Here is a 461373-nt window from a genome sequence, read left to right as displayed (position 1 = left end):
TGTCTTGGCGCGGGCTCTCGTTCAACCGTGGCAACGACATCGAAAGCGCGTCCAACACCCCAGCGACAAATTTTGGCGACCAACTCAAACGCGGTATATCGGATGGAATCATCGGGGATCCGCTTGAGCGCGAGGCTTTCCAGCCGACGCCTGTCACTGAGCAGAAAGTCGAGAGGCAAGAACCGGTCGTTGAACGCCGGCCCACAGATGGGCAGGAGCAGCGGACCAGGCTCGAATCCGAAGAGGAGTGGAAAGCGCGCCTGAAGCGAGAGCAGGATGAGCAGTATATCCGCGAGACCCAGCGCCAGCGGATGGCCCGCCTCCAGGCCCGCGCCACGGCGCTCGATTCGCCGCTGAAAGTCGACGTGTCCGATGCCGAAAAGGCCTCAGATCCCACGAGCACGGGCCGTCAGACGACAAAGGCCCCGATAAACAATGCGTCGGACCTTTATGCTGCCGCGATGAAATCCGGCTTGATGGGTGAGAATGTCGATCCGAACGCCCAGACATCGAAGGAGGATTTCTTCAATCAGGACGTCAAGGACCTTGGCTACCTGCCGAACCAGGTCGTACCGCAGATGTCGCCCTACGAATTGAAGCGCGGTTCGGTCATCCCTGCCACATTGATCACCGGCCTCATTTCTGACTTGCCGGGGCGCATTACCGCGCAGATCAGCCAGAACGTCTACGACAGCGCCACCGGGTATCGTCTGCTCATCCCGCAGGGCGCAAAGCTGCTCGGCCGTTACGATTCCAAGGTGTCCTTTGGCCAGGAACGGGTTCTCGTCGTCTGGACAGACCTCATTTTCCCGAACGGTTCGACGTTGCAGATCGGCGGGATGGCCGGCACGGATGCCGAAGGCTATGGCGGCTTCAAGGACAAGGTCGACCGACATCTTTGGCGGACCTTCGGTTCAGCGGCCCTGGTGGCGATTATCGGAACGGGGATCGATATGTCGTTGCCCGAAAGTTCGACGCTTGCGACGCAGGATACGGCCTCGGATGCCGCGAGGCGGAATTTTGCGGAAAGCTTCGGTCGCGTCGCGGAACAAACGATTTCGAAGAATCTGAACGTGCAGCCGACGATCCGTATCAGGCCAGGCTACAAGTTCAACGTCCTAGTCGATCAGGATATTATTTTCCCGGGTTCCTATAGCGGCCGATAGCTCGGTTACGAGTCTCAGATTGGCGCTATTTCGTCGCGTTTGGTTAGTCCCTGCTATGCGGCCACGATGAGGTGGCGGCGCAGATCTTTCTCCGGCTATCTTTTTATTCAGAGAAATTGAATGCCATGTAGACGTGCGTCGATCTATCGTGCAACACTCTGGGTAAGCCTCGGGAAGAGCGGTATCATGGGTCATGACTCGAAGCCTCACTGGCTCCATCTTGCCGGACGTCACATCACATAAATAAGCGGCGCGCGAAAGTGCCGCGGATTGGGAGGGCTCGCAACTGCGAAAGAAGATAGGAGAAAGTCAGTGGACGGATACCTTCGCTCTCTCATCGACATGGCAGAAGCCGCGCACGATGAACGTATGATCAAAAGCGCCCTGAAAAGCTTTGCGAACTCTTCTGGTTTTGAGCGTTTCGCGTATTTGCAAACCGAAGGCGCAGCGATCTGTACCTTCAACTCCTATCCCGATGATTGGCAGGACATTTACCTCGGCAGCCAATATTCCCGCATCGACCCAGTGGTCACGGAAGCCAAGCGTCGCATGGAGGTGTTTTCCTGGACGGCTGATGATTGGAAAGCCCGTGGAACCTCCGAGCTCAAGCGCTTTCGAGACCAAGCGATCGAACACGGCATTCGCAGCGGGGTGACAATTCCCGTCGAAGGAAGTTTCGGCTCCACGATGATGCTGACCTTTGCCTCGTCGGAGAAGAAGGTTGAAATTTCAAAATTGCAGGATCCGCAGAAAGCGATGCGCGCAGTCCTGACGATCCATTATCGGCTGAAGATCATAGCTGCGGCGACAATTGTCGCCCCTAAGCGGTTACTTTCACCAAGGGAAGCGATGTGCCTCATGTGGGCAGCAAAGGGCAAAAATGCCCCGGAGACTGCCGTGCTCACGGGAATCAACCCGAGAACAGTGCAGCACTATCTCGACAGCGCGCGTCGAAAGCTAGAAGCAGCGACCGTTCCGCAACTCGTAGCGATCGCTAAGGACCACGGGCTGGTCTGAGCGTCATTCTTCGCCATCCAGGGCAACATCAGGGACATAGCCAAGCGCGTCGATGATTTCCGAAAGCTCCTCCTGCTGAGCTTCGGATTTCTTCTGACGCGCGAGATACTCGTCTTGCAGGCTCTTGAGCACGTCGCTGGAAGTCGTCGGGACGGCGGTCGCGCGGGTCCACTCTTCATAGACAGCTTCGTCCGCGACGAGCAGCCGGCGGTGTTCGAGGATTGCAGCGACTGCCAACGCCTCTAATTCTGACTTTTGCATCGAACTGCAGGGAGGTTCTCTCACATCTCTTTTGTCGTTCGCGTCGGATGAGTCCACGCCCTTCATCCGTTTCTCCTCTCACTTTATTCTCTCATTGCTCGAAAACAACGCCCTCGTCCGCATATACGGTTTAAGCGATGAGTGCACTGCCTGACTTCCAGACGATCATGCCCCTATATCCGAAGGGCGTGGATGATCAGCTGGACGAGCAATATCACGTGCCGTGCGGAATCGGAACTATCGTTCCTGGAACGATCATTCCTATTCAGGCTCCGCTCGCGTCATGGATCTCAAGGAGGTCATGGCGATTAATCTGCGTCGGATACGTCATGGCAAGCAACTGACGCAGGAAGAACTGGCGGACCGGTCGAGCCTGAGCGCGCGCTATATCGGGGCGATTGAGCGCGCCGATGTTTCCGCCAGCGTCACGGTCCTCGGCCAGATCGCCGAGGCGCTGGGTGTCGACCCAGCCGAGCTTGTGACAAAATCTGGATGACGGCCTCATCGCAGTGCGAGGTGTAGTAGCGGCGCGCAGCCTTTCATTGGTTTTGACAACCTGCGTGGAGTGTGGCCTGCTGTCCTCAGTCCTAGGACAGCGGACACTTGAAATGAAAAGCCAAGACACATGCGGGTGATTGTCTTTTCGGCGAAGTAGCTGACAAGTCCGAAATCCAGTGGCGAACAGAACCCCATACACTTGCGAATGCCTTGGCAAAAGTGCCGTTCCCGAACTCGCCAAATTTCCTGCACGCCACCGTCTCGTCCGGAGCTTCCGTTCCAGGGGATTCGTTGCGCCGGAAGTCACGAACATCGATCTGGTGGCGGGGAGGCTGCTGGTCGCGACGGACGGGTTCTGGGCAGAACTATCGCCAGCCGACCGGATGTCCTTTTTGGACGGTCGTTGCTACGAGGGAAGGGTTGAATATGACGATTGCAGCGTTCTTTGCATGAATGTCGCTGAAATCACCTATGCCGAGACGACTTTCAGCCCAGAGGCGGCTACGAATTTTTACATTCGCAGCGCGGAGCTTTTGGACCGGGCAATCACGCTCAATCCGGGCGGAGGCGGGTACTATCACGGAATCCGCGCCCTTGCGGCCTACATGCTTGGAGACTACCCGGCAGCGGCTGCCGGAATCAAACAGGCCGACCTCCAGAGGTTCCCGCTCTTCCACGTCGTGGCCGCCGTCATCTATGCGGAGGCCGGTATGCCGGATGGGGCCCGTCGAGCGGGCGAGACGTTCATGCGGATGCGTCCGGATTTTATCCGCAACATTCTGGCTGAGCTCACGATAAGAAACTACCGGCCCGAGGACCAGTTGCGCCTGGCTTCAGGACTTCGAAAGGTGGGACTACCAGTACCGGACGGCGTGGAGGCAGCGATCGCGAGCGCGGCCGCTGCGCCGCCTGACTAGAGGCGCATGCCCGACCATAGCTAGCAGCTTTCCCTACCGGTAACTTCCGTGATGCTACGGGCGTGCCGCTCGTTCTTCGCCTAGTCTCCGCGCATAGGCCGTCGGCGACTGATGCTGAAGCGGCCGCCGAAGGAGCCTCAGATGCCAACCACCGAGCTTGACGATTAAGAGAAGTTGTCTTGCGGACTGCCGGGTTCATGCCCAGCCGGCAATGACGAGAATTCATTTGTGCGATCCACATTGCAAATGCCCACGCATCATATATATTCTTTCGAAGGAGAATAATTATGGCTGCAGCACTTCGCGAATACACACCCACTGAGGCGGCTGCCGTGAGTGAGATTGGCATCAAGTCGGTACACAACGCGATCGACAAACGGATCATTGGAAGACCCTCTACCAGCCACCGAAGCCGTGCGATCACTGACGACGATCTGCTGCGCCTGAAGCTCTGGTTCGGCGTCGGTTCGATCCTTTCCGCCGAGCGCCGGAAACGCCTCTTTGCCGCCATCGACGAAAATCCTGAAGCCGACACGGTCAGAGCGGACGACTATCTGATCGTCGACGTCGCAAGAGCGAGGGAGCACTTGGCCGCGCGCGGCGAAGCACTCAGGGAAGCGGACAAGATCATCCACAGCGTGAAAGGCTTGGTTGGCGGCGAGCCGGTCTTCAAAGGCACGCGCGTTCCAGTCCGAACAATCGCTGCGATGAAATTGCAAGGCGCTGCCACGGACGAGATCGTCGAGGGCTATCCGGCTCTCACTGCGCGCATGGTGGACCTCGCCGAAATCTGGGTAGCGGCTCATCCTGCCCGTGGGCGGCCACGAAAGTTGTCGGAGCAGGGACTGAAAGTGAAGTCGGCGAAGCGCTTGCCTCTTGGAAAGGCCGGTACCGAAAAGCACTCGGGCACGGCTTCGTGAAGTTTCTCGTCGATGAATGCCTGCACACATCGCTCGTGGCCGTGGCTCAACATCACGGCCACGATTGCTTTCACGTCAATTGGCTAGGCCTTAGCGGCGAGACCGATTGGGATCTGATGCCTCGGATCGTCGCGGAAGATTTTACCTTCGTGACGAACAATGCCCGTGACTTCAGGAAACTCTATGCGCGAGAGGATCTGCATGCCGGCCTGGTAATCATCGTGCCGCAAGTTCTGCCGGGACAGCAGCGGGAATTGTTCACGCTCGTTCTGCAGGAACTCGCCGCTTCTCCGGATCTGCTGAACGAGGTGATCGAGATCGCCATCGAAGAGGGCGAGGCTCTGCTGACGCGCTATGCACTGCCAGAGTGAAGATCAATTCCCGCCAATCTTGACAGATCGATCCGAATCCCGACGCCCCGACGTTATGTATCTGGCTCACACTAATTTCATGCGTCGGAAACACACTAATTTCATGCTTTTGGACTCGCGTGGAGTTCTCGCTCGACCGAACATGCCTCACGCGAAAAGGCGAACTCAACGCTATTGCTGACCACCAATGCGAGATAGATCGACCCGTATCCCCGCAGAGCCAATTTTCTTTTCGTCCGAAGGTTCTTCCTCAGTCTGGAGCGGAGCCCCGGCATCGACTGTATCCGCCTCCGATTTATCGGCCCGTGGCTCCTCTTGGTTGGCTAGTGCCCCGCTTGGGTCCTCCGCCTGAAACACACTCACGCCCTCGAACTCACCAGTTTTCCATGCGTAAACCGCATCCTCGAAAATCTGCGGGAAGACGTCTTTGCTCGTGGGGTTGCCATACCATTTCGCAACGATCCTGAGGACCTTGGCGAACATCGCCGTGCCTTTGCGGAGGTTCTGGCAGGCATCGACAAGGTCCTCCTTCAGATCCGCCGGTTCCTTGACTCCCACGCCAGCAGGGAACTGGGTCAGCCCAACGCGAACGACCGCCTGACCAGTATATTGCCGTACGATCGCCATCGCCTCGTCCGCCGACGTCGCTTTCTGCACGAGGATCAACCGGCCGCCCGATTTGACGGTGACGGCGAGGGGATCAGCCGAGCCCGCTGCCATCACGAACTGCTCGACGATCGGGGGCTTGAGAGAAGGGTCTGCGCATTCTTTTATCAGGGCTGCGTCGATCATGGTGTCTCCTGAGCACTCAGGTGTTGAAGGCAATAACAAGCGGCTTTGCGAAGAGCTTTGACCACGCCGTGGTAGCGGCTCGCTGGATAGCAACGATTGATGTCCCTTCGGTCCACCAGCCGTTTCCGATGGCAATGATGAAGTCAGGATCGTGCAGCATGGATTGCAGGACGGGCCAGACGATCAGTTGCTCATAGCAAATCAGTGGTGCCGCCCTGTTGGCATCGACAGCGACGACCGAGTTCGCGAAGAAATCCGCCCGGGCGCCGCCGCTCTCCCCCCGGAATCGCCATGGTTGCCACATCGAACCGGGAACCGGCATGCGTTCGCGATAGAGGATGCGGCCGCCCTTCCTGTCGATCGCGACGAGAACATTGTCATAGCCCCTTGGATCGACCACTACTGCGCCGACGATGACCGTCGCATCGGCATCGCCGGACGCGGCTGTCCAAAGCCGCTCCACGGTCGGTGTCCAGAAGCCGAGCGCAGTTTCCGGCAGCACCACAAAGCGTGCGCCATCGCTGGCCGCATTCCGCACCGTTGCGATCAGGTCACGCTGGCGGTGAAGATCGGCGTCCCGACCGAGCGAAGCGCCCAATTCGAGGTCGACACCGCGCCAGCCATTGGGTAGACGCGGCTCGGTCCACGATGCGGCGGACCACAGCCAAAGGCCTGCGAAGGCGATGGCGACAGCTGGCCAAATGCGGGTTACGAGGCCCGCGAGGCCAGCTGTCATGAAGCCCAATCCCCACCATCCCCAGCCCGGAAACAGAACACCGGCGGCGGTGACAGGATGCGCCCAGCCCGTGATGCCGAATGGCGGGATGGTCATGATGACGGCAGCGAGGAAATAGCGAAATGGGCGAAGGGCAGCGCTCGTCGCCCAGAGGGCGGCATGCACCGTGACAAAGCTCAATGACGCACACAGCCAGAGCAACAGGCCCGGCCAGATATCCGACGAATAGAAGGTGGCCACGCCTTGCGGCAAACCACGTGATGCGGCCAGAAAATATCCGGCGGAGACAAGTGCCGCCACCAATCTCGTTCGCGCGATCGACCACAGAACGGGAAACCCCAGTGCGACGGGTAGAAGCAACACATGGCCGCTCCAGCCCACCACGCCGACCGCGATCGAAGCGAATATCAGCAGCGCCGGCCGAAGGTAATCACGGCACATAGGTGAACACCTCCTGCGCCAGCCCGAGAATGCCGGAGATCGGCACCGGGCCAAAATATCGGGAGTCATAGGAGCCGGGGAATGCGGAATGCAGGAAGACATATCCTGGCGGTACGATGCTGCTCGGAAAGGGCGTCAACGGCCGGCCTTTTCCATCTCGTAGTGCGAGACTGGAAGAGGACACCCCCCGCCCATCCACGCTCAAGCTAACGCCGATTTCGACATGCTGTCCTGCGACGGCGATTACGGTCTTGATCAGCGGCGCGACACTGCCTGGGCAGGAACCGGAACGAAGATAGCCACGGGCTCTCGCTGCCCGCATCGCCGCCGTTTCCGGTGGGCAGATGAACACCAGGTCGTCGATAGCCGCCGGACGATAAAGCGGAGCGATGCGCCAGAGACCAAGTGGTTCGCTTGGCGTTAGATTGATGCGGTAGCCGCCGGCGACGGCAGTCACGACCAGCAGGATGGCGGCCACCGCCGCCATCGACAGAACCACAATGGCTCGTCGTTGCTGCTTGGTTATCGACCGGCGGGTTGCAGCCCCGGTCATTTCAGCGAGAGCCCTTGGCTCTTGGTTTGCCGCAGCGTCTCGGCATGCTTGAGCGCTTCCGTCGTTCGTTCATAAGCGGCAAGTTGCTGGACCGTCCGCATGGAATTCCACGCGGACTGGACCTCCGCCTTCTGGCCGGCCGTCATTCCTGCTGTGACGGTCTCGAAAGTCTTGCCATCAGTGTCTTTCGCAGACAAAGGCAGGAAGGTCCGTTCCCCGAAACGTTCGGAAACCGCCTTGGCGAACCCTTCGAGTTCTGCTTTCACCATTTTGTCGGCGAGCGCGTATTCGACGCCAGCCGGGAGATCGTTGCGATCGATCGCATCGTGCACGCGTTCGAGCGTTTGCTTGGCGGCTGGAGAGAGCGCCGGGATGTCGACCGAAACCTTGAGCCGGACCGCGCGCTCCTCCGTCTCATGTTTGAATTCGGCCTCGGCCCGCTCACGTAGGTAGCGTTCAAGATTACGGGCGAGCGCGGCCACATTTGCGACCGCTTTCTCCCGGTCCTGCTTGTCGGCACGGCTCGCCAGAAGACCGGTCTTGCCGTTGAGCGCGCCAAAGCTTTCTGGCTCGCCGGCAATCCTTGCCAAGGTGGACTGCGCGACCGACTGGTCCTTGACCATTGCGTCGACATTGATCGCCTTGAAGGCAGCTTCCGGCTTCGCGTAGACGAGCTGGAAGCGGGTCGAGACGTCCTCCCATTGCTTCTTGAGCCCGGGATCGGCGGCGAGCTTGTCTTCGACAGCCTGGTCGAGCGATTTCGGGAAGGTGGTGATGCCTGATACCATGGGCTTGGCCTCCTTGATTGTGTCCGGGATGGAGTGTTTGTTGCTGCCGCGGACCAGTCCGAGTGCCGCACCGATGGCGGCTAGACGGGCGCCGAGGTCGGCGAGTTTCTGTTTTTGTCGGACGGCCCATTGGAGGCGATCGTGTGCGATCGTGCGGGCGACGTTGACAAGATGAAGGCCTCGCGCTTCCGCGAAGCGCAGCGCTTGGCCGTAGAACGACGCCTTCTCGTAATCGAGGGTCGTCTCCTTGGCGTTTCGGCGCGACAGGATCGGGATGAGGCCGCCGGATTTCGCGAAGGAGCGACTGCCGTAGTAGACGGCGAGATCCTCACGATGGCGCGTCATGGCCACATAGGTAAGATGCCGGTCCAATGAAAGGGAAGCAAGCACCTTCACCCGGTCGACGGTCGCGCCCTGGCTCTTGTGGATCGACGTCGCATAGCCGTGGTCGAGGTTGTTATAGAAGCGCTGCTCGATCGTGACCTGGCGACGATGCTCCCCTTCGCCGATCTCAGCGACGATCCGGCCGGGCGCAGCCTCAAGCACCTTTGCGAGCATGCCGTTCTTGACGCCAAGGCTGCCCTCGTTCTTGAGGAACACGATCTGGTCGCCGGTCGCGAACATGCGGGTTCCGTCCTCTGTCTTGAACGCAAATCCGTCTGCGATGACGCCGCGTTCGACCAGCTTGGCGCGCGCCATCTCGTTCAACATCCGAACATCGCGGCGAAGGTGTGCGAGGATCAGGCTGGTCTTCGAAGGATCGTATTCGCGATCCCAATCGGCAATGAGGCTTTCCACCGCCTGCGCCTTGAGGTCCAACCCCCTGACGTGCCCATGTGCACGATAGGCATCGACCGCTTTGCCGACATTGCCGCGAGCGAGATCGAGCGACGCGTCGCGCATCCATTGCTGGCGCTGACGATAGATCGTGTCGAGTTCGGCATAGCCGATGCGATCGGCAATCGCTCGGAAGGCGGCACCCGCTTCGATCGGTTGAAGCTGTTCCGGATCGCCGACCAGGACGAGTTTGGCACCGGCCTTGGTGACGGCTTCGACGAACAGCGCCATCTGCCGCGACGACGCCATGCCCGCCTCGTCCAGCACGAAGACGGTCTTATCGTCGAGCTGGTTACGGCCCTGGTTCCAGCGCAGCTCCCACGACGACAATGTGCGGGACTGAATGCCGGCTTCCTTCTCCAGGCCTTCGGCCGCTTTGCCAGCTAAGGCGCCGCCAACGACCCGATAGCCGGCCGCTTCCCACGCCTCGCGCGCCGCCCTCATCATCGTCGTCTTGCCGGCGCCGGCGCGACCGACGACGGCGGCGATCCGTTCGCCGCCAGCGACATGTTCGATGGCCGTTCGCTGCTCATCCGACAGACGGGCATGGCGCGCCAAGGTCGCCTGCAGCACCGCCTCACGGAGGTCATGGGAGGCGCGACCGGAGAGCCAGATCGCGCGATTGGCCATCTCGGCTTCAAGCCGGATCATCTCACGGGTCGTATACTTGGCTGGTGTTCGAATACCAGTCGCAAAGTTGATCCGCTCGCGTTCGAGGCGAAGCGCTTCCGGGCTCTGCAGGATCCTGACCATCAGGCTCTGGAACAGAGCGGCATCGTCGATATAGCGATACAACACCTTCGCAACATCGCGTTCGTCGAAGACGCTCTTCTCCCGCGTGATCAGGTCGAGCACGATCTCCGGACGGCGCTGGATGCGCCGCGCATTCTCGCTGCGGCGCCGCTCCTGAAGCTCGATGCGTTCGAGTTTGGGAGTCGAGGTCTCCGACTTGTGGTCGGATTGCTCGGCCTTGCGCTCGATGGCTTTGGCGCCGACGCCGAGGTGAATGGTTGGCTCGAGGTCGATACCCTGCTTTTCGAAGGAACGGCCATCGATGCGGATATCGAGGCCGGCAAGCGCCAGATGTTTGTTCTGGCAGGCGAACCAGCCGTCGCGAAACGCATTGAAATCCTCAGTGCAACCGGCCCACAGCTGATAGACGATTTTGCCGGCGTCATTTCGGATTGGCTTGCCGTCCGGGCCGAGCACCGCGACCTTCTTCGAACCGAAACCGTTTTCGGTCAGCGGGCGCAATGTGGTCATGAGGTGGACGTGAGGATTGCCGGGGGCGTCGTGATAGACCCAGTCCGCGACCATGCCTTGCGCGGTGATGTGCTGCTCCACAAAGTCGCGCATGAGCGCGATGTTCTGCTCGGCCGTCAGCTCGAGCGGCAGGGCTATGGTGACGTCCTTGGCGAGCTGCGCGTCGGATCGCTTCTCGAAGCCCTCCGCTTTGTTCCAGAAGGCCTCGGATGCCCCGGCGACCGAGTGATCGGCAATCATGTTGCGCACCCATTCCGGCGCGTCGGCAGGGATCACGAACTCCTCATGCAGGAGCCCCTGCTTTCGCGTGTAGTCGATCGTCCGGGCTTCCCGTTCGAACTCCATCTTGGCGCAGTGCCGGTAGGCCGCCGACAGGACGGCGCTGCGGCCGGAGCCACGGGCGACGACGCTGACGGAGAAGTGAGGGACGGCCACGGCGGAGTTCTCTCCCGGTTGCGAACGAAATCAAAGGGTTCGTCGGGAGCGGCGGCCCCACCAGGCTCTCTCAGCAACACGTCGCGCCAGCGACGTATAATTGCGCCCTTGGAAGCCGCTCCTTCGGAACGGCCGGGATGATCCACCAAAGCATCGCCGTTGGCGATTGTAGGATTCACAGTAGTGCGTTCCGCACTCCGCTCCGAAAAACTGGCTTCGAAAGACACGCTTTCTCAGCCAGGGAGACAATCGGAATGAAGAAGCCATCCGCGAAAATCCGCGACGAAATTGCCAAACTGCAGGAGCAGCTCAAGCTCGCCGAGACCAGGGAAGCCGAGCGGATCGGCCGGATCGCGCTCAAGGCGGGCGTCGGCGAGATCGAGATCGACGAGGCGGAGCTTCAGGCAGCCTTTGAGGAAGTAGCGAAGCGGTTTCACGGAGGCCAAGGGGGAGGGAAGAGCGCGACGACCGGAGGGAAGAAGGGCGCCGGCGACAGCAGCGGACAAGCGTCGGCCGCGGCGGACGCGCCTGGCGCGGGCGCGGGCAGCGCTGGCGAGGCTTGAACGCATGAGCAGGACTTTGACATCCGACGCCCGCAAGAAGGACACGCGCGAAAAAATCGAGCTCGGCGGCCTGATCGTCAAGGCAGGACTGCGCTACGAGAAGCGGGCGCTGTTGCTGGGCGCGCTGATCGATCTCGCCCGCCGTATCAAGGGCGACGATGGCGAGCGATCCAGGCTCACCGGACTCGGCGTGGAGGACTTCGGCAATGACGATCAATAGGATTGCGCTCGTCGTCGTGCCAGCGGCGATGATGATCCTGGTCGTCATCGGAATGACCGGGATCGAGCAGTGGCTTTCCGGTTTCGGGAAAACCGAGGCCGCACGACTGGCATGGGGGCGGGCGGGGATCGCCTTGCCCTATGTAGCCAGTGCGGCGATCGGGATTGTTTTCCTGTTCGCGAGCGCCGGCTCGATCAACATCAAGCAGGCAGGTTGGGGCGTCGTCGCGGGATGCGGTGGGACGATCTTGATCGCCGCACTTCGCGAAACAATGCGCGTTTCCGCTTTTATGGAGACGGTACCCGCCGATAAGACGGTCTTGGCCTTTCTCGATCCGGCAACGTCGATCGGAGCGAGTGTGTCGCTGTTATGTGCCTGCTTCGCGCTCCGCGTGGCGCTCATCGGCAATGCGGCATTTGCACGGGCCGAGCCAAAACGCATTCAGGGCAAGCGGGCGCTGCATGGTGAAGCGGATTGGATGAAGCTCACAGAGGTGGCAAAGTTGTTTCCCGATACTGGTGGTATCGTCATCGGCGAGTGCTATCGGGTCGACAAGGATAGCGTCGCGGCACAAGCGTTTCGTGCCAGCAGCGCCGAAACCTGGGGCGCCGGCGGCAAGTCGGCCTTGCTGTGCTTCGATGGCTCGTTCGGCTCGTCGCATGGGATCGTCTTTGCCGGTTCGGGCGGTTTCAAGACGACGTCGGTGACCATCCCGACGGCACTCAAATGGGGCGGCACGCTGATTGTGCTCGATCCATCGAACGAGGTCGCACCGATGGTCTCCGGGCATCGGGCCGGAGCGGGAAGGGACGTGTTCATTCTCGATCCCAGAAAGCCGGCCACTGGCTTTAACGTCCTTGATTGGGTCGGACGTTTCGGCGGAACCAAGGAAGAGGATATCGCCTCGGTCGCCTCATGGATCATGAGCGACAGCGGCGGCGCGCGCGGTGTCCGTGACGACTTTTTTCGCGCATCGGCGCTCCAGCTGCTGACGGCACTCATCGCCGATGTCTGCCTGTCCGGTCACACGGATGAAAAAGACCAGACGCTTCGGCAGGTGCGCATGAACCTCTCCGAGCCTGAGCCGACATTGCGCAAGCGGCTGCAAGATATCTACGACAATTCCGGCTCGGATTTCGTGAAGGAGAACGTCGCAGCCTTCGTCAACATGACGCCGGAAACCTTCTCTGGCGTCTATGCCAATGCGGTCAAGGAGACACACTGGCTTTCCTATCCGAACTATGCCGCCCTTGTGTCGGGAAAGAAATTCTCGACTAGCGACATCGCGGCGGGAGACACCGACGTCTTCATCAACATCGACCTCAAGACCTTGGAGACCCATTCCGGTCTTGCGCGGGTCATCATCGGCTCGTTTCTGAATGCGATCTACAATTGCGACGGACAAATAAAGGGGCGCGCGCTGTTTCCTCGATGAGGTCGCCCGCCTCGGCTACATGCGGATCATCGAGACCGCGCGCGACGCCGGACGCAAATACGGCATCACGCTGACGATGATCTACCAGTCGATCGGTCAGATGCGCGAAACCTATGGCGGTCGCGACGCGGCGAGCAAGTGGTTCGAGAGTGCCAGCTGGATCTCGTTCGCGGCGATCAACGATCCCGAGACCGCCGATTACATATCGAAACGCTGCGGCATGACCACCGTCGAGATCGACCAGGTCAGCCGCAACTTCCAGGCAAAGGGATCATCTCGGACGCGCTCGAAGCAGCTCGCTGCCAGACCACTCATCCAGCCCCATGAAGTTCTGCGGATGCGGGCGGACGAGCAGATCGTGTTCACCGCGGGCAACGCGCCGCTCAGATGCGGCCGCGCCATCTGGTTCCGGCGCGACGAGATGAAGGCATCCGTCGGCACGAACAGGTTTCACCGCAAGTAAACGCCCATTCCGGAGAGAAGCGCGGCCCTTGAAAAGCCGTTGATCGTTGGACGAGCGCAAGGGCAAGCCTTCATTTGAAGCAGTGTTCTCTGCTGGAAGGGGTCAAAGGGAAAGACATTGCGGCTGCCGCAAAACTACCTATTCTGTGACGTCGCAAAGGTCAGGAAAACAAGTCTCCCCTTGATCGGGAGTTTCGCGACAAGGAGACAATCGATTTTGATCAGCGCATTGATGGTCGATGTGGATGGAGTCTTGGTTTGCGGTCGCCCTTCAGACGGCAGACCTTGGGCATCCACCATCGAGGATGATCTAGGTTTTTCAGCCGCGGACCTTCAACGAGAGTTCTTCATTCCTCACTGGAACGAGATCGTTGTCGGGCGCTGCGGTTTGGCTGATCGCCTGAAGCCCACCTTGGCAAAGATAGCTCCGCATCTGTCCTACGATGATTTTGTTGCCTATTGGTTCGAAAACGATGCCCGGCTGAACACTGAGCTGCTTGAAGAACTTCGCCAGGAGCGCGACGCCGGAAAGAGAGTTTATCTGGCGACCAATCAGGAGCACGTCAGGGCAGCGCATCTGATCGAGGTGCTGGGCTTAGGTGGCCATTGTGATGGCATCTACTATTCAGCAGCGTTGGGAATCCGCAAACCCGATCGTGCCTTCTTTGAACAGGCAGCTAGCCTTTCAGGGCTTCCGGCAGAGCAACTGCTTTTAATAGATGATACGCCTGCAATATCACGGCCGCACGAGCGTCTGGCTGGATCGCTGTCCAGTGGCTGGAAGGAAGCTCCCTGTCCGCTACGCTGGCAAAACTCCGATCCGATCTGTCGCAAAAATTCTAAAGCCTGTTACGTCACAGGTTCTAGTCGCTTAATGTGTCGCACGTTTCGAATTATCGCGACAGAAATTCAAGACGAATTGCTATGAAGAATCTATTTGTTGTCACACACACTCAGTCTATCCATCACGTCGAAAACAAGGTCGGAGGCTGGTACGATACTGGCCTGACCGCACAAGGTGAAGCTGACGCAGGAGTTACAGCTGACAGGTTGGCCGCAACAATAGGTGACGCTCCCGTGGAAATTTTCAGCTCCGATCTTTTACGGGCTTCGCAAACTGCCGCAATTATCGCTGACCGCTTTCTCTGCCCGATCGAAACCACCAGCGATCTCCGGGAACTCAGCTATGGTTCTGCTGGCGGCATGCCGCAAGCATGGCTCGATGCGCGCCAGATCCCAGCTCCCGACAACGATAGGATGGACCACCGAGGCGGAATCGAGGACGGTGAGACCAGACGTGAAATCGCAGAGCGGGTCTATCGATCCATAGATCGCATTGCATCACGCCCCTGTGACAACCAGATCATCGTCACTCATGGTTTTGCGCTCACCTTCGTCATCGCCGCCTGGATCATGATGCCGATCGAAGCTGCTGGCTTTGTCAGTTTTCCGGCAAAATCGGGCAGCATCACCCACCTTCGGCAGGATGATTATTGGCGGAGCCGTGCTGTCCTGCGGTTGGCAGACACCTCTCACCTGAAGGAGTAGCGCCGTTATGGCTGAAATTCCGATCCGATGCTTTGCGGTGTCTGTCGTTCTTCTACGCAGGGTGCCTGCCGAATGCGAAGTGTTGCTTCTACGCCGGAATCACACGCTGGTGGGCGAATGGTGCCAGATCGCCGGCGCGATCGAGGAGGGTGAAAAGGCATGGGAAGCGGCGCTACGCGAAGCGAGCGAGGAGACAAACCTCACCTGCGACCGTCTGTATTCCGCAGATATTTGTGAGCAGTTCTACGAGGCCGATCGTGATGCCATCAGCATGTTACCGGTCTTCGTCGGTTTCGTGGATGCTGATGCGACCGTCGTCCTCAATCACGAACACAGCGAATTTCGATGGGTGTCCTTCGAGGCGGCCTTGGAAATGGTGCCATTCGCAGGGCAACGTCATGTACTGAGGCATGTAGAGGCCGAATTTGTAAGACGTGAGCCGGTTCGGCATCTCTTGATCGAAGCGGCTTGTCGGTGGCCCTGGTCAGCAAGGAATTCGTGATGCCTCGATATGTCTCTTTGAACGAAGCAGCGGCGAAGCTAGCCAGCGCTAATCGAATTCTTGTGATCGGCTGCTCTGGAGGGGGAAGACGACCTTTTCCGAGAGGATTGCGAACAGGTTCGGGCTGGAATTCCAGTCGCTCGACCGGGATGTCAGGTGGTTGCCTGGGTGGAAAGAGCGCGCCCGTCAGGAACAAAGGACGCTCATCGCCGAAATGGCGCAGCGGAGTCGATGGGTCATGGACGGCAGTGGGACATCGTCTTTTGATCTCAGACTACCACAAACAGATCTTGTTCTGTGGGTCCGTGTTCCCCGGCGTGTCGCCTTATTGGGACTGGCAAAACGAGTTGCCCGTTTCTACGGTTCGGTGCGACCGGCCATGGCGCCGGGTTGCCCTGAACGGCTGCCAGACCGGGAGTTCCTTTCCTATATCTGGAATTTCGAGAAGAAGTACGCGCCGATCTTCATTCAAAGTATCGACCGGCATGGGCCCAATGTCCCGGTCGCGGTGCTCCGTTCCCACCGGGAGATGGCCCGGCTGTTAAAGATGTCATCAAATTTCTGACTTTTCAGTCGATTAAGGCTGATCCCGCATGGAGGGAACGTTTTGATTGAGAAAGCCATGGTCTACGGCACCACCTCTCGCGGTCTTTTGGTATTTGATGAACCCGATTTTCCTGAAATTCCCATACAAGTGCCGGGAGGAACAGTCGAAGCGGGGGAGCAGGTGATTGATGCCGCCCGCCGTGAATTCGGCGAGGAAACCGAGCAAAGCCCCGCCCTTCGAAACTGAGCTTGAACTGAAGCGGGAGCAGTTGGCGTGTGCAATGGCCGCTTTTGGCGCGACCGAGCCGGCCGCAGGACTCGGTTCTGCCGTACAGCCGCGGAGCTCTCTACGTCGCGGTTGGGTGGAAGAAGGTCATTCGTCTCACTCAACGGAATGAGCAGGGTGCGCCAACAGCAGTCATTGCGGCAACCCACCCCTTGCCCGTCCACCTGTCACGTCTGCCCTACTCGAATTTCAGTGGCAGAGAATTTGTCTTCTTGATGGTCTTCAACATGATACTCGACTTTACCGAGAGCAACCCTCCTGCCTTATGGATCATCCGCTCAAGGAACTCGCTGAGGTGATCAAGGTCCTTCACCGTGATCTTCATTAGAAAGTCGGCGTCACCAGTCTGGGAATAGCATTCAAGGATTTCGGGCGCGTCTTCGATGAAACGATGCAGCCTTCGATTTCCCTCTTCCGTATGAGAACTCAGACTGATCGTGGTGTAAGCGGTCACGGCCAGACCGAGCTTTTTGGCGCTCAGTACGCATACCGACTTCTCGATGTACCCCTCCTGCCGCAGCCGCTCGAGACGCCGAGCGCATTGCGATCCCGAAAGCGCGACGCGCTCGGACAATTCGGCGTTGGTGAGATCGGCGTTGTCTTGGATCGCTGAAAGGAGGCGGATATCGAACTGATCGAGCATCCCAAGGATACCTCCTGCGCATAATTCGCATAATTGCCTTGAAGGTGCAAAAAATTCGCACGGAAATCAAGTTAGGCACTGAGGAATGCGGTCCATCCGCAGTTCGATCGCGCTATCTTCAATACACTTAACGACCAAAGCCGCCCAATGTGCCGATTACCTCAGGAGATAAGAATGCTTTCACTCGACGTCGCGCTCTCGTTCGCGGCCGCCGCTACGGTCTTGTGCTGGGTGCCCGGCCCGGACAATGTGTTCGTGTTGACCCTGTCCGCGATCCACGGCCGCGCTGTCGGCATTTTCGTCACGTTGGGGCTGTGCGCAGGGCTCGTATTTCACACACTCGCGGTCGCGTTGGGCGTTGCCGCGATCTTTCAGACCTCCGAACTAGCCTTCAACGGATTAAAGTTCGTCGGCGCGTGTTATCTGGTCTACCTCGCGTGGAAGGCATTCAGGGCGGCCCCTGAAAGGCTCATCAAGGGCGAAAGCTCCGTTGCCGCACGCGGCATGATCCTCCGGGGCCTGGTGATGAACGTCACAAACCCGAAGGTCGCCATATTCTTCCTTGCGTTTCTGCCACAGTTCACGTCTCCGGCCAGCGGCAGCGTGGTGCTCCAGGTGTTGGCGTTGGGCGCGATCTTCATCACCTGTGCTTTCTTCTCCTTCGTGACCATCGCCCTTCTCTCCGGTTCGATCAGTACATGGCTCAAAGGCTCCGACAAACGGCAGCTCGTCCTCAACCGTAGTGCAGGTGTTGTTTTCGTCTGCTTGGCCGCGAAGCTGGCGACGGCCCATGCCTGAGATTAGAAGATATCTGCAAGCGGTTCGACGGGTATATGCGTGGGAGACCACGGTCAGTGTCCGCTTAGGGCACCGGAACTCTCAGCGTTATGGGCGAATGGCAGCAACGGGTCGCTTCAAGCCGTTGCGCGAAGGGCAGCTTTTGAGAAGGGAAATGAATGTCGCGAAAAGGCGCTTCTTTCTCGTTCCGACCGAGGGTAGCTACGGAAGAAAACCACCTCTGGCGACCTTCCCTTGTCGCGAAAACTCCCGATCAAAGCGATGGTTTTGCAACTGACTTTTGCACAGTCGCAGAACTCAACTTTTGCGACAACATTTCCTCCTTCCCGCTTTCCTTCTGATGTCGAGCCCAGACGCGCTTCACCTGCGCTTCGCTGCAGCCGGTCAGCTTCGCCGTCCTGCTGATACTGATGCCTTCTCGCGGTAAACGCCGGCGATGTAGTACCCGGCGTCCCTCGCCTCAGCGATGATCGGTTCCTGGCGATCAAGATCCTGCCCTTGCGTACTGACCCGCAGATAAACGCGAGCAACGTGCATATCCCCCTCCCGCTCGGCTCATTTAGATATACCTCAATGCGCTCTGGCTCAGAATTCGGGCAAGCGGATAGCCCCATAGGCTGGGTCAGAAATACGCCGCAGCAACCGTCATGGTTGCGGGTGTCGCGAAACTGCCTATTGTGGGACGGTGCAAAAATCAGACGCAAAACTGTCGCTTTAATCCGGGCAGACTGTCCAAAAACTCATCTGCGTGTTTCAGAGGGCCGTGAATATAGCAGCACCCGCCGCCCATCTGGGTCAGCTAAGATTATGCGGTTGCCTAGTGGCGTCTCCATCGGCGGCTCAAGGATCTCGAAGTTATTATTCTTTGCTATTCGCTCGGCTTCGTCGGTGTCAGCGATTTCGAATCCGAGCATCACCGCGTCTTTCGGCTGGGCGTATGCCGTCGCCGGATAAAACTCGACGATCGTTTCTTTGCTCTCAGAGGAATAATGTACGGGCCCTGCACCATGCTTTTCGCTCTGGAAGCTTATGCCGAAGTGCCCGTAGAAATTAGCCGTCACCTGTGGGTCGACGGAATAGAAAGTGAGAAAATCCAGCTTAGGAACATCAGACATTACGACCTCATTCAACGACCGACGATTCCGCTTTGGCGACCGTCGTGGTAGTTTATGGCATGGTACATCTTTCTGGAACAGATCGCTCGCAACTGCTGCTTCTGCCGGAAGCGGTTGATGATTATGTGGGGCCGGATAACCCGGTCCGCTTCATCGAAGCCTTCATCGATGGCCTCGATCTCAACGCCACCGGCTTCGTGCGGGTGGCGGCAAAGAACACCGGTCGGCCGGGCTTTGATCCTGCCGATTTGCTCAAGCTGTACACCTACGGATATCTCAACCGCGTGCGATCGAGCCGGCGGTTAGAGGCTGAGGCCCATCGCAACATTGAGGTGATCTGGCTGCTGCGGCATCTGAAGCCCGACTTCCGCACCATCGCCGATTTCCGGCGGGTAAACCGGTCGGCATTCAAGCAGGTCTTCCGTGAATTCGTCATTCTCTGCCGGCAACTCGACCTGTTCGGGCGAGAGCTTCTGGCGGTCGATGGCACGCGCATCAAAGCGGTCAACAACAAGGATCGCAACTTCACGCGGGGTGCGCTCACCAAGTTTATCAGGGAGGCTGACGAGAAGCTTTCCGACTATATGAAGCGGCTCGATGAGGGCGGAAGAAGAAGTCAGCGCCGGCAGTTCTGGCCGAGGTGATGGCAAACTGGCCGAAAAAATCGCAGCGATCAAGGGCAAGCGCGACCGGCACAAAGCGCTGCTGGACGAGCTGGATCGCACCGGCGAGGACCAGATCTCGCTGACCGATCCGGATGCCCGAGCCATGGCGCGTATGACGAAAGTCGGCGTGGGTTACAACATCCAGCTGGCCGTGGACGTGAAGCACAAGCTAATCGCCGAACAGGAGGTCTGCAACCAGGTCCTCGATATGGGGCTTCTGGCGCCGACGGTCGAGGCGGCGATGGACACGCTCGGCGTCGAAGAGATCGAGGCGGTTGCCGATCGGGGCTACTTCAAGATCGAGGATATCGAGGCCTGCGAGAAAGCCGGCATCACTGCATACGTGCCCAAGCCGATCCGCGGTCCAGCCGTGGCCCAAGGGTTCTTCTCCAAGCAGGAATTCCGCTACGATGCTGAGGCGGATGTCTATACCTGCCCGGCTGACCAGGTGTTGCGACCGCGCTACTACGGCAAATCCCGCGAGAACGTGAAGGTGATCTATTGCGACCGCAAAGTTTGCAAGACCTGTAGGCTGCGTCCGTCTTGCACCGCCAAGTCCTATCGAGGGATTACCCGGCTTGAAAACGAAGCCGTGCTGGATCGCATGGCGGATAGGCTTGCTGCCAGGCCCGGCATTCTCGACATCCGCAGGGAAAGCGTCGAGCATCCCTTCGGCACGGTGAAGCAATGGATGTATCAGGGCGCGTTCCTGATGCGACGCCTGGAAAACGTCCAAGGGGAGTTTAGCCTGACGGCCCTCGCCTACAATATCAAAAGGGCGATCACAATCGTCGGCGTACCGGGACTAATGGCCGCCGTCAGAGCGTAAGAGACCCAATGAAACGCCAAAGCCGACCAAAATCGGCATATCCGCCTATACCGCCTGCCAAATACCCCCTAAGAGTTGCGTAGTTGGGTTTTATGTCAAAGATCGCAAAAACTCTGAAAACGATCACATATTTGATGATCCTAAGAGTTCTCGGACGCTCTGCCCCGAGTTTTGAATCGCTTCTGCACCCTGATTTCTGCAGCGTCGCAGCACGGGGACTTTAGCGACGAATCGCGCTTGTCTCCACCGAAAACAGAGTTGCCCATGAGCGGCATCGGCGCTCTTTTTGCTCGGCGGGGCCAGGGGTTATCTGGACCGGCTGATCTCGGCAAACGACTTGCGACGCGCGATGAACTCGCGGAGGAGGGGAAGGAAGAACGCCTTGCTGAACCGTCCGATAGGTGGTTCTGGCTCAAGGTAAAAGGAGCGGCCGACGATATCGCTGTTGAATTCATCGAGGATGATCCAGAGGCGCAAATCTGCATCGAGGCCGGCCCGCCGTTTCTCTATGGCGGGGATTTCCGCAGCGAAGCGAGCCTTTTCCGGCTGCTTCGTGGTGATCGGGAAAAACAGAACCAGATCACCGTCAGGGCGGGGGAGCCTTACGCCGACGGCGACCGGCCGGTCCTTTCGGCCCTCAGTCTCACCCTTGCCGGCCTCCCTGGCCCATAGATAAGGATAGCGGATGACTGTCGCAGTCTGGATATCGTCATAGCTGCTCATCGGCTGGTCTCGTCGGTCTCCGCATAAGCGTCAACCGCGGCCTCGAATTCGTCGAGCAGGCCGTGCGGCATGGTTTCCAGCGTGCCGACTGAACGGCCGTCGGACTGCCGCATCAACCGTTCGTAGTCATCAATGTTAAGGAGGACGAGGCGCGGTTTGTTGCGTTGGGTGATTGTGACCGGGTGGCGCAACGCCTCGGCGATGATATCGCCGGATTTCCGCGAAAGATCGCTTGTAGAATAGGAACCACCTGTACGGGGCATGTTGATCTCCATGGGTCTGCACCTACGCGACTATAGCACTTATGCAAGCGCATGTACAGCATTTACAGCATTGTTGTGAATGCTGTCTATTCCGGCGGCTGGCCCCGCCTCGGTGGCGGGGCCTTGTTGGGATCTCAATCCCGATTGGGGCGGGACCAGATCAGCTGGCAGCCGTCCTCGCCTTCGACCTCGGAGAGCGTTGCGTAGATCGGGGCGGGGAAGCTCGGGTCGTCCAGCTTGACCGAGAGGTAGTCACGGTCGCTCTCGCTGGAGCGTTTCTGCCAGGCCGCACCCAGCTCAACGTTGCCGGCGTAGATGCGGAAGTGCGGACCCTTGTCGGAGGGGTTGTCGATGCGGGCGATGCGGGCCTTGACGTTGAGTGCGAGGGTGCGGATCGAGCCAGTGAAGCCGTTTTCGGTGGAGGTGAAGGTGCCGATGGTAGCCATGTCCAAGTTCCTTTCGCTTGTTTCGGGCCGCGCCCTTCGCGGCCTCGATGGCTGTCGCAAGGATCGGGGACGATCGGACCGCACCCCGAAGGGGACGAAACGAAGTGCAGGGCGGCCGGGGAGCGGCTTTCTTGTTTCGCGAGGAATGCGAACACAGTTCGCAGGGGAAGAAAGTTGCGGACAGCCGTTGCGGGAGAACGATCGAGGGGTAGCCGGTCTCCGATCAGACATGCCTCATCGAGCCCGCGTGGAGTGTGCCAGTGACACGTCCGGGAGGAACTTGGACATGGCAGCCCTCGTCAGCGCGTTACCATGTCGGAACATCGCAGCCGCGAACCCGCTGCTCTGTCTCGGTGTCACAGCACTGACATCGATGCGACAAACTCGGCCGCCCGGGCAGTTGCCTCCTGTTATCAACGCGATAATGTCGGACCGTGATTCGTCGCCTGGAGGATCTATGCGTCAGCAGACAAAGCCGTTTATCGTCGAAATCAAGCAATCCCGAAAGCTGAAAGCCACCGACCGGAAACCATCGATCTGGGGGAAGCTGGACCTCACGTCCGATCAGAACACCCTGGGGGAGAGAGAGCCGAAAGGGCTGTCTGCCGTTGCGGGTGACAACGACCAACCTTAGCATTCCTACGCGGCCGCTCTCTCGTCGGCCTGAATGGGTTGGAGACCGCGCAGGAAGCCGACAGCCCGCTGGGCATGCGCCGCCGCCTGAAAGATAGCCCTTTGTCGTTGGAAAGAGCCTGCAGCCACGAGCTGAGGTAAGACGCATGGTCCGGCCGTGTCCAGCTCCGGCGCGATCCCGAGATCGGCGCAAAGGAAGCAGCTGCCGAGCTCGGCAACATATCCTGACAGTCAAGAGAACGAAGTCGCCTGTCGGCCCATTGCGGTCACGCATCTCTGGCTACAAGCACGAAGCAGGCATCATCGTGGGGATAACTCCTGACGTACGTGCTTGCCTTCAAAGCACCAGATGAAACCACATCGGTGTCGATGCTCGGGGTCGAAGGTTCGAAGTACCAATTGTCATAAGATGTGTGACTGTCCATACCGGAGACATCGGTAACAGATCGTACCTCTTATGTTCGTTTGCAAGCTTCTTAGCCATAATTTTTCCTTTCCGGCTTTGAGGACGAAAGCACATGCGTGAAGCTGTTGAACAAAGCAGGAGACAGGGCGTTTCGACGACGGCTGGCATACTCTTATGCGCGGGCTGGATACCGCATTTCCGTGTGTTCGTCTGGGGCTGCCTCGGTCTAAGATCGGGCGTGGAATTATCCGCCACATAGGTACGACGAGGGTTCCCCACCGGAGCCCTGTCTCCATCTTTGTTCAACAGCAGATGTTTGCGTCTTGACTGGTTTGTCGCGCATTGCGCCGACGATTGGCTTTAGATTTTTGCTGTGGGAGCGACCTCCTGTCCAATCGCCCATAGGAACGCTGCCATTTCTCGGGCAATGGCGGTGACAGCGACAACCTTCGGCTTGCCTGCCGCCATTAGCTTGCGATAGCGAGCGCAAAGCCTCACCTGACCTTTCCAGGCGATCTCGCGAACGGTCCTTGGCAGGTCCTCCAGCCGCGCCTGGATCCTCGAGCTTACACGAGCCGGGAAGCGATATGTCCACGCCCCTTCTATGAGGACCCGACGCGCCCTTGTGTTGCCTGCCTTGGTGATCCTACCACGCTTGACCCGTTCGCCCGTCGAGCTTTCCGACGGCACAAGACCAAGATACGCCATCAACTGACGGGGATTATCAAAGCGCCTGACATCGCCGATTTCGACCACGAAGGTGACCGCTGTCATGAATGCAACACCGCGCATTGCTTGGTAAGCGGCCACAACCGGGGCCATCGACCATGATGCCGCGGTTTCGACGACCAGCTTGGTCAGCCTGTCCAGACGCACGCCAGCATCCTCGATCGCCTGGCAATATTCCGCCAACAGGATGTGGTGGGCGGGATGATCGAAGGCCTGGCACGTCAGCCATCTTGTATGGGCGCGCGTCCATGGTTTGCGGCCGGTATAGATCCTGCCATGACGCAACAAGAAAGACTGAAGTTGCTGACGCGCCTGTTTCAGCGCGTCGCCGGCCGCCTCGCGAGCCCGCACCAGGTCGCGGATCGCCTCATGGCCTTCATCCGGGACCCATACCGCGGTCAGCTCGCCCGCGCGGTGCAGGCGCGCCAGGCTCATGGCATCCCGGCGGTTTGTCTTCACCCGGTCACCTGCACGCCTGGGCACCAGCGATGGCGCCACTACCACGCAGTTATGCCCCAGTTCAACAATCTGGCGACAAAGGCCGTAGCCCGTGGGACCGGCCTCATAGCAAAAGTGAAGCTTGGCTCCGCGTTTGGAAAGCTTGTTGACCATCGATGCCACCGATGCCGGCTCCGAAGAGATGTCGCCGAAATACCGTACCTCGCCGTTGCGCCTTCCATCGGCAATGGCCACCGCTATCTTCAGCTTGGATGTATCCAGGCCGATGAAAATTACGCTATCATCTTTCATGGTTCGCCCTCGCTAAGCGTGGGGCAAGGCTCCGGCCTATCCAGAGCAACCCCCGACACAGCTTACCGCGGGGGCGGGCCACCTTCACCCCACGAACATACGGTCTAAGACATGGGTGACAACCTCGTGCCGAACGGGTTGTCGATGGTTTGCAAAGTCCTCTGCTCCAGGTCGATATATCCCAGATCATAATGCATGAAGCTGACGAGCCAAATACCGTCGTCGACTTCCTTGAGTCCCAGTTTCTGGCCGGCCAGCACGGTCGAGATATTGATCTTCTTGCGGTAGATGCAGATACGGCCGCAATTGGTCACCAGCGCATCTCTGTCGTGGAAGGGGTAGTCGATCTGCGGCAGGCCCTGATAGGGGCGTGACGAAGCGACGTAGAGATCGGCCGGCACCTTCATGTTGAGCGCCTCGTGCGGCCGCTCCTGATTGAATTCGCTGACGAAAGCGTCGAAGCGGGCCTGCTGCTGGAGGATGTTTTTGCCGGGTGGTCGGGTCGCCTCTTTCTTCAGCGTCAGGTGCATGCGCTCATGCCGGCCGTTTTGTTGGGGACGGCCCGGCCTGATGCGCTCCAGCGTGATCCCGAGCCTCAGCCACCACACCGACAGCTTCGACAGATTGTAGAGCCCGTTTGGGCTGGCGAACGGCAAGCCGTTGTCGCTGCGGATCGCCGTCGGCAGGCCGCATTCGGTAAACAGCCGCCGGAACGCGTCGAAGACAGCCCGTTCTCGCGTCGACTCAAAGGCTTCGCAGGCGAGAAGGTTACGTGACGCCTGGTCGGTGACCGTCAGCGGGTAACAGTATCGGCCATCTCCGAGCTTGAACTCGCCTTTGAAGTCGGCACACCACAGATCGTTCGGCAGTAATGCCTGTGACAAGGCTGTCCCTTCGGCTCGATGTCGTTGCCGCTTGCAGGCATGGGCGACCAGCCCGTGTCGATCGAGTACGGCATGCACCGTGCTTTTGGCGGGCACGCGCACATCGCCGGCCAGGCGCTTCACCAAAAGCTCCCTGATCTTCCTGGCACCCCAATGCGGCTTGCTCTTCTTGCACGAGACGATCATCGCCTCGACCGGCTCAGGCAGCTGGTTGGCATACCGCACCGGCCGTCGAGACCGATCCGTCAGCGCCTCCAGGCCGTCGTCCTTATAGCGATTGAAGATCTTGTAGCCGGTCTTGCGCGAGATGCCGAATGCACGGCACACATCGCCCATGCCTTCGCCCTCTAATAGCCGGGCAACAAATCGTAGACGTTCCTCCATCACCGAAGTCTCTTTCCACGGCATCAACACCTCCCGCCAAAAAGCGAAAAGTGTTACCCATGTCTCCGGTACAAAACGTCACCTATCTCTCATATGTGGACGGCCCCCTCCCTGCAAGAACTCCTATGATGATTTGATCGAGATCGCTTGCGTTCATATGTCCGGCCTGTTGTTGCGCTCGCACATGAACGCTGGCCAAGATGGGTTCCGCGACGTGAGTTCCAAACAGGTCGGCGACCTTCAACGGCCACTGAGAGATACGGAGTGTCCCACGTCTCGGATCGATCGATCACACCATCTGCTCGTTCCCTGCAAGTTCACGCATCAGATCGGCACGGTAGCATCTGTATCCAGCTCACCGTGACCTGACTGATCTCTTTACGCTGCGCAGGCCAGAGCCGGTCGCGCAGCATTACCCTTGTAGTCCTCGCCGCTCACCATCATCTTCCAGGCGATCCGGGCGATCTTGTTGGCTAGCGCGACAGCCACGAGCTTGGGTGGCTTGCGCTTGAGCAACTCGATGAGCCAAGGCGAAGTGCTCTTTCCACGTCCCGCTCTTACCTGTTGAAGCCGCGAGGTCGCACCCACGACCAATGTCTTGCGCAAGGTCTCATCGCCGGCCCTCGTAATGACACCGAGCCTGACTTTGCCCGCAGTCGAATGGTCTCTGGGCGTCAGGCCCACCCAGGCGGCAAACTGCCTTCCGGATGTGAACTGTTCCGGTGCCGGCGCTTTCATCATCAGCAAGACCGCGCCGATCGGTCCGACACCGGGGATCTTTGCAAGACGGCGACAACATTCATTGTTACGATACCAGGCCATTAGCTTTGCCTCCACCTCCTTCAGGCGCTCACCCAACTGCGCAAACTCCTCAGCGAGAGACGAGAACAGCTCACGCGCCACACCCGGAATGCTTTCATCAATCATGATGCGTTCCAGAAGGAGCGGAATATGAGACATGCCTTTGGCCGCGATCATCCCGAATTCAGTTGCATAGCCACGAATCGTATTGGCAAGCTGCGTCTGTGTGGCGACAGTGCGCTCGCGCATACCTACCAGCATCAGCCCGGCTTGCTGATCAGCGCTCTTCATCGGAACGAACCGCATTGTCGGGCGGCTCATCGCCTCGCATAGCGCCTCCGCATCGGCCGCATCGTTCTTGCCACGCTTGACGTAGGGTTTCACGAGCTGCGGCGCGATCAATTTGACCTCATGTCCGAGCCCCGTTAGCAGCCGGGCCCAGTGATGCGAAGCACCGCAGGCTTCGATCGCAATCACGGTCGGGGGGCATTTCGCAAAGAAATCCACCATCTCCTTGCGGCGCATCTTCTTGCGCAGGATCACTTGTTCGGCAGCGTTAACGCCATGCAGTTGAAAGACGTGCTTTGACGTATCCATGCCAATACGGATAATCTGGTCCACGGACGGCTCCTTCGTTTGAGATCGCTAACGACTCACTCTGGCACGTTTCGATGCCGTTCGGGGGCCGTCCACCCCAACAGGTCGGGCAGACGATAACTCTCGTCCGGTCCGCTCAGGACATCTCCGCCAAGTATGACAACATTGGCGTCACGTAGCTGGTCAATCGCATTGAGAGCCCGCCCTCTGGTGAGAGCCCAGTTACGATGTTCTGGTCCTAACCAGACCCCCACCGAAAGTATTCGGTCTATTTTCTCGGACCATATAACCTGCAGCATCATTCCTCCTCGGAAGCTACCAATCTACGATGACCTCCGCAAACCTATCAATGACCGGTATTTGCGCTATCCAGAAGCGGCCGACCTTCTGCTGTCGGCCCCGAAGCAGCCATAAGTCAGTGAAGCGTTGCGTCTGGCGCAAATATTCGAGTTAAGAATTCCCGGAGGATGGGTGTGACCTGTTCTCGGGGAAGGCGATGACCGCCTTCGAGCGCATAGAAGCGTACCGGCACACCTACCTGTGCGAGAGCCTCCGAAAATCGTTCAGCTTGATCGACCGATGCACGATCATCGTACTTGCCGTGTAGAAGTAAGGTTTCCGCTCGAATCCTGTGCGAATGATGGAGTGCGGACCGATCCAAGAAGCTTTCGTTCGAAACGCCTGCCTCTTTCTGGATAGCTTGCTGCAAGCCTCTCGAACTGCTTCCGTAGGCTTCTCGTAAATCGTAAACGCCTCCTGTTAGGATGAGCGCCCTGAGGCCCTGGACTTTCGTGGCCACCATGGCGGACGCCACAGCCGCTCGACTGTTTCCGTAGAGAACTATGCGTGCGGGATCGACTGATGGCTGCTGCTTCAGAAACTCCAATGCGGCTACAATCGCTTGCTGAGTAGTCGGGCCGCAGAAATCGGCAGGCCCGTCCGATGCGCCAAAACCAGGCTGAGAGATTGCGGCCGCCGTTACACCAAGACGGGACGAGAACCGAACCAGCGATCCGTCATCGACAGCCTCTTTTCCACCTAAGAGAAGTCCACCCTGATTTCCATGTACGAACAGTATCGCTCCGTTCTTGGGCGCAGACGGTCGAGCCTGGAATAGTTCCACGCGAGCGCCGTCGCCTCGATCAATGATGTGTTGCGTAACCGCAGACATGACTCACCCCATCGGACCTTCGGGCGAGGATACGATGACATCCACCTCTGTCAATGTCCGGTGTTGGCGCGTTCCGCCCAAGGCTAAGCTTCCGCAGTCGGCCCCATTGCCGCCCTTGCCAAAAGCTGCGAATGTCTCCGCATGGATAGTACGGTGTCGGCCAGCCGACGGCGATGGAGGGATTGTGACAACTATCGTCCTCGCGGCATTCATCCACGACGGCCGCGTACTTTTGGTGAGACGCGCCGCCCATAAGCGGCAATATCCGGAGTATTGGGATTTAGTCGGCGGCCATGTCGAAGTAGGGGAGACTACCGATGCCGCTCTTGTCAGGGAGGCGCAGGAGGAAGTCGGCATAACCCCAATCACCTTTCGGCACCTGAAAACCTTCCCTGACGCGGCGACTCCCGACTGCGAAAGTATAAGATACCAGGTATATGCAGTCACCGAATGGTCGGGTGGCGCTCCGCGATTGCTGGGAGAGGAACACACCGATCTAGCTTGGGTTGCGATGGGAAATCTCTGCTTCATGACACCATTAGCGCATCCGGCAGTCATTCCTATCCTTTCATGGTTTGACCTGTTTCTGAGACGGCCTCGCTCATGACCGCATTTGGCTCGCTCCGAACATGGTCCAGGTCGCCTGTCGGCCACCAGCGACCGTCAAATCATGCGTCAGTTACGTTTGAGCCGGGAAATATCGCTAAACATTCACCTTAATGACCAACGCGTCGTTAAGGGGGTTTTGGTATAGCGTGGAGTCCAAGCTCTTGAGGAAATAGATGCGGTTTTCGGTCCTTTTCTTAATGATTGTTTTTGGCTTTTGTACTTTCCCTCCGAAGCAGACCAAAGCTGCGATGTGGCTTGCTATGGGACCGGGCAACGGAACAATGGCGGCCGACACGGCATGTGCTCGAAGAGGCCCAGAGACGACGGCGAACGGCACTCGCCAAGAGCAGACCCCCCTATGGGTCGACTGCACCTTCGGAAGCAGACGCGTCACTCTCATGATGAGGGTCCTCCGAGAGTGCGATCCAAGTACAATGATTTCTCAGTGGACAAAGCGGATAACATCTATGACGAGATAACTGCCGAGACAGCTTGGTATTCCTTTAGGGATCGCCTGTCATTCTTCGGCGGATCGTCATCCTTCAGCGTAACCGCTGTTCCAGCCCCACGTTGTCCCCGCGGCCGTAATCTGTGATCGCCTTTCCATGGACGAGCAACGGGAGTTTCTCCATGGAGACTACATTGGAGGTTCTCACGACCAGAAAGTCTGGGCGTGAGGTTCACCGGCACTGGCCGGACGAGGTCAAGGCACAGATCGTTTCTGAGAGCTTGCGGCCTGGCGCTATGGTGAATGACGTCGCAGAGCGACATGGCTTGAAGCCGAACCACCTGTCCACCTGGCGAACGATGGCGCGGCAGGGCAAGCTGGTTCTGCCCGCACCCGAGGACCCGGTGGAGTTCGCAGCGGTGATCATCGATCCGCCCGTTTCGGAGCCGCCGGTCACAAAAGTCAGTCGCCCTGAGGTGATCGTCGGTTCCGTCATTATCCGTCTGGAAGAAGGCGCGTCCGTCGCTCGGATCGCCGCTGTCGCGCGTGCCTGCTCGGTCCCGGCATGATTTTCCCATCGAACCGCGTGCGGATCATGGTTGCCACCAAGCCGGTCGATTTCCGCAAAGGTCACGATGGTTTGGCGGCGCTGGTCAAGAACGAGCTGCACAAGGACCCGTTCACCGGAACGGTCTTCGTATTCCGGTCTCGCAAAGCAGACCGATTGAAGCTGATCTACTGGGATGGAAGCGGGCTGGTGATGGCCTACAAGCGGTTGGAGGAACACACGTTCACTTGGCCGGGCGTCAGGGACGGTTTGATGACCTTGGGCCATGCTCAGTTCGAGGCGCTGTTTGCAGGCCTCGATTGGCGTCGGGTCCGTGGCGTGGAGGCAAGAGTGCCGGACGCCATCGAATAGATGCGACACGATGACTCGGGCGGCAGATTCCGAGCATGAATCAAGCGGGATTTGATAGACTTCCACCATGTTGGACGCCGCCGATCTTCCCGACGATATTGCTGCCCTGAAGGCGATGCTGATCTCGGCGCAAGCGCGTGAAGTCCGCAAGGATGAGCGGATTGAGCGCCTGGAGAAGCTTGTTGCCGCTTTCAAGCAAGCCGCCTTCGGCCGCAAATCCGAGAAGGCTGATCCCGAGCAGTTCGATCTCGCACTGGAGGACCTTGAGACGGCAATCGCTGCCGTCCATGCCGAAGACGAAACGGATAGCCTTTCGGGCAAGCAGCGCTCCAAACCCCGTGCAGCCAATCGCGGCTCTCTTCCGGCTCACCTTCCTCGCATAGAAGAGATCATCGAGCCGGAAAGCCTGGTCTGCGCTTGCGGCGAATGCCTGCATTGCATCGGCGAGGACGTGTCCGAGCGGCTGGACGTCGTTCCGGCGCAATTCCGCGTCATCGTCACCCGCCGTCCCAAATATGCCTGCCGTGCCTGTACCGACGGTGTTGCTCAGGCTCCGGCCCCACCGCGACTGATCCACGGCGGGTTGCCGACGGAGGCCACCATCGCACATGTGCTGGTGTCCAAATACGCCGATCATCTTCCGCTCTATCGGCAGGCCCAGATCATGAGCCGCCAAGGAATTGATCTCGACCGCTCCACACTGGCCGATTGGGTCGGTCGGGCAGCTTTTGATCTGCGTCCGGTCTTCGATGCCTTGATCACCGACCTGAAGCGCTCGACTAAGCTATTCATGGACGAGACCCGTGCGCCGGTGCTTGATCCCGGTTCTCGCAAAACCAAGACAGGGTCGATCCGCTTGCGTATCTGACCAGCACGCTCAGCGCCATCGTCAACGGCCACAAGCAGAGCCAGATTGATGAACTCTTACCCTGGAATTATCCGATCTTTTGTAGCAAGCGCCACCAGTGACCGCTTTCGTCGGTGGGTTATGTGCGTGCTGGACAGAGGATATTTTTCGCCCAAGGAGCCCTAATACTCGGCATCTTCCTTTGTATTCGCGTACTTGCGTAACCTCCGGCACGACACACCCCTTGGAAGTGCATAGATGACCGATTGCAACTAGGCTTTATCTTCTATAGCCTAACCACGATGTAATGCCGGACCCACGCAGATAGGCGAGGATTGAATTTGCTCGATATTTTCGCCTGGGTAGTTTTAATTGTGCTTATCGTAAGCACGGCTGGAGTCGTCGTATTTCTGGCCATGCTTCCTGGCGTAATCGCCACGCGAAGAGCCCATCCTTGGGCACAAGCCGTCACAGTGGCGGGTTGGATCACGCTTTTTCTTGGCTTCGCGTTATGGCCGCTCGTCTTAATCTGGGCCTACGTCGATGTGCCGCGAGTTGGAAAAGCGGAGGACGTGCGATGATCGTCGTCCTTCTCAATGTCTACCTGGCCGTTCTTTTTTGCCTCGTAAAGTTCCGGATCGTGCCCTTCAACCTTTTCTGGAAGGTATCGCCGGTCCTCGTTCTGCTCCTGCTTCTCGTCGGCCTGTTTATTCCGATGGGTTGGGGCGCGCCACAGGGGACGGCGCTGACAGTCCGTAACTCCGTTGCTATCGTTCCTGACGTGTCGGGCGAAGTTATAGAAGTTCCCGTCATTGCGAACACAACGCTCAAGGAAGGCGATGTGCTTTTCCGGATCGATCCGGTTCCCTTCAAGGCCAAGGTGGATGCCCTGCAGGCACAACTCGATCTTGCACAGCTTCGCCTCTCGGAAACGACACGTCTGAAAGAGACCGGCGCAGGAAGAGCTTTCGATGCCGAGCAAAGCCAAGCGGAGGTCAATCAGCTTCAGGCGCAGCTCGTGGGTGCAAAGTGGGACCTGGACAAAACGATCGTTCGGGCTCCGGCCGATGGCTATGTCACCAACCTTGCGCTTCGCAAAGGTGCGCGCGTCAGCAGCCTACCCGTGGCCCCGGTTATGGCGTTCATTGATACGACGGATACGATCATCGGAGTTGAGGTTCCCCAGATCAATGCCCGCTATATCGAGGTAGGGCAGCCAGTGGAAGCCACTTTCAAATACATGCCCGGCAAGGTCTATCCAGGCAAAGTCGAAGGCGTCCTTCAAGCGGTATCCGCCGGGCAGGCGAGGGTTTCGGGGACGGCGGTGACGCCGGATAGCATCCAGAGTGCGCCGATGGTTGTCAGGATCAAGCTTGATGACGCGGAGTTTGCGCGGAAACTGCCAGCGGGTAGCGTGGGAACAGCAGCCATATTCACGGACCACGTTGGAGCCGCGCATGTCATCAGAAAGGTCTTGCTGCGACAGGTTGCGATTACGAACTACCTAAACCCGTTCTGATTTTCACATAAGCCTGTGACAAAGCCGAGAGTAAGATCATCGCCAAACGCCGAATAAATGTTCAGGAGATAGGTTATGCGTAAATTCAATCGGGTTGGCATTTTGGCAATTGCGTCAATGTTTTCCGCGAGTGCCGCTTACACGCAAGAACAGAATGCCCCGGAGTTCAAAGCCGATGTCCCTACGTCCATCCAGACGCCAGATACAGTAGAAACCCGCATCGGGGTCCTGAAGTTCACTGACGGACTTCCCGATCAGGAGACGGTGCAGAAGGTCTACGACAACATCGATTTTTCAAGGGGGGTGGAAGCGTTCCTTTTAGGGATGCCAGCCGCGTCCGTGTACGCATTGTGCCAGGGTCTGGACGATGTCGGGGCAGCGAAAAATAAAGGCATCGGCATTACAGAGAACCTGCTGGATGCACGCTCCCTGTTTCTGACCGCGAACACGACGACCGTTTATGTGTTCTTCTGCGTCGATCTGACGGATGGCCCGGTCGTCGCGCAGGTGCCTCCGGGTGTCCTCGGACCCGTCGATGATGCCTATTTCCGCTACGTCACCGATGTCGGGCTTATCGGCCCAGACAGAGGCAAAGGCGGAAAATATCTCTTCGTGCCCCCAGGCTATTCTGGGGAGCTGCCTTCCGAAGGCTACTTCGTCACCAAGTCGCCGACCAACACGAACCTGATTCTTTATCGCGCCTTCGTCAAAGGCGGGGATATTGCTGCTGCGGTCAAGAACGTGAAGGATCATGCGCGTGTCTATCCGCTTTCAACGCGCGAAGAACCGCCGGAAGCCACCTTCGCCAATATCTCCGGCAAGCAGGTCAACACGATCCATGCCAACGATTTCCATTTCTATGAAGAGCTGAACGATGTCATTCAGGCCGAGCCGGGCGATGCATTCGATCCGGAAGTCGTCGGTCTGTTCGCTTCCATCGGCATCAAGAAGGGCAAGCCGTTCGCGCCCGATGCTCGCATGAAGGCAATCCTCACCGAGGCCGTGGCTGTCGGGAATGCGACGGCTCGGTCGATGGTATTTGCGCCCCGCGACGAACGCGCGAAGTTTTACCCAGACCGTCAATGGAACAACGGCTTCATCGGCAACAGCTATCAGTTTCTGAGCGACGGCGAACGCATGCTCGATGCGCGCACGATGTTCCACTATGCAGCGACGGGAATCACCCCCGCGATGGCAGATGCAAAGCCTGGGACCGGCTCGGCCTACGCGTTCGCGGTCAGGGATTCGACCGGAGCCTATCTCGACGGCAGCAAGACATATAAAATCACCCTGCCAGCCCCCGTTCCGGCCGGACAGTTCTGGTCGTTCACAGTCTATGACAATCAGACCAGATCGATGCTGGAGACTGACCAGAAGCTCGCAGGCATCGACAGCAACCAGCCGGGCATCAAGAAGAACGAGGACGGCTCGGTGACAGTCTGGTTCTCTCCTGAGGCTCCGTCTGGACAAGAGGGGAACTGGGTTCAAACCATGCCTGGCAAGGGCTGGAATTCGCTGTTGCGGCTGTATGCTCCATTGGAGCCATGGTTCGACAAGAGCTGGAAGCCGGGCGACTTCGAACGGGTTGACTGAACACGGCCGCTGGCGGCGGGTGTTTTGCCATGCAGCTTGACACCCGATCCCACAGGGAAGCCATCGCAGAAAGGAACCAAAGGGACCGATATGAACGCTAGATATCCTGCTCTTGCCGCCGCGATCGGGGTTTCGGCCCTCGTCGCTTTTTCCAGCGCAGCTTTTGCGGCTGAACCCGTCACCATCGACAATTTCGTCCGTGCTGAGAGCGACCTCTATTTCAGCAACATCGTCAAAGATGGAGGCTTCGCAAAATTTGTGCATCGTCGTGAACCGGCGGCCATCGACAATCAGACGGTCATCCGCCTCAACCGCGACACGCTCTATTCGGCTGCAATCCTCGATCTGGATGCTGGTCCCGCGACAATCATATTGCCCGAAGCAGGCAAGCGTTTCATGTCACTGCTGGCCATCAACGAGGACCATTACGTTCCCGCAGTGTCGTACGGTGGCGCAACCACTTTTACCAAAGAGCAGGTCGGCACACGCTATCTGGCGATTGCCATACGCACCTTCGTCGATCCCTCCGATCCGAAGGACGTCGAGCAGGTCCACGCTCTGCAAGACGCCATCAAGATCGACCAGACGGGAGGTCCGGGCACGTTCGATTTGCGCGATTGGGATCAGGCCAGCCAGAAGAAGGTGCGCGATGCCCTGCTGATCCTGGCGACGACGATGCCTGACTTCAACAAGGCGTTCGGTTCCAAGGCCGAGGTTGATCCGGTCCGTCATCTGGTCGCGAGCGCGGCTGCCTGGGGCGGCAATCCTGACAAAGATGCCACCTACCTCAACATTACACCCGAGAAAAACGACGGGAAGACGATCTACAAGCTCGACGTCAAGGATGTCCCTGTCGATGGCTTCTGGTCGATCAGCCTCTACAATCCGAAAGGCTACTATGAGAAGAACCCCTACGACGCCTATTCGCTCAACAACGTGACGGCCCAGAGAAGCGAGGATGGCTCGATCGGGATTCAATTCGGGGGATGCGATGACAAAATCCCGAACTGCTTGCCGATCATGAGTGGCTGGAACTATACAGTAAGGCTCTATCGTCCACGTGCGTCCATTCTGGATGGGACATGGAAGTTCCCTGATCCGAAGCCCGTGAATTGAGCGGAATGGATCAACGTATGCCGAGTGTACAGCGAGATCAATGACCGCCGGTGGCGGCGCATAGTTGCCTTAGCGCTCCACGGCTGATGGCATTTGATACCCAATCCCGGATTTATCCACCCTTGGTGGGAATAGTACATCGCTTACCCTTCAGTTTCACGCCTGTTGCGCAAATGAAAACCAACGGATGGGTTTGTCCCACCACCAACAGATGTTCGAAGCCTGAAAAAGTGGTTGATCTGAAGATTGTCGGTAGCGGCCTCTCAACCATTGGACTTCTGACGATAGGGGACTTCGAGACCACTGAAGTTTTATCCGCCGACGGTAAGGTCATAGGGACCCGCTGGGACTTTCCTGATCCCGTGAGGACGATGATCGCTACGTTCAATTTCGGAACGTACAAGCAATAGCAGGTCCGGTCCGCCCAACGTCCGCATGTGGTGCTTTCCCGCCGGGCCTTTCATCTCCTGTCGGCCCGAAGCTGCCTTTGTCCACCTCCGGCAAAGGTTCTTGTGAAGCGGCTCTGTTACGATTTGCTCACCTTGAAGCAGCTTCCATATTGATGCTTTACGCTTAAGTTGTATTCTCGTGCCATGATTAGCAACCTGCTGCTCTTCGCGGCAGCCGCTGTATCCGCTGATACTCCTGTTTGCCGCGTTTGCCACTGCTGGAAGCTTGGCCGGGCAATGGGGATTGGCCTTGAGGCGGTCACGTCTGGCGGCCCAAAGCGGCCCAACCCCTTTTAATTCGGGATGCCACCTTGGACCAACATATGGAAATAGCGACGATTTGAGGAAGATTATGTCCGACCTGTTGGCAGTCCAGTGACGATTACAGACTGAAGCTGATGAAATCGTACGAGCGCTCCACCTTGATGACCTTCTTTCTCAGGTAGGGCATCCTACCCGTGTTGGCAGCTCCGCCATGGGTCTTATGGTGCGGCGCGATATCGATGTTACAGTCGTCTGTCCTAAGTTGGATGCCAACGCCCTCGAAGCATTTGCTGGTGTTGGCGCTCGCCTCATGCAGATGACCGAAAGCGTTGTCGCTTTGCGCTTTCGGAATGACACCGGGAAATCGAACGTAGAACCTGAAAAATATCCGGATGGGCTTTATCTATGGCTATCGGTTCGAGCGCCGGACCAAGCCATGTGGACAATCGACATTTGGTTGGTCGATGAGCCGGAAAGGCAGCCCGATCTCGCACATCTGAAGACGCTGATGCCTCGCCTCACCGAGATAAACCGGGAAACGATCCTTCAGATCAAAAGCGTCTTGGCTGAATTACCAGAGGGCTCGAACAAGATTTCGAGTGCCTTGGTCTATGAGGCAGTTATGGACCATCACGTTCGCACCGTTGTTGAGTTCCAGGACTGGCATTCCCGATATTCCTCTTGAGATTGACGAAGCCGCCTTCGAACTTGCCCTTTCAGGTCGCCGCTGCCAATCTCCCCGTCGCCCCGAGACACTAATTCGGATCGAACATACTTGTCAAACAAGCCAAGCCTCGATCGCTTTTCCGCGTGTAGAACTGGCCGCTCGCAGGCGAGTGTGGAAATCGGTGGTACGCGAACACTCGCGAACCCGAACTCCATGCTGTTCTATCAATGAGGGGATCATGCAGATTACCGATCATAACGTTCAGTCGACTGAAGAGTGGCGTCCCGGCGTATTGACCAGGATGCAGGTTTCAGCGGTCACCGAGGCGGCCTCTCTCTGCATTTTTGAACAGTGGGTCGCGCCGGGCAGTGGCGCACATACTCATAGCCATCCCGTCGAGGAAGTACTGACCGTTCTGGACGGCCATGCCGAGCTGTGGTTGGATGGCGAACGGGAAACGGTATCGTCGGGACAATCCGTCATCATTCCGCGGCAGCTGGCACGGTTTTCGCAATACCGGAAGCGAGACATTACACATGCAGGCGATACTGGCCGCTCCATTCTTCGAGGCTTCTTATCAAGGGCAGTCGGAAGTGATGACAGGGTGGTCCGCCGCAAAAATGTAACATCCGCCATCTGGTGATCCGAATGGGTTGGAACACGATGTTCCCAGTATTCCGAGCAAAGGTCCGGATGTGGCGCTTTCCTGCCGAAGCGCTGGTCCGCAGTCGGCCCAAAGCAGTTGCTCTCCGGAAGCTGGAAGTCTTGACGCCAGACACGTAGGGTATTAAATCGAACGATGTCGAAAAAGGCTGGGTCAGATTAGGTAAGCCTGACCCCTTCCCGTAGAGGAAGCTCTGTCCGTGCCCTTGGCATGAGAACCCGCGACGAGAACAGTGTGCATCCCGCACGCTGCCTCGGCGGATTCCGGAGCTCATGTAATGCTCATATTCGTCGGGAAACCAGGATATTAGCATGCGAATGAATCATCTCGACGTTCATGTCCCCGATGTTCAACGAACTGTCGCAGTTCTCGTAACCCATTTTGGGTTTCGGCAAGAATTTGCCCGCGACGGCCTGATCGTCCTACGTGACGAGGCCGATTTCGAACTGGTCGTCAGTCAGCCCGTTGCCGGGTTCGGCACTTCCGACCAGGTGAGCCTCGGTACATCGACGTATCACATCGGCTTCATGCTGGAGTCCGCAGATGCCGTCGACAAAATGTACGCTAACCTGCAATCGTCCGACGTGGAGCTTAATCGACCGCCAAAGGCTATTCGCGGCGGCTGGCTCTTCTACTGCATGCTCCCTGGTCGCATACAGATCGAAATAGGTTTTCGAGGCACGCCACTTTGACCTCCAGGCGTAGCTCGGGAACCGGGTTGCGCCTGCAAACGCCATGGTCGTGCCGGGGATGCGCGCAACACACTATGGCCGCTTCTGGCGCGAAGCCGCCGAAGGGTTCGTCTGCAGTCGCACACGAGCGCACGCTTCAGGTAAAGCTCGATTTCGCGGACGCTTTTGCCCTCAAGCAATGTGATCTCGGCGATAGTCCTGCCTCTCGACACCCACCGACGGCAGGACTTTTCAAGTGGCGAAAGGATCGATGTCTCTATACTACTGCGTTATGTTATAACATATCACATAAGAGATATTATGGAACTCAACCAGGCGAGCTCGTGGTTCTTAGGACTAAGGTCAAAGACCCATATCGGTAGAGGCCAGCAGCCCTATACTGTCGCAATTCTGCCGGTAGATCCGCTCGAAGCTTGCCGCGAACACCGGCCAAATACTCTGACAACGGCGCATGTTCGCGCGATGCCCCCCTTGCCATAGCGTACCCCGCCACCAGCACAGTGACAGCGCTATCCTCAAAGACACCTTGAACCAGCGGCGTGTCGTTGCCGATCCGGGTTCCGGTATGGGATTCGCGAGCGAGTGCCTTTCCGTAATGAAGCAGTGCTGGCAGCGGGGTGATCTCGTTTGTCGATATTTTGTCGCGCAGCGGCCCCGCCTCAGCCAAGGTGAGGTCCTGCCCGGCCAATTGATGCTCGACCGCGCGCGGCGCAGTTCCCAGGATCAGGATGCGCCCATCCAGAGGGAAACCATCTGCCCGGTCGTTCATTTGGTATCTATCTCTTTCAGTTTAGTGATGAAGCGTTTCCAGTGGCGGATGTAGGTCTGGGCGGAAATCTCCAGCCCTTCAATCGCGGCCTCGTCCAGGGCGCGCACGACCTTGGCCGGTGCCCCCATGACCAACAAGCCATCCGGAATCTCCTTCCCTTCCGTCACCAGTGCCCCGGCCCCGATCAGGCAGTTCCGGCCGATCCGGGCGCCGTTCAGCACCGTTGCCCCCATCCCGATCAGAGTGTTGTCCCCGATCGTGCACCCGTGCACAATCGCGCGGTGCCCGACAGTGACATGGCGGCCGATGGACACGGGATAGCCTGGATCGCTATGGACCATCACGTGCTCCTGAATGTTCGTTCCTTCGCCGATCTCCAGCACCTCGTTGTCGCCACGCAGGACCGCGCCGAACCAGACGCTTGAGTCGCGGGCAAGAATCACCCGACCGATGACGTGCGCGCCAGGCGCAATCCAGAACGATCCGGTCTCGGGCAGGGTGGGGCTTTGATCGTCCAGGGCATAGGCGGCCACGATTTCGGTCTCCAATCAATCAGGTGTCACAAAAGGCGTTCGGGAAGCCAAAGTGCGATGTCGGGAAAGGCGATAAGCAGGCCCAGAAACAAGAGTATCAGGATCACATATGGCGCCGCGCCGCTGACGATCCTGCCCATGGGTGCCGCCGTTATTGCCTTGATGGTAAATAGGTTCATTCCCACCGGCGGCGTGATCATGGCAAGTTCAAGATTGACGACAAGCAGGATGCCATACCAGATCGGGTTGATGTCCAGATGGATCATGGCTGGCAGGATCACAGGGGCCGTAATCAGGATGATGGCAACCGATTCCAGGAACATGCCCAGGATCAGGACCATGATCATCATGATCAACACGAAGCCGAAGGCCCCGAAGTCTGCCGCGACTAATGTCTCGACCACTTGCTGCGGTACCCGCATCTTTGTCAGCACGTGGCTGAAGACGGTCGCACCTGCCAGGATCATGAACAGCATGCCGGACATCCGCGCGGCCTCACCGGCCGAACTCCAGATCTCGCGCCATCCGACTGTGCGATAGATGCAAATGGTGATCCCCAACGCAAGCCATGCCCCGGCTGCTGCGCCCTCGGTTGCAGTAAAAATACCGGCATACATGCCGCCAAGGACAAAGACGGGCATGAGGATGGCCCAAAACGACTTCCTCACCGCCCTTGCCAGTTCGCCGAGGCTCGCCATCTTTTCACGCTTGATGGTGCCTGCCGTCGCGTTGCGGAAGATTGCCCAAAGAATGAAAATCCCGGCCAACATGAAGCCGGGCACGATGCCCGCCATGAACAGACCGCCGATCGACGTATCGGTGGCCACACCGTAAAGGATCATCGGTGCCGATGGAGGTATGAGAATGCCAAGAGTGCCCCCCGCCGCAACGACACCATAGGCAAAGCGTTCGTCGTAGCCAAAGCGCAGCATCTGCGGGATTGCGACCGCGCCGACTGTCAGGGCCGTCGCAACGCTGGAGCCCGAGATCGCCGCAAAAACCGTGCACGCCAGAATAGTCGCCACGGCCAGTCCGCCCGGCAGGTGCCGGGTGAAGGTGTAGGCCGCGTCATACAGATCGTCGACCACCTTACCCTTGATCATGATGTTGGCCATGAAGCCGAAAAGTGGAATGGCCACGAGCAGATAGCGGTTGATCTCGTGGAAGACGATATCAGTGACCGGTCCCAGATTCCCCTGCGTCAGCAACAGCAGCGCGCCGCCATACAGAGTCAGACCGGCAAAGATGGGCAGGCCGGTGAACAACAAAACCAGCAGAGTGGCCAGAATAACGATAATGATCATCTTGTTCGTTCCATTCCTAATCCAGCACTGCGGGTTCATGAACCGCCTCGGTCTCTGGGTGGTTGCAAGCGAAGACTGCCTGCCAGAACTGAAGAATGACAACGGGGAGCAGGAGGAAGCCGCCGAGCGGCATCAACAGTTGGAGCATCCAGAGCGGCAATTCCAAGTGCCCCTCGGTGAGCAGACCGATCATGCGCGAGAACATCGCCAGGGACCAACCGTTAAAGATCAAAAGCATGGCCGTCAGAAAAACGGCCAAGGAAGACCACAACCGGATAAGAAAAGACAGGCGTCCCTTGGCCAGTTCCGTCACGATGTCCACTTCGATGTGACCCTTGTCCAGCAGCACCTGTGGCGCAGCTAGAACAGTGATTGCCGTCAGGGATAGCGCGACGAGCTCGTCTGCCCAGGTGATCGGAGTGTTGGCCAAATACCTTGCAACGACCGAAATTCCCAGCAAACAAAAGTCAACCAGAACCAACATGGTCGCTACGGAAAAAGCGGCGTTGCATATCAGCGTGACGCCACGCTGATATGTCCGCAGGGCCGGTGACGCCGAGACAGGCCAGTCTTGGCCACCTGCTTTGTGATCAAGTCCCGCCATGATGACTTATCGCGGGCTGATCATGGAGAGAAGCTTTTCGCCATCTTGGCCCGTTTCGGCCAAGAAGGCTTTCTTCACGGCCGGTTGCATGATGTCACGCAGTACCGAGATTTCCTCGCCGCTCAGGACGTGAACTTCCATTCCTGCACCGGTCAGCGCCGTGACGTCATCGGGGTTCACCCCCTCACGCGTGATGATGGAGCTTTCCACCGCCGAATCCGCAGAGGTCTGAATGGCCGTGCGGATGTCTTGCGGCAGATCGCCCCACCATTTGGGGTTCACGACCAGGTTGTCAAAAGCGATGAAAATGGGCGAGGCCGTGCCATAGTCCTGCACTTCGTAGAACTTGCGGCTGAAGGCAGCGGACACACCCGTGATACCTGCGTCGATCACGCCGGTTTGCAATGATTGATATACCTCGGATCCCGGAAGCTGGACCGGCGTAGCGCCCAAAGCTTCCAGACCCTTGTCGAACAGCGGTGTCAAGCCGCGGATCTTAACGCCCTGGAAGTCTTCCGGCTTGATCATCAGCCCTTTTGAGGATGTGAAAATCAGATCGTTGGTATCGACGATCCAGCCGATGTTCTGGACGCCACGCTGGGCCATCTTGCGATCAAGGATTTCCGACGCTTCGGAGCCGATGAAGCTCTTCTGCGCCTCGGGCGAGGAGATCAGATATGGGATCACCGTAACCGCCATCTCGGGGATGGTGCCGCCCCATTGGAGGCTCACGATGGCAGCGGCCTCGATCTCGCCCGAGGCCACCGCAGCATGGTTCTGCTGCGGCTTGTAAAGCTGCCCGGCACCGAAGATCTGGACGTCAACCGCGCGGTCGGTGGCGGCCTCCACGTCCTTGGCGAACTTATCCAGACGGATCGCCGTGTGGTGTGTCGGCGGAAACTGGTGGCTGATGCGCATGACATAATCTTGCGCCATGACGGGGCTCGCCAACATAGCGGCAAGACCAAACACTGGAATTACGAAGTTCTTCATCTTACTCCTCCTTTGATGTTCATTCAGTCTGGTCTCAGGCGTCCTCCAACACCTTTGGCAGACCTGCACGCGCCAGGGCCCCGTGCAGCGGTTCGTCCGGCATCGAGGCAGCGACGACCTTGCGCGCAGCCAGAAGGCCGTCGATATCGATATTGGTTTGCAAACCCATCGTCTTGCAGAGGAAAACCATATCCTCGAAGACCGTGTTTCCGGTCGCTCCGGGGGCGAAGGGGCATCCACCCAGTCCGCCGAGGCAACCGTCAAGAACGCGGATGCCGTTGTCCAATGCCGCCGCGCAATTTGCGAGGGCAAGCCCGCGCGTGTCGTGAAAATGCATGGCGATCGGCTGATCATCCCCGAGAGCGCGCCGTAATTCGCGGACCATCCACGCCACTTGCGCCGGGCCGCCAAATCCTACGGTATCGGCAATTGCCAGAACATCGGCACCCGCCTTGATCGCGCGTTCCGAGATATCGATCACGTCGCGCGGGTTCACCTCGCCTTCCAGCGAGCAGCCGAAGGACATGGCTATCCCGGCCGTCAAGACAGGAAGATCAGAGCGCCCTGCACGGCGCTGTGCATCTATCCGCGCGAGCATCTCGATCGCTTCCGCGCGGCTCCGCCGGGTGTTCGCCATGCTGTGGCTTTCGGTGGCGGAAACGACGAAGATCATCTCGTCGACCTGCGTTTCCAGCGCATCTGCGACGCCACGCTCGTTCAAGGTCAATGCAGTCGAGTAAGCGCCATCCAGCCGGCTCGTGGCGTCGATCAACACACGGAGGTCTGCAAACTGCGGAAAGCGGGTGCTGGGCAGGAAAGAGCCGACTTCGAAGTGCCGTACGCCCGCGCGATATTCGCGGCTTAGCCAATCCAGCTTCTGTTGTGTCGTCGGATAGTGCCTGGTCAGCTGCAAACCGTCGCGGAGACCGACTTCTCTCAGGACGACCTGATCCACCGGGAAAAGGCGTCGCGCGTCCATTATGCGGTTTCCTTTCTGGCGCCGGTCGCCGCCTCGACTTCCGCTATGGTCAGCCCCAGTGCCCCCAGCACTTCGGCATTGTCCATGCCGACGGTGGGCACGTCGCCGCCACCCGTCAACATCGTGCCGTCGACCTCAAAAGGCAGCGCGGGCGCCCGGAACGTGGTGTTTTCATAGGATGACACCGCGATACCGCCTGGGCGCATGACATGTGGATCGTCATACATGTCGCAAGGCTTCGAAATCGGAGAGAACGGCAGTCCAACTGCCTCGAATTGCGTTTCCAAGTCCTGCACGCTGTGTTGCGCGATCTTCTCGGCAACGAGCGGAATCGTCCAACTGCGGGCGTTGATCTGGTCCATGCGCGTTTGCAGGCGCGGATCCGTCAGCAGATGGTCGAGGTCCAGCAGGCGGCAGATGGTCGCCCACTGGCCTTCCGTAACCGCCCCGACAAACATCTGCTTGCCGTCCTTGTCGGCGAAGATGTCGTAGACCGGCCAGGAAAATTCACGCTCCGGCATCGGAGGCGGGTTTTTCCCTTCCAGTTCGAACTGTACCATGTGCTGCGCAACAAGCAGGAGGCAGTTCTCGAAAAGACCGATGCGCATCTCGTGTCCGTTGCCGCTGCTCTGGCGATCCAGAATGGCCGCAAGCACGGAGAACGCGGCAAAAAGTCCGCCCATGATGTCGTTGGCCGACGATCCAACACGCAGCGGCATGCCCGTTGGGCCGGTCATATAGGCAAGACCAGTCATCATCTGGACGACCTCATCCAGCGCCGTCCGGTTCTGGTACGGACCGGATAAAAACCCTTTGCACGCGGCAAAGATCAGACGCGGAAACTTCTTGCGCAGTGTTTCTGCATCTACCCCAGCCTTGACCAGCGAGGCGTCGCGGAAGTTTTCGACAAACACGTCTGCCGTCGAGAGCAGCCGCTCCAAGGCCTGCCGCCCCGCTTCGGTCCTGACATCGATGGTCACAGACTTCTTACCGCGGTTGAAGAGCGGAAACATCGGGCGCCCCATGCCGGTCAGCGTCCGTGTCTTGTCGCCTTGGGGCGGTTCGACCTTGATGACCTCCGCACCGAGATAGCCGAGGAACATGCCGCAGGACGGGCCCATAATCATGTGGCTCATCTCGACGACGCGAATGCCCTCCAAGGGACGAAACGTAGCTGACATGTAACTCTCCTCTTAATAAGAAGGTAGCTGACATCGCGACACTGAGGAATTACATAGTCTAGCGAGTTGATCTCAGGTTTTTAGAGAGCGTTGCCATGGACATCCGTCAGATTCGTGTTTTCAAGGCGGTCTACGAAGCTGGAAGCATCGTAGGTGCAGGAGAGATCGAGCGTAGTGCCCCCTCAGTTATTGCCCATCACCTCGCCAACTTGGAACACAGCCTGAAGCAGCCACTGTTCGAACGCTCCTCCAGAGGCGTGATTCCAACCCCGGCAGGTCAACATTTCTATTTGCATGCATCTGCAATCCTGCGAGCCTTCGAGAATGCCGAAAGCGACATGCGCGACCAGACCGAAAAGCTTTCGGGGCATGTCATAATCGGGATGGCATTTTCGGCTGTTCTGGGCGCGGCAATGCCGATGGTGGTCCGGTTAGAAGAAGAACAGCCGCAACTGCGTATAGACATCGCCGAAAGCGTATCTGGCATGACTATAGAGAGGCTCATCGCGGCGGATGTCGATCTGGCGCTGGCATACAATCCGCCACGTGACCCACGGCTTTCTGTGAAGCCCTTGCTTGAAGAACAAATGATCTGCGTCGGACTGCCCGAACTTGTCGGGGACCCCGCCACCCCCCTGTCTTTCGAAGAATTCCTGACGATGCACTATGTGCTCACCAAAAAGGGGCGTCGCGGCAGGCCGACCCCTGAGGATACCGACATCCAGAAACGGCTGGAACACAACGCCGCGTTCTATTCCGAAAATGTGGCGGCTGCGCTTCTCTTCGTAAATCAGGGCTTTGGCGTCATGCTGGCAACGCGTGCAAACTTGGAACATGGAGTCTTTGCAACGGGCGTCATCGGGCGCGAAATCGTCAACCCTTCACTTACAAGATCGCTTTATCTGTGCGAGCGTCGGGACACACCACCGTCTCGCTCGGCGATCTATATTCGCGACCTTATTCTGGACGTCATGTCCAAGGAGATCGAAGCGGGTAGGTGGAAGTGTCGATCACTCATGGTTAAGACCGAAAAAGCGCGGTCCAAAAAAACGGCGCACTGAAAAGATCTGGTCAGAGCATCTCAGCCTGAGAGCAGGCATTGCGGTTCGTTGCTTCCGCACATGACGAGACGATCGGTACGCGTCGCTTGCCAAATTCGGCGCACAGCTTGCCACGTTTGAAAGCAGCAGGCGGTCGACCGTCGGCGACGTTGGTGCTTTTGTCTTGGATGCGGCCGGCACTGTGCTGCGCCAAGCCCGCTACGAATGTATAATGTACAATTCGTCAACAATTCTCGATCATGTGAACCTGAATAGGCGTCATCAGCGAGATCGGAGGTTCATCTTTTCTCCGAAAATGTGCGGCAAGCGCTTCGACTGCAGTTCGCACCTCAACTACTGGATTTTGGTCGATGATTGCGTCGATCATGCCTTCGCGCATCAATTGGCGGCGCTCGTCAGTCAATTCGTGCGTGATGAAGACGATGTCACTCCTCCTCCCGAGAGCATTCATCGCGCTGGCCACCGATCGCGCTCCCGCGGAAGCATTGTAAATGCCTCGAATGCGAGGATTGCCTTTCAAGGCATTAAAGACGAGGTCCCCTGCCCTTTCCCCCCGCTCCATACTCTCGACGACCTCTGCTACCTTGCACTGGGGATAGCGCTCGCGCAACACCGCGCGAAAACCCATCTCGCGCTCCTCGTGGCCAATCATGCTGAGCATGCCGGAGATGACGACAATCTCACCCCCTTCCTCGCCAAGCAGGCGTCCCATCAAATCGCCTGCGACACGACCTGCTTTCCTGTTGTCTGGTCCAACATAAGCGTATCTTCCCGCATCACGAATATCGGTCGCCAGAGTGATGACAGGCTTTCCATTCTGGCCGAATGCCCTTAGGGCGGCTGCGATGTCCTCGTTCTGGGGGCTGACAATGACCAGTCCATCGCAGCGCAAGGAGAGTGCATTTGTGAGGGCGACCGTCGCCGCAGGCCGCGTTGGATCAATGTGGTAAACTTGAAACTGAAGATTATACTGGAGGAAATCCCTATTCGCGGCCTCAAAACTGTCCTGCACCGCAGCGTGAAACGGATTGGCGCGTGACTGAAGCAACACGGCGATGCGAAGGGTGCGCGCGGCTCGCTGATTTAGCGCCCGGTCGATCTTAAGCTTGCGCGCATATTCGAGCACGCGACGTTCCTTATCCTCGCTTACTGCGCCGCGGTTGTTGAGAACTCGGTCGACCGTGGACAGCGATACCCCTGCCGCAGCAGCCAGATCCCGCGCCGTCGGTTTTCCCATCGCCCAATCCCCGTTTGAGGAAATCTCTTCAAAATTGACGTTCTCCTTCAGTAGCACTCGGCTACTCTGCATGCAACGGGATGGCGACGGAAACGACGCCGCCCGAGAATGGGAGGCACTCAATGACAGATCTCGCTGTCTTCGGCGCGGGTCGTATAGGGCATGTGCATGCGCTGAATGCTGCCAGCTTGCCTTCGGTGCGAGTAAAGTACCTCGTCGATCCGGTCGCAAGCGAGCAGCGGGCCGGCCTTGCGGCAAGGATCGGGGCGGACATCGCCCCGGCCGATACCGTGTTTTCCGACGCGTCAGTCGACGGGATCGTCATTGCCAGCTCGACCGATACGCATGCCGGGCTGCTCCTTCAAGCCGCCCGCGCCGGCAAAGCGATCTTCTGCGAGAAGCCGGTCAGCCTCGATTTCGTAACGGTGGAGGCCGTCACCACCGCTGTCGAGACCTCCGGCGTTGTCTGCCTTCTGGCATTCCAGCGCCGCTATGATCCCGATTTCCGCTTCGTGCGCGAGCGGATCGTCAGCGGCGAAGCGGGGGCCCTTGAGCACATCGTCATGCACACCCGCGATCCCGCGCCGCCATCGCGCGATTATGTCGAGCGCTCCGGCGGCATGTTCCGCGACCAGGCCATCCATGATTTCGACATGGCTCGCTATCTGCTCGGCGAGGACATTGCCACCGTCTACGCCGTCGGCAACTGTCTCATCGATGCGGAGATCGGCGCAGCCGGCGACATCGATACGGCGATGGTGACGCTGACCTCCGTCTCCGGCCGATTCGTGCAGATGGTCAACTGCCGTCGCGCGCCGTTCGGTTATGATCAACGGCTCGAAGTGCTGTGCTCGAAGGAGGTTCTCTATGTGGAGAACCGGCCGCAGCGTGGAGTGACCATCGCCGATGCCGACGGCTTTCGCGCCTCCGCCCCGATGAATTACTTCATCGAGCGCTTTGCCGATGCCTATCGCAATGAGATGGCGGCCTTTATCTCCCTGATCGAAACAGGAGGGCGGCCGCTTGCGGGCATCCGGGACGGACTGGAGGCGCAGCGTATCGCCGAGGCGGCACTTGTCTCCATGCAGCGTGGCATGCCCGTCCGCATCGGGCCGCACTGGCGACCTTAGCGCCTTCAACTTTCATCCAGGAGGACATCATGACGAGAGAGAAATTGGCGGCGCTGCCGGACGGGGTACGCCTTGCTGTAAGTCCGCTTTCCTGGGCAAATGACGTGCTCGAGGATCTCGGCGCTGATATAACGGTCGAGACCTGCCTGGACGATGCCGCCCATGCCGGCTACCAAGGCGTCGAGCTAGGGCGTAAGCTGCCGCGCAGCCGCGAGGCGCTGGCGCCGCTCCTGGAAAGCCGTGGCCTTGCGCTCGCCTCTGGCTGGCATTCCGGAGAGCTTGCCGAACGCGGTGTCGAGGCGGAGATGGCCGCGGTTGCCGCCCACGCCGAACTCCTGCGCGCCATGGGGTCAACGGTGTTGGTCTATGGCGAGGTGGCGATGATGGCGCCCGGTGCGCCGCTTGATGCGCCGATGTCGGCACGGTGCGTGATGCCGAAGAAGGACATCGCCGCCTATGCCGCCCGGCTCACCGAGTTCAGCGCAAGGCTGGCCGGAGAATACGGGCTGACGCTGGCCTACCACCATCACCTCATGATGGTGGCGGAAACATTTGACGAGGTCTCAGCCCTGTTCGACAAGGCGGGATCGGCCGCCGGACTGCTGCTCGACACCGGCCATGCCGCCGCAGGCGGCTTCGACTACACCCGGCTGATCGAGCGCTTCGGCGACCGCATCGTCCATATTCACCTGAAGGACGTGCGCGGGCCGATCATCGCCGAGGTCCGTGCCGGCGACCTCAGCTTCAATGCCGGCGTGCGCAGGGGTATGTTCACCGTGCCCGGCGACGGAATCGTCGACTTCGCCCCGCTTGCAGCCTTTGTTCGGCAAAGCGGCTATCAGGGCTGGCTGGTGGTCGAGGCGGAGCAGGATCCGGCGCTTGCACCGCCGCTACCGGCCGTCACCGCGGCCTTCCACCACATCCTCGATACTTTTGCCGCCTGAGCAGCTTCATCGGGAGAAAATTATGGGCAAGACAATCCTTAACATCGGCCTGATCGGCTCCGGATTCATGGGTCAGGCCCATGCCGATGCCTATCGCCGCGCGGCCATGCTCTACCGCGACCTGCCCGCCATTCCGCACCTCTGCCTTCTGGCTGATGCCACCGAGGAGCTGGCGGCCGGGGCCGCTGCCCGCTACGGCTTCGAGAGAAGCACGGGCGACTGGCGCAAGCTGGTCGAGGACCCCGAGGTGGACGTTGTCGACATTACCTCGCCCAACGCCCTGCATCATGAGATGGCGCTCGCCGCAATTGCGGCCGGCAAGCATGTCTATTGCGAAAAGCCCCTCTCCGTTACGCTGGCGCAAGCCGAGGAGATGGCCGCCGCCGCAAGGCGCAAGGGCGTCAAGACCATGGTCGCCTTCAACAATATCAAGACGCCCGCCGCCATGCTCGCCAAGCACTTGATCGACAACGGCGACATCGGAGTGCCGATGCGGTTTCGGGGCTGGTTCGACCAGGGCTTCTTCAACGATCCGGACCTGCCGTTTTCCTGGCGCTGCACGCGCAAGGACGCCGGCTCCGGCGCGCTCGGCGACCTCGGCAGCCATGTGATTTCCGTCGCGCAATATCTGATGGGCGACGTCGACAGTGTCATCGCCCAGACGCAGACCTTCTTTCCGACGCGGCCGGTTCCGCAAGGTGGCTCCGGCTACGGTGCAAAGTCCGGCAGCGGCGCACCGCGCGCAGTGGTGGAAAACGAGGATCAGATCCAGACGCTCGTTCGGTTCAAAAGCGGCGCTGGCGGCACGATCGAAGCGTCGCGCGTGGCAGCGGGAAAGGTCTTCGGCATCTACTGGGAAGTGTCGGGCACGGAAGGCACGATCATCATGGACGGCGAGCGGTTCAACGAGCTGAAGATCGCGCGCTTCAATGATCCCAAACCCGACCGCGGCTTCAAGACGATCTATGCCGGCAGTCAGGTTCCGCAGTTTTCCGCCTTCTTCGGCTTCGACTTCGCCGGCGGCGGCCTCGGCTACTTCGACGTCAAGGTCATCGAGGTGCGCGACTTGATCGAGGGCATCGTCGACGAGCCGGACTGCTTTCCGAACTTCGAGTTCGGCCTTGCCAACGAGCGCATCATCGACGCGATGGAACGGTCACTGGAAAAGAAGACCTGGCAGCGGATCGCCGGCTGAGCGACGGGCGTTCACCGATCATGGGAGATAAAAAGACATGTCGTTTCCGCAAACCCTGCCCGCCGCGCGGACCGTGTCCGCCATGGAAGCCCCGCCGCTTCGCTGGGGCATCCTCGGCTCCGGCTGGATCGCCGCCAAGTTCACGGAATCGGTCAAGGCTCATACGCGCCAGGATATTGCCGCCGTCGGCTCGCGATCGCGCGCCGCAGCGGATGCATTTGCCGCGCAGTGGGGGATCGCACGGGCCTATGACAGCTACGAGGCGCTCGTCACCGCCGACGATCTTGACGTCATCTATGTAGCGACGCCGCACAATCTGCATCACGCACATGTGCTGCTGGCGATCGAGGCGGGGAAACATGTGCTCGTCGAGAAGCCTATGGCCCTCAACTGCGCACAGGCCGAAGGCATGGTCGCAGCCGCCCGCCGCAAGGGGGTGTTCTTGGCGGAAGCACTGTGGACCTATTTCCTGCCGAAATTCGATGTGCTCCAACAGGTGCTGGATGCCGGAGCAATCGGAGACATCCTGTCTGTTTACACCGAATACGGCGAATATCTGCCGCGCAATCACCGTATTTTCGACGCGCGCCTTGCCGGCGGACCGCTTCTCGACCTCGGCACCTATCCGGTCTCACTGCTGGCAAAACTCCTTGGCGTCCCAAAGAAGGTCGTTGGCATCGGACAGGCCGATTGCGCTGGCGTCAACGGGCAGCTGTCGGTCGTTCTCGCCAGCGCCAGAGGAGCGCTCGGCACGATGTCGACCACGCTCTACGGCTTCACCCCGACGAACGCTGCCATCGTCGGGACCAATGGGTCGATCCGGTTCAACACGGAATTCCACCTGCCTGGCTCCTTCGAAGTCTGGTCATTGGATGGATCCGCCCGGCTCCAATACGACGAGCCCAGGGGCGCGCATTTCGAGGGCCTCTACTATGAAGCTGCGGCCGTCGCATGGGCGATTTCGGAAGGACAACTGGAAAGCATCTACCGGCCGCTGGATGCGTCGCTTGCCACGATGGAAACACTCGACGCGATCCGGAATGCTATCAGTATAAGCTTCACCGAAGCGGGGTTGACCGAATAAACCTCGAAGAAGCGGGTTATATAGCGTTAGCTGCGTTCTGTCGGGTCTGTCGCGTGCAGATTGCCAAGGCTTCGCTGAGCGCGATCCCAGCCGTTGCGAGCAAAAGCCCATCACGGCCCGACTCGATCACCCTGAACCTGACCGAAGCGAGTTCCGACAATGGCGAAAAGTTAGAATCCATGAGCGCAACGACCGGAACTCCTCGATCCGATAGGTTCGAGGCATGCACCGTCGTTTCTTCAGCATAAGGCGCGCAGCTGATGATGACCGCCGCATCGTGTGGCTTTGCAAATGCGAGAATATCGTCACCGCCGATAATGTCCGTTAGCAAGGTCGAACGGATTCTCAGTCGGGTCAGGCAATGTTGAAGCAGAGCAGCCATCGGAAAAGTGCCGTTCGCCGCGAGGATGAACACGCACTTCGCTGAGGCAAGAATTTCCGCTGCGGCTTTGATGTCAGCCACGCGGATTGTCTTGGATAATGTCTCGAGTGAATGATGGCAGGCTTCTATCGTTTCATAAAATACTTGCGCTTCGCGCGCGACGCCTTCACGCCCTGGCTTTCGATTTCCGCCGCTTTGGCTTAGCGCGATCTTTGCGCGGACGGCGTTTCGAAAAACCGCTTGTAAGGTGCTGAAGCCGTCATAGCCGAGGAACTGGGCGAAACGTATCAGGGTTGAAGGTGTTACCTGTGCCGCAGCCGCAATGGAGGCGACGGAGCCCAATGCGACCTCATCGGGATTGTCGAGAACGTGGCGCGCAACTTGGGCAAGCCGCTTGGGAAACAGCGCGTGCTTGGTATTAATTGCTGACCGCAATGTTTGCAAATCGCCTGGCGGCTGTACCTGTTCGCCGTTCATTCGCCCGTCCTCATAGACATCCGGTTCGCATCGAGATGCTCGCCCGTGCGTATGACGATCCTCCAAAAAATCTCACAACTCACCCGTGACGAATTTTGTTCAGCTCGAAGAGGAGAACCAGAAGCTTCGCAAGCGTCTGGCGGAAAAGTTGCGCGCGGAAAATACAGAGCTGCGCAAGAGGCTCGGGCTGGATTGATTCACGAGCGGGGCCGTGCAGGCGGTCATTTTCTCGACTGGCCGCCTGATTGCGCAACGCCGGAGACTGGGCTCGCCTCCAAATCCCGCCGATAGGGCGAGCGATTGCTGGGCGAATATTTCCTGCGGATAGCTCCTCAAAGCCCGTTGACTACGAGGTTGCCGACGCGAAGTATTCGTCGTTGTCTCGCGCGCTGGCCAGTTGCAGCGCCCGGTGAGGCGATATATAGGCCCCGCCGGGCAGGAACGCAGTGGCGCCAGTCGGCGCTGGCTGTGCTACGAGTTGCTTAAGGTTGAAATCATATGAAAACGCCACAACGGAAATTCGTTGTTGAATTCAAGTCGGGTCGGCGAGCGATGAAGGCGCGGACCAACTCAATTTGGGGTGACACTGATCTCAAGGCTTTCGTTCGCGAAGCGGAAGATATGGCGCCGCATCCGTTCAATTCAGATGGAGCACCCGGTACGCCTGACCAAGGTCGAGAAATGCCGTGTGATCCGATGAACCCGGGTAACGCTAGCGAACACGCAAGTGAGGCCAACGTTGCAGGCACGGCGACACCATCGGGCAACGGCGCAGTCGGTGAAGTGCCAAATCAACATGAGGCCAGCGTACTTGCCGCCGAAGTTGTTGCGCAAGTGCCGGAGAGTAAACCAGGGCCGCAGCCTCGGACAACGTCAACGGGTACTCCTCGAAAACATGTTAAGCGCGGTCCCATTGCGATGGTCAGGAACAAGCCCCGAAGTGCGGAATCCGTGACTGCTCGGGATGTGATTTCCCTTGAGGAAGTAGCTACCCTTGATGCAGAGAATAAGCGGCTCAAGAAACTACTGACTGAACAGCTCCATCGACAGAACTTGCAGCTCAAGAAGATGCTTGAGCGGTATGATGTCACGTAAGCTGCTCCGAGAAATGTCCCGCGCCGGGGCGAGGCCGTGGTTCTCAATACTGCCGGTTTCGGCGATGAGACGCCTGCAAACTAGTGGTGGAACCGAGTCAGGCTAAGGCAGATGCGCGATGACAGCCGAGGGATCCTCATGTATGGTTGCCGCCCGGCGGGGTGCCGGCATCAAGTAGGACTTCGGTCCGATGCACGGTTCAATGGTAGCGTGGGCAAAGTGGGAGTTCGCGGATGCTTGAGTTGTCGGCCTTGGAGCCTGAATGCTTCTACTGGGCAAGACGCAGGGAAACCGGAGGCACCTGGGAGATCGTGCAAATTTCAACGGTGTTTGGCGCCGCTCGCGACTATTGGACCGTCGCCAGGACCGGATCGGATGTCCACCAGATGGTGGACGACTACGAGTTTCTGGTGAGAGTTGCACTGCCGGAGGCCGATATTACTCCTCTATCGCAGGCCGCCGAGTAAGCACCGACGGTGGAAAGGCCGCTGCGGCCTGCAACCATGACGAATTCTTTTTTCTCGGATGTGCGGTTGGGGTCTTCGGTCAATCAGGCGGGGCAGACGACTTGGTGCGCGTCGTTGTCAGAGATTTCGGTACGACGCCGAGCCGCAGCCGGCCGGTTCCAACCCTAGCGTACCGCTACCGACGCTCCTTCGCCTTCAAACTGCTCATCTGCAATTGCATCGTCGAGGACCTGGATGTCCTCGCGAACAATGCTGCTGAGACTGCCTAGAAGGTCAGCCAGTTCGAAGTCACGATCCTCTGCGGCCTTTGCGGCTCGTGCCTCGGCCTTGGCGACGTAAAATTGGAAAATGTGCCGCTTTCCGTTCAGCTCTTCAAAACTCGACATGACAATGGTCCTCTTCGTCGGTGTTGCGCATAGGCATACTCGCTGTAATGGGAAGAGCAAAGCCCTCCCGCGCCATATTGGATAATGCGCGATTTATGGCGGCTGAATTCCTACGTCTTTTCCATTGGTCGTGAACTCCAGCCATCTGAGGAGCGAATCCATCCAATCCTCTTCGTGGTGGGAGGCGGGACGACCTTGCGCGGTTGGAGCAAGTTCAGGCATGGTGACGTCAGGTTTGTCTTCGACCTGTGCAACCAGGAAGTCCCGATAGGGCGACAGCTTTCCTCCACCGGCCGTCCTTGTCCGGCAGGCGTTATCGTGCCGGTTCGGTCTCGGCGCTGCAGCGGTTTGATCGCACTGCTGTCGCTGATAGCGAAATGCCGGGCAGCGGCGCGGCGTGATTGGCCGCTGGCGAGCGTCGAAACAACGCGCCGACGAAGTTCAACAGAATGAGATTTTCCCATGTGATTCACCTCCAAAGGCGGTGAAACACAGCTATATCCGCAAGAAAAGCCATTCGATTCTCAATTCAAGTGCGGTGCTCTAGGCATCCATGTGGCAGCAAGGTTGGAATGTCCGTGTGTGCAAAGTAGAAGTGGCATTTTGGGCGTCTTCAGCCATTCAGAAATGCGACACCCGAGCGCCGACGACCAGCACAAGCTTTCGATTGCTCATATCGTCCTCCCGCGGTGGCGCAAGGCGTCGAGTAGGTTGGATTCCATTTGCGGTGCTCGTTGTTCAAACAGTTTTATGGCGTCAAGTTGGTCGTCCACAGAGAGGAACTCGCCAAAGCAGTCTCGAGGTTACTTGCCGAAGACATGCCTTGCCATCCCGCCGAAGCGATCAGCCATCGAGATGTGATAACACACTTGACCGCCCATTTATTTTCGGCTAACTGATTTTTACTTTCTGTAAAAATAAAACGTCTCTAGGGAGGAGATGCGTTGAAGCCGAACCGTAGCCGACGCGAGACCCGTGCGGCGACCCTCAACTACATTTGGTGCAATGGTGGCGCCTACAGACCCGATTTGGCTGAGAATCTTGCACTGACTGATGCAAGTATCTCCCGGATTGTAGCCGAGCTGAAGTCAGAGGGCGTGATCGCCGAGACGCGCCATACGGCGCCCTATCAAGGCGGACCGAGCGCGTTTTTTACTTTAAGTAAAAATAGGCATGTCGGTGCGATTGAGGTCTCCAACAATTCAATCCACGTGGGTGTGGCAGCGGTGACCGGCGAGCCGATATTCATCGAACGTCTCCCCCTTGTCGACGGGGCGGATCCGCTGGTCGTGGAGGATGCCATGTCAAAGGCAGTAGGTGCATTGGCCAGCGGCTGCGCCAGATACGGCACGCAACTCGAACAGATTGCCGTCGCCCTCCCCGGATATGGCGTCGGGCGCATCACGAACCCGATCATACCGCTTAACACAGGAAATTTACTCAAAAGCCTAGAGCATGCATTTCCAGACGTGGCCACGGAGATTGCCAACTCAATTGCTGCGCGTGCGATCGCCCATCGTACCCGAATGCGGGTCGGGCACCTCGGAAGTCCCAGCTTTTATGTGTTCGTCGGCCATGGTGTGGCGGCAGCCGTCGTCGATGAGTTTGCTGAAAGCGGAGACGTGACGCCCTGTGAAATCGGCCATATGGTCTTTGATCCGAAGGGTCCTAAATGTCGCTGCGGCAATTTCGGTTGCGTCGAAACCTATCTCTCCACTGCCGCGATCGCGCCGTGCCTGAAGGTTGAAGAGGTCGCTATTTTGGACCTCGGCGACAAGTGGCCCGAGCGCATTCCCATCGCGTCGAAAGCGGAAGCAGAACTTGGCGAGCGGCTGACTCGCTTGGGTCTTACCATCGGCAATGCGCTGAACATCGTCCAGACCCGTCGTGTCCTGGTCGGTGGATGGCCTGTCGGCCTTGGGAACAAGAGCATTGCCGCTATCCGCAAGGGCGTAAACTCCTCGCTGTTCGGTGGGGCCGACGATGTCGAATTGCGGCTGGTGGAATCTGAGTTGGGTCGGGAGCCTTCTTCGGCCCTGGCCCTTGCGACTTTTGCATATCTGCGCCGCGGAGGAACATCGTCACAGGTTGCAATGGTGAAAAATGCTGCCGCGGGAAACATTGCCGGCGTGCAGGACTAGACTAACTTCAAACGGGAGGATCCGATATGAAACTACATCTTTTGGTCGCCAGCTTTCTGGCGGCGAGCGTGGCGTTTGCGGGTGCTGCATCCGCTGAGTCCATACTGCGCATCAAGCCGTCGGGCGACGTCAAGGCTCTCGACCCCATGCTCGGCTCGGATTCGATGGCGCGCAACTACGGCTACATGGTCTACGACACCCTGTTCGCCTTGGACGCCGATCTGAAAATCCAGCCGCAAATGGTCGAGAAATGGGCGACGTCCTCAGACGGGAAAATATACACCTTTACGCTGCGCGATGGTCTGAAATTCAGCGACGGCGCTCCTATCACAGCCAAGGACGTGATTTCTTCACTGAAGCGCTGGAGTGTAAACGATAGCCTTGGTCAGCAGATGATGACCAACGGAGCAACCTTCGTCGAGGTCGATAATCGCACATTCACCCTCTCCTTGTCGAAACCCTGGGGTTTGGTGCTTGACGCTCTTGGGAAGGCGGGCGCGCCGGTTCCTTTCATTATGCCGGCTCGCGTCGCCGACGCGACACCGCCGACGACTCCGGTGACCGACTATACCGGTTCGGGACCATTCATGTTTCTTGCAAAAGAGTGGGTTCCCGGTGCCAAGCTAGCTTTTGTACGAAACCCGAACTACACGCCACGCGCCGAACCGGCGAGTGGTCTTGCAGGCGGCAAGACCGCAAAAATGGATCGAGTGGAATGGGTGATCATACCGGACCAGCAGACCGCACTCGACGCCCTTGGCAAAGGTGAGATCGACATCAACGAGGATCTCTCTGCTGACTTGATACCGTTGGCCAAGGAGACGAAGGGCGTGACGGTAGCCAAACAGGACGACATCGGCGTCGCGCAACAAATCCGTCTCAACACCATCAAGCCACCCTTCAACAATGTGAAGATACGCGAGGCATTGCTGTATGCGGTGAACGGGGATGATTTTCTCGCGGCGGTTATCAGCGATCCATCTTTGGGCAAGGCGTGTAAGTCCTTTTACACCTGCTCCTCACCGTACCACACGGAGGCTGGTTTCCCTTCTCCGGATCTCGAGACGGCCAAAAAAATGGTCGCCGAAAGCGGCTATGACGGCACCCCTGCGGTCCTGCTTGATGCGACGGAAAATGCCAACATTCATGCGTTTGTGACAGTGGCTGACCAGTTACTCCAGGAAATCGGCATCAAAACCAAGGTCGAGGCGATGGACTGGGCAACCGTCACAAGCCGTCGTGCAAGCAAGGAGCCGGTTGATGCCGGCGGATGGTCTATCTTCATTTCCGGTCCTGGGGGGCTCGATTTCCTTGAACCGGTCGGCCATCTGGGACTGCGATCGAACTGTGAAAAGGCTTGGTTCGGTTGGCCTTGTGACGCTGATATCGAGGCGATGCGAGCAAGCTTTGCCGACCTGACAAATCTCGATGAGCGCAAAGCGCTTGCCGAGAAGATCCAGCTTCGCGCGCTTCAGACGGTGCCTTACATTCCGATCGCGACGCAGTATCAGATCCGCACCTATCGCAACGATCTGTCGGGTCTCCTCACGCCCCCTGCTCCCGTCTACTGGAATGTCGAGCGGAAGTAGCATTCTTCCTCCTGGGGGGTCGGAGCCGCCCCCCGGGCTTGCACTCTAGCCACCATCGAGGAGTCTCGAATGCTTACCTTCGTATGTCGACGGCTGCTGTCCACAATACCCGTGATGCTGTTCATCGCCTTATTCGTATTCAGCCTTCTCTATCTCGCACCGGGCGACCCCGCCGCGCTGATTGCGGGCGACCAGGCGTCGCAGACGGAGATCGATGCCATTCGTGTCACCTTGGGATTGGATCAGCCATTTTATATTCGCTTCGTCGGCTGGCTCGGCCATGCGTTGCGCGGCGATTTGGGTATCTCAATCTTTTCTCAATTGCCGGTCACAACTCTCATCGGTCAACGGTTGGAGCCAACGCTCTCATTGATGCTGCTCACCGTGATCATATCCGTCTGCATTGCAGTTCCGATGGGTGTTCTGGCGGCAGCCAATCAAGGACGCTGGATCGACAGGGCTGTTATGGCGATCGCCGTGTTCGGTTTCTCCGTGCCCGTTTTCGTGGTCGGCTATCTTCTCAGCTGGGTGTTCGCCATTCGGCTCAACCTCCTGCCAGTTCAAGGTTATACCCCGCTGGCCGAAGGTTTTGCTCCATTTCTTGCCAATCTTATCCTTCCGGCGATAGCGCTTTCCTGCGTCTATATAGCGTTGATCGCACGCATCACACGAACCTCGATGATCGACGTGTTGTCGCAGGATTACATTCGCACCGCGCGCGCAAAGGGACTTGGTCAAGGTCCCGTTCTCTTCATCCATGCCCTGAAGAATGCATCGGTTCCGATCGTCACGGTCATCGGTATCGGCATCGCCCTGCTGATAGGTGGCGCCGTGGTCACCGAGACTGTCTTTGCCATACCGGGAGTCGGGCGCCTTGTCGTCGATGCCATTCTACGGCGCGATTATCCAGTCATCCAGGGTGTCGTCCTTCTGTTCAGCGTCGCCTATGTGCTGATCAATCTGGCAATCGACCTTCTCTACACCGTTCTTGATCCAAGGGTGCGCTACTGATGACGATCAAATCCGATATGATCGCGACTGGCGATCTTTTCCCTTCGGAACCGAAGCGCGGCAGGGTCGCGACTTTCGTTCGCCGCCATCCCACTATTGTCGCGGGAGGAGGTATACTGTTGCTGATGGTGCTGATTGCCGTTCTTGCGCAGTGGATCGCAACGATCAATCCCGACAAAATCGCTCCCATCAAACGCAACCGCGAACCTACGGCCGAGTTCTGGTTCGGAACCGACATGCTGGGGCGCGACCTCTTTTCGCGTGTCGTGTACGGCGCGCGCGTCTCGCTGCTGGTGGGCTTCGCGGTGGCCGTGTGCGCCACGGTTCTGGGGCTTTTAACCGGACTGGCGGCAGGCGCCTACAGAAAGCTCGACATGGTGATCATGCGCCTGATGGACGGCTTGATGTCCGTTCCTCCCATCCTTTTGGCTATTGCGCTGATGGCGGCGGTCGGCGGTTCGGTTTTCAACGTGATCCTGGCGATTTCGATCGCGGAATTTCCGCGGATGAGCCGGCTGGTGCGGGGGCTTGTGCTTTCGATCCGCGAGCAGGCCTATATCGACGGTGCGATCGCATCGGGTTCCTCCATGCCGAAGATCATTGTGAAGCATATCCTGCCGAACACGCTCGGTCCGGTGATGGTCCAGGCGACCTATATCTGTTCGGCTGCGATGATCACCGAAGCCGCGTTGTCCTTCATTGGCGCTGGAACGCCCCCGTCCATCCCCAGCTGGGGTGGCATCATGAATGAGGGCCGAATGCTCTGGCAAATCAAGCCGTACATCATTCTGTTCCCGGCGGTCTTCCTGTCGTTGACCGTGCTGGCTGTCAATCTGCTCGGGGATGGTCTGCGCGATGCACTTGATCCGCGTGCGGCAAGCCGAATCTGAAGGAGGAGCAAAAAATGCCCATTCTCAATGTGAGCGAATTGCGCACCCACTTCCGCGGCGAGCGCGGTCCGGTTCGCGCGGTGGAGAACGTCTCGTTTACGCTGGAGAGCGGTGAGACCCTAGCAATTGTCGGCGAATCCGGCTCAGGAAAATCGGTGACGTCACTGTCCATAATGCGACTTTTGGCAGGCGGCAGGGCGCGTAGCAGCGGGCGGATCGAGTTTTTAGGGCGGGATATTCTTTCGCTTGGCGAGGGCGAGATGCGACAGATCAGGGGCAATGAGATCGGCATGATCTTTCAGGAGCCCATGACGTCCCTCAATCCGGTCCTCACCATCGGTCGGCAGATTGCCGAAACGCTGATCCTGCACCAGCACCTCTCCCGGGCGCAGGCGCGCGCACGCGCGATCGAGATGTTGCGGCTGGTGGATATACCTGCTGCTGAACAACGGATCGACGAGTATCCGCATCAACTGTCCGGCGGCATGCGCCAACGGGTCATGATCGCGATGGCGCTGGCTTGCGAGCCGAAGCTGCTCATCGCCGACGAACCGACGACTGCACTCGACGTGACGATACAGGCCCAGGTCCTCGAACTGATGGCGGATCTGCAGAAGCGCACCGGCACGGCAATTATTCTGATCACGCACGATCTCGGGGTGGTTGCGGATGTCGCCGATCGAGTCATCGTGATGTATGCCGGGCGGACGGTCGAAGAGGCCACCACGAAGGATCTCTTTCGGCGGCCCCTTCATCCCTATACGCGTGGTTTGCTCGCGACAATCGCCAAACTCGGCTCGTCGCTTGACGACAATGCCCCGTCCAGACTGACCGAGATCCCCGGCCAGGTGCCGAGCCTTCACGAATTCATACCGGGTTGCGCCTTCGCGTCACGCTGCCCGCATGCCACGGTTCTCTGTCGTCATACCGCCCCTGGCTTTGAAGCGGTGGAACCGGGCCACAAGGTTGCTTGCCATCACGTTGAACGGAGACTGCAGGCATGACGAATGAAACCCCTGTACTTGAGCTTAGAAACCTGCAGAAGCATTATTTCCTGCGCCCGGACTTTTGGGGCAGGCCGACGGCAACCGTGCATGCCATGGATGACGTGAGCTTGGCGCTCAAGCGCGGAGAGACGCTTTCAATTGTTGGAGAAAGCGGCTGTGGGAAATCCACTCTCGGAAAGACAATTGTTCGTCTCCAAGACCCCACAAGCGGCGAATTCCTGCTGAATGGCGAAAGGGCGGATAGGCTTCAAGGCGCTGCTCTGAAGGCATTCCGCGCCCGGGTGCAGATAATCTTCCAGGATCCTTTTTCGAGCCTCAATCCGCGGATGAGCGTCCGTGAAACTCTCGCGGAGCCACTGGTGAACTTCGGGCTAGCGGCGAGCAGAGCCGACATCGACGCAAAAATAGCATCTCTTCTCGACATGGTCGGTTTGCCGCGCGATGCCGCAAACCGCTACCCTCACCAGTTCTCTGGTGGCCAGAGGCAGCGTATAGCCATTGCCAGAGCGTTGGCACCGAGTCCGGACGTTATCGTGTGCGACGAGGCTGTTTCCGCGCTGGACGTCTCCGTTAAAGCGCAAATCGTCAACCTGCTTGGCGACATACAGAAGGAAACCGGTCTGGCACTCATCTTTATCAGTCACGATCTGGCGATCGTTGAGCATCTTACGCACCGTGTCGCGGTCATGTATCTCGGTCACGTTGTCGAAGAGGGAGCACGACGGGAAATATTCGGGACGGCGGCTCATCCCTATACGCGTGCGTTGATTTCCGCCGCGCCCAACCCGACCGTGGAAGAAAAGAAGCCTCGCATCTTGTTGAAAGGCGACGTTCCAAGCCCGCTTGCTCCACCGTCTGGTTGTCGCTTTCATACCCGTTGTGCCTTTGCCACTGACCGCTGCCGCGCTGAAGTGCCACGGCTACGTCCGGTAGGAGGCGATCACTCCGTCGCCTGCCATTACGACTTCAACCGCGATGGAGTTCTGGTACAGCATGCACACTGATCTTCCACAAGATCCTGATTCGGCTTGCTCCGTCATGACGGAGGCAGGCAGGATAGAAGGACGGCAGACCGGCGAAGCTGTACAGTTCCTGGCCATTCCCTACGCCAAGGCCCCGACGGGCGAAGCCAGATTCCGTTCGCCGGAAAGCCTGGAGCATTGGGCGGGCGTCCGACCGGCCGGCAGCTTCGCATCCGTCGCGCCGCAGCTGCCAGATCCTGGCGTTTACCCCGGCGATCCAGACGCGATGCCGCCTCGTCCGATGAGCGAAGATTGCCTCTATCTCAATGTCTGGACGCCAGGATCGCCCGGACCTCACCCGGTGCTCGTGTGGCTGCACGGTGGCTCGCAGTTGGTCGGCGGAACATCCCGTCCTGTCTACGACGGGAGCGTGTTTGCCCGTGCCGGCATCATATGTGTGACAGTTGGTTATCGGCTTGGCGCGTTCGGCTTCCTGGAACTCGGAGAGCAGCTTGGCACGGAGTATGTTGACAGCGGCAACTGCGCGCTTCGTGACCAACTTGCCGCTCTGGAGTGGATAAGGGATAATATTGCCGGTTTCGGCGGTGATCCCGCTCAGATCACCCTTGGCGGGGAATCCGCTGGCGGCAAGAATGTGGCGGCCCTGATGGCAGCCCCCGCCGCGCAGGGGTTGTTCCATGCCGCCATCGTCATTTCGGGAGGCGCGGATACCGTCTCGTCTCGGGCAGAAGCGGAAGCTGTTACTCAGCGATTTATCGACATTGCGGGCTTTCCCGCTTCGCATCTGCTGGATGCTTCGATGGAGAAAATCCTGACCTGGCAAGCGATGCTCTTGCGTTCGGGGATCCGAAAACTTCCTTTCCGTCCGGTGTATGGCGGCGATTTTCTACCACGGAGCCCGCTCGCTGCAATCGAACATGGTCAGGGAGTCTCGGTTCCCTTGCTGATCGGAACGTCTCGCGACGAGTCCCTTCCAGCCGTCCAAGCGATGATTGCAGAAGAATCTTGGCGGCAGGATCAACTCAGCCATCTGAATCCAGAGAGGCTGGCAGCAGTCGAGACGCGGTTCCGAGCCGCCTATCCTGAACTGACATGGAGGGAGAGCCGCCTGCGCCTTTTGTCGGCCGAGGAGTACGGCCTCCCTTCCGTGCGTCTCGCGGATGCCCATGCGTCGGCGGGTAATCCGACATGGATGTATCGGCACGATCGCGGCTTGGCGGCCGGTCCGCTTGCTGGCTTTGCCCCCCATATATCTGACCTCAACTGGGTGTGGGGGCGGTCATCCGACGCCCAACACCGGCGCGGGATGGATGATCTCCATATAACGATCTGCAATTTTGTGAAGGAGAATCGTGCATCGTGGGACCAGTATAGTGTCCCGCACCGTCGCACGGCGCTCTTTGGGAATTCACGTTGCGTGGTAGATGATCCCTCTCGTAACATTCGTAATTTGTTCGAAGATACAGCTGATGCGTATCCCGAATAATAATCCTACTGAAGGGCTGCCGGAAAAGCGCCTACGGGAGAGCCTCGATGTAGAACTCCGCTTTATGGTACAGCAAGTCTCACCTTGATCTGACCCTTGCGAATACACTCCAATCTCTGCATTCCGCCGAGAACGGTTCGCATGCGTGCCGAACATGGGCTCGGTGACAGCGATGCCTATTATTACGACAATGAGGAATTCCATAAGGCCATCTATGCAGCGGGCGGGTGTCACAGCAAACATCCCGATCACTCCGCCGCTTTCGACTGCGCAAGGGCACGCTCGCGCCGACGGCTTCGCCAGCACGCCGCATGTTCACGGTGATCGCCGACGCCTAGGCAGGTCCTAATGAAGGACGAGATGATCCGGCCTGGCCCGTGTGAGCACGCGGCCAAGAGCGTAGGCACTCAATTCCCGCTGCTCTTCGAAAACAAGCCTGCACGGTGGACTTTGGGTGAAAACGATGCACAGGAACGCCTCGTCAAGCACACGGCAATGGCCGAGTCCGCGACGGTCTCGCTTCCTCCGCCGAGATCGACGAACGATACGTCCAGAAACAGCTCGGTCATCTCTGCTTCAGACTCACGCGATGCCGCGCGACTCTCACTGGCATGGATTCCACGTCTTTGATGTGTCGCGTGCCGCCGGTATGGACCTCGTGACTTCATCAGCCTTTTAAGGCCCACAGAGCGTGTCAGTTTTGCCAGGTCCGGTGGTCCAGCCCGAGAGAACAAGTTCACGTCAATAGAGGGTTTTGAGGTAGGATATGACGTCCTTCCGATCTTGTAGATCCGGGATGCGAGTAACCATCGTAGTGCCGGGAACGAGCTTCTTCGGCTCGCTCAAATACTCTTCAAGGGTCTCCTCTGTCCAAATGATTTCCGATTCAATCAACGCTTTAGAGAAGCGCGCGTTTCCGATAGTTGCGGCCGTGCGCCCAACAACGCCGGCCAGCGTTGGACCGATCTTACGGGTTCCATCAGTTGAGTGACAGGCACTGCAGCGGGCAAAGAGCTTCTCCCCTCGAGCCACATCCCCTTCGGCTTGAGCAACCGCGGGACGCAGCACTAACGTAAAGAGCAGCACTATTGACGGGCGTAGTATATTCATCGACATGATCATTCCTCCCTCGTTTTGCTTAAGCTTCCAGGCGCCGTGCGACTCCGTATGGTTACGCTTCGTGCCAGACATTGTTTCCACAGAGATACTGGCTGTGGAAATTAGGCGGTAGCGCCGCCATCGCGCCGCGATTTGAAGGGCGCCGTACTCCGTTTCCCAAGAAGAGCTTCTGGCCAGTCTTGCGCCTGCCAAACATATCCTGGAGCTTCCGGTGAAAACCTGATCACCTGTAACGCTCCAAGCCGCCATAGCCGCTGAAGCTGATGCGTGTAAACCGGGCTTACCCCAGTTCGGCCTGGTAAATCTCCTTCAAAATCGAAACGAACGTGCGCGTGAGGCGCGTGTGCTGACCTATGCGGATGGTTCCGATCGGCCGGTGCTCCTGCTTGATCGGAAAGGCGATCCTGACAAGTTTCCCGTTCGCCAGCTTCGGATCGACATGATGCGTTTGAAATGCCGAGAGAAACTGGGAATTCTGCGTGATCGCGCGCCGCAAGGGGATCATGTCGACCTCGATGGCAACGTCGGGGCCTGGCGTCCCGGATTCTTCGAATACTGAGGTGATTAGACGAGTGATCGACACATCCGGCGGCCCCAGAACCCATCTGGAGCCGGCGATATCCTTGATCGACGGCGACGGATTATTCACCAGAGGATGGGAGGAGCTTGCGAAAACGGCCACCTCCTCTTCGGCAAGGACATCCTGCACCAACCCGTCCGCCTCCGACCCCTTGAGAATGTAGTAGAGCACGATGTCGAGGTTATCCTGCTGCAATCCCGCCAGCATCTCCGCTGCGGAGCCAAACCGAAGCTCGATGCGGAATTCGGGATGCTTTTCCACCAGGCGCACCACGCTTTTGCAGAAGGGAAGCAGCGGGTGAACCATGACCACACCCACCCTGAGAAGTTGGGCGGACGTATCCTGATGCAATTTGATGGCGGTTTCGGTCTTGCCGACCTGTTTCTTTATGTCGGTGGCATGCGTGAAGACCAATTCTCCGAATGCGGTCAGTTCGACGCCCTTCGGAGTTCTGGTGACAAGCGCGCCTCCAAGCCGCGCTTCCAACTGCTGGAGCGTTCGGGTCAGGGACGACTGCGATACGTTGAGCCCATGGGCGGCGCGGTTGATGCTCCCAAGTTCCACGATGGAATGGAACGTCATCAGGCCGTTCAGAGTTACCCAATGCATGTCGCCGTTTCCCCAGGCCAAACGATCTGGCTCATCCTGCTCTTCCCAGCAGCCATTCCCGTATCGCCTCCTCATCCGCCCGAACCGGCCGGTGCCCCGCCTCCACCATCTCCAGGCTGACATCGGCACCGGCAAGCGCCAGGTGGGCCGCGAGTTTGAGGCTTTCGTCCGGCCGCACCGTTTCGTCCAGGGAGCCCGCAACGATAAGGACAGCCGCGCCATCGGTCCTTGCCGAAGGGACATCCTCGAAGGGAATAGCTGGCCGAAGCGGGATCGCCGCATCGAAGGGCGCATTTCCACGGTAGAGACAAGCCATCAGGATATTCGCTCCGTTCGACAGGCCAAGAACGAGCGGCGGCTGCACGGCGTCCTTAGAAATAAATCTACGCATGAAATCGTTGAGACGGCTGCCCTGTCACGCAAATCCTCTTCGTCGAACAATCCGGGGCCGACCCGCTTGAAGAAGCGGCGCTTGCCATCTTCCCCGACCTGCCCTCTGATGCCCGCAACGGTCATATCCGGAGCGACCGTCGGGGCAAGCGGAACGAGTTCGCTCTCGCCTCCCCCGGTCTTGTGAAGGAGGAGCAGCGGCCGGCCTCCCAAGGCCTGAGCGCAGAAGGTCCGGTATTCGAATCCTTCCAGTTCCAGAAGGGTGGACATGGTTATTCCGGCATCTTGAGTGGGCGGCTTGCTAGAAAATCCTCAAGGTTGCGAAGTTTAGCGGCCGCCCCCTTGCCCTGAATTTCCACGCCCTCGAACTTCGAGGCCTCGTAAAGCCAGCTTTTCGGCGCCGGGAATTCCCATGAATGCCTGTTGCCGCGATGCCAGCGCATCGGCACATCCTCCGCATCGCCCATCTGGATCGGCGGCGTCAGGATTTCCACACGATGATCGTCGGGATCGCGGAAATAGACATAAAGCGCATGTCCCTCTCCATGCCGCGCCGGTCCACGCTCGAGATTGCCCGAAAAGCCGAGCGCGCCGGCCGTATCCAGGGCGCGAAACAGGAAGGTCGAATCCGCGACGACGTAGGCGAAGTGGTGAAGAACCGGTCCCGGCCGCGTCAGAAAGACGATATCGTGCGGATTGTTCTTCCGATACATGAAGATGCCGAGAGGCTCCTCATCTTCTTCCAGGTCGACGAAATAGTCGGAAATGCGAAAGCCAAGCGCGGTGTAGAACGCGCTTGCCTTTGCCACGTCGGGCGCCAGAAGCTGCACATGATCGTAGCGTAGCGCAGCGGCCCCTTTCTGCAGTTGGAACTGGTCGTGCAGACGTTGCTGGACAGGCATGGTGGCGCAGAATTCAAGCGGCGATCCGACGCTGTCGCTGACATGGAGCGTACGGCCCTGATGCGGCAGGTCGACAAATTCGGGCCGATGTCCGAGATGCGAAAAATTGCCGAAGGCGCGGTCGAGATCAGCATCGCTTTCGACCCGGAAACCCAGGCGGCGACAGCTTGGCTCGCCCTTCGTCTGGACCAACGTCAGGCTGTGATGCGCGCTTTCCTCCACGCCTCTGAGATGAGCGACGCCATCACCCGTCGCCGAAACCACGAGCCCGATGACCTCGGTGTAAAAAGCTAGGCTCACCTCCAGGTCTGCGACTGTCAGCGAGATATGGCTTGCTCTTCGGATGGAAAAAGCAGGGGTCGGATTTGTGATCGGCACACTCATTGACAGGCGCTCCTTTTGCGCGCTTTGCCTATATCGATTTTTGTTCCATTGCAACAGTTTTACCCATAAACGTATCTTTATCGATATTTTGTTGACAGCGCATGACTTGGATGAATATAGCTTCTTCATAATCTGAAAACGGAGTATCGGCCGTGGCAGGCATTGCAAAATCTCCCGAAGAGAAGAGTGCGCCACTTTCGCAAACGACCGTTGTGTTTGAGCAAATTCGCAGCGACATTCTGCATGGCGCACTGGAACCCGGTTCGAAGTTGAAGATCGAACTGCTTCTCGAGCGATACGGCACGGGCGCGACGCCGGTGCGCGAAGCCTTGTCGATTCTTTCGACCACCGGCCTCGTCGAGCGCGTGGAAAATCGCGGCTTCCGGGTCGCGGTCGTCAGCCCCGAGCATTATGCGGAAATATTGTGGACCCGTTGTTTCGTCGAGGAGCGCGCGGTCCGCGAGGCGGTGCTCCACGGCGACGTGGCGTGGGAGGAAAAGATCGTCCTCGCCCAGTTTCACCTGCAACGGGAGGCGGCGCGGTTGGATAAAAAGGATGACGGTTCACTACGTCAGTGGGAAGCCGCCCATTTCGAATTTCATGCGGCGCTGATTTCGGCCTGCCCGTCGAAGCCGCTGCTGCGCTTTTGCGAGCAGCTTTACAACGAGAGCAACCGGTATCGCTATATCGCGCGGTTGGCGCGCGGGCCGAGAACTGGGGCAGTGGAGGAGCACAAGCGGGTCGCCGACGCCGCGCTGGATCGCAATGGTGATCTGGCGGGAAGCCTTCTCGTGGAACACTACCGCCGCACTGGCGAGCTTCTGAAAGCAAAACTGGCAGGCTTCGATCCGAAGGCGGGCATGAGGCCGGCGCTTAAAGTCACCGAACAGGGATAGGATGGAAGAAAAATGAGAATCTGCCGTTTTGACGACAACCGTATCGGGGTTGTGGACGGAGACGAAATCGCCGATGTTTCGGCGGTTCTGGAGCAGTTGCCGACGGTTAGGTGGCCCTATCCACGCGGCGATGCGTTGATTGCGAACTTGCCGATCCTCATACCGGAAATGAAGAAGCTGCTGCCGTCCGCCGAGCGCGTGAAAGTGGCCGACGTCAAGCTGCGCAGTCCAGTCGCGCAGCCCGGGAAAATCATCGCGGCGCCGGTCAACTACAAGCTTCATCTTGAAGAGTCCCGAGCCGATCAAGGCATCCATTTCGGCACCCAAGTCAAGACCATCCAGGAATGCGGCGTCTTCCTGAAGGCGACAAGCTCGATGATCGGGCCGGCGGATGCCGTGGTCTCCGACCGCACGGATCGCCGTACGGACCATGAGATCGAACTTTGTTTCGTCATCGGCAAGACGGCGCGCCACGTCAGCGAGGCGGATGCGCTGGATTATATCGCCGGCTTCATGATCGGTCTCGACATGACCATTCGCGGGCCGGAAGAGCGGAGCTACCGCAAGTCGCGCGACACATTCTCCGTCTTCGGCCCCTGGCTCGTTACATCGGACGAATTCGGCGACCCCTCTGCTGTGGACTTCGAATTGAAGGTGAGTGGCCAAACGCGCCAGAAGGCGAACACGCGCGATCTCATTTTCGATTGCCGTAAGCTCATCGCTTACGCTTCGGAGGCCTACACCTTGGAGCCGGGCGACATCTTCATGACCGGTACGCCGGAAGGTGTCGCGCCGATCGAGCCCGGCGACATCATGAATTGCCGCATTGACGGCATCGGCGAAATGAACGTCGCGGTGCGCGCCGCCTGATTTTGGAGCAAGTCCAACCGGAGTGAAACGAGAACCGACAAGACTATGGCTTGCAAACAAGTCGTTAGGGCGCCGACCCGATTGAACCAGGTCGGCGCCCTAATCCTAATGTTCAACGCCTGCCTGTCGCTGATTGTTCAACCGCGGCAGGAAAGCGCCCAGTGACGGGCCTGTAGCCACTACCGCCGGCCTCTTCCGCCGCCACCGTCACGCCTGTTGGCGTTCTTCGAATGCGCTCACGCCAGTTCCTGTCCCGCATAACGGTATCGCAAAGGAGCATAAAGCAATCGGCGGGCCGGCTGCTATGGTCGGTTCAGTCGGAGGATTTTCATGAAGAAGACGGCGTCAATAACTTCTATTTCGCAACCCAGGGCGCGCGATTTGAAAATCGCGATGCAGTCGATCGCGAAGTCCGCAGGCGAGAGGGCCGCGCAGACAGACCGGGACCGGGTCGTTTCGGCCGAGGTCGTTTCCGCTATGCGGGATGCCGGCCTTTTCAGGGCGCTTCAGCCTGCCCGTTGGGGCGGCGCCGAAATAGACAATGCGGAATGGCTCGACCTGATCGTCGAACTGGCCCGGGAATGTGGATCATCTGCGTGGGTATACAGCGTCCTGTCCGCTCACGCGACGGCGATCGCCTGTTTCCCCGTCGAAGCGCAGACGGAAATCTGGACTGAATATCCGCTGGCGGTCGCTTCCTCGGCAGTGGCGCCGACGGCGATCGCCCGCCGGGTCGACGGCGGCTTCGCCGTCAGCGGTAAGTGGAGTTTTTCCAGCGGCTGCGACTATGCTCAATGGGCTCTCGCCGGCGCGCGCGTCGAGAATGGCGAAGGCGAGGCGCCGGGGATGATTTTCACATTGATCCCGTTCAAGGACATCCGGATCGAGGACGATTGGCATGTTGTGGGACTGCGCGGCACGGGCAGCAAATCCATTCATGTCGCCGACGTCTTCGTGCCCGAATACCGGACCCTACCTTTCCGTCAGCTGATGGACGGCAACGCGATTGGGGCGCTGGATTATGAAACCCCATACTACCGTTCACCGCGGCATGCCTGGGCGCCGTCGGGGCTGGCCGCGGTTGGCGTCGGAATCGCGCTCGGCTTCGTCGGCAAGTTCACTGCCTATGTGCGGGACCGCAAGATTCTCAATGGTGCGACCATGGGCGATCTGGACACGATCCAGCTGAAGATTTCGGAATCGGCGGCAGAGGCCGAAGCCGCCCTTCGCGTCCTGAAGGCAAACACCGCGGAGGCCATGGCCGAGGTTGCCGCGACTGGCACGCTGACCATCGAGACCCGCGCCCGTTGCCGCCGTGACCAGGCTTTTGCGACGCGGCTCAGCATGGTCGCGGTCGATCGGCTCTATACCGCAGCCGGCGCCTACGCCATCTACGAAGGCAACAGCATGCAGCAGGCGTTCCGCGACATGCACGCGGTGGCCGGGCAGATCGTGTTGAACTTCGACGCGGCGGGCAAATCATTCAGCAGGGTTATGATGGGCCGGGTGCCTGACGACATGCTGCTCTAGGGAGGAAGCGATGGACCATAGTGCCGGACAACAGGACTTTGCAGAATGCAGCCGGGACGATTTCCGGATGGCCATGCGTAAGCTCATCGGGGGCGTCGCGCTTATCTGCACCCACAGCGACAACCGTCCGTATGGCATGACGGCGACGGCCGTATGTTCCGTTTCCGCGGACCCGCCTACGCTGCTGGTCTGTCTCAATAGAAAGGGGAGCACCTGTTCCGCGGTGAGCGAGAGCGGCGCATTTTCGGTAAATCTGCTAGGTCCGGAAAATGTCGAACTTGCCAGCACATTCGCGAGCGCACCGGCTGATCTTCAGGATCGCTTTTCGGTGGGCGAATGGACCATGCTGAAAACCGGTGCTCCGATCCTACAGAACAGCTCCGCCAGCTTCGATTGCGAGGTCGTCGAGGAATTGGACAGCGGCTCTCACCGCATCTTTATCGGTCAGGTGCGTGCCGTTTCTCGATCGCAGGACGACAAGGCGCTGGGATATTTTGCCGGTGGCTTCGTCATCCCCGCGCAGCTCTTGCAGGCCCCCGCCTGACTTTTCGGCCCCCCCTAGGACGGGCTTCGCACCGTCTGCAGGCCGCTGAAAGGCGGCAAACAGGGTGGATTTGAACAATGGCCGGCTTTTGGCGCCGGCGAGGCGGCAGTGGGAAGTTTCATGAAATGAGGAGGAGCGCCGACCGACTTTGCCGGTTCAGCGCAATGGGAGGTAATTCGTGCAGATAACGGCCGCGATTTCGCGAGAAAATGAATCTGCCCCGCAGCTTGAAACGGTGGAGCTCGGCGAACATTTGGTCGACGAGGTGAAGGTGAAGGTGGTCGCGACGGGCATCTGTCATTCAGATCTGATGTTTCACGGTCCCTTCGGCGCTCGTTTCGCCACCAAGCCAATGGTGCTCGGCCACGAGGGCGCCGGCATTGTCGAAGCCGTCGGCCCCGGCGTGCATGGGCTGAAGGTCGGAGATCACGTCATTCTCAGTGGGAATTCCTGCGGCCACTGCGCAAGCTGTCACACGGGCCGCACGGTCTATTGCGATCATATGGTCGAGCTCTGCTGGTGCGGCTGCCGCGCCGACGGCTCGTCTCCGATTAGCCAAGGCGGGACACCCGTGTCGGGGGTGTTTTTCGGGCAATCTTCGTTTGCGACACATGTCGTCGCCTCCGAACGGACGGCTGTCAAGGTGCCGAAGGACGTACCACTGCATCTGTGCGGCCCGCTGGGCTGCGGCATGGCCACCGGCGCAGGCTCGGTGTTGGAGGCGCTTGCCGTTCGGCCCGGCCAATCCATCGCGATTTTCGGCACCGGCGCCGTGGGTCTTTCGGCGGTGATGGCCGCGAAGATCGCCGGAGCGTCGAGGATCGCCGCGGTCGATGTCAACAAGGAACGGCTCGAACTGGCGCGGGAAGTCGGCGCGACCGACATCGTGCTCTCGGACGGCCGCGCCGGTGATGCCCTAAAACGGCTTGAGCCGCACGGCTTCCATTTCAGTTTCATTACAGCCTCGCCACCGGCGGTATTCGATGCGGCGACGGCATGCCTTGCCGTTGAGGGTACGGCCGGCTTCGTAATTTTTCCAAGTGCGCCCTGGGTGCCGAACATGCAGGAATTGATGACGGGCGGGCGCAAGCTCCAGGGCATCATCGGTGGCTTCAGCAATCCTAAGGTCGGAATCCCGCTGCTCATAGACTACTGGCGCAAGGGACTGTTTCCGTTTGAAAAGCTGCTCACCGAATTCCGCTTCGATCAGATCGCCGACGCTTTCGAGCAATATCGCACTGGTAAGGTCATCAAGCCGATCCTGAACATGTGAGGACAGCGATCGTTCAATGCTTACAGCGGGGACATGGCGCCTGGAATGGTTCGATCCAGCGTCCCACGTTTCAAGACCATACGCATGAACTTTTATAGCCGGCTAGACGTCTTCCCGAATCCATGAACCGGGAGCCGTTTTCGTCCATGCGGCGGGGAGGCATGCGGACGACACGCAAGGGCGAGGAAGTCTTCGGGGCAGAGCAAACTATCCGATCAATTTCTGCTGGAGCATCGCAAGAGCGATCCAGCGCGGCTTGAGCCGTAACTTCTCCGTCGCGGAAACTTCGGAGAAGGAAAGGCCACCACACAGACGAAATAGAGAATGAACGCCACTTGGGGGGAATACATGATGAAGTTGAGAGTTCTTGCTAGCATTCTGGCCATTTCTTGTTCTTTCGCGGCGAATACCGTCGCAACGTCTGCCTATGCAGCGGAGAGTGGCGCGCTGCCGTATCAACCGGGTTCGAGCGGCGATTTCATCGGCGTGCTTCCGTATATACCCGGGCTCTTCATGCAAGAGAACCTATCGTATTCGAACAGCTATGCCCTGGTTGGCGACGACGGAAAAACAATTCCAGGCAGCGATCTGGACCTGAATGTCACCACCAGTACGTCGCGCTTTCTGTTTTCCTGGGGATCTATCGGCGATCTCCATCTTTACAGTCAGATTATTGTCCCCGTTGTGCATGGCGACACGACCGTGAAATTTGGGGGCTTTACTGCGGCAGACGGGAGTAAAACGGGATTCGGCAATATCTTCTTCGGGCCAATCATTGGGAAATACGACTTTGATGAATATAACTCGATAACATTCGGATATGATTACGCCAGTAAGCTGGGAAATTATAGCGCCACGGACGCTTTCAGCCCCGCGGTGGGTTACGCGTCCCACCAACCGACTTTCGGTTTCACCCACGCCGGGAAAGATGGATTCTATTTCGCGGCCCTCGCTCGTGGGATCTTCAACGAAACAAATGACACCACGCACTACAGGACCGGAAATGCGATTAACGTGGACTTTCGTTCGGGATGGCAGTCCGGCAACTGGAGGGCTGGTGTCGTCGGCGGCTTCTACGACCAGTTCCAGTCGGATAGCGGCGACGGTGCAGTGAATGGCAAGACGCGTTTGTTGTCCATCGGTCCGTCCATCTCCTACGATTTCGGCGGGCCTATCTTGAACTTCAACTTCAGAACAACCCCCATTGCCCGGAATACCACCAAATCGAATTCCTTTTGGGTCAGCCTGGCGGTCCCGCTATGGATGCCGAAACCGCCGAGCGAAGCGGATAGGTAACGTCGCCTTGTACGCACCAAGCGGCGGAAAAGTGTCGGAGTAACCATCAGGTGGCGTGCCAAAAAGCGATTTAAGGCCGGACAGCGGAAGCTGCAACGCACGGTTCGCAATGTTCAGCGGCAGTTCCATGATTGCGGCGACGAAGGATGGTGTTGGAAATCCGACCGTGATGTGAGGAAATGGCAGTGTCGCGCCGGTGGTTTGACCCATCACGCCCTCGCCCGCTGTCGGGCGGGGGGATCAGAATTCCAGCTGAATCTTGGTGACTTTGTGCCGGGCGATGCTCAGGGCACACCGATAAAGCCTCGACATGACGCAGGCCAATGGAGGTCGCATAGGATGTTGTAGTCATCCCCGGCCGTGTCACTGAAAAACTCGAGGCGACTCTACCGGCCAACCAGGCCTCGCATGGAAAATGCGACGAGTTCCTCGATCATTCCTGTCGGATCATCGGTCTTGCAGAGTCCGCCCGACAGACGCCACAGGCGGTTTGCGCCCAGCGCATCGGAGGTCAGTTGCAGAAGTCCGCCCAAGACCATGTAGTAGCGCCAGCACACCTGCTCATATGGCATATCCGGCATGGCGCGCGCGATGGCGTCGATGAAGCGCCTTGCGACTGCGTCGCTTTGTTCGGAAAGCTTGTTGTCCAGAAACGGTCGTTCGACCGAATAGGCCTGAAACATCAGACGGGGAAGATAGGTTACGATGCCCTTCTTACCGATGGAGTTGGTGATCGCCGGCTCGATCATCGCCCGCAGAACCAGCTCCACATCCAAGGGGCCGTCTCCGGTCTGCTCTTCCACCCGATCGAGAAGCTCCATGCGCTTTTCCTGAAGCGGACCCAACAGCATCTCGAAAATCTCGTGGATGAGCTGTTCCTTGGAGCCGAAATGATAGGTGACAGCGCCGAGATTGACGCCTGCCGCACCGGTGATGTCGCGTATGGAAACCGCATCGAGGCCGCGTTCCGCAAAAAGACGAATGGAGACGTCCAATATTTCTTGCTTGGCATTGGGTTTCTGGATCTTTCGGCGATTCATAATGCGCTCGGTCCTTTTTGACAAAAAAGGTCTACCTTCGCTGAATCCGGTTGACAAGAAACTATACCAGCATATACACAAATCATACAAACGTATGAATGTTGTTTGTGCACGGCGGAAAACTGCCGGCTCCTTCGGGCGGGAAGGCAGCCGATACAAGTCCAAGCTGAACGTTGGCGCAGCGGGAGTGCGCCTTGGAGGAGAAAATCATAATGCCGAATTTTCATCATGCCGGACCCGCGGCCGTGCCAGCATCAATGGCGTCGCTCGACTGTCGTAGCGGGCATGCCTTCATGATCGTCACCGTGGATCTCGAGCCGTTCACGGCTTCCGCTAAGCCGTCGACGAGCTGAATGTTTGTGCCGGGACGCGCCCGCGTCAACGGTCGGCGATGACGGGCGATTTCCGCTAGAATCTCGAAAAGGCCTCCGCGAAACAGACGGAGTTTCGCGTTGGCCGCTGCCGGCTGTCTGCGCAGCCGACGCGGCTCGAATTGCAGCCGAGCGCCACATCCGGCGCTCACAAAACAAATCATCCCTGGAGGAGTGAAATTATGGACACAAAGGTCTCAACACCGAGAAGCTACGATTCACAATACGATCTTGATGTCGGCGATCTGGTCGAGAAGGAGCGCATTCACCGGCGCGTTTTCGCCGATCAGGATGTGTTCGAGCAGGAAATGGACCAGATCTTCGGCAAGTCCTGGATCTATGTCGGACATGAAAGCCAAGTTCCCAACCCCGGCGACTATTTCTCGACCCAGGTCGGACGTCAGCCGGTGGTCATGACGCGCCACAAGAATGGCGAGATCTATGTCCTCGAAAACCGCTGCCCGCACAAGGGCGCGCTCGTCTGTCCCGACCGAAACGGCACCGCGAAGCACTTCATGTGCATGTATCACGGCTGGCGCTTCGACGGCGACGGCTCGCTCATTTCCGTTCCGGTGCAATCCGGCTACGACGGAACCGAATTCAATGTGAAGGATCCGAAGAACGGGATGCGCCAGTTGCCGCGCGTGCATAATCACCACGGGTTCGTCTTCGCATCGCTTTCCCCGGAAGGTCTGGATTTCAAGACATGGGCCGGCGAAGGGCTGCGTGGTCTCGACAACCTCATCGACCGCTCGCCGAGCGGCGAATTGGAGGTCATCGGCAATTGCTACCGCACCGTCCAGAACAGCAACTGGAAGATCTTCCTCGACAACATGAGCGACGGCATGCACACCTCGTTCGTGCATCACCAGATGGCGCGGGCCGCCCAGCGCACGCTAGAGAAGTTCAAGGGCCGCGCCCGTCCGGGCGGCCTCGACGTGGCGGCGATGCTTGCCGGCGAGCCGGACCAGATGGCGAAGATCGATCTCGTCGCCCATCCGCACGGACATTTCGATATGGCGGCATTCGCGCCCGAACTGACGGGCGAAGACGGGGAACACTACAAGGCCGCCCTGATCGCCCGGCACGGCGCCGACAAGGCGGCCGCGGTGCTGAAGCAGAATTTCCATAATGTGATGATGTTCCCGACGTTGGTGATGCAGCAGTCGCTTCAGCAGATGCGCGTCCTGCGTCCGATTTCCGTCGATAAGACCGCACTGGAGATTTGGGTGTTCCGCTTCAAGGGCGCTCCGGACAGCTTCACGCGTCGCGCGATCACCGGCGGCAACCTCGCCAACTCCCCGTCGAATGTCGTCGCGGCGGACGATTTCGAAGCCTATTTCCGCGTTCATCAGGGTCTCAAGGGGCCACAGTCGGAATGGATCAGTCTGCATCGCGAGGCCAATCGCGACGTCCAGGTCGGAGAGGGCAGCTTCAAGGGCGCCACCGGCAATTCCGAGGTCTGCATGCGCAACATGTACAAGGCATGGCGCGAATATATGACCGCCGAAACGACCCGTCGCGAAATTTGAGGAAGAATTTATGTTGAATAGACCCAAAGACGTAACCGTCACCCGGGCCGAGGCGGAAGATTTCATCTTCCAGCAGGCCGAGTTCATCGATGCTCGTGACTATGAATCTTGGCTGAGCCTCTTCACAGACGACGGGACTTACTGGATCCCCGCGACGCCGCACGACTCCGACCCCGAGATGCAGCTGTCATTCATGTATGACGACCTGCCGACGATGGTTGCCCGCTGCGAGCGTCTGCTGGCATTCGGAACCGCAGGGCAGCAGCCGATCACGCGCAGCAGCCATGTCGTCGGAAATGTCCGCTTGGGCGAGCCCGATAGCAATGGCGACATTGTCGTACACTCCCGCTTTCATGTCACCCAATTCCGTCGCGATGTGCTGAAGACATATGTAGGTGGCTTCACACATCACCTTGTCAGTACGGACGAGGGCTTCAAAATCCGCAGACAGCGCGTGGACCTCATCGATTGCGACGGACTCCACGACACGATCCTTCAAATCTATCTCTAAAAGAAAGCCGCCCGGAGCATGCCGGGCGGCCATACATGCAAGCCGACATGCAGCAGGCCGCGCCTTGAGGGGGATGGCCTCAAGGAACCAACGATGCAGACTCGCGTGAGTTGGGTAACGCCCCTTTGGTAATGCAGGCATGGCATTCATAAACGTCGAGGTCGCTACTACGGGTCCGATATTAAAGAGACGGAAGAGCCGTGGCGGCGTCAGATGCGCAGCTGGAAAAAAGGGAGAGGACTGTGGCAGGAGCAAGCGATGTGGACGGCCCGTTGGACATGGCCAAACCGGGTGGACTGATGATCCTTGTATGGATCCTCTGCGGCCTAGTGTTTTTTTTGGACGGTTACGATCTGACCGTCATTACATTTATTGCCCCCGAACTGGTAAAGGAATTCGGGTTCGATAAATCCGCGCTTGGGCCCGTTTTTGTCTCGAGCCTGGTCGGCTTTGCGCTTGCCGGACCCTTACTCGGTTTGGTCGGCGATCGTTACGGTCGCAAGCTGACGATCGTCGGAAGCTGCCTCGCTTTTGGTCTCGGGACGCTCGCGATGTTGTGGGCGACGACGATATCGCAAATGATCCTCTGTCGCTTCGTGATCGGTGTCGGTCTGGGCGGCGCGATGCCAACGGCGGCTGCAATGGTCGCGGAATTCGCCCCGAAGAAGTCGCGCAACAGGATATTGGCGCTTGCTGCCAGCTGCGTTCCGCTTGGCGCGATGGCTCCCGGCGTGATGACAGCTGTCTTGGTGCCGACCTACGGCTGGCACATTCTGGCCATCATTGGAGGCGTAGGTCCTATCATCCTGGCAGCTGTGCTATTGCTGACGATGCCGGAATCGGTCAAATACTTGGCAAACAACCCGAAAAAACACGGCGAACTGAAGTCGCTGCTCAAGCGGCTCGATGCAAGCCCCGACTGGGTTCCGCGCCTTGAAAACCAGCTAACGGAAAAAAGTGATGGCCGCTCTGTCGGACGTCTGTTCGACGGCGGAAAGGGTCCTATGACCCTGATGCTTTGGCTGGCCTTCTTTTCCACCGGGATGGCGCTTTTCCTGATCATCAGCTGGCTTCCGCTCGTGCTGCAAAGCCTCAACTACAGCATTCAGGAAGCCGGTAAGTTTTCGGCGATATTTGCTGGCGCCGGTATTCTTGGCGGCATCGTAATCGCCCTGCTGGTTTCGCGTGTCGGGGTCTTGCTGCTGCCGATACTGTTTGTCATCGCAATCCCCTTCCTGCTTGCGTTCTCTTGGTATGATCTTCCACAAGCGGGAATTGTCCTGTGCGTCCTGATACCAGGGATGTCCGTGGGTGCGCTGCAGGTCGGTTGTTCGACCATCGCCGGGCTTTTTTATCCGACTAGGGTTCGGGCGGCCGGCATTGGGTGGGGTCTCGGTGCGGGGCGCCTCGGCTCAATCGTCGGCCCGATGATCGGCAGTGCCATACTAACACTTGAACTGCCTGCGAAGGACATGATCGCTTTCGCGGCCATTCCCATGGCCATCGGAACAATCGGTTCCATTTTTCTTGTCGTGTTGTGCAAGCAGCGCTTTGGTAGCCTGCACGTCAATGAATCGTCCGATCCCCAGGCGACGATTGTGCCGACGGCGGAGTTGACTGCCGTCAAATGACCGACAGCACTCGCCATGTTTGCGGGTGCTGCCAGCCCATTGTATCTAATCGGAAACAGCGCACGGCAAGGAGATTGGGTGTGGATACCGCAACGATAACAACGGAAGACGCAGGAGTGGTCGTCCGCAAAGGAATCCCCTATGCGCGACATGGTAATGTAGAGTTGCGGGGCGACCTGTACCTGCCCGCCGGCGACGGACCGTTTCCGGTCGTGGTTGCGGCCCCTGGCGGCGGGTGGCGTCTTTGCGATCCAAGAGCAGCCAAGGTCTGGGGACCGTTTCTTGCCATGAACGGTATCGCATTGTTCGGCTTTAACTATCGTGTCGCAGACAAGACGAAGATGTTTCCGGAGGCAGTCTGTGATGTGGTCAGTGCTATACAGTTTGTCCGCGGCGCTGCTGACGAACTTGGAATCGACCCTGCCCGAATAGCAATGCTCGGTTCGTCCGCAGGTGCCCATGTGGGAGCGTTGGCGACGCTTGGCGGGGATTCTCCGCATTTCCGGAATGCGCAGCCGGCCAATGACTTCTCGAGCGCTGATGCAAGCGTCAAGACCTTTGCCGGCATTTACGGCGTCTATGATCTGTTTGCGCTGTGGCAGCAGGAAATTGCCGATATCACCGACCCGAAGGAACGGCGCTCCGAGTGCCTGATCGGTGCGCCACCTTTCGCGAACCGGCAGAGCTACTTCGATGCATCCCCGATAAGTTATGTCCGATATGCGGTGAACACGATCCCGATGTTCATCGCATATGGAACTGCGGATGAAACCGTGAACCCGCAGTTTCAGACAATACCTTTCATCGGGGCGCTCAAGCAGGCCGGCTTCATGGTCCGGGATTTCCCTGTGATCGGCGCCGGCCATTTCTGGTTCGGCGAAGAACCGATCGACGACCCGCGCGGCTACACGGGTTACATCGCTCCGCGGCTTTTGCGTTTCTTCAAGCAGTTCCTTTGAGTGACGAATTGCAGCACCGGAATGCCGGCCGGGCGGTTGAAACGGCCGCTTGGCGCTCCGGTGGAAGATGGAGCGACGCTGCGAGACGAGGACCATCGATAATCGCGAAGGACAGCATCTGCGTCGTGGTGAGAGGAGAATGTTATGCAAATCACAGTCAATGGAACCAAGCATGATGTGGACGCGGAACCGGATATGCCCCTGCTTTGGGCGCTGCGTGATCTCCTGAACATCAAGGGCCCGAAATTCGGCTGCGGGGTCGGTGCCTGCGGTGCGTGTACCGTCCTGATCGATGGTGAGCCGGTAAGATCGTGCTCTCATCCCGTATCTGCCGTCGAAGGGAGCGTAACCACCATCGAAGGACTGGCGCCGGGCGGGCTGCACGCCGTGCAGCATGCATGGATCGATCACAACGTGCCCCAATGCGGCTATTGCCAGTCAGGCCAGATCATGGCCGCCGTCGCCTTGCTGAACACGAACAGCAACCCCAGCGAGGCGGACATTGACGATGCCATGACGAACCTGTGTCGCTGTGGAACCTATCCCAAAATCAAGGCTGCGATCCTCGCCGCGGCCAAGCATGTGAAGGCTTGAACATGGGCCGCGTTGCAAAGATCGCTCGTCGAACCTTCCTCGGGCTTGGCGTCGCCGCCGCGGGCGGGCTGGCCGTCGGCTACTACATGTACAAGCGCCCCTACAGCAATCCGCTTGAAGAAGACCTTCCAGCGGAAGAGGCTGCGTTCACGCCCTATATCAGGATCGGCAAGGAAAGCGGCATCACCATCATCGCGCCGCGCGCCGAGATGGGCCAGGGCATCCATACGACACTGGCGGCGCTAGTGGCCGAGGAACTCGATGTCGGCATGGATCAGATCAAGGTCGAACATGGATTGCCTGGGAAAGCCTATTATAATCAGGCGATGTTCAATCAGGTCGCTGCCTTTCCGTGGTTTGACGACGGGCTGAAGGCGACGGCGACGCGCGAGATGATGCGCGTCATGTCGAAATTCATCGCCATGCAGGCAACCGGCGGCTCAAGCTCAACCATCGACGGCTACGAGAAGATGCGCCGGGCCGGCGCGGCAGCCCGCGAAGTGCTGAAGGCTGCGGCGGCCAAGCGTTGGAATGTCGACGTCTCGAAGCTGGAAACCGAGGCTGGAAAAGTCATTCATCCGGATGGCAGGACACTCGAATATACCGAACTGGCAACCGATGCCGCAAAGCTGGAAATTCCTTCAAGCGTTGAACTGCGATCTTCATTGGATTGGAAAATCCTGGGTAAGCCGCAACGCCGGGTCGATATACGCAAAATGGTGACCGGCGCGCCGATCTTCGGTATCGACGTTCAACTGCCCGATATGATCTACGGCACTGTACGTATGTCGCCGCGCATGGGCGCGAAGGCCGTCAAATTCGACGATGCACCTGCCCTGGCCATTAAGGGCGTGAGGAAGGTCGTTCAGATCGACACCGCCGTCGGCTCGGGTTTCGGCATCATCGCCGACAACACCTGGGCCGCGTTTCAGGGTGCAAAGGCTCTGGAGGTCGAGTGGGGTGAGGCTCCCTATCCTGCCGATGACGCCGGGATCGAAACCCTCTACAGGGATGCGCTGGCGCGCGCACCAGACTGGATCCGAGACGAGGCCGGCGACGTGGATAAGGCATTCGCGGATGCCGAGCCCGCAACCGTTGTCGAAGCGGAATACGAAGTGCCCTTCCTGGCGCATGCCACCATGGAGCCGATGAGCGCAACCGCACAATTCCGGGATGGAAAACTCACCATATGGACGGGCACGCAGATGCCCGGCGTCGACGCACAGGTCGCCGCCAAGTTTCTCGGCATCGAGACGGAGGATGTCACTGTTCATGTTACCCGTCTGGGCGGCAGCTTCGGTCGACGTGCCGGAGACCCCGCGCTTTATGCGGCAGCTCTTGCGCCCGCAGCGGAAGGCCGGCCGGTGAAAGTCACCTGGAGCAGGGAAGAGGACATGCAACACGGCTTTTACCGCCCGCGCGCGCTCGCGAAACTCAGGGCGATCGTGCAGCCGGGCAAATCGCCGGAAACCATCGATGTCAGCATTGCCGCACCATCGGTCATGGCAGGGCTTTTCGGGCGTTTCGCACCCGAAACACCTCTTCCCGCCGAGGACGAACAGACGCTGGAGGGAATGGCCGGGCAGCCCAATGTGTGGGCGAACAGTCGTTTTGCCGCACACAATATGAAGACGGCCATCCAGGTCGGGCTCTTGCGCTCGGTCGGCGGATCGTACAACGGCTTCTTCCACGAAGGCTTTATGGACGAACTTGCCGAAAAGGCGGGGCTCGACCCGATCGATATGCGCATTTCCATGATGAGCGCCGCGGAACACAGACCCGCAAGACTGGTCATGGAAAAGCTGCGCGACGTATCCAATTGGGGGCGCGCACTGCCGCCAGGTCATGGAAAGGGTGTCGGTTTCACGCTTTCATATGGGAGCTGGGTCGGCGAGGTCGTTGAAGTTGCTGTGACAGATGGCGATATCCGCATCGTCAAGGTCTGGTGTGTTGCAGACCCGGGCCATGTCTTGGATCCCGCCATCTATTCCGATCAGATGATGTCAGGCATCATTTTCGGACTTTCGACCGCCATGGGTCAGGCAATCACGTTCGAGGACGGGCGCGTCCAGCAGGAAAATTTCTACGACTTCGACGCCATTCGCATGGCCCAATGCCCGGAAATTGAAGTCCATCTCCTGGAAAACTCCCCTCGGATCGGCGGAGCGGGAGAATGTGGCGTCCCGCCGTCGATTCCGGCACTGGCAAACGCAATTCATGCGGTGACGGGAAAGCGGCTGCGCAAGACGCCGTTCAACCTTGCCGTGAGCTTCGCGTGATGAACGCCTGCTGACAGGCCGCTAGAGGTCTTCAAGCGGCCATCGGTTCTCCAGGACTGTCGGCGGTGCCCGACGGTCGCCGGTCGGCGGTAAGCTGGCGATGCCATTTTTTAAAAGGTGGTCCGGCTGTTGATTATGGGATGGCCCGCCCTTTCGAGGCATCGAATATGATGTCTCGTCATTGAAGGAGGAGGAACTGATCCGTGATGTTTTCGATTTTGGGCATCGACATAGGAAAGACTTCTACGGAGTTCGAAAAATGTTGATACCGGGTCTTGAAGCCGACCTAGCCCATGTCCCTGGCACACGCTCGGAGCGCAAGCAGACCGCTATCGTCGGCGCCGCGGCCGAAGTCTTTCTCAGCACTGGCTATGCCGGAGCCAGCATGGACGCAATCGTCAGCCGATCTGGCGTATCCAAGCAGACGGTCTACAAGCACTTCTCAAGCAAGGAGGCGCTGTTTGTCGCGGTGATGAGTCAGATGACGGGCGAGGCAGATACTGCCGTTCGCATAGGCCTCCCCAAAGTGGAAGACCGCGCTCAGCTCAAAGCCTATCTCCTCGCCTATGCCGTTCGGCAGCTCACCATCGTCCTCATGCCCGGGCTGATGCAGTTGCGCCGGCTTGTGATTGCGGAGGCGCAGAGGTTCCCGGAGCTAGCCAAGGTGCTTTACGCGCGGGGCTCTGCAAGGGAGCTTGAGGTCTTGGCTAGCGCCTTCGAACAATTGGCCGACGAGAACCTGCTGCAGTTCTCCGACGCAACGGTCGCCGCGTCGCAGTTCAACTGGCTAGTGATGGCGGACCCGGTTAACCGGGTGATGATGCTGGGAGGCGAGGCGATTCCGACCCAGCAGGAGATTCGGCGGCACGCCGAGGCGGCCATCGCCACATTCCTTGCCGCATTCCTGCATCCAGACCAGCGATGAAGTGGAGCATGCCCAAGCGCCAGTGTCAGCTTTGGCGTCGTTTTCCGGCTGGCTGCTTTCACATCGTGCGGTTCCTGCTCTGTCGGACGAGGGTGCGACCGACCTTCCCAAAAGCACATTTTACTACCGGAAGTAGGCCAGAGCCATTCGCCGCCATAGCGGCTTAGTTCAATCCCGAATCCGGTTACGTGCGACACGCTTTAGGCCGGTTGCGCGGCATGTTCGGCACCACCCGCCTCCCCTAGCCCGTCAGCCCTTTCAGCACCATTCTCAGGTGCTCATCACGAAAGGAACGTCGATCCATGGTATGGCGATCATCGAAAATGAGCCGGATGATTATCATTGCCAGCGCGGGCGCCATAATGACATCAGCAAACTCGGCGGGTTTTTGAGGGAACTCCTTCGCCGCTGCCCCCTCGTCCAAGATTTCCTGAATCTTCTTCAGGATGGGCGCGATGAACTCCCGATGATGCCGATCGATCAGATCCGGAAATCTTGCCCCTTCAGCTATAACGAATCTCAGCAGCTCCCTGGTCTTCCGGTTATCGACAAGCTGACCATAGAGAAGTTCCAGGAATTGCTGCAGCCTTTCGGCTGACCGTCCCTTCAGGGTCACGGATGTCTCCAACACCTCTTTGAATGGTGTCGAAATATGCTGGATCATTGCTTCAAAGAGCTTCTCCTTGGTCTCGAAGTAAACATAAACCGTGCCTTTGGTGACGCCAACCCTGTCGGCGACATCCTCTACCCTGGCTGCCGAATAGCCGTTCTTGACGAATTCCTCGAACGCCGCCTCAAGGATTTGCAGCGGTCGCAGTGTCTTCTGTTCAGCGCGTGTCAGTTTCTTTTCTTCGGGCATTTTTACTTCCTCCACGAGTTGGCGTGGTCAATTTCGTCAATCTATTGACTAATGCGTCAGTCAATTATATAGACGCCGCCATGGACAGCAAGAGGTCTTCCAATGAAACGCATTCTTGCCGCGACGGCGCTTTCTAGCGTCGCTGTACTATCATCATGCAGCGAACAACAAGGTCCGCAGGAAACAGCCCCGAGACGAGTAGCGGTTGTTACGGCAACGGAACAGCCGCTGATCCAAGGCGGGACGATCACAGGCGATATCCGCGCGCGGGTGCAAAGCGACCTGTCATTCCGGGTGAGCGGCAAGATCATCGAGCGCCTTGTGGATGTCGGAGCGGCGGTCAAGGCCGGCCAGATCCTCGCCCGCATCGACGCGGAGGAGCAGCGAGCCGATCTCGAAGTCGCTGTGGCGAATTTGGAAGCAGCCGAGGCGCAACAGACCCAGGCGCAACTCGCCTTCGATCGCCAGCAGAATCTGTTTCGGACGCAGGTTACAACTCGCGCCGCGCTTGACCAGGCCCAGGAGGCTCTGCTTACGGCACAGGGGAGTGCAAAGTCGGCGCAGGCACAGCTGGAAACCGCCCGGGACGCGCTCTCCTTCACCGAGCTCCGCGCTGACGCCGATGGCGTGATTACCGCCCGCAATGCCGAGGTCGGTCAAGTAGCTCAAGCCGCGCAGGTCGTCTTCACACTTGCCCATGACGGCCCCCGCGACGCCGTCTTCGAGGTCGTCGAGACGCTCTTTTTAGGGCGGGAGGTAGAGCCATCGGTGACCGTCAAACTGTTATCGGACCTATCGCGTCAAATCGATGCCAAAGTGCGGGAGGTTTCTCCGACAATTGACCCCTCCACCGGGACGATCAAGGTCAAGCTTAGCTTGAACGGCAACACGTCGATGCCACTCGGAGCTCCTGTTGCCGGATCTTTTCGGTACAAGCCACTCAGCATGATCCAGCTTCCATGGTCTGCGATGGCCTCCAAAGGCGGCATGCCTGCGGTCTGGGTGGTGGACCCCCGATCCGCCAAGACTGCGCTGCGAGCAATCGAGATCGAAGGGTATCAGACCAACAACTTCACTATCAAAGCGGGCGTGTCGGCCGGCGACATCGTCGTCTCGGACGGCACAAAGTTCCTCAGGCCGAACGAGATCGTTTCGTATGACGGGGGAGCTGTAAAATGAGCACTCGCATTAAGTTGGTCGCCCTGCTGCTCGCTACAACGGTCCTCGCGTCGTGCCAAAAACAGGAGGAAGTGGCGCAGGACGTTCCTCGTCCGGTGCTTTCCATCGCTGCCAAGCAGACGCCCGTCGCCTCGCTTCGGCTGACGGGAACAGTCGAGCCAAGAATAGAGACCGAGCTTGGCTTTCGGGTGCTCGGAAGAGTTATCGCCCGGAATGTCGGCGTCGGAGATCTCGTGAAGAAAGGCGATATCGTCGCAGCGATTGATCCATTGGCACTTGAGCTTGCGGTTCGCAGCGCGCAATCGGACCTTTCGAATGCGCAGGCTCAACTCCGCAACGCCACCACCACCGAGCAACGCCAAAGGGCCCTCGCTCAAGCTCGCTCCGGTACCGAAGCTGCGCTGGAAGAGGCGGAACAGGGGCGACGCAGTGCAGCGGCAAGCGTTGCGAAAGCACAGGCCAATCTCAATAAGGCTGAAGAGCAGTTTGGCTACGCACAGTTGCATGCCGAATTCGATGGCGTGGTCACCGCCACATCAGCGGAAGTCGGTCAGGTCGTATCTGCTGGGCAGGTCGTCGTTACGATCGCCCGACCGGACGAGCGCGACGCCGTCGTCGATGTTCCTCAAGGCGCGGCGGAGCGTTTGAAGGCGGGAGAGCCGTTCGAGATTACCCTGCAACTCGACCCGACCATTCGTACAAGCGGCGTCATACGGGAGATCGCCCCAGAGGCCGAAACGGCGACACGCACACGCAGGACAAAGATCAGCCTCGTTGATCCCCCGGCGGCATTCCGATTGGGCTCGATCATCACAGCCGCTGCAACCATCTCAAACGAACCGCAGGTCCTTTTGCCGGCTTCCGCGGTGCTGCAGAAGGAAGGATCGATGAGCGTCTGGCTTGTCGATGCGGCCGATAAGAAGGTCACGCTTCGGGAGGTAAAGATCGACGGCCAGATCATCGCCGGTGAGATGGTTCGGGTAGTGCAAGGCGTTGCACCAGGCGATCGCATCGTCGTCGCCGGTGTCCACAAATTGAAAGATGGCCAGACCATCAGAATTGACCAGGAGATCAGCGAGTGAAGAAGTTCAACCTTTCCGACTGGGCGCTCGAGCATCGTTCGCTCGTCTGGTACTTCATGCTGGTCTTCGTTCTTGCCGGAACATTCTCCTACCTCAATCTTGGACGTGAGGAAGACCCGAACTTCACCATCAAGACGATGGTGATCAACGCACGGTGGCCAGGTGCGTCAGCGGAAGAAGTAGCTCGCCAGGTCACAGACAGGATCGAGAAGAAGCTCGAGGAGCTCGACAGCCTCGATTATGTCCGGAGCCAAACCGTCGCCGGCCAGACGACCATATTCGTCGAACTGCTCCCCACAACCAAGGCGCGGGACGTCGAACCCATATGGGTCCGAGTCCGCAACATGATTGGCGATATAAAAGGTGAATTCCCAAGCGGAGTGGTCGGGCCGTTCTTTAATGACCGCTTCGGCGACGTCTTCGGAAACATCTACGCCTTCACCAGCGATGGTTTGACACAAAGGCAGCTCCGCGACCTAGTCGAAGATGCTCGCGCTAAGGTGCTAACCGTCGAGAATGTCGGCAAGGTTGACGTGATCGGGGCACAGGACGAGGCCGTCTATCTCGAGTTTTCGACGCGTCAGATCGCGGCGCTTGGGATCGACCGTCAATCCATCATTGAGACGCTTCAGGCACAGAACGCGGTAACGCAATCTGGCTTCGTCAATGCCGGGCCGGAACGTGTCGCTCTGCGGGTGGGAGGGCAGTTCACGTCCGAGGAGAGCCTGAGGTCGATAAATCTGCGTGTCAACGACCGTTTCTTCCCGCTGACCGATGTTGCCACGATCAGGCGCGGATACGTGGATCCTCCGTCATCGCTGTTCCGGTTCAACGGCCAGCCGGCGATCGGCCTGGCCATCGGGATGAAGGCCGGGGCCAATCTTCTTGAGTTCGGCGAAGCGCTTGATGCCCAGATGCAGCGGATTGTTGCCGACCTGCCTATCGGGGCGGACGTGCACCGCGTGTCAGACCAGCCGGCGGTCGTTGAAGAGGCTGTTTCAGGGTTCACGACCGCGCTGTTCGAGGCAATCGCCATCGTCCTCGTCATCAGCTTCATCAGTCTCGGACTTCGGGCTGGCATGGTGGTCGCGATCTCCATCCCGCTCGTGCTCGCCATCACTTTCGTCTACATGGAATATTCCGGTATCTCGCTGCAGCGTATTTCGCTCGGTGCGCTGATCATCGCCCTTGGCCTTCTCGTCGACGATGCCATGATTGCGGTGGAGATGATGGTTGCGCGGCTCGAGGCCGGTGACGACCTGAGAAAAGCGGCGACCCATGTTTACACCTCGACTGCCTTTCCAATGCTGACAGGTACCCTGGTGACCGTCGCCGGTTTTATTCCCGTGGGTCTGAATAACAGCGCAGCAGGCGAGTTCACCTTCACGCTGTTCGTCGTCATCGCCGTCTCGCTTATTGTATCCTGGATAGTCGCAGTCCTTTTTACGCCTCTTCTGGGCGTGGCGATCCTACCCAAAACCATGAAATCACACCACGAGAAGAAGGGGCGTTTCGCCTCAGCCTTCTCCTGGCTACTTGGTCTGGCTATGCGGTGGCGATGGGCCACGATCGTACTCACCATTACCGTGTTTGCGGTCTCCATCGGCGGCCTCGGATTGGTGCAACAGCAGTTCTTCCCAGCATCCGACCGTGTGGAGTTGATCGTCGACTGGAACCTTCCGCAGAACAGCTCGATCGCCGAGACCAACAGACAGATTACAAAGTTCGAACAGGAGATGCTGGCGAAAAACCAGGACATCGAGCACTGGACGAGCTATATCGGTGAAGGAGCACCCCGCTTCATCCTGTCCTTCGACGTTCAGACGCCTGACATCACCTTCGGTCAGACGGTCATCGTCACGAAAGGCCTGGACGTCCGTGACAAAGTGCAGGCAGAACTACAGGACTACCTGACGAAAACTTTCCCTGGGACAGATGCCTTCGTGAAGCTGCTGGACATTGGCCCGCCGGTCGGAAAGCCTGTGCAGTATCGCATCAGCGGTCCGGATATCCAGAAGCTCCGCGAGTTATCGCAGCAGTTCGCATCGATCGTCGGCGGCCATCCGCTGCTTTCCAACCTGATCTTCGACTGGAACGAGCCGTCGAGAGTGGTCAAGGTCGATGTCCTCCAGGACAAGGCGCGCCAACTTGGTGTTTCATCCGAGGATATCGCAACAGTGCTGAATAGCATCGTCGAAGGATCCTCTACCACGCAAGTGCGCGACAACATCTATCTGATCGACGTGATCGGGCGGGCGGCAGCATCCGAACGAGGTTCGATCGAAACGCTGCAGAACCTGCAGTTGCCGGGATCGAATGGAAAATCCGTGCCGCTGTCGGCTGTCGCCAACTTCCGCTATGAACTCGAACAGCCGACCATCTGGCGCCGCGACCGGATCCCGACCATCACCGTCAAAGCGGCGGTCGTCGGTCCGACCCAACCCGCTACGGTCGTTGAGCAGCTGCGGCCGCAGGTGGAGGCGTTCCAGAAGGGCCTCCCCGTCGGCTATAGTGTGGAGATCGGTGGATCCGTGGAATCGAGCGCAGACGCCCAGGGGCCGATCGTCGCGGTTGCTCCGCTGATGCTATTCGTCATGGCGACGATCCTCATGATCCAGCTGCAGAGTTTTAGCAGGCTATTCCTGGTGTTTGCAGTCGCCCCGACGGCGCTCATCGGCGTGGTCGCTGCCCTGCTCCTCAGCAATGCGCCGATGGGCTTCGTTGCGATCCTCGGCATTCTTGCCCTGATCGGCATCCTGATCCGAAACTCGGTCATCCTGGTTGTCCAGATCGAGAACCTCCGAAAAGAAGGTGTACCGGCATGGCGGGCCGTCATCGAAGCGACCGAGCATCGCATGCGGCCGATCATGCTGACCGCCGCCGCCGCTACTCTGGCTCTGATCCCGATTTCCAGGGAGATCTTTTGGGGACCGATGGCCTACGCCATGATGGGGGGCATCGTCGTCGGAACCGCACTCACTCTCCTGTTCCTGCCCGCGCTCTACGTCGTTTGGTTCCGCATCGCCCAGGATGAAGGCGCTCAGGCCGACAGCACCGTAGAGGCATGAGGTCGACCTTCGGGGCCCATCTCATTCGATGGCCACGATGGCGGTCGCAACGCGCGTTCATATCAAAGGTGCTATTGGCGCGTGCAACGCCATGCGAGGCAGGAGCAGAAGCGACATGGTGATTGATGGAATAGGTAGGCCAAAACGCCCGAGAGCCAACGCCGAGATGATCATCGAAGCCTCGGAGCATCACTTTCGGCAGCGCGGCTTTGACAAGACGACCGTCGCGGATATCGCCAAGGGCCTCGGAATGTCACCGGCGAATATCTACCGTTTCTTCCATTCAAAGGAAGAGCTGCGGCGGGCGGTTTTCGGCCGCACCCTCGATACCGCCTACTCCAGAGCGCTCTCAATCTCTAAGTTGCCGATCGGCGCGGCCTCTCGGATCAAGAGATACCTTAAGCTGCAGCACGCGATGAGCATCAATGTCATCGCCTATCATAGGACCGTGCACGAGCTCATCCTTCTGAGCTTCAACCGCGACCGTGATCTCGTCGACGGTCACATCGCACGCGTCAGTGACGTGCTGGCAGCCGTCATCGCAGACGGTATCGATAGGGGCGAGTTTGCACCCCAAGATCTCAGCCGATTGCCCACGATCTTCATCATGGCGACAATAAAAATTTGGCATCCGTTGCTGCTTTCGACCTGCCGGAACGATCGTCCTGATGAGCTTTTGGACATCCTGTGCAATGCCCTGAAACAGCCAATTCCTTTGGCCCCTCTGAAGTGAGCTTTCATGACAGAACCTTCTTCAAAAGAGACTTCGAGCGTGACGTCTCAAGTTATGATTGCTGTCGGCATGCTGTTTCTGGCGGGTTGCACCACGAGGCCTTCTCCAGATGTCCTGCATCCGGTTCAGCTGAACCAAGCCATTTCCCAGCCCGTGAAAATTCTGGTTGCAACGAACAGAACCCGGGACGCCACGCGGGGCGGATTCGGCGGAACGTGGTCCGGGGAACTGGCATACGAGCAGTATGAGTTTTCGGTGCCTCCCGACAGGAAAAACGCCACGATTATTTACCCAACGTCGATCCCAAACGGCGAGCGACAATTTATAGTCATCGGGCGCAAGCAACTGCCGAAGAAAGCGTTTGTGCAAGAGACGATACGCTCGTCGAAATTTGACGGCACCGTCGGGATATTTGTGCATGGTTACAACTACAGCTATCAGGAGGCGCTGTTCAGGACGGCGCAGCTAGCCGCAGACGCAAAAGTGCCGGGCACTCTTGTCCTATTCTCCTGGCCCTCGGCAGCAGCTGTCGCCGGATATATCGCCGATCGGGACGCGTCCTTGTACTCGCGCAGCGATCTCGACTTTTTGGTAAAGTCACTTTCGGAGTCGGAAAGGGTGAAACGTATCATCCTCTTCGGACACAGCATGGGCGGGTTCCTGATCATGGAGGCAGTACGCCAGCTTAAACTGCAGCACCGCGAAGATGTGATCGACAGGCTTGTGGTGATCTTAGGCGCGCCGGACATCGATGTGGATGTATTCCGATCGCAGCTAAAGGATATCGGCAAAATGGCCACGCCAATAACGCTTCTTGTCTCCAAGGATGACCGGGCACTCACAGCCTCGAGCCTTATAGCAGGGGAGCGGCCACGTGTTGGCCGCTTGAATATCGACGATCCCATCATCAAAGAGGCCGCTGCCAAAGAGAGGCTGCGGGTGATCGACATCACCTCCACCCATGGATCTGACGGATTGGGGCACGATCGGTACGCGTCGCTTGCCAAATTCGGCGCACAGCTTGCCACGTTTGAAAGCAGCAGGCGGTCGACCGTCGGCGACGTTGGTGCTTTTGTCTTGGATGCGGCCGGCACTGTGGTGGCAAGCCCATTCCACTTGGCTGGACATATAGTGGGCACACGGTGAAGCCGCCCGTGCGCCAAGCCCGCTGCACCGGTTAGCTGAGGGCCGAGGCCTCCGGTGTTCAAATCCTGGGCGCATTCGTCAAGCACCACGAACAGTCGCTGGCGCGACCCCAGAGGTGCGGACTGCCGAAACCACGACGTAGCTTCAACCAGTTCCGCGAACGCGCCCAAGGTGGAACGGCTAGACGAACAGATTTTAAGGGCGTTTACCAGCTTTGTGTCAGGAACAAATCGAAGGCCCTGAATAAGCCCCTAGATTTGTAGACGCCTTCTTCCCTAAATTTGAGGTAAGGAGGCCTTCATGGGCAAAGGCAATTTCAGCGACGATTTCAAGCGTGATGCGGTGCGTCAGATCACGGAACGGGTTATTCGGTTGCGGAGGTTTCGCAACGGCTCGGCGTGTGCCAGCATTCGCTCTACGAGTGGAAGAAGAAGTTCGCCACGACAAACACCAAGGCCAGTTACGAGTCCGAAGAGATCAAGCCGCCGGCTTGAGCAGTCGCTGGTCGTCGTGCCGGCCTTTGCGGACTGAGTATCTTCGCTGATCAGGATCGCCACCATCATATCGGCTCTTTGCCGCGTAGCTGCGGGCGCCATTACGAGCAGCCGCGTGACGCGCCGGCCGAGATCGGCGTGCAGATCCGGCGCCGCTGCCGCGTCTCGGCCATAGGCGTCATTGACCCTGGCATTTATGCCGACCAGATGATGTCAGGCATCATCTTCGGATTTTCAACTGCAATGGGTCAGGCCACCACCCTCAAAGACGGGCGCGTCGTGCAGGCCAACTTCGACGAATTCGATGCCGCGCGAATGGCGCAATGCCCCGAAATCGAGCATCCTGGAACATTCGACTCGGATCGGCGGTGCAGGAGAGTGCTGAGTCCCGCCATCGATTCCCGCATTGGCGAACGCGATCCATGCCGCCACGGGAAAGCGGTTGCGCAAGGCGCCATTCAGTCTCGAATTTTAGCTTTGCATGACGGTGCAGGCGCTGGCACGAATCGCCATCTAGAGAGACCTCAAGACATCAGTGCTGACAGGCTGGCAAAGGCGATTGCCGCATCGACCGGTGCGCTGACCTCGACCTAGATCGCCTGCCCATTCGGCTAACGGATGATCTGCTCGAGCAGGACCTTATCCACTCCCTGTGCTCGTATCGTCCGGAAGAACAAGTTACGGGACAATCATCACTCCTTGCCATGACCCGGCATCTGATGGAAATCTCCCGAACCTGATCCGGTCGAAAACCTCTCGCTCTTAATGCGTGAAAACTGCCTCTTCAAACGAAGACATTGTCGATCATTGCTGCGGGGCTTGAAGTGTTTTGCTTGCTGCCACTCGGGCCCGCGGAATCCACCTAGCCGGAGCGGCCGAATCCTACTTCACGCTGGTACACATCCTTAAGTATGGAAACGAACGTGCGCGTCAGCCGCGTGTGAGGGCCGATCCGGATGGTGCCGATCGACCGCCGCTCCTGCTTCAATGGAAACCGGATTCTGACGAGCTTCCCGTTCGCGAGTTCGGGGCTAACGTGATGCGTCTGAAACGCGGACAGAAAGCGGGAGTTCTGTGTAATAGCCCGCCGTAATGGGATCATGTCGACCTCTATTGCTATATCCGGCCCAGGGATACCGGATTCTTCAAATACTGCTGCAATCAAGCGAGTGATGGAAACATCAGTCGGGCCAAGAGTCCATCTTGCGGAGGCTAGATCCTCGACGGACGGTGCTGGATTCTCGGCAAGGGGATGCAATGGGCTCGCAAAGATCGCGACTTCCTCATCCGCGAGCACATCCTGAACCAGCCCTTCCGCCTCTGTGCCCATCAACGTGTAGTAGAGCACGATATCAAGAGCGTCCTGCTGTAAAGCCTGCAGCATCTCGGTCGCCGATCCGAACCGTAGTTCTACGCGGAATTCCGGATGCTTCTCGACCAAGCTCACGATGCTGTCGCAGAAAGCCATAAGGGGATGGACCATGACAACACCCACTCTCAGGAGTTGGGCGGACGCATCTTGATGGGTCTTGATGAATGTCTCTGCTCGTCCAACCTGTCGCTTGATGTCATTCGCGTGCGCGAACACCAGTTCGCCGAAGGCCGTGAGTTCAATCCCCTTGGGACTTCTCGTCACCAGTGTACCGCCGAGCCTCGCTTCGAGATGCTGCAGTGTCCTGGTCAGGGAGGATTGCGAGACATTGAGAGCATGGGCAGCACGGTTGATGCTGCCCAGCTCTACAATCGAATGGAAGGTCATGAGGCCGTTAAGAGTCACCCAATGCATGTGCCTTGCCTAGCTCCCAACAGCACTTTCTTATTTCACTATTAATGATGCAGCATCCACATCGCCATCGATGAACTTATTCCTTTTCATGATGTCGTTCCAGGCCTTGACCTGGGCCTCGGTGACGTCGATCGAATAGTTGGAGAACGGGACGTTCTTCATCCCTTCCGGCGGCAGTTTTAGGTACTTTGCAGCAATTTCGCGGGATTTTTCCGAATTGCTTTTGATGAAGTTGTTCGCTTCGTTAAGCGCTTCTTTGAAGTCCGCTACGGCCTTCGGGTTCTTAGCGATCCAGTCCTCTGTCGTCGTGTAGACGTTGGAAAGGAGACCGTCTGGGAAGTCGCCGACGTACCAGCGATAAGCCTTGCCAACACCCGCTTCTTCAATACGTGAGATGAAGGGCTGACCGATAGTCGACGCATCGATCTGGCCGTTTGCGCATCACGTCTCCGACCTGCGGGAAACCGACTTCAACGTAGGTCACCTTCTCCGGGTCGACCTTATTGTCTGCCAGCCACTGGCGGAAGAGCACGTTAAAGTAACTTCCGAGTGCGCCAGATGCGACACGCTTCCCAACGAAATCGGCAGGGGAATTAATGTTCACGCCGTTGCGCACGACGATGGCGCCGTTCGGATTGGCGTTGGTGACAAACGTGCCCCCAGAGATGATCTTTATCGGGAAGCCGCCCGTCCTGGACTGAATGAGGATGGGAGCGGCAACGGCGCCTACCTGAAGGCTGTCCGCGAGGAGCGCAGGCGGCATGGACTGGCTGTTCGGCATCTGAGTGATCGTCACGTCCAGGCCGCGCTTCTCGAAAAAGCCTAGGTCCTTTGCGACGAAGGCGCCTAGGCAATCGATGACCGGTGTAAAGCCGACGTTGATCTTCACCGGGGATTGCGAGAATGCCGGTGTCGCCAAGCCTAGGGCAAATGCAACTGCGAGAACTGTCTTCCTCATCTTTCTTTCCTCCTCAAAGATGTTTGCAATGCCAGGCTGATCAGGTTTTCCGCCACTTCAGGAGATGTTTCTCCAACTGGGCGACGAGCATGGCGGACAGGTAGCCGAGCAGACCGAGTAGCATTACACCTGCGAACAGGTCCGGCGCCTTGAACAGTCGTGCCGACGATAGGATGAACTGGCCGAGACCTTCGCGGCCAGAGAGCATTTCGCCAACGACCGACAGGATCAGTGCGTAGGTGAGGCTGATGCGTGCGCCCGCAATGATGTCAGGAAGGGCATTCGGCAGCGCGATCTTCCAGATGAAGCCCGCACGGCTGAGCTTCAGGATTCGCGCAACCTCGGTCAGACGGGGCTCGATGGAAGAGAACCCATGAATCGTTGCGAGCAGCGTCGGCCACAGCGCAGCGAAGCCAATCACCGTGAGAACCATGGTCTCTGTAAGACCCAGGATCGGAATCATGACCGGAATGACAGCGGATGCGGGCATCGGCCGGAGGTATTCCAGCATGGGCTCGAGGTAGGACCGCGCAGCCCTCGAGATGCCTATGATCGAGCCGAGCACGACCCCGAGGAGTGATGCTAGCCCCCAGCCGTAGATCATCCGCTCGACCGTGCTCATCATTCGGTCCAGCAGCAGGCCGTTTGAGAAGCCGTTGATGAGCGAATTCATGGCCCGCTGGGGGCTGGGCAGATAGATCGGGGAGATCAGGCCGAGGTTGGCCTGGATCTGCCATATCGCCACTACGAGCGCCGCGAAGACGAAGCCGCCGATGCGCCAGATGAGTCGGTTATCGGTCATTTCGCTGCTCCGATCGAGGCGGCAGGACCGAAGAAGCGGTGCTGTGCGTACACGAGGATCGCATTCAGCGACCAGCCAATTAAGCCGATCCAAACAAGATATGCGAGCGTCAGCTGGGGACGGAGTGACTGGCTCGCCGACATCATCTCGAAGCCCATACCCAACGGATTGGCGGTGACTTCGCAGGTGACGGCGACAACGAGCGCCAAGCCTGCTGCCAGGCGGAAGGCGACGAATATGCGCGGCAGCGCCGCCGGGAGAATGATCTTGAACGTCCGGTCAATCAGACCGAGCTGGAGGACTTTCGCGACCTCCATGAGACGCGGCTCGACGCCCATGACCGCTGTGCGCGTCAGGATGAAGATCGTCCAGGTGCAACTGAACGCCACGCAGGCGCTCTCCAGCCTGTAGCCGAAGCCGAAGATGAGGATCATCACCGGGATCAGCGCGGACGACGGGATTGGCCGAAGCGCTTCCGTGGTGACATCCAGCACGTAGTCCAGTCGCCAGAAGAGGCCCCGGAACACTCCCATGACGAGACCTATGACCCCAGCGATGGCAAGACCCAGCATGGCTGCCGAGAGTGTCTGGCCGGTCGCCTGCAGGATCTCTCCGCTCGCAAGGCCGCGCACTAGAGCAACGGCGACTCCGCCCGGAGCAGCAAGACTGTCACTCTGGAAGCCGCCCACCCGGAACGCTAGCTCCCACGCCGCCACGAGGATCACTGGAATAACCAGTCCACGAGGGAAGGTGAAGCGAGGCGCGGCGGCCTCATCTTCTATTGTCACGGTGAGCTGGCTCATGCCTCGGCCTCCTGGATGAAGTCGAACAGCTTTCGGCGCAGACGCAGGAATTCGGCGTCCTCGCGCGAGGTGAGCTGGTTGCGCGGCCGTGCAAGGGAGACACCAGTTTCGATCCCGACGCGGCCGGGGTTCGGCCGCAGGCCGATGACGCGGTCGCCGAGATAGACGGCCTCTTCGAGATCGTGCGTGACGAAGAAGACCGTCGTACCGGTGCTTGCAACGAGTTCAAGGATTTCGTCCTGCAGTGCCTGCCTCGTCATCGCGTCGAGCGCGCCGAAAGGCTCATCCATAAGCATGACGGCCGGAGACTGCGCAAGGCAACGTGCGATCTGAAGCCTCTGCTGCATGCCACCTGACAGTTCGGACGGGTACTTCGCCCCCTGCTCCCCGAGGCCCACCTTCGCGAGCAAGTCCTCTATGATGGTCTTCCGTCGCTCCCTGGGGGTGCCGTTCGCTTCAAGTGCGAGCTCGACATTTCCGTACGCGGTGCGCCAAGGAAGCAGCGCCTTACCATAGTCCTGGAAAACGACGGCGACATCCTGGCGCGGTTCCAGGACCGCCTTGCCGTCGATCTTGACCGATCCGCTGGTGGGCTGGATAAGGCCTGCCACAGCGCGGAGCAAGGTCGTCTTGCCGCATCCAGAACCACCGACGATGCAGAGGAACTCGCCCTTTGCGATTTCGAGATTGATTCCTGTGAGGATCGGGCGGCGTCCGAGGCTGATGTGCACGTCTGACAGGGATATCAGCGTCTTCGCACCATCGGGCTTGTTCCGGCTACCGGGTAAATCGAGCATTTGCGCTTGCATTGCACCTCCCACTAGCCGACAAAGTCGACTAAATCATCTTTAGCCATCCCTGGATGGCGGCTTCGTCTCCCGTCACGAGCCTGTGGCCAGCGGCGGCGATCATCGTAAGATCGACACGAGCCCCGGCCGCCCTGAGAGCGTCAGTGAGCCTGAGGATTTCGTCGGGCTTCACCGTTTCGTCTGACATTCCCCCGACCACCAGCTTCGTGCCGCCGATCGAAGCGGGCGTCGCGTTCCTGAATGGAATCGCAGGACGCAGCAGCACGGCCGCGCTCAGAGGCGGATCGCCTCGATACAGTGCCGCCGTGATGATGTTCGCGCCATTCGACAGTCCAAGAGCGACTGGAGGCCGCACACGATGGGTCGAAATGAACTGGCGCAGAAACTCGTTCAGGTCATCCGCTCTCGTCGCGAGGTCGGCTTCGTCGAACCGGCCGGCTCCAAGCCGCTTGAAAAAACGAAGCTTGCTATCCTCAACGACTTGACCTCTGAGACCGACGACCGCTGTCCCAGGTGCCACGGTGTTCGCAAGCGGCACGAGTTCACCCTCGTCGCCGCCGGTCTTGTGGAAGACCACGATCGGACGACTGTCCCTCTCCAGCGTCCCGAAGGTATGATATTCGAATCCCTGCAACGTCAGGCGCTCGGTCATGATCACTCCGCGACCTTGAGCGGGCGGTTCGCGAGAAAGTCCTCGAGGCTACGGAGCTTCGCCGCCGTGCCCTTGCCCTCGATTTCGACGCCCTCGAACTTGGACGCCTCGTACAACCAGCTCTTCGGTGCAGGATATTCCCAGGAATGCCGGTTGCCGCGATGCCACCGCATGGGGACATCTTCCGCGTCCCCCATCTGGATCGGCGGAGACATGATCTCCACCCGGTGACCATCGGGATCCCGGAAATAGACATAGAGCGCATGGCCCTCGCCATGCCTTGCCGGTCCACGCTCAAGGTTCGACGCATAGCCCAGCGAGCCACCGGTATCCAGTGCGCGGAAGAGGAACGTCGAGTCCGCAACGATGTAGGCGAAGTGGTGGAGAACCGGACCCGGCCGGGTCAGAAATACGATGTCGTGGGGATTGTTCTTCCGGTACATGAAGATGCCGAGCGGTTTTTCGTCATGCTCGCCGTCGACGAAGTAGTCGGAAATCCGGAAGCCGAGGTCCGTATAGAACTCGCTCGCCTTGGCGACGTCGGGCGCAAGCAGTTGAACGTGATCGTAGCGGAGTGCCGCCCCTCCCTTCTGGACATGGAACTGGTCATGCAGCCGATGCTGTGCGGGCATGGTCGCGCAGAACTCAAGCGGCACGCCCATGCTGTCCGGCACGTGCAGGGTCCGGCCCTGATGGGGAACATCGACGAAAGCGGGATTGCGGCCTGATCCTGAGAAGTGGTCGAACGCCCGATCGAGTTCGGCCTCGCTATCGACTCGAAATCCGAGCCTGAGACATGACGGCTGGTCCTTCTTCTGGACCAGGGTCAGGCTATGGTGAGCACTTTCCTCGACACCACGAAGGTAGGCGACATCATCGCCTTGGGCCGAAACGACGAGCCCGATCACCTCAGTATAGAAGGCAATGCTAGCCTTCAGGTCCGAAACAGCCAGCGATATGTGGCTCGCTCGTCGAATTGAGAATGCAGGCGACCTGTTGGTAGTCGGTACGGTCATTGACAAGGACCCTCTCATTAGCAGCTTATCTATATCGATATTCTTGCCTTCTGCAAGAGATATCGATAAAAGTGATTTTGTCGATGTTTTCTTGACAGCGCCGAAAATCTGGTTGAAATGACGCGAGCAATTATCGGGAAGGAATATCCGTGGCAGGGACTTCGAAAACACCGAAGGAGAAAAACTCCTCGGTCTCTCAGACTACGACCGTCCTTGAGCAGATCCGCAGCGACATCCTTCACGGCGCGCTGGAACCCGGTTTGAAGCTGAAAATAGAACTGCTGACTGAGAAATATGCGACGGGCGCCAGTCCGTTGCGCGAAGCGCTCTCGATCCTCTCGACCACAGGTCTCGTTGAGCGCATGGAGAACCGCGGTTTTCGTGTCGGCGTTGTCAGCGCCGAGCACTACGCCGAGATCCTTTGGACCCGCTGCTTCGTCGAGGAACGCGCGATCCGCGAAGCTGTCCTGCATGGAGGCGTGGAATGGGAAGAGAAAGTTGTATTGGCGCAGTACCATCTCCAGCGCGAGTCCGACCGGCTCGACGCGGACGATGACGACGCATTGAAGCAGTGGGAGCGCGCTCACGAGGAGTTTCATTCAGTCCTCATCTCTGCATGCCCTTCGAAGTCACTGCTCCGCTTCTGCGAGCAGCTCTACAACGAGAGCAACCGGTACCGCTACATCGCCCGCCTTGGACGCGGCTCGCGCTCGGGCGCGGTGGAGGAGCACAAGCGGATCGCGGACGCCGCGCTCAAGCGTGACGGCGATCTCGCCGGAAGCCTTCTCGTAGAACACTATCGGCACACGGGCGACCTTTTGAAGGCGAACCTCGAAGGATTCGATCCTCATGCAGGAATGAGACCAGCACTCAAGATCACCGAATAGAGATAGGGATGGAAAATGCGCATTTGCCGTTTTGACGACAATCGGGTTGGCGTTGTGGAGGGTGATGAGATCGTCGACGTCTCCGCGATCGTAGACCGGCTCCCGCCTGTGAAATGGCCCTACCCTCGTGGCGACGCATTCATCGCTAACCTCCCGGATCTGGTTCCGGAGATGCGCAATCTCGCCGCCGACGGCCGCCGCGTTAAGCTGGCGGACGTGAAGCTCCTCAGCCCAGTCGCGCAGCCCGGCAAGATCGTAGCCGCGCCCGTCAACTATAAGCTTCACCTTGAGGAGTCGCGTGCCGACCAGGGCATCCACTTCGGTTCGCACGTCAAGACGATCGAGGAATGCGGCGTCTTCCTCAAGGCAACCAGCTCCATGATCGGCGCCGCGGAAGCCGTCGTATCCGACCGTTCCGACCGCCGCACCGATCACGAGATCGAACTGTGCTTCGTCATCGGAACGAGGGGCCGGCATGTTCGCGAGGAGGACGCCCTCGACTACGTGGCAGGATTCATGATCGGCCTGGACATGACGATCCGCGGTCCCGAGGAGCGTAGCTATCGCAAGTCGCGTGACACGTTCACGGTCTTCGGTCCTTGGCTCGTGACCGCTGACGAATTCGGCGATCCCTCCGATGTCGACTTCGAACTCAAGATTGGGGGTGAGCGCGCCAGAAGGCCAACACCCGCGATCTGATCTTCGACTGCAGGAAGCTGATCGCTTACGCATCCGAAGCGTATACGCTCGAGCCTGGCGACGTGTTCATGACGGGCACGCCAGAGGGCGTTGCACCCGTAGAACCGGGTGACATCCTCAATTGCCGGATCGACGGCATCGGTGAAATGAACGTCGCCGTGCGGGCGGCCTGATATGCTCGCTTTGAAGGATGCTCGGGAAATCGCGTCCGCAGCTGCGACGCACGGTCTACGACAGGCGCGATTTACGCCTGACATAAACCGCCCCTTGCGCTTGAAAGAGCGATAGACAGGCCCGCGCGCCGATGCCTCGCAAAAGATCCAGAACATCGTACGGCTGATAAAGCCTGCAGTGCCGCCGCCTCGGCTCTATTCACATTATTTTAATGCTATGTAGGTCGTTGGATCAAGAAGAACCATCCGAACGGCGACATGCGTTCCTGCAGCTTCGCCGACCAATCGCTGAATCTCCTCTGCGAGGTCTTCGAGTCTTTTGCGAGTGCGCTCTGGTTTAGGCAGAATAGCAAGCTCAACATTCACGCTCGGGAGACCGGCCATAGCATACACCGGCATGATTGCGAATTGGCAAGCGGTCATTTCCACCTGCAACCTCGCGCAGAGCACGTTACCCAACGCCGCCAGAGTTGCTTGGATATCGAGACGGACTTGCTCAGGCAGGCTATGATCCAGGTAAATCTTCACATTCGGCATCGGAATGTCTCCTATATGGGGTTGAGGACGAAATTGAACGGTGAACGCCATTCGGTTTCTCCGTCCACGACACGTTCATATGGCGCTATCAAGGTCTCTTTGACGCCAAACACCGCATCAGATGAAAGGTAGACGTCGTCTCCAACGAAGGTATGGGTTACGACCTTCTGGAAGCCTGTCGCAATGACGATATAATGCATATGCGCCGGCCTGTAGGGATGCCGGCCGAGATGGTTCAACATCTGGCCGACCGGGCCGTCGTCTGGAATAGGATACGATACGGGCTTGATCCCGATGAAACTGTAACGGCCATCGGCGCCGGTCACAAAAATACCGCGGTTGTTCCACTGGGGCTGAAGCGCAGGTTGCTGCACATCGTAATAACCATCAGCGTTATCCGACCAGACATCGATACTTGCACCTTGGACCGGATGACCATCCAGATCGGCAACTATTCCCTCGAAAAGACAGCTTTCGCCCTTGCCGTCTAGCGTAATGCAATCCCCCATCTTGCGATGAGGCGCTCCAGCCACATGGAACGGCCCAAGCACGGTATTTTCCGTGGCGCCTGACTGCCTGCGGTTGTTGATGGCATCCACCAGCATAGAGACCCCAAGAGTGTCAGATAGGAGAATGAACTCCTGCCGTTCTTCTGAACAAATCCTACCGGTTTCGGTGAGAAACCGGATCGCAGCTTCCCATTCCTGCTGCGAAATACGGGCCTCTTTAATGAAAGCGTGAAGATGTTTCACAAGCGAGCTCATAATCTCTCTCAGACGAGGGTCGATGTCAGCGGCCATCCGCTCGTTCACTCCCTCGACCGAGGCGCCTTCCGTGAAATAACCTATCAATGCTGTTCCTCCCGTCATTGAAAGACTTCGTCTGATTCCGGCCTCGAGTTGCGTTGTCTGCACAGCGGCTGAGCCCAACTCTACGCATGATGCCATCGCCCAAGGGGCTCCTTCGCTACGAACTGGGCCTTTCTCCTTTCCATGCCTTCTGAAGCAAGTCCCGGATTGCAGCGGGCTCCAGCGGGCGCGGATTCCAGTAGGGATTGCTCATGGCCATTTCCGCTGCTGTATCAAGATCTTGAGCGGTCACTCCTAAATCGCGGAGCCTCATCGGCGCGCCAATACCAAGCGCGAAATCATAAAGACCCGTACCAGCACGTCGCGCTCCGAGTATTTCCGCCACGGGTGCGAGCAGGTCCGGAACCGCTGCTTCTGTGTAGGCTATCGTGTGCGGGAGAAGAATGGCGTGAGTTTCCGCATGCGGCAGATCAAAGCTTCCCCCCAGCGTGTGACAGAGCTTATGATGCAGAGCCATTCCGACCGTGCCCAGAATGGCACCACAAAGCCAAGAACCGTAGAGCGCGTGTGCGCGGGCAGCGGTATCCTGCGGATTCGCGACTATTGCCGGAAGGGCTTTGTGGAGAGCCCCTATCCCCTCCAATGCCATAATCGAGGCTATTGGATTACGATCCTGAGCATAGAGACCCTCCACTGCATGCGCCATGGCATTGAGGCCGCTCGTGACACTCATTGCAATGGGCAGGTTGTAGGTTAGTTCGGGATCGTAGATGACTGTTTCAGGAAGTATTGAAGGGGCTCGAACCGTCGTTTTAATGCCATTTTCGGTCTGCCCGAGGATCGGTGTAACCTCCGAGCCTGCATAGGTCGTCGCGACGACAAGCTGTGGCGCATCGTTCCTATAGGCGATGGCCTTGCCCAGGCCGATCGTCGATCCTCCACCGAAAGAGACGATGCAATCCGCCTCAAGCTTGTCGTAAACTGAAATGGCCTCCATCGTCACTTCGACGGGAGTATGCATCGTTGCCCGCGTGAACACTCCGGCTGCAAGGGCTCCAAGCTTTTGAGCGAGCGCCTCAGCATCATTGCGCTGAAAAGGGGTCGACAGGATGAGCGCGCGGCTCGCGCCAAGCCGACGTATCTCATCAGCCAACTTGGAAATCGTTCTGCAACCGAAGATAACGCGCGCCGTATTACCGATGTATAGAAATTCACGCATGGCTCTCTCTCATGAGGACGGTCTGGGTGAGCTCATTTTGGTCTTCAAGCTCTTCCTGCGTCGTCTCTTCACCTAGGTTATGCTGGATCGAATTGAACCCGCACTGGTTGGCCATCTTGCTCGTGTGGTCCACATAGGCGTGGCTCGCCGGAGCGTCGCCGACGATGGCAACCACGAGCCCCGGCTGGACGCCCGTTTCCCTCTCAAGAGATCCGTTCGTCTCGGTTACTGCTGCAATCACGGATGCTGCCGCCTCTTTGTCATCGATCACTTCGGGCGGGATGAGCGGGGCGGTGAGACCTGTTCGGGCGCGATAATGCGGCGCCACCGTGTCATTGAAGAAATGGTCGACCAGATCATTGTTCTTTTCATCGACCATATTCTGCAGCGATTTGCCGCCGTTCGCCTTTACCATTGTATGCTTATCCTCCTCAGAATGTTAACATTCGTCCCGCACCATCCCTGGCGCAGGAGTTAAATCCCGACCGCCGTGCGCAAGACAGGCAGCGGCTCAGGTGCGCTCATGAAACTCAGAAAGCAGGCGGCAACTGACGGACGAACCACAGGCCGCGCCGGCCCCTATCGGCGACAGCCCTTTCCAAGCGCATTCTCCTCCTGCGGCAACGAACTTGCCGATCTACTTTAGTTCGGATACCTGACCATACAACTGAGCCGTCAACACTGTCAATCACATTGACTCAGGGGCTGGAATTGCGCTGGAGACGTTTTATCTTCGCGGCGCATCATCGAGGATACCGAGCATGATTTTACGAAACGCATGGCGGCGGAACAACATCGGGCGTCGGATGAATGAGGCTGTCAGACTGTTCGAGGGCCGTATCATCGACAACTTGAGATCAAACGGTCACAGCGAACTTACCGCGGCTCATATAAATCTGACCCGTAATCTCGATGAGGACGGAACCCGCCTGACCGAATTGGCCCGGCGCGCCTCGCTAACGAAGCAGTCGATGAGCGAGCTGGTGGACCAGGTAGAGCAAACCGGGCTGATCGAAAAGCGTCGCGATCCGTCGGACGGCCGAGCTAAGCTTGTGTGCTTCACCGAAAAGGGACTGGAATGGCTCGAGGCTTTCCAGGAGAGCCTGGAAGTCGCTGAGAAAGAAATGCGCGACGAGCTTGGCTCGGCGATGGTGGATCTGATGATCGAGGTTCTCGGCAAATATGTTGAGAATCAGACAGTGGACATGAAGAGCCGCCAATAGATTGACATTAGTCCGGTTACCTTACTATATTTCTGCGATTGCGGAAAATGGGAGGTACGCCGTGACCGAGGAAGCTTATGATGTCGCTATTGCAGGCGGCGGCCCATTCGGCCTGATGCTCGCAAATGAGCTCGGGCGCCGAGGGATTTCGGCTGTCATATTCGATGAGAAGCCTTCGACTGCGGTCAATCCACAGGCAAACGCGACTCAGGCCAGAACGATGGAGCATTATCGGCGGCTAGGCTTTGCAGAGGAAATACGTGCTCTGGGTCTGCCAGGCGACTTTCCCACCGATATCGCTTATTTCACCCGATATTGCCGGCATGAACTTGCCCGTTTCCGGTTGCCCTCGGCAAAGGAAGCTCGCGAAAAGGTGACTACTTTGTCGGGGTCCTGGAGTGCGGCCGAGCTGCCACACCGCGTCTCGCAAAAGTTCGTCGAGCAGGTTCTCCGCCGCCATGCCGAAGCGTTGGACGCCATATCGGTGAACTATGGCTGGCGTATTTCCGGATTCGACGACAATGGAGAGGGCGTTGTTGTCAAGGCGACGCGGACCGGAGATGGGGCCACACGTTCCGTCCGCTGCAACTACCTGATCGGGGGAGATGGGGCAAAAAGTTTCGTACGCAAAACCCTCGGCATCCGTTACGAAGGGGATGGCGGCGCCGTAAGAGACTTCTTTGGCGGCCGCATGTTTGCGCTCTATCTGCGATGCCCGCAGTTTTATGACGTTGTGCCGTTTCCTCCGGCTTGGATGAATGTCACCTTCAACTGCGATAGACGCGCCTTCATGGCGGCTGTGGACGGCAAGGGCGAGTTTGCGTTCCACACGCAACTACGGGACGGAGAAAAGGACGAGGACATTTCCGACGAGCAGGCACTCGCCATGTTCCAGTCGGCCGTCGGCTACCCCGTTCAGGCCGAAATCCTCTCTCGCGGAACGTGGATGGCTGGTTATGCGCTTGTGGCTGAGCGCTATCAGGTCGGGCGCGTCCTACTCGGAGGCGACGCTGTTCACCTTTTCACACCTGCAGGTGGTCTGGGCTACAACACGGCCATCGATGATGCCGTCAATCTTGGTTGGAAACTCGCCGCGGTGATCAAGGGAAAGGCGCCGCCCTCGCTGCTTGCGACCTACGAGATCGAGAGACGTCCCGTGGCTGTTCGCAATACCGGCTTCGCCAAGCAATTCGCCGAGTCAATCGGGAGCTATACCCCGACGACCGCACTGGAAGACGACTCTGAGACGGGAACGGCGCTGCGCAAGGAAGCGGGCGGATACCTTGAAGCGCACGGGCGCGCGGAATTCAACATACCTGGCATTACTTTCGGCGCGCGCTACGATCACTCGCCAGTAATCTGCTCCGAGCCGCTCGCTCCGAATGCGGACCTTCCGAATGTCTACAATCCCACTGCCGCCCCAGGTGGACGCGCTCCACATCTTTGGTTGGATAACCGAGTCTCGCTGTACGATCGTTTTGGCTTTGAGTGGACGCTACTGCGACTTCAACCGTTTTCAAATCGTGGCGGGAAATTCATCGAAGCAGCTGCAAATGCGGGTATGGATCTGACGGTCCTCGATATCGATTCGAACGATATTCTCGGTCTTTACCATCAACCCCTCATTCTCATCCGCCCTGATCAAGTCGTTGCTTGGCGCGGAAATGATGACATTGATGCGGCACACATAATTGATATTGTGACAGGGCGTCTGGATGCCAGAGAAGATGGTAAAGCCAACCAACAAGCCGAGATAACCTTGTGAAGGGGCTGCTCCTTTGCCGATCAGGGGGCACAGGAGAGCATGAGTTCCAGTATAGTCAGACGCACCCGTTTGCCACGTCGCCGTCTCTTCGCGCTTCCGCCTGCAAGGCGGCGATCCCCAGCGGTTTTGCAGCAAAGTCGGCAGCGTTGATACTCAACCTGCGTGCCTAGCCCGGCTTATTCATGAGGGTGCGGGTAACGGTCGGGTTCTGGAGCCGAGCGGCCCTGGCGGCGTGAACAGGACGGGCGCTGCCGCGGCGCCTGCTGCATCGCGGACGATCGTGAGGTTTGCGAGGTTGGTGGACTGAGCTCCGGGGTTCGGCGGCACGGCCGCGCCTACTATGTCGGAGCGGGCCTAAGCGCGCTTGCGATGGTCCTGAAGAGGGCGGCGTCGGGATAGGCGGATGCGAAGGCGATGCGGATCCGCCACATCACCATTTACTCATGCCAGCAAAAGTTCAGGTTCATTGTGAAAGGAAGGTTGAATGACCGATGCAAGAAAAAGAGACTGCTGGACAGCAGCCAACATCCCCTCTCAGCGCGGGCGCGTGATCGTTATCACCGGCACCGCTGGGCTAGGCTATGAATGTGCCTTAGCACTGGCGCGTGCTGGTGCGGAGATCATCTTTGCCGGGCGCGATAGAGTCAGGGGCGAGACTTCCATCGGGCTTATCCGCGAAAAAATCCCAGGGGCGATCCTTCACTTTGAACAGCTTGACCTTGCGGAACTCAGTTCTGTTGAGGCTTGCGGGGAACAGCTGCGGGCGCGATGTGAACGGATAGATGTCCTCATCAACAACGCTGCAGTGATAATGTCGCCGCGCCGCCAAGTGACGAAGGATGGTTTCGAGCTGCAATTCGGAACGAATTATCTCGGGCATTTTGCGCTGACAGCAAATCTGATGCCGCTTTTGCGCAAAGGGGATGATTCGCGCGTTGTTAACGTCTGTGCGCTCGCGGCTAACCGCGGGAAGATCAACTTTGACGACTTGCAGTCCGAACGGGAATACAAGCCAATGGCTGCATATGGGCAGTCGAAACTGGCGAACCTCATCTTTTCGATCGAGCTTCATCGCCGCAGCATGGCAGAACAATGGGGTATCCAGAGCATTGCCGCCCATCCGGGCTTGGCGCGCTCGGACCTGTCGGCGCGGGGAATCAACAGATCAGAAGAAAACAAGGTGCCCCTCCTGTTTCGCTTGCTGGGGTCACTTGTCCTCCATTCAGGCGAACAAGGCGCTTTGCCGCTGCTTTTTGCGGCGACGGCACCGGAGGCGAAGAGCGGAATGTACTACGGTCCAGGTGGTCTTGGAGAAACAAAGGGTTTTCCTGCATCTGCTAAGGTTCCGCGTAGCGCACGAACAGAGAGCATTGCGACGCGGCTCTGGGACGTGTCGGAGCAGCTAACCCATACCCGCTGTGATGCGTTATAGCTCCGAAGCGGAAGCGGGTGGACTTTCTACCATGGAATTATCGCTTTTTAGATGTAGCGGTCAGCCGGAACTGCAATAAAGAGGCGCTTTTTTCTGCTTCGTTGCAGGACTGGGTTCGCCCCCCCTTTTCTACTTCAAAGCAAACGCTTACACCACTCCCGCCGACCCTTCAGTCCTGCTCCGGTGAATAAGCCGGGCTAGCCATTCATTGTATTTGCCATGAGTCGATGAGGTGGCCCGTCCGAAGCACCAGCGTGGCGTCTCCTCTGAAAACGGAGTCTACTTCCTCGGCCTTCCCTGGCTTTCCGGCCGAGGCTCTAGCTTCATCCGGGAACTGGCATGATGCCAAGGTTGTGGCCGGCCATATCCTCATCAAGGAGAATATCCGGCCTACGCTCCACGGGGGCTGCTCGCCGCCGATTACCCCTGCCCCTGAACCGTCATCCTGCATTGCTTGCCTTATCCGATGGAGAAGAGAAACGAGAAGATGGAGCAGAAGCTAGGCAACGATCTTAGTCAGGCCGTCGTTGCGCGCGGCAGGATGATTTTCCTTCGCGGAAGTGCCCTCAGGATTTCGGCGCCGCAAAAGAACATCGGCAGCCACATACCGTCGAGGAACCCGGCGGCAAAGTGGAGCACGTCACCAAACTCGTTGTCTACCTGACCGACGTGCGCACCCGGGAGGCGGTCGACCGTGCAATGATCGCCGCCTTCGAGACTGTCGCCAGGCCCGCTGGGGGACCGAATGATCGCAGCGATGACGGCACCGGTACGCAACGGTGGTGAAGTCGGCCCGATTCATTCGGCAGGCCTCCTCATTATGGACAGCCGGAGCTGGCCCTATCCCTAACTGCGATTGGCTAGACGACGATTAACCCCGTAGCCGCTGTCGCGCACGCGCCTGGGAAATCTCAACCGCAGGCAAGCGACTATGCCACCCGTGCGTTCAATCCGTCTACGGCACCTTCCTACGGCCTTCTCATCGACGTCTGAACGATGATATTCCTGCTCCGGTCAGACGCCCTTTCTATGGCCCGCCTTGATGAGATACGAACCAATGGCACCGCCATTCGTCGCAAGGAACGCAACATTCAATCATGGAAGAATCGTGGGCCGAGGGTCGCCTTGGCTAGTTTATTTTCTCAGTGCAAGGAGCTTGGGGAGCGCGAGACTACCCGACGCTCCCGTACATATTAGCCCGCGGGCTTCTCCGGCATAGCAGAGGAGTGATGTGACGAGATCAGCCACTTGCCGTCCTTGAACTCGTAGGTAAAGGTGTAGCGCGCCGGAACCTTGCTACCATCCTTCAAAGTGAAGGTATAGTTGCCGGTGTCGAGCGCTTCGTTGCAGCCAAGCTTGATCGTGCGGCTGTCGATTTCGCCGTACGGATGCTTCTTCAGGAAGCTCACGAAATAGTCCCGGCGCTCGTCTTGCGTCAGGCGCGGTTTGTTCGACAGTGTCGGGAGGAGGACTGCATCAGGCGTATAGTTCTCGACGACTTTTTCTGGATCCAGGGTTGCCAGCGAGGAGGTCCAGCGATCAAACAACTGCTCGACCTGAGGCTTGGTGATCGGCGCACATTCCTCTGCAAGAGCAGGCGTCGCCAGCAGGGCACTAACAAAAGCGGCAAGCAGATGTCTTTTCATTTCAATCTCCATCGTATGACATTATCTCTCCGGCGATTTTCTTGCCGGCCTGTCAGAGATGGTTTGCCGCGATCCGCCGCGCGTCTGCCGGATGGCTGCAATCGCATATGCCGAACGGCCTATGCATTGTGACGGATGGCTTCCTATCTAGGGCATGTCAAACTTCTTAAGGACAGGGAATTCGTGCAAGACAAAGACTACGAGGGCATAGCGTCTCCCATTCGCGAACTGCGGCGTCTCTATCGCGATGCGGAAGCCAAGGCCGCTCGTCTGCGGCTGATCGTGGACGTACGCAAGGTACTGGACCGTGGCCCTTTGGATACGGCGATGTACGAGGCGTTATCCGCTATTGCCGGCTTTGCCGGAGCGAGCACGGCCACGATTCGCTCGCAAACCGGCACAGCTTGGCAATTTCCCACCCGGAGCGCCGCCGGCGAGGAAACGGCTGAGGGGGCCGACCCGGTAGCCGTCTGCAAGGCATGGATAGGCTGCGAGATGCTGGAACTCCGGCTGTCACGTCTCGCCTTCCCCATGAATGAACAGGATCGTGAGGCGATCCAGATCGTGACGGATCAGCTCGCCGCCTTTCTGGCAGCAGAGAGCCAGCGCATTCTTCGCGAGCAACTGACATCCGACCTCCAGGCACGCGAGCGCGACCTGGCGCGATTGATCGAGGCAATGATCGGCGCGCAGGAGCAGGAGCGGCGCAGGATTGCCTATGACCTCCACGACGGCGTCGCGCAGTCTTTGGCGAGCCTGCTGTTTCGGTTGGAAGCCGCGGTGGTTGCCATGGAAGATACACAATCGGCAAAAGATGCAATCGAAGGCGGCATCGAAATTGTTCGAACGTCGATCGGCGAGGTCAGAGGCGCAATCGGTGCCCTTCGTCCCGCGGAACTGGACGATCTCGGCCTCGAAGCAGCACTTCGCGCCCGCCTGGATGATATCCAGTCGGTCCAGCTTTGCTTTCATTCGGACCTGAACGGCTACCGCTTGCCCGGCGCGCTCGAGGTGAGCCTTTACAGAGTGGCGCAGGAGGCCTTGGCAAATGCCGTAAAACACTCCGGCTGCAGCCGGATTGACCTGCGGCTTACGTTGGACGAGCCGCAGTTTGTTACCCTCTCCGTCGCGGATAACGGCTGCGGCATCGCTGACGCTCTCGTCGTCAAGCAAGATGGAAGGGGCGTCGGTATGTCGGCCATGCGCGAACGAATGGCACTGATCGGCGGCTCCATATCAATCCGATCGGGTCCCGGCCAAGGAACGGTTGCCGTCGCTCGAGCGCCTATTTCCGGTCCCGCAAAGGAACTCGCTTGAAACGCTACCGAATATTGATTGCAGACGATCATGAGCTAGCTCGGTCGGGTCTTGTCGCCGTGCTTGCAAGCGCTCCCGACCTGGAGATCGTTGGCGAGGCGCCAGACGGCATGAGCGCGGTAACTCTCAGCGAGAGTCTCCGACCGGATATTGCCCTGCTCGACATACGGATGGGCAGCATGGATGGCCTCGAGGCCGCAGCGGAGATTGGAGTCCGATCGCCCGAAACCCGCATCATCATGCTGACCATGCATGACAGCGTGGACTATCTTGAAGCCGCCATCAAGGCTGGGGCCAGCGGCTATGCATTGAAGGACATACGGCGCGACGAGTTGCTGCAGGTGATTGCCAATGTCGCGGCGGGGCAGTCTTTCTTCAACGTCGACCTGATGCGTCGCCTGCTTCGGCGTGTTTCTCCCGAAACACCCGGTGAAACCACCATTGAGCGGCTGACCGTTCGCGAGCGTGAAATCCTAGTCCGGCTCACCACCGGCGAAACGAACAAGGAGATCGCCAAGTCGCTCGACATTTCACCCGGCACCGTTAAGGTGCACGTCGAACGCATCCTCTACAAATTACGGGTGGCCGATCGAACGCAGGCGGCGGTCATGGCGGTAAGGGCCGGCCTTGTGGATCGGGACCGCCTATGATCGCTTCACGCTTTTTCGCCTCCATCTCCAAGCGGTTTCTGGACCAGCCGCTTGCCTACAAAGGTCTTATCGTCATTGCCGTGCCGCTGATCTGCTTCCTGATCGCGCTGGCTTCGGTTTTCCTTGCCGACCGGGAAAGTCGCCGGGCGGAAAACTATGTGCGCGTTACTTTCGCCATCCAGTCAGATATCCTGGAGCTGCACGCACTGCTTGCTGAGGCGGCCTCGGGGGTGCGCGGTTTCCTTCTGACCGGCAACGAGGCGTTCTTGGCGCCCTTCAACAAGGCAAGCGTAGAACTGCCAACGGTGCTTTCCAGCATGCGTCCTTTGATCAGGGACAGCGAACAGCGTGCACGGCTCGACGAGATGGAACCGCTGGTGCGCCAGAAACTGGCAGGCCTCAGCGCCTTGCGTGACGGCAGCGGACGACCGGAAAAACCGGCCCTGGACGACATTCGCAAAACCCTCCTCGACAACAAGGTCTTGCTGGACACGCTTCGGACAAAGATCAACGAGATGCGCGAACGGGAAGATTTTCTTTTGGCCGCGCGCACCGGTGAAGCAGACGCCATCCGTGACCGCTCCAAATGGATCACTTTGGTTGGCGCCTTGTTCGGTCTGCTCGGGGGCGTCAGCGCAATTATGCTGATGTCGAACGGCATTGTTCGGCGCGTGGGCGCACTGCAGAAGGAGGCGCACAAGCTGGCCAGCGGACAGGATCTCCAATCGATTCCGGCAGGACGCGATGAGCTTGGCTCGCTTGCAACGGCCCTTCAGGAGGCAAGCCGCTTGCTCAAGGCGCGCGAAGAAGCTTTGCGCGAAAGCGAGGAACGGTTCCGCCTACTGGTCGACGGCGTGCATGACTACGGCATTTTCGGCTTGGACGAAACGGGCCGTGTAGTCAGCTGGAACGTCGGCGCTGAGCGGATTACGGGTTATAGGGCAGACGAGGTCATAGGCGGGCATTTTTCCAGATTTTATCCGGAGGATACACGCCAAACACATCCGGCGCAGGAACTGGCACAGGCGCTCGCCTTCGGCCGGGTCGAGAACGAGGGGTGGCGCATTCGCAAGGATGGAGAGCGCTTCTGGGCCAATGTCGTCGTCACAGAGTTGAAGGACGAGCATGGCAATTCACGAGGCTTCTCCAAAATCACCCGGGACATGACCGATCGAAAGAAATCCGAGGAAACCCTGCAGGCGGCACGCCGGGAAGCTGAGCGGGCAAGCCAGGCCAAGAGCGAGTTTCTTTCGCGGATGAGCCACGAATTGCGTACGCCGCTCAACTCGATCCTCGGCTTCGGCCAGATCCTCGAAATGGACATGGAAGATCCGGACGCTCAGTTTTCTGTCAGGCAGATTCTGACAGCCGGCCGGCACCTGTTGAGCCTGATCGACGAGATCCTCGACATGGCGAGGATCGAAGCCGGACGGATGGACCTGGTGCTCGACACTATCGATGCGGGGGAGGTCTTGCAGGAGGCCTTGGCGCTCGCCCGTCCTTTGGCAGAGGAACGAGCGATCGACTTGCGTCTCGACGATACGCCACTCGGGCAGACATTTGCGACCGCCGACCGCCGGCGGCTGTTACAAGTTCTTCTGAACCTCCTGTCGAATGCCATCAAGTTCAATCGCGCCAGCGGCGAGGTCAGGATCGTCGCGCGCGCAGTTGGCTCTGATGTGTTAGTGGTGGATATCTGTGATACCGGATCCGGCATTTCGGCTGAGGGCGTGGAACGGCTGTTCCGGCCATTCGAGCGGCTTGGAAAAGAACGCAGCACGACAGACGGCACGGGGCTGGGTCTTGCCCTGTCCAAACATCTCATGGAAGCGATGGGCGGACGATTGGATCTTACGGGAACGTCGGCGCAGGGAACGATTTTTTCTCTCCATTTGCCAATCGCAACTGAGGAAAGGATGGCGGAAGAAATGGGCCTGACGCATGCGGTTGTGTCGGTACCGGGCGACATCATGATTGCCAATGTACTATGCATTGAGGACAATCCTCAGAGCCTTAATCTGATCGAGAATGTGCTGACGCGCCGTTTTGGCTGCCGTGTGATGCCGGCAATGCTTGGTGAGCTGGGCCTGGCCCTGGCTCTGCAGCACAAGCCGGGCCTCATCCTTCTCGACCTCGATCTTCCGGATATGCGCGGCCTTGATGTTCTTCAGCGGTTGCGAAGCGATCGAAGGACCCGCGCGATCCCGGTCGTGGTAATCAGTGCCGATGCCACGGTGGCGACCCGGCAGAAGGCGATGATGGCCGGGGCCACGAACTATCTCACCAAGCCGCTTGACCTTCGCCTTTTTATAAAGTCCGTGGAAGCCATCGGATGCAATTGAACACGACTATCGAAATTCCCGCCGACGCAAAGGTCCTCATCATCGACGACGAGGCGGCCAATGTCGCCCTCTTGACGCGCCTTCTGCAACGCGAGGGCTTTCAACGGCTGAGTTCTACATTCGACCCGCGCAGTGGGCTGGACATGTTCCGCGACATAAAGCCCGATATCGTGCTGCTAGATCTCATGATGCCGCACATTGACGGGTTTCAATTGCTGGAGGCGTTTTCCCGTCTTGTCGGTCCGCATAACTTTGTTCCCATCGTCGTGCTGACGGCGGACACGTCAATAACGACGCGACGCCGGGCATTGTCATTGGGAGCCAAGGATTTTCTCGTCAAGCCGCTGGACGCGGTCGAAACCGTGCTCCGTATCGTCAACTTGCTTGAGACCCGCTTTCTCTTTCTCGAGCTGCAACGACTGACAGGAGATATCGTTGACGGTGGTGTCCGATAGTCGTGCCGGCTGAGGGCATATTGGCCGGTCGGGCGCAGCGGTTAATGACACGTTCAGCGTTCGAACCGCTCCAGCATCCTCCTCAGTTGTGCATTTTGCAGCTGAAGCTTGCGCGCCAGCTGGTCCCGCAGCAGCCTGATCTCTTCATCAAGGCGGATTGCATCGTCAGAAACGGCCGGAACGGCTGGAGAGGGTGGCGGAACGGCTTCACCCCCTGCCGCTTTCTGGCCCCGGGTGCTGCGCTTTCGCGTTGCACCTTCGCCAGTCTGAGAGGGTTTTAATGCGTCGTGTTCGGCCGTACCGGCCTCATCGGACAAGGCCGGATCAGCCACCTCCACGGGCCTGGCGCCTTCGGTATCTGCCGCGCCATGGATACCGCTTGCCGTTTCTTCGGAATGATCCGGGCCCGCTGACACCGCCTCCGATTGATCGTGAAGGGCGGGTTTTTCGTCGACCCGAGGATCGGCGGTGTTGAGCCCGTTGTCGGCAGCCGTTTCAGTCGGTTTGGCGATGGCCAATACGTCCGGCTTCACGTCATCGGTCGGGCCGTGTTCTCGGCGCTGCTGACGTCGCGGTGACACAAGCCGGGCAAGAAGTTTCCATGGAGACGCCATTTTATTCGACCTCGTATTCTACCCCGCATGCAGGCTGCGAGCAAAAGCGTTGGCGGCGGGACTAGCCGCCGCCAAGATGTTCGTCTCGATAAGCATGAGAATGCGGCCGGCGCTTGACCGGCTGCTGCCAATCAACCGAGGTTGAGCCGCTTTCGCAGATCGGCATTTTCAGCACGGAGCTTCTCGGCCAGCAGCTTGCGCAGTCTTTGGTTTTCCTCTTCCAGCTGCAGAAGATCCGCAAACTCATCGACTGCCGCCACCGACGGTGCGGTCGCTGCCTGCACGGCCTTCGGAGCACGTTTGACGCTTGTCACACCCTCGTCAGACTTTGCCTTGCGTCCTCTCTTCGGCTTTCCAGCTGCGGCATTCGAAGCCGCTGCCGGCTGCGCCGAAACTGCGGCTGAGGCCGTCTCAGGCGCCGCCTTCCTGGCGCGAGGTTTGCGCTCCTTCTTCGGTGCGGGCGCCGCTACGGCCGGCGTCTCGGCGTCAGTCATCGTATTGTTGTCGTCGGCCATTATGGTCTCCTGTAAGGCCGATGCATTTGTCTCCTGCTCAATCGGCGGTGTCAACAACGCCGCCGCCTGTTGTTCTCCGGCGAAAGACATTCCGGTGCTGCCAACCTGGGAAGTTTCCGGCAGGAATGGCATTGCCTCGTCCTGCAGATCCTGCGCAACGGACTTGAGATCCACGTCTCCCCAGATCGAGTTCGGATTGGAATTGAGTTTTCGCCGACCAGATCTATACTCGACGGCAAAGCTGCGCTGGACTTTTTTCACTTTGAGAGGCCTTGGGTGTCTGCGGTGATGTTTCGGCGACGTTTTCAGCATCGCAACAAGCCCTGCAGATAACCACTATCGCCCCGGCGGTCCAGACCCCTGGCGTCACCCGGCCCTCTGCGACTGCCAGAAACAATCCTTGTCGATGGCGGCGTCGAGCAAGGGGATGAAGTCCCCGCCTTCTATGACCCGATGATTGCCAAGATCGTTGCGTATGGGCCGAACCGCGACGCCGCACTTTCGAAGCTCGCAGCCGCGTGTGCCGGCATCGAGGTCTGGCCGGTCACATCCAATGCCGGCCTGCTTGCCCGCATCGCCGTCGATCCGGATTTTTGCGCTGCTGAGTCCGATACCGGCTACCTCGACCGCCATGGCGATAGGCTTGTGGGGACGGCGCCGAGCAAAGCCGCGATCGACACCGCGGCTACTGTGGTTTCGAGAAATACGGATGGCTTCCCTGGTCCGCGCTTGCCGAGTTCCGCATCGCCGGCCTGGATGATAATAGAGTGCGCGTCAGTATCGGCGATCACCTCCTTCGGGGGCAATCAGGTCCGAAGCTTGAGGCAAATGCCGTCACGATCGGTGAAACGACGATGCTTTTCGACGCCGGCAATGCCTGGCCGATCAGCCTGCCCATCGCAAACGAAGTCGAGGCAAGTCAGAGTGCCAGCGATGGCGCGATCCTTTCGCCCATGCCCGGCCTCGTCATTTCGGTGGATGTCGCCGAAGGCAATCGTGTCGCCAAGGGGGACCGCCTGCTGACAGTCGAAGCGATGAAAATGGATCATTCGCTGCGTGCGCCCTTCGACGGCATCGTCGAAAAATTGCAGGTTTCCTCGGGGTCAGGGTCCCGGAAAACCAGCTGATCGTCAGCATTGTGAAGGAGCAGAATTGATGGCCGGCCGTTATTTCGACGAGAGGACGGTCGGCGACCGCATAGCCCACGACATCCGCCGCACGGTCACCAAGGCCGACAAGCTGCTCTTCACGACGCTCTCTCACAATCCGCAACCGCTGCATCTCGATGCCGACTATGCGGCCGGCGCCGAATTCGGCCGGATCATCGTAAACGGCACCTTCACCTTTGCGCTCACCGTCGGCCTTTCGGTCGGCGACATCACGCTCGGCGCGCTCGTCGCCGATCTCGGCTATGACACGGTGACGATGCCGAAGCCCGTCTTCATAGGTGATACCCTGCATGGAAACTGAGGCGATGGAGCTGCGTCGCTCGAACTCCCCTCCCGATGCCGCGGCGCGACGGCTTTTCCAGCGTGATGGCCATCCACCCAGCCAGGTCGAAGTGATCAATCACGCCTTCACGCCGGATTCATCCGAAATCGCCGGGGCGGAAAGTGGCCGCCGCCTTTGCCGCCAGACCCGACGCAGGCGTCATTCAGCTCGACGGACGCATGCTGGACCTGCCACATCTCAAGCTCGCGAGCCGCATCCCGGAGATATCAGGCCGATAGGGCAAACCGCACCAACGAAGCGAGAGCCGTGCCAACTCAATTGTAGGGGGAGTAGCATTGTCTGCGCGAGCCCCCGTAGGGCTGAAAACTATTATCATAGGCTGAATACGACCGATAACGGCGCGCGCACCAGTCATAATGTCTTCCGTCATATCGGATCGAATAGTCCTCAGCTGGCGGCGGAGGAGGCGGAGGAGGCGGAGGAGGCATGACAAACGGTGGCGGCCCTAGAGGACCTGGAATTGATGGAATGGGCGGCCCAACTTGCGCCATGGCAGCCGATTGCACTGCCAGCAGCAACGAGATCGCGGTGAACATCCGGAGATATTTCATCAGTCTTCCTCATACCCACGCCGTTCAAAAGCGTGATCTGTTTCCTGAACTTCGTTACGCGCCACAGAGGCAGGCTTGCCATCAACGGCTAAACTTCAGGTCCGGTTTTTCACCGTCCCATCCCTGAAGTCCGCCGGGAACCGACCGGAATCGAAGGCATCGTGTGCCCATCTTGCCGGATATGCACATCGCGTCGTCCTTGACCGTCCAGGTGATGGAGAGCGTGAATGGCAACGGGCCGCGAATGCTTCCGGTGCCGTCTTTCTTCAGAGTGAATTTGAGAGTCTTGCCATCCGGCGCAAGTGCCGACCAGGGCGCTCCATCGGCAAGGATTTCGGCGGCCTTCTCAGACGGCAGGAACTGTTCCTGCGCTGAGGACGACGGACTCGCCGCAAGAACTGCGATGACCGCCCCCGCAAATCGTAGATATCTCTTCATGTCGATGTCCTTTCATGATTGTTTGCTGAAGTACCGCAGTCGCCGGCGCTGCGGGTGATTGAGGACTGTCGGCAGCTATTGAGAGGCCGTCGCACCCTTGTCGCTCCAGCTTGGCGGCAAACCGAACTGACTGGCGACCGCCCCTTTGATACCGGGCGCAGCTCCAAATGCCTTGCAGGCATCGTATTTCGGCTCGCTGCCGAATGCCGCCTTGATCTTTTGCATCAACCGGGTGGACGACGTTCCCTTGAACGGGTCCTGACCCTTCACCAGCATGCGGCTGAAATCGGCGCCGAATGCTGATGAAAGGGAATAGGCATCCCCGACCGCGGATATCCGTGCCTTTGTCGTCACCATGTTCGCGCCGCGTGACCAGATCATCGCGGCCTGCTGAGAACCGTCCTGGCCGACCGCTTCGGCTTCTGCCGACAAACCGCCGAGACCGATCGGAATCCTCGGGATTGGAACGTGAGCCACAGAAGCGCCGAGCGTGGCGACAGTGGAGGTCGCGGCGATCGCCTGGTTCGTCGCGACGATGTCGGTGACCATCGCGTGGACAACGAGGTCCGCCGGCTGGTTTAGACCCATGACCTTGAACCGATTGCTGAGGCCCATACACAGCGCCCGGTCGACGGCGTTGGTCAGGAGTGCCAGGTCTTTGGCGTCGAAGGAGCCGCGAGCACTTTCCACCGTGGTGGGAACGATGCGCACTGTCTGCGCGGCGAGTACGACCGGCGAATTCACGCGCAATTTCGCCTTGGTCAGAGAGCCGCCCGATGCCACCATTCCCGTGTAGGATCCAAGGGACGTCCCTTCCTGTAAGGGGACGTTTGCGCAGGAGGAGAGCGAAGCGAAGAGGACGGCGCAGATTGCCGCCTGCACGGGAATTTCCACTGCTTGAACGTTGAAGGTCATTGGCGAATCTTTTGAACCGGGACTGTGGGTTCTGTTTTAGAGACGCCAACGTTAATGGCTGTAAAGCCTGTGTAAAGTTGAGTAAAATCGTGAAATCCAAGGTCCGCAGGCGCCGTTTGCCTTGCACCGCGGGTGGCCAGGTGGTCCATCAGCCCGACTTCGCCGCTCGCTCGGAAGCGACAGGCGCTTGTCGGGACAGATAGCCGGCACCCACGGCGACATAAAGATCCACATAATCCTTAGCAACTTGCTGCACGGTGGCTGCGAGGCTTGCCTGAGCATCGGAGACGGATCGTTGCGCGTCCAGGACATCAAGCAGCGACGAGGCGCCGTCTGTATAGCTCGTCGTTGAAAGCGCGAGCGCTTCCTGGGCGGTTTCCACCTGTCTGCGTAGCGGCTCCAACGTCTGCGCGTCATGGCGAACGGCCGACAGGGCGTTTTCCACCTCTTCGACCCCATTCAGCACCGCCGCTTTCCAGGCGAGATATTGGGTTTTGGCATCGGATTTTTCGATGTCGACATTCGCACGCAATTTGCCGCCATCGAAGATCGGCAGGTTGAGCGTCGGTCCGAAGGACCAACTGGTCAGGGTTCCACCGCTGGCACCGGATGATTTGACCCAGCTCGGCGAGATCGACCCGGATAGGGAGATCGACGGGTAGAGCTGGGCTTCGGCAGCGCCGATATCGGCAACGGCCGCCGCTAGATCGCGTTCGGCCTTGCGGATATCGGGACGGTTGCGGATGAGATCGGCCGGAATGCCGGCTCGAATGTCGCCGCGGAAGACCGGCTGGCCCGCACTCCTCTGCAGCTCATTCATCAGCGAGGCCGCCGGCATCCCGAGGAGCAAGGCGATGTGGTGGGCCGAAACGGTAAAGCTCTGTTCGAGGCCGGGGATATCTGCCTTCGTTGACCGAACAAGGCCTTCGGCCTGAACGACGTCAAGACGAGAGGCCGCACCTGCCTTGAGCTGCAGCTGCGTGAGTTCGTAGGTCTCCTGACGGGATTTCAAATTCGCCTTCGAAAGCGCGACGCGCTGCTGATAATAGCGGGCGTCGACATAGCTCGAGACGAGGTCCTTCAGAAAGGAGAGCTTCGCATCATCGGCCGTTGCGTAGGCGGCCCCAAGCGAGGCGATTGCGCTCTCTCTAGAGCGACGGTACTGGCCGAAGAGATCGAGCAGCCATGAAAGGCTGGCCTCGCCGCCTGTCGTATTCGTGGTGCCGATCGTCGTACGCTCAGAACCCTTCTCACCCGACACAGTGTGCGATGCGTCGACATAGAGGCTCGGCAGACCGCCGGCCCCGGCAACCGTGACATTGGCGGAGGCCGCGTTGATGCTCTCGATCGCCTGCAGCACATCGAGGTTCTCGCTGAGGCCCTGAGCCACCAGGCTGTCGAGCTGTTCGTCACGATAGGCCGTCCACCACTGCGCCGTCACGACATCGCCGTGGCTCTTGCCACCACCCTCTTTGAATTTAGCAGGAAGCGGCGTCTGTGGGGGGACGTGATCCGGGCCGCTGACGCAGCCTGCCAACAGAAGCGTGAGTGCCGATGTGGCGTAGCGGAGGGATGGTATTCTTGTGCAGAGCGACGGAGTCACTGGCGAGCTTTCTGAACCGGGATCGTAGGTTCAGGCTTAGCGGCGCCAACGTTAATGGCGGTAAAGACACTGTAAAGTTAGGTAAAGTCTGGTTGCACGTCTCGATTCCACCGAGCTGCGCGGCCTCGTCCACCACCGCCTCAAGCTTCGTCGAGTGGTCGCCAGGCGTGGTCGTCAGCCAAGCCATAGGGCATCGGTTTCCTGGGAAGCTCCAGGGTGATTGCCAGGCCACCGGTATCAGGCAATGACGCATGCACACGCCCGCCGTGGCGCTCGATGGCCTGCCTGGTGATTGCCAGACCCAGGCCGTATCCGCCTCTTGGCACAGCCTCTGTCCCACGTGAGAACGGCTGGAAGATCCGTTCCAGTTCGTCTCGCCTGACACCTGGTCCCTGATCCGTGACGCAGATTTTGAGGCGGTCGGCCGTCGCCTCGCAAGCCACTGATATGCGCGAATGCTCGGCCGTATACTTGAGGGCGTTGCGGACGACGTTTTCGAGCGCCCTGTAGATCAGCTCACCTTCGACCTCGGCGCGGAAGGTGCCCTCGACACTGGTTGTGATCGAGACCTCCCGTGCCTGGGCTTCGAATGCCGCGTCGCCGAGGATTTCGTTCAGCAGCTCGATGACATCAAGAGTGTGCGTCTTCAGCGGCCGGCTGGATCCCGCCGTCAATCTGGCAAGCGTCAGAACTTCGCCGACCAGCGCGTCCAGCCGTTCGACCTCCCGGTCCATGCGGTCCAGCATGGCGCCGAGTTTCGCCGGGCTCTGCCGGAGGACGCCGACAGCGGCCTGCAGACGGGACAAGGGCGAACGCAGCTCATGGGACACGTCATGGAACAGCCTCTGCTGCGCATCCTGCAGCTCCTGAAGCCGGGCGGCACTGGAATCGAAGTCATGCGCAAGCGCGGTGACTTCATCCTTCCGGCCGGCCATCTTGTCACCGATGCGGAAATCGAAGCGGCCATTGGCGAGCGCACTCAAGCCATCACGCAGATGCACGACGGGACGAATGAGGTATCGGGCGAGTGCGCCTGCCGATATCGTGCTCGAAATCAGGATCGTGAGCCAGGGCAAGAACGGGCCGAAGTTCTCGAAGGTGAACGTCGCTTGGGCCGGCAGGGAAATCTGATAGCAAACCCCGTCCTTCAGGACGGATCTTGTGTCGACGGCTTTTGGAACCGCACAAGCATCGGCTTTCGCGGCTTTGGAGATCGTCAGGCCAGGCGGAAGCGTCTCTTGGCTTGTGCGCACGAAATGCGCGGCGGCATCTTCGCCATCTCTCGCGAGCACGTTTGCTGTCAGGTTCAGGGCGATCGCTCGCCGCTCTTCCTCCAGTTCGCGCGCAAAAGGAACCCCTTGGAGAAAAATGACGAGCAGGAAGATCACGCCCACAGTCGCCGCCATCGTCAACCAGATCGTCGTGAAGAACTTCCAGAAAAGTCGGGGCATGGTCAGTCCACGAGAAGTTGATAGCCCTGGCCGCGAACGGACTGGATCCAGGATTGTCCATCCTCCCTCAGTCCGAGCTTCTGGCGAACGCTACTGATATGGACGTCGATACGGCGATCGAACGGGGTCAGCGGCTTGCCGAAGGCCCGCTTCGAAATGTCCTGCTTCGACACGAGCTGGCCGGCGCTGCGGGCGAGGACCTCGAGCAGGCTGAATTCCGTGCCGGTCAGTTCCAAGGTTTCGCCGCGCCATTCGGCGATCCTGCTGGCCGGATGGATCACGAGTTTTCCCGCCCTTATCGTGTCGGTCGTCGCGCCGGCTGACGGCTGACCAACCCGACGGAGGATGGCGCGCAGTCTCGCCGCAAGTTCGCCCGGCGAGCATGGCTTCGGCACATAGTCGTCGGCGCCGAGATTGAGACCCGATATCCTGTCGACGTCATCGCCCCTTGCGGTCAGCATCAGCACAGGAACCTGGCTGAGCTTCCTGATCCTTTGCAGAACTTCGATCCCGTTCATCCGAGGCATCATGATGTCGAGCACGATAATATCGACCGCATTGCCGGCAGCCGCCGCAATGGCGGCGCGACCGTCCGTATCCGTGACGACGTCATATCCTTCTTCGAGCAGATATTCCTGCAGAAGCGTCGTCAGCTCGGCATCGTCGTCGATGAGGAGAACCTTGTTCATTCACTTCGTCCGTCATTGATCCTGGTGAGCCATACAGCACAAACACAGCCGCGCGACCGAGTTTTACCTAACTTAACACTAACTTGACCGCACTTAACGTTCGCCCCGTTACTTATCCTGCCATGACATCACCGCGAGCCAGGATCGGGTGCCTCCACATGAGCTGCAACCCTTCATCGAGTCGGCGCAGATCGGGAAAAGGCACCAACGCCTTTGACCACAAGGAGTGGATCGTTGAGAAAACCGCCTGGAGTATTCGCTACCGCTCTTGTTGCGGCAACGCTCCTGCTTCCCCTCCGCAGCGCCATGACGGATCAGTCCGCGGCACCTGCCCTTACCGTCTCCCTCGTGGCACCGGCTCAGCGAGACTGGCCGGAGACCGTTCCCGCAAGCGGCTGGCTGAAGCCCTGGCAGGAAGCCATTATTGCTTCCGAGACGAGCGGCCTGCGCGTAACCGAAATCCTGGCTGAGGTCGGCTCCGTTGTTAAGAAGGGGCAGATACTCGTCCGGCTGTCGCAGGACAGCGTGCTGGCCGACCTTCGCAAGCAGGAGGCGGCCGTCGTGACCGCTCAGGCAAACCTGACAAAGGCGAAGGCCAATGCGGATCGGGCTCGGCAGCTTCGCTCTTCCGGCGCCCTCTCGGATGAGAAGATTATCGAATATTTCGCCGACGAACAGACGGCAACGGCAAGTCTTGCGTCCGAAGAGGCGGCACTCGACAGCCAGAAGATCAAGCTCGACCAGACAACCGTCACGGCCGTCGATGACGGCCTGATAACCTCGCGATCAGCCGAACTCGGCGCCGTCGTCTCATCCGGCACCGAGCTGTTTCGTCTGGTCCGCCAGCAGCGGGTCGAATGGCAGGCCGAGGTTTCGGCTCGTTACCTTTCACGCATCTCGGAAGGATTGAGCGTCGACATCGACGGGCCGGACGGACGTCTCCTTCAGGGCAAGGTAAGGCTCGTCGGACCTTCGATCAACACCAATACAAGCCGGGCGATTGTCTATGTGGCGCTTCCCCAGGATGTTCAGCCGCGCACCGGTCTTTACGTCACCGGCACCATCGAACTGACAACCACGCCGGCGCTGACGGTTCCGGAGACGGCGATCGTTTTCCGTGACGGGATAAACTATGTCTTCACGGCCGGCGAGGACAAGCGGGTAAGACGGGTGCGGGTCGAGACCGGCCGCCGCATCGACGGCGAAGTCGAGATCGTGTCCGGCATAGACTTCTCGGCGAGAGTGGTGACGTCGGGCGGAGCTTTTCTGTCGGACAACGATCTCGTGAAGATTGCGGGAGAAGGTTGATGAATTTTTCCGAATTTTCGATCCGCAATCCCGTACCGGCAATACTGCTTTTTGCGATGCTTGCCGGCGGCGGCTTGCTGGCCTTCCAGCATCTGCCGGTTCAGAACTTCCCGGATATGGACCTCCCGACCATCAAAGTTGCCGCGACGCTCGACGGTGCTGCGCCGGCGCAGCTCGAAACCGAGGTCGCCCGCACGATCGAGGACAATCTTGCCTCGTTGAGTTATCTCGACCACGTCACCACCACGATCACCGACGGCACGGTGTCGATCAGCGTGTCCTTCAAACTGGAGAAAGACAGCGAAACCGCCCTGAACGAGGTCCGCAACGCCGTGGACAGCGCAAAGGCCGATCTGCCGGCGCAGATGCAAACGCCAAGCGTCACCAAAGTCACCGTGCAGAATTCGGCGCTGGTCACCTATGCCATCCAATCTGCCGTCCTCAATGAAACCGAGCTTTCCTGGTTCATCGACAACGATCTGACCAAGGCGCTCCTGTCGGTACCGGGCGTCGGACAGGTCAATCGCATCGGCGGTGTCGACCGCGAAGTTCACGTCGACCTCGATCCGACGACGATGGCCGCATTCGGCGTGACGGCGACCACTGTGTCGGCGCAATTGAAGTCGGTTCAGGCTGATACTTCAGGTGGCCTTGGGGAGATTGGCGGCACCCGTCAGACGTTGCGCACGCTCGGCGCCGTAGCATCGGTCGATGCTCTGAAGGCGCTTAGAATTCCCCTGGCCAACGGGGAGCAGGTTCGCCTCGACGACGTCGCATCCGTCACGGACAGCTTCGCGGAGCGTTCTTCGATGGCCTATCTCGACGGCAAACCGGTGGTCGCGGTCGAGATCAAACGCTCGAACGGGTTTTCGGACAGCGGTGTCGCGGCCGATGTCGACACGGCAATGAAACGGTTCGCAGCCACGCACTCCAATGTGCAGATCGAGGAAGCGTACAGCACGGTCGGGCCGATCGTCGATAACTATAATGGTTCGATGCACATGCTGTACGAAGGGGCCGTCCTGGCGATCGTCGTCGTCTGGCTCTTCCTTCGGGACTGGCGTGCGACGATCCTGTCCGCCGTGGCGCTGCCGCTGTCGGTCATACCGACCTTCCTTGTCATGTATCTGGCCGGCTTCGGCCTGAATATCGTCACGTTGCTGGCGCTTTCGCTGGTGGTCGGCATCCTTGTCGACGACGCCATCGTCGAGGTCGAGAACATCGCCCGTCACTTGCAGATGGGCAAGCGACCGGTCGACGCCGCTCTCGAAGCCGCCAACGAGATCGGGCTCGCCGTTATCGCAACCACTTTCACGCTCGTCGCCGTCTTCCTGCCGACGGCCTTCATGAGTGGCATTCCGGGACTTCTGTTCCGCCAGTTCGGGGTTACTGCCGCCGTTGCGGTCCTTGCCTCGCTCGTCGTCGCACGCCTGCTGACGCCGATGATGGCCGCCTATTTCATGAAGGCCCATCCCACCGAGGAAAAAGACGGCCTGCTCATGCGCACATATCTCGCAATCGTGAAGGCGGCCATGAGCCACAGGAAGATGACGGTGGCCGTGACTGCCATCGTCGTCGGACTTTCGCTTGCCACCATCCCATTCCTGAAATCCGGCTTCCTGCCCGCTTCCGACGACGCGCGAGCTCAGATCACGCTCACCATGCAGCCAGGCGCCACGATCGAGCAGACGGACGCCACCACCACGAAGGCCGCCAATATCGTCGGCAAGCTCCAGGACGTCACGCATGTCTTTTCCGCGGTCGGTTCAGCATCCTCGGGCGGCGGCCCCGACTCCAGCACCACGAGCAGCGTCGGATCCGCCACTATTGTTGCCGTGCTGTCACCCATCGGCGAGCGCGATCGCAAGCAGTCGGAGATCGAAAACGACATCCGGCAGGCTCTCGCGGTCCTTCCCGGCGTGCGGGTCGCGGTCGGCAGCGGCAACGGTACGAAGCTGGAGATCACCCTTGCCAGTGATGATGCCAATGCGCTTGACAGCGCAAGCACTGCGCTCGAAGAGCAGCTCCGCACACTGCAGGGGATCGGCGCGGTGACATCGACCGCAGCCAGGCAGGCGCCGGAGATCCAGATCACGCCCGACTTCGCGCGCGCCGCAGCGCTCGGAGTGACCTCGAGCGCCATCGCCGAAGCGGTGCGCGTGGCGACGAATGGGGAATATTCCGCCGATCTGCCAAAGCTCAACCTGCCGCAGCGTCAGGTTCCGATCGTCGTTCGCTTCAGCCCCGAGACACGCACGAAGCTCGACGACATCAAGAACATGCGAGTGTCTGGAACGAACGGCAATGTCGATCTCGGATCGATCGCCGATATCCGGATCGGCGGCAGTCCGTCGGAGATCGACCGCATCGACCGAATGCGCAATGTCACCCTTTCCGTCGAACTCAACGGCCGCATCCTGGGCGACGTCAACGGTGAGGCGCAGGCCCTGCCGGCGCTCCAGCGCCTGCCGCCAGGGGTCATCCTTGTCGAACAAGGCGAACTTCAGCGCAGTTCGGAGTTGTTCCAGAGCTTTGGCCTTGCAATGGCGATCGGCGTCTTCTGCATCTATGCGGTTCTCGTCTTGCTCTTCCACGACTTCCTGCAGCCGCTCACCCTTCTGATGGCCCTGCCGCTCTCGCTCGGCGGCGCGCTCGTCCCGCTGGTGGTGACCGGAACCAGCTTCTCGATGGCGGCCGTCATCGGGCTGCTCATGCTCATGGGAGTGGTCACCAAGAATTCCATCCTTCTCATCGAATATGCGATCATGTCGCGCCGCCAGGGCATGTCGCGGTTCGATGCCCTCGTGGACGCCTGCCACAAGCGCGCCCGGCCGATCGTCATGACCACGATCGCCATGGCAGCCGGCATGCTTCCCGTCGCTCTCAGCCTGACGGGTGGCGATTCGAGTTTCCGCCGGCCGATGGCGATCGTGGTGATCGGGGGGGTGATGATGTCGACGCTGCTCAGCCTCATCGTCATCCCTGTCATCTTCACCTTCGTCGACGACCTGCAGGAGGCGCTCAAGCGCCTCGTGCGCGGGCGCGGGCCGGATCAGGAAACCGCTAACGACGAACCGCATGCATGCAACGATCACGCAGCGATCGCATTGAAGCCCGAGCTTTCGAAGCGAGGGCGTGTTCAGTGACGAACCCTTTTCTCCGCAAGCGACTGGCAAGATGACCCAGGTGAAGGCGATGCTTGTTGATTTCCGTGGCAACCTCTTCGGTCGCGTTCCCTCCCCCGGGAACGGGGCCGCGGGACGTAGACCCCCGCAGGCGGCCCTGGGCCGCCTGCGCGTCCTGCCACCTGTTGGGAGGCGGCCCGGTGATGGAACGGCGTGCCCTTGAAGAGGGGCCTCATGCGAGCACTTATCGCGCTTATTCCGATCGCCTTCATCTTGTCCGCATGCACGCAGACGCTGGATAGAGCCGTTAGCGCAAAGGAGGCGGAAAATGCTTCGGTCGCTGGGTATGGCGAGATTCGCTCCTATCTCGACGTCCGCCCCGACGAAGCTCCACGAAATACTCTCGACTGGGCGCCGGCGACCAAGCGGAATAGACTCGACGCTCTGATGATCTCGGGCGGCGGCGCGGGTGGCGCCTTCAGCGTCGGCGTTCTCTCAGCGTGGAGCGCCAAGAAGTCTCGCCCGCAATTCGATGTCGTCACCGGCGTCAGTACCGGTGCCCTGATTGCACCTTTTGCATTTCTAGGATCAGCTTATGACGACACCCTGATACATCTTTACACAAGCGGCATCGCCGAAGACCTTGTCCGAAGCAAACGAGCCGGCGGATTGTTTGGGCAAAGCTTGCTGAGAGCCGATCCATTGAGACGGATGATCGAACGCTCGATTACTCCCGCGATATTGCAACAGGTTGCAGCCGAACATCGCAAAGGCCGCCGTCTCCTTATCCTAACTACCAATCTGGACACCCAGCGTGCCGTCGTGTGGAACATGGGCGTCATCGCAAACAGCGGCCGGCCTGACGCGTTGAGACTGTTTCAGGACGTCATGGTGGCCTCTTCAAGCATACCAGGAGTCTATCCGGCGGTCATGATTGAGGTCGAGTCGCAAGGGCGCCATTTCAAGGAAATGCACTCAGATGGAGGGTCCGCGTCTCCGGTCCTCACGATTCCACAATTTCTGCTGACAAGTAGCACCCGTCTGGCAGCCAAAAGGCAAAGCGTCGATTTTTATGTGATTACCAACAACGCACTCATGCCGGAATATGTTATCACGCCGGACAAAACGCTGTCTGTGATCACAAGGGCATACTCGATCTTCGTCAAATCGCAGACACAGAGCGCGCTGACGGCCCTCTACAACTACTCCAAACTAACAAACGCACGTTTCCATCTCGCCTCGATCGACGTTCAAGTGCCCTATTCCATGCGCGATCCATTCAACACCAACTACATGCGCGCCGTTTTTAATCTCGGATATGCCGAGCTCTCCGCCGGAACTCTGTGGAGGAATAGACCGGTATTTCGGTGATAGCCGACTACGATCGGCCCTATCCTGCACTCGAGGCGAGAACTTCGCACGACTCGCTGATCACCCGATCGCATGATGCCTCGCACAGGAAAATCGTAATCTTGATCTGACGGTTCTTTGGGTGCAACGAGGGTCATGGTAGCGCTATTCAGCTCACTGGTCTTGCCATACGCCCTCATGCTGATGACGCCGGGACCAAACTTATGATGTCCTTTGCATTGCTATGAGACCGTCATGGCATCGTGTGATCAGTGTAGCAAACACGGCCACGCAAGCGCTTCGCACCCCATCTTGAGCGCTTCGAGGCCGTTATCGAGCCGGAGGATCTGCCGGAGCATGCGGGCAGGCAGAAGATCCTGATTGAAGAAAATGTCTCTGAACGTCTGGATGTCATGCGGCGAAGTTCCGTGGCATCGTCATGCGCTGACTGAAGTATGCCTTCAAAAACGGAGACGGCGTCATCCAGGGCGGCTCCGGCACACATCATCTAAGGATCTAAGGCGGCATTCCAACCGAAGCGGTTTTGACCAAGATCGCAATTGACACTCGCGGCAGCATCGCCTGGGGCAGTTGCTGCGAGACAGTGTGATGGGACGACCATGGCGACGCTGGGGAACTCCGCGGAAGATCCTGCTGTTACTCGATGCCACGAGTCGAACTCAGACCGCTCGCGCTCCTTGCGCAGCGAGCGCGCCCGGGTGGGAGGTAGCTAACGCGATCTCCATCGCGAGAGCGCTCCCCGAGCGCCCTTGAGCGTCGCTGATCGGCGCGGCCAGCGATGGCTTCGACGACGTCTGGAAACGGCTCCTATAGTCGTTCGGACTTACGCCGATGGTCTTGGTGAAGACCCTGCGCATGGCATTCACGTCTGCGAAGCCGCAAGTGGTCGCGATCCTCAGAAGCGGCTGCGTGGTGTCCTGCAGCAGTCGTCTCGCGGCGTCCGTGCGGGCGGCTGCAACGAATTCCGCCGGTGTATAGCCAAGTTCCTTACGGAAGACCCGAGCGAAGTTCCGTGTGCTCATCCCGACCTCGTGGGCAAGACTCTCCACGTCGAGGTGGCCGTTCAAATTCGACAAGACGTATTCCTGCGCCTTCTGGATCAGCGTCGTTTCCGACATCTGGCCGACGAGATACGCACTGAACTGCGACTGCCCACCAGGTCTTTTCATGAACATGACCATATAGCGAGCGACGATCATCGCGGTGTCCTTGCCGTGGTCTTCCTCGACAAGCGACAATGCGAGATCGATACCTGCCGTGACACCGGCAGCCGTTATCAGAGATCCGTCGCGCACGTAGATGGCGTCGGCATCCAGATCGATATCGGGATATTCAGCGCTGAATTTCGCGGCGCATTCCCAATGCGTGGTGATCCTTTTTCCATCGAGAAGACCTGCGGCTGCGAGCAGGAACACTCCGGTGCAGATCGATCCGAACCGTCGGGCCGTCGGTACGCGACGCTGGAGCCAGGCGATGACAGCGGGGTCGATTTCGAAGAAGGCCGGGTCACCTGCTACGAGCAGCGTGTCGATATCCTCGTCCTCGTCAAAGATTGTCCGATCGGCCATGAACCGCAACTGGCCCGTTCCCGCCACGGAAGGGGCGCCAGTCGACATTATTTGGATATCGTAAGCGTCCATGTCTCCCAATCGTCTTGCCGCCTCCCAGAAGACCTCGGCAGGACCAACGATGTCGAGTGACTGCACGCCGGGTGGCGCGAGGATGACGATCCGCATGGCTTTAATCTCCTGGTTTGTCATTCGCCAAATTGGTCATGCAAGATCGCTGCCAGTCCCAGCACTGTCAGGCTGTTTCGGATCTGCCTGCTGTTGAGGTGGAAGTTGGATGCCTCATGCACATCTCCATTATCGATCTTCGCCTTGGCTGCCGCCTCAAACGCTGCGGCGTTTTGTTCGTAGAACTCGATACAGTCGTGTTGCATTGGGGGGTTCCGTAACATTGCGCGGAATGCTCTGCGATGAACGATGCAGTTGCCACCGTTTTCGGCGGCGAATTGCAGCGCATCGAGGTCCTCCCGCCAGATCATGCCGTTGCTCACGCCGCGCATTCGAAGCGGTTGAAGAGTGTCCCGCTCAACGACCCCAGGATCGCCCAGAACACGAGGCTGGTCATGACCGCCGCGGCACCGAATTGATGCCGGAGAGCTTCTGGCGTCAGCGCATGCAGTCCTTCCGGGGGCGCGGGCGCGCCGATCAGATGAGGCGCGGCGATCACCGCGATCGCAACCACGGCTGCCCATGGCTTTCGCTGGAACGCGATCAGTCCGATGCCTGCGGCAGTCGCCAGGGCGGTTCCGATCCACCAGAACTGCCGGTCCCCAAGCGGAGCGGAGGGCGTCCCTGGCAGCTCGGGCGGCAGGCCCAACATGGGAGCGATCATGACACATGCGAATCCTGCCAATCCCCAAAGCAGGCCTTCGCGCCACGTCACGGGTTTTCCGCGCATCGCGATAAGGCCGCACAGCACCAGCGCATATCCAATCGCGGTCAACACGTCGGCCGCCACCGTGAATGCTATTCGTTCAAACCCATCTGCGGGTTCCCAGCCGCCTTCTTCGTGATCGTGACCAGCTTCGTGGACGTGGGCATCCGCCATGGGAGTGACAGTGATCGCCCCGGACTCGGCTTCGCCCGCCTTTTCGTAGACCTCCGCCTTGGCGATCAACTGGCTTGTACCGGCAAACTGAACCGCGCTTACGGACACGCCGACGATGACGCCGGTAAGGGCGGCGGTGAAAACGATAGAGCGAAACAAAGACATTGCGCTGACCCCTCAGTGGCAAGGAAACGCATTGGCATGGCGGGTGTCATGCGCTGCGTTGTGAACGATCTCGATATGGGAAAACCCTACGAAGCCGACGATGATCATGCCAAAGCACACGGCCATCGCCGCCTGAAGAATTCTGGTTGCGGAGTTCGCCACGATGGGCGTCGAGATGGTTGATGATGCGGATACTGACATCTTTTGTACCTTTCGAGACGGGCGGCGTGCCCTTTGCGAAGTTTCTGTTGCTGATTTGATCAGGCCGCGAGCGCGGCCCGGATCTCTTCCAGATCGATGATGCCAGCCTTGACGACCGCCTTCTCGAGCGCCGCTAGGAACTGGTCGTAGTAGTTCCAGGTCGAACGATCGACAGGATGCGCATCCTCCCAGTCCTTGATCGTCCAGATGAGTTCGTCGCGGAAATCATCCCATTCAAAAAAGCCGTTCTTGGCGAGCGCCAGGGCCATTCCGAACGAGGACCGCTCCCACTCCGAACCGAAGCAGAGAGAGCCGTTGGCGCGAGGAGGATTGTCGGTCTTCCCCATCATCTCGGTGATTGCGAAGTGTTCGAACTGGGTCAGCATCATCGACGACCTCAAGCGGCCTTGGCGATGGCGACGCCCATCATTGCTTCGGGAGTGACGAGCGCCTCGAGTTCGGCCTCGGTCATTCCTTCCGTGCCAACAGGACGTTCAGGAACGACGAACCAGCGGATCTGCGCACTGGAATCCCAGACCTTGATTTCGATGGCCTCGGGGACTGGAAGTCCGAACTCGTTCAGAACGGCGCGCGGTTCGCGGGCGGCGCGGCTGCGGAAGGTCGGATCCTTGTACCAGTAGGGAGGCAGCCCCAGGACTGGCCAGGGATAGCAGGAGCAAAGCGTGCATATGATAAGGTTGTGCACATTCGGCGAGTTCGCGACTGCGCGCATATGCTCGCCCTCGGCGCCTGCCATGCCCTCGGGCAGGTTGAGTTCGGCGATCGCCGCCGGCGTGTCTGCCACGAGTCGGTCTTTGAAGGACGGGTCAACCCAGGCTCGGGCGACGATCTTTGCACCGTTAAAGGGTCCCATCTTTGTTTCGAAGAAGTCGAGGACCGTGTCGACGGTCTTGTCCGTGATAATGCCCTTTTTGATCAGCAGGGCTTCGAGAGCCTTGACCCGCGCGGCACTGTAGGCTTCGCGATCCTCGCGATATTGAAAGCGGTCGATCATGTGAGTGTGCTCCTATCGGATGGCGGGTCAGGCCGCCTGTTTGGCAGATGCTGCCGCGGGCGCTTCGAGGTAATGCGCGTAAAGATCGGCGTAGAGACTGAAGTTCTTCTCGGCGTTGCCGGGCCAGAGGTCTTCCGGTTCGAAGCGAATGCAGTAGACAGGCATAGCAGCGCCGATTCCATCAGTCCCGGTATCGCAGAGGTACACGTAGGCTCCGTCGTAGACTGTCTCGACGGTGCCGTTCTTGTTGCGGAGAAAGCCCGGAAGTCTGGTGTGCTCGATGGAGGGGACGTTCTTGATCGAAACGAAGTCGCCGACTGCGAAATCAAAGGACACATTGGTGTCGCGCTTCGGGCTGTCGCCTTCGACGAGATACTGCACGACTCGATCGTCGATGGCCGCGTCGCCGGCGGCCGGAACCGATTTCGACGGATCGTTATAGTATTCTTCCGTCAACGCATCGAGTTCTTTCGCGGTGATATATCCGTTGTATATGAAGTAGCCGGAAATGCCGCCAAGCCATTTTTCGTAATAGCGGAATTTGAAGTAGTCGAACGGGTTCAGGGATTCCGCACCCTTTCGAAGGTCCGCCCACGTCCAAACGGTCGTGAATGTGGACGACGTCCGTGGAAGTGGCAGTTGCGAAGAAAGCGCCATCATCGCCGTATGGATGCCGAAGATGCGGGTTTCCCAGGTCTCGACGAAGACGCGGGTTTCGGTACTCACGGGGCCAAGACCCTCAAGACCGCCTAGATAGTGTTGCAGTTTCATGACGTCGTCCTTTCTGCGTTGCGGAGTTAGGCGGTGACCGGCTTCTTGGCCGCCAGAAGATTGGTGCCCATTTCGGAGAGCAACCCGAACACGACGCCAAGCAGCATGGCTGCCATGGCAACAAGTGTTGGATGATTGATGCCGGAGGTCACAACGGTGGTGTTGGTGGCGGCCGTCGTGCCAACGAAGGAGGCGAAGCCAAAGACGATCGCTGGCGTAAAGTTCAGGATCGGAATTGAGGAAGCAAACACCATTGCCGACGTGCCGAGACCGACCAAGATGGCAGCGAAGATTGGATGGGCGAGACCGAACTGGATGATCAGGAGCGTCATTGTGGCAATGATGATGCCCGTCCAGTTCGAAATGATGCTCTTGATCAGTCCGCGTTGGCCGCCGCCGCAGGCGAAAAAGGAAGCCCAGGCGATGAACGTCACCCAGACGGGAACGGGGAATACCGTCGCGGTAATATATGTGTCGATCGCGCCCAGGATGCCAAGGCTGATCATTGCAGCAACGAGAGGGGGCATGTTCTGTCTCCTTAATGGACAAACGGTATTTGCGGAAATAAAGGCGTCAGGAAGCGAGCGCATGCCGCTTGGCGAGGCAGCTTCTGAAGCCCTCGCGCAAGCCGCCTTCGTCGAGATTGCGGCCGATAAAGACCATTTCGCTGAGGCGAGCTTCTGAGGGCTGCCAGATCTTGCCGGGACGTCCTTCCAGGGTCATGTGGACGCCATGGAGGACGTATCGCCGCGCCTCGCCGGCGAAGTTCAACACGCCCTTCATGCGGAAAAGATCGGTACCGATCTCCTGGACAAGTCGGGTTAGCCAACCGTTAAGCGCGGCCGGGTCGAGAGCTTCGTAGTCGCGGATTGCAACGCAGCCGATCGTCTGGTCGTGCTCGTGGTCATGTTCGTCCAGAATGTTTGGATCGATCGCCAGAATGTTCTTGAGATCGAAGGCGCCGATTCCCAGGATGTCGGCCAGCTCCACGTCGCAGGAACTTGTGCGGATGATCCGGGCCAGCGGGTTGCGCTTCGTAAGGTCGCGTTCGATTTCGATCAAACGATATTCGTCTTCAAGATCGATCTTGTTGAGCAAGAGGACGTCGGCGAAACTGATCTGCTCGACCGCCTCCTCCTGCGAAAGCTGGCGCGATATGTGACGGGCGTCGACGACCGTCACGATCGCATCGAGCTCCAGCCTTGCCGATAGAACCTCGTCGAGAATAAACGACTGAATGACCGGAGCGGGGTCGGCGAGCCCCGACGTCTCGATGATGAACCGATCGATCGGTCGTCCAGATGCGAGCAGGCTGCGGATGGCGGCGATCAGATCGTCACGGACCGTGCAGCAAATGCAACCATTGTTTAGCTCGACGATTTCGTCCTTTGTCTGAACGACGAGCTGTCCATCTATACCGACCTCACCATACTCGTTGACGATAACGGCGATATGCTCGCTGCTTCCCGAACTCAGGATCCGGTTCAGCAGGGTTGTCTTTCCCGCACCCAGAAACCCCGTCAGGATCGTCGTTTTCAACTTCGACATTGTCGCTTACTCCGTGCTGGCATAACTTCGCCGTCCCGCGCAAGGCGGGCCAGATCCGAGCCAGTTCTCGATTTACAGATGCTATTGTAGGCGAGCCGCTACGCTTGCTTGAGCGGCATTAAGGGGTAAAACCAGCCGGTTGCGCAATAGTGCCGAGGTGGGCATTTCCGGCCAAAATGATAGCAGAATCCGCCAAAATTTCGCACTCTGTAGCGGCTGCTGCTTAAATAAGCAGCATGCTTAAAAAACAGATAGTCTATGATTTTTTCTTAGCCGTCTTCTAAAACGCCCGGCGTGCACGCTCGCAACGCGTGGCGTCATTGGGGGTTGGTTCGGCGGATGAGCTTGGTGTTCGGAAGCATGACTTTCAATGCGTCGTTCAAATTTTTCGCCGATACCAATATCGCCCTCTGCCGGCAATCCATCCTAAGATCTACCTCTTCGAGCAGAGAGGTGAACGACGATCATTGCTGGATCTGCGAACTCACAAGTCGTGGCTGCGCCACAACAACGAGGTGTCCATGGTTTCCATGGTTCGCCTGACCCGCGCTGTGACCGAAGAGACCGGGCAAGCGCCCGGACTCTTCGATGCGGTTTTTAAGGGAGTTGGACGAGGAGCTGTATCCGCAGCCGTCCCCTGTGTGCGGCGCGTCTCCGGTTCTGAGCTTTATGTGTTCAGATCGCGCCCGCGCGTCTCTGGCAGAAGAAGCGCACCGATCACCGCCGTCAAACCGGCAAAGGCGACCGTGTACCAGAGGCCGCCGAAGATGTTTCCTGTCGTAAGCACTACTGCCGTTGCCACGAAAGGCGCAAATCCGCCGATCCATCCATTGCCGAGTTGCAGGGCAACCGAAACACCGCTGTAGCGTATGCGAACGGGAAAGAGTTCGACCAGAAGAGCCCCGAGTGGTCCATAGACCATTGTCGCCAGGAAAACCAAGGCAAAGAGGACCAGGACAACCATCGGACCATTCGGCTGGACCGGGGCCTTTGCCGCCGGCATCCCCACTTGCGTCAGGGCGTCAACGAGCTCGCCCTCATTCAGGGATTTCCCCTTACCGCCATTGATCTGGATTCGGAGAGGCTCGCCGTCAATCTTCACAATGTAGGGAACGGCACGCCCAGTCAGCGACGCCTTCATTTTTTGGCATTCCGTCGTTGCCTGCGGTCGGAAAAGTTGTCCGATAAAGGACTGATCGTGGTCGCAGTCATTGCCCGCCAGCACCACGGATGTTTTGGCGCGGAACTCCGTCAGCGCAGGATTGCCATAGGTCGCGAGCGCTTGGAAAAGTGGCATGATCAGCAGGGCCGATAAGGCACATCCCGTCACGACGATCCACTTGCGTCCGATCCTGTCGGAAAGCCAGCCGAAGAATAGGAAGAACGGCGTGCCGAGTGTGAGCGCCACGAGAAGGTAGAAGTTCGCCTGATCATGAGTCATCTTGAGGATGGTGGTCATGAAATACAGGCTGTAGAAATGGCCCGTGTACCAAATGACCGCCTGCCCCGCGACGACGCCGAAGATCGCCACCAGCACGAGGCGCAGGTTTCTGCCGTCACCGAACGTCTCGGCGATCGGGTTCTTCGAACCTTTTCCTTGCGCCTTCATTTCCTGAAAGACCGGCGACTCATGCAGCTTGAGGCGGATGTAGAGCGACAAAACCAAAAGCAGGATCGAACCGATGAAGGGTATGCGCCATCCCCAACTGGCAAAATCCTCAGCCGATAGCAGGGACCGGCAAAGAACGATCACAATGAGCGACAGGAACAGGCCAAGCGTTGCGGTGATCTGGATCCAGCTTGTCGTGAGACCCCGCCGATTGAGGTCAGAATGCTCCGCAACATAGGTCACCGCGCCCCCAAACTCGCCGCCGACAGCCAAGCCCTGCAGCAGGCGCAGCCCCACCAGCAAAGCAGGCGCCGCCCAGCCGATGGACTCGTAAGTCGGCAACAGACCGATGGCGGCCGTGGCAAGCCCCATGACCAGCATGGTCACGAGGAAGGTTTTCTTCCGGCCGACAAGGTCACCGAGCCTGCCAAAGACGATTGCGCCAAAGGGTCGAAGGACGAAGCCCGCGCCGAAGGTCGCCAAGGCCGCGAGCAACGCCGCCGTTTCGTTGCCCTTCGGGAAGAACAGCGTACTGAAGAAGGCGGCAAGGGAGCCGTAGATAAAGAAGTCGTACCATTCGAAAACGGTCCCGAGCGCGGCCGCAAATACGGTCCGTTTCGTGTTGCGGTCCAGATCGCGCGCTTGTGATGTGACCCGTGAAGTCACCTCTTGAACAGACATGTGAGCCTCCCAGTCAAACGGCTTGACGCGAGAGGCCTGCGCCACTCGACCGAAAAGAACGAGGATCGCAGTCCCCGAGAAAGCTCTCGAGGACATGGTTGAAGGCCTGAGGCTGCTCGAGCATCGGGAAATGACCCGCGTCCGCAATAACCTCAAGGCGGCCTTCCGGAATCCCCTCTGCGAGGATAACGGATTCGCCAGGTGGCGTGATGATGTCCTCATTCCCGACCACGACCAGCGTGGGGACGCCGATATCGCGAAGATTGGCCCGGCTGTCCGAGGCATTGAGCGAGGCAATCGCCTCCCGCGCCACGAAGGCCGGCGTCTGCGCGACCTCTTGTCTGGCAAATTCGACGAGTTCGCGGCTTGCCGAACTGCCGAACGACCGGTCGATGACATTCTGGCTTGCCTGGACAACGCCGAGGTCATCAATTGCCATGAGCACATTGTCGACGTTGACATCCTCTCCAAGTCCGTGGGGTGTGGCCCCGACCAGGACGAGCGCGCGGACACGCTCGGGGTGGGAAAGGGTGAAGCTCTGCACCACGGTTCCGCCCATCGAGAGACCGACGAGAATGGCCTCGTCGATTTCGAGTGCGCGATAGACCGCCAGGATGTCATTCGCGAAGGCCGGGATCGTGTAGCTGCGTCCGTCTGGTCGTGGCGATACACCGTGTCCTGGAAGATTGATGCGGATGACCCTGTAACGGGACGAGAACGCCTCAACTTGCTCCCGCCAAAATTCGGCGGTGGTCGTGAACCCGTGCACGAACACGAGCGGCGAACCTGCGCCCGACAGCTGGACAACCGTATCGCCAATCATCATGGTTTCGATATGCATCATTTCTGCTCCCCTTTCCGGTTTTACACCGGGAGCATCGCAAGGGTCGGGCCAGTTCGCGGCGTTCGAGGAGAACATTGATTAATGCGCTGGAAACATGCGTAAATTTCGAGGGGGCTTGGCCCCTCAGAAGGCGTTTATACGTCAGCCTCCAGCGCCACACTGTCACCTAAGGGAGACATAATTTGTCTCGCTTTAGAGACGATCAGCCGCTAGTGTACCGGTGACGCAATTCATCGGGGTTCCAACCAAGGCAGGCTTAGATGACGCTTCCGGAGTGGTTCTCGGGTTCATCGGAAGAAGCTGGGTTTCTTCGGCTTGTGCTCGATCATGTCTCGGACTGCCTCGTCGCGGTCGATACTGCCGGAACAATCGTCCTGATCAATGAGCCCTACTGCCGGCTGCTCGGAGGGGAGGCCGATGACTTCCTTGGGCGCCACATAACCGATGTGGTTGGGCCGCAGACTAAGCTTCATTTCGTTGCACGCGGGATCGGCACCCATGTCGGCTATCCGCTCGAGGTGCGGGGCCACAAATTGGTGACGAAGCAAGTGCCGGTGCACCGGGACGGCAAGATCATCGGCGCCGTCGGCCTTGCCCTCTTTTCCGACTACGATGCCTTGAAGAAGACCTACAGCCGCATATCGAAGGCGGAACTCGCCATTCCGCATAATCCCAGATCCTGGCAATCGAAGTTCAGCCTGAATGACATCATCGGCACGGGCGAGTTGATGGATTCCTATCGTGACGCCATCAAGGTGGCCGCTGCCTACGAGCTGCCCGTGATGATTTGTGGCGAGACCGGCGCGGGCAAGGAACTGGCCGCGCATGCGCTTCATGCACTGTCGGACAGGTGTGCCGGGCCGTTTGTGTGGGTCAACTGCGCGTCCATTCCCAGCGAGCTCATTGAAGCCGAACTCTTCGGTTACGAAGGTGGTGCTTTCACCGGCGCGCGCAGCCAGGGCAAACCAGGCAAGTTCGAGCTTGCCACAGGCGGCATGCTCTTCCTTGACGAGATCGGCGACATGCCGCTTGCGCTTCAGGGCAGTCTGCTGCGCGTTCTCCAGATGAACGAAATCGTGCGCGTCGGCGGCACCAATCCGGTCAGCATCGACTTGTGCATAGTCTGCGCGACCAATAAACCTCTTCTTGACCTGGTGAGAGCGGGCCGCTTTCGTGAGGACCTTTATCACCGGCTGAATGTGCTGTCGATAAACGTCCCTCCCCTGCGAGAAAGAGAAGACATTCCATATCTTGCCGAGCGCTTGCTTGCGCGCATCGCAGGCCGGCTTGGAAAGCCCACGCCAAACTTGACGGCCCAAGATCGCAAACTACTGCTCGGATACGCCTGGCCGGGGAACGTGCGCGAGCTGGAAAACGGGCTGACGCGGATGCTCATCACCGGCAAGCTTTCCATTTCTGTTACGGAACCTTCCTCAAACCCGGCTCAGCCAGCCCCAACGACGTCTCTCAAACAGAGAATACAATCCCAAACGGACGCGGAGATTCGTACCGCTCTCAAACAAACGCAAGGCAACAAAAGCCGCGCGGCCGAATTGCTCGGCATCAGCCGTGCACACCTCTATCGCCTTCTCAAGGAGCAAGGCGCCGAATAGCGTTGCTTCTGATCGTGCGTTACACAAACAGTGACGATTTTCAGCCTCTGGTGCAGGGCCTTAATCTCGGCCCGCATCTGCACCCCGGCGTCGAGATTGGATGACGGCTCGTCGAACAGAAAGACTCGGGGGCGCCCACGATCACGACCGCTGTCTTGAAAGAATGCTGAGGGACCACCGTCAGAGCGCCATAGCGCTTGGTGATATTGCGGATGCCCTTCTCCGAGCGATGGCACCAACCATGCCTGTCACGTCACGGAGCCCATGGTCAGGCCTTGCATCAAGTAGCCCCGCAGTTTGAAGGCGAAGACGATGACCAGCCCCAGAAGGTTAATACGGGTATTTGCTGATCGTGACACATACGAGCCCGCACAGTAACACACGGAAGCGGTGGCTGTGGATCAGGCGAGATCCTCTTCCACGATCATGGCTGCTCCCTTCGCGGCGATCATGGCCGTCGGAGTGTTCGTATTCCCGGACGTGATTGTAGGCATGATCGATGCGTCGATCACACGAAGCCGATCGACCCCATGGAATCGAAGGCGATCGTCCACCACGGCCATCGGATCGCTCGCCAATCCCATTTTTGCCGTTCCGACCGGATGGAAGATCGTCGTGCCGATGTCGCCGGCGGCCTTTGCGAGAGATGCCTCATCGTCGCCCACCGCGCGACCGGGAAGATATTCCTCGGGACGGTAGGGCCGTAGGGTCGGCTGAGCCATGAGCTTGCGGGTGACGCGGATCGCGTCGGCCGCCACCTGCCGGTCTTCGTCTGTGGAGAGGTAGTTGGGTCTGATCTCCGGTGCTTCGAAAACCGCACTCGATTTCAGTCGAACAGTTCCGCGAGACGTCGGTCGCAAATTGCATGCCGCCACAGTGATGGCCGGGAACCGGTGCAGGGGTTCGCCGAATTTTTCCAAGGACAGCGGCTGAACGTGGAACTGGATATTGGCACGCTCCTGCCTGGCGTCCGAGCGGGTGAATATCCCCAGCTGCGATGGTGCCATCGTGAGAGGTCCGCGGCGGCGCAGCGCATAATCGGCTCCCATCCACGCGCGATAAGCCAGCGAGTAATAACTTTCGTTGAGCGTCCGGATACCGTGAACTCTATAGATCGCCCGTTGCTGGAGGTGGTCTTGGAGGTTTCGCCCGACCCCTTGTCTGTCGAGGCGAACGTCGATGCCAAGCGGCGCGAGCCACTCGCCGGGGCCCACTCCGGAACGGTGCAGGATTTGCGTCGACCCGATCGATCCGGACGAAAGGATGACCTCGCCACTGGCCCGCACTTGCAAGACTTCGCCTCCGCGCGAGAATTCGACGCCGACCGCCCGACCGTTCTCGATGACCAGACGTTCGACGGTGACATGGGTTTCGAGGCGCAGGTTCGGGCGTGACAGCGCAGGTTTGAGGAACCCGCGAGCCGACGACCAGCGACGTCCACATTTCTGGTTGACGTGAAAGTAGCCGGTCCCCTCGTTGTCGCCTGTGTTGAAGTCGGGGACGCTTCGAATGCCCATATCGGCGGCCGCGCTGGCGACCGCGTCCAAAACCTTCCAGGAAATGCGGGGAGCCTCGATCCGCCATCCGCCGCCGGCCCCATGATGTTCAGTTTCTCCGAGGAAATGGTCTTCGAAGCGCCTGAAAACCGGCAGGACGTCGTCCCATCCCCAACCGTTCAGTCCCAACTGCCGCCAATGATCGTAGTCTGCGGCCTGACCACGTATCGATATCATGGCGTTGATCGCGGACGAACCACCTATCACCTTTCCGCGCGGATAGGCTAAAGCTCGGCCGTTGAGGCCCGGCTCCGCTTCGGTTTTGAACAGCCAGTCGGCGCGGGGGTTGCCGATCGCGAACAAGTATCCGACAGGAATATGAAACCAGATCCAGTTGTCCCGGCCGCCGGCCTCCAATAGTAGCACGCGCTTTCGGCGATCCTCCGAAAGCCGGTTGGCGACGATACAGCCGGCTGTCCCAGCACCCACGACGATATAGTCGTATTCGCCCTCGAGCACTTTCATCATAATTGTCCTCGCTCGCCGTCACTTCATTGCTGAAGGGGAGCCAATCGATGGCTCGCACCGTTCAGGCGAGTGTGCCTGGCGTCTGTCCTGCTTGTTTGTTCGATGGCCGCCCGAAGAGGCGGGGTGGATGATAGGATCAGGCGTCTGATGAGGTTCGCCCGTCAGCGAAGGCCAGAAGGAAGGCCGGCGAGCGCAGCCTCGACTTTCGCTCTTGCCGACGGCGCGAGAGGCAGGATCGGCCGAGGTGGCTTTGCGTGTATAGCGTGATTGAGCTCGGCTATCGTATAGACCACCCGCAGGCTTGAGAACTCTTTGAACAGCGACCAGACCGGCTCAAGCGTCGCGTTAAGTCGTCGGGCCTCATCAGCGTCATTTCGTTGCGCCGCACGAACCATCGAGAGGCAGGTGTGCGGAAATAGGCCCCCCAGGACGCTGTACCAGGTCGATGCGCCGGCGATCAGGCCCTCTACGGAATTCCAATCGCCGCTATAGCCGAGCGAGAAGCCGTCGCGAACTGCCGCCCTTAGCTCAGCGTGATGCGATTTGATCCCGGCGGGCTCGGGCGCCGGGCTTTTGACGGCCACAATGCGCTCGATCCTGCTCAGACGACCGATAAGCCCGGACGTGAACTTAAAATGGGTGGTGCCTGGGTTGTCGTATATGCAGAGGGGCAGTCCACTCTCACGTGCGACAGTGGAGAAATGCTCGAACACCTCGTCGTCGGTCAGTGGTGTGTAGGAGACGGGTGCGAGAAGGCCGGCCGATGCGCCTGCTGACCGTGCGTCCTGAGCCAACCGCACCGCGTCGTCCGTTCTGAGCGCGCCGATGCCGGCGATGATCGGTACAGGTCCCGACATATCTGCTGCAGTTTCGATGGCACGACAGCGCTCTTCACGCGACAGATACATATAGGTGCCGGTGCTGCCCAGAAGCCCGATGGAGTCAACTCGGGCATCCAGGAGCGGGCTGAGCACTTGACGAAGAGCACCCAGATCTACGCTGCCGTCGACGTTGGCCGGAGTAATTGGAAAAGCAGAGAGACCGTCTGGATATTTCATTTCGTAACCCTTTCGAGTTCATACCGGAGATGCGCTGGCGAATTCGAATGCCTGACCGGGAGCGGCTTCGAACAACGCTTTGGTGTACGGGTCCTTTGGTGTCGCAAAGAGCTCTGCAGTCGGGCCGTGTTCAATCACGCGGCCGCTTTTCATGACAAGGATACGATCGCAAATCTGAGCTGCGACACGCAGGTCATGTGTGATAAACAACATGGCAAGGTTGAACCTTCGCCGCACGTCTTCAAGGAGCTCGAGCACCTGCGCCTGAACGGAAACGTCGAGTGCGGAAACGGCCTCGTCGGCGATGAGGATCTCTGGATCCATCGCCAAGGCGCGCGCTATGCAGATGCGTTGCCGTTGGCCACCCGAGAATTGATGCGGATAGCGATCTAGCGAGTCGGGTGAAAGACCGACGAGAGACATCAATTCGCGCGCTCGGGCGCGCGCGTGGTCCGACGTGGCACCGAAATTGATTGGCCCCTCGACGATGGACGCTCCCACGGTGCGGCGTGGATTGAGGGATCGGTATGGGTCCTGGAAGACGATCTGACAGCGTTGGCGATGTGCCCGCAAATGCCTTTCAGGAAGATTCGCAATGTCCGCCTCGCCGGTAATGATCGCCCCGGACGTAGGATTGACGAGCCGCGCAATACAGCGCGCAACGGTTGACTTTCCGGAGCCTGACTCGCCGACAATGCCCAACGTTTCACCGGCTCGCAACCTGAAGTCGACGGAATTCACCGCATGGACCCCGGCGCCCTCCTTGATCAAACGGGGTGCGCCGTAGAATTTCGAGAGCTTGACCGTCTCCAGTCGGATTGGCCCGGTATTTTCGATTCGGTTCGGGGGATTGAGTTTCGGGACAGCGTCAATCAGCATCCGGGTGTACGGTTGCGCTGGCGATCTCAACACTTGGGAAGCGCCACCCTGCTCCACCAGTTTCCCTCTTTGCATAACAACAACGCGGTCAGCGATGTCGGCGACTACACCGAAGTCATGCGTAATGAAAAGCACACCCGTTCCGCGGCGCTGCTGCACCTCCGCGATAAGCTTGAGGATCTGTGCCTGCGTCGTCACGTCAAGCGCGGTCGTTGGCTCATCGGCGATCAACAACGCGGGATCAAGAATTAGCGCCTGGGCGATCATGATGCGCTGGCGCTGACCACCGGAGAGCTGGTGGGGATAGGACGCGTACATTCGTTGCGGATCAGGAAGGTGGACCGCTTCCATGATCGCGAGCACTTTCTCTTTTCGCTCAGCGGGATTGAGATCGGTATGGATTCGCAGGACCTCGTCAATTTGCTCGCCGCAAGGGACGACCGGGTTGAGAGCAGTCATTGGCTCCTGAAAGATCATGGCCATGCGAGTTCCGCGAAGCGCGCGAAGACGCGCGGGGGAGGCCTTGAGCACGTCTTCGCCCTGAAGCAAGATTTCACCTGCTCCCACCGTCAATCCTTTCGGAAGCAGGCCCATGACAGCGTGCGACGTGACGGACTTGCCCGAACCGGACTCTCCCACGACGCAAACGATTTCTCCTGCCCCAACCGTGAACGAGATGGCCTCGATCGCATGCGGGCGATCGGCGGACTGCGGCAGTTCAACTGCGAGATTCCTGATTTCAAGTAGCGGCACACTCATGCGCGTTTCTCCATCTTGGGGTCGAGCACGTCGCGAAGACCGTCGCCGAGAATATTGATTGCAAGAACCGTCAGGCCGAGAAAAATCCCGGGAAACAGAATATTGTGCGGGAAGAGCCGGAACAATTGCCGTCCCTCCGCCATGATATTTCCCCAGGTGGGTATTTCTGGCGGGATGCCGATGCCGAGAAACGACAGGATAGCCTCGACCAAGATTGCCGAAGCGCAGATAAAGGTGCCTTGGACAATCAAAGGCGCGACCGTATTCGGCAGGATGTGCCGGATTAGAAGAGGGAGAGTACGGGTCCCGACCGTAACGGCGGCCTCGACATAGGGTTCATGCCGCGCAGAGAGCACAACAGAACGGACCAACCGGACGACACGCGGGATTTCAGGAACTATGATGGCGACGATGACCGTCAGTATGCCCGCACTCGACAAAGAGACAAGCGCGATCGCAAGCAAAATTGCTGGAATCGCCATCAGACCGTCCATGATCCGCATGACGATCCTGTCGAGCCACGGGAAATAGCCGGCGATCAGACCGATCGCTAATCCGAGAGTGATCGACACGACCGCCACGGTGATACCGACGAGCAGAGAGACCCGGGCGCCGTAAAGAACGCGGCTGTAGACATCCCGCCCGAGCGAGTCAGTGCCCATCAGGTGCGCGACGGTTGAACGCGTCCCGTCGTCAAGCCGGTGACTGCTTTCCGCCATGGGGAAGCGGTTTCTGGCCGTTGGGTCGATCGCGATAGGATCGACGCTCGCTAGAAGCGGTGCGGCAAGGCCGACGACGAGCATCACGAGCACGATAATCAAACCCATCACAACAGAAGGGTTGCGGAGGAGTTTGTAAACGAGCGCGGAACGCACGCTGAGGGGCTTGATTTCCGGTTCAGGCAAGGAGCGGACTGAGGTGTGTGCGGTCAATGAGTTATCCTCGGGTCAAAGATCGTATATGAGAGATCTACGATCAGGTTGATCAGGACGTAGACAAAAGCGAAAAGAAGAATGATTACCTGGATCACCGGAAAGTCTCTGGCGAGCACTGCATCCACGGTAAGGCGTCCGAGGCCGGGTATGGAGAAGACACTTTCAGTCACGACGACACCGCCGATGAGCAGCGCGACACCAAGCCCTACCACCGTAACGATGGGCACGGCGGCGTTCTTAAGCGCGTGTCCGAAGAGCACTTTCGCTTCTGTCTGCCCCTTCGCCCGGGCAGTGCGGATGTAATCCTCGGAGAGGACCTCCAGCATGCTCGTCCGCGTCATGCGAGCGATTAGCGCGATGTAAATAACGGACAATGTTATGGCCGGCAGAACAAGGCTCTTGAACCAGGGACCGATCCCCCCCGTAATTCTCTGATAACCCTGGACGGGGAGCCATTTCAGTTCGATCGCGAACACGTAGACCAGCAGATACCCGATAACGAACACCGGGATCGAAAATCCGAGCACAGAGACACTCATGACAACCCGATCCACGATCGTACCTTGTCGATATGCCGCTATCGCGCCAAGCGGGATCGCGACCGTGACCGCGAGAAGAATGGTCACGACAGAGAGGGATAGTGTCGGTTCGATCCGATCCGAAATGAGGTCCCAGACCGTTTTCTTAAAAAAGAAGCTGTCGCCAAAGTTGCCAGTGACGATCTGACCGAGCCAAACGAAATATTGGGTGACGACCGGTTCTTCCAGACCGAGCTTCTGGCGAATCTCCAGGAGCTGCTGCGGTGTGGCATTGTCGCCGGCAATGATGGCGGCAGGGTCTCCAGGTGTCAGTCGCAGCATCAGGAACACCAGCGCTGCCACAACCAGCATTACCGGCACAGTCGCAGCAAGTCGACGAAGAGTATATTGAATCATGGGACATACGCCTTTCCAGGGAGGGAAGACGGTCGGCCTGATCGCCGGCCGACCGACTTTTCTCACTCGTCGATTTTTTCGATGTTCCAGAACACAGGCGCTGCTGCCGGAATCCATCCCGCCACATTCGATCGGGCGGCTCCCGGCAAGTTGAATTGCCCGAGAACGATATGTGTCGGACTTTCCGCCTCACGAAGCTGCACAGCTTCGGCAGTGCTTTTGCGTTCTTCCGGCGTGCCCGCGAGAGCAAATTGTCGACGCAGCTCCTCCATCTTCGGGTCGTTTGGCCAGCCGAAGGCCGCTTTGTCGCCCGAGGCATTGAAAAAGGCGCCCATTACGGGGTTCAGAACGTCGGCGGACGACCAATAGGTCACCATTGCGTTCCAACCCCCCTGGGACGGCGGATCCTTTCGAACGCGGCGCGAAAGAACGGTCTGCCAGTCCATCGACTGCATATCGACCACAAAGCCGCCACGCTCAAGAAGTGACTTTGCCACCGGTGCGATATTGGTCAGTACCGGGAGATCGGTTGAATGAAGAAGAACGACAGGTTCTCCTTTATAGCCAGCTTCTGCCAAAAGCTGCTTCGACTTCTCGAAGTTCGAATCAAGCTTGTCTTCCATGCCTGCGGTCGTTTCGAGCGCCGTTCCGCAAACGAACATGGCTTTGCATGTTGTATAGAATTCCGGATTGCCGATCGCCGCTTGGAGGAAATCCTCCTGATTCAGCGCATAGAGTGCCGCCTGACGGATCTTTGGATTGTCAAAGGACTTAACCGCCTGATTGAAACGCAAATTGTACTGATAGCCGTAGGGGTTCCAATCGACTATCTTTACCGATGGATCGTCCTTGAGCAGCGGAAAGAGGTCAGGCCCGGGCTGTTGGATGATGTCGATCTCGCCGTTGAGGAGTGCATTGACGGCCTGCTGCTGATCGGCAATCACCCTCCACTCCACGCGCTTGACTTTGGCGACCTTCCCGCCTGCAAGTCCCGATGGAGCCTCGGAACGAGGATTGTAGCCTTCAAATTTGGTGTAGACGGCCTTGTCACCGGGCCGCCATTCGTCGGCTTTAAAAACGAAAGGACCGGATCCGATGAACTCGGAAATCTGAGTGTTCGGATCTGTCTCAGCGATGCGCTTAGGCATCATGAACGGTACGTTCGACGACGGCTTACCAAGCGCGAAGACCAGAAGGCTCGTCGGCTCCTTGAGCTTGATCTCGAAGGTCAGATCATCCTTAGCATCGATGTTCGCGACGAAGGTCATCACGGTTTGCCCGAGGGCATCGCGTGCCGCCCAGCGCTTGATCGAAGGGATGATGTCAGCCGTTGTGACAGGCTGGTTGTCGTGCCAGAGCAAACCGGTGCGAAGCGTGAATGTGTAGGTGAGCTTGTCCTCACTCACGGTGTAGCGATCCACCATCTGTGGCTGAATCTCGCCGTTCGCGTCCATCGCAAACAGCGTGTCGTAAATCATGTAGCCGTGATCGCGGACGATGTAGGCCGTCGTCCAGATCGGATCGACAATCCGAACATCCCCCTGCATGACGACGCGGAGCGTGTCCTTGTCTTCCTCGCCCTCAGCGAGGACGAATGCCGGCACGGACATCATGCCGCCGGTAGCCGCGAGCGCGGCGATAAAGGATCTGCGAAGCATTTTCATTGATGGCATAGTTGGTTCCCCTTTTTTGTCTATGCGGCGTGAACGATTATGTCTGGATGCGCGCGACTTGGGCTTCGCGTTGGGCGGTCCCTCATGTGTGGGTTTCAGTGCCGGATGTCAGGCGTCGGACGGTCGTAGACGGACACGGTCTCCGGCGGCGGCGCCTCACCGGCTCTCGCCTTGCTCGTAGGATGTGGACGGGCCGGACATCGAACACTCTGGTTCATGAGCATCTCCGAATTTCAGTTCGCGAGATCATCACGTTCAATTGCTTTTCCGAGTAGGTCCAGAATCCCGCGTATTTGGCTCAGACGATGTGAAACTGGTCCATCGGCTCAAGTCCTGTTGCCGAACGCAGAAGGACCACTGGCTAGCAGAGCCGACAGGACCCGGTCCGGCGCTCGCTACGAATGATTCTGGACCGGTCGATTTAAAGCTATCTGGCGCTTCAAATCCTTCGGCGTCGTCAGTCAGATCGAAAGGCGGCTTCGTTTGTTCGGAGAATTCGCGGACGGCCGCGCGCCTATCTGCATGTCACCAAAGGATATCTCATGACCGATCTAGCATCTTTGTCCGCTCAGGCACTGACGCAGGGCTATCGTTCCGGGGAGCTTTCCCCGGTAGAGGTTTTGAGCGCCTGTCTCGAACGCATCGATCGGTTCGAACCGATGGTCAACGCTTTCGTTTTCGTCGATCGCGAGGGCGCCTTGAAAGCCGCCCGAGCCTCGGAGCGTCGGTGGCGGCGCGGCGATCAAAAAGGTCCTGCCGACGGCGTTCCGGCCACGATCAAGGACAATATTGCCTGGAGCGGATTTCCCAATCGGCAAGGCTCCTTGCTGACGGCAAAAACACCGGCGGCTTTCGATGCGCCGGCGGTCGCACGTCTGAAGGAGGCCGGCTGCGTCCTTCTCGGCAAAACAACGATGCCGGAATTCGGATGGAAAGGTGTGGGCGACAGTCCTCTGACGGGTATCACCCGCAATCCCTGGGACCTGTCGCGAACAAGCGGCGGTTCTTCCGCGGGGGCTGCCGTCGCGGCCCTGCTCGGCATGGGCGTCCTTCATCTGGGAACCGACGGCGCCGGCTCAATTCGGATTCCGGCGAGTTTCTGTGGTGTCGTGGGTTTCAAACCCTCCTACGGAAGGGTGCCGTCTTACCCCCTGTCCGCCATGGGTGGCCTCGCGCATGTCGGTCCGATCGCAAGGAGCGTCTCGGATGTCGCGACGATGCTGTCCGTCATCAGCCAGCCGGACCACCGCGATCCGACGGCATGGAACCTTGCGCCGCCGGACTATGAAGAAGTCTCCAATCAGGAGCTGAGCGGTCTGCGCATCGGTTGCTCTATTGACCTCGGCTTTGCAGACCATCTCGATCCTGAGATCGTATCTGCGGTCAAACATGCCGCTGCGGAACTTGCCAGGCTTGGCGCTTCAGTCGATGAGATAGACTTGGCGCTTGAGGATCCCAGGGACATTCTCGCGACCCTTTGGGAAGCCGGCGCGGCACTTCTCTTGCGGAACTATGCGCGTGGAGATTGGTCGCGTTGCGACCCTGGAATGGCACGCGCAGCAGAACGGGGTAGAGAGATCAGCGGCGCATGCGTGATCGAGGCACTGACGCGCAAGCGCGTGGAGCTGTCCGCCTCGCTCAGTCATATCTTTGAGAGCTATGACCTGCTTATCACGCCGCAGATGCCGACGGTCGCACTGCCGGCGGGCATGGATACGCCGCCGCGGGGCTTTGCGGGTGTCGACGAATGGGGGGAGGACTGGACCCGCTGGAGCCCGTTCACCTACCCGTTCAATATCACCCAGCTACCGGCAGTTTCCGTTCCCTGCGGTCACAGCAGCGAGGGTTTGCCAATAGGACTTCAGATCGTCGGTCCTATGCGGGCAGATGAGTTGGTGTTGCGTGCCGCGCGGGCGTTTGAGGCCGCCATGCCGCCGGCTGTCCTCGACATCGCTGGAGCTGGTCTGGGCGCGTAGGCTCAGATGCATTGTCCAAAAGGAAGATGGGAGGAATCCGGTGCCAAGAGGACTGATCATTGTCGGTGCGTCACATGCGGGCGTTCAGCTCGCGGCAAAATGTCGTGAGATGGGCTACCAGGAACAGATCACGTTGATCAACGGAGAACGGGATCTACCATATCAAAGACCGCCCCTCTCCAAAGCCTTTTTGACGCAAAACCTATCGCCGGACGACATCCTGCTGCGCCCGGATCGATTTTTCGCGGACGCAAATGTCCGGCTGCTTTCGGGAAAAAGATGCGTGAAGATCGACCGGCGGGAACGAGCCGTTGAACTCGAAGACAGTCGGCGGCTTCGTTACGACTCGCTCGTCCTTGCCATAGGCGCGCGTGCGAGGAGCCTGCCGAAAAGCTTCGGGGCAATCCCGCATGGCGTCGTCAACCTGCGCACTCTGGACGAGGCCCGGTTTGTGCGCGACGCGCTCCGGTCCCCTAAGCAAGTGGTGATCGTGGGAGGGGGGCTTATCGGCCTTGAAATGGCATCGACACTTTCGAGCATCGGCTGCCATGTTTCGCTGGTCGAGTTTCACGGGCGGCTCATGGCCCGTTCGTGCTCGCCGGGAATCGCGGAGGCAATCGAGCAGCTTCACCGCACTGCCGGCGTCAACGTCTACCTCGAAGCCGGGACTGCAGAAATCCACGCAATGGCCGGCCGTCTCCACGGTGTCACGCTCACCAACGGGCTTCGGGTTGAAACAGATATCTGCCTGTTTGCGACCGGAGCTTCCCCCAACATCGACCTCGCGCATGATGCCGGTCTTGCCTGCGGAAACGGCATCATCGTCGATCCGTTCATGAGAACCTTGGACCCCGATATCCTTGCTGTCGGTGACTGCACCACATTTCCAAGTGTGCAACTCGGCGTTCCTGTACGCCTCGAATGTATCCAGAACGCGCATGGACAGGCGGCGACAGCCGCGGCGACGCTGGTCGGGGCTCCCGCGCCCTATATTGTCCCCCCGGTGTTTTGGTCGAATCAGAGGCTTTGCAAGTTTCAGAGGGTCGGATTTCTGGATGGCGTCGATCTGACGGTAAGGCGTGAAGGGGAAGCCGGCGCTTTCTCCTTATGGCATTTCTCAGAGCGCCGGCTGCGCGCCGTCGAGAGCCTCAACAGTGTTCACGACCAAGCTTTGGCACGCCAGCTCCTTGTCAAACAAGCACCTGTCACGCCGGAGCAAGTCGCCGATCCTCAGTATGAGCTTCGCGCGGCGTTGCTGAACTAGGCACACATTCTCCGGCCAGTTGGCTGAAGGATCTTCATCTTCCGACGTCGTTGGTCTATCATCGTTGCTCACATTTCAAATAGGAAGTGGTCCAGAAAGTCATGGCGCGGCGGCAAGACCTAATCACGATCGCTTCGCTGCGGTCCTTTGATCGGACGAGCGGCCGCATCGGCCAGCAATTCGCGCAAGCGCTTCGTGATGCGATTGCGAAGGGGGAGTTGAAGCCCGGGGAGCGCCTACCATCGACCAGAGCATTGTCCGCTACTCTGGGAATTGCACGCGGTACCATTGTTGAAGCTTTCGACCAGCTCTATGCGGAAGGTTACCTGCAGACCCGCGCGCGAAGCGGCACGGTTGTCGCAAATGTCCATGAGGACGCGTCTGATCGCGTTTCACCGGAAATGATGCTCGACGCGCCCGCCGCAGAGCTTCCCCTGCCGACAAATGTTGCCCGGCTCGCTGCCGTCGCAACGGCATTGCGACCGCAGCGAGCGCAGCCTTTTGCAATCGCACATCCGGCCGGCGACGTCGCGCCCGACGACAAGTGGCGGCGGCTGGGGAACCGGGTTCGGGCAACGCGACCCGCGGCCCCTTCTGGATACATCGATCCAAAAGGGCTGCCGGAACTGCGCGCGGCGATAGCCGAGTATGTCCGCAAGGCGCGGGCAGTGAAGTGCACCGCCGATCAGGTCATCATCACCGCGGGAACGCAGCAGGGGCTGTTCCTGGCGGCAACGGTGCTGCTGACGAGGGGAGACGCTGTCTGGGCCGAGGATCCGGCCTATCCGGGGATTGAGGCCGTGCTCGGCAATTTCAACATCGCAATCTGTCGGATCCCGGTCGACGGCCAGGGCATCGACGTCAAGGAGGGCATCCTTCGATGTCCTGGCGCGCGCGTCGCCTTCGTCACGCCCTCCCACCAATATCCGCTCGGCATGCCGCTCAGCATGCCGCGACGTACGTCATTGCTTTCATGGGCTCGCAACAACAATGCCTGGGTCGTGGAAGACGACTACGACAGCGAACTGCGATACGCGGGATATCCGTTCCCTTCCCTCCAAGGGCTCGACCCATCCCGGGTCGTCTATCTCGGCACCATGAGTAAGATGCTGTTTTCATCGCTGCGCCTCGGTTATGCGATCGTGCCGGAGCCTTTGATCGATGCCTTCGCCGGGGCGCGCGCGATGATCGACCGCCATTCCCCCACACCCGATCAGCATGTCCTGGCAAGCTATATGCGCGAGGGCCTCTTCGAGGCGCATGTGCGCCGGATTCGCGGCGCGTATTCGGAAAGGCGAGACGCGCTGATCAAGGCTATTGAACAGGAACTCCCCTCGTGGGCGACCCTGCAGCCATCGGACCAAGGCATGCATCTCGTGCTTTGGCTGCCTCTCGGTATCGATGATGTGAAGATCGCCGACGAGGCGGGCAAGGTCGGTCTTGTCGTCAGGCCGCTTTCGCCAATGTTCGCCAATCCTCCTGCCCGTTTCGGCCTGATGCTGGGTTTTGGCGGATTCACCCCTGGCGAACTCCAAACCGCTGTGCAGCGGCTGAAAGACGTTCTCGATGCCTCCGTCGGAGCGATACGCGGACCGCTGTCCAAGCCCGAACACCTCGTAGCCGAAGCCTGAAGCCATCCCGAGCCCACACGGGATGCCATAACGGTTCGTGTGGTACAGCGAAAATAACGAATACTGGTCCTGTGAAATGGGCCAATTCGGATCAAGGATGCTCCAGACATCGAGCGAGCCGTTAGCGGCTCCGAGAAACTGGAGCATCCCATGAGCGACGACACTGTTCAGACGCTTGATAAGCTCATCGACGAGAACCCGCCCTTAAAGACGTGGCTTTGCGTCCTATGCGGTCTCGTCTACAGCGAGAAAGATGGCTGGCCCGACGACGGCATTCTGCCCGGGACGCGCTGGGCCGACGTACCGGAGGACTGGGCTTGCCCCGACTGCGGTGCTTCCAAAGCCGACTTCCAAATGATCGAAATTTAACAACAGTTCTAGCCCGGCATCGCGACAAGCGAGGCCAACTACTTGCGCCCAGGAGTTCACATGTACGTACCACCGCACTTTGCCGAAAACCGTCCAGAGGTTCTTTTCGATCTGATCGAGAAGAATCCGCTCGGCATCCTCGTCACAAACGGCCAAGCCGGCCTCGACGCCAACCACCTTCCGTTCGAGCTGAACAGGTCCGAGGGAGAAAACGGCACCCTCCACTCCCATGTCGCTCGCGCCAACCCTGTCTGGCAGGATGTGTCGACCGGCGACGAAGTGCTCGTCGTCTTCCGCGCCGCCGATGCCTATATTGCTCCCAACTGGTATCCGAGCAAGCGCGAGTTCAAGAAGCAGGTCCCGACCTGGAACTACCTCGTGGTCCATGCGCACGGCCGCGTCACGATCCGCGATGACGAGCGATATGTGCGTGGCCTGGTCGCCCGCCTCACCCGCACGCACGAGGCGGCACAGGCGGACCCCTGGAAGATGACCGACAGTCCCAAGGACTATATCGACATGATGCTGAAGGCGATCGTCGGTATCGAAATCGAGATCACCCGCCTGATCGGCAAGTTCAAGCTGAGCCAGAATCGCGAGGCGCGGGATATCCTCGAGGCGGGCGAGATGTTGCAGAAGCAGGGCGATGAGTTGATCGGCGGCAGCATGATTGCCTTTGGCACTGAAAAGGCACGTCAGTCCTGAGGCTAGGCCTGGTTTTTGGGGTATTCCATTGTGAACGCGCAATCCGTAGTTATCGTCGGTGCTGGCCATAGCGGTGCGAAGGCGGCAGCCGCCCTTCGCAAACATGGTTGGACCGGAGAAATCAGTTTGGTCGGTGATGAGCCTCACGTCCCATATGACCGCCCACCGTTGTCCAAGGCGGTGCTTCTGGGTAAAAAGACCAGCGATCAGTGCGCTTTCTTTCCCGCAAGCTGGTTCGAGGCAAATCAGATCGAGCTTCTGCTTGGTGAGACTGTTCAAAGCATCGATCGCTCAACCAAGAGGGTCTTGCTCAGTGATAGCCGGCGCCTACCATACGAGAAGCTTCTTCTGGCCACGGGCTCGGCAATCAACCAATTGGCGGTGCCGGGGGCGGAACTCGATGGCGTCTGGCCATTGCGCACACCGCAACACGCTGACGCGATCGCGCGTTCCTTCCATGCCGGACAGAAGCTGGTTGTGATTGGTGCCGGCGTCATCGGGCTTGAGGTCGCCGCAGCGGCGGTCGAGCTAGGGTGTGACGTTCACGTGTTGGAAGTTGCGCCTCACGCTATGGCGCGCAGCCTTCCACTAGACGTTTCGAGCGCACTTGTTTCCGAGCACCGTGGTCGAGGAGTGGACATTCGTTTCGGTGTGCGCGTTGCCGCGCTGGAAGGCGATGGCAGGGTCGCGGCGGTTCGGCTGGACACCGGCGAGGTAATCGAATGCGAAGTTGTAGTCTATGGTGTGGGCGTCAGGCCGCGAACGGAGCTCGCGGAAACAGGCGGACTTGCCGTAGACAATGGGATCATGACAAATGAGCTTCTGCAAACGGAGGATCCTGACATCTTCGCCTGCGGCGATGTCTGCAAATACAAGAGCGGGATTTTTGATAGGTTTTTACGGCTGGAAAACTGGCGAAATGCAGAAGATCAGGCCGATACGGCTGCGCGAAACATGCTTGGCCAAGGGAAAGCCTTCGACGAAGTGCCCTGGTTCTGGAGCAACCAATACGACCTCGCGCTTCAGGTGGCCGGTGTGCCGGCATACGGTTCTTTGACCGTCTCAGGCACTGTCGGTGCCGCAAGGCTCTTTTTGTCGCTGACTGAGCATGGTCTGCTGCGAGGCGCTTGCGCCTTGGGACCGGTACGGGATGTGGCGATGTCCATCCGAAAACTCAAGACGATGATCGCCGCAGGATTTATTCTGGATGTAGGGGCAAACGGGGAATCCGCGGTGCCGCTGAACGATCTTATCAGGGAATGACAATTTGCGGCGTCCAAAGCGGCCTGATCAACATTCAGTCAGCCGGCGACGTAGTTCATCTGGTCAGACGATAAAGGATAGTCGGCAGCTGAATTGGCAGTTGTCCGACACTCGCAATTGCTGCGGTTCCCCGCGTCCAAAGATCCGATCGGCACAAGACCTCCCGTCAGAATCAAGTGCGACGCAGAACGTATCGATTCCTTTGCGGTTCAGCGAATGGACGGCCGCTCTCGCGTCTTCCACGAGATACCTGTTGTCGTCGACGTCGACGTCGGATGGCTCCCCGTCCGTCACAACCAGCAGCAGCCGTCGATGACTCTGACGTTTCGCAAGATCCGCTCCTGCGCGGCGAATGGCGGCTCCCGATCTGGTCGAGAGGCAACTGCGAATGCCTGCAAGGCGTGACCTCGCGAAGGTGTTGTATGTTTCGTCGAAGTCCTTAATCCGGAAATACCGAACGTCCTCCCGGGTGTCGGAGCAGAACGCGGCAATTGCAAAAGGGTCGCCTGCAGCGGAAATCGTCTTGGCGAGAAGAGCGGTCGAAAATCGTTCCAGGTCGAGTACGGTATCATCTTTGCCGTGGATGCGGTCTGCTGTCGACTGCGATACATCCAGCAGGACAAGTACCGAAAAATCGCGGCTGCGACGCTCGGACCGGCCATAGACCCGGAAATCCGGCATCTCGCCGATGCGGTGTGAAATCGAGGCCTCAATGCAGGCATCCATATCGAGGTATTCACCTTCGTGTTGACGGCGAACGCGCTCAGCGCGACTGATCTTGGCAGAGCGTATTAGCGAGGACAAGCGATCGGCGATAGCCTGTGTCTCTGTCCGCGGCGATCGGCTGTCGCTCACGAGCGCAGCGAAGGGCAGCCTATCTCCGGCGCTCAAGGTTTATCGGCCAACTCCCATTGAGCGACACATTCCTTCACCAGCCACCGTCCGGCTGGACCGAGCGCCTTTCCCTTCCTGTAAGCAATGACCAGTGGGAAGGATGTGACCTTGCCCCATGATGTTTGGTTTCTCCGAGGAAATGGTCTTCGAGCCGCGCCAAATCGCAAGCGGCACTTCGCAAAACCGCATCACTACGCTGCGAATCTGCGCATGTATCGCTTGCAAATTTCGATTTTTCTCGGCCAATCCAGTTAGAGCATTGCAATTGCCACTGCCTGTGGCTGGATTGCTGCGTTTTCGCAGTCAGTCCTTCGAGCGGCTGGAGCGACCAAGGGGCCTCGGTATGAACGAACGAATGAACACGGCCTTCAACATGGACAGCCTCCTAATTGATTGGATCGATCTCGAAGGCCGTGTCTGCCGCGTCAACGATCGGGAGGCCAAGACGTTGGCGATCAACCCTCGATCGATAATCGGCACGCCGCTCGAAAGTGTCTATAGCGGCGAGTCCGCCTCCCTCATCCGCGCCATCGCCCGCGGCGAACAAACCGCCGAACAAAGCTTTCCGGTGTGGATGAATTCCAAGGCCCATGGCGACATGCCCATGGTGGCGAGTACCTTTGTCGACGGGCTGAACGGTCTTGCAGTCGTCAAGCAGCCGCTGACGCCGGCAGCGCTCGGTGTTGGCGCAGAGTTGGTGGAGCGGGTGGAAATCCTGTCGCAGATGATCGGCGCCGCCACCGATGCCTGCTGGTGCATCGAGTTTCTCGAGCCGGTCGACACATCGCTCGCGCAAGAGGAAATCGTCGAACAGATATTCAAGAACCGGAGCAGTTGGCGGGCTTGCAACGATGCCATGGGCCGCCTCTACCGACTGCCGGATGGGCTGGATTTCAACACGCAGCCGGTTTCCCGCTATTTCCCTGCAACCGAGATCAACCGGCAGATGGTACGCGACCTCGTCCGGTCGAACTATCGCCTCGACCATGCGCAGGCGGTGGACCGACGCCATGACGGAAGCGAGATGCTGGTGGAGAACGACTTCCGCGCGGCCATTAGGGACGGTTTGCTGATCCGCCTCTGGGGCACGACGCGCGATGTCGGGATGCACAAGAAGCGCGAACAGCAGCTTTACGATCGCGCCGAGACGATGCTCGACATTCTCAGCGCCGCGCCAGACCCGATCCTGGTGATGTCGGAGGACGGACTGTTGCTGGCCGCCAATCCCGCTGCCGAAACTGCATGGGGCCGACCCGCCGATCAGATGCTCGGACGGCCGCTCCAGCAATTCGCAGAGACGCGCAACGCGGTCGAAAGGCTGCGGCAAGCCGCACTTGCGGCGGAAGAGTCCGCTGGGAGCGAATGCGACCTCATCATCATCTCGGCCGATAATTGTCGGAACAACTGGCGCTTCCGGGCTGCGCGTATCGAGGGAGAGATGGGCCGATACGTCCTGACGGCCCGGAGAAAGTCGAAAAGAAGGTCACCTTCGCTTGCCCAGGAGGCGCTGTCGTGAAGTTCTATGCGAACGATATAAATGCATTCGCGCCGCGGGGGCTTCGTCCGGGCTTCGTCGACGATCCGCAGTTTCGTGGCTTTCTCGAAGCTTTGCCCGATGGCGCGGCCTTTCTGGAAATCGATGGCACGATCAAGCTCGCCAACGGCAAACTAGAGCTGCTCCTCAACCTTGCACGCGCGGACCTTGTCGGGTCCGAACTGGCGAAGCATGCCAAGACCGCCGGCCCACTTATCCAGAAGCTTGCCGCCGCGCTCCATCAACTGAAGCGGATCGAGGTCTCGGGCGCGCTCAACTCGCAAAGAAACGTGTTTGCGTCGCTCAGCATCCTGCGAAACCAGGAGGGTGGGGCCTACGGTGCGCTACTCACGATGCGAGAGGCGAACCGACAACATAGGCCGAACGAAGGGTCAGAGCGGTTTCGGTTCGAGACGGAGACCGGAGAGGTCGCAAGGACCGCGTACCACATAACGCCGCGGCTTCACGGCCTTGCCCGCAAGGGCGAGATGGCTCTGGAACGCGGGAGTGCAATCCTGCTGACGGGCGAGACCGGAACGGGCAAGACCGAGTTCGCAAAACGAATTGGACACTCCGACAAAGCCGGAGCCGTGCCGTTCGTCCATGTCAACTGTGGGATGCTCTCCGACGAGCAGTTCGATGTCGAGATGTTCGGGATTGAGCCTGGGTCGCCGCTGGACCAATCCACGCGCGGAAAGCTCGGTTTCATCGAAGCCGCCGACGGGGGGATATTGTTTCTGGACCAAGTCACCGATCTATCCGTCACGTCTCAAATGAAGCTCGTGTCCTTCCTGGAGACCCAAACCTTCAGCAGGGTGGGATCCATGCAGCGAAGGCGAGCGCGCTTCCGGCTTATCACATCTACGAACCTCGACCTGGGAAACAAGATCGCCGAGGGAGTATTCCGACCGGATCTCTTCTACCGCATCGCGGTTGTCACCATTGCCCTCCCGCCTTTGCGCGAGCAGCCCGATCTTGTAGAGGCTGTTGCCGATCAGATGCTTCGTCGCATCAATCTCATTCGGAAACCTCAGCTTCGGCTGTCTCCGGAATTCACCGATCTGCTTCAGGCGCACTCCTATCCCGGAAACTTGCGGGAACTGTCAAACATCCTGGAGCAGGCCGTGGCCTGCGCCGAGGGTGTCGCGCTTCCGGAGCATTTCATGGCACCCATACTCGCCCCCGCGCGCACCGAGCCCAAGCATATGGAGGTGCCTGCGCCTTCTGTGCCCGCGCACGCCAGCTTGAAAGACCTCGTCCAGGGATTTGAGACCTGGATCCTGGAAAAATCCATCGCAGAAAATGGAAGCAAACGAAGCGCCGCCAAGGCACTCGGAATCGACATCGCCACGCTCGTTCGAAAAACGAAGCGCAAATAATTAAACGCGATATACAGGGGAACAATATCATGAGCCTAATCAAAAAACTGGCAATCGGCGCATTGGCAACGATTTCCGCGCTGCCGCACATGGCCTCGGCCAGCGCAGGCGAGCTCAACCTGCTCACATGGGAAGGTTATGCCGCAGATAGCTTTATCACCAAGTTTGAAGCCGCATCCGGCTGCAAGGTCACGGCGTCCTATGTCGGCTCGAATGACGATTTTGCCGCCAAATTGGCTGCGGGTGGTGGAGTCTATGACATTATCACGCCCTCGCTTGACACCGTTCCAATGTTGCACGAAGCCGGCTTCGTAGACCCGATCGACACCACGAAGGTCGAAGGCTTCGACGGCATCTACCCTGAATTCTCCAAGGTGAGCGCGGTGGTAGTCGACGGCGAAACCTGGGCGGTGCCGCTGATTTGGGGCTCTGTCTCCCTTATCTATCGGCCGGATAAGCTGTCTTCGACGCCCGATTCGATCGGCGTCCTATTCGATCCCGCGAACAAGGGAAAGGTCTCCCTATGGGACGACAAGTCGGCGATCTACTGGACAGCACGATACCTTGGCTACGACAATGTTTTTGATCTCACGGACGAGCAGTTGGATGCTGTGAAGGCAAAACTGCTCGAACAAAAGCCGTTGGTTCGGAAATACTGGGCATCTGCTGGAGAGCTGACCGAACTCATGGCCAACGAGGAAGTGTATGTGTCCAACGCCTGGACCGGCCTGACGAGCAAAGACGTCAACGCCTTGAATAAGGGCTTCAACGTCATCGAATTCACACCAAAGGAGAAAGCCGAGGGCTGGATGGATTCGATGATGATCGCCAAGGGCTCTCCGAATACCGAATGCACATACAAGTTCATGTCATTCATGCAGTCAGCAGACGGGCAGTGCGGCATTGCTGGGGAGACCGGTTATTTTCCGGTGAACCCGAAGGCCGTCCAGGGTTGCATGAATGAGGACCTGAAGAAGGAACGTCAGGTCAATAACGTCGAGTTCGTCAAAAGCCTCGTGATGTGGGAGCAGCCGAAGCGCCTCGACAAGTACCTCGAGGTCTGGAACGCGGTTAAGGCGGGCCTCTAAGCGACCGTTGGGTCGGAGGGTGCTACGCGCATCCTCCCTTTCCTCTTACATCTGATATTTTGGAGAACGCATGAGCTCGCGTGCTATCGTGACGCTGAACGGCGTGACAAAGACCTATGGCCATTTCACGGCCCTACACGAAACGAAACTCGAGGTGGGTGAAGGCGAATTCGTTACCCTCCTCGGACCGTCCGGATGCGGAAAAACCACCACGCTGAGGCTCATTGGCGGTTTCGAGTATGCGAATTCGGGAACCGTGTCCATTGCTGGGCAGGATGTCACGAACGCTCCTCCCTACCGGCGTCCGGTCAACACCGTCTTTCAGGATTACGCCCTTTTCCCCCATATGACGGTTGCGGAAAACATTGCCTACGGCCTGTCCGTCAAGGGCAGCGCCGTCGCACCCGGGGAGCGGAAGCGACGCGTGGAGGAGACCCTCGCGATGGTCGGCCTGGAGACGATGGGCAACCGGGTGCCGGCGGCACTTTCCGGGGGACAGCGCCAACGCGTCGCCATGGCCCGGGCGATCGTGCGTCGACCGCGCGTGCTGCTGCTTGACGAGCCCCTGTCGGCGCTCGACGTGAAGCTCCGCGAAGGCATGCAGGTCGAACTCAAGCGGCTCCACCGGGAACTCGGCATCACCTTCCTGATGGTGACCCACGATCAGGCCGAGGCACTTGCGCTCTCCGATCGCATCGTCGTCATGAAAGAGGGAAAGATCGTCCAGGTCGGAGCGCCCACCGAACTCTACGACGATCCGGCCACTCCTTACGTGGCCGACTTCATCGGCGCTTCCAACCTGGTGTCGGCAAGATACGAGGGTCGAGATGGAGTATTCGATCTCCTTCGGCTGGATGACGGAACCCTTCTGAGGCGTATCGGCAGGGTTCCGTCCGCCGGCGAGCCTCTTCGCGCCGTCACCGCCGGTATCCGACCCGAGAGGATAAGACTGGACGCCTTCGATGGAGCCAACACCATGGAGGCTCGAATTATCGAGACGCTGTTCCATGGAGACCGCGTGCGTCTGGAACTCGCTTTGGCGGGCAACGCCGGGCGAATCTTTGCGGATGTCCCACGGACTGCCGGAACAGGGCGTCATCTCGAGCCTGGGGGGGCCATCGGCCTGTATGTAGACCCGGCCGATGTGATGTTATTTGCACCGGAGCTACGCACATGACCGTCGGCCGCCGCAATCTCGCAGCCTTCGCAGCCCTTTTTTCAATTCCGCTGGGCTGGGCGCTGATTTTCATGATCTTTCCCTACGCGGTCATGATCGCCGTCGGTTTCTGGACCCGCCAATTCCCTCTCTTTGTCCCTGATTTTCAGCGGGGCAACTTCGTCCAACTGTTCAGCGACCCCCAATACATCACCGTCATCCTGCGCACCCTCAAGATCGCCCTGCTCGTCACCCTTGGAGCGATCCTGCTCGGTTACCCGCTCGCCTATTTTCTGGTCTTCACGGTCAAGTCCCAAAAGTGGCGAAACCTTCTCTACATGTCCGTCATCGTCCCACTCTGGGTCTCATATCTCCTGCGGGCTTACACCTGGAAGATCATCCTGGGAACGAACGGAGCGCTCAATTCCCTGCTCCTCTCCTTCGGACTCATCGACGAGCCACTGACGCTGTTCCTCTACAATCAGGCGTCCATGGTGATTACTCTGGTCTACATCTTCGTCCCATTCATGGTGATGCCCCTCTTCACCGTGCTCGACAACATTCCAAAGGCACTGATCGAGGCTTCGGAAGACCTGGGCGTCGGCCCCTTCATCACGTTTTGGAGGGTGATCTTTCCGTTGTCCCTGGGCGGTCTCATAGCTGGTGCGACACTGACCTTCTGCCTCGCCTTTGGAGATTTCGTAGCTCCTGTGCTCGTTGGCGGCCCTGACGGCACCATGGTTGCCAACCTCCTTCAGAGCCAGTTCGGCGCAGCGCTCAACTGGCCGCTCGGTTCGGCGCTCGCAACGCTCGTGCTGATCCTCGTACTCGCCGTTCTCACCGTCTCAAGCCGGTTCGACCGGCGAGATCACATAGATATGAACTAGGAGGACGAGATGATGGCTTCTCTTCAATGGTGGCAGCGCGGCCTGGTCGGATTCAGTTTACTGGTGCTGATTTTTCTTTACGTGCCGATTGTCATCCTCGTGCTGTTTTCATTCAATGACAGCCCGGTGACGTCCTTTCCGCTCTCGGGCTTTACGCTACGCTGGTACCAACAGTTCCTGGCGAACAACCAGATGCTGACGGCGCTTGGCAACAGCTTGATCGTGGCGAGCTTCGCAACACTCCTCAGCGTGGTGATCGGCGTCACGGCGGCTCTGGCGCTCGATCGTTACAGCTTCCCGGGTAAGGACATTTTCCGCAACGCTATCCTGCTGCCGCTCAGCCTACCGGGCATCGTGACCGGGATTGCGATGCTGAACTTCTACAAGCAGATCGGCATCCCCCAAAGCCTCACCGCCGTGGTCATCGGTCACGCGACAGCGCTGCTTGGCGTCGTTGTCTCGCAGGTGATGGCCCGCCTCGCCAAGCTCAATCTGCGTCTCCTCGAAGCTTCGGCGGATCTCGGAGCGACGCCCTTCGAAACGTTCTACCGGGTGATTCTTCCCAACATTCGCACTTCGATCATCGGATCGGCGCTGCTGTGTTTCACGCTGTCCTTCGATGAAATCCCGGTCACCTATTTCCTCACCGGCCGCGACGTGACCCTTCCGATCTACATCTACTCGACCCTCAGGCGAGGCATCACGCCCGAAATCAATGCCGTCGGCAGCATCATCGTTGCCGCCTCCTTCGTGCTCGTCGTGCTCTCCGTCACGATGCTCAGAGACCAAACCAAGTCAAAGTAACAACAGGAGTACAGTCATGGACGCCTCAACCTACACGCGGGATTTCTGGCATGGCAAAGCCAAGTCCCTGAAATTCAGGACGCTACATTTCATCGACGGCGCATATGTTCCTTCCGCCGATGGACGGACATTCAACACGATCAATCCAGCAACGGGCGAAGTCCTTGCGGAAGTCAGCCGCGGTGGTCAGGCGGAGATCGATCGCGCCGTAAGCGTCGCTCGCAAGGCTTTCAAGTCCGGCTCCTGGTCGCGCATGGATCCGCGTGACCGCATGGCAGTCCTAGAGCGCTTCTCGACACTTGTTGAGGCGAATGGGGAAGAATTTGCCCTGCTCGACAGCCTCGACATGGGCAAGCCCGTCATGGACATGATGAACATCGACATCCCGGGTTCGGTTACGTCCCTGAAGTTCTTCTCCGAAACGATCGACAAGATTGAGGGAGCGGTGACCAACACGTCGGCCAGCGCCCTCCATTACATCCTTCGCCAGCCACTGGGCGTCGTCGGCCTCATCGTACCGTGGAATTATCCCTTGATGATGGCGGCCTGGAAGCTCGGTCCTGCCCTTGCGACAGGCAACTCCGTCGTCCTCAAGCCGGCGGAGCAATCTCCGCTTTCGGCAAACCTGCTGGCCGAACTGTTTATCGAAGCCGGCGGCCCGGCCGGCGTCTTCAACGTCATCCACGGGCTGGGAGAAGAGGCCGGAAAGGCTCTCGGCCTGCACAATGACGTCGACAAGATCGGCTTTACCGGGTCGACCGAGGTGGGCAAGCTCCTGATGGTCTATGCCGGCCAGTCGAACATGAAGCGGGTCTCCACCGAATGCGGAGGAAAGACGCCGCAGATCGTGCTCGGCGACTATGATGATCTGGACACCGCGGTCACCTATGCCGTCAACGGTATCTATGGAAACCAGGGCGAGGTCTGCAACGCCGGTTCGCGAATTCTGGTGGACAAGAGCATCCACGACGACTTCGTGGAGCGCTTCTCCGCCCGCACCAGGGAGAATTTCGTGCTCGGCGACCCGCTTGATCCTTCGACGACGATCGGGCCGCTCGTTACCGCGTCGCATCAACAAAGGGTGCTGCAATACATCGACGTCGGCCGTAATGAGGGCGCTGCCCTGAAATTCGGCGGCGGCACGCTTGCGTCCTCGCCGATGGGGGCCTTTGTCGAACCGACTCTTTTCACGGGCGTCAACAACTCCATGCAGATCGCACGTGAAGAGATCTTTGGGCCGGTCGCCACGATTATTCCCGTGGACGGCATCGAGGACGCCGTGGAAATCGCCAATGACACCGTCTACGGCCTCGCGGCCTCGATCTGGACCCGCGACGTCGGGAAGGCGCATCGCTTTGCGCGCGACGTAGAAGCCGGCGTGGTGTGGGTAAACTGCTTCGATCACGGCGACATGACGTCGATCTGGGGTGGCTACAAGCAGACGGGCAATGGCCGCGACAAGTGCCTCGAGGCGCTTACCCAATACACCCAAACCAAATCGGTATGGGTGCACCTCGGCTGATCGCCACAGCGACATTGCCTGGGCAGTGGCTTCTGCCCAGGAAAAATGAACACGCGGCTGAGCCCGCGCACACTCCGATCAACGAATCCCGGAAAATCCAAAATGACTGCCTCAGCAGACTTGCACTCCCGTCAGAAGGCCGCCGTCGCCGGCGGCGTTGGAACACGTAGCATCTTCGCGCAAAGGGCCCAGAATGCCGAACTTTGGGACGTGGACGGTAAGCGGTTTATCGATTTCGCCGCCGGTATAGCCGTCAACAATACGGGCCATCGCCATCCGAAAGTCATGCGGGCGGTCGCCGCTCAAGCGGAACAATTTACACATACCTGCTTTCACGTGGCCCCTTATGAGGGATATGTTAAACTCGCGGAGCGGCTGAATGGGATTGCGCCAACCGGCACGGAAAACCGCACTATGTTGGTGACCACCGGGGCCGAAGCGGTCGAAAACGCCATCAAGATCGCCCGCGCCTATACGAAGCGCCCCGGCATTGTCGCGTTCTCAGGCGCTTTCCACGGTCGCACCATGCTTGGCATGGCGCTGACCGGCAAGGTCATGCCCTACAAGAAGAACTTCGGCCCCTTCCCGGCCGATGTCTACCATGCGCCGTTCCCGAACCAATTCCTCGGTATTTCCACGGAAGAGGCGATTGCCGGACTCGAACGGCTGTTCGCTGCCGATATCGACCCCGAGCGCATCGCAGCCTTCATCCTGGAGCCGGTTCAGGGCGAAGGCGGTTTCAATGTCGCGCCTAAGGAATTCCTGGTCCGGCTGCGCGAGCTAGCTGACAACTATGGCATCGTGCTGATTGCCGACGAGGTTCAGGCTGGCATGGCGAGAACGGGGAAAATGTTCGGTTTCGAACATGCCGGCGTGAAGCCGGATCTCGTAACCATGGCGAAGGGCCTCGCAGGCGGCTTTCCGCTGTCGGCCGTCACCGGCAGGGTTGAGATCATGAACGCCGCCCACCCGGGTGGGCTCGGCGGTACCTATGCGGGAAATCCGCTGAGTGTCGCGGCGGCCAATGCGGTACTTGATGTCATAGAGGACGAGAGACTCTGCCAACGCGCGGCCGAAATCGGCCGTTGCATCACCGACCGCTTGACGTCTCTCGCATCGCGGCAGGGCATGGAGCGAATTGGGGACGTACGTGGGCTTGGGGCGATGATCGCCTTCGAACTTGTCGAGGATCGCCAGACTAAGACGGCGGCGCCTGCAATCACGAACGGCATCGTCGCGGAAGCTGAAGCGCGCGGCCTCATACTTCTCTCATGCGGAACGCGCCTCAACGTAGTCCGTTTGTTGCCGCCCCTTACGATTGAATGGGACGTCCTCTCGGAAGGCTTGGACATCCTCGAGGCTTCAATTGAAGCAGCACTGTCGGCGCCGTCAGGCTCCGTTGCCGTGTAGACATGTAAGGCTGGATAGAGCGGTCGCCGTGACAGTATCGGAAGCCGCCTCGGCATCATCGCACTTCATTCGAGGAAAAATCCGTGACCGCAGATTTCACCAGAGCCACGCCTTCATACCAAACGAGCGCATTCGCTTGGGACGATCCCTTCCTGCTCGAGGATCAGCTCGCCGAGGAGGAGCGGATGATCCGCGATGCGGCCAAGGCCTTTGCCGAGGCCGAACTCATGCCGCTCGTTCAGGATGCCTATCTTGAGGAAAAGACCGATCCGGGCATCTTCCGGCTGATGGGCCAGGCGGGTCTTCTCGGCGTGACGCTGCCGGAAAATTATGGCGCGGCTGGCGCCAATTACGTATCCTATGGTCTCGTGGCGCGCGAGGTGGAGCGCGTCGATTCGGGCTACCGCTCTATGATGAGCGTGCAGTCGTCGCTGGTGATCTACCCCATCTACGCCTATGGCTCCGAAGAACAGCGCGACAAATACCTGCCCGGTCTCGTCTCCGGCGAACTGATCGGCTGCTTCGGGCTCACCGAGCCGGATGCCGGATCCGATCCGGGTTCTATGAAGACGCGCGCCGAGAAGATCGAGGGCGGCTATCGCCTGCGGGGCTCAAAGATGTGGATCTCCAACGCGCCGATAGCCGACGTCTTCGTCGTCTGGGCGAAGTCGGAGGCGCATGGCGGTGAGATCCGCGGCTTCATCCTCGAAAAAGGCATGAAGGGCCTCTCGGCGCCGAAGATCGGCGGCAAACTGTCGCTCAGAGCCTCGATCACCGGCGAGATCGTGCTCGACGGCATCGAGGTAGGCGAGGACGCGCTGTTGCCGAATGTCTCGGGGCTCAAGGGGCCGTTCGGCTGCCTCAATCGAGCCCGCTACGGCATCTCCTGGGGCGTGCTTGGCGCTGCGGAGGATTGCTGGTTCCGTTCCCGGCAATACGGCCTCGATCGCATCCAGTTCGGCAAGCCGCTCGCCGGCACGCAGCTCTTCCAGAAGAAACTCGCCGACATGCAGACGGAGATCACGCTCGGCCTGCAGGCCTCACTCCGTGTCGGGCGGCTGGTGGATGAGGGCAGGTTCGCACCGGAGATGATTTCCCTCGTCAAGCGCAACAATTGCGGCAAGGCGCTCGACATTGCGAGGCAGGCCCGCGATATGCATGGCGGCAATGGCATCCAGATCGAGTACCACGTCATGCGCCACGCGCAGAACCTGGAAACGGTCAACACTTACGAGGGCACGCATGACGTCCATGCGCTGATCCTCGGCCGTGCACAGACCGGCATTCAGGCATTCTTCTGATGGCTGCTCCAAACAGTGCCCCCCTCGCCGGCCTGAAGGTCGTCGAGCTTGCCCGCATCCTGGCCGGGCCCTGGATCGGACAGACGCTCTCCGACCTCGGCGCCGAAGTCATCAAGATCGAGAGCCCACAGGGCGACGACACCCGCACCTGGGGACCTCCCTTCATTGAGCAGCCGGACGGCAAGGGCGGCGCCGAAAAGGTGGCAGCCTATTTCCACGCGGCAAACCGCGGCAAGACTTCGGTCACCTGCGATTTCGGCAAACCCGAGGATCTCGCCCGCGTCAAATCCTTGATCGCGGAGGCGGATGTCGTGATCGAGAACTTCAAGGTCGCAGGGTTGAAGAAATTCGGCCTCGACTACGCCAGCGTCGCCGCAATCAACCCCCGCATCGTCTATGCCTCCGTGACCGGTTTCGGCCAGGCGGGTCCGCGGGCGCGACAACCGGGCTACGATTTCCTGATCCAGGGCATGTGCGGCATCATGGACCTGACCGGCGAACCGGACGGCGAACCGCAGAAAGTGGGCGTTGCTTGGATCGACGTCTTTACCGGCCTCTACGGGGTGATCGGCATTCAGGCGGCACTTGCCGAGCGGGAGCGATCCGGCCTAGGCCAGCACGTCGACCTGGCACTGCTCGATGTGGGCGTTGCGGTGCTTGCCAACCAGGCAATGAACTATCTTGCGGGCGGCAAGGTGCCCCGCCGCATGGGCAATGCGCATCCCAATATCGTGCCCTACCAGGTGTTTCCCGCCACTAACGGTCATCTGATCATCGCCTGCGGCAACGACCGGCAATTTGCGGCCCTGTGCGGCATGCTCGGTCTTAATGGCATTGCGGAAGATCCGGCCTATGCGACCAATCCGGCCCGGGTGGAGAACCGGAAAGCGCTCAGCGCCCTAATTGCGGACAAGACCAGGCTGAGGCCGAAGGCGGAGCTAATTGCCGCGCTCGAGAAGGCCGGCGTTCCGGCAGGCCCGATCAATACAGTTGCGGAAGCGATCAACGAGCCACAAATCCAGGCGCGGGAGCTGCGCATCGATCCCGCAGGCTTGCCTGGCTTGCGGACGCCCATCCTTCTGTCACGCAGCCCCCTGGCGCTCGATAAAGCCGCGCCGGTTCTGGGGGCTGGAAGCTGGGGATTTTCAAAAGAAGCCGGGGAAGAATAGAGATGACGATTGAGACGGTCGGGGCGGTCTGCGACGGGCAGACGTCGATGCGGAAAGACTTGAGGTCGCGATCGCCAAAATCGGCGCGAACCTGGACCGGCAGGTGGCGCACGATTTCGTCCGCCTCGAGCCCTGCTTCGCCCATCATGAACGTGCTGCATAGCAGGCTTGCCGACACCAAGTACCGGCCGTGCCCGCTGCTGAAATATGTCGAGGCCGGCTGGTTCGGGCGGAAGGTTGTAGACGCTTTTACGGCTACCGCGGTGAAACCCCTGTTCCAAGCCGGTGAACAGGTGCCGATGAAAGGTACCGGCCCCTGCTTGCGTCCGAGATTAGAGGTCATCTGCTTGCCATGCTTCCAACTAGATCCCCGAATATCTCGCCCGTATCCCCGCGTGCGCCCTGAGCAGGCGCTGGCCCCCCTCCCACGCGAAGATGGCATTGGCAATCGCGCAATTTTCCCGAAAAGAACGTGGACAAGCGCTTGCCAGGGGCGCGCTCGGGGTCTCCACGACATCATCGCCCAGACTTCGTTCAAAGCCTCGCTGATCCGTCCAAGCATGAAATCCGCCTGCTTCTCGGCATTCGCTTTGTGAAGTACGCCGGACGGCGCGCCAGCGGAGGTACTGATTACGCCGACCTGGACCAAACGCCAGCGTGGTCATCGCCTATCAGGGCGCCGTCGCTCCGGAAGCAATTGCGGCAACCTTCTTCTGGCTGAAGACCGGCGTGATGTCGGTCTGCTCGCGATCTCTTCGGCAGACCGCCTGAATGCCGGCTGGCAGGCAGCCGAGCGCGCCCGACGGCGGGGAAAAGGGATATTCGCTATATATGAGAGCGCTGCCTTAGAGCAGGACAACCATTCACCGGATCGCCGCATTTCCAGACTTGGCGATCCGGCCAGTACACATCCTCGCCCAACCGCAAACAGCCTGTCTCCGCTGCTCAAGGTTTGCTGGCCAACTCCCATTGAGCGATACATTGCTTCACCAGCCACTGTCCGGCTGGACCGAGCGCCTTTTCCTTCCTGTAGGCAATGACCAATGGGAACGATGGCATCCAATCCGACCCTTCCCAACTTTCCGGTTTCAGTTCGACGAGGCGCCCGGTCGAAAGATCGTTCTCCACGCGCGAGCGGGGCATTGAACCCCAGCCGACACCAGCAAGAATGAGGTCGTATTTGGTCTGGAGGTCATTGACGCGCCATCTGTTCGTGGCAAGCACACCATAGTCCCGACCGCTGTCCAAGTGGGGAGCGGGGCTGATGACCAATTGGGTGTGGTCCCGCAGTCGTGCCGCGCTGATTGGTCCCTCGATCCGGCCGAGCGCATGCGTCGGGGCGGTGACGGGAACCAGATCGATCCGGCCGCACACGCGGCGCTCGAATTCCTCCGGCTGACGTTCAGCAAGCAGAGCGAGATCGACCGTGCCATCACGCAGAGCCTTCGCCGCGGCATCGAAGGTTTCGGTCAGAAGACGGATTTCGACAAAGGGAAACTCCGCGTTGAAGGCGCTCAGGACGCGGCTTAAGAGGTCCGGCGGCGCATAGCTGACGACAGCGAGAGTAAGTTCTGCCTCCAGCCCCTCTGAGATGCCCTGGGCCTGGCGCCGCCAGTCCGTCACGTCGTCAAGGATGCGTCTCGCGCGCGGCAGCAGCGCCTTTCCTGCCTCGGTCAGCGTTGGACGATAGGCGGAGCGGTCGAAGAGGGGAAGCCTGCTCTGCTCCTCGAGTTTCTGGATGGTGTAGGTGATCGCCGATTGCGCTCTGTTCATTCGCCGCGCAGCCGCAGCAAAACTCCCCTCCTCAACCGTAGTGACGAATATCAGGAACTGATCAAGCGTCAGCGCATCCATGGGAATTCCAGAAGATCGAACGGTTTCACGGCGCGTGGCACAAACAGCGCCGACAACGACGAGAATAACACTATCAGTTTTCTTGAACAAGACAGCCAAAATTATATCGATTTCTTTTGACGTTTCCCCTCGTAAGATCAACAGCAAGCCCGCCTGACCGAGGGCACGCGGCTTCTTTCAGCGATCCGACGATGGCGGCGCACGGATCTTATGTGCTCGTTCACCACCTCTTCTGGAGACATCAGATGCCACACAGCTCGACTCTTCATTCAGCACCGACTGCTGCAAAATCCTTGCAAATAGGGCTCTGGATCGCCCAAGTGCTCATTTTTGTCGCGTTTACCGTATTCGGCTGCATGAAGTTCTTCATGCCGATCGATCACTTGGCGGCCATGTGGGTCTGGCCCGGAGACGTGCCGCCACGGTTCCTGCGCCTAATGGGCCTCATCGATATCGTAGGCGGTGCCGGCATTCTCCTGCCCGCCCTCACCCGCATCCTGCCCCGGCTGACGGTTCTGGCCGCCTTGGGGTGCGTACTGCTGCAGATTGTGGCCTTCATTTTCCATTCGTCACGCGGTGAGCTGTCGGCCCTTCCGCTGAACGCCATCCTTCTCCCCGTCTGCCTGTTCATTCTGTGGGGGCGCGGGAAAAAGGCTCCGATCATCGCGCCGCGCGGATAAACGACCCCAGCCGGGAGGCCGTATGCTCCTGCCGGTCAGGCTCCTCTCGATCCTCGACTTCTCTCGGAGTTCTGCATGAAGTTCTATTACAGCCCGGGCGTCTGCGAGGCCCGGTCTGCCATTCACCGCCCATACCGTTGCTACGGACGCATACGTCCCACACCGGCGCTGATGATTACTACGCCCTCAATCTCCGCGGCTACGTGCCGCTGGTGGAGCGGGCCAATGGCCAGATTCTGACCGATGGCCTATGATCATGCAGTATGTGGCCGATCAGGTTCCGGAAAGGAACTTGTACCGGCCTGGGGTTCGATGGGACGGTATCGCCTGATCGAAAGGCTAGCCTTTGTCAGCAGCGAGTGCACAAGAATTTCGGGCCCTCTGTTCGATGCCCGAAGACCGCAGGAAGTGAAAGCTATCTTCTCGAGCGTTTTCTTGGTCGCCTCGGCTGGCTGGAACGGCAGCTCGATGGCCAGATGGACGGCAAGTTCTCTGTTGCCGAGGCCTACCTACTCGCTATCTGCAACTGGGGCAGGATCGTTGGGTTAGACCTAACATCCTTCGAGAGCCTGCAAGCACTCCTCGGTCGCATCGCTACCCGCACATCTATGTAGGAAGCGTTGGCAGTCGAAGGGCCTCGTAGCATCAGTTCACCGGCACGCATGCGCATGCCGGAATAAGCCAAACATAGCTTTTTAACGCAAGTTGGTTGCGGTGGCTCACAACCAACGATTCCTGTGATTGGTCGAGCGCCGCATACCGAGGCTGGCGACGTGAGAATAAGCCGGTCGAAGATGAAAGCAACAGGACAACTCCAGAACTTTTTTCCTCGTCCGCTAACACCACCGTCGCTTCATCTGCGTGTTGGGAGAGATTTGCCAAGAAGCGTTCTGCTGCTAGCAGTAGCGATGGACCAAAATCACGGTACAGGAAACCTACTTTCACGGTTTTGCCTCCGGGCCAGTGCGTTCGATCATCCATGCGGCTGGCGTGTGACCATCTTTGCCACCAACGAAAGCCGAACCGACGAGGCCAGTGCGGCCGCCAATGCGCTTGAAGGTCAAGAGAGGGAACAATCCAGGTCGTTCATCAATCCGCGACTTCCGCTCCACCTGCATCCTTCTTGAACGTGATCGAGACGGGCGCCTCACCATTGGCCGCGATCTGCAACTGGAGTGTCTTCGGTGAAGGCGTCGTGTACAGCATGGAGTTTTCATTGGCGCGATAATGCGTCTGCGCGGCCGCCCAGTCAGCGACACCTTTGAGATCGAAATGCAGCGCTGTGGTTTTTCCCGCAGCCACCGTGAAACCGGACAGGTCGCGATAGATGCTTTCGGTCTTGGCGTTCGTATCGTCGGTCAGCGTCAGATACATTTTCAATCCCTTGAGATCGGCCTTGCCGTCGTTCGACATGGCGAGTTCCAGATGATCAGAAACGTTCTTCTTCGTGACCGGATCGAAATTGTCCTCTACCTTGGCGGAGAGAACGCGGATCGTCGCCGGCGTCCCGGTCTGGACAATCGGGTTATCGAGCTCCGTCGGTCTGGCGTCGGCCTTGTCGTTCTGACCGTCGCCGTCCGTATCCGCGATCAGGGGATCGGTCCCCAGCAGTTTCTCGGCAATATCGGGGATGCCGTCATTGTCGCTATCGAGGGGAGCCGAGACCGCAGGTGCAGCAAAGGCTGTGAGACCAAGGAGAAGGAAGCTCGAGACGAGAAAATTCGTCTGTTTGACGTGGGTCATGGTCAGTCCTTTTTGAGGTTTGCGATGTTGAACGGAAGCATAAACAGGGCGGCGAGAAGGGCTGCGGACAGGCCGATCAGCCAAGCGGCGTCGCTCCAGCGATCCCGCATGACGGTAACGAGTGGTTGACCGTAGTAGATTTCCTTGATGCCAAGGGCTGCGAAGCACCAGCGCTCAAGATGTTTGGCGGGCGACAGCTGTTCAATGCCGTCACGGACCGTTTCATAGGTCGCAAAGGACGTCATGATCTGTTTTTCCTGCGGCTTGGCGATGCCGAGTGTACGAAAGACGCCGGCACCAACCTGATTGTCGGGATCGAGCGTATCGCCGATCTGCGGCGCGATCAGAACCAAGGTAAGCCAGATGGCGAAGGCGGCCATGATGGCGTGCGCCGGCCGGCGCATGTGGAGCGCCAGAATCAAGCCGAGCAGGAAGAACGATCCGACGGGTGATGTCACGTTGTCAGCGGCTTAACGGTTGTCGGTAATGGGTTGGGATGAACAGTCCGGCCGTAAGCTACAAGAACCACCGCTTTCCACCGCAGATCATCGCCCGTGCGGTCTGGCTGTATTTTCGGTTCCCTTTGAGCCTGAGGATGGTCGAGGAGATGCTGCTGGAGCGCGGTATCGTCGTCTCCCATGAGACGATCCGAAGATGGGGTCGCAAATTCGGAACGGCTTATGCCAGGCAGTTGTGCAGAAAGAGGCCTTCGCGAAAGGATATCTGGCATCTGGACGAGGTGGTGATTTCCATCGGCGGCCGCAAACATTGGCTCTGGCGTGCCGTTGACCAAGACGGTTACGTTCTCGACGAGATCGTTCAAGGCCGCCGCGATACCCAAGCCGCCAGGCGATTGCTGGTCAGGCTGCTGAAGAAGCAAGGCCTGACGCCGAAGCGGATCGTCACCGACAAATTGCGCTCATATGGTGCTGCAAGACGGGAGGTGATGCCCGCCGTCGAACATCGATCGCACAAGGGCCTGAACAATCGGGCCGAGAATTCTCACGTGCCGCTTCGAAAACGGGAGCGGATGATGCAGGGATTTCGATCCGTCGGCGGCTTGCAACGGTTCATATCGATCTTTTCGGCACTCCGAAATCTCTTCGTCCCCCCGCACCAGAAAAACTCAGCCCTCGCCATCCACATCCATCGGATCCGCGCAATGGCGCAGTGGAAAGCCGTGACCGGCGCAACCGCCTGACGTCTCACACAAGCGCCTTGTTCCGACTTGATCAAACAACGTGACATCGCCGCATTACATTCTCCCGGTTCCTCCTCGCTCATTCGGCAATCGTGCCACTCGCGATGTGAGTTTGGCAGTTTTTTGGACAGACGCGGGCGCAGGCCCCACATCCGATACAGCGGCCGGGAAAATCGACGACCATGATCACTCGATTGAGCTCGCCATCGAAGTCGTCTTCCTCGCCATTGCAGACACCGAGAATCTCACCTGCATCGTCGATACCGTGAGGATGCATGACCTCCCGTGAGCAGACCTTGAAGCAGCGGCCGCAGCCGATGCACATCAGTCGATCGATGGAAGCTAAATACTCCGGCATCCATTTGGTCCCGTCGCGGGTCACGCATGAGCTTGTCATTTTGAATCCTGCGATGCAGCGAGTTCTCTTTTTGCAGCGTCCAACTCAGCAAAGGCATGAAATGTTTTCTCCGCAACTGCCGTAATTTCGGTCCAGTTGACCGGAAACTCTTCGGCGAGGTCGTGCAATTCCATCTTCGCATACCAAGCGCGCACCTCCAGCTTCCACACCCTTTTCTTCAATTCTTGAAGTTCTGACATGGTCTCGTTCTCCAACACCGTTTCCATCACGACCGCGCGAGATCCGGATAAGCTTCGATGACTTGGACCGCATCGCTGACTAACTGCGTACCGGTCTTGGCGCATTTGCGAAGGTTATTGAAACCGAACCGATGAACGTCACGCAGGGTCTTTGACAGCAGGACCAACCGTTTGGTCGTAAGTAACACCCGCCCGAAGCCCTCTTGGCTGATCTCCATCGTCCGCGACACCAGTAAGTCTGAGCGCTCCTTACCAAGGCCGACGGCGGTGTAAAAGGTTTTAAGCCTCCACAGGACATACGGATCGGGATCGCCGATGATTGGGATTGCGCGGCGCTGGTCCTCCGGAACAGTGAAGTTGTCCAGCAGTTCGACGTCGCACTTGCCTCTCCACCGTCCGTATGTATCTTCAGCGCGGATCAGCCGCACGAGGCATTTGATAAAGGGCTTTTCAAGGCTCTTGTCGTCACTGGCAGCTGGAATAACCGCGGGATTGGATCGCGTTGTCATCATTCACTCCTCGTCTTCGAAGCTGGCTTTCTTTCCGGCGGCGCCCGCTTGGGCTAACACCTTGCGAAGCCACGGTGGGGGCGCCGTCCTTAGCATCGTCCGAATGCGGGCTAGCACATTGTCGATGGGTTCAGGCTGCGGCACCTTGATCGGATGGATCTTTGCCGCAATAACCTTGGCTGCCGCAGGCCCGCCGATAGCCAGGCAAAATAGGAGCTGGCAACCCCTTAGCGTTTCCACTTTTGGAGCGATGTTGTTATCACCATCGGCTCGATGCGTTCCGCTCTCATCGGAAACGTCATCGAACACTACGGCTTCCACGAGACTCCACGCGTCGGGCGTCACGTCGTAGATGGCAAATCGTTTAGCCGACCCGAAATGCGCGTTCAGTCCTCTCATGTCTTGAGTGGCGATTGCTACCCGCAGTACGCCGATTTGCCGTTTTGGCCGCTGTTCGTGGAACCCATCATTGACGAGCGAGAGACGACGAGTTGAGGTCATTTTGCAATTCCCCGCTACGGATTGGATTAGGTGCGCCCGAAGTCGGCGTGTGTTGGTTAGCCTGAAAAATGTTGGCAACCTCGTAGATCATGTCGCGCGTCCCCTGATACAGGATTGTAAGTTTGTGCTGACTGCCTAGGCGGTCGAAGATCGGAAAGCCAATACGCATTAGCGGAATGTCGAGACGCTTTGCAGCTTGCCTGCCGTGCGAGTGCGTGACGAGAAGATCGGCACCCGGGGCGAGGTGTTCCAGGTCACTGAGATCGCCGACCTGAACTGTCTCCGCTGGAACTATTTGCAGTATTTTTGAAGACCCTGTCGTGGTGATGGCGGCTGTAATTTCCGCACCCATGCCAGTGAAAAAATCTGCAAACTGGTAGAGCTGATCCGGCTCGGAGGCGATTGCGATCTTCTTGCCAGCCAGATGGAAATGTCCGTCGAGCATGGCATCCTGCAACTGCATGCGGCTGCGACGGACATTGGCAGGCGCTTGTTCGCGCGACATTGCTGTAAGCAGCCGGATAAGCTGGTCCGCGTTCTTCAGGCCTGTGAGCGACTCGAACAGCACGTATGGTACGCCGGTTAGCCGCTGCAACGCTTCAGCCGGTCGCCGCATCTGCTCGCCGATGGCGATGCATTGCATCGCGGCACCGAGGTCGCGGATGTCCTCTATTTTCGTGCCGCCATACGTTGTGGGGATCCAGTGGTCGGGGATGGTGCCATCAAGCGCGCCGGACACATCGGGCAGTATCACCGGTTTGAGCCCGAAGCCCTCGGCCGTCTCGCGCAGATGCTCTATGTCGGCAACTGTTATGTTCCAGCCGGGCAGTATCGCGATCTTCCTCGGATCGCGATACTGCGTCCGGGGCCGAGTGATTCCCTCGATCATAGCGGTAACAGCTTTGGACCACCCCTCTTCTATCGCACCGTCGAAGTCCGGCGTCCTGGCGAGCACCACTTCCGTACCCGTGAGTTCTGTCGCCCGCGTGCGTTTGATGGTGGCTAGGTCCCCAGCGACATCCTCGTCGCGGGTCTCTACCAGTGCGGTCGTGCAAATCCCGATCAGCCGGGGCTTTGCGCGGGCCTTGAGATTAAGGATGGCCTCTTCGAGGTGATCCGCGCAGCCGACGACAATTGCAATTTCATCCATCGCCGTCGTCTGCAGCGGGATCAATTCCTTAAAATGTCTTCCGAGCAGCACCAGCGCAAAGCTGGTACACCCCTGGCTGCCGTGGAACACAGGCATTGCACCATTGATGCCAAGAAAGGCGAAGGCAGCGCCCAGCGGCTGAGACGATTTCAGAGGATTAATCGCCGCCGATTTAGTTTGGGGAAGGATGCGGGCCATAAGATTACCTCAACAGTCATCACCGGCGGTTTCGCCGGCAAAATTTGATGCACTTGCTGTTCTGTCTTCCAACTTCTCCTCGGTGGTCATGGCCTGCTCCCACGGTGCCGGTTCGCGCACCTGCGCCCAGATCGGATTGTGGATTGCGAGATCGATCTGGCGTGCGAGCTGCACCATGCCGTCATAACCGGCGTAAGCGTGATGTCGCTCCTGATTGATGTCGAGCCAAGGCATTTTCGCCTTCAGCGCGATAAACTGCGTGCGACCGCCCGACAACATGATGTCAGCCTTTTGCTCGGACAACATCGAGTAAAGCTCGCGCGGTGCAACCGACTCGTACAGGTGGTTCTCGTCCTTTAGAATTTGCTTGATTCGCTCCTTATCATCGGCCGTCGATTTCTTGACCGATGTGCCGACGATCTCCATGCCGATTTCCATTAACGATTGGACGACTGACCAGGATTTCACGCCTCCAGTGTTGAGAAGCACGCGCTTGCCTTCGAGCCGGGGCCGATAGACTTCCAGCCTCTTCCACGCTCTTTCCTCTTCTTCCACGACAAGCGCTTCCGTGCGATTAAGGAGCTCGGTGTCGGCGCCTTTCATTACGAGCAATTCAGCGATCCGCCGGAGCGCTTCGGAGGTGGCGGAGATGCCGTAGAAGGAGCCCTCGAAGAAGGGAATGTCCCAGCGCTCCTCCATCTTGCGAGCGAGGTTGATCAGGGCGGTTGAGCACACCATCATAGCTGCACGTGCGCGATGCGCGGAAGCAACTTGCAGATAGCGCGCGTCGCCCGGAATGCAGGCACGGACACGGATGTCAAGCCTGTCCAAGAGCGGCTTCACCAGCCAGAATTCGCCTGAGAGGTTGAATTCGCCAAGGATATTGATGTCGTGATGGCCTGGGTCATCCGGCTCTACCGTACCTATGACGTGGTCGAGTAACACCTCGCCGGCAAGTTTGTTACCGAGGTTCTTAGAACCCGCAAACCCCGGCGCATTGACCGGCACCACCGGTATGGCGAACTTTTCCGCCGCGCGCTTGCAAACCGCCTCGATGTCATCGCCGATCATCGCCGTAACGCAGGTTGCATAGACAAAGATTGCAGCCGGCGCATACGCCTCTTTGATCTCGCGGATCGCTTTGAAGAGCTTCCGCTCGCTGTGCCCCATCACTATGTCGAGTTCGGTAAGATCAGTGGTGAAGCTTGTGCGCCAAAGCGTGGGACCAGAAGACGCAGCGCCGCGATTATCCCAGGAATTGCCTTCGCAGGCGAGCGGCGCATGGATCAGATGCGCGACGTCAGTGATCGGCTGCAGCACGATCTTGGCCCCGTCGAAGGAGCAACCACCGGCTGTCGCTCCGGGGATCAACGGCTTGGAGCAGCCCTTTTTGCGCGCCTTGGGGTCCTTGTTGCGATTTCTCTCGCAGGCAGGCTCGTCGAACGCATCTTGGATTTTGAGGGTGTGCGGGGACATTGCGTTGGCCTTCAGGTTCGATTGGGAGATGGCCGGCCTAAGCCGGCCGCCGCTCTTAGCGAGTGAGGTCGTACGAATAATCTGTCACACCCGGCTGCATCGTCTCGCAATCGAGCTTGTCAAAGATCTTGTCGAGGATGGCCGTTAGGACACGTAGCCCACCTTGATAGCCCATGAGGGGGAAGCGGTGGTGGTGGTGCCTGTCAAAGATCGGAAACATCAGCCGAACCAGGGGCGTGCCGGTGTCGCGCTCAAGATACTTGCCATAGGAATTGCCAATCAAGAGATCCACCGGCTCGGTCAAAAGTAGTGAGCGCATTGCCCAAAGATCTTTGCCCGCCCACACCTGCGCATCCTTGCCGAAGGGCGAGGATGCGAAGAGCTCCTTCATCTCGGTCTCCCAGGCTGAGGTGCCGTTTGTGGCGAGGCAGTGTGTTGGCTCGCCACCGGTCTCCATGATGAACCGGGCCATGGCGTAAACGAAGTCCGGATCGCCGTAGATCGCGTACTTTTTGCCATGTAACCAGGACTGGCTGTCGGCCATTGCATCGATCAATCTTCCGCGTTCCAGTCGGATTGCCTCAGGAATTTCTCTTTTGGAAATCTCCGATATCTTCATCAGCAATTCGTCGGTCGCCGTAACGCCGAGCGGGTAATGAAAGGAGGCTGTCGCCTGTCCGACCTCGTTGCAATATTCCAGCGTCTTGCGCGTATTGTAGTGCTGCAACGACAATGTCGCCTCCGAGTTCAGAGCCGCCTTCACGTCCTCGATCTTGGTTCCTCCGTCGTACATACGGAACTCACCGTCGGAAGGCGTATCGAATTGGTCGGCGGCGTCCTGGATGAACACGTAGGTCACCCGCATCATATCGAGCAGACGCTTTAATTCGCGATTGTTGCCAACGCAGAAGCCGTCGAAGCCCGGAATGATGTTGATGCAAGCAGCGACTTGCGTGCGCGCCGTGCCCTTCCAGAAATTCTCGAGCACGCCTTTTACCATGCTGTCATAGCCATCGACATGGCTGCCGACGAAGGCTGGCGTATGGGCGAAAGGCACGTCGAAATCGCGCGGGACGGAGCCCTCATTTTTTGCATTTTCAATAAACCCGTGCAGGTCATCGCCGATGACCTCTGCCATACAGGTGGTCGAGACCGCGATCATCTTCGGGTCGTAGAGCTTATAAGTATTGGCGAGACCGTCGACCATATTCTTTAGGCCGCCAAACACAGCCGCATCTTCTGTCATCGAAGATGAGACCGCAGATGACGGCTCCTTGAAATGGCGCGACAGGTGTGATCGATAGTAGGCAACGCAGCCCTGACTGCCATGGACAAATGACATCGTCCGCTCAAATCCGGCGGCCGCGAAAACTGCGCCGAGCGGCTGGCAGGCCTTGGCCGGGTTCACGACAAGCGCTTCGCGGGCTAGGTTTTTTTCGCGATATTCCCAGGTCTTGGTGAACTCGCGTTGCTCCGAAACAACCTGGTCCGGGTGTGGGCATTCGAAATTCAGCTTTTTCTCGGCAAGCATTTGCCTGTATTCCGGCTCGCGGAATAGAGGAGCGTGATCGAGAACTTTTTCGGCCGATTGCGGCATAGTAGTCACCTCTTTAAATCTGGCCGCGACTTGCGGCGAGAGAGAAACCTTCGAGATTTTTCAAGTCTCCCGCGACGGTTTGCCGCGAGAGACCGGGCTCTCATTCGGCTGCAACTGCCGTTGCAGGCGCCGCCGTTTTTTTCCAAGGCGCGTCGTAGAGACCCCAGACCGGATTGTTGATGGCGAGATCCATGTCACGGGCGAAGATGGCGAAGCCGTCATAGCCGTGATAAGGGCCGGAATAATCCCAGGAGTGCATCTGACGGAACGGAATGCCCATCTTCTGTACCGGGTATTTCTCCTTGATGCCTGAACCGACGAGGTCGGGGCGAATCCCCTCGATGAACTTCTCCAGTTCGTAACCGGTCACATCGTCGTAGATCAGCGTGCCCTTTTTGACATAGTGACCGGTGCGCTGATAGTCGTCGCCGTGGCCGAATTCGTAGCCGGTGCCGACGATCTCCATGCCGAGGTCCTCATAGGCAGTGATGACGTGACGGGGGCGCAATCCGCCGACGTAAAGCATCACCCTTTTGCCATCCAAGCGCGGCTGGTACTTCTCCGTCACAGCCTGGACGAAGGGCTGGTACTTGGCGATGACCTTCTCAGTCCGATCCTCGATCTCCGGCCCAAAATGCTTGGCGATGCTGCGCAAAGAGGCTTCGATCTGGGACGGACCGAAAAAATTATACTCCATCCAGGGGATGCCGTATTTTTCCTCCATGTGCCGAGAGATGTAATTCATCGACCGGTAGCAGTGAATGAGGTTGAGCTTGGCCTTCGGTGCGCGCTCGACTTCGGCCAGCGTGGCATCCCCGGACCAATTGCCGACCACACGCAGCCCGACCTCCTCGAGCAGAATGCGGGAGGCCCATGCATCGCCGCCGATGTTGTAATCACCTATCACATTAACGTCGAAGGGACTGGACTCGAATTCCACGTGCTTCTTGTCGAAGACCCAATCGCGGATCGCATCGTTGGCGATGTGATGGCCGAGCGATTGCGACACACCGCGGAAGCCCTCACAGCGCACGGGCACAATGGTTTTGTTGTGCTCCTTTGCTTTCTTTCGCGAGACAGCCTCGATGTCGTCGCCAATCAGGCCGATTGGGCATTCCGACTGCAAGGTGACGCCGTTATTAAGCGGAAACAGTTCCTCGATCTCATCGATGACCTTCTCCAGCTTTTTGTCGCCACCGAAAACGATGTCCTTCTCTTGGAAGTCTGAGGTGAACTGCATTGTCACGAAAGTGTCGACGCCCGTCAGGCCGACGTAGTAGTTGCGGCGCTGTGACCAGGAATATTGGCCGCAACCGACCGGCCCATGCGAGATGTGAACCATATCCTTAATCGGTCCCCAAACGACGCCTTTTGAGCCGGCATAGGCGCAGCCGCGGATCGTCATCACGCCTGGAACGGACTTAATGTTCGACTTCACGTCGCATTCGGAAACCGCGTTCGCGCCCTCGCTGGATCCCTCTCCGCCCGTTGCGACACCGAGGTGCTTACTGCGGCGCTTCGCCGCCTTGTCGGGATACTGCGATAGTACGTCCTCGATTAGCTTCGCGTGGAAATCACTGTTATTCTCGTAGTCGAGGCTCATTGGGCCTGTCCCCTTTTTTAAAGGTTCGGATGAAGCCTCATCAACGAGGCATTGGTGCGTGGAATGGCGCGCTGCATAAAGCTGCGCGCCATTCTTGTCGGCATGCCTGTTAGTGGACGGCTGCCGCCTTCGCTTCCTTGGCATGAAGCTCGGCAAGCATCTGCTCGTCGGTCTTCATGATGCCGAAGTCGAGCAGCATGTCCTCCAGTTCCTCCATGGTGATGGGCGTCGGGACGGTGCCCTGGCCCGAATTTGCGTGGATCTTTTCAGCCAGCGCGCGATATTCCGCTGCCTGCTGAGATTCCGGCGCATATTGGATCACTGTCATCTTCCTGAGCTCAGCGTGCTGGACGATGTTATCGCGCGGCACAAAGTGAATGAGCTTGGAATTAAGCTTAGCAGCCAGAGCTTCGGCGAGGTCGAGCTCGCGGTCGGTTTGACGCTCGTTACAAATCAGCCCGCCCAAACGCACGCTGCCGGCGCTGGCATATTTCAGAATACCCCTGGCGATGTTGTTGGCGGCGTAGAGTGCCATCATCTCACCGGACATGACGATGTAAATTTCCTGGGCCTTGTTTTCGCGAATCGGCATCGCGAAGCCGCCGCACACCACGTCGCCGAGAACGTCGTAGGAGACGTAGTCGACATTGTCGTAGGCGCCGTTCTCTTCTAGAAAGTTGATCGAGGTGATGACGCCGCGTCCGGCGCAGCCGACGCCTGGCTCGGGACCGCCAGACTCCACGCATTTGATACCTCTGTAGCCAACCTTGAGCACGTCTTCGACCTCGAGGTCTTCCACCGAACCTTCCTTTGCCGCAAGATCCAGCACCGTGTCCTGCGCCTTCGAGTTCAGGATAAGTCGGGTGGAGTCGGCCTTGGGGTCGCAGCCAACGATAAGAATCCTCTGCCCGAGGTCAACAAGAGCGGCGAGCGTATTTTGGGATGTGGTGGACTTGCCAATGCCACCCTTCCCATAGAATGCGATCTGACGCAGAGCTGCCATGTTCTTTCCTTCACTTGTTTGAACCAACGCGGTTGTCCCGCGACGTGGATGCCGTCGGCAGCTTCCGCCGCCTCGCATGAAGTGTTTCAAGAGTCGTGCCAGACAGCTAAATTGAGGTGGGCAAAAAATATCTGCTGCTATTCCAGCGATTTAGACGGCAAAAGGGCGCCGCTTAAGGAAATACAGCGTTGTCAAAGACCCGACAAAGGTGACGACGGTGTCATGAGTTGGTTGTCCGAGTCAGAACGGCAACAAATTCGTGCTGGTCTTAGGGCGCTAGCCTCAGATCGGGGGGGCGCCTCCGTTTATGAAATGCAGTTTTTCAGATGGCAGTTCGAAGATTCTATTCGTTAGGCCAAGCCTCAATGGGCCGAGTGTGACAGTTGAGGCAGTTGGACTGAAATCTCGACGGCCTGCTTGTCGAGTTGTGAGCTGCTTCATCTTTCAATCGCGGTGATATTGCGTCAGAGTGTTGGGGATGTGACAGGTATTATTTAAGACAGTGACCGGCACTTCATGCGCAATTTCAGGAAATTGCTGGGATAGTGCCGATTTTCAGGTCGCGCAGGGACCGTCGCAGGTTCATTGGGGACCATCTTGGAGCGGCTGTGATGGCGATGTCACGTTGTTTGATCAAGGTCGGAACAAGGCGCTTGTGTGAGACGTCAGGCGGTTGCGCCGGTCACGGCTTTCCACTGCGCCCTTGCGCGGATCCGATGGATGTGGATGGCGAGGGCTGAGTTTTTCTGGTGCGGGGGGACGAAGAGATTTCGGAGTGCCGAAAAGATCGATATGAACCGTTGCAAGCCGCCGACGGATCGAAATCCCTGCATCATCCGCTCCCGTTTTCGAAGCGGCACGTGAGAATTCTCGGCCCGGTTGTTCAGGCCCTTGTGCGATCGATGTTCGACGGCGGGCATCACCTCCCGTCTTGCAGCACCATATGAGCGCAATTTGTCGGTGACGATCCGCTTCGGCGTCAGGCCTTGCTTCTTCAGCAGCCTGACCAGCAATCGCCTGGCGGCTTGGGTATCGCGGCGGGCTTGAACGATCTCGTCGAGAACGTAACCGTCTTGGTCAACGGCACGCCAGAGCCAATGTTTGCGGCCGCCGATGGAAATCACCACCTCGTCCAGATGCCAGATATCCTTTCGCGAAGGCCTCTTTCTGCACAACTGCCTGGCATAAGCCGTTCCGAATTTGCGACCCCATCTCCGGATCGTCTCATGGGAGACGACGATACCGCGCTCCAGCAGCATCTCATCGACCATCCTCAGGCTCAAAGGGAACCGAAAATACAGCCAGACCGCACGCGCGATGATCTGCGGTGGAAAGCGGTGGTTCTTGTAGCTTACGGTCGGACTGTTCATCCCAACCCATTACCAGACAACCGTTAAGCCGCTGACAACGTGACATCACCCCCGTCTCCTATGCATGAGGCTCTACGAGAGGATCGCTCTCGCAACCCTCGATACATGCATATTGTGAGACGGGTCACCCCGGTCCCAGGCGAACATTTAGTCTAGATTACCTGGCTCAATTCAGGAAGTCAGCAACTCATCGAGCATCTCTGTTTTCGCGATCCTGGTGCGTGTCTGAGCAGGCAATGCAGTGTTTTGGCATTCCCTTTCAAATGCATGCTGTTTCACCCACTGGCACTATGCAGTTCACACATCAACGCAGGCGATTCCATTTTGTAAGTCTAAGAGTTTTCCGACTGGGATTCCATGCGGGTCCCTTCCTCTACCAGTAACTCCCGCATCCAGATGCTTGCTGGATCACCGTTGTAGAGGGTGGGCCATTGGACAGCCTCGGTGATTGGAGGAACTGGCACCGGAAGTTCTACGATCCGCAGGGGTGTCGTTTTTGCGAAATGATTGGCAAGACGCAACGGCAACACCGCTATGCGGTCGGTGCGTGATAGCAACTGCGGGATTAAGGTAAAGCCCGGCACGACGAGTTCGATGCGCCTCTTGAGACCGTGCTCCACCAGTAACCACTCGTCGATGCTGGGCTTCACCGTGCGCCCGAAGTTGGGTGAAACATGCCCCATCGACATATATGTTTCGACGGAAAGCTGCCGTGACAGCTGCTCATTGGTAGGGCAGCCGACGCACACGAGTGTGTCGGATAACAGTTTCGCTCTGGGATGCGCACTCAACATGAACAAATCCGGCAGGATTAGAAAATCGACATCGCCGCGGCGGAGAAGCTCAGCAGGCTCGTCATTAGGGGCAACCAACTCGAAGGTGACGGCGGGAGCTTCTCGTGCGACGCGCTGCACGACCTTCTCAAAGAACACGAGTGTCATGAAATCGGAAAGGACGATCCTGAAACGCCGTTCCGACTGGGCAGGGTCGAACGTTTCCAAGGAAATAATCGAGAACTGAATTTGCAGCAGGGTGTCCCGGACCGCGGAGGCGAGCGCTTCCGCACGCGGTGTTGGAATGAGTTCGCGGCCTTGCATTATAAATAGGTCATCGCCGAAATAGGTGCGTAACCGGGCGATAGCCGCGCTCATAGCTGGCTGACTGAGATTGATGCTGCGTGCCGCGGCCGTGAGCTTGCGTTCGGTCATCAGAGCGTCGAGCGCAACGAGGAGATTTAGATCAAGGCCTTTGAAACGCATGTGTAATGGATCCGCAGTGTGGATGATTGTCATTCAAACAATCAATTTTACTAATGTTGCAGCGTGCTTATAAACCCCGAACGCAAGCGAAATCAAGGCGTCGGCGGAAACAAGAAGTCACGATGATCCCTGATCTGGCTCGTACTGCTCGAGGACCTCGTCAACCGGCGTCACAATCCGCTTACCAGGCGTAACGTGCGCTTATCCTACCACTGCTTTGATCGTGTTGGGTAAAATACAAGCTGGAGTTCTTGCATGCCCTCGAATGTACAGTGGAAACTATACTGGGAAAATGAGTTGGAACGGTCAGACCACTCAGAACTTTCTGAGTTCTTCAAAAAAACCTATGGGCCGTCAGGAGTGTTCCACGCGAAACCATTCGAGGGCGGCCGAAGTTGGGCCGGCGCGAGGCCGGAACGACGTGCAATTGGCTACGACTCCCGCGGAATAGCAAGTCACATGGGCTTGTTGCGCCGTTTCATAAAGGTTGGTGAGACTGATCTCCCCGTGGCTGAATTGGGTTTGTACGGGGTGCGACCGGATCTGGAGGGAATGGGCATCGCTCATTCGGTCAGCGCATTGTTTCCGACGCTGCAGGAGTTTGGCGTCCCCTTCGCCTTCGGTACGGTTCGGCACGCCATGCGGAACCACGTCGAAAAATATGCTCGAACCGGTATGGTTAGCGTGCTGACTGGGGTTAGTGTCCGGTCGACCCTTCCAGATTTTCGTCCCGACATCCCCCCCACCCGCATCGAGGACCTGCTCGTCTTAGTGATTCCGATCGGACGCACCATGAGCGAGTGGCCGTCCGGCACGTTGATAGAACGCAACGGACCAGTACTATGACACAATTCGACTATATGCGCGAAGTGCCGGTTAATAGCGCCGGCGGCACCGAAGATCGCAGCGTTTATTTAACGTTTGACGACGGTCCTAACCCATTTTCTACGCCACAGATATTGGATGTCCTGGCTGAACACCGCGTGCCGGCGACGTTCTTCGTCATCGGTGCGTATGCGAAAGAGCAGCCGGAACTCATCCGGCGGATCGTGGCGGAAGGTCACGAGGTTGCTAATCACACGATGACTCATCCGGACCTGTCAACATGCGGACTTCACGAAGTAGAACGTGAGATAATTGAGGCAAATAAGGCCATTCTCTCGGCGTGTCCCGAGGCTGCGGTCCGCCATATACGAGCGCCTTACGGGGCTTGGACCGAGGACGTGCTTTCCAAATCAGCGAGCGCCGGACTTGAGGCCGTCCAGTGGTCGTCAGACCCGAGAGATTGGTCTCGGCCGGGCGTCGACGCGATTGTTGATGCAGTACTTTCTACTGCTCGACCTGGCGCAATCGTGCTTTTGCACGACGGCTGTCCTCCCGATGAGGTTGGGCTTTCGGGTCTGCGTGACCAAACTCTTTTGGCGCTTTCACGTATCATCCCGGCGCTGCACAGCCATGGTTTTCGAATTCGTGCACTTCCCAGCATCACAGAACAGACGAGAGCCCATGTATCTGCTTGACACAGCCAGCATCGCCGCCATCTCGCTCTATGCCCTGCTCTCGACCGCTTACAAGAGCATGCAGGTCCTTTATACTCGCCCCGCAAACGGATCAGCAATCTCGGCGCCACCGGTCGCGACCGGCCCCCGGCCAGCCGTTGATGTTATCGTCCCCTGCTTTAACGAGGACCCGCGCATCCTCTCGGCGTGCCTCGCGTCCATTGCAGACCAGGATTATGCTGGAGAACTGCGAGTCTATGTCGTCGATGACGGTTCTAGGAACCGCGACGCAATCGTGCGTGTACATGATGCTTATGCGCGCGATCCGAGGTTCAGCTTTATTCTGCTCCCGGAGAATGTCGGAAAACGCAAAGCGCAGATCGCCGCAATACGCCAATCATCTGGAGATTTGGTGCTAAATGTGGACTCAGACAGCACTGTCGCGTCCGACGTCGTGACCAAGCTCGCATTGACGATGCAAAATCCGGGGGTCGGTGCGGTGATGGGCCAGTTGATCGCCAGCAACCGGCGTGACACTTGGCTGACGCGATTGATCGATATGGAGTATTGGCTTGCCTGCAACGAAGAACGCGCGGCACAGGCACGCTTCGGTGCCGTGATGTGTTGCTGCGGCCCAAGTGCTATGTACCGGCGGTCCGCGCTCCTTTCCCTGCTAGATCAGTACGAGACGCAACTGTTTCGGGGCAGACCAAGTGACTTCGGTGAGGATCGCCATCTGACGATTCTCATGCTGAAAGCAGGCTTCCGAACCGAGTATGTTCCGGACGCCGTCGTAGCAACAGTCGTTCCGGACACGCTGGGATCGTATCTGCGCCAACAACTGCGTTGGGCACGCAGCACGTTCCGGGACACCTTTCTAGCACTCCAGCTACTGCCAGGCCTTGACCGCTTTCTCACGTTCGACGTGATCGGGCAGAATGTCGGGCCGCTGTTACTCGCGGTGTCACTAGTGACGGGACTTGCGGAATTCATACTGTCAGCCACAGTGCCATGCTGGACAGTCTTGATGATTGTCTCCATGACCATGATACGCTGCAGTGTTGTAGCGTTTCGTGCTCGCCAACTTAGATTTTTGGGTTTCGCGCTGCACACACCTATTAACCTCTTTCTCTTACTTCCTTTGAAAGCCTATGCCTTGTGTACATTGTCTAACAGCGATTGGCTGTCGCGCGGTTTCGCTCCGAATGTACCGGACAGCGGTCGAAAGCAGATCGCGGTGCAAAGCCCAAGGTTGGCGGCATCCGAAGGCACGTCCGATGTCGCGTGATTAGCCAGATACCGTAGATCGGCGAGTTTTGCAAAAGGAGGCGAAAGTCAATTGTTAAATCGTGAGTTGGGCCCACAGGTTTCGTGCCGCCTTGAGCCGAGTCCGTTCGAGCGGGAGGGCCCCACGGGTTTCAGCGTCAAGATTTCCACACCTGATTCCATGTCAACCGTGGCAATCGATCTTGCCGACGTAAAAAAGTCATACGGTGACAGATCCGTTGTCGATGGACTCTCGTTCACCGTTGCGGCGGGTGAGTGCTTCGGTCTGTTAGGGCCGAACGGCGCGGGGAAAAGCACGATCACGCGTATGATCCTTGGCATGACAACCCCTAGTACGGGTGAGATCACTGTGCTCGGGGTGCCGGTGCCTGCGCGGGCTCGCCTAGCTCGCATGGGTATCGGCGTAGTTCCGCAGTTCGACAACCTCGACTTGGAATTCACCGTGCGCGAGAACTTGTTGGTCTTCGGGCGATACTTCCGGATGAGCAAGAACGAAATCGAAGCGATCATCCCATCGCTCCTTGAGTTTGCGCGCCTTGAGAGCAAAGCCGATGCCCGTGTCGTGGACCTATCCGGCGGTATGAGGCGGCGCCTGACACTGGCGCGTGCGCTCATCAACGACCCCCAGCTCTTGATATTGGATGAGCCGACCACTGGACTCGACCCGCACGCGCGCCACCTGATCTGGGAACGGCTGCGCTCGCTGTTGGCACGCGGCAAGACGATTCTCCTGACCACCCATATCATGGAAGAGGCCGAGCGGTTGTGCGACCGGCTGTGCGTGCTCGAAGAAGGGCGAAAGATCGCCGAAGGCCGGCCTCAAGAGCTGATAGACGAGCAGATCGGTTGCCAGGTAATTGAGGTCTACGGTGGGAATCCCCATGAGTTGAGTGCGCTGGTCAGTTCATACGCGCGGCACATAGAGGTGAGCGGCGAGACCCTCTTCTGTTATGCCCCCGACCCAGAGCAGGTGCGAGTGCAACTGGACGGGCGCGCGGGTCTGCGCATTCTACAGCGTGCGCCTAATCTTGAGGACGTCTTTTTACGGTTGACCGGGCGTGAGCTGAAGGACTGAACGATGTGGAAGCTTTATGCGGCGGCTCTGCCCGCCAACGTGTGGAACTGGGTTTCCGTATGGCGCCGCAATTATCTGGCATGGAAAAAAGTCGCGCTTGCGTCGATCCTAGGTAACCTCGCCGACCCCTTGATCTACCTGTTCGGCCTCGGCACTGGCTTGGGAATGATGGTTGGGCGCGTTGACGGCGTATCGTACATTGCATTTCTGGCAGCCGGACTGGTTGCGACAAGCGCGATGAGCGCGTCGACCTCCGAAACGGTTTACGCGGCTTTCGCTCGCATGCGCTCTCAAGGCACTTGGGAAGCAATCCTATACACACAGGTCACGATCGGCGATATCGTTGTCGGTGAATTGGCGTGGGCAGCGACCAAGGCGTCTCTGGCGGGTACCGGAATTGGGATCGTCGCCGCCATGCTGGGCTACGCGGAATGGTCGTCCCTCCTCTATGCGCTGCCGATCATCGCCCTGACCGGCCTAGCGTTTGCGAGCCTAGCCATGGTCGTCACGGCACTTGCGCCCAGTTACGACTATTTCATATTCTATCAGACGCTCGTCATCACACCGATGCTGTTCCTGTCCGGCGCTGTCTTTCCAGTCGACCAACTGCCTGGCGCTTTTCAACAGGTAACACGATTCTTGCCGCTGGCACATTCGATCGAGCTCATCCGTCCGACAATGCTCGGCCGCCCGGTGATCGATGTCGGCCTGCATATCGGCGCTCTTTGTATCTACGTAGTAGTACCATTTTTCTTGTCGGCTGCATTGCTCCGTCGACGCCTAATGCCGTGACCAGACATGGTGCGGCGGACAATACGGGTCATCAGTGGAAACTTCCACTAACATCTATTGGAGCATAGCGGTTCTGGCTTGTCTTGTCGCAGCATGGAGGGCCGATCGGAACGGCGAACGGGCATCATCGCGTCTTGCCTCTTAGGGGGCGATCACATCGCGCTCTAGTCTTAAGGGCCGATCGACATTCATGGTATCCAGATCATGATCGCAGCGAGATGGATGAATCCTATGAAGTGAATAGTTCGACGTTCGTAGCGTGTGGCAAAGCGTCGGAAGTGTTTCAGGCGATTGAAGCACCTTTCGATGCGATTGCGATGCTTGTAGATGATCGGATCATGCGGAATGATGACTTTTCGGGAACGGTTTGAGGGTATGACCGCTTCGGCCTCCATCTTCGCGATTGTTGCCCGCAAGGCATTGCTGTCATAGGCTTTATCGCCCAGAACGGCCTGACCTGTCTGATCATGAAGAAGAGCGGGAGCTTGCGTGATGTCGCCGACCTGGCCGGCCGTCACGATAAAGCGCAAGGGACGCCCGAGTGCATCGGCCAGCATATGGATCTTGGTGTCAGTCCACCTCTGGAACGCCCCAGCGCCTGATCCTTGGCCCCCCTTTTCCGCTCGCCGCCTGTTGATGGGCACGCACGATGGTGCTGTCGATCATTAAGTACTGATTGTCCCGGTCAGCAGTGAGGGCATCAAAGACCCGTTCCCATACGCCGGCATGGCACCAGCGACTGAACCGGCGATGGACCGTCTTCCACTTGCCGTAGCGCTCCGGCAGGTCCCGCCAGTGTGCACCCGAGCGCAGCACCCACAAACATCCGTTCACAAACAACCGGTTATCTACGCCCGTCCGACCTGGATCGCTGGCCTTGCCTGGCAACAAAGGCGCAATTCTCGACCATTGCGCCTCGTTCAACTCGTATCGCTTCACTCCCATCAAGGCCTCCGTGCTTCACACGGTACCCTATGAATCAGTGATCAACCGATTTGGGAATCCTGAATGTCGATCGGTCCTAAGCCGCTGACAACGTGACATCACCCCGCCGCCTCTTGTCAGCACCTTCGGAGGCATAGCCGACCAGCGGCGCCAGCGTTGAAATGTTTGCTTGCAAAGCGCGGAGTCGAGGCATCGCACTGAGCGCCGATCGGGCCGGCCCTTCCTTTATCTGATGGCAATGACGGGGATATAGCTGCTTTATAAGCTTTTCGGTCACGCTCTGTCAAATAACAAGAAAATTTCCACTCAACGCGGCAACCGGGAAAGCTCACATCTATAGCTATCTTCAAGCGTCCAACTTACGACATTCATCGTCACCTTTGTCGGCTCCGCGACACGCATTCCTCTTCGCCCGATCCCGCATTTTCCGCCCACCTCTTTGAGATAGCAGCGAATAATTGTTTCGTCAGCTCAATCGGCCGACTTGGCACGAATCTTGAAACTCCTTCAGGAGGCACGAGAGGAGTTCATTATGCCGTTGATCAAGACGAACACCAACAACGCAATCCGGGGAAGAATTACCCCGAACCGTGGGGAGCAGCAGAATGACTGTGCGGATGTCATTGCACAAATCACTTTCGCCGATCTAGGACGTGGGGCTGGCACATTGCACAACGTGGGCGTTGCCCGAGTCGACATGCAAGGACGAACCGCGGCGGGTGACGCGAACATCCAAGTCCAGATCGGTAAAGGTACGGTCGCTGCTGCAATGATCTCCAACTCCGTGCAACAGACGACGGATCCCGCCAATCAAAGGGGAGCGGCCAACGGCACCATCTCGGTGCTCAATCAAAGCATGGACACCGGGACAGTCTGGACTTTGACAGGAACGCTTCCATGACAGTCCACCATCACATGTGGATCAACAGTAAATTCCGCTAAAGGAGCAGCCTATGGCTACCGTGAAAGTCGATATCAACAACTTCCAGTCGGAAGTTCTGGAATCTGCAGAACCCGTCGTCGTTGATTTTTGGGCTGAGTGGTGCGGTCCGTGCAAGATGATCGCTCTGAGTCTTGAGGAAATTGCGATCGAACTTGCCGGCAAGGTTAAGGTCGCCAAGCTCAATATTGATGAAAACCCGGAACTGGCAGCTCAGTTCGGCGTCCGCTCGATTCCGACGCTTGCCATCTTCAAGGCTGGTGAAGTTGCCGATATCAAGGTTGGTGCTGCTCCGAAGACCGCTCTTTCGAGCTGGATTTCGAACGCAGCTTAATTTTTGATCGCATACTGAATGAAATAGCCCGGCTTCGACCGGGCTATTTCATTTGGGGGGCGTTCCGTTGTCAGCAAGGACATCGCCGACGAGATAGAGAGAACCGCCGATCAGGATTCGCGGCGGCGGAACCTGCGGATCAAGGGTCTCCTTGATCACGTCCAACGCTTCACCGACTGTGGACATCGGCTCGGCGACAAGGCCAGCATCATAGGCAGAATTTGACAGAACCACAGGATCGATCATCGCGTCGCTGCCGCGGATCGGCACGCAGAAGACCTTTTCCGCAAGGCCCACGAAGGCCTTGAAATAGCCGATCGGCTCCTTGGTATTGATCATGCCGGTTATGAGGTAGAGCGGACGCGGCTGCTTCTCTTCGAAATTTGCCATCGCTTCCGCGATGACTTCGCCGGCGCCGGGATTGTGGCCCCCATCGACCCATATCTCGGCACCGGGCGGAGCGTGTGCGATCAGGTTGCCTTCGGTCAGCCGCTGGAGGCGGCCAGGCCATTCGACGGAATTCATAGCCTTTTCCATCATCGCTTCAGTGACGACGAAACCCGCTGCCTTGACGGCGCGGATTGCGGCCGCTGCGTTGGCATATTGATGGCGGCCGGGAAGCCGCGGCAATGGCAGGTCCGCAAGACCGAATTCGTCCTGATAGACGAGGCGGCCGTACGGCGATGTCACGTTGTCAGCGGCTTAACGGTTGTCTGGTAATGGGTTGGGATGAACAGTCCGGCCGTAAGCTACAAGAACCACCGCTTTCCACCGCAGATCATCGCCCGTGCGGTCTGGCTGTATTTTCGGTTCCCTTTGAGCCTGAGGATGGTCGAGGAGATGCTGCTGGAGCGCGGTATCGTCGTCTCCCATGAGACGATCCGGAGATGGGGTCGTAAATTCGGAACGGCTTATGCCAGGCAGTTGTGCAGAAAGAGGCCTTCGCGAAAGGATATCTGGCATCTGGACGAGGTGGTGATTTCCATCGGCGGCCGCAAACATTGGCTCTGGCGTGCCGTTGACCAAGACGGTTACGTTCTCGACGAGATCGTTCAAGCCCGCCGCGATACCCAAGCCGCCAGGCGATTGCTGGTCAGGCTGCTGAAGAAGCAAGGCCTGACGCCGAAGCGGATCGTCACCGACAAATTGCGCTCATATGGTGCTGCAAGACGGGAGGTGATGCCCGCCGTCGAACATCGATCGCACAAGGGCCTGAACAATCGGGCCGAGAATTCTCACGTGCCGCTTCGAAAACGGGAGCGGATGATGCAGGGATTTCGATCCGTCGGCGGCTTGCAACGGTTCATATCGATCTTTTCGGCACTCCGAAATCTCTTCGTCCCCCCGCACCAGAAAAACTCAGCCCTCGCCATCCACATCCATCGGATCCGCGCGATGGCGCAGTGGAAAGCCGTGACCGGCGCAACCGCCTGACGTCTCACACAAGCGCCTTGTTCCGACCTTGATCAAACAACGTGACATCGCCGCGAGAACTCTTGGCTACTCATCTGCATCGCGCCATCGCGGACCGGCGGCCAAACGAACTTGCCCGCTTCCAACCACTTCGTCGCTAGGATCATGCCTGACCCGTCCCAGTAAATGCAGCGCAGGCGATCGCAACGCTTGGCGCGGAACACGAACACGTCACCGCAATAAGGATCAGCCGCAAGCGCTGACGCCACCAAGGCCACCAGGCCATTCATGCCGCGCCGGAAGTCGACAGGCTGCGTCGCCACCATGATCTTTACGCCATTCGGCGAAAGACCGATCACCGGCGACCTCGCAACGCCGCTACTACCGCTTGCGCCAACTCGGGCGCCACCGAACCGATCACGGTCAGGCGCGCGCCGGCAATCTCGATCTCAATTCGACCGGCGGCGACGTGGGCGACATCCGACGGCGAGCCCTGGTAATCCGTTCGATCGCCAACCACCGTCACCGGAACGAACACCGCCTGGTGTGCGCAGGCCTTGGCAGATCGACGAGAGGTCAACCCGGCTTCCCGACGCCAGACGTTCAGCAAACCGCGGTTGACGCCCCAGCGCCGGGCAAGAGCCGAGATGTTCACCTCGGGTTCGGCGCTCTCCGCAAGAATCCGCGCCTTCTCCTCGTCAGTCCAATTCCGCCGCTGCCGCCGACCGGTGATCACCTCGATCCGACGATATTTTCCCTCATGCCTGGCTTCATGCATGCCTTCATCCATGACTTCAAGCATGGCATCAGCGCGATCTCCAACCATCCCGTTCCGCTCCTATCGATGAAGGAGCTTATCTCGCCGCCTCAATCACAAAAGCAAAGGTGGGGTGTTCGTCGCGCTCACGTCGCACTTGCCGCTAAAATGGCCCGGATTGTCTGGGTTGTCCTGACCAAGCCTGGAGCGCTCTACGAACGCAGAGACCCTGCCTTCACCTGACGATCCAAACTCGATTGCAAGGCTCGGGAATAGTGATGACGAAACAGTGGATCAACATGCCGTAAGTCCTGCGCAAAAAAGCGGCTTCGTGCCCGAACCATTTATTGGGAACGGCGTGTGCGGATCTCATCATGGCCTGGCTGCAACCGCAGCCCACTCGCGAGAGGCCGGATACATTTATGCAACTGGATTCGTCATTTACGATGTCGCGTATCCTTGCACGGACGAGGCAGACCATAGCGGCATTGTCGAGCATGGCATAAGCCAGAAGCCGCTTTAGCTTCGTGTTCTCGTCCTCCAGCGTCTTCAGCCGCTTGGCCTCGGACACCTCCATGCCGCCAAACTTGGCTTTCCATTTATAGATGCTGGCATCGCTGACACCGTGCTTGCGGCAAAGCTCCGAGACCGGCGTGCCGTTCGCAGGCTCGCCGTGCTCCTTCAGAATGCCGATGATCTGTTCGTCCGTGAAACGGTTGCGCTTCATTCTCTGGTCCTCTCAATGGGCCAGAGCTTACTTCAAAATGCATTATTTCAACGGGGCAAGGTCACGATGCTACAGACAAGCCGCTGTTTGTTCGACTCTTGGGTCGATATTCACAGAAGCACCCTCCAGCATCGGCCTTTCATTCCATCGCTTTAAACAAGGTAGATTGGTTCTTCCACTTGTGCAGCAAACCACCTACGTCACGGCACTTGCATCGACTCGTCTAGTGCTCGCGGAACGCGCTAAAACCGTATTTGCTTCAAATGAAACCAAAAGATCGAATTGCAACATCCTAGAGTAACAGACCTCCGGCAAAACGGCGACCTATAGATGACGCTAACTCTTTCTGGCAGCCGCAACTGAGGTGATAGGGAAATGTTACACGCAGCTTGGCCATTGGCCCTCGTGATGGTGACCTCGACGTGCCCTTCAACCGAGGCCGCTCCATTCTCCTTTCGAGAGTTCGAGCGCCTCGCTCGCAAGTGTGCTCCGCGGGTTAATCCGTCAACGCTTGCCGCAATTGCCAAGGTTGAAAGCGGCTTTGATCCGCTTGCGGCACATGACAATACAACCGGTGAAACCCTTCACTGGGATGATCAAACGCAAGCGCACCAGAGCGTCAAGAACCGCGTCGAAGCAAAACATTCAGTCGACGTTGGGCTTATGCAGATCAACAGTAAAAACTTTTCCGTCCTCAATCTCACGATCGAAAAGGCCTTTCAGCCCTGCATTTCACTTGCGGCTGCGGCGCACTTGCTAGAAAGCCGCTATGCCGGCGGCGGCACTGCCGCGGCAAAGCAACTGGCCCTTCGCCAGGCAATCTCGGCCTACAACACGGGTGACTTAACGCGCGGGTTTGCAAACGGTTATGTGCGGAAGGTTGAGGCGGCCGCTCGAGAGATCGTGCCACCGCTGGTCGAACCAGCGGAAGAGGCCGAGGAAAAGCCGATCTCGGAAGAAAAATGGGATGTCTGGGGTTCGTATGAGCGAGACCGTTCGGCACACGACACATCAGGCCTTCCAGCACTCCAGAGGTCTAGAGACCCTGAATCCTCGAACAAGAAATAACCTGTATTAGATTGAATGGAGATACAATAATGGCGTCATCTAACCGATATCGTTCGCGTTTTAATACTTTTACTCTCCGGGAAGCTATGTTGCGCATGGCGGCTAACTATGCGCCAGCTGCTGGCGGCGCGGCGGCTTGGAGCCTTGTCTGCTCCTGGCCAGCGATGGCGCAAGTGACATCGGGGACCGACCCTACCCAAATGGTGCAGCGTATCTGCCAATTCATCCTTGGTCCCTTCGGACAGTCTCTGGCTGTGCTCGGCATTGTCGCCATCGGCATATCATGGATGTTCGGCCGTGCTTCACTCGGTCTCGTTGCCGGTGTCATCGGGGGGATCGTCATCATGTTTGGGGCCAGCTTCCTTGGTAGAACCCTCATAGGGGGGGGCTGATGAGCGATCGACTGGAAGAGAGTATTCTCTACGTGGCGGCGACACGCCCTGCATTATTCCTAGGCGTGCCGCTGAACTTGGCGGGATTGCTCATGATGTTAGCCGGCCTAATCATCGTCGTCGTCCAAAACCCTCTGTACGAAATTATTCTTGTGCCACTGTGGTTCGGATCACGGATTGTTGTCGAGCGCGACTATAACGCCGCGAGTGTAGCGTTACTCTATCTCCAGACCGCTGGAAGAAGCGTGGATGCGCCGTTCTGGGGCGGGGCAAGCGTCAGCCCCAACCCTGTCAAAGTGCCGAGACGAGGAAGAGGAATGGTTTAATGTTCGGGACAAGTGGCAGGACCGAGAGGTCTGGTGAGATATATCTACCATATGTTGGCCACCTCAGCGACCAGGTTGTCCTTCTCGAAGACGGCTCAGTCATGGCCATGGCACATGTCAGGGGTTTGCCCTTCGAACTGGAAGACGTTGCCATCCGCAATGCACGCTGCCGAGCGTTTAACACGCTCTTACGCAACATTGCCGATGATAATGTATCAATATGTGCTCATCTTGTGCGACATAACGATGTGCCGTCGCCCCCGGCACGGCACTTCCATAGCGCGTTTGCTGGTAGTCTGAGCGAAGCTTATGAGCGGCGCGTGCTGTCCGGAAAACTCTTTCGCAACGACCATTTCCTCACCTTGGTCGTGTTTCCCCGCACTGCGGTCGGCAAACTCACGGGCCGGTTCATCAAGCGCAACAATAGAAACGAGAACGATCTAGCAAATCAAACGCGGAACCTGGAAGATCTGTGGCACGTCACTGGTGCCGCCCTCGATGCCTATGGTCTCCGCCGGCTCGGTATCCGCGAGAAGGATGGCGTGATTTTCTCAGAAATCGCGGAGGCGCTCCGACTGATAATGACCTGCCGTGTTACCCCGGTTCCAGTGGTTAGCGGCTCACTGGGAGCTTCGATTTATACCGACCGAGTAATCTGCGGCAAGCGGGCACTAGAGATTCGAACCCCCGCAGATAGCTACGTTGGCTCAATGTTTTCATTTCGAGAATATCCGGCAAAGACGCGGCCAGGCATGCTCAATCCGCTATTGTCCGCGAATTTCCCGCTTGTGTTGAGCCAGAGTTTCTCCTTCCTCACGCGTTCACAGGCTCATGCCAAACTCAGTCTCAAGTCCAGTCAAATGACGAGTTCCGGTGACAAGGCCGTCACCCAGATCAATGAACTCGCCGAGGCAGAGGACGCATTGGCAAGCAGCGAATTCGTAATGGGCTCGCATCATTTAAGCCTGTGCGTCTATGCCGATGATCTCAATAGCCTTGCCGACCGCGCAGCAAGCGCACGCACGCGATTGACGGATGCGGGCGCCGTTATCGTCCAAGAGGGTATTGGTATGGAGGCGGCTTATTGGGCGCAACTTCCGGGGAACACCAAGTGGCGCACGCGACCCGGGGCGATCACCTCACGCAATTTCGCGGGTCTTGTCTCATTCGAGAATTTCCCAAGCGGCACCGATTCGGGCCACTGGGGCAATGCGGTTGCGCGCTTCCGCACCAACGGTGGAACTCCTTTCGATTACCTCCCTCACGAGAATGACGTGGGTATGACCGCAATATTCGGACCCGTCGGAAAAGGCAAAACAACGCTCATGGCCTTTGTCCTTGCGATGCTCGAGCAGAGCATGGTTGGACGCAATGGTGCGATTGTTTTCTTTGACAAGGACCGCGGTGGTGAACTGCTGGTACGTGCCACGGGAGGCACGTATCTGGCGCTACGGAGAGGCGTTCCAAGCGGCTTGGCGCCTCTCCGAGGCTTGGACGATACATCGGCCTCCCGGGACTTTCTGCGCGAGTGGGTGACGGCCCTGATCGAGAGCGACGGACGCGGAGCTATTTCGCCAGAAGAGAACCGCCGCCTCGAACGCGCTATCGTTCGGCAGCTTTCATTTGAGCCCAGTATGCGTTCACTCGCGGGCCTACGCGAATTCCTGTTGCACAACCCATCCGAGGGCGCAGGAGCGCGACTGCAGCGGTGGTGCAGAGGAAACGCGCTCGGTTGGGCCTTCGATGGCGAGGCGGATGAAGTAAGGCTGGATGCCTCCATTACCGGCTTCGACATGACACAGCTCCTGGAATACGAAGAGGTCTGTGCGCCGGCCGCTGCATATCTCCTGCATCGAGTGGGGGCTGTCGTGGATGGCCGACGCTTTGTGATGAGCTGCGATGAGTTTCGGTTTTATCTATTAAACCCCCAATTCGCTGCAGTGATCGACAAGTTCTTGCTTACTGTTCGCAAGAATAACGGCATGCTGATACTCGCAACACAGCAGCCTGAGCATGTTCTTGAATCGCCGCTTGGAGCCAGTCTCGTTGCACAATGTATGACGAAAATCTTCTACCCATCACCGACAGCGGACCGATCAGCCTATATCGGCGGCTTAAAGTGCACTGAAGGAGAATTTCAGGCTATCCGCGAGCAGATGGCAATCGGCAGCCGCAAATTTCTGCTTAAGCGCGAGAGCGGAAGCGTTATCTGCGAATTCGATCTCGGCGAGATGCGCGAATATGTCGCCGTACTGTCGGGGCGGGCCAACACGGTGCGCTTTGCCGATCAGCTCCGCGACAAATACGGGGATGCTCCTGGCGCGTGGGTAGACGAGTTCATGGCCGGTTACCAAGAAGTTCAAGATTGATGGAGGAAGTTTCATGAAATTCACCCAACTGACAGTAACGACGCTTGCCGCTTGCCTTATAATGCAGGCGCCGGCCCGTGCGCAGTTCCTCGTCACCGACCCCGGAACAATAGCTCAGACGACGATCACTGCTGCCAACACCACCGCGAACCTTGCAAAGACAATCGAGATTGTCACCCAGACGGTCGCGATGGTGGATATCTTCAGGTCGGTCTTCTCCGTCACCGAGGTGTTGAGCCAACTCAACCAGGGGAATAATTACCCCTCCACGAATAACCTAAGAGAGCAGATGTTTGACAGTAAGACACCAGCCTCGGCCACAGCAAACTCGATCGTCCGGGATTCCGACCGTTATATCGATGGCAAGGACAAGGACGCACATGCAGAGTTGCTCCGTGAGCAGATCGCCGGTGCTGCTAATACCGCGAGTATTGCAGCCGCCAATCTGGAGTTGATGGACAAGCGCCTTCGGGAAAACGGCAAAACGCTGGGTCAGTTGTCGAGTTCAAAAAACATTATGGCGGCTACCGTCACAAACGGCTTGCTTCTTAAACAGATCCACGACGCAATCATCCAGAATAGCCAGGCTACGAGTCTGCTGACGATGGCCACTGCACAAGCCGGTCTCCACGCCGCAGAGGAGGCCGCAGCCCAGCGACGAGAACGCAAACAAACCGCGGCCCTCTTCAGGTAAGAGTTCAACTCCGCCCAACTGCGGTGGAACGAGCCAAATCAGGTTGGAGCGATGAAAGATTTCTCAATTTCTGCGCCGTTTACGGCTATACATACGTCCTTCGATGTTGCCTTTACAATCGCACTGGGGTCAGTGCTCGACAAGATCCAGAGCGCAATCAATGCGCCTCTGGTGGCGTGCGTCACGCTTTGGATCATAGTCCAGGGCATTCTGGTGATGCGCGGCGAAATCGATGCTCGTGGTGGGATCATGAAGATCATCAAAGTGTCGATCGTTGTCTCCCTTGTCTTGGGGCAGGACAACTATCGTGATTACGTATTCTCATTCTTTAAGAATACAATCCCGGGCTTCGTTGAGAAGGTCAGCGGCAGTGAAATTCCACTGTTTAGTATTCCCCAAAAGCTTGACTTCATGTTTGCTTTAAGCCAGGCCTCCTTTCAGGAGATTGCGTCCGAAATCGGACCAATGAATAGCCAAGACATTCTCGCCTTTGAAGGCGCACAGTGGGTTTTCTACGGTGCGCTTTGGGCAGCGTTTGAGATCTATGACGCCTGTGGGATTCTCACTAAGGTACTCTTAGCGATCGGTCCGCTGATCCTGGTAGGCTATCTCTTTGATTACACCCGCGACATGGCTTCCAAATGGGTCGGCCAGCTCCTCTCTTACGGGCTGCTGCTTCTCCTGTTGAACATCGTGGCGACTATAGTCATCACGACGGAAATAGCGGCTCTCAAATTCATGCTGCTTGTGATCAAATTGGCGAACACGACGGCAGCCAAGATTATCGGGCTCTACGAAATCGACATGCTCTTTCTAGCTGGTGACGCCCTGATTGTCGCGCTTCCGGTGATCGCCGGCAATATTGCAGGTGCCCATTGGTCAGGCTCAAATAAATCTGTCAGCAGCCTTAACCGCCAATTGGCCCAAGTTGCGCGCCGTTAAACGCAATGATAACGAAACTAGTAGGTTGACTGCATGAAGTATTGTTCTCTAATTTTATTCCTCGCCTTGGCCGCTTGCAAGACAAGTGATACACTGGCGACCTGCAAGGGTGATGCGTTTCAGCTGAATGTGGAGCGATGGCAACCCACGACGTCGGATCTTCAGTTCGAATGTGCGGGAGAGCCTAATGAAGGGCGCTGAACATGCTCTCCTGGTACAGCGAGAAGCGCTTTCCGCGCATTATAGGGAAGTAGAGGCCTTCCAAACGTCACGTGCGAAGTCGGCGCGACGCCTTTCCAAGATTTTGGTGGTCATTGCGGCGGCCGCAGTTCTTGGAAATATCGCGCAAGCCTTCACTATCGCCACTATGGTTCCGCTGGCCAAGCTGGTGCCTGTGTATCTCTGGGTACGAGCGGATGGGACCGTTGACAGCGAAGTATCCACGTCTCGACTGCCCGCAACGCAGGAGCAGGCCGTTATCAACGCTTCACTCTGGCAATATGTCCGTCTGCGCGAGGGCTATACAGCGGACACAGCTCAATACGCCTATGATCTCGTATCGAGTTTCAGCGCACCATCTGTGCGCCAGGAATATCAGCAATTCTTCAATTACCCTAATCCCACGTCGCCACAGGTTACAATCGGTAAGGGGGGGAAACTAGATGTCGAGCACATCTCCTCAAATGATATTACGCCGGGCGTCCAGCAGATTCGTCACAGACGAACGCTCATCATGGATGGCCAGAGGCCGGTCGTGAGTACTTGGACTGCAACCGTCCGTTATGAAAAGGTGGAAAGCCTGTCAGGTGAATCGAGACTGTCCAATCCAGGGGGGTTGACTGTTACCTCCTACCAGGTCTCGGAAGACACCGTATCAAATGAGGGCCATAGCGAGCCATGACAACAAGGACCTTTCTCACAATAATCGGTTTGCTTTCCTTAGCGATAGGCGCGCATGCGGAAGACACCCCTGCAGCCGGCAAACTAGATTCGCGCATGCGCTATCTGGCCTACAATCCCGACCAAGTGGTCCGACTGTCGACCGCTGTCGGGGCCACTTTAGTTGTTACATTCGGTGGCAACGAGACCGTAACGGCTGTCGCCGTTTCTAATAGCAAAGATCTGGCAGCCCTTCCGCGCGGCCACTATCTCTTTTTCAAGGCAAGCCAAGCCCTTCCGCCGCAGCCGGTCGTCGTGCTGACCGCGAGCGAGGTAGGTACCCGACGATATGTCTTCAGTATCTCCACCAAGACCATGTCTCGGCTCAACAAAGAGCAGCCGGATCTCTATTACAGTGTACAGTTCATCTATCCTGCCGACGAAGCTGCTGCTCGGCAAAAGGAAGTAGAAAGGTTATCGATCGGCGATCGGCTCCGAGCGAAAGCGCAGTATCAACAGAGGGCTCAAGATTTGCTGGATCAGCCGGCCGGAATCGCCGATCCCGGAACCAACAATTTTAATTACGTCGCACAGGGCGACCGTTCGCTCACGCCATTGGAGGTTTTTGATAACGGAGTCAGTACTGTATTCCGTTTTCCAGGTAATGTGCGCATTCCCTCCATCTACATGATCAATCCGGACGGCAAGGAAGCCTCCGCCAACTATTCGGTCAAAGGAGACTATGTCGAGGTTTCCGCAGTTGCCCGTGAATGGCGTCTGAGAGATGGCCGTACAGTATTAGGCATTTGGAATAGCGCATACGATCCCATTGGACGAAAGCCGGGCACCGGTACAGTGAGACATGATGTGTGGCGCGTTCTGAAGGAGGCAGGTCGATGAACGACGCCAATCCACAAACCGGGCATGACATAGATGCAGCCGGATCCCTGGTCTCTGAGCCAACTCGCCGGCGCCTTTCGAGACCGCAGAAGTTGATAATTGCAAGCGTTATTTTGGCATCATCACTATCCCTAATCTGGGTTAGCGGACTTTCAAAGAAAGAAGTGGAATCCCCTGCGACGCCTCGAACAACAGTTCTCACCAACACCGAGCCTTTTCGTCCGGCACCGATTGAGGTTGCGCCTGATCGTTCAACACCCCCGCCGGCTGAACAGCCGTCAGTTCCCCCGCCAGCAGAGAGCTCCTCGGAAGCAAATGATCCGCAGGCCGAGCAATCGCCTATTTTTGCCTATGAAAGCGGTGAGCAACCCCGCGAAGACAAAGAGGATTCCACCTCGGAAAAGTATGCCTCGATGCTCGCGGACGAAGCTTCAGTCGATAATGACCTATCACAGCGGATGAAAGTAGGTGTGCAGGAGCCAAGCCGCGCCACACTCTTGCCGCACCCTGACTTCATGGTTACGCAAGGAACGATCATTCCCTGCATTTTACAAACAGCGATCGATACAAGTTTGCCCGGCTATGTAAAGTGCATCCTACCTCAAGACGTCCGTGGGACAACGAACAACGTTGTGCTTCTAGATCGCGGGACAACTGTCATTGGCGAAATTCAGCGTGGCCTGCAACAAGGGGACGCGCGCGTTTTTGTGATCTGGAATCGCGCCGAAACACCGCATCATGCCATGGTCTCGCTCGCGTCACCAGGCGCTGACGAGCTAGGGCGCTCAGGTATGCCTGGCACGGTGGACAATCACTTCTGGCAACGTTTCGGAGGGGCAATGCTCATGAGCGTCGTCCAAGGTGCGTTCCAGACCGCCAGTCAATACACCGAAAACTCTGGCGGGCCTAACCTCAACAGCTTTCAAAGCAATGGGGCACAAGCCGCCGACACGGCGCTTAAAGCAACCATCAACATTCCGCCAACCCTGCGAAAGAATCAGGGGGACGCAGTATCAATATTCGTGGCCCGGGATCTTGATTTCTCAGATATATACGAGCTTCGCACGACCGCTGCGACAACGAGAGCGAGAAATCGACGGCCCTAACTCAAGCAGTCCAACGACAACGAAGATCGGAGATCTCAATGCAAACCGCGGCAGATCCTCAATTGCGTTTGCTCCTCAAGCCGGTTTTAAAATGGCTTGAGGACCCAAAGACCGAAGAGGTCGCGATTAATAGACCAGGAGAGGCTTTCGTCCGGCAGGCCGGCGCGTTTACTAAACATCCTTTACCTCTGACCTATGATGATCTCGAAGATATCGCGATCTTGGCGGGAGCGTTACGAAAGCAGGATGTTGGACCACGTAGCCCTCTCTGCGCCACCGAGTTACCAAATGGAGAGCGGCTGCAGATCTGTTTACCACCAGCGGTGCCGTCAGGCACCGTCAGCCTGACGATCCGGCGCCCATCCTCACGTGTTTCGGAACTTAAAGATGTGTCATCTCGCTATGACGCTCCGCGCTGGAACCAATGGCAGTCCCGCAATCAGCGCCAAACTCAACAGGATAAAAGGATCCTTGAGTACTATGACCACGGTGATCTGGAAGAATTCCTGCATGCATGTGTGACTGGGCGGCTGACAATGCTGCTTTGCGGACACACGGGTAGCGGCAAGACGACGATGAGCAAGACTTTGACCAACGCCATTCCGCCTCAGGAACGACTGATCACTATCGAAGACACGCTCGAACTCGTAATTCCGCACGAGAATCACGTTCGCCTACTATATTCGAAAGACGGAGCAGGTTTGGGTGCGGTCACGGCGGAGCAGCTTCTACAGGCCAGCCTGCGCATGCGGCCGGATCGAATACTGCTCGGTGAGATACGCGACGATGCCGCATGGGCCTATCTCAGCGAAGTCGTTTCTGGCCATCCAGGATCAATCTCCACTATTCACGGCGCCGATCCGGTCGAGGGTTTCAAAAAGCTCTTTTCGCTCATCAAGAGCAGTCCACGGGGAGCTGCCGTGGAAGATCGCACGCTGATTGATATGCTATCTGCCGCTGTCGATGTGATCGTGCCGTTCCGCACCTTCGGTGATGTATATGAGGTAGGCGAGATATGGCTCGCGGCCGACGCGCGCCGACGGGGGGAGACGGTGGCTGATCTTCTCAACCTGCATTAGGCTTATTCCAGCGGCCCCCGACCGCGTCCTTCGCAGTGCTAATTTCTCAAGAGGTCGTCGAGCGGGAGCTACTCGTCGCTGAGGTTGCTGTGGGCGATGTGGCCATCGGAGCCGCTCGGTATCGAAGATTATGTGGTGCCGGGAAGCCCCCGACGCGGATGCACGATGATGCTGGCAGCGAGCATCTCAGGTTCTATGAGCGATTACCCCAACATCAGCGGTCATCCGTAACCGGTGTCCCGCCCCCACCTTGTCCCGGCCGTCCTAATCTGTGATCAGCTTTCGATTCGCGCCGAGCCCTACCGGGCTAGTAGGGCGGGCAAGCAACCGCTCCATGTTCGTACTCGCTTTTAAGGATGGCTGCCACCGTTCCATGCTGCCGCGTCCAGTCCCGGTGAACGATCGAATCTCATCTTCAATTACCGAAGGCGCCGTGAACACCATATCCTTTAGCGGTGGTGCAAAGTCTCTGCAGCACTTCAAATGTAATGCAATATCGATTTACAGATCGAGCTTCGATAGTAGCCTCGCCAAGTGTTGGAATCAATCCACTCTCATGTTCGCCATTTCAAGTCGCAGGAATAGAAAATCCTTCGCCCGATCGTTCGGGCGTCGCGTTTCGTGTGAATGCATCCTGGGGAAAGCAGGAGGCACGGTCAAATAAACGACGGTTGATCATGCTCTGATACGCGGGTTGGTTACCGCCGGACCTGATGCGTCGCGGAGCGTCCTCGGTCTAGAAGCCAGCGTCGGAGTAAATCCGGCTGATAGTGGTAGCGAGGGTTCTCCTGCCGTGACCGTGCCCCCAGCCTTGCCCAGGCGCACGTGGATTGTGATCGGGTTATGTCCTCCTCGATGAGTTAGAATCGAGCGACGTTCAACGTGTTGGGGTCAGGACAAGAGCAGTTCAAAATCCTGCCCTAAGATCGAACGGACGATGAACATCATGCCGCCCGGAGAAGACGGCCAGGAAGTCGCAATGGTCTGAAGCCTTCGGGCATTTGCTGCTCGGCATCCCAGGAATAGATGCCGGTGAGGTTTATGTGCTCCCAGCTGAGCGGCGAGACGTGCTTGAGTAGTTCGTCGGCAATGTTCCTGCCGTGCTGGCGCAGATGCGCCGTGGCACGGCTGAGATAGACGGTGTTCCAATGCACGATGGCGCTGACGACGAGGTTGAGGCCGGAGGCGCGGAATGCCTGACTGTCAAAGGAGCGATCACGGATTTTCACCGCGCTCGTGGAAAAACACGGCGCGCTTGAGCTTATGGGCCGCTTCGCCCTTGTTGAGGCCTGCCTGGCATCGCCGGCGCAATGCCGGGCTCGAATACCACTCGATCATGAACAGGGTTCGCTCGATGCGGCCGAGTTCGCGGAGCGCTTTGGCCAAGTCGCTGGATTTCGATGAGGCAGACAACCTTTTAAGGATCGTTGAGGGAGAGACAGTGCGCGTCGTGATTGACGCGGCCAGGCGCAATAGATCGTCCCAGTGCTCCAGAATGAGAGCAGTGTTGATCGGTGCACCGATGTGGCTTGCCATCGCCGGATAGGCATCGGCCTTCTCGAAGGCGTGGAATTTCCGGTCCTTGATGTTGCGCAGCCGGGGCGCGAAGCGCTTGCCGATCAGGGCGAACAGCGCAAAGGCATGATCGCTGGCGCCACCGGTATCGGTAAACAGCTCCTCGATCTCCAGGATCGTGTCGTGGTCGAACAGGCCGTCGAGAACATAGACGGCCTCGCTCTCGGTCGGGCTGATCGGCAGAATGCTGAAGTAGCCGTATTGATCGGAAAGCCCGCTGTAGAATTTCGTCCCCGGCTCGCTGCCATAGTGCAGGTTGATGTCGCTGCGCTTGGCAGCGCGGTCGCTGGCCCGGAAGAACTGCCCGTCCGATGACGCTGTCGTCCCGTCTCCCCAGAGTTGGGAATGGGGATGGCGCGTATGAGCGTCGGTCACGCTGGCCTGCGCAGCGCGATAGGTTTCGGAGCGGGCGTGGAAGCTGCGCATCCAGCCGATTTGATGGGCGCTGATGCCTTTCGAGGCCCCTGCCATGCGTTTCGGGCCGAGATTCGTGGCATCTGCGAGCACGCCGGCCAGCATGGCGGATATGTTCTGCGGCGCATCTCCCGTCCGGACATGGGTGAACTGATCGGCGAATCCGGTCCATTCATGCACCTCCCGGAGCAGATCAGGGACTTCGACGAGTGGATACATTTCGCTGATTTCGGCATTGAGAGCTTCAGCCGCGGCGGGAACGTCGCTTACCCGGGGCGTCACGATCAGCGTTCCGTTCTCCATCCTCACGCCCTCGAGCTTTCCGTAGCGGGCGCGCCAGGCCAGCCGCTTCAGGTTGAAGTCCATCATCTGCCGGATTTCGGCCAGCCAAGCCGCACCGTCGCCCGGCACGCCGAGACCCAGTTTGTCTTCTTCCTTGAGTGCAACGAAGGTCGGCTTCGGCATCAGATGTTCATCGATCGGCCGGAATGAACGGCTGCCCTCGACCCAGATGTCGCCCGAACGCAGCCGATCGCGCAACAAAGCGAGCGTCGCGATCTCATAAAGCCGCCGATTGCGGGTTTCGGTAATTCGCGGACAGGGGTTCCATTGAATCCCGGACAGCGATTTCACTAAATCCGGGACAGCATTTCCGCTAATTCGCGGACAGCGATTCCGGTAAATCCCGGACAGTCTTTCGGCGATTAAAACATCGACTTTCGCGCGCGCCGTTTTGCCATTCTGAGCCTCGATTTGAACGAGGGGCTGATGAATGGCGAGACGGAAGCAGGCGAGGCTTACGAGTGTGAAGGACATTCGATCGATATTGCGGCTGACGCACGAACAGGGGCTTTCGGTTCGTGCGATATCGGAACGGCTGAAGATCAGCAAAACGACCATTTCGACCTATCTGTTGCGGGCGCGTGAGGCCGGGCTGACGGGCTGGCCGTTGCCGCCTGGGCTTGACGAGGACGCTGTTTTGCAGCGCCGCCTGTTCCATCGTCGCGGCCGCCCGCCCCAGGACATGCACGAGCCCGACTGGGGCAAGATCGCCAGTGAACTGAAGCGAAAGGGCGTGACGCTGACGCTGTTGTGGCAGGAATATCGCGAGCGGCACCCCAACGGTTACGGATACACCTGGTTCTGCGAGCGTTTCGCCGCTTTCGAACAGCGCGCCAGCGCCACCTTCCGCAATCGCCACACTGCCGGCGCGGCGATGCAGACCGACTACGCCGGCCACACCGTCCCGGTGATCGATCCGGCGACGGGCGAGATCCGGTCGGCGCAGATCTTCGTCGCGGTTCTGCCGGCCTCCTTGTACACCTTCGCCTATGCAAGCTTCACTCAACGGCTGCCGGACTGGATCGAGGGTCAGCAACGGGCGCTGAGCTTCTTCGGTGGCGTGACGAAAGCGATCGTCTGCGACAACCTCAAGGCCGGTGTTGCCAAGCCCTTGTGGTTTGAGCCGACCATCAACGCCACTTTTGCAGCATTCGCCGAGCATTACGACACGACGATCCTGCCGACCCGTCCAAAACGGCCGAAGGACAAGGCAAAGGTCGAAGGCAGCGTTCTCATCGTTGAGCGCTGGATCCTGGCGCGGCTGAGAAACGACCGCTTCTTCAGCCTCGTCGATCTCAACGTGCGGATCAGCCAGCTTCTCAACGATCTCAATAACCGGTCGATGCGACGGGTTGGCAAATCCCGACGTCAGCTCTTCGAGGAGATCGAACGCGAAGCGCTTGCACCCTTGCCGGCAACCGCATTCGAATATTCCGAATGGAAATCGGCAAAGGTTCATCCCGACTACCATGTCGAAGTCGACAAGGCTTTCTATTCCGTGCCGCACCGCCTGATCGGCCGCCAGGTCGATGTCCGGCTCACAAGCCGGATCGTCGAGATCTTCCATGATCACCAACGCGTCGCCAGCCACCGCCGGACGTCGCAGCGGGCTGGTCATGTCACCGTCAACGAGCACATGCCGAAGACACATCAGCACTATGCCAACACGACGCCGGCGAGCCTCATCAAGCAGGCTGCAAAGATTGGCCGCAACGCTGCAATCCTGATCGAGCGGCTGATGCGCGACAGGCCCCATCCCCAGCAGGGATACCGCGCCGCTCAAGGCGTTCTATCGCTCGCGCGCCGGTACGGGCCTGAGCGTCTTGAAGCCGCGTGCGCTCGGGCACTGACCATCAATGCGCTCAGCTATTCCTCCGTCAGCACCATCCTCAAATCCGGCCTCGATCAGGCGCCGCCTGTCGCCGAGCCGGTCAAGCCAGCCCCGGCGCATGGCAACATCCGCGGCAGCTCCTATTACCAGTGAAGAAAGGAAGACACTCACATGCTCACACATCCAACCCTCGACCAGATGCACGCACTCGGTCTATCCGGCATGGCGGCAGCTTATCGCGAACTGGCCAATCAAACTGAGGGCAGCGATCTCAACCGCGATGAATGGCTGGGTCTGATGCTCGACCGGGAGATGGCCGTGCGCGGCGACAAGCGCCTGACCAACCGGCTTGCAAGCGCCAAACTGCGCTTCCCCGACGCTTGCATCGAGAATATCGACTTCGCCGCCCAGCGCGGCTTCGATCGCCGACAGCTTCTCTCGCTGGCCCAAGGCGAATGGTTGAAAGCCCATGAGCACCTGATCCTGACCGGTCAAACGGGAACGGGCAAAACCTGGCTTGCCTGCGCCATCGGACGGCAGGCGGCCCGCCTCGATTATTCCGTTCTCTACGTCCGCATGCCTCGTCTCTTCGAGGATTTGGCGCTGGCACGCCTCGACGGTCGGTTTCCCCGATTGCTCGACAAACTGGCGCGCGTCCAATTGCTCATCCTCGACGATTGGGGAACCCATGCGCTCAGCGATCAGCAGCGGCTCGATCTCCTGGAAATCTTCGAAGAGCGCTACTGCAGGAAATCCACTCTGATCACCGCCCAACTGCCCGTGGCCCAGTGGCACGAGATGATCGGGGAACCGACGATCGCTGACGCCATCCTCGATCGTATCGTCCATAACGCCCATCGAATTGCGCTCGAGGGAGACAGCATGAGGAGGCAAAAACCACGACCGCTCTTGACCGAAGCGCGAAACGCCGAAATCAATAACCAATGACATCAACCAGGCGAACGAAAGTCGATCCCGCGAGACTGTCCGGGATCTAGTGAAACGACTGTCCGGGATTTACCGGAATCGCTGTCCCGTTAATCCGAAATCCGCAGCCGATCCGGCTTTTCGTCTTCGAAGATCAGTTCGCGCTCCGATTTTGCCAGATGGGCGACCGGAACGCGAACGGGTAACACGCGATGTCCGTCCGCATAGAGCATTTTCAAGGTGGCGACGGCAGCAAGCAGCGGATCGTGCCGCCGCCGGGAGTGAAAGGTGAACGTCTCGAGAAAGGCACCAGCATATTTACGGACGGTCGCATGTTGTTCGGCCGCCGTCATCAGCGCCGACACATCGTTGCTTTCCACCATGGCTTCGAGGCCGGGTTTGATCTGCAGCAGCCGATGCCAGCCGACTTGCCGATCCAGTGTCGTCATGGGATCTGCGTCGGTATCGTTGGCGGACTGCAGGGCCAGGATCTTGTCGAGGAACAGCCGCAACGCTTTGGACGTTTCCACGCGGGCACTCATATGACGCTGCTTTTTCCTGTTGTTGGCCTGCGAGAACAGCCGGCCCATCATCTTGATGAACATCATCACCGCATCGTCGGTGAGCTTCTGGCCGAGCTTGATGATCTGCGCGACAATCGTCGCACGCCGGCGACTGGCATTGAAGTCGTTGGCGAGCCAAGCCGGTGTGGCGTCGCCCTCCCGGACCATCTGATCCCATCGTCCCGAAGCGATCCGGGCCTGCAAGCGCGGGTCGATCTCCAGCGTGCGCAGGAATGCAATGCGCTCAGTCAATCCGACCAGGTTCAGCGTACCCGGAGCGTCCGGAGCCGACCGCAGCCAGTGAAAGCGCGTCTGGCCGATCGCCGGGTCGACTTCCAGCAGCCCGTCCAACGTTTGCAAGTTTCTGCTGATCGAGGTCCGCGAGGAGCGCCGCCTCGGCGCGACGACGGGCAATGGCGCGTGCTGCCAAACCCATACGTTCTATCATGTTCGCTACCGGCAGCAGAACCCGGCGCTCTCGGAACGTGACGATGATGGTATTCGCAATCGTCACACCCTTGTCGGTCGTTGAGGCAGTCTCAATTGCTGACAGCAGTGCAGCGCGACGATCCTCGGCTGTAGGACTCCTCATTTCCAGATAGCCCAGCAGGCGAGCTACATGGTTCATGCGTGTCTCTTCCCGGCGGGCGTACAGATCAAATGAAGCTGGATCGGCTCCGATTTGCTCGGCAATATAGTTGAGCATCGCCTTGGGCGGCATCTCGTTGGCCATGAGCGCGCGGCCTGGATAACGCATCAGGCAGAGCTGCACCGCAAAGCCGAGCCGATTATGCTCCCGTCTGCGGACCTCGATTTCGAGCCGGTCGGCCGGTGACAGGGAATAGTGGCGGATCAGGCTGTCCTCGTCGGTCGGAATATCGAAAAGCGCCTGCCGGTCCTGAACTTTGAGAAGTTTCCGCTTGGCCATTTGCTACTCCCTACATTTGCGCATCAATGACCGTGCCCTGTACGGAAAGGTTGGTTTCCGTACAGGGACAAAACGCCCTGTCCACAAATTATCTTGACAGGGTTACGAACAGCTCAGATGTTACGGACAGCCTATTCGGACGATTTGAGCGCATGCCACGCACCTTTGCCTATGTCCGCGTCTCCACGACCGGGCAAACCACGGAAAACCAGATTCAGGAAATCGAAGCCGCCGGTTTCCAGGTTGAGCCACGTCGGATCGTCACCGAGACTGTTTCCGGCAGCACCGCCATTGCGCAGCGCCGTGGCTTTTCCCGACTCATGGACCGGCTGGAAGCAGGGGATATTTTGATCGTCACCAAGCTCGATCGCCTCGGTCGCGACGCCATCGATGTCAGCACTACGGTCAAGACGCTGGCCGAAATGGGGGTTCGCGTCTATTGCCTCGCGCTCGGCGGAGCCGATCTGACCAGTTCGGCCGGCACGATGACCATGAACGTGCTCAATGCCGTCGCACAGTTCGAGCGGGATTTGCTGATCGAACGCACGCAATCGGGTCTCAAACGCGCCAAATCGGAAGGCAAAGTGCTCGGCCGCCCCTCGACGCTTAGCGACAAACAGAAGCAGGATGCGCGCGACGATCTCGCTACAGGCATGAGCGTTTCGGCCGTCGCCAGGAAATTCACCACCAGTCGGCAGACCATCACGCGTGTGCGCGCTGAAAGTTCACGAACCGCGTGATCCTGGGAGATGCGTGGACATCTGTGGCAGCGAAGGACTTTTCAATGCTTAAGCAGGATTTAGCGGATATTTCGTCTCAAAAACTTCTCCATGCAAAGGCATGGGCCGAGGTCTATGAGTTGATTGACGTTCAACTTTCTCCCTTGGGGCTAGGGGCTATCAAAAAGCTAGGTCTGAGTGCCGGCGACACAGTTGCCGATATAGGATGCGGAGCTGGGCAAACCCTCCTCCAACTTGCCGAGCAGGTCGGAACTGAAGGCCAAGTGATCGGGGTTGATGTAGCGCCGCTGCTGTTGGAAATTGCCGGGCAGAGAACCAAACCGCTGAGCCAGGTCAGATTGATCCAGGCAGATGCGGAATCCTTGGATTTGCCGTCTGAGAGTTTGGATGTTGTGTTCTCTCCATTCGGTGTGATGAGTTTCAATGATCCTGTCTCGGCTTTCACGAATTTCCGTCGCCTTCTAAAACCATCCGGCAAATTGGCTTTTAGTTGCTGGCGTGCCCTTGAGGATAATGAGTTGGATCACTTCCCTCTCTCTGCGGTCGGTATCCGGGCCAAAGTCGATGAAACTCCTTTCAGCTTCGCAGATCCGGAATATATACATGGCATCCTTGAAGCTGCTGGCTTCGAAGAGATAGTCATCCAATCGCACGATGAAAAAGTCTCTAGCGGAGATCTCGATGCGATGACTTCGGTGCTTCTGAAGGTGGGACCGCTCGGAAAGATCATCCGCGAGAATCCTGCGTTGCGGGCGACATCCGAGCCCCGATTGCGCCAGGCCTTAGCTGCCTTAGGCGATCCCTCCGTGGTACAGCTTTTGGCTTCCGTCTGGGTCGTCACCGCGCGGACCAAAGCAGCCCCCCGCTAGCACTCGCGCATGCATTGAAAGTCGAAGTTCACGCCTCGTTCTACTTAGCGCAGGATTTTGAACTGCTCTTGTTCTGCCCCCGTGTTGAGACCTGGCATGCAATCGACCAGACGAAGCCCGATAGTTCGCGCGCAATCGCCGTAGTGACGGTTGTCGCGGGCTTTCCGGCCTTCGCAAGCTTTCGGTATCGGCTGCACAATCGCAACTGCGCCTTCCATGCCGTGTCTCGGATTGCTTTTGGAAGCTGCTCCTGGCGGATCAATTGCTCGCGGCTGATCTTTGCAGGAAACCGATAGCTCCAAGCGGCTTCGATCAGCATGCGACGTGCCGTTGTGTTGCCTGCTTTCGTGATTCCTCCCTGCCGCCGAGTTCCTCCGCTTGAATGCTCCGATGGTACCAGCCCGAGATAGGCCATCAATTGGCGCGGGTTTGTGAAGCGGCTCAGGTCGCCCAATTCGGCAATCATCGTAGCGGCCGTCACCAGAGCCATGCCGCGTAGCGATTGCAGCGCGAGGACAACCGGAGCCAACGACCAGTCAGGCAGCATGATCTCGATTTGCTTCGTCAGCCGCTCGCGCCGCTCGGTTGCTGCTTCGATTGTGGCGATATGATCCTCCAGCACGATATGGTGAATTGGCTGCTCAAAGCAAAGACCGGCCAACCAACGTCGATGCATCTGCGTCCAGGCTGGGCGGCTGTAGTGAAAGCCGTGGCGCAGTAAAAATCCACTGAGCTGCTGGCGCGCTTGCCGCAGGCTTCGAACGGCAGCCAAGCGCGCCCGAACCAGATCACGCATCGCCTCATGCGCGGTATCTGGTATCCAAACCGCACTCAGTTCCCCAGCGCGGTGAAGTCTTGCCAGATTGCTGGCATCCCGACGGTCTGTCTTTATGCGATCGCCCGGTAGGGATCAAAGAGGGAGCGACGACGACGCAGTCATGGCCTGCGGCAGAGAGCTGCCGCTGAATGCCGTAGCCGCAAGGTCCTGCTTCGTAGCAAAACTTCAACGTCCGGCCCGGCTGCGACAGCTTGGCCAGCATACGGGCCAAGGCCGTTGGTGTGTTTACGATCTGGCCAAACGCACGCACGTCACCGCGCCCACCACCATCAGCGAGCGCCACCGCGATCGTCTCTTTGTGAACATCCAATCCGACATATGTGATAGTCTCGTCCATGGCCCGTCTCCTATGCATGAGGCGTATGCGGCGTCTCCGTCCCATTGATTATGCGGTTGCAACGGTCAGGTCTTTTGCTTGCTGGTGGTTCTGTGAGCTCGTCGAGGAGTCCCGGACGAGGTCATTATGAGGCACTGATCCGTTGCGCATAGGCCCAGGGCATCAGGGCGTCAATGTCTTTGGCGAGGTGGCCATTTGCGAGGCTGATGAAGAGATCGCGCAGGTAGGCATATGGTTCAACGCCATTCATCTTACATGTGCCGATCAGGCTGGCGAAACGGGCCCAATTACGGCCACCCTCGTCATGCCCGGCAAACAGCGCGTTGCGGCGATTCATGGCTGGGCTGCGGATTGCATTTTCGACGAGGTTGGAGTCGATGTCGACGCAGCCGTCGTCGAGGAATAGCCGGAAGCCGTCCTGGCGTTTCAGCATATAGGCCATGGCTTCGCCGAGGTCGGACTTGCGCGATACGCGCTTGGCTTGCGCTGTCAGCCAGGTGAAGAACTCGTCCACCAGCGAGCGGGACAGGTTCTGGCGGATAGCCCGGCGATGATCGGGATCACAACCTCGGATGCTGTCCTCGATCTTGTAGAGAGCGGCGATGCGCAACAACGCCTCGTCGACGATGGGCGAACCCTTCTTCGGCTGGGACTTGATCAGTTTTCTGCGGCCATGTGCCCAGCAGAAGGCCAGCCTCAACGGATCGCCACTCGTGCGTTTTGGCGTGGCGAGATGGGAGTAGCCGCCATAGGCATCGACCTGGATCGTGCCGTCGAAGCCGTCGAGGATTTCTGCGGCATATTCGCCTTTACGCCCCGGCCGATAATGGAACACCACGCCCGGCGGCGCAGATCCGTTCCAGCCGCGGTCGTCGCGCAGAATAGCCCAGAGATAGCCAGTTTTCGTCTTGCCGCGGCCCGGATCCAACACCCGGGGCCGTGGTCTCGTCGACATAAAGTCTTGAACTGCCCTGTTTCAGGAGCATGGCCATGCGGTCTACCACCGGCGCGATCGCAGCACCCGTCCGCCCCATCCAATCGGCCAGGACCGTGCGGTCGATCGGCACTCCGTGTCGGGCCATGACTGTCGCCTGACGGTTGAGCGGCATATGTTCGGAAGGCTTGGACACGGCGATCTGCGCCAACAGGGCTTCGGTCGGCCAGCTGCCTTCCAACAGATGTGCCGGCGCCCTGGCCTGAACCACGCCGGTGCGGCCCTTGGGACACGCGTATTTCGGGCGGATCGTGACGATCACCTGATAGCAAGCCGGAATTTGATCGAGCCGTTCCGTCCGATCTTCGCCGATCCGCACCATGTTGCCGCAACCACAGGGGCAAGCAATGCTATCGGGCTCGATCACCCGCTCGACTCGCGGCAGGTGCTCAGGCAGCGAGCGCGCCTTGCGCTGTTTGCGCGGGACGGCCTTTTCGGGATCGGATCCGCTGGCCGCGATCTTTCCCTCGACAACAGCGATCTGGGCCTGTGTTTCGGCAATCGCCGTCTCAAGGTCTTCCAGCGCCAGTTCCATCTGCGCCGGATCGAGCTTTTCCGATTTCGGCCCGAACTTCGTGCGGCGGTAATCCTGAACCTGGCTCTCCAGCTTCTCGATCAATTCCTTCAGCTCGCTGATGAAGGCGTCCTTTTCGGCCACCACCGCCTGCTCATGCTGGCGTGCCGCACGCTCGACCGACAGCTCGAACTGCACCGCCGCAAAGGCTTTCAATACCTCGACAGGAAGGTCCGGGAACTGGCTGAGATCGATCGGCTGCGACATGCGTCTTCATAGCAAATCGAAGCAGAAAAGCCCAATAAAACAATGCCAAAATCAAGCAGGTGAGTCATCCTGCCGCACTCGGCGCTGTTACCCGCCGCGCCATAACTCGTCGCCAGTCGAGACCTTCGAACAAGGCTTCGTATTGAGCCCGAGAAAGACGCATCGTTCCATCCTGCACCTTGGGCCAGGCAAAACTGCCCTGTTCCAGGATTTTGTAGGTCAGCACCATTCCGGTGCCATCCCATACCAGGATTTTCAGACGATCGCCGCGCTTCGACCGGAAGACCACGGTGACGCCGGAATGCGGATCAAGCTTCAACTCGGTCTGCACCATCAATGCCAGCGCCTGGTGGCCACAGCGGAAGTCCACCGGCCGCGTCGCGATCAGGATCGGCAATCGTTGGCCCGCGACGATCATGCCGTCCCTCGCATCGCCCGCACCAAGGCCGCAACCCGATCAACCGGCACATCGCCGGGAACCCGCACCAGGAGGTCTGCGCCTATTTCTACTGTCATGATCCCCGAAGTGATCTCAACCGGCTCCGGTATTGGTGATGCATCGGCAGCCTCCTTCGGCTCCGTCGTAATCGCCAGGGGCACAAAGGCAGGCACGAATGCTCCGCTATCCTCGCAAGGAACCCCTGCCATCAGTTCCGCAGGCAGCGCCAGAAGTCCCTGACGCGCCTGCCGGCGCCAGTCCGATAGCTGGTGCGCAAGCAGATCATGGCGACGCGCAACATCAACAACCCGCGTACCGGGTTGAAGGCTCTCCGCTACAATCCGCGCCTTCAGATCATTGGGCCATCGCCGGTTTCCACGACGAGGCTCGACAACTTCGCATCGCCCAACAAATCCCTCACCATCCGCCATTCCAAATCTCCAGCTCTTGCCGAAAACCTTCTGGCAGAAACCTCAATGTTCAGAAACATGCGGAATCAATGGGGCGTAGGCGGCGCATACCATGAGGCTCTACGAGAGGATCGCTCTCGCAACCCTCGATACCTGCATATTGTGAGACGGGTCACACCGGTCCCAGGCGAACATTTAGTCTAGAACCGCCATCCCTCCCGCTTCCGCTTTCCTTAATCTGGACTTGCTTCGGAGAAGTGGAGAGGTTTTCTTGAATCGAAAGGAAACCGGAATGCCGAAGCAGAAGAATTTTACCAAGGAATTTGAGGAAGCGGTGCGCCTGGCGCAGACGAGCGGCCGGACGCAGCGCGAGATTGCCCAGGACTTGGGCGTCGGCCTATCGACGCTGGTGCGGTGGATTGGCCGTAGCCGTGATCAGGCGATGGACGCGCCGATAGGGTCGGCTGCCACCGAGGACATGACGGCCGAGCTGAAACGGTTACGCCGGGAGAACGAAGTCCTGCGGCAGGAACGCGAGATACTGAGTAAGCGGCAAGCAGACCCCATCTGGCGTTGGTAGCGTTGGCCCCTGTATTGCGGACAGACGATTCACAAACTGTGAGCTTCTATGTCTGCGCCTAGCTCTGGAACTAGAAACTTCCATATGATCGAGGCCGTTCCGGAACGGCTTGAGGGCGCGCCGCGGCAATTTCGGCGGCGCTGGTCCGATGAATTCAAGGAGCGGGCTGTGGCTGAGGCGATGGAGCCCGGTGCAAGCGTGTCAGCGATTGCGCATCGCATCGGCATACATCCGTCCCAACTATTTGGCTGGCGCCGCGATGCTCGTGCCGGACAACGATCGCTTTCGCAGGATCCGGCTGTTCAGATAGAAGCTGGGCCAGTTGGCGCGAGAGCAGTGATCGAGCTTGTCATCGGCGATATCGTTGTCCGAGCTGGCGCTGATATCGATGAAGCACACCTGCGGCGAGTGATCCGGGCGGTGCGATCGGCATGATCCCGTCGGGCGTGAAGGTCTTTCTTGCGAGCCATCCCATCGACTTCCGCAAGGGGCCGGACAGTTTGCTGTCGCTGGTGCGCGATGCCGGCAGTGACCCGTTCAACGGGGCGCTCTATGTCTTCCGGGCAAAGCGCGCGGACCGGATCAAGATCGTGTGGTGGGATGGTTCCGGGGTTTGCCTCTATGCCAAGCGGTTGGAGAAAGCGCAGTTCTGTTGGCCACGTATCGGCCACAGCCGGGTCCAACTCAACCATGCGCAGCTTCTGGCTTTGGTCGATGGAATGGACTGGAAGCGGGTTCGCTTCACGCCAGTCAAACCTCCCGAAATTGTTGGGTAAACCGCTGCGGCGAAGTAAATCAGGTGGCTGAAACCACGGGCGGATTGCAGCAAAATATGCTCTGATCAGACCCATGACGCCACCCGATCTTGAGCTTCCGGATGATGTAGAGGCACTGAAAGCCATGGTTCTTGCCATGGCCGCAAAGGCAGCCCGCGTCGAGGCTTTGGAGAAGCAGGTCGATGACCTCCAGGCCCGGAACGCTGACGCCGATGAGCGCATCGAGCGGCTGACGCAAATCTTGAAAGCATTCGATCGAGCTCGCTTTGGACGGCGTTCGGAAAAGCTTGCAGCATCCACGGTCGACGACGAGCAGCATGCCTTTGTCTTCGAAGAAATCGAGACTGGCATTGCGGCAATCAGGGCTCAGATCACAAAAGGCCGCGGGAATGCGGATGCCAAACGTGCTCCGCGGCCACGCAAGGGCTTCGCGCCGCATCTTGAGCGCGTCGAGGTCGTGATCGAGCCGGAAGAGTTGCCGGAACACGCGGGTAAGCAGAAGATCCTAATCGGAGAAGACGTCTCCGAACGGCTGGACGTCGTCGCAGCGAAGTTCCGGGTCATCGTCACCCGCCGGCCGAAATATGCCTTTAAGAACGAAGACGGCGTCATCCAGGCTGCGGCTCCGGCACACATCATCGAAGGCGGCATTCCAACAGAAGCGCTTCTGGCCCAGATCGCCGTCTCCAAATATGCCGACGGCCTGCCACTTTATCGCCAGGAAGCCATCTACGCCCGTGACAAGGTCGAACTTGACCGCAAGCTGATGGCCCAATGGATGGGCAAGCTGGGGTTCGAGCTCAACATCCTCGCGGACTACATCCTGAACGAGATCAAGAAGGCCGAACGAATTTTTGCCGATGAAACGACCTTGCCGACACTTGCGCCTGGTTCCGGATCAGCAAAGACGGCGTGGCTCTGGGCATATGCAAGGGATGACCGCCCCTTCGGAGGCAGTGGCCCGCCGATGGTGGCCTATCGCTTCGAGGACAGTCGCGCGACCGAGTGCGTTGCACGGCACCTGAGCGGCTATCGGGGGATTTTGCAAGTCGACGGATACGGTGCTTACAATAAGCTTGTCCGCAAGGATGGTGGCAATGACGGGGTCACCCTGGCTGGCTGCTGGTCGCACAGTCGGAGAAAGTTCTATGAGTTGCATGTCGCAAAAACCTCAAAGGTTGCCACAGAGACGGTCGAACGTATGGCGAAGCTCTGGGAGATTGAGGAAACCATCCGGGGTCAAAACCCTGAGGCTCGTGCTGCAGCACGTCAGGAAGTCTCTGCAGCGATCGTCAAAGACCTCTTCACCTTCTGGCAGGCGACCCTGCCACGGGTCTCCGGCAAATCCAAACTCGCGGAAGCCCTCCGCTATGCCATCTCGCGTCGCGACATCTTCGAACGCTTCCTAACCGACGGTCGCGTCGAGATCGACTCCAACATCGTCGAGCGGGCGATCAGACCTCAGGCGATCACAAGGAAGAATAGCCTATTCGCCGGAAGCGACGGTGGCGGCAAGACCTGGGCGACCATCGCAACGCTCCTGCAAACGGCAAAGATGAATGCCGTCGATCCGCAAGCCTGGCTTACCCAGGCACTTGAGCGCCTCGCAAATGGATGGCCCAGCAGCGAAATCGACGCCCTCATGCCGTGGAACTACACGGCCTGAACGGCCCCAGCTTGTCGCTTACGATACTGAAGCGTGCCGCGACTTTTTTCGCCAAGGAGGGAAGTCGATGAAGTTCCGTTTCATCGACCAGGCGAAAACGGAATTCCCCGCATACCGTCTCTGCAAGGTACTGGGCGTCAGCCAGAGCGGCTATTTTGCCTGGAAAGACCGGCCCGCACGTCGTCGGCAGCGCGAAGACATGGTGATGCTGGCGCATGTGCGCTTTGCCTATGCGCTTTCTCACGAGACCTACGGCAGCCCACGCATGACGCGAAAATTGCAGGACAGCGGCTTTGCCATCGGCCGACGACGAACCGCCCGGCTCATGCGCGAGAATGGCCTGCACGCCCGGCAGAGGCGGAGGTTCAAGCGCACTACGGATAGCCAACATGCCTTTCCGGTAGCCCCCAATATCATCGATCAGGATTTTGCAGCGACCGGGCCAAACCAGAAAATGGGGTGTTGATATTTCCTACGTATGGACCCGCGAGGGCTGGCTCTATCTGGCCGTTGTCATCGACCTGTTCTCCCGCCGCGTCGTCGGCTGGGATACCGGTGATCGGCTCCATCGCCAACTGGCAGTCAATGCTCTTCGAAAAGCCATTATCATGCGTCGACCAAAGCCTGGCCTGATCCATCACTCCGACCGCGGCAGTCAATATTGTTCAGTTGACTATCAGGCCCCGCTGCGCAGCAATGGCATCCTAATCTCGATGTCAGGAAAGGGAAACTGCTATGATAACGCCATGGTCGAAACGTTCTTCAAGAGGTTGAAATCAGAGCTTATCTGGAGGACTATCAGACGCGAAATCAGGCCGAAATTGCCACTGCCCGCTACATCGATGGCTTCTACAATCCCACCCGGCGGCACTCGGCGCTTGACTACCTAAGCCCCGCACAGTTCGAGACACTGGCCGCATGATCTGAAAATGCCTCTCCACTTCTCCGAAGCAAGTCCAATCTCAGTAGGTCTTCCTTGTGCACGACTGCAGCCTCACGTCCTGATCATCATACGAATTGCACATGCCATGGTCCTCGACGAGACTGGCTTAGCCAGGGCAATCGCGGAGGCTCGGTCATCAGCCGCAGGTGGCATGTTAAGGTTAGCTCCACCAATGATGATGACAGGCACTGTTTTAAGGGCTGCATGTATGGCTTCGGCGCGCCATCGCCCGGGAAAAGACAAATGGTCCGCCACAATAAGATCGACTGCTTTCCCCCTAAACATCCAATCGCAAAGATTGTCGAATGTGTTGAAGCCGACTGGCTCATAGCCTAATGCGGCAATCTTGTCCTCATACATCTCCAGCGTCCCTCGGTCGGGCTCTACTACTGCGACGACCTCTCCGTTACCAAGTGGTATTTCACAAGGCCCAAAAAAGCTGTCCGCACTCACCGGCTCCTTTGAGGAAGGCGGTAGATAAATGTCGAAGCGCGTACCGCGCCCAACGGTTGAGCTAACATCAATACATCCTGCATGCGCTTTCACATACCCGTGAACTGCAGCGAGACCGAGCCCCGTCCCGCCCATGCACGAGCGCGTGGTGAAAAAGGGCTCAAAAATATACGGTAGTACTGCTTCAGCAATACCGTTGCCGTTATCGCCGACAGAAAGGAGGACATAGTCCCCGGGAGGCAAAGCGCCAGGAGCAAGTGTCTTCGATTGGGAGACATAAGTGCGAGAGACGCTGACCTCAACGCGGCCTCCATTCGTGACAGCCTCCGAGGCATTCTTGCAGAGATTCATCAGGATCTGCTGTATTTCCAATGGGTTTCCATCGATTACCGTTTGCCTCTCGTCAATTTTTAAATCCAGCTCTACATCCGCACGAAGCGTAACGCGCAGCAACGGAGCTAAATCCATTGTCACCTCGGAGACGTTGAAGGCCTTGGTCTTACGTTTCTGGTTTCGGCTCAGTGCCAAGATCTGATCAATGATCAGCCTTGCTCGATCGCCTGCAGCAATGATTTGGCCGATGTAACCTCTTGTTCTCGAGAGGGGGTGCAGAAGACTGTGGGCCATCTCGGCATAGCCGAGGATTGCCCCTAAAAGGTTGTTGAATTCATGCGCCATGCCGCCTGCAAGTGTGCCGACGGCCTTCAGCCGTTCCGCATGCTCCAACCGCCTCTCCAGAAGGTTATGTTCCATCTGCCTACGTCGAAGATCGATGTAATCGCAGACACGACCAGTAGCGCACTCAAGAAGTTGGACCTCACTGGAAGAGAGCCCTGAACGGTCTTGCTCATAGGCAAGGCAACAAACGGTGATTAGCTGATCGGAGGCCTTGAAGACAAGCACCTGAGAAAGACCAGAAGTCCCCTCCGCAACCCCGCGAACGTTTTGCGCGGGAACGATGGCAAACGGGGGCAGTTGTTCCCCCGCCTGGACAAGCGAAACAATTTCAAGCAGCAGCCCATCGTTCCATGTAGACCCAGGATTGTTTGCGGCGAAGCACTCAGCCGCCCTCCTGGCACTCACTTCGACCAGTGCCAGCGCGCACTGATCAGCATTGAAAAAGCGCTGAACAACTCGAAGTGCGGCTTGGGTTGAGGAAGTTAACGACATCTTTGTTGCTCCACTATCTCTGAAGCAAGCCTCAATTTCCTTCATCGTCGCTTCAAATTGCAAGCGCCTTACCAACCGATTCGTGTACAGATGCAATCTTGAGAGGAGCACGACTATACAAAAGCAGAGGCATATTGGTTCGAAGGTCATAAACATTCGTGCCCACTTCTCGCCCAGATTGATCAAGCTGTGGTGTTTTACATATTCGCGCTCCAGTTTCGCGGCTTCGGCAATAGTGTCGGATGACGCAATGCTATTTACGGCTTCGTTCACCTGCGGCAGCAAAGACAGGATGACTCGACCATTGCGTACAACATGTTCAATGGCCTCATTCTCACCCCCCGTCGATTGAAGCCGGTCAAGATTTCTATCGATCTCTGACGCAAGGTTCGAACTCGGACGAAGCAAAAACTGCAGAATCAAATGGCCGAGTTCGAGCCTCGGTGATCCCGGAAGCAAGCTCACAAAGTGTTCGAAACTTGAGAGAGCGTTTTGCAAGCGCGCGTTCTGTGCGCCCAAGCCGGCGACGATCGCATCTGTCCTTTCGACCGACAGCTTTACCCGAGTTAGCAGTTGAGAGAGATCACTGGCGTTCTCGTGAGTCGCCTTTTCAAACAACTCCTGAAGGTCAATCAGGCTCTTCTGCACTGCCTGTAACTTTTCCGCAACAGGGCTGTAATCCCGTAGCATGCCGGCGTGAACGCGAAGCACATCGCGCTGCAGCAATGCACCATTGGTCTTAATTCTTTGCAATTCACTTAGTATTACCTGATTAGTCTGATTGTCTTGCCCGCACCAGCTTGCAAGCACTGTCAACAACACAGTCGTGACGACCAACACAAAAACTATCTTGGTGCTGAGTTTCTTCTCCCAAGAAGTCAGCGACGAATCATCCGCGTTCGCCCGCCTTCCTGAGCATCGCGATCTGAACATTAGCTCGGTTTCGCGCTGATGGATGCACGGTCGGTGCTGAACCTGAAACACCACGCCCCTCCCCGTTCAGTAGCGTGACTACGCCTATTCCCCACTGCAATCGATACGCATCGCAACGCGACGTCCGGGACGCATAGGCGAGGAAGGTTGTTCGTCTTTTGTGGATCTCGATGGGACTGCTCATAGACACTGCTGCAAGCTCTGTGACATCTCTTGCAGACCTGGGCCACCAGTAAGCTCGCGCATTCCGATTTGCATCTAAGTGGCTTACCCTCGCGTGATGGTATTTTGTGCGAACACGTAGGCCCCGTAGACATCAGGAGCCTCCAGCATTTCAATGACGCGACTGACAAGGGATTTTTCTCTTCGCTATCACCAAACTTGCCAAAGTCCGTCGCAACCAAGCTAGTTGCAGCCACACGTTTTCCCCAAAATTGCGTGCTGTTTCGCGCGGTTTATCAGTTACTAACCGTTCTGCAATATTAGTCAGCAGCCCATCTGGGAGATCAGAAAGGTAACGTCGTACCTCGGCCGCCCTCCCGCCGTCGCGGGGATGAACTTCAGGTGTGCGTATCCGTTTGCTATCGTGATCTATGATAGGACTCCGAAGTAATTTCCATTGCCCTATGAGGCTACCATCGAAGCTTGATCTGCTAAATCGAATTAGCGTTACATTTGTAGTCCTACTGAAGGTTGCCGCCGCGGACATACCCCCTCATCGCCACTTTAGGTATGTTATATGTGTCGAAGAACAAGCAAAGCGAGCGTGCAAGACAATCGGCGTTTCGCAATCCTATGGCCAGGGCACGTCAATGCGCCCCCTTGTGAGAGGCGGATTTCACTTACGCTTCGCCGACGGCAGCCTTCCGTAGGGCCGCTACTGATAGATCAGCCGAGCTTTATCAATTTGACTGACTCTTAAGCGGAGCCCTGACGTTCAATGACGCCGTTTGGGGCCGACAGGCGACGTTTTCCTTTGCCGATCCCAATTCGTGAAGGGCGGGATGAATTTGTTTTCCTGTTATGTTCGGAGACGTAGCAAGCAATAGGGGCACGTTACAAAACGATTTCTAATCGATTGACATTGCAACAGAATTTCTTTCTTTCACCTTGATTCCAATATCTTCAGTGCTTAGATCCTTATCGATGGTTGGCGGATATCTGCATATCGGGCAGGTCCGCGTCTTCCGCTCTTCACGCGGCGCCATAAAGTCGCGACCTCCGGCCGGGGTGTCGCAGCATCTTGCAGCCGCTCGAATCATACGGTGGAACGACCATTTCAAGCAAAACTACGTTTTCAAACAAAACTACGCCCTCAAGCATCGCTTTGAGCATTCTGTGCTCACTGGCTGCAGGTTTTTGTGCGGCAAGTCTGTACGCAACATTCCGTCACGGAATTAGCGGTGAAGCGTTGATGGCGTTTGACATCCTCGCTTTTTGGTACGAGACGCCTTTCTATTTGGGCTATACAACGCTTGCCTTCTATTATGGCTTAGCTGTCGTCGTCTCAACATCGGGAATCGTCCTGCTGGTTCAGCAGATGCTTTCCGAAGGCAGCCGCGAGCATCACGGCACGGCGCGCTGGGCTGGCGTGGGTGAAATGCGCCGTACAGGTTATCTGCAGCGGTACAGCCGCATCAGTGGTCCAATATTTGGAAAGACAAGTGGCCCTTTTTGGTCCGACTATTACCTGACCAATGGCGAGCAGCCTCACAGCCTTATCGTTGCGCCGACCCGCGCGGGAAAAGGCGTGGGCATTGTCATTCCCACGCTACTTACTTTCAAGGGCTCAGTGATAGCTCTCGACGTTAAGGGTGAGCTTTTTGAACTCACCTCTAGGGCACGCAAAGCCGATGGCGACAGTGTGTTGAAATTCGCACCGCTAGATCCAGAACGGCGGACGAGTTGCTATAATCCTCTGTTGGATATCATAGCATTGCCTCCAGAGCGGCAGTTCACCGAGGCACGCCGCTTGGCGGCGAACCTCATTACGACCAAGGGACAGGGCGCGGAAGGTTTCATCAACGGCGCTCGAGATCTTTTTGTCGCCGGCATTCTTGCCTGCATCGAGCGCGGCACGCCAACAATCGGGGCCGTTTACGACCTCTTTGCTCAGCCAGGCGAGAAATATAGGCTCTTTGCGCGCCTCGCGGAGGAGACCCAGAACAAAGAGGCTCAGCGGATCTTCGACGACATGGCGGGCAACGATACAAAAATTCTAACCTCCTACACTTCTGTGCTGGGCGATGGCGGGCTCAACTTATGGGCGGACCCCCTGGTTAAAGCCGCGACAAGCCGCTCAGATTTCTCAATCTATGATTTGCGTCGCCGAAGAACTTGCATTTATCTTTGCGTTAGCCCAAACGATCTTGAGGTCGTCGCGCCTCTGATGCGCCTACTCTTTCAGCAGGTCGTTTCAATTCTACAACGCTCGCTGCCTGGCAAGGATGAGAAGCACGAGGTGCTATTCCTGCTGGATGAGTTCAAGCACTTGGGCAAGCTGGAGGCGGTTGAAACGGCAATCACGACCATCGCGGGCTACAAGGGCCGCTTTATGTTCATTATCCAAAGCCTCTCGGCATTGTCGGGAACATACGACGAGGCCGGCAAACAAAACTTTCTCAGCAATACTGGCGTGCAAGTCTTCATGGCCACCGCCGATGACGAGACACCAAATTATATTTCGAAAGCGATCGGTGAATATACGTTTCAAGCGCGCTCCACTTCCCATACCCAAGGGCGAATGTTCGATCGCAATATTCAGATTTCAGATCAAGGATCACCTCTACTGCGGCCCGAGCAGGTCCGTCTGCTCGACGACAAATGCCAAATTGTCCTCATTAAGGGCCAGCCACCATTGCAACTGCGAAAGGTTCGATATTACTCCGATCGCGCACTAAAGCGCATCTTTGAAAGCCAGACAGGAGGCCTTCCGGAGCCCGCACGCTTGATAATCACCGAGGAGGGACTCGGCGCAAATTGCCAATCTTAACGGCCGCTGCCGACACGGCCATCTCGGGAACCGCATTACACGGCGGCACCTCGTGGGCAACAGGCGCCGAGCCGCCGACCCTCCCATGGACACCGATCAGGCGGCCAATGCGCCCCCGTCGTTGGTATCCACATCAGCGTCGAAGAAATAGCCTGCACCCCTGGATGTTTTAATCAGACGAGGGTGGGCCGGATCCGCCTCAAGCTTTCGGCGCAAACGCAATATGAGGACATCAACACTTCGGTCATGCACCTCTTCTCCACGCACTCGGCTCGCAAGCAAAAGCCGCTCTCTGGATAAAACGTCCCGTGGTTTTTCCAGAAAGGCGACTAGTAGATTGAACTCACCTGCGGTCAGCTTGACCTCGCCGCTTTGTTCAAAGATCAATCGGCGTTGATTAAGATTGAGTCTCCAACCAGCAAAATAAAACGAACGTCGATCTTTTGCCCCTGGATTGATGGGCCGCTGGCGCAATGCTACTCGAATGCGGGCCAAGAATTCGCGCATTCCAAAAGGCTTGGAAACGAAATCAGCTGCCCCGAGCTCCAGTGCAACGACTTTTTCGGCCTCCTCAAGACGATCGCCGCTGATGGCAATAGTTGGAATATCCGATTTTGTCGCCAAATTGCGGACGATTTCCAGACCATCTTCGCGACCCAGATTAAGATCAACAACCACGAGATCGACCGGCGCACACGAGAGTACGCGATTGAGCTGCCTAGTATCGCTTACCGCGGTTACCTTAAAGGCATGTATCGTTAGGTATTCGACAATGAGGTGCCGTATAGCGGCATCGTCATCGATGACAAGAACGTGTTTCAATGGCTCTCCTTCACTCTTGAAACTGGCTGGCAAAAACTTCCTCGTAGGGCAGATGAACACGATCTGTACGCCACAGCTTTCGCCAATCCCAAACCCACTCGCCGTCCCTGCCGCGCTTACATTCGCAGAGATGAAGACGATCTGGTGCGTGACGACTCGGCGCTTCGCGTATGTAGGCAGGATGTTTCACAGCTCCGGACCATTCCGATCGATCAGTGTGCCGTCGGCCCACTCGCTCATCGCGCGTCCAAGTTGAAAAATCACGACAAGTACGTTTTCGATGCGCGTGGAGGCAGGTCGAGATACACGTCTGAAATGGTGGACCACACTCGAACCCCCGCCACAATTGTCGCCACACCGTATATGCAGAGCCTTTTAATGTACTTGTGCAGCGCGTGCCGAATGGTGCCAAGCTGCTGCAACACTGGATACACCCTGTCGTGCAGCGAAGCTCAACCGGAGACCATTAAGGTCTGGACGGCCCCCCAAACAGTCCCAGTTCGGCCACCATTAACTCAACCTCGCCGACTTTAATGAAACGGCGCAACAGGCCCACATGAGCCGCTATCCCGTTCGTCGTAAGCGATTAGACGAAACTCAGCCCTTGCTCCGGCAACTTCGACTCTCTTCAAATTGTGTTGCACTAAAGCCTCCAGTCGGACCATATGTCCTTCGAAAGAACTCAGCGAGCTCGATGTGATCCGAAAGCTCCAGCTGATTTTCCCAGCATAGTTTCCACCGCAGCGCATGTGCTTCCTCCTGCACCGATCGCAAGTCTTGCCACCTGATGCTTGATTGGGATCAAAATTCAGCGTCTTCTAATGGTACTACGGGACATCGGTAAAGTTGATTGTTTGGATAGCCGGCATCCATGGCATGAATAAATGAGGTGTAACTTCATAGGCCTTGATCTGACGGGTGATGTCACGTTGTCAGCGGCTTAACGGTTGTCTGGTAATGGGTTGGGATGAACAGTCCGGCCGTAAGCTACAAGAACCACCGCTTTCCACCGCAGATCATCGCCCGTGCGGTCTGGCTGTATTTTCGGTTCCCTTTGAGCCTGAGGATGGTCGAGGAGATGCTGCTGGAGCGCGGTATCGTCGTCTCCCATGAGACGATCCGGAGATGGGGTCGCAAATTCGGAACGGCTTATGCCAGGCAGTTGTGCAGAAAGAGGCCTTCGCGAAAGGATATCTGGCATCTGGACGAGGTGGTGATTTCCATCGGCGGCCGCAAACATTGGCTCTGGCGTGCCGTTGACCAAGACGGTTACGTTCTCGACGAGATCGTTCAAGCCCGCCGCGATACCCAAGCCGCCAGGCGATTGCTGGTCAGGCTGCTGAAGAAGCAAGGCCTGACGCCGAAGCGGATCGTCACCGACAAATTGCGCTCATATGGTGCTGCAAGACGGGAGGTGATGCCCGCCGTCGAACATCGATCGCACAAGGGCCTGAACAATCGAGCCGAGAATTCTCACGTGCCGCTTCGAAAACGGGAGCGGATGATGCAGGGATTTCGATCCGTCGGCGGCTTGCAACGGTTCATATCGATCTTTTCGGCACTCCGAAATCTCTTCGTCCCCCCGCACCAGAAAAACTCAGCCCTCGCCATCCACATCCATCGGATCCGCGCAATGGCGCAGTGGAAAGCCGTGACCGGCGCAACCGCCTGACGTCTCACACAAGCGCCTTGTTCCGACCTTGATCAAATAACGTGACATCGCCCTGGAGCGCGGTATCGTCGTCTCCCATGAGACGATCCGGAGATGGGGTCGCAAATTCGGAACGGCTTATGCCAGGCAGTTGTGCAGAAAGAGGCCTTCGCGAAAGGATATCTGGCATCTGGACGAGGTGGTGATTTCCATCGGCGGCCGCAAACATTGGCTCTGGCGTGCCGTTGACCAAGACGGTTACGTTCTCGACGAGATCGTTCAAGCCCGCCGCGATACCCAAGCCGCCAGGCGATTGCTGGTCAGGCTGCTGAAGAAGCAAGGCCTGACGCCGAAGCGGATCGTCACCGACAAATTGCGCTCATATGGTGCTGCAAGACGGGAGGTGATGCCCGCCGTCGAACATCGATCGCACAAGGGCCTGAACAATCGAGCCGAGAATTCTCACGTGCCGCTTCGAAAACGGGAGCGGATGATGCAGGGATTTCGATCCGTCGGCGGCTTGCAACGGTTCATATCGATCTTTTCGGCACTCCGAAATCTCTTCGTCCCCCCGCACCAGAAAAACTCAGCCCTCGCCATCCACATCCATCGGATCCGCGCAATGGCGCAGTGGAAAGCCGTGACCGGCGCAACCGCCTGACGTCTCACACAAGCGCCTTGTTCCGACCTTGATCAAATAACGTGACATCGCCCGTGCCGCCGCTGATATCCGGAACGCGGCCGGAGCAGACGGACTCCTCGGCAACCACGGGGATCTGCGGAAACGCCGCCGCAAGTCCCTCCAGAATCATTGCCTCCGCTCGTCGGCTTCCGTGACGGGCGACTGGTCCTCCTTGTAGCAGACCTCGGGACCTGCGTCGTAGACCTCGATAATCGCCGCGGCCGCGTCGAGCGCTATGCGCTCGAGCATTTCGCAAAAGGCCGTCATTTGCTCTCCATCCTCCGCTCGAGGAATTCCTCGATCGCAAGCGCCAGATCGGACGGTTCCTGGCCGACGGTGCGTATATGAAGTTCCGGGTTTTCCGGGGCTTCATAAGGTGAGGATACGCCGGTGAAATTCGCGATCCTCCCGGCGAGCGCCTTTTCATAGAGGCCCTTCGGATCGCGGCGTGCGCACTCGTCGAGCGGCGTATCCACGAAGATCTCGATGAACTCGCCCTCGTCCATCAATTCCCGCGCCATCCGCCGCTCGTCGCGGAACGGTGAGATGAAGGACACGAGCACGATCAGACCGGCATCGGCCATGAGCTTGGCCACCTCCGCCACGCGGCGGATGTTCTCGACCCGGTCCTCTTCGGTAAAGCCGAGATCCCGGTTCAGGCCGTGGCGTACATTGTCGCCGTCGAGCAGGTAGGCATGTTTGCCCTGGGCGTGGAGTATCCTGTCGAGCTCGTTCGCGATGGTCGATTTTCCCGAGCCGGAGAGCCCGGTGAACCAGAGCACGGCCGGGAGCTGGTTCTTCAAGGCGCTGCGCGCGCTCTTGTTGACCTCGAGCGCATGCCAGTGGACGTTGTCTGCGCGCCTGAGCGGAAAATCGATCAACCCTGCGCCGACGGTGGCGTTCGTCACGCGGTCGACGATGATGAAATTGCCCGTCGCCCGGTTGTCCGTATAGGCATCGAAGGCGATCGGCGCCTGCGTCGAGATGTTGCAAACACCCACTTCGTTCATCTGAAGCGATTTCGCGGCCTCGCGGATGCAGCTGTTGATGTTCACCTGGTGCTTGAGCGCGGTAACCATGGCACTGACGCTGTCGGTCTCCGTTCGCAGAATGTAGCTTCGTCCCGGCAACATCGGGCTCGAGTCGAACCAGATCACATGCGCCTGGAACTGATCCGCCACGAAAGGGCGGGCACCGGGGGCGACGAGCATATTGCCGCGCGAGGCATCCACCTCGTCGGCGAGCACCAGCGTTACCGCCTCGCCCTCCCCCGCCGTCGCAAGCTCGCCGTCATAGTTGACGATCGCCTTGACCGACGTGCGCTGTCCGCTCTTTGCCACGACGACCGGATCGCCCACCGAAATTCGGCCGGAAGCAATCTGCCCGGCATAGCCACGAAAATCCGCATTCGGCCGCATGACCATCTGAACCGGGAAGCGGAATGGCTTCGCCTGGTCCATCGGATCCAGCTCGACCGCCTCCAGATATTCCAGCAGCGCCGCCCCCCTGTACCAGGGCGTATTGGCGGAAGCCGAGATGACGTTGTCCCCGTCCCGCGCCGAAATCGGGATCGGACGGATGCTGGCGAAGCCGAGCTCTTTCGCGAAAACCATGTAGTCGGCGACAATTTCCTCGTAGACCTGTTGCTGGAAACCGACGAGGTCGATCTTGTTGACGGCCAGCACGACATGGCGGATGCCTAGCAGCGAAGCGATGTAGGAATGGCGCCGCGTCTGCTGGAGGATGCCCTGCCGGCTGTCGATCAGGATGATGGCGAGGTCCGCCGTCGAAGCGCCGGTCACCATGTTGCGCGTATATTCCTCGTGGCCGGGCGTGTCGGCAACGATGAACTTGCGCTTGGACGTCGTGATATAGCGATAGGCGACGTCGATGGTAATGCCCTGTTCGCGCTCTGCCTCGAGCCCGTCGAGAAGCAGGGCAAGGTCGATCTCCTTGCCGTTTGCGGCACCGGGAGAGCCGACGCGCCCGAGATTGGCGAGCTGGTCCTCGAAGATCAGTTTCGCGTCGTAGAGCAGGCGCCCGATAAGGGTCGATTTTCCATCGTCCACCGAGCCGCAAGTGAAAAATCTCAGGATCGACTTGTGGTCGTGCTGGGCCAGATGTGCTTCAATGTCATGCGGCGGTATGGATTGAACATACGACATCAGAAGTAGCCCTCCCGCTTCTTTTTCTCCATCGCCCCGACTTCATCCGTGTCGATCAGGCGGCTCTGCCGTTCAGACGTTCGCACCGTCAGCATTTCCCGCAAAATGTCCGGAACCGTGGCGGCCTCGGACTCGACCGCTCCGGTCAGCGGATAGCAGCCGAGGGTCCGGAAGCGAACCTGCTGCTCCAGAACCTTCTCATCCGGCTGGATCGGCATCCGCTCATCGTCGACCATGATCAGCATGCCGTCACGCTTGACGACCGGACGCCGGGCCGCGAAGTAGAGCGACACGATCGGGATTTCCTCGCGCAGGATGTATTGCCAGATGTCGAACTCGGTCCAGTTGGAGAGCGGGAAGATACGCATCGTCTCCCCCTGGCCGACGCGCGTGTTGTAGGTCTTCCACATTTCCGGGCGCTGGCGCGTCGGATCCCAGCCGTGTTGGAGACTGCGAATGGAGAAAATGCGCTCCTTGGCCCGCGACTTCTCCTCGTCCCGCCGCGCACCTGCGAGAGCCGCGGTGAAACCGTATTTCTCCAGCGCCTGCCGGAGCCCCATCGTCTTCATGACGTGGGTGTGCACGTTCGAGCCGTGCGTGAATGGACCCATGCCCTGGTCCACCCCATCCTGATTGACGTGAACGAGGAGATCGAAGCCGAGCTCTCGCGGCATCCGGTCGCGGAACTCGATCATCTCCCGAAACTTCCATTTGGTGTCTACATGCAGGAATGGAAAAGGCGGTTTGGCGGGGTAGAACGCCTTCATCGCCAGATGCAGCAATACCGAGGAGTCCTTGCCGATCGAGTAAAGCACGACCGGGTTAGAGAATGTTGCAACGACTTCTCGAATGACATGGATCGCTTCGGCTTCAAGCCGACGGAGATGAATAAGAGTCAATTTATCGCCTTGCGTTTACTAGGTAATCATTCGACTTACGCTATATGGCCGTTCCCTTGGAATGACGTCTCCCTATACATCTTCCCGAATACCAGAACTGCATTCATGCCGCCCATGCTAAGGCGTTGCTCATGGCGACGCGCACCCGCGTCCCAGCCGGCCGAAGCCGACGCCCCCACGGTCGCGCCGAAGCGATGCGCATTTTCCTCATCGCAGGAAAGGCTGGGCCATCGCATAGCTTTCTACACATCGGAAATTTTCTACGTGAGCGGAGTTCCCCCGCACCTACTCCGTGCGACAAGGCAGCCGATCCGATCTGGTTTAAGACGTGCTATGCCCGCGCAAATCAATATCTCCCCTGGCGCATGACCGTGCTCAAATCATTGCCATGCCGCCGTTCACGTGTATGGTCTGGCCGGTGACGTAGGCCGCTTCATTGGAAGCGAGATACGCGACCGCGGACGCGACTTCGGCGCTGGTGCCGATGCGGCGGGTGGGGATCGCCGCCATGATCGTCTCTTTCTGCTTGCGATTGAGCTTGTCGGTCATAGCCGATTCGATAAAGCCCGGGGCGACGCAGTTGACGGTAATGTTGCGTGTGGCGATCTCCTGCGCCAGAGACTTGGAGAAGCCGATCATACCGGCCTTGGAGGCGCAGTAATTGGTCTGGCCAGGATTGCCGGTCACGCCGGCGAGCGAAGTGATGTTGATGATGCGGCCATTCCGGCGGCGCATCATCGGACGGGTGAGCTCCCGAGTTAGCTGGAACACCGCGGTGAGGTTGACCTCCAGGACACAGTCCCAGTCGGCGTCTGACATGTGCACGAACAGGCCGTCCTTGGTGATGCCGGCATTGTTGACGAGGATGTCGACGCCTTCGAGATCGGCCTCCGCCTTCAGAGCGAGCGCCTTGACCTCGTCACGATGCTCCAGATTAGCTGGGAACAGCTTGACGCGGTCCCCGAGCTCAGCGGCAAGCATCTCCAATTTCTCAACGCGGGTACCGTGCAAGCCGACAATAGCACCCTGCGCATGCAGCGCGCGGGCGATCACCTCGCCGATACCTCCCGATGCGCCGGTGACGAGCGCCTTACGGCTGGTCAATTCGAACATGTCTTATCCTCTTCTCAATCATGCAGGCTGATGAATTCGGTTAAGCCGCCGCGCCCAGAACTCCTCGCGGGGGGCTGGTTCGCCCGAGCACTCAAGCGCCAGCGGTGCCGCCTACTAACGGCGGCGACATCGCGGTTGATGCGCCGCGCCAGGCCAGACAGTACCTTAGCGGCACCGCTTTTAGATCGTCGAGCCGCCGTTCGGAGGGGAGATTCATTCCACCGCTGAAGCCGGTACATTCGCCCTGGCAACGTGCCGCTTCTTCTCCCGTCGAGGCCAGCGCCGACGTGCTTCGACCGGCGAATCACCTCAATCTGATGCTTCGTCACAGGACTTCACTTGGTGCTTGCACTAAGACTTGCACCCTCAGCCTACATCAGCAACGGGTCATCACCGGCGAGATACGGCGATCCCGCAAGCACCTGAAGGGGTGATCTTTTCAGGAGGCATGTCTTCTACACCTTCCTGAATGCCAGAACTGCGTTCATGCCGCCCATGGCGAAGGCATTGCTCATGGCCACGCCCACCCTGCGCTCGCGCGGCACGTTTGGCGTGACATCGAGATCACAATTGGGGTCTGGCTCACGATAGTTGGCGGTCGGCGGCACGACGCCCTCTTGGATCGCCATCACACAGGCGATCATTTCAAGCGCACTCGCTGCCCCGAGGCAATGGGCGTGGGTGGACTTGGTGGACGAGACGGACAGCGAATTAGCGTGGTCACCGAAGACGCGCCTGATCGCCGCCGTTTCCATTTGATCGTTGGCCTTGGTGCCGGTGCCATGCGCGTTGAGGTAGTCCACGTCCTCGGCATTCAGTCCGGCATCGGCAAGGCAAGCGCGCATCGCCGCCTCCGGCCCGTGGACAGCCGGCGCGGCGATGTGGGAGGCATCGCCGGAAAGGCCGACGCCAGCGACCTCGGCAAGTATTCTTGCACCGCGGGCAGCGGCATGTTCATAGCTTTCCAGCACCGCCATACCGGCACCCTCGCCCACTACCACGCCCTTCCTGTCGGCGGAGAAGGGTCGGCAAGTATCCGGAGCGAGTACCCGCATGGCTTCCCATCCCTTCAGTACCATCCAGACGAGTGGCGCGTCGCTGCCTCCGGCAAGCATGACGTCGGCCCGGCCGCACTTGATCTGGTCTACCGCCGAAGCGATCGCATGGTTGCCCGAAGCACAGGCGGAGGTGACGCCAAAGACCGGGCCGCGCAGGCCGAGGCTCATACTGACTTGGCAGGCAGCGGCACTCGGCATCGTCTTTACGCCAAAGAAGAGTTCGGTGCGCGTCGCTCCGCCCAAAAGGAGCGTACGGTAGGCTTTTTCGGTCGCGTCCCAGCCGCCGAAGCCGGAGCCGACTGTCGCGCCGAAGCGATGGGCATTTCCTTCATCCCAGGAAAGTCCGGCCTGTCGCATGGCTTCGTGCGCTGCAAGCACGGCAAGCACGCTAAAACGATCCATGGAGACGAGCTGCCTGCGGTCAATGTCGTGCTCAGGCAACGCCTTGATCTCGGCGCCGATCATGCCCTTCAGCTCATGAAGCTCTGAATTGACAATCGGGCCGATAGCGGAGCGGCCTTCGCGCATCCCCGTCCAGAGGGAAGCGGCGTCGGTGCCTAGTCCGCACAGCCCGCCCATTCCGGTGATGACGACGCGCCTGTCCATCAAGCCACCTTAACAAGCAAGCCGCGCATGGCTTCCACCATGTCGCCGACATTCTGGAGATCCGACCACGCCTCGGCCGTGTTCATTTCGATCTTGATATCGTAGGCTTGCTCCAGGTCCCAGAGCACGTCCGCTAATCCCAGTGAATCAATACCGAGCGCGGTCAGTTCGGTGGCAGTCGTTATTTCGCCGACAATGGATGCGGTCATTCCCTCGCCGCTCTCCGATTCGACGCGTTTCTTGACTATGGCAATGATTTCCGTTGCGAGTTGGTCTACCATTCGAGTGCCTTCCAGCTTGTGTTTCGACGTGGACGCGGCTCAATTCCTGAGGCTGCCCCCCCATCGTGAAAATTGCCACCAGACTTGCACGACTGGGCAAGGCCGATGCCTATAAGGGCCGGAGGAGTTCCGGCTTCTGTGCCGCGTAGGCTCCGATGACGAAAGAAAGTCGCCGGCTTCCCAGGCGTGTGGAGCTTTGCTATGTAGCAACTGCTAAGATTGGTAAAATCGATTGTTTGGATGAAATCCATTCGTTCGATGGATACTGCAAGCTGGCGCTAGAAGCGCCTTCGTCGGCGATGTCACGTTATTTGATCAAGGTCGGAACAAGGCGCTTGTGTGAGACGTCAGGCGGTTGCGCCGGTCACGGCTTTCCACTGCGCCATTGAGCGGATCCGATGGATGTGGATGGCGAGGGCTGAGTTTTTCTGGTGCGGGGGGACGAAGAGATTTCGGAGTGCCGAAAAGATCGATATGAACCGTTGCAAGCCGCCGACGGATCGAAATCCCTGCATCATCCGCTCCCGTTTTCGAAGCGGCACGTGAGAATTCTCGGCTCGATTGTTCAGGCCCTTGTGCGATCGATGTTCGACGGCGGGCATCACCTCCCGTCTTGCAGCACCATATGAGCGCAATTTGTCGGTGACGATCCGCTTCGGCGTCAGGCCTTGCTTCTTCAGCAGCCTGACCAGCAATCGCCTGGCGGCTTGGGTATCGCGGCGGGCTTGAACGATCTCGTCGAGAACGTAACCGTCTTGGTCAACGGCACGCCAGAGCCAATGTTTGCGGCCGCCGATGGAAATCACCACCTCGTCCAGATGCCAGATATCCTTTCGCGAAGGCCTCTTTCTGCACAACTGCCTGGCATAAGCCGTTCCGAATTTGCGACCCCATCTCCGGATCGTCTCATGGGAGACGACGATACCGCGCTCCAGCAGCATCTCCTCGACCATCCTCAGGCTCAAAGGGAACCGAAAATACAGCCAGACCGCACGGGCGATGATCTGCGGTGGAAAGCGGTGGTTCTTGTAGCCTACGGCCGGACTGTTCATCCCAACCCATTATCCGACAACCGTTAAGCCGCTGACAACGTGACATCACCCGCGGATCTATTTGCGATATAGATCGGTATCGGCGGTCTTTTGCCCCGGCCAAGGTCAAGCGATATCGCACGCTGGAGATGCGTTGGGTCTGTGGGCGTATCACTTGGCGCAGATCGTCGGGCATCATGATGTATCGCACCGGAAGGATGAAGGTCGGAGCGGCGCAACTGGGGCAACGTTGACACCTGTCCTACGCATGGGACGCTGGCAATCGGGGCATTCGTAGGACTGCCCGTGCTGTGATTTGTCGGGATGGGGTTGCCCGCCTGTTGGTGATGGCTGGCCGAGGAGGCTCCTGCAGAGACCGACACGATCCCGTCGATGGCGATTAGCGAGAAAGCCGAAGTGGCGCATGCGGTGGAAGCCGTCAGGAAGCACATGAAGGAGAAAGCGCCGGATGAACTCGTGCGGGTGAAGGCGCATGATCTTCTCACGGTCGCGACCATTGCCACGGTAATCCTTCCATCGGAAGGCAACATGGTCGTCATCGACATCGACGATGCGGCTGTTGGCGATCGCGACACGATGGGTATACCGACCGAGATAGGCAAGCACCTGGTCCGGCCCGCCGAAAGGTGGCTTCGCATAGACGACCCATTCGATTCTGCGAGCACACGCGAGATGGCGGGTGAACGCGTCGTCGTCGTTGAGATGGGTGAGTTCGTTGGAGAAGCGGAGTTCACCATGAGCGAAGGCTTCAGCAAGCGCAGTCAGAAAGAGCCGCCGAAACAGACGCGACAGCACGCGAACAGGCAGAAAGAAACCCGGTCGGCACGCGACCCACCTTGATCTGTCGGGCGAGAGACCGCCGCCCGGCACGACGCAATGGACATGGGGATGATGGGTCATCGCCTGGCCCCAGGTGTGAAGTACGGCGGTGACGCCGATCTCGGCGCCCAGCCATTTGGAATTGGCGGCGATCGTCTGCAGCGTCTCGGCCGAGATCCGCATCAGCAACGCATAGACGACCGCCTTGTTGTGGAAGGCGATCTCGGCGATGCCAGGTGGGAGTGTGAAGACCACATGAAAGTATGGGACCGGCAAGAGATCGGCGACGCGGGCCGCAACCCACTCCCTGCGGGCCGCGCCCTGGCACTTCGGGCAGTGGCGATTGCGGCAGGAATTATAGGAGATGCGGGTCCTGCCGCAGTCATCGCAGGCATCGACGTGACCACCAAGCCTGGGTGTGCGGCAGGCTTCGATCGCGCCCATGACGCGTCGTTCGCCGCGGCCAAGATGGCCGGCGTTCTCTCGCCTGTAGGAGCCTCCATGTCGTCGAAAGATGTCGGCGACTTCGAAGGTAGGGCGCAACCGATTACGATTCCGGCGGTGTCACCTCCAGCCGTAACCGATCGAGCGGGCTAGCTGTCGACCGGATCGTGTCGGTGGAAACCTGCGTATAGTGTGCCGTGCTCGACAGATGGGCATGGCCGAGCAGGACCTGGATGATCCGGATATCGGTGCCATTCTCCAGCAGGTGAGTGGCAAAGGGATGCCGCAACGTATGCACGGTAACGCGCTTTGAAAGGCCTGTTGCCGAAACCGCCGACCGACAGGCGGCGTTTAACACTGTCGGTTCGATCGGCTTGTCAGCATCACGCCCTGGAAAAAGGAAAGCCGTGGGGCGCGATAGACGCCAATAGCTGCGCAGGATCCCGAGTAGTTCGGTTGACAGCATAACGTATCGGGCTTTGGCGCCTTTACCATGGCGAACATGCATCACCATGCGGGAGCTGTCGATATCCTCGACCTTCAGTCCGCAGACCTCACCGACCCTGAGGCCAGCGGCATAAGCCGTAGTCAGCGCCACGCGCGCCTTCAGACTGGAGACGGCCTCAAGAAAATGCGCCACTTCGTCCGCCGACAGAATAACGGGGAGCTTCCGTGGCTCGCGCGCGTACGGGATCCGCTCGGGGACATCATCCTGACCCAGAGTGATCCCATAGAAAAACCGAAGAGCGCATACAATCTGGTTCAACGATGCCCAGGATATCCCGGTTGAGACGAGGTAAACCTGGAAGCTACGAATATCGTCAAGATCGAGCCGATCAGGATCGGTCGAAATAGCGGCTGAACTTCCGTACAGCGTTGATGTAGGATCGTTGGGTTGCCGGGGAAAGATTGCGGACCGTCATGTCCTCGATCATCCGGCGACGAAGAGGGCTTATCTCAGCCATCGGGGCCTCCTGCCTGAAGGGTGGGTTGCAACACAACCATCCTCTCAGTCAGGGGGCTCTCGTCAAAGCCCGCCTCAAATCGCCGCGATTAGCGGCTTAGTTCAATCACATGGGAAAATCTCATTCTGTTGATCTTCGCCAGCGTGTCGTTGCCATGGTTGCCAGCGGTCAGTCACGACGCGCCGCAGCTCGCCATTTCGGTGTCAGCGACAGCTCTGCGATCAAACTGATCCAGCGTCGTGAGCGGACTGGCACCATAGCCCCCGCCCGACAAGGCAGACCACCAGGCAATGGAAAGCTATCGGCCTATCGCGATTTCCTGGTCGCGCAGGTCGAGGCCAAGCCTGATATCACCATGCCGGAGCTGGCCCGCCGTCTTGAGGAGAAACATGCTGTTGTTGTGCCGCCATCGTCTTTGTCGCGCTTTTTGATATTGCAGGGCTTCACATATAAAAAAACAGCTGATGGCATCGGAACGCGGACGCGCTGATGTGCGTCGGGACCGTGATTTTTGGATTGGAAAACGCCAACCCAGAATGCGACTTGAACCGCATCGGCTTGTTTTCCTGGACGAAACCTCGGTGAACACGAAGATGGTGAGACTGCGCGGCCGCTCTCAACGCGGCAATCGCCTCGCCATGGATGCGCCGTTCGGCCACTGGGGGACACAGACATTCGTTGCAGGTTTGCGATGCTTCGGCCTGACCGCACCCTGGATTATCGACCGGCCGATGAACCGCGCCATTTTGATACCTATGTCGAAACGCAACTGGCTCCGACCCTCAATCGAGGCGACGTGGTCGTCCTTGATAATCTCTCGGTTCACAAAAGTGCCAAAGCTGCAGGCTTGCTCAAACAGGCCGGTGCGTGGTTCCTCTTCCTACCGGCTTATTCGCCCGATTTGAATCCGATCGAAATGGCCTTCGCCAAGATTAAAGCCCACCTGAGAGCCGCAGCGGCCAGAACGTTCGACGCCCTCTCGGACGCACTCGGTTCAATCTGCAATCTCTTCGACACCGATGAATGTCGAAACTATTTTACAGCCGCAGGCTATGGGTTCGATTAATCGTACGATGCTCTAGCTGTGGAGCCTCAACAGGTTGTTCCCGGTCAGACCGAGTCGGCTGATAGGTGGTTTTGAGCCGATACTGCCATGAGGTCTATGCCAATTGTAGCGGTGAAGCCATCGCGGCAGTTCGGCGGTGCGTTCGTCTGAGGTTGTAGGCGCGAGCGTAGGCCCATTCGCGCAAGCTTGTCTGAATGAAGCGCTCGGCTTTCCCGTTGGTCCTGGGAGTATAGGGCTTGGTGAAGATCTGGCGCAGGCCGAGACGCTTGCAGGCTGCCCGAAAAGTCTTTGACCGGTAGCAGGAACCGTTGTCGGTCATCACTCGCTGCACTTTGACGCCGAGACTGGCGTAATAAGCAACGGCGGCCTCAAGGAAGGCGACAGCGCTCTTCTTGCGCTGGTCGGGCATAACTTGGACGAAAGCGCCGCGCGAGGCATCGTCGATGCAGACATGGACGAACTCCCAGCCAATGCCGATGTGACGGTTGACCATGCCAGTTTGTCGTCCGGTGATGCGGTGTCCGACGGAGCCGATCCGGCCGAGCTTCTTGATATCAAGATGAATGAGTTCGCCGGGATGCTCCCGTTCATAGCGGCGCACGGGCTCCGGCTCCAACGCGCTCAGCTTATTCAAGCCCAACCGGCGCAGAATACGGCTCACCGTCGCTGGCGAGACGCCGGCCTCAGCGGCGATCTGTTTGCCCGTCCAGCGTTGGCGGCGCAGCCGTTCGATCGTTTCGACTATCGCCGCAGGCGTCGGCCGGCGCAGTCGATGAGGCCGGGAGGAGCGATCATGCAATCCTGCCAATCCTTCGCGGCGATATCGGTCTATCCACTTCCGAATGGTCCGCAGACAGACGCCTGCGGCTTTGGCCACGGCCTCCGGCGTCTGCCCGCTCTCTACCTGCCTTACAATTCGCTCTCGACCGCGCGGCGTCAGCCGGGCATTCTTGTGGATGTTCATCCGGTCCTCCGAGAATCACTGAAGCTTCGACAACCTCAGCTTTCCCGGTCTGGGCCGGATGGACAACCTACTGAAAGCTCACATCTAGCTAGCCTTTTGCCCTTTGAAGCGCATGTCCGGCAGTCATTCATAACGTGGATGGGCTTGATCGAAACAAACGATTTCATCAATCAAACGAAATCTTGCATGGACAAAAGCACCTTACGCGCACCGATAAGGAGAAAATCCTCCATGTTCCCTGACGAAAGTGAATTGCAACTGCCCGACCATGTGGAGCGGTTCGAGGCTGGTCGTGACCCCCACGTTCTTGAGCTGCGAAGTCTTACCGGCGAACCAGCTGCCCAGCGGGTGCGCGTGGCGGGCTTATTGCCCTTTGCAGATGTAGTCGTCCCGTCTGGGCCGCGGCTTGGGTACCCGGCCGGACGCGTCGCCCTGCAACATCAGCGCGATTTGCAGATATGTTGTATTGCCGTGCTTCTTGTCAATGTCCGGTTTGTCCGACGCCCTATGCGAGTTCCTGCACAAAAGAACGCGTCATCGGGTGCGGCCGGGGAGCAGACGACCAGCGCAGCACTCGCCTGGCGATGGTGTAGCGACATCAGGCCAGTCCACGGTGCGGTATCATTCGTGAACAACCGCCCGTTCGCATCGATAACGCCACTCGGCAGTCATTGACGCCGCGCTGGAAATGAAAACGACATCGCCAGGAAGTCGGCCGCCGCTGAAACGTTCGAAGATGCACCCAATCTCCTCGGCGTCACGGAACACGGGCGCCACGATCGAGCATCTCATGCGGATCCAGGCGGACCGATATGAGGCCTCTTTTGAGGCCGATGATGTCCGAAACAGGCGTTTGCAGCAGCAAGCGGCAACACGGCCTTCTTATACGGAAACAGTCTGAGGAGGCCAGTTTGGCTTTCCCGTCACAATGTGGAGAAACAGATGCTTTTTCTAGGGATTAGCGGCGGACTTGACCAAGTCCATGAAAACCGATTCGAGCTTCCGAACACCTCTGTGCACGATGGCGCCGCGGTGCTCGTTCGAGACGGACAGGTGATAGCCGCCGTAGAAGAGGAACGCCTCAATCGGATCAAACACTCCAACAAGCTCCCAAGTCGTTCGATTCAATACTGTCTTTCAGCGGCGGGGATTCAGCTCAGCGACATTGATCGTCTCGCGATCTACGCTAGCGAGCCCTATGTCAACGCCATGGTTGGTGAGATGTCCAATTCCCATCCGGACATTCTCTCCATTCCGGATGCTAAAGTGTTGGTGCAGGATCTGTTAGCGCGTGAGTTCGGTACTAAGTTGGACGGTTCGCGTATTTCATTCGTGAGTCATCATCAGGCGCACGCCGTGAGCGCTTTTGCAATGTCGGGCTTCGATCAGAGTCTCATTCTAGCAATTGATGGCTGTGGTGATTTTCTATCGGGACTCTTGGCAGTAGGAGCTGGCACAGAAATTACGCAACTGGAAGCTTTTCCCGAGAACAATTCTCTTGGACTGTTTTATCTCGAGACGATCCGTTATCTCGGCTACGGCATGTTCGATGAATATAAGGTGATGGGACTCGCCCCCTACGGCGATCCCGCGCCCTATCGCGAGCTCTTCGAGCACTTTTACGACCTCTCCGCCAACGGTGGCTACCGTGTTTATCTCGACCGCATCGGTCCGGCGTTGCTCCGCAATATCGAGGTCAGGCGAAAGGGGATGCCGTTTACCCAGCAGCATCGAGATGTGAGTGCATCACTGCAGGAAACGCTGGAGCGGATCGTGTTCCACATTCTCCGGCATCACCGTGAGGCCACCGGTATGAAGCGGTTGTGTCTGGCTGGGGGGGTAGCCCACAACTGCACGATGAACGGTAAGCTGCTGTATTCAGGGCTTTTCGAAGACATCTTCGTGCAACCCGCGTCTCACGACGCCGGTTGTGCCTTAGGCGCTGCGCTGATGGTGTCTAACGAGATGGGCCGTCCCGCGCCCCGAGAGCGACTGCAGGAGGTCTATTGGGGTCCTGATCTCGGCAGCGACTGCGCCGTGCAGCAGGAACTGAATGCATGGGCCGGACATCTCCAGGTTGAACGCTCTGATGACGTGGCAACTAGTGCAGCCGACTGGATCGCCGACGGCGCCGTGATCGGTTGGGTGCAGGGTCGTTCGGAGTTCGGGCCACGTGCGCTGGGCAACCGTAGCATTCTTGCCGACCCTCGGCCGGCCGCAAACAAGGACCGGATCAATGCGATGGTCAAGAAGCGCGAAGGCTATCGGCCGTTCGCGCCATCTGTGCTGCAAGAAGACGCGAGCGAATTCTTCGACCTCCCGGATGGCAGGGACGAATTTCCATTCATGAATTTCGTCGTTCGCGTGCGTGACTCAAAACGCGCCTTGCTCGGTGCTATTACGCACGTCGACGGTACGGCTCGCCTGCAAACAGTATCGCGCAACGCCAATCCCGCTTACTGGGAGCTCATCAATGCATTCAAGAAGCGGACAGGCACCCCAATTTTGCTTAATACGTCCTTTAACAACAATGCCGAACCGATCGTGGATTCGGTTGCAGACGCGATTGCCACATTTTTGACGACAGAGCTGGATGGACTTGTGGTCGGGCCGTTCCTGGTCAAAAAGCGGGCCGCAACGCTGCAGGATTGGACTGCGCTCGCGGTTTCATTGCCGCCTTATATGTCGCTCCATCAAGTCCGCGCTTATACAGCGGTAGATCGTCAGGAGACAGTCTGCGAGATCCGTACGAGCCACTCCAACCGTGACAGTGTGCGAATTTCACATGACTTGTTTGATCTGCTGATGCGGATTGAGGGTGAATCCGTGCTTGGAGATCTCCTCGATGCAATTGGGCCGCATCAGGCTAAGCGTGAAGGTCTGATGAAGGGCCTGCAACGACTGTGGGAGCAGCGCCTCGTTCGGTTGCATCCCTCACGAGCTGTTCACGTCCACCGAAACTGCGATAAAACGCCGGATCAAGTGTCCGTCCGGTGAGTTTCTGAATCGGCAGAAATCGGTTAGGGCATAGACTCATAACGACCTGTTCCAGATGCGTGTTGCGGGTGATGTCACGTTGTCAGCGGCTTAACGGTTGTCGGATAATGGGTTGGGATGAACAGTCCGGCCGTAAGCTACAAGAACCACCGCTTTCCACCGCAGATTATCGCGCGTGCGGTCTGGCTGTATTTTCGGTTCCCTTTGAGCCTGAGGATGGTCGAGGAGATGCTGCTGGAGCGCGGTATCGTCGTCTCCCATGAGACGATCCGGAGATGGGGTCGCAAATTCGGAACGGCTTATGCCAGGCAGTTGTGCAGAAAGAGGCCTTCGCGAAAGGATATCTGGCATCTGGACGAGGTGGTGATTTCCATCGGCGGCCGCAAACATTGGCTCTGGCGTGCCGTTGACCAAGACGGTTACGTTCTCGACGAGATCGTTCAAGCCCGCCGCGATACCCAAGCCGCCAGGCGATTGCTGGTCAGGCTGCTGAAGAAGCAAGGCCTGACGCCGAAGCGGATCGTCACCGACAAATTGCGCTCATATGGTGCTGCAAGACGGGAGGTGATGCCCGCCGTCGAACATCGATCGCACAAGGGCCTGAACAACCGGGCCGAGAATTCTCACGTGCCGCTTCGAAAACGGGAGCGGATGATGCAGGGATTTCGATCCGTCGGCGGCTTGCAACGGTTCATATCGATCTTTTCGGCACTCCGAAATCTCTTCGTCCCCCCGCACCAGAAAAACTCAGCCCTCGCCATCCACATCCATCGGATCCGCGCAATGGCGCAGTGGAAAGCCGTGACCGGCGCAACCGCCTGACGTCTCACATAAGCGCCTTGTTCCGACCTTGATCAAACAACGTGACATCGCCTCCGGGACAGCATTTCCGCTAATTCGCGGACAGCGATTCCGGTAAATCCCGGACAGTCTTTCGGCGATTAAAACATCGACTTTCGCGCGCGCCGTTTTGCCATTCTGAGCCTCGATTTGAACGAGGGGCTGATGAATGGCGAGACGGAAGCAGGCGAGGCTTACGAGTGTGAAGGACATTCGATCGATATTGCGGCTGACGCACGAACAGGGGCTTTCGGTTCGTGCGATATCGGAACGGCTGAAGATCAGCAAAACGACCATTTCGACCTATCTGTTGCGGGCGCGTGAGGCCGGGCTGACGGGCTGGCCGTTGCCGCCTGGGCTTGACGAGGACGCTGTTTTGCAGCGCCGCCTGTTCCATCGTCGCGGCCGCCCGCCCCAGGACATGCACGAGCCCGACTGGGGCAAGATCGCCAGTGAACTGAAGCGAAAGGGCGTGACGCTGACGCTGTTGTGGCAGGAATATCGCGAGCGGCACCCCAACGGTTACGGATACACCTGGTTCTGCGAGCGTTTCGCCGCTTTCGAACAGCGCGCCAGCGCCACCTTCCGCAATCGCCACACTGCCGGCGCGGCGATGCAGACCGACTACGCCGGCCACACCGTCCCGGTGATCGATCCGGCGACGGGCGAGATCCGGTCGGCGCAGATCTTCGTCGCGGTTCTGCCGGCCTCCTTGTACACCTTCGCCTATGCAAGCTTCACTCAACGGCTGCCGGACTGGATCGAGGGTCAGCAACGGGCGCTGAGCTTCTTCGGTGGCGTGACGAAAGCGATCGTCTGCGACAACCTCAAGGCCGGTGTTGCCAAGCCCTTGTGGTTTGAGCCGACCATCAACGCCACTTTTGCAGCATTCGCCGAGCATTACGACACGACGATCCTGCCGACCCGTCCAAAACGGCCGAAGGACAAGGCAAAGGTCGAAGGCAGCGTTCTCATCGTTGAGCGCTGGATCCTGGCGCGGCTGAGAAACGACCGCTTCTTCAGCCTCGTCGATCTCAACGTGCGGATCAGCCAGCTTCTCAACGATCTCAATAACCGGTCGATGCGACGGGTTGGCAAATCCCGACGTCAGCTCTTCGAGGAGATCGAACGCGAAGCGCTTGCACCCTTGCCGGCAACCGCATTCGAATATTCCGAATGGAAATCGGCAAAGGTTCATCCCGACTACCATGTCGAAGTCGACAAGGCTTTCTATTCCGTGCCGCACCGCCTGATCGGCCGCCAGGTCGATGTCCGGCTCACAAGCCGGATCGTCGAGATCTTCCATGATCACCAACGCGTCGCCAGCCACCGCCGGACGTCGCAGCGGGCTGGTCATGTCACCGTCAACGAGCACATGCCGAAGACACATCAGCACTATGCCAACACGACGCCGGCGAGCCTCATCAAGCAGGCTGCAAAGATTGGCCGCAACGCTGCAATCCTGATCGAGCGGCTGATGCGCGACAGGCCCCATCCCCAGCAGGGATACCGCGCCGCTCAAGGCGTTCTATCGCTCGCGCGCCGGTACGGGCCTGAGCGTCTTGAAGCCGCGTGCGCTCGGGCACTGACCATCAATGCGCTCAGCTATTCCTCCGTCAGCACCATCCTCAAATCCGGCCTCGATCAGGCGCCGCCTGTCGCCGAGCCGGTCAAGCCAGCCCCGGCGCATGGCAACATCCGCGGCAGCTCCTATTACCAGTGAAGAAAGGAAGACACTCACATGCTCACACATCCAACCCTCGACCAGATGCACGCACTCGGTCTATCCGGCATGGCGGCAGCTTATCGCGAACTGGCCAATCAAACTGAGGGCAGCGATCTCAACCGCGATGAATGGCTGGGTCTGATGCTCGACCGGGAGATGGCCGTGCGCGGCGACAAGCGCCTGACCAACCGGCTTGCAAGCGCCAAACTGCGCTTCCCCGACGCTTGCATCGAGAATATCGACTTCGCCGCCCAGCGCGGCTTCGATCGCCGACAGCTTCTCTCGCTGGCCCAAGGCGAATGGTTGAAAGCCCATGAGCACCTGATCCTGACCGGTCAAACGGGAACGGGCAAAACCTGGCTTGCCTGCGCCATCGGACGGCAGGCGGCCCGCCTCGATTATTCCGTTCTCTACGTCCGCATGCCTCGTCTCTTCGAGGATTTGGCGCTGGCACGCCTCGACGGTCGGTTTCCCCGATTGCTCGACAAACTGGCGCGCGTCCAATTGCTCATCCTCGACGATTGGGGAACCCATGCGCTCAGCGATCAGCAGCGGCTCGATCTCCTGGAAATCTTCGAAGAGCGCTACTGCAGGAAATCCACTCTGATCACCGCCCAACTGCCCGTGGCCCAGTGGCACGAGATGATCGGGGAACCGACGATCGCTGACGCCATCCTCGATCGTATCGTCCATAACGCCCATCGAATTGCGCTCGAGGGAGACAGCATGAGGAGGCAAAAACCACGACCGCTCTTGACCGAAGCGCGAAACGCCGAAATCAATAACCAATGACATCAACCAGGCGAACGAAAGTCGATCCCGCGAGACTGTCCGGGATCTAGTGAAACGACTGTCCGGGATTTACCGGAATCGCTGTCCCGTTAATCCGAAATCCGCACTTATGCCAGGCAGTTGTGCAGAAAGAGGCCTTCGCGAAAGGATATCTGGCATCTGGACGAGGTGGTGATTTCCATCGGCGGCCGCAAACATTGGCTCTGGCGTGCCGTTGACCAAGACGGTTACGTTCTCGACGAGATCGTTCAAGCCCGCCGCGATACCCAAGCCGCCAGGCGATTGCTGGTCAGGCTGCTGAAGAAGCAAGGCCTGACGCCGAAGCGGATCGTCACCGACAAATTGCGCTCATATGGTGCTGCAAGACGGGAGGTGATGCCCGCCGTCGAACATCGATCGCACAAGGGCCTGAACAATCGGGCCGAGAATTCTCACGTGCCGCTTCGAAAACGGGAGCGGATGATGCAGGGATTTCGATCCGTCGGCGGCTTGCAACGGTTCATATCGATCTTTTCGGCACTCCGAAATCTCTTCGTCCCCCCGCACCAGAAAAACTCAGCCCTCGCCATCCACATCCATCGGATCCGCTCAATGGCGCAGTGGAAAGCCGTGACCGGCGCAACCGCCTGACGTCTCACACAAGCGCCTTGTTCCGACCTTGATCAAATAACGTGACATCGCCGTCCCGGATTTAGTGAAATCGCTGTCCGGGATTCAATGGAACCCCTGTCCGCGAATTACCGAAACCCGCAGCATAAGCCGTTCCGAATTTGCGACCCCATCTCCGGATCGTCTCATGGGAGACGACGATACCGCGCTCCAGCAGCATCTCCTCGACCATCCTCAGGCTCAAAGGGAACCGAAAATACAGCCAGACCGCACGCGCGATGATCTGCGGTGGAAAGCGGTGGTTCTTGTAGCTTACGGCCGGACTGTTCATCCCAACCTATTACCAGACAACCGTTAAGCCGCTGACAACGTGACATCACCGGATCGAGACCTAATTTCGAGAAGTGAGCCTCGGCACTGCTCGGTGGCGTCCACACGATCGACCGCTCAGATAAGCCAGTCTGTGTGAGAATGTGCGCTGAACCAATCCGCGCACAGCTCGCAACCGTCGTCTTGGGGTGCTCCTGGAGAAGGCGCGTCGTCGCCCAGTCCCAGTCGATAGTGTAAGTCCCGAGCCTCGCTGACGCTCGGCAGCACGGAATCCGCAGCGGACTTAGTTTGGAACGACTTGAATTCGAAGAGGTCCACAGGGAAGTCAGAGCCCTCATCGTCGAGCGACCGGGGATCGGGCAACTTCCATACTGGAAGAAGGTCCTCCAAGTCTGACTCGTCCGGCTTCATATCCACAGGGACTTCAAAGCGCTCATCCCCGAGCAACCGTACCGCGTCCTCGGGCGACGGTTCCCAAATCTCTCGAAAAAGGTCCTCCAAGTCTGGGTCTATAGGGTTATGCATGTCGTAACTCCTTTTCTGTTTTCGGGATAGGGGCTTCATGCCCAACCCCATAGGCCTCGTCACAAGATCAAACCGCGACGAGATCGATGCAGGTCAGGTGCAGTCGTCTTATCTGCATTGAGCAACACGGTAAAATCGTTTGTTTTCATAGCACCCATTCGCGCGATGGATTGAGCTAGAGCGCGTCCGATGAAAGCAGAATCCGCGTGAGGATTCTTTTTTAGAGCTTCTGTGATCCCCTCCTCCTGTCTTTGATTTGTCGGAGGGAATATGGCCCGAGCATTGAGTGATGATCTTCGCCACCGGGTTTTGGCTGCGTCGGCTGGTGGGATGTCCGCGCGGTCGGCTGCAGCGCGGTTCGGGATCGGGATTTCGACGGCGATTGCCTGGATCGCGAGCGCCCGGCAGGGTCAGGTGAGCGCTGCCAAGCAGGGTCGACCTGGAGGTTGCCGTCTCGACGATGATGAGGCTTTCATCATCGGCATGATCGAGGCGCCGAAGGACATCACGCTGAACGAGATGGTTTTGCGGCTGGAAGAGGGCCGATCCGTCTCTATCGGCCGCAGCACCCTCGACGTCTGGCTGCGCAAGCGCGGCTTCACATTCAAAAAAAGACCGCACATGCATTGGAGCAGGCGCGGCCAGACCTCCTGAAGCGGCGTCAGGACTGGTTCGATGCACAGCTTGATCTCGATCCAGCCCGCCTCGTCTTCATAGACGAGACGGGTCTTTCCACGAAGATGTCCCGGCTTCGCGGTCGCTCGCCGCGCGGAGAGCGTTGCCGATCGGGCGTTCCGCACGGTCATTGGAAAACTACGACGTTCACCAGGACGCTCAGGCTCTCCGGCATGACCGCGCCGATGGTCATTGACGGGGCGATGAACGGAGTGGCTTTCCGGGCCTATGTCGAGCAGGTTCTCGTGCCGACCCTCACGCCCGGCGGCATCGTCATGGAAAAGCTGCCGGCCCACAAGGCAGATGGCATCCGACAGGCCATAGAAACCGCCGGCTGCACGCTGACCCTATCTCCCGCTTTATAGCCCTGACTTCAACCCGATCGACAACGCCTTCTCAAAGCTCAAGGCGCTTCTGCGGCAAGGGCCGAACGCTCCGTCGACGCCCTGTGGAACACCGTTGGCGACATCGTCAAGCTCTTCGAACCGCAACAATGTGCGAACTACTTCGCAGCAGCAGGATATGACCCGGGTTAAAGTGGACGTGCTCTAATTCGAGCCTCATTGATGCTGACTCTCGGGATTCCAAAAACCGACGAATCTGAATACATAGCGCAAACAGGAGGTTTGCGATGGGGTCAGCGATTTTGTTGCGGTCAGACTTGGACGGGGACGGGTTGCGTCTTCTGGCACGGCATACAAAGGATGCCAGCCAGGCGCGTCGATTTATGATGGTGGCTCTCGTGCTGATGCTGCTCGGCTCGGCAGAGTCACGGTGCAGATCGTGCGTCACTGGGTGGTGCGGTTCAACGCCCGTGGTCCCGACGGTTTGATCAACGGCAAGGCTCCGGGCAAACCGACGATCAACGTGCGGCCTTGGCACAAGCCGTCGAGCGTGGTCCCACGCCCTATCTCGATGGGTCGTGCGCTGGCGTCGGTGCGATCTGGCCAAATGGCTTTGGGAGGAATTCCATGTCTCGGTCTCGATGGGCTACATCTGATCGAGATATCGCGAAACGTCGCCCATGATGCGCACGCCATCCCCATTATGGACCAGAGAGTTGGCTCACGTCCAACAATCTGATGGTCTCCGAAAACATCATTATTCTGCCCTGCCGTCAAAATCGCTTGGGCAAAAACACCGTCAGCGCAGTCTCCAACACGGAAGGCGTGATCTGATCTCGGCAAAGCTTTGCCCTGCCGAAATCGAGCAATCGGTTCCGTAGAGCGGTCGAGAGGCTGCGAGCTCGCGTCAGCTAGAGATCAGGATATAACGGCGACTTAAAACGAGTGCCGGACGCGCATTCATCGAATAAAGCGCAGTGAACCTCTCGATATCGGCCGCGTCCACCTCGATCGGGTCCTGCGCTACCATCCAGTCGACGATCTCGCTGCAGGGTGGTGTGGTGAGCGACCCCTCATAGGTCCAATATTTGAGTGACGCCGGCAGCAAACCGCTCGGATCGACATCGGGAGTGCGGTCTGCTCACCGGCCGGGCCACCAGATGTTCGCTCGGCGCATGGAAATGGTACTGCACCAGCTCATAACGTTTGTCGCCGCGGCGGAGCGTGCCGCCGGGCGCGGCTTTCACCTGGATTGTGTGCCCATTGTTGAGGATCGCGCCGCCACTTTTCCAGTCTAATGCCAAGTCCGGGATATCGGCCTTGATCGCGCCCTGATGTCGAGCGGCGATTGCTGCGAACCGGCCGAACAAGCACTGTTCTCTTTGTCAAAGACACCCAGGGCTCGGGACCCGCTTCGCCTTCATAGCTCCAATGCACGCCTTCCGCTGCATAAGCGGTCTTGACGCAAAGCGGGCAAGCCGCAAGCAAGGCCAAACGTTTGATGAGCCACGCCTTTCCATATTCATTCCCTTTCGGATGAGAAGCAAACGGCGCTCGGCGGCGACCACTTGGAAGTCCACATATTAAATCCCGCTTCATAGTTCCGGGCCGTTTCGGTCGATCAGCGTGCCGGACGGCCACTCGTCCATCGAGCGTCCAAAGGGCACAACGACGACGAGCACGTCCTCGACGCGGGTGGGCGGCAGGTCGAGACGCATATCAGCGAGAGTCGACCGTACGCGGACGCCCGACACAATCGTCGCCAGACCGCCTCGGCACAGCCTCTCCATATGGTTGCGCATCGCGTGCCGCACCGTGCCGAAAGCGAATGGGACCCTAAGCTGCTGCAGCGCCGGGAACACATCGCTCAGTGAAAAGCTGATTCCGAGTCGCTCAAGATCCGGACGGACCCCATACAACCCTAGTTCGGCCACCAATAGATCGACCTCGCCAACTTTGATGAAGCGGCGCAGTATACCAATATGAGCGGCTACGCCGTGCGCGTCGTAGCCGATTGCGCGGAATTCCGGCCTCGCACCGGCCCAGCTGCTGCCGTCTTCGAATGGCTTTGTATTGAAGGCCCCAGTCCGTCCATAGCTCTCTCGGAAGAAGTCGGAGAGAGCGGCATGGTCGGCCAGTTGCAAATCGTTTTCCCAGCACAACCGCCACCGTACGTCAGAGCGCATGGACAGACCTCGTCTTTATTGCTGTTTCTTGAGGTAAGCGCCTATGCATGAAGAGCTAGTCGCATTGAGCCGACGCGACGTAGCTTGCGCGGATCACCGAAGAACCCAGCCGCGATGGACATGCGGCTTGGTTGACGCTCGGCGTACACCGGAAGGCGTACACCGGAAAATGCTCCGCGGAGCCGAAAGTGCTCCTCAGAGCTAACGCAAACATCGACAACTTCCTTCAGGGGCTTCCTTGAAATGTCAATATGCGACGTTCTGCAAAACCGGTAAAATCGTTTGTTTCGATTTGACGCATCCACACTATGGATAGCTGAAGACATGCGGTTCAAAGGCCTTGACTCGTATCCCAAACAGGAACTTCAAGAGGGCTGTCTCGCGCTTTACAAGAAAGAAAAGGCGCTGACGTACCGTGCTTCCATCCTTCATCGGCCTACTCAGGGAGCCCGTAGAACGGTGATGTCACGTTGTCAGCGGCTTAACGGTTGTCGGATAATGGGTTGGGATGAACAGTCCGGCCGTAAGCTACAAGAACCACCGCTTTCCACCGCAGATCATCGCCCGTGCGGTCTGGCTGTATTTTCGGTTCCCTTTGAGCCTGAGGATGGTCGAGGAGATGCTGCTGGAGCGCGGTATCGTCGTCTCCCATGAGACGATCCGGAGATGGGGTCGCAAATTCGGAACGGCTTATGCCAGGCAGTTGTGCAGAAAGAGGCCTTCGCGAAAGGATATCTGGCATCTGGACGAGGTGGTGATTTCCATCGGCGGCCGCAAACATTGGCTCTGGCGTGCCGTTGACCAAGACGGTTACGTTCTCGACGAGATCGTTCAAGCCCGCCGCGATACCCAAAGCCGCCAGGCGATTGCTGGTCAGGCTGCTGAAGAAGCAAGGCCTGACGCCGAAGCGGATCGTCACCGACAAATTGCGCTCATATGGTGCTGCAAGACGGGAGGTGATGCCCGCCGTCGAACATCGATCGCACAAGGGCCTGAACAACCGGGCCGAGAATTCTCACGTGCCGCTTCGAAAACGGGAGCGGATGATGCAGGGATTTCGATCCGTCGGCGGCTTGCAACGGTTCATATCGATCTTTTCGGCACTCCGAAATCTCTTCGTCCCCCCGCACCAGAAAAACTCAGCCCTCGCCATCCACATCCATCGGATCCGCGCAAGGGCGCAGTGGAAAGCCGTGACCGGCGCAACCGCCTGACGTCTCACACAAGCGCCTTGTTCCGACCTTGATCAAACAACGTGACATCGCCAGGCGCAGACATAGAAGCTCACAGTTTGTGAATCGTCTGTCCGCAATACAGGGGCCAACGCTACCGACGCCAGATGGGGTCAGCTTGTCCCTTACGTTTGTTGGAAGGGCAGCCGACACACACCAGTTTATCGTCAAACAGTTTCGCTTTGGGATGTGCGTGACATAAACAAATCCGGAAAAATAAGGAAATCGACAAGTCCACGACGGAGAAGCTCATCAGGTTTGTCGTCGAGAGCCAGCAATTCGAAGCTGATGCCGGGAGCTTCGCGAGCCACGCGTTTCGCGACCCTGTCAAAGAACACGATTGTCATGAAGTCAGAAATTATAATCCTGAAACAGCGGTCGGATTCGCCTGGAATTATTGGATTCCAAGCAATGACGGAGACCTGAATATGCGGTAGGGCCTCCCGCACGGCGGGGCAAGCGCTTCCGCACGTGGCGTTGGAATAGGTTCGCGTCCCTGCATTATTAAAGCTCGTCACCGAAATAGGCGCGCAGCCTGGCGATGGCCGCGCTCATGGCGGCTTGACTGAGGTTGATGCTGCGCCGCTGCGGTGAGCTGCGTTCGGTCATCAAAGCATTAAGCGCTACGAGGAGATTTAGATCCAGGCCCCTGAAACGCATTTGGGTTATCCATCTCTTAGATGATTGCTATTCAAACAATCAATTTTACCCCTCTCCCGGGGTGCTATTAGAAACCCACTACATTCCGTGATCAAGGCGTCGACGCAAGCTTAAGAAGCGTAGGACGGTTCCGCTTTCTACTTAAGAGTTCGTCAAACTAGCGTCACACCAGATTACCAGATCTTACCACTACTTCGATCGTGCCCGATAATAAAACAACAAACAGGAGTTTTTGCATGTCCTCGAAGGTGCAATGGAAGCTATGCTGGGAAAATGAGTTGCGACGATCAGACCACTCAGAGCTCTTTCTATCGACCTTTGGGCCGACAGGGGCATATCACGCTGAACGGTTCGAGGGCGGCGCATGATGAGCGAGTGGCCGTCCGGCACGATAATAGAACGAAATGGGCCTGAACTATGATTCAGCGCGACTGTTTACGCGAAGTGCCCGTTGCTGGCGCCGATGATCGCAGCGTTTATTTGACGTTTGACGACGGTCCTAACCCATTTTCTACGCCACAGATATTGGATGTCCTGGCTGAACACCGCGTGCCGGCCACATTTTTTGTGGTCGGTGTGTTTGCGAAAGAGCAGCCTGACCTCATCCGGCGGATCGTGGCGGAAGGTCACGACGTCGCCAACCATACGATGACCCATCCCGATCTTACGGCCTGCGAACCCCAAGATATAGAACGTGAGATAAACGAGGCGAGTAGAGCCATTCTCTCGGCGTGTCCCGAGGCTGCGGTCCGCCATATACGAGCGCCTTACGGGGCTTGGACCGAGGACGTGCTTTCCAAATCAGCGAGCGCCGGACTTGAGGCCGTCCACTGGTCGTCAGACCCGAGAGATTGGTCTCGGCCGGGCGTCGACGCGATTGTTGATGCAGTACTTTCTACTGCTCGACCTGGCGCAATCGTGCTTTTGCACGACGGCTGTCCTCCCGATGAGGTTGGGCTTTCGGGTCTGCGTGACCAAACTCTTTTGGCGCTTTCACGTCTCATCCCGGCGCTGCACAGCCGTGGTTTTGCAATTCGGTTACTTCCCTAGCATCACTGGACGACGAGAAACCATGACCCTGCTTGCTACAACCAGCATCGCCGCCATATCGATGTATGCCCTGCTCTCGACCGCTTACAAGAGCATGCAGGTCCTTTATGCTCGCCCCGCAAACGGATCAGCGGTACCGGCCAAAACAGTCGAAGCTAGTGCTCTGTCGAGTGTGGATATCATTGTACCCTCCTATAATGAGGACCCGCGCGTTCTGTCAGCGTGCCTAGCGTCCCTTGCAGACCAGAACTATCCGGGAGAGTTGCGATTTTTTGTGGTCGATGATGGTTCCAGGCACCGTGACGCAGTCATGGCTGTACGTGAAGCCTATGCATACGATCCGAGATTCAACTTCATTTTGCTACCGAAGAACGTCGGAAAGCGCAAAGCGCAGATTGCCGCGATTAGGCAATCAAGCGGAGACCTCATCCTGAATGTAGACTCGGACAGCACTATCGCGCCTGATGTGGTCGCCAAACTTGCGCGCAAAATGCAAAATTTAGTGCTGGGTGCGGCCATGGGCCAGTTGACGGCCAGCAACCGGACCGAAACATGGCTGACGCGGTTGATTGACATGGAATATTGGCTTGCCTGCAACGAAGAGCGCGCGGCACAGGCTCGCTTCGGTGCCGTCATGTGTTGCTGCGGCCCGTGTGCAATGTACCGCAGATCCGCGCTGCTCTCGCTGTTGGACCAGTACGAGACGCAGCTTTATCGAGGCAAACCAAGCGATTTTGGTGAGGACCGCCATCTGACGATCCTCATGCTGAAGGCTGGTTTTCGGACGGAGTACGTCCCAGACGCCATAGCGGCGACAGTTGTTCCGGACAAGTTGGGGCCGTATCTGCTCCAACAACTGCGCTGGGCACGTAGTACGTTCCGTGACACGTTGCTCGCGTTTCCCCTCCTACCTGGGCTCGATCGGTATCTCACGTTGGACGTGGTCGGGCAGAACCTCGGACCACTGCTTCTCGCCCTGTCGGTAGTCACAGGAGCGGGGCAATTCATACTGACAGGCACGCTCCCCTGGTGGACGATCCTGATGATCGCCTTAATGACTCTGATACGGTGCAGCGTGGCTGCGTGTCGCGCTCGCCAACTCAGATTTATTGGCTTTTCGCTGCACACGCTTGTGAACATCTTTCTCTTACTTCCCTTGAAGGCTTATGCGTTGTGTACCTTGTCCAATAGCGATTGGCTATCGCGCGGGAGCGCGGCCAATGTGCAAGACATTAGCAGAACGCATGACGCCACCCAAGAGTCGAGGCCGGCGGCGCTTGAGGCACTTGCAGCGGCGAGTGATCGCCGCGTTTCCGCAGGTGGACGGAAATGAATGGCCAAACAGAAAATAGGGCTGAGGCGCAGGCGCAACGAAGTACAGCTTCGCGAGCAAGGGCAGAGCTTGCAGTCCCTTCTGAAACCGGAGCAAGTTTGCCGGGCTCTTGGAGCACCGCTAGCTCAGATTGAACGGGCTGGCGCACATAATGACAGTCAGGACTTTTGCTGGAGTTACCGCAGATGCTAATTGGAACACGCACGATCCGATCCACACTCTCGCCTGAGCCATTTGTAGTCCTCGGGATGCCAAGAACCGGCACGCATTATCTTGAAGAACTGCTGAACGAGCATCCGAATGTGTTGAGCAACGGCGAGCTGCTCAACACCTATGATGCGAATTGGGGCGATAAAGATCGCCTGTCAGGTAGTGACTGCGAGCTCCTTGAGCGTGCCTTCGTGCGCCACCCGACGAGAGAAAATAAGGAGGTGACGCATGTCGGCTGCAAGATCAACGAACCTCAGTTTCGCGAGCGTCCGAACTTTTTTTCCGAGCTGGCCCGCTGGCCGCTGCTTAAGGTTGTCCTTGTGGTTCGCAGGAACACCTTGGAATCTCTCAGATCGCTCGTGCAGGCAAGGCAGACCCGGAGGTGGCTTAAGTTCAGTTCCGACAAGCCGGCCGCTCCACCGCGACCCGTGAAATTGTCAATCGCCGCCTGCGAGGCCTATTTCAAAGCTGCCGAAGATTTCCACGCCCGCGTCGCAAGCGCCTTCGAGCCTACAAGCATAATTCAAATCGAATACGAGGACCTTCTTCGCGATCCTAGAGCTTGTGTGGCAACCGTCTTCAATTTCCTTGATGTTTCACCCCTAAAACTTTGGGGTCGCGGCATTCTACAACGACAAGAATCGCGCCCGTTGAGTGAAACGGTACGGAATTTCCGAGAGTTGCGGGATCACTTCGCATATGGACCTTACGCGAAATTCGTTGATCTTGATCAAGGCTGACTAGAAAAAGTGCAGGTATGTCGACCCATTCAATTCAGCAATCCAGAGTAGCAAGCAGCTCGATGGCGCTTACCCGTTCTCTACCGGGATGAAGAAAGTCGAGGGATATATCTGATGCTGACAGCGGCTCGCTCCTTAGTCCAGCGAAGGAATTCTCTCTACGCACCTCGCTGCCTGCGGGGGGTGTCGGACGAGAAAGAGTATCCACATTGGGAATTTGCTTTAGAAACAAGACTGGACGACGAGCTTGAAGACCTTTGAGATTACCCATCATAATTAATTCGCGGAACCTAAGAGCGATTATCTCAGCCGATTGGAAGCCGAGAGCGGCGATGTCACGTTGCTTGATCAAGGTCGGAACAAGGCGCTTATGTGAGACGTCAGGCGGTTGCGCCGGTCACGGCTTTCCACTGCGCCATTGCGCGGATCCGATGGATGTGGATGGCGAGGGCTGAGTTTTTCTGGTGCGGGGGGACGAAGAGATTTCGGAGTGCCGAAAAGATCGATATGAACCGTTGCAAGCCGCCGACGGATCGAAATCCCTGCATCATCCGCTCCCGTTTTCGAAGCGGCACGTGAGAATTCTCGGCCCGGTTGTTCAGGCCCTTGTGCGATCGATGTTCGACGGCGGGCATCACCTCCCGTCTTGCAGCACCATATGAGCGCAATTTGTCGGTGACGATCCGCTTCGGCGTCAGGCCTTGCTTCTTCAGCAGCCTGACCAGCAAGAGGGCTCGGCCCTGAGCCCACATTTCGTGTCTGAGCATCTGCAGGGAAAACGGCGTGATGGCGATTGTCATTGTGACGGACTTGAGGTCGGCACCCTCCGGAAGAGCTGAAGGAAGTGTTTAGTGCCGCAATTCAGGCATCCCTTTCGGTTCATAGCCGCGCGCGATGTCACGTCCTCACGCTGGCTCAGTTCGATGTTGCCTGCTTAGTATCCATGGCGCGGATGGAATGCATCCAAACGTACGATTTTACTGATGGTATGAAGTGCTTCATTACCAAACACGAAACCAAACGGATAGACGCGAAATCTGCCGGCGGGCAACGTTGCGGAGAACCTTCTGACGGAGTTTTCGGCGAGAGCGGCCGGACCAGGCCCGAACAGGACACAAATGGGGAATAAGCCGTAGACGATCCGTGGCAGCGCGACAGAACCAGTTCGAGTGAGCATCACGCGATCGCCCGCCGGTTCTCGTTCCCAAAGTTCCATCACAAATGCACTCGCCGTCGGGTGCGCAGGAATGCCAGGATGCATCAACGAAGACAGCTTGCTCACCGCTCACGCGATTTCGTCCTTAGGACGAATCGAATTGCGAGCGTTAGCATCACCTGACGTATGACTGGGCGATTGTCCTGTCGAGCGCGACGGCTGTAGAGCAGGAGCAGCCATCTGGAATCTTGCCGCATACTCTGGAAGTGATTTTCGTTGAATACCAGGCTTCAGAGAAGCGCCCTACTCCTTTTTCATTCCTGATGAACCCGTAAGGACCGGTACAATGTCATACGAAGCAATCTTTAGTCTTGGCTCGGACTGCAGGCCTGCGTCCCATTTTATACGATATTTCAAAGGGCGCCCAAGTAGCTGTTTTGATTGGCTTGTGACGCCTGTGGCCTCCATCGAGAGAATACTGGCAGACGATGGAGCACAATTTGGACTTCGTGTATCTGCTTTAAATGGGACGACTGCTCTATGTGAGAATTACGGAGTTCTTTACCATCATGAATTTGAGCGAACGAAGTCGGGCGCCGTTATTTTCACACCGGAGGCGTTACAGTCTTGTCGCGAGAAGCTGACTTACAAATACAACAAGATGATCAACATCGCTCGGACTCGCAAAACGTTGTTCGTCCGCTATGTTGCGGGGACAGATTCTCCGGGGGATCAGCAGCGAGGGAAGCCGTTTGGAGCAGATGATCTCCAGAAGATGGTCACTCTCCTTGAGGAAAAATTAGGACACTCAAGCTTCCACATCGCCTATTTTCGCGCCATCGGAGGGGCTTACGATGATTCGGAATTTAGAGGGCCAGTCCCAGAGCGCTGCAGTGTCCATCAGGAGCACCATGTGCCTGATCAACCAGACAATTATAAGGCGTGGGACGAGTTCTTTTCCACAATGGGACTTTCGCCCGACCGTCCGCCGCATCTATAGTCGATCTGAACCCTTCAGGCTGGGACCGTTAGACGTAGGTCGGAACGGGCGACGCCGATACGAGCCGAGGGCAATAATCTCACTGCTGCAGCCGATCATCACTTCGTCGGGTGATGTCACGTTGTCAGCGGCTTAACGGTTGTCGGGTAACGGGTTGGGATGAACAGTCCGACCGTAAGCTACAAGAACCACCGCTTTCCACCGCAGATCATCGCCCGTGCGGTCTGGCTGTATTTTCGGTTCCCTTTGAGCCTGAGGATGGTCGAGGAGATGCTGCTGGAGCGCGGTATCGTCGTCTCCCATGAGACGATCCGGAGATGGGGTCGCAAATTCGGAACGGCTTATGCCAGGCAGTTGTGCAGAAAGAGGCCTTCGCGAAAGGATATCTGGCATCTGGACGAGGTGGTGATTTCCATCGGCGGCCGCAAACATTGGCTCTGGCGTGCCGTTGACCAAGACGGTTACGTTCTCGACGAGATCGTTCAAGCCCGCCGCGATACCCAAGCCGCCAGGCGATTGCTGGTCAGGCTGCTGAAGAAGCAAGGCCTGACGCCGAAGCGGATCGTCACCGACAAATTGCGCTCATATGGTGCTGCAAGACGGGAGGTGATGCCCGCCGTCGAACATCGATCGCACAAGGGCCTGAACAATCGAGCCGAGAATTCTCACGTGCCGCTTCGAAAACGGGAGCGGATGATGCAGGGATTTCGATCCGTCGGCGGCTTGCAACGGTTCATATCGATCTTTTCGGCACTCCGAAATCTCTTCGTCCCCCCGCACCAGAAAAACTCAGCCCTCGCCATCCACATCCATCGGATCCGCGCAATGGCGCAGTGGAAAGCCGTGACCGGCGCAACCGCCTGACGTCTCACACAAGCGCCTTGTTCCGACCTTGATCAAATAACGTGACATCGCCGGAAGAGCCTCTCGTGGTTCACAAAGTGTCCCTCGCGCCTAAGCAGCACATGAATGCGTCGATCTCCAAAGCGGCGACGTTTGCGCCAAAACCTTCATTCGCTCGCGAAGGCCATGATCGTCGTCGCGTCTCATTTCATAACGGATCGTCATCCGGCAAAAGCCGATGGCTTTACACGCCCGCCGTTCGTTCATCCTATGTTGGCTCATCAGTTGCGCGAAAGAGTTGCATTGTCGCATTGTCGAGCATGGCATCCGCCCGTAGCCACTTCAGCCTGGTATTCTCGTCCTCCAGCGTCTTCAGCCGTTTGGCTTCGGACACGTCCCATGCCGCCGAACTCGGCTTTCCACCTTTAGACGCTGGCGTCGCTGACGCCGTGCTTGCGGCAAAGCTCAAAGACCGGCGTGCCTGCCTCGTGCTCCTTCAATATGCCGATGATCTGTTCGTCTGTGAAACGGTTGCGCTTATTCCCTGGTCCTCGCAATGGGCCAGAGCTTACTTCAGAATGGAATATTTCAACCGGGCACGGTCACTGGTGAAGAGCGGGTTGCGCAAGAACGCGTTCACTGGAACGGTCTTCGTGTTTCGGCACGCCTCACTCCCGCAGCGAAACTCTCGCTGACCTTCTTGCCAGCGCAGCGTTGTGCCGACGGCTCGCAGCATCGATGATCTTGTTGTTCGCTCTTTCCGTTCTTTCCGCTGAGCGATTGTTCAATAACCTCTCCACGTGCTCCGCCTGGCCGATGATCGTTGTATGAACAAAAAGGTCAACGACGTTCACTTCCACGCCATACGTGCTAGACAATCGTCTTGCGAGTTCGACAGTCAAGATGGATGAACCGCCAGCGAGGAAGAAGGAGAGGTCCAGCGGTGGCTCATCTATGCTCAAGAGAGCTGACCACATGGCGGCGATGCGATCACGTATGCTTCCATCTGGCAGCTCGATTTCCCTTTCCTGTGAGAACTGGGGGAGATCAACTGTTTGAAGCGCCTTGTAATCGACCTTTCCGTTGTAGGTGAGAGGCATTTTTGAAAGATAGATGAACTGTGAGGGGATCATGTAGTGCGGCAGAATTTCGGCCAATAGCTTTCTTACTTTGGAATCACGTTGCCGATTGATCGACCAACTCACCGATTGAGGCATCTGATGACCAAGGATCCGAGATAGATGTCTCCTCTCGAAGAGAGATGAGAAACTATTAAGCGGTGTCACGCAGAGATCGACACTACCCTTTGTGATCGGTTCACTCCACATGATGCGAACTGCCCGCCGTTTTGCTGTTCCCCATCTGCGAAAATCCTCAAGGGTCAGGTCTGACGTCGGCGTTAAGGGCAAAACTTCGGCTTCATCTCGCCCGACAGAGGCAATAGCGTCATGCTGTCTCTGTACCTTTTTGCCAAGAACTCGTGGGTTGGGGATCTGTCGCAAGATGAATGCGTCCGGAGCTGTTTTCAGCCATTCCGACAGATCGCTCGCCTTCGGCACATCATTCTCGAAGTCGTAAACCGCCGCGACATGGCAGGCGGTCCGTTCATCCGAATCCAGATGCAATACTGCATCATAACGAAAGCGCGTCATTTCGTCATCGCTTTCACCAAGTCGCAGATCCAAGTCGGTGGCAGCCACTCTTCGTTGGCTCTGTGTGATCCGTGTGAAGTCGGCCGGATCGAGCCAAAGCTCGCCGCGGCCGATGGTCTTGATCCGCTGTTCAACATCGGCGTCAGCACTGCCGTCATTTGCGGCAGCCTTCGCGGCAATGCGTGCCATAACCGGCTTCATGGATGCGGCAGGAATGTCGCCGACGACGATCTTTCCACCATGCCGGCAAAGCGCAATCGCCTGCTGCAAAACGGCGGCAAGATAGCCTTCGTCTGGAAAGTACTGGACCACGGAGTTCAGCAGGACGAGGTCAAAAGGCCCCGACACAGCAGTCCGAATATCGTTGGCCGCCACGCAGGTCAATTGCCAGCGGCGGGATTGTCCAAATTGCTGCGCCAGCCGCTTTTGGGCTGCTGCGACAGCCGCACTCGACAGATCACAGCCCTGATATTTGACGAGGCCTTCCCTTAAGAGGCGCTCGCCAAGCAAGCCCACACCGCAGCCGATATCGAGGACGCTGCCGGGCGAGAACTCTAAGACGCGATCTGCGGTCGCCTGCGCCCACGCCTTGATTTGGGTTTCGCCGATCGGTTTTCCGGTGAAGGTCGATGTATATCCCGTTCCCTCGGCAATACTTGTTTGCCCATGGAGGTCGTAGGCTGCATCCCAGACCGCGCCCCAGCTTTCGACCCTCTCCTCAAGCTGCGGAGCAACAATGAACGCGGTCAGGCACTTTTCACTCGACCTCGTTTCAGTGAGCTTGACTGCCGATTGTTCTACGAACGGAAGACGATCGAGCGCTCGTTCGATTTCACCAGGTTCGATACGAAACCCATTCAGCTTCACCTGGCGATCTTTGCGTCCGACATATATCAAGCAGCCATCCTTGCGCTCTACGACCAGATCGCCCGTCATGAAGCGATCAAGCGGCCCGTTCTCAAACGCACTTGTGAATTTCCCTTCATTCAGGTCCGGGCGTCGGAAATAACCTCCACTTACACCGGGGCCATCGATGCGCAGCTCACCATCCCCCAGTTCGCCATCGGCCTTCTCAATTGCGTAGCTGGTCCCTGGCAAAGGATAGCCAATTGGCACCGCTTTTCCGGGATCTTCAAAATCTGCTTCCGAGAGGCAATGGTAGAACGACCAAATGGTCGTCTCGGTCGGGCCATAGAGGTTCCATGCGGCCCTTGAACGATCGAATAATTCTCGCGCCAATTGGGTCGGGAGAACTTCTCCTCCGCAAAGGGCACCGACATTGCAGTCGGGAATCCAACCCGAGGAAACGATCATGCGCCACATAGTTGGTGTTGCCTGGATCAGGCATCGCTCTCGCCCTTCCACGAGCTTGATCAGGGCATCGCTGCTTCTCGATTGATGATCGTCGGCAAGAATCAAGGTACCGCCATTGGCCAGCGGAAGAAGCAGCTCGAGCACGGAAATATCGAACCCAAACGTCGTCGCCGCCAGGATCCTGTTCCATCTGCGAAAATCGACGACCTGATCGATCGCGTCCAGGAAGTAGTCGAGATTGCACCGTCTAACCATCACGCCCTTGGGCTGGCCGGTCGATCCGGACGTGAATATGACATAAGCCAACGCTTGCTCATCGAAAGCAGCGACTGGCAGAATGGGATTGCCAGCAAAGCTAATCTCGTTCAGCCGCATTCGGTTGCGGGCGGGAAAATCGCTGCCATGAAGTTCGTCATCGACGATCAACAGATTGAGATCAGCCAATTCGGCAACCAGTTTGTTTCTTGCTTTAGGCGAATCCAGGGGCAATGGGACAAACGCGGCCCCGACATTTAGAACTGCGAGAATCGCAGCAACCATATCGGGAGAGCGTCGAAGATGGATGCCGACGCGCGAACCGACATAAATGCCGGCTGCGAGAAAATGCTTGGATATTGCAGCCACGCGAGCGGCGAGGTCTTCATAGGTGGTAACTTCGCCGTGAAACTCTATCGCTGGGTGATCAGGAGTTCGCCAGCTGAATTCTTGAATTTTGCGCAGCAAGTTTAAGTCGGCCATCTTACATTCTCCAGCGAGAGCGTTGCGATGAATTAGTGGGAGAGCGACGCGGCAACCCGCGATCGGACGGGATCGGAGACCCATTTCGTCCAGGTCGTCTGATGATTTCTCAGAAAATAAAGTGCGGTCTCGTCAGGCGTGGCCCTTTGCTTATGCATGTAAGCCGCAAGCTCGCCCATCGTCTTGGAACCGATGAACATGGCCCGCAGGAAGGCAACAACGTCCGGGTTTTCACCGACCATTTTCTTCGTCGCATATTTCAGGATTGGAATAGTCTCATAGGCGCAAGCTCGTTCAGCCGGAACGCCAGGCTGAAACGGCGTGAGCAGCTTTTCGATTGCAGCCCAGCAAGCGGGGTCGTAAGCAGGTTCCTTCAGAAGCGTCAGGTCGATCATGGTCGGCAGCGCACTGGGAGCCCAATAATAGGTTATGAACGGACGCCCCGCCTCGTATTCCTTCAGAATGGTTTCGTTCAGCTCGTTTTCTGTTTTTGGTTCGATGGATTTGAGATCATTATCCAGCCCGTATGTCGCAAGCTTGATCAGGTTGATCTCCCGGCAAGCCCAGCCGGGTATGCAATTGATGAATTTGGCTTGCCTGTCCGGATCGCGTTCGCGAAATGCTTGAAGATATTTGCGAAGATCCTGAACGCTGCTAAGATCGGGGGCGAGGGGCTTGATGCCTCGGGCGGCATCTCCTTTGATGACATAGGTGGGAACATAAAAGCCCTGCGAGGCACTCTCGTAAGTTTCGCCGAGCTCGACAATCTTGCCGTCTGTGACCTGTGCGCTCACCCATTCCGCCATGAGGTTGTTGTACATTTCCAGATTGACGTCCATCGTTCCGCTTCTCATCGCGTTTTGCATTTTCGGAACATTGGAATCGACGTCCACGGCTTGGCGCCCGAAGCCGTGCTTGATCATGTAAATGGCAATCGCGTTGCTGATTTGGATGTTCTCCCATCCCCCGTCGTAGAACGTGATCGGCGCTGATTGTGTCTGCCCCAAAACGCGTTCTGGGCTTAACGAGAACATCATCACAAATGAAAGTGCGGCAACGTTGATCGTGGCATTCATCAGTTTCAACGACATCGGAATCTCCATTTGAAAAACAGTCAGTTGGACGAAACAATCCTGATGTGACGTGGCCTTGCCTGAGAGGCATATCCCAGAAGAATTTGGGCAGCTGTCTCGATCAGAAAGGAGCTATGGGTTTCCATGAAATAGTGGTCGCCCGGGCAGAAATGGGTGTCTAACGGCAACATGGATTGCTCGCTCCACGCCAGGATATGTTCGCCGGTCGTGTAAGGATCGGCCCGACCGCCAATTGCCGTGATGGGCGTGGCAAGGGGGTGTTTTGGCTGATAGATGTAGGTGTTGTTAAGCTCGTAGTCGGCTTTGATGACGGGGAGCATGAGAGACAACAATTCGGCATCCTTGAAGAGAGCCTTGTTGTTTGCGAAGTTGACATCCTTAAGCATGTCAATGAAATCCTCTTCGGTTGCAGCTCCGGAACGAGCTGCCGTCGCACCGAATTGGACAGCGTCAATAGCCGCCTGTCGTTCATTATAGATCTGGGGAGCTCTCGACCCGGCGACGAACAGATGATGCGGATGCAATCGATATTCGCGTTCCAAGCGATGGGCGAGTTCGAAAGCCTGGATACCGCCTACGCAATGACCGAAGAAGGCAAATGGCCTGTCGAGGTAGTCAACCAAGACAGGCGTCAGCTCATCAACGAGATCATGCATCCTCGTATGCGGCCGCTCAGCCAGCCGTGAGCCTCTTCCGGGCAATTGAACGATAGCCACTTCGATGTCATCTGGAAGTTGGTCGGCCCAGCCATTGAAGACGGCCGGTCCTCCGCCGGCATACGCGAAGCAAACAAGCTGCATGCTCGCATTTTCATTCCGTCTTGGAATGATCAACGGTTCACGTCGAGCAGGAAGAACTGCAGACGGCGGAGCAAGGCGCACACCCGTTTGGGTTTCCAGTTGATCGAGGATTATCTTGGAGATGTCGGCGATCGAGGCACCGGAAAAGAGCGGGCCAAGGGGTAGGACCACGCCGAGTGCCTTCAGGGCGTCGCGCAATTCCAAGGTGGTGAGAGAATCGAAGCCCAGCCGATTGATCGCTTCGTCTGTCCTAACCGTTTTCGGGGATGTACCAAGGGTCTTGGCGACGATCGCGGAAATACTCGAAACGACAAAATCCGTCCGCTCCTCGATGGGAAGCGCGGCCGCTTCGTCTTTGAACGGGCGTTTGGATGTTCGTCCAGTGCCGACAACGCTTGTCGGTTTGGGGCATGTTACTGCCGAAAATAGTGGCGGAATTCGTCGATTGAACTGGTCGAGATAGCTTTGCCAGACGATTGGAAAAGCGCCGTAGATCCCCGAGAGGCCGAAAAGGCGCGAAAGCTTCTCTACCCCTTCATCGGGGGAAAATTCCCGAATGCCCATGGCGGCAAGACGCGCTTTCTGTCGGGCACCGAAAGAGGCCGACATTCCGTCACCTGCCCAGGGCCCCCAGCAGATCGCAAGCGCCGGGAACCCCTCGCAAGCGCGCTTCGTCACGATTGCTTCCATGGCGGCATTTGCGGCCACATAAGCAGCCTGCCCCTTAAACCCCAGCATGGATGACAGAGAGGAAAAGCAGATGAAGACATCCATCTCGCACGAGCGCGTGAGTTCATCGAGCACGAGCGTCCCATGAAGTTTTGGCCTCAAGGCTCTGTCGAGGGCGTCATGGGCAACATCCGCAATCATGCCATTTTCATTGACGCCAGCCGCGTGAAAGACGCCCTTTAACGGGAAGCCCGATACCTCAATATCGGAAAAAATCCGCGCCATATCCGCGCGGGACGCTACGTCGGCCCTTTCGAAGCGGAGGTTTGGAATGCGTTCTCGAAGGGCTTTCAGTTCGCTCCGCTTGGTTTCGTCTTCGAGCGACCTGCCGATGAGCAGAATGTTTTTAGCGCCGCAATCTGCAAGCCATCGCACCAGCGATCTTCCGACGCCGCCAAGTCCGCCCGTGACGAGATAGGTGGCATCATCCCTGAAAGCGAGCGACCGCGACTCTGCTAGTTCCACATCCTCAAGTCGGGCAACAAAGCTGCTTCGGCGTCGAAGTGCCGTCTGGTCGGCCAAATCACCGCGTAAAAGCCGTGCGACTACAAGATCCGTCGAGGATTGGTCGAAGTCGATCACACTGTGCCATATGTCGCGGTGCTCCTGCCCGAACACCGTCGCGACAGACCAAATGGCGGCCTGGGCGGGCACGACAGGAAGATCCTGGTGATCGATGCTGACCGCGTTGCGCGTCAAGATCTGGACCTTGAGGTCTATAGGGCCATCGAAGGCGGACGCGTCGCGCACAAAGCGTAGCGCATCAAAGATCCCTTGAGTGGCATCTGGTCCCGCCTGCGGCGCTGTTTCACCGTCTTCCTGTGACGACGCGAAGGCCACGTAAATCAGTCGGCATTCCGGGGCGTCTTTTCCGGTCGTCGTGTGGCGGAGCAGCGCCTGAATGTCAGCGATATTGATTTCGTTGAGATACATCACGATTGGCCTGTGGCGGCCCCAACGCACTGTCTTTGCCGCTTCGGCGGTAATTTGTCGCTCAAGCAGGTTGACCAGTTCGGTTGCTGCAGTGTCCGCGCCACCACATACGAGGAGGATCTGGGGCAGCGGGCTGTCTGCTGAACGATCCGCCTGTTCTTCAGGACGCCAAAGCGTTCGATGAAACCATCTCTCATCGACCTTATCGTCAACGCCCGGCCAATATCGCCGTCTTTGGAATGGATAGCTTGGAAGAGGAATACGCCGTCCCTTCCTGTCCTCGTAAATGGCCGCCCAATCAATCCCCGCGCCACTTTCAAAGAGTTGAGCCAAAGCAAGCGCATCCTGCTCGCAATCATCCACGTTCTCACTCAATGCTGTAATCCAGGCAGTGTTTTGGATTGCCGGTCGATCGCTGGCGCACATTTTACCGAGATTTGAAAGGACGGATTTGGGGCCAATTTCCAGGAATGTCGTTACACCCAGTCGCAACGCGGTTTCGACGCTTTGTTCGAAAAGGACAGGTTTTAGCAGCTGTTTGCACCAATAGTCGGGACTGGTCATCTCCTGCGAGGAAATGCTTCCCGTTACATTTGCGATGATTGGAAGCGTCGGTGATGAAAAATCGACAGACTTCGCATGATGGGCGAAATCCCCGACTATGGATTCCATCAGCGAAGAATGGGACGCTACCGAAGCGTTGACGATCGAATGACTGACGCCGCATCTTTCCAGCTCTTCACGAAGGGCCAGTATTTCCTGTTTTTCGCCCGATACAACCACGCTGAGCGGCGCGTTCTTCGCGGCGATCGAAAGGCTTGACCCGAATTCTCTGATCAATCGACGCGCCTCGTCGAGGCCCATGGCAACAGCCAGCATCGCACCGGCCGGACGAGCGTCCTGCATGAGCCGACCACGCGCCCCGACAAGCCGCAGAGCTTGGTCGAATGGGAGAATTCCGGACACGCAGGCGGCAGTGAATTCGCCCAGGCTATGTCCAATGAGGACATCGGGTTTGACCCCACGCGCCAGCCAGAGCTTTGCGAGCGCATATTCAAACGCCAGCAAGGCGGGCTGTGTGTAGCGCGTTTGATCAAGCAGCTCTTTGCTCACCAGGGGAGAGAACAATAGGTCGAGGAGAGGGACGCCGCATTCGTCCGTGACTAGTGGATTTGCGATATCGATCCAGTGGCGAAAGACCGGTTCAGTTTGGTAGAGAATCTTGCCCATTCCGGGGTATTGGGATCCTTGGCCGGTAAACAGAAATGCCAGCTTGCCGTCTTGGCTGGGAGCGACTGAAGACGTGCGCTTCGACGCGACGTCAAGCTGCTCGGCAAGGTCGGCCGCGCTCGTCGACACTGCCGCGAAGCGGTAGGGGAAATGTGCAAGCCCTGTGTTTGCACTGTAGCAGACGTCTGATGGCTCTGGTGCCACCGGGCCAAGGAGATAGTCGCGGTATTTCAGCAGCAGGTTGCTCAATGCCTTTTCGGAATCCGCCGACAACGCGAGGACGTCTGGCCTTTGTCCCTTCCGCTCTTCGTCGGCCGATCGCTGCCGAGGAGCTTCCTCCAGGACGACATGCACATTCGTGCCGCCAACACCGAGCGATGTCACGCCTGCCCTGCAAGGCGCCTGCGCGGGCCAATCTTCCGGCGCGGTATTTATGTAGAAAGGTGTTCCGTCAAAGGAAATTGCCGGATTTAAACTTTGGAAGTGCAATGTTGGCGGAATGGTCCGATGCTGCAAGGCCAGGACCGCCTTGATGAGACCCGCAATACCCGCCGCCGCCGACAAATGGCCGATGTTCGTCTTAACCGAGCCGAGAGCGCAGCGGGCCTGCTCGTTCGAAGACGGTGCGAATACCTCAGCCAAGGCGCGCACTTCGATCGGATCTCCCAGCGGCGTTCCAGTTCCGTGGGTTTCGATGAACCCAATTGAATTTGCCTCGACGCCGGCATTGGCAAGCGCCTGTCTGATGACGTCAGCCTGTCCCCGCACGCTCGGCGCACCAAAGCTCGCTTTAGCGGCGCCGTCGTTGTTTGCGGCAGAACCTTTGATGACAGCGTGAATGAAATCTCCGTCGGACAACGCGTCGTCCAGACGTTTGAGAGCAACAACTCCTGTTCCGCTGCTAAAAACCGTTCCATCAGCAGCGGCGTCAAAAGCCCGGCAATGGCCCTCACGCGAAACGATACCGCCTGCCTGATGGATGTAACCTACGCCGTGAGGGATGAGAATCGATGATGCGCCAGCAAGGGCAACGTCGCATTCTCCCAGTTGCAGCCCCTGGCATGCCAGATGCACCGATAGCAGACCGGTCGAGCACGCGCTCTGCACGTTCAGGCTTGGTCCGCGCAGGTCGAGTTTGTAGGACGTTCTTGTGCTGACATAATCCTTGTCGTTTCCAAGCATGACCAGGAAGCCTGAGGCGCTGTCGAGAAAGCGGTTCGTGCCGGGGACCTGATATAGATTCTGCAGAAAATCCGTCGAATAGGTGCTTGGTCCCACACCGCCGTAAACGCCGATCAGAAGCTCGCTTCGCCTTTGTGCGTATCCCGCAGCCTCGAGCGCTTCCCAAGCGCACTCCAGAAACAGACGATGTTGAGGATCGATCGTTTCGGCCTCTTTCTCCGACAACTTGAAGAACCCGGCATCAAAGGCGTCAAAATTCGGTAGATTGGCTGAAACTTCAACATAGTCGCCGCCATCGATAACCTTGTCCGCCACACCGAGGCGGCGAAGCTGCTCGCGGGAGACTGGAACAATGCTCTCGCGGCCCTGCTTCAAATTCTTCCAGTATGTGTCTACGGTGTCGGCGTCGGGAAACCGGCATGCCATTCCGATGATCGCGATTTCGTTCCCGTGGTACGTATCTTGCATGACGTTGCTTTCTCTCAATGAAATAGACGTTGCGTACACTCGACTGCGGCGCGTGCACCTCACCGATTAGTCCGAAAGTCATGTCGTAGAATGATCGCTAGGGTTTCGTATGCTCCTGTTTGATGCAAAAGTTTTAGATGAGAGCTGCCGCTACAAAGTGTACGACGCATCGCCGCACATCCTTGGCAGGGAGCCGTTGCCGCAGGCCATCCTGGACCACCTGCCCGTAGACGAACTGGAAGAGGCGGGCGCGATTTTCGACAGGGCCGAACGCACGCGCTCGATCTTGTCAAAGTTTATTTTGAGATCCGAGCTATCTCGGGAACTCGGCATAGCGCCTGCGTCGCTAGGCTTTGCCAAAGGCCGATACGGCAAGCCGCTCCTCTTCGAGCCCGTTTCGAACCTGAGGTTCAACGTTTCCCACTCCGGCAATTTCATCGCCATTGCGATCAGTCCCACTGACGTCGGCATTGACATCGAAAAGCACCGTGTAATCGAAGATGCGGAAGGCATGGTCTATGACTACTTCTGTAGCGACGAACATCAGTGGCTTATCGAAAGCGGCGTCGAGAACCGAATGCCTTCATTCTTTACCTTGTGGACTCGAAAAGAGGCGTTGTTGAAGGCCATCGGAACCGGGTTTAGCACGCCCTTGAACCGGATATCGGTCATGGATGGAAACATCATTGCCGGGCAGTGGCGACTGGAATCCATAGTAGCTCCTCAAGGTTACTCTGCTGCCGTCTCGTGGCAGGTTTGATCAACAAGAACGAGCGATACGCTTTGACCATTCAATTGGGATTGGACGAACCTTGGACCGCGCGAACGCGACGGAAATTTCCCGCCCAGCCCAGCTGAACACCCAACGTACCAAGCATGATCAGAAGCAATCCGGCCGCCTGAAGCAAATCGATGGGCTTGTCGTAAACCAGCAGATCGACGAGGATTGCAACCAACGGAAAAATGAACGCGAAAACGCCGATAACAGGTGTTCTAAGGCGCGGATAGGCTGAGAAAAGCAGCACATAGGCGATGCCGGTGTGCAAGATCCCCAAAGAGATGAGCCACTTCCACGACTGCACGGGCACCGGGGCGGCCAGATCCGCGAAAGGCGACAGTAAAAGAGCACCGACGATCGTCTGCACCAGGGTTGTGACCTCAGGCCTCTGCGCGCCCAGTTCTTTGCCAATGATCGTGCCAACGGCATATAAAAACGCGGCCACGAGTGAAAGACCCACGCCGGGAATCCATGAGCCATCGCCGCCCGTCGTGCCGATCAGGCCGGTCGACAATATCAAGCCGACGAATGCAAGAACGATCCAAAGGATCTCTGACGCCTTTATGGTTTCGTGCAACGCCAAGGCGCCAATCAAGACGACAAAGAAGGGCTGTACGTGATAGATAATAGTTGCAGTCGCAATACTGGAGAATTTGTATGCTCCGAACAGGGCCACGGAACTTCCGATATTGCCGATGCCTCCGATAGCAGCATATATCAGCAACCTTGGTGAGAGATTAGCCGGTGCCAGATGGCCAAATCCGATACACCACACCAGAAGGAACACGGTCGCGACAACGCAGCGCCAAAATACGGTGGCAACGGGCGGCAGGCCCGCTTCAACCGCGAAGAGGCCGATCGTGCCAAATATCGCATTGGCAACAGCGAGATTGGCGGCTGCCACCTTCGGATTTTTGAACATTCGGCCCCTCGCCAAGTGCACGTAATCACAACCAGAAACTTGACATATCACTAATTGGTGATAGATGACGCCAAAACGTAGAAGAAGTCAATGACAAATGAATTAGAAGTAGCGACAGCCATCGCCAAGATGCTCGCCGACCCTCTGAGACTGCAGATGCTTCAGTGTCTCACCTGGGGACCGTGTTCGGTCGCGCAGCTTGTCGAGGCGACCGGAACGTCCCAATCAAATGTTTCCAACCACCTTCGCCGCCTGCGTGCGCATGGCCTCGTGGAGGCGGAGAAGAATGGCCGGATGGTCATTTATCGCGTCGCCTCGCCGACAATCGCCGAGGTGATTGCCTCGCTCTCTTGGGCCGCCACCGGCAGCCGAACGATGACGACAATGCATACGCCGGATGCTCTTCGGCAGGCGAGGACATGCTACGATCACCTGGCCGGCCGCATCGGCGTCCAGATTATGCAAGGTTTGATTGGCTACGGTGCGTTGACGGAACCTGCCTTCCCTTGGGATGATGTCCGTATCGGGCCTAACGCGCGGGATGCATTCGATCGATTGGAACTGGACTACGGCACACACGAAGAAACCCATTCGCATAGGCGATTAGCTTTCGCCTGCCCCGACTGGAGCGAACATCATCAGTTTCATTTAGGCGGTCACCTTGGAGCGGCGCTCTGCCGGCACCTCCTGGCGAAGACATGGATCCAGCGGGACGCCGACCGCAGCGTCACCGTAACTGCGGCGGGGAAGCAAGCTCTGGCATGGCTGACCGGCCAAGAGTAGGCAAAAGCAGTTGGCGTCACTGGCAGAACAATGAAAGCCGAGGCCAAACTGTCCAAAAAAGCGGGTGGCCATATGCAACTGGCGATGCCGCTACACTGCCGCGCGCCTCTTGCGAAGGCGGGTCTCTTTTTGGCGCAGTTCCATAACTCTGTTTATGCGAGATGTTATAACATAACACGATGAGAACGTTTGGCCCATCGGCTCTCCGTTGTCCGAAGATCATATACAAATTCTGGTCAGTAGGCTGGTCGTGAAATTCCTGGCTGCCACAGCAAGGTAACCGGATCTCAGCGGCAGCGAAGGGCCGTTCGTGAGAGACAAGACGATCGAAACCGAGCGATGAGGTGAAAGCGCCGGCCGGGAGCAAACCAATCCCGCTCTCATGCGATGGCGTCCTGGCCCGGGTCCGGATCTTGCACGATCAACCCGCAAGGGGTCCGCTAGCGAGCTGCGGCCGCTCACGGCTTCGCCATCGCGGTGATCGCGCCCGTCCCCGTGCCTTTTTGGAGCCATCGAGCGGGAATTGGCCCGCTCCCAGATGGAGCCTCTCAAATGTCGCATGATCTCTCTCTCGCACAGTCCCACGCCTTCCAGCTTTCGCGCGACCTGATGGTCCCGGTCACCGTCTTCGAAGTCGATGGCGAATATGGCGTCCTTCCCTCTGACGAGATCGACGCAAGCGACGACCTCGAGGTCATCCATGAATTTCATCCCTGGGCGGCTCATTGAGCCGCCTTGCCGTTCCGGCTGCCGCTTGCGAGCCCGCGGCCGCAAGGGAAGCTCCGCCATGGCCGGTGCAAATTTGCACCTTGCGGGCCATGCCCTTGCGGCCTTTGCTCTTCGCGCCTGTCCAAAGCTGTCCCGCAAAAAGCGGGAAGAAAAGAGATGGAAGGTCGGCCGCAACGCGGCCGGAAGAGAGATATGAAGCGAGACGAGATCGAACGACTACGAGAGACGGTGGGCTGCCAGGCGGTGTTGGAGGCGGCCGGGTTTGCCCTTGATGTCAAAGAAAGCACGAAGCGCGCGATGAAGTATCGTCGCGGCAGCGAAATCATCATCGTCACTCACTCCGGCCGGGGATGGTTTGATCCCCTTGGCAATGAGGCTCCAGTACATTATTGGGACGCAGATATACGGTAGGCGGTTTTCCGCTCAGGATGGAGCCGACCTGATCGGCAGGAGGCCCTCCTCATCGACCTCCAGGGCGTCGGACCAGACGTAGTCGCCGGTAATATTGATATGGTCCCAGCCCAACGGCGACAGTTTGGGGATCATCTTCTCATCGAATGGCCTGCCTTGCCGGCGCATGGCCTCCGTGATCCGTCCGAGATACCGGCAATTGAAGAGTACGATGGCGGCCGTGACGAGATTGAGGGCTGCGGCCCGGCTCGCTTGGTTTTCATGGCTCCGGTCCCGGAAGCGTCCCAGGCGATGGAAGGCGACGGCGCGGGCAAGGGTGTTTCGCGCTTCGCCCTTGTTGAGTTCTGCGGTGACGAGTTGCCGAAGAGCGGGATCCTCAAACCATCGTAAGGTGAAGAGTGTGCGTTCGATTCGCCCGATTTCGCGCAAGGCCGCTGCCAGACTGTTCTGCTGCCGGTAGGCGGACAGCTTCTTCAGGATAAGGGAAGGTGTGACCACCTTGTCGGCGAGTGCCCGGATTACCTTGCCGATTTCATCGGCATGCCCCAGGATTAGGTGAGCGTCGAGCCGGTGTCCAAACAGCGGCGCCAGACGGCCATATCTTGTTTTCGGTTCGAATGCATAGAGTTTGCGGTCCGACAGGCGCGGAATTCGAGGCTCAAAGGAGCGGCCCAGCAGCGCTGCGATGGCGAAGACGATATCGGAAACTCCGCCACCATCGACATGCAACGCCCCGATGTCGACATTGCTTTCGTGGCCGAGAATGCCATCCAATGCATGGATGGCTTCACCAGCGGTGCCAGCGATGACCTTCTGATGAAGCGGCGCATAGCGATCGGTGATCGTGGTGTAGATTTTCACGATCGGGTCACGGCCATAGTGCCCATTGATTGTGCCGCCAGCTTCGCCCGGACCACCGAGATAATAGGCCTGTCCATCGGCGGAAGCGCGCCAGCCTTCGCCAAACCAGACCGATAGCGGCTCGGCATGAATTGCATCGGTCATGCTCGCCAACGCGGCGCGGTAGGTGTCCTCTCGCATGTGCCATGTCTGCATACGCAGCAACGCCCGCCGGGTGACCGTACCGCACATTTCGGCCATTCGTGACAGGCCGAGATTGGTCGCTTCAGCGATCAATGCGGCCATGAAGGCGCGCTGATCCACAGGTGGCAATCCGGTGGAGACATGGGAGAAATGCTCTGTGAAGTCGGTCCAGTGGTTGACCTGATCGAGCAGGTCGGTAATCCGCACCCGCGGCATCATGGCGTATAACCTCGCCGTGACGGCACGCATTTGTTCCTGCTCGTTGTCGCCTCTTGGCTCCTTGGGGAAGCGGAGCTTTCCATCGGCGAATATCGCTGCATCCTTGCCAGACAGGTGACGTTCCGTGTTCAGAAGAGCAGCATCGAGCGCAGCCATGCGGTCTGAAAGATAGTCTTCGGCATTGAAAGCGTGAACCAGAGCGACCGGTTGCGTCGGAGTTGCCGGTGAAGCGGGCGCGAGGAGCTTTTCGAGCGGGCGGTGAATTCGCGATGTCGCAACCCACACGCCGCCGCTCGCAAGCGCATTGGCAAGGATGAAGTAGGTGGCCAGTTCGTAATAGGAGCGGTCAATGGAATTGTCGGTAAAGACATACCGGGACCACCGCCGCTCAATATGGCCGAGCGGGACGTCGGCAGGTAGCGGTTTACGACGGTCGCCACCAATCCCGCCCAACACTGCGATTGCAGCAAGGAGCGGCTGCATGGCACGACCGCCTTCGAATGCAAAGCTGCTCAGGAACCGGGCGCCAATCTTCCTGAACACGTGGTATTCGGGTGCAAGCTCGCCGAGCACGTCCGGCCTTCCAGGACGAAGTGTTCGCCGGATGATAGCCGCATCATCTGCGATGGTATCCAGGGGCGCGATCACAGCGACGGCAGCAGTTACATCGGATTCGGATCGCACAGCAGTCACCACAGCGTCAAGCACCTCGGCGATCCGAAGAAGCCGGGCACGCCCCTGTTCCGCAGAAGCGGCGATCGTTTCCTCAAGCCGCTTTTTGGCGCGCAGATTGGCACGCCCAACGAGCGACTGGAACATCGACAACGCCGCATCGGTCAAGGTAGTCGCCAACTCGCTCAAGGTCGCCATCATGACCGCATGTCGGCGTGGTGCATTCATCTGCTGGAACGCTTGCGCCGTATAGAGGCTTCCTTCTCTCGCCATTTGAGCCATGCGGTGATTGAGGTGGAGCGGCAAGCGTGCCGGTGCATCACCGACGATGTTGCGGACAAGGTCGAGCCTGTCGAGAATCTCGGCCAGCGATCGTGCGCCTACGCCTCCAGCCGGCGCACGCAGCCATGACAAGCGACTTTGCTGGCGATGAACCTTGGCCGATAAAAGCACGTCCATCTGATCGCATTGTGGTGGAGATAGAAGCGCCCCGATCTCGGCAATCGCCGCGAGATCAGCAGAATGCATCGCCGTGGCGGCTAAACGTTCGACGACGCTGATACCTGGGATGATGATCCTTGCAGACCGCATCCGTTCGATCAGCCGATCGAGAAGCACCCGGCCATCGGTCAAGCCGACAGCTTCGTCTTGAGCCCAGGCGGTAAGCTCGTCCCGCAATGGTCGGCTCAAATCGCGGAAGCCGTGGCGCTGCTTGATCGAGGTCAGCTGTTGGTATCGCGTTGCGCCGCGACGGGCAAACAGCGTGATGACATCAGCGTCGGCTTGAACCTGATCAGCAATGTGATCGAGCATGATGCCTGGCAGCAGTTCGCCGCGGCTGAGATATCGGCCAGGGAACCGCAGGCAGCAGAGTTGGAGTGCATAGCTCAGTCGGGTCTCCGGCGTCCGGCATTGATTGACGGCGGCAAGATCAGCTGGGCCGAGCATATGGTGGCGCAAGACCTCGACTTCCGTCTCCGGCAATGTCAGCAGTGCATCCCTCTGTTTCCTGGTCATGGAAATTCGCGGCGGCATTCCATATCCTTTCAAAAATAGCTTGCCTTACGAGTCCATATTGAAACAGGATTGTGAAAGGAATTTCGCCTTGCTTTGTCCGTGTAGCCAGACCTCGATGCTGATTGGCTACGCCCGGGTGAGCAAGGGAGACGAGCAATCGAACAAGGCCCAGGCCCGCGCCTTGTCCGAAGCTGGCTGCAAGCGCGTGTTCGAAGAAAAGGCGTCTGGCGGGCGTTGGGATCGGCCCGAATTGCACCGCATGCTCGATCAACTGCGTGATGGCGACACCGTCGTTGTCTGGAAGCTGGATCGCCTGTCACGATCGCTGAAGGATGTCCTTCATCTGATGGACAGGATCACCAGTGCAGGTGCGGGATTCCGGTCTCTCACCGAGGCGATCGACACAACCACGGCGGCAGGGCGCATGATGATGCAGATGGTGGGATCCTTTGCGGAGTTCGAACGCGCCATGATCCGGGAGAGGACCACGACGGGCCTAGCTCAGGCACGTGCCGAAGGACGAATTGGGGGACGCCGTAAGAAGCTCGACCCGAAGAAACGCCGGGAAATCGCCGAGAGCGTCTTGTCAGGCCGCAAAAGCGGAGCCGAAATGGCAAGACTTTACGATATCAGCGAACCGACGGTTTCGCGCATCGTCGCCGAACATCGCCAGAATGTGGAGACCTTCCATGCCGACCAGCCATGACCTCAAAGGTCTGATGAAGTTCCTTGCCCGGGAAGAATGGCGCGAATGCTTTGACGAGGTGTTCTACGACCATTTCGGGCCAGTCCTGGATGCTGGCGACATGGACTTCGAGGACATCGCCGAAATCCTTGGCGACGACTGGGCTATGACGCTCTGGGGCTGCGCCTTCGAGGATTTCCTGACCCAGGACTTCGAGGTCGAGGGCGGCAACATCGTCGACGAATATCTCAAACGTCGCGGCTGGAAGGAAAATGCCCAGGCAAAAAACTGTATGAAGGCGCTGCGCACTTCCGTCATGAGCCTTTACGAAGTCAGTGAGATCGTGCCGGGCAAGTCGCTCGCCGCGCGAGATCTTGTTCGTGGTGGTGACCCGATCGCGGTCAGTGAGGGAACAGCTACAAGTACCCTCAAGCAGTGGGACAGGATCGCCGCCCGGATTGTCCCCGTCATGGGCACAAACGTCTTCGCCGGAGGCCTTCTGCCGTTCACGCCGCAGGCCACCGATGCGCTGTTCGATGGCCTGCGGCAGATGTTCGGCAAAAAGAATGCGAAGAAGCTGCCGGTCATCAAGGACGAGGAGCTTCAGGCCGCCGCCTCCATGTTCACGCTTTCATGGCTGTTCGATACGCTTGAACGCGCCGCAGGGCTGCCATCGATGCAGAACGCGGATGGTGATGAGCTCATATTCCATGACGTCAGGTTTCCGCTCGCCTCCGGAATTGCCCAGAAGGATGTTGCCGCACGGGTTAGCAACATTCCCGGCATGTCGCAGGAAAACGCAAAATTCTGGAACTGGCTTGAGCAAAAGCCGAAGCACGACGCCCGTAAACGCAGTGCACCGTCTTTCGACACTACGATGGAAAACGGGGCGCGGGTGCGGGGAAATGTGGAATTGAAGGGGAAATTCCTGCACCTGGCGACCAACTCGGCAGAGCGCGCACAAGATGGAACGACCTTGATCCAGCAGGCTCTCGGTGATCTCGTCCGCGCCCCGCTTACAGAAATCCGCACGGTCGAACAGATGATGGCCGAGCGGCCGGCACGCGAAAAGGAAGCCCCCGCGCCTGAAATCCCGCCCGAAATTGCCGAGCAGGTCGTTCATCAGTTCATGGACCGGCAATATCGTGAAACCCTTGATCAGCCGGTCGGCATGCTCGGCAACAAGACGCCGCGTCAGGCCGCAAAATCAGCCGCTAGCCGACAAAAGGTCGCCGAATGGCTCAAATATCTCGAAAACCAGTCTTCACGGCAGCCAAATCCGGCAGATCCTATGGCGACATACAGTTTTGAGTGGATGTGGCACGAACTCGGCGTCATCGATCTGCGCCAATAACCGCTACCGCATATCCGTGTCCCAAAAATGCACTGAGGCCGGCATAAGCCGTTCCGAATTTGCGACCCCATCTCCGGATCGTCTCATGGGAGACGACGATACCGCGCTCCAGCAGCATCTCCTCGACCATCCTCAGGCTCAAAGGGAACCGAAAATACAGCCAGACCGCACGGGCGATGATCTGCGGTGGAAAGCGGTGGTTCTTGTAGCTTACGGCCGGACTGTTCATCCCAACCCATTACCGACAACCGTTAAGCCGCTGACAACGTGACATCACCCCAAACGGGCATAAGCGGATCGTGATCGGCAAATCCCCATGCATGCGGTCGCCTGTCCCGTTGCGAATTGGCCAATGCTTGACACGCACGTCAGCGAGGCATATCTCAGCCACGGTGCTAGCACTCTCGTGTGAGGAGTGCTAGCACGTCCACCGGATCGATGAAGATCCGCACTGTCACTTGATCGAGGGATTAGACAATGGCAAGCACCAATTTCCGTCCGCTGCACGACCGCGTCGTCGTCCGCCGCGTCGAATCTGAAGAACAGACCAAGGGCGGCATCATCATTCCGGACACCGCCAAGGAAAAGCCGCAGGAAGGCGAAATCGTCGCCGTCGGTTCCGGCGCTCGCGACGAGTCCGGCAAGGTCGTCGCTCTCGACGTCAAGGCTGGCGACCGCGTTCTGTTCGGCAAGTGGTCCGGCACCGAAGTCAAGATCAACGGCGAAGATCTGCTGATCATGAAGGAAGCCGACATCATGGGCATCATCGGCTGATCCAGCCGATCGCTTTTCCCGAAATTGCTGACAACCCTATTCTGGAGTTTTCAAAATGGCAGCTAAAGAAATTAAATTCGGCCGCACCGCGCGCGAAAAGATGCTGCGCGGCGTCGATATCCTCGCTGACGCAGTCAAGGTAACGCTCGGCCCCAAGGGCCGTAACGTCATCATCGATAAGTCCTTTGGCGCTCCGCGCATCACCAAGGACGGCGTCTCGGTCGCCAAGGAAATCGAACTTGACGACAAGTTCGAGAACATGGGCGCCCAGATGGTCCGCGAAGTTGCTTCGAAGACCAACGACATCGCCGGCGACGGTACCACGACCGCGACCGTTCTGGCTGCGTCGATCATCCGCGAAGGCAACAAGGCGGTTGCCGCCGGCATGAACCCGATGGACCTTAAGCGCGGCATCGATCTTGCCGTTGCTGAAGTCGTCAAGGATCTCCAGGCCAAGGCCAAGAAGATCTCGACCTCGGAAGAAGTTGCGCAGGTCGGCACGATCTCTGCAAACGGCGACCGGCAGGTCGGTCTCGACATTGCCGAAGCCATGCAGAAGGTTGGCAACGAAGGCGTCATCACCGTCGAAGAAGCCAAGACCGCCGAAACCGAACTCGAAGTCGTCGAAGGCATGCAGTTCGACCGTGGCTACCTCAGCCCGTACTTCGTGACTAACCCGGAAAAGATGGTTGCTGACCTCGACGACGCCTACATCCTTCTGCACGAGAAGAAGCTCTCGAACCTGCAGTCGATGCTCCCGGTTCTCGAAGCTGTCGTCCAGACCGGCAAGCCGCTGCTCATCATCGCTGAAGACGTCGAAGGCGAAGCGCTTGCAACACTCGTCGTCAACAAGCTGCGCGGCGGCCTGAAGATCGCTGCCGTCAAGGCTCCGGGCTTCGGCGACCGCCGCAAGGCCATGCTCGAGGACATCGCCATCCTGACGGGCGGCACGGTGATCTCCGAAGACCTCGGCATCAAGCTCGAGTCCGTTACCCTCGACATGCTCGGTCGCACCAAGAAGGTTTCGATCTCCAAGGAAAACACCACGATCGTCGACGGCGCCGGCGCCAAGTCGGACATCGAAGGCCGCGTTGCCCAGATCAAGGCGCAGATCGAAGAAACCACCTCCGACTACGACCGCGAAAAGCTGCAGGAACGTCTTGCCAAGCTCGCCGGTGGTGTTGCCGTCATCCGCGTCGGCGGCTCGACGGAAGTCGAAGTGAAGGAAAAGAAGGACCGCATCGACGACGCCCTCAATGCGACGCGCGCTGCTGTTCAGGAAGGTATCGTCCCCGGCGGCGGCGTTGCCCTGCTCCGTTCCTCCGTCAAGATCACGTCCAAGGGTGTGAACGACGACCAGGAAGCCGGCATCAACATCGTTCGCAAGTCGCTGCAGTCGCTGGTTCGCCAGATCGCTGACAACGCTGGTGACGAAGCTTCGATCGTCGTTGGCAAGATCCTCGACAAAAATGACGACAACTACGGCTACAACGCCCAGACGAGCGAATATGGCGATATGATCGCCATGGGTATCGTCGACCCGGTCAAGGTCGTCCGCACGGCTCTGCAGAACGCAGCTTCGGTTGCTTCGTTGCTGATCACCACGGAAGCCATGATCGCCGAGCTGCCGAAGAAGGACGCTCCGGCAATGCCCGGCGGCATGGGGGGCATGGGCGGTATGGACATGATGTGATAAGGCGACAGCCTTAGCACGATCCATCCGGATCCGAAGGGCGGCTCTCGAGCCGCCCTTTTATTACTCAACAAAAGACGTTAGCGATCTCGTTGAGACAGCTGGATCCGGCGCTGCATCATCCGGCCTGCTGCCACCTTCTTGGACGTAGAAGTTCTGGCATGGTGATCGTCGCCGGGCGGGCCGTCATTCCGGCCGGCGGCCGGCTGTCGGATTGTCACCTTCCAAGCCGCAGGGGCGTTAGGAGCGGGATCGACCGGGATCTTCATCTGACCCGTTTGGTTGCCGGAAGAGGCTTGTATCCAGGACAGGGGCGATGACGCGAGGTCACGGGAAGGGAAGAATAACCAATATGAAGGCATCACAACCGAAACTCTGAAGCGGGAATCTTCTAGACTCCAGCTTCGAGTTGCGAGGGGGCGCGCTATGGCGAACGCGATATCCGTTCCAAGGGAGGTCTCGCGCGGGTGATGTCACGTTGTCAGCGGCTTAACGGTTGTCGGGTAACGGGTTGGGATGAACAGTCCGGCCGTAAGCTACAAGAACCACCGCTTTCCACCGCAGATCATCGCCCGTGCGGTCTGGCTGTATTTTCGGTTCCCTTTGAGCCTGAGGATGGTCGAGGAGATGCTGCTGGAGCGCGGTATCGTCGTCTCCCATGAGACGATCCGGAGATGGGGTCGCAAATTCGGAACGGCTTATGCCAGGCAGTTGTGCAGAAAGAGGCCTTCGCGAAAGGATATCTGGCATCTGGACGAGGTGGTGATTTCCATCGGCGGCCGCAAACATTGGCTCTGGCGTGCCGTTGACCAAGACGGTTACGTTCTCGACGAGATCGTTCAAGCCCGCCGCGATACCCAAGCCGCCAGGCGATTGCTGGTCAGGCTGCTGAAGAAGCAAGGCCTGACGCCGAAGCGGATCGTCACCGACAAATTGCGCTCATATGGTGCTGCAAGACGGGAGGTGATGCCCGCCGTCGAACATCGATCGCACAAGGGCCGGAACAATCGGGCCGAGAATTCTCACGTGCCGCTTCGAAAACGGGAGCGGATGATGCAGGGATTTCGATCCGTCGGCGGCTTGCAACGGTTCATATCGATCTTTTCGGCACTCCGAAATCTCTTCGTCCCCCCGCACCAGAAAAACTCAGCCCTCGCCATCCACATCCATCGGATCCGCGCAATGGCGCAGTGGAAAGCCGTGACCGGCGCAACCGCCTGACGTCTCACACAAGCGCCTTGTTCCGACCTTGATCAAATAACGTGACATCGCCAGAATTTCCATTCGGATCATTGCACTGAGAGCCCTTGTCATCCGTTCACTCCTGTTCAAAGCCCACAGTGTGGTGCGGCTAAGGGCCCCTTGTTTTTCGCTGCCGCCGGCGAGGCAGTCAGGACCAGGTCAGAATCAAATTTTGAACTCCGAATACATGGCCCCCATGGGTAATCGGCGCCGTACCTTCCTTGATCCGAAAGGTGGGGATTCGCGCCAGCCATTCATGGACCCCTATAGCAATCTCCCGCCGGGCAAGATTTGCCCCGAGGCAAAGATGAGGACCATAGCCAAACGCTATGTGGCGGTTGCCCTGTCGTGTCAGGTCGATCGTATCAGGGCACTTAAATTCGGCGGGGTCGCGGTTAGCAATCATCGTGGCGCAGGAAACGAGGTCTCCCTTACGGATCGATACACCTTCAAAGTCGACATCTTTCGTAGCCACACGAATAATCTGAACGGTTGAATAGGCGCGCAACAGTTCTTCAACCGCGAGCGCGATCCGGTCCGGCTCTCTCCGTAGCAATTCCTGATCCTCAGGATTGCGTGCGAGATAGGCTAGGTCAAAGCCTAGGGCGGCCGCGACCGTGTCTAGTCCCGCAATTAAGAAAAGCACGCCGATACCGCGGACTTCCTCGTTGGTCAGGGAGCGACTTTCAACCTGCGCACGCACGACGAACGTCATGAAATCGGCAGCTGGTTGCTTTCGACGCATCGCTGCAACTTCGTCAATAAAATTCACAATCGATTGGGCTGCCTCCGTTCGCTTAACGCCATTGCCGTGGAGCAAGTCGCTTACCCAGCGAATAAGAACGTCGGATCGGCTGTTCGAGAGCCCCATAACACCGAGGTAAACGTCAACTGTGAATGGGATGGCGAAATCCTTCATGACGTCACAGCTGGTGCTCATTCGGGCGATCAGGTCGATCAGCGCACTCGCTTGCTTACGGACATTCCGCTCCAATGCCATCACTCGCCTCGGGGTGAACAGCGGATCTAGGAGTGCACGAAAGATGCCATGGGCCGGTGGTTGGAGCTCGAGCGGGATCATTGGCCAGTCTTCGCCGAGTGCGGAGGAGAAGATGCTGCGATGGCTGGAAAAGGTTTCGATATCCTCTAACACCTTGCGCTGGTCGCGCGCGCGGGTGATTACCCAGGTACCCCGTCCATCTCGCGTGTTAAAGGGTGAATAGAAAATGTGGGGCATTCCATGGACCCGAGCAATAGCTGCGTGCGGGTCTCCGTTCGCTGTTGGTGCCATACCGGGCGATGTGAACAGACTGAAGTCGCTGACCAACGCGGAGGGAACATGATCCGGAATGGAATCTCGCTGCACTTTATTTTCTCCTTCTGTCCCACCGACTCATCACCTTGACGGGTGCGAAGTAAGACAATCAAATTCATGCCAATCTCACTGATCAAGACGAGGAGTGATTTAAGGGCAGGACTTCAATGACTTAGCCTCAGGATGATCAAGATGTTATAAAAAAGGCTGTGTCGCGACACAGACAAAACCGACTGAAGCTCTTTGATAGAGTCACCTCACGACGCTATCGCCAGTTTTGCGCTTTGGAGTGTCTTCACCGTTGCCGCGTTGACCAGAGGTTTGGAGACGCAAAACATATCTATAGGCGCGTATCGATCCGCAGTCAGGGTATGCTGAGCCAATCTCATTTCCCGGTATCGCCGGAGCTAAATTTGGCATCCAATCCGGAAATGAGGCTCTTCAGCTGCCGTTCGGGAACCCGTGAAGACGCCTCCGTCGGTGGCAGCCAGATTAGCACGCGTTCCCGACACTCAGGAAATGTGAATCTAACCTTCTTAACCTGCAGGAGATGAGCTTGCACGACGCACTGAATGGAGCGGTTGTTTTTTATCCTCTTCAAATATGTGTAGTACCCGTATGGCTTCTTCTTGGCGTTGCCTCTTACGCCGGCTTCTTCCCACGCTTCACGTTCCGCAACTTCATGCGGCTGCAATCCCTGGATCGGCCAGCCCTTAGGGATGGTCCAGCGGTGCGTTTCGCGTGTCGTGATCAGAAGAACTTCGAGGATCCTGTCAGGATTGGCCCGAAAGCAGATGGCACCGACTTGGTTGGCAACCTTCCCACGCATTATTGCCTCCGCATGCGGAGCGGGCCGCACACCCGCCCGAGCGAGAACAGCGAATTTAAAAGGGCACCAAGGATGCCATAGGCCGATGGATTTAGCTCGAGCGGGTTCATTGACCAACATTCGCTGAGCGCTTGGAAAAAGATGCTGCGATGACTAGAAAAGGTTTGCAGGTCATGCAGCGCCCGGCGCTGGTCTCGCGGGCGCGGGATCAGCCGGGTACCTTGTCCATCGCGCGTGCCAAAGGGGATACGAGGCAGGGGGTCTCCATGGATGCGACAGATGCGTATAGGGGTTCCATTGGGGCGCCGGTACATGACAGGCGATGTAAACAGTTAAATCCGTCACAAAATCGGGGCGGGATATGATTGGGAATGGAAATGCTATCCACTCGGTTTTTACTTTCTCTCGCCACTCATCAGCTGGGTCGTTTTCAGGTGGGGGAGGATCGGTAATCTCGTCAGCGGGCTTCGGCCTCTCAAGCGAACAGCCAGCGAGCGGACTCACCGAGCGGCGGTACTTTCTCAGGCTCGAATGGCGCGATAAAGAAGCCCGATCACGCGCTGGCCGACGGCGACGTGGAACACGGTTCAAAAAGATCGAAACCGGCATCGCAGCGCACTCCAAAATGGATCGAAACGGTGAGATTTTCCTCTTCCATGCAGGATAAGACTCCAACATTTTCCTCTTTCTTTGCTCCATCGCGCCTACCCGTGACACAGCTGCAGGCCCGTAGTGGCTCGCCGCTTTGTGATGGTGAGGTTTCAAATCTCATGCCAATCTGACTAATTAGGCCGCAGAAATGCTTTTTATGACCGCTTTTCAGTTATTTAGGCCTTGGGAAAGTGAGAGGCTGAGGCGACTGGCCTGTGTCGCGGATGCAACAAAAAGCAGGTGCCGGTTTCATTTCGAACGAGGGCAGGAAGGCGCGTCCATCGGCGCAAAAAAGGCGCGATCTGGAAACCAGATCGCGCCAAACCGCACTTGCCGTGCGGGCCCTGGGAGGCATTACTTGGCCGGCTTGGTCACCGGCGGAATGATTTCGATCGGCACCTCGCCGGCAAGCGCGGCCGAGAGCTGCGCTCGATCGAGCTCGCCTTCCCACTTCGCCACGACGAGCGTTGCAATGGCATTGCCGATAATATTAGTAATTGCCCGGCATTCCGACATGAAACGGTCGATGCCGAGGATCAGCGCCATACCGGCGACAGGCACCGCCGGAACGACCGAGAGCGTCGCGGCAAGCGTGATGAAACCGGCGCCGGTTATGCCGGCGGCACCCTTTGAACTCAGCATGGCGACGAACAGCAGCAGGACCTGGTCGCCGAGGGAGAGCGGTGTGTCGGTCGCCTGGGCAATAAAGAGCGCCGCAAGCGTCATATAGATGTTGGTGCCATCGAGGTTAAAGGAAAAACCGGTCGGGATCACGAGACCAACGACCGAACGCTTGCAGCCCGCCTTCTCCATCTTGTCCATGAGGCCTGGAAGGGCAGCCTCTGAGGACGAGGTGCCCAGTACCAGCAGCAGCTCCTCCTTTATGTAGCGGATGAGCGAGACGATCGAGAAACCGTTATAACGCGCCACCGCACCGAGCACGAGGAAGACGAACAGGAATGAGGTGAGATAGAACGTGCCGACCAACATTGCGAGGTTGGCGATCGAGCCGACGCCGTACTCGCCGATGGTGAAGGCCATGGCGCCGAAGGCACCGATTGGTGCCGCTTTCATGAGGATCGTCACCAGCTGGAAGATCGGCAGTGCCAGCGCTTGCAGGAAGTCGACGACTGGCTCGGCCTTCTTGCCCACCATAGCTAGGGCTATGCCAAAGAGAACGGATATGAAGAGAACTTGCAGGATGTCGCCTTCGGCGAAGGCGCCGGCAAGCGTCGTCGGGATGATGTGCATGAGGAAACCGGTCACCGACTGATCGGTTGCCTTCGCCGTGTAGGTGGCGATCGCTTTCATGTCGAGCGAGGCCGCGTCGATATGCATGCCCGCACCGGGCTGCACCACATTCACGACCACGAGGCCGACGACAAGCGCCAGCGTCGAAAAGGTCAAGAAGTAGGCCATCGCCTTGGCGGCGACGCGACCGACCTTGGCGACATCGCTTATGCTGGCGATACCAGTTGCAACGGTCAGGAAGATGACCGGCGCGATGATCATCTTCACGAGCTTGATGAAGGCGTCGCCGAGCGGCTTCATCTGCGTGCCAACTTCGGGGTAGAAATGCCCGAGCAGGATACCCGTGGCGATTGCCGCAAGAACTTGGACGTAGAGATGTCGATGGAACGGTGTCTTGCCGCGGATCTTCGCGGAATGCTCAACGATCATTGCCGAATTCCCCATATGCGTGAACCGTCTACAAAGCCGTTTGCCGAATCGACGCCCAGGCGTGGTTGCGGCCAATAGCTAACGTTAAGCTAGTCCTAATTCAAACCAGTCGCTCATCCCGGTGGTTCGCTTTTCTCAGGAACAAAGCAGCTTTGATATTCCTTACATTCTCGGCAACTGGGGGCCGTGCACATCGAAGAACCCTCGGCCTCGCAAAGCATGCGATAAAGATATTTTTTCCACCTCATGTGATTGGTATTGCCGGCCGCTAGCGTGGGAAAATGGATGGCAAGCAAGAGGCTAAGTTCGGACCTATCGGATAGTCCAAGCTCCAGCCACAGATGGTCGTGGCGCAAGGCGCGCCGGGCGATGATCTTGGCGAAACAAGCGCTTGCTGGGTCGCCGTGTCGAGCATGCGCGAGCAGCAGATCGCGCAGAAGTTCCTCTTCCACACCAGGCTCGGCTTCGCGCACGTTTTCCAAGCCGAACGCCTGCATAACAGTGGCGGGAACACAGCGGTTAAGGATATCTCGCAGTTCGGCACGGGAAAGGCCGGTTGCCTCGGTCGCAGTTGCCACGTCGGCCGCAATCTCTTCCAACACGTGCAAGAGCACGCAGGAAAAGACGTACTGATCGAAGTCCATGTCCAAGTCTATTGGTTGCTTCAGATCCACCGATTGCGATGATTGTGGCAAACCAGGTCGATCGGTTAGGAGGGTCACGCTCCTATTCGACAAATTTCGGATCTGAGTGACGCTTGACATGTTGCTTCCTCCTTCGCTCCATAAGTCGCCACGAGATGATCTGCGGCGCGGCAGCATGCTGCTCGAGGATAGTGTTTCAAAATTCATGCCAGTTGGGCTTACAGAGGATGATGGATCAAGCTTTTGCGGTGTTTTCAAGGGTTAGGTAAGCTCCTCGTTGCAGGCAGGATGGGCACCGACGCGAGAAAACGACAAGTTGGGTGCTGGTTTTGCGCCAAAAGTTGCGGCGCCCCGTTACTAAGACGCTGACAACAAATTCACGGCGTTCTGGCTTTGCAAGACTGCCATCGCACGGAATGCGTCAAGTATATGGTCGAGCTCGCGCCGCGGAGATCTCGCTGCCGCGTTGCATTGATTGTGCCAAAGCTGCGCCTGCCGTCAAACTGCAGAGGGCATGACTAAAAATACCGGCAGCGCTTGCTAAGCCGATGGGAAAGGAAACTCAGTACGCGCCACGCCAGATCCCTGATCCTGCAGAACAACGCAGTGCCGTTACGGACACGATGTCAAATGGCACGGCGCTTGCAGTCCGTTCGAAGCCGCCTAACAGCCGAGCACAGCAGTTGAGGCGACGCCGCTTACGGGTCCGACTATTGTGAGTTTTCTCGAGGCCTTTGGGCAGCGAAATCTTGAAGACACTCAAGCCGACTCGAAAACAAATCCAGAGCCGGAAAGGAGCAATGCTGATGACGATGAAGAAAAGGTTCCCTTCGTTACCTTTCGCACACGTGTTCGCGATGAGACCGTGGAGGGGCCAAATCCGTACCGTTGGGAAAACAAGACTACGGAAGATTATTTTAGCGGTAGGCGCACGATTTTATTTTCGCTCCCGGGCGCCTTCACGCCGACCTGTTCAACTTATCAATTGCCCGATTTTGATAAGCTCTATGAGGAATTTGAGAAGCACGGAATCGAGTCGGTCTACTGCCTCTCTGTCAACGACGCATTCGTGATGAATGCGTGGGGCAAGGCGTCTGGACTGAAGAAGGTCGAGCTAATCCCTGATGGTTCGGGCGAATTCACCCGCAAGATGGGGATGTTAGTCGCAAAGGACAATCAGGGCTTTGGCCTCCGCTCCTGGCGCTACGCTGCCGTGATCAACGATTGTTTTATAGAACAATGGTTCGTGGAAGAAGGCCTCTCGGACAATTGCGAAACCGATCCCTATGCGGTCTCGTCGCCACAGAACATTCTCGAAACGCTGAAGTCTCTCAAGACCGAGTCCACCCCCTGACCAGCGGAACGAACGTCTGACGGCTCTGTGAGAGCAGAGCCTAAATTTCGTTCCACGACAAGCTCGTGCTCTAATTCTTAAGATGTGGCTCTGCGTTGGGTTGGTGCGCTGAATGCGCCCCTACCAAGCCTGGCGTACACATTCGTGTCGATGACTGAACAAACCCAGCGCTAACCAGGAATGGCTCCTTCGAGTTCACGCTATCCCAGCCGCACCTTTGCGTTGTTCGGTCTCGACCGTGTTGGAAATGCGACATAGCGGCCTCAGCTTGACGCTGCGTTAAAAGGGTTTTTCGGTTGGCACGCTAAGTGCATCGTCGAATTGCCAACAAATCTCGAAACCAGGAGAAACGATCCGATGATCACGCTCACCGAAATGGCAATCGCCGCAGTGAAGGCCGCCATATCCCAGGCTCCCGATGTGACCGGCTTGCGCGTCACGGTCCAAATGGACGGCTGCGCCGGCATCAAATATCATGTGGGCTTGGAGAGCGGTTCCCGAGAGGGCGATGCTGTTATTGAGACGGATGGAGTCAAGGTGTTTGTGGATGCGGGCTCTCAACCCCATATCGCCGGCTCGACCTTGGATTTCGTCACGGATCCGGGTTCCTTCGGTTTTATCTTCGATCATCCTAACCCACTGGAGAAGTGCGCCTGCGGCAAGTCCTGTGGCTAATCATATCGCATGCGAACGTCCAAGGGAGAGCCCGCGGCTGCAAGGTTTGCGTCACATCGGTCGTTGAGTGGTACCCAATGAAACCTATTTATCTCGATAATAATGCATCAACACAAGTCGATGCCGAAGTTGTTCAGGCGATGCTGCCATTCTTTTTAAATCAGTTTGGCAACGCTTCATCGATGCATGACAGCGGCGGCGCCGCCAGAGCAGCGATCAAGACGGCGCGGCGGCAGTTGCAAGCGCTGACCGGCGCAAAGTTTGATCATGAGATCGCTTTAACTTCGGGGGGCACCGAAAGCGTTAATACAGCGATCCTTTCGGGTCTTGAGATGGATCGCGGGCGCACTGAAATAGTGACTTCGGCGGTGGAGCATCCGGCCGCGCTGACGCTCTGCGCACACCTTGAGAAGACGCGAGGCGTCAAAGTGCACAGGATCCCGGTGGACCACCATGGCCGACTCGACCTTGATGCCTACGGGACCGCCCTTACCCATCGCGTCGCAATCGTTTCGATCATGTGGGCGAACAACGAGACAGGCACAATATTCCCCGTGGAAAGGCTTGCTGAGATGGCGAAGCAAGTTGGCGCAGTTTTCCACGCCGATGCAGTGCAAGCGGTTGGCAAGCATGCGATGGACCTGAAATCGACGGCAATCGACATGCTGTCGCTCTCCGGTCACAAGCTACATGGACCGAAAGGCGTCGGCGCGCTCTACATAAAACACGATGCGGCCTTTGACGCACTCATCAGGGGCGGTCATCAGGAGCGCGGCCGACGCGCCGGCACAGAGAACACGCCCGGAATCGTAGGTTTAGGCAAGGCGGCCGAGCTCGCATTGGAACGCACGGACGAGGAAAACAAACGGGTAAAATCGCTACGCGATCGATTGGAGAGAGGACTTCTTGAGCGCATCCCCGGGACCTTCGTCACCGGCGACCCGCTGGCACGATTATCGAATACAACGAACGTCGCCTTCGATCGCATTGCTGGTGAAGCAATACAATTTGTGCTCAATCGCCATGGCATCGCTTGCGCCTCGGGCTCCGCCTGCACTTCTGGTTCCTCGGTGCAGAGCCATGTTCTGACGGCCATGAACATTCGCCACGTTACGCCACTCGGGGCAGTTCGCTTTTCCTTTTCACGCTATAACCGCGATGAGGACGTCGATCGAGTGCTCGCACTTATGCCAGGAATCGTGGCGAAGCTACGTGACGGCGCCCCGGTCTCCAGGGGCAGGCCCACTCGCTTACTTGAGCCAGCGTCCTCGACGCGGGATAGATAGGCCTGCGCGCCGAAGAGATCGATGAGGTTCGTGCCACACTGGCTTTTGGGCCTCCCAATCAACGCAAGCCCCGGATAATACCGCGGCTTTCTAGACGAGTATGCGTGAGCGGCGTTGCCGCTGTCAACCGCGTCTCATTCTCAATCAGCGAACCATGCGGCGGCTTGTCGGATTCGAGCGAGTTGTACACCAACAAAGGAAAACGCAAATGAACAGTTGTGCGGGCGAGAGCAATCCCATTGATGTTATCAACGTTCTTGAGCGGTTAAAGCGCCTGTCGGCTGCCGAGGAATTCTTCGAGGTCCTAGGCGTCTCTTATGATGTGAAGGTGCTCAATGTCTCGCGGCTCCACATCATGAAGCGCATGGGGCAATATCTGGCCGAGGAGGATCATTCCAACCTCCCCGACAAGGCGATCGCTGCTTGTGCGCGCGCCACTCTCGCACGCGCTTACGACGACTTTGCAACTTCTTCACCGCTTTCCCATCGAGTCTTCAAGGTGCTCAAGGACCGCGATCCGACAAAGGCCGCCCCGCCGCGTCGCATCTTTGTAGCATTAGGCCCCAACTTGACTTCATTCGAACAGAAATAAGTGTGGCAGGGTTGCGACACCAATGTCTCCGATCCGACAGAACCCGTCGCGTGGCTGAACCCTCACAAAGAGAGCACATTAACATTTTAAGAGGTTTTCCTACCCCCGACATGGTTGGCACGATTAGTGCTTAGAGTAAGAACCGCCAATCCACTTCGATCGGGAAACCAAAGTCATCATGCACATCGTTGTCTGTATCAAGCAGGTGCCGGACTCCGCCCAGATACGCGTCCATCCGGTGACCAATACCATCATGCGCCAGGGCGTGCCGACCATCATCAACCCGTACGATCTCTTCGCGCTCGAAGAAGCATTCAAAGTGCGTGACTGCCATGGAGGGGCGATCACTGTCCTCACTATGGGCCCACCCATGGCAGAGCAAGCGATGCGCAAGGCGCTCACTTATGGCGCCGACCGCGCGATTCTTCTGACCGACCGTCACTTCGCGGGGTCCGACACATTGGCGACTTCATTCGCTATCGCTCAAGCAATCGTGAAGATTGGCGATAGCTTTGGCGCGCCTGATATCGTCTTCACCGGTAAACAAACGATCGATGGCGACACCGCCCAGGTCGGGCCTGGAATTGCCAAGCGTCTGGATCTCCAGCAGCTCACTTATATAACGAAAATCGCTTCTATCGATCGCCATGCGCGCGAGATCACGGTTGAGCGGCGCTCGGAAGGCGGCACGCAGATGCTGAAGAGCAAATTCCCGTGCCTTATCACTATGCTGGAGGGTGTCAATTCTATCCGGCGCGGCTCTCTCGATAATGCTTTGCGTGCAGCCCGGTTCCCAATTCTGAAGTGGAGTGCGGCCGACGCTGGAATTGAGGACCTGGCTAACTGCGGCTTGAGAGGGTCGCCGACGGTCGTGAAACGCGTATTCGCTCCCACCGCCCGAGCGCAAAAAGCTATGCAAATCGACACAACCGACAAAACCGCTGGCCATGTCGCTGACGAGGTGGTCGCATCAATCTTCACCAACCAACCTTCGTTGGAAGGTGAGCTTTCATCCAATGGCAGCGCGTGAGCAGCAAGGAGCAAATGATGGAAATCCAAAAAAGTGAGACGCCGTCTCAAGCCACCGGCCGTGCCGCCATGAAGAAAGAGTTGCCCAAGCATTATCAGGACCATCGGCACGTCTGGGTCTTCATTGAGCTGGAGCGGGGCCAGGTCCATCCCGTGTCCCTCGAATTGCTCGGTGAAGGCCGCAAGCTTGCCGACAAGCTGGGCGTTCAGCTTGCTGGCGTGGTCGTCGGGCCACGGGACGGAGTGGGGACCGGGCCTGCCATTGCAGACGCCTTCGCTTACGGGGCCGATCTCGCCTACCTTATTGAGTCGCCGCTACTCGTAGATTATCGAAATGAGCCATTCACCAAAGCCCTGACAGATCTGGTCAATTGCCATAGACCTGAAATTTTGCTTCTGGGCGCGACCACACTCGGCCGCGACCTTGCGGGTTCTGTGGCAACTACGTTGCAGACAGGGCTAACGGCCGACTGCACGGAACTGGACGTCGATGTAGATGGTTCCCTCGCGGCAACACGGCCGACCTTCGGTGGTTCCTTGCTGTGCACTATCTATACGCTTAACTGCCGACCGCAAATGGCAACAGTGCGTCCGAGGGTCATGGCGATGCCGCAGCGAGTGGCTAAGCCAATCGGCCGTGTTATCCGACACGATTTGATGATGGTCGAGGAAGAGATTGTCACTAAAGTTCTTGGTTTCCTCTCTGACAGCCAATCGGAAGATGCCAATCTCGCCTATGCCGATGTCGTGGTTGGCGGCGGGCTCGGGCTCGGCGCAGCCGAGAACCTACAGCACGTGAAGGTTTTCGCGAGGACGATCGGCGGTGAGTTTGGCTGTTCACGACCGCTGGTTCAAAAGGGTTGGATGCCTTTTGACCGACAGATCGGTCAGACCGGTAAGACGATCCGACCTAAGCTCTACGTTGCAGCCGGAATATCGGGCGCAATCCAGCATCGGGTTGGTGTCGAAGGAGCTGATTTAATTGTCGCCATCAACACCGATCGGAACGCACCGATCTTCGATTTCGCCCACGTGGGCGTTGTTGCTGATGCAATCCGGTTTCTTCCAGCATTGACAGAGGCCCTCACGAGGCGATTGGCGCCGCGCGATCATATGAAGCTAGTGAACTGAGGAAAGTCCAATGAGCGAGGAGAAATTCGACGCCATCGTAGTCGGAGCCGGTATGTCCGGCAACGCTGCTGCTTATACGATGGCTAGTTCCGGTCTGAAAGTGCTGCAATTGGAGCGCGGAGAGTATCCGGGCTCGAAAAACGTTCAAGGCGCCATATTGTACGCCAATACGTTGGAGACAATAATTCCCGATTTCCGCGATGACGCGCCTCTTGAACGACATCTGGTCGAGCAGCGGTTCTGGATAATGGACGATACGTCGCACACAGGAATGCACTATCGATCGGATGACTTCAATGAGCAGAGGCCAAACCGCTACACTATCATCCGCGCCCAATTCGATAAGTGGTTCTCGGGAAAGGTGCGTGAGGCGGGCGGCACGGTACTATGCGAGACAACGGTGACGAAACTTGCCCAGGATTTGAGCGGTAAGGTGATAGGCGTCCACACGGACCGCACCGGCGGCGTGATCCTTGCGGATGTCGTCGTTCTCGCTGAGGGGGCAAATGGGCTCCTCGGCACACGGGCCGGATTGCGCGAGATGCCGAAGCCGGAACATGTTGCACTCGCCGTCAAGGAAATGCATTTCCTGCCGGAAGAGATCATAGCAGAGCGCTTCGGCCTGACTGAAGACGAAGGCTGCGTGATCGAAGCAGGCGGGACAATTTCACGCGGAATGGCCGGACTGGGCTTCCTCTATACCAACAGAGAGTCAATTTCGCTTGGCATCGGCTGCCTCGTCTCCGGCTTAGCTTCAACCATGGAAAAACCGTACGCTCTTCTCGACGCCTTCAAGGGCCATCCCTCGATCCGACCGCTGATAGCGGGCTCGGAGATCAAAGAGTATGCCGCGCATCTCATTCCGGAGGGCGGCTTCAAGGCAATCCCGCAGCTCTTCGGCAATGGCTGGGTCGTCGTCGGCGACGCAGCGCAACTAAACAATGCCGTGCACCGCGAGGGTTCCAACCTTGCCATGGCATCGGGGCGCATGGTCGGCGAATCAATTTTTCACATAAAGTGCCGCGGAGGCGCAATGACCAAGCAGAACCTCTCCCTCTACAAGAGCATGCTGGACAAGTCCTTCGTTATGAAAGACCTGAGGAAGCACAAAGATATGCCCGCCCTCCTCCATACCAATCGTCAAAGCTTTTTCACGACCTATCCGAAGCTGATATCGCAGGCCGCGCAGAATTTCGTTCGCGTTGACGGTACGCCTAAGATTGAGAGCGAAAAGGCGACATCCGCCGCCTTCATCAAGGCACGTTCCCGTTGGGGATTGGTCAGTGACGCGGTCCGTCTCGCCTTGGCCTGGCGCTAAAGGATAATTCAAATGAAGGTCACGGTAATGGAACGCATCGAAGACAAACTCTACCAAAATCGTTATCTGGTCGATACGGGGCGTCCGCACATAAAAGTGCGGCCGCATTTGTCGCCAAGCCCGAACCTGCTTGCGTTAACGGAAATTTGTCCGGCCAAATGCTATGAGGTGAACGATGCTGGGCAGGTGGAAATCGTTGTGGATGGCTGCATGGAATGCGGCACATGCAGAGTGTTATGCGAAGCAAATGGTGACATCGAGTGGAATTATCCGCGAGGCGGGTTCGGGATCCTCTTCAAATTTGGATGATGAGCGCCATCTCCAGCTCAGAGTGCATTGACCGCCTTCTGCGTAACGACGGCAGATAAGTCTCAGGAATCGTCATGACGACTTTCTTATGATTTTATTTTTTCTGCGTTTGCGAATCCAGGTATTAAACTTCCGAATGCTCGAACAATAAAGTTTGCGCATGGAGGGTAGAAACCTCTGGGCAGTCCGCCAACGCAGCTTACATTCAGTATCGATAGAGTTCGGCCGGGAGGCGAGTAATCAGCATGAACATGCATAAGCCGGATATGTGGCGCAGTGGAATCTACCGGATATCGAGAGATCTCCTCGCTTCCTCTCGTCTTGAGATCGCATTTTCTCATGCGCTGAATAGTCTCTCTTCGCTTCTGCCAATGCGCCACGGCGAGATCGTGATTTCAGCTGAGGAACGGGAGGCAGAGATACCGGTGTGCTCCGGCTTCGGCCGCGACACTCCCACGATCGAACCGAAGGCGGCAATAGAGCATATCATCGCTACGGGTGCGGCGCTCGTCGTGCCTGACATTAGGAAATCGGACCTATTCAACACTGCATTGCGACCGTCTCAAGACCGCCATCTTGCCGTTACCTTCATGGGTGTCCCCATCAAGGCCGGAAACATGGTGCTCGGGGCATTATGGATTGATCGCGTTAAGGCTGGCACCGCCAGTGATAACTACGAGGAGGAGATACTTTTCCTGACCATGGTCGCCAACCTCATCGGATTGGCCAACCGGCTCAATCGAGATGTTTGCGGAGATGGCGGATCAATAACCGAGGAACAAGCAGAGCCGATCTCCCGCGTCGGGGGAAAGCCTGGCCCCAGCCCGCGAACGCAAGTCAGCTGGATTGTCGGAGAGAGTCCTGCGCTCAAGGAGGTTATCGAGACCGCTGTTATCGTGGCGACGACCAACTCCGCTGTGCTTTTGGGGGGCGAGAGCGGCACCGGCAAGGAATCTTTTGCAAGGGCGATACACGAATTGTCGCCACGGCGAAAAAAGCCTTTCGTGAAACTGAATTGCGCCGCACTGTCGTCAGGTGTTCTGGAATCCGAGCTGTTTGGGCATGAAAAAGGCGCTTTCACAGGAGCGATCTGGCAGCGTGCAGGCCGTTTCGAACTGGCGGATGGTGGGACGTTGCTGCTGGATGAAATAGGCGAAATATCGCCAGAATTTCAAGCGAAGTTATTACGCGTGTTGCAGGAGGGTGAACTTGAGCGGGTCGGCGGGACGAAGACGCTTAAAGTTAATGTTCGGCTCATATGCGCCACCAACAGAGACCTCGAGACGGCCGTTATGAACAGGGAGTTTAGAGCCGACTTATATTACCGGATCAATGTGGTACCCATTATTTTGCCGCCGCTGAGGCAGCGCGAGGGTGACATTCCGCTTCTAGCGAAAGTATTCCTCAAGCGATTCAACAAGGAGAATGATCGAAACCTTGACTTCTCGCCATCGGCACTGGACATTTTGTCGCGATGCGACTTCCCTGGCAACGTTCGCGAGCTCGAAAACTGCGTACAAAGAACCGCCACTCTTGCTGGTTCAAGTACGATCGTTCCATCAGATTTCGCGTGTCAGCGGGGCCGATGCTTTTCTTCGCTTCTCGGGAAAGGAGCTGCCTTTAACGGTTGCAACACCACGATCAATGACCTCGCACCGGGCAATAGGGTGTCGGTCAGACCACCGGCCAACGCCGGCACTGCAAGCGGTACCGCATCCATAGTCGGCGCACCGATTCTTACGGACCGTGACCGGCTAATCAATGCAATGGAAACGGCCGGTTGGGTTCAGGCCAGGGCGGCTCGTATCCTCGGCCTGACGCCGCGCCAGGTCGGCTATGCTCTGCGCCGGCATCGTATCGAGGTAAAAAAGTACTGACGGCGAGTGACATCATGGACTTCATGAGGATCACTTTTGTCTTCAGTTGGTCTACGCGACGCTACCGTTGTGCGACATGGCCCTGTCGCAAGTTCGACAAAACCATTGTAGCAGCAAGCTCGCAAAACGGACAAGCAAGCTATTGCAGAGAAACATTACCATTTTTTGAACTGGCATTGCTCTTGCGTCTGAAGCTGTAACGCTAACTCGTCAATGGAGCCGTGGGATGCCGCAACCAGTGAAACAGCTTGAGACTACCAGGAAAGGATCCCTCGACGGAGCGCTGCGGGCCGCAAAATCTGGCGGCTGCGCACCTTCGTCCTGCGGCCTTTCGGCCCCGGATGACATAGATCCGGCGATCTGGGAAAGGATCAAGGACCACCCCTGTTTTTCGGAAGAAGCGCATCACTATTTCGCCCGCATGCATGTCGCGGTCGCGCCAGCCTGCAACATCCAGTGCAACTACTGCAATCGTAAATATGACTGCGCTAACGAAAGTCGGCCCGGGGTTGCATCCGAAAAGCTGACACCAGACCAGGCGCTTCGTAAGGTGATCGCGGTCGCCAACGAAGTGCCGCAGCTCTCCGTCCTCGGCATCGCCGGGCCGGGCGACGCCTGTTACGATTGGAAGAAGACAAAAGCGACGTTCGAACGAGTCGCGAGGGAAATCCCTGATATCAAGCTATGCATCTCGACTAATGGACTCGCGCTGCCGGACCACGTCGATGAGCTTGCCGAGATGAATGTTGATCACGTTACGATCACCATCAACATGGTGGACCCGGAGATCGGGGCGAAGATCTATCCCTGGATATTCTACAGGCACCGTCGCTACACGGGGATCGAAGCCGCCAGGATTCTTCACGAGCGGCAAATGTTGGGCTTGGAGATGCTGATAAAAAAAGACATCCTCACTAAGATCAATTCGGTGATGATCCCGGGCGTCAATGACGCGCACCTCGTCGAGGTTAACAAATGGGTCAGGGACCGCGGCGCATTCATGCATAACGTGATGCCGCTGATCTCTGAGCCTTCACACGGTACCTATTACGGACTGACCGGTCAGCGTGGTCCACAGCCGTTAGAACTGGAGGCGCTTCATGATCGCCTGGAAGGCGGCGCCAAGCTGATGCGCCATTGCAGGCAGTGCCGCGCCGACGCTGTTGGTCTGCTCGGCGATGATCGCAGGCGAGAATTTACGCGAGACCACATCTCCAGCGATGTTACTTACAACGCCAGCAAGCGCCACGCCTACCGCCAGCTGGTCGCGCTAGAGTGCGGCGATCATCTGGCGGCACGGAAGGACGCGATCACAGCTGTCACGTCCGCAGAGTCCGACGGACAGCTTCATGTTGCCGTGACCACCAAAGGCGGCGGCCGAATCAACGAACACTTCGGTCACGCGACGGAACTCCAAGTTTACGTAGTCTCTCAAAAAGGGATTAACTTGGTAGGGAATCGCAAGATCGGACAGTACTGCCTCGGCGGCTGGGGCGAGGAGGCCACGCTTTATAGCATCATCAGTGCGCTCGAAGGCATAGATATCTTACTCTGTGCCAAGATCGGTGATTCCCCAAAGAAACGTCTAGCAGAAGCGGGTGTGCGAGCAACGGACGCTTTTGGCTATGACTACATCGAAACTGCGATCGGTGCGCTTTACGCCGCCGAGTTTGGTGTTAAGCCGTTGGTTGCGACGGCTTGAGCCGCCTTCTGACTGAACCAGGAGCTAGAATATGGCCTTCAAGATCATTGCGTCCCAATGCACCCAGTGCGGCGCATGCGAATACGAATGTCCCTCAGATGCAATCACTTTCAAGGGGGAAAAGTACGTTGTCGATCCTAAGAAGTGCACCGAGTGCAGGGGAGAATTCGACACGCAGCAATGCGCCTCGGTGTGTCCGGTGCCGAAGACTTGCGTCCCGGCCTGACCACCATCGATAACTGCAGCACAAAGGATGAGAGGAGCGGCCATGGGTCTTCTACGCGAACAGGAGGTTGAAATCCGTGAGCGACCGCGGTTTACGCCGGGTGAGCGGGTCCGCGCCGCCAGCCAAGTAAGGAATGACGGCAGCTATCCTGGGAAGGACATCGGTGAAAATCTCGTGCGCAGGGGCGATGAGGGCGTTGTGCGCGACGTGGGCACCTTTCTTCAGCAATTTTACATATATGCGGTCGAATGGGTTGATCGCGGCAGCATCGTCGGGATGCGTGCCTATGAAATAACGAGCCTAGATAAGGCTGCAACTCCGGGGACTTCTGAAATCGCCACTTGTCTCAAAGAAGGATAGCGAGATGAAAGTGACCGTTCGTCGAAACGGCGTCGATTTGTCGGTTTATATTCCAAAAAAAGATCTCGAGGAGCCGGTGATTTCAGTCGAGAATGAAAATCTGTGGGGCGGCTTTGTAGTGCTGAGGAATGGATGGCGGTTAGCCCTCCCCAACCTTCCGCAGAACACACGCCTGCCCATTACCGTCGAGGCGAGGAGGCTATCCAATGAAGACTGATAGTAGTATGGCATCGAGTGTAGTCGCGGCGCTTCCGCCCAATCCCGCACATTGATCACTCTCCAGCAAGATGTCGACATCTGACCTATGGAAATATCATCAACGCCTATGCCGATGAGCAATCATCCCTCTGACCTAGATGGCATCGATATGCTGTATCCTACGCTGGACAGAACACAGGAACAACTTCCTCGATGGCTCGAACCTTTCAGATCCAGACGCCATCGTGCGTCTCACTCGATCCAACACGCGGATACGATCACGGCACGCCCGGATCGCCAGAGCTTGCGAACCGCGTGCGGCAGTTGCTGCGCGCAAACGGCATCGAAGCGGCAAGCGCCGGATCGTAACCCATATCCAGTGAAAGCTGGACCACAGGAATATCCTCATCCGGATAGAGCGGCTTCATGATGCTGAAAGTCGCATTGTAGGTGATGTGATAGAGGTATTCCGGGAAGCCGGAATAGTCGTAGACCATGTTGTCGAAGACATTGATCAATGAATAAGAAAAAATGAAACTCCTCTGCAACAGGTGCCCGTCGGCGACTCGCTTTTCTAACGGGCGCCGCGCCTGTCGCGGCAAACTTGCGAAGGACAGACCCCATGACAGATTCTCGACTCCCGACCTATTTCATCAGCCATGGCGGCGGACCCTGGCCTTACATGACCGGGGAGTTCCGCCGCAATTTCGACGTGCTCGAGAAGTCGCTGCTCGACATGCGCGCTGAACTCGGCAGCACGCCAAAGGCGGTCCTTGTGGTCTCGGGCCACTGGGAAGAGGAGGGTATTGCAATCTCGTCGGGCGTCAAGCCGGGCAACGTGCGCGTTGGCCCCGTCGTGATCGGGATGGACGATACAATCGAACGGCGTTGGGGCCAACGCATCGCCGCTCGTGGCATTTATCGTGACCCGGTGCGCTCAAGCCACGGGCACTTCGTCAAGGCCAGCGGCCTGCGCTGGTTGAGCTTCATGGTCCTTTCCCCTGTCCCATGGGCCAAATGCATCAAAGCCCTGCCGGTGTTGACGATCCTGTGCCCCTCTGAGCGTCATGATCAGAAGAAGGGCCGAAAGCACAAGCTGCTGACGGATTGGGCAAGGCAAGGCGTCTTGCAGCTTTGCCGCTGGCTGCCGGACCGCGAAATCATCTTTGTCGGCGATAGCAGCTTTGCCGTTCATACACTGGCTGCGGCTCTGCCCGGCACGGCCACTCTCATCACGCGGTTGCGTCTGGATGCCAGTCTCTTTGCTCCACCGGATCAGAGGCACGAACATACTCTGGGGCGACCGGCGCAAAAAGGCAGGCCATTGCCGAAACTGAAAACGCTCCTCAAAGACACGAAGACCGAGTGGCAACGCATCGTCGCATCCTCTTGGTACGGCAAGCAAACCGACAAACCCTTGATGTCACCTCAGGAACCGGCCTCTGGTATCGGCGTGGAACGCCCCCGAGACCAATTCGCTGGGTTCTCGTTCGAGACCCGTCAGGCCGTCGTGAACCCCAGGCGTTCATGAGCACCAACGTCAACCTTGAGCCCGCTCAGATCATTGCCTACTTCGTTCGGCGCTGGCAGATCGAGGTCACCTTCGCCGAAACCCGTGCGCATCTTGGCGTGGAAACCCAACGGCAGTGGAACGACAAAGCCATCATGCGCACGACACCGTCGCTGCTGGCGCTCTACAGTCTCTGACACTCTGGGCATGCGAAATGCTTGGCCGAGGCGCTCTTCCCTATGCTGCAGCATGGTACAAGAAAACAGAGTTCACCTTCTCCGATGCCATCGGCGCGGTTCGCATGGTCCTGTGGGGCCAGGACATTTATCGACAGTACCCGCCAGACCCGGACGTTCCTCAAATTCAACCAAACCGACTCAAGCGCATGACACAAGCCCTTTGCTTCGCCGCATAATGTACAAGGTCGAGCTCATGGCATCGCCGGAATATCTGGAACGAGCAGGTCGACCCAAAGGCCTCGCCGATCTTAACGGTCACGCGCTGCTTCGTTTCAGCGGGGTCAACCTCAGTGATATCATGGCGCTGGAAGGCCCAGATGGACGGCACAAAGTTACATTTCGTACCGTGATGCTGAGCGAGAACGAGACCATTCTGCAGCTAGCAGCTCTGCAGGGTATGGGCCTTGTGTTCCTGCCGAAATGGATGGCCGAGCAAGACATCGAGGCAGGTCGATTAGAGACGGTGCTTCCAGACGCGATCGGGTTCGCCAATACGCTATATGCTGTGTATCCGAGCCGGAAATATCTTTCCGCCAAAGTCCGCACTTTCATAGACTTCATGACGACGAGCTTGCAGGGGCTACGATAAACACGATTGTGCAGGTACCCTGCCGGATTTCATCGCAAGAGACGAACTCAGACCACTTCACGAACCGCTAAAGGCAGATCCTAACGAGCCCTGAAATCCTTTATGTAGGTTTTCTGCTCCGTTGCTACTCAGACCCCAAAACGGAGGGCGCATGTGCAATGATTATCGGCTGATGGTGGATGTGGCCTCGATCGTCGAGGATTTCGCCGACCTCAATATCAAGATTCGCTTCGGTGAAGGCGCGCCGAACCTGGAGCCACGCGAAGACATCAAGATCACCGATGTCGGCCCCATCGTCAGAACCATCGACGGGGTGCCCGATGAGGCTGAGCTCGTGCAGCGGCGCTGGAGCTGGCCGGGACCGAACAAGCGGCCGGTGTATAATTTCCGGTCGGATGGCCGGGAGTTCAATTCCAACCGCTGCCCCTTACGAGTTCACAGACCCAAGGATTCGAAAAAGAAGCGCAAGGACAAATGGCTGTTCACCAAGGAGGAAGAGCCGGTCTTCTGCGTCGCCGGCATCTGGCGCGAGACGCCGGAGGTCGGCCAGGCTTTCACCATGCTGACGATGGAACCGGGTCCGGACATCGCATCGTATAACGACCGGCAGATCGTCATCCTGGAACGTAGCGTCTGGGCCGACTGGCTCGATCCGACAATCTCTGCGAAGTCGCTGATCAAGCCCCTCCCGGCTGGCACGCTGGCAGTGGAGCAAGTAGGCTGAGCGATCCGCCCCTTTGAGAGGAGACAACCGAGCATCAAACCGTGAGCCTTGCCTATTCGGACACTCTGCAGTGGGAAAATATAGTTCTGGCCTGTCGCAGCACCCATATGTTTGGTAACCATTGCATGCTGATATCAAATTGTATCGGCTTGCCGAAGCAGAGGTAGTGGTGCCAAAAGTGAACCCGTCCATCCTGAGGTGGGCCCGCGAAACGGCGGGTTTTTCCATTGAGGATGCTGCAGATAAGATCGGTCTGGGCGCTGCGCGCGGTCTGGCGGGTAGCGAGCGGCTTGCTATGCTTGAAGCTGGCGAGGCCGAGCCTTCCCGACCGCTGCTTCTGAAGATGGCGAGCCAATACCGCCGCCCGCTCCTGACTTTCTACCTCGCAGAACGTCCAGTCATGGCGGCACGGGGGGAAGATTTCCGCACGTTGCCAGAGGAATTTGCCCAGCGCGACGCGGCGCTCGTGGATACTTTGCTGCGGGAGGTTCGCGCGCGTCAGGAAATGGTTCGCGCTCTCCTTGAAGCGGAGGATGAGGCGCAGGTGCTGAGCTTTGTCGGGTCATTCGACCAAGACCTCGGAGCTGAGGCCCTCGCAACGAACATCGTGGAGACGCTTGGTTTTGATCTTGAGCATTTCCGTCATGGAAGTGGGCGGGGAAGCACGAAGGGGTTTTCATATCTTCGCGAGCGCGTGGAAGCAGCTGGTGTATTCGTCCTCCTCATCGGTAATCTCGGAAGTCATCACAGCGCCTTGAATGTGGAGCTATTCCGGGGCTTCGCGCTTGCCGACCCGGTCGCGCCCTTCGTGGTGATCAATGATCAAGACAGCGAGCAGGCTTGGTCATTTACCCTTCTGCATGAGCTGGCACATATTTGGCTTGGCGAAAGCGGAGTCAGCGGTGGTCGACCAACGATCGCAATCGAGACCTTCTGCAACGACATTGCGGGCCGCATCCTATTGCCTGCGAACGACATAGCTGGAGAACAACCTCTTATCGGCGCCACGCAAGGAAGAGTCATGGCTCGCATTGCGGCGATCGCGGACGCTCGCCAAGTCAGCCACTCCATGGTCGCCTATAAACTCTACCGGGAAGGGATCATCGATCAGCACATGTGGTCTGCAGTGACAGCGCTTTACCGGGAGCTGTGGCTCCGGAACAGGGCTGCCCAGCGTGACCGCGCGCGCGAAAGCGACGGCGGACCGAACTATTACATCGTCCGCCGACATAGACTCGGAAACCGGCTTCTTGCATTGTCACGGCGAATGCTGGCCGAGGGCGCACTGTCACCGTCGAAAGCGGCAGCGATTCTCGGTGTAAAACCGAACAATGTCTATTCACTAACTGATAGCGCGGCATAGGGGGAACAGTGCACCTCCTCGACGCGAACGTCCTGATCACGGCGCATAACCTCTATTACCCTATTGGGCGCTTTCCGGAGTTTTGGGACTGGCTTGTCCACTTGGCCGAGGGCGGTCACGTCAAAATGCCCGTAGAAATACTTGAAGAGATCACCGAAGGGTCTGAGCTTGCCGAGTGGTTGGACCAGGGGGACAACTACAACGCGCTGTGCCTTGAGGAAGAGGTCGATCCCGATCGCGTTCAAGCGGTGATAGCGCGATACGCGGCGGACCTCAACGATGCCGAAATCATCGCAATTGGCCGTGATCCGTTTTTGACTGCTTACGCCCTGGCGCAACCAAGCACGCGGACGGTGGTGACGGTAGAGGCATCGAAACCATCAACTCAACGTGCGAACCGTCGTATTCCGGACATCTGCAACGACCTCAGCATCCAATGGTGCAACAGCTTCCAAATGTTGGCTGCGCTGAATTTCACAACTAACTGGCGGGCCGCGTCAGGATCTCCCCCGCCTCATCCGCCGTCGTCATAGATACCTAACGGGCGGGCCCCGGCCAATGAGCGCCTTGATGAGATACGAACCAACGGCACCGCCATTCGTCGCAAGGAACGCAACATTCAATCATGGAAGAATCGTGGGCCGAGGGTCGCCTTGGCTAGTTTATTTTCTCAGTGCAAGGAGCTTGGGGAGCGCGAGACTACCCGACGCTCCCGTACATATTAGCCCGCGGGCTTCTCGGGCATAGCAGAGGAGTGATGTGACGAGATCAGCCACTTGCCGTCCTTGAACTCGTAGGTAAGGGTGTAGCGCGCCGGAACCTTGCTACCATCCTTCAAAGTGAAGGTATAGTTGCCGGTGTCGAGCGCTTCGTTGCAGCCAAGCTTGATCGTGCGGCTGTCGATTTCGCCGTACGGATGCTTCTTCAGGAAGCTCACGAAATAGTCACGGCGCTCGTCTTGCGTCAGGCGCGGTTTGTTCGACAGTGTCGGGAGGAGGACTGCATCAGGCGTATAGTTCTCGACGACTTTTTCTGGATCCAGGGTTGCCAGCGAGGAGGTCCAGCGATCAAACAACTGCTCGGGTGATGTCACGTTGTCAGCGGCTTAACGGTTGTCTGGTAATGGGTTGGAATGAACAGTCCGGCCGTAAGCGACAAGAACCACCGCTTTCCACCGCAGATCATCGCCCGTGCGGTCTGGCTGTATTTTCGGTTCCCTTTGAGCCTGAGGATGGTCGAGGAGATGCTGCTGGAGCGCGGTATCGTCGTCTCCCATGAGACGATCCGGAGATGGGGTCGCAAATTCGGAACGGCTTATGCCAGGCAGTTGTGCAGAAAGAGGCCTTCGCGAAAGGATATCTGGCATCTGGACGAGGTGGTGATTTCCATCGGCGGCCGCAAACATTGGCTCTGGCGTGCCGTTGACCAAGACGGTTACGTTCTCGACGAGATCGTTCAAGCCCGCCGCGATACCCAAGCCGCCAGGCGATTGCTGGTCAGGCTGCTGAAGAAGCAAGGCCTGACGCCGAAGCGGATCGTCACCGACAAATTGCGCTCATATGGTGCTGCAAGACGGGAGGTGATGCCCGCCGTCGAACATCGATCGCACAAGGGCCTGAACAATCGGGCCGAGAATTCTCACGTGCCGCTTCGAAAACGGGAGCGGATGATGCAGGGATTTCGATCCGTCGGCGGCTTGCAACGGTTCATATCGATCTTTTCGGCACTCCGAAATCTTTTCGTCCCCCCGCACCAGAAAAACTCAGCCCTCGCCATCCACATCCATCGGATCCGCGCAATGGCGCAGTGGAAAGCCGTGACCGGCGCAACCGCCTGACGTCTCACACAAGCGCCTTGTTCCGACCTTGATCAAACAACGTGACATCGCCGTCTTGGTCAACGGCACGCCAGAGCCAATGTTTGCGGCCGCCGATGGAAATCACCACCTCGTCCAGATGCCAGATATCCTTTCGCGAAGGCCTCTTTCTGCACAACTGCCTGGCATAAGCCGTTCCGAATTTGCGACCCCATCTTCGGATCGTCTCATGGGAGACGACGATACCGCGCTCCAGCAGCATCTCCTCGACCATCCTCAGGCTCAAAGGGAACCGAAAATACAGCCAGACCGCACGGGCGATGATCTGCGGTGGAAAGCGATGGTTCTTGTAGCTTACGGCCGGACTGTTCATCCCAACCCATTATCCGACAACCGTTAAGCCGCTGACAACGTGACATCACCCAAAGCCCTAAAAGGGCACGTGCTGTATCCATTCGGTGAATGATGACATGCAAAAAGATCATTTTACCGGTTGCGCCAAACCTTAGTAGAACACGTCCAGCATAACCCGGGCATCCGACGGTCTGCGGACAATGCGCCTGCCCTCGGCTACTGAACGGAGAAAAATTTGTCTGACGCAAAACTGCAGAGCGTACTCTCGTCTCTTTCGCAATGGCCATGAAGCTGAATTGTTTGGAGTCCAGCCCAGCACCGGATGCTAGTTGGGTCAAGCTAAACACGAATGAGAACCCCTTTGCATTGCCGCCACCCGTAAGGGCGAGCGCTGTTGCAGCCCTCGAACGACAATATTTGTATCCAGAAGATGACAATACCAGCCTGAGGGAAGCAGCTGCCCATGCCTACGGCCTCTCCAGGGATCAGGTGATCGCCGGGAACGGATCGTCTGAACTTCTCGGGCTCATCTACAGGGCATTCCTTGCTCCGGGTGACGCTGTGGCGATGATGTCTCCGGGGTTTTCGTTCAACCGAAAACTGGCGGTTCTGCAGGGTGCTCAATTTCTGGAAATTGGGTGGGGCGAAGCTCATTCATTGCCGTTAGAGCAATTGCTTCTCGGACCCGCAAAAGATGCCAAGTTTATTCTGCTCGCGAATCCGAACAACCCGACCGGAACATTTGTTTCGATCGCCGACATCGAACGCCTTCTAGCACAGTCGGACCGCTTGATCGTATTGGATGAGGCCTACGTTGACTTCGCCCCTGACGACGCTCTGCGCCTCATTAATCGTTACTCGAACCTCCTGCTCTTAAGAACATTCTCGAAGAGCTACGCGGCCGCCGGTATTCGCATTGGGCTCGGCTTTGGGCATCCTGAGGTCATTGGTAGGCTACGAAACATCCAGAACGTCTTCAATATGAACGTGATCGGCCATGCGGTTGGAATCGGCATCCTTGCGCATCGGTCCGCCTACGACGAAAACCACAAGCATGTTAAGCATGAGAGGCAGCGGGTGAGCACGGCGCTGTCGCAACTTGGTTTCTCTGTAACTCCCTCGCACGCGAACTTCTTGCTGGCCCATGTGCCAGCAGGACGAGACGGGGTCTGGTGGCAAGCCTCGCTGGAGCAGAAAAAGATACTAGTTGCAGTCTTCCCCGATCGAGGTCTGGAACACTGCATCCGTGTTAGCATCGGTACAAAAGCGCAAATGGATGTATTTCTTGCGGCGGTCAGCGACATTCTGGGAGCTGAGCGACCTTGAATCGTGCGCGCAACGTCCAAATACCTCGATGATCTGGGGCATAGCCAGCGCAAAGCCCAAACAAATTCAAGCTAGGCACAAGACCATTTCCACTCAGGAAGAGGTCACGTCTCAGATCGCTTGGATCAACGCCTTAGCTCGTTCATGAAAGTTGGAGATGACGGAATGAGACACACCTTCCCTTCGAAGCTAACCGTCGGCATCTTTGATCACTTAGACGAGGACGGTCGCGACATCGCACAACAGTACGCCGACCGCCTGACGTTAGCCGAGACATGCGATCGGCTCGGTTTTTATGCATATCACCTCGCGGAGCACCATTGTACCCCGCATGGGAGAGGCGCATCGCCGAATTTGTTCTTGTCGAGCGTCGCACAGCGCACTCGGCAACTTCGTGTGGGCCCCTTGGTCATGTTGCTCAGCCTTTCTCATCCGTTACGCGCGTTTGAAGAGATCTGTATGCTGGACCAATTGAGCGGTGGTAGGCTCGAGCTTGGTATAGGGCGCGGCTCTCTCCCGATCGAATTGAATTACTTCGGGATTGGTGCAGACGCGGTGCCGGAGCGCTACATCGAAGCCAGCGAAATCCTCGTGAAGGCAATGAAGGGCGGCACACTATCCTACCAAGGTAAGCATTTTGAGCTAAACGATGTCCCTTTGACGCTGCGGCCTCATCAGCGTCCGCATCCGCCTACATGGATCGCCACCAACCGGCCCGAATCTGCGGCTTGGGCCGCTGCCAACGGCGCAAATATCGCGTGCCTAGGACCCGCGTCTGTGGTTCGCAAAATTACTGATGCCTTCCGTTCCCATCCAGAGCAAAACACTGACGCGGACGACCAAGCGCCTTTTCTCGGATTGCTCCGAATGGTAGTGGTCGGACACTCTGCCGCGCACGCCCATTCACTCGCGGCACCTGCTTACGATCGATGGGTCAGGAACTTCAAATTCCTGTACGATGCCAACGCGATCCCCCTTCCGCCAAACTTGCCGCTGACCTTGGATGCCGCAATCGAGAGCGAGTTGTGCGTGGTAGGAACGGAAACTTTTGCGCGCCGGGCTCTCCTTGATCAGCTGGAAGAGGCGGGTGCCAACTACCTTCTTTGTCAACTCGCGTTTGGAGATCTGCCGCTGGACGCCTCGCAGTACACCGCCCTGGCCATTCAGTCCGGCATTATGGATCGAGTTGATTAAATGCGTAAACACCGGTGACTTTAGGAATGTGGAAGCGCCGCTTGACCTTCCCGTGCAGCCTGCGCTGCTAATAGCAACTATTCTAGTATACCGCTTTGGTCCATGATGCCGTTTGGATCGGGGCGGCGAAGCCGGTCATGCTCCCCGCCGGCGAGAAACGACGCGAAATATAAGGGAGATGTCGGCTCCACCGCCGCCTTCTGTCGGTCGGTGCCATCGAGGTGGACTCAAAGGAGAAGTTCGAAGCACCGGCATACAAAAACGCTAGGGCTTCTACGGTTTTGATGGTTGAACTACCAATGAGGCTCGCCGGCTAAAACGCTGTTCGTTCGCGACGGCATTCTCGTCATATCTTCGTCACTTGCATCACGAGGCTGATTGCAGCTTGACTGCGCGCAGAAGGCAGAAGTGGCTGCATTAATGCGCGAAGCCACCGGTTACTCGTCGCTAGGAGCCGCGTATCCGGCAGAATGGAAGCGATCCTTTGGCCGGAAGGGTACAAGCCTCCCACAAGCGCTTGGCGAATACTCCTCAGATTGTGCAATTGCTCCGGGTGATTGTTTGAGGTATATATTCGAAATCGTTGATGATGAAGGGCACCGTCGCGCGTATGTCGCCTCACACATGTATCGCAAAGCAGATAAACTGATCGTGCTTCATCGAGGTGCGGAAGTCGGCATCGACATATGTCGGATTTGCGACTGGTGCGCAGTCGACGACGACGTGCAACGGGCGAGGAGCGCCGAAACTGGTTGGCTGCATGATTGTTGAAGTGCGCCCAGCGCGCGTTCAGTATGGAATTCGTCCTTCGATGGGGTTGCAGCTGCCAATGCCGCAATCTTGTGCCGCCGCCCCCGGTCATCATTTCGAGCTGACAAGTAACGGTGCGACCGGCGATGTCACGTTGTTTGATCAAGGTCGGAACAAGGCGCTTGTGTGAGACGTCAGGCGGTTGCGCCGGTCACGGCTTTCCACTGCGCCCTTGCGCGGATCCGATGGATGTGGATGGCGAGGGCTGAGTTTTTCTGGTGCGGGGGGACGAAGAGATTTCGGAGTGCCGAAAAGATCGATATGAACCGTTGCAAGCCGCCGACGGATCGAAATCCCTGCATCATCCGCTCCCGTTTTCGAAGCGGCATGTGAGAATTCGCGGCTCGATTGTTCAGGCCCTTGTGCGATCGATGTTCGACGGCGGGCATCACCTCCCGTCTTGCAGCACCATATGAGCGCAATTTGTCGGTGACGATCCGCTTCGGCGTCAGGCCTTGCTTCTTCAGCAGCCTGACCAGCAATCGCCTGGCGGCTTGGGTATCGCGGCGGGCTTGAACGATCTCGTCGAGAACGTAACCGTCTTGGTCAACGGCACGCCAGAGCCAATGTTTGCGGCCGCCGATGGAAATCACCACCTCGTCCAGATGCCAGATATCCTTTCGCGAAGGCCTCTTTCTGCACAACTGCCTGGCATAAGCCGTTCCGAATTTGCGACCCCATCTCCGGATCGTCTCATGGGAGACGACGATACCGCGCTCCAGCAGCATCTCCTCGACCATCCTCAGGCTCAAAGGGAACCGAAAATACAGCCAGACCGCACGCGCGATGATCTGCGGTGGAAAGCGGTGGTTCTTGTAGCTTACGGCCGGACTGTTCATCCCAACCTATTACCAGACAACCGTTAAGCCGCTGACAACGTGACATCACCGGCGCGTGTCTTCGGGAACCGGGGCAGTCTCTTGAGGCTTGAGCGACATTACTATCCTGTGCGAATCTGAGGCCGAGATGGGCTCCGATTCTACAAGCGTCGTATAGGTCTGACTCGTTCTAGATCGCAACTTTAGGTTAGTCGTAACGCCGCATCCAACGCGCTTCGCATGCGCGGCGCTTAGAAATCGAATTCGCCAGCAGTATCAGTAATGGGCGTCCCTACCGCGATATCTAATCCCCGGTTCGACCGGTTTGCCATCACATCTCATCACCCCTCGTTCCAGCTTGCTACCCAGTATCGCCGAACGGCCTGAACTGCTTTCTTAGTGGAGCTTCCCATTTTTTTTCTCTCTCTCTCTCCAGTGCTTCGTCGGCGAGCGGCCGAAGGCAACCCGCGCCCGTCAGTAACCCCGTAAGGTGTGCGAAGGCTCGTGGGGCTGCCCTGCCATGCGTTGCCGGCCATCAGGCCAAATATAAGCGAGGCGCCTTAAAATGCTCCCCTCCGCCTAAAGATTGCCCGAGTGCCCCTTCACCGCTGATGCCGCACGCTTCTCGCGGCGTCGTTGGACAGAAGAGGGGATGTTCATCGTTTCGCGATATTTTGCGACGGTGCGTCTGGCGATCTCGACACCTGTCTTCTTGAGGACGTCGACGATGTCTTCGTCCGAAAGCACGTCATCGGCGCTTTCCTGATTGATCATCGTGCCGATGCGATGGCGTACGGACACGGCCGAATGCGCATCGCCGTTTTCCGCCGAACCGATCGAGACCGGGAAGAAATATTTCAGCTCGAACTGTCCGCGCGGGGTGAGCATGTATTTGTTGGAGGTCACCCGGCTCACCGTCGACTCGCTCATCTTGATCGCATCCGCGACGATGCTGAGGTTCAGCGGGCGCAGATGGTCGACGCCGTGGATCAGGAAGGCCTGCTGCTGCTGGACGATCTCGTCTGCCACCTTCATGATCGTCCTGGCGCGCTGATCGAGGCTGCGCGTCAGCCAGTTGGCATTCTGCAGGCACTCGTTGAGAAAGGCCTGTTCGCCGCTGTTCTTCCGGCTGGAGCGGGATATTTCTCTGAAATACTCGCGGTTGACGAGGACCCGGGGCAGCGCATCCGGATTGAGTTCGATGAGCCAGCCGCCATCGGACTGGGCGCGCACCACGACATCGGGAATGTTGGACGCGGAAACACTGGTTTCGAAGCTGGTGCCCGGCTTCGGGTCGAGCTTGCGGATCTCGGAGAGCATGTCGATGAGATCGCCCTCGTCGACGCCGCAGATCTTCTTGAGGCTTGCAAAGTCGCGCCGTGCCAGCAGTTCGAGAGAGCCGATGAGCGTCTCCATCGCCGGATGGAGACGGTTTCGGGCGCGCAGCTGAAGGGCAAGGCACTCCCCAAGTGTGCGCGCGAATACGCCCGGCGGATCGAACTGCTGCATAACATGGAGCACACGCGTCACGTCCTCGACTGCCGCACCCAATCGAGCGGCGGTCACGGCGAGGTCGGCGTGGAGATAGCCGGCGTCGTCGAGCTGGTCCATCAGGTGCTGGGCGATCAGCCGATCGGAGGCAGCGCCAAGCGCGAAGGCAAGCTGCTCGATGAGCGTCTCCCTCAGCGTCTTGCGGCCGGCGACGAAATCGTCGAGATCGTAACCCTCGCCGTCGCCCGCACCCGACATCGACTTCCACTGCCCGAGCAGCTCGGGCGCATCCGCCCGCTGCGGGGTCGTAGCGTCCGGGAAGACGTTGGCGAAGTCGGCGTCGAGGCAATCGCTGAGCCTCTCGCCGGACCTCGACATGGCGCTGTCGACCAACCCATCGTCGAATTCGCTGCCGGCCTCCCCCGGGTGCGGGCCTGAATCCTCACGCTCCGCTGAGATCGCGTCATCGGGCGAAGGGATCTCGAGCAGCGGATTCTTCTCCGCTTCCTGAGCGATGAACTGGCTGAGTTCCAGATGGTTCATATGAAGCAGCTTGATCGACTGTATCAGTTGCGGTGACATAGTTAGCGACTGCGACTGTCTTAAATGAAGGCTCGCGGAAAAACCCATGCTGACGACGCTCCAATCAAATTCTCCGAGGCCGCGTCTGTTACGTGCGGCGCTGCCCAAAAATTGCTTAATAGTCGGGTTTGGTCAAGCGCTGGCATCACAAGGCGCGCGGAATCAGCTGCCGGTGGGCCGTTCATGTGTATCCAAACCGCGGAAGCTCCGTCCTGTCTGCGCTTTCTGCGCACCCGTCTCCGGATCTCGCTCGTGTGCTTCTGCGTCGCGGAGCACGTGAAGTGCTCGCAGGCCAGATGCGCGACGTCGATGATCGGCTGCAGCCGAGGACGATCTCGAAGCCTGTTCGCTTGAGAGGGATAAGCTATGAAGGCTAGCCTCGAAGATGCTTCGCCAGCGCTGGAACAGCTGGCTCGTCGAGGAAGCTGCAGTCTAGACTTAGACTAAGCGGCCATCCACGTTCGTTTTGGGCTTTCCTACCGCCGCGTCGCACGGCTGCCGTCTTCCTGGTTGCTGCATCCACCAGTTCGCGCTGCGCGATTGCCGTGCCCACTATGGCGCGGGTATTGATTTCCTGTCGGCCTTTCGCCAGCAGTGCGCGTCGCGCCGCCACGGCCTCATGAAGTGTCACCGAGGGCAAGGTCAAATCAGCGTAGCGAGCTTCCACGAAGTTGCCCGAAGGTCGCCGCACGAAGATACGGGCCATGTGCCGCGGGTCGTATTTGACGAGCAGGCGACGGTTCGAGCGACCGACGTCGGTGCTAAGCTTAGGTGGCCAGTAGCGCAGACCAAGCAGATGGATTCCGGTTTGGCCGCAATGTGCGCTCCTGTTCGGGCAGGAACGCCAGCCAGAAACGCATTCGATCCTGCGGCAGTCGCAGCGGAATCTTGCCTCGTGCTCCCGCCAGACGGCAATTGGCGGGCGGCCCAAGCTGCTGTGGATCGACTGATGGTAGGAGCCGACAATGTCGAGGGCAATGTAGCGCTCGAGTTCGCGCAATGAGAGCGCCGAATGCCACTTGGAATCGTATTCGCCAAGCTCCTGCGCATTGCTGAAAGTCGTGCGCCGGGCAGCAGGTGGAGTTTTCCCATCTGAGTGCCGATCAGACGCTCGATATGGCCACCGAAGCGCGCTCAGCCAGCGGCCGCCATTCGATCGCGATGCCGGCATCCCGGCACCCTCTCTTGAAAGCACGGCTCCTGAAGTCGGCGCCGGCGCAACAAGGCGTTCGATCGTCCAATCGTGACCTCTGCGATTGAGGATCCGCACGACATTGTCCCAACTGTGCTAAGGCCGAAGTTGCCGCACCATCGGCAGCCACGTCTGCGCGGACGCAATGAGCTCGCCGAGATAGAGTTTCTCGCTTGTTTTTGAGAGTGCTTTGATTGCCTCCGGTCGTGGTTCTCGCAGGCCGGGGTTTCCAGGAAGCTTGCCGCGCGCCTTCGCCGCCTTGATGCCGGCTTTGGTGCGTTCAGCGATCAGCGCTCTCTCGAGCTGCGCGACCGCACCGAGAACCTGGAGGGAAAACATGCCCTGCGGGGTCGAGGTATCGATCGGATCGCGGATCGATCGAAAATGAACCCCGCGTTGCTCGAGATCCTCGATCACTGCCAAGAGATGACTGACCGACCGGGCCAATCGATCGAGGCGGACAACGACGAGGATGTCTCCCGCGGTGAGCTCTCCGAGCAGCCGCGTCAAGACTGGTCGGGCGCGCGATGCCCCGGAGCCATGCTCCTGATAGATCCGATCGCAGCCGGCGGCCCGCAGCTCGTCCATCTGGGCATCGTGGACCTGGTCGTCCGTCGACACGCGGGCATAGCCGATCAGCCGCTTTAGAGGCTGTTGGACGTTAACTCTTTGTGGCTTCGCCATCGCGCTTTTAACGGCCTTGTTTCGAGGTGCTTTGTACAGATAAGGAATGCGTAAACGTGTTTTATGGTGTCAATGGAGGCTCACTAGCCTTGAAATGACACCGCAGATGACCGACGGACCGCAGACGGCGACGAAACGGCATCAGCGGTCGTTTTTGGCGGAAATGTCGAGAATCGGCCGGTCTGAAGGGGGCCGGTCGCGTGTGTCGTTTCAGGTGGACGAAGAGACCGAGAAATCGCCCGACTGACAGCTCTGCGCTCGGCCACACGGCTCGGTCCCGTCCGTTCGAACAGGCAGAAGAGTCCACTGAATGTAGCCGAAAAGCGGCGGAAAAGCGGGGATTCCCGGCGACTCCACCGATTCGGGAGGACTGACATCGCTGATTTGCGGGCCCAAAAAATCAATAACCATAGATAAACGGCACCTATCGATGGCTAGCACCATTTTCCAAATCCGGACGACGTGAGCAAACGATCGTTTGTGGCGCTTCTGGAGGAAATGCCCATTGCCTTGATGAGAGACATGGACTAAATATCCTAAAGTATCTATATCATTCAGGATATGAAATGACGGAATGGAAGGTCGAGTTTCACGACCGCTTCAAGGGCGAGATCATGGACCTTCCAGCCGATGTTTGGATCGAGTTGCTCGCGCATTTGGTGCTGCTTCGCGAGAAGGGCTTTCGACTGGCCCGGCCTGAGGTCGACACACTCGAAGGCTCCAGGCATGCGAACATGAAAGAACTGCGCGTCAAGGTGTTGAAGGTGCAATGGCGCTTCGCCTTTGCCTTTGACCCGGAACGAAAGGCCGTCGTTCTCTGCGGTGGTGCGAAGAGCGGTGTGAAACAGAAACTCTTCTACAAACGGCTGATCGATCTGACTGATAAACGATACGACGAGCATTTGAGCGAGTTGGAGAAGAAACATGGATGATCTCGACAAGCTGATACAGACGCTTCCCGATGACGAACAGCGCGCCGTTGCAACGCGGGCCGACGAGCTTGTCACGGCGCACAATCTGCGTGAATTGCGGGCTCTCGCTGGTCGGACGCAGGAAAACGTATCTGCCGGGACCGGTTTCAAGCAGACAAATGTCTCAAGACTGGAGAAGCGCGCCGACATGAAATTGTCGACGCTACGCGATTATGTCGAATCCCTCGGCGGTACGTTGAAGATCGTCGCTGATGTCGCGGGCAAGAAAGTTGATCTTTCGAGCATCGCAGAGCGCTCCCGACACGGCTCCAAGATCTGAGAGGTGCGGCAGGGGAGGGGCAGCTACAACCCTGCCGCTTTCGTCAAGTTGACGCGGAATCGGTCGCGCCGGCGCTGGCATTTGCGGGTCATTTCGGCGCTTGCATGGCCAGCTGCTTCTGGACATGGCGCTCATCAACCTCGGCCGAGGAGGCAAGCCCGGCGCGCAGCGAATGGCCCGAGAATTTGAGTGCGCCCTCACCTTCGCTGAGGTCACCGTGAACACCGGCGGCAAGCCCTTGCTGCCGGCTATCTCGGCCGTCTTCAGAGGCGGCATCTTGCTCGCCGTATCATTGCCGTCGGTCAGCATGATCAGCACCTTTTGCGGCACCGTCGTCTTGTCGAACTTGCGGATGGCGAGACCCAGGGAGTCACCGAGCGCGGTGCGCGGACCGGCAATACCGGGCAAAAGACCTTCGACCAGCGTCTTGACCAGCGCATGATCCATGGTGAATGGAGCCAGCGGATAGGGAGCGTCGCCGAATGCCATCAGACCGAGCCGGTCGCCGGGTCGCTTCGCGACAAAATCGGAAACCACGGCGCGTACGGCATCCACGCGTGCTTGCATGATTCCATCTGGTGCAGCAAAATCCTTGGTATCCATGGACTGCGATAAGTCGAGTGCCAGCAGGATGTCGCGTTGAGGCTCGGTGCGTTGCAGCGGCCGCTCGACATATTGCGGTTGGGCCAGTGCCAGAACGATCAGGCACCATGCCAGCATATCGATGATCGCCTGCGGCCAGGATCGCTTCGGCACTACCGAACTCCGGTCGGCTCGATGCCGGCGGCTGTTGCGACTTCGGCGAAGAACGGAAGGCGGAATCAAGGCGGAGGTCTCGCGATGTGGCGGCATCAGCCACCAGATAAGCAATGGGAGCGGCAGGATCAGGAGCATCCACGGAAGATCAAGCTGATACATGATGCCTCTCGATCCAGCGTCGGGCGTCGGCAGCAAGTTCGTCGGTCAGCGCTGACGTCATCGGTTGTCCGCGTTGATACTCGAGGCCGTTAATGAATGTCCTCAGGGCTTCGCCGACATCGTAGCCGCCATTGGCTTCGAGGAATGCAACCCACTCTGCACCCGAGGTCGCGGCGACTTCCTCGCGCGGCCACGCCGCTAACGCCGTGCGTTTGAGAAGTTCACCGAGATCATTGACCGCCTGTTCCTTGGTATCCGGGTTCCCCATCGCCGCTGCCACCTCGCCGAGCAGCTTGAGGGCCTCTCGGCGGTATGCATTGCGACGCCACCGCCGATAGGCGATCGCGCACCAAAGAAGCACGGCCGTTACCAAAGCCAATGCAACGACCAGCCATCCCCACGTCTGGGGCATCCATGAAACGGGAGACGGTACCGCAATGTCCTTTAGCGCACGGAGAGCGTTTTCCGTTATCGGATCGAGTTTGGGTTGCGGCTCCATTATCGCCTCCACTGTCGCCAGGCGGACTGTTCGAGGAGGCTCCGAGCTGGGGAGCGACGTCTTCCGCCGCGGAAACTGGAAGCATGGGCAGGCCAAGCTTGCGCTGCCAGTCCAGCAGCTCACGTCCGCGAGTGCGCGCGAACGCATCAATCGATTGACGCACGCCAGGCTGCCGCAGGGACAGCTCGGCCTGCAGAGACCCGCCGCTGACGACGATGTCCCCGGATTTCGGCAGTTCGAGAAGGAATGGATCGTAGACGAGCAGGCAGATTACATCGTTGCGGCTCGAGAGCTGCAGCAGGAGCTGGCGGGTCGTTTCCCCATGCCCGTCGAAGTCGCTGACGACGACCACGAGAAAATCATGATGGGCGATGCCCGCGACCTCCCGCAGCGCCTCGTCGAGGGCGATTGGCGAGGGGACGCCAGCGTAGGCTGCGCGAAGCTTGCCGTTCTTCTCCGCGATCTTGTCGGCAAGAGCGATGACGGCGTCTCGGCTGCGATGTGATTTCACCTCGCCGACGCCTTCGTCGTCGGTGGTAGCGTCCGCAAATGGTGAATCACGAACGCGCTCGCCGCAAACCCCCTCCGCCCGGAAAATCTGATCCGGTTACGGCTCTCGACGTGACTCAGAGAGCTGGGAGAAGCCTCTGCGAGACTACAAGTGTAACACCATATTGGTTTAGCAGATCGAGCTTCGGTGGTAACCTCATGGGGTAGCGAACGACTTTGGAAGCTGAGCAATGGATCGCGATAGCAAACGGACACGTGCAGCTGGAAGTTCATCCCGCGGCGGGAGGAGGGCCGAGGAACGCCGTAACCACCTTGGCCTCCTGGGTAAGCTGGAGGCGATCGAGACGGCAATTACGACCATCGCGAGCTACAAGGCTCGTTTCATGCTCATCATCCAAAGCCTCTCGGCACTGACGGGGGCCTATGGCGAGGCTGGCAAGCAGAATTTTCTCAGCAATACCGGCCTGCAAGTGTTCATGGCCACTGCCGATGACGAGACTCCAAACTACATTTCCAAAGCTATCGGTGAATTCACGTTTGAAGCCCAATCGATTTCCTACAGCTAGGCGCGAACGTTCGACTGGAACATAAACGCATCTTTGAAAACCAGACAGGCGCCCTCCCGAGCCGGCACCCTTGATGAAAGCAGACGAGGGCTCTCGGCAGAATCTCAACCCGATGAGCCGCTGCGTGGATTGGCGCAGGACTTTGACGATACAATTTGATGTGAGGCTAGTGTGGACCCGCGAAATAGTAATCCATCCCGTGTAACAGCTTCGTCGCAGGTGCAGGACGCCGGCTTGGAAGAGGGGCAAGCGGTCCAGGCCCGGCAAGTGGGCGTTGAGCAGCAGGTGGCCGAGGCGGTCCGGTGGCCGTTCGATGATCAAGCCGCCTCGTACCCCTTGCCGGATGCGGGCCAGGCGCGGCAAGCGGGCTTTGAGCAGCACGTGGCCGAGCCGCGCCGCGCCGAACCTGTCGCGAGTGGCGCCCGTGCTAGGGGCTATCCCCATCTGTCCGTTGAACACCGGGACCTTATTAATCAGGCGATCGCCCACGCTAGGGATCAGCAACCCTATAGCGAGGGCACGCTCCAAAATTACTCAAATGCGCTTTGCCGATTGGCGAATGATCTCGGCGCTCGCGGCCAAGCGACTGATCTAAGAAATCACCAATCCCTGGTCGATCACGTCGATGCTTTCTTTCCGACAAACGATAATATGAGGACGGCGTTGAGCGCCCTCCGTAGGTATCATGAGCCGGGATATTCGGCGACTGCTGGCGCCCGTGCTACCAGCTTTCCCCATCTGTCCGACGAACACCGGGACGTTATTAATCAGGCGATCGCCCACGCTAGGACTCAGCAACAATATAGAGAGAACACTTTAAAAAAATACACGTTTGCACTTCGCCGATTGGCAAATGATCTCGGCGCTCGTGGCCAAGCGACTGATCTAAAAAATCACCAATCCCTAGTCGATCACGTCGATGCTTTCTTTCCGAAAAACGATGATACAAAGACGGCGTTGAGCGTCCTCCGTAGGTATCATGAGCCGGGCTATTCGGCGACTGCTGACGCCCGTGCTACCCGCTTTCCCCATCTGTCCGGCGAACACTGGGACGTTATTGATCAGGCGATCGCCCACGCTAGGACTCAGAAACACCATAGCGATGATACGCTTCGAATATACTCGAATGCGCTTTGCCGATTGGCGAATGATCTCGGCGCTCGCGGCCAAGCGACGGATCTAAAAAATCACCAATCCCTGGTCGATCACCTCGATACTGTCTTTCCGAAAACCGCTGGTATGAAGGCGGCGTTGAGCGTCCTGCGTGCGTATCATGAGCCGGGCTATTCGGCGACTGCCCGGCGGCTAGTGCCGTCAAAGGCAGACGCGCATATCTTGGAACAAGTGAACAGTGACAGCAGCTTGGCCTCAGGCACCCGTGCTGCCTATGGTCGTAATCTTCGCAGATTTTCTGAGGCGCTTGAGAGTCGGGGCCAGACGATCTCTGGGCTGGATCACGATTCGCGGATCGAATTGGCCAAGAGGTTGTTTCCAGACAAACTCCCTCTCATCTCTGCGCTGGAACGGGTTCGCAATACGGAGCCCGTGTCAAACGGGATTCGCGAGGCGGTCCGGCCGCTGTTCGATGATCGAGCTGACGAGCCGCAAGCCGCCGCCATTCAGCAGCCGCTGAGCGAAATCGGCAATTCAGACACCTATCGCGGTGTTTCGTTGGTCGATCTGACCACCTCCTCCGATGCTCAGATCGGAGCTTTTCCGTCAGGCTCGTCCAACCTCCCCGAGGGGGCGGTTCTCGGGGCCACCCAATGGCTGAGCGACGTCCATATCCAAAGGGATTACCGGTTGCTGGAGCAGGACCTGCAGGAGACCCAGCCAGCGCTCGCCGCCCGAACGCGGCTGGTGAATGCGTCACTCTCCCATCTACTGCGCACTCATGACGTGGACGTGCAAAGTACGTTGCTGTCCATCTATCATCAAAACGACGCCCCAGCCGACTTCGTGTTCCTGCCAGTGAATGATGGCACTCTTGGTGGCACCCATTGGTCGCTGCTGCTCGTAGATCGCCGCGACCCGGAACGAGCGGTCGCCTATCACTACGACTCCTTCCAGCCAAATGGACAGCCTTACAACGACGCGCCTGCACGATTGCTCGCAATAAGACTGGACGCGCTCCTGCTGCAGACACCCGACATGGCCCGGCAGAACAACGGTGTTGATTGCGGCGTCTTCGTGCTGGACGGCACGCGCGAGCTGGTTCATCGATTGGCGAACGAAGAGCGGCCATACCTGCAGCTGGACCTCGACTACCTCGTCGCCGACCGGCAGGCGCTGCAAAACCGACTGAGGGAGCAGCGCTTGCCGCACGAGCTTGCCGCAATCCCCGCCTCGTACCCCTTGCCAGATGCGGGCCAGGCGCGGCAAGCGGGCTTTGAGCAGCACGTGGCCGAGCCGCGCCGCGCCGAACCTGTCGCGAGTGGCGCCCGTGCTAACGGCTATCCCCATCTGTCCGTTGAACACCGGGACCTTATTAATCAGGCGATCGCCCACGCTAGGGATCAGCAACAATATAGAGAGAGAACGCTCCGAAATTACTCAAATGCGCTTTGCCGATTGGCGAATGATCTCGGCGCTCGCGGCCAAGCGACTGATCTAAGAAATCACCAATCCCTGGTCGATCACGTCGATGCTTTCTTTCCGACAAACGATACTATGAGGACGGCGTTGAGCGTCCTCCGTAGGTATCATGAGCCGGGATATTCGGCGACTGCTGGCGCCCGTGCTACCAGCTTTCCCCATCTGTCCGACGAACACCGGGACGTTATTGATCAGGCGATCGCCCACGCTAGGACTCAGCAACAATATAGAGAGACCACGGAAAAAAAATACACGCTTGCACTTCGCCAATTGGCAAATGATCTCGGCGCTCGTGGCCAAGCGACTGATCTAAAAAATCACCAATCCCTGGTCGATCACGTCGATGCTGTCTTTCCGACAAACGATACTATGAAGACGGCGTTGAGCGCCCTCCGTAGGTATTATGAGCCGGGCTATTCGGCGACTATTGACGCCCCTGCTATCCGCTTTCCCCATCTGTCCGGCGAACACCGGGACGTTATTGATCAGGCGATCGCCCACGCTAGGACTCAGCAACGCCATAGCGAGGATACGCTTCAAATATACTCGAATGCGCTTTGCCGATTGGCGAATGATCTCGGCGCTCGCGGCCAAGCGACGGATCTAAGAAATCACCAATCCCTGGTCGATCACGCCGATGCTGTCTTTCCGAAATACGGTACTATGAAGACGGCGTTGAACTTCCTGCGTGCGTATCATGAGCCGGGCTATTCGGCGACTGCCCGGCGGCTAGTGCCGTCAAAGGCAGACGCGCATATCTTGGAACAAGTGACCAGGGACAGCAGCTTGGCCTCAAGCACCCGTGCTGCCTATGGTCGTAGTCTTCGCAGATTTTCTGAGGCGCTTGAGAGTCGGGGCCAGACGATCTCTGGGCTGGATCACGATTCGCGGATCGAATTGGCCAAGAGGTTGCTTCCAGGCGACCGCTATCTCCGCTTGGTGCTGGAACGGGTTCGCAATACGGAGCTCGTGTCAAACGGGGTTCCCGAGGCGGTCCGGCGCGAAGAGCTTCAGCGAGGGCAGAATGATCAAGCCGCCTCGTCTTTTTTCAGCAACCCAGGGATGCCCGCTGTTCCGGATGGCCACAATAGAAGCGTGTCGGACGCTTTCGCAGCGGCCGGCTCTGGGCACGCCGGAGTTGAGGCCGCCGCCCCGCCAGCGTTAGCTGCCAGTCAACAGCAGATCCGGTCCTCGCCGGATGCGCTTGACCAGGGCAACCACCTGCCACCCGAGTGGGTCATCATCAACAATGAACATGACACGGCGCTGTTGAGACCGGCGAAGAGGCAGAGGGCCAATACGCCGCAAGCCGCCGCCATTCAGCAGCCGCTGAGCGAAATCGGCAATTCAGGCGGCCGCGTGCCGATGCAGCCCCCCATGCAGCAGTTGGGTGAATTGCCATTGGAAGGGGTACCGGTTCAAGGGACAGGTTCCGAACACATCGGAAGGCTGCATGCGGAGGCCGCGCCCTCCGCATGGTCTGAGGAGCCCCCCGCTGCGATCGAGGACTCCATAGACGTTTCATTCGCCGTCCCCAAAGGCTTCTCCCATGGGACTCAACGCGTCCCAGACGCGATGCTCTCGAGATTGTACCACTTTGGCTTCTTGCCGGATGCGGAAAAGCCGCAATGGAACTACGAGATTGAAGGTCACGGCTACACCGCCGAGAGGGCAGAAGGGCCCAACGACTTTTTGCTCGTCCATCGCGGTCCGATCAGTGAAGCTGCAGAGGCAGCAGTACCGGCAAGGGCTCCAGGACCCGCCTCGCCAGCGACCGCCAGGCTTTCAGACACCTATCGCGGTGTTCCGTTGGTCGATCTGACCACCTCCTCCGATGCTCAGATCGGAGCTTTTCCGTCAGGCTCGTCCAACCTCCCCGAGGGGGCGGTTCTCGGGGCCACCCAATGGCTGAGCGACGTCCATATCCAAAGGGATTACCGGTTGCTGGAGCAGGACCTGCAGGAGGCCCAGCCAGCGCTCGCCGCCCGAACGCGGCTGGTGGATGCGTCACTCTCCCATCTACTGCGCACTCATGACGTGGACGTGCAAAGTACGTTGCTGTCCATCTATCATCAAAACGACGCCCCAGCCGACTTCGTGTTCCTGCCAGTGAATGATGGCACTCTTGGTGGCACCCATTGGTCGCTGCTGCTCGTAGATCGCCGCGACCCGGAACGAGCGGTCGCCTATCACTACGACTCCTTCCAGCCAAATGGACAGCCTTACAACGACGCGCCTGCACGATTGCTCGCAATAAGACTGGACGCGCTCCTGCTGCAGACACCCGACATGGCCCGGCAGAACAACGGTGTTGATTGCGGCGTCTTCGTGCTGGACGGCACGCGCGAGCTGGTTCATCGATTGGCGAACGAAGAGCGGCCATACCTGCAGCTGGACCTCGACTACCTCGTCGCCGACCGGCAGGCGCTGCAAAACCGACTGAGGGAGCAGCGCTTGCCGCACGAGCTTGCCGCAATCCCCGCGGACGCGATTGCAGCAGCCGGGTCGCAGGTGCAACACGCCGTATTGCAAGAGCAGCAAGCCCGACAAGTCGCGCCAGCGCCGTTTGACCGGCACTTGGGCAAGTCGCGCGAGGCCCAGGACGAGCTGACGAGTACACTTGACAGGAACAACCTCGTGAACAGCGGCGGCGTCATCAACAATGAACATGACACAGCGCTGTTGAGACCGGCGAAGAGGCAGAGGGCTGATAATCCGCAAAGCCTCGCCATGGGGCGGCAGCTGAGCGAAGCAACCACGACGTCCGTCAGCCAAGCCTCCGATCAAGCCCGAGCGGACCTGATGGCCTCCTTCAGAAGCAGAGACCGCTCCGACGCGGGGCGTTGAGCTCCCTGTCTGGGGCCAAGCATAACAGCTCTTCTGACGACAGAGGCGCTGATGCGATCTCCGGACCGTAGGCCTTGCCGAAATTTATCAGGCTGGCACTGTTGGAAGGCGATGTAGGTTTGGAACCCGCCGACGGCGGTGCCGCGTCCGTCCGTCGTTCGCGCCTGGAACCATTGGGCGAGACCGCTCTGCTTTTGGAATCGGAGAAAGCGCCAAGCCAATTGGATCATGCCGCGCCGGACTCGGGCACTGCCGGCGCGCGCCAGCCCCTTCTCGCGGCGGCGTTTGCCGCTCTCGTCCGGGGACCCCGTGAGACCGGCGTAGCGCGCCACCGCCCGCCGATCGCGCAGGTCGCGCGACAGGATCTCATTGACCAGCATGTCCGCCGTCTCGGCGCCGACGCCGAGGACCCGAGCGAGCAAGCGGACCATCGCGTGCGGACCTTTCTTCGCAGCCGGAGCCGCGGCGAGTCGGCGCAGGCGGTCCTGCTCGATCGCGCGAATCTGCTCGCGCACGAGGTGCAGCCGCTCGAGGTAACGGCGCAACTCGGCGCGCGTGTTTTCCGGCAACGGCGTCTCCTCCGCCGTGCGGATTTTGTCGAGCTTGCCCTCGGCCTGCGCAGGGTCGGCTTGAAGGTGCGAATGCCGAAGCGGGCAAGGATCGCCCTCATGCGGTTGATGATCCGTGTTTTCTCAGTGACCAGATTCTCCCGCTCGCGGCTCGGCCGCCGCGCGTCCTCCTCGGCAATCGCCGGGATTGCAGCCATGCCCACATGGCGTTTCTCGCCGCGCAACCAGCCGAGAAAGGCGCGCATCAACAGCTCCGTGTCGAGGCGATCGGTCTTGGCGCGCCGGTGTTCGCGCGACACCGGAACGCTTGCGGGATGGATGACGTAAGCCTCAATATCGCAGGCCCGCAGCCAGCGCGCCAGCCAGAAGCCGTCGCGGCCTGCCTCATAGGCAACGGTGATCAGCTTGATCGAGTGCCCGGCCTGGCTGGCTTCGGCGCGCCACCGCTGCAACAGCTTCAGCAGCGCGGCCGCATCGGCTTGGAGCTTCTTCAGAGGCTGGCGTGCGGGTTTCGGTAATTCGCGGACAGGGGTTCCATTGAATCCCGGACAGCGATTTCACTAAATCCGGGACAGCATTTCCGCTAATTCGCGGACAGCGATTCCGGTAAATCCCGGACAGTCTTTCGGCGATTAAAACATCGACTTTCGCGCGCGCCGTTTTGCCATTCTGAGCCTCGATTTGAACGAGGGGCTGATGAATGGCGAGACGGAAGCAGGCGAGGCTTACGAGTGTGAAGGACATTCGATCGATATTGCGGCTGACGCACGAACAGGGGCTTTCGGTTCGTGCGATATCGGAACGGCTGAAGATCAGCAAAACGACCATTTCGACCTATCTGTTGCGGGCGCGTGAGGCCGGGCTGACGGGCTGGCCGTTGCCGCCTGGGCTTGACGAGGACGCTGTTTTGCAGCGCCGCCTGTTCCATCGTCGCGGCCGCCCGCCCCAGGACATGCACGAGCCCGACTGGGGCAAGATCGCCAGTGAACTGAAGCGAAAGGGCGTGACGCTGACGCTGTTGTGGCAGGAATATCGCGAGCGGCACCCCAACGGTTACGGATACACCTGGTTCTGCGAGCGTTTCGCCGCTTTCGAACAGCGCGCCAGCGCCACCTTCCGCAATCGCCACACTGCCGGCGCGGCGATGCAGACCGACTACGCCGGCCACACCGTCCCGGTGATCGATCCGGCGACGGGCGAGATCCGGTCGGCGCAGATCTTCGTCGCGGTTCTGCCGGCCTCCTTGTACACCTTCGCCTATGCAAGCTTCACTCAACGGCTGCCGGACTGGATCGAGGGTCAGCAACGGGCGCTGAGCTTCTTCGGTGGCGTGACGAAAGCGATCGTCTGCGACAACCTCAAGGCCGGTGTTGCCAAGCCCTTGTGGTTTGAGCCGACCATCAACGCCACTTTTGCAGCATTCGCCGAGCATTACGACACGACGATCCTGCCGACCCGTCCAAAACGGCCGAAGGACAAGGCAAAGGTCGAAGGCAGCGTTCTCATCGTTGAGCGCTGGATCCTGGCGCGGCTGAGAAACGACCGCTTCTTCAGCCTCGTCGATCTCAACGTGCGGATCAGCCAGCTTCTCAACGATCTCAATAACCGGTCGATGCGACGGGTTGGCAAATCCCGACGTCAGCTCTTCGAGGAGATCGAACGCGAAGCGCTTGCACCCTTGCCGGCAACCGCATTCGAATATTCCGAATGGAAATCGGCAAAGGTTCATCCCGACTACCATGTCGAAGTCGACAAGGCTTTCTATTCCGTGCCGCACCGCCTGATCGGCCGCCAGGTCGATGTCCGGCTCACAAGCCGGATCGTCGAGATCTTCCATGATCACCAACGCGTCGCCAGCCACCGCCGGACGTCGCAGCGGGCTGGTCATGTCACCGTCAACGAGCACATGCCGAAGACACATCAGCACTATGCCAACACGACGCCGGCGAGCCTCATCAAGCAGGCTGCAAAGATTGGCCGCAACGCTGCAATCCTGATCGAGCGGCTGATGCGCGACAGGCCCCATCCCCAGCAGGGATACCGCGCCGCTCAAGGCGTTCTATCGCTCGCGCGCCGGTACGGGCCTGAGCGTCTTGAAGCCGCGTGCGCTCGGGCACTGACCATCAATGCGCTCAGCTATTCCTCCGTCAGCACCATCCTCAAATCCGGCCTCGATCAGGCGCCGCCTGTCGCCGAGCCGGTCAAGCCAGCCCCGGCGCATGGCAACATCCGCGGCAGCTCCTATTACCAGTGAAGAAAGGAAGACACTCACATGCTCACACATCCAACCCTCGACCAGATGCACGCACTCGGTCTATCCGGCATGGCGGCAGCTTATCGCGAACTGGCCAATCAAACTGAGGGCAGCGATCTCAACCGCGATGAATGGCTGGGTCTGATGCTCGACCGGGAGATGGCCGTGCGCGGCGACAAGCGCCTGACCAACCGGCTTGCAAGCGCCAAACTGCGCTTCCCCGACGCTTGCATCGAGAATATCGACTTCGCCGCCCAGCGCGGCCTCGATCGCCGACAGCTTCTCTCGCTGGCCCAAGGCGAATGGTTGAAAGCCCATGAGCACCTGATCCTGACCGGTCAAACGGGAACGGGCAAAACCTGGCTTGCCTGCGCCATCGGACGGCAGGCGGCCCGCCTCGATTATTCCGTTCTCTACGTCCGCATGCCTCGTCTCTTCGAGGATTTGGCGCTGGCACGCCTCGACGGTCGGTTTCCCCGATTGCTCGACAAACTGGCGCGCGTCCAATTGCTCATCCTCGACGATTGGGGAACCCATGCGCTCAGCGATCAGCAGCGGCTCGATCTCCTGGAAATCTTCGAAGAGCGCTACTGCAGGAAATCCACTCTGATCACCGCCCAACTGCCCGTGGCCCAGTGGCACGAGATGATCGGGGAACCGACGATCGCTGACGCCATCCTCGATCGTATCGTCCATAACGCCCATCGAATTGCGCTCGAGGGAGACAGCATGAGGAGGCAAAAACCACGACCGCTCTTGACCGAAGCGCGAAACGCCGAAATCAATAACCAATGACATCAACCAGGCGAACGAAAGTCGATCCCGCGAGACTGTCCGGGATCTAGTGAAACGACTGTCCGGGATTTACCGGAATCGCTGTCCCGTTAATCCGAAATCCGCAGCTGGCGTTCGAGGCCGGGTATAACCCCGGCGACGAGCCAATTCGATTGACTCATCTCGATAACGACAATGATTGTGCTATCCTGATCAAGGGCGACGAGGAATTTGCTCGCGTCGAAAGATTGTGACATGGGACGCTCCTTCGGTGGTCGGTTCCAACAGCGCCAAGGGTGCCACATCCTCGCCGCTCGCCCCGTGCGAACCACGCCACACTCGTCGCCGGCACGCTATAACATTGAAACATTGAGAAACAATCGGCATTGTCGGAGGTAAGATGCCTTGATCGATCGCTGGAATGCAGAAAAATGTCCTGCCAGCCATTCTCAATTCAACTGCCTAAAATCGTGACGGAATCTCAAGTTAAGTTGCCGACATCGATAATGTCTTTCGTATCGGGAACTTGATGCCAGTCATTACCGCAACTCCAAGCTTCTTCGTCGTTCCCGTGTCTCATGGGGTTCGTTCTCCCTCTGGCGACCGCGGCTAGATACGCTCAGCGCTGCGCGAGCCGGCTTCATTCGATCGCGACGTCGGATAGATTACCAAGACTTTTATAAAGATCGTGCTGACAGTGCTTGGACTATTCTCCGGCGCCTCGATCGGCCGCGAAGGGCCGACGGTACAGGTCGGCGCTTCGATCACGCTGGCGGTGGCGCGCTTCGGCGGCATGGCGCAGACCCGCGGCCTGATCCTCGCCGGCTCGACAGTGGGCATCGCGGCGGCGTTCAACACGCCGCTTGCTTCGTCTTCGCGATCGAGGAGATGAGCCGGACATACGAGTCGCGGGCAAGCGGGCTGGTACTGACGGCGGTCATCCTATCAGGTCTCGCCGCTCTCGGCCTGTCCGGCAGCTGCAATTATTTTGGTTCAGCATCGGCAGCGCCGACGCAGCTCGCCGATTGGGCTCTTGTCCTCGTATGCGGCATTGGGGGCGGCGCGCTGGGCGCGGCCTTCAGCGGCTTTGCCCTTCACTTCGGCCAGCGCATCCGGCGTTGGGCGCAACCCCAGCCGCTGCGGTGCATGCTGGCACTTGCGGGCATCTGCGGGCTTGCAGTTGCAGTCATCGGCGTTGCATCCAGCGGTGCCACCTTCGGCACCGGCTACGAGCAGGCCAGGGGCGCGGTGGAAGGACAGTGCTTCCCTTGCTCTTCTTCATCGAAAAGCTCGCCGCCAGCTTCCTGTCGATGATGTCGGGCATTCCAGGGGCATCTTCGCGCCATCGCTTGCCGTCGGCGCCAGTTTCGGCAGCACCGTCGGCTCGCTGCTCGGAACGAGCATCGCCCTCGCCGCGATCCCCGGCATGGCGGGTTATTTCTCGGGCGTCGTGCAGGCGCCGATGACTGCCTTCGTGATCGTCCTGGAAATGACCGGCGACCATCAGGCGGTCATTTCGATCATGGCCGTCTCGAATCGGCTCACGCCTTCGCTCTCGCGAGCCGCTCTATCATGGACTTTCACGCGTTTTCATTGCGACTGCGATAAGAACCCATCGCGCGGTCAAGAGCCCGTGATCACGCACAGTCATCGTAGGCGGGCCGGTTTAGGCGCGAGCAGGCGTTTGACTTCCTCACTTTTGGCGCTGAACTTCGGTGACACCGCATGCCGTTTTAACCGCGGATTGTAAGCACGCCGACGAGAAAGTCCTTCTCGCTAAAGATAGCATAGCATGATATCAAATGAGTGTCCGGCATTGAGATGATGTTCAACCACTCCGGCCGGTCGCGATCACAGCTGTGGAGATCTAACCGGTTTTCTTGTTCTTCTCCACGGCTGGAAAAAGGGGAGGTCCAACATGTGGGGGATGTTGCGGGAGAAAAGGGCGGCAATGGATCCTGCAGATGTCGTCGCCTTGAGTGTGCTGCTCGATCGATGGTGTCGAATGCAATGCATCGATCACTCACACCCAAGGGCTCATGACACGGCGCAGAACCTCATTGCCTTGCGACAGGCCGGTGCCACTATCGACCACCTGAAACAGTTGCTTGCTTCGAGTGAGGCAGGTTGAAGCTTTTGCTAACGCGAGGCGGAGATCAGCCACTGCGCGTCTCACCATCGCTCACGTGCCTTGCGGCGGGAGCTATTTCTCAACGAAACTAAACAGAGGGAGAGGGATGTACAGATTTCATTTCATAACGAACGACACGGCGCATCTATACCCGGGGCATATCATTCACGTCGGCGGGAGCGCAGACAAGGAGACTGGTGTGCTTCAGATCAGCGATGCCTTTGCCGAACCGGATGAAGAACCTCTGGAGTCGGCAATTCACCGCGCCCTCCTCGTCCGCCAACGAGATGCGCGGGCAATAGGGGTTAAGGATGATGACGGCCTTTGGCCTGACAGGCTTGGCACGCTTGTTTGCTGGGAGCCGTGAAAGCTCGCACCGCTTTTGGGCAGGGGACGCCGCTCGCTAGCCGATCTCTCGCGTAAATAAGGCCGGGGTTACGATCCCCTCACTGGGGCGGAGAACGTCTACATCAAGGCGGCCAGACGGGTCTCGTGCCGCAGTGCCGACAAATCGATATCGGTTACCGTCGGCATCGATCACAAAGTCTCGAATTGCACGCCTGCGATATAACGTATCCATCCGAGCAGGGCCGCGGGATTTTGGGCCCCGCGTGTGGTAACGTCGGTTCATGGAGATCGATGAGGACAAGATCGACGATGCCGTTTTGGCGCTGTTATGGCTGACGCTGCATAACGAGCGTTGTGCCTGGAAGGGCTTCGACTGGGCAACGACGGATCGGCTTCACAAGAAGGGCATGATCGGCGACCCAGTCAACAAGTCGAAGTCATTGATCCTGACCGATGAAGGCTTGGAGCGTTCGGAAGCATTGTTCCGGGAGCTGTTTACGCGACCGCCGCAATAGCCGTCCCTTTGTGCGACTTCCATTGCCAAGGCAGCAGTTCGTGCAGGCGGGAGACGGGAAGATCGGCGATTCGGGCGAGCACATCGGCGAGCCACGCTTTTGGGTCGACGTCGTTGAGGCGGCAGGTCGTGATGACGGAGAGCATGATGGCGGCTCGATCGGCCCCACGCTGGGAACCGGCGAAGGTCCAGTTTCGACGGCCGAGTGCAATTCCTCTCAGAGCGCGCTCGGCAGCATTGTTTGTGAGACAAATCCTGCCATCTGCGAGGAAACGGGCAAAGCCATCCCAACGCTTCAGCATGTAATCGATCGGCTCGATCACCTCGGACGATTTGCTGAGCGTGCCGCGCTCCCGTTTCAGCCACTCGTGCATGTCATCGAACAGCGGCTTGCTCTTTTCCTGCCGCGCGGCCAACCGTTCTGCGGCGCTCAATCCATTGATCTCGCGTTCGATCTCAAACAGCGCATCGTACCGTTGGACGGCCTCCAGAGCGATCGGCGAGATCGGCTTGCCTCTCCGTTTGCGGTCACGGACACTTTTCTGGATGTCGGCCAGTTCAAAGAACTTCCGCCGCGCATGCGCATGGCAAAAGGCGAAGGTGATCGGTACCGCTTTCTTTTCGGCGACACTGAGCGGCTCGAAGCCATTGTAACAATCACTCTGCAGAATGCCACCATACTCGGCCAGGTGCTTCTGCGGATGCTCGCCGCGGCGGTCGCTCGAAGCATAGTATGGCCGCCGGCGCCGCCGCGCCGCCGTAGGGCTGGTCATCGCGCACGTAGGTCCATATTCGCCCGGTCGTGCATTTGCCTTTGGCTTGAATGGGAATGGTAGTGTCGTCGCCAAAAAGGCGCTCGGCCGCGAAGACATGCGCCTCGATCAGATCAAAGATCGGCAGGAGCGCGGCTGTTCCATACCCGACCTGGTCAGCCAGCGTCGAGGTCGAAAGCTCGATGCCCTCGCATTTGAACCGGGTGCTTTGGCGGTTCAGCGGGCTATGCATTCCAAACTTGTCAAAGAGGATCGTCGCCAGCAGATGAGGACCGATGTATCCGCGCGGCGTGGCATGGAACGGCGCCGGCGGCTGGCTGATCGCCTCGCAGTCACGGCAGGTAAATTTCTCCCGCACCGTCTCGATCGTTTGAACCGGCGCGGAACCTCCTCGAGCGTCTCGGTGACGTCCTCGCCCAGTTTCGACAGGCGCGACCCGCCGCAGCATGCACAGGTGACTGGGGGATCGATCACCACGCGCTTACGCTCGATATCCTCCGGCCACGGCTTTCGGACCGGCCGTTTGCGCGTTGAACGAACGTACGCTCGAGGTCTTGGCGGCAGCCGCCTGCGCTGCGGCTTCATCCTCCGTCGCCGCCATCACCAGTTCTTCGAGCTGCAATTCCATCTGGTCGATCAGGCGCGCCGTGCGCTCGGATCGCCGGCCGCGCAGTTCGCGCTTCAGCTTTTCGATCGCCAGTTCCAGACTGGCGATCAAGGCCTCATTGTCCGACAGCATGGCCTGCGCATTGGCGGCTCGCGCCACCGCAATGTCGCGCTCGGCAACAACGACATCACGTTCAGCCTGTAACCTCTCACGCTCGGAAACCAGCGCCAGGTTGGCGCTCGCAAGGTCCGCAGGAAGATCCACAGGCTTCGAAGTCATGAAGCCATTCGATCAGGTTCACTCAATATTTTCAATGCAATAATGCTATCCGACCCGTGTCGGACGCCAGGTTTCCTGCGGATTGCGCCAGTCGATCCCGGACAACAAATAGACAATTGCGCCGGTGAGATCGCTACCGCCCCGCCCTCCATATTCGGCCAGATAAACCGGCCCTTCTCCAGCCGCCGGGTAAAAAGGCAGGCGCTCAGATCATCATGCCAGATGATCTTCAAAATATCCGATCTGCGGCCCCTGAAGACGAAGAGATGCCCTGACAACGGATCATGCTTCAGAACCTCCTGCACCCGAAGCGCCAGAGAGGGAAAGCCACAGCGCATGTCCGTATACCCCGTCGAAAGCCAGACCTTGACCCCTGTTCCCATCGGAAACGGATTCACCGCAGCGCCTCCAGTCCGCGCAGGATCCGAAGCAGCGCTTCAACGTCGACATCGCGTCCCACGATCACACGGCGACCATTGGCGCTGACAACCTCCATAAGCCCACTTTGTGCCGTCGAAGAATTGGTCCGGCGCAACAACCGGCATGCCTGGCTCCGGGACCAACAGTGCAGGAATAAACCCTTCACTCCCCCGGCCATCGCCGAGCCGTCCCTCGCGAGCGGCTTTACGCCAATCGTTCAACTGAAAGCGTGTGATCCGATGACGACGTGCTGTTGCCGTGACCTGACGCGGGGCGGAATAGCTCTCCGCCACGATCGCAAGTTTGGCCTCGTTGCTGAAACGGCGACGCCGCCCGCTATCGACAATCTCCATACGGCCAACTTGCGGCCGCTTCTCTATCGTTAAAACCACGGTTCTCACACTGTCTATATTGACGCCTATATAGACAGAACATCCAGTTCGCCTCACTTCTCAGCAAGGCGCCCTCCTCGGAGGCGTACGGACCACGGATTGCTTCGGCTGTTTCATCTTCATTGTTCCGAGGCCCTAACAATTTCACTTCGCTGGAGATACAACCTAACCAAGAAAAATCTCGATCGTCTTGGTTTAATTATGAATCGATCGTTTATAATCTGAAAATACCACCTTCTGAGTTGACTTCCGCACACCGCACAAAGCCTATATCGCTCCTCTATTATGTAAGTGGAGACTTGCGATGGCAAGAAGTGGTGAAACATACGAAATGCTGCGGAACGATATAGTCTCAGGGAGATATCGACCAATGCATCTCTTTCATCCCAGGCAATTATCCGAGGAACACATGGTAAGCGTTGCCCCTATAAGAGAGGCTATGCTCAGGCTCCATGAACGCGGCCTCCTTCGGTGGGAGCGCAACCGAGGGTTCTTCGTAGAGAAAATTAATAGCTCGACCGCGTTGTTTCATCTGGATCAGTTGGGATCACATTATATCTATGCAATTGGCCGATTGAAAGACAATGGCAATACAATAGAATTGGATATCGAAAGCTGCAATCGAGACAACGTCGAGAATTACAAACGCTGGCAAGATTCGTTGGTTGCTGCAATATTTTCCGATTCAGAACGGGATGTTGTAAGTGGAGCGTGGTACAAAATATGGATTTATCGAAATCATTATTTAGGAGATGCCGAGATTATAAAATATAAGTATAACTCTCATTGAGAAAGCAACAAACATGATCAAAAAAAGAAACTACAACGACGCTATCCAATTAACAGAAGATTTGTTCCGGTATATAATCGACAAAGTTCCAAACATACTATTGAGCTTGAATAAATTGTAGATCATATCAGTGGGCGCTTATCCGTAGTTGTGCGAATGCTTAAGGTGAACTCCATCTCTCCTACCGTGCTTTGATCACTCCCATATGATCGGGGTCGGCGCACGCCCAGACAGGCTCCACACCAGAGTTGTGTCCATAGTGTTCTGCAAATTGGGATCATCGCCGCTGGCATTTTGGCGGACGGGCGCGGCGCCTCAACAACGCAAGCGCCCGGCCCGCCGTCATCGGCCTTGGGTTCGTCCAGCTTGCGTAACATCTCCTTCTTGTGCTCGGCCAGATGCTCCATGTTGAGATAGCGCATGGCCTCCAGCCAGGTCTCATGCGTCTCGGCAGCCAGCGCCCGCACCAGCCGCAGACAGCTCTGCGCATCGGGGAAGATCCGCACCACATGGAAAAGAACTGTTCTGCCTCACCCAGCCATGGAGCTCAACGTCCCGCGTCGGAGCGCTCTCTGCTTCTGAAGGAAGCTACTAGGTCCGTTCGGGCTTGATCGGAGACTTGGCTGATGGACCCCGTGGTTCCTAAGGCGTGCCCGACCACCAGCTCAAACGATATCGGCGCGTCTAGGTGACGACGGACTGAAGCCTCAATAGCCGTTATCCTCCGGTCCAAATCCGGCTCTGCTACACGCTCCGGGCGAGGAATCCCTTCCAGCTGTTGCTGTAGATTGGCGCCGAGAATTAAGCCAACTCGCGCCCTTTGATCTGCATCTAAGTGGCCATACCCGTTGCATATGGCACTATGAGCGGACTCATGGGCGCCGTAGACATTAGGAGCCTCAAGCAATTCAATGGCGCGATTGACAAGGCGATTTTTATCTTCACCATCGAACTTGCCAAGGTCGGTCGCAACCAAGTTGATTGCGACAGCTTGGTTGATCGGATCCAGGTCCAGGATTCTATTGACGAGAGCAGTACGCGTCTCAGGTGGTAGAAAATCAGCTATATGACCGCTTGCTGCAGTTTGATACGTCGATACCCAATCCGAACCGTGCCCGGCTTCGGCCAAGTTTGCGTTGTGCAGATCGTTGGCTGATCGTCCGAGTTGGTTGTTCCGCCTGTAAAATTTCCCGAGGTCAGTTTCTTGCCCATCGGCCGTCCAGACTGCCTGTGGCGCCTGCACGGTTTTCAAAAGCCCAAGATTGCGTGCCGTTTCCCGCGGGTCAGCGGTTATTAGGCGTTCTGCAATATTGGTTACTAGCTCTACTGGAAGGTCAGAGAGGTGAGTGGGTACGGCGTTCTCGCCGTCAAGGGATGAACTTTCAGCTGTACGTGTCCGTTTGCTATCGAGATCCATTGGTCGACTCCGAAGTCAGTTAAACTACTTTATTATGCTAGCTTCGAAAGTTGGTCTGCTAAACCGATATAGCGTTACATTTGTAGTCCTGAAGAGCCTTCTGTTGCCCCCAAGTTTTATCCAGTTTTCAGTTCGCTCCAGCAGTTTTTGTGAAGTGCACCCCCAAATGTGGGTCAGCGGGAGCTGGAATTTTCCGGGGTTATGGCTCAGTTCGGCGGGGATGCCGATGAGCCGTGCCGGGGAAGCCTCCCGAGATTGTTGGGTAAAACCGCTGCGGCGAAGTGAATCAGGTCTCTGAAACCATGGGCGGAGCGCAGCAAAATATGCTCTAATCATGGTGATGTCACGTTGTCAGCGGCTTAACGGTTGTCTGGTAATAGGTTGGGATGAACAGTCCGGCCGTAAGCTACAAGAACCACCGCTTTCCACCGCAGATCATCGCCCGTGCGGTCTGGCTGTATTTTCGGTTCCCTTTGAGCCTGAGGATGGTCGAGGAGATGCTGCTGGAGCGCGGTATCGTCGTCTCCCATGAGACGATCCGGAGATGGGGTCGCAAATTCGGAACGGCTTATGCCAGGCAGTTGTGCAGAAAGAGGCCTTCGCGAAAGGATATCTGGCATCTGGACGAGGTGGTGATTTCCATCGGCGGCCGCAAACATTGGCTCTGGCGTGCCGTTGACCAAGACGGTTACGGGCGATGTCACGTTGTTTGATCAAGGTCGGAACAAGGCGCTTGTGTGAGACGTCAGGCGGTTGCGCCGGTCACGGCTTTCCACTGCGCCATTGCGCGGATCCGATGGATGTGGATGGCGAGGGCTGAGTTTTTCTGGTGCGGGGGGACGAAAAGATTTCGGAGTGCCGAAAAGATCGATATGAACCGTTGCAAGCCGCCGACGGATCGAAATCCCTGCATCATCCGCTCCCGTTTTCGAAGCGGCACGTGAGAATTCTCGGCCCGATTGTTCAGGCCCTTGTGCGATCGATGTTCGACGGCGGGCATCACCTCCCGTCTTGCAGCACCATATGAGCGCAATTTGTCGGTGACGATCCGCTTCGGCGTCAGGCCTTGCTTCTTCAGCAGCCTGACCAGCAATCGCCTGGCGGCTTGGGTATCGCGGCGGGCTTGAACGATCTCGTCGAGAACGTAACCGGGCGATGTCACGTTGTTTGATCAAGGTCGGAACAAGGCGCTTGTGTGAGACGTCAGGCGGTTGCGCCGGTCACGGCTTTCCACTGCGCCATTGCGCGGATCCGATGGATGTGGATGGCGAGGGCTGAGTTTTTCTGGTGCGGGGGGACGAAAAGATTTCGGAGTGCCGAAAAGATCGATATGAACCGTTGCAAGCCGCCGACGGATCGAAATCCCTGCATCATCCGCTCCCGTTTTCGAAGCGGCACGTGAGAATTCTCGGCCCGATTGTTCAGGCCCTTGTGCGATCGATGTTCGACGGCGGGCATCACCTCCCGTCTTGCAGCACCATATGAGCGCAATTTGTCGGTGACGATCCGCTTCGGCGTCAGGCCTTGCTTCTTCAGCAGCCTGACCAGCAATCGCCTGGCGGCTTGGGTATCGCGGCGGGCTTGAACGATCTCGTCGAGAACGTAACCGTCTTGGTCAACGGCACGCCAGAGCCAATGTTTGCGGCCGCCGATGGAAATCACCACCTCGTCCAGATGCCAGATATCCTTTCGCGAAGGCCTCTTTCTGCACAACTGCCTGGCATAAGCCGTTCCGAATTTGCGACCCCATCTCCGGATCGTCTCATGGGAGACGACGATACCGCGCTCCAGCAGCATCTCCTCGACCATCCTCAGGCTCAAAGGGAACCGAAAATACAGCCAGACCGCACGGGCGATGATCTGCGGTGGAAAGCGGTGGTTCTTGTAGCTTACGGCCGGACTGTTCATCCCAACCTATTACCAGACAACCGTTAAGCCGCTGACAACGTGACATCACCGACCCGAGCCCTCTTCCTGGAATTTCGCTTGACCATTGCCGACCGCCCCGGGGGCGGTCGGCCCGCCTTCCAGCTCTTTGTCAGAACAGTCTGCGGGCTTGTCTCACATTGCGGGCATTGACCAGTTGCCTCCATCACGTGCATTTCGGAGCCTCATAAAAATTTCACGGTTTTGTGGCGGAGGCTTTATACTGTTCCATTCTGGCGATATAATGTTCCGAGTATCACCAATCTCCCCCACCTCGCAGACATCGCTGTAGAAAAAACGGCACAATGACATCGATGACTGCCGATAGCATGTCAATTACCTGGTCGTCACTCCCGTGCTGCGGCGGTAATTTCGCGCCGTAGCCAGCCATGCTCTCGGTCGCGGTGGCAACGCTCGTGCCAGATGAGCGCCACTTCGTAGGGAGATAGTTCCAAAGGTGGAGTGACAACTGCAAGTGGCAGCACGGAGGCGATTCGGGTGGCAACGCGGCTAGGTACAACCAGCACCAAGTCGGTCGCCGCGATAATAAGCGCCCCCGTCAGTACATTGGAAACCACGATGGGATCACAATCCGCCACGCTCAGCTCGGTCAGTCCATCATAGATCTTATGGAAGCGGTCGTCGTGCTGCGAGGCAATGGCGACGTGGCGCAAGGCCGCGAAACTTTCTAAAGTCCACTCCTGTTTCAGGACCGGGTGGTCGCGGCGAATGAGGCAGCTAAAGCGGTCGGCGTAGAGCCTGCGCCGCAAGTAGCCAGGCGGAGCAGCGCCAATCTGCCCGACCGCCAGATCGATCTCCCCTTGCTCCAGGCGCCGCAGTGCGTTGGCCAAGACCACATCGGTGACCATGTCGAGATGAGGGGCACCCTCGCGCAACCGCGGCAGGAGGCGCGGCAACAGAACTAACGCTTGGTGATCGGGAATGGCCATCGTTACCTTCCATCGCCATTCCCTTGGAGCGACGCTGCAGTTCACCGTTTGTCGAATCGCATCCAACACCGAAGGCAACATTTCAGCTAAGCGTTCAGCCATGAGCGTTGGAACCAAACCGCTCAAGCCGCGAACCAGTAGATCGTCATTGAACATGCCCCGCAGCCTTGACAACGCTCGGCTCATCGCTGGTTGACTCCGGCCAACATGCTGGGCCGCGTGGGTTATGTTGCGGTATTGAAGCAACGCCCCGAGATCCACCAGTAGGTTTAGGTCGATGGACGCCAAGTTCGGCATCTGCGGTCGCTGTGCGTCGTCGCCACCGATGGTCAGGCGCGTCGTATGCGGCCGCTTCCAAGCGGGCTGATCCATGAGTCTCTCCTCGGGAGCTGGTGTCCTCGCGCCACATCCTTAAAGTCGAGGCCGTTGTAACTTTAACGAACGCCGGAGGAGCTTCTTGGCAACGCCATTAAGTTGGAGCGTAGGTTAATTTTTGTGGAGTCCTGGTCACTGACTCTGCTCAGCCGTGCACGGCACCGCGAACCCTTGAGTGAGGCATACGATAGGTCTTGATCGTGCTCGCAGGGAATGGCCTGGAGATTGGCGGCTGACGCCATATTTGCGGAACGGCTTCGAAGCCCAAATGATCCGCTATGAGCCCAACCCACCTTAAATTACTCGTCAGGCCTACCTTGATACATCTGAGGCCGGGATTGCCAAACATATCTTCATTGCAACCGTGCCTGTTGAGGTGTGATTGGCTTTCCATCCTTGCCCTCCGAACATACTCGGCCTTCTTCTAAAGGCATTCGGCAAGTCTGGGAAATCGACTTTTCGCATGATAGCCATCCATGCTTTAGATGGATGCGCGACACCTCGGAAGTTGGCCGATTCAGACCCGAAGGATAGAAACCGCCAGTACCATAGTCGCGTCGCACTTTCTGTCGAGTCGCAGCTTAGTGAATGGGGGCGCCCCTGGTGCACCTACCTACACGGCGTTCTCGGCCATACCCGGAGCACATGATGCCATATGAACTTTGCATGGAAAGAGCGGCAGAGTGGACACTATATGACCGCTCCCCTGATCTAATTACCGGAGAGACGCCAACGATATACGCAGAAATTCGAGCCCAGAACTGAACCGCATCGTCGGCGGCTGATCCTTTTCACGATTGACTGCCTCATGAAGCGATCCGCTGCGGAGCGAATACGAGTACTCACCCGCGACCACGGCAAGGTGGTGACTACGGTTCGGGCTTGAGGCCTGAAAGCGCACCATCGTTCGTCAGGACGTCACTTTATCAACTTGGCGAAAAGGGCGTTTCGCCAAGTTGAGCCAGAACGAGGAAAACGAAAGTATGCATTTTGAAGCGTGGATGCGTGGCAAGCCAGGCACAGTACTATCTTTGTGTCGTAGATGGAATGGTCGTGAACGATCGCACGCTCCGGCAGTGTCATGTCTTGAACAACCCTCCCCGGCAAGCAACGGCACTCTGAGCTCTGACGCCGACGCTAGCACGTCCGGTGGCTCAACCGTCCTTGGTGTCGAGCACGGTCATTGGAATTGTAGTGCCATAGTGTCTGCAGCCGTAGACCGTCATCGCCGCAGGCCTTTTAACGTCTTTCCTGCAGTGGCTGAAGTTGTTGTGTGCATGGTATTAGTCCGCGCAATGGATAAGTCGGGCAATGCGTTTTAAGGGTCTAGATTTAAATCTCCTCGTCGCGCTCGATGCTGTGATGACTAATCGAAGCGTTACCGCAGCTGCGCGCAGCATCAACCTCAGTCAACCCGCCATGAGTGCAGCCATCGCACGGCTCCGCACCTATTTCGGCGACGAACTGTTCATCATGCGGGGCCGCGAATTTATTACAACGCCTCGTGCTGCGGGGCTCGCTTCCGCCGTTCGCGAGGCCCTGCTGCACATCCAATTCTCCATCGTTTCCTCAGATCCGTTCAACCCATCAAAATCGGAGCGCCGTTTCAGAATCATCCTGTCCGACTTCATGACACTCGTGTTCTTTGAGAAGATCGTAGCACGAGTGGCTCGGGAGGCTCCCGGCGTCAGCTTTGAGTTGCTGCCTCTCCACGACGATCCAGGCGAGCTTCTTCATTGCGGCCACGTCGATTTTTTAATTCTTCCTGAGTTGTTCATGTCGAGCGCGAATCCCAAAGTGAAATTGTTCAATGAAACATTAGTGTGCGTCGGCTGCCTGACGAACAAGCAGCTGGCGCGGCAGCTTTGCTTCGAGAAATACATGTCTATGGGGCATGTTTCGGTTGCCTTCGGACGCACGCATGGGCCCTCGATCGAGGAACGGCTATTGCGCGGGCACAGTCTCAAGAGACGTATCGAACTCATCGTGCCCGGTTTTACCTTGATCCCGCCCTTACTGTTGGGAACGAACCGTATAGCGAGCATGCCGTTGCGGCTGGCCAAGCGCTTTGCAAAAACGCTACCTCTTCGAATCATCAAATTCCCCCTGCCTCTTCCTCCGTTCATCGAGGCTGTCCAGTGGCCCGCCCTTTACGACACGGATCCTGGAAACAAGTGGATGCGGGAGATATTGTGCCAGGAGGCCTCACGCATCTAATCTCGACCGGAGCGTCCTTCGATCGCCCTATGCTAAACATTGGCGTGTACCCTGCTAGGGTTATGAGATGGGATTTATTCAAGACGAGCGGGCTTCAGCTTCTAATCTCTCTCCAGAAGGGATATGGATGCTGTATGAGGACTAACCACCATCCAACACGATCGGAGGAGAAAGAATGACACGCAGTCAAAAAGATAAGATGCTTGCGGGCGAGATGTACAATGCCGCGGATCCGGAGATCCAAGCCGACCTGTTGGTCACCGGAGCTTGGCTGAAGCGGTACAATGATACACTAGGGGCGCCTCCCGAGCAGTGGCATGTGCTCCTCTGCGAGCGGCTAGGAGAGGTTGGGCATGGAGCGGTTATCCGTCCGCCCTTTCACTGCGATTACGGATTTAATATCCGGATCGGAGCCCACGCGTATCTCAATTTCAACTGCGTCATCCTTGACGTGGCCGAGGTGACGATTGGCGAAGGAACCACAATCGGGCCCGCTGTGCAGATCTATACCGCCGATCACCCACACGATCCCGAGCAGCGGCAGGCTGGGCTTCAACTCGGACGACCCGTGTACATTGGCAGGGGCGTCTGGATCGGCGGCGGAGTAATCATTCTCCCGGGCGTTACGATTGGCGACCATGCAGTCGTGGGCGCGGGAAGCGTAGTCACGCGAGATGTCCCTGCAGGGGCAAAGGTCGTAGGAAATCCAGCTCGCGCCAAGGGCTGAGAAGGTCCCAGACTGGCTTAGTCCCCTCTTCAGGCTTGTCAGCTTCAATACGCTCGCGGTCCTTGTCGGCCAAATATGTCAATCGCGCACGCCGGTTCGTTGGTTTCCTGGTGGAATACGGGGCGGTGACGCCGTCTACACGTGAGCTGCCAGGTGTAGACCTTCACGAGGTGCAAATTGGTGCTTTCCAGACTTGGCTGAGACGGCATCGGGGATATCCGAGCGCACCGTCCGTCGCCACGGTCGTATGGTCATGGCTGCTTGCCGACCTCGGTCCTGATCCAAAACTGTACGATGCCCGTCTTGTTCGGCAAGTGATTCTTGACGAGGCCCAGCGCAGTTCGCGCGCCAACCTCAAGACGATGACGATGGCGTTGCGAGGCTACCTCAAGTATCTGGCTACCCAGGGTTTGTGCCAACCGGGGCTTGATCAGGCCATACCGACGGTCCCGCAATGGCGGTTATCGGCCTTGCCGCTCTACATCTCCACCGCCGACGTTGATCGGGTGGTTGCGTCGTGCGACGTCACGACACCGATGGGCATCCGCGATCACGCGGTTCTGCTGCTGCTCGCACGTCTCGGCCTGCGCGCCGGCGACGTTTCGAGCATGTGCCTTGAAGACATCGACTGGCGAGAGGGCACTTTATGTGTCCGCGCCAAGGGCCGCCACGAGATCCGGCTTCCGCTTTCCCAGGATGCGGGTTTCGGTAATTCGCGGACAGGGGTTCCATTAAATCCCGGACAGCGATTTCACTAAATCCGGGACAGCATTTCCGCTAATTCGCGGACAGCGATTCCGGTAAATCCCGGACAGTCTTTCGGGGCGATGTCACGTTATTTGATCAAGGTCGGAACAAGGCGCTTGTGTGAGACGTCAGGCGGTTGCGCCGGTCACGGCTTTCCACTGCGCCATTGCGCGGATCCGATGGATGTGGATGGCGAGGGCTGAGTTTTTCTGGTGCGGGGGGACGAAGAGATTTCGGAGTGCCGAAAAGATCGATATGAACCGTTGCAAGCCGCCGACGGATCGAAATCCCTGCATCATCCGCTCCCGTTTTCGAAGCGGCACGTGAGAATTCTCGGCTCGATTGTTCAGGCCCTTGTGCGATCGATGTTCGACGGCGGGCATCACCTCCCGTCTTGCAGCACCATATGAGCGCAATTTGTCGGTGACGATCCGCTTCGGCGTCAGGCCTTGCTTCTTCAGCAGCCTGACCAGCAATCGCCTGGCGGCTTGGGTATCGCGGCGGGCTTGAACGATCTCGTCGAGAACGTAACCGTCTTGGTCAACGGCACGCCAGAGCCAATGTTTGCGGCCGCCGATGGAAATCACCACCTCGTCCAGATGCCAGATATCCTTTCGCGAAGGCCTCTTTCTGCACAACTGCCTGGCATAAGCCGTTCCGAATTTGCGACCCCATCTCCGGATCGTCTCATGGGAGACGACGATACCGCGCTCCAGCAGCATCTCCTCGACCATCCTCAGGCTCAAAGGGAACCGAAAATACAGCCAGACCGCACGGGCGATGATCTGCGGTGGAAAGCGGTGGTTCTTGTAGCTTACGGTCGGACTGTTCATCCCAACCCGTTACCCGACAACCGTTAAGCCGCTGACAACGTGACATCACCCTCTTCCGGCTCTATCGGGAGGAGAAGCTGACGGTGCGCGCGAGGCGGGCGTAAGCGAGCGATCGGCACCGAGCGGTGCTATTCTCGGATCTGACAGCTTAACTGGCGGTTGATGATAATTTTTAATTTTGACATATATCTACAATTCATCATTGCATAACAACAAAGATCAAGCTAAGAATGTAACACATCATCGCCAAATGATCTATGAACCCGCTTTTGGTCGAGGGTTTCTTGAGGAAGTCGTCGTGCAGAGGGGGCTGGCTGTAAAGTACCTCGGCTAACCATCTGACGTGAAACCATAAATACGCTGTACGGAAATTATTAGGAGCGCATCGCCGCCCGTTCGTCCGCGATTTTTCTTCTATCTGGTCCCGGCAAGTCTCAACCGATTTTGGAGTGAGTCAATGACAGTTGCATTATGGAGTCAGCCAGTTGCGGACCCGGCCTATGCAGGCCCGACTATCGGCGCTTATGCGCCTGCAGTCAAACCGGCGCCCGCCTTCGCGCAGACCGATCTGGTTGCATTGTCGCGCTATTTTTCTCTTCTGATGATGCGCAACATCACAAGCGATGGCTATGTCATCGAGGATCCGGCATCGTCCAGCGTCTTTTCGGTCCCGGGCTGCGTCATCGCCGCACCCTCCTATCCAGTGAACACGCCGGGTGTCGACCAGGACTATGTTTTCAACTGGGTCCGCGATGGAGCTATTACGGCCATCGAGATCGCGCTTGCCGGCTTGTCGCCCATTCCGGGCGGAGGTGTGCCAAGCCTGATCGACTACGTGAACTTCGCCGCGCTCTGTCAGGCGAATGCGAAGAATTCGGCGACCGTCTCACTTGGCCATGCCTGCTTCACCATCACCGGTGAGGTTCGTCCGTGGTCGGAGCAGAATGACGGGCCGGCCATTCAGTCGATTGCGATCCTGACCTTGTTCGATCAGCTGGACGGTTCCACGCAGACAATCGCCAAACAATTGGTCGAGACGAACCTCTCTTATCTTCTCGAAGTTTACCAGGACAAGACCACAAATCTCTGGGAGGAATATGAGGGCTATTCCTTTTTCGCAAGAGCCGTACAGTTGCGCTTTTTCCGGGAAATTGCCAGAAACACGATTGGCATTGCGGTGCCTGCCGGGGTGGCCGATGCCATCTCTTGGCTGGAAATCCAGCTGGCTATCCACTGGAATGGGCAGCTCTATGTGAGCGTTCTGGATGCCGCAGCGCAAGCCGGTTACGACGCCAACATCGATATCGTCTCTTCGGTCTGCTATGGCGGGATCGAGCCGACCGATACCAAGCTTCTGGCAACGGCGGCCATCCTGCGGCGCCAGTGGGCCGATCCTTCGTCTTCGAACTATTACCCGATCAATGGCGCCGACGCAGCCAAAGGACTCGGTCCACTCTTCGGGCGCTATCCAGGCGACCATTACGATGGCGATGTGGCGGCTCCGGTGGTCGGCGGGCATCCCTGGGCTCTGTGCACCGCTAACTTCGCCGAGTTTCAATATCGGCTTGCCAATGCCATCGAGGCCAGCGGCGCCATCCCTCTCGATCAGTTTTCTGAACCCTTCTTCGCGGAACTGGGTCTTGGCGCATCCAGCAGCGCCGCCGACGCGTCGGTTGCCTTGCGGGCTTCGTCTGACCTCATGCTGCGCGCCATCGTCTATCACAGCGATCACTATGAACTGAGCGAACAGTTCGATGGAACCACTGGCTATGAGAAAAGTGTCCGGAACCTGACCTGGAGCTACGCCTCTTTTCTCTCTGCAGTCAGAGCCCGCTCCGGCGGCGCCCTGGCCGCCAAGGCCAAACCCCGAAAGTCGCGCGTCCCAAGATCATGACGATTTCAGGCACGTCCGGCCTGAAATCTCGATTGAGCCCAGAGCGGCGTGATCGGCAAAGCCTGATGCCGCTTTCCGGAAATAATGGAGGACCGAAGTGCTTTTTCCCCTCGAATCGGCGATAAAAGCCGATGCCAAGACCGTCGCAGCGTCTGGCGACTACGATATCGTGATCGTCGGCGCCGGCATTTCCGGAGCAATCATTGCCAAGCAGGCTGCGGAAGCGGGCAAGCGTGTCCTGATACTTGAAGCCGGAACCGGTGCCAATCGCACTCTGGCAGGCTATGACGATCTGCTGACGACCTTCTATTCGGCAGCCTCCAAGGATAACCAGTCGCCCTTTCCGCTGAATGCGAACGCGGCCATGCCCCGCAGCCCGCTTCACAAGCTGCAGGCGGGGGAAACCGATAGCTCGACCTATATCGTTCAATCCGGCCCTTATGTCAGTGATACGACATATACCCGTATTTTCGGCGGAACGACCATGCACTGGGAGGCGAAAACGCCCCGTCTGCTTCGCTCGGATTTCAAGACGCGCACCATTTTCGGCCAAGGGCTGGACTGGCCACTGAGTTTTGAGGAAGTCGAGGATGATTACCGCCTGGCCGAGCGGGAAATCGGCGTCTCGGCGAACGTCGAAGACCAGCAGTATCTGGAGCAGACCTTCCCGGGCGACTATGTCTTTCCCATGCGCGGCCTGCCGCTGTCCTATCTGGACAAGCAGGTCAACAAGGGAATCGAAGGCACCAGTGTCGAACTACACGGCAAGACCTATCCCCTGAAAGTCAGGCCCTATCCGCAGGGGCGCAACAGCATACCGAACCCGGCCTATGATGGTGGGAAGGGTTACCGTCCAATCGGCGCAGTCGATACGCATCAGGTCGAAGAGGGCGGTCGCTGCCAGGGCAATACCAACTGCGTACCGCTCTGTCCCGTGCAAGCGCGCTACCACGCCGGCAAAACGCTTGCCAAGGCGTTCGCGCTAAACGGGAAAGAGGGCGAGCGGCTTGTCGAACTCCTGTCTCAGGCGGTCGCATCGAAGGTCAACATCGATCCGGATAGCGGTAAAGTCCGCTCTCTCGAGGTGAAGGTTTACAAGGACCCGGCCTCATCGGACCATGAGACCATCACCGCGAAGGGCAAGGTTTTTGTGCTTGGGGCAGGCGCTATCGAAACGGCTCGTCTCATGCTGGCCTCCGGCCTGCCCAGCACCAGCGGCCTTGTCGGACGCAATCTGATGGACCATGCCTATCTGTTGAACTGGGCGCTGATGCCGCAAATCTGCGGCACGATGCGCGGAACCAGCTCGACCGGCGGTATCGTGGACCTGCGGGACGGCCCTTTCCGGGAAAGGCAGGCCGCCTTCGCCATCGATATCCATAACGACGGCTGGGGCTGGGCCACGGGGGCGCCGACCTCCGACCTTCTCGAACTGGTGGATGATCGCAACCTTCACGGGGCGGATCTTCGACGCGGCGTCATCGACAGGGTTTCGCGGCAGTTGCTGCTGGCTTTCATGATCGAGGTCATGCCCGTCGAAAGCAACCGCATCACGGTAGGTCCGCAATATACCGATCCCCTGGGCAATATGCGGCCCATCCTGTCCTTCACGGTTCCAGAATATACCATGAAGGGTGCAGCCTATGGCCGCCATTTTGCGCGCACCGTCTTTGCGCGTCTGGGCGCGCAGGATCATACTTATTACGACGCCAGCGATTTTGGCTATGTGGACTTTGAGAAGCAAGGCTACGCGATCCGCGGCGGCAATCATCTGGCCGGCACCCATATCATGGGAACGACGAAGACCAATTCCGTCGTGGATAAGAACCAGCGCAGCTGGGACCATGAAAACCTCTACCTCGTGGGCGGCGGCAGCATGCCGACGATCGGCACGGCCAATGTCACCTTGACGCTGGCCGCCATGTGCTTCCGAAGCAGCCGTGACATTCTGAAGTATCTGCATTGAACAAAGACCGACATCCGTTGGGCGCGGAACGAACCGATGGGCTCGACGCAGGCGACACGAAGCCGGCCTGTGCACCCAACTTATCTTCCATGGAGCTTGAGCATGTATTCTTACAGCATTAGGACGCTCGATGAGCTGAAAGAATTTCTCTATCAGGCGATGCGCCTCGAACATGCGACGATTCCGCCGTATCTGACGGCACTTTACTCGATCAAACCCGGCGTCAACCAGGACGCAACCCAGGTTCTGCGCGTGATCGTCGTGGAAGAAATGCTGCATCTGACCATCGCGGCCAATATTCTCAATGCCATCGGCGGCACGCCGGATCTTACGAGGCCGGACTTCGCAGTCGACTATCCCGCCTCCCTGCCGGACGGTGAGACCGATTTCAAGGTCGGCATCCAGGCTTTCGGTCGTGAGGCGCTGGCGACTTTCCTGAAAATCGAGCGGCCGGCTCAGCGTCCCATACATCTCGTTGGCAAGGGCCTGATACACCGAAAGACCTCCCCGCATACCACCGCGCTTGGCAACGATCCAAGGCACGAGGACCTCCATTTTTACAGCATCGGCGAGTTCTACTCGACCATCGCAGAAGGCATCAAATACCTGGAAGCCGAAGCGCATCGGGTGGGCACAACCATTTTTACCGGCGACAGGTCGCGCCAGATCACCTCGGAATATTATTATTCCGGCGGCGGCGAGCTGTTTGCCGTGACCGATCTGAAAAGCGCCCTGGAAGCCATCGAGCTCATCATCGAACAGGGCGAAGGCGACGGTGGCGGTATCTACGACGATAACGAGCACGAACTGGCCCATTACTATCGTTTCGACGAGCTGGTCAAAGGCCGCTACTACCAGAAGGGCGACCAGCCCGGCCACCCCACAGGTCCGCAGTTGCAGGTCGATTGGGAAGGCGCCTATCCCATCAAAGCGAACCTGAAAGTGGTGGACATAGACATAAAGGAAGGCTCGGAACTGCGTGAGGCGGCGACCGCCTTCAACAAGCGCTATGGCGAATTTCTGCAGCTTTTGACGCGTGCCTATAACGGCCAGCCGAGCCTGCTGCTGGAAGCCGTTCCGATCATGTTCGAATTCCGCAACATGATCTTCGAACTCGTCCGCAATCCCCTGCCGAACCATCCCGGTAAGAACGGCAGCCCCACCTATGAGATCCCCGGCAGCACCAAACAGGCAGCCATCACCCGGCAGGCGGAGGTGAGCGCATGAGTAGCAGCCGTTTCGAGGCATTTCTCGGCCTTTCTATCGAATTGACGGCCTTCTCCCGCTTCGATCTTCTGGGAACGGGCCTGGCGGAACGCTATCTCGCCACGCTCGACAAGGTGGTCGGCGGCGAGATCACCGATGCGCTGCTGGCCGCCTTCATCGCCCTGCCGCCGCCGGAAGACGTGGCCCGTATCCAGGCGGTGCGCACGACCATTCTGGGCCATGAATTGCTGGGAGACGTCACCCGCGCGCTGATCAAGCTCTGGTATTCCGGCACTTGGTTCGAGCTGCCCTCCGCCTGGACGGAGCGCTTTGGCCGCAGGGCCGCGGATGCCACCTTCGTCGTTTCTCCCGATGCCTATATCGAGGGTTTGCTCTGGAAGGCGATCGGAGCCCACCCCGCAGGCGCCAAGGCGCCTGGTTTCGGCTCCTGGGCCTTTCCGCCGAAAATTCCGGCTCTTCCGGATCTCGATTCCAAAACCTGATGCCACTTCCGTTTGCCCTCAAAGAACTGGATCATTGCCATGGTGACACATCTGCATCGACTGACGCCCGCCAAGGTTTGGCTGGGTGTCATCCCCACGCTCTGGTGGAATGACGATTTCATCAACATCGATATCGGTATCCCCTACGAGCAGGCTCTGAGTGAAATGGCGCTCGCCGGCTATGTCGGATGTGGCGTCGGCCACAAATATCCGACGGACCCGAAAATACTGCGACCTGTCCTCGAACTCAGAGGATTGCGGATTTCCGAGCCTTGGGTAAGCACTTACTTCACCATCAATGCGATGAAGCGTCATACGCTTGATAATGTCGATGCTCAGCTCGACTTCCTCGAAGCCATGGAAGGTGGCAGCGACGATCCGCGCAGGGCCGATCTGGTCGTCGCCGAGTTTGGCGGAGCGGTCAATCCGCTTCCCGTTGCCCTGTTTCCCAATTGCCCCGATTTCTCCGAGGACCAGTGGAAACAGCTGATCGAAGGCTTGCATGAGGCAGGAGAGAAAGCCATGGCCCGTAACCGCCGGCTCTGCTATCACCCGCATCTGGGGACCGGGGTGATGAAGACGGAGGCGATCCACCGGCTCATGGACGAGACGGATCCTCGCCTGGTCAACATGCTTCTCGACACCGCGCACCAGGCGGCTGCCGGTGTCGATCCGCTGGCGCTGGCCAGAAAATACGCCCACCGCATCAAGCATGTTCACCTGAAAGACATTCGCGCCGGGGTGGTTAGGGAGATTCACACCGGAGGATTGTCCTTCCAGCAGGGCATCGAGGCGGGGATCTTTACGGTCCCGGGTGATGGCTCCATCCAGACCTTCCCGGAAATCCTCGATGCATTGGCAGAGGCGGATTTCGCCGGCTGGATCTGCGTTGAAGCAGAGCAGGACCCGGCCAAGGCCAATCCGCTGCAATACGCGAAAATGGGCCGCGAATATCTGCGCAAGCTGCTTGGATGGTAGCCCGGCGCGGACTGTTGTTTCAGCCCGATGGCAATGTGCAGGAGGCGGGGAGGGATCTCGCCTCATGACAATGTCGGGCGAGACATCATCCTGAACCACGCATTACTGGTTAGCGACAGCTGGAGCGATGAAGATGGAAGAGGCACACAGGCGAGATATATATTTCAGCTTCTTTATGTTTACAGCGGATTTGAGGCCGAATGACGCAGACTACACCCAGATTCTCGTCAGACATCTGAAAGCCCTTACCGAGTTCGGCTACACCGGCTTCGATGTGCATATCGCCCCAGGGCCGGCCCATGTCGGTCATCACGCTGAGGTCGAAAGCTATATCAGCCTCAAGAAGGCGTTCGATGAGGCCGGCTTCCGGGATGTGAAGTTCACAACCAATGTGGGGACCACGCGAACCTTCGATCCGACCTCGCCCTACGACGAACAGCGCAAGCAGGCTTTGTCCTATCTCAAATCCCGCGTCGACATCACCTCGGTGCTTGGCGGGGAGAATACGATCATGTCAGGGCCGTTCCTGTACCCCTATGGTATCTTTCCGCTGACGGATGACGGTGAAGGGATCTGGAGCGACGCGCTTCAGGATTGGATGAAGCCACGATACGCGGCGGCGGCCTCCATCTTCCGGGAGTTGGCGCAATATTCTGCCGGGAAGAGGGTGAAGCTCGCCATCGAACCCGTCAAGAATTGGGAAACGCCTGGGCCGACCATGGTCTCGGAAGCGCTGGATTTTCTCGAAAGCGCCGACATTCCGGTCTGTGGCGTCACGATCGATACTGCCCAGGTCGTGATGGAAAGCCAGGGGCCGGCAATCTTCAGGAAAAATGTCGCCCGTGCCGTACAGCAGAGCCGGCTGAATTACGTTCATATCTCAGCGCCGGACCGGGGCGCTGTCAAAGATAGCTGGATTCCCTGGGAGATTATGCTGGACGAAATCGAGCCGGTCTATTCCGGCCCCTATCTCGTCGAAGTCTTTAACGCGATTCCACCCTTCGAGAGTTCGATGAGAATGACGCGCAGACGCTTCTGGCGGCCCGGCGAGGACGCGCCGGAGGCGGGCGTCGACAGCGCCTACGACGTTGCGCGCGCCGCCCTGAAGACATTGGAGGAAAGGATCGCGTCCCGCAGTCATCGATCTCATCCGTGATGGCGCTCGGGCGCACAAGCTGGAAACAACCCGGGAATGCTGGCCAGGAATGTTGGGGAGCCCTCATCTCCGCCGTGCCCGGATGAACGTCAAACCTCAGCAAACGACCTTTCAATCAGGGAGATACCTATGGTGGCGCAATTGCCGGATCCCATTAAAATCGTCAGGCGAGCAGGCGATATCCGTATTCATACTTTCATTTCAGCTTTCACGGATGACAATATCGCCAATGCAACGCACATAATCGAAAGCAGGAACAAGCTTGTTCTTGTCGATGGGCAATTCCTCGTTCCCTATGCGCTGCAATTCAGGGAGTATGCCAACAGTATCGGCAAGGAGATCGACCGGATTTACCTGTCGCACAGGCACCCCGACCATTGGTTCGGCCTGGGAGCCGCATTCAGCGACATTCCAATTTATGCATTGCCGGAAACGATAGAGTTCCTGAGGCAGCATGGGGAGGATTCCCTGAATGACCATTGGAAAATGGGCAACCTCGCTCCGAAGAGCCTGATAATTCCCGAAAAACATGTCCGCGCCGGCGAGGAAATCATCGACGGAGTCAAATACGTATTTGATGAAGTCGTTGATACGGAGATCGATTTTCTTCTCACCATAGGTCTTCCGGGCGTGGGTGTTTTTATTGCGCAAGACCTGATCTACAGCGGAACGCACCTTTATCTCACGAAATACATGGAGCATTGGATTGGGATTTTGCAGGGTATGCTGCTGTCCGACTATGACCTGTTCCTTCCCGGTCACGGCTTGCCGGCTGACAAAAACGAGGTTGCCAAAAATATAGAGTATTTGTCCGTTGCCATGGAGGCCGCCGGCGACGGACTCACCAATGATACTTTCAAGCGCTTCATGCTGGAAAGATTTCCTGAACGAAAATGCCCCGCAATATTCGATATATACATACCTCGCTTATTCGATAACGCGAGCGCGTTTTAATATACTTCAACTGCCGTCAACAGGGGAGCCGTTGGAACATGGGCGAGACATACACGGTTGGGCAATATCTGGTCGACAGACTTCGTGAGCTGGGTCTGCGGCACCTGTTTTCCGTAGCGGGCGATTATTCGATCGAATGGGTGAACAGTTATGTCGAGAAAAGCGATATTCAGGTCATAGAAGAGGTGAATGAACTGAATGCGGGTTATGCGGCTGACGGCTATGCGAGACTGAAAGGAATTGGTGCGCTGTGCGTTACCTATTCCGCAGGCGCGCTTTGCGCAACAAATGCGATCGCCGGATCTTACGTCGAGAAAGTGCCGGTTGTTCTGATCAACGGTGCGCCAAGCATCAAGAAGACGCTCACATTCGAACAAACCGGTTACAGTTCGCATCATTTCATCAGTGGGCGGGGAACGGATCTTCAGGTGTTCGAATACATAACGGCCGCTGCAGTCCGCATCGATAGCCCTCATCTTGCGCCAATGCTCATAGATTATGCGCTGACGCAGTGCATCACGGAAAGACGTCCGGTCTATATCGAGCTGCTGGAGGATATTGTGGACCTAGAATGCACGCGTCCGTCGAGTGCATTAAAAGCGGCGCCGGTCATATCCGACGAAGACAGTCTCAATCAGTCGATCGCGCAAATCAGCGAAAGATTGCAAAATGCAACCAAACCCCTGATCTGGATCGGTGTCGAGATCGACCGGTTTGGCCTTCACCACCAGGCGGAGCGGCTCATTCGAGACCTCAAAATTCCCTACGTGACCGAGCTTTTGAGCAAGGCCATCCTGTCGGAAGACGATGCACAATTTGCCGGGGTGTTTGATGGCAAATCGTCATCACCCTACGTCCAGTCTTTGGTCAAAGACTCCGACTTCGTATTGGCGCTGGGCGTCTGGTTGACTGATATCAATGATTTGGGCTGGCCTATCGATCTCGATAAAACCGCATTCGCCTCTTGGGATACAGTGAAATATGGCACGAGCTTCAACGCACAGGTTTCGCTGGCGGATCTCGTCAACGGCTTGATTGATAAAAGGTTGACGTGCAAAGCCCAAAGTCTTCCAACGAAAACAGCCCGGCAAGCGCCGGTCGTGAATCCGGCAAGCGAAATTACATATCAGGGCTTCTACGATTTCATTCAGCACCAGATCGACGGAAATACTATCGTTGGTGCCGACGCGAGTTTGAATTATTTCGGGAGCCTGCTTCTTGAAGTGAGTGCTCGCCGCGGTTTCATCGTTCAATCATCCTATTCGGCGATCGGTTATATCGGCCCGGCCGCGACAGGGGTTTCGCTGGCGAAGCAAGATAAACAGAGGCTGATGGTCTTTGCGGGGGATGGCGGGTTTCAGATGACCGCTCAATGCCTCTCGACACAAACCCGCTTCAATCTCAACCCGATCATCTTCGTGACAGACAACGGTATCTATGGCGTGGAGCAATGGCTTGCCGATGCATCGGTTTTCCATGGTAACAAGCCGTTCTACAATTCATGCATCCTGCACCGGTGGGATTACAGCAAGTTGGCAGATGTCTTTGGCTGCAAAGGCTGGAAGGTGCACACCTATGGCGAACTAGAGAAAGCCATAAATGCCGCCAAAGAAAACCTGAACAGTCCGTCCATCATACAGGTTGTCGTGCCTCAGCGGTCAATCCCCGATAATGCGAACTGGAAAGCAAACTAGAGTGGCCGATGTCCCAAATAGTCTGGGCCTTCAGTCCTTGCTGGACCGATATCCAAGGCAGTTGTCCGGAGGACAACGGCAGCGAGTAGCCATGGGTTGCTGCCATCATCTCAGATGCCGTTTTCTTTTACGCATTCCCTGATGTAATGATGTAATCATCGAATGGTCAAATCTCCGCCACCGAAACCGCTGCTCGCCACCGATATGCCGGTTCGTTCAAGGGCCCGCAAGCCGCGAGATCCGGCCCAGCCGAACCTTCCCCTCGATCCCATGCCCGCGCGCATCGAGCCATGTCTGGCACTTACAAAAGCGAAGCCGCCGAAGGGACCGGACTGGGTCTTCGAAATCAAATGGGACGGGTATCGTCTCGCGGTGCACATCGAACCCAGGCGCGTCCGGATCATCACGAGAGGCGGGCATGATTGGACGCATCGCTTTCCGGCGATAGCAGAAGCCGCAAAGCAGCTCGGCGTGGCAACTGCAATACTTGACGGCGAGGCAGTCGTTCTCGACGAGCAGGGGCGGCGGCCGAATTTCGGATTGCTGCAGCAATCGCTTGGCGGTCGTGGCGGCAAGCGCACATCCGGCGAAGCACTCTTCATGGCTTTCGATCTGCTCTACTTCGATGGTCATGACCTGACCGAGATGGAATTGTCCGGAAGGCGTCATCTGCTCGAAGACCTGGTCGCCGGCAAGGAGGGCGACATTCGACTTTCCGAAGAGGTCGAGGCAGACGGCGATCAACGGTGATGTCACGTTGTCAGCGGCTTAACGGTTGTCTGGTAATAGGTTGGGATGAACAGTCCGGCCGTAAGCTACAAGAACCACCGCTTTCCACCGCAGATCATCGCCCGTGCGGTCTGGCTGTATTTTCGGTTCCCTTTGAGCCTGAGGATGGTCGAGGAGATGCTGCTGGAGCGCGGTATCGTCGTCTCCCATGAGACGATCCGGAGATGGGGTCGCAAATTCGGAACGGCTTATGCCAGGCAGTTGTGCAGAAAGAGGCCTTCGCGAAAGGATATCTGGCATCTGGACGAGGTGGTGATTTCCATCGGCGGCCGCAAACATTGGCTCTGGCGTGCCGTTGACCAAGACGGTTACGTTCTCGACGAGATCGTTCAAGCCCGCCGCGATACCCAAGCCGCCAGGCGATTGCTGGTCAGGCTGCTGAAGAAGCAAGGCCTGACGCCGAAGCGGATCGTCACCGACAAATTGCGCTCATATGGTGCTGCAAGACGGGAGGTGATGCCCGCCGTCGAACATCGATCGCACAAGGGCCTGAACAATCGAGCCGCGAATTCTCACATGCCGCTTCGAAAACGGGAGCGGATGATGCAGGGATTTCGATCCGTCGGCGGCTTGCAACGGTTCATATCGATCTTTTCGGCACTCCGAAATCTCTTCGTCCCCCCGCACCAGAAAAACTCAGCCCTCGCCATCCACATCCATCGGATCCGCGCAAGGGCGCAGTGGAAAGCCGTGACCGGCGCAACCGCCTGACGTCTCACACAAGCGCCTTGTTCCGACCTTGATCAAACAACGTGACATCGCCCCACCATTGGGTCAGCGCGTCCTGGACGCCCGAGAAGACAGAATAGCTCTTGGAACCAAGGAACGAGGTGGGAACCGCCAGGTTGTTGACCACGTGCAGCATCGCGATAGTGACGATGAAACTGAGATAGAACCAGTTTGCCACGTAGATGTGCGGCTCTTTGCGCTTCAGGATCGTTCCAAGATACACCGCGAGATAGGCGACCCAGACGATGGTCAGCCAGAGGTCGACGTACCACTCGGGTTCGGCATATTCACGGGCCTGGGTGATTCCGAGAACGTATCCGGTCGCAGCCATGACGATGAAAAGCTGGTAACCCCAGAATACGAACCAGGCCAGGCTACCGCCGAAAAGACGTGCGCAACAGGTGCGTTGCACCACGTAGAAAGACGTCATGATCAGCGCATTGCCGCCAAAGGCGAAGATGACCGCCGATGTGTGAACGGGCCGCAGCCTCCCGAAATTGAGATAAGGGGCGATGTTGAGGTCGGGAAAGGCCAGTTGCAGCGCGATGACCACGCCAACCAGGAAGCCGACCACGCCCCAGAATACCGTGGCGATCAGGCCATACCATATCACCTCGTCGAAATAGCCTGATATGTCGACTTTCCGCCGTTGGCCTGCCGGCGAAAAATCAACGTTCCTGACCAGCAGAGCAGCCCCCACGGCAAGGCAGAAGCAAAGTATGCCCATATGGATTGCAAAGAGATGATCATGTGCGAATGCGGCTCCTAGCAGCGCCAGAAACGCCGCGACCGCGATCACCATCGTTTCCGTTGTGTAATTCATGATATCGTCCTCAGTGCACAGACGGCCGCTTTCCGGCCGGCTTTCTGGTACTTGCGCCAGGACTGTCATGAAGCCCATGCTGGCGTCTTGATCCAAGTCAAACTAGGCCAGCATTTTCTCTGTGTGCGGATTGCTTCATTCGTGAAGCGGCTTGGACGCCAGTCTAGCTGAAACGACAAGCATGACGATGCGGATCAACACTTTTCGGAGGAACCGCACGCCGCAGCCGAGCGCCCAAATGCTTTGTTCGCTTGCGCAACCTCTGCATGTCAGGTGGTGTCGGCCGGCGAGAGGACATGCGCGAAGTACGACGCCGGCAAAGTATTTTGTGAGGTGGTCGAACCGTCGTTGTGCCTCCATGGTATCCTCGGCGCGGCTCCTGCTTGGTTTACCTGACGTGCATTTGCCCCACGACGAGGTGGAGCGTTTTTGAAGGCGACTCTCAATCTACGGACGAAGCCGTCACCGATCGCAAGATAGTTGAGTCTGTACAAGAACTTCTATGACCAGACCCCATTTTTGAGATCTAGGTCGCCTTCCCGTTGGTTCGGGCTAGCTCGCCACCGTGGGCATCAGACGCGGCAGCGACAGCGCGGACCACGAAGCGCGCGCTTCGAGAAACAACGATGCGACCTTCGGCTATCGTTGCCACCTCGTCATTTACGAGTCGATCACGCCGGCGCAGCTCGGTTATCTGCTCGAAGGCATAGACTGGCGGATGCCGCAAAAGACCTGGCGGCCGACATCGGCAGGATGAGCAAAAGCACTGGAATGGTGGACTCGAATATGATTCCATCCTGCCATGAGCGACGCGACTGATGAGCTTCCGGACGACCTTGCCAGTGCGTTTGCACTGCTCGCCGAGGAGCGTGCGCGGCGTATCACTGCCGAGGCAGAAGCAGCGACCGCCAAGGCGCAAGCTGCCAGCGCAAAGGCGCTCGTGTCGCATTCCGAAGCGCTGATCGCGCGGTTGAAGCTGGAGATCGAGAAGGTTCGCCGCGAGCTTTACGGCAGCCGGTCAGAACGCAAGGCGCGACTCCTCGAACAGATGGAACTGCAGCTCGAGGAGCTGGAGGCTGACGCCGGCGAAGACGAACTGGCGGCAGAGGTTGCGGCCAAAGCCTCGACGGTCAGGGCTTTCGAGCGCAAGCGTCCATCACGCAAACCATTCCCTGAACATCTGCCGCGCGAGCGTGTCGTTATCGCGGCCCCGGCGAGCTGCCCTTGTTGCGGTTCGGGCAAGCTGTCGAAGCTGGGCGAAGACATCACCGAGACCCTGGAGGTCATCCCGCGTCAGTGGAAGGTGATCCCTCCGACGCGACGCGCTGACGGGTTGTCAGAACGTCGCGTGCGATGGTGAGTTCGTGGGTTGGGATGCGGATGGCGTCGTGGAGGACGAGGTCTTCGAGATGCACCAGTTCGGTGCCAGCCCGAAACGCCGGTTCCATGAGGGGTGAGATGGGCAATTTGGCCAGATCGTAAGGCAGTTGAAACCATTGCAAATGTTTGCTGAGCGAACTCTATCTGAAAGCCGCCGCGCGGTCGAACGCAGATGCGTTTCATCAGCCGGTCTTTCCGGGAATCGTGCAAATTCGGTGTAGGGCAGGAACGGCGGATCGTTTTCCGTCAGCTGCAGCTGGAACAGCCCGTCGAAATCCTCGCCTTCGAGCCGGAAATAACCGGCCTTGTGGAAATAATCGACGCGCTTGGCCGCAACGTCCAGTCGGTTGATCGCAACTGTCGTCTTGCCGTGCTCCTGCCGGTAGGCGGTACCGCGCGTATCCGGCATGTAGAAGGAATCCATTTCGATCAGGCAGAGACAGGCCCGCGCGATCTGAACCTCGACATGGCGTTCGACGCGGTCGTAGATGGCAAGCTCGGTCGCACGAATGCCGTAGAGCGCTTCGAGATCCTCGAGCGGCACCTTGAAGAAGGTGAACTGGTCGCCCTCGAAATCCTGCGTCAGGGTAAAACCCAGCATCGCCTCCGGCGCATGTCATCGATTTGCTCAGCCCCACAGCGCTTTCCGGACGCTGGCCGGCCATTGCTTCACATCGAGCCCCCTGATGATGGAAGAGGGCAAGGGCGATGCCACTGCGGCCGATGCGACGCATGAAACCGCGATGCCATTCGCTGTCGGCGCCGTGTTCAACGAGGCTAGACAGCTTGATGTGGTGCATGGCGAAGACCATGGCGCTTGCGGCGCAGGCCTGGCCGAGCATCGAGCACAATTCGGCGATCTCGGTGATCGAGGCGGATTCGCCGCCGAAATGTCGGGGTACCTGGATGCCGAGCAGCCTTTCGGCCTTCATCGCATCGACGGCTTCCCGAGGGAAGCGGGCCTCGGCATCAACGGTATCCGCGTGTTTCGCCGCAATTTCGGCGACACGGGCCACCCTTGTGACAAGACCGTCCTGCATGATCGTGACGGGGAAATTCATCAGGCGACCTTCCGGCCGTCCCGGATGAGATCGACGGTCCTGGCGATCGCCGAGATGCTCGCGAAGGATTTGCGGTTCAGGAGATTGTCGGGAAATTCGATGTCGAAGGCCTCTTCGAGGCCAAGCATCAACTGCACAGATGCAAAGGACGTCAAACCTGCCGCATAAAGATCGGCGTCGTCGGCAACCTGGTCGACTGACACAAGTAGCTTGCCGAATTTGGCTACGAGGTCGCGGATTACCTTATTCATCTCATCACTCCAAGGTTCTGATCGAGCTGGAAGTTGGAAAGCGGATTGCCGCGCAGCGAGTCCTGCACTTTCATCGACGAGGCTTGAGAGCACCTAGTTGAATTAGAGGCCATGTATTATGCTCCACAGTATTTTATGGGCCGCTTAGTGCTCGAGGAATGAGCCCTTCCTGCCAAATAGCAGCTCGAGTTGCTCCGATACCGAAAGGCGCCGCTCGTTCCAACGGTTGGACAACAGACGCTGGTGATCGCGTCTTCTGAAGTGGTTTCTGTGTTTACGTGCGGCCATCGCGGTAGTTTCCTCTTGGGAGAGTGCCAATGTCCACGTCTCGGCGGAAAATACATATAATCCGTCCTGACGAGATATTCATCATTTAACGGAATAAAACCGTCACGCTGCATTTGTAATGGTATCTCTATGGCATGTCAAGGTTCAACAATGCCGGCTCAATCGCGCAGGCCTTACATCGGCTCATTCTCTCAGCGAGGGCGCAGCTAGCTCGACGATCCGCTCCGCGGTCCGGTGTAGACTGGTCTTCAGCCGGGAGGAACGATCCCCCATGTCGGTGGGGGGCTTCGTCGTCCTCGCCGCCATGCTCCATATTCTGGACCAGGCACTCGGCCCAGCTTGGCGTCATCAGGTGCGAAGAGGGCTGCCGGATGCACGAAGCGTTCTTCCTTGAAGTGCTCGACAAGGGCAGCCCGGGCGTCCCTGACGGCGGGCGGGTGGCGACACTCGTGCCGCCGCAGGACGCTTACAGCGCCGGGCGGGAGAGGCACGCGAGGAACTCCTCCGCGCCCATGTTCGGAAGATAGGTGTCGGCGCCGATGGCATCGCAGGCAATGCGGGCAACGACGCCGCTGTCCGAACGATTGGTGCGCGCCGACAGGGCGTCGATCAGGGTCAACCTGGCCACGACACGAAGCGTATCCGTGGCGAACTCCAGCTTGCCGCTTTCACCGATCAGCCGGACGGCGTGCCGGGCGAAACGCCTGGAGCCGTAGAGATGGTTGGAGGTTTCGGAGCCGGAAACGGCCGAGACGTTCTGCCCGGCGAATGCGAGGACGAGCAGCGCCATGAGGGTATGTCCTCGATCGGCGCTCGTGCCAATGCCTCGTGCAGAGCGTCTGATCGCCGATCATTTTGAGGCCGTTTTGAGTCACGTCCGGCCGGGTCTTGGCTGCAACATCGATACCCTCGTTTCTGTCCTCGCCGCCGAGCGCGGTTGGATCGGCCCTGCCCTTGACTTGTCTGGCCTCCGGCATCCGGAAGTGAGCAGTCTGCACCTTGCCGTCACTGTCGAGATACATGGCGGTGCAATCGCCCTTGCCGGGCTTGCCGTAGACGCGCTCCGCCTTCGGCGGCAATTGCGGCTGTCCGAAATTGCTGACTTCGACGATGGCGCCCTTCTTGGGAAGGCTGCGCACCGAGGAATGCTTCGACGTTGGTGGTGTAGCGGGTATCCTCGTCAGCCGGTCCGAAGAGGTCTTTCGCCCACTCGATGCCGTAGGCCCGGCGGAGATCGTCGCCGAAACTCGCATCACGCGCGAACATGCGTGTCTTGGTGAGACCGTTGGCGATCGCCCACCAGGATGCTGTGTCACCCTTCTTCGGCTTGTGGGCCTTCCAGACTTCCTTCTGCTCGTCGAGCGACGCCGCGGAAATCGTGCGAAGCTGCTGTTCGTTCGGCATGTCGCCCTTGGCCATGTGGTCGAGCATCGCCGGCAGCACATTGACGAGCAGGCGAAGCTTGCGGATTTGCCGCACCGGCAATGCCAAAGCGATCGCAATCGCCCCCTCTGTCCAGCCGAGGGCGACGAGGCGCTCGATGCCGCGCCATTGATCGACCGGGTTAAGCGGCTCGCGCGCGATGTTTTCGATCATCGAACGCATCGCGCCATTGTCGTTGGCAGCCTCGACGACGATAACATCGATTTCCTCGATGCCGGCGGCGATCGCCATGCGGGTGCGCCGGTGACCGGCTTCGATGACATAGCCCACCGGCTTCGGCGAAAATGACGGGCGGCTGGATGATGCCGACGGCCTGGATGGCCGCAAGCAGCAGCGCGTCGGCCTGGGGCGTCGACTTTGACTGGCGGGTGTTGTCGGGATTGTCCTTCAGCGCGCACGCGGATCGACCTTCATGAGTTGCATGGGAGTGTTCCTTTCCGAGGATGCGGACCTGGCACTCTGCCGGTCCTTCCTGTCTTCATCTTTTCCTGAAGACATCTCCCGGACCCAAAGCGGCCCGTCCGGCGCAACTGCGGTCGAGCAGCCCTGCAGCGAAGGACAAGCGGGGCTTACAGCCCTGCTAAGGACGAGTGGCCGGGATGCGGAGGCGGCGGTTGAGCGATAGCGGCGGCGGGAGGACCGATCTGCGACCGGTTTTCCTTCCCTTTCCCCTTTCCCAACTTCTTCTGATAAGCGCTCTGCTACAGAGTTCGCAACCTGGTTGCGAGGGAACAAAAAAATGGGCCGTCGGAAAACCAAGGCCCATGAAGTGTGAAGGTTAAAAACCTCCAGAGGGGAACAGCTGTTGCGGCGGCACTGGGAGGAGACCGCGATGTGCATCAGCTGTGTGCGCTATGATGAATTTTGATCAGATGGAAGACATTTATTGTGCAATGCACCGCGCTCGCATACTGGATCGAGCGCCGCCGCCGCTTCGGCGACCCATGAGCTTCGTGCGGACCGGGCCTGAGCAATAGGCGTCAGATGTCTGCCAGGAGCCATCAGCGAGATCGCGGAAGATGGCGTCACCGAGTTCGTCGATCACAGCGTCGGGGTCGCGATGCAGCAACTCGGCAGTATGCTCGGGATCGACGCGGCGGCGTTTGCTGAGGACGACAGCCAGCGCATCGCCAGCACTGGTGATGACGGGTGGTGCCGGAGGAGAGATGACCCGCTCGGTGAAGATCGGACCGGGCTTTGCCTTATCCGTTTCGAGGTCGTAGTCCTCGATCGAAGCCACCAGCCAGCAATCCGGGTCGTCCAAGAACGGCTTGAGATTGGACCGGCGATGGGTTTCGCGGATCTCACCGCTTTCCTCATCCTCAGAGATCGAAACCGTTGTGTGCTTAATCGGCCCGAAGTCGTTGCGGCGATGGTCCCGGCAAGTGCGCGGGGTTTTGGTATCCGAGCGATGAGTGCGGCCGGAAACGGTTGTAATCGTCCGTCCATTCAGCAATGGCGCGCTTCGGGCATGATCGAGGCCGAAAAACAGGCTTTCGTTGAGCAACTCGTCGTTGTTGCGACCCCAGGGAATCACCGGTTCAACCCAAAAGCCAGAGCGTTTTTCAGCAGCCTGCTAGACCGTCTTTCCGACACATGCCCTTCACCACCTCCCGCTAGCGAGCAAGCCTAAGTGTCTGTTCAAGAATGGCTGGCGGTCGTGGGGTTGAGTGAAGGGCGGCAATCAGATTCTTTGTATTTTGCGACAAATACGGAGAGATCGAATGGCCTGGACACCCTTCACCCGGCGTCATCATGACAGAAGCCGCATGCGCTACGCAAGCGATCTGACTGACCGTGAGTGGGGCCTGATCGAACCCTTTATGCCAAGGCAGCCTCGACTGGGCCGCCGACGCAAGACGTCGCTTCGGGCGGTGATGGACGCGATTTTCTATCTGCTGCAGTCAGGCTGCCAATGGGCATTGCTGCCGCATGATTTTCCACCGAAGAGCACGGTCTATCATTATTTCAAGCGGTTCTGCCGGGACGGGACGTGGCGTCGTATCCATGACGCGCTCTACTGCCGGACGCGGCGGCTTGAGGGGCGCGAAGAACAGCCGTCATTTGCCATCATCGATAGCCAATCGGTGAAGACCGGCCCAGATGCCCGTCTCGATATCGGATACGACGCAGGCAAGAAGATCAAGGGCCGCAAGCGGCACATTCTGGTTGATACCCTGGGCATGCTTCTGAAAGCGGAGGTTCATTCGGCAGGTATTCAGGATCGTGATGGAGCAGCACTTGTTTTCGACAGGCTCGTCAACCGCTTTCCATTCATCGAGAAAATTTGCGGCGATGGCGGGTATCAGGGCCCGACAGTCGAAGAGGCCAGTCCGCGATCGATGGAAATCGTCAAACGCAATCAGGCCGGCTTTCAGGTGCTCCCGAAGCGATGGATCGTCGAGCGGACGTTGGCGTGGCTCGGCATAAACCGCCGAATGGCAAAGGATTTCGAGCGCTTCTCTGGCACAAGCCTCGCCTTCATTCAGACCGCTATGATCAAGCTAATGACAAGAAGGCTCGCTCGATATCCGCTTTCTTGAACGGACTCTTACAATACCGAACTAAAAACCGAGCCGCTCGGCAACGGTTTCCGGCTATTCGCAGCGATTTCGGCAGACTCGTTCAAATCGACCGAATTTTTCAATAGCGATTCGATAAGCGAGTACATGTACACTTTTGAAGTGCATTTCTCCGAGCAGGAAGCTTCACAGCAGGCGTCAATTATGATTACGAAGCTCTATGAAGACCAGATTACGGCCTTCGTTCAGAAGAGCGAGGATTTGCTGAGCCAGCTCGAAAATAACAGGCTGGATCCTGTTCAGTATCAGTCACTTGCTGATGTATATCAGAACATGATTGAGGCGGCGAGAGCAAAGCTCAAGTCGCTCGAAACATCGCCTCAGAGCCTTGCAGTCGTCTCCATGTAAGGACGGTGAGACAATCGATGTATGAATAGCCCCTAGATTTGTAGACGCCTTCTCCCCTAAATTGAGGCAGGAGGCCTACATGGGCAAAGTAATTTCACCTCTTCAGAAAATCGCCGCGCACACATGAGGCCGCCGCTCGGGCTACGCCCTCCCGAAGGTCTCATGCGTGCGCCGCTAGTGTGACGTCCCAGAGATTATGAGTCGTTGAACAAAGGTATTGGATAAGACTTGCCATCTTTTCGCGGGCTTGGTCTGTCGAGGACATCCATCGGATTTGAGCGCCACTTTCGGTTCGACGCCGCTCCCAGGCGTCAAACTCGGATTTGGGCAAGTCGCGGTTGTCGATGCGGCGGTCAAGACACTGTCGGCGCATGACGCCGATCTCGATCTCGGCCATATTGAGCCACCTCGCTTGGCGGGGCGTGTAGTGGAATTCCAGACGTCGCAAGATCGACGCGCCTCGGCTAGGTTATCCGTCACGACACGGACCCGGTTGGCGTCGGGATAATCGAGGTCGACGAGGTCGCGCATGCAGACGGCGAAGTCCTCGTTGGCGCGCCGATCTGTGACCTTGACCTTGCGCCATGACCTATTGGCGTCTACCATAATGAAGAGATTGGCCATGCCATTGCGCTTGTATTCGGAGTCGTAGCGGTATCGCTTCCCCGGTTTCTGGACGATAGGCACGCGCACCTCGCCGATGAGCTGGATCGGACTTTCATCGAAGCAGACGACTGGCCGCTTAGGATCACTCGGCTCGGCGTAAAGATCGAGGAGATCCTCCATCCGGGCAATATATTCGCCATCGATTTTGGCGATGCACCACATCTTCTTCTGCCGGGGCTTCGGCGGCCGGTCCGGCAGCAAGGCAATTGCCTCGATCAACTCGGGACGGGCCAGCAGCCGGACCGGCCGGCGCCAATGGCTGACCCAGGTGACCTCGACCGGATCGGCAGCAGGACTGATGCGCTGGACGGAGCGCTCGGGCACATCGGAGGCAACCGGTGCCACCCGATACACACGCTGGCCGCGGTTGCCGTAGATATCGATCAGCGGTGTGACGTCCTTTATCTCGTCCTCGACCAGCGAGGAGGATTTCTGGCGCTCCTCCAGCGGCTCAGCCATCACCGCAACCAGAGTGAGCTTCTCGATCCCGAAGCCGGGCTCGATCTTCTCCGTTCGATCGCGAAACAATTTCGTCAGCCACGCAACATCGCGCACTGGCTTCACCGTGCCGGCGCGGATTGCCTGCCGCGTACCGTCAACCTTTTCGACGATCAGGTCGGCGCGCCGAACACCAAGGCCGCGCCTCTGCAGCTCCTCGATCAGTTGCACGACCAGACGGCCGACATATTTGTTGATGGTTTCGGCAGCACCGATCGGCTCGGCGAAGGCGCGGCTCACCTCGACGAGCTCGGCGGTGCGGATCGGATCGATCGGTTCAGGGACGCGGCCGAACATCTGGTCCAGCCGCCGGCCAATCTCCGGACCGAAACGAAGCGTCAGCGGCGCGCGCGGCGTATTGGCCAATTCGCCGATTGTCTGGAAACCGAGCGTGCGCAGATCGCTGACGACTTTCCCGGAAAGGCGCAGCAACGATATCGGTAGCTTTTCGACGGCGCGAACAGTCTCACCTGAAGGCACGATGACCGTTTCGCGGCTGATGGCGCGGGCGCAGGCGTGTGCTGCACCCCAGGTGTCGGCGATCGCGACACGGGGAGTGAGTTTTTTGGCCAGGAACTGATTGGCGATCTTCGACATCATGGCGAGCTCGCCGCCCTGCAGGTGATCGGCACCCTCCGTGTCCATGACGATCCCGTCGGTCCCATCGACTGCGACGATCGGGGAATAGAGCGTCAGCGCCCAAAGCGTAATGCGTTCGAGTGCTGCGGCATCCATTGCAGGATCCGCATCGACCAGCATCAGGCCGCGGAACAGCGCCTGTGCTTTCGCCGCCGGCATGCCGACATGCACGCCGGCTTTTCGGGCGGCGGCGTCGGCAGCCGATACCCAGCGTTTCGAGCCGCTCCTGGCGATCACGGCGATCGCCTGTTCAGGCGGAATAGACGGATCGGCGCGACGAATGCGATCCGTCGGCAGATCCGGAAGATAGATCGAGACGACCCTTGTCATCGCACGCCCTCACGAGAAACTCAGCACATTCACCCGCTTTCACGCGCATCAATTCCAGCAACCATTGGGCTCGTCCGACACCCGGCACTGGCAATTCCTCCGACGGCATGACGCTCACCCGCCACCGCGTGGTCGACGCCGTCGGCTGCCCGAAATCATTGGCCTCCGTCTGCCGTCGCCAGCGTCGGACGGCGAGCGCCATCGTGCCTGTTCGCTCAGCCGCCAACTGCAGCCGGCGCGAGCTGACCATCGGCAGGCGAACGAGTTCACCGACGACGGCGCCGAGCCCGCCAAAGGACAGCCCTTCCTCCATGTTTGCCAGGACGTCCTCCTCCCTGTCTGATTCGACAAAGATCACCCGGTCGGGATGGAGACCGACCTCGGCGAGCGCAGGAAAGAACAGATCGGGACGCGTCAGGCACCAGACGATCGGACCTTTGGTCCGCGCTGCTATCCCCGCCGCACACAGGGCCACCGCCGCACCATCCACCGTGCCCGACCCGCCGCCGGCAAATTCGTGCAACGCGCCATGGGCCAGACCACGTCCCGGCAGGACAGAGTCGATTTCCGGCACGCCGAAGGACAGACAGCCAGCCTTCATGGCTGACACGCCCTCCAGCGAGGCGATGCGCTCGCGCAGATCGGAAATCACCCTTTCACGGGCAGCAGTCATCGTTCACGGCTCCCTTCAAGGTCGTGTTGTCGGCCGACGTCATGTCAGACAAATGCGGATGTTCTCTTTCTGTTCCGAGGCAATTAAAGAGTCAAGCGACCTGAGGGATGGGAATATTATCCTGAACATTAGAAATCAGCAGAATACCCATGGGAATCAGCCGAATAGCGGCCTGCAGATTTTTTTCCGAGCGTCTGCGATCGCTAATCCCTTTGTGTGAATTGCGGGGACAAGTCGGCATCGTCACAGTGTCTTTAAGATTTTTCTGCTGAACTCCCGGCATGATGAAGCCTCCGAGATCAAAGCCCCTCCTTCGTGACACCGAGGCCCCGATCCGTTCCCGGCCGCGAGGCAAGCGAAATCCAGCCCAGCCACAGCTCCCTTTCGATCCCATGCCTGAGCGCGTCGAGCCTGCGCTGGCGCAATTGAAGTCTCATCCCCCGAAGGGAAGCGAATGGAGTTGGGAGCTGAAATGGGATGGCTATCGCCTTGCCGTTCATATCGAACCGCGGGGGATCCGGATCCTCACGCGTGGCGGACATGACTGGACGCATCGGTTTCCGGCGATAGAGCAGGCCGCCCGAGCGCTCGGGTCGGCGACGATGATCATCGATGGCGAGGCGGTTGTGCTCGACGAAGAGGGCCGGCCGGATTTCGGGCTGCTGCAGCAATCGCTGGGCGCATCCGGCAAACAAACCGGCAACCGTGCCTCCGACGCCGTCCTTTACGCTTTCGATCTTATCTATCTTGATGGCCACGATCTGCGCGGTGTCGAATACCGGTCCCGACGGCACCTTCTCGAGGACACGTTAAACGTCGCAAACAATGATGAAGCCGGCTCCATTCGGCTATCGGAAACACTCGATGCCGAACCGACTGTCCTCCTGGAGCATATCTGCCGCCTCGGCCTGGAAGGCATCGTCGGCAAGCACCTCGATCGGCCCTATCGTTCCGGCCGAACCGGCGATTGGGTGAAAGTCAAATGCGTCCAGAGCGAGGCCTTCTTCATTGTCGGCTATGAGAGGTCGACAGCGTCCCCTGCCGCCTTCGGCTCTTTGGTGCTCGCCGCCTACCGCGGAGCCGACCTCGTCCACGTCGGAAGCGTCGGCACGGGCTTCAGGCAAGCCGAGATCATCAGGCTGCGGAAGATGCTGGACACGCTGCGATGGAAGCGAAAGCAGCCGCCTCTGCCCTATTCCGGAAGTGCCGATGTTATCTGGGTCCAGCCTACGCTCATTGCCGAGATCGAGTTTCGCGCCTGGTCGACAGACGGGAAACTTCGCCATCCATCCTACAAGGGCCTGCGAGAGCGCCAGGACAATGCAGACGTCTTCCGGCTCGGCTAGCGAAATCAGCGCAATCCGCTAGATTGCCTCCATTGAGCTCGAGCAAAGTAGATGGCCTGCTATGTGCAATCTGTATCGCATGGAAGACAAGGACTGGGTCGCCAAATGGGCCCAGGACGCCGAAAGCCTGATCAACCTGATGCCGGCCTACCAGATGAACCCCGATCAGATGGGGCCGATCGTCCGCAACACCGCCGACGGAAAGAAGCAACTGGTCCATGCGCGCTGGGGTCTCCCCTCCCCGCTATTCGCCCTCAAGAAAGAAGCTGAGAAGAAGGCCGAAAAACTGCGCGCCAAGGGCAAGCAGGTCGACTTCGAAGCCTTGCTGCGTGATCAGGTGGATGGCGGCACCACGAATGTCCGCACTCTCAATTTCCCCCACTGGAAGCGTTGGTTCGGCATCGAGCATCGCTGCCTTGTCCCTGTGACCAGGGCACTGTAAAGTTATCAGCGGATTGATGCAGCGATAGCTGGCCGGGACGGCTGTCAGGCTGGGGCGACACACGCGATTTTGTTCCAGATTTGCATGGCGGCGTTACGCAGGTCTCGATGTTGAGCCGATGACAACGTATTGCGGGAAAAGTGGAACAGGTTGGCAATCGGATCATGGATGGAAACGAACCGCTGAAGCTGGCGTGCCGACTTGAAGCGTTTCATGGTCCTTTCGCGTCGTCGGGTCGGCTGGTGCGAATTTTCCGCTCGATTATTGAGGCCTTTGTGCGACCGGTGTTCGACACCGGGCATGAGGTCGCGCCTGGCGGCATCATAGGATCGGAGCTTGTCGGTGATCATGACCCGTGGTGTCCGCCCTTGAGCCTTCAGCAACTTACGCATCAGACGCTTTGCCGCCTTGGCATTTCGGCGGCTTTGCACCAGTACGTCGAGGACGAAGCCGTCCTGATCGACCGCACGCCAGAGCCACTGCTTCTTGCCATTGATGGCCACCACACATTCGTCGAGATGCCATTTGTCGCCCAGGCAGCCGGCTGACCGTCGCTTGATCTCCCGGGCGAAATGCCGTCCGAATTTCTCCGCCCAGCTTCGAATGGTCTGATGCGTGACGATGATGCCGCGGGCCGCCAGCATGTCCTCAACCATGCGCAGGCTGAGCGGAAAGCGAAAGTAGAGCCATACCGCGTGCGCAATGATCTCAGCGGGAAAGCGGTGGCGACGATAAAGCGGATCACGAGCAACTTCTGACATGGCCCATGTACGCACATCTTCATCAGCCGTCCGTTAACTTTACGGTGCCCAACCGCTCTCCCCAACCAGCATTTCTGACCGTTGATGCGCACCACGACTTCATCGAGGTGCCAGACATCGCCTTTCGTCGGCGCCTTGCGGCGTATGCGGCGCGCATAATCAAGGCCATGCTTTCGGCACCATCGGCGGATGGTCTCGTAGGAAACGAAATCGAGCAGCATTTCCTCGACATCGCGCAGGCTCAGATTAAAGCGAAAGTAGAGCCAGACAGCACGGGCTACGATTTCGATCGGATAGCGGTGGTTCTTGTAGGTCGGTGCACTCACGGTCATGGGCGCGCTGCCACCTCAATTTCCTTACCGCTCAATCAATGTGACAGTACGAAGCATGGCGCCAAATCGCGCGCCTTCACGCCGAATGAACCAAAGCCTCACTCCCAGATCTTGTCTTCGCAGCGTTAAGTTTACAGTGCCACACGAAATGTTGCCATGAGCCAACCGACCGGAAACCCTGTCGCGTTCGCTCCCGTTTTCTCGCAGGTGAGAATTCTCCGCCCGGTTGTTCAAGCCTTTATGCGAGCGGTGTTGACCTGGCGTTTGGCCGCCCCGTAGGAGCGCAATTTGTCGGTGATCATACGCTTTGGCGGCATGCCCTGCTTCTTCAGAAGTCGCGTCAGCAGGCGCTTGGCCGCCTTGGTGTTACGGCGCGTCTGGACGATCTCGTCGAGCACATATCCGTCCTGATCAACCGCTCTCCCCAACCAGCATTTCTGACCGTTGATGCGCACCACGACTTCATCGAGGTGCCAGACATCGCCTTTCGTCGGCGCCTTGCGGCGTATGCGGCACGTAGAGCTATGCTGGAATTTGGGTGACGAGGTTGATCAAGCGGCGCTCTGTGGCTTCAATTCGATGACCTCGATTCCGTCCTGGAATTTGGCACCTGCGATGAGTTTCGGCAACTGATTTTGTCCTTTCAATCGTCGCCACGTCCTGGCGGCGGCGATTACCAGCTTGAGGCATCGTCAACTTAACGGAATGTGGAATTCGATGTGCGATGAAGGTTGATGACAGACCGTGATCCACTCTATCGTCGACATCGCTTTCCCGCTGAAGTTATTGCCCACGCCGTGTGGCTCTATTTCCGTTTCCCTCTGAGCCTGCGAATGGTCGAGGACTTGCTGGCTGCCCGTGGGATCATTGTCTCGCACCAGACCGTCCGGCTGTGGGCGGAGAAATTCGGCCGCACCTTTGCCAACGAGATCCGTCGTCGATCATCCGGTTGGCTTGGGGACAAGTGGCATCTCGATGATGCCGTTGTTTCAATCCGCGGCAAGAAGCATTGGCTGTGGCGCGCAGTTGATCAGGACGGTTTCGTCTTGGAGGTTCTCGTACAAAGCCGCCGAAATGCAAAGGCCGCCAAGCGCCTGATGTGCAAGCTCTTGAAGGGTCAGGGACGGTCGCCGCGTGCGATGATCACCGACAAGCTGCAGTCCTACGGCGCAGCAAAGCGAGAGATCATGCAGGGTGTCGAGCATCGCTTCCACAAAGGGTTGATAATCGGGCGGAGAATTCTCACCAACCAGTCCGGCGGCGAGAGCGGATCATGAAGTGCTTCAAGTCACAGCGACATCTACAACGCTTCGTCTCCATCCATGATCCGATCGCCAACCTATTTCAAATCCCGCGCCACGACATCTCCTCCGGCCACCATCGCGAACTGCGCACGGCGGCGATGAGCGTGTGGGCGAAAATTGCCTGAGCATGAGAGATATCTGCGGATGGCGTCTTTCGCTGGCCTTTCATCCGTTAAGCTTACGATGCCGCCGCATAGCCTCAATTATATGTCGTTCGGGGTCGCTTTTCGTTGCCCTCGACGCCACTTTGACAGGCGCTGCTCGGCGCCCCGACATCCGGCGATGGAAGGCGGCCAAGGCTCGAATGTCAATGCCGGATGAAATTTCCCCAAAAGTGCCGAAGTAAAATTCCCCGCTCATACCTGTGTCCTGCTGCGCGGAGTGTTGTTGCGGCCGCCGAAGCTGGAGGTTTGGCCGCAACCAGGTCAGCGAACGGACCGTATTCAGTTAGAAGCCCGGCCTTTGGCGGATCGCAGCTTTCAGGCGTCCGGGAGATGAAGTGGCTCAACGTATTTGGCGACATCGGCTGGGCGAGGAAACTTCTGACCTAAAAAGCCAAGGACGGTCGCGCAAAGTCCCAACGACCAAGCGCACCGTGCGGGCGTAAAGGCCGCCGCCTCATCGCGAGGAACATCCTGGTTGTCATCCTGAATGTGGACCTTGTTGCGGAATTTGCGCAGGGTGTGCAACTCGTCGTAGATGCCTCCCCCGAGTTCATTGAGCAGATCGTATTTGCGCATCACGTCGATGATGTTGTTGAGTTTGTCGATCTTTTTGCCTTCAATTTCACGCCGGTCGGCTGCGGCAATGTTTGGCACGCCTTCCCGATTGAAATTCTGCGCGCGATAGATGATTTGCCCGAGTGCCGCTTCGAGAATAGCTCCGACCTGAACAACCACGAACTTATTTAGCCTGCCGTCGTCGTTGTGTGCACAGAGCGAGCGCAAGACATCAGCATTGTAAACAAGGTTGTCGCCCACCTTGAAATCGCCGATGAAGTTTGAGGGTATCTCGACCACGATATCGTTTCTCCTTAATTATGGAGCGGCTCGCTGCGCCGGACGCGGTTGAACCCGATTTCGCACTTGATCGTAAATCCTGAGCTCGCCAGGCATTTCGAGAGTGACTGCAAGACCGAAAGGAACAAATTCGTCAATGGGACCAGCCGGATCAGGCTCTCTCTGGATTTTCAGCCGCAAGCTCATTCCTTCGGCGACGACCGCGGCTTGTGCCCCGCTCCACACCCGCGTAAAGACGGTCCCGCGATTGGTCTGGTTCCCATCCGGTTGCCAACCATCGGCAGAAACACCAAGCCCCGCGATTTCGACGGGATCGAGGATCTTCATCCTCACGGCGCGATAGGATTTCCGACCCGGCACGACCGGTGTAAACCAAGCTAATGTGGCAGTCACCGAGTGTGCACGTGCTTGGCCGCCGATCACAGCCGGAATCGGCACCAGTACATCGACGCTCCGCTCCCTGCCAAGTGAACCAACACACCAGAAGGTGGCGCGGTCCGCGGCACAAGCGACGGCATCATCGCTGTCGAATACGCCATATCCAAGGAAGCGGCGAATGTTGTCCTTTTGACGCGGAGCCTGACCCTGGCCGAATGGCCCTAGTAGCTCTTTGACCAAGCCGGCCGCCGCATTCGGCCAGCGCGCTGGGTGCACAAGCAGAGCCTTGATGAGGACAGCTCGTTGGGTATTCGTCAACTGCAGAAATTCCTGACCATAGGCCGCTTCCAAGGCATCGTGGATGCGGTGAGCCGTTCGGGAAGCAAGTGCCGTTGCTGCGCTCGTCCCATTTGTGAACCCTTCAGCATTCTCAAGGCCTGGGCGTGGCGGCGCGGCAACTTTGAGGCCCGCTCCTCGACTTGCGCCCGCTGGTGCGACCGTGATGCTCCCCGCGCTGGCGACGACGCGAAGGTGCTCTCGTGCCCCCGGCATAAGAATATCTGGCTTAACGGAGCCTCCGAATCCGGGACCCAGGGCGCTGGACGGGTTCGCAGTGTCGAGCTCGGAATAGGGGTTCACGTTAACGCGAGCCAAGGCTCGCTCCCCGGTCGGCACCCAATCCAGGTTTCGAGCGCCGATGGTCAACCCATTGATCGTTTCGGACGGAGAGAGCAAACGACGGTCGGCGACAACTGCCGCCACCGCGTAGATCACGCCTCGCGCGCGCTGATCCGCACTGGCATCCTCGAAGGCAACCCTGTTTTCAAAGGCCGCGACGGGGAATTGTGTCGTGATATTGCCGGCGCTGACGAGGAAAAGGATACCGAAGCGGTATGCCAGTCTGTCGAGAAGTCTCGCCCAGGGCGACAGCTGGCCGTAGAATGGGCGCCGGACATTTCCAAGCGAAATATTGATGATGATGACATGGGGAGCTGAGGGTTGATTGCCCGCGCGCATACGCATGACAGCCTGATAGATCAAATCGATGACCAGCCTGTCCGACGGAAAGCGGTCGTTCTCGCCTAGAACAGGAATGCAGTGCACCTGACGAGGCAGCGGCGGTTCCGGCTTGTTGCGATCACCGTGAACAATGAGGGAGGCCATGGCCGAGCCGTGATAGCGTTGCGCCACAAGAGCGCCGGGCTCAAGCCCGAAATGATCCTCCACACTCAAATGAGGCTGCAGCAGCGGGTGCCCCGCGACGGGAACACCATCAAGAAGCGCAAGAATCGGGTCGGCGGTGACAGGTCCCATTGCTGGCGCAGGAGCAGCCAGCAGAAGATCATTGGTGTCAATTTCCGTGACGACGCTCTGCGGGCGAATGTGCATGATCGGCTCGACACCGGCCAGGCTGCCGGGAGCCCGCTCCACGACCGTCCGAATTGCTGCCACTGGCAGCTCGGCAAGGATGGCGTGGTAGGCGATGTCATCCAGTCTGGCGCGACTGAGAAGTCGACCGCCACTCTGCCCGATCGCCTCCACGACAGTCGCTTCACTGATCGCACCTGCGCCGGGAGACGCACGGAACACCAGTTCGATTTCAAGAGGAACAAGCTCGTCGTCGGCCCGACCTTCGATCTCCTCAGCCAGGACAGCCGCGTCCAATCGCTGGACGCGATCGGCAGGACCCCAAACACGAAGGTCGCGAAGACAGGCAAAGACGTCCCGCCATGGTGTAAAGCCCTGTGGTAACACTCGGCCCGCCACCCAGGTTCGCCATAGCGACTCTATCTGCCGCAGTGCCCGCAAATCCGGTACAAGCAAGTAGGCAACGGGTGCCTTGTCCTCATCGCCCGACAGCTCTTCTTCGTCGATAAGTTCGAGGCCCGGCACGTTGTTGATTGCCCGTGCAAAGGCGGCAATGCTCCCCTTCACTTCGAATACGAGAAGTCGCTCAGGCGCCAGCGCGGCTGGATCGGCGCGAAGCGCGAGCCCCGCCGGGTCGCGCTGCAGCACGTCTGTCAGGCGCTGAAATTTCGCGCCAAAGCGCTGGTTCTGGTCAGCGGTTGAGTTTGGTTGAGGGCCGCGTACGACCGCTTGACGGCCGGGTGCTCTTGGCTGCGGGGCGGTCGGATGCAGTCTCAGTATCGGTTTGGTCGGGTCGCTCGCCATTCAAAACCTCGGGGCTAACTCTTGTTGCCCAGAGGTCCAGTTCTGAACGAAGTGCATCGTCGATGGAAAGCTCCCCCAAGCCCAATATCTGTCGTCTTCGCACGTTTTGGCAGAAATCCAAAGCCTCTGCAAAACTTACGGTACCCAATTTCGCAGCGATCGATTTGGCCGCAGCCTTAGGCGCATCGGGCCATTGCGAGATAATGCGGTTGAGGAAGACCCCGATCCTCTGGCGGTCCGGGGCCGGGAAAGCCAGCCGCATCTGGAAGCGGCGCCAGACTGCCCGGTCCAGTAGCTCGGCGTGGTTGGTCGCGGCAATCACAACGACGTAACTGGGCAGCTGGTCGAGCTGCATAAGCAGGAACGAGACGACGCGTTTGATTTCGCCGGTCTCGTGGGTATCGCCACGTTCCTTGCCGATTGAGTCGAACTCGTCGAAGAACAGAACGCTCGGCCGCGTACGGACATAGTCGAAGAGCTTGCGTAGGCGCGCATTCGTCTCGCCGAGATAGCTGCCGATCAGAGCGTCGTATCTGACAACGAAGAACGGGAGCCCGAGTGCCTCCGCCACAGCCTCGGCGAATGAGGTCTTGCCATTACCGGGTGGTCCAGAAAGCAGGATCCGATGCCGCGGCTCATAGCCATGAGCCCGCAACACGTCGGCGCGCGTATGTTCTTCGATGAGCTGCCGGCCGCCCTGTTCCACTGGAAGAGGCAGCATCAGTTGACTGAGCTGAAGCCGTGGCTCGAGCTCGAGAATCGTGTCCTTGCCGGAGCCGGCGGGGCTGGAGGCGGCAGTCAGCGCCGGGGGCGTTATGGCGACCGTAGACAACGCCCGTTCAAGCCGATCGGCGACGATATGGTGGTTTTGTGCCCGCTCTTCAGCGACCAGCGCTTCCGTAGCAGATTTCAGCATCGCCCGATCGCCGGATGCACCGGCGCGTACGAGGGAAATGAGAAGGTCGCTTCGGGCCATGTCGATCGCGTCTCTTAAGGTTCTGAACTTAAACTCGCGGCAACGCGAATCGTTGCCCAAATAGTTGAAAAAGTCTTCCCATGCGCACGTCCCGCACTTCTATACATGAAATTTACACCTCGCCAACACTCACATGGAAACCGCCGTTCTCAATTACCCGCCGTGAGTGTAATTTCTGATCCAGCTACGGGCAAAAATAGGGGTCTGACTCATATTTGATGATTTCGCGGTCGAAACTGGGCATCGTCAACTTAACGGAATGTGGAATTCGATGTGCGATGAAGGTTGATGACAGACCGTGATCCACTCTATCGTCGACATCGCTTTCCCGCTGAAGTTATTGCCCACGCCGTGTGGCTCTATTTCCGTTTCCCTCTGAGCCTGCGAATGGTCGAGGACTTGCTGGCTGCCCGTGGGATCATTGTCTCGCACCAGACCGTCCGGCTGTGGGCGGAGAAATTCGGCCGCACCTTTGCCAACGAGATCCGTCGTCGATCATCCGGTTGGCTTGGGGACAAGTGGCATCTCGATGATGCCGTTGTTTCAATCCGCGGCAAGAAGCATTGGCTGTGGCGCGCAGTTGATCAGGACGGTTTCGTCTTGGAGGTTCTCGTACAAAGCCGCCGAAATGCAAAGGCCGCCAAGCGCCTGATGTGCAAGCTCTTGAAGGGTCAGGGACGGTCGCCGCGTGCGATGATCACCGACAAGCTGCAGTCCTACGGCGCAGCAAAGCGAGAGATCATGCAGGGTGTCGAGCATCGCTTCCACAAAGGGTTGATAATCGGGCGGAGAATTCTCACCAACCAGTCCGGCGGCGAGAGCGGATCATGAAGTGCTTCAAGTCACAGCGACATCTACAACGCTTCGTCTCCATCCATGATCCGATCGCCAACCTATTTCAAATCCCGCGCCACGACATCTCCTCCGGCCACCATCGCGAACTGCGCACGGCGGCGATGAGCGTGTGGGCGAAAATTGCCTGAGCATGAGAGATATCTGCGGATGGCGTCTTTCGCTGGCCTTTCATCCGTTAAGCTTACGATGCCTGCCGAAGATCGGCGGATTCCAATCCTTCAAAACCGCGCGTCGAACTATCGCAGGGTTCGAAGCGATACTGTGGCTGCGAAAAGGGTTTGGCTTCTCCGGAGAGTGGACCGTCAATGATCAGAACGATCTGCTCGCGCGTCTCTTCGGACTTCAAAAGGCAATAAGGCGTGAAGAGCAGAACGTATTTCAGCTCAACGCGTTCGGCCGACCGCTTTGCGACACACGCGTTTCGCAACCCAGCGCTGGATGCACCCGAAGCCTCCCACAACGCCAGGGTCGCAGAAGCCCAAAACGGCCTATTTTTGCGCCATCACAATGACCCGCGGGCAATAAATTTCATTTTTTTATGGACATCGAGCGTATATCCACCTACATAACGTTCAACTTCTCCGCCGAAGCGCTGGTTTCGAAGGAACATGAAGCGCCGAACGCAGACGTTACTGTCGATGATTGCCATGATGACAGAGCCATACTTGGATGGCCAGATAAGTGATTAAATCAATAGCGCTTTGCTACGTTGAAAATACAGCCGACACTTGGAAGTGCGCAGCAGATACTGTCGTCTCGACAAGCATCGGCTAAAAAAGGAGAATGCCTGGCCTCTTGAGCTCGGCGCCCAAATTATATGAATTCTGCAACTGAAAAAGACGCGCCGACACAATCGGCAACGACCAAGATCAGCCTCAAGAACATCTACAAAGTCTTCGGCGAGCATCCGAAAAAAGCCTTCGCACTACTGCGGGCCGGAAAGACCAAGTCTGAAATTCATGCAGCAACGGGCTGCTCGATCGGCGTCAACGACGCCAGTTTCGATATTCGTGCCGGCGAGATATTCGTGATCATGGGCCTGTCGGGCTCCGGCAAATCAACGCTGCTGCGCCTTCTCAACCGACTGATCGAACCGAGTTCCGGATCGATCGAGATCGATGGCCGCGACATCACCGGCATGTCGCGCAGCGAGCTGATCGCGCTTCGCCGCCGCGACATCAGCATGGTCTTCCAATCCGTTGCACTGCTGCCGAACCGCACGGTCCTCAACAACGCCGCCTTCGGTCTCGAAGTCGCCGGTGTCGGCGAGGCCGGCCGCAAGCAGAAGGCACTGGCGGCGCTGAAGGCTGTCGGCCTCGATGGCTATGCCGACAGCCGCCCGGACCAGCTCTCCGGTGGCATGAAGCAGCGCGTCGGCCTCGCCCGCGCACTGGCCAGCGAGCCGACGATCCTGCTGATGGACGAAGCCTTCTCGGCCCTCGACCCGCTGATCCGCACGGAAATGCAGGACGAACTGGTTCGCCTGCAGTCGGAACACAGCCGCACCATCGTTTTCGTCAGCCACGATCTCGACGAGGCGATGCGCATCGGCGACCGGATCTGCATCATGCAGAACGGCAATGTCGTGCAGGTCGGCACGCCCGACGAAATCGTCACCCAGCCGGCCAACGACTATGTTCGCTCGTTCTTCCGCAATGTCGATGTCGCCCATGTCTTCAAGGCCGGCGATGTTGCCCGCAAGTCGCAGGTGACGATCATCGAGCGCGAAGGCGTGTCCGCTGCCGCAGCGCTCGAGCGAATGAAGAATTACGATCGTGAATACGCGATCATCCTCGGCCGCGACAAGACCTATCACGGCATGATCAGCCAAACTTCGCTGATCGAGAAGATGCGGGCCAAGGCAGCCGACCCCTATCGCGGCGCTTTCCTGACCGAGATCCAGGCCATTCCGGCTTCCGAGCCTTTGTCGAACGTGCTCGGCAAGGTCGCCGCCAGCCCATGGCCGGTACCCGTCGTCTGCGATCGCAACCGCTATATCGGCTCCATCAGCAAGTCGGCGCTGCTCGAAACGCTCGATCGCGCCAGCTGACCCCAAACACATCGGATATACTATGAACTTCGATATCGGAAACGGCATCGACGCTGCCGTCAATTACGTCCTCGACAATTTCTCACCGCTGCTGGACGCCATCGCCGCGACCATCGGCTTCGTCACGGATGGCATCCAGAATGCCCTGCTGGCTATCCCCATGCCTGTCGGCATCGCGATCTTCGTGATCCTGTCGCTCTGGCGTGTCGGCATCGGCTTTGCGGTGTTCACCGCGCTCGGCCTGCTGCTCGTCAATCACATCGCCCTCTGGGGCCCGATGATGGAGACGCTATCGCTGGTGATCGCCTCGACGCTGATCGCCATGCTGGTCGGCCTGCCGCTCGGCATCTCCATGGCGCGCAAGGATTCCGTCGCCGCCTTCGTGCGCCCTGTTCTGGACCTGATGCAGACCATGCCGGCCTTCGTCTACCTGATCCCGGCCGCGATGTTCTTCGGCCTCGGTGCCGTACCCGGCGCGATCGCCACGGTGATCTTCTCGATGCCACCGGTGGCCCGCCTCACCAATCTCGGCATCCGCCAGGTGGATGGCGAATTCATCGAGGCCGGCAATGCCTTCGGCTGCACCGCTACGCAGTTGCTCTTCAAGGTGCAGTTGCCGAATGCCCTGCCCTCGATCATGGCCGGCATCAACCAGACGATCATGTTGTCGCTGTCGATGGTGGTGATCGCCTCGATGATCGGTGCCGGTGGCATCGGCAACACGGTACTGACGGGCATCCAGCGTCTCGATGTCGGCACCGGCTTCGAAGGCGGTATCGCCGTTGTCATCCTGGCCGTCATTCTCGACCGGATCACCCAGAGCCTCGGAAAACCCCGCGCCGCCTTCTGGCTGGGACTGTTCCGCAAGACCGAGCGCGAGGAACTGGCGACCGCTACCGCCTGATCCCCGCGTCAGACCAATGCGGGCAACGACCCGTCTAATGCGAACCTTCACAAAAGGAGCACATATGTTCAAAACACTCGCAACCCTCGGCCTCGCCGCCGCCCTTCTCGTTGGCACCGTCACAGCGACCATGGCTGCGGATGCCAAGCCGGTGAAGATCGGCTGGGCCGCATGGTCCGACGCCGAATTCGTCACTAAGCTCGCTGCCAGGCTGATCGAGACCAAGCTCAACCAGAAGGTCGAGCTTGTGCAGGCAGACGTGGCGCCGCTCTACCAGGGTGTCGGCCGCGGCGATCTCGATGCGATGATGATGGCCTGGCTGCCGCAGACCCATGCGGACTATTATGCCAAGGTCAAGGAGAAGGTCGAGACGCTCGGCACCGTCTATGACGGCGCCAAGCTCGGCTGGGTCGTCCCGGACTACATTCCCGCAGACCAGATCGGCTCGATCGAGGATCTCAAGAAGGAAGACGTCCAGAAGAAGCTCTCCGGCACCATCCAGGGCATCGACCCCGGCGCCGGCCTAACGCGCCTGTCGGAGAAGGCCGAGAAGGATTACGGGCTGGGCGGCTACAAGCTGCAGATCTCCAGCGAAGCCGGCATGCTGACCACCGTCGATCGCGCCGTGCGCGGCGAAAAGTGGTTCGTGGCCACCGCCTGGAGCCCGCACTGGATGTTCGGCAAGCACCAGCTGCGCTACCTCGACGACCCGAAAAAGTCGCTGGGTGAAGCCGAGCACGTCGACATTCTGGCGCGCAAGGACTTCAAGTCGGAAAATCCCAAGGTTGCCGACTTCCTGTCGCGCATGAAGCTGCCGATTCCCGATCTGGAAGCGGCGATGTTTACCGCGCAGCAGAGCTCCTATGATGAAGCAGTCGACAAGTACATTGCCGACCACCCCGACCAGGTGAAGAGCTGGATCGGCGAGGAAGGCTGATCTCCGACATCATGCTCCCCAGCACCATCGTGCTGGTGAGCATCTTCGCAAGATCGAGCAGGAGCGACAGTTGTATATCGACAGCCCGGACACGTTCTACACGACTGACGACACCATCGGCGGCCGGATATCGCTGGGGCGCGACGCGAACGGCCTGTCGGTCGAAGCCGCCTCCCTCGCAATCGGCATCGCGGCAGGCACCTGGATCGACTGGGAAAACGATCGTGACGCTCCCTTCCCCGACCGCCTCGTGATGATTGCCGAAGCGCTCGGGGTCAGCCTGGCGTGGCTCGTCAGCGGACGTGGCGAAGGGCCAACCTGGATCACCAGTGACAACGTTTCTGCCTTTCGTCCGGACTGACGGCCAACGGCCGCGCCAAACGATTTCAGCAGGACAAGGAACGACATCGATGGATACCAGCACAATCACATCCGAACTGACGCAGAACATACCTGGGGCGCCGGCCCTGGAAGCAGGATCGACAACCGGCCAGCCGATCGATCTCTCCGCCATGCACGCCCTCTATTCGGATATGGGATGGCTGATCGCCGAGCGTTTTTCATCGCTTGAAGACCGCCAGAGGGTATTCGAGCTGATCGAGCTCGGCATGCGAAGCGGTGACCCCAAACTGAAGCATGCGGTATCGACCGGCTTGATCGAAGCGATGATTTCCCGCACCGGCGCGCAGCCGGCGAGGTGGCGACAGATCTCGGCGCAGCTCGGACCGCTGTCCGCTGCCTATATCCACGGATAGCTTTTTCCCCTGCCAAGTTCCGCCCATCTCGGCCGGCATCAGCGTGGATCGCAGATGCCGGCCTGTTCGTCTTCGGCCAGCCCCTTTCTCGTCACGTGCAGGATAGACAGCGCCGGCGAAGGCTGCCGGGTGCGCCGATTGCCGACGGCGCGATCCTGCGAACCCGATTCCCTTCGCCTACCCCTTCGCAATTGCGACAGAAGACATCGGAGTTGAGGAGGTGACCAGACGAAAGGATCAGACGCCGGACTGATGTTCAGGTGCGCCGTGTACAAGCTGAAACTCCGGCGAGTGAACCAGATGAAGATAACGTTTGAGAGCGCCGGTGCAAAAGTCGGCCACGGTAACGGCGCGATAATCTCGCCGTAGGGGCGGAGTAGAACCCGGCCACCTATCTTCCTTCTGCACTGAACGCAGGAGGGACAAGGGGATCTACACCGTGGAATTGGGCGTTGTTGCGTGGATCACCCGGCGACTAATATTGAGCGGTTGTTTTCAGTCTCCTGATCCGGATTTCGACGATGCCGCACACGTTCAATGCCGATCGGCGGGACAAGATTGCCAAGCAGAAATATCAAGTGACGAATTGGCCGGCATATAATGAAAGCCTGCGTCAACGTGGTGATTTGACCATCTGGGTGAAGGATGAGGCCCTGTCTTTATGGACGGCGCGGAGGCGGACATCGCGGGGTGGTCAGCCGAAATACTCGGATCTGGCGATTACGTTGTGCTTGACCCTGCGCGTCGTCTACGGGCTGGCGCTACGCCAGACCCAAGGCTTGATGCGCAGTGTCGCGGCGCTGATGGGGTTCGATATTGCCGTGCCTGACTTCTCCACCCTGTCTCGCCGGAGCAAAGGGCTGGCGTTGCCGTCGACAAAGTCCCGAGCCACAACATCAGGTCCGGTCGATCTGGTTGTCGACAGCACCGGCTTGAAGGTCTTCGGCGAGGGCGAGTGGCTGGAAAACAAGCACAAAACCAAGGCCAAACGCAAAAGATGGCGCAAACTGCACCTTGGTCTCAATCTTGTCAGCGGTGAGATTGTTTGTTCCGATCTGACCGTGGCTGATGTCGGCGATCCGACAGCGTTACCAGGACTTCTGGACCAGATCGGTGGCGCCGTCGAGAAGTTCATTGCCGACGGTGCCTATGATGGAACGCCAAGCCGAGATCTTCTGGCGACACGCTTTGGTGAGATCGTGGAGGTCATTATCCCACCTCCCAAGACTGCCGTTGCCAGCCCTCAATCGGTGCTGGTTCCATCTGTCCGCGATCGCCATATTGCAGAAATGCAGACCAAAGGGCGGATGGCATGGCAGAAATCCACCGGCTAAACAAGCGCAGTCGCGCTGAGACCCAGATGGGTCGATGGAAGGCTGTGATCGGGCCCAAACTCAAAGCGCGAGATTTTGACAATCAGAAGACTGAAGCGACCCTGACCAAGACAATAGATTGGGAGCTGATCGAGAAGCAGTACGATCAGATGATCAAATACACGGCCGCGCTCCGCAGCCGGACCGCCGAGCCGGAGGCGATCCTGCGCCGGTTTGCCCGGGCGGCCGTCAAGCACCCGACCTATGATGCGTTGTCCGAGCTCGGACGCGCCGTCAAAACCATATTCCTGTGCCGCTATCTGGCCGAGGAAGCGTTCCGTCGTGAGATCCACGAAGGATTGAACGTGGTCGAGAACTGGAACAGCGCCAACGGCTTTATCTTTTTCGGCAAGGGCGGTGAGATATCGAGCAACCGCCTGGAGGATCAGGAGCTCTCGGTGCTGGGCCTGCATTTGCTGCAGAACTGTCTGGTCTATGTGAATATCCTGATGTTGCAGCAGATCCTCTCGGAGCCGGCTTGGGCGGGCCGGATGACGGAGGAAGATTGGCGAGGGTTGACGCCGATGATCTATGGCCACGTCAATCCATATGGCGAGTTCGATCCGGACATGGAGCAGCGCATTGCGTTCGAGCCCGCTCTTGCAGCGTAAAGCAGTGTGCTATCGGCGGCTACGTTCCGGCGGCTCACCAAAAATCAAGGGTTTGGCATGGGCGAAAACCTGTTGCCAAATTAAACGTCAAGGCAACAGGTTTGTGCGATGATTCTGGGCTATGCGAGGGTCTCCAAAGCAGACGACCAGGACACCGCCGCCCAGGTCGCGGCTCTCAAGGCCGCCGGGTGCGAACGTGTGTTCGAGGAGAAGGCCTCGGGTGGTCGTTGGGACAGGCCGGAACTCCATCGGCTTCTCGACCAGGTGCGCGCCGGCGACGTCCTGGTGGTCTGGAAGCTCGATCGACTGTCGCGCTCCCTCAAGGATCTGCTTCATGTCCTGGAACAGCTCGACAAAGCTGGCGCCGCGTTCCGCTCTCTGACCGAAGCGATCGAGACTGCCGGCCCGGCCGGCCGAATGATGATGCAAATGCTTGGCTCCTTTGCAGAATTTGAGCGCGCCATGGTCAAAGAGCGTACCCAGGCCGGCCTGAAGAATGCCCGCGCGCATGGCCGCGTTGGTGGTCGTCAACCCAAGCTCACGTCCGATCAGAAGATCGAGGTCCGAGCCATGCTTGACGCCGGCAGAAGTGCCGCCGACATTGCCAGAATATTCCGCGTCCATCGCGCAACCATCAGCCGCGTCGTCGCGCAGGACAGAGCCAGCGCCTCGACCCCGCTACGCGCCGTTCCCTAAATGTTCGGTTTGGTGGCCAAAAAATCGAGCTATGATGTCACCGGGCCCTTTACGCCATCATCCGCGAGCTTGATCCATTCCTTGTGGTACGCAGCCACCATGACGTTGAGACAGTCGTCATTGTTCGCGGGGTTGATCACATCGACGTGGGCTTCGAGCACTGAGCGCAGCAGATGTCCATGCCGGTGTATCCACCAGCTGCTCGAATGAGGAGGGCCGCGTTCGAGTTGCTATATCCAACGTTATGTTATAACATATCGCATAAGCAGATTTATGGAACTGATCTGCATATCCCAATCCACCGAATTCCGCTCCAGGCGACGATCGCATGGAACAGTTACCACCATAAGCCACATCAGACCCTCAGCGACTAACTGTATTTGCATGGTTAGTGTGTGATAGTTCATTCTCAAACATCAGCATAGTCAGCAGTTTCAAATCGCCCCGCCAAGAAGCCAAGCCGGAGCGACGGATCCAATGGCGGTTACTTCAATGGAGAGTTTGCCGTTGGGTAGGCGATGGTGGAATGCATGTCGGTGGTCAGCCAGTCCGGGCCGCCTTTCGGTGGCCATATGCCCTTGGCGACGGAATCCGCGCGGATCTGGCCGCGGTCGTTGACGGATGCATAGGGCCAGATATGCGTCATGCGCGGCCGGCCATCGATGCCATAGAGGCAGATGGTCAGTTTGGACAGTTCGCTGCGTGGCGGAACCGCCGCCTCCCAGGCACGGATTGTCGGCTCCAGTCCGCCCGTCTTAAGGATATAGGTGCGGAATTCGTAGGCAGGCCCGAAAGTGCCGGTCTCGACCGGCGGGAGAAAGGGAAACGGTTCGTAGCCTTCCAGGCTGAGTGCCGTCAGCCATTCGGCCGAACCGAAGGGATTGGACGCGCGCAGCGTGCGGTCACGTTCCGCATCGTAGTCGGCCGGCGTATCGAAACCGCGCAGCACAAGCACGCGGTTCAACGCACCGATATCGGCAAAGAAGATGCCGAGCAGACGACCCTTTCCTTCACTCGCAAAGGCTTCGATGGCAGGCGCTGCCTTTCCGGCCGCTCCCATCGTCGTGGACAGTGTCGCTATCTCATAACGTTGCATGGCTGGTCCTTTCATTCGTCACGATGCCGGGTTTTGTTCCCGAGAGGTCCTTGGTATTACCGGAAGCGTGCTTGGCGACACGCCAACCGAAGACGATAGCCGGCCCGATAGTGGTTCCGGGACCGGGATATGTTCCGCGAAAGATCGATGCGAGATCGTTGCCGCAAGCGTAGAGACCCTCGATCGGTTCGCCAGCCTCATCGAGAACGCGCCCGTATTCGTCACCAGAGAGCCCGGCGCTCGACGCGAGATCGGAGGGCTGAACGGCGACCGCATAGAAGGGAGCCTTCCCGACGGGCGCGAGGCAGGGATTGCCGCCGGCCTGCGCATCGCCGTTGAAACGGTTGACGATCGATGACCCGCGCCCGAACGCTTCGTCCACACCGCTTGCGGCAAATCCATTGTAGGTATCGATGGTCTCCTTGAGAGCCAAGGCATCGCAACCGATCCTGCCGGCAAGTGCGGCAAGGGTCGCAGCCTCGATCACGTAACCAGCCTTCACCATGGCGGAGAGGTTGCGCGCTCCCGGCAAGACCAATCCGAGGCCATAACGCTGCATGAACGTTGCATCGCAGACAAGAAAGGCGGGTATCGAACCGCTGGCGATCTGGCCCATCGAGAAATCATGATAGGAGTCGGCCTCGTTGACGAAGCGCCGGCCCGCGGAATTGACGGCCAGCAGGCCAGGCTTGGCACGGTCGAGAATGATGTGAGGCCAGACCGCAAGTCGCCCGTCCGGCCGCCGGTAGGATGAGCATGGCATCCACAGCGCCGGGCTGTCGCCCCCATCCTCGAAACGAGCGCCGACGGCCGTGGCGACATCCGCGCCATCGCCGGTATTGCTTTCCGGAGCGAGCGCGTAATCGCGCGCGCCCTTCGGAAACAGCCTTTCCCGGATCCTCTTATTCCAGCAGACGCCGCCAGTCGCCAGGACAACACCCTTGCGAGCGCGAATGCGACGAACGCCCGAAGGCCCGTCAATGACGGCACCGACGACCTGGCCGTGTTCGACAAGCAGTTCCCGGATGCCCGCGTTGAAGAGAATGGGTACTTTGGCCTTGCGCAAGCTGTGCAGTAACCGCCCCACCAGCGCGTTTCCCATCAAGAGCCGCGTGCCGCGCCGGTAAGTCGCACGATCGCGGGCATATCGTCCGACGATGGAAAGCGCCTCGCGCAGATTGCCGATCGATTTGAACGGCGCCAGAAGCGACCCAAGTTCCGCGCGTCCGACCATCATGCCACCAAGGCCCATGAATTCCGGACGCGGCGGACGCACGCGTGCAAAATCCTCGCGACTGAGCAGCCTGCCGTCAAAGGTCAACGGAGCGAGCGCGCGGCCACCATAAGCCGACCCCGGTCCATCAAGATAATCGGGATGAGCGGCCGCCGCGGCGAATTTCACATCAGTCCGTCTGTCGAGCTCCTCGATTGCCTGGCGACCGGACGCAAGAAATGCCTCGCGCAGCCGGATACCGCCTCGATTTGCGACGACCGCCTGAAGAAATTCTCGCGCATCCTCTACCCTGTCCGGAACACCGGCTCGCTCGGAAAGATGCGTACCGGGAACCCAGGCAGTCCCGCCAGATGTCGATGTTGTGCCACCGACCTGCCCGGTTTTCTCGCACAGAACAACGCTCAATCCTTCCAGCGCCGCAACCAGTGCCGCCGTCATGCCGCCCGCCCCTGCTCCGCAAACCAGCAGATCGACCTCTTCGGTATCCTGCCCGAATTCAGACCGCATTTTCCTTGCTCCCATGATCTTGATGTTCCGCCGCATCGCGCGCGATGCTTTCGGCAGCCAGAAATCCGAATGTCATGGCCGGACCAAGCGTGATGCCGCCACTCGGATAATAGCCGCCCATGATGCTGTTCATGTCGTTGCCCGCCGCATAGAGGCCCGGGATCGGCTGCCCCTCCCCGTCCAGAACCCGCGCATCGACATCGGTAACGATGCCGGAGAAAGTGCCGAGGCTGCCGGGAACAATGCGCACAGCGTAGAACGGTCCGTCGACGATCGGAGCAAGGCACGGATTGGGCTTGTGGTCCGGGTCGCCCTGAACGCGTTGGTAGGGCGTTGTCCCGCGATGAAAGGCGGGGTCGTCGCCGCGCGCGGCATGCCTGTTGAAATCGTCGATGGTGCGCTGAAGGCCGGTCGGATCAATACCGCAGCGGCTCGCCAGCTTCGGTACAGTCGCGGCCCGCGTGAGATAGCCATTTCTCAGCCAGCGTCCCATCGGTATCGGGAAAGGCTTGACTGCGCCCAGGCCGTAGCGGCGGATGAAACGATGATCGCAGATCAGCCACGAAACGGCCGGCTCACCTTCGGGCGTCGCGGCAATCATCTCCCTGACGTAATCATAATAGGGGCCGCCCTCATCGACGAACCGACGACCGGAGGCCATTACTGCTATGATGCCGGGCTTGCCGCGCTCGACCAGATGCGGAAAGCGGCCGACGCTTCCGTCGGTGCGCGGCACCAGCGATACCGGTGCATAGGCCGCAGCCTGCGCCATCCGGCCGGACACGTGTCCACCCGCCGCCTCCGCAAGCCGGATGCCATCGCCGCTATTGGTCTCAGGTGCTGCGGACCGGTGCGGCGTTCCGGATCGGACGTGCGGCAACTGCTCCCGAAGACGGCGTTCGTCATGCGGGAAGCCACCGGTCGCCAGCACCACGCCATGTCCCGCGACGATATCGTGTCGGATTTCTCCGCTCGTGAAGGCAGCGCCGACAACGCGCTGTCCATCCCGCAGCAATTCGCACACCGCCGCGCCGGTTCGAAGCTCCACACCCGCATCGACCGCGGATCGCAGTAGCCGGGCAACAAGAGCATTGCCATTCATGAGCTGCACCGGCTGGCCATGAAAAAGGAGGTCGCGGAAATGCTTCACAAGGCGACGCGAAACATAGGTGAAGGCCGACAGCGAGCGGGTGGCCGAAAGGAACATGCGCATGTCCTGGCCAGCCGCTATTCCCATGCCCATCAAAGTTGTCTCGGCAATGGGCCGGCGCAGGCGGCCGAGCAAGCCGCCGAGCAGGCGGCCGTCATAAGGTGCCGCAACGACCGAGCGCCACCCGGTCGCCGCCCCCGGCACATTGCCATAGAAGTCAGGCACGCCGCTTCCCGGATTGAAATGGACTTCTGTTTCGCGCTCGAAGAAATCCAGCATACGGGGCGCGGCCTCCAGGTATCCCTCGATCATCCCGCTGTCATAGGCATTGCCGAGGATGTGGCGCAGATAGGTCTTAGGGCCATCCACATCCTCACCCCTGCCGGCCGCTATCGCATGCGGCGCATTCGGCACCCAGAGCCATCCGCCCGAATAAGCAGTGGTACCGCCGAAGACGTCTGCTTTTTCCAGCACCACGACCTTCATACCCAGGTGGGCGGCCGTGACTGCCGCCGATAAACCGCCGGCTCCCGACCCGATGACCAGGACATCGCATCGAAGGCGCTGTCGGCCCTCGGCGGGCCTGCCGTTCGCGACATGATCGACATCTGGCATGTTCGGCTCCTCAGCCCTTATCAGATGGCAGCCGCGTGCCGCGGGGCACCGGACGCTGCTGTCGCAAGCAATGGACAGAATGTCGCCGGAACGACCGCTCCCGAAGCGGATAGCCGCCCAAATGTGAATTTGCCGCTGTCGCCGTTCGCAACGGATTTGATGACACGCACTGTCTCCTCCTGCAGTTTTGCGTTCCATGAACCACCGTTTTCCTCGACAGACGGCGGGTCGACAAAAATCGCGGCCGCTATCGGCCATGCCCTGCGCGGGCAACCACATCGCGCGCGGTCTTCAACGCCATGGCAGCCCGTTGCGCGGGCGTGTGGAGCGCTGCAAGTTCACGGGAGGCAACCTCGACGCTGATAGGCGCTTCTGCCGGCATCGAGCGGATGAAGGATACGAGATCAATTCCTCCGGCGCCGGGCATCATGCGCTCTCCCCTCGCCACACGGATAAGAGCTTCGTCGCTCGGATCGTAGTCCTTTGCCGCGTCGCAGAGCTGTATATAATTGACACAGCGCGTCGGAATGGCGTCAAGATCGCTCGCTTTTCTCCCGGACCGGTCCCAATGAAGAGCATCGGCCAGAACGCCACCGTTCGGCTCTGCGGCGGCCTCGACGACGGCAATCGCCTGGGTGGCATCTTGTACGGCGGTCCACGGCATGAATTCGAGATCTGCCGTCAACCGATATTTCGATGCGAGCGCAGCAAAGGCGGCAAAGTTTTCCGTCAGCCGCGCCTGTTCCGGGTCGTCCCCTGCCACGAGGATGTTCGACGCGCCAAGCGCTGCCGCACATTCAAGGAACGGCACGAATTCATCGGCTTTTGTCTGCGGTTTCAGTCGAACGATCTCCACGTCTCCGACCCGGATACCGCTATCCGCAATCGCCCTGCGTGCTTCGGCCAACAACGCCTTGTCGGTGAGAAGCGGATATGGCCCCTCTCCCGATGCAGCGGCTGGCAATATCCGAAGGCCGACACGGTCAAATCCGGCCTCGCCCGCGATGCGGATAGCCTCGACAGGCCCGACATCCGCAACAGTCAAGAAGGCTAGCGCGTATAGTCTCGTCATCTATCTTACCTCTCCTCCCGGCTCGGCAGGCCATGGCCTTCCCGCTCGAGTTCGATATACAACCAACATGAGTGGAATTTCATTACAAACTGGAATACTGTTCAACTTCAAATCAACCAAGAGCTATCAGTCGATATAATGCTGCGACAGCCCCAGCCGTCATCAACGGACTTTGTCCGGACGGCCGGGGATGAGGTTGAGCATTCCTTCGGAAAGGCCACCATCAATGCGCAACGCGACCCCGGTGATATAGCTCGCCTTGTCGCTGGTCAGGAAAGCTACAGCATCGCCGATATCCCGCGGCGTTCCAATACGGCCGAGCGGCACGAGGCTTTCACGTTTTCGGCGGGTGTCTTCATCCTGATAGACCGTTTCCGTCAGCGGCGTTCTGATCATACCGGGACATACGGCGTTGACCCTGATCCCATCGCCGGCCCATTCCTGAGCCAACTGCCGACAAAGCATGACCAAACCGGCCTTGGCTGTCGAATACGCACCGTAGCCGGGATGCGGCGACAATCCAGACATGGAGGCTACCGCAGTGATCGTGCCTCGCGTTTCGGTCAAGGCGGGATAAGCGGCGCGTGCGAGAAGCCATGTGGCGCGCAGGTTCAGGTCCAGCGTCGCCTGCCAGTCTTCATCGGGCAGGTTCGCCAGCTTGCCCGGCCGAGATTGCCCCGCATTCGACACGATCGAATCCAGTCGCCCGGCCCAGTCAATCACCTGGCCGATCAGATTGTTGCAGGCACCGGCATCCGTCAGGTCCGCAACGAATGCCCTCGCCTCGATCTCGCCTTCACCGTCAGCCGACGTGAGATCCGAGACCAGGGCTGAAAGAGCCATGCTTTCGCGGCTTCCATGAACCGCAAGCCGCAGCGAATGCCCGGTCAACCGCGCCTCCTCGGCGAGCGCTTCACAGACCCCGCGACCGATGCCGCCGCTTGCGCCGGTTACCAGCACCGTCCGTGCCGCAGTCATGGTCTTCTCCATCAGGCTGACGCCGTTGAGGCATTGCCGAGCGCCTGCAGGAAGAATTTGAGCATCAGGTTCTGCTCCGCCTTGTACATGTCGATGCCAACACTCGTCCGGCATCCCTTCTTCCGCGCGGCTTCGATCCAGGGGGAAACGGCCGGCGCGGTGATGACACATGCGGCAAACGCTTCAGGCGAAAGCTTTTCGACCTGGACCGGGAATGGATCCTCAGGCCGCATGCCCATCGGCGTTGCGTTGACCACCAGCTCGAAACCGGTCGGATCGCTGGATCCTGCCTTGACACGATCACCGTAGAACTCCTGCAGGCGTGTGATCAGCTCCTCACGGCGCTTGGCGTCCACGTCGAATATGGCGAGTTCGGAAACGTCCGCATCCAGAAGCGCCTGGGCAATTGCTCGGCCAGCCCCGCCTGCGCCGACCAGAAGTGTCTTCTTGCCGACCGGGTCGCCGCCCTGCGAGCGGATACCGCCGAGCATTCCAAGCCCATCGAACATCTCGCCATGCCATGTACCGTCCGCGTTGCGGCTGAGAACGTTGATCGAACCGACAATGCGCGCACGCTCCGTTGCTGTGGCGCAATGCGTCAGCGATACGAACTTGTGTGGGATCGTCACGATAATGCCGTCGATATTCTTGGTGCGGCCGGCGGTGCGAATGAAATCATCGACGTCGTCCACCGAGGTCTGGATCGGCACGACCACAGCGTTCAGGCCAGCCTCAACGAAGGCCGCCGTCATGCCCGCCGGCGATTTCACCTGAGCAATGGGGTCACCGATAATCGGGTAGATGCGTGTTGCACCGCTGATGTAAAATGGCTGGGTCATAGAAAGTGTCCTTTCCTGTCAGTGTTCGCCGGCCACGCCCAGAAGGCGGGCCTGGGTTGCGGTATCGTTTGCGAGGTCATAGGCGCTGCCTTCGTAGGCGACCTGTCCATTGACCATGATGTAGGCCCGGTCGGTGATCGAGAGGATGCTCTCGGCGTGGTGCTCGACAATCACCAGGCTGGCACGGTCGCGCAGTTTGACCACTGCTTCCATGATGTCCTGAACGATGGCTGGCGCCAGACCTTCAAAGGGCTCGTCGAGAAGAATGACCTTGCTCGGAACCATCAGTGCCCGGGCAACGGCAACCATCTGCCGCTCGCCACCGGAAAGCCCCTGAGCCTTCTGCTTCTGGAGGATCTTGAGCTTCGGGAACAGCTCGAATACCTCCTCGACGCTGATGCCACCCTCGCGGCGGGCGAGCAGGAGGTTTTCCATGACGGTAAGGTGCTGGAAGAGCCGGCGACCTTCCGGAACAATGGAAAGGCCGAGCCTGTTGATCTCGAAGGATGGCCTCCGGGTAATATCGCGGCCATCGAGCGTGATCTTTCCGCCCGTCACGTCGACGGTCGACATGATGGCCTTGAGCATCGTGCTTTTGCCGACGCCGTTACGCCCCAGAAGCGCGACGACCTCTCCCTGGCGGACTTCGAAATTCAGGCCGTCGAGCACCTGGCTTCCGTCATAACCGGCGTTGACGTTTTCGAGCTTCAGGAGAACCGGTTTTGCCGGTTGCGCCGGATCCGGCTGCTCGATAACCACCGCAGCGGCATCGTCTCGCGCCGTGCCCATATAGGCTTCGATGACACCGGGATCGCGTGCCACTTCACGCGGCTTGCCGTCGGCAATGAGGTGTCCCTGATGCAGCACTGTCAGCCGATCCGATATTTCCAGGACCCTGTCGATATCGTGTTCGATCAACAGCACGGCGTGCGTCTTTCCAAGCCGGTGGATAAGCTGGCCGACGATCTTGCGATCGGCTTCCGCCAGACCCGCGAGCGGCTCGTCGAGCAGCAGTATCTTGGCATCGGAGGCCAACGTGATCGCAATCTCCAACAGCCGCTGTTCGCCGTGCGAAAGATTGGAGCACTTCTCGGCAGCACGGTCCTCCAGGCCAACGACCTGCAGCAAGCTCCATGCACGACCGTTGACATCGGCGAAATCGTGAGCGTCGCGCCAGAGGCCATTGCGGATCTGGCTTTGTGCCTGCACCGCAAAACGGACGTTCTCGAAGACCGACAATTCACGAAAGACGCTGAGGATCTGGAAAGAGCGGGCGATACCGAGGCGAACACGCTTGTGCATCGGCAGACCGTTGATATTGCGCCCCTCGAAGAGAATCTCGCCTTCGTCCGCCTGAAGGATGCCTGTCAGGATATTGAAGAAGGTGGTCTTTCCGGCGCCGTTCGGGCCAATGAAGCTGTGCACCGAGCGGGGCATGACATCCAGGTCGATCCCGCGCGCGGTGACGATCGATCCGAAACGCTTGGAGACCTTTCTGACCGACATGACCGGCTTGGACGGATCGCCCTCGACGGCGGTGCTGACGAAAGGCTCTATCCGTGCCGGCCGTGCCGGGATCGTATCGCGAACCAGTGTCCAGCCGGATCGCCGCATCGTCCTGCGTGCGAAACCCTGGATGCCTTCGGGTGAAAGCAGCGCCATGAGGATGATGATCGGCGCGAAGATCAGCCACCAGTTCTCTGTCAGTGCCGACAACTGGTCCTGCAAAAGAATGAAGGCAATCGCACCCCAGAGCGTCCCCAGAAAATGGTTCATGCCACCCAGGATGGTCATCAGCAGCGCATCGCCGGCATGTTGCCAGTTAAGGCTGTTGGCATAGGCGCCGCGGATCATCAATGTGAGTAGCGCACCGGCGTAACCGACGAATACGGCCGAGATGACGAAGGCCTTCAGCTTCACCCGCTGAACATCGCAGCCGAGGCTCGCGGCGCGCTGTTCGTTGTCGCGGATAGCTTGGAGTGTGCGGCCGAACGGCGCATGAACGAGCCGCCAAAGAATGAAAATCGCCACCAGCACCGTGAGAACCACGAAGATATGAAAGGAGAGCGGCGAGCCGAAAAGCGGACGCGGCACATTCTGGATGCCGTTTTCGCCACCGGTCACTTCTGTCCAGTTGAAGGCGATCTCGTAGGCGATCTGGGAGCAGGCAAGCGTCAGCAGCGAGAAATACAATCCGCTTCTGCGAAGGATGACCGCGCCGATGCCGAACCCGATGACCGCCGAAACAACGACTGCGATGAGAAGGCCGGTGATTTCGTTACCGCCGAAGTACTGGAGGCCGAGCGCCACCGCATAACCGGCACACCCGAAGAAGACAGAGGCGCCGAAAGGGACGAGACCGGAATAGCTGACCAGCAGCGCGACGCCCATGCCGTAAAGCGTGTAGATGACAATCTGAGTGATACGGCTGACCGGGATCCCGAGCGGATAACTCGCGAACGTCAATGCGACGAAGACGACAGCCGCGATCAGAACCGGATGAAAAAGGAAGGAACGGGACTTCATTGGACGTTTCCTAGCGTTCGCCGAAGAGGCCGCGCGGGCGCACCAGCAGGATCAGCGCCATCAGCGCATACATTGCCGCGCCGGCCGCAGCGGGCCAGAACTGGATGGTCAGGGCCGTGACGACGCCGACCATCAGGCCTGCGACGATCGCCCCCGTGTAGGAGCCGAGGCCACCGATGGTGACGATGACAAAAGCAGGCATGATGGCGCTCGCAGCCATGGCCGGAGCGACGCTCCAAAGCGGCGCAGCCAGCATGCCGGCGGTTCCGGCAAGGCAGCAGCTCAGGGCAACGACACCGACAAACACGCGTGGCACATTGATGCCGAGCATGCCGACCATTTCACGGTCCTCGCTGCCGGCGCGGATGATGCGGCCGAACGGCGTACGAACCAGCAGGTACCAGAGCGCAAGCAGTATGGCGATCGTGCAGACGATAACGGCCATTCGATACTTGGTGAGCAGAATCGGGCCGATTTCGATGAAGCCGCGCAGGAATTCCGGTGGCGCGAAAGGACGCCCGCTTGGGCCCCAGAAATACTTGATCAGCGCCTCGATCAGCAGTGCCAGGCCGAATGTCACGATCAACCCGAAAAGCGGTTCCTTACCGTAGAGCCTGCGGATGAGCGCGACCTCGAACAACACCCCAACAAGTGCGCTCAGGACCGGAACGAGGACGAGCCCCCACCAGCCGAAAATCGGAACGAGGGTGATCGAAAAATATGCGCCCAGGGCAAAGATGGCCCCGTGGGCAAAATTCACGATGCCGAGCATGCCGAAGATGATCGACAGGCCGAGGGCAATCAGCACGTAGAGAAATCCCAGGACAAGCCCGTTGGCGACTTGGGACAGAATAAGTTCCAGCATGACACGCTCCTTGGAGCCCGGCCGGCAAGGCGAGGCTGGAAGGTGGAAGCAGAGATTGATGAAGTGGTGGGCGGCGGCGATGCTGTACCCCTAAACACCGGCCCCTATCGGGAAGGGCATGGCAGGGTCGATGCCGCCGCCTCGTCACATCGGCGGCGAAATCGTCAGAGATCGCCCATGTTGCATCCGATTTCCTCGCGGGAGCCGTAGAGCGCGTCCGTGCCCGGAACGGTCTGCAGCACGTTGAGGAATTCGTAGTCCTTGGTGATGTTCTTCTTGGCTTCGGCGATAACGATCGGGTTCAGCATCTGGTGGTCCCAGGAGCGGAACGAGATGCCGCGCTTCTCATCCCTCCAGGCTTCCAGCGCCTTGACGACGTCAGCAGGTTTCGTGGATTCCGCCTTGTCGAGAGCCTGAAGCAGCGTCCGCATGGCGTACCAGCCCATCCATGCACGATCCGGTGCCGGATGGCCGCCGTTCTGCTTGGCATATTCTTCGGCGAATGCCTTGTCTTCCGGCGGGTTGGAAGGATTGTCGTAGTACCAGATCTTCGAATAGATGCCCGAAGCCGCGCTCGCGCCAATGCCCCAGATATCCGTATCGGCCACGCCGATCTGCGCAAATGGCGCGCGTTCCTTCATGCCCATCTCGTTCCACTGCTTGAGGAAGGTCGAGATGTCGGAACCACCAAGGCCGCCAATGACGACATCGGGCCGGGCCGCGCGGATTTTCAGGATGTAGGATGTATAGTCCGGCGTATTGATCGGCGCCTCGTCCAAGGCAACGGTCTTCGCGCCGACTTTCTCACCTTCCTTCTGGAAGGACTTCACGATGTCCTTTCCGAAGGCATAGGACGCGGCCATGTAATACCAGTTCTTGCCGCGGTTGTTCAGTTCGCCGACAATTGCGCGAACCTGAGGAACCACCGGGAGCTGTACGCGAAACGCATAGCGGTGGCATTTGGCCCCTGTCAGGTCGGTCGCCGCTGCATTTGTCGCAATGAAGGGCACCTTGTTCTGCTGCGCGACGGCGCTGATCGCCAGCGCGGTCGCACTGTTGCCGCCGCCGACAACCGCAACGACCTTCTGTTCGTCGATCAGTCGCTGGGTATTCTGCTGAGCATCCTGCGGGGTCGGTTCGTCAAGCCAGATCACTTCGATCTGGCGGCCACGCACGGTGCTGTTGATCTCCTTCAGAGCCTGCATCGTGCCCTGGTAATGGAATTTGCCATGCTCGGCCTGCGCGCCCTGTTTTGGCATGACGAAACCGATGCGGATCGGATCCTCCGCCCGCGCGGTGCCGCTTGCGGCCATGATTGAGGCCAGTGCGGCGCTGCCGACCAGACATCTGAACTTTACTTTCATTGACTTCTCCTCCTCAAAAGACTGCCGGAGCGGTAGCCGCCCAATGATTGTTCTCAGGCCTCGACTGGCGCGGTGAGTGCCGAAATCGATGCATCGATGCCCGCCTCGATGGTCGTTGCCCTGTGTTCGCCGAGCCACGCAGGCACCGGATCGGACGCCAGCTCCGCAGGTATGCGGAGCGGCGGACCCTCGACTGAAATTCGGCTCCAACCGGTTCTCTGCTCGAGTGCCGAGGTGAATTCCGCCATGTCACGGGTGTCGCCGGACATGGTCAGCACGGTTGCGCCGTGCATCGGCCGCGTCGTTGCCGCCGCCAGAAGCCGCGCCACATCATCCACATGGACAAAGCCGACCCGTCCGGAGAACCGGATGGTCGCAGGCTCTCGCCTCAGGGAGGCTGCAATCGCGATTGAAGGTCCCGCGGCAATACCGCTGCTTTCACCCGGGCCGTAAACGACATAAGGGCGCAGTCCGAGGCTTGGCACCCCGTGGTCGGCCGCATAGACGCGTGCGATGCACTCTACCGCAAGCTTGGTAACTCCATAAAGCGTCAGCGGCTCGGGATGGACTGCGCTCGATGGGCCGAATACGCCGGCCGAACTCAGGTAGGCGACGGGGATGGAACGCTGCCGCGCCGCCTCGAAAACATTGGGGCTGCCCTTGATGTTCAGGTCCAGCGCCTTCACCGGGTTGCGGGCACAATCAAGGGTCATGATGCCTGCGAGATGGATGATGCCATCGCAATCTTCGGAAGCCCGGGAGATCGATTCCGGGTCTGTCACATCGCCCTCGACCAACTCGAAGGCTGACGGCTGGTCCATGCGCGCCAGCCCGGACGGGAGGTCGAGGATGCGCGCCGTGACACCTTGCGCCGCAAGCATCGCCGCGCAGCGGCGGCCGATGAATCCTGTTCCACCTACGAGCAAGACCTGTGTCATCCGCAATATTCCTCCGTGCTCTCTACCGAACGGCCGCAACGGACATGCTGTCCGGCGGGCATTCGGGCCTGGCGCTGCGCTCCTCAGGCAGCGGGCGATTGACACTTGTCATAAGATGGGATGACGTTCAAGAACTAAATCTGCTTCCATTTTATTCTCATGTTTGCGATGATCGACCCATCAAGCTGGCAGGCAGACTCGAACGCCGTGACTGGTGAGATGAACGGAGGTTGATCGATGACACTGACACGCAGGGATCTCGCCACCGTCGCAGACGTGCTACGGAATGTCTCAGCAGGCATCGTCTTGCCTCGCTTCGGCCAAACCAACGTTGTGCGGCAGAAAAGCTCGCGTCTCGATCTTGTCAGCGAAGTCGATGAACTGGCGGAAGAGGCGATCCGTTCTTCGTTTGCCACGGCATTTCCGGGCGCGCTTATCATCGGCGAGGAAGATTGCGGGACGGCTCCGGAACTGATGTTTTCCCGATATCAGAGCGGCCGTATGATCGTTATCGACCCGATCGACGGGACAAAGAACTTCACCTCCGGCCTTTCCGTCTTTGGCATGATGGTCGCCATTGCCGACGAACGGGAAATCAGCGGAGGGGTAATCTTCGATCCCATTTCAAATGAAGTTTCAATGGCTTTGAGAGGTGAAGGCGCCTGGACGGAATATCCGGACGGGACGCAGGAGACCCATCATACCGCGCCCGGACGTGACGTTTCGGATATGGTGGGCTTGGCATCCTGGATGTTCTTCAAGGAGCCCCATCGATCTCGCGTCCTCGCCGGCCTCGCGGCAACCGCCGGGGCGGCCGATTACCGCTGCGCGGCCCATCACCACCGACTTCTGCTGAAAGGCCACTACGATTTCGCGCTGTTCAGCAAATTGACACCCTGGGACCAGGCGGCGGGCTGGTTGATGCACCGCGAGGCCGGTGGGTATTCAGCGCGCCTCGACGGATTGCCCTTCCGTCCGACAGATACGGAGGGCGGCATTCTTTTCGCACCTGATGAAGCGAGTTGGCATGCCCTGCACAGCGCACTCGTCGCGCAACCGAGTGATAGATGAAAGGGCGGCCGAACGCACAATCGCACCGAGCCTAACCTTATCTTGAAGCAGCAATTCGTTTTTTATAAGCCGATATGCATGAGTGGAGGAGAGCATGCCAAGTTCAATCGCCGTTGCCGTAATCGGTGCCGGCGCCATCGGGCGTACGCACATCGATACAATTCGTTCGACGCCAGGCGTCAAGTTGGCGGGAATAGTCGACCCCACCGCAGACGCGCGGTCGTTGGCCGACACCAATGGCGTGCCTTATTTTCCGGATACCAACGCGCTGATCGCCGCGAAGCTCGCCGATGCGGCAATCGTCGCGACACCCAACGAGCTGCATCTGCCGGTATCCGAGGCTCTGTTAACCGCCGGATTACCCGTCCTTCTCGAGAAACCGGTCGCCGAAAGCCTCGTATCCGCCCTGAAACTTGTGTCCATCGTGGCTGCGACCGGCGTTCCGCTGCTGGTCGGGCACCACCGCCGTCACAACCCGATCGTCCGCACGGCCCGTGCCGCGATAGAGGCCGGCGATATCGGCGATCTGGTCATGGCGACGGTTACGAGTTCTCTCGCAAAACCCGCGCCTTATTTCCAAGCCGAATGGCGCCGGAAACCAGGTGTTGGAGGGCCGCTGTTGATCAATCTGGTGCACGAAATCGACCAGCTTCGGTATTTCTTCGGTGAGATCTCCACCGTGCAATCGATCACAAGCAACAGCAGGCGGGGTTTCGAGGTAGAGGACACGGCCGCGGTCTGCCTGACATTCGCAGGAGGCGGGCTGGCGACATTGTGCATTTCCGACGCCGCCGTCGGGCCATGGTCCTGGGATTTGACTGCCAACGAAAACCCGGCTCGCTTCCCCGCCTATGACGTGCCCGCACATTATTATGCCGGAAGCCGGGCGGGGTTGTCCCTTCCGGATCTCAAGTTGTGGAAACCCAGGGGCACGCCGGACTGGACCGAGACGCTGACATCACAGCATCTGCCGTTTGCCCCGGCAGGCACCTATGTGGCGCAGCTTGAGCATTTCGTCGACCTGGTAAGAATGGGTGGAATGCCTTTGGTATCGGCACAGGATGCGACGGCCAATATCCTCGTGCTCGATGCCATCGCCAGGGCGGGTGCTTCCGGCCAGTCGGTTGCGGTTGACCTCTCCCCGCTGACTCTATCACAAGACTTCAAATCGGAAGACAGAGGGCATTCATGAGCAGCGTCCTGGAGAAATCACTGGCGATCGTCGAACTTCTGGCGGATCATCCGACCGGCTTGCCGGTCTCGGCGATAGCGGCACACACCGAGCAGCCTGCCAGTGGAGTACATCGCACGCTGCAGGAGCTCGCGAGGCTCGGTTACGTTCGTCAGCTGCAGACGCAGGGCGACTACGTCCTGACGATCCGCATGCCGGCGATGGGACTTGGCTTCCTCGGACGCGCCGGAGTGACAGACGTCGCCCAGCCTATCCTCGACGCCCTTGCCGCCTTCAGCGGAGAATTGATCCGGCTTTCGGTTGTCGATAGCGGCAAGCTCATCTGGGTTGCCGTTGCGCAGGGCGCAACACGGGGTCTTCGTTACGACCCCGGCCAGGAACAGGGCGTCGTCGTCCACTTGGCGAGCTCTTCCGGCGGCAAGGCATGGCTTTCGACCATGAGTGACGAAGATGCGCTGGCGCGCGTCAGCGAGCAGGGCCTGATCAGGAAAGCCGACAGCGCCGGACCGAACGCACCAAGAAGTCTCAAACTGTTGCTAGATCAACTTGCCGAAGCGCGCACCCTCGGATACGCGGTCGCGGTCGATAGCTACCTGGCCGGAATGGCAGCCATGGCCGTTCCCGTTCGTTATCGCCTTTCCGGACCGGTGGTGGGCTGTCTTTCGATTGCTGGTCCCGCCGTCCGCATGACGGCGGCCCGGATGGCCGAACTCGCCCCGCACCTCAAGGCCGCCGCAACGGAACTTGGCGAGGCAGCATCGGGCTCGAAATATTTTCAGGTCAACATTCGAGCACTGGAGAGCGGATTGCGAGTAGATAGTGCTCAGCCCTCGCCTCGATGAGTTAAAGCACCTGATGATATCCACCGCTGGTAGTCTTTCCTCGCCGGCATATTTTGCAGCCGCGAAGCCCTCCGCAGGGTGGCGACCGGAACAGCTTATCAAGTGAAGCTGACGCTTCAGACGTGGAGCTAACCGTTCGTCAGCGTCAGCTGCAGAACAATCCATCGCGGGAGCGCGCGATCTTCCCTCGCCGAACGCTACGGATCGCAGGGCCTACAGGCCACGTTGCAAGCCCAAATGGTTCTGACCCGAACCGTGCCGCTGATGCGGTGCATTGGACAGCAGCATTTGAACGCGCCGACGGCCGCTGGCCTCTGCTCGTTGCTCACCTGCAAGGCTCGAAAGCTTTCGGGTGCGATTATCTCACCTTTGGTAGTGAAGAGGATTGCACCGAATTTCAGAAGGATCTGGATCGGATCGATTTGGTCAGCCGGTTCATCGAGACGAAGTCCGGCAGCGTGCGATTTTCGGACAACGAGTGGATCGCCGCCAACAATCTTGGTGAACGATATCACATATATCGGATCAGCTTTGACGCGGCAGAGCGCAGTCAAGCCCAACTAACGATTGTGCAGAATCCTTCGGCACGAGTAGAGGCGATAAGGACCGAAAGAGAGTTGTTGCTAGACAAGGTCAACAGCCGGCAGGAGTATGACCTTGTTGTCGCCAAACCGTCAGAGGAACCGCATTTTGGTCTCCAGCCGGCGCAGTATTAGGTTGCACTGTCGCGATTATTGAGGAGCATCCTCAGTCTAGCAACACGACGACCGGAGACCGAGGTGGTAAGGTCCGCTGCCAGACGGAAGCCATCGTCTACAATCGCGCGCTCATCGGCTTGGCACGCCCCTACGGTTCCATCCGAAGGCCCGCGCCAACACTAAGGGCAAGGTCGAGCGGCCGTTCCGGTACATCCGCAAAGACTCGTGCCTGGCCCAGCCTCGGGACTGGCCGGATACCGCTGCCCGCGCCAAGACCCTCCGCGTCGTCAGTGAAGCCTTAAGAGCTTTCAACTAATAACAACCGCAACATCTCGCAGTCCAGCGTCAGATCTGCGACCCTCCGTTCAAATGTGCATTTTCGTCTTCGAGCTGCTTCAGCTTCTTCACTCCGGAACGGCATCACTCCCATCGCGAGGCGTGGTCGCTTCTGGCGAAGACTCCTCTACTTCGAGGATTTCGCGAACCGCCGAAATCTTGCGTTCCAGCGCTACGACCCTCTGTTTCAACCGGGTGTTTTCGTGTTCGAGCTGCTCCAGTTCCTTCATTTCCGGAATGGCATCAATCGCGTCCCGAGGCGTGGCCGCTTCTGGCGAAGACTTCCCGAGATATTCGCGGATCCCCGGGATGGTCAGTCGTCTGCTTTTTCTATGCGATGCGATTTCATTTAACTGCGTAACCTGGTCAGCGTCGTACCGCCGGTGGCCTTTTTCCGAACGAGACGGTACGATGAGGTTCTCCTTCTCCCAAAGCCGAAGTGTCGATGGAGAAACGCCGGCTCGACGTGCAGCTTCCGCGATGTTGATATATTTTTTCTCGTGGTTCATCTCGGCACTTTCGTTCAGGCGCAATTTGCCGGTTATAGGCACGCTCGATTCAAGGAAGCGTCTTGAACGCTGCATTGAAAATGCGTTCGCATAGGAAAGAAACGGGCACGTTTGGAATCCCGTGGCAGGTCAAAATCAGTGCGGGATTTCATTAGCCATGTGTTCGATTACTCGCAACAGCGACGCTGGCGAATTTATCAGTCAGGTCCGCGAGAAAGGCACCGTCCAAGGGCTGATGCTGCTCACCGGCCGCGTCTAGGGCAACGTCATCCGCTCCCTTGCGCCGACCGAAGATAACGAGCTTGCGGGAAACGCTGGGCATTCTTTAAGAGACATTTCGCGAGTGCGCTGCGGAGGCTTGATCCATGACGATTTTCTATACGCCGCTTTTGAAGCTCACGGACTCCGCGGCAAGACCTTCAACGTCACCAATCCCTCGAACGGTGAGGTGATCGTCGCCCTGCCAGGCATGAGACGTGCCGAGGAGGGGCCGCGTCATGGACGCCGCTTACCAAGCGCTGAAGGAGTAAGCGAAGAAGACCGGCAAGCAATGTACCCCCGTTTTTCGCAAGCTCTACAACCTGAAGGTCGCCAATGACGACGACCACGCCCCGGTCTTGACCATGGAGATGGGAAAGCCGTTGGCCGAGGCGAAAGGCGGGGTCCTCTGTGGCGCGTCCTATGTCGAATGGTTGGCGCGGAAGCCAGCGCGTTAACGGCGACGCCAGCCGGACAAGCGGAACATCGCAATCAAGCAGCCGATCGGCATCGTCGCCGCGGTCAGGCCTTGGAATCTCCCCAACCTCTAGGGCCAACGAGATCGTGAAACTCAGCGCCGGGCTTGGCGGAAACGCGCCGCTCATCGTTCTCGATGACGCGTCGCGGCGAGTAAAAGCATACCGGACCGCCTCGGCTATCTTGGACTTGCCGGAGGCCGCTATATTCTGTTTAGGGACTCCGAGGACGGTGGGTGTGGCCGAACACCGCCTCGAGCACGGCAGCCTCTGCGGCCTCGCCTTAAGCAAAGGGAGGGCCCGCCCGCTCCTATTTGGCCTCAAGGAATGCTCGAATTCGCTCTCCCGCCTGAGCAATGCTCAACAAGCCATCCAAATGTCCTCGCGTACCTTCCAGTTCGACAAATTCGACCGGCGTACCGTCGGATTTAATAATCGTTCCTGTCTCCCGCACTGCATTTCCGGGAAAAATCAGGTCTTCGTCGGTATAGATCAGCATCACGGGCACGTCGATATTCAGAAGCCCTTTGTAGAGGCTGTCTTTGGGCTGTCCAGCGACGAACAGCTGATTGGCGCGCGCGAGATAAAGGAAATGGTTCGCATCTGACTGGGCTACTCGTGCTGCGCCCGCCTCGTTCAGCTTCGTGACAACCTTATAATCATTCGCCCAACTCTGCCCGGGATCCGCACCTTCGCTGGCCCAGTCACGCCCAAATGTACCGTCGGTCCATTCTGCCGAATTTGCCTGCAGTGTTAAAGTCTTCATCGCTTGAGCCAGCCCTGCATTCGGCGGCTGGCCTGTGTAATAATCTCCACCGTTCCAGTTTGGATCCAGTTTGATCGGTGACGCCCATACGTCCAGCCACGCGATAAGGTTCGCGTCTGCCCAACCAGAGGAAATGACCGGAATCACCCGCTCCAACTTGTCGGGATAGCGTGCTGCCCATTCATAGCTTTGCAGCCCTCCCATAGAGGCGCCCATGACAGCATGCCATTTCCCAATCCCCAGTTGCTCCATCAGCCCTTTCTGCGTATCAACGAAATCGCCGATTGTCATGATCGGGAAATCCATACCCCAAGGCTTTCCTGTTTTGGGATTGGTCGTCGCCGGGCCGGTGGTGATGACATTCGGATCGTTGGCACCGAGATTGACGGGTGTGTCGACCGACACAACAAAGTATTTATCCGTATCAACGGGCTTGCCGGACCCTATGATCGCATCCCAATAGCCGGCGCTTACATCCGCCTCCTTGTATTTTCCCGCCGCGTGACTGTTTCCGCTGAAATAATGCGGAATCAGGATGGCATTATCCTTGGCGTCGTTCAGCGTGCCATAAGTTTCATACCCCAGCCGCATTTCGGGAACCGTCCTGCCTCCACGTGTTACGAAGTTTTTCAGGGTAAATTCCCGCTTTTCAACTAATGGCTCGTACGCCAATGCAGGGCCGGCCATCATGGCAATAGTGATGAGTATTTTCAGACGCATTTACTTCTCCTTGGTCGGATTACCAACGAAACAAAGCGGTGGCCTCAGCCTTCCAAAGCCGTATCCTAGTCACTGGATTTCACATTGATCCAGGTCAAAACTTCTCAGCTTCTAAGGGCTTATTCGCCCCTGTGGGATCATGTCGCGGCCAGACCGCGGCGACTTCTCAAGAGTAATACTCTGGTGCCTTCTTGAAGCTCGACCACGCATCCGGGTCGTGACCGGTGACGACGTTTGCCCCCGTCCTTTCCGCGATTGTGCGCAGCTTCTGTACAGAGCGAACAGTATCCACCGTCGATGCGAGGAAGCCCGGCAGCGCCTTTTCTTCCCAATGGTCGAGTGTGTAGGCGGCATCGATCGTCAGAAGCAGCGGTTCGCTGCTGGGAAGGCGGACGAGAAAGGATTGATGGCCCATCGCATGGCCAGGACTGAAGATCGTCGTCAGCGTTCCGTCGCCATAAACATCATAAAAATCGTCTTGAGTGCCGTTCAAAAACTGCCATTTCAGACCCGGGCGATCGAAATCCTTGCGGATATAGCCGCCATCGGCAAACCAGTCGGGCGTGAAGGCATATTCATATTCGGCCCTCTGCACGATATGCGTGGCATTCGGAAAGCGGCCGATCGCGCCGGTATGGTCGAGATGCAGGTGGGACTGCACGACATATCTAACCTCGGCCGGATCGAAGCCGAGAGCTTTGACCTGATCGACGCAGCCTTTGTCCTTGTCAAGAACGGGCCAGTACACGTCGCAAATACCGCCCCAATGGCCGCGGGGGTCCGTTGCCACTTCAATGGCGTTGCCACCGTCGATGATCGTGTGACCGTCGGGATGGGTGATGAGGTAAAAGGGAACCGGGATTTCGTAGTCAGCGCCATTTCCTTGATTCATTTTGATGTTGTGCACCTTGCATTTCAGGGTGCCGGACTGAAGCATGTAAAGTCTGATATCCGTCACGTTGGATCCTCCCGCGGTGATTTGAACGGTGAATTTCTGCGAAAGCTTCAGAAGGCTTCCCGATAAAGGGCAAGCGCGTCTTCTTCCCGGACTTCGACTGGATTGTTGACGAGAAGGCGGGTTTGTTTCATTGCGTCTGCGGCGAGCATGGCGAGACTGTTGTCGGTTACACCGACATCGCGAAGCCGTCGCGGCGCGCCGCTTTCATCCATCAGCACCTGCATATGGGCAACAAAGTATTCCGAACGGGCAGTGGCGTCGCCGCTTCCCGTGACGCCAAGCACATCGGCAAGCTCGGCGTAAAGCGGGGCAGCCTCCTGTGCATTGTAGCGAAGGACTGGACCGAGCATCAGAGCGTTCGAAAGACCATGCGTAATGTGATAATGTCCACCGAGCGGATAGGCCAACGCGTGGACCGCAGCCACCGGGGAATTGGAGAAAGCCTGGCCCGCAAGCATTGCACCGAGAAGCATGCCTTCGCGAGCATCCCGATTTGTCGGCTCCTTGCAGGCAGCGATTAGATTGCTGCCGAGAAGCCGCAACGCCTCACGCCCAAGCGCGTCCGAAAGCGGGTTTTTCTTATGCTTACTTGTATAGGCTTCGATAGCATGCACCATCGCATCGATGCCGCTTGCTGCGGTGTGAACCTGCGGCAAACCAACGGTCAGTTCCGCATCCAGGAGCACGAAATCCGCATAGAGTTGCGGCGACACGACTCCCATCTTGGTCGTCTCGCCGGTGGTGATGATGGAAATGTTGGTGACTTCCGAACCTGTGCCCGCAGTTGTCGGAACGAGAACCAGTGGAACACGCGCCCCCTGAACTTTGCCGATGCCATACATTTCGGCGAGCGGTTGTGCCGACGACAGCAGCACCGCCGCGAGCTTTGCTATGTCCAAGGACGAGCCACCACCGAGACCAATCACAATATCGGCTGCGACTTGCCGCGCCTCCTTGACACAACCATACAAAACGCTTTCCGGTGGATCGGGCACAACCCTGTCAAAAATAGCCACACTGAAACCAGCCGCCTCCAGACTGGCGGCAATGGGCGCAATCAACCCAGCCTTCACAAGGCCCGCATCGGTGACCAAAAGCACCTTGCGCGCAGCAAAACGCTCAGCGATGAGTCCACCTAATCGCTTAGCTCCGCCCCACGCCATCTCCATGGATGGGACAGTTCGAAACTCGAATGGATTGATCGTCATTAACTCCTCCCTTATCGTCAGCCGCTTAAGCGATGGCCGAGCACAGATATTTGATTTCCAGATAGTCATCGATTCCGTAGCGGGAGCCTTCTCGTCCGAGGCCGGACTGCTTGACGCCGCCAAATGGCGCTGCCTCGTTCGAGATCTGACCGGTGTTGTGACCCACCATGCCGTATTCCAGCGCTTCGGCCACTCGCCATGTTCGGCGGATGTTTTCAGTATAGAAATAGGCAGCCAATCCGAATTCCGTATCGTTGGCCATAGCGACCGCCTCTTCCTCTGTCTCAAAGCGGAAGAGAGGCGCGAGTGGCCCGAAGGTTTCCTCGCGGGCGATCTTCATCGCCTGTGTCGCTCCTGTCAGGACAGTCGGTTCGAAGAATGTCCCGCCGAGGCTGTGTCGCTTGCCACCTACGACCACTTTCGCGCCCTTCCCGATCGCATCGCTAATATGGTCCTCGATCTTGGCGATGGCCTCAGCATCAATCAGCGGTCCAATTGTTACATCCACCAGCGTGCCTTCACCGACTTTCAGTGCAGAAACCTTCGCTGCAAGCTTTTCAGCGAAGACATCGTAAACACCCGACTGCACGTAGATACGGTTTGTGCAGACACAGGTCTGACCAGCATTACGGTATTTCGAAGCGACAGCACCGTCGACGGCGGCATCGAGGTCGGCGTCGTCGAAAACGATGAAGGGTGCGTTGCCGCCGAGCTCCATGGACAGTTTCTTTATCGTCGGCGCAGACTGCGCCATGAGAATTCGCCCCACCTCGGTCGATCCGGTGAAAGACAGCTTTTTGACTATGTCGTTTTCCGTCAGCACCTTGCCGATCTCGCGTGATTTTCCTGTCACAATCTGGAAAACGCCGGCGGGAATACCCGCCTGTTCGGCTAGTACGCCGAGAGCCAGCGCCGTGAGGGGTGTCTGCTCAGCCGGCTTAACCACCATGGTGCAACCGGCAGCCAGCGCAGGCGCCGCCTTGCGTGTGATCATTGCTGCCGGGAAGTTCCACGGCGTGATTGCTGCGCAGACACCGATCGGCTGCTTGAAAACCAGGATGCGCTTGTCGGCGGTTGGTGCGGGTATGATGTCCCCATAGACCCTCTTTGCCTCCTCGGCAAACCATTCGATAAAGGAGGCGGCGTAAAGTATTTCCCCCTTGGCTTCGGACAAGGGTTTGCCCTGTTCAGCCGTTATCAGCGCGGCCAGATCGTCCGCGTTTTCTATTATCAGATAGAACCAGCGGAGCAGGACGGCAGCTCTTTCCTTCGCTGCAAGCGCACTCCACGTACGGAACGCCATTTCGGCCGCTACGACCGCCTGCTCAACATCTGCCGCGTCCAGTGAAGGAACGGTGCCGACAATCTCCCCCGTTGCGGGGTTCTTTACGGTGATATTGGTCTGAGAGCCGGCAACCCACTTGCCATTTATTAGGCATCGATCACGCAGGAATTCCGTTTTTTTTAGATTGACCATGACCTCGTCCGAGCATAGAGTTCAATTTGATGAACCATTATCGTTATATTGAACTAGCCTGATAGGAGGTACCGTGTCAAGTACAAGACGCGCCGCAGTGGAAGACACTGCGATCGGCAAATCGGTCGATTCTGTTCCGGCGCTCAGGCGCGCGGTTTCGATCCTCGATCTTGTCACCAAATCTGGCGACGCAATGTCGGCCGCCGACATCACACGGGCGATGTCGTTGCCGAAGAGTACGGCGCACGGGCTACTTGGCGTCATGGTAGAGCTTGGCTTGCTCGTTCGCAAACAGGACGGCACTTACCGCCTCGGCCCCCATCCTATGCGCTGGGCGCACGGCTTTTTGTCCGAGATGGACATCGTCTCGATTTTCCGAAATTATTTCGCTTCCGATACCACACTGTCTCCCTACACGGTCACATTGACAACTCTTGACCGTGACGAGGTCGTCTATATTGATTGCCGAAATTCCGACCAGCCCCTGGGGCATACTTTCCGGATTGGAATGCGTCTCCCTGCCACCTTTACTGCGACCGGCAAAATGCTGCTTTCCGAAATGCCGGAAGATAAACTCGAGGCGCTGTTCAGCGCAAAGTTTCCTCCGCCCATCACCTCCAGAAGCGTCAAAAATCTTGCCTTGCTAAGGCAGGAGCTGGCTGACATCCGTACGCGCGGTTTTTCGATCGATAACGGTCAGGTTCGCGAAGGGATGATTTGCATCGGCAGCGCTGTGCGAGATCATACGAGATGCGCGGTTGCCGGCATTGCCATCAGCCTTCTGGAAAGCGAAACAACTCCGGCGCTTATCGAGTTGCTCGGAGAGACGATGTGCAGATCAGCCGCCACTCTTTCTGAACAATTGGGACATAACAGCTCATCACGCTTCCGTGACGAAGGATAGCGTAGCATTTGGAAAGCGCGGAAATTCATTCCAACCAAGGAGGCCGACTGGGTTGGGCTCCGTGTGAGCAGTAGCGCGTCTGTTCTTTTGACTGCAAAGCGATCCGTCACAGCCTCGAACTGAATGGCCGCAAAAATCGTGCAGCTGGGCTCACCGTCAACTCGATGCAGTATGACATGTGAACTATCGACTGTGGTCGATGTCGCGCTTTCCCTCTCCAGGCGAGAATAGCTGCATAAGCAGGCTAACGAAAGTCTTCTCCACGTCGACTTGTTGATGAAAGCTTTGCCAGAACCGAGCTCTTGGGGAATTCACGAGAAGCCGTCCTCATATTCAGTGATTCTTCGTGCGCCTTACGGTTCTTTTTCCCTTTCGGAACAGTTTGCGCCGCGGCTTGTACTCGCTTGTTGGCTGGACAGTTGTTCCACCATCTTGACCCTGGTTGCAATTTTTACTATACACAGTATTGAACTAAGTTCAATATACCGAACTATGTTGCGCCACCGCAGCGTGAGAGGACGCTTCGGCCTACACCGCAAGGGCATGTGTCTTTGCATCAGATCCGGCAATTGCCGTAGAGGAGGAAATCTATGAAAAAGTCGCGGTCTCTGACCATTGCAGCGATCTTTCTGTCCGCCACCGCCCCCGCTGGCCTTTTGGCTCAGGAGTCAAAGCCCTTCACGATTGGTGTCGTGACGTTCCTGTCCGGCGCACCGGCAGGTCCCTTCGGCATACCCGCAAAGATTGCCGCCGAAGTCTTCGCCGAGCAGGTCAATGCCGGTGGCAAGCTCCCGGCGCCGTATGACAAGGTCGGCTTCGGCGGCCGTCCGATCGAACTCGTCGTCATCGACGAGGCCGGTGGCACCACCAAGCAGGTTTCCGAACTACGCAACCTAGTCGAACAGCAGGGCGTAGACATGATCGTAGGCTACACGTCCTCGGGCGATTGTCTTGCGGTCGCGCCTGTTGCCGAAGAACTGAAGACCATGACACTTCTCTTCGATTGCGGCACGCCGCGCATCTTCGAGGAAGCTGACTACGAATATGTATTCCGCCCCGTTGCAACCGCGACGATGGACAACGCCGGTGCCGCACTCTACGTCAACGAGACAGTCAAGAAATTCAACACCTACGCCGGCATCAACCAGAACTACGCCTGGGGTCGGGACGCCTGGAACGACTTCGAGGGCACACTGAAGAGCCTTCGCCCCGAAGTGACGCTGACGACCTCGCAGATGCCGAAGCTCGGTGCCGGTCAGTACAATACCGAAATTTCCGCAATTCTCGGCAGCAAACCCGATATCATTCATTCGAGCTTCTGGGGTGGCGACCTTGAGGGTCTCGTGCTTCAGGGAGCGCCGCGCGACCTATTCAAAAACGCCACTGTCGTTCTGACGGCAGGCGAAACGGCGATCCATCGCCAGGCCAAACAAATCCCAGATGGCACCATCATCGGCGCCCGCGGTCCAAACGGTATCTTTGCACCGGAGAACGCTTATAACGACTGGTTCAAGGCCGCTTACAACGCCAAGTCCGCCACGCCCCCCAGCTATCCGTCCTACCACATGGTGCAGACGCTTTTTGCGGCGAAGTTCGCTTATGAGAAGGCACAGGGGGGCGACACCGCGAAGACGCCGACTACCGAGGAGATCGCCGCTGCTCTCAAGGGCGCCACCTTCCAGGGTCCCTCGGGCGAAGTGAAGATGTCGTTGGGCAAGGGCAACCAGGCTGTGCAGGAAATGGTCTATGGCCGCACCAAAACCGTCGATGGCAAGCTGACCTTCGTCGATGTGATCCGTTACGCCCCAGAAAGGGTGAACCCACCGGAAGGCATGACCAGCCATGAGTGGATCAAGAATAAGCTCAAGTGATCTATTCACCGCGGCATCGCACGCGGGGGTTTCCCGGCGCGTTTGGCGTCGCAATCCCTTTTAAGCGGTTTTCACCCGTCGCCCGCCACGCTGGCACCGAAAGATGAATCCCGCCCCTTGTTTCGAAATGGTGTGTGACATGAACGCGTTTGTAGGCGCTATTATTGACGGCATTCTGTATTCCGCATGGCTCTTCATCATCGCAGTCGGCCTGACGCTGATCTACGGCGTGATGAAGATCCTAAACATGGCCCATGGCACGTTCTATGCCATCGGCGCCTACATGTCGGTGACTTTGCTGGGTTGGTGGTTCGCCCAGGGCCTGCCGCCCGCTGGAAGCATTCCGGTCATGATTGTCGCGGCGCTGATCGCCGGTACGATTGTCGGCCTCGTCATCGAACGGGGCGTCCTGCGCTTCTTCACGGGGCGCGATCCCATCGTGCTGCTGCTGGTAACCTACGCGCTCTTCCTCATTCTGGAAGACGTGGTGAAGCTCATCTGGGGTGTCGATCCATGGATAGCCTCCGACCCGGTGTGGGCTTTCGGCAACGTCTATCTCGGCCCCCTTGTGTATCCGACCTACAACCTCATTATCGTCGTCGTGGCGATCGTCAGTGGTGGTTTCCTCACGTGGTTTCTGCAATTCACTGCCAAGGGGAAGATGCTGCGCGCCGTCATTCATGATCCGGAAGTATCGCAGGCGATGGGCATCAATGTCAGCCGTTGGAAAGTGTCGGCCTTTGTGGCCGGCTCGATCCTCGCCGCACTCGGCGGCGCCTTCACAGCGCCGACCATCTCCGTGGCGCCGGGCCTGGGCGTCGAAGTGGTCGTCATGATGTTCGCAGCGGTGGTGATCGGGGGGCTTGGATCGATTCCTGGCACCATTGTCGGTGCCCTGATCGTCGGCTTCGTCCGCTCACTTGCGGTCCACTACTGGCCCGAAGTCGAAGTGTTCAGCATCTATGCAGTGATGGCTATCGTTCTCGCCATGCGTCCGCAGGGGCTGTTTTCCGGTGTGGAGTTGCGCAAGATATGATGAACAAAGCCCAAACCTTTGTGCCGGTCGCCGTCGGCGCGGCACTTATCCTTATCGTCGCAGCCTGGGCGCTACCCACCTGGAACTTCGTCATCTCGATCGGCCTTGCCAAGGGGCTCGCGGTACTCGGCCTTGTGCTGATGATGCGCGCCGGGCTGGTCTCGTTCGGCCAAGGACTTTACTACGCGATCGGCGGCTATTGCGTCGGCCTGATGGTCAATCTCTGGAAAATCAACGAAGCGGTTCTCTTGCTCATCGCCCCGGTCGTCATCGCCGCGGCGACTGCTGCAGTCGCCGGTCTCCTTCTGTCGCGTTACCGCGACATCTTCTTCGCGATGCTGACGCTCGCCCTGTCGATGCTTCTCTACGGTCTTCTGGTGAAGTCGGTGGAACTTGGCGGCACGGACGGCTTCAACATCCGAGGCGTGACCTTGTTCGGCCTGCCGCTGAGCGGTACTGCGCGTTTCAACGGCCTGGTTATCCTCGTCCTGATCTGTTTCACAGCGGTGATAACCGTCTGGTACTTCGGCAAGACGGCGCTCGGTCGCCTGCTGCCTGGCATCAAGGATAACGAGATTCGCGTCGAGTATCTCGGCGCGTCTGCAAGCAAGACGATCTATCTCTCCTACATCCTTGCGGCAATTCTAGCCGCCGTAGGTGGCTCCATGAGCGGCATTCTCGTCGCGCATGTGGATCCGGAAATGGCGTTCTGGGCAACCTCGGGCGAATTCGTGGTGATCGCGGTCCTTGCCGGTACCGGGAACATCTTCACGCCCTTCATCGCCGCGCTCGCACTCGAATTTGTCAGGACGTTCGCCTACCAGCATGCGCCCAACACTTGGCAACTGGTACTTGGAGTCATAATCCTCTCGATGATCCTGTTTCTGCCGACAGGACTTGGCGGCGTCCGTTTTGGTAAGCGAAAGGCAACCGTCGAGGCAGGAGAAAAAGCATGAAACTGATTATTGAAGCAAAGAGCCTCGTCAAGCGGTTCGGCGCGGTAACTGCCGCAAACGACGTGAATGTCGACATCATGTCTGGAACGATTTCGGGGCTAATCGGCACAAACGGCGCCGGCAAGACGACGTTTATCAATATGATTACGGGCTATCTGGGCCCGGACTCCGGTTCGATCCTGCTCGAGGGACAGGAAATCGTCGGGCTTTCACCTCGTCAGATCACTCGGCGCGGCGTTGCCCGGTCCTTTCAGATTCCGCAATTGTTCAACTCGCTGACAGCGATTGAGAACCTGATGTTTGCTTACAGCGCAACGGGTAGCGTTGGCGCCAAGGGCTTTTCGATTCTTTCCGACGATGAGCTCGCGATCCATGCTGACGAGACGCTCGAGGTGTTCGGACTTGGAGCGTTCCGCAACTCGATTGCCGGCACGATGCCCGAAGGCATCCGCAAGCTTCTCGACATTGCAATTGCCATGGTTGGCAAGCCGAAGGTTCTTTTCCTGGACGAGCCGACGAGCGGCGTCGCCAGCGAAGAAAAGTTCTCGGTCATGGACCGCATTATTGACGCGACCCGTGTCGCAGGCGTCAGCGTGCTCTTCGTCGAGCACGACATGGAGATCGTTCGCCGCTACTCCGACCGCGTGCTCGCTTTCTTCGAAGGCCGGGTACTGATTGATGGACCTCCGGAAACGGTCCTCAGCGACCGACAAGTGCGTGAACTCATCATTGGTGAAGAACATCGCGTTCCCAAGGAGGACAACCATGCTTGAGGTGAAGTCAATCAACGTCTCCATCGGCGGGGTTCCTATTCTGCGTGACGTTTCCATGAAGGTCGAAGCCCACTCGATGGTCGGAATCGTCGGCCGCAATGGTGCCGGTAAGACCACGCTGATGCGTGCGATAATGGGGCTCTTGCCACTCCGGGCAGGTTCGATCCATTATGAGAAGAAGGACATTTCTCGTGAGGCGCCGCATCTGCGCGTGCGCCACCAGATGGGCTTCGCGCCGGAAGACCGGCGCCTTATTCCCGAACTGACTGTTGAGGAAAACCTGCTTATTCCGGCATGGGCAGCTGGCGTCACAGATGCGCAGAAGCGGCTCGACGATGTCTATGCGCTCATTCCGGAGGCAGCAGACTTCCGCCATCGCCGTGCCCTCCAGCTTTCAGGCGGCCAGCAGAAACTCGTGGCCATCGGTCGCGCACGCATGACTGGCACCCAGCTGTTAATGCTAGACGAGCCATTCGAAGGCGTCGCCCCCGCGCTTTCCAAGCGCATTTCCGAGGTCGTCGCATCCCTGCGGCCGCTTGGTCTTTCCATCCTTCTTTCTGGCGCCGATCTTCGGCACGCCGGTAAGGGCCTCGATATGGTTTATCGCATGGATCGTGGCCAGATCACTTCTATTTGACCGTCATTGGCAGCGCCTGTGCATCTCTGCTGCGCATGCGCCGCCGACACCATCGTCGCCCGGCCGGCGCTCGATCCGTTGCAGGTCGCGCGCGCTCATCGCTATCAGTCCCATCCGCAATCTCCCACGTCATCAAAACCCGGGGAGAGTGACATTCCAACTTTGCAGAAACAGGACACTTCAACTTTGCGGCTACAACACTTAGGTACTTATGGAACACCTGAACGGTTTTGGTCCTGTCGATTAATGCTCCCAACCGCCGCATACGAAATTGTGAACCACTTCGGTAAGCCGCGGTTTCGACGGCTGCTCTATCAAGGCTGCGTTGAGACATTCGCGCGGGCTTGGGAGCACGGGTCTAAATACTGGTCATTCTTTGTTCTTCATCATTGCCGCCTGAAGCTGATCATATCAACGAGGTCATTGCCCTGGCCCCGACTACGCTGGAATGGGACCAGCGATTTCCTTTCCGTAGTTAGTTCCTGCTATGGAGCGGCGACCTTTGCTGTAGTTTACATCACACTATAGCCGCCTTGCTCAAGTGTCGCGTCGTACGCGACGGCATATTTCGCGATCTTACCCGCATGATCCGTTCCATTGATAACATGGCGAGCGCCGATGAAGTTGGTTGTGCCAAGGTTAATGTAATCAGAGAGTTTCTTGCCGGTAAACCAGCCTTCCTTCAAGCCCATGACAAGCACCTTCGCCGCAATTTCTGGTATCAGTGCTTTTGCTGGAAAGGACACGAGATCGATGCCGAGCTTGATGCTGACCGTGCGGTAGTTGTTCTCGTGCGTGAGTTGGGAGTATCCTCTTCCAAACCAGCCTTGACGCCAATATGGGGAGGTGACCCAAGGCAGTTTGCCCTTTGCCCATGCACTGTCAAGACAGGCAATCGCCTGATCGTCAGATGTCGCGAAAGTCTCTCGCACCGGCATCATAAGGCCTCCAGTCTCATGAAATGCTGTAGCCAACACGTAGGCGCATTGGGTGCGCAGTAATGCATGCAACTTGCATTCCGAAATTAGAAGTCTGGTGTCCCCGCGATCGAGGTTGCCGACGCCGCTTTTGGCGGCAAACGCCACGGCGACGCAAAGAGAAACAATCCGGCATGCTGCAACGAGTCTTCTGAGCATCGGCTCCGCTTCCCGTTCAGGTGTCGCATGAGTGCGCCCACCGATGCAGTCGGAGGCGTCTTGTCCGTGTTCTACGTCTGATGAGAGGCGGTACTCGCCATGGTAGTTAGACTATCTGCATCGCTTACTCCCGACATTGCTAAGGATGAAATCGAAAGACGCCCGCATAGGTGCACACCTCGAATTTAACCTCCTAAACAGCGGGTTAGCTATTCATTGCGGACTGAGGAAAGCGGGCGGCTTGGCGGGTGCCGCTCTGTCAATCTTACTACTGAGGCGTTGTGGCCACAGGGAAAGAGAAACCAATTCGACACTCCCCATGGAGAAAGAGAACGTTGGGAGCTATGAGCGCGCAGATCAACTCCCTGCCGGATCGCCTCATCCTGGGCCATCCAAGCAACTTCCTGCTGGCTCGGCGTGCGGTTAGATGGCGCCGCGGGCGCGACAACGCCTCTCATGCCGTCGGCCGGGCATCCCGGGTGGGCCAGAGCCCTGGCCCGGCGCCACGCTGTCCGTCGTGCCGCCCCGGTGCATTTCAGTTTCCGGGTGGTTGTGTGCGTCAAGTTCTGCAAAATTGGGCGGTCATGAGACTGGTCATGCGGCTTGACGGAGTGCGAGTTTCTTGTGCTCGCGCAGGTCGTCCATATTGATGTAGCGGTTGGCCTCCATCCAGTTTTCGTGGGTTTCGACGGCGAGCGCTCGCACGAGGCGTAGACAGCTCTCGGTATTGGGAAAGATGCGCACGACGTAGGTTCTGCGCCGGATTTCTTCATTGAGGCGTTCCAGCATATTGGTCGATTTCAAGTGCTTGTGATGCTGGCGCGGCAGTCGAAAGAAGGTCAGCGTCTGCTCGATGGTTTCCTCAACCCAGGTGGTCAGCCGCGGGTAGCGGACCGACCATTTGGCGAGCCAGGCGGCGAGATCGGCTTTCGCCTCATCGAGATCGCGCCGATCGTAGAGCCATCGAAGCTCCTGTAGGCAGTCGTCGCCATGTTTGCGCGGCAGGTGATCGAGGGCGTTTCTGAGGAAATGCACGTAGCAGCGCTGCCAGGCAGCCTCCGGGATCACCTCGCCGATCGCTGCGACGAGACCGGCATGATCGTCGGAGACCACCAGTTCGACGCCCTTCAAGCCGCGTCCTTTCAGCCTGACGAGGAAGTCCTTCCAGGCCGAGCGGCTCTCGCGGCCGGCCATCTCGACGGACAGAATCTGCCGCCGTCCGTCCCAGTCGATGCCAACGGCGATCAGCACCGCCTGGCTCATCACGACACCGGCCTCGCGCACCTTCTCGTAACGGGCATCGAGGATCAGGTAGGGAAAGGGCTCTTGCAGCGGGCGTTCGGCAAAGGCCTTCAGGCTCTCGTCCAGCCGCTTGTTGATCGCCGAGATCGATGATGCCGAGAAGGCGTGGCCGCAGAGCTCCTCGGTAATCGCCTTGACCTTCCTGGTTGACACCCCCTGCACATACATCTCCGCCAAGGTCGCCACCAGCGCCCGCTCGGAGCGCTGATAGCGCTCGAACAGTTCGGTGGAGAAGTGCCCAGAGCGATCCTGCGGCACCCGCAGTTCAAGCTTGCCCACCCGCGTGATCAGCGTGCGGCCATAGTGGCCCGAGCGGTAGCCTAGCCGGTCCGGTGTGCGCTCGCCTTTTGCAGCCCCCAGTGTCTCGTCCATCTCCGCTTCCAGTACCTCCTGCATCACTGTGCGGATCACCTCGCGCAGCCCGTCGGGGTTCGAAAGCAAAATGTCTTTGACGGCGGCGCTGGCTGTCTTACCTTCACTCTTGGTCATGGTGGCGTTCCTTCCAGGGAATCAGGTGACGTTGAACATCACCAGACTGCCATGACCGCCTCCTTCAGAGAATTTGCAGAACCTTCCGCACACTACCTTCCGGGTATCGGACAGATAACCCAGTTACCAGTTCAATGTCGCCTGCTGGGTTTCCTGGTGGGTGTTATTAATGACAGACAACTTTACTTGGCTCGGGCTTCTGACAAGAAATGCAGGGAGGCTAAAACGCCAGCCGTAGGTTTTTAAAGACGATTTGCGTCGCTCATCGAAAGTCACCCAAGAGAGCCCGGGTCGGCCGTTCTCGGTTGGAGCCGCAATTCCGCAAAAAGGCTGGACGTAACCTCATCGACGGGCCTCAGCCCATTAACGGTGCGTAGGAGCCCGGCGGGGCGGTAGTGATCCGCGAGCGGCTGCGTCTGCGTCCGGTAGGACTCGAGCCTGACTTTCAGCGCTTCCGGATTGTCGTCGGCGCGCACCGGCAGGCCTGCGGCCTTGGCCTCGCGCGCCCGATAGATAATGCGGTCTAGCAGCACGGATTCGTCGACCTTCAGTTCGAGCACCGCATCCAGACCGAGGTGTGCCTTTTCGAGCGCTTCGTCGAGGGCCCGCGCCTGTCCCAGCGTGCGGGGAAAGCCGTCGAGGATGAAGCCGGACGCAGCGCCCGGCTCGGCGATGCGTTCCAGGACGCAATTGACGACGATGTCGTCGCCAACCAATTCGCCCCGCGCTATGAGGTCGCGCGCAGCAAGGCCAACCGGCGAGCCCTTGGTGACCGCGGCGCGCAGCATATCTCCCGTCGACAGTTGTGGCACGCCCAGCCGCTCGGCGAGGCGCGCTGCCTGTGTTCCCTTGCCCGCCCCCGGCGGTCCAAGGATGATCAATCTCATCGTTCCCTCCCTCGTACGTCTGGCCACAAATTGTCCTTCCCTTGATCGTCCCGTCGGCTCCGGTGCGGTAACGCGCCGGAACCCACGTCTTCATGGTGTCGTCAGGCAGCCTTCCGGTTCAGCCGGTTGTCTATCAGGTGATCGACCACGGCGGGGTTAGAGAGCGTCGAGGTGTCACCGAACTCGGTGCATTTGTCCTCAGCGATCTTGCGCAGGATGCGGCGAATGATTTTCCCCGAGGTTGTTTTCGGCAGGCCCTGCGCGAACTGGACCTTGTCGATCGTGAAGATCGGGCCTATCTCCTTGCGCACCCAGGAAACGAGTTCCTTGCGCAGCTCGTCAGAGGCAGCCTCGCCGTCGATAAGGGTTACGTAAGCGTAGATGCCCTGCCCCTTGATCTCGTGCGGATAGCCGACCACCGCGGCTTCCGAAACGCTAGCGTGGGCGACCAGGGCGGATTCGACTTCCGCCGTGCCGATGCGGTGGCCGGAGACGTTGATGACGTCGTCGATGCGGCCCGTGATCGAGTAATGGCCGCCTGCATCGCGCCGGGCGCCGTCGCCGGTAAAATATTTGTCTGGATAGATGGAGAAATATTCCTGCTCGAAGCGCTCGTGGTCGCGGTAAAGCGTGCGCATCTGGCCCGGCCAGCTGTCAGCGATAACCAGGTTTCCGTTTGCAACGCCATCGAGCACGTTGCCCGCCGCATCGACCAGCTCAGGCCTGACGCCGAAGAAGGGGGTGCCGACGGAGCCTGGCTTCAGCTCGGTGGCGCCGGGAAGCGGCGTCATCAGGATGCCGCCGGTCTCGGTCTGAAACCAGGTGTCGACGATCGGGCAGCGCCCGCCGCCGACGACGCGGTGATACCATTCCCAGGTTTTCGGGTCGATCGGCTCGCCGACTGAACCGAGGAGGCGGAGCGAGGCGAGCGAATTCGATTTCACCGCATCCTCGCCCGATCCCATCAAGGAGCGGATCGCCGCGGGGGCGGTGTAGAACAGGCTGACCTTGTGCTTGTCGATGATGTCCCAGTATCGCGACATGCTCGGGTAGGTTGGGGTGCCCTCGAAGATGAGGGTCGTCGCACCGTTGGCGAGCGGCCCGTAGACAGTGTAGCTGTGGCCGGTGATCCAGCTGATTTCGGCAGTGCACCAGTGGATGTCGCCGTCGCGGTAGTCGAAGACATATTGGTGCGTCATGGCGGTATAGACGAGATAGCCGCCTGTGGTATGCACCACGCCCTTCGGTTTGCCGGTGGAACCTGACGTATAGAGGACGAACAGCGGGTCTTCCGCCTTCATCTCCTCTGGCGGGCATTGATCGGGGACGGTCTCGGCGAGTTCGTCATAATAGTGGTCGCGACCTTTCAGCATGCTGACCGGCGCGCCGGTGTGCTTGACCACGATGACGCTTGTCACCACCTCGGGAAGCTTGTCCAGCGCAGCGTCCAATTTGACCTTCAGCTCCAACTTGCGCCCACCGCGCGTGCCCGAGTCGGCGGTGACCACGACGGTGCTCGCCGCATCGGCGATGCAGCTTGCCAGGACTTTGGGCGGGCAATTGGTGGAGAGCGTCGAATGGATCGCGCCGATGCGCGTGCAGGCGAGCATCGCATAGGTGAGCTCGGGGATCATCGGCAGGTATACGGTGACCTTGTCGCCCTTCCCGATGCCCTGCGACCGCAAAACATTCGCCCATTTCATGACATGGGCGTACAGTTCGCGATAGGTAATGCGGGCGTCATCCTTCGGGTCGTCCCCCACCGAGATGATGGCGAACTTGTCGCCCCGCTCGGTCAGATGCCGGTCGATGCAATTATAGGAGACGTTGGTGGTGCCGTCCTCGAACCACCTGATCGAGACCTTGCCCGATTCAAACGAAGTGTTCTTGACGGTACTGTAAGGCTTGATCCAGTGGATGCGCTTGCCGTGTTCGCCCCAGAACTCTTCCGGGTTGGCGATCGAGGCCGCGTACATCGCCTCGTAGCGCTGCGCATCGATGAACGCGCGCTCGGCCCATTGCTTCGGAACTGAATAGACGCCCGCCGCCTGCTTGTTTCCGTTCATTGTCGTTGTCCCTCCTAGGACGTTATTCGCAGCTCCCCATCACCTCGACGGGTGGAAGATTGTCACGCACGAATTATGCTTTCCGTTCGGCAGGTCCGGCCTCACGTATCCTTTCCGATTGTCGCGGCCTTGCGGAACTGCTCGAAAATCTCGGTCATCCGCTTGCGGGTGATGGCGAAAGCGTTCTCGCTGGCCTTGACCGCCATGCTGGTGATCTCGCGCGAGCCGATCAGCGCCACCTCGTAAGCCTGTTTCGCCAGTTCGCCGCGCTCCTTGGGGGCAAGGGCCGCATCCTCAAACATCATCAGGAGCTGTGAGGAAGCCGCGCGGAACAATTCCAGCTGCTTTTCGACGACGCCGTAGGCGCCCTTGTTGGCAACCTGCGTGGCCTGCGCGAAGGCCTCGATATTCCTGGCCTGCTCCCTAACAAGTGCTGCCGGATCGACGCCCGGCATGTTGAACTTGGCGAGCATCTCGTTGATCTGGTTGGTCAACGTTTGGATATCCGGGGTCTGCGATGTAGGCATGGTGGGCTTCTCCTCAAACGATGGGGTTACAAGGTTGCGGGCGTCTAGCCCATAGCTGGCGGCCTCGTGCTGCGCTCTGCATCGAACTCTATGCCCTCTGAAAGCAGGCGTTCGAGCAGCAGCTGGTCGAGATTCATCGGACCGTCGGCGAAGATCACAGCCGCCATTTCGCGCGGCTGGCGGATGATCGGCCGGAACTCCATATGGGCGAGGATGTCGCGCTCGATATCGATCCCCGGCGCGACTTCGATTAGTTCCAGCCCCTCAGGGATCAGCGAGAAGACGCAGCGCTCGGTGACAAACAGCACGGTCTGGGGGGTCTCGCGGGCATATTCGCCCGAGAAGGTGATCTGCTCGACCTTTTCGATGAACTTCGCCTGCCCTTCCTGCAGGATGACGAGCTTGCAGTCCCGGATCTCGGTGCGGAGGTCCTTGGTAAATGTGCCGCAGAAGACGAGACGGCGGGTGTTCTGCGAAATGTTGATGAAGCCGCCGGCGCCGGCGAGGACATCACCGAACCGACTGACATTGACATTGGCTTGCGCATCGACCTGCGCGAAGCCGAGAACGGCGAGGTCCAGCCCGCCGCCATCGATGAGATCGAACATCTGGTTCTGGTCGATGATCGATTCGGGGTTTTTGGCCGCGCCGAAGTCCAGCCCGCTCTGTGGGGTGCCGCCGATGGTGCCGGATTCGGTAGTGAGCGTGATCTTGTCGATGATCCCCTCTTCCGTCGCGACCGCCGCAACCCCTTCCGGCATGCCGATGCCGAGATTGACGACATCGCCCATCCGCAGTTCTAAGGCGCCGCGCCGCGCGATGATCTTGCGTTCGTTCAGTTCCATGGAGGCGGCGCTGTCCGCCGGCGCGCGGAATTCGCCGGAGAAGGCGCCGTTGTATTGGGTCGCATAGGTCTGCATGTGATGCTCCGGCTCGGCGACGACGACACAGTCGACCAGATGGCCGGGGATTTTAACCTCGCGAGGGCTGAGCGAGCCGGCGGCGGCGATCCGCTCGACCTGCGCGATGACAATACCCCCGCGGTTCTTGGCGGCGGTGGCGATCGTCAGGTTGTCGAGCGTCAGCGCCTCCTTCTCCATCGTGACATTGCCGGATGAATCGGCCGTCGTGCCGCGCAGGATGGCGACGTGGATGGGGAAGGTCTTGTAGAAGAGCCACTCCTTGCCGTTGATTTCCGTGAGCTTGACGAGGTTTTCCGTCGTTTTGGAATTGAGCTTGCCGCCGTCGATGCGCGGGTCGACGAAGGTCCGAAGTCCGACTTTCGAGATCAGCCCGGGCTCGCCCCCAGCGATCTCGCGGAAGAGATGGGAAATGATCCCGAGCGGCAGATTGTAGGCCTCGCACTTGCCGCTGGCCGCCAGTTGGGCCAGCTTCGGCACCAGCTTGAAATGCCCGCCGATGAGGCGTTTCACGAGCCCGTCATGCGCCAGTCGGTTGAGGCCCTTGTCTTTGCCGTTGCCTGGGGCGGCGGCAAAGACGAGAGTGAGATTGCTCGGCTCGCCCGTTTCGAGGAAACGCTTCCCAAGGGCGCAGATCACCGCCTCCGGCGTGCCGATGCCGACGAAGCCGGAAAAAGCAACTGTATCGCCCGGACGGATGGTCGCGACGGCTTCGGCGGCGGAGACAATCTTGGTGAATTTGTCAATTCGACCGTTTCCATAGGATGCGCTCTGATGCGGTGCTACCATGCTTTGGCGTTCCTTCATGTGTTCGAAGCAATGCGGTTAACCCGCAATGTGGATACGGCGGCCGTTCCGCTGCCTCCCAAAAGCTCTCAAGATTCGTGCCAGGCCGGCGGATTGAGCCGACGAACAATTATTTCCTGCTATTTCAGCTACGTGGGCGGGAATACGGGATTAGGCGAAGAGGAATGGGTGTCGCGAAGCCGACAAAGGTCACGATGATGTCGTAAGTTGAATGTGGAGATTCCGGTTGGTCGCCCGAGCTTGGGGTCATGGTCGGCTCACTCCCGCAAGCGCTTTGGCATAGATCTCCCGAACCTGGTCGTAGTCGAGCTCGCGCGGATTGTTGACCAGTAGGCGCTCCTCGTGCTTCATCGCACCCTCCGCCAGCTTGGAAAGATCGCCTTCGCCGATTCCAACCGCCGAAAGCGAGCCGGGCACCCCGCAGTCTCGGCAGATCGCCTCGATCTCGGCGATGAAGGCCGCAGCGTCCACCGCATCGGACTGGCGGCGATAGCCGGGCTGGATAACGTCGGAGAGCTCGGCATAGAGCGCTTCGGCCGCCGGGCGGTTGAATTCCAACACGTAAGGCAGGACCAGCGCAATGGAGAGGCCGTGCCCCACATCGAAGACCTCGCCGATCGGATAGGCGAGCGCGTGCACCGCGGCAACCGGCGAGTTGGCAAACGCCATGCCGGCCAGCATGGAGCCGAGCAGCATTTCCGAGCGCGCTTCGAGGTTAGAGCCGTCCGTGTAGACTTTCCTCAGATTGGCCGACAGCAGCGCCAGCGCCTTCAACGCGAGCTGGTCGGAGATCGGGTTCTTCTTGATCTTGCCGGTATAGGCCTCGATTGCGTGCGCCATGGCGTCGATGCCCGTCTGGGCGGTGAGGTGCGGCGGCAGGCCGAGCGTCAGTACGGGATCGAGGATCGCCCAGTCCGGGAGGAGGCGCGGCGAGATCACCGCCTTCTTCTCGTTGGTCGGCGTCTTAACGATGGAGGTCAACGTCACTTCCGATCCGGTGCCCGCCGTGGTCGGAACCAGCAGCAGCGGCAGCCGATCGCCGGTGGCACGGCCGACACCATAGATATCATCAAGCTTGTCCGAAGTTTTGGCGAGATAGGCGACGAGCTTTGCCGTATCCATCGCGCTGCCGCCGCCGATCGCCACGACAACGTCGACGCCGCACTCGCGGCAAATTTCTGCCGCCGCTTCGATGACATGCGACGGCGCGTCGGCGAGCACGCCGTCGAACACGGTGAGCGCGATGCCGGCTTCGGCAATCGCCGCTTCCGCTTTGCGCGTCAGCCCGGCCGCGCGTACGTTGTTGCCGGTGACGAGCAGCACATGGGCGGCCTTGTAGCCCTTGAGAAGGTCGGCGATCTCGCTGGACGCGCCTGCCCCGAAACGGATGTTGGGCGTGGTCTGGAAAGTGAAGGCCATGTGTTTGGTCCTTTTGTTTGGCTCTCTCGGGCGGCAGGGCCTGCCCGCCCGCCCCCTCTGAAAAGCCGATCCTTGCTGTCGACCGCCCCGGCACTCCCCGAGGCGGTTTATTTCGGGTCAATCAGGCGCTCGGCGGTTTCGCCTTGGGCGAGCGAAGTTCGCCGAGCAGTCGCTTGTACTTTGAATCATCGACCGGCACTGCGACCACATGCACCCCGCCGCCTTCGAAAGCGGCTTCCAGCGCCGGCACCAGATCGTCCAGCGTTTCGACCCGCGTGCCCTTGGCGCCACAGGCTTCGGCCAGTTTCACGAAATCCGGATTGAGGAAGTTGACACCGTAATTCGGGAAACCTTTGGCGGTTTGCTTCGCTTCGATCATGCCCCAGCCGCCGTTGTCCAAGATCAGGACGACGAGGTTTAGCTTTTGTTCGACGGCCGTCATCAGTTCCTGGCCGGTCATCTGAAAGCCGCCGTCGCCGCAGACCGCCATCGCGCGGTGCCCGGGATTCAGCATCGCCGCCACGATCGCTGAGGGCACGCCGGCGCCCATGGTCGCGAGCGTGTTGTCGAGCAGCAGCGTATTGGGGTGATTGGTCCGATACTTCCGGGCGAACGGGATCTTGTAAAGGCCATTGTCGAGCGTAACAATGCTGACTTCCGGCATGACCTTGCGAACAACGTGCACTATGCGATCCAGCGTGACCGGCCAACTTTTATCATCGGCACCCTCGCCAATCAGGGAGAGGATCTCCTCGCGCAGCGGCAGTAGCGCGCCGGCATTGAGCAGCTTGCCCTCGAGGCGATCCGCCAGCGCCGCGACTGAAGCGCCGATCTCGCCGATGACTTCGAGCTGCGGCCAATAGGCCTGTGTGAAGGTCGCAGGCTGATGTGCGATGTGAATGACCTTCGGGCCGCCCTCAGACATGATGAACGGAGGCTTTTCGCACGTGTCGTGGCCGATCGCGATGATCCAGTCGGCCTTGTCGACGGCCTCGTGGACATGGTCACCTTTGGAAAGCGCCGCCGTGCCCATATAGAGGTCGGAGTCCTCCGCCACGACGCCCTTGCCCATTTGCGAGGTGAAGAAGGGAATGCGGGTGCGTTGCACGAAGTCGCGGAATTGGGCGTTCGAGTGCTGGTCGAGGCGGCTTGCCGCCCCGCCAAACATGATCAGCGGACGCTTGGCCGCAACGATCATTTCAACCGCGCGATCGAAGGTCTTGGTAATCACAGTTCATCCTCCTCACATTCTTCGGCCGCAATGTCTTCCGGTATTACAACAGACACTGGGCCTTGCTTTTCCTCTTGAGCGATGCGGAACGCCTCACTGAAGACTGGCCGGATCATTTGCACCGACCCGATCTGCACTGCGTACTTGGTGAGCCCCTCCATCACGGAGACGAGGGGGCTGACCTGAAAGTGCCCATGGAGGCTGCTGTTGATCGGCTTCTGGCCGGCGATCATCACCAGCGGAAATCCGCCGAGATGCGCATACTCAGCGCCGTTGGGGAAGTTAAGTGCGCCCGGGCCGCAGGTGGCGAGGCTGACGCCTGGGCGGCCGGTGAGCCGGCCCTCGGTGGCGGCCATGAGGGCCGCACCCCACTCGGTACGGGTCGGCACGAACTTGATCTTCTTCGACTTGCGCAGCGACTCCATGATGTCGAGGATTTCCTCGCCGGGGACGCCGTAGATGCGCTCGGCGCCCATTCTCTCAAGGACCGCGACAACTCGGTCGGAACCCTTGCCCTTGCGCTGTTCGCTCTTTGCGCCAGATGAATTACTAATGGACAAGATGGAACCTCTCTGACGGAAACAATACCACATGACGTTATAAAAGCGTCTATAGCCAAGGTGGTTTTCTTGGTCAATGGCCAAACGCCGTTTTTCGCGCCGACAGACCCACCGGTCCATCAAGCAGGCCTTTCGCCAGCCGCATCGAGTTTACCCGAAGATGCATTTGACCCCCTGCTCCTCGAGCCCCCGGACGAGGAGGTCGGAATCCTTGATCATACGCTGTTCGCTCTTCGGGTCAGGTGAATTGCCAATCGACACGCTATACATCCATGACGGATTTAGTGCCGCATGACGTTATAAATGCGTTTATAGGTAAACTGACTTTGTTGGTCAATGGCCAATCACCGTTTTTCGCGCCGACAGACCCGCCGGTCCATCGAGCAGGCCTTTCGCCAGCCGCATCGAGTTTTTTGTTGCTCATCTCAGTGGGGCGCATCGAGGCAAGCTTCCTCGGCTCTGCGGGCAGGCGTGGACTAGCCTCCGACCGGGACGCCTTTCGGACTGCCAAAAGGTTAGCAATGAAACGACTCATAACTGCGGCTGACGGAATCTGTGACAGCCCCATCAACTTGCCTGCCGCAAGTTTAACCTGCTCCCGGCCTTGACCGGAGAGATCGACGACATAGCCGTCGCCTACACCATGAATAGCTGACGCGCCGCAGCCGATCACCGTTGCGCAGGAGTGTGCCGAATACCCGCAAAACGCCGCAGCCGGCCGGCCTCCTGGGCCAACGCTAGCTCATCGTCCCGTAAAGCGAAATGATCGAGCCCGATCGGGAGTTAGCCTTTCCGCAATCAGCGTGTTGGCCACGGCCGCGAGCTGACAGGTCCGGCAGCGAAGCGCCTCCTCCTCGATCAGACGTTGGTTTATTCTAAGGCTGGAACATGTGCGTAGCCGAACACGGCAAATCGACTGGGGTGCATGGCGGCGGCAGCTCCCGCGGCGTTGGCGCAGGACTGCGTCGTCTGATTTGGAAGGCCGTTGATCAAGTCAAAATTGATGCGGTTTACCTCGTGGCGGCGCAGTGGATTGGCCACACTCGCCGTCAACTCCTCGCCTTGGATTCGATTGGTTTGCTTCTTGAGCATCGGGTTCGAAGCTCTGTACGCCGATGCTCGGTTCACCCCGGCCGCTAGTAGCGAGTTGAATTGTTGCCGCGGCATTATACGCAGACTGTTGACTGACGAGGGCGACCGGTTTAAATTCCGTGACGGATTTAAAGCGCCATTTGGCCCAAACTACGTCATGGAGATTTTATGCCGAAAATGAAAAAGCGCGCCCTGAAAGGAAGTCGGCGTCGGAGTGCATTCGTCGCCATGTTGCCGATCCAGGGAACGGCTTGTACGGCGGATCGGATTGGGCTGCCCGCCCAGTTGGAAGTGGCGCATCCCGACGATCCGTTTCGGACCCGCCCACACGCCGCAGCCGAAACGGCTGCGGGACCAACCACAGTTACACATCGTTTGAGGGATCGCAGATCCGGGGGAGCCACGTCGATCAGTCATATTTCTTTTGACGTTTGGAACACTCTCGTAACGGCGAACCCAAGTCATGCGACGATGAGAACCAAGTTTCTCGCCACCTGTTTTGATACGGAAGAAGCAGCTGTGAGGAATGCATACGCGGAGGTCAAGAAATGGGTTAACCAACACGCGATCGAAACGGGGTACGCCCCATCCCTGTCCGAAAATATTCGTCTGCTTATGATGCGCTGTAATGTTCAAAAAGATCCAGGCTTAATCGCAATGGCGTTTGAGCACGTTTTTGAGAATTGCAAGCCAGTCGTTTTAGACACGACGGTGAGGTTAGTCCATTCGTTGGCAGACGACGGGTTTACGCTATCAATTGGTAGCAACTCGAGTTTTATTAGCGGCACGACGATGCACAACTTTCTTGAGAGCACCTTTGGATGTGTATTTCGGTTCGGAATTTATTCCGACCTGCTTGGATATGCAAAGCCAAACGAGGCATTTTTCAACAAAATCATCAAGTCGTGCGGCGTTGCGGCCGACAACATCCTGCATGTGGGCGATGACGCCATCTGCGATCTGCAAGGTGCGCGCAGCTCTGGAATGCGCGGCGCCCTGGTGGGAAGATCTGAGGACATTCAAGAGGCTGTTTATGACGCAGTTTGAGGAGTTTGCGCTTCATGAATTTCAATCAATCGAGGATGCACCCTTTCGACCGGAGCAATATTCGCGTCTGAAGTTTGGTTGCGACGAGGCCGCTCGCGAGATGGGCCACCAGATTGCAGCGCGTTCTTCGAAAAACACGCATCCACAATACTGAACAGCCGCTGCCTGATGATTCCGTCGCCATTCAATTTCGTTCCGAATGCAGCAAATGTAATGACGATGCATTTGCTAGACCGCCTCAACAACCACATCGTTGATGTGGAATATGCGACTGTCCCGCGAAAGATCAGTTACATGGACGATTACGGACTTCTTTCAGGAGAAGATCGAAAATCATTGATTGCTGGTGATCGGTTCTACTTCAACTCGCAACATTTTGAAGGTCGTTGTCTTCTGTTTATCGACGATGTGAAGATCACTGGCACTCACCAAAACAAGTTGGTCGACCTCATGCGCAAGCAGCAGTTAGAGAACAAAACATTTTTCCTGTATTTTGCCCGATACACGGGCGATCGTCCTAACATAGAATCCGAGCTAAATTTTGCCGCCGTTAAGTCAATCAAGGATCTAAACCGGATCGTGGTGGAGCCTAATCATCACATGACCGCGCGGACAATAAAATATATCCTCTCGGCAGATCCAGATGAACTGTACAACGATTTCCTGAGGTTCAGAAGCTACCGATATCTTGAGACTCTTTATTTCAATTGTCTAAATGAAGGATATTACAAAATACAGAAATATCAGGCAAATATAGATATTATTCGCAATGTCGCTAATGCGATGAAAGAGAAAAGACATGCTTCTCCTAGGTAGTTCCAAGTATTACACAGCCTTATTTTTGTTCCATCGCGTTCTATATCTGCCACAATACTTGCCTGGGCTGCGGGACGACTGCTCGAAGCGTTCGACTGCCTCGCGAATTTCCAGCGGGGAAAGTGTGCGCCGTCGAATTGTGAGCCACCTGTCGCGCACCATCGGCGATACCCGTCCTGATACAGCTGCAGAAGAAATATAAGGCCGGCGGAGTTGAGATTGTCATAGTCGCGGTCGGGTTAGGCGACTCAACCCGATCCACGCGATCGGGTATGTTCGGAAACAACATTGGTTCGGCGGTAGCGGTATTTGGGGCGGCCTTCCATGAACTGCGAGCCGATATGGCGTTACGCGGATTAGGTCTAGATCAAATTTGCGAGCTTTCAGCTCGTTCACGCTCCTGGTTGTCGTAATCCCAATCATGTCGATCATAACCCGGCCGAGCGGCTCGCGGACGCTGTTTTAGACCATGGGACGCCTGGCGCCATTCTTGTCGGCGGAATCTGCGACCAGGGATCCCGATTTCCTTGAGACCGGCGACAATCACCAGACGCACGCGGCGTGGCCGCGTCGATGATATAACCATTTCCTCAAAGAATTTCTGCTTCGTAGTCTCCGCCTCCGCCATGGCGTTGACCGCCTTCAAGAGCTCAGCCGGTTCGTACAACATGAAGCGTAGGCGCTGCGTGCGTGGGCTCACTTGCTAAGTCCCCTGGATTAGGAGCTCGCCTTACCTGCAGTCCGCGAAGCCCTCGACACATACATCGGGGGACGGCCCCAAACCTTATATACTATGTCCATTACCTCCGCATTGGTGGAATTCAGCGTTTCCATCGCTTGCTCGTACGCCGACCGGCCTACCTCTCCCACTGACAGCTCATATAACGATTGGTGTTTCAGCCAAGCTTGCAGAATCGCGCCCGATTCCCAGACGGTCGCAGTCAACAGCGTATTCCCCAGGGAGTCCCGCAGTCGTGCGACTGCCTCTTGCTGTGAGAGGTCACGCGGATCGTGCCTTGTCACCAAGAATTTAATAAAGTCATACGCTACGGGCCTTTCAGCCTGTTCGATCAAGGAGACTAAATGCTCGAAATGGCCGAGGGACAGGGTCATTTGCGAGATCTCAGGCCTTTCAGGGCGGACCGTCATCAGCACGCCGGTCGCTGCTTCATACGCACCCGCGGTCAGAAAGCTTCCATCTCCACAGTGGATAACGACGACGTCGTAAAGGTCTTCGACTTCCTTGAGCGCATCCACCATTCTGATGCTAGCATCTGGGTATCCCCACTTGCTGCGGTAGCGCCGCGAACTTTCCTCTTCGAAATCGCCGAGCTCGAAAGTACCCGGTACGAAATGAAGACCATCAAAATTGGTTTTTAGAATTACAGAGCCCATACTGACCCGACGAACGTCATCATAGCTTAAAACGGCAGACATGCTTGCGTTAAGGACGGGATAGCCAGTCGGTAAATAGCCGAACATTTTCGACAATGAGCCCCTCGCATCGAGATCTATAGCGAGAACGCGGAATCCTTGAAGTGCAAGGCCCTGAGCCAGATAGAACGATGTGGTGGTGCTTGCGGAGCCGGCGGAGCCGGCGGCTACTGAGATGATCTGCAGTTTCTCACCATCCCGCCTGCGCGGCGAAAACTTCGAAGCCTCTTTCGGACGGGTCGAAGCGAGATGAGCACGGAGTTCGTTGATCTGTGGAAGCGTATAGGAGCGTCGACCTGCGGTCCCTGTCTCCGGTGTTGGCCCCAGCCCATCAATTGACAACTGGCGCAGATAACTGCCCGACACGCCGAGAATCTCGGCAACCTCGCCCAAGGAGAACGAGCGAAGGGTGCTGGTGAATGCAATTGGATATTCAGGAGCTGCGCCCCACTCCATTAGGCGACCGCAGATTTCTTTGCGATAGCGCCCAATGCGCTCCGATGTTGGCATGTGAAAGGCTGGATTCTCAGAGTGCGGCATAAGTGGCCTCGCGACGACATTTCTTGTACATGACGCTTTTATTCTGTTTTCTGCGCCCGTCAAGGTTTAGGGAGCCCAGCACGCAGGTATTTGTCGTATGAACCGGACCGGCTCGATAATGTGGGGGCGGTGCCGGGGCAGGCGAGGCTATAGATCTCGTCGACTTCCAGATCGAGCGGGTGGACGATATCGTGGGCAACGGCCGCTGCAGGGACGATGCCGCACCAGGCGCCGATGGCGAAGATAGACGGTCAGGCGCAGATTTTCATCGCCGGGCAACTTTCGGCGGTTCGCTTTCTCGGGCAGCGTCCTGGCGGGTCGGTGTTAGTCACCGATTGCAAAGCGGGCAATTGACCAGATGAAATCCGTCTGCATGGCAACGGCTGCCTGGTCGAACTTGCCGGGATTGGTCCAGAACCAATTCGGATCCGGCGCGCCATTGGGACTGCAGGGACCGGATGGATTGGGACAGAGCGCCGGGATCGGCGGATCGACGAATCCTGCTGGCGTCGTCTTTATTCCCTTTGCGTTGACGGCGGCACGCGCATGGCAGGTGATGCAGGACGAAGTGTCGGCGAATCCAGCCTCCGTTACCGAATTGCCAAGATGCGTCGGCACGCCGGTTGCCGAGACGAAGTCGGTCTGGCTGCCCTTCAGGCAGTAATGTTCCCACACAGCCGAAAGGCCCGCAGAGCGCAGCATCGCTTTCAGTGCGTCGTTCTTTGCACAGGCGCTGTAGGGCCGATCAAGGACCTCATTCGCGTCCACGTCGGCGACAACCGCACCATAGGCATCATGGCATCCGGTATAATCGCAACGGCCTGGATTGTTCTGGTGCTCGAACGTTGCCCAGGTCCAGTTGGGCAGCACCTTACTGATGATATGCATGGCGATTAGCGCGTATTTCTTCCCGTCAGGTGCCTCGCTGACATAATAATCGGCGCTATCGACCTCATCGGCGGGTACCCAATTTGCCTTGACTTCCATGGCGCCGACAGGAGCTGAGATCGGCCGGCCGGCATTATAGAAGGATCGCAGACCGGCCTTGGTAAAGAGCTGGTTGCAAACGATGTAATCGAAAGTCGCATGGTTGCGGCGAACTTCTTCGCTCCCGTCGGGCGACCCATGCGGGACGAGGCCCAGCGGAGCCAACTGCTGGAGGGCTGGAAGACTCAGTATTTTTGGACCGGCCAGGGGAGTGGCGATTTCCGCCGCTCCACCCGACTGTCCACAGGACGGGTCACCTTTGGCGCCCGGAAAAACCGGGTGCGGAGTGAATGTATCTTCGTTCGAAGCCCATGTTTCGAACAAAACCTTGCCAGGCGTCGCCGCGACGGGACCAGCGACATAAGCGAGGAAACGCCAAGACGCCTCGTCCGGCCTGTTGATTGCGAGGTTGGCATCGACAGACTCAGTGAAGCCGTCGAGAGGTATGGACGCCAACGTAAAAACGGCACCCGTTGCAAATAATCTGGAAATCCAGTGCATCTTGTTCTCCAAGCAGTTTCATCAGTCTCCGAGCTTTTTCGGAGGGGATTTTGTATTCTATTGGAGACATCGCGCCTCGAAGCGGAAAAGGCGACTGCCGCCCCAACGGGTGATCGTGACGGCTTCGGCGGGGGAGAAAATCTTGTTTGCTTATAGCTATCCCCTACCCGTCCCGTGCCTGGAGCCATTCGGCTATGGTTTTGGCGGGCTTCCCCTGCGACTCGCTCGAGACGAACAGGCCGACATGCCCGCTCGGATGCGGAATCTCCGTATAGTCGGTGCTGCCGATCTTGCCGCCGAGGGCCTTGGAGCAGGCCGGCGGAATGATATGGTCGTCCCGCGCGTAGATGTTGAGCACGGGCATGTCGATCGCGCGGAGGTCGACGATGCGGCCCGACAGCTCGAACCTGCCCTCGGCCAGGCGGTTCTCCTGATAGAGCTCCTTCAGCCATCGTCGGCCGGCTTCGCCCGGGTGATCCGGCCGGTCGGCCAGCCATTTCTCCATGCGCAGGAAGTTCATCAGCCGGTCCTTGTCGTCGACGATGTCGAAGAGGCCGACATTGTACTTGGTCAGCGAGTGCATCGGTCTCATGAGCGAGAAGATCGAGCTCATGAATTCGCCGGGGATGACGCCGCCCAGCGCATTGACCATGCGGTCGATATCCTCGGGCGCAAGCGAACGAATCCAGATGTTGAGGAGGCCTTGAATCGCCGCCGGGTCATCGATATCGGCGTGGAAGTCGATCGGCGTGATGGTCAGGATTAGGTTCTTGACCTTCTCCGGATGGAGTGCCGCATAGCAGGTGGCGAAGACGCCGCCTTGGCAGATGCCGAGCAGCGTTACCTTGTCATGGCCCGTCTCGCGGCAGATCCGGTGCACCGCCTGGTGGATATAGTCGTCGACATAGTCGTCCATCATCAGCCAGCGCTCGGTGCGGCCGGGCTTGCCCCAGTCGATCAGCCAAAGGTCGGTGCCCTCGGCGAGCAGGCTACGCACCAGCGAGCGGTCGGACTGGAGGTCCGCGATAGTGTAGCGGCCGACCAGGCTATAGACGATGAGGACCGGCGTCTCGACGGTGCGCTTGGCCGTCGGCTCGTAGCGAAACAGCTCCACCTTGTCGCGGCGCATGACGAGCGTCTTCGGGGTTGCTCCGACATCGACATCCTCGTCGCGGATGCCGGCGAGCACGTTCGCCCCCTTGTGAAATTTGCCGACATTCTCGGCGAAATCCTTCAGGAAGCTGGTGAAGGCGGTTTCGCGGGGTTCGGTCATCGCTCATCCCTTTCCTGGTTGTGTGGCGAAACCGCGTGCACCTTCGACTTCATCGCGCTGTGCCCTGATGCTGGCGCGCAGCTCCCGCCTGAGTTCCGTGAACTGCCGCGTCAGCTCGTCGAAGTCGTGCTGGCTCGGAACGCCTAACAGCTTGGCGACGCTGTCGGTCATTTGCTGCTGGCAGGTGCGCAGGTCCAGCGCGGCGAGCAGCAATTCGCGCTGCGCGGTGAGGAAATCCTTAGAGCGCAGGTTGCTGATCATTTCCTCGTTCGCAATGCACCTCCACTTGTTGAAGGCCTTGCGCCAGCCGAAATCCTTGGCGTCTTCTTCCTTCGTGTCGGCGAGCGTTGCGCTGTAGCGTTCATAGGCCTTGCTCCACGGCACGGAGGCTATGGCGTGATAGGCCGCCATGCGCTCGCCCACGTCCATCCAGGCCGCCATCAGAGCGTAGACCTGGTCGAGGTTCCACATGTCGGCAAGGCGCGGGGCTTCCACCATGCGCTTGATGGTTTTTGAGATCTCGCCGCCCTGCGCGGCGGCAAACAGGCTGCTGTCAGCCGCGCGCGTGGTGAGGAAGGGCATCATCGATTTGAACCACAATTTTTCAACCTCCCCTGCCTGCTCGATGTTGCTGCGCCACATTTCCGACATGCGCAGCAGCATCTGCGAGAATTCCGGTTGGTCGTCCGAGCTCGGTCATGGCCTGCTCGCTCCCGCAAGTGCTTTGGCATAGATCGCCCGGGCCTGATCGTCGTCGAGCTCGCGCGGATTGTTAACCAGTAGGCGCTCCGCGTGCTTCATCGCACCCTTCGCCAGCTTGGAAAGATCGCCTTCGCCGATTCCAACCGCCGAAAGCGAGCCGGGCACCCCGCAGTCTCGGCAGATCGCCTCGATCTCGGCGATGAAGGCCGCCGCGTCCGCCGCATCGGACTGCCGGCGATAGCCGGGCTGGATAACGTCGGAGAGCTCGGCATAGAGCGCTTCGGCCGCCGGCCGGTTGAATTCCAACACGTAGGGCAGGACCAGCGCAATGGAGAGGCCGTGCCCGACATCGAAGATCTCGCCGATCGGATAGGCGAGCGCGTGCACCGCGGCAACCGGCGAGTTGGCAAACGCCATGCCGGCCAGCATGGAGCCGAGCAGCATTTCCGAGCGCGCTTCGAGGTCCGAGCCGTCCGTGTAGACTTTCCTGAGATTGGCCGACAACAGCGCCAGCGCCTTCAGCGCGAACTGGTCGGAGGTCGGGTTCTTCTTGATCTTGCCGGTATAGGCCTCGATCGCGTGCGCCATGGCGTCGATGCCCGTCTGGGCGGTGAGGTGCGGCGGCAGGCCGAGCGTCAGTTGGGGATCGAGGATCACCCAGTCCGGGATGAGGAGCGGCGAGATCACCGCCTTCTTCTCGTTGTTCGGCGTCTTAACGATGGAGATCGGCGTCACTTCCGATCCGGTGCCCGCCGTGGTCGGAACCAGCAGCAGCGGCAGCCGATCGCCGGTGGCAAGGTCGACACCATAGATATCATCAAGCTTGTCCGGGGTTTTGGCGAGATAGGCGACGAGCTTTGCCGTATCCAGCGCGCTGCCGCCGCCGATCGCCACGACAGCGTCGACGCCGCACTCGCGGCAGATTTCTGCTGCCGCTTCGATGACATGCGATGGCGCGTCGACGACCACGCCGTCGAACACGGTGCGCGCGATGCCGGCTTCGGCAATCGCCGCTTCCGCATTGCGCGTCAGCCCGGCCGCCCGCACCTTCTCATCGGTGACGAGCAGCACATGGGTGGCCTTGTAGCCCTTGAGGAGCCCGCCGATCTTGCTGGACGCGCCTGCCTCGATAAGGATTTTGGACGGGGTCTGGAACGTAAGGGGCTTCATGTTTTGGTCCTCACTGGTTGCTTTCTCGGACGGCAGTGCCTGTCGCCCGAGGCGGTTTATCCTAGGTCGCTCAGGCGCTTCGTTGGTTTCGCTTTGCGCGAGCGCGGCTTATCGGTAAGCCCTCGCTTGTAATCCGAATAAACGATCGCCACTTCGACAACATGGACGCCGCCGCCTTCGAAAGCGGCTTCCAGCGCCGGCACCAGATCGTCCGGCGTTTCGACGCGCGTGCCCTTGGCGTGATAGGATTCGGCCAATTTCACGAAATCCGGATTGTCGAATTTGGTGCCGAAATTCTTGTAACCCTTGGAGGCCTGCTTACAGCTGATCATGCCGTAGTCCTTGTTATTCAGGATGACGATGACCAGGTTGAGCTTGAGGCGGACGGCCGTCTCCAGTTCCTGGCTGGTCATCTGGAAGCCGCCGTCGCCGCAGAGCGCCATGACGCGTTGCCAGGGATTGAGCATCGCGGCCGTTATCCCCGACGGCAGTCCTGCTCCCATCGTTGCAAGAGCATTGTCGAGCAGCAGCGTATTGGGGGCATTGGTCTGGTAGTTGCGAGCGACCGAGATCTTGTACTGGCCGTTGTCCAGCACCAGGATGCTGTCATGCGGCGTCATCACCTCGCTTATATCGTTGACCAAACGCTGTAGCGCGAAGCTGTCCTCCGTCGCCCGCGCGGCGGTGCGCTCGAGAATGGGCTCGCGTAGGTAAAGAAGCGCCTGCGCGTTTGGCAGCTTGCCCTCGAGGCGATCGGCCAGCGCCTTCAGCGAATGGCCGATCTCGCCGATGAGCTGGAATTGAAGGAAGTAGACCGGCTCGACTGGTGGCGCCTGTTCTGCGATGTGAATGACCTCCTGGCCGCCCTTGCGCATGATGAACGGTGGCTTTTCGGTCGTGTCGTGGCCGATCGGGAGGATCAGGTCGGCCTTGTCGATGACCTCATGCACATCCTCGCCTTCGGATAGCGCCGGCGTGCCCATATAGAGGTGGGAGCTCTCGGATACGGTGCCCTTGCCCATTTGAGTGGTAAGGAACGGAATGCCGGTGCGGATCACAAACTGCGCCATATCCGCTGCCAAGCCGAGATTAGAGGCGGCGGCACGCGAGGCGGCTGCCCCGAATATCAGAAGCGGACTTTTGGCTTCGGTGATGCGGGCGGCGATTTGATTGAGGGTCGCATCGCTTGCTATCGGCCGTTCGAACTGGTGCAGGAGGTCGGACCCCTTGACCATGCGCTTTTCGCCCTCAGGGCTGCGAGTGTTCTTTCGTTGCCTTGTCATGTCAATTCCTTTCGATTGCTGCCTGTGCGAATCGTAAACTGCGCGAATCCGGTGTAGAGCGGGGACGCGAGGCGACTGCCCCGAACATCAGAAGCGGACGTTTGGCTGCGGTGATGGGGCGTCGGCGCAATCATCAGACCTCCTCCTCCTCGCATTTTTCGGCCGCAATATCTTCCGGAAGCTCAAGATACACTGGCCCCTGCTTTCCCTCCTGGGTGACGCGGAAGGACTCCCTGACCATCGACGGGATCAACTGCGCCGATGCGATTTGTATTGCGAGCTTGGTCACGGGCTTCATCACCGCGACGGCGTCGACCCTCTGAAAACCTGCCTGGGGGCGGCTCTTGATCGCCTTCTGGCCGCCAATCATCAGAAGCGGCATCCCGCCGAGAAAGGCATAGCCAGCCCCGTTGGGGAAGTTGAGCACGCCCGGACCGCAAGTGGCGAGGCAGACGCCGGTCTTGCCAGTCAGGCGGCCATAGTTCGCAGCCATGAGGGCCGCGGCCCACTCGGTGTGGGTCGGCACGAACTTTATCTTCGTCTTCGACTTGCGAATGGATTCCATGATGTCGAGGACTTCCTCGCCGGGGATGCCGAAGATGCATTTGACCCCCTGCTCCTCAAGCCCCCGCACAAAGAGGTCAGACCCCTTGACCTTGCGCTTCCGACGTTTAACAGACTGCGTCACAACAAACCTCCTGACGGTCTATTATTATATAACGGAAATAATCCGTCATGATGCATTTCTAACGTCATTAGGTAGGAGCGTCAACAGCCATTAAGCTGCCGCGCCAACAAAATTACCGGCTCTATCGGAGCAAGGCCTTTCGTGACGGCTTCGGCGGCGGAGACAATTTTGGTAGTGGACTTGCCAATTCCGCCCTTTCCATAGAATGCGATCTGACGCAGAGCTGCCATGCTTGGGGTTCCTTCATGAGTTCGAAGCAATGCGGTTATCCCGCACCGCGGATGCGGCGGCCGTTCCGCTGCCTCGCAATAGCTCTCAAGATTCGTGCCAAGCCGGCCGATTGAGCTGACCAACAATTATTCGCTGCTATTTCAGCGATGTGGGCGGAAAATATGGGATTGGGCGAAGACGATTGCGTGTCGCGCAAGCTGACAAAGGCGACGACGATGTCGTAGGTTGGCGTGGAGAATTTCGGTTAATCGGGTCATCTGGAACTGCATTTGTCGACTTACGACCCGCGCAGGAAAAAATTAAGCGGAGATCGCATTGTCCCGAAGTTTGATAGAGGGGGAGGCTGATCGCCGATGTCTGTCGCAAAGTAGAAGCTTCTAACGCGACCTTCTAAATTAGCACAAAATATACCGGTCTGATGCCCTCGCAAGTGAAGCGTCAACGCCATTTTGGAAGGGCGAACGTCAAGCTGAAGCGAACTGTCGCCGAGCTATCGCTGAACAAGACCGTGCTGCAGGGGTGTCACCTTCGTTCATGCAAGCGTCATGATTATTCAGGTCGCAGGCGCACGGCGAGAGCCTCGCTGAGGTCACCCACACCAACGGGATCGTCCGCCTCCCTGCGCAAGGCCTTGGCATCATCAAGCAGGGAATCGCTGTGTTCGGACTTTTCCTGCATGCCGGACAATCGTCCTTCGGAGATCCTGCTTTCGCCTGACGCTCTTCGCTCAATTACAACGCTCTGGCATAGTGATGGACGAAACGGTCGATCAACATGCCGTAAATCCTGTGAAAAAAGGCTTCGTGCCCGAACTCTTTATTCCGAACGGAGCGTGCGGACCTGTCATCATGACCAGCTGCAACAGCACTCCAGGCGCGCAGGGCCGGATACATTTATGAAACGGCAAGCGTCATTTGCTCGACGTCGTGGTCCCTTGAGTGGGGAGAGGCCGCTCAAACATTTTTGGCCGATGGCGGAGCAGGCGCGCGCGCCAGACGGCAACATTATGCAGGGTACCAGATGCGGGACGAGGTTACCTCGTCCTGGTGAATGGGATCGCTCGCCGCGGCGCTTGATCGATGATCCCACCGGAGACAGCGCTATTGGGTAAGTGGGATCGTATCCCAGGGAGTGGTTTAGCGCGATAGCACTGGCCTGCCAGTGTTTTCCGGTGGGGTCGGTTGTTGATGACAATCAACCTACGACATCGTCGTCGCCTTTGTCAGCTTGCGCGACACGCAATCGTCTTCGCCCAATCCCATATTTTCCGCCCACATCGCTGAAATAGCAGCGAATAATTGTTGGTCAGCTCAATCGGCCGACTTGGCACGAATCTTGAGAGCTATTGCGAGGCAGCGGAAGGGCGGCCGCATCCGCGGTGCGGGATAACCGCATTGCTTCGAACACATGAAGGAACCCCAAGCATGGCAGCTCTGCGTCAGATCGAATTCTATGGAAAGGGCGGAATTGGCAAGTCCACTACCAAAATTGTCTCCGCCGCCGAAGCCGTCGCGAAAGGCCTTGCTCCGATGGAGCCGGTAATTTTGTTGGCGCGGCAGCTTAATGGCCGTTGACGTTCCTGCCGAAAAGATCATAATTCGGCCATATGACGGCTTAGTACCGTCATATCTTAATTAAACCGTCAGGAGGTTTGTTATGCCGCAATCTGATAAACGGCGGACGTGCTCGCCGGCATCCGCGACGAGGATGTCGATGTCGGAGCGACGCCGAAGACGTATCATGCTTCACGCACGGCCAAGGCTTTCTGAGCTCGAGGCGATCTGGAGATTAAAGATGTCCAAAACTGAACTTAAGCGTTTTGTTGGCGATCTGGGGAAAGACGTCAGCCTGCTAGAATACGTGAAGGAGATTAAAGATGTCTGATACTGAACTTAAGCGTTTCGTTGGCGATCTGGGGACAGACGTCAGCCTGCTCGAATATGTGAAAAAGAATGCTACCGGTCTTGCATCACTGGTGGCGAGCGGAAAGGCGCACGGCTACGATTTCACGATCGATGAGGCCAAAAGTTTCATAAAGGCCAGAAGCCCGGGTGGCTTAACTGACAAGCAGACCGATGGAGGTGCCGGCAAGCGCCGTTCGGACGTTGTGACCTCTATCAAAGCAGTCCAGACGATCGTGGCCGCCACCACCGCTGTTGAGGCGGCACAAGCGGCAACGACTGTCTTTGAAGCTGCCGAAGCGATTGTCGTGGTCGCTGCGGTCCTCATCTAACCAAACGATCACGGGGGTGCGCATTCACCCCCGGACCTATGAGAAAGTGGAAATGGGAGGTAACCTCGTGGCGCACTCTGCTAAGGAACACTATCGACGGATCTTTGACCGGCGGACAACTGGAGAGGTCCGCACGTTGGCGCATATCAAGCGCTTCTTGGAATGTCTCGCCGGCGACGCGGCGTTCAAGGGCGCGCTTTCGGAGAACATCGACAACCCTCGTAGCGTAACGGCACGCTACGGGATCGAAGTCGACCCAATGGAGATGCTGCCGCTCTGGCATTCGAACTACCGGAAATTTTATCGAAAGCCGGAGTGTGCGTCGTGGCCATTGGCGGTAACTTGGCGTGAGTATATGGATGAGATGGTGCGTCATCGCGACATCCTGCGCGACCAAGGCAATATGTCGGTGACCTACCCTCGTTTCCATGCGTGGCGCGAGCGCCAAATACGCCGCTGCGACGACGTGTTGGGCGATTCGGCGCAGTCAATTACACACCCCGTCATTGCTTTCGAGCTGAGCGAAGGCTGCACCGGGGGCTGCTGGTTTTGCGGTCTCTCGGCGGGCCGGTTCAAAGGTTTTTTTGAATATAGCAAAGGGCATGCCCACCTGTGGCGCGGCGTGGTCGGCGTCGCCAGGGAAATGTTTGGTTCGGCAGCAAGCACTGGCTTCTGCTATTGCGCCACAGATCCGATGGATAATCCCGACTACGACCGCTTTCTCTTCGACTATTATCAAATCACCGGCACATTGCCGCAAACAACGACGGCAATGCCTCTCAAGGATCTGGCACTCACCAAGCGCGTGCTCGAGCTGTTCAAACGCTACCGCTGCGTGACCAATCGCTTTTCCGTGCTGAGCACGGCTCAACTCAATCAGATCCACGCGATATTTTCGCCCGAGGAGCTGATGGGCGTTGAACTCGTCCTGCAGGGCAAGGAGATGCGAAGTTCAAAAGCTTTCGCCGGCCGCGCGCGAAAGGAGAAACTCAGCGCAGTCAAAAACGGCGATGCAACCATGGAATCTGAGAGCGATCACTCGACGATCGCCTGCGTTTCCGGCTTTCTCGTAAACATGCCGCGGCGGCGTGTGCAATTGGTGACGCCGGTACCGGCGAGCGGACGTTGGCCTCTCGGTTATCGCATCGTGGATGAACGTTTCTTCGGAACGTCAGACGAGTTCCGGGACGAAGTCCAGAGCATGATCGATGACCACATGCACGAGAGCCCACCTCCCAACCGGCCGATCCGCTTCCGCGGGGACTTGCAGTACGAGGCCAAGCGCCATCACTTCCTCCTCCGATCTTGCCACATTGAGTATCAGGTGCCCGACAACGCCGCCTCCTCCCTTGGCGATCTGATCGCAGATGGCCGTTGTACTGCGTCGGAATTGGTTGCGCAGGTCGTAACGGATGGAGCGAGCGCCATAGCAGTTGCCGATGAGCTCGACCAGCTGCACATGAGAGGATTGCTCGAAGAGGACCTCGACGAGCGCTTTGCCTGGCGGAATGGCGAGGGAACGACATGAGCGCCGATATGCCGATCGTGCTGGTGAACATGCCTTTGTCAGCAGTTGAACGACCGTCGCTGGCGCTTGGTCTGCTGCAGTCGGCGCTGACGCGGGCCGGCCTGAAATCGAGGACAGTTTATGCCAATATCTGGTTTCTGGAATACGCTGGCCTCGCCGACTATAATTTACTTGAGACTTCCCCTCCGGAGGAAGCGCTTGTTGACTGGCTGTTCGCAGGCGTCGCATTTCCCGACTTCGAAACCAACCACGCCCTGTTCCTCGACCGGTATTTCCGGCGCAATCGGTGCCCACATAAAAATGAGGCCGAGCTTCGTGCTAATTTCCTCAAGTTGCGTTCGCTCATCGGCGGCTTCATCGATTGGACATGCGGCAAGATACTGAAGGAACGGCCGGCTATGGTGGGCTGTACCTCAACATTCAATCAGCATGTTCCCTCGCTCGCGTTGCTGCGGCGCTTGAGCGAGCTCGCGCCAGGATTAATCACCCTCATGGGAGGTGCAAATTGTGAATCCGTGATGGGACGTACTACTCATGCGCGGTTTCCGTGGGTCGACTACGTCGTGTCGGGGGAGGCCGACACACTGATCGGAGGGCTCTGTCGCGACATCCTCACTCATGGTCGCGACATCCCACCAGCCGACCTGCCGTTCGGCGTTTTCGGCCCAGCACATCGCCAGGCCGGCTATCCCGCCACGCTGACAGGCGACTTGGTGCCCCGCGCAGTGGTCGAGAATATGCATGCCCTGCCGCTGCCCGATTTCTCGGATTATTTTGCCGAGCTTCAGCGTTCGCTCTATGCCGACCGCGTGCATCCCGGGCTGCCGATGGAGTTCTCTCGCGGCTGTTGGTGGCAGCGCAGCAGCCCCTGCACGTTCTGCGGCTTGAACGGCGCATTGATGACGTATCGCCAGAAGCCGGCCGCACAAGCGTCAGAGGAGATGATCGACATGTCCAAGCGCTACGGCACGTCGCGCATCGAGGCCGTGGACAACATTCTGGCGAATGACTATGTTGAAAAGGCATTGCCTCGCCTCGTCGCCCTAACCGAAAAGCTCGCCATCTTCTTTGAAGTCAAAGCCAATTTGAAGCGCGATGAAGTCGAGACGTTGGCTGCAGGCGGTGTCCGCTGCATCCAACCAGGTATCGAGAGCCTGGATAGCCGCGCTTTGAAGCTTATGGGCAAGGGAACGACGGCAGCGCAAAATGTTCAACTCCTGAAATGGTGTCGCCAATTTGGCGTGCGGGTCATTTGGAGTATTCTGTGGGGCTTCCCCCGCGAAAGCGACGCCTGGTACGCTCAAATGGGCCGCTTGTTGCCGCTGCTGCATCATCTGCAGCCGGGACACGCTGTCAGATTGCGCTACCAGCGCTTCAGTCTCTATCATCGCGCAGCCGACCAATATGGGCTGACGCTCAGCCCGGCGGCTTCCTATCGCTACGTCTATCCGCTCTCTGAGCGCGATCTTGCTGATCAGGTTTACTACTTCGAAGACAGTGAAGACGATGATGCCGGCCGTAATTTCCGCGCACTTGACGCAGACCGCCGCCCCGGCGTTCAAGCGGTTATCCAAGGTATGGATGCCTGGGGGGACGCATGGTGCGGCCTCACGCCACCCATGCTATCGATGCGCGACACCGGTGACGAGATTATAGTCGAGGACACACGTAACGTCGCAGTGGAGCGTGAACAGGGAGTCAAAGGCTTGGCGCGCGAAATTCTACTGGCTGCAGATCAAGCTGTGCCAGAGGCCCGCGTTTGTGGACAGCTGAGCGGGGCGAACATGATGCAGATTGAGCGTGCGACTGCAGACCTTATTGCTCGCAAGCTGATTGTCCGGCTGGACGCCCGCCTGGTCGGGCTTCCACTTTGGAACCCCTGCACGCCAATGCCCGCTCTGACCGCGTTTCCAGGAGGCTATTTAGACCGACGTGTCGGCGGTTAGTGTTGCGTGCATATGCTCTTGGAACTCGAGGGATGGGGCACAAATATCAAAGCGAACCTATAGCAATTTACGGAGACTTGGGCGTGTAGCGCATTGCTGGATTTGGAACGAAATGGCCTGCCACTGAACTTTCATCCAGCGGCGGTTAGAGCCTCGGCAGTTTTGGATACGCCAATTGGCGCGGTGTGAGCAACCGGCGGAAACGCGAAGCTTTCATCTTGCGCAGCGTTGGAGCCGGTTGCGGCGATGGTCCCGGCATAGTCTGCCGGGGTCTGATATCCGAGCGACGAGTGCGGCCGGAAATGGTTGTAGTCCTCAGCCCATTCGGCGATGGCGCTGCGGGCATGATCGAGGCCGAAGAACAGGCTCTCGTTGAGCAACTCGTCGCGCATCCGACCGTTGAAACTCTCGACATAGCCGTTCTGCATTGGCTTCCCCGGCACGATGTAGTGCCATTCGACCTTGTGATCCTTCGACCAGGCGAGAATGGCATTCGAGGTGAGTTCAGTGCCGTTGTCGGAGACAATCATGTCAGGCTTGCCGCGTCGTTCGATCAGCGTCGTCAGTTCCCGAGCAACACGGCGACCGGAGATCGATGTGTCCGGGATCGCTGCCAGGCATTCGCGCGTCACGTCATCGACAATGTTGAGGACGCGGAAGCGTCTGCCGCAGGCGAACTGGTCATGCACGAAGTCCAGCGACCAGCGGGCATTGGCCTTCGCTTCAACCAGGATTGGCGCACGCGTGCCGACCGCACGCCGCCTGGCTTTCCGCTTGCGAACGGAAAGCCCTTCCTCGCGATAGAGCCGGTAGATGCGATTGACCCCGGACGGCTCCCCGTCCCGCCGCAGCAGGACGAACAGCCGCCGGTAGCCGAAACGCCGTCGCTCATTGGCGAGGTCACGCAGCTTCGCTCGCAGATCGACCTCCGGCGGCCGGCTTGACCGGTAACGGATCGTCTTGCGGTCGGCGGATATGATCTGGCAGGCCCGCCGCTCCGAAAGACCCATGACGGCCTTCAGATGCGTGACAGCGTCACGCTGGGCGGCAGGCCCTACCATTTTTTTGCAAGAAGCTCGCGGAGTGCGGCTGCATCCAGCATCTGCTCGGCCAGCAGCTTCTTCAGCCTCGCATTCTCGTCCTCGAGTGCCTTCAGCCGCTTCGCCTCGGAGACCTCCATGCCGCCATATTTGGCTTTCCAATTATAAAACGTCGCTTCCGAAAGCCCGTGCTTGCGGCAGAGGTCGGCCACCTTCGCCCCTGCCTCCTGCTCCTTCAGCACACCGATAATCTGCTCTTCCGTAAATCTCTGCTTCTTCATTCGTCCGTCCTTTAATAGGCCGGACTCTAATCCATCCTGGAGGAAATTCGCAGTGGCAGGTCAACGTCGCCGGCAGACCGACTAGCACCTTGCTCTCCGCGGGAATAAGCACGCCCGCGATGGTCACGTCGGTCCTCGGATAGCGCATGATGCCGTCCCAGCCCGCGCCCGGCGGGTACATGCGCAGGATTTCCTCCACCGCCTTATCCACGAGGGATGGATCGCCGACCAGGCGTTTGCGCTGATTCGGATGGCGGAACATGGCCAGCAGGCCGAATTCTATCTGTGCGACGGTGCTCTCGTGCCCCGCCACCAGTATGCCCGCCGCCAGGCCGATCGCCTCTTCCTCGGTCGCCTTGCCCTGGTCGACCGCCGCGAGCAGATCCGTCAGCAGGTTGTCGCCCGGATCCTGGCGCCTGCCTCGCATCTTCCCGCGAATGTAGGTGCGCAATTCTTCCCAGGCCAGGAGCGCCGCGTTACGCGGGCCTCTTTCATGCTGGTGCGTCATCACTTCGTCGGACAGCTCGGCGAAAAAGGCGTGATTCTCATAGGGCACGCCCATCAGCGCGCTGATGACCATGGCCGGAAGCGGAAAGGAGAGGTGATGTCGCAGATCGGCGGGCTGGGGCTGGGCCGCCAACGTCTCGAACAGCTGCGCGGCGATCGCGTCGATCTGCTGCGCGAGCAGCTTCACCCTGCGGTTGCTGAAGGCCGGCGCCACGATCGTGCGTAACCGGGCATGCTCGCTGCCCTCGTGCGAGCCCAGCCACCCCGGCGAACCGAGAATAACCGTAGCCGGGGTGAATGCCGCCGGCGGCATCCCCGAGGGCCGAAACGCCGGATCGGACAGTACCGCCTTGGACTCGTCGTAGCCTGTCACCCACCAGCCTTCGTGTCCGGACGGGAAGCGCACGCGGTGGATCGGACCGTTGGCGCGTAACGCCAACATTTCGGGCGAGGGCTCGATGTGATCGACGCGCCACATCGGCAGCGTCGGCAAGGATTGTCCGGACATGACGGCACTTCACTCTCTATGCGGTGAAAGGGCGGAAGGTGACCGACAGGCTCCCGGCGGTCGATGACTTAAGGCGGATTGTAGAAGACGTCCTGCGCGGCGATTGTCGGCGCCAGATACTCCACCGCACGAACAGCGGGGGAGGTGCCGGCATAACGCGCTGGACGTCTTGCAAGTGTCAGCAGGAACCGCAGTCGTCTTCATCGCCTTGCTCTACGATGTGTTTTCTTTCCGTTTTCTCATTCCTCTTGAGGGAGCTGGCCTCTGCTTCAGTCTCCCAGCTGGCACGCGTCGTGGTATCCATTGCTACCGAAAGGACTTTGCTAGAGACCACTCCCTGCTTGGACGCCAGTTCGGCGTTGATCTCAGTGATTCGCGCATCGCCCTGAAACGTGTCGCGCATAGTCCTATAGGCCAGCGCAAGCTCCACGGATTGCTCCTTGGTGAGATAATCGCGGACAATCTCCAATACATATTTATTGGCAGCATAGGAGTTGGAAATGTTGCTGGGGTCGATAAGCGCCGACTTGATGGGAATGGATGAGGGTGACAGCGGCGTCCCCGCAAAGGAAGTCCAGACAATCTCGTAGAACTCCATCGGGATGCTGTTTAGCACACTGGGGTCGCTAATGTACGACCGGTATTGATCCAGACAGTTTTCGTCGAGCTTGATAGCCATGGTGATGCCGGGGCAAGTTATCCGCTCACTGTTGATGGATCCGATCAGGTCCACCGTTTTAGCCGTTTCCTGAAGGTACAGCTCAATCACCGCCTCCGGAGGAGGTACTTTGACACCGCCTTTGTGGCTGGCCACGAACTCTGTCACCGCGTCGGCATTGATCAGGAATGGATGGAGCTCATAGTCGGCGGCCCTCCGGTTCAGTTGGCGCCGCAAAGCGAGGTTAATTGCTTCGAGAAGGGTGGATTTGCCCGCCTCATTATCCCCGACGATCACGTTGACCTCGTCACCGAACGTAACGTCTGCATGCCGCAAGGCGCGGTAGTTCTTCACAACGACACGAGTGATCGACATTCGGCTCCCCTGGATGATGCTCGCCTTAAGGTGCTAAAACCAGAGATTGCGCAAGCTGATCGACCTATTTCCAAGGTAACATGGTCGCTCGTCTTTGATCGACGGTCTTGATGGGATAAACGAACCATCGAACCGTTGACTTTCAATCTACCTTCGCTTCCAACGCCGCTCGAGGCGCAATTGCTCGTTCGATAGCCGAACGCCGTGCGTCTTCGGTAACGCGTGGCGCGACTTCATCACCGATCAAATTCTCGATCCGACGGATCACCGCGGGATCAAACGTCGCGAACCCAAGCGGTGCCGGCGCACCCATGCCTGCCGGACCGATGGGCGCGTGAACGAGTGCAACCGCGGCCAACCCCGGCATAAGATAAATCTCGAGACTGGGGGGAAGACTGCAGTATGCGACAGCAACCGCGTTGTCGAAGGCAGAACTAATGTATTTTGGTACTTTTTCGGTGCAAACGCAGCATGTCTCGGGTTCACTGGACTCGTCGCCATCAGAATGACGGAGTTTCATTCTTATAAGGGCATTCAGATCCCTAAGAAGGGTCGTCGCTCCCCAATGTTTTGTTACCGGAGGTACAGAGAGGACCATCTTCGGGGGCTCGCTTTGCCGAAGGCCATAATCCACCACTCGCAGGATCCGCTCAATGTTTCCCTGTGTCAGAAGTGATCCGACCAAAGCGATCGTCTGCCTATCCGTTCGAGGTTCGCCTGCGCGGGAAACCGCCTCTCGCCAGTATCGACCGATAGATAGGCCGCTGCTGATCGTAAATTCCTTGAAAAAGTCAGGAGCAAGTTCAGTCAAGAGTCTGTAGGCGTGGGCATCAACAGCTTCCTGCTTGGGAAGCCGAAGCTCGGAGAGAAACCGTCCAATAGCCTGTTCGATCTCGGGGCGATCAGACATTTCCTGATCCGATCGCCATGAGGTAAGATCCGCCTCGACGACGCTTGGACTTGAAGCTTGAGCGACCACTTTGATCCGCACTGGAACTTGAAAACGATCACCGGGAATCGCAGATCCTATTGCGTAGAGGTCGCGGCGCTGAAGGCGGTCGCGGTCTTCACGGTCGGCGAGTTCTCGGAAAAAATAGTGAAAGCGGTCCTCTACAACTTTCGACGCCCTCCCCCCTCCTTTATAGACGTCGAGGCTGAGGTCGGGAAGGTTCATCTCCAGTTGATCGAGATGCATATGGGTCTGAGGCGCGATCGCTAGCTGGTCAAATCCGAAACTATTGCGGCGGTTCTCGACAGAATAGATAGCTGGGCCGTCATCACCGTTCGAGAAAAGTGCTTCTCCAGCGGTCGTCAACCAAAGCCTATTCGCGCGGCGCTCGATGTAACCTGGCGTCGTTCCTTCGCCCAGAACGAATTCCATCTCGACGCGATTGTAGCCGAAAAACTGCCTGGCTTCGTCCTCACCAATTCCGTCGACAGATTTAACTAACCGCATGAGAAATTCGAGAGTTGGACTCATCTGGCCAAGGACGGCGACCTTGTAGCTCACGTCATATCTGCGGCATGGCAACAGGACGTCGAATGTATGCAGTTCGACCTTACGGTCTTCCTCGGGTGGAACAAGATCATCGGTCCTTAACTTGAGTATTCTGCGCTTCTCAAGCATCTGTCGCCTCGCTTTTTGATACGGCTGCCCGCAACTTGTCCCTTGGCGTCAGCATGTCGGCGGCGTCGATCCGGCGCGCGTGCCCTTGTCCCAACGCCATATCAAACTTGCCGATCATTTGGGCGACCGGCCCCCCGTGTCGCCATCCTGAGCGACTGCCCACTATCACTAGCCTATCCATGGCACGGCTTGCCGCCACGTTAATGCGATTGGGGGTCGCCAGAAAACCCTCCTTGATGAAGCGCGAATTCCCAGCAGTTTTTCCTTCACGGTTATTGCGGACGAGCGACAAGAGGACGATCGGGTTCTCCTTCCCCTGGTAACTGTCGACAGTGCCGATCTTAATGCGGCGATCCAGATGCTCGCCCAACGCCGACCTCAGCATGATTTTCCGTAGGAGGTCGCGCTGGGCGGCATACATGCAGATCACACCGATACCGAATGGATATTCTCGCTGCCCGACTAGCCAATCGCTAAACTCGGTGTGCCTTAGCCACTCCTCAAGCGTCTTGACGATAGCGTCGGCTTCCATGCGATTGACGCGGCCGAACTCGCCGACTTTCCCTTCAAACGCGCTTTCTGACATTCCAGCGGTGTCGATCCAGGTGAGTGGCCTGTCGAAGGGCTCCGGCAACACATCGGAAGGAAGCACGGAGTGATGTCTGCCAGCTTTGAGAGTCAAATCTGGGTAAAACGCCTCCGACACCAGTTTACCAATCGGCTCGAGCATTCTGTACTGGGTAGCGAGCCGCGCTCCAGCATGCGTCCCGTAAGTCGCCTCAAACACCCTTTCGAAATCGCTCCGCTTAATCTCTCTTTTTGAAATGTTTGTTCGCTTTGCTACCCGGTCCACGACTTCAGCGCGATGTTGCGGCTCCAGTTGGGCCTGATCGCCAACAAGCACCGCCCAGCGGGCTGCTTGAAGTGGAACGAGAAGTTCGCTGGCAGTGCATCTCGCTGCTTCATCGATGATGACTAGGTCAAATGACGTGTTGGTCAAACCGAGGGACGTCCGGCCGAGACCCACGCACGTCCCTGCCACTATCTGGCGCGTTCCGGCCAGGAAAGGTTCGAAACTGCGCAGATATCGGGATGCGCTGCTAACAAAATCCCGGCCTATTCCCGCGACGGCCTGCAGTTTCTTGATCTTGTCCGCGCTGATACCGGATCCGGAATGCTTTTCCATAAGGTAATAGAGCGCTTCGTCTTGAAAATCGGAAAATGGTGAGCCGACTTCTGCCGCAAGCTGCGAGGGAAGACCGAGCTTTTCGAGCACAAGCTCGAGCGAACCCCTGAGACCCGTCACGCGTGCGTCAGCGTCGTTAATTTCTACCAACAGCTCCTCTAGGCGCATGGCCATAGGCAGGACCTGTTGCTGGAAGACAAGGACGTCGTTGACAGCCTCCCTGTCGACCCCGATGGATTTTCCGACTATTGCCATCCTCTCACTGAAAGTGGCCGAGAACCTATCTTTTAGGGATTGCTCCACTTTAGGCGTGTGAAATTCTCTGATCTGATCCGAGACTTGGTCTTCGCTCATGGCCACTCTGAGGATGCTCGGGTCGCCTCCAGACTTCCGAAACAACCTGAGAAGCGCTTCCGCTGCCGTGTTGACCGCTTCGTGCGCTTGGCTAGAAAGCAATACGTTCCGCGCGAGCCCTTTTGTGATCGCATAATGCGCAAGCGCCGCTATGAAGCGAGTCTTGCCCGTTCCCGGCGGACCTTGCAGCAATCCAACCGGGCGAGCGGCCACAATCGCGCGAAATGCCCGTGTCTGGTCATCGTTAAGTTCGTAGGAAGCGAGCTGCTCCTCGTCTATCATATGCTCGATGCGGGAGGGTTCAGCCGCAGATCGAGGATCAAAAACAGAAACAAGGTTTCCTGCTCTCCCTTCCCTGGCCAATATCCGATCGACGGCGCCCGATCTTCTCCTGAGCGATTCTGCTTCGAAATGGCTCACGAACCGAAGCCGTTGCCCTTCTTCAAGAAATGACCCGTGTGGCGGCCCCGAAAATTGGGGTGGCTCGATTACGGCGATTGTCGCGGTAGAGCGTGATAGATCGAGCTCTCCGATACGCCTCCATCCGCCTTTGGATTGTCGCTGCACGCCTACGGTGTCGTTTCGGTCGAAATCGAAGCTTCCGCTTTCCAGTTCGATAGCGGCGACATGCCTTCGGGTGGATCTATCAAACGAGCTGTCGAGAATGACCCGGGCGTCCGTCGTCAATTCCTTTTCGATTGTGATTAGTTCACGCCACAAAAGCGGGACATCAACTTGTTCGACGTCGCCGTTCGCGGCTTCCTCCGCCACAAGTTCGGTTAAGCTTTCCTCAGCCTCTTCCTCGGGGATTGCGGGTGCGGACGCATCTTCAATATCATCGGGTGCCGCCGAGCCCGATTCTGTCACGGCTTTGTCCGAGACAAGCTCAGAGATCAGAGGTTCGAGTTGGGACAGGTCGTTGTGAGTTGAGGTGTGAATTGCAACAGACCCCTCAAACGAGAAGTTTTCGAAGCGGCTGATGATCGCAATACGGGTTAGGGTTAACGTGCGACGGTAACACGCGCGCGGCTTCCCATTGTCGTCTAGTTTTACTTCAAGTTCTTCGGAGGCGCCGCGGATGATCACCTTCGCTGGCCCCGTCTGGTTTAGCCCCATGGTTCTCACGAAGTAACGGCCCTCGTCAGGCTCAATGGGCCCCACCTCGGCGTTTCGCACAGATATCATGATTTGTCTTCCGGCTTCGCCGGGTTCGCCTAAAGGCGCCGTAGCTATTGCCAACGCCCTCTCCAAAGCCTCCGCGAGCGGAAGGAGCGTCGTCAGGCGGGGTTCTTTGGTGCGGCAGGTATCTATCGCCTTAGCTATGCCGACGGCAATCTCTACGGGGAGGTTACAAACCGCGAGCATCTCTTCCGCAAGCTTCGTCACAGCAAAGCGATCTCGCTGAAAACGATCTCCGCCTGCCGAATAGTTCCCGTTCTGCAGGTCCCCGTCCGCGGTGGGCGAGAAGTCAAAGAAGTCGATGAGGAACCAATCGTTACCCTCCGTTAAGACGATGTTGTCGGGCTTGAGATCACCGTGCGCGAGAGAGGCTTCGTGCAGCCGGGAGACAGCCGACTCGAGCCTCCTCACCGCCTCTATCGCCACTTCCGGCTTCAACCAATTGGCAGGAGGATGTTCAAGCAGCTCCGCCAACGTTTTTCCCGCAGCCCAGTCCTGAACAAGAGCGAAGGCATCAGAGAGCCAGTACACTCCTCGGATCTTAGATATCCCCGCAGGCGCATCGATCCTCGCATTGGAGGCCGCGTCGAGAAAGCTGAGGACACGCTTTCCTTCTTTATCGAGATCGCCCCAAGCGGCCTGCTTCCATAACTTTACGAGGACGTCCTCGCCGTCGACCGTGCTTCGCCATACATCTACTCTGTCGCTTTCTCTTAGGAGATCGTCGGCAAGCGGGAATTTTGCGGCGAGGGCTCGCTGCGATCGTATCTCGAGGCGGTATTTCTCGAGCGAGGTTCGCACTTCTTGAGGAGTAGGATGCTCTGTCGTCGCCCTGTTAAACATCTCAAGCGCATTGCGCGCGTTCGCGAACCGCCTCTGCGGATCGACGTCGAGCATTTCAGCAAACCAATCATGGAGATGCTGGAACCCCAGATCTGGATCAACCGCTGCGTCCCACTCCGGGGGCTCTCCCTCGGGAGTTTGGCCGAAAAGAATCTGATGCACCGCAACGCCGAGGAGGTAGACGTCCCGCCTCGATACATCGGATTTTACCCCAAGGAGGTCCTCAGGAAGCGTCACGCTTGCCAGAAAGTTGTACCGGGCCTCCCCTAGCGTTTTGACGCTCGGATGCCGGGCGGCGAAGAGATGCGACAGCCTCACCGTTGTTGGCATTTCTAGCCAAATGCTGTGCCCTCCGAGGTCAAGGTGGGCGGCATCTACCCGATGAAACTCGGCGACTGCCGAAAGCAACTGGCGTGCGAGCTCCGTCCTTCCTGCTGCCGTAACATTATCCTTCTCTGTCGCCGACCAATCTGACAGCCTTTTCAGCCTTCGCCGCCGGTCAAATACTTCCCAGTAATCTACGCCGCCAGAAGTGTCGTCAACGCGCGGTGCAAGTAGAAACTTTTCTAAATTGTCCGCCCGGTCCCGAAGCCAGTGATACACTCGACGTTCCCGGCCCACGATCTCACTACGCGCTTCCGCGTTCTGAAACCTCGTATCCGTGACCTTAGCAAAATCCCAGAGGCGCAAGGTGCCCAGATTCGGGGGGGTACCAGCCTCTCTGGCTTCGAATTCCCTATAAATCTGTCCAGGATGATTGAAGACCGATACCTCTTCGGGAACGTACCGGTCAAACTTACGGCGGCCAGGCTCCAGAGGAGACTTGCTCCCGCCATTGAAGAATCTGGTGAGGTGCTCCTTCCAAAACGGGTCGGTCAGAGGCCTCGACAAAATTTCGCCGGCAATGGAGCCGAAAGTCTCGCGATCCCGCCTGTCATCGGTTATCTGCTTTATTAAATCATCGGCGGTGAAGACCGATGCCCTCTCGGTCGCAGGAATTCCTGAGCGCTCGTTATTGCCGATCAGAGCAACGACGCCATCGATACGAGGCACGGGAAGTTTACGGGTCTCCTGTCGATTGCCTAATTCTTTCTTGAGAAGTTGATAGAGATGGCGCTTGATCTCAAGGACCTTTTGAACCGGTGACGGCTCGTGATCTACGCCGTCGAGATACCATCTGCCGTCTGTCCCGGTGATCGCCGCGGTTCCCCAGTTCTTCAGGTCGATTATGAGCACTCGTTTGCTCGTTATGAGGATCACATCAACCTCGCGCGTCGTCCCTGCACTTAAGGAGATGTCGAGGTTGGTAAATGCGTACCAAGATGCGGGGAGATTGCGTAGCTTATCGATACCTGCAATTTCGTTTTTATGTATTCCCCGGCCGCAATTCTTTATTTGCAACAGCCCGCCCCCTCTAAGAGTCCGTTCAAGAAAGCGGATATCGAGCGAGCCTTCTTGTCATTAGCTTGATCATAGCGGTCTGAATGAAGGCGAGGCTTGTGCCAGAGAAGCGCTCGAAATCCTTTGCCATTCGGCGGTTTATGCCGAGCCACGCCAACGTCCGCTCGACGATCCATCGCTTCGGGAGCACCTGAAAGCCGGCCTGATTGCGTTTGACGATTTCCATCGATCGCGGACTGGCCTCTTCGACTGTCGGGCCCTGATACCCGCCATCGCCGCAAATTTTCTCGATGAATGGAAAGCGGTTGACGAGCCTGTCGAAAACAAGTGCTGCTCCATCACGATCCTGAATACCTGCCGAATGAACCTCCGCTTTCAGAAGCATGCCCAGGGTATCAACCAGAATGTGCCGCTTGCGGCCCTTGATCTTCTTGCCTGCGTCGTATCCGATATCGAGACGGGCATCTGGGCCGGTCTTCACCGATTGGCTATCGATGATGGCAAATGACGGCTGTTCTTCGCGCCCCTCAAGCCGCCGCGTCCGGCAGTAGAGCGCGTCATGGATACGACGCCACGTCCCGTCCCGGCAGAACCGCTTGAAATAATGATAGACCGTGCTCTTCGGTGGAAAATCATGCGGCAGCAATGCCCATTGGCAGCCTGACTGCAGCAGATAGAAAATCGCGTCCATCACCGCCCGAAGCGACGTCTTGCGTCGGCGGCCCAGTCGAGGCTGCCTTGGCATAAAGGGTTCGATCAGGCCCCACTCACGGTCAGTCAGATCGCTTGCGTAGCGCATGCGGCTTCTGTCATGATGACGCCGGGTGAAGGGTGTCCAGGCCATTCGATCTCTCCGTATTTGTCGCAAAATACAAAGAATCTGATTGCCGCCCTTCACTCAACCCCACGACCGCCAGCCATTCTTGAACAGACACTAAGAACCTATCTCGAATGCAATCGAAGATTGATAGACCGAGTTTCTCGTACAGTCGAGGTCTACCGAAAGCTCAAAAAACCCGGAAATCGGTTTATTTTGCTCCGGCAATTTTTACTGCGCGAGCCACAAGTCTGGGACAACTTAAGTCACGGTCGTGATGGACATTGAAACGTCCTTGGGCAACATGTTTTTCCGTTGCCTGCGAGGGTACCTGCAGTCCGTGCCCTTGACGGCGACATAGCGCTGGGTCTCAAGAGAGGACGGCGACCCAACCGAATCCGGTCAATGGTACTTGGAGACAATGATTAAAAAGCGTCGTATGTCGTTCGAACGAGCCCACGGCTTGCTTGAAGACATAAGAAACCTTCAGGCGGCCATGGGAGCTGGGGTGACACGTCGCCGACGATGCTGCATCCGCTCTGGCTGCTACAACGGTTGCTGGTGAAGGAAATTACGCGAGCCGAACGGAAAATTCGTCGGATCAAGTCGATCCTGAGGCTGACTGCCGAGCATGATGGTTCGGATAGGTCGATCTCGCTAATGACGCAAGTTGAGGCCTATCGCCATCTCACGTACATATGGCGATCGTTTGGGGACGCGGTTGCGTTCCTTTTCATGGACAAGTTCGCGCTAAGGCAAGCTTTCTACAACACGCATAATACAAATGCTAAGCAGGACGCTGGCTTTCTTTCAGGCAAGGCGGGATTTGTTGGCGAATGGGACGAGGTTGAAAAGTGGCTCCGTCAGGGTATCCCCGCTTTGCTCGCCGACCTCACAAACACGATCCGGCATGGGGACGTTTGCCTCATGGCTGGCCCGGACCCCGTTCTTATTGAAGTCAAGCTTGGTGAGCTGGACGAGGGCGGCAACAGCGCGACTCCATTCGCCAGTTGATGGAGTTTTTTGAGAACGACGAAATACCCTGCCTGCGTGGGCTTGGAAAGATCTACCGAACAGCCCATCATTCTCCTGAATTACGTTACGCCGATGTGATGGAGGACACCATCATCGCGGCGGCCAGAACAGGCGCCGCCTTCAAATCCCCAGAGCGCGGTCTCTGGTATGTCGCGATAGCCGATGGGGCTGTTGACTTAAACGCCACCATCCATGGGTTCAGCCTTGGGCACCCAATCGCCTATCCACTTAACGAGGTTAAGACAAACCGGTCTTGGGCGCCGTACAGCCCTCTTATCCTCTCGATTCGAGACAGGGAATCGTCCTATCGATTTATGTGGGGCGATATCATTGTTTTCGTCATCTATGACCTAGACGAGCTGGTGGCCGCGGCAGCATTGCGCGGTCTCAAAACGACCCTCTTCTCGCGCGAAGAGGATTCGGTATTCGAGCTCATCGAACCTATCACCGGGAGAAACATCAGACTTGCATGGCAGATGTTTGATCGGCTTGCATTCGAGTTCACTTCGCCCGGCTGGCTCCTCGCGACAACAGTCGAACGCCTGAATTCGCAAGAGGTGCCGTCAGCAGCTTCCTCTAAACGAAATACTGGGACCGGGAAAAGTGCAGTGTTCTAAGTGTCTGTTCAAGAATGGCTGGCGGTCGTGGGGTTGAGTGAAGGGCGGCAATCAGATTCTTTGTATTTTGCGACAAATACGGAGAGATCGAATGGCCTGGACACCCTTCACCCGGCGTCATCATGACAGAAGCCGCATGCGCTACGCAAGCGATCTGACTGACCGTGAGTGGGGCCTGATCGAACCCTTTATGCCAAGGCAGCCTCGACTGGGCCGCCGACGCAAGACGTCGCTTCGGGCGGTGATGGACGCGATTTTCTATCTGCTGCAGTCAGGCTGCCAATGGGCATTGCTGCCGCATGATTTTCCACCGAAGAGCACGGTCTATCATTATTTCAAGCGGTTCTGCCGGGACGGGACGTGGCGTCGTATCCATGACGCGCTCTACTGCCGGACGCGGCGGCTTGAGGGGCGCGAAGAACAGCCGTCATTTGCCATCATCGATAGCCAATCGGTGAAGACCGGCCCAGATGCCCGTCTCGATATCGGATACGACGCAGGCAAGAAGATCAAGGGCCGCAAGCGGCACATTCTGGTTGATACCCTGGGCATGCTTCTGAAAGCGGAGGTTCATTCGGCAGGTATTCAGGATCGTGATGGAGCAGCACTTGTTTTCGACAGGCTCGTCAACCGCTTTCCATTCATCGAGAAAATTTGCGGCGATGGCGGGTATCAGGGCCCGACAGTCGAAGAGGCCAGTCCGCGATCGATGGAAATCGTCAAACGCAATCAGGCCGGCTTTCAGGTGCTCCCGAAGCGATGGATCGTCGAGCGGACGTTGGCGTGGCTCGGCATAAACCGCCGAATGGCAAAGGATTTCGAGCGCTTCTCTGGCACAAGCCTCGCCTTCATTCAGACCGCTATGATCAAGCTAATGACAAGAAGGCTCGCTCGATATCCGCTTTCTTGAACGGACTCTAAACAACGCCCCACGCCCGAAACCTCCCCCTCCCCGTCATCTCGCGAAGGCCGAGCTCCAAAACAATCCGCCGCGCCGCCTGCGGCGTCACGTCGAGCGTCTTCGCCACCATCCCGGCCGACACCAACGGTTTCGCCATCACCAACTCGACCAGTTTTGGAAGCTTTGAAGACGTCCGCCGCCCATCGAGTTTTCGCTCCAACAACGTTCGGGCCAGGGCCAGACGGTCATGTTCCTTCAAGCCGAGCTCGGCGGCCGCCAAAAACCCGTGGGCGATCGCGAGCAGCCGAGTCTCGCGATCGCGGTTCCGGCGCCGATCGACGGGAATGGTTTTCAGGCCGAGATTGATGGCGGCAAGATGGGCGCCTGACGTGATGCCGGCTTGGCGAAGGATCGACGCGCAAAGCAGCCGGCCGAGCCAGGGTGCGTGCTGTAGAACAGCAAGCTCGTTCCAGGCATCGAGGGCGACAATCGCCTGCAGCACCGCCGGTAGTTCTTGGGCTTGTCGCAACACGCCGCGCCATTCCTCCAACCTGGAATCCTCGTCCCAGTCGAGATCATAGACCAGTGCGTCTCTGTCTGCCCCGCTGGCGCGGCCGGGCCGCGTTGCGTTTTCGATCGCGGCCTCCGATCGGGCAAGTACCGCATCGATGGCGGCATAGTCGACGCCGGGCAGATCTTTGGCGTCGTCACCCTCCTCCCCCTCCCCTTCCGGATTTATCGGCGCCGCGGGGCGAATGACGACGGCAGTCTTCCCCTCGCCCGCGCCGGCCGAATTGATGTCCGATGTTTGTCGCAAGGTTCGGATACCCTCTGCGGACAAGGCCCAATCCGGCGACTGCGCAGCGATGCGCCGGCGGGTGCGCAGCACGTCGCGGGCGATGGTCAGCTCGTGGGTTGGGGTGCGGATATCGCGGGTGGCGTCGTGGAGGACGAGGTCTTCGAGATGGACGAGTTCGCCATCGATCCACAGCGAGGCACAGGCATCAGTGAAGTGGGTGCGTTCGATCCATCCCTGACCGACCGGCGAGCGGGCGCGCTCGTCGAGACGCTCCGGCGCGACGCCGGCGTTCGAAATCGGCGGCAGCAGGCTCTGGATGGCCGTTTCGTAAGATCGTAAGCCATTGCAATCATGGTAAATCCGCCATTAACCAGAAGTGATATCGGCTCTACCTTCCGTCATAGCTGCGGATTCCAAATGCGATCCTGGCCATCGATAAGTACTGGTTATCGATGGTAGATTGATTTCACGGCGCAAATCAGCAAGAATCGCAGCAAAGCAAGGCCGACATGGCCGCCGAATACAGCGATTTGGAGCGCTTGTGGCCAAACCCAAGACATCACTGACCGCCGTGGAGCGGCGCGCCGAAGAGCTCGACACGATCGCCGCGGTGCTGCCGCTCGAGCGCCGCGACGAGCTTGCCGAGCTGCTCACCGACCAGGATGTCGAGACGCTGCGCCATCTCGTCAACCAGGGTATGGGCGACAACACACTGCGGGCCTTGACCTCGGATCTCGCCTATCTCGAAGCCTGGGGGATGGCAGTGACTGGAAAATCCCTGCCCTGGCCGGCGCCCGAGGCGCTGCTTTTGAAATTCGTCGCCCATCATCTCTGGGACCCGCAACGCCGCGAGACCGATCCGGATCACGGCATGCCGGCCGACGTCGACGAAAACCTCCGGCGCCAAGGCTTTCTCAAATCCGTCGGACCGCACGCGTCAGCAACGGTGCGCCGGCGGCTGGCGAACTGGTCGACGCTAACGAAATGGCGTGGTCTCGACGGCACCTTCGCCTCCCCTTCCGTGAAATCGGCGATCCGCCTTGCCGTGCGCGCCGTCCCTCGGACGCGTCGGCGCAAGAGCGCCAAGGCGGTCACCGGCGACGTCTTGGCAAAACTGCTGTCGACCTGCGCGACCGACAGCCTGCGGGATCTGCGCGACCGGGCGATTCTGATGGTCGCCTTTGCATCCGGTGGCCGCCGGCGCAGCGAAATCGCCGGATTGCGCCGAGAACAGCTGACCGTCGAGCCTCCGATCGAGGTGCCAGGCGGCCCTCCCCTCCCCTCTCTCGCCATTCATCTCGGCCGCACCAAGACCACGACCGGCGAACAGGACGACGTCGTATTTCTGACCGGTAGGCCTGTCGAGGCGCTGAATGCCTGGATGGTTGCTGCCAGGATCGAGAGCGGAAGCGTGTTCCGGGCGATCGGGCGCTGGGGGACTATCTCGCGGCGGGCGCTCGATCCGCAGTCTATCAATGCCATCATCAAGCAGCGAGCGGCGATGGCTGGGCTGTCGGCTGGCGAGATTTCTGCGCATGGATTGCGTTCAGGCTATCTCACAGAAGCCGCCAATCGCGGCATTCCGCTCCCCGAGGCGATGGAGCAGTCACGGCATCGTTCTGTGCAGCAAGCGTCCAGCTACTACAACAATGCAACCCGTAGAAGCGGGCGAGCAACCAGGTTGCTGTAAGGCGAGATGAGATGCAGGGTCAGCAAGCTGTCCGCCGCCGCAATTTCTTTTTGTGTTCGAGATAGACATGAGGCGTGATTGACCGGTGTGGCCCTATAAGGCCGCTGCGAACTGAGCGATGAGGGAGTCGCTCTCAGGCTGAACGTACTTCGCCATATCTGGAAAAAAGCTGGATGTTGCGCTGACGGCGGTATGCAATAGCGCGGCGAAGAGCGCTATATGTTCGGGCGAAGTCGTCCCTGGACTGACAAAGCAGTTCTCCAAACGCCGCACGCCATCTCCCATCGAGCTCAGTTGGTCCCGGATTGGAAACGGGTAAGCCACCGGTCGCCTTGGCGCAGTAGGAGATTTATCACCTGGCAAGCTGTACGTGAGCAGTCCGTTCTTCAGGCTCAAAACTAGGTTGTGCCGAAGGTTGGCTGGCCTACGCGGCGCCTCGGTATTGTAGCAGTTCGCAATTTTTCCAAGGTGATCTTCATCTATTTCAAAATCGAAACGTTCACAGATCAAGAACGTGACAATCTGATCGAGTTCGTCATGCTCGGGTCGGAATTTGCGAGGATTGTTACCTGTCTTGAGATTGTGGACGTAACTCGGCTCGGACATGTTGAAAGCGGACTGGAAAGATGAAATCGTTTCCTTCAGAAGCGTTTCAACAGTGGAAATGGCTTGATATTTTGTCATCAGAAACGTCCTTAGCTATCGAACCACTTCTAATGGCGAACTGATAATTCTTGGTAGACACTCATCCTGACTGGCACGTACAAAATCGGCGTCTCGAGATTTCAATGCTGTACGCTATCGCCCGCTGACTACAGCAGCCTTGGATCCTAGCGGTCGAGCCTTCGCGTGAAGATTGGTGAACGCCTATTGGTCTGCTGCCAGGTATCGGAGACAGCGATGCAATCGTCCTCAATAACTGAAAACTGAGACTCACCCACCTTCACAGTTGGCGCCGTCCGCCCCGGATCGGGTTGGGGCATAAGGAAATAAGTTCGCGACGGACAGACGCAACATCGGCGGGCTCAAGGTCCAACATCCCAAAAAACTTGCGGCCAAACCGACCGCTTTCAGCTTTCGGCAGAGGAGACCGAGTGTTGCCTCAAATTCGGGAGAAGTCAGAATACTCGGTCCCGGCTTCCCACTTTTAATTTGTGCAAGACAGGCCTCGAACAATGTCAGGCAATAACTTCTCAGTTCTTCGTCCATCACAAACTCCCATTTGCCGACTCGTGTAGTCAGCCGACGACGTGCGGCGCGATCAAGCTTTTGTTTAGGAGCAGTACGCGACGAAGCGACGCCGCCCTCTGGCTTTCGACTCGTCGTACGATTCGCTCCGCCCCTGCTCCGAAGCAAGGTTATGAGCCACATTACAAGATGTTAGCCACGGTCGATCACCTCAGCGAATCTCAATTAGGTACCAATGTCTGGTCAGAATCCCGCAATTCTAAACTGCAAACGACAAACCGCTGGCGCCCATAGTGCTCAACAGCGCCAGCATCGGGAATTATCACGGCAACCCGTTCCGCCGACTAAAACCCTGACAGCTGTCAGGGTTTTTACCCTGCTGGCGATCTCCCACCATCGTTTTCACCCTGCCCTGCGTCCGCTGTCGCCGGCAGTACTGAGGAGTGCCATCAGCATCGGTCCGAGTGAAAATTCGCCCCGCTCCGCCTTGCGCGTGAGGTCTCGCAAATAGCCTCCCGGCGAATTGATATGTCCACTCCGCTCAAGGATGCAGGCGATCGCTGTCGCAGCATTTTCCGGCCCCATCACCTCGCAGGCCTCCTGATAGGCCGACGGGCTGACGCCCAGCATCGACCGCACGACGATCGCGGCGGCCATCATGTCGCGCCAACTGCCGATGGCCCCGCTCGGCCCATACATCGAGATGCCTGCGCAGGCTCGCAGCACCATGCCAAGCGGAAAATTACGGACCGGCTCCCGCTTCGGCCGATCATCATCCACCGACTTCGCGCCCCGCTCATCTTCAGAGCTAGGTTCAAGTTCATAGGTGGATTCGGTTTTTGAATTCTGTATGTGACGCTCATTGTGAGCATCATTGGTGCTAGTATTTTCGTCTTTTTGCTGCATTTCCAGAACGTTGATGATCTCCCCCTGCAGGAGTTCCATCTCGTCCAGGATTGAATTCACATCGCTGAGCGTCGGAGAGCGCGGAATCTTGCCCACGAGGCCGACGTAGATCGCTTCGATGTTCTCCCAGTCCCCTGAGGCGCCTTCCTCGATCGCGGCCGAAATGAGCTTTCGGACGTCGCGGCGGCAAATTGTCAAATTTTCCTTCGCCCGCCGGAGCGCTAAACGATCGGCAACGACCTGTTGCGCCATCATGGCGAGCTGCTCGGCTCTCATGAGTAACGGTGACAGATCAAAGCCGAATGCATTATCGATCGCACCCGCCTTGTCCTTCCGAGCGTAGCGCTTCCCATTCGCGCTGTCTTTACGAACGATAAGTCCGGCCTCAACGAGAAGAGCCAGATGTCTCCTAAGCGTAGCGCCGGCGATACCGTGCGCCCGAAGTGTCAATTGCGCGTTGGATGGGAAAACAATGAGTTGCGCATCTTGGCGCAATTCGTTGTCTGGATAAAAGCTCAAGAGTGCGTCGAGGACGGCTAGGCTGCGGTCCTGCAATCCAAGCAACTCCCTCGCTTCGGAGGCGTCCCTAAAGACCTTCCATTTGTCGGCCGACTTGCCTGGCTTGATCTCGCTCGTCTCAATTTGCCGCCTCACCAAGGCAAGCGTCATCGGCCGCCGCCCGAACGGCGTCGTCACACTTCCAATCTGCATTTTCTTCACCTTCAAAGAGGCAAAAGAAACCTGCTCACCAAATTACGGTGCCAAAGACTCTTGACTGGGATTCGGGGAAATGCGATTCTCTAGTTGTCACACAGAGAGAGAGGCTTCCACGACGGCAACGTTTAGGGGGCCTTTTTCTTTTGCAGCGTTTCCTTTCTTGGCCTCTAAAACTCTGACAGCTGTCAGAGTTTTTCGTGTCTTAGGCGGGCAAAGCGCTCCGTAAGCGCTGGGATCTCCGCCTCAACAAACTTCAAAAACTCGATCCCGAGTGAACCCTCGGCCGAAATTCGAACCTCTTTCGAGGACATCAGCAAGGCGCCGAGCTTAGTCCCGCCCTTGTCAGTAATCGGGCTTGGCTCCCGGCGACCGGTCGATTCTGGCTTGATGGCGTTCAACACACGCTGAAATCTTTGATCGGAGGTCTCAGCCGCATCCCCCTTCTTAACCAGCGCCGCCCGTAGGGCATCAAGCATTCCTGAGTCGCCCGCAACCGTCTTGGCCAAATCAAGCCAGCGTGGACGCCCAATCTTTGGCGCCCGTCCGATGGCTTCAATGACATCAGCAGGGACGGATCGATAAACGCTTCGCATCCGAGCCAGTTCCGCGTCCTCGATAGAAAGCGCTGCGTAGATATCCCGCGGTTTGATTCCGGCTTCATCCATGCGGAAAGCAAACAAGGCGCGCTCGATCCATGTCAGGTCCTGACGGCTGGCATTTTCGATACCCTGCGCGACAACAAGATCGACATCGGAAATCTCGACCTCGATCGCGCGGACGGGCAGGCCAAGTTGCATGGCAGCAAGCCAGCGCCGATGGCCATAGACCACCTGGTAGCGGCCAGGTGATAACGGATGTTTCCGGATCTGAATGGGCACCTTCTGTCCATCCGTCTCGATCGAACGTTTGAACGCCTCGAAGTCGCCTGCGTCGTCGTCAGGCAGCCTGTCCGGGTAGGGGGAGGGGTCAATAAGCAATGGGTCCACATCTCGAACCGAACCGCCTCCCGCCTCAAGGAGAGCCTTCAAACGATCTCGCTCCGTCCGGATGTCATCGATGGCTCGATGGGCCGCTCCGATCACGCCAGCTCCGACGCGATTGCCAGCAGAAGGCGCAGGGGACACTGACGGCTGCTGCTGATCCGCGGCCTGATCACTTTCCAGCTCCGCGGAAAGCAGTCCGAAGCTTGCGACAATAGATTTGCGGGGGGATTTGCTCATTCACGCCCCCAGCTCGTGTTGATCAGGCGAACAATGGCCTCGTTCACGGCGTCGACTGCCTCTCGTGCTCGCTTGTGGGTATCACGTCCGATCTGTCCCATTTCGAGTTCATAGATCGATCGCTTGGCCAGCCCGGCGGCTTCGACCGCGGTGCTCTCGATTGCCGTCGGAAGCAACACGTCTGTTCCGAAGAGGTGGCGCATCATGGCAACCACCTGCGACTGGGGTGCGTCATTCGGATCATGTCGCGTAATCAGATAACGAATGAAGTCCTGATCGAGCTGAGCTCCGCTTTCGTTGAGAACACTGATCAGGTCTCCCATCATGAGAAGAAACTGGCTCATTGAGGCCACGTCCAGCATCGCTGGATGGACCGTGATAATCATGCTCGTCGCAGCGTAGATCGCACTCAGGGTCAGGAACCCAAGCGACGGGGGCGTATCCAGGATGACAACATCGTAGTCCGCCTCGACTTCAGCGAGAGCGAGTTTGAGCCGCTCGAAGAAGATTGCCCCAGAACTCGATTTGTTCGCCAGAACACGAGGTGTCTCGTGCTCATACTCCATGACCTCAAGATTGCCGGGGATGAGATCGACACCGTCGAAGTAGGTCTTCCTGATAATGTCGCGTATTGGGCGCCGAGCGCTTTCGTCGTACCTCAGGGCTGCGTAGATCGTCTCGTTCGCTCCCACATCGACTTCAGGCTGAGCGCCAAACAAGGCCGAAAGGGAAGCTTGCGGATCAAGGTCAAGGGCGAGAACCCGATAGCCATGAAGAGCAAGATAATGCGCAAGATGAACACAGGTGGTCGTCTTGGCGCTCCCACCCTTGAAGTTCGCGATTGCTATGACCTGCAGATGCTCTCCCTCCCGCCGGCGGGGAAGGAAGCGCAGTGAATCAGCTGGCTTCTGTTTTGCAAAGAGTTCACGCAACTCATTGATCTGTGGAAGCGTATAGACGCGATGATTGTTTTCGAGCCTGCTCGGGCTCGGACCGCGCCCTTCGCTGGACATCAGTTTCAAGGTCGAATCTGGTATCGACGTCAACTTGGATACTTCGTTAGTAAGGAACTGCCGCAACGTCTTTTCCGACTTCGGCGGATACATGCGCATTCGAAGTTGCTGCAATTGTTGAGACAGGAGGCCCGCATGGCGCGTGATCTTGCTGCCAGCATCTTCCTTGGAAGCAACCACCGATTCTACCCGTTGTGCTATCGCCATCTTTCCCTCTTGGCGGCTTCGTGCCGGTTTACCGGCCAT

Annotated in this window: 356 protein-coding genes and 109 pseudogenes (1 of these 465 only partly in view); 245 read left to right on the top strand and 220 right to left on the bottom strand. The window is 58.3% G+C overall.

Going from position 1 to position 461373, the window contains the following annotated elements; genetic code table 11:
• Nucleotides 1–1166, top strand: partial view of an IncP-type conjugal transfer protein TrbI gene (gene trbI / locus N2599_RS36370; protein WP_027513370.1) — the 3' portion only. It extends 133 nt beyond the left edge of the window; only the last 1166 of its 1299 coding nucleotides appear in the window; its start codon lies off the left edge, out of view; its stop codon occupies nucleotides 1164–1166.
• A 312-nt stretch (nucleotides 1167–1478) separates the two neighbouring features.
• Complete coding sequence (locus N2599_RS36365) at nucleotides 1479–2183, top strand: autoinducer binding domain-containing protein (RefSeq protein WP_027513369.1); 705 nt, start codon at nucleotides 1479–1481, stop codon at nucleotides 2181–2183.
• Nucleotides 2184–2186: 3 nt separating this feature from the next.
• Here the strand turns inward: N2599_RS36365 and N2599_RS36360 are convergent, their stop codons facing one another.
• Complete coding sequence (locus tag N2599_RS36360; RefSeq protein ID WP_027513368.1) at nucleotides 2187–2510, bottom strand: transcriptional repressor TraM; 324 nt, start codon at nucleotides 2508–2510, stop codon at nucleotides 2187–2189.
• A gap of 217 nt (nucleotides 2511–2727) precedes the next feature.
• On the opposite strand from N2599_RS36360, the gene N2599_RS36355 reads away from it, so the two are divergent.
• The 4 genes and pseudogenes from N2599_RS36355 (at nucleotide 2728) to N2599_RS36340 (ending at nucleotide 5150) form a co-directional block, all read left to right on the top strand.
• Nucleotides 2728–2940 carry a helix-turn-helix domain-containing protein gene (locus tag N2599_RS36355; RefSeq protein WP_027513367.1) on the top strand — a complete coding sequence of 71 codons (213 nt, stop codon included), beginning with the start codon at nucleotides 2728–2730 and terminating at the stop codon, nucleotides 2938–2940.
• A gap of 520 nt (nucleotides 2941–3460) precedes the next feature.
• Nucleotides 3461–3859: pseudogene (locus tag N2599_RS36350) on the top strand (tetratricopeptide repeat protein); the annotation flags it as partial.
• A 287-nt stretch (nucleotides 3860–4146) separates the two neighbouring features.
• On the top strand, nucleotides 4147–4779 hold the full coding sequence (locus N2599_RS36345) for a DUF433 domain-containing protein (protein ID WP_027513365.1): 633 nt from the start codon (nucleotides 4147–4149) through the stop codon (nucleotides 4777–4779).
• Nucleotides 4776–5150 carry a DUF5615 family PIN-like protein gene (locus N2599_RS36340; protein WP_027513364.1) on the top strand — a complete coding sequence of 125 codons (375 nt, stop codon included), beginning with the start codon at nucleotides 4776–4778 and terminating at the stop codon, nucleotides 5148–5150. Before N2599_RS36345 ends, N2599_RS36340 begins: the two co-directional genes overlap by 4 nt.
• A gap of 171 nt (nucleotides 5151–5321) precedes the next feature.
• On the opposite strand, the gene N2599_RS36335 is transcribed toward N2599_RS36340, so the two are convergent.
• From N2599_RS36335 to traA, 4 genes are read right to left on the bottom strand one after another with little or no spacing between them, the layout of a single operon-like run.
• Nucleotides 5322–5942, bottom strand: a complete 621-nt coding sequence (locus N2599_RS36335) for a TraH family protein (protein ID WP_027513363.1) — start codon at nucleotides 5940–5942, stop codon at nucleotides 5322–5324.
• A 16-nt stretch (nucleotides 5943–5958) separates the two neighbouring features.
• Nucleotides 5959–7119, bottom strand: a complete 1161-nt coding sequence (locus tag N2599_RS36330; protein WP_027513362.1) for a conjugal transfer protein TraB — start codon at nucleotides 7117–7119, stop codon at nucleotides 5959–5961.
• The gene (gene traF / locus N2599_RS36325; RefSeq protein WP_027513361.1) at nucleotides 7109–7672 is read right to left on the bottom strand and encodes a conjugative transfer signal peptidase TraF; all 564 of its coding nucleotides are present in this window, start codon (nucleotides 7670–7672) and stop codon (nucleotides 7109–7111) included. The genes N2599_RS36330 and traF overlap by 11 nt, the downstream gene beginning before the upstream one ends.
• Nucleotides 7669–10995 carry a Ti-type conjugative transfer relaxase TraA gene (gene traA, locus N2599_RS36320; protein ID WP_027513360.1) on the bottom strand — a complete coding sequence of 1109 codons (3327 nt, stop codon included), beginning with the start codon at nucleotides 10993–10995 and terminating at the stop codon, nucleotides 7669–7671. The genes traF and traA overlap by 4 nt, the downstream gene beginning before the upstream one ends.
• 254 nt (nucleotides 10996–11249) lie before the next feature.
• Between traA and traC the strand changes: the two genes are divergently transcribed.
• The 8 genes and pseudogenes from traC (at nucleotide 11250) to N2599_RS36280 (ending at nucleotide 16518) form a co-directional block, all read left to right on the top strand.
• On the top strand, nucleotides 11250–11558 hold the full coding sequence (gene traC / locus N2599_RS36315) for a conjugal transfer protein TraC (protein WP_027513359.1): 309 nt from the start codon (nucleotides 11250–11252) through the stop codon (nucleotides 11556–11558).
• 4 nt (nucleotides 11559–11562) lie between these two features.
• Nucleotides 11563–11778 carry a type IV conjugative transfer system coupling protein TraD gene (gene traD, locus N2599_RS36310; RefSeq protein WP_027513358.1) on the top strand — a complete coding sequence of 72 codons (216 nt, stop codon included), beginning with the start codon at nucleotides 11563–11565 and terminating at the stop codon, nucleotides 11776–11778.
• A pseudogene (gene traG / locus N2599_RS36305) lies at nucleotides 11765–13676 on the top strand (Ti-type conjugative transfer system protein TraG). Before traD ends, traG begins: the two are co-directional and overlap by 14 nt.
• 231 nt (nucleotides 13677–13907) lie before the next feature.
• Nucleotides 13908–14519 (top strand): annotated as a pseudogene (locus N2599_RS36300) (HAD-IA family hydrolase); the annotation flags it as partial.
• A gap of 80 nt (nucleotides 14520–14599) precedes the next feature.
• Complete coding sequence (locus N2599_RS36295) at nucleotides 14600–15223, top strand: histidine phosphatase family protein (protein ID WP_027513356.1); 624 nt, start codon at nucleotides 14600–14602, stop codon at nucleotides 15221–15223.
• 7 nt (nucleotides 15224–15230) lie between these two features.
• Nucleotides 15231–15725 (top strand): NUDIX hydrolase, encoded by a 495-nt coding sequence (locus tag N2599_RS36290; RefSeq protein WP_027513355.1) that lies wholly within the window; start codon nucleotides 15231–15233, stop codon nucleotides 15723–15725.
• Nucleotides 15725–16290 (top strand): annotated as a pseudogene (locus N2599_RS36285) (P-loop NTPase family protein). The gene N2599_RS36290 and the pseudogene N2599_RS36285 overlap by 1 nt, the downstream one beginning before the upstream one ends.
• Before the next feature lie 42 nt (nucleotides 16291–16332).
• A complete protein-coding gene (locus N2599_RS36280; protein ID WP_375714164.1) occupies nucleotides 16333–16518 on the top strand; it encodes an NUDIX domain-containing protein in 186 nt (61 codons plus the stop codon).
• Nucleotides 16519–16735: 217 nt separating this feature from the next.
• Here the strand turns inward: N2599_RS36280 and N2599_RS36275 are convergent, their stop codons facing one another.
• Complete coding sequence (locus N2599_RS36275; RefSeq protein WP_027513353.1) at nucleotides 16736–17200, bottom strand: Lrp/AsnC family transcriptional regulator; 465 nt, start codon at nucleotides 17198–17200, stop codon at nucleotides 16736–16738.
• A 174-nt stretch (nucleotides 17201–17374) separates the two neighbouring features.
• Here N2599_RS36275 and N2599_RS36270 point away from each other — a divergent pair, with 174 nt between their 5' ends.
• The gene (locus N2599_RS36270) at nucleotides 17375–17998 is read left to right on the top strand and encodes a LysE family translocator (RefSeq protein WP_027513352.1); all 624 of its coding nucleotides are present in this window, start codon (nucleotides 17375–17377) and stop codon (nucleotides 17996–17998) included.
• A gap of 253 nt (nucleotides 17999–18251) precedes the next feature.
• Here the strand turns inward: N2599_RS36270 and N2599_RS38115 are convergent, their stop codons facing one another.
• From N2599_RS38115 to N2599_RS36260, 3 genes and pseudogenes are all read right to left on the bottom strand, one after another.
• The gene (locus N2599_RS38115) at nucleotides 18252–18404 is read right to left on the bottom strand and encodes a hypothetical protein (protein WP_375714168.1); all 153 of its coding nucleotides are present in this window, start codon (nucleotides 18402–18404) and stop codon (nucleotides 18252–18254) included.
• A gap of 2 nt (nucleotides 18405–18406) precedes the next feature.
• A pseudogene (locus N2599_RS36265) lies at nucleotides 18407–18535 on the bottom strand (recombinase family protein); the annotation flags it as partial.
• A gap of 203 nt (nucleotides 18536–18738) precedes the next feature.
• Nucleotides 18739–19113 carry a VOC family protein gene (locus tag N2599_RS36260; RefSeq protein ID WP_051336823.1) on the bottom strand — a complete coding sequence of 125 codons (375 nt, stop codon included), beginning with the start codon at nucleotides 19111–19113 and terminating at the stop codon, nucleotides 18739–18741.
• Between the two features lie 59 nt (nucleotides 19114–19172).
• On the opposite strand from N2599_RS36260, the pseudogene N2599_RS38175 reads away from it, so the two are divergent.
• A pseudogene (locus N2599_RS38175) lies at nucleotides 19173–20607 on the top strand (IS1182 family transposase).
• Between the two features lie 306 nt (nucleotides 20608–20913).
• On the opposite strand, the gene N2599_RS36245 reads toward N2599_RS38175, so the two are convergent.
• From N2599_RS36245 to N2599_RS36235, 3 genes are all read right to left on the bottom strand, one after another.
• The gene (locus N2599_RS36245) at nucleotides 20914–21330 is read right to left on the bottom strand and encodes a hypothetical protein (RefSeq protein WP_027513351.1); all 417 of its coding nucleotides are present in this window, start codon (nucleotides 21328–21330) and stop codon (nucleotides 20914–20916) included.
• Nucleotides 21327–21593 (bottom strand): type II toxin-antitoxin system prevent-host-death family antitoxin, encoded by a 267-nt coding sequence (locus N2599_RS36240; RefSeq protein ID WP_027513350.1) that lies wholly within the window; start codon nucleotides 21591–21593, stop codon nucleotides 21327–21329. Before N2599_RS36240 ends, N2599_RS36245 begins: the two co-directional genes overlap by 4 nt.
• A gap of 134 nt (nucleotides 21594–21727) precedes the next feature.
• Nucleotides 21728–22039 (bottom strand): DUF736 domain-containing protein, encoded by a 312-nt coding sequence (locus tag N2599_RS36235; protein ID WP_027513349.1) that lies wholly within the window; start codon nucleotides 22037–22039, stop codon nucleotides 21728–21730.
• Between the two features lie 457 nt (nucleotides 22040–22496).
• On the opposite strand from N2599_RS36235, the gene N2599_RS36230 reads away from it, so the two are divergent.
• Nucleotides 22497–22673 carry a hypothetical protein gene (locus tag N2599_RS36230; RefSeq protein WP_167333947.1) on the top strand — a complete coding sequence of 59 codons (177 nt, stop codon included), beginning with the start codon at nucleotides 22497–22499 and terminating at the stop codon, nucleotides 22671–22673.
• Between the two features lie 5 nt (nucleotides 22674–22678).
• Here the strand turns inward: N2599_RS36230 and N2599_RS36225 are convergent.
• From N2599_RS36225 to N2599_RS36205, 6 genes and pseudogenes are all read right to left on the bottom strand, one after another.
• Nucleotides 22679–22891, bottom strand: a pseudogene (locus N2599_RS36225) (zincin-like metallopeptidase domain-containing protein); the annotation flags it as partial.
• A 547-nt stretch (nucleotides 22892–23438) separates the two neighbouring features.
• Nucleotides 23439–24557, bottom strand: a complete 1119-nt coding sequence (locus N2599_RS36220) for an IS110 family RNA-guided transposase (RefSeq protein ID WP_260308639.1) — start codon at nucleotides 24555–24557, stop codon at nucleotides 23439–23441.
• Nucleotides 24558–24661: 104 nt separating this feature from the next.
• On the bottom strand, nucleotides 24662–25849 hold the full coding sequence (locus tag N2599_RS36215; protein ID WP_260308637.1) for an integrase core domain-containing protein: 1188 nt from the start codon (nucleotides 25847–25849) through the stop codon (nucleotides 24662–24664).
• 354 nt (nucleotides 25850–26203) lie between these two features.
• A complete protein-coding gene (locus N2599_RS36210) occupies nucleotides 26204–27247 on the bottom strand; it encodes an IS110 family RNA-guided transposase (protein ID WP_260308636.1) in 1044 nt (347 codons plus the stop codon).
• 32 nt (nucleotides 27248–27279) lie between these two features.
• Nucleotides 27280–27522, bottom strand: a complete 243-nt coding sequence (imm40, locus tag N2599_RS38220) for an Imm40 family immunity protein (protein WP_027511197.1) — start codon at nucleotides 27520–27522, stop codon at nucleotides 27280–27282.
• Between the two features lie 116 nt (nucleotides 27523–27638).
• On the bottom strand, nucleotides 27639–28394 hold the full coding sequence (locus N2599_RS36205; protein ID WP_027511198.1) for an alpha/beta hydrolase family protein: 756 nt from the start codon (nucleotides 28392–28394) through the stop codon (nucleotides 27639–27641).
• On the opposite strand from N2599_RS36205, the gene N2599_RS38110 reads away from it, so the two are divergent.
• The 12 genes and pseudogenes from N2599_RS38110 (at nucleotide 28369) to N2599_RS36155 (ending at nucleotide 38181) form a co-directional block, all read left to right on the top strand.
• Complete coding sequence (locus N2599_RS38110; protein ID WP_084606518.1) at nucleotides 28369–29001, top strand: NUDIX hydrolase; 633 nt, start codon at nucleotides 28369–28371, stop codon at nucleotides 28999–29001. The genes N2599_RS36205 and N2599_RS38110 overlap by 26 nt on opposite strands.
• 632 nt (nucleotides 29002–29633) lie before the next feature.
• Nucleotides 29634–30020, top strand: coding sequence for a transposase (locus N2599_RS36200; RefSeq protein ID WP_027511200.1), 387 nt, complete (start codon nucleotides 29634–29636; stop codon nucleotides 30018–30020).
• Nucleotides 30017–30370, top strand: coding sequence for an IS66 family insertion sequence element accessory protein TnpB (gene tnpB, locus N2599_RS36195; RefSeq protein ID WP_027511201.1), 354 nt, complete (start codon nucleotides 30017–30019; stop codon nucleotides 30368–30370). The genes N2599_RS36200 and tnpB (N2599_RS36195) overlap by 4 nt, the downstream gene beginning before the upstream one ends.
• 67 nt (nucleotides 30371–30437) lie before the next feature.
• A pseudogene (gene tnpC, locus N2599_RS36190) lies at nucleotides 30438–31217 on the top strand (IS66 family transposase); the annotation flags it as partial.
• Nucleotides 31218–31234: 17 nt separating this feature from the next.
• Complete coding sequence (locus N2599_RS38105) at nucleotides 31235–31339, top strand: hypothetical protein (RefSeq protein WP_084606534.1); 105 nt, start codon at nucleotides 31235–31237, stop codon at nucleotides 31337–31339.
• A 213-nt stretch (nucleotides 31340–31552) separates the two neighbouring features.
• Entirely contained in the window at nucleotides 31553–31798 is a 246-nt protein-coding gene (locus N2599_RS36185; RefSeq protein ID WP_027511202.1) for a DUF3302 domain-containing protein, read from the top strand.
• Nucleotides 31795–32736 (top strand): HlyD family secretion protein, encoded by a 942-nt coding sequence (locus tag N2599_RS36180; RefSeq protein WP_027511203.1) that lies wholly within the window; start codon nucleotides 31795–31797, stop codon nucleotides 32734–32736. The genes N2599_RS36185 and N2599_RS36180 overlap by 4 nt, the downstream gene beginning before the upstream one ends.
• A 75-nt stretch (nucleotides 32737–32811) precedes the next feature.
• Nucleotides 32812–34329, top strand: a complete 1518-nt coding sequence (locus tag N2599_RS36175; protein WP_027511204.1) for a DUF1254 domain-containing protein — start codon at nucleotides 32812–32814, stop codon at nucleotides 34327–34329.
• Nucleotides 34330–34419: 90 nt separating this feature from the next.
• Nucleotides 34420–35445 (top strand): DUF1254 domain-containing protein, encoded by a 1026-nt coding sequence (locus tag N2599_RS36170; RefSeq protein WP_027511205.1) that lies wholly within the window; start codon nucleotides 34420–34422, stop codon nucleotides 35443–35445.
• A 924-nt stretch (nucleotides 35446–36369) separates the two neighbouring features.
• Nucleotides 36370–36843: a hypothetical protein gene (locus tag N2599_RS36165; protein ID WP_051336644.1), complete on the top strand. Its 474-nt coding sequence runs from the start codon at nucleotides 36370–36372 to the stop codon at nucleotides 36841–36843.
• A 220-nt stretch (nucleotides 36844–37063) separates the two neighbouring features.
• The gene (locus N2599_RS36160) at nucleotides 37064–37468 is read left to right on the top strand and encodes a cupin domain-containing protein (protein ID WP_311319515.1); all 405 of its coding nucleotides are present in this window, start codon (nucleotides 37064–37066) and stop codon (nucleotides 37466–37468) included.
• A gap of 332 nt (nucleotides 37469–37800) precedes the next feature.
• Nucleotides 37801–38181 carry a VOC family protein gene (locus N2599_RS36155; RefSeq protein WP_027511207.1) on the top strand — a complete coding sequence of 127 codons (381 nt, stop codon included), beginning with the start codon at nucleotides 37801–37803 and terminating at the stop codon, nucleotides 38179–38181.
• A gap of 307 nt (nucleotides 38182–38488) precedes the next feature.
• Here the strand turns inward: N2599_RS36155 and N2599_RS36150 are convergent, their stop codons facing one another.
• The 7 genes from N2599_RS36150 to N2599_RS36120 form a co-directional block, all read right to left on the bottom strand.
• Nucleotides 38489–38950 (bottom strand): 3-isopropylmalate dehydratase small subunit, encoded by a 462-nt coding sequence (locus N2599_RS36150; RefSeq protein ID WP_027511208.1) that lies wholly within the window; start codon nucleotides 38948–38950, stop codon nucleotides 38489–38491.
• Entirely contained in the window at nucleotides 38947–39483 is a 537-nt protein-coding gene (locus N2599_RS36145) for a gamma carbonic anhydrase family protein (RefSeq protein ID WP_051336645.1), read from the bottom strand. The genes N2599_RS36150 and N2599_RS36145 overlap by 4 nt, the downstream gene beginning before the upstream one ends.
• Before the next feature lie 26 nt (nucleotides 39484–39509).
• The gene (locus N2599_RS36140; RefSeq protein WP_027511210.1) at nucleotides 39510–40787 is read right to left on the bottom strand and encodes a TRAP transporter large permease; all 1278 of its coding nucleotides are present in this window, start codon (nucleotides 40785–40787) and stop codon (nucleotides 39510–39512) included.
• 16 nt (nucleotides 40788–40803) lie between these two features.
• The gene (locus N2599_RS36135) at nucleotides 40804–41391 is read right to left on the bottom strand and encodes a TRAP transporter small permease (protein WP_027511211.1); all 588 of its coding nucleotides are present in this window, start codon (nucleotides 41389–41391) and stop codon (nucleotides 40804–40806) included.
• Between the two features lie 6 nt (nucleotides 41392–41397).
• A complete protein-coding gene (dctP, locus tag N2599_RS36130; RefSeq protein ID WP_165928371.1) occupies nucleotides 41398–42309 on the bottom strand; it encodes a TRAP transporter substrate-binding protein DctP in 912 nt (303 codons plus the stop codon).
• A gap of 109 nt (nucleotides 42310–42418) precedes the next feature.
• Nucleotides 42419–43366 (bottom strand): hydroxymethylglutaryl-CoA lyase-like TIM-barrel protein, encoded by a 948-nt coding sequence (locus tag N2599_RS36125; protein ID WP_027511213.1) that lies wholly within the window; start codon nucleotides 43364–43366, stop codon nucleotides 42419–42421.
• Entirely contained in the window at nucleotides 43363–44544 is a 1182-nt protein-coding gene (locus tag N2599_RS36120) for a CaiB/BaiF CoA transferase family protein (RefSeq protein WP_027511214.1), read from the bottom strand. Before N2599_RS36120 ends, N2599_RS36125 begins: the two co-directional genes overlap by 4 nt.
• A gap of 95 nt (nucleotides 44545–44639) precedes the next feature.
• Here N2599_RS36120 and N2599_RS36115 point away from each other — a divergent pair, with 95 nt between their 5' ends.
• Entirely contained in the window at nucleotides 44640–45605 is a 966-nt protein-coding gene (locus N2599_RS36115; RefSeq protein ID WP_027511215.1) for a LysR family transcriptional regulator, read from the top strand.
• Between the two features lie 223 nt (nucleotides 45606–45828).
• Here the strand turns inward: N2599_RS36115 and N2599_RS36110 are convergent, their stop codons facing one another.
• Nucleotides 45829–46899: a LacI family DNA-binding transcriptional regulator gene (locus N2599_RS36110; RefSeq protein WP_245209265.1), complete on the bottom strand. Its 1071-nt coding sequence runs from the start codon at nucleotides 46897–46899 to the stop codon at nucleotides 45829–45831.
• Nucleotides 46900–46964: 65 nt separating this feature from the next.
• On the opposite strand from N2599_RS36110, the gene iolG reads away from it, so the two are divergent.
• The 4 genes from iolG to N2599_RS36090 are packed head-to-tail and all read left to right on the top strand — an operon-like array spanning nucleotide 46965 to nucleotide 51195.
• Nucleotides 46965–47972 (top strand): inositol 2-dehydrogenase, encoded by a 1008-nt coding sequence (gene iolG, locus N2599_RS36105; protein WP_027511217.1) that lies wholly within the window; start codon nucleotides 46965–46967, stop codon nucleotides 47970–47972.
• A 29-nt stretch (nucleotides 47973–48001) separates the two neighbouring features.
• Entirely contained in the window at nucleotides 48002–48916 is a 915-nt protein-coding gene (iolE, locus tag N2599_RS36100) for a myo-inosose-2 dehydratase (RefSeq protein ID WP_027511218.1), read from the top strand.
• Nucleotides 48917–48938: 22 nt separating this feature from the next.
• A complete protein-coding gene (locus N2599_RS36095) occupies nucleotides 48939–50111 on the top strand; it encodes a Gfo/Idh/MocA family protein (RefSeq protein WP_027511219.1) in 1173 nt (390 codons plus the stop codon).
• A 37-nt stretch (nucleotides 50112–50148) separates the two neighbouring features.
• A complete protein-coding gene (locus N2599_RS36090; RefSeq protein WP_027511220.1) occupies nucleotides 50149–51195 on the top strand; it encodes a Gfo/Idh/MocA family protein in 1047 nt (348 codons plus the stop codon).
• Between the two features lie 16 nt (nucleotides 51196–51211).
• On the opposite strand, the gene N2599_RS36085 is transcribed toward N2599_RS36090, so the two are convergent.
• Nucleotides 51212–52054, bottom strand: coding sequence for a MurR/RpiR family transcriptional regulator (locus tag N2599_RS36085; RefSeq protein ID WP_027511221.1), 843 nt, complete (start codon nucleotides 52052–52054; stop codon nucleotides 51212–51214).
• Nucleotides 52055–52145: 91 nt separating this feature from the next.
• Between N2599_RS36085 and N2599_RS36080 the strand changes: the two are divergent.
• From N2599_RS36080 to N2599_RS36070, 3 genes and pseudogenes are all read left to right on the top strand, one after another.
• A pseudogene (locus N2599_RS36080) lies at nucleotides 52146–52250 on the top strand (transposase); the annotation flags it as partial.
• A 302-nt stretch (nucleotides 52251–52552) separates the two neighbouring features.
• A complete protein-coding gene (locus N2599_RS36075) occupies nucleotides 52553–53149 on the top strand; it encodes a hypothetical protein (RefSeq protein ID WP_037142508.1) in 597 nt (198 codons plus the stop codon).
• 233 nt (nucleotides 53150–53382) lie between these two features.
• A complete protein-coding gene (locus N2599_RS36070; protein WP_027511222.1) occupies nucleotides 53383–53616 on the top strand; it encodes a hypothetical protein in 234 nt (77 codons plus the stop codon).
• Between the two features lie 164 nt (nucleotides 53617–53780).
• On the opposite strand, the gene N2599_RS36065 is transcribed toward N2599_RS36070, so the two are convergent.
• On the bottom strand, nucleotides 53781–54002 hold the full coding sequence (locus N2599_RS36065; RefSeq protein ID WP_027511223.1) for a hypothetical protein: 222 nt from the start codon (nucleotides 54000–54002) through the stop codon (nucleotides 53781–53783).
• A 944-nt stretch (nucleotides 54003–54946) separates the two neighbouring features.
• Here N2599_RS36065 and N2599_RS36060 point away from each other — a divergent pair.
• From N2599_RS36060 to N2599_RS36030, 7 genes are all read left to right on the top strand, one after another.
• The gene (locus tag N2599_RS36060; RefSeq protein ID WP_037142511.1) at nucleotides 54947–56143 is read left to right on the top strand and encodes an ROK family protein; all 1197 of its coding nucleotides are present in this window, start codon (nucleotides 54947–54949) and stop codon (nucleotides 56141–56143) included.
• Nucleotides 56144–56169: 26 nt separating this feature from the next.
• Entirely contained in the window at nucleotides 56170–57732 is a 1563-nt protein-coding gene (locus N2599_RS36055; RefSeq protein WP_027511224.1) for an ABC transporter substrate-binding protein, read from the top strand.
• A gap of 69 nt (nucleotides 57733–57801) precedes the next feature.
• On the top strand, nucleotides 57802–58743 hold the full coding sequence (locus N2599_RS36050) for an ABC transporter permease (RefSeq protein WP_027511225.1): 942 nt from the start codon (nucleotides 57802–57804) through the stop codon (nucleotides 58741–58743).
• A 17-nt stretch (nucleotides 58744–58760) separates the two neighbouring features.
• Entirely contained in the window at nucleotides 58761–59633 is an 873-nt protein-coding gene (locus N2599_RS36045; protein ID WP_245209268.1) for an ABC transporter permease, read from the top strand.
• 14 nt (nucleotides 59634–59647) lie between these two features.
• Nucleotides 59648–60637, top strand: a complete 990-nt coding sequence (locus N2599_RS36040) for an ABC transporter ATP-binding protein (RefSeq protein WP_027511227.1) — start codon at nucleotides 59648–59650, stop codon at nucleotides 60635–60637.
• Nucleotides 60634–61644 (top strand): ABC transporter ATP-binding protein, encoded by a 1011-nt coding sequence (locus N2599_RS36035; protein ID WP_027511228.1) that lies wholly within the window; start codon nucleotides 60634–60636, stop codon nucleotides 61642–61644. The genes N2599_RS36040 and N2599_RS36035 overlap by 4 nt, the downstream gene beginning before the upstream one ends.
• A complete protein-coding gene (locus N2599_RS36030) occupies nucleotides 61634–63109 on the top strand; it encodes a carboxylesterase/lipase family protein (RefSeq protein WP_051336646.1) in 1476 nt (491 codons plus the stop codon). Before N2599_RS36035 ends, N2599_RS36030 begins: the two co-directional genes overlap by 11 nt.
• Nucleotides 63110–63850: 741 nt before the next feature.
• On the opposite strand, the gene N2599_RS36025 is transcribed toward N2599_RS36030, so the two are convergent.
• The 5 genes from N2599_RS36025 to N2599_RS36005 all read right to left on the bottom strand — a co-directional run bounded on the left by N2599_RS36025 (nucleotide 63851) and on the right by N2599_RS36005 (nucleotide 67256).
• Nucleotides 63851–64225, bottom strand: coding sequence for a c-type cytochrome (locus N2599_RS36025; RefSeq protein ID WP_245209266.1), 375 nt, complete (start codon nucleotides 64223–64225; stop codon nucleotides 63851–63853).
• A 283-nt stretch (nucleotides 64226–64508) separates the two neighbouring features.
• Complete coding sequence (locus tag N2599_RS36020) at nucleotides 64509–65417, bottom strand: LysR family transcriptional regulator (RefSeq protein WP_027511231.1); 909 nt, start codon at nucleotides 65415–65417, stop codon at nucleotides 64509–64511.
• A gap of 31 nt (nucleotides 65418–65448) precedes the next feature.
• Nucleotides 65449–65808: an alpha/beta hydrolase gene (locus N2599_RS36015; RefSeq protein WP_167333919.1), complete on the bottom strand. Its 360-nt coding sequence runs from the start codon at nucleotides 65806–65808 to the stop codon at nucleotides 65449–65451.
• A gap of 271 nt (nucleotides 65809–66079) precedes the next feature.
• A complete protein-coding gene (locus N2599_RS36010) occupies nucleotides 66080–67093 on the bottom strand; it encodes a VOC family protein (protein ID WP_051336649.1) in 1014 nt (337 codons plus the stop codon).
• A gap of 28 nt (nucleotides 67094–67121) precedes the next feature.
• Complete coding sequence (locus N2599_RS36005) at nucleotides 67122–67256, bottom strand: hypothetical protein (protein WP_260308626.1); 135 nt, start codon at nucleotides 67254–67256, stop codon at nucleotides 67122–67124.
• Here N2599_RS36005 and N2599_RS36000 point away from each other — a divergent pair.
• From N2599_RS36000 to N2599_RS35975, 6 genes are all read left to right on the top strand, one after another.
• Nucleotides 67246–67989, top strand: coding sequence for a GntR family transcriptional regulator (locus N2599_RS36000; protein ID WP_051336650.1), 744 nt, complete (start codon nucleotides 67246–67248; stop codon nucleotides 67987–67989). The genes N2599_RS36005 and N2599_RS36000 overlap by 11 nt on opposite strands.
• 12 nt (nucleotides 67990–68001) lie before the next feature.
• Nucleotides 68002–68859 (top strand): fumarylacetoacetate hydrolase family protein, encoded by an 858-nt coding sequence (locus tag N2599_RS35995; protein WP_027511232.1) that lies wholly within the window; start codon nucleotides 68002–68004, stop codon nucleotides 68857–68859.
• A 393-nt stretch (nucleotides 68860–69252) separates the two neighbouring features.
• The gene (locus N2599_RS35990; RefSeq protein WP_167333920.1) at nucleotides 69253–70389 is read left to right on the top strand and encodes an acyl-CoA dehydrogenase family protein; all 1137 of its coding nucleotides are present in this window, start codon (nucleotides 69253–69255) and stop codon (nucleotides 70387–70389) included.
• Nucleotides 70390–70399: 10 nt separating this feature from the next.
• The gene (locus N2599_RS35985; protein WP_051336651.1) at nucleotides 70400–70933 is read left to right on the top strand and encodes a flavin reductase family protein; all 534 of its coding nucleotides are present in this window, start codon (nucleotides 70400–70402) and stop codon (nucleotides 70931–70933) included.
• A gap of 178 nt (nucleotides 70934–71111) precedes the next feature.
• Entirely contained in the window at nucleotides 71112–72206 is a 1095-nt protein-coding gene (locus N2599_RS35980; RefSeq protein WP_027511234.1) for an NAD(P)-dependent alcohol dehydrogenase, read from the top strand.
• A 324-nt stretch (nucleotides 72207–72530) separates the two neighbouring features.
• Nucleotides 72531–73502 carry a SphA family protein gene (locus N2599_RS35975; protein WP_027511235.1) on the top strand — a complete coding sequence of 324 codons (972 nt, stop codon included), beginning with the start codon at nucleotides 72531–72533 and terminating at the stop codon, nucleotides 73500–73502.
• Here N2599_RS35975 and N2599_RS35970 read toward each other — a convergent pair.
• The gene (locus N2599_RS35970) at nucleotides 73464–73712 is read right to left on the bottom strand and encodes a hypothetical protein (protein WP_132568678.1); all 249 of its coding nucleotides are present in this window, start codon (nucleotides 73710–73712) and stop codon (nucleotides 73464–73466) included. The two genes, N2599_RS35975 and N2599_RS35970, sit on opposite strands and share 39 nt — an antisense overlap.
• A 176-nt stretch (nucleotides 73713–73888) precedes the next feature.
• On the bottom strand, nucleotides 73889–74542 hold the full coding sequence (locus N2599_RS35965; protein WP_027511236.1) for a TetR/AcrR family transcriptional regulator: 654 nt from the start codon (nucleotides 74540–74542) through the stop codon (nucleotides 73889–73891).
• Between the two features lie 212 nt (nucleotides 74543–74754).
• Here N2599_RS35965 and N2599_RS35960 point away from each other — a divergent pair, with 212 nt between their 5' ends.
• From N2599_RS35960 to N2599_RS35925, 8 genes are all read left to right on the top strand, one after another.
• A complete protein-coding gene (locus N2599_RS35960) occupies nucleotides 74755–74895 on the top strand; it encodes a hypothetical protein (protein ID WP_156915302.1) in 141 nt (46 codons plus the stop codon).
• Nucleotides 74896–75095: 200 nt separating this feature from the next.
• On the top strand, nucleotides 75096–76445 hold the full coding sequence (locus N2599_RS35955) for an aromatic ring-hydroxylating oxygenase subunit alpha (protein ID WP_051336652.1): 1350 nt from the start codon (nucleotides 75096–75098) through the stop codon (nucleotides 76443–76445).
• A gap of 10 nt (nucleotides 76446–76455) precedes the next feature.
• Entirely contained in the window at nucleotides 76456–76956 is a 501-nt protein-coding gene (locus tag N2599_RS35950; RefSeq protein ID WP_027511239.1) for an aromatic-ring-hydroxylating dioxygenase subunit beta, read from the top strand.
• Nucleotides 76957–77156: 200 nt separating this feature from the next.
• Nucleotides 77157–78587, top strand: a complete 1431-nt coding sequence (locus N2599_RS35945) for an MFS transporter (RefSeq protein WP_156915303.1) — start codon at nucleotides 77157–77159, stop codon at nucleotides 78585–78587.
• Between the two features lie 80 nt (nucleotides 78588–78667).
• Nucleotides 78668–79546, top strand: a complete 879-nt coding sequence (locus tag N2599_RS35940; RefSeq protein WP_051336653.1) for an alpha/beta hydrolase — start codon at nucleotides 78668–78670, stop codon at nucleotides 79544–79546.
• A 144-nt stretch (nucleotides 79547–79690) separates the two neighbouring features.
• On the top strand, nucleotides 79691–80140 hold the full coding sequence (locus N2599_RS35935; RefSeq protein ID WP_027511242.1) for a (2Fe-2S)-binding protein: 450 nt from the start codon (nucleotides 79691–79693) through the stop codon (nucleotides 80138–80140).
• 2 nt (nucleotides 80141–80142) lie between these two features.
• Nucleotides 80143–82419, top strand: a complete 2277-nt coding sequence (locus tag N2599_RS35930; RefSeq protein WP_027511243.1) for a xanthine dehydrogenase family protein molybdopterin-binding subunit — start codon at nucleotides 80143–80145, stop codon at nucleotides 82417–82419.
• Between the two features lie 259 nt (nucleotides 82420–82678).
• Nucleotides 82679–83344 carry a TetR/AcrR family transcriptional regulator gene (locus tag N2599_RS35925; protein WP_027511244.1) on the top strand — a complete coding sequence of 222 codons (666 nt, stop codon included), beginning with the start codon at nucleotides 82679–82681 and terminating at the stop codon, nucleotides 83342–83344.
• 241 nt (nucleotides 83345–83585) lie between these two features.
• Here N2599_RS35925 and N2599_RS35920 read toward each other — a convergent pair whose 3' ends face one another.
• Nucleotides 83586–84203, bottom strand: a complete 618-nt coding sequence (locus N2599_RS35920; protein WP_027511245.1) for a TetR/AcrR family transcriptional regulator — start codon at nucleotides 84201–84203, stop codon at nucleotides 83586–83588.
• 102 nt (nucleotides 84204–84305) lie between these two features.
• Here N2599_RS35920 and N2599_RS35915 point away from each other — a divergent pair, with 102 nt between their 5' ends.
• The 7 genes and pseudogenes from N2599_RS35915 to N2599_RS35885 all read left to right on the top strand — a co-directional run bounded on the left by N2599_RS35915 (nucleotide 84306) and on the right by N2599_RS35885 (nucleotide 92499).
• The gene (locus N2599_RS35915; RefSeq protein ID WP_027511246.1) at nucleotides 84306–85382 is read left to right on the top strand and encodes an efflux RND transporter periplasmic adaptor subunit; all 1077 of its coding nucleotides are present in this window, start codon (nucleotides 84306–84308) and stop codon (nucleotides 85380–85382) included.
• Complete coding sequence (locus N2599_RS35910; protein ID WP_027511247.1) at nucleotides 85379–86464, top strand: efflux RND transporter periplasmic adaptor subunit; 1086 nt, start codon at nucleotides 85379–85381, stop codon at nucleotides 86462–86464. The genes N2599_RS35915 and N2599_RS35910 overlap by 4 nt, the downstream gene beginning before the upstream one ends.
• Nucleotides 86461–89532: an efflux RND transporter permease subunit gene (locus N2599_RS35905; RefSeq protein ID WP_027511248.1), complete on the top strand. Its 3072-nt coding sequence runs from the start codon at nucleotides 86461–86463 to the stop codon at nucleotides 89530–89532. Before N2599_RS35910 ends, N2599_RS35905 begins: the two co-directional genes overlap by 4 nt.
• A gap of 115 nt (nucleotides 89533–89647) precedes the next feature.
• Nucleotides 89648–90265, top strand: coding sequence for a TetR/AcrR family transcriptional regulator (locus tag N2599_RS35900; RefSeq protein WP_027511249.1), 618 nt, complete (start codon nucleotides 89648–89650; stop codon nucleotides 90263–90265).
• A gap of 6 nt (nucleotides 90266–90271) precedes the next feature.
• Nucleotides 90272–91411, top strand: coding sequence for an alpha/beta hydrolase (locus N2599_RS35895; RefSeq protein ID WP_051336655.1), 1140 nt, complete (start codon nucleotides 90272–90274; stop codon nucleotides 91409–91411).
• A gap of 300 nt (nucleotides 91412–91711) precedes the next feature.
• Nucleotides 91712–91848 (top strand): annotated as a pseudogene (locus N2599_RS35890) (transposase); the annotation flags it as partial.
• A 195-nt stretch (nucleotides 91849–92043) separates the two neighbouring features.
• Nucleotides 92044–92499: a hypothetical protein gene (locus N2599_RS35885; RefSeq protein WP_156915304.1), complete on the top strand. Its 456-nt coding sequence runs from the start codon at nucleotides 92044–92046 to the stop codon at nucleotides 92497–92499.
• A gap of 268 nt (nucleotides 92500–92767) precedes the next feature.
• Here the strand turns inward: N2599_RS35885 and N2599_RS35880 are convergent, their stop codons facing one another.
• Genes N2599_RS35880 through N2599_RS35845 form a run of 8 tightly spaced genes read right to left on the bottom strand, consistent with a single transcriptional unit; the run spans nucleotide 92768 to nucleotide 98731 of the window.
• Nucleotides 92768–93691 (bottom strand): LysR family transcriptional regulator, encoded by a 924-nt coding sequence (locus N2599_RS35880; RefSeq protein WP_027511253.1) that lies wholly within the window; start codon nucleotides 93689–93691, stop codon nucleotides 92768–92770.
• Between the two features lie 30 nt (nucleotides 93692–93721).
• Complete coding sequence (locus N2599_RS38215) at nucleotides 93722–94078, bottom strand: ABC transporter substrate-binding protein (RefSeq protein WP_510404855.1); 357 nt, start codon at nucleotides 94076–94078, stop codon at nucleotides 93722–93724.
• On the bottom strand, nucleotides 94074–94649 hold the full coding sequence (locus tag N2599_RS35870) for an ABC transporter substrate-binding protein (protein ID WP_027511254.1): 576 nt from the start codon (nucleotides 94647–94649) through the stop codon (nucleotides 94074–94076). The genes N2599_RS38215 and N2599_RS35870 overlap by 5 nt, the downstream gene beginning before the upstream one ends.
• Before the next feature lie 40 nt (nucleotides 94650–94689).
• Nucleotides 94690–95451, bottom strand: coding sequence for an ABC transporter permease (locus N2599_RS35865; protein ID WP_027511255.1), 762 nt, complete (start codon nucleotides 95449–95451; stop codon nucleotides 94690–94692).
• A complete protein-coding gene (locus N2599_RS35860; protein WP_051336656.1) occupies nucleotides 95448–96254 on the bottom strand; it encodes an ABC transporter permease in 807 nt (268 codons plus the stop codon). The genes N2599_RS35865 and N2599_RS35860 overlap by 4 nt, the downstream gene beginning before the upstream one ends.
• Nucleotides 96251–97063 carry an ABC transporter ATP-binding protein gene (locus tag N2599_RS35855; protein WP_027511257.1) on the bottom strand — a complete coding sequence of 271 codons (813 nt, stop codon included), beginning with the start codon at nucleotides 97061–97063 and terminating at the stop codon, nucleotides 96251–96253. Before N2599_RS35855 ends, N2599_RS35860 begins: the two co-directional genes overlap by 4 nt.
• A 28-nt stretch (nucleotides 97064–97091) precedes the next feature.
• Nucleotides 97092–97715, bottom strand: coding sequence for an alpha/beta hydrolase (locus N2599_RS35850; protein WP_051336657.1), 624 nt, complete (start codon nucleotides 97713–97715; stop codon nucleotides 97092–97094).
• 2 nt (nucleotides 97716–97717) lie between these two features.
• On the bottom strand, nucleotides 97718–98731 hold the full coding sequence (locus N2599_RS35845) for a VOC family protein (RefSeq protein WP_027511259.1): 1014 nt from the start codon (nucleotides 98729–98731) through the stop codon (nucleotides 97718–97720).
• 149 nt (nucleotides 98732–98880) lie between these two features.
• Between N2599_RS35845 and N2599_RS35840 the strand changes: the two genes are divergently transcribed.
• Together N2599_RS35840 and N2599_RS35835 are read left to right on the top strand one after the other, a co-directional pair.
• Complete coding sequence (locus N2599_RS35840) at nucleotides 98881–99618, top strand: GntR family transcriptional regulator (RefSeq protein WP_051336660.1); 738 nt, start codon at nucleotides 98881–98883, stop codon at nucleotides 99616–99618.
• 15 nt (nucleotides 99619–99633) lie between these two features.
• Nucleotides 99634–100490: pseudogene (locus tag N2599_RS35835) on the top strand (fumarylacetoacetate hydrolase family protein).
• Nucleotides 100491–100694: 204 nt separating this feature from the next.
• Here the strand turns inward: N2599_RS35835 and N2599_RS35830 are convergent.
• The 4 genes and pseudogenes from N2599_RS35830 to N2599_RS35815 form a co-directional block, all read right to left on the bottom strand.
• Nucleotides 100695–101027: a hypothetical protein gene (locus N2599_RS35830; protein ID WP_027511260.1), complete on the bottom strand. Its 333-nt coding sequence runs from the start codon at nucleotides 101025–101027 to the stop codon at nucleotides 100695–100697.
• A gap of 11 nt (nucleotides 101028–101038) precedes the next feature.
• The gene (locus N2599_RS35825) at nucleotides 101039–101896 is read right to left on the bottom strand and encodes a dioxygenase family protein (protein ID WP_037142517.1); all 858 of its coding nucleotides are present in this window, start codon (nucleotides 101894–101896) and stop codon (nucleotides 101039–101041) included.
• Nucleotides 101897–101993: 97 nt separating this feature from the next.
• The gene (locus N2599_RS35820) at nucleotides 101994–103055 is read right to left on the bottom strand and encodes a maleylacetate reductase (protein ID WP_027511262.1); all 1062 of its coding nucleotides are present in this window, start codon (nucleotides 103053–103055) and stop codon (nucleotides 101994–101996) included.
• Nucleotides 103056–103101: 46 nt separating this feature from the next.
• Nucleotides 103102–103326 (bottom strand): annotated as a pseudogene (locus N2599_RS35815) (tetrahydrofolate dehydrogenase/cyclohydrolase catalytic domain-containing protein); the annotation flags it as partial.
• 700 nt (nucleotides 103327–104026) lie between these two features.
• On the opposite strand from N2599_RS35815, the gene N2599_RS38095 reads away from it, so the two are divergent.
• The 5 genes and pseudogenes from N2599_RS38095 (at nucleotide 104027) to N2599_RS38090 (ending at nucleotide 108261) form a co-directional block, all read left to right on the top strand.
• Entirely contained in the window at nucleotides 104027–104278 is a 252-nt protein-coding gene (locus N2599_RS38095; protein ID WP_375714163.1) for a MarR family winged helix-turn-helix transcriptional regulator, read from the top strand.
• 61 nt (nucleotides 104279–104339) lie between these two features.
• Entirely contained in the window at nucleotides 104340–106043 is a 1704-nt protein-coding gene (locus N2599_RS35805) for an FAD-dependent oxidoreductase (protein ID WP_037142522.1), read from the top strand.
• Nucleotides 106044–106527: 484 nt separating this feature from the next.
• Entirely contained in the window at nucleotides 106528–107475 is a 948-nt protein-coding gene (locus N2599_RS35795; protein ID WP_027511264.1) for an SDR family oxidoreductase, read from the top strand.
• A 226-nt stretch (nucleotides 107476–107701) separates the two neighbouring features.
• Nucleotides 107702–107978: pseudogene (locus N2599_RS35790) on the top strand (hypothetical protein); the annotation flags it as partial.
• A gap of 127 nt (nucleotides 107979–108105) precedes the next feature.
• Nucleotides 108106–108261, top strand: a complete 156-nt coding sequence (locus tag N2599_RS38090; protein WP_245209267.1) for a RidA family protein — start codon at nucleotides 108106–108108, stop codon at nucleotides 108259–108261.
• Between the two features lie 407 nt (nucleotides 108262–108668).
• Here the strand turns inward: N2599_RS38090 and N2599_RS35780 are convergent, their stop codons facing one another.
• Complete coding sequence (locus N2599_RS35780) at nucleotides 108669–109121, bottom strand: SgcJ/EcaC family oxidoreductase (RefSeq protein WP_260308610.1); 453 nt, start codon at nucleotides 109119–109121, stop codon at nucleotides 108669–108671.
• 183 nt (nucleotides 109122–109304) lie between these two features.
• Between N2599_RS35780 and N2599_RS35775 the strand changes: the two genes are divergently transcribed.
• Genes N2599_RS35775 through N2599_RS35760 form a run of 4 tightly spaced genes read left to right on the top strand, consistent with a single transcriptional unit; the run spans nucleotide 109305 to nucleotide 113885 of the window.
• On the top strand, nucleotides 109305–110438 hold the full coding sequence (locus N2599_RS35775; RefSeq protein ID WP_167333921.1) for a sensor histidine kinase: 1134 nt from the start codon (nucleotides 109305–109307) through the stop codon (nucleotides 110436–110438).
• The gene (locus N2599_RS35770; protein ID WP_027511268.1) at nucleotides 110435–111088 is read left to right on the top strand and encodes a response regulator; all 654 of its coding nucleotides are present in this window, start codon (nucleotides 110435–110437) and stop codon (nucleotides 111086–111088) included. The genes N2599_RS35775 and N2599_RS35770 overlap by 4 nt, the downstream gene beginning before the upstream one ends.
• A complete protein-coding gene (locus N2599_RS35765; protein ID WP_037142525.1) occupies nucleotides 111085–113430 on the top strand; it encodes an ATP-binding protein in 2346 nt (781 codons plus the stop codon). Before N2599_RS35770 ends, N2599_RS35765 begins: the two co-directional genes overlap by 4 nt.
• Nucleotides 113427–113885, top strand: coding sequence for a response regulator (locus tag N2599_RS35760; protein ID WP_027511270.1), 459 nt, complete (start codon nucleotides 113427–113429; stop codon nucleotides 113883–113885). The genes N2599_RS35765 and N2599_RS35760 overlap by 4 nt, the downstream gene beginning before the upstream one ends.
• Before the next feature lie 53 nt (nucleotides 113886–113938).
• Here N2599_RS35760 and N2599_RS35755 read toward each other — a convergent pair whose 3' ends face one another.
• Nucleotides 113939–114499 (bottom strand): hypothetical protein, encoded by a 561-nt coding sequence (locus tag N2599_RS35755; RefSeq protein ID WP_027511271.1) that lies wholly within the window; start codon nucleotides 114497–114499, stop codon nucleotides 113939–113941.
• Nucleotides 114500–114630: 131 nt separating this feature from the next.
• Entirely contained in the window at nucleotides 114631–115275 is a 645-nt protein-coding gene (locus N2599_RS35750; protein ID WP_027511272.1) for a transcriptional regulator, read from the bottom strand.
• 117 nt (nucleotides 115276–115392) lie between these two features.
• On the opposite strand from N2599_RS35750, the pseudogene N2599_RS35745 reads away from it, so the two are divergent.
• The 3 pseudogenes from N2599_RS35745 to N2599_RS35735 form a co-directional block, all read left to right on the top strand.
• A pseudogene (locus tag N2599_RS35745) lies at nucleotides 115393–116170 on the top strand (acyl-CoA carboxylase biotin carboxyl carrier protein subunit); the annotation flags it as partial.
• Nucleotides 116170–116524: pseudogene (locus N2599_RS35740) on the top strand (MaoC family dehydratase); the annotation flags it as partial. The pseudogenes N2599_RS35745 and N2599_RS35740, both read left to right, overlap by 1 nt.
• Nucleotide 116525: 1 nt before the next feature.
• A pseudogene (locus N2599_RS35735) lies at nucleotides 116526–116744 on the top strand (CoA ester lyase); the annotation flags it as partial.
• Nucleotides 116745–116780: 36 nt separating this feature from the next.
• On the opposite strand, the gene N2599_RS38085 reads toward N2599_RS35735, so the two are convergent.
• From N2599_RS38085 to N2599_RS35705, 6 genes are all read right to left on the bottom strand, one after another.
• Complete coding sequence (locus tag N2599_RS38085; protein ID WP_132568515.1) at nucleotides 116781–116954, bottom strand: BA14K family protein; 174 nt, start codon at nucleotides 116952–116954, stop codon at nucleotides 116781–116783.
• A gap of 204 nt (nucleotides 116955–117158) precedes the next feature.
• Nucleotides 117159–117515, bottom strand: coding sequence for a hypothetical protein (locus tag N2599_RS35725; RefSeq protein ID WP_027511275.1), 357 nt, complete (start codon nucleotides 117513–117515; stop codon nucleotides 117159–117161).
• Nucleotides 117516–117590: 75 nt separating this feature from the next.
• On the bottom strand, nucleotides 117591–118430 hold the full coding sequence (locus tag N2599_RS35720) for a DUF3313 domain-containing protein (protein WP_027511276.1): 840 nt from the start codon (nucleotides 118428–118430) through the stop codon (nucleotides 117591–117593).
• Nucleotides 118431–118578: 148 nt separating this feature from the next.
• The gene (locus tag N2599_RS35715) at nucleotides 118579–120033 is read right to left on the bottom strand and encodes an efflux transporter outer membrane subunit (protein ID WP_027511277.1); all 1455 of its coding nucleotides are present in this window, start codon (nucleotides 120031–120033) and stop codon (nucleotides 118579–118581) included.
• A 140-nt stretch (nucleotides 120034–120173) separates the two neighbouring features.
• Nucleotides 120174–121484, bottom strand: coding sequence for a HAMP domain-containing sensor histidine kinase (locus tag N2599_RS35710; protein ID WP_027511278.1), 1311 nt, complete (start codon nucleotides 121482–121484; stop codon nucleotides 120174–120176).
• A 2-nt stretch (nucleotides 121485–121486) separates the two neighbouring features.
• Nucleotides 121487–122173: a response regulator gene (locus tag N2599_RS35705; RefSeq protein ID WP_027511279.1), complete on the bottom strand. Its 687-nt coding sequence runs from the start codon at nucleotides 122171–122173 to the stop codon at nucleotides 121487–121489.
• 234 nt (nucleotides 122174–122407) lie between these two features.
• Between N2599_RS35705 and N2599_RS35700 the strand changes: the two genes are divergently transcribed.
• The 4 genes and pseudogenes from N2599_RS35700 to N2599_RS35685 all read left to right on the top strand — a co-directional run.
• The gene (locus N2599_RS35700) at nucleotides 122408–123481 is read left to right on the top strand and encodes an efflux RND transporter periplasmic adaptor subunit (protein ID WP_027511280.1); all 1074 of its coding nucleotides are present in this window, start codon (nucleotides 122408–122410) and stop codon (nucleotides 123479–123481) included.
• The gene (locus N2599_RS35695) at nucleotides 123481–126627 is read left to right on the top strand and encodes an efflux RND transporter permease subunit (RefSeq protein ID WP_027511281.1); all 3147 of its coding nucleotides are present in this window, start codon (nucleotides 123481–123483) and stop codon (nucleotides 126625–126627) included. Before N2599_RS35700 ends, N2599_RS35695 begins: the two co-directional genes overlap by 1 nt.
• 213 nt (nucleotides 126628–126840) lie before the next feature.
• A complete protein-coding gene (locus tag N2599_RS35690) occupies nucleotides 126841–127977 on the top strand; it encodes a patatin-like phospholipase family protein (RefSeq protein WP_051336663.1) in 1137 nt (378 codons plus the stop codon).
• 263 nt (nucleotides 127978–128240) lie between these two features.
• Nucleotides 128241–128473, top strand: a pseudogene (locus N2599_RS35685) (IS66 family transposase); the annotation flags it as partial.
• Nucleotides 128474–128636: 163 nt separating this feature from the next.
• Here N2599_RS35685 and N2599_RS35680 read toward each other — a convergent pair.
• The 11 genes from N2599_RS35680 to N2599_RS35630 form a co-directional block, all read right to left on the bottom strand.
• Entirely contained in the window at nucleotides 128637–129713 is a 1077-nt protein-coding gene (locus N2599_RS35680) for a GlxA family transcriptional regulator (RefSeq protein ID WP_027511283.1), read from the bottom strand.
• 20 nt (nucleotides 129714–129733) lie between these two features.
• Entirely contained in the window at nucleotides 129734–130036 is a 303-nt protein-coding gene (locus N2599_RS35675) for a hypothetical protein (protein WP_027511284.1), read from the bottom strand.
• Nucleotides 130033–130758, bottom strand: a complete 726-nt coding sequence (locus N2599_RS35670) for a CbtA family protein (RefSeq protein WP_027511285.1) — start codon at nucleotides 130756–130758, stop codon at nucleotides 130033–130035. The genes N2599_RS35675 and N2599_RS35670 overlap by 4 nt, the downstream gene beginning before the upstream one ends.
• 12 nt (nucleotides 130759–130770) lie before the next feature.
• On the bottom strand, nucleotides 130771–130959 hold the full coding sequence (locus tag N2599_RS35665) for a CbtB domain-containing protein (protein WP_027511286.1): 189 nt from the start codon (nucleotides 130957–130959) through the stop codon (nucleotides 130771–130773).
• Between the two features lie 59 nt (nucleotides 130960–131018).
• Nucleotides 131019–131345, bottom strand: coding sequence for a nitrile hydratase accessory protein (locus tag N2599_RS35660; RefSeq protein WP_027511287.1), 327 nt, complete (start codon nucleotides 131343–131345; stop codon nucleotides 131019–131021).
• 11 nt (nucleotides 131346–131356) lie between these two features.
• Nucleotides 131357–131974, bottom strand: coding sequence for a nitrile hydratase subunit alpha (gene nthA, locus N2599_RS35655; protein ID WP_027511288.1), 618 nt, complete (start codon nucleotides 131972–131974; stop codon nucleotides 131357–131359).
• Between the two features lie 27 nt (nucleotides 131975–132001).
• Entirely contained in the window at nucleotides 132002–132745 is a 744-nt protein-coding gene (gene nthB, locus N2599_RS35650; RefSeq protein WP_027511289.1) for a nitrile hydratase subunit beta, read from the bottom strand.
• A 26-nt stretch (nucleotides 132746–132771) separates the two neighbouring features.
• Nucleotides 132772–133272 carry a DUF1097 domain-containing protein gene (locus N2599_RS35645; protein ID WP_027511290.1) on the bottom strand — a complete coding sequence of 167 codons (501 nt, stop codon included), beginning with the start codon at nucleotides 133270–133272 and terminating at the stop codon, nucleotides 132772–132774.
• Nucleotides 133273–133318: 46 nt separating this feature from the next.
• Complete coding sequence (locus N2599_RS35640) at nucleotides 133319–134293, bottom strand: CobW family GTP-binding protein (protein WP_027511291.1); 975 nt, start codon at nucleotides 134291–134293, stop codon at nucleotides 133319–133321.
• Between the two features lie 667 nt (nucleotides 134294–134960).
• Nucleotides 134961–136583 carry an MFS transporter gene (locus tag N2599_RS35635; protein WP_027511292.1) on the bottom strand — a complete coding sequence of 541 codons (1623 nt, stop codon included), beginning with the start codon at nucleotides 136581–136583 and terminating at the stop codon, nucleotides 134961–134963.
• Between the two features lie 13 nt (nucleotides 136584–136596).
• On the bottom strand, nucleotides 136597–137427 hold the full coding sequence (locus tag N2599_RS35630; protein ID WP_027511293.1) for an alpha/beta fold hydrolase: 831 nt from the start codon (nucleotides 137425–137427) through the stop codon (nucleotides 136597–136599).
• Between the two features lie 260 nt (nucleotides 137428–137687).
• Here N2599_RS35630 and N2599_RS35625 point away from each other — a divergent pair.
• A pseudogene (locus tag N2599_RS35625) lies at nucleotides 137688–137846 on the top strand (sigma-54 interaction domain-containing protein); the annotation flags it as partial.
• Between the two features lie 198 nt (nucleotides 137847–138044).
• A complete protein-coding gene (locus tag N2599_RS35620; protein WP_244564608.1) occupies nucleotides 138045–139040 on the top strand; it encodes a sigma-54 interaction domain-containing protein in 996 nt (331 codons plus the stop codon).
• An 8-nt stretch (nucleotides 139041–139048) separates the two neighbouring features.
• On the opposite strand, the pseudogene N2599_RS35615 reads toward N2599_RS35620, so the two are convergent.
• The 7 genes and pseudogenes from N2599_RS35615 to N2599_RS35585 form a co-directional block, all read right to left on the bottom strand.
• Nucleotides 139049–139171: pseudogene (locus N2599_RS35615) on the bottom strand (sugar ABC transporter ATP-binding protein); the annotation flags it as partial.
• Between the two features lie 270 nt (nucleotides 139172–139441).
• Nucleotides 139442–141064: a GMC family oxidoreductase gene (locus tag N2599_RS35610; protein WP_027511295.1), complete on the bottom strand. Its 1623-nt coding sequence runs from the start codon at nucleotides 141062–141064 to the stop codon at nucleotides 139442–139444.
• A 161-nt stretch (nucleotides 141065–141225) separates the two neighbouring features.
• Nucleotides 141226–142122 (bottom strand): dihydrodipicolinate synthase family protein, encoded by an 897-nt coding sequence (locus N2599_RS35605; RefSeq protein WP_027511296.1) that lies wholly within the window; start codon nucleotides 142120–142122, stop codon nucleotides 141226–141228.
• 18 nt (nucleotides 142123–142140) lie between these two features.
• A complete protein-coding gene (locus tag N2599_RS35600) occupies nucleotides 142141–143760 on the bottom strand; it encodes an ABC transporter ATP-binding protein (RefSeq protein WP_027511297.1) in 1620 nt (539 codons plus the stop codon).
• Nucleotides 143757–144692: an ABC transporter permease gene (locus N2599_RS35595; protein ID WP_375714162.1), complete on the bottom strand. Its 936-nt coding sequence runs from the start codon at nucleotides 144690–144692 to the stop codon at nucleotides 143757–143759. Before N2599_RS35595 ends, N2599_RS35600 begins: the two co-directional genes overlap by 4 nt.
• On the bottom strand, nucleotides 144689–145630 hold the full coding sequence (locus N2599_RS35590; protein WP_027511299.1) for an ABC transporter permease: 942 nt from the start codon (nucleotides 145628–145630) through the stop codon (nucleotides 144689–144691). The genes N2599_RS35595 and N2599_RS35590 overlap by 4 nt, the downstream gene beginning before the upstream one ends.
• Before the next feature lie 62 nt (nucleotides 145631–145692).
• Entirely contained in the window at nucleotides 145693–147303 is a 1611-nt protein-coding gene (locus N2599_RS35585) for an ABC transporter substrate-binding protein (RefSeq protein WP_084606530.1), read from the bottom strand.
• A gap of 542 nt (nucleotides 147304–147845) precedes the next feature.
• Between N2599_RS35585 and N2599_RS35580 the strand changes: the two genes are divergently transcribed.
• From N2599_RS35580 to N2599_RS35555, 6 genes are all read left to right on the top strand, one after another.
• Nucleotides 147846–149279 carry an amidase gene (locus tag N2599_RS35580; protein ID WP_027511301.1) on the top strand — a complete coding sequence of 478 codons (1434 nt, stop codon included), beginning with the start codon at nucleotides 147846–147848 and terminating at the stop codon, nucleotides 149277–149279.
• The gene (locus N2599_RS35575) at nucleotides 149191–150543 is read left to right on the top strand and encodes an NAD(P)/FAD-dependent oxidoreductase (protein ID WP_084606531.1); all 1353 of its coding nucleotides are present in this window, start codon (nucleotides 149191–149193) and stop codon (nucleotides 150541–150543) included. The genes N2599_RS35580 and N2599_RS35575 overlap by 89 nt, the downstream gene beginning before the upstream one ends.
• Nucleotides 150544–150644: 101 nt before the next feature.
• A complete protein-coding gene (gene pdxR, locus N2599_RS35570) occupies nucleotides 150645–152174 on the top strand; it encodes a MocR-like pyridoxine biosynthesis transcription factor PdxR (protein WP_027511303.1) in 1530 nt (509 codons plus the stop codon).
• 186 nt (nucleotides 152175–152360) lie between these two features.
• Nucleotides 152361–152543 (top strand): rubredoxin, encoded by a 183-nt coding sequence (locus tag N2599_RS35565; RefSeq protein WP_027511304.1) that lies wholly within the window; start codon nucleotides 152361–152363, stop codon nucleotides 152541–152543.
• Between the two features lie 60 nt (nucleotides 152544–152603).
• Complete coding sequence (locus N2599_RS35560) at nucleotides 152604–153248, top strand: FMN-binding negative transcriptional regulator (protein WP_027511305.1); 645 nt, start codon at nucleotides 152604–152606, stop codon at nucleotides 153246–153248.
• Nucleotides 153249–153278: 30 nt separating this feature from the next.
• Nucleotides 153279–154511 (top strand): NAD(P)/FAD-dependent oxidoreductase, encoded by a 1233-nt coding sequence (locus N2599_RS35555; RefSeq protein WP_165928329.1) that lies wholly within the window; start codon nucleotides 153279–153281, stop codon nucleotides 154509–154511.
• A gap of 63 nt (nucleotides 154512–154574) precedes the next feature.
• On the opposite strand, the gene N2599_RS35550 is transcribed toward N2599_RS35555, so the two are convergent.
• Entirely contained in the window at nucleotides 154575–155237 is a 663-nt protein-coding gene (locus N2599_RS35550; RefSeq protein WP_027511306.1) for a nitric oxide reductase activation protein NorD, read from the bottom strand.
• A 511-nt stretch (nucleotides 155238–155748) separates the two neighbouring features.
• On the opposite strand from N2599_RS35550, the gene N2599_RS35545 reads away from it, so the two are divergent.
• The 12 genes and pseudogenes from N2599_RS35545 to N2599_RS35490 form a co-directional block, all read left to right on the top strand.
• Nucleotides 155749–156921 (top strand): PAS domain-containing protein, encoded by a 1173-nt coding sequence (locus N2599_RS35545; protein WP_165928330.1) that lies wholly within the window; start codon nucleotides 155749–155751, stop codon nucleotides 156919–156921.
• Nucleotides 156918–158318, top strand: a complete 1401-nt coding sequence (locus N2599_RS35540) for a sigma 54-interacting transcriptional regulator (protein ID WP_051336668.1) — start codon at nucleotides 156918–156920, stop codon at nucleotides 158316–158318. Before N2599_RS35545 ends, N2599_RS35540 begins: the two co-directional genes overlap by 4 nt.
• Nucleotides 158319–158347: 29 nt before the next feature.
• The gene (locus N2599_RS35535; protein ID WP_244564606.1) at nucleotides 158348–159406 is read left to right on the top strand and encodes an ABC transporter substrate-binding protein; all 1059 of its coding nucleotides are present in this window, start codon (nucleotides 158348–158350) and stop codon (nucleotides 159404–159406) included.
• A 70-nt stretch (nucleotides 159407–159476) separates the two neighbouring features.
• Nucleotides 159477–160583, top strand: coding sequence for an ABC transporter ATP-binding protein (locus tag N2599_RS35530; RefSeq protein WP_027511308.1), 1107 nt, complete (start codon nucleotides 159477–159479; stop codon nucleotides 160581–160583).
• Nucleotides 160580–161449, top strand: a complete 870-nt coding sequence (locus N2599_RS35525) for an ABC transporter permease (protein WP_037142533.1) — start codon at nucleotides 160580–160582, stop codon at nucleotides 161447–161449. The genes N2599_RS35530 and N2599_RS35525 overlap by 4 nt, the downstream gene beginning before the upstream one ends.
• A gap of 9 nt (nucleotides 161450–161458) precedes the next feature.
• Nucleotides 161459–162253 carry an ABC transporter permease gene (locus tag N2599_RS35520; protein WP_244564607.1) on the top strand — a complete coding sequence of 265 codons (795 nt, stop codon included), beginning with the start codon at nucleotides 161459–161461 and terminating at the stop codon, nucleotides 162251–162253.
• Nucleotides 162254–162269: 16 nt separating this feature from the next.
• Nucleotides 162270–163775: an aldehyde dehydrogenase gene (locus N2599_RS35515; RefSeq protein WP_027511311.1), complete on the top strand. Its 1506-nt coding sequence runs from the start codon at nucleotides 162270–162272 to the stop codon at nucleotides 163773–163775.
• 102 nt (nucleotides 163776–163877) lie between these two features.
• Entirely contained in the window at nucleotides 163878–165185 is a 1308-nt protein-coding gene (gene gabT, locus N2599_RS35510; RefSeq protein WP_027511312.1) for a 4-aminobutyrate--2-oxoglutarate transaminase, read from the top strand.
• Between the two features lie 185 nt (nucleotides 165186–165370).
• Nucleotides 165371–166486 (top strand): acyl-CoA dehydrogenase, encoded by a 1116-nt coding sequence (locus tag N2599_RS35505; protein ID WP_244564609.1) that lies wholly within the window; start codon nucleotides 165371–165373, stop codon nucleotides 166484–166486.
• Nucleotides 166486–167655, top strand: a complete 1170-nt coding sequence (locus tag N2599_RS35500; protein WP_027511314.1) for a CaiB/BaiF CoA transferase family protein — start codon at nucleotides 166486–166488, stop codon at nucleotides 167653–167655. Before N2599_RS35505 ends, N2599_RS35500 begins: the two co-directional genes overlap by 1 nt.
• Nucleotides 167656–167731: 76 nt before the next feature.
• A pseudogene (locus N2599_RS35495) lies at nucleotides 167732–167944 on the top strand (3-hydroxyacyl-CoA dehydrogenase family protein); the annotation flags it as partial.
• 341 nt (nucleotides 167945–168285) lie between these two features.
• A pseudogene (locus N2599_RS35490) lies at nucleotides 168286–168473 on the top strand (hypothetical protein); the annotation flags it as partial.
• Nucleotides 168474–168600: 127 nt separating this feature from the next.
• On the opposite strand, the gene N2599_RS35485 reads toward N2599_RS35490, so the two are convergent.
• The gene (locus N2599_RS35485) at nucleotides 168601–169509 is read right to left on the bottom strand and encodes a LysR family transcriptional regulator (RefSeq protein ID WP_027511316.1); all 909 of its coding nucleotides are present in this window, start codon (nucleotides 169507–169509) and stop codon (nucleotides 168601–168603) included.
• Nucleotides 169510–169754: 245 nt separating this feature from the next.
• Between N2599_RS35485 and N2599_RS35480 the strand changes: the two genes are divergently transcribed.
• Complete coding sequence (locus tag N2599_RS35480) at nucleotides 169755–170189, top strand: DoxX family protein (RefSeq protein ID WP_027511317.1); 435 nt, start codon at nucleotides 169755–169757, stop codon at nucleotides 170187–170189.
• A 645-nt stretch (nucleotides 170190–170834) separates the two neighbouring features.
• Here the strand turns inward: N2599_RS35480 and N2599_RS35475 are convergent.
• The 3 genes from N2599_RS35475 to N2599_RS35465 form a co-directional block, all read right to left on the bottom strand.
• Complete coding sequence (locus N2599_RS35475) at nucleotides 170835–171134, bottom strand: hypothetical protein (RefSeq protein WP_132568514.1); 300 nt, start codon at nucleotides 171132–171134, stop codon at nucleotides 170835–170837.
• A 144-nt stretch (nucleotides 171135–171278) separates the two neighbouring features.
• Nucleotides 171279–171932, bottom strand: coding sequence for a hypothetical protein (locus N2599_RS35470; RefSeq protein ID WP_051336670.1), 654 nt, complete (start codon nucleotides 171930–171932; stop codon nucleotides 171279–171281).
• 2 nt (nucleotides 171933–171934) lie between these two features.
• A complete protein-coding gene (locus N2599_RS35465; protein WP_027511318.1) occupies nucleotides 171935–172390 on the bottom strand; it encodes a hypothetical protein in 456 nt (151 codons plus the stop codon).
• On the opposite strand from N2599_RS35465, the pseudogene N2599_RS35460 reads away from it, so the two are divergent.
• Nucleotides 172384–173133 (top strand): annotated as a pseudogene (locus tag N2599_RS35460) (IS6 family transposase). The gene N2599_RS35465 and the pseudogene N2599_RS35460 sit on opposite strands and share 7 nt — an antisense overlap.
• Nucleotides 173134–173212: 79 nt before the next feature.
• Here the strand turns inward: N2599_RS35460 and fdxB are convergent.
• The 11 genes and pseudogenes from fdxB to N2599_RS35405 all read right to left on the bottom strand — a co-directional run bounded on the left by fdxB (nucleotide 173213) and on the right by N2599_RS35405 (nucleotide 184396).
• Nucleotides 173213–173530, bottom strand: a complete 318-nt coding sequence (fdxB, locus tag N2599_RS35455) for a ferredoxin III, nif-specific (RefSeq protein WP_027513830.1) — start codon at nucleotides 173528–173530, stop codon at nucleotides 173213–173215.
• Nucleotides 173527–173730, bottom strand: coding sequence for a CCE_0567 family metalloprotein (locus N2599_RS35450; protein ID WP_027513829.1), 204 nt, complete (start codon nucleotides 173728–173730; stop codon nucleotides 173527–173529). Before N2599_RS35450 ends, fdxB begins: the two co-directional genes overlap by 4 nt.
• 26 nt (nucleotides 173731–173756) lie before the next feature.
• Nucleotides 173757–174242 (bottom strand): NifX-associated nitrogen fixation protein, encoded by a 486-nt coding sequence (locus tag N2599_RS35445; RefSeq protein ID WP_087005979.1) that lies wholly within the window; start codon nucleotides 174240–174242, stop codon nucleotides 173757–173759.
• A complete protein-coding gene (gene nifX, locus N2599_RS35440) occupies nucleotides 174243–174740 on the bottom strand; it encodes a nitrogen fixation protein NifX (protein ID WP_027513827.1) in 498 nt (165 codons plus the stop codon).
• Nucleotides 174706–176088, bottom strand: coding sequence for a nitrogenase iron-molybdenum cofactor biosynthesis protein NifN (gene nifN / locus N2599_RS35435; protein ID WP_027513826.1), 1383 nt, complete (start codon nucleotides 176086–176088; stop codon nucleotides 174706–174708). The genes nifX and nifN overlap by 35 nt, the downstream gene beginning before the upstream one ends.
• A gap of 9 nt (nucleotides 176089–176097) precedes the next feature.
• Nucleotides 176098–177564 carry a nitrogenase iron-molybdenum cofactor biosynthesis protein NifE gene (nifE, locus tag N2599_RS35430; protein ID WP_027513825.1) on the bottom strand — a complete coding sequence of 489 codons (1467 nt, stop codon included), beginning with the start codon at nucleotides 177562–177564 and terminating at the stop codon, nucleotides 176098–176100.
• 55 nt (nucleotides 177565–177619) lie between these two features.
• Entirely contained in the window at nucleotides 177620–179161 is a 1542-nt protein-coding gene (gene nifK, locus N2599_RS35425; RefSeq protein WP_027513824.1) for a nitrogenase molybdenum-iron protein subunit beta, read from the bottom strand.
• Between the two features lie 100 nt (nucleotides 179162–179261).
• Nucleotides 179262–180764 carry a nitrogenase molybdenum-iron protein alpha chain gene (gene nifD / locus N2599_RS35420; RefSeq protein ID WP_027513823.1) on the bottom strand — a complete coding sequence of 501 codons (1503 nt, stop codon included), beginning with the start codon at nucleotides 180762–180764 and terminating at the stop codon, nucleotides 179262–179264.
• A 109-nt stretch (nucleotides 180765–180873) separates the two neighbouring features.
• The gene (gene nifH, locus N2599_RS35415; RefSeq protein WP_027513822.1) at nucleotides 180874–181767 is read right to left on the bottom strand and encodes a nitrogenase iron protein; all 894 of its coding nucleotides are present in this window, start codon (nucleotides 181765–181767) and stop codon (nucleotides 180874–180876) included.
• Between the two features lie 665 nt (nucleotides 181768–182432).
• Nucleotides 182433–183183 (bottom strand): annotated as a pseudogene (locus N2599_RS35410) (IS6 family transposase).
• A 286-nt stretch (nucleotides 183184–183469) separates the two neighbouring features.
• Entirely contained in the window at nucleotides 183470–184396 is a 927-nt protein-coding gene (locus tag N2599_RS35405) for a LysR family transcriptional regulator (protein WP_027513943.1), read from the bottom strand.
• 255 nt (nucleotides 184397–184651) lie between these two features.
• Between N2599_RS35405 and N2599_RS35400 the strand changes: the two genes are divergently transcribed.
• From N2599_RS35400 to N2599_RS35380, 5 genes are all read left to right on the top strand, one after another.
• A complete protein-coding gene (locus N2599_RS35400; RefSeq protein WP_027513944.1) occupies nucleotides 184652–185242 on the top strand; it encodes a NodA family N-acyltransferase in 591 nt (196 codons plus the stop codon).
• Entirely contained in the window at nucleotides 185239–185916 is a 678-nt protein-coding gene (nodB, locus tag N2599_RS35395) for a chitooligosaccharide deacetylase NodB (protein ID WP_132568926.1), read from the top strand. The genes N2599_RS35400 and nodB (N2599_RS35395) overlap by 4 nt, the downstream gene beginning before the upstream one ends.
• Nucleotides 185903–187183: a chitooligosaccharide synthase NodC gene (gene nodC, locus N2599_RS35390; protein ID WP_027513879.1), complete on the top strand. Its 1281-nt coding sequence runs from the start codon at nucleotides 185903–185905 to the stop codon at nucleotides 187181–187183. The genes nodB (N2599_RS35395) and nodC (N2599_RS35390) overlap by 14 nt, the downstream gene beginning before the upstream one ends.
• Nucleotides 187184–187249: 66 nt before the next feature.
• A complete protein-coding gene (nodI, locus tag N2599_RS35385; protein ID WP_027513880.1) occupies nucleotides 187250–188257 on the top strand; it encodes a nodulation factor ABC transporter ATP-binding protein NodI in 1008 nt (335 codons plus the stop codon).
• A 3-nt stretch (nucleotides 188258–188260) separates the two neighbouring features.
• Nucleotides 188261–189049, top strand: coding sequence for a nodulation factor ABC transporter permease subunit NodJ (locus tag N2599_RS35380; protein WP_027513881.1), 789 nt, complete (start codon nucleotides 188261–188263; stop codon nucleotides 189047–189049).
• Between the two features lie 188 nt (nucleotides 189050–189237).
• Here N2599_RS35380 and N2599_RS35375 read toward each other — a convergent pair.
• Nucleotides 189238–189994: pseudogene (locus tag N2599_RS35375) on the bottom strand (IS5 family transposase).
• Between the two features lie 532 nt (nucleotides 189995–190526).
• On the opposite strand from N2599_RS35375, the gene N2599_RS35370 reads away from it, so the two are divergent.
• Both N2599_RS35370 and trxA read left to right on the top strand, forming a co-directional pair.
• Entirely contained in the window at nucleotides 190527–190895 is a 369-nt protein-coding gene (locus N2599_RS35370) for a hypothetical protein (RefSeq protein ID WP_027513883.1), read from the top strand.
• 52 nt (nucleotides 190896–190947) lie between these two features.
• Nucleotides 190948–191268, top strand: a complete 321-nt coding sequence (gene trxA / locus N2599_RS35365) for a thioredoxin (RefSeq protein ID WP_132568927.1) — start codon at nucleotides 190948–190950, stop codon at nucleotides 191266–191268.
• Nucleotides 191269–191316: 48 nt separating this feature from the next.
• Here the strand turns inward: trxA and N2599_RS35360 are convergent.
• A pseudogene (locus N2599_RS35360) lies at nucleotides 191317–191946 on the bottom strand (folylpolyglutamate synthase/dihydrofolate synthase family protein); the annotation flags it as partial.
• 5 nt (nucleotides 191947–191951) lie between these two features.
• Between N2599_RS35360 and N2599_RS35355 the strand changes: the two are divergent.
• Nucleotides 191952–192702, top strand: a pseudogene (locus N2599_RS35355) (IS6 family transposase).
• 53 nt (nucleotides 192703–192755) lie between these two features.
• Here the strand turns inward: N2599_RS35355 and tnpB (N2599_RS35350) are convergent.
• The 3 genes and pseudogenes from tnpB (N2599_RS35350) to N2599_RS35340 all read right to left on the bottom strand — a co-directional run.
• A pseudogene (gene tnpB, locus N2599_RS35350) lies at nucleotides 192756–193040 on the bottom strand (IS66 family insertion sequence element accessory protein TnpB); the annotation flags it as partial.
• Nucleotides 193037–193507, bottom strand: a complete 471-nt coding sequence (gene tnpA, locus N2599_RS35345; RefSeq protein WP_027513752.1) for an IS66-like element accessory protein TnpA — start codon at nucleotides 193505–193507, stop codon at nucleotides 193037–193039. The pseudogene tnpB (N2599_RS35350) and the gene tnpA (N2599_RS35345), both read right to left, overlap by 4 nt.
• Nucleotides 193508–193916: 409 nt before the next feature.
• A pseudogene (locus N2599_RS35340) lies at nucleotides 193917–194165 on the bottom strand (transposase); the annotation flags it as partial.
• A 375-nt stretch (nucleotides 194166–194540) separates the two neighbouring features.
• Here N2599_RS35340 and N2599_RS35335 point away from each other — a divergent pair.
• The 11 genes from N2599_RS35335 to virB11 are packed head-to-tail and all read left to right on the top strand — an operon-like array spanning nucleotide 194541 to nucleotide 203920.
• Complete coding sequence (locus N2599_RS35335; protein ID WP_027513751.1) at nucleotides 194541–195233, top strand: type IV secretion system lytic transglycosylase VirB1; 693 nt, start codon at nucleotides 194541–194543, stop codon at nucleotides 195231–195233.
• A gap of 29 nt (nucleotides 195234–195262) precedes the next feature.
• Nucleotides 195263–195625 (top strand): pilin major subunit VirB2, encoded by a 363-nt coding sequence (gene virB2 / locus N2599_RS35330; RefSeq protein ID WP_027513750.1) that lies wholly within the window; start codon nucleotides 195263–195265, stop codon nucleotides 195623–195625.
• On the top strand, nucleotides 195625–195951 hold the full coding sequence (locus N2599_RS35325) for a type IV secretion system protein VirB3 (protein ID WP_027513749.1): 327 nt from the start codon (nucleotides 195625–195627) through the stop codon (nucleotides 195949–195951). Before virB2 ends, N2599_RS35325 begins: the two co-directional genes overlap by 1 nt.
• Complete coding sequence (gene virB4, locus N2599_RS35320; protein WP_027513748.1) at nucleotides 195951–198320, top strand: type IV secretion/conjugal transfer ATPase VirB4; 2370 nt, start codon at nucleotides 195951–195953, stop codon at nucleotides 198318–198320. Before N2599_RS35325 ends, virB4 begins: the two co-directional genes overlap by 1 nt.
• A gap of 13 nt (nucleotides 198321–198333) precedes the next feature.
• On the top strand, nucleotides 198334–199014 hold the full coding sequence (locus N2599_RS35315; protein ID WP_027513747.1) for a TrbJ/VirB5 family protein: 681 nt from the start codon (nucleotides 198334–198336) through the stop codon (nucleotides 199012–199014).
• 51 nt (nucleotides 199015–199065) lie between these two features.
• On the top strand, nucleotides 199066–199956 hold the full coding sequence (locus tag N2599_RS35310; RefSeq protein ID WP_027513746.1) for a type IV secretion system protein: 891 nt from the start codon (nucleotides 199066–199068) through the stop codon (nucleotides 199954–199956).
• A 33-nt stretch (nucleotides 199957–199989) separates the two neighbouring features.
• Nucleotides 199990–200157 (top strand): type IV secretion system lipoprotein VirB7, encoded by a 168-nt coding sequence (locus N2599_RS35305; RefSeq protein WP_084606758.1) that lies wholly within the window; start codon nucleotides 199990–199992, stop codon nucleotides 200155–200157.
• Nucleotides 200144–200857: a type IV secretion system protein VirB8 gene (locus N2599_RS35300; RefSeq protein ID WP_027513745.1), complete on the top strand. Its 714-nt coding sequence runs from the start codon at nucleotides 200144–200146 to the stop codon at nucleotides 200855–200857. Before N2599_RS35305 ends, N2599_RS35300 begins: the two co-directional genes overlap by 14 nt.
• A complete protein-coding gene (virB9, locus tag N2599_RS35295) occupies nucleotides 200854–201735 on the top strand; it encodes a P-type conjugative transfer protein VirB9 (RefSeq protein ID WP_027513744.1) in 882 nt (293 codons plus the stop codon). The genes N2599_RS35300 and virB9 overlap by 4 nt, the downstream gene beginning before the upstream one ends.
• A complete protein-coding gene (gene virB10 / locus N2599_RS35290) occupies nucleotides 201732–202841 on the top strand; it encodes a type IV secretion system protein VirB10 (RefSeq protein WP_027513743.1) in 1110 nt (369 codons plus the stop codon). Before virB9 ends, virB10 begins: the two co-directional genes overlap by 4 nt.
• Before the next feature lie 38 nt (nucleotides 202842–202879).
• Nucleotides 202880–203920 carry a P-type DNA transfer ATPase VirB11 gene (gene virB11 / locus N2599_RS35285; RefSeq protein WP_027513742.1) on the top strand — a complete coding sequence of 347 codons (1041 nt, stop codon included), beginning with the start codon at nucleotides 202880–202882 and terminating at the stop codon, nucleotides 203918–203920.
• A 944-nt stretch (nucleotides 203921–204864) separates the two neighbouring features.
• On the opposite strand, the pseudogene N2599_RS35280 reads toward virB11, so the two are convergent.
• Nucleotides 204865–206485: pseudogene (locus N2599_RS35280) on the bottom strand (Tn3 family transposase); the annotation flags it as partial.
• Nucleotides 206486–206681: 196 nt separating this feature from the next.
• Here N2599_RS35280 and istA (N2599_RS35275) point away from each other — a divergent pair.
• Complete coding sequence (istA, locus tag N2599_RS35275) at nucleotides 206682–208235, top strand: IS21 family transposase (protein WP_027513949.1); 1554 nt, start codon at nucleotides 206682–206684, stop codon at nucleotides 208233–208235.
• Between the two features lie 18 nt (nucleotides 208236–208253).
• Nucleotides 208254–209030, top strand: coding sequence for an IS21-like element helper ATPase IstB (gene istB / locus N2599_RS35270; RefSeq protein ID WP_260308597.1), 777 nt, complete (start codon nucleotides 208254–208256; stop codon nucleotides 209028–209030).
• Nucleotides 209031–209137: 107 nt separating this feature from the next.
• Here the strand turns inward: istB (N2599_RS35270) and N2599_RS35265 are convergent.
• Nucleotides 209138–210500: pseudogene (locus N2599_RS35265) on the bottom strand (DUF4158 domain-containing protein); the annotation flags it as partial.
• 152 nt (nucleotides 210501–210652) lie between these two features.
• Here N2599_RS35265 and N2599_RS35260 point away from each other — a divergent pair.
• Entirely contained in the window at nucleotides 210653–211240 is a 588-nt protein-coding gene (locus tag N2599_RS35260) for a recombinase family protein (RefSeq protein ID WP_027513912.1), read from the top strand.
• 44 nt (nucleotides 211241–211284) lie between these two features.
• Nucleotides 211285–212109, top strand: a complete 825-nt coding sequence (locus tag N2599_RS35255; protein ID WP_244564782.1) for a class I SAM-dependent methyltransferase — start codon at nucleotides 211285–211287, stop codon at nucleotides 212107–212109.
• Between the two features lie 40 nt (nucleotides 212110–212149).
• Here the strand turns inward: N2599_RS35255 and N2599_RS35250 are convergent.
• The 4 genes and pseudogenes from N2599_RS35250 to tnpA (N2599_RS35235) all read right to left on the bottom strand — a co-directional run bounded on the left by N2599_RS35250 (nucleotide 212150) and on the right by tnpA (N2599_RS35235) (nucleotide 215929).
• Nucleotides 212150–213284, bottom strand: a pseudogene (locus N2599_RS35250) (IS110 family RNA-guided transposase).
• A gap of 124 nt (nucleotides 213285–213408) precedes the next feature.
• Nucleotides 213409–215059 (bottom strand): annotated as a pseudogene (gene tnpC / locus N2599_RS35245) (IS66 family transposase).
• Between the two features lie 64 nt (nucleotides 215060–215123).
• Nucleotides 215124–215477 (bottom strand): IS66 family insertion sequence element accessory protein TnpB, encoded by a 354-nt coding sequence (tnpB, locus tag N2599_RS35240; protein WP_087005350.1) that lies wholly within the window; start codon nucleotides 215475–215477, stop codon nucleotides 215124–215126.
• The gene (gene tnpA / locus N2599_RS35235) at nucleotides 215474–215929 is read right to left on the bottom strand and encodes an IS66-like element accessory protein TnpA (protein ID WP_087005347.1); all 456 of its coding nucleotides are present in this window, start codon (nucleotides 215927–215929) and stop codon (nucleotides 215474–215476) included. Before tnpA (N2599_RS35235) ends, tnpB (N2599_RS35240) begins: the two co-directional genes overlap by 4 nt.
• A gap of 271 nt (nucleotides 215930–216200) precedes the next feature.
• Here tnpA (N2599_RS35235) and N2599_RS35230 point away from each other — a divergent pair.
• The 5 genes and pseudogenes from N2599_RS35230 to N2599_RS35210 all read left to right on the top strand — a co-directional run.
• A pseudogene (locus N2599_RS35230) lies at nucleotides 216201–216467 on the top strand (transposase); the annotation flags it as partial.
• Between the two features lie 69 nt (nucleotides 216468–216536).
• On the top strand, nucleotides 216537–216923 hold the full coding sequence (locus N2599_RS35225; protein ID WP_027513939.1) for a transposase: 387 nt from the start codon (nucleotides 216537–216539) through the stop codon (nucleotides 216921–216923).
• Nucleotides 216920–217264, top strand: a complete 345-nt coding sequence (tnpB, locus tag N2599_RS35220; protein ID WP_018329060.1) for an IS66 family insertion sequence element accessory protein TnpB — start codon at nucleotides 216920–216922, stop codon at nucleotides 217262–217264. Before N2599_RS35225 ends, tnpB (N2599_RS35220) begins: the two co-directional genes overlap by 4 nt.
• Nucleotides 217265–217337: 73 nt before the next feature.
• Nucleotides 217338–218930 carry an IS66 family transposase gene (gene tnpC, locus N2599_RS35215; RefSeq protein WP_027513938.1) on the top strand — a complete coding sequence of 531 codons (1593 nt, stop codon included), beginning with the start codon at nucleotides 217338–217340 and terminating at the stop codon, nucleotides 218928–218930.
• 43 nt (nucleotides 218931–218973) lie between these two features.
• Nucleotides 218974–219852, top strand: a pseudogene (locus tag N2599_RS35210) (IS3 family transposase); the annotation flags it as partial.
• 72 nt (nucleotides 219853–219924) lie between these two features.
• On the opposite strand, the gene N2599_RS35205 reads toward N2599_RS35210, so the two are convergent.
• Nucleotides 219925–222480 carry a two-component system VirA-like sensor kinase gene (locus N2599_RS35205; RefSeq protein WP_051336862.1) on the bottom strand — a complete coding sequence of 852 codons (2556 nt, stop codon included), beginning with the start codon at nucleotides 222478–222480 and terminating at the stop codon, nucleotides 219925–219927.
• Between the two features lie 1225 nt (nucleotides 222481–223705).
• Between N2599_RS35205 and virD4 the strand changes: the two genes are divergently transcribed.
• Entirely contained in the window at nucleotides 223706–225421 is a 1716-nt protein-coding gene (gene virD4 / locus N2599_RS35200; RefSeq protein WP_037144402.1) for a type IV secretion system ATPase VirD4, read from the top strand.
• 96 nt (nucleotides 225422–225517) lie between these two features.
• Here virD4 and virG read toward each other — a convergent pair whose 3' ends face one another.
• Together virG and N2599_RS35190 are read right to left on the bottom strand one after the other, a co-directional pair.
• Nucleotides 225518–226243, bottom strand: a complete 726-nt coding sequence (gene virG / locus N2599_RS35195) for a two-component system response regulator VirG (protein WP_027513861.1) — start codon at nucleotides 226241–226243, stop codon at nucleotides 225518–225520.
• A 186-nt stretch (nucleotides 226244–226429) separates the two neighbouring features.
• Nucleotides 226430–227008 (bottom strand): annotated as a pseudogene (locus N2599_RS35190) (NodA family N-acyltransferase).
• Between the two features lie 156 nt (nucleotides 227009–227164).
• Between N2599_RS35190 and N2599_RS35185 the strand changes: the two are divergent.
• Nucleotides 227165–227915 (top strand): annotated as a pseudogene (locus N2599_RS35185) (IS6 family transposase).
• 43 nt (nucleotides 227916–227958) lie between these two features.
• A pseudogene (locus N2599_RS35180) lies at nucleotides 227959–228555 on the top strand (IS6 family transposase); the annotation flags it as partial.
• Between the two features lie 52 nt (nucleotides 228556–228607).
• Here N2599_RS35180 and N2599_RS35175 read toward each other — a convergent pair.
• The 9 genes and pseudogenes from N2599_RS35175 to N2599_RS35135 form a co-directional block, all read right to left on the bottom strand.
• Nucleotides 228608–228843, bottom strand: a pseudogene (locus N2599_RS35175) (3'(2'),5'-bisphosphate nucleotidase CysQ); the annotation flags it as partial.
• On the bottom strand, nucleotides 228840–230741 hold the full coding sequence (gene nodQ / locus N2599_RS35170; RefSeq protein ID WP_027513869.1) for a bifunctional sulfate adenylyltransferase/adenylyl-sulfate kinase NodQ: 1902 nt from the start codon (nucleotides 230739–230741) through the stop codon (nucleotides 228840–228842). The pseudogene N2599_RS35175 and the gene nodQ, both read right to left, overlap by 4 nt.
• A complete protein-coding gene (gene cysD / locus N2599_RS35165; RefSeq protein WP_027513870.1) occupies nucleotides 230741–231640 on the bottom strand; it encodes a sulfate adenylyltransferase subunit CysD in 900 nt (299 codons plus the stop codon). The genes nodQ and cysD overlap by 1 nt, the downstream gene beginning before the upstream one ends.
• Nucleotides 231641–232015: 375 nt before the next feature.
• A complete protein-coding gene (gene fabG, locus N2599_RS35160) occupies nucleotides 232016–232753 on the bottom strand; it encodes a 3-oxoacyl-[acyl-carrier-protein] reductase (RefSeq protein ID WP_027513871.1) in 738 nt (245 codons plus the stop codon).
• Between the two features lie 455 nt (nucleotides 232754–233208).
• Nucleotides 233209–234417, bottom strand: coding sequence for a beta-ketoacyl-[acyl-carrier-protein] synthase family protein (locus N2599_RS35155; protein WP_027513872.1), 1209 nt, complete (start codon nucleotides 234415–234417; stop codon nucleotides 233209–233211).
• On the bottom strand, nucleotides 234417–234698 hold the full coding sequence (locus N2599_RS35150) for an acyl carrier protein (RefSeq protein WP_027513873.1): 282 nt from the start codon (nucleotides 234696–234698) through the stop codon (nucleotides 234417–234419). Before N2599_RS35150 ends, N2599_RS35155 begins: the two co-directional genes overlap by 1 nt.
• A gap of 347 nt (nucleotides 234699–235045) precedes the next feature.
• Nucleotides 235046–235796: pseudogene (locus N2599_RS35145) on the bottom strand (IS6 family transposase).
• Nucleotides 235797–235924: 128 nt separating this feature from the next.
• Complete coding sequence (locus N2599_RS35140) at nucleotides 235925–237112, bottom strand: IS91 family transposase (protein WP_027513859.1); 1188 nt, start codon at nucleotides 237110–237112, stop codon at nucleotides 235925–235927.
• Between the two features lie 4 nt (nucleotides 237113–237116).
• A pseudogene (locus N2599_RS35135) lies at nucleotides 237117–237978 on the bottom strand (tyrosine-type recombinase/integrase).
• Between the two features lie 109 nt (nucleotides 237979–238087).
• Between N2599_RS35135 and N2599_RS35130 the strand changes: the two are divergent.
• A pseudogene (locus tag N2599_RS35130) lies at nucleotides 238088–239044 on the top strand (IS630 family transposase).
• Nucleotides 239045–239167: 123 nt separating this feature from the next.
• Here N2599_RS35130 and N2599_RS35125 read toward each other — a convergent pair.
• A pseudogene (locus tag N2599_RS35125) lies at nucleotides 239168–240008 on the bottom strand (IS481 family transposase); the annotation flags it as partial.
• Nucleotides 240009–240950: 942 nt separating this feature from the next.
• On the opposite strand from N2599_RS35125, the gene N2599_RS35120 reads away from it, so the two are divergent.
• From N2599_RS35120 to N2599_RS35100, 5 genes and pseudogenes are all read left to right on the top strand, one after another.
• The gene (locus N2599_RS35120) at nucleotides 240951–243005 is read left to right on the top strand and encodes a carbamoyltransferase family protein (RefSeq protein WP_027513857.1); all 2055 of its coding nucleotides are present in this window, start codon (nucleotides 240951–240953) and stop codon (nucleotides 243003–243005) included.
• A 71-nt stretch (nucleotides 243006–243076) separates the two neighbouring features.
• Nucleotides 243077–243827 (top strand): annotated as a pseudogene (locus N2599_RS35115) (IS6 family transposase).
• Nucleotides 243828–244014: 187 nt separating this feature from the next.
• Entirely contained in the window at nucleotides 244015–245568 is a 1554-nt protein-coding gene (gene istA / locus N2599_RS35110; RefSeq protein ID WP_027513949.1) for an IS21 family transposase, read from the top strand.
• Nucleotides 245569–245586: 18 nt separating this feature from the next.
• Nucleotides 245587–246363 carry an IS21-like element helper ATPase IstB gene (istB, locus tag N2599_RS35105; protein WP_260308597.1) on the top strand — a complete coding sequence of 259 codons (777 nt, stop codon included), beginning with the start codon at nucleotides 245587–245589 and terminating at the stop codon, nucleotides 246361–246363.
• Between the two features lie 108 nt (nucleotides 246364–246471).
• Nucleotides 246472–246993 (top strand): annotated as a pseudogene (locus tag N2599_RS35100) (IS6-like element ISRH1 family transposase); the annotation flags it as partial.
• A gap of 121 nt (nucleotides 246994–247114) precedes the next feature.
• Here N2599_RS35100 and N2599_RS35095 read toward each other — a convergent pair.
• Nucleotides 247115–247303 (bottom strand): annotated as a pseudogene (locus N2599_RS35095) (IS6 family transposase); the annotation flags it as partial.
• Nucleotides 247304–248097: 794 nt separating this feature from the next.
• Between N2599_RS35095 and N2599_RS35090 the strand changes: the two are divergent.
• Nucleotides 248098–249038, top strand: a pseudogene (locus tag N2599_RS35090) (IS630 family transposase).
• Nucleotides 249039–249276: 238 nt separating this feature from the next.
• A complete protein-coding gene (locus N2599_RS38080; protein WP_375714166.1) occupies nucleotides 249277–249585 on the top strand; it encodes a hypothetical protein in 309 nt (102 codons plus the stop codon).
• 168 nt (nucleotides 249586–249753) lie between these two features.
• On the opposite strand, the pseudogene N2599_RS35085 reads toward N2599_RS38080, so the two are convergent.
• Both N2599_RS35085 and N2599_RS35080 read right to left on the bottom strand, forming a co-directional pair.
• Nucleotides 249754–250372: pseudogene (locus tag N2599_RS35085) on the bottom strand (carbonic anhydrase).
• 69 nt (nucleotides 250373–250441) lie between these two features.
• Nucleotides 250442–251032 carry a NodA family N-acyltransferase gene (locus tag N2599_RS35080; RefSeq protein WP_027513916.1) on the bottom strand — a complete coding sequence of 197 codons (591 nt, stop codon included), beginning with the start codon at nucleotides 251030–251032 and terminating at the stop codon, nucleotides 250442–250444.
• A 462-nt stretch (nucleotides 251033–251494) separates the two neighbouring features.
• Between N2599_RS35080 and N2599_RS35075 the strand changes: the two are divergent.
• Nucleotides 251495–252246, top strand: a pseudogene (locus N2599_RS35075) (IS6 family transposase).
• A 145-nt stretch (nucleotides 252247–252391) separates the two neighbouring features.
• On the opposite strand, the pseudogene N2599_RS35070 reads toward N2599_RS35075, so the two are convergent.
• Nucleotides 252392–252924, bottom strand: a pseudogene (locus N2599_RS35070) (LysR family transcriptional regulator); the annotation flags it as partial.
• A 236-nt stretch (nucleotides 252925–253160) separates the two neighbouring features.
• Here N2599_RS35070 and N2599_RS35065 point away from each other — a divergent pair.
• From N2599_RS35065 to N2599_RS35050, 5 genes and pseudogenes are all read left to right on the top strand, one after another.
• Nucleotides 253161–253286 (top strand): annotated as a pseudogene (locus tag N2599_RS35065) (acyltransferase); the annotation flags it as partial.
• Nucleotides 253287–253288: 2 nt separating this feature from the next.
• Nucleotides 253289–253345, top strand: a complete 57-nt coding sequence (locus tag N2599_RS38075; protein ID WP_132568942.1) for a hypothetical protein — start codon at nucleotides 253289–253291, stop codon at nucleotides 253343–253345.
• On the top strand, nucleotides 253342–253974 hold the full coding sequence (nodB, locus tag N2599_RS35060; RefSeq protein WP_132568941.1) for a chitooligosaccharide deacetylase NodB: 633 nt from the start codon (nucleotides 253342–253344) through the stop codon (nucleotides 253972–253974). The genes N2599_RS38075 and nodB (N2599_RS35060) overlap by 4 nt, the downstream gene beginning before the upstream one ends.
• Nucleotides 253975–253996: 22 nt before the next feature.
• Nucleotides 253997–255307 (top strand): chitooligosaccharide synthase NodC, encoded by a 1311-nt coding sequence (gene nodC / locus N2599_RS35055; RefSeq protein ID WP_051336867.1) that lies wholly within the window; start codon nucleotides 253997–253999, stop codon nucleotides 255305–255307.
• Between the two features lie 185 nt (nucleotides 255308–255492).
• Nucleotides 255493–256257: a sulfotransferase gene (locus N2599_RS35050; protein ID WP_051336868.1), complete on the top strand. Its 765-nt coding sequence runs from the start codon at nucleotides 255493–255495 to the stop codon at nucleotides 256255–256257.
• Between the two features lie 380 nt (nucleotides 256258–256637).
• On the opposite strand, the pseudogene N2599_RS35045 reads toward N2599_RS35050, so the two are convergent.
• Nucleotides 256638–257000, bottom strand: a pseudogene (locus N2599_RS35045) (DDE-type integrase/transposase/recombinase); the annotation flags it as partial.
• Between the two features lie 191 nt (nucleotides 257001–257191).
• Complete coding sequence (locus tag N2599_RS35040; RefSeq protein ID WP_132568940.1) at nucleotides 257192–257539, bottom strand: hypothetical protein; 348 nt, start codon at nucleotides 257537–257539, stop codon at nucleotides 257192–257194.
• A gap of 220 nt (nucleotides 257540–257759) precedes the next feature.
• Here N2599_RS35040 and N2599_RS35035 point away from each other — a divergent pair, with 220 nt between their 5' ends.
• Together N2599_RS35035 and N2599_RS35030 are read left to right on the top strand one after the other, a co-directional pair.
• A complete protein-coding gene (locus tag N2599_RS35035; protein ID WP_132568939.1) occupies nucleotides 257760–258413 on the top strand; it encodes a hypothetical protein in 654 nt (217 codons plus the stop codon).
• 113 nt (nucleotides 258414–258526) lie between these two features.
• Nucleotides 258527–259277 (top strand): annotated as a pseudogene (locus tag N2599_RS35030) (IS6 family transposase).
• An 83-nt stretch (nucleotides 259278–259360) separates the two neighbouring features.
• Here the strand turns inward: N2599_RS35030 and N2599_RS35025 are convergent.
• The 4 genes and pseudogenes from N2599_RS35025 to N2599_RS35010 form a co-directional block, all read right to left on the bottom strand.
• Nucleotides 259361–259813, bottom strand: a pseudogene (locus N2599_RS35025) (transposase); the annotation flags it as partial.
• Nucleotides 259814–259924: 111 nt separating this feature from the next.
• Nucleotides 259925–262960 carry an AMP-binding protein gene (locus N2599_RS35020; protein ID WP_027513634.1) on the bottom strand — a complete coding sequence of 1012 codons (3036 nt, stop codon included), beginning with the start codon at nucleotides 262958–262960 and terminating at the stop codon, nucleotides 259925–259927.
• Between the two features lie 32 nt (nucleotides 262961–262992).
• The gene (locus N2599_RS35015) at nucleotides 262993–264051 is read right to left on the bottom strand and encodes a glycine betaine ABC transporter substrate-binding protein (protein WP_027513633.1); all 1059 of its coding nucleotides are present in this window, start codon (nucleotides 264049–264051) and stop codon (nucleotides 262993–262995) included.
• A gap of 23 nt (nucleotides 264052–264074) precedes the next feature.
• Nucleotides 264075–269354 carry an SDR family NAD(P)-dependent oxidoreductase gene (locus N2599_RS35010; protein WP_375714167.1) on the bottom strand — a complete coding sequence of 1760 codons (5280 nt, stop codon included), beginning with the start codon at nucleotides 269352–269354 and terminating at the stop codon, nucleotides 264075–264077.
• 151 nt (nucleotides 269355–269505) lie between these two features.
• On the opposite strand from N2599_RS35010, the gene N2599_RS35005 reads away from it, so the two are divergent.
• Entirely contained in the window at nucleotides 269506–270156 is a 651-nt protein-coding gene (locus tag N2599_RS35005) for a 4'-phosphopantetheinyl transferase family protein (protein WP_051336840.1), read from the top strand.
• A 31-nt stretch (nucleotides 270157–270187) separates the two neighbouring features.
• Here N2599_RS35005 and N2599_RS35000 read toward each other — a convergent pair whose 3' ends face one another.
• Nucleotides 270188–271096, bottom strand: a complete 909-nt coding sequence (locus tag N2599_RS35000) for a DMT family transporter (protein ID WP_051336839.1) — start codon at nucleotides 271094–271096, stop codon at nucleotides 270188–270190.
• Between the two features lie 90 nt (nucleotides 271097–271186).
• Here N2599_RS35000 and N2599_RS34995 point away from each other — a divergent pair, with 90 nt between their 5' ends.
• From N2599_RS34995 to N2599_RS34985, 3 genes are all read left to right on the top strand, one after another.
• Nucleotides 271187–271879 carry an ArsR/SmtB family transcription factor gene (locus N2599_RS34995; protein ID WP_027513630.1) on the top strand — a complete coding sequence of 231 codons (693 nt, stop codon included), beginning with the start codon at nucleotides 271187–271189 and terminating at the stop codon, nucleotides 271877–271879.
• A gap of 552 nt (nucleotides 271880–272431) precedes the next feature.
• Entirely contained in the window at nucleotides 272432–272608 is a 177-nt protein-coding gene (locus N2599_RS34990) for a hypothetical protein (protein ID WP_027513629.1), read from the top strand.
• Nucleotides 272609–272800: 192 nt separating this feature from the next.
• Nucleotides 272801–273019: a hypothetical protein gene (locus tag N2599_RS34985; protein WP_027513628.1), complete on the top strand. Its 219-nt coding sequence runs from the start codon at nucleotides 272801–272803 to the stop codon at nucleotides 273017–273019.
• A 12-nt stretch (nucleotides 273020–273031) separates the two neighbouring features.
• Here N2599_RS34985 and N2599_RS34980 read toward each other — a convergent pair whose 3' ends face one another.
• On the bottom strand, nucleotides 273032–275971 hold the full coding sequence (locus N2599_RS34980) for a Tn3 family transposase (RefSeq protein WP_027513627.1): 2940 nt from the start codon (nucleotides 275969–275971) through the stop codon (nucleotides 273032–273034).
• Between the two features lie 115 nt (nucleotides 275972–276086).
• Between N2599_RS34980 and N2599_RS34975 the strand changes: the two genes are divergently transcribed.
• Complete coding sequence (locus tag N2599_RS34975) at nucleotides 276087–276677, top strand: recombinase family protein (protein ID WP_013851020.1); 591 nt, start codon at nucleotides 276087–276089, stop codon at nucleotides 276675–276677.
• On the top strand, nucleotides 276661–278010 hold the full coding sequence (locus N2599_RS34970; RefSeq protein WP_027513626.1) for a DUF7986 domain-containing protein: 1350 nt from the start codon (nucleotides 276661–276663) through the stop codon (nucleotides 278008–278010). Before N2599_RS34975 ends, N2599_RS34970 begins: the two co-directional genes overlap by 17 nt.
• Nucleotides 278011–278050: 40 nt before the next feature.
• Here the strand turns inward: N2599_RS34970 and N2599_RS34965 are convergent.
• A pseudogene (locus tag N2599_RS34965) lies at nucleotides 278051–278239 on the bottom strand (IS6 family transposase); the annotation flags it as partial.
• Nucleotides 278240–278487: 248 nt separating this feature from the next.
• On the opposite strand from N2599_RS34965, the gene groES reads away from it, so the two are divergent.
• The 3 genes and pseudogenes from groES (at nucleotide 278488) to N2599_RS34950 (ending at nucleotide 281698) form a co-directional block, all read left to right on the top strand.
• Nucleotides 278488–278784: a co-chaperone GroES gene (gene groES, locus N2599_RS34960; RefSeq protein WP_027507824.1), complete on the top strand. Its 297-nt coding sequence runs from the start codon at nucleotides 278488–278490 to the stop codon at nucleotides 278782–278784.
• Between the two features lie 55 nt (nucleotides 278785–278839).
• A complete protein-coding gene (gene groL, locus N2599_RS34955; RefSeq protein ID WP_260308657.1) occupies nucleotides 278840–280477 on the top strand; it encodes a chaperonin GroEL in 1638 nt (545 codons plus the stop codon).
• Nucleotides 280478–280947: 470 nt separating this feature from the next.
• Nucleotides 280948–281698: pseudogene (locus N2599_RS34950) on the top strand (IS6 family transposase).
• A gap of 169 nt (nucleotides 281699–281867) precedes the next feature.
• On the opposite strand, the gene N2599_RS34945 reads toward N2599_RS34950, so the two are convergent.
• The 4 genes from N2599_RS34945 to N2599_RS34930 form a co-directional block, all read right to left on the bottom strand.
• Entirely contained in the window at nucleotides 281868–283010 is a 1143-nt protein-coding gene (locus tag N2599_RS34945; RefSeq protein ID WP_084606744.1) for a cytochrome P450, read from the bottom strand.
• Between the two features lie 409 nt (nucleotides 283011–283419).
• Nucleotides 283420–283863: an NUDIX hydrolase gene (locus N2599_RS34940; protein ID WP_051336844.1), complete on the bottom strand. Its 444-nt coding sequence runs from the start codon at nucleotides 283861–283863 to the stop codon at nucleotides 283420–283422.
• Between the two features lie 1005 nt (nucleotides 283864–284868).
• Entirely contained in the window at nucleotides 284869–286194 is a 1326-nt protein-coding gene (locus N2599_RS34935; RefSeq protein WP_037144164.1) for a dicarboxylate/amino acid:cation symporter, read from the bottom strand.
• A 113-nt stretch (nucleotides 286195–286307) separates the two neighbouring features.
• Nucleotides 286308–286958 (bottom strand): nitrogen fixation protein NifQ, encoded by a 651-nt coding sequence (locus N2599_RS34930; protein ID WP_084606740.1) that lies wholly within the window; start codon nucleotides 286956–286958, stop codon nucleotides 286308–286310.
• A gap of 745 nt (nucleotides 286959–287703) precedes the next feature.
• Between N2599_RS34930 and N2599_RS34925 the strand changes: the two genes are divergently transcribed.
• From N2599_RS34925 to nifT, 13 genes are all read left to right on the top strand, one after another.
• Nucleotides 287704–288192, top strand: a complete 489-nt coding sequence (locus N2599_RS34925; protein ID WP_051336845.1) for a peroxiredoxin — start codon at nucleotides 287704–287706, stop codon at nucleotides 288190–288192.
• Nucleotides 288193–288549: 357 nt separating this feature from the next.
• Complete coding sequence (locus N2599_RS34920) at nucleotides 288550–288867, top strand: iron-sulfur cluster assembly accessory protein (RefSeq protein WP_027513690.1); 318 nt, start codon at nucleotides 288550–288552, stop codon at nucleotides 288865–288867.
• A 77-nt stretch (nucleotides 288868–288944) separates the two neighbouring features.
• Nucleotides 288945–290153, top strand: coding sequence for a cysteine desulfurase NifS (nifS, locus tag N2599_RS34915; RefSeq protein WP_051336843.1), 1209 nt, complete (start codon nucleotides 288945–288947; stop codon nucleotides 290151–290153).
• Nucleotides 290154–290361: 208 nt separating this feature from the next.
• The gene (gene nifW, locus N2599_RS34910; RefSeq protein WP_027513689.1) at nucleotides 290362–290745 is read left to right on the top strand and encodes a nitrogenase stabilizing/protective protein NifW; all 384 of its coding nucleotides are present in this window, start codon (nucleotides 290362–290364) and stop codon (nucleotides 290743–290745) included.
• Nucleotides 290746–290923: 178 nt separating this feature from the next.
• A complete protein-coding gene (locus tag N2599_RS34905; RefSeq protein WP_027513688.1) occupies nucleotides 290924–291775 on the top strand; it encodes an electron transfer flavoprotein subunit beta/FixA family protein in 852 nt (283 codons plus the stop codon).
• A gap of 17 nt (nucleotides 291776–291792) precedes the next feature.
• Nucleotides 291793–292905, top strand: coding sequence for an electron transfer flavoprotein subunit alpha/FixB family protein (locus tag N2599_RS34900; RefSeq protein ID WP_027513687.1), 1113 nt, complete (start codon nucleotides 291793–291795; stop codon nucleotides 292903–292905).
• Between the two features lie 10 nt (nucleotides 292906–292915).
• Complete coding sequence (locus tag N2599_RS34895) at nucleotides 292916–294223, top strand: FAD-dependent oxidoreductase (protein ID WP_027513686.1); 1308 nt, start codon at nucleotides 292916–292918, stop codon at nucleotides 294221–294223.
• A 12-nt stretch (nucleotides 294224–294235) separates the two neighbouring features.
• The gene (locus tag N2599_RS34890; RefSeq protein WP_027513685.1) at nucleotides 294236–294532 is read left to right on the top strand and encodes a ferredoxin family protein; all 297 of its coding nucleotides are present in this window, start codon (nucleotides 294236–294238) and stop codon (nucleotides 294530–294532) included.
• A 251-nt stretch (nucleotides 294533–294783) separates the two neighbouring features.
• Complete coding sequence (nifA, locus tag N2599_RS34885) at nucleotides 294784–296409, top strand: nif-specific transcriptional activator NifA (RefSeq protein WP_027513684.1); 1626 nt, start codon at nucleotides 294784–294786, stop codon at nucleotides 296407–296409.
• A 226-nt stretch (nucleotides 296410–296635) separates the two neighbouring features.
• Nucleotides 296636–298111, top strand: a complete 1476-nt coding sequence (nifB, locus tag N2599_RS34880) for a nitrogenase cofactor biosynthesis protein NifB (protein ID WP_027513683.1) — start codon at nucleotides 296636–296638, stop codon at nucleotides 298109–298111.
• A gap of 31 nt (nucleotides 298112–298142) precedes the next feature.
• Nucleotides 298143–298337, top strand: a complete 195-nt coding sequence (locus N2599_RS34875) for a 4Fe-4S dicluster domain-containing protein (RefSeq protein ID WP_084606737.1) — start codon at nucleotides 298143–298145, stop codon at nucleotides 298335–298337.
• Nucleotides 298338–298379: 42 nt separating this feature from the next.
• Nucleotides 298380–298697 carry a nitrogen fixation protein NifZ gene (locus N2599_RS34870; protein ID WP_027513682.1) on the top strand — a complete coding sequence of 106 codons (318 nt, stop codon included), beginning with the start codon at nucleotides 298380–298382 and terminating at the stop codon, nucleotides 298695–298697.
• Nucleotides 298698–298701: 4 nt separating this feature from the next.
• Complete coding sequence (gene nifT, locus N2599_RS34865) at nucleotides 298702–298914, top strand: putative nitrogen fixation protein NifT (protein ID WP_027513681.1); 213 nt, start codon at nucleotides 298702–298704, stop codon at nucleotides 298912–298914.
• Between the two features lie 334 nt (nucleotides 298915–299248).
• On the opposite strand, the pseudogene N2599_RS38070 reads toward nifT, so the two are convergent.
• A pseudogene (locus N2599_RS38070) lies at nucleotides 299249–299461 on the bottom strand (DODA-type extradiol aromatic ring-opening family dioxygenase); the annotation flags it as partial.
• A 56-nt stretch (nucleotides 299462–299517) separates the two neighbouring features.
• On the opposite strand from N2599_RS38070, the gene N2599_RS34855 reads away from it, so the two are divergent.
• From N2599_RS34855 to N2599_RS34830, 6 genes and pseudogenes are all read left to right on the top strand, one after another.
• On the top strand, nucleotides 299518–300426 hold the full coding sequence (locus N2599_RS34855) for a transposase (protein ID WP_244564773.1): 909 nt from the start codon (nucleotides 299518–299520) through the stop codon (nucleotides 300424–300426).
• Nucleotides 300423–300602, top strand: a complete 180-nt coding sequence (locus N2599_RS34850) for a hypothetical protein (RefSeq protein WP_244564774.1) — start codon at nucleotides 300423–300425, stop codon at nucleotides 300600–300602. The genes N2599_RS34855 and N2599_RS34850 overlap by 4 nt, the downstream gene beginning before the upstream one ends.
• A 232-nt stretch (nucleotides 300603–300834) precedes the next feature.
• Nucleotides 300835–301233, top strand: a pseudogene (locus N2599_RS34845) (substrate binding domain-containing protein); the annotation flags it as partial.
• Nucleotides 301234–301384: 151 nt separating this feature from the next.
• Nucleotides 301385–301957 (top strand): SOS response-associated peptidase family protein, encoded by a 573-nt coding sequence (locus tag N2599_RS34840; RefSeq protein WP_027513930.1) that lies wholly within the window; start codon nucleotides 301385–301387, stop codon nucleotides 301955–301957.
• 169 nt (nucleotides 301958–302126) lie between these two features.
• A complete protein-coding gene (locus N2599_RS34835) occupies nucleotides 302127–303320 on the top strand; it encodes an ImmA/IrrE family metallo-endopeptidase (protein WP_027513929.1) in 1194 nt (397 codons plus the stop codon).
• Between the two features lie 8 nt (nucleotides 303321–303328).
• Nucleotides 303329–303853, top strand: a complete 525-nt coding sequence (locus tag N2599_RS34830; RefSeq protein WP_027513928.1) for a DUF4411 family protein — start codon at nucleotides 303329–303331, stop codon at nucleotides 303851–303853.
• Nucleotides 303854–304041: 188 nt separating this feature from the next.
• On the opposite strand, the gene N2599_RS34825 is transcribed toward N2599_RS34830, so the two are convergent.
• Nucleotides 304042–304413 (bottom strand): SgcJ/EcaC family oxidoreductase, encoded by a 372-nt coding sequence (locus tag N2599_RS34825; protein WP_260308656.1) that lies wholly within the window; start codon nucleotides 304411–304413, stop codon nucleotides 304042–304044.
• Here N2599_RS34825 and N2599_RS34820 point away from each other — a divergent pair.
• Nucleotides 304407–305157 (top strand): annotated as a pseudogene (locus N2599_RS34820) (IS6 family transposase). The gene N2599_RS34825 and the pseudogene N2599_RS34820 overlap by 7 nt on opposite strands.
• 43 nt (nucleotides 305158–305200) lie before the next feature.
• On the opposite strand, the pseudogene N2599_RS34815 reads toward N2599_RS34820, so the two are convergent.
• A pseudogene (locus N2599_RS34815) lies at nucleotides 305201–305555 on the bottom strand (IS6 family transposase); the annotation flags it as partial.
• Between the two features lie 170 nt (nucleotides 305556–305725).
• On the opposite strand from N2599_RS34815, the pseudogene hisC reads away from it, so the two are divergent.
• Both hisC and N2599_RS34805 read left to right on the top strand, forming a co-directional pair.
• Nucleotides 305726–306816: pseudogene (hisC, locus tag N2599_RS34810) on the top strand (histidinol-phosphate transaminase).
• A gap of 165 nt (nucleotides 306817–306981) precedes the next feature.
• On the top strand, nucleotides 306982–308010 hold the full coding sequence (locus N2599_RS34805) for an LLM class flavin-dependent oxidoreductase (protein WP_027513925.1): 1029 nt from the start codon (nucleotides 306982–306984) through the stop codon (nucleotides 308008–308010).
• A 944-nt stretch (nucleotides 308011–308954) separates the two neighbouring features.
• Here N2599_RS34805 and N2599_RS34800 read toward each other — a convergent pair.
• The 4 genes and pseudogenes from N2599_RS34800 to N2599_RS34785 form a co-directional block, all read right to left on the bottom strand.
• Nucleotides 308955–309705: pseudogene (locus N2599_RS34800) on the bottom strand (IS6 family transposase).
• A gap of 512 nt (nucleotides 309706–310217) precedes the next feature.
• Nucleotides 310218–311759: an RNA polymerase factor sigma-54 gene (gene rpoN / locus N2599_RS34795; protein ID WP_027513839.1), complete on the bottom strand. Its 1542-nt coding sequence runs from the start codon at nucleotides 311757–311759 to the stop codon at nucleotides 310218–310220.
• Nucleotides 311760–312084: 325 nt separating this feature from the next.
• Nucleotides 312085–312882 carry a Mu transposase C-terminal domain-containing protein gene (locus N2599_RS34790; RefSeq protein WP_260308661.1) on the bottom strand — a complete coding sequence of 266 codons (798 nt, stop codon included), beginning with the start codon at nucleotides 312880–312882 and terminating at the stop codon, nucleotides 312085–312087.
• A gap of 51 nt (nucleotides 312883–312933) precedes the next feature.
• A pseudogene (locus N2599_RS34785) lies at nucleotides 312934–313587 on the bottom strand (recombinase family protein); the annotation flags it as partial.
• Nucleotides 313588–314153: 566 nt separating this feature from the next.
• Between N2599_RS34785 and N2599_RS34780 the strand changes: the two are divergent.
• Together N2599_RS34780 and N2599_RS34775 are read left to right on the top strand one after the other, a co-directional pair.
• Entirely contained in the window at nucleotides 314154–314519 is a 366-nt protein-coding gene (locus tag N2599_RS34780) for a type II toxin-antitoxin system RelE/ParE family toxin (protein WP_027513840.1), read from the top strand.
• Nucleotides 314512–314838: a helix-turn-helix domain-containing protein gene (locus tag N2599_RS34775; protein WP_084606766.1), complete on the top strand. Its 327-nt coding sequence runs from the start codon at nucleotides 314512–314514 to the stop codon at nucleotides 314836–314838. Before N2599_RS34780 ends, N2599_RS34775 begins: the two co-directional genes overlap by 8 nt.
• Before the next feature lie 23 nt (nucleotides 314839–314861).
• Here the strand turns inward: N2599_RS34775 and N2599_RS34770 are convergent.
• From N2599_RS34770 to N2599_RS34755, 4 genes and pseudogenes are all read right to left on the bottom strand, one after another.
• Nucleotides 314862–315076 (bottom strand): annotated as a pseudogene (locus tag N2599_RS34770) (integrase); the annotation flags it as partial.
• Nucleotides 315070–315756, bottom strand: a pseudogene (locus tag N2599_RS34765) (VWA domain-containing protein); the annotation flags it as partial. The pseudogenes N2599_RS34765 and N2599_RS34770, both read right to left, overlap by 7 nt.
• Nucleotides 315743–316168, bottom strand: a complete 426-nt coding sequence (locus N2599_RS34760; protein ID WP_260308660.1) for a DUF4381 domain-containing protein — start codon at nucleotides 316166–316168, stop codon at nucleotides 315743–315745. The pseudogene N2599_RS34765 and the gene N2599_RS34760, both read right to left, overlap by 14 nt.
• Nucleotides 316169–316254: 86 nt before the next feature.
• Nucleotides 316255–316772: pseudogene (locus N2599_RS34755) on the bottom strand (DUF58 domain-containing protein); the annotation flags it as partial.
• 313 nt (nucleotides 316773–317085) lie between these two features.
• On the opposite strand from N2599_RS34755, the pseudogene N2599_RS34750 reads away from it, so the two are divergent.
• Together N2599_RS34750 and N2599_RS34745 are read left to right on the top strand one after the other, a co-directional pair.
• Nucleotides 317086–317328 (top strand): annotated as a pseudogene (locus N2599_RS34750) (type IV secretory system conjugative DNA transfer family protein); the annotation flags it as partial.
• A gap of 237 nt (nucleotides 317329–317565) precedes the next feature.
• On the top strand, nucleotides 317566–322773 hold the full coding sequence (locus N2599_RS34745; protein ID WP_375714165.1) for a Ulp1 family isopeptidase: 5208 nt from the start codon (nucleotides 317566–317568) through the stop codon (nucleotides 322771–322773).
• Nucleotides 322774–322913: 140 nt separating this feature from the next.
• Here the strand turns inward: N2599_RS34745 and N2599_RS38170 are convergent.
• Nucleotides 322914–323860 (bottom strand): annotated as a pseudogene (locus N2599_RS38170) (IS110 family RNA-guided transposase); the annotation flags it as partial.
• 182 nt (nucleotides 323861–324042) lie between these two features.
• Here N2599_RS38170 and istA (N2599_RS34730) point away from each other — a divergent pair.
• Nucleotides 324043–325596, top strand: coding sequence for an IS21 family transposase (gene istA, locus N2599_RS34730; protein WP_027513949.1), 1554 nt, complete (start codon nucleotides 324043–324045; stop codon nucleotides 325594–325596).
• A gap of 18 nt (nucleotides 325597–325614) precedes the next feature.
• The gene (gene istB, locus N2599_RS34725) at nucleotides 325615–326391 is read left to right on the top strand and encodes an IS21-like element helper ATPase IstB (protein WP_132568962.1); all 777 of its coding nucleotides are present in this window, start codon (nucleotides 325615–325617) and stop codon (nucleotides 326389–326391) included.
• A gap of 89 nt (nucleotides 326392–326480) precedes the next feature.
• Here the strand turns inward: istB (N2599_RS34725) and N2599_RS34720 are convergent, their stop codons facing one another.
• Complete coding sequence (locus N2599_RS34720; RefSeq protein WP_156915388.1) at nucleotides 326481–326627, bottom strand: hypothetical protein; 147 nt, start codon at nucleotides 326625–326627, stop codon at nucleotides 326481–326483.
• A 283-nt stretch (nucleotides 326628–326910) separates the two neighbouring features.
• Here N2599_RS34720 and N2599_RS34715 point away from each other — a divergent pair.
• Nucleotides 326911–328007 (top strand): annotated as a pseudogene (locus N2599_RS34715) (chloride channel protein); the annotation flags it as partial.
• A gap of 1123 nt (nucleotides 328008–329130) precedes the next feature.
• Nucleotides 329131–329364 carry a DUF6429 family protein gene (locus tag N2599_RS34710; protein ID WP_014330863.1) on the top strand — a complete coding sequence of 78 codons (234 nt, stop codon included), beginning with the start codon at nucleotides 329131–329133 and terminating at the stop codon, nucleotides 329362–329364.
• On the opposite strand, the pseudogene tnpC (N2599_RS34705) reads toward N2599_RS34710, so the two are convergent.
• The 3 pseudogenes from tnpC (N2599_RS34705) to tnpA (N2599_RS34695) all read right to left on the bottom strand — a co-directional run bounded on the left by tnpC (N2599_RS34705) (nucleotide 329345) and on the right by tnpA (N2599_RS34695) (nucleotide 331795).
• Nucleotides 329345–331022 (bottom strand): annotated as a pseudogene (gene tnpC / locus N2599_RS34705) (IS66 family transposase). The gene N2599_RS34710 and the pseudogene tnpC (N2599_RS34705) overlap by 20 nt on opposite strands.
• Nucleotides 331023–331067: 45 nt before the next feature.
• Nucleotides 331068–331405: pseudogene (gene tnpB / locus N2599_RS34700) on the bottom strand (IS66 family insertion sequence element accessory protein TnpB).
• Between the two features lie 11 nt (nucleotides 331406–331416).
• Nucleotides 331417–331795: pseudogene (gene tnpA / locus N2599_RS34695) on the bottom strand (IS66-like element accessory protein TnpA).
• A gap of 343 nt (nucleotides 331796–332138) precedes the next feature.
• On the opposite strand from tnpA (N2599_RS34695), the gene N2599_RS34690 reads away from it, so the two are divergent.
• A complete protein-coding gene (locus N2599_RS34690) occupies nucleotides 332139–332624 on the top strand; it encodes a GntR family transcriptional regulator (RefSeq protein ID WP_084606768.1) in 486 nt (161 codons plus the stop codon).
• Between the two features lie 365 nt (nucleotides 332625–332989).
• Here N2599_RS34690 and N2599_RS34685 read toward each other — a convergent pair.
• Nucleotides 332990–333136 (bottom strand): annotated as a pseudogene (locus N2599_RS34685) (transposase); the annotation flags it as partial.
• Between the two features lie 35 nt (nucleotides 333137–333171).
• On the bottom strand, nucleotides 333172–334041 hold the full coding sequence (locus N2599_RS34680) for a hypothetical protein (protein WP_027513844.1): 870 nt from the start codon (nucleotides 334039–334041) through the stop codon (nucleotides 333172–333174).
• A 340-nt stretch (nucleotides 334042–334381) separates the two neighbouring features.
• Between N2599_RS34680 and N2599_RS34675 the strand changes: the two are divergent.
• Nucleotides 334382–334733: pseudogene (locus tag N2599_RS34675) on the top strand (IS6 family transposase); the annotation flags it as partial.
• Nucleotides 334734–334786: 53 nt separating this feature from the next.
• Here the strand turns inward: N2599_RS34675 and N2599_RS34670 are convergent.
• The 3 genes and pseudogenes from N2599_RS34670 to N2599_RS34660 form a co-directional block, all read right to left on the bottom strand.
• Nucleotides 334787–335203 (bottom strand): annotated as a pseudogene (locus N2599_RS34670) (IS6 family transposase); the annotation flags it as partial.
• 41 nt (nucleotides 335204–335244) lie between these two features.
• A pseudogene (locus N2599_RS34665) lies at nucleotides 335245–335995 on the bottom strand (IS6 family transposase).
• A 319-nt stretch (nucleotides 335996–336314) separates the two neighbouring features.
• The gene (locus N2599_RS34660) at nucleotides 336315–337289 is read right to left on the bottom strand and encodes a LysR family transcriptional regulator (protein ID WP_027513896.1); all 975 of its coding nucleotides are present in this window, start codon (nucleotides 337287–337289) and stop codon (nucleotides 336315–336317) included.
• 1314 nt (nucleotides 337290–338603) lie between these two features.
• Here N2599_RS34660 and N2599_RS34655 point away from each other — a divergent pair.
• The 3 genes from N2599_RS34655 to N2599_RS34645 all read left to right on the top strand — a co-directional run bounded on the left by N2599_RS34655 (nucleotide 338604) and on the right by N2599_RS34645 (nucleotide 340994).
• The gene (locus N2599_RS34655; protein WP_027513895.1) at nucleotides 338604–339509 is read left to right on the top strand and encodes a LysR family transcriptional regulator; all 906 of its coding nucleotides are present in this window, start codon (nucleotides 338604–338606) and stop codon (nucleotides 339507–339509) included.
• A gap of 175 nt (nucleotides 339510–339684) precedes the next feature.
• Nucleotides 339685–340236 (top strand): sugar O-acetyltransferase, encoded by a 552-nt coding sequence (locus N2599_RS34650; RefSeq protein ID WP_027513894.1) that lies wholly within the window; start codon nucleotides 339685–339687, stop codon nucleotides 340234–340236.
• A gap of 125 nt (nucleotides 340237–340361) precedes the next feature.
• Complete coding sequence (locus N2599_RS34645) at nucleotides 340362–340994, top strand: tyrosine-type recombinase/integrase (RefSeq protein WP_143534257.1); 633 nt, start codon at nucleotides 340362–340364, stop codon at nucleotides 340992–340994.
• Nucleotides 340995–341111: 117 nt separating this feature from the next.
• Here N2599_RS34645 and N2599_RS34640 read toward each other — a convergent pair.
• A pseudogene (locus N2599_RS34640) lies at nucleotides 341112–341862 on the bottom strand (IS6 family transposase).
• Between the two features lie 411 nt (nucleotides 341863–342273).
• Between N2599_RS34640 and N2599_RS34635 the strand changes: the two are divergent.
• The 10 genes and pseudogenes from N2599_RS34635 to N2599_RS34590 all read left to right on the top strand — a co-directional run bounded on the left by N2599_RS34635 (nucleotide 342274) and on the right by N2599_RS34590 (nucleotide 353667).
• On the top strand, nucleotides 342274–343710 hold the full coding sequence (locus N2599_RS34635) for a glycoside hydrolase family 15 protein (protein ID WP_027513793.1): 1437 nt from the start codon (nucleotides 342274–342276) through the stop codon (nucleotides 343708–343710).
• A 97-nt stretch (nucleotides 343711–343807) separates the two neighbouring features.
• On the top strand, nucleotides 343808–345676 hold the full coding sequence (locus N2599_RS34630) for a GMC oxidoreductase (protein ID WP_027513792.1): 1869 nt from the start codon (nucleotides 343808–343810) through the stop codon (nucleotides 345674–345676).
• A 102-nt stretch (nucleotides 345677–345778) separates the two neighbouring features.
• Entirely contained in the window at nucleotides 345779–346903 is a 1125-nt protein-coding gene (locus N2599_RS34625) for a ferritin-like domain-containing protein (RefSeq protein WP_027513791.1), read from the top strand.
• Entirely contained in the window at nucleotides 346900–347385 is a 486-nt protein-coding gene (locus N2599_RS34620; protein ID WP_027513790.1) for a hypothetical protein, read from the top strand. The genes N2599_RS34625 and N2599_RS34620 overlap by 4 nt, the downstream gene beginning before the upstream one ends.
• A 39-nt stretch (nucleotides 347386–347424) precedes the next feature.
• Nucleotides 347425–348363: a myo-inosose-2 dehydratase gene (gene iolE, locus N2599_RS34615; RefSeq protein WP_027513789.1), complete on the top strand. Its 939-nt coding sequence runs from the start codon at nucleotides 347425–347427 to the stop codon at nucleotides 348361–348363.
• 127 nt (nucleotides 348364–348490) lie between these two features.
• On the top strand, nucleotides 348491–349519 hold the full coding sequence (locus N2599_RS34610) for a sugar phosphate isomerase/epimerase family protein (protein WP_179213993.1): 1029 nt from the start codon (nucleotides 348491–348493) through the stop codon (nucleotides 349517–349519).
• Nucleotides 349520–349648: 129 nt separating this feature from the next.
• Nucleotides 349649–350473, top strand: a complete 825-nt coding sequence (locus N2599_RS34605; RefSeq protein WP_027513787.1) for an MBL fold metallo-hydrolase — start codon at nucleotides 349649–349651, stop codon at nucleotides 350471–350473.
• A 38-nt stretch (nucleotides 350474–350511) separates the two neighbouring features.
• On the top strand, nucleotides 350512–352167 hold the full coding sequence (locus N2599_RS34600) for an alpha-keto acid decarboxylase family protein (protein WP_027513786.1): 1656 nt from the start codon (nucleotides 350512–350514) through the stop codon (nucleotides 352165–352167).
• Between the two features lie 162 nt (nucleotides 352168–352329).
• Nucleotides 352330–352911 (top strand): annotated as a pseudogene (locus N2599_RS34595) (ATP-dependent DNA ligase); the annotation flags it as partial.
• A gap of 5 nt (nucleotides 352912–352916) precedes the next feature.
• Nucleotides 352917–353667: pseudogene (locus N2599_RS34590) on the top strand (IS6 family transposase).
• A gap of 52 nt (nucleotides 353668–353719) precedes the next feature.
• On the opposite strand, the pseudogene N2599_RS34585 reads toward N2599_RS34590, so the two are convergent.
• Nucleotides 353720–354508, bottom strand: a pseudogene (locus N2599_RS34585) (cbb3-type cytochrome c oxidase subunit I); the annotation flags it as partial.
• A 667-nt stretch (nucleotides 354509–355175) separates the two neighbouring features.
• Between N2599_RS34585 and N2599_RS34580 the strand changes: the two are divergent.
• Nucleotides 355176–355265 (top strand): annotated as a pseudogene (locus tag N2599_RS34580) (IS66 family insertion sequence element accessory protein TnpB); the annotation flags it as partial.
• A 45-nt stretch (nucleotides 355266–355310) separates the two neighbouring features.
• A pseudogene (locus tag N2599_RS34575) lies at nucleotides 355311–355829 on the top strand (IS66 family transposase); the annotation flags it as partial.
• Here the strand turns inward: N2599_RS34575 and N2599_RS38165 are convergent.
• The 8 genes and pseudogenes from N2599_RS38165 to N2599_RS34545 form a co-directional block, all read right to left on the bottom strand.
• A pseudogene (locus tag N2599_RS38165) lies at nucleotides 355819–355995 on the bottom strand (RHE_PE00001 family protein); the annotation flags it as partial. The pseudogenes N2599_RS34575 and N2599_RS38165 sit on opposite strands and share 11 nt — an antisense overlap.
• Before the next feature lie 38 nt (nucleotides 355996–356033).
• Nucleotides 356034–356553 (bottom strand): annotated as a pseudogene (locus tag N2599_RS34570) (DUF1839 family protein); the annotation flags it as partial.
• A pseudogene (locus N2599_RS38160) lies at nucleotides 356517–356610 on the bottom strand (amino acid--[acyl-carrier-protein] ligase); the annotation flags it as partial. The pseudogenes N2599_RS34570 and N2599_RS38160, both read right to left, overlap by 37 nt.
• Nucleotides 356587–356949 (bottom strand): annotated as a pseudogene (locus N2599_RS34565) (acyl-CoA dehydrogenase family protein); the annotation flags it as partial. The pseudogenes N2599_RS34565 and N2599_RS38160, both read right to left, overlap by 24 nt.
• Entirely contained in the window at nucleotides 356949–357200 is a 252-nt protein-coding gene (locus tag N2599_RS34560) for an acyl carrier protein (RefSeq protein WP_051336863.1), read from the bottom strand. The pseudogene N2599_RS34565 and the gene N2599_RS34560, both read right to left, overlap by 1 nt.
• Before the next feature lie 415 nt (nucleotides 357201–357615).
• A pseudogene (locus N2599_RS34555) lies at nucleotides 357616–359354 on the bottom strand (ParB N-terminal domain-containing protein).
• A 477-nt stretch (nucleotides 359355–359831) separates the two neighbouring features.
• Nucleotides 359832–360294: pseudogene (locus N2599_RS34550) on the bottom strand (winged helix domain-containing protein); the annotation flags it as partial.
• Nucleotides 360294–360456: pseudogene (locus N2599_RS34545) on the bottom strand (integrase core domain-containing protein); the annotation flags it as partial. The pseudogenes N2599_RS34545 and N2599_RS34550, both read right to left, overlap by 1 nt.
• A 199-nt stretch (nucleotides 360457–360655) precedes the next feature.
• Here N2599_RS34545 and N2599_RS34540 point away from each other — a divergent pair.
• Both N2599_RS34540 and N2599_RS34535 read left to right on the top strand, forming a co-directional pair.
• Nucleotides 360656–361474, top strand: a complete 819-nt coding sequence (locus N2599_RS34540; protein ID WP_087003020.1) for an IS5 family transposase — start codon at nucleotides 360656–360658, stop codon at nucleotides 361472–361474.
• 126 nt (nucleotides 361475–361600) lie between these two features.
• Nucleotides 361601–361861 (top strand): hypothetical protein, encoded by a 261-nt coding sequence (locus N2599_RS34535; RefSeq protein ID WP_027513878.1) that lies wholly within the window; start codon nucleotides 361601–361603, stop codon nucleotides 361859–361861.
• A 160-nt stretch (nucleotides 361862–362021) separates the two neighbouring features.
• On the opposite strand, the pseudogene N2599_RS34530 reads toward N2599_RS34535, so the two are convergent.
• From N2599_RS34530 to N2599_RS34515, 4 genes and pseudogenes are all read right to left on the bottom strand, one after another.
• Nucleotides 362022–362725, bottom strand: a pseudogene (locus tag N2599_RS34530) (transposase); the annotation flags it as partial.
• Nucleotides 362708–363994 (bottom strand): annotated as a pseudogene (locus N2599_RS34525) (Y-family DNA polymerase); the annotation flags it as partial. The pseudogenes N2599_RS34525 and N2599_RS34530, both read right to left, overlap by 18 nt.
• A complete protein-coding gene (locus N2599_RS34520) occupies nucleotides 363915–364667 on the bottom strand; it encodes an ImuA family protein (protein WP_027513877.1) in 753 nt (250 codons plus the stop codon). The gene N2599_RS34520 and the pseudogene N2599_RS34525, both read right to left, overlap by 80 nt.
• A gap of 91 nt (nucleotides 364668–364758) precedes the next feature.
• A complete protein-coding gene (locus N2599_RS34515; RefSeq protein ID WP_084606773.1) occupies nucleotides 364759–364950 on the bottom strand; it encodes a hypothetical protein in 192 nt (63 codons plus the stop codon).
• Between N2599_RS34515 and ligD the strand changes: the two genes are divergently transcribed.
• The gene (gene ligD, locus N2599_RS34510) at nucleotides 364949–366013 is read left to right on the top strand and encodes a non-homologous end-joining DNA ligase (protein ID WP_027513876.1); all 1065 of its coding nucleotides are present in this window, start codon (nucleotides 364949–364951) and stop codon (nucleotides 366011–366013) included. The two genes, N2599_RS34515 and ligD, sit on opposite strands and share 2 nt — an antisense overlap.
• Before the next feature lie 61 nt (nucleotides 366014–366074).
• Nucleotides 366075–366443 (top strand): annotated as a pseudogene (locus N2599_RS34505) (SOS response-associated peptidase family protein); the annotation flags it as partial.
• Between the two features lie 74 nt (nucleotides 366444–366517).
• Here N2599_RS34505 and N2599_RS34500 read toward each other — a convergent pair.
• The 4 pseudogenes from N2599_RS34500 to N2599_RS34485 all read right to left on the bottom strand — a co-directional run.
• Nucleotides 366518–367216 (bottom strand): annotated as a pseudogene (locus tag N2599_RS34500) (IS6 family transposase); the annotation flags it as partial.
• Nucleotides 367217–367266: 50 nt separating this feature from the next.
• Nucleotides 367267–367548, bottom strand: a pseudogene (locus tag N2599_RS34495) (transposase family protein); the annotation flags it as partial.
• A 142-nt stretch (nucleotides 367549–367690) separates the two neighbouring features.
• Nucleotides 367691–368087, bottom strand: a pseudogene (locus tag N2599_RS34490) (IS6 family transposase); the annotation flags it as partial.
• 12 nt (nucleotides 368088–368099) lie between these two features.
• Nucleotides 368100–368231 (bottom strand): annotated as a pseudogene (locus N2599_RS34485) (IS256 family transposase); the annotation flags it as partial.
• 48 nt (nucleotides 368232–368279) lie between these two features.
• Here N2599_RS34485 and N2599_RS34480 point away from each other — a divergent pair.
• Nucleotides 368280–368977: pseudogene (locus tag N2599_RS34480) on the top strand (IS6 family transposase).
• A gap of 354 nt (nucleotides 368978–369331) precedes the next feature.
• Here N2599_RS34480 and N2599_RS34475 read toward each other — a convergent pair.
• The 3 genes from N2599_RS34475 to N2599_RS34465 are packed head-to-tail and all read right to left on the bottom strand — an operon-like array spanning nucleotide 369332 to nucleotide 373397.
• A complete protein-coding gene (locus N2599_RS34475) occupies nucleotides 369332–369871 on the bottom strand; it encodes a hypothetical protein (protein ID WP_027513910.1) in 540 nt (179 codons plus the stop codon).
• Nucleotides 369872–369889: 18 nt separating this feature from the next.
• Entirely contained in the window at nucleotides 369890–372421 is a 2532-nt protein-coding gene (locus tag N2599_RS34470) for a S8 family peptidase (RefSeq protein ID WP_244564822.1), read from the bottom strand.
• Nucleotides 372309–373397: an AAA family ATPase gene (locus N2599_RS34465; protein WP_051336865.1), complete on the bottom strand. Its 1089-nt coding sequence runs from the start codon at nucleotides 373395–373397 to the stop codon at nucleotides 372309–372311. Before N2599_RS34465 ends, N2599_RS34470 begins: the two co-directional genes overlap by 113 nt.
• A gap of 285 nt (nucleotides 373398–373682) precedes the next feature.
• Between N2599_RS34465 and N2599_RS34460 the strand changes: the two are divergent.
• Nucleotides 373683–374380 (top strand): annotated as a pseudogene (locus N2599_RS34460) (IS6 family transposase).
• Nucleotides 374381–374442: 62 nt separating this feature from the next.
• Nucleotides 374443–374601: pseudogene (locus tag N2599_RS34455) on the top strand (IS6 family transposase); the annotation flags it as partial.
• 153 nt (nucleotides 374602–374754) lie between these two features.
• Here the strand turns inward: N2599_RS34455 and N2599_RS34450 are convergent.
• Nucleotides 374755–374901 carry a hypothetical protein gene (locus tag N2599_RS34450; protein ID WP_156915366.1) on the bottom strand — a complete coding sequence of 49 codons (147 nt, stop codon included), beginning with the start codon at nucleotides 374899–374901 and terminating at the stop codon, nucleotides 374755–374757.
• Between the two features lie 168 nt (nucleotides 374902–375069).
• On the opposite strand from N2599_RS34450, the gene proV reads away from it, so the two are divergent.
• From proV to N2599_RS34410, 8 genes and pseudogenes are all read left to right on the top strand, one after another.
• The gene (proV, locus tag N2599_RS34445; RefSeq protein ID WP_027513131.1) at nucleotides 375070–376302 is read left to right on the top strand and encodes a glycine betaine/L-proline ABC transporter ATP-binding protein ProV; all 1233 of its coding nucleotides are present in this window, start codon (nucleotides 375070–375072) and stop codon (nucleotides 376300–376302) included.
• A 22-nt stretch (nucleotides 376303–376324) separates the two neighbouring features.
• Nucleotides 376325–377206 (top strand): ABC transporter permease, encoded by an 882-nt coding sequence (locus tag N2599_RS34440; RefSeq protein WP_011654140.1) that lies wholly within the window; start codon nucleotides 376325–376327, stop codon nucleotides 377204–377206.
• A gap of 64 nt (nucleotides 377207–377270) precedes the next feature.
• Complete coding sequence (locus N2599_RS34435; RefSeq protein WP_027513130.1) at nucleotides 377271–378143, top strand: glycine betaine ABC transporter substrate-binding protein; 873 nt, start codon at nucleotides 377271–377273, stop codon at nucleotides 378141–378143.
• Between the two features lie 70 nt (nucleotides 378144–378213).
• Entirely contained in the window at nucleotides 378214–378504 is a 291-nt protein-coding gene (locus tag N2599_RS34430; protein ID WP_027513129.1) for a helix-turn-helix domain-containing protein, read from the top strand.
• A 49-nt stretch (nucleotides 378505–378553) separates the two neighbouring features.
• On the top strand, nucleotides 378554–378898 hold the full coding sequence (locus tag N2599_RS34425; RefSeq protein ID WP_018496485.1) for a DUF7674 family protein: 345 nt from the start codon (nucleotides 378554–378556) through the stop codon (nucleotides 378896–378898).
• 521 nt (nucleotides 378899–379419) lie between these two features.
• Nucleotides 379420–380336: pseudogene (locus N2599_RS34420) on the top strand (IS5 family transposase); the annotation flags it as partial.
• Nucleotides 380334–380882 (top strand): annotated as a pseudogene (locus N2599_RS34415) (Tn3 family transposase); the annotation flags it as partial. The pseudogenes N2599_RS34420 and N2599_RS34415, both read left to right, overlap by 3 nt.
• A 108-nt stretch (nucleotides 380883–380990) precedes the next feature.
• On the top strand, nucleotides 380991–381578 hold the full coding sequence (locus tag N2599_RS34410) for a recombinase family protein (RefSeq protein ID WP_027513128.1): 588 nt from the start codon (nucleotides 380991–380993) through the stop codon (nucleotides 381576–381578).
• 484 nt (nucleotides 381579–382062) lie between these two features.
• Here the strand turns inward: N2599_RS34410 and N2599_RS34405 are convergent, their stop codons facing one another.
• The 10 genes from N2599_RS34405 to N2599_RS34360 all read right to left on the bottom strand — a co-directional run bounded on the left by N2599_RS34405 (nucleotide 382063) and on the right by N2599_RS34360 (nucleotide 394762).
• Nucleotides 382063–382674, bottom strand: a complete 612-nt coding sequence (locus N2599_RS34405) for an NIPSNAP family protein (RefSeq protein ID WP_027513127.1) — start codon at nucleotides 382672–382674, stop codon at nucleotides 382063–382065.
• Nucleotides 382661–384415, bottom strand: a complete 1755-nt coding sequence (locus N2599_RS34400) for an FAD-dependent oxidoreductase (RefSeq protein ID WP_051336812.1) — start codon at nucleotides 384413–384415, stop codon at nucleotides 382661–382663. Before N2599_RS34400 ends, N2599_RS34405 begins: the two co-directional genes overlap by 14 nt.
• Nucleotides 384405–386180, bottom strand: a complete 1776-nt coding sequence (locus tag N2599_RS34395) for an FAD-dependent oxidoreductase (protein WP_051336811.1) — start codon at nucleotides 386178–386180, stop codon at nucleotides 384405–384407. The genes N2599_RS34400 and N2599_RS34395 overlap by 11 nt, the downstream gene beginning before the upstream one ends.
• A gap of 247 nt (nucleotides 386181–386427) precedes the next feature.
• Nucleotides 386428–387252, bottom strand: coding sequence for a sugar phosphate isomerase/epimerase family protein (locus N2599_RS34390; protein ID WP_027513126.1), 825 nt, complete (start codon nucleotides 387250–387252; stop codon nucleotides 386428–386430).
• A 162-nt stretch (nucleotides 387253–387414) separates the two neighbouring features.
• Nucleotides 387415–388230: an SDR family NAD(P)-dependent oxidoreductase gene (locus N2599_RS34385; RefSeq protein WP_027513125.1), complete on the bottom strand. Its 816-nt coding sequence runs from the start codon at nucleotides 388228–388230 to the stop codon at nucleotides 387415–387417.
• Between the two features lie 11 nt (nucleotides 388231–388241).
• Nucleotides 388242–389069 (bottom strand): shikimate dehydrogenase family protein, encoded by an 828-nt coding sequence (locus N2599_RS34380; protein ID WP_027513124.1) that lies wholly within the window; start codon nucleotides 389067–389069, stop codon nucleotides 388242–388244.
• An 18-nt stretch (nucleotides 389070–389087) separates the two neighbouring features.
• Nucleotides 389088–391595 carry a branched-chain amino acid ABC transporter ATP-binding protein/permease gene (locus N2599_RS34375; RefSeq protein ID WP_027513123.1) on the bottom strand — a complete coding sequence of 836 codons (2508 nt, stop codon included), beginning with the start codon at nucleotides 391593–391595 and terminating at the stop codon, nucleotides 389088–389090.
• A gap of 10 nt (nucleotides 391596–391605) precedes the next feature.
• Nucleotides 391606–392460: a branched-chain amino acid ABC transporter permease gene (locus N2599_RS34370; RefSeq protein WP_027513122.1), complete on the bottom strand. Its 855-nt coding sequence runs from the start codon at nucleotides 392458–392460 to the stop codon at nucleotides 391606–391608.
• 164 nt (nucleotides 392461–392624) lie between these two features.
• Nucleotides 392625–393824 carry an ABC transporter substrate-binding protein gene (locus N2599_RS34365; RefSeq protein WP_037143629.1) on the bottom strand — a complete coding sequence of 400 codons (1200 nt, stop codon included), beginning with the start codon at nucleotides 393822–393824 and terminating at the stop codon, nucleotides 392625–392627.
• 53 nt (nucleotides 393825–393877) lie between these two features.
• A complete protein-coding gene (locus tag N2599_RS34360) occupies nucleotides 393878–394762 on the bottom strand; it encodes an NAD-dependent epimerase/dehydratase family protein (protein WP_051336810.1) in 885 nt (294 codons plus the stop codon).
• A 237-nt stretch (nucleotides 394763–394999) separates the two neighbouring features.
• On the opposite strand from N2599_RS34360, the gene N2599_RS34355 reads away from it, so the two are divergent.
• The 5 genes and pseudogenes from N2599_RS34355 to N2599_RS34335 all read left to right on the top strand — a co-directional run.
• Nucleotides 395000–395833, top strand: a complete 834-nt coding sequence (locus N2599_RS34355; protein WP_027513120.1) for an inositol monophosphatase family protein — start codon at nucleotides 395000–395002, stop codon at nucleotides 395831–395833.
• 94 nt (nucleotides 395834–395927) lie between these two features.
• Nucleotides 395928–397025 (top strand): Gfo/Idh/MocA family protein, encoded by a 1098-nt coding sequence (locus N2599_RS34350; protein WP_037143626.1) that lies wholly within the window; start codon nucleotides 395928–395930, stop codon nucleotides 397023–397025.
• Nucleotides 397022–397867, top strand: a complete 846-nt coding sequence (locus tag N2599_RS34345) for an IclR family transcriptional regulator (protein ID WP_051336809.1) — start codon at nucleotides 397022–397024, stop codon at nucleotides 397865–397867. The genes N2599_RS34350 and N2599_RS34345 overlap by 4 nt, the downstream gene beginning before the upstream one ends.
• A 122-nt stretch (nucleotides 397868–397989) precedes the next feature.
• On the top strand, nucleotides 397990–398583 hold the full coding sequence (locus N2599_RS34340; protein ID WP_027513118.1) for a protein NO VEIN domain-containing protein: 594 nt from the start codon (nucleotides 397990–397992) through the stop codon (nucleotides 398581–398583).
• Nucleotides 398584–398675: 92 nt separating this feature from the next.
• Nucleotides 398676–398860: pseudogene (locus N2599_RS34335) on the top strand (IS21 family transposase); the annotation flags it as partial.
• Between the two features lie 109 nt (nucleotides 398861–398969).
• Here N2599_RS34335 and N2599_RS38065 read toward each other — a convergent pair.
• The 5 genes from N2599_RS38065 to N2599_RS34310 form a co-directional block, all read right to left on the bottom strand.
• Nucleotides 398970–399410, bottom strand: coding sequence for a MerR family transcriptional regulator (locus tag N2599_RS38065; protein WP_087004485.1), 441 nt, complete (start codon nucleotides 399408–399410; stop codon nucleotides 398970–398972).
• A gap of 1044 nt (nucleotides 399411–400454) precedes the next feature.
• On the bottom strand, nucleotides 400455–401630 hold the full coding sequence (locus tag N2599_RS34325; RefSeq protein WP_027513116.1) for an E22 family MetX-like putative esterase: 1176 nt from the start codon (nucleotides 401628–401630) through the stop codon (nucleotides 400455–400457).
• Between the two features lie 166 nt (nucleotides 401631–401796).
• Nucleotides 401797–402588: an AttM family quorum-quenching N-acyl homoserine lactonase gene (gene attM / locus N2599_RS34320; protein WP_027513115.1), complete on the bottom strand. Its 792-nt coding sequence runs from the start codon at nucleotides 402586–402588 to the stop codon at nucleotides 401797–401799.
• Between the two features lie 47 nt (nucleotides 402589–402635).
• A complete protein-coding gene (locus N2599_RS34315; protein WP_027513114.1) occupies nucleotides 402636–403796 on the bottom strand; it encodes an iron-containing alcohol dehydrogenase in 1161 nt (386 codons plus the stop codon).
• A gap of 25 nt (nucleotides 403797–403821) precedes the next feature.
• Nucleotides 403822–405273, bottom strand: a complete 1452-nt coding sequence (locus N2599_RS34310; protein WP_027513113.1) for an NAD-dependent succinate-semialdehyde dehydrogenase — start codon at nucleotides 405271–405273, stop codon at nucleotides 403822–403824.
• Nucleotides 405274–405346: 73 nt separating this feature from the next.
• On the opposite strand from N2599_RS34310, the gene N2599_RS34305 reads away from it, so the two are divergent.
• From N2599_RS34305 to N2599_RS34280, 6 genes are all read left to right on the top strand, one after another.
• Complete coding sequence (locus tag N2599_RS34305) at nucleotides 405347–406177, top strand: IclR family transcriptional regulator (protein WP_084606674.1); 831 nt, start codon at nucleotides 405347–405349, stop codon at nucleotides 406175–406177.
• A gap of 590 nt (nucleotides 406178–406767) precedes the next feature.
• Nucleotides 406768–408048, top strand: coding sequence for an ABC transporter substrate-binding protein (locus N2599_RS34300; RefSeq protein ID WP_027513111.1), 1281 nt, complete (start codon nucleotides 406768–406770; stop codon nucleotides 408046–408048).
• 139 nt (nucleotides 408049–408187) lie between these two features.
• Nucleotides 408188–409084, top strand: coding sequence for a branched-chain amino acid ABC transporter permease (locus N2599_RS34295; RefSeq protein ID WP_027513110.1), 897 nt, complete (start codon nucleotides 408188–408190; stop codon nucleotides 409082–409084).
• The gene (locus tag N2599_RS34290) at nucleotides 409081–410040 is read left to right on the top strand and encodes a branched-chain amino acid ABC transporter permease (protein ID WP_027513109.1); all 960 of its coding nucleotides are present in this window, start codon (nucleotides 409081–409083) and stop codon (nucleotides 410038–410040) included. The genes N2599_RS34295 and N2599_RS34290 overlap by 4 nt, the downstream gene beginning before the upstream one ends.
• Entirely contained in the window at nucleotides 410037–410813 is a 777-nt protein-coding gene (locus N2599_RS34285) for an ABC transporter ATP-binding protein (RefSeq protein ID WP_027513108.1), read from the top strand. The genes N2599_RS34290 and N2599_RS34285 overlap by 4 nt, the downstream gene beginning before the upstream one ends.
• Nucleotides 410806–411450, top strand: coding sequence for an ATP-binding cassette domain-containing protein (locus N2599_RS34280; RefSeq protein WP_027513107.1), 645 nt, complete (start codon nucleotides 410806–410808; stop codon nucleotides 411448–411450). The genes N2599_RS34285 and N2599_RS34280 overlap by 8 nt, the downstream gene beginning before the upstream one ends.
• 512 nt (nucleotides 411451–411962) lie before the next feature.
• Here the strand turns inward: N2599_RS34280 and N2599_RS34275 are convergent.
• The 9 genes and pseudogenes from N2599_RS34275 to N2599_RS34235 all read right to left on the bottom strand — a co-directional run bounded on the left by N2599_RS34275 (nucleotide 411963) and on the right by N2599_RS34235 (nucleotide 423886).
• On the bottom strand, nucleotides 411963–412586 hold the full coding sequence (locus N2599_RS34275; protein WP_051336808.1) for a hypothetical protein: 624 nt from the start codon (nucleotides 412584–412586) through the stop codon (nucleotides 411963–411965).
• 594 nt (nucleotides 412587–413180) lie between these two features.
• Nucleotides 413181–414377: an IS256 family transposase gene (locus N2599_RS34270; protein WP_027513106.1), complete on the bottom strand. Its 1197-nt coding sequence runs from the start codon at nucleotides 414375–414377 to the stop codon at nucleotides 413181–413183.
• Nucleotides 414378–414649: 272 nt separating this feature from the next.
• Nucleotides 414650–415264 carry an adenylate kinase gene (locus N2599_RS34265; protein ID WP_027513105.1) on the bottom strand — a complete coding sequence of 205 codons (615 nt, stop codon included), beginning with the start codon at nucleotides 415262–415264 and terminating at the stop codon, nucleotides 414650–414652.
• Nucleotides 415265–415365: 101 nt separating this feature from the next.
• A complete protein-coding gene (gene acs, locus N2599_RS34260; protein WP_027513104.1) occupies nucleotides 415366–417330 on the bottom strand; it encodes an acetate--CoA ligase in 1965 nt (654 codons plus the stop codon).
• A 101-nt stretch (nucleotides 417331–417431) separates the two neighbouring features.
• A complete protein-coding gene (locus tag N2599_RS34255) occupies nucleotides 417432–417857 on the bottom strand; it encodes a hypothetical protein (RefSeq protein WP_027513103.1) in 426 nt (141 codons plus the stop codon).
• Nucleotides 417858–417925: 68 nt separating this feature from the next.
• A pseudogene (locus N2599_RS34250) lies at nucleotides 417926–419566 on the bottom strand (acyl CoA:acetate/3-ketoacid CoA transferase); the annotation flags it as partial.
• 264 nt (nucleotides 419567–419830) lie between these two features.
• Nucleotides 419831–421003, bottom strand: coding sequence for an iron-containing alcohol dehydrogenase (locus N2599_RS34245; protein ID WP_027513102.1), 1173 nt, complete (start codon nucleotides 421001–421003; stop codon nucleotides 419831–419833).
• A 121-nt stretch (nucleotides 421004–421124) separates the two neighbouring features.
• Nucleotides 421125–422710: pseudogene (locus N2599_RS34240) on the bottom strand (acetolactate synthase large subunit).
• 954 nt (nucleotides 422711–423664) lie between these two features.
• On the bottom strand, nucleotides 423665–423886 hold the full coding sequence (locus tag N2599_RS34235; RefSeq protein ID WP_027513101.1) for a hypothetical protein: 222 nt from the start codon (nucleotides 423884–423886) through the stop codon (nucleotides 423665–423667).
• Nucleotides 423887–424054: 168 nt separating this feature from the next.
• Between N2599_RS34235 and N2599_RS34230 the strand changes: the two genes are divergently transcribed.
• Genes N2599_RS34230 through N2599_RS34220 form a run of 3 tightly spaced genes read left to right on the top strand, consistent with a single transcriptional unit; the run spans nucleotide 424055 to nucleotide 425749 of the window.
• Nucleotides 424055–424933 (top strand): HAD family hydrolase, encoded by an 879-nt coding sequence (locus N2599_RS34230; protein ID WP_027513100.1) that lies wholly within the window; start codon nucleotides 424055–424057, stop codon nucleotides 424931–424933.
• Entirely contained in the window at nucleotides 424920–425087 is a 168-nt protein-coding gene (locus tag N2599_RS34225; protein WP_165928349.1) for a hypothetical protein, read from the top strand. Before N2599_RS34230 ends, N2599_RS34225 begins: the two co-directional genes overlap by 14 nt.
• Before the next feature lie 14 nt (nucleotides 425088–425101).
• Nucleotides 425102–425749: a phosphoribosyltransferase family protein gene (locus N2599_RS34220; protein WP_027513099.1), complete on the top strand. Its 648-nt coding sequence runs from the start codon at nucleotides 425102–425104 to the stop codon at nucleotides 425747–425749.
• Between the two features lie 717 nt (nucleotides 425750–426466).
• Here N2599_RS34220 and N2599_RS34215 read toward each other — a convergent pair.
• The 10 genes and pseudogenes from N2599_RS34215 to N2599_RS34170 all read right to left on the bottom strand — a co-directional run bounded on the left by N2599_RS34215 (nucleotide 426467) and on the right by N2599_RS34170 (nucleotide 435236).
• Nucleotides 426467–427723 (bottom strand): AAA family ATPase, encoded by a 1257-nt coding sequence (locus N2599_RS34215; RefSeq protein WP_027513097.1) that lies wholly within the window; start codon nucleotides 427721–427723, stop codon nucleotides 426467–426469.
• A gap of 61 nt (nucleotides 427724–427784) precedes the next feature.
• Nucleotides 427785–427968, bottom strand: a pseudogene (locus N2599_RS34210) (SDR family NAD-dependent epimerase/dehydratase); the annotation flags it as partial.
• Nucleotides 427969–428047: 79 nt separating this feature from the next.
• Nucleotides 428048–429211, bottom strand: a complete 1164-nt coding sequence (locus tag N2599_RS34205) for a hypothetical protein (RefSeq protein ID WP_245209316.1) — start codon at nucleotides 429209–429211, stop codon at nucleotides 428048–428050.
• A gap of 163 nt (nucleotides 429212–429374) precedes the next feature.
• Entirely contained in the window at nucleotides 429375–430484 is a 1110-nt protein-coding gene (gene phaC / locus N2599_RS34200) for a class III poly(R)-hydroxyalkanoic acid synthase subunit PhaC (protein ID WP_027513095.1), read from the bottom strand.
• 3 nt (nucleotides 430485–430487) lie between these two features.
• Nucleotides 430488–431147 carry a poly(R)-hydroxyalkanoic acid synthase subunit PhaE gene (locus N2599_RS34195; RefSeq protein ID WP_051336807.1) on the bottom strand — a complete coding sequence of 220 codons (660 nt, stop codon included), beginning with the start codon at nucleotides 431145–431147 and terminating at the stop codon, nucleotides 430488–430490.
• Nucleotides 431148–431180: 33 nt separating this feature from the next.
• The gene (locus tag N2599_RS34190; RefSeq protein ID WP_027513094.1) at nucleotides 431181–432356 is read right to left on the bottom strand and encodes an iron-containing alcohol dehydrogenase; all 1176 of its coding nucleotides are present in this window, start codon (nucleotides 432354–432356) and stop codon (nucleotides 431181–431183) included.
• 56 nt (nucleotides 432357–432412) lie between these two features.
• Nucleotides 432413–433567 (bottom strand): annotated as a pseudogene (locus tag N2599_RS34185) (thiamine pyrophosphate-dependent enzyme); the annotation flags it as partial.
• Between the two features lie 95 nt (nucleotides 433568–433662).
• A pseudogene (locus tag N2599_RS34180) lies at nucleotides 433663–434327 on the bottom strand (thiamine pyrophosphate-binding protein); the annotation flags it as partial.
• A gap of 166 nt (nucleotides 434328–434493) precedes the next feature.
• Nucleotides 434494–434557 (bottom strand): annotated as a pseudogene (locus N2599_RS38060) (AAA family ATPase); the annotation flags it as partial.
• A gap of 550 nt (nucleotides 434558–435107) precedes the next feature.
• On the bottom strand, nucleotides 435108–435236 hold the full coding sequence (locus tag N2599_RS34170; RefSeq protein ID WP_259671699.1) for a hypothetical protein: 129 nt from the start codon (nucleotides 435234–435236) through the stop codon (nucleotides 435108–435110).
• 746 nt (nucleotides 435237–435982) lie between these two features.
• Here N2599_RS34170 and N2599_RS34165 point away from each other — a divergent pair.
• The 4 genes from N2599_RS34165 (at nucleotide 435983) to N2599_RS34150 (ending at nucleotide 440265) form a co-directional block, all read left to right on the top strand.
• Entirely contained in the window at nucleotides 435983–436132 is a 150-nt protein-coding gene (locus tag N2599_RS34165) for a hypothetical protein (RefSeq protein ID WP_156915380.1), read from the top strand.
• A 302-nt stretch (nucleotides 436133–436434) separates the two neighbouring features.
• The gene (locus N2599_RS34160) at nucleotides 436435–436791 is read left to right on the top strand and encodes a Nif11 family protein (protein ID WP_027513709.1); all 357 of its coding nucleotides are present in this window, start codon (nucleotides 436435–436437) and stop codon (nucleotides 436789–436791) included.
• Between the two features lie 136 nt (nucleotides 436792–436927).
• A complete protein-coding gene (locus N2599_RS34155) occupies nucleotides 436928–438319 on the top strand; it encodes a radical SAM family RiPP maturation amino acid epimerase (protein ID WP_245209333.1) in 1392 nt (463 codons plus the stop codon).
• Nucleotides 438316–440265 carry a RiPP maturation radical SAM C-methyltransferase gene (locus N2599_RS34150; RefSeq protein WP_027513711.1) on the top strand — a complete coding sequence of 650 codons (1950 nt, stop codon included), beginning with the start codon at nucleotides 438316–438318 and terminating at the stop codon, nucleotides 440263–440265. Before N2599_RS34155 ends, N2599_RS34150 begins: the two co-directional genes overlap by 4 nt.
• A gap of 131 nt (nucleotides 440266–440396) precedes the next feature.
• Here N2599_RS34150 and N2599_RS34145 read toward each other — a convergent pair.
• The 6 genes and pseudogenes from N2599_RS34145 to N2599_RS34120 form a co-directional block, all read right to left on the bottom strand.
• Nucleotides 440397–441586, bottom strand: a protein-coding gene (locus N2599_RS34145) for an IS3 family transposase (protein WP_156915381.1) whose coding sequence is annotated in 2 segments (ribosomal slippage) — nucleotides 440397–441334 and nucleotides 441334–441586 — 1191 coding nt in all. Because the reading frame shifts where the segments join, the coding sequence is not laid out codon by codon here.
• Between the two features lie 64 nt (nucleotides 441587–441650).
• A pseudogene (locus tag N2599_RS34140) lies at nucleotides 441651–442601 on the bottom strand (cytochrome P450); the annotation flags it as partial.
• A 178-nt stretch (nucleotides 442602–442779) separates the two neighbouring features.
• Nucleotides 442780–443634: an ATP-binding protein gene (locus N2599_RS34135; protein ID WP_051336848.1), complete on the bottom strand. Its 855-nt coding sequence runs from the start codon at nucleotides 443632–443634 to the stop codon at nucleotides 442780–442782.
• A 142-nt stretch (nucleotides 443635–443776) separates the two neighbouring features.
• On the bottom strand, nucleotides 443777–445261 hold the full coding sequence (locus tag N2599_RS34130) for a hypothetical protein (RefSeq protein WP_027513714.1): 1485 nt from the start codon (nucleotides 445259–445261) through the stop codon (nucleotides 443777–443779).
• Entirely contained in the window at nucleotides 445254–450224 is a 4971-nt protein-coding gene (locus N2599_RS34125; RefSeq protein WP_027513715.1) for an AAA domain-containing protein, read from the bottom strand. The genes N2599_RS34130 and N2599_RS34125 overlap by 8 nt, the downstream gene beginning before the upstream one ends.
• A 25-nt stretch (nucleotides 450225–450249) precedes the next feature.
• Entirely contained in the window at nucleotides 450250–451068 is an 819-nt protein-coding gene (locus N2599_RS34120; protein WP_087003020.1) for an IS5 family transposase, read from the bottom strand.
• Nucleotides 451069–451566: 498 nt separating this feature from the next.
• Here N2599_RS34120 and N2599_RS34115 point away from each other — a divergent pair, with 498 nt between their 5' ends.
• The 3 genes from N2599_RS34115 to N2599_RS34105 all read left to right on the top strand — a co-directional run bounded on the left by N2599_RS34115 (nucleotide 451567) and on the right by N2599_RS34105 (nucleotide 453603).
• A complete protein-coding gene (locus N2599_RS34115; protein WP_027513951.1) occupies nucleotides 451567–452055 on the top strand; it encodes a hypothetical protein in 489 nt (162 codons plus the stop codon).
• Nucleotides 452055–452693 carry a hypothetical protein gene (locus N2599_RS34110; RefSeq protein ID WP_027513952.1) on the top strand — a complete coding sequence of 213 codons (639 nt, stop codon included), beginning with the start codon at nucleotides 452055–452057 and terminating at the stop codon, nucleotides 452691–452693. The genes N2599_RS34115 and N2599_RS34110 overlap by 1 nt, the downstream gene beginning before the upstream one ends.
• Before the next feature lie 91 nt (nucleotides 452694–452784).
• Nucleotides 452785–453603, top strand: coding sequence for an IS5 family transposase (locus N2599_RS34105; RefSeq protein WP_087003020.1), 819 nt, complete (start codon nucleotides 452785–452787; stop codon nucleotides 453601–453603).
• A 7-nt stretch (nucleotides 453604–453610) separates the two neighbouring features.
• Here N2599_RS34105 and N2599_RS34100 read toward each other — a convergent pair.
• A pseudogene (locus N2599_RS34100) lies at nucleotides 453611–454746 on the bottom strand (RHE_PE00001 family protein).
• A gap of 188 nt (nucleotides 454747–454934) precedes the next feature.
• Between N2599_RS34100 and N2599_RS34095 the strand changes: the two are divergent.
• On the top strand, nucleotides 454935–456083 hold the full coding sequence (locus N2599_RS34095; protein WP_027513385.1) for a site-specific integrase: 1149 nt from the start codon (nucleotides 454935–454937) through the stop codon (nucleotides 456081–456083).
• Nucleotides 456084–456176: 93 nt separating this feature from the next.
• Here N2599_RS34095 and N2599_RS34090 read toward each other — a convergent pair whose 3' ends face one another.
• From N2599_RS34090 to repA, 4 genes are all read right to left on the bottom strand, one after another.
• Nucleotides 456177–456767 (bottom strand): hypothetical protein, encoded by a 591-nt coding sequence (locus N2599_RS34090; RefSeq protein ID WP_051336824.1) that lies wholly within the window; start codon nucleotides 456765–456767, stop codon nucleotides 456177–456179.
• 906 nt (nucleotides 456768–457673) lie between these two features.
• On the bottom strand, nucleotides 457674–458888 hold the full coding sequence (gene repC / locus N2599_RS34085; protein ID WP_027513384.1) for a plasmid replication protein RepC: 1215 nt from the start codon (nucleotides 458886–458888) through the stop codon (nucleotides 457674–457676).
• Between the two features lie 191 nt (nucleotides 458889–459079).
• Nucleotides 459080–460114, bottom strand: a complete 1035-nt coding sequence (gene repB / locus N2599_RS34080) for a plasmid partitioning protein RepB (protein WP_027513383.1) — start codon at nucleotides 460112–460114, stop codon at nucleotides 459080–459082.
• Nucleotides 460111–461334: a plasmid partitioning protein RepA gene (gene repA / locus N2599_RS34075; RefSeq protein WP_037143914.1), complete on the bottom strand. Its 1224-nt coding sequence runs from the start codon at nucleotides 461332–461334 to the stop codon at nucleotides 460111–460113. The genes repB and repA overlap by 4 nt, the downstream gene beginning before the upstream one ends.
• Nucleotides 461335–461373: the final 39 nt, after the last annotated feature.

The sequence above is a fragment of the Rhizobium sullae genome, from assembly GCF_025200715.1.
Classification (GTDB): Bacteria; Pseudomonadota; Alphaproteobacteria; order Rhizobiales; family Rhizobiaceae; genus Rhizobium; species Rhizobium sullae.
This window is presented reverse-complemented; position numbering and strand designations above follow the sequence as displayed.

Excerpts from the sequence above, each read along its gene's own strand:
- N2599_RS34720 (WP_156915388.1), bottom strand. The coding sequence starts at position 326,627 with ATGTCACAATCTTTCGACGCGAGCAAATTCCTCGTCGCCCTTGATCAG.
- N2599_RS34245 (WP_027513102.1), bottom strand. The coding sequence starts at position 421,003 with ATGGCCTTCACTTTCCAGACCACGCCCAACATCCGTTTCGGGGCAGGC.
- N2599_RS36160 (WP_311319515.1), top strand. The coding sequence starts at position 37,064 with ATGCAGATTACCGATCATAACGTTCAGTCGACTGAAGAGTGGCGTCCC.
- N2599_RS34980 (WP_027513627.1), bottom strand. The coding sequence starts at position 275,971 with ATGACCAGGAAACAGAGGGATGCACTGCTGACATTGCCGGAGACGGAA.
- N2599_RS34840 (WP_027513930.1), top strand. The coding sequence starts at position 301,385 with ATGTGCAATGATTATCGGCTGATGGTGGATGTGGCCTCGATCGTCGAG.
- N2599_RS35965 (WP_027511236.1), bottom strand. The coding sequence starts at position 74,542 with ATGAATCGCCGAAAGATCCAGAAACCCAATGCCAAGCAAGAAATATTG.
- N2599_RS36360 (WP_027513368.1), bottom strand. The coding sequence starts at position 2,510 with ATGAAGGGCGTGGACTCATCCGACGCGAACGACAAAAGAGATGTGAGA.
- N2599_RS34135 (WP_051336848.1), bottom strand. The coding sequence starts at position 443,634 with ATGTCGATCACTCGTGTCGTTGTGAAGAACTACCGCGCCTTGCGGCAT.
- N2599_RS35950 (WP_027511239.1), top strand. The coding sequence starts at position 76,456 with ATGTTGAATAGACCCAAAGACGTAACCGTCACCCGGGCCGAGGCGGAA.
- N2599_RS34275 (WP_051336808.1), bottom strand. The coding sequence starts at position 412,586 with ATGCTCAGAAGACTCGTTGCAGCATGCCGGATTGTTTCTCTTTGCGTC.
- N2599_RS35575 (WP_084606531.1), top strand. The coding sequence starts at position 149,191 with ATGAGTTGGTGTTGCGTGCCGCGCGGGCGTTTGAGGCCGCCATGCCGC.
- N2599_RS34235 (WP_027513101.1), bottom strand. The coding sequence starts at position 423,886 with ATGCTCAAGAAGCAAACCAATCGAATCCAAGGCGAGGAGTTGACGGCG.
- N2599_RS35315 (WP_027513747.1), top strand. The coding sequence starts at position 198,334 with ATGAAATTCACCCAACTGACAGTAACGACGCTTGCCGCTTGCCTTATA.
- N2599_RS34425 (WP_018496485.1), top strand. The coding sequence starts at position 378,554 with ATGGATACCAGCACAATCACATCCGAACTGACGCAGAACATACCTGGG.
- N2599_RS34465 (WP_051336865.1), bottom strand. The coding sequence starts at position 373,397 with ATGGCCCGAAGCGACCTTCTCATTTCCCTCGTACGCGCCGGTGCATCC.
- N2599_RS34350 (WP_037143626.1), top strand. The coding sequence starts at position 395,928 with ATGCCAAGTTCAATCGCCGTTGCCGTAATCGGTGCCGGCGCCATCGGG.
- N2599_RS35970 (WP_132568678.1), bottom strand. The coding sequence starts at position 73,712 with ATGGGTCAAACCACCGGCGCGACACTGCCATTTCCTCACATCACGGTC.
- N2599_RS35550 (WP_027511306.1), bottom strand. The coding sequence starts at position 155,237 with ATGGATGCCTGCATTGAGGCCTCGATTTCACACCGCATCGGCGAGATG.
- N2599_RS35830 (WP_027511260.1), bottom strand. The coding sequence starts at position 101,027 with ATGCCGAATGTGAAGATTTACCTGGATCATAGCCTGCCTGAGCAAGTC.
- N2599_RS34360 (WP_051336810.1), bottom strand. The coding sequence starts at position 394,762 with ATGACACAGGTCTTGCTCGTAGGTGGAACAGGATTCATCGGCCGCCGC.
- N2599_RS34190 (WP_027513094.1), bottom strand. The coding sequence starts at position 432,356 with ATGAAGCCCCTTACGTTCCAGACCCCGTCCAAAATCCTTATCGAGGCA.
- N2599_RS35260 (WP_027513912.1), top strand. The coding sequence starts at position 210,653 with ATGCCACGCACCTTTGCCTATGTCCGCGTCTCCACGACCGGGCAAACC.
- N2599_RS35935 (WP_027511242.1), top strand. The coding sequence starts at position 79,691 with ATGCAAATCACAGTCAATGGAACCAAGCATGATGTGGACGCGGAACCG.
- N2599_RS35865 (WP_027511255.1), bottom strand. The coding sequence starts at position 95,451 with ATGACCGATAACCGACTCATCTGGCGCATCGGCGGCTTCGTCTTCGCG.
- N2599_RS36330 (WP_027513362.1), bottom strand. The coding sequence starts at position 7,119 with ATGTGCCGTGATTACCTTCGGCCGGCGCTGCTGATATTCGCTTCGATC.
- N2599_RS34215 (WP_027513097.1), bottom strand. The coding sequence starts at position 427,723 with ATGCCGCACTCTGAGAATCCAGCCTTTCACATGCCAACATCGGAGCGC.
- N2599_RS36135 (WP_027511211.1), bottom strand. The coding sequence starts at position 41,391 with ATGGCGGGACTTGATCACAAAGCAGGTGGCCAAGACTGGCCTGTCTCG.
- traD (WP_027513358.1), top strand. The coding sequence starts at position 11,563 with ATGAGCAGGACTTTGACATCCGACGCCCGCAAGAAGGACACGCGCGAA.
- N2599_RS35225 (WP_027513939.1), top strand. The coding sequence starts at position 216,537 with ATGTCTGCGCCTAGCTCTGGAACTAGAAACTTCCATATGATCGAGGCC.
- N2599_RS36010 (WP_051336649.1), bottom strand. The coding sequence starts at position 67,093 with ATGAGTGTGCCGATCACAAATCCGACCCCTGCTTTTTCCATCCGAAGA.
- N2599_RS35780 (WP_260308610.1), bottom strand. The coding sequence starts at position 109,121 with ATGAAAAGACATCTGCTTGCCGCTTTTGTTAGTGCCCTGCTGGCGACG.
- N2599_RS34395 (WP_051336811.1), bottom strand. The coding sequence starts at position 386,180 with ATGCCAGATGTCGATCATGTCGCGAACGGCAGGCCCGCCGAGGGCCGA.
- N2599_RS34265 (WP_027513105.1), bottom strand. The coding sequence starts at position 415,264 with ATGAGATTGATCATCCTTGGACCGCCGGGGGCGGGCAAGGGAACACAG.
- N2599_RS35995 (WP_027511232.1), top strand. The coding sequence starts at position 68,002 with ATGAGAATCTGCCGTTTTGACGACAACCGTATCGGGGTTGTGGACGGA.
- N2599_RS34280 (WP_027513107.1), top strand. The coding sequence starts at position 410,806 with ATGCTTGAGGTGAAGTCAATCAACGTCTCCATCGGCGGGGTTCCTATT.
- N2599_RS34775 (WP_084606766.1), top strand. The coding sequence starts at position 314,512 with ATGGATGATCTCGACAAGCTGATACAGACGCTTCCCGATGACGAACAG.
- ligD (WP_027513876.1), top strand. The coding sequence starts at position 364,949 with ATGATGAAGCCTCCGAGATCAAAGCCCCTCCTTCGTGACACCGAGGCC.
- N2599_RS34660 (WP_027513896.1), bottom strand. The coding sequence starts at position 337,289 with ATGGATCAGCCCGCTTGGAAGCGGCCGCATACGACGCGCCTGACCATC.
- tnpB (WP_018329060.1), top strand. The coding sequence starts at position 216,920 with ATGATCCCGTCGGGCGTGAAGGTCTTTCTTGCGAGCCATCCCATCGAC.
- N2599_RS35400 (WP_027513944.1), top strand. The coding sequence starts at position 184,652 with ATGCCCTCGAATGTACAGTGGAAACTATACTGGGAAAATGAGTTGGAA.
- N2599_RS34375 (WP_027513123.1), bottom strand. The coding sequence starts at position 391,595 with ATGAAGTCCCGTTCCTTCCTTTTTCATCCGGTTCTGATCGCGGCTGTC.
- N2599_RS34410 (WP_027513128.1), top strand. The coding sequence starts at position 380,991 with ATGATTCTGGGCTATGCGAGGGTCTCCAAAGCAGACGACCAGGACACC.
- N2599_RS35930 (WP_027511243.1), top strand. The coding sequence starts at position 80,143 with ATGGGCCGCGTTGCAAAGATCGCTCGTCGAACCTTCCTCGGGCTTGGC.
- N2599_RS35960 (WP_156915302.1), top strand. The coding sequence starts at position 74,755 with ATGCCGAATTTTCATCATGCCGGACCCGCGGCCGTGCCAGCATCAATG.
- N2599_RS34620 (WP_027513790.1), top strand. The coding sequence starts at position 346,900 with ATGAGTAGCAGCCGTTTCGAGGCATTTCTCGGCCTTTCTATCGAATTG.
- repA (WP_037143914.1), bottom strand. The coding sequence starts at position 461,334 with ATGGCGATAGCACAACGGGTAGAATCGGTGGTTGCTTCCAAGGAAGAT.
- nifB (WP_027513683.1), top strand. The coding sequence starts at position 296,636 with ATGCCGCAACCAGTGAAACAGCTTGAGACTACCAGGAAAGGATCCCTC.
- N2599_RS34405 (WP_027513127.1), bottom strand. The coding sequence starts at position 382,674 with ATGCAACGTTATGAGATAGCGACACTGTCCACGACGATGGGAGCGGCC.
- N2599_RS34940 (WP_051336844.1), bottom strand. The coding sequence starts at position 283,863 with ATGCGTGGGAAGGTTGCCAACCAAGTCGGTGCCATCTGCTTTCGGGCC.
- trxA (WP_132568927.1), top strand. The coding sequence starts at position 190,948 with ATGGCTACCGTGAAAGTCGATATCAACAACTTCCAGTCGGAAGTTCTG.
- N2599_RS35695 (WP_027511281.1), top strand. The coding sequence starts at position 123,481 with ATGAATTTTTCCGAATTTTCGATCCGCAATCCCGTACCGGCAATACTG.
- N2599_RS34270 (WP_027513106.1), bottom strand. The coding sequence starts at position 414,377 with ATGACCAAGAGTGAAGGTAAGACAGCCAGCGCCGCCGTCAAAGACATT.
- N2599_RS36230 (WP_167333947.1), top strand. The coding sequence starts at position 22,497 with ATGCGTCAGCAGACAAAGCCGTTTATCGTCGAAATCAAGCAATCCCGA.
- N2599_RS34220 (WP_027513099.1), top strand. The coding sequence starts at position 425,102 with ATGATTCCGTCGCCATTCAATTTCGTTCCGAATGCAGCAAATGTAATG.
- N2599_RS36090 (WP_027511220.1), top strand. The coding sequence starts at position 50,149 with ATGTCGTTTCCGCAAACCCTGCCCGCCGCGCGGACCGTGTCCGCCATG.
- N2599_RS35630 (WP_027511293.1), bottom strand. The coding sequence starts at position 137,427 with ATGATGCATATCGAAACCATGATGATTGGCGATACGGTTGTCCAGCTG.
- tnpB (WP_087005350.1), bottom strand. The coding sequence starts at position 215,477 with ATGATCGTCGCGGGCCAACGATTGCCGATCCTGATCGCGACGCGGCCG.
- N2599_RS36290 (WP_027513355.1), top strand. The coding sequence starts at position 15,231 with ATGGCTGAAATTCCGATCCGATGCTTTGCGGTGTCTGTCGTTCTTCTA.
- N2599_RS35680 (WP_027511283.1), bottom strand. The coding sequence starts at position 129,713 with ATGCGGATCGTCATCCTCGCGCCACCCGGCGTGCAGTCACTCGACATC.
- N2599_RS35000 (WP_051336839.1), bottom strand. The coding sequence starts at position 271,096 with ATGTTCAAAAATCCGAAGGTGGCAGCCGCCAATCTCGCTGTTGCCAAT.
- istA (WP_027513949.1), top strand. The coding sequence starts at position 324,043 with ATGGCGAGACGGAAGCAGGCGAGGCTTACGAGTGTGAAGGACATTCGA.
- N2599_RS34935 (WP_037144164.1), bottom strand. The coding sequence starts at position 286,194 with ATGATCGTTGAGCATTCCGCGAAGATCCGCGGCAAGACACCGTTCCAT.
- N2599_RS36220 (WP_260308639.1), bottom strand. The coding sequence starts at position 24,557 with ATGAAAGATGATAGCGTAATTTTCATCGGCCTGGATACATCCAAGCTG.
- N2599_RS35670 (WP_027511285.1), bottom strand. The coding sequence starts at position 130,758 with ATGTCTTTGTTTCGCTCTATCGTTTTCACCGCCGCCCTTACCGGCGTC.
- N2599_RS34635 (WP_027513793.1), top strand. The coding sequence starts at position 342,274 with ATGACAGTTGCATTATGGAGTCAGCCAGTTGCGGACCCGGCCTATGCA.
- repC (WP_027513384.1), bottom strand. The coding sequence starts at position 458,888 with ATGCAGATTGGAAGTGTGACGACGCCGTTCGGGCGGCGGCCGATGACG.
- N2599_RS35405 (WP_027513943.1), bottom strand. The coding sequence starts at position 184,396 with ATGCGTTTCAAAGGCCTTGATCTAAATCTCCTCGTTGCGCTCGACGCT.
- N2599_RS34440 (WP_011654140.1), top strand. The coding sequence starts at position 376,325 with ATGAACTTCGATATCGGAAACGGCATCGACGCTGCCGTCAATTACGTC.
- N2599_RS34160 (WP_027513709.1), top strand. The coding sequence starts at position 436,435 with ATGTCTGATACTGAACTTAAGCGTTTCGTTGGCGATCTGGGGACAGAC.
- N2599_RS34930 (WP_084606740.1), bottom strand. The coding sequence starts at position 286,958 with ATGTCAAGCGTCACTCAGATCCGAAATTTGTCGAATAGGAGCGTGACC.
- groL (WP_260308657.1), top strand. The coding sequence starts at position 278,840 with ATGGCAGCTAAAGAAATTAAATTCGGCCGCACCGCGCGCGAAAAGATG.
- N2599_RS36015 (WP_167333919.1), bottom strand. The coding sequence starts at position 65,808 with ATGCGTAGATTTATTTCTAAGGACGCCGTGCAGCCGCCGCTCGTTCTT.
- N2599_RS34120 (WP_087003020.1), bottom strand. The coding sequence starts at position 451,068 with ATGGCCTGGACACCCTTCACCCGGCGTCATCATGACAGAAGCCGCATG.
- nodQ (WP_027513869.1), bottom strand. The coding sequence starts at position 230,741 with ATGTCGTATGTTCAATCCATACCGCCGCATGACATTGAAGCACATCTG.
- N2599_RS34450 (WP_156915366.1), bottom strand. The coding sequence starts at position 374,901 with ATGGCAATCATCGACAGTAACGTCTGCGTTCGGCGCTTCATGTTCCTT.
- N2599_RS34680 (WP_027513844.1), bottom strand. The coding sequence starts at position 334,041 with ATGGATCTCGATAGCAAACGGACACGTACAGCTGAAAGTTCATCCCTT.
- N2599_RS36165 (WP_051336644.1), top strand. The coding sequence starts at position 36,370 with ATGGGTCTTATGGTGCGGCGCGATATCGATGTTACAGTCGTCTGTCCT.
- N2599_RS35610 (WP_027511295.1), bottom strand. The coding sequence starts at position 141,064 with ATGATGAAAGTGCTCGAGGGCGAATACGACTATATCGTCGTGGGTGCT.
- N2599_RS34875 (WP_084606737.1), top strand. The coding sequence starts at position 298,143 with ATGGCCTTCAAGATCATTGCGTCCCAATGCACCCAGTGCGGCGCATGC.
- N2599_RS34470 (WP_244564822.1), bottom strand. The coding sequence starts at position 372,421 with ATGGCGAGCGACCCGACCAAACCGATACTGAGACTGCATCCGACCGCC.
- N2599_RS34345 (WP_051336809.1), top strand. The coding sequence starts at position 397,022 with ATGAGCAGCGTCCTGGAGAAATCACTGGCGATCGTCGAACTTCTGGCG.
- N2599_RS35560 (WP_027511305.1), top strand. The coding sequence starts at position 152,604 with ATGTACGTACCACCGCACTTTGCCGAAAACCGTCCAGAGGTTCTTTTC.
- nodB (WP_132568941.1), top strand. The coding sequence starts at position 253,342 with ATGATTCAGCGCGACTGTTTACGCGAAGTGCCCGTTGCTGGCGCCGAT.
- N2599_RS34520 (WP_027513877.1), bottom strand. The coding sequence starts at position 364,667 with ATGACTGCTGCCCGTGAAAGGGTGATTTCCGATCTGCGCGAGCGCATC.
- N2599_RS36055 (WP_027511224.1), top strand. The coding sequence starts at position 56,170 with ATGAAACTACATCTTTTGGTCGCCAGCTTTCTGGCGGCGAGCGTGGCG.
- N2599_RS35255 (WP_244564782.1), top strand. The coding sequence starts at position 211,285 with ATGCTTAAGCAGGATTTAGCGGATATTTCGTCTCAAAAACTTCTCCAT.
- N2599_RS34110 (WP_027513952.1), top strand. The coding sequence starts at position 452,055 with ATGGAGTTTTTTGAGAACGACGAAATACCCTGCCTGCGTGGGCTTGGA.
- pdxR (WP_027511303.1), top strand. The coding sequence starts at position 150,645 with ATGGCGCGGCGGCAAGACCTAATCACGATCGCTTCGCTGCGGTCCTTT.
- N2599_RS36035 (WP_027511228.1), top strand. The coding sequence starts at position 60,634 with ATGACGAATGAAACCCCTGTACTTGAGCTTAGAAACCTGCAGAAGCAT.
- N2599_RS35525 (WP_037142533.1), top strand. The coding sequence starts at position 160,580 with ATGACCGTCGGCCGCCGCAATCTCGCAGCCTTCGCAGCCCTTTTTTCA.
- N2599_RS34995 (WP_027513630.1), top strand. The coding sequence starts at position 271,187 with ATGACAAATGAATTAGAAGTAGCGACAGCCATCGCCAAGATGCTCGCC.
- N2599_RS36030 (WP_051336646.1), top strand. The coding sequence starts at position 61,634 with ATGCACACTGATCTTCCACAAGATCCTGATTCGGCTTGCTCCGTCATG.
- acs (WP_027513104.1), bottom strand. The coding sequence starts at position 417,330 with ATGAACGGAAACAAGCAGGCGGCGGGCGTCTATTCAGTTCCGAAGCAA.
- N2599_RS34975 (WP_013851020.1), top strand. The coding sequence starts at position 276,087 with ATGCTGATTGGCTACGCCCGGGTGAGCAAGGGAGACGAGCAATCGAAC.
- N2599_RS34985 (WP_027513628.1), top strand. The coding sequence starts at position 272,801 with ATGAAGCGAGACGAGATCGAACGACTACGAGAGACGGTGGGCTGCCAG.
- N2599_RS35120 (WP_027513857.1), top strand. The coding sequence starts at position 240,951 with ATGCTTTTTCTAGGGATTAGCGGCGGACTTGACCAAGTCCATGAAAAC.
- N2599_RS36270 (WP_027513352.1), top strand. The coding sequence starts at position 17,375 with ATGCTTTCACTCGACGTCGCGCTCTCGTTCGCGGCCGCCGCTACGGTC.
- N2599_RS34205 (WP_245209316.1), bottom strand. The coding sequence starts at position 429,211 with ATGCACTGGATTTCCAGATTATTTGCAACGGGTGCCGTTTTTACGTTG.
- N2599_RS34540 (WP_087003020.1), top strand. The coding sequence starts at position 360,656 with ATGGCCTGGACACCCTTCACCCGGCGTCATCATGACAGAAGCCGCATG.
- N2599_RS35645 (WP_027511290.1), bottom strand. The coding sequence starts at position 133,272 with ATGCCCCCTCTCGTTGCTGCAATGATCAGCCTTGGCATCCTGGGCGCG.
- N2599_RS34600 (WP_027513786.1), top strand. The coding sequence starts at position 350,512 with ATGGGCGAGACATACACGGTTGGGCAATATCTGGTCGACAGACTTCGT.
- N2599_RS34650 (WP_027513894.1), top strand. The coding sequence starts at position 339,685 with ATGACACGCAGTCAAAAAGATAAGATGCTTGCGGGCGAGATGTACAAT.
- nifK (WP_027513824.1), bottom strand. The coding sequence starts at position 179,161 with ATGCCGCAATCGGCCGAAAAAGTTCTCGATCACGCTCCTCTATTCCGC.
- N2599_RS36275 (WP_027513353.1), bottom strand. The coding sequence starts at position 17,200 with ATGCTCGATCAGTTCGATATCCGCCTCCTTTCAGCGATCCAAGACAAC.
- nifT (WP_027513681.1), top strand. The coding sequence starts at position 298,702 with ATGAAAGTGACCGTTCGTCGAAACGGCGTCGATTTGTCGGTTTATATT.
- N2599_RS36240 (WP_027513350.1), bottom strand. The coding sequence starts at position 21,593 with ATGCCCCGTACAGGTGGTTCCTATTCTACAAGCGATCTTTCGCGGAAA.
- nifN (WP_027513826.1), bottom strand. The coding sequence starts at position 176,088 with ATGGCCCGCATCCTTCCCCAAACTAAATCGGCGGCGATTAATCCTCTG.
- N2599_RS35005 (WP_051336840.1), top strand. The coding sequence starts at position 269,506 with ATGCTCCTGTTTGATGCAAAAGTTTTAGATGAGAGCTGCCGCTACAAA.
- N2599_RS35665 (WP_027511286.1), bottom strand. The coding sequence starts at position 130,959 with ATGTCAGTATCCGCATCATCAACCATCTCGACGCCCATCGTGGCGAAC.
- nifA (WP_027513684.1), top strand. The coding sequence starts at position 294,784 with ATGCATAAGCCGGATATGTGGCGCAGTGGAATCTACCGGATATCGAGA.
- N2599_RS36005 (WP_260308626.1), bottom strand. The coding sequence starts at position 67,256 with ATGCCTGCCACGGCCGATACTCCGTTTTCAGATTATGAAGAAGCTATA.
- N2599_RS34130 (WP_027513714.1), bottom strand. The coding sequence starts at position 445,261 with ATGCTTGAGAAGCGCAGAATACTCAAGTTAAGGACCGATGATCTTGTT.
- tnpB (WP_027511201.1), top strand. The coding sequence starts at position 30,017 with ATGATTTTCCCATCGAACCGCGTGCGGATCATGGTTGCCACCAAGCCG.
- N2599_RS38085 (WP_132568515.1), bottom strand. The coding sequence starts at position 116,954 with ATGCCTCCTCCGCCTCCTCCGCCTCCTCCGCCGCCAGCTGAGGACTAT.
- N2599_RS36095 (WP_027511219.1), top strand. The coding sequence starts at position 48,939 with ATGGGCAAGACAATCCTTAACATCGGCCTGATCGGCTCCGGATTCATG.
- proV (WP_027513131.1), top strand. The coding sequence starts at position 375,070 with ATGAATTCTGCAACTGAAAAAGACGCGCCGACACAATCGGCAACGACC.
- istB (WP_260308597.1), top strand. The coding sequence starts at position 245,587 with ATGCTCACACATCCAACCCTCGACCAGATGCACGCACTCGGTCTATCC.
- N2599_RS36335 (WP_027513363.1), bottom strand. The coding sequence starts at position 5,942 with ATGATCGACGCAGCCCTGATAAAAGAATGCGCAGACCCTTCTCTCAAG.
- nifH (WP_027513822.1), bottom strand. The coding sequence starts at position 181,767 with ATGGCAGCTCTGCGTCAGATCGCATTCTATGGGAAGGGTGGCATTGGC.
- N2599_RS35975 (WP_027511235.1), top strand. The coding sequence starts at position 72,531 with ATGAACGCCACTTGGGGGGAATACATGATGAAGTTGAGAGTTCTTGCT.
- N2599_RS34195 (WP_051336807.1), bottom strand. The coding sequence starts at position 431,147 with ATGCTGCTGCGCATGTCGGAAATGTGGCGCAGCAACATCGAGCAGGCA.
- nodB (WP_132568926.1), top strand. The coding sequence starts at position 185,239 with ATGACACAATTCGACTATATGCGCGAAGTGCCGGTTAATAGCGCCGGC.
- N2599_RS36140 (WP_027511210.1), bottom strand. The coding sequence starts at position 40,787 with ATGATCATTATCGTTATTCTGGCCACTCTGCTGGTTTTGTTGTTCACC.
- N2599_RS35335 (WP_027513751.1), top strand. The coding sequence starts at position 194,541 with ATGTTACACGCAGCTTGGCCATTGGCCCTCGTGATGGTGACCTCGACG.
- N2599_RS35720 (WP_027511276.1), bottom strand. The coding sequence starts at position 118,430 with ATGACCTTCAACGTTCAAGCAGTGGAAATTCCCGTGCAGGCGGCAATC.
- traC (WP_027513359.1), top strand. The coding sequence starts at position 11,250 with ATGAAGAAGCCATCCGCGAAAATCCGCGACGAAATTGCCAAACTGCAG.
- N2599_RS35305 (WP_084606758.1), top strand. The coding sequence starts at position 199,990 with ATGAAGTATTGTTCTCTAATTTTATTCCTCGCCTTGGCCGCTTGCAAG.
- N2599_RS34560 (WP_051336863.1), bottom strand. The coding sequence starts at position 357,200 with ATGAATAAGGTAATCCGCGACCTCGTAGCCAAATTCGGCAAGCTACTT.
- N2599_RS35015 (WP_027513633.1), bottom strand. The coding sequence starts at position 264,051 with ATGTCGTTGAAACTGATGAATGCCACGATCAACGTTGCCGCACTTTCA.
- N2599_RS35705 (WP_027511279.1), bottom strand. The coding sequence starts at position 122,173 with ATGAACAAGGTTCTCCTCATCGACGACGATGCCGAGCTGACGACGCTT.
- N2599_RS36345 (WP_027513365.1), top strand. The coding sequence starts at position 4,147 with ATGGCTGCAGCACTTCGCGAATACACACCCACTGAGGCGGCTGCCGTG.
- N2599_RS35795 (WP_027511264.1), top strand. The coding sequence starts at position 106,528 with ATGACCGATGCAAGAAAAAGAGACTGCTGGACAGCAGCCAACATCCCC.
- N2599_RS34850 (WP_244564774.1), top strand. The coding sequence starts at position 300,423 with ATGAGCACCAACGTCAACCTTGAGCCCGCTCAGATCATTGCCTACTTC.
- N2599_RS35755 (WP_027511271.1), bottom strand. The coding sequence starts at position 114,499 with ATGGCGTCTCCATGGAAACTTCTTGCCCGGCTTGTGTCACCGCGACGT.
- imm40 (WP_027511197.1), bottom strand. The coding sequence starts at position 27,522 with ATGCTGCAGGTTATATGGTCCGAGAAAATAGACCGAATACTTTCGGTG.
- N2599_RS36170 (WP_027511205.1), top strand. The coding sequence starts at position 34,420 with ATGAACGCTAGATATCCTGCTCTTGCCGCCGCGATCGGGGTTTCGGCC.
- N2599_RS36150 (WP_027511208.1), bottom strand. The coding sequence starts at position 38,950 with ATGAACGACCGGGCAGATGGTTTCCCTCTGGATGGGCGCATCCTGATC.
- N2599_RS34105 (WP_087003020.1), top strand. The coding sequence starts at position 452,785 with ATGGCCTGGACACCCTTCACCCGGCGTCATCATGACAGAAGCCGCATG.
- N2599_RS34400 (WP_051336812.1), bottom strand. The coding sequence starts at position 384,415 with ATGCGGTCTGAATTCGGGCAGGATACCGAAGAGGTCGATCTGCTGGTT.
- N2599_RS34760 (WP_260308660.1), bottom strand. The coding sequence starts at position 316,168 with ATGCCCCAGACGTGGGGATGGCTGGTCGTTGCATTGGCTTTGGTAACG.
- N2599_RS34610 (WP_179213993.1), top strand. The coding sequence starts at position 348,491 with ATGAAGATGGAAGAGGCACACAGGCGAGATATATATTTCAGCTTCTTT.
- N2599_RS34780 (WP_027513840.1), top strand. The coding sequence starts at position 314,154 with ATGACGGAATGGAAGGTCGAGTTTCACGACCGCTTCAAGGGCGAGATC.
- N2599_RS34165 (WP_156915380.1), top strand. The coding sequence starts at position 435,983 with ATGGCAGCTCTGCGTCAGATCGAATTCTATGGAAAGGGCGGAATTGGC.
- istB (WP_260308597.1), top strand. The coding sequence starts at position 208,254 with ATGCTCACACATCCAACCCTCGACCAGATGCACGCACTCGGTCTATCC.
- N2599_RS36040 (WP_027511227.1), top strand. The coding sequence starts at position 59,648 with ATGCCCATTCTCAATGTGAGCGAATTGCGCACCCACTTCCGCGGCGAG.
- N2599_RS35870 (WP_027511254.1), bottom strand. The coding sequence starts at position 94,649 with ATGAGGAAGACAGTTCTCGCAGTTGCATTTGCCCTAGGCTTGGCGACA.
- N2599_RS36215 (WP_260308637.1), bottom strand. The coding sequence starts at position 25,849 with ATGCCGTGGAAAGAGACTTCGGTGATGGAGGAACGTCTACGATTTGTT.
- N2599_RS34255 (WP_027513103.1), bottom strand. The coding sequence starts at position 417,857 with ATGCCTACATCGCAGACCCCGGATATCCAAACGTTGACCAACCAGATC.
- N2599_RS35050 (WP_051336868.1), top strand. The coding sequence starts at position 255,493 with ATGCTAATTGGAACACGCACGATCCGATCCACACTCTCGCCTGAGCCA.
- N2599_RS35480 (WP_027511317.1), top strand. The coding sequence starts at position 169,755 with ATGCCACACAGCTCGACTCTTCATTCAGCACCGACTGCTGCAAAATCC.
- N2599_RS34355 (WP_027513120.1), top strand. The coding sequence starts at position 395,000 with ATGACACTGACACGCAGGGATCTCGCCACCGTCGCAGACGTGCTACGG.
- N2599_RS35080 (WP_027513916.1), bottom strand. The coding sequence starts at position 251,032 with ATGCGCTCTGACGTACGGTGGCGGTTGTGCTGGGAAAACGATTTGCAA.
- N2599_RS34870 (WP_027513682.1), top strand. The coding sequence starts at position 298,380 with ATGGGTCTTCTACGCGAACAGGAGGTTGAAATCCGTGAGCGACCGCGG.
- N2599_RS36050 (WP_027511225.1), top strand. The coding sequence starts at position 57,802 with ATGCTTACCTTCGTATGTCGACGGCTGCTGTCCACAATACCCGTGATG.
- N2599_RS35300 (WP_027513745.1), top strand. The coding sequence starts at position 200,144 with ATGAAGGGCGCTGAACATGCTCTCCTGGTACAGCGAGAAGCGCTTTCC.
- N2599_RS35545 (WP_165928330.1), top strand. The coding sequence starts at position 155,749 with ATGAACGAACGAATGAACACGGCCTTCAACATGGACAGCCTCCTAATT.
- groES (WP_027507824.1), top strand. The coding sequence starts at position 278,488 with ATGGCAAGCACCAATTTCCGTCCGCTGCACGACCGCGTCGTCGTCCGC.
- N2599_RS36070 (WP_027511222.1), top strand. The coding sequence starts at position 53,383 with ATGCTTGAGTTGTCGGCCTTGGAGCCTGAATGCTTCTACTGGGCAAGA.
- N2599_RS34285 (WP_027513108.1), top strand. The coding sequence starts at position 410,037 with ATGAAACTGATTATTGAAGCAAAGAGCCTCGTCAAGCGGTTCGGCGCG.
- N2599_RS34300 (WP_027513111.1), top strand. The coding sequence starts at position 406,768 with ATGAAAAAGTCGCGGTCTCTGACCATTGCAGCGATCTTTCTGTCCGCC.
- N2599_RS35845 (WP_027511259.1), bottom strand. The coding sequence starts at position 98,731 with ATGACCGTACCGACTACCAACAGGTCGCCTGCATTCTCAATTCGACGA.
- N2599_RS34290 (WP_027513109.1), top strand. The coding sequence starts at position 409,081 with ATGATGAACAAAGCCCAAACCTTTGTGCCGGTCGCCGTCGGCGCGGCA.
- N2599_RS35640 (WP_027511291.1), bottom strand. The coding sequence starts at position 134,293 with ATGTCGAAGTTGAAAACGACGATCCTGACGGGGTTTCTGGGTGCGGGA.
- N2599_RS35470 (WP_051336670.1), bottom strand. The coding sequence starts at position 171,932 with ATGACCCACGTCAAACAGACGAATTTTCTCGTCTCGAGCTTCCTTCTC.
- N2599_RS35660 (WP_027511287.1), bottom strand. The coding sequence starts at position 131,345 with ATGCTGACCCAGTTCGAACACTTCGCAATCACCGAGATGATGGGGAAG.
- fabG (WP_027513871.1), bottom strand. The coding sequence starts at position 232,753 with ATGTTCGAATTGACCAGCCGTAAGGCGCTCGTCACCGGCGCATCGGGA.
- N2599_RS34900 (WP_027513687.1), top strand. The coding sequence starts at position 291,793 with ATGGAAATCCAAAAAAGTGAGACGCCGTCTCAAGCCACCGGCCGTGCC.
- N2599_RS35895 (WP_051336655.1), top strand. The coding sequence starts at position 90,272 with ATGACAGAACCTTCTTCAAAAGAGACTTCGAGCGTGACGTCTCAAGTT.
- N2599_RS35020 (WP_027513634.1), bottom strand. The coding sequence starts at position 262,960 with ATGGCCGACTTAAACTTGCTGCGCAAAATTCAAGAATTCAGCTGGCGA.
- N2599_RS35985 (WP_051336651.1), top strand. The coding sequence starts at position 70,400 with ATGGACCATAGTGCCGGACAACAGGACTTTGCAGAATGCAGCCGGGAC.
- N2599_RS35370 (WP_027513883.1), top strand. The coding sequence starts at position 190,527 with ATGCCGTTGATCAAGACGAACACCAACAACGCAATCCGGGGAAGAATT.
- N2599_RS35925 (WP_027511244.1), top strand. The coding sequence starts at position 82,679 with ATGTTGATACCGGGTCTTGAAGCCGACCTAGCCCATGTCCCTGGCACA.
- N2599_RS34365 (WP_037143629.1), bottom strand. The coding sequence starts at position 393,824 with ATGAAAGTAAAGTTCAGATGTCTGGTCGGCAGCGCCGCACTGGCCTCA.
- nifE (WP_027513825.1), bottom strand. The coding sequence starts at position 177,564 with ATGTCCCCGCACACCCTCAAAATCCAAGATGCGTTCGACGAGCCTGCC.
- N2599_RS36355 (WP_027513367.1), top strand. The coding sequence starts at position 2,728 with ATGGATCTCAAGGAGGTCATGGCGATTAATCTGCGTCGGATACGTCAT.
- N2599_RS34170 (WP_259671699.1), bottom strand. The coding sequence starts at position 435,236 with ATGCAGGAAAAGTCCGAACACAGCGATTCCCTGCTTGATGATGCCAAG.
- N2599_RS34710 (WP_014330863.1), top strand. The coding sequence starts at position 329,131 with ATGGAGATCGATGAGGACAAGATCGACGATGCCGTTTTGGCGCTGTTA.
- gabT (WP_027511312.1), top strand. The coding sequence starts at position 163,878 with ATGACTGCCTCAGCAGACTTGCACTCCCGTCAGAAGGCCGCCGTCGCC.
- N2599_RS35380 (WP_027513881.1), top strand. The coding sequence starts at position 188,261 with ATGTGGAAGCTTTATGCGGCGGCTCTGCCCGCCAACGTGTGGAACTGG.
- N2599_RS35445 (WP_087005979.1), bottom strand. The coding sequence starts at position 174,242 with ATGATGACAACGCGATCCAATCCCGCGGTTATTCCAGCTGCCAGTGAC.
- N2599_RS34905 (WP_027513688.1), top strand. The coding sequence starts at position 290,924 with ATGCACATCGTTGTCTGTATCAAGCAGGTGCCGGACTCCGCCCAGATA.
- N2599_RS36245 (WP_027513351.1), bottom strand. The coding sequence starts at position 21,330 with ATGAGCAGCTATGACGATATCCAGACTGCGACAGTCATCCGCTATCCT.
- N2599_RS34390 (WP_027513126.1), bottom strand. The coding sequence starts at position 387,252 with ATGACGAGACTATACGCGCTAGCCTTCTTGACTGTTGCGGATGTCGGG.
- N2599_RS35535 (WP_244564606.1), top strand. The coding sequence starts at position 158,348 with ATGAGCCTAATCAAAAAACTGGCAATCGGCGCATTGGCAACGATTTCC.
- dctP (WP_165928371.1), bottom strand. The coding sequence starts at position 42,309 with ATGCGCATCAGCCACCAGTTTCCGCCGACACACCACACGGCGATCCGT.
- N2599_RS35880 (WP_027511253.1), bottom strand. The coding sequence starts at position 93,691 with ATGCATTGGGTGACTCTTAACGGCCTCATGACCTTCCATTCGATTGTA.
- N2599_RS36235 (WP_027513349.1), bottom strand. The coding sequence starts at position 22,039 with ATGGCTACCATCGGCACCTTCACCTCCACCGAAAACGGCTTCACTGGC.
- N2599_RS34790 (WP_260308661.1), bottom strand. The coding sequence starts at position 312,882 with ATGCCGGCATCGCGATCGAATGGCGGCCGCTGGCTGAGCGCGCTTCGG.
- fdxB (WP_027513830.1), bottom strand. The coding sequence starts at position 173,530 with ATGACAAGCTCATGCGTGACCCGCGACGGGACCAAATGGATGCCGGAG.
- repB (WP_027513383.1), bottom strand. The coding sequence starts at position 460,114 with ATGAGCAAATCCCCCCGCAAATCTATTGTCGCAAGCTTCGGACTGCTT.
- istA (WP_027513949.1), top strand. The coding sequence starts at position 206,682 with ATGGCGAGACGGAAGCAGGCGAGGCTTACGAGTGTGAAGGACATTCGA.
- N2599_RS35850 (WP_051336657.1), bottom strand. The coding sequence starts at position 97,715 with ATGACCGAGCGCCTGACGTTGCAGGGATTCGAATATCATACCTTCGGG.
- N2599_RS35155 (WP_027513872.1), bottom strand. The coding sequence starts at position 234,417 with ATGGACAGGCGCGTCGTCATCACCGGAATGGGCGGGCTGTGCGGACTA.
- N2599_RS35150 (WP_027513873.1), bottom strand. The coding sequence starts at position 234,698 with ATGGTAGACCAACTCGCAACGGAAATCATTGCCATAGTCAAGAAACGC.
- N2599_RS35600 (WP_027511297.1), bottom strand. The coding sequence starts at position 143,760 with ATGAGTGTGCCGCTACTTGAAATCAGGAATCTCGCAGTTGAACTGCCG.
- tnpA (WP_087005347.1), bottom strand. The coding sequence starts at position 215,929 with ATGGCGGATGGTGAGGGATTTGTTGGGCGATGCGAAGTTGTCGAGCCT.
- nifS (WP_051336843.1), top strand. The coding sequence starts at position 288,945 with ATGAAACCTATTTATCTCGATAATAATGCATCAACACAAGTCGATGCC.
- N2599_RS34380 (WP_027513124.1), bottom strand. The coding sequence starts at position 389,069 with ATGACCCAGCCATTTTACATCAGCGGTGCAACACGCATCTACCCGATT.
- N2599_RS35605 (WP_027511296.1), bottom strand. The coding sequence starts at position 142,122 with ATGAAATATCCAGACGGTCTCTCTGCTTTTCCAATTACTCCGGCCAAC.
- tnpA (WP_027513752.1), bottom strand. The coding sequence starts at position 193,507 with ATGGTTGGAGATCGCGCTGATGCCATGCTTGAAGTCATGGATGAAGGC.
- N2599_RS36200 (WP_027511200.1), top strand. The coding sequence starts at position 29,634 with ATGGAGACTACATTGGAGGTTCTCACGACCAGAAAGTCTGGGCGTGAG.
- N2599_RS35915 (WP_027511246.1), top strand. The coding sequence starts at position 84,306 with ATGAAACGCATTCTTGCCGCGACGGCGCTTTCTAGCGTCGCTGTACTA.
- N2599_RS35860 (WP_051336656.1), bottom strand. The coding sequence starts at position 96,254 with ATGAGCCAGCTCACCGTGACAATAGAAGATGAGGCCGCCGCGCCTCGC.
- N2599_RS36065 (WP_027511223.1), bottom strand. The coding sequence starts at position 54,002 with ATGTCGAGTTTTGAAGAGCTGAACGGAAAGCGGCACATTTTCCAATTT.
- N2599_RS35635 (WP_027511292.1), bottom strand. The coding sequence starts at position 136,583 with ATGTCTGTTCAAGAGGTGACTTCACGGGTCACATCACAAGCGCGCGAT.
- nthA (WP_027511288.1), bottom strand. The coding sequence starts at position 131,974 with ATGATCGACCGCTTTCAATATCGCGAGGATCGCGAAGCCTACAGTGCC.
- tnpC (WP_027513938.1), top strand. The coding sequence starts at position 217,338 with ATGACGCCACCCGATCTTGAGCTTCCGGATGATGTAGAGGCACTGAAA.
- iolE (WP_027513789.1), top strand. The coding sequence starts at position 347,425 with ATGGTGACACATCTGCATCGACTGACGCCCGCCAAGGTTTGGCTGGGT.
- N2599_RS35585 (WP_084606530.1), bottom strand. The coding sequence starts at position 147,303 with ATGCCATCAATGAAAATGCTTCGCAGATCCTTTATCGCCGCGCTCGCG.
- N2599_RS34310 (WP_027513113.1), bottom strand. The coding sequence starts at position 405,273 with ATGGTCAATCTAAAAAAAACGGAATTCCTGCGTGATCGATGCCTAATA.
- N2599_RS36180 (WP_027511203.1), top strand. The coding sequence starts at position 31,795 with ATGATCGTCGTCCTTCTCAATGTCTACCTGGCCGTTCTTTTTTGCCTC.
- N2599_RS34945 (WP_084606744.1), bottom strand. The coding sequence starts at position 283,010 with ATGGCACCAACAGCGAACGGAGACCCGCACGCAGCTATTGCTCGGGTC.
- N2599_RS35955 (WP_051336652.1), top strand. The coding sequence starts at position 75,096 with ATGGACACAAAGGTCTCAACACCGAGAAGCTACGATTCACAATACGAT.
- N2599_RS34090 (WP_051336824.1), bottom strand. The coding sequence starts at position 456,767 with ATGACAAAATATCAAGCCATTTCCACTGTTGAAACGCTTCTGAAGGAA.
- N2599_RS38095 (WP_375714163.1), top strand. The coding sequence starts at position 104,027 with ATGAGCGAGCTGGTGGACCAGGTAGAGCAAACCGGGCTGATCGAAAAG.
- N2599_RS35820 (WP_027511262.1), bottom strand. The coding sequence starts at position 103,055 with ATGCGTGAATTTCTATACATCGGTAATACGGCGCGCGTTATCTTCGGT.
- N2599_RS35505 (WP_244564609.1), top strand. The coding sequence starts at position 165,371 with ATGATCCGCGATGCGGCCAAGGCCTTTGCCGAGGCCGAACTCATGCCG.
- N2599_RS34690 (WP_084606768.1), top strand. The coding sequence starts at position 332,139 with ATGGCAAGAAGTGGTGAAACATACGAAATGCTGCGGAACGATATAGTC.
- N2599_RS34920 (WP_027513690.1), top strand. The coding sequence starts at position 288,550 with ATGATCACGCTCACCGAAATGGCAATCGCCGCAGTGAAGGCCGCCATA.
- iolG (WP_027511217.1), top strand. The coding sequence starts at position 46,965 with ATGACAGATCTCGCTGTCTTCGGCGCGGGTCGTATAGGGCATGTGCAT.
- N2599_RS34115 (WP_027513951.1), top strand. The coding sequence starts at position 451,567 with ATGCTGCATCCGCTCTGGCTGCTACAACGGTTGCTGGTGAAGGAAATT.
- N2599_RS34890 (WP_027513685.1), top strand. The coding sequence starts at position 294,236 with ATGAAGGTCACGGTAATGGAACGCATCGAAGACAAACTCTACCAAAAT.
- virB10 (WP_027513743.1), top strand. The coding sequence starts at position 201,732 with ATGAACGACGCCAATCCACAAACCGGGCATGACATAGATGCAGCCGGA.
- N2599_RS35580 (WP_027511301.1), top strand. The coding sequence starts at position 147,846 with ATGACCGATCTAGCATCTTTGTCCGCTCAGGCACTGACGCAGGGCTAT.
- nthB (WP_027511289.1), bottom strand. The coding sequence starts at position 132,745 with ATGAAACTGCAACACTATCTAGGCGGTCTTGAGGGTCTTGGCCCCGTG.
- N2599_RS36020 (WP_027511231.1), bottom strand. The coding sequence starts at position 65,417 with ATGCATTGGGTAACTCTGAACGGCCTGATGACGTTCCATTCCATCGTG.
- N2599_RS34315 (WP_027513114.1), bottom strand. The coding sequence starts at position 403,796 with ATGACGATCAATCCATTCGAGTTTCGAACTGTCCCATCCATGGAGATG.
- N2599_RS34605 (WP_027513787.1), top strand. The coding sequence starts at position 349,649 with ATGGTGGCGCAATTGCCGGATCCCATTAAAATCGTCAGGCGAGCAGGC.
- N2599_RS36085 (WP_027511221.1), bottom strand. The coding sequence starts at position 52,054 with ATGAACGGCGAACAGGTACAGCCGCCAGGCGATTTGCAAACATTGCGG.
- N2599_RS34990 (WP_027513629.1), top strand. The coding sequence starts at position 272,432 with ATGTCGCATGATCTCTCTCTCGCACAGTCCCACGCCTTCCAGCTTTCG.
- N2599_RS35520 (WP_244564607.1), top strand. The coding sequence starts at position 161,459 with ATGATGGCTTCTCTTCAATGGTGGCAGCGCGGCCTGGTCGGATTCAGT.
- virB2 (WP_027513750.1), top strand. The coding sequence starts at position 195,263 with ATGGCGTCATCTAACCGATATCGTTCGCGTTTTAATACTTTTACTCTC.
- N2599_RS34325 (WP_027513116.1), bottom strand. The coding sequence starts at position 401,630 with ATGCGTCTGAAAATACTCATCACTATTGCCATGATGGCCGGCCCTGCA.
- N2599_RS34535 (WP_027513878.1), top strand. The coding sequence starts at position 361,601 with ATGTACACTTTTGAAGTGCATTTCTCCGAGCAGGAAGCTTCACAGCAG.
- N2599_RS34895 (WP_027513686.1), top strand. The coding sequence starts at position 292,916 with ATGAGCGAGGAGAAATTCGACGCCATCGTAGTCGGAGCCGGTATGTCC.
- virB9 (WP_027513744.1), top strand. The coding sequence starts at position 200,854 with ATGACAACAAGGACCTTTCTCACAATAATCGGTTTGCTTTCCTTAGCG.
- N2599_RS36205 (WP_027511198.1), bottom strand. The coding sequence starts at position 28,394 with ATGTCTGCGGTTACGCAACACATCATTGATCGAGGCGACGGCGCTCGC.
- N2599_RS35325 (WP_027513749.1), top strand. The coding sequence starts at position 195,625 with ATGAGCGATCGACTGGAAGAGAGTATTCTCTACGTGGCGGCGACACGC.
- N2599_RS36295 (WP_027513356.1), top strand. The coding sequence starts at position 14,600 with ATGAAGAATCTATTTGTTGTCACACACACTCAGTCTATCCATCACGTC.
- nodC (WP_027513879.1), top strand. The coding sequence starts at position 185,903 with ATGTATCTGCTTGACACAGCCAGCATCGCCGCCATCTCGCTCTATGCC.
- N2599_RS35910 (WP_027511247.1), top strand. The coding sequence starts at position 85,379 with ATGAGCACTCGCATTAAGTTGGTCGCCCTGCTGCTCGCTACAACGGTC.
- N2599_RS34225 (WP_165928349.1), top strand. The coding sequence starts at position 424,920 with ATGACGCAGTTTGAGGAGTTTGCGCTTCATGAATTTCAATCAATCGAG.
- istA (WP_027513949.1), top strand. The coding sequence starts at position 244,015 with ATGGCGAGACGGAAGCAGGCGAGGCTTACGAGTGTGAAGGACATTCGA.
- N2599_RS34970 (WP_027513626.1), top strand. The coding sequence starts at position 276,661 with ATGCCGACCAGCCATGACCTCAAAGGTCTGATGAAGTTCCTTGCCCGG.
- N2599_RS35725 (WP_027511275.1), bottom strand. The coding sequence starts at position 117,515 with ATGAAGAGATATCTACGATTTGCGGGGGCGGTCATCGCAGTTCTTGCG.
- N2599_RS36120 (WP_027511214.1), bottom strand. The coding sequence starts at position 44,544 with ATGTCAGCTACGTTTCGTCCCTTGGAGGGCATTCGCGTCGTCGAGATG.
- N2599_RS35590 (WP_027511299.1), bottom strand. The coding sequence starts at position 145,630 with ATGATTCAATATACTCTTCGTCGACTTGCTGCGACTGTGCCGGTAATG.
- N2599_RS35690 (WP_051336663.1), top strand. The coding sequence starts at position 126,841 with ATGCGAGCACTTATCGCGCTTATTCCGATCGCCTTCATCTTGTCCGCA.
- N2599_RS34150 (WP_027513711.1), top strand. The coding sequence starts at position 438,316 with ATGAGCGCCGATATGCCGATCGTGCTGGTGAACATGCCTTTGTCAGCA.
- N2599_RS34625 (WP_027513791.1), top strand. The coding sequence starts at position 345,779 with ATGTATTCTTACAGCATTAGGACGCTCGATGAGCTGAAAGAATTTCTC.
- N2599_RS35010 (WP_375714167.1), bottom strand. The coding sequence starts at position 269,354 with ATGGCATGCCGGTTTCCCGACGCCGACACCGTAGACACATACTGGAAG.
- N2599_RS34295 (WP_027513110.1), top strand. The coding sequence starts at position 408,188 with ATGAACGCGTTTGTAGGCGCTATTATTGACGGCATTCTGTATTCCGCA.
- N2599_RS36075 (WP_037142508.1), top strand. The coding sequence starts at position 52,553 with ATGAAAACGCCACAACGGAAATTCGTTGTTGAATTCAAGTCGGGTCGG.
- N2599_RS35900 (WP_027511249.1), top strand. The coding sequence starts at position 89,648 with ATGGTGATTGATGGAATAGGTAGGCCAAAACGCCCGAGAGCCAACGCC.
- iolE (WP_027511218.1), top strand. The coding sequence starts at position 48,002 with ATGACGAGAGAGAAATTGGCGGCGCTGCCGGACGGGGTACGCCTTGCT.
- N2599_RS34655 (WP_027513895.1), top strand. The coding sequence starts at position 338,604 with ATGCGTTTTAAGGGTCTAGATTTAAATCTCCTCGTCGCGCTCGATGCT.
- N2599_RS34230 (WP_027513100.1), top strand. The coding sequence starts at position 424,055 with ATGCCGAAAATGAAAAAGCGCGCCCTGAAAGGAAGTCGGCGTCGGAGT.
- nifW (WP_027513689.1), top strand. The coding sequence starts at position 290,362 with ATGAACAGTTGTGCGGGCGAGAGCAATCCCATTGATGTTATCAACGTT.
- N2599_RS36025 (WP_245209266.1), bottom strand. The coding sequence starts at position 64,225 with ATGTCGATGAATATACTACGCCCGTCAATAGTGCTGCTCTTTACGTTA.
- virB4 (WP_027513748.1), top strand. The coding sequence starts at position 195,951 with ATGTTCGGGACAAGTGGCAGGACCGAGAGGTCTGGTGAGATATATCTA.
- N2599_RS34805 (WP_027513925.1), top strand. The coding sequence starts at position 306,982 with ATGAGACACACCTTCCCTTCGAAGCTAACCGTCGGCATCTTTGATCAC.
- N2599_RS34515 (WP_084606773.1), bottom strand. The coding sequence starts at position 364,950 with ATGCCGGGAGTTCAGCAGAAAAATCTTAAAGACACTGTGACGATGCCG.
- virB11 (WP_027513742.1), top strand. The coding sequence starts at position 202,880 with ATGCAAACCGCGGCAGATCCTCAATTGCGTTTGCTCCTCAAGCCGGTT.
- N2599_RS35855 (WP_027511257.1), bottom strand. The coding sequence starts at position 97,063 with ATGCAAGCGCAAATGCTCGATTTACCCGGTAGCCGGAACAAGCCCGAT.
- N2599_RS35485 (WP_027511316.1), bottom strand. The coding sequence starts at position 169,509 with ATGGATGCGCTGACGCTTGATCAGTTCCTGATATTCGTCACTACGGTT.
- N2599_RS38065 (WP_087004485.1), bottom strand. The coding sequence starts at position 399,410 with ATGAACCACGAGAAAAAATATATCAACATCGCGGAAGCTGCACGTCGA.
- N2599_RS35530 (WP_027511308.1), top strand. The coding sequence starts at position 159,477 with ATGAGCTCGCGTGCTATCGTGACGCTGAACGGCGTGACAAAGACCTAT.
- phaC (WP_027513095.1), bottom strand. The coding sequence starts at position 430,484 with ATGACCGAACCCCGCGAAACCGCCTTCACCAGCTTCCTGAAGGATTTC.
- N2599_RS36175 (WP_027511204.1), top strand. The coding sequence starts at position 32,812 with ATGCGTAAATTCAATCGGGTTGGCATTTTGGCAATTGCGTCAATGTTT.
- N2599_RS35765 (WP_037142525.1), top strand. The coding sequence starts at position 111,085 with ATGATCGCTTCACGCTTTTTCGCCTCCATCTCCAAGCGGTTTCTGGAC.
- istB (WP_132568962.1), top strand. The coding sequence starts at position 325,615 with ATGCTCACACATCCAACCCTCGACCAGATGCACGCACTCGGTCTATCC.
- N2599_RS36260 (WP_051336823.1), bottom strand. The coding sequence starts at position 19,113 with ATGTCTGATGTTCCTAAGCTGGATTTTCTCACTTTCTATTCCGTCGAC.
- N2599_RS35310 (WP_027513746.1), top strand. The coding sequence starts at position 199,066 with ATGAAAGATTTCTCAATTTCTGCGCCGTTTACGGCTATACATACGTCC.
- N2599_RS36155 (WP_027511207.1), top strand. The coding sequence starts at position 37,801 with ATGCGAATGAATCATCTCGACGTTCATGTCCCCGATGTTCAACGAACT.
- N2599_RS35515 (WP_027511311.1), top strand. The coding sequence starts at position 162,270 with ATGGACGCCTCAACCTACACGCGGGATTTCTGGCATGGCAAAGCCAAG.
- nifX (WP_027513827.1), bottom strand. The coding sequence starts at position 174,740 with ATGACCTCAACTCGTCGTCTCTCGCTCGTCAATGATGGGTTCCACGAA.
- N2599_RS35450 (WP_027513829.1), bottom strand. The coding sequence starts at position 173,730 with ATGTCAGAACTTCAAGAATTGAAGAAAAGGGTGTGGAAGCTGGAGGTG.
- N2599_RS36115 (WP_027511215.1), top strand. The coding sequence starts at position 44,640 with ATGGACATCCGTCAGATTCGTGTTTTCAAGGCGGTCTACGAAGCTGGA.
- rpoN (WP_027513839.1), bottom strand. The coding sequence starts at position 311,759 with ATGGGTTTTTCCGCGAGCCTTCATTTAAGACAGTCGCAGTCGCTAACT.
- N2599_RS35920 (WP_027511245.1), bottom strand. The coding sequence starts at position 84,203 with ATGCCCGAAGAAAAGAAACTGACACGCGCTGAACAGAAGACACTGCGA.
- N2599_RS35825 (WP_037142517.1), bottom strand. The coding sequence starts at position 101,896 with ATGACGGGAGGAACAGCATTGATAGGTTATTTCACGGAAGGCGCCTCG.
- nodC (WP_051336867.1), top strand. The coding sequence starts at position 253,997 with ATGACCCTGCTTGCTACAACCAGCATCGCCGCCATATCGATGTATGCC.
- N2599_RS36045 (WP_245209268.1), top strand. The coding sequence starts at position 58,761 with ATGATCGCGACTGGCGATCTTTTCCCTTCGGAACCGAAGCGCGGCAGG.
- N2599_RS35710 (WP_027511278.1), bottom strand. The coding sequence starts at position 121,484 with ATGCCCCGACTTTTCTGGAAGTTCTTCACGACGATCTGGTTGACGATG.
- N2599_RS38110 (WP_084606518.1), top strand. The coding sequence starts at position 28,369 with ATGATGTGTTGCGTAACCGCAGACATGACTCACCCCATCGGACCTTCG.
- traF (WP_027513361.1), bottom strand. The coding sequence starts at position 7,672 with ATGACCGGGGCTGCAACCCGCCGGTCGATAACCAAGCAGCAACGACGA.
- N2599_RS35035 (WP_132568939.1), top strand. The coding sequence starts at position 257,760 with ATGTCATACGAAGCAATCTTTAGTCTTGGCTCGGACTGCAGGCCTGCG.
- N2599_RS34385 (WP_027513125.1), bottom strand. The coding sequence starts at position 388,230 with ATGACTGCGGCACGGACGGTGCTGGTAACCGGCGCAAGCGGCGGCATC.
- N2599_RS35990 (WP_167333920.1), top strand. The coding sequence starts at position 69,253 with ATGCAGTCGATCGCGAAGTCCGCAGGCGAGAGGGCCGCGCAGACAGAC.
- N2599_RS35500 (WP_027511314.1), top strand. The coding sequence starts at position 166,486 with ATGGCTGCTCCAAACAGTGCCCCCCTCGCCGGCCTGAAGGTCGTCGAG.
- N2599_RS34435 (WP_027513130.1), top strand. The coding sequence starts at position 377,271 with ATGTTCAAAACACTCGCAACCCTCGGCCTCGCCGCCGCCCTTCTCGTT.
- N2599_RS34370 (WP_027513122.1), bottom strand. The coding sequence starts at position 392,460 with ATGCTGGAACTTATTCTGTCCCAAGTCGCCAACGGGCTTGTCCTGGGA.
- N2599_RS34855 (WP_244564773.1), top strand. The coding sequence starts at position 299,518 with ATGACAGATTCTCGACTCCCGACCTATTTCATCAGCCATGGCGGCGGA.
- nifD (WP_027513823.1), bottom strand. The coding sequence starts at position 180,764 with ATGAGCCTCGACTACGAGAATAACAGTGATTTCCACGCGAAGCTAATC.